Source organism: Kosakonia sp. YIM B13571 (assembly GCF_042788095.1).
GTDB lineage: Bacteria > Pseudomonadota > Gammaproteobacteria > Enterobacterales > Enterobacteriaceae > Kosakonia > Kosakonia quasisacchari.
This window is the reverse complement of sequence record NZ_JBHZPL010000002.1, coordinates 170787-632159: the sequence shown is the minus strand read 5'-3', so window position 1 is coordinate 632159 and position 461373 is coordinate 170787. Positions and strand designations below refer to the sequence as shown.

Annotated in this window: 422 protein-coding genes, 4 pseudogenes and 1 other annotated feature (2 of these 427 running past the window's edge); of the genes and pseudogenes, 231 read left to right on the top strand and 195 right to left on the bottom strand. The window is 53.8% G+C overall.

The genetic code is table 11. The annotated features are described in order from the left end of the window. The 4 genes in view from trpB to ACFX4O_RS08045 are tightly spaced (at most 12 nt apart) and all read right to left on the bottom strand, a layout consistent with a single transcriptional unit that may run on beyond the window. On the bottom strand, positions 1 to 1013 hold the 5' portion of the coding sequence (gene trpB / locus ACFX4O_RS08060; protein WP_380207994.1) for a tryptophan synthase subunit beta. It extends 181 nt beyond the left edge of the window; 1013 of the gene's 1194 nt are visible here — the first part of the coding sequence; it begins with the start codon at positions 1011 to 1013; the stop codon falls past the left edge of the window. Positions 1014 to 1025: 12 nt separating this feature from the next. Next, the gene (gene trpCF, locus ACFX4O_RS08055) at positions 1026 to 2384 is read right to left on the bottom strand and encodes a bifunctional indole-3-glycerol-phosphate synthase TrpC/phosphoribosylanthranilate isomerase TrpF (protein ID WP_131409410.1); all 1359 of its coding nucleotides are present in this window, start codon (positions 2382 to 2384) and stop codon (positions 1026 to 1028) included. Between the two features lie 3 nt (positions 2385 to 2387). Beyond that, complete coding sequence (trpD, locus tag ACFX4O_RS08050; protein ID WP_380207993.1) at positions 2388 to 3983, bottom strand: bifunctional anthranilate synthase glutamate amidotransferase component TrpG/anthranilate phosphoribosyltransferase TrpD; 1596 nt, start codon at positions 3981 to 3983, stop codon at positions 2388 to 2390. Further along, complete coding sequence (locus ACFX4O_RS08045; RefSeq protein ID WP_380207992.1) at positions 3983 to 5545, bottom strand: anthranilate synthase component 1; 1563 nt, start codon at positions 5543 to 5545, stop codon at positions 3983 to 3985. The genes trpD and ACFX4O_RS08045 overlap by 1 nt, the downstream gene beginning before the upstream one ends. Positions 5546 to 5571: 26 nt before the next feature. Then, positions 5572 to 5666 (bottom strand) — a sequence feature (Trp leader region). A gap of 160 nt (positions 5667 to 5826) precedes the next feature. Between ACFX4O_RS08045 and rnm the strand changes: the two genes are divergently transcribed. The 3 genes from rnm to rluB all read left to right on the top strand — a co-directional run bounded on the left by rnm (position 5827) and on the right by rluB (position 8318). After that, positions 5827 to 6708: an RNase AM gene (rnm, locus tag ACFX4O_RS08040; protein ID WP_380207991.1), complete on the top strand. Its 882-nt coding sequence runs from the start codon at positions 5827 to 5829 to the stop codon at positions 6706 to 6708. Continuing rightward, a complete protein-coding gene (locus ACFX4O_RS08035) occupies positions 6705 to 7325 on the top strand; it encodes an L-threonylcarbamoyladenylate synthase (protein ID WP_380207990.1) in 621 nt (206 codons plus the stop codon). The genes rnm and ACFX4O_RS08035 overlap by 4 nt, the downstream gene beginning before the upstream one ends. Positions 7326 to 7424: 99 nt before the next feature. After that, the gene (gene rluB / locus ACFX4O_RS08030) at positions 7425 to 8318 is read left to right on the top strand and encodes a 23S rRNA pseudouridine(2605) synthase RluB (protein ID WP_380207989.1); all 894 of its coding nucleotides are present in this window, start codon (positions 7425 to 7427) and stop codon (positions 8316 to 8318) included. A 216-nt stretch (positions 8319 to 8534) separates the two neighbouring features. On the opposite strand, the gene cobO is transcribed toward rluB, so the two are convergent. Further along, a complete protein-coding gene (cobO, locus tag ACFX4O_RS08025) occupies positions 8535 to 9125 on the bottom strand; it encodes a cob(I)yrinic acid a,c-diamide adenosyltransferase (RefSeq protein ID WP_380207988.1) in 591 nt (196 codons plus the stop codon). After that, positions 9122 to 9877 carry a YciK family oxidoreductase gene (locus ACFX4O_RS08020; RefSeq protein WP_380207987.1) on the bottom strand — a complete coding sequence of 252 codons (756 nt, stop codon included), beginning with the start codon at positions 9875 to 9877 and terminating at the stop codon, positions 9122 to 9124. Before ACFX4O_RS08020 ends, cobO begins: the two co-directional genes overlap by 4 nt. Positions 9878 to 10091: 214 nt before the next feature. Between ACFX4O_RS08020 and sohB the strand changes: the two genes are divergently transcribed. Continuing rightward, positions 10092 to 11138 (top strand): protease SohB, encoded by a 1047-nt coding sequence (gene sohB, locus ACFX4O_RS08015; RefSeq protein ID WP_131413340.1) that lies wholly within the window; start codon positions 10092 to 10094, stop codon positions 11136 to 11138. A 31-nt stretch (positions 11139 to 11169) separates the two neighbouring features. On the opposite strand, the gene ACFX4O_RS08010 is transcribed toward sohB, so the two are convergent. Then, entirely contained in the window at positions 11170 to 11421 is a 252-nt protein-coding gene (locus ACFX4O_RS08010; RefSeq protein ID WP_131413342.1) for a YciN family protein, read from the bottom strand. A gap of 396 nt (positions 11422 to 11817) precedes the next feature. Here ACFX4O_RS08010 and topA point away from each other — a divergent pair, with 396 nt between their 5' ends. The 6 genes from topA (at position 11818) to acnA (ending at position 19307) form a co-directional block, all read left to right on the top strand. Further along, entirely contained in the window at positions 11818 to 14415 is a 2598-nt protein-coding gene (gene topA, locus ACFX4O_RS08005; protein WP_131413344.1) for a type I DNA topoisomerase, read from the top strand. A gap of 181 nt (positions 14416 to 14596) precedes the next feature. Continuing rightward, positions 14597 to 15571 carry an HTH-type transcriptional regulator CysB gene (cysB, locus tag ACFX4O_RS08000; protein WP_131413346.1) on the top strand — a complete coding sequence of 325 codons (975 nt, stop codon included), beginning with the start codon at positions 14597 to 14599 and terminating at the stop codon, positions 15569 to 15571. A gap of 317 nt (positions 15572 to 15888) precedes the next feature. Beyond that, positions 15889 to 16050 carry a YmiA family putative membrane protein gene (locus tag ACFX4O_RS07995; protein ID WP_082071763.1) on the top strand — a complete coding sequence of 54 codons (162 nt, stop codon included), beginning with the start codon at positions 15889 to 15891 and terminating at the stop codon, positions 16048 to 16050. A gap of 1 nt (position 16051) precedes the next feature. Further along, positions 16052 to 16222, top strand: coding sequence for a hypothetical protein (locus tag ACFX4O_RS07990; protein ID WP_016495872.1), 171 nt, complete (start codon positions 16052 to 16054; stop codon positions 16220 to 16222). A gap of 138 nt (positions 16223 to 16360) precedes the next feature. Then, positions 16361 to 16459, top strand: a complete 99-nt coding sequence (gene ymiC / locus ACFX4O_RS07985) for a small membrane protein YmiC (RefSeq protein WP_235855277.1) — start codon at positions 16361 to 16363, stop codon at positions 16457 to 16459. 172 nt (positions 16460 to 16631) lie between these two features. Then, positions 16632 to 19307, top strand: coding sequence for an aconitate hydratase AcnA (gene acnA / locus ACFX4O_RS07980; protein WP_380207986.1), 2676 nt, complete (start codon positions 16632 to 16634; stop codon positions 19305 to 19307). A 47-nt stretch (positions 19308 to 19354) separates the two neighbouring features. Here the strand turns inward: acnA and ribA are convergent, their stop codons facing one another. Next, positions 19355 to 19942, bottom strand: a complete 588-nt coding sequence (gene ribA, locus ACFX4O_RS07975) for a GTP cyclohydrolase II (RefSeq protein ID WP_131413350.1) — start codon at positions 19940 to 19942, stop codon at positions 19355 to 19357. Positions 19943 to 20138: 196 nt separating this feature from the next. Here ribA and pgpB point away from each other — a divergent pair, with 196 nt between their 5' ends. From pgpB to yciH, 5 genes are all read left to right on the top strand, one after another. After that, positions 20139 to 20903, top strand: coding sequence for a phosphatidylglycerophosphatase B (gene pgpB, locus ACFX4O_RS07970; protein WP_131413352.1), 765 nt, complete (start codon positions 20139 to 20141; stop codon positions 20901 to 20903). Positions 20904 to 21043: 140 nt separating this feature from the next. Next, on the top strand, positions 21044 to 21352 hold the full coding sequence (locus ACFX4O_RS07965) for a LapA family protein (RefSeq protein ID WP_131413354.1): 309 nt from the start codon (positions 21044 to 21046) through the stop codon (positions 21350 to 21352). Between the two features lie 6 nt (positions 21353 to 21358). Beyond that, positions 21359 to 22528, top strand: coding sequence for a lipopolysaccharide assembly protein LapB (gene lapB / locus ACFX4O_RS07960; protein ID WP_380207985.1), 1170 nt, complete (start codon positions 21359 to 21361; stop codon positions 22526 to 22528). 186 nt (positions 22529 to 22714) lie between these two features. Then, positions 22715 to 23452, top strand: a complete 738-nt coding sequence (pyrF, locus tag ACFX4O_RS07955; RefSeq protein WP_380207984.1) for an orotidine-5'-phosphate decarboxylase — start codon at positions 22715 to 22717, stop codon at positions 23450 to 23452. Then, positions 23452 to 23778, top strand: a complete 327-nt coding sequence (gene yciH, locus ACFX4O_RS07950) for a stress response translation initiation inhibitor YciH (RefSeq protein WP_380207983.1) — start codon at positions 23452 to 23454, stop codon at positions 23776 to 23778. Before pyrF ends, yciH begins: the two co-directional genes overlap by 1 nt. 139 nt (positions 23779 to 23917) lie before the next feature. Here the strand turns inward: yciH and osmB are convergent, their stop codons facing one another. The 3 genes from osmB to ACFX4O_RS07935 form a co-directional block, all read right to left on the bottom strand. Beyond that, positions 23918 to 24136, bottom strand: coding sequence for an osmotically-inducible lipoprotein OsmB (osmB, locus tag ACFX4O_RS07945; protein ID WP_025263597.1), 219 nt, complete (start codon positions 24134 to 24136; stop codon positions 23918 to 23920). A 257-nt stretch (positions 24137 to 24393) separates the two neighbouring features. Beyond that, entirely contained in the window at positions 24394 to 25152 is a 759-nt protein-coding gene (locus ACFX4O_RS07940) for a DNA-binding transcriptional regulator YciT (RefSeq protein WP_017457197.1), read from the bottom strand. 92 nt (positions 25153 to 25244) lie between these two features. After that, complete coding sequence (locus ACFX4O_RS07935; protein ID WP_380207982.1) at positions 25245 to 25427, bottom strand: hypothetical protein; 183 nt, start codon at positions 25425 to 25427, stop codon at positions 25245 to 25247. 193 nt (positions 25428 to 25620) lie between these two features. On the opposite strand from ACFX4O_RS07935, the gene ACFX4O_RS07930 reads away from it, so the two are divergent. Next, positions 25621 to 26487: a crotonase/enoyl-CoA hydratase family protein gene (locus ACFX4O_RS07930; protein WP_380207981.1), complete on the top strand. Its 867-nt coding sequence runs from the start codon at positions 25621 to 25623 to the stop codon at positions 26485 to 26487. On the opposite strand, the gene pdeR is transcribed toward ACFX4O_RS07930, so the two are convergent. The 10 genes from pdeR to pspF all read right to left on the bottom strand — a co-directional run bounded on the left by pdeR (position 26484) and on the right by pspF (position 39459). Then, positions 26484 to 28475, bottom strand: a complete 1992-nt coding sequence (gene pdeR, locus ACFX4O_RS07925; protein WP_380207980.1) for a cyclic di-GMP phosphodiesterase — start codon at positions 28473 to 28475, stop codon at positions 26484 to 26486. The two genes, ACFX4O_RS07930 and pdeR, sit on opposite strands and share 4 nt — an antisense overlap. 307 nt (positions 28476 to 28782) lie before the next feature. Continuing rightward, positions 28783 to 30717, bottom strand: a complete 1935-nt coding sequence (locus ACFX4O_RS07920) for an exoribonuclease II (protein WP_380207979.1) — start codon at positions 30715 to 30717, stop codon at positions 28783 to 28785. 137 nt (positions 30718 to 30854) lie between these two features. Further along, positions 30855 to 32012, bottom strand: coding sequence for a CMD domain-containing protein (locus ACFX4O_RS07915; RefSeq protein ID WP_380207978.1), 1158 nt, complete (start codon positions 32010 to 32012; stop codon positions 30855 to 30857). Positions 32013 to 32189: 177 nt separating this feature from the next. Next, positions 32190 to 32978 (bottom strand): enoyl-ACP reductase FabI, encoded by a 789-nt coding sequence (fabI, locus tag ACFX4O_RS07910; RefSeq protein WP_017457202.1) that lies wholly within the window; start codon positions 32976 to 32978, stop codon positions 32190 to 32192. Between the two features lie 122 nt (positions 32979 to 33100). After that, positions 33101 to 33907 carry a putrescine export ABC transporter ATP-binding protein SapF gene (gene sapF, locus ACFX4O_RS07905; RefSeq protein ID WP_131413374.1) on the bottom strand — a complete coding sequence of 269 codons (807 nt, stop codon included), beginning with the start codon at positions 33905 to 33907 and terminating at the stop codon, positions 33101 to 33103. 1 nt (position 33908) lies between these two features. Next, positions 33909 to 34901 (bottom strand): putrescine export ABC transporter ATP-binding protein SapD, encoded by a 993-nt coding sequence (gene sapD, locus ACFX4O_RS07900; RefSeq protein ID WP_131413376.1) that lies wholly within the window; start codon positions 34899 to 34901, stop codon positions 33909 to 33911. Continuing rightward, positions 34901 to 35791, bottom strand: a complete 891-nt coding sequence (sapC, locus tag ACFX4O_RS07895; RefSeq protein WP_131413378.1) for a putrescine export ABC transporter permease SapC — start codon at positions 35789 to 35791, stop codon at positions 34901 to 34903. The genes sapD and sapC overlap by 1 nt, the downstream gene beginning before the upstream one ends. After that, complete coding sequence (gene sapB / locus ACFX4O_RS07890) at positions 35778 to 36743, bottom strand: putrescine export ABC transporter permease SapB (RefSeq protein WP_380207977.1); 966 nt, start codon at positions 36741 to 36743, stop codon at positions 35778 to 35780. The genes sapC and sapB overlap by 14 nt, the downstream gene beginning before the upstream one ends. Beyond that, entirely contained in the window at positions 36740 to 38380 is a 1641-nt protein-coding gene (gene sapA / locus ACFX4O_RS07885; RefSeq protein ID WP_380208054.1) for an ABC transporter substrate-binding protein SapA, read from the bottom strand. Before sapA ends, sapB begins: the two co-directional genes overlap by 4 nt. Before the next feature lie 98 nt (positions 38381 to 38478). Continuing rightward, positions 38479 to 39459 (bottom strand): phage shock protein operon transcriptional activator, encoded by a 981-nt coding sequence (gene pspF, locus ACFX4O_RS07880; protein ID WP_380207976.1) that lies wholly within the window; start codon positions 39457 to 39459, stop codon positions 38479 to 38481. 167 nt (positions 39460 to 39626) lie between these two features. On the opposite strand from pspF, the gene pspA reads away from it, so the two are divergent. The 7 genes from pspA (at position 39627) to tyrR (ending at position 45347) form a co-directional block, all read left to right on the top strand. Continuing rightward, positions 39627 to 40295 (top strand): phage shock protein PspA, encoded by a 669-nt coding sequence (pspA, locus tag ACFX4O_RS07875; RefSeq protein WP_131413384.1) that lies wholly within the window; start codon positions 39627 to 39629, stop codon positions 40293 to 40295. Between the two features lie 53 nt (positions 40296 to 40348). After that, positions 40349 to 40573, top strand: coding sequence for an envelope stress response membrane protein PspB (pspB, locus tag ACFX4O_RS07870; RefSeq protein ID WP_016495895.1), 225 nt, complete (start codon positions 40349 to 40351; stop codon positions 40571 to 40573). Further along, a complete protein-coding gene (pspC, locus tag ACFX4O_RS07865; RefSeq protein ID WP_131413385.1) occupies positions 40573 to 40932 on the top strand; it encodes an envelope stress response membrane protein PspC in 360 nt (119 codons plus the stop codon). The genes pspB and pspC overlap by 1 nt, the downstream gene beginning before the upstream one ends. A 10-nt stretch (positions 40933 to 40942) precedes the next feature. Next, positions 40943 to 41179: a phage shock protein PspD gene (gene pspD / locus ACFX4O_RS07860; RefSeq protein ID WP_380207975.1), complete on the top strand. Its 237-nt coding sequence runs from the start codon at positions 40943 to 40945 to the stop codon at positions 41177 to 41179. Positions 41180 to 41218: 39 nt separating this feature from the next. After that, positions 41219 to 42616 carry a YcjX family protein gene (locus tag ACFX4O_RS07855; RefSeq protein ID WP_380208052.1) on the top strand — a complete coding sequence of 466 codons (1398 nt, stop codon included), beginning with the start codon at positions 41219 to 41221 and terminating at the stop codon, positions 42614 to 42616. After that, entirely contained in the window at positions 42613 to 43662 is a 1050-nt protein-coding gene (locus ACFX4O_RS07850; RefSeq protein ID WP_380207974.1) for a TIGR01620 family protein, read from the top strand. Before ACFX4O_RS07855 ends, ACFX4O_RS07850 begins: the two co-directional genes overlap by 4 nt. 143 nt (positions 43663 to 43805) lie before the next feature. Next, positions 43806 to 45347: a transcriptional regulator TyrR gene (gene tyrR, locus ACFX4O_RS07845; RefSeq protein WP_380207973.1), complete on the top strand. Its 1542-nt coding sequence runs from the start codon at positions 43806 to 43808 to the stop codon at positions 45345 to 45347. Between the two features lie 48 nt (positions 45348 to 45395). Here the strand turns inward: tyrR and tpx are convergent, their stop codons facing one another. Next, a complete protein-coding gene (tpx, locus tag ACFX4O_RS07840; protein WP_131410478.1) occupies positions 45396 to 45902 on the bottom strand; it encodes a thiol peroxidase in 507 nt (168 codons plus the stop codon). A 117-nt stretch (positions 45903 to 46019) separates the two neighbouring features. Between tpx and ycjG the strand changes: the two genes are divergently transcribed. Continuing rightward, on the top strand, positions 46020 to 46985 hold the full coding sequence (gene ycjG / locus ACFX4O_RS07835) for an L-Ala-D/L-Glu epimerase (RefSeq protein ID WP_380207972.1): 966 nt from the start codon (positions 46020 to 46022) through the stop codon (positions 46983 to 46985). On the opposite strand, the gene mpaA is transcribed toward ycjG, so the two are convergent. Further along, on the bottom strand, positions 46976 to 47689 hold the full coding sequence (gene mpaA, locus ACFX4O_RS07830) for a murein tripeptide amidase MpaA (protein ID WP_380207971.1): 714 nt from the start codon (positions 47687 to 47689) through the stop codon (positions 46976 to 46978). The two genes, ycjG and mpaA, sit on opposite strands and share 10 nt — an antisense overlap. Before the next feature lie 189 nt (positions 47690 to 47878). Between mpaA and ACFX4O_RS07825 the strand changes: the two genes are divergently transcribed. Both ACFX4O_RS07825 and ACFX4O_RS07820 read left to right on the top strand, forming a co-directional pair. Beyond that, positions 47879 to 49495, top strand: a complete 1617-nt coding sequence (locus ACFX4O_RS07825) for an ABC transporter substrate-binding protein (protein WP_380207970.1) — start codon at positions 47879 to 47881, stop codon at positions 49493 to 49495. Between the two features lie 417 nt (positions 49496 to 49912). Beyond that, a complete protein-coding gene (locus ACFX4O_RS07820) occupies positions 49913 to 50101 on the top strand; it encodes a YdiH family protein (protein ID WP_380207969.1) in 189 nt (62 codons plus the stop codon). Between the two features lie 55 nt (positions 50102 to 50156). On the opposite strand, the gene ACFX4O_RS07815 is transcribed toward ACFX4O_RS07820, so the two are convergent. After that, positions 50157 to 51377 carry a GGDEF domain-containing protein gene (locus ACFX4O_RS07815; protein WP_380207968.1) on the bottom strand — a complete coding sequence of 407 codons (1221 nt, stop codon included), beginning with the start codon at positions 51375 to 51377 and terminating at the stop codon, positions 50157 to 50159. A 98-nt stretch (positions 51378 to 51475) separates the two neighbouring features. Continuing rightward, positions 51476 to 53611, bottom strand: a complete 2136-nt coding sequence (locus tag ACFX4O_RS07810) for an EAL domain-containing protein (protein WP_380208051.1) — start codon at positions 53609 to 53611, stop codon at positions 51476 to 51478. 457 nt (positions 53612 to 54068) lie between these two features. Between ACFX4O_RS07810 and ACFX4O_RS07805 the strand changes: the two genes are divergently transcribed. From ACFX4O_RS07805 to dbpA, 4 genes are all read left to right on the top strand, one after another. Then, positions 54069 to 55244 carry a methyl-accepting chemotaxis protein gene (locus ACFX4O_RS07805; RefSeq protein ID WP_380207967.1) on the top strand — a complete coding sequence of 392 codons (1176 nt, stop codon included), beginning with the start codon at positions 54069 to 54071 and terminating at the stop codon, positions 55242 to 55244. 146 nt (positions 55245 to 55390) lie between these two features. Then, positions 55391 to 56374, top strand: a complete 984-nt coding sequence (gene zntB / locus ACFX4O_RS07800; RefSeq protein WP_131410462.1) for a zinc transporter ZntB — start codon at positions 55391 to 55393, stop codon at positions 56372 to 56374. A 270-nt stretch (positions 56375 to 56644) separates the two neighbouring features. Beyond that, complete coding sequence (locus ACFX4O_RS07795) at positions 56645 to 56818, top strand: hypothetical protein (RefSeq protein ID WP_380208050.1); 174 nt, start codon at positions 56645 to 56647, stop codon at positions 56816 to 56818. Between the two features lie 30 nt (positions 56819 to 56848). After that, the gene (dbpA, locus tag ACFX4O_RS07790; protein WP_380207966.1) at positions 56849 to 58222 is read left to right on the top strand and encodes an ATP-dependent RNA helicase DbpA; all 1374 of its coding nucleotides are present in this window, start codon (positions 56849 to 56851) and stop codon (positions 58220 to 58222) included. A 38-nt stretch (positions 58223 to 58260) separates the two neighbouring features. On the opposite strand, the gene ttcA is transcribed toward dbpA, so the two are convergent. Further along, complete coding sequence (gene ttcA, locus ACFX4O_RS07785; protein ID WP_380207965.1) at positions 58261 to 59196, bottom strand: tRNA 2-thiocytidine(32) synthetase TtcA; 936 nt, start codon at positions 59194 to 59196, stop codon at positions 58261 to 58263. Positions 59197 to 59602: 406 nt separating this feature from the next. On the opposite strand from ttcA, the gene ACFX4O_RS07780 reads away from it, so the two are divergent. Then, on the top strand, positions 59603 to 60898 hold the full coding sequence (locus ACFX4O_RS07780) for an AppA family phytase/histidine-type acid phosphatase (protein WP_380208048.1): 1296 nt from the start codon (positions 59603 to 59605) through the stop codon (positions 60896 to 60898). Between the two features lie 122 nt (positions 60899 to 61020). Here the strand turns inward: ACFX4O_RS07780 and ACFX4O_RS07775 are convergent, their stop codons facing one another. From ACFX4O_RS07775 to nifJ (ACFX4O_RS07755), 5 genes are all read right to left on the bottom strand, one after another. After that, complete coding sequence (locus tag ACFX4O_RS07775) at positions 61021 to 61863, bottom strand: helix-turn-helix transcriptional regulator (RefSeq protein ID WP_380207964.1); 843 nt, start codon at positions 61861 to 61863, stop codon at positions 61021 to 61023. Positions 61864 to 61924: 61 nt separating this feature from the next. Further along, the gene (locus tag ACFX4O_RS07770) at positions 61925 to 62761 is read right to left on the bottom strand and encodes an MBL fold metallo-hydrolase (protein ID WP_380207963.1); all 837 of its coding nucleotides are present in this window, start codon (positions 62759 to 62761) and stop codon (positions 61925 to 61927) included. 150 nt (positions 62762 to 62911) lie between these two features. After that, positions 62912 to 63238 (bottom strand): antibiotic biosynthesis monooxygenase family protein, encoded by a 327-nt coding sequence (locus ACFX4O_RS07765; RefSeq protein WP_380207962.1) that lies wholly within the window; start codon positions 63236 to 63238, stop codon positions 62912 to 62914. A 68-nt stretch (positions 63239 to 63306) separates the two neighbouring features. Beyond that, entirely contained in the window at positions 63307 to 63519 is a 213-nt protein-coding gene (locus ACFX4O_RS07760) for a KTSC domain-containing protein (protein ID WP_131410448.1), read from the bottom strand. A gap of 123 nt (positions 63520 to 63642) precedes the next feature. Next, positions 63643 to 67167: a pyruvate:ferredoxin (flavodoxin) oxidoreductase gene (nifJ, locus tag ACFX4O_RS07755; RefSeq protein WP_380207961.1), complete on the bottom strand. Its 3525-nt coding sequence runs from the start codon at positions 67165 to 67167 to the stop codon at positions 63643 to 63645. A 471-nt stretch (positions 67168 to 67638) separates the two neighbouring features. Here nifJ (ACFX4O_RS07755) and ACFX4O_RS07750 point away from each other — a divergent pair, with 471 nt between their 5' ends. Then, positions 67639 to 69156 (top strand): diguanylate cyclase, encoded by a 1518-nt coding sequence (locus tag ACFX4O_RS07750; RefSeq protein WP_380207960.1) that lies wholly within the window; start codon positions 67639 to 67641, stop codon positions 69154 to 69156. Between the two features lie 264 nt (positions 69157 to 69420). Next, positions 69421 to 69690 (top strand): DUF333 domain-containing protein, encoded by a 270-nt coding sequence (locus tag ACFX4O_RS07745; protein WP_380207959.1) that lies wholly within the window; start codon positions 69421 to 69423, stop codon positions 69688 to 69690. Here the strand turns inward: ACFX4O_RS07745 and hslJ are convergent. From hslJ to ACFX4O_RS07730, 3 genes are all read right to left on the bottom strand, one after another. After that, the gene (gene hslJ, locus ACFX4O_RS07740) at positions 69684 to 70106 is read right to left on the bottom strand and encodes a heat shock protein HslJ (protein ID WP_131410440.1); all 423 of its coding nucleotides are present in this window, start codon (positions 70104 to 70106) and stop codon (positions 69684 to 69686) included. The two genes, ACFX4O_RS07745 and hslJ, sit on opposite strands and share 7 nt — an antisense overlap. A 113-nt stretch (positions 70107 to 70219) precedes the next feature. After that, positions 70220 to 71206 carry a 2-hydroxyacid dehydrogenase gene (locus ACFX4O_RS07735; protein WP_380207958.1) on the bottom strand — a complete coding sequence of 329 codons (987 nt, stop codon included), beginning with the start codon at positions 71204 to 71206 and terminating at the stop codon, positions 70220 to 70222. 130 nt (positions 71207 to 71336) lie between these two features. Next, entirely contained in the window at positions 71337 to 71522 is a 186-nt protein-coding gene (locus ACFX4O_RS07730; RefSeq protein ID WP_131410436.1) for a hypothetical protein, read from the bottom strand. A 171-nt stretch (positions 71523 to 71693) separates the two neighbouring features. On the opposite strand from ACFX4O_RS07730, the gene ACFX4O_RS07725 reads away from it, so the two are divergent. The 3 genes from ACFX4O_RS07725 to ACFX4O_RS07715 are packed head-to-tail and all read left to right on the top strand — an operon-like array spanning position 71694 to position 74855. Beyond that, complete coding sequence (locus tag ACFX4O_RS07725; protein WP_380207957.1) at positions 71694 to 74333, top strand: YdbH family protein; 2640 nt, start codon at positions 71694 to 71696, stop codon at positions 74331 to 74333. Then, positions 74330 to 74521, top strand: coding sequence for a YnbE family lipoprotein (locus ACFX4O_RS07720; RefSeq protein WP_131410433.1), 192 nt, complete (start codon positions 74330 to 74332; stop codon positions 74519 to 74521). Before ACFX4O_RS07725 ends, ACFX4O_RS07720 begins: the two co-directional genes overlap by 4 nt. A 7-nt stretch (positions 74522 to 74528) precedes the next feature. Then, the gene (locus ACFX4O_RS07715) at positions 74529 to 74855 is read left to right on the top strand and encodes a YdbL family protein (protein ID WP_131410431.1); all 327 of its coding nucleotides are present in this window, start codon (positions 74529 to 74531) and stop codon (positions 74853 to 74855) included. Positions 74856 to 75046: 191 nt separating this feature from the next. Here ACFX4O_RS07715 and azoR read toward each other — a convergent pair whose 3' ends face one another. Further along, positions 75047 to 75652: an FMN-dependent NADH-azoreductase gene (azoR, locus tag ACFX4O_RS07710; RefSeq protein WP_131410429.1), complete on the bottom strand. Its 606-nt coding sequence runs from the start codon at positions 75650 to 75652 to the stop codon at positions 75047 to 75049. A 207-nt stretch (positions 75653 to 75859) separates the two neighbouring features. Here azoR and hrpA point away from each other — a divergent pair, with 207 nt between their 5' ends. Next, positions 75860 to 79762, top strand: coding sequence for an ATP-dependent RNA helicase HrpA (gene hrpA / locus ACFX4O_RS07705; protein ID WP_380207956.1), 3903 nt, complete (start codon positions 75860 to 75862; stop codon positions 79760 to 79762). Between the two features lie 108 nt (positions 79763 to 79870). On the opposite strand, the gene ACFX4O_RS07700 is transcribed toward hrpA, so the two are convergent. Genes ACFX4O_RS07700 through ACFX4O_RS07685 form a run of 4 tightly spaced genes read right to left on the bottom strand, consistent with a single transcriptional unit; the run spans position 79871 to position 84684 of the window. Next, positions 79871 to 80530: an O-methyltransferase gene (locus ACFX4O_RS07700; protein WP_380207955.1), complete on the bottom strand. Its 660-nt coding sequence runs from the start codon at positions 80528 to 80530 to the stop codon at positions 79871 to 79873. 26 nt (positions 80531 to 80556) lie between these two features. After that, entirely contained in the window at positions 80557 to 81933 is a 1377-nt protein-coding gene (locus tag ACFX4O_RS07695; protein ID WP_380207954.1) for an efflux transporter outer membrane subunit, read from the bottom strand. Then, positions 81930 to 83012 (bottom strand): HlyD family secretion protein, encoded by a 1083-nt coding sequence (locus ACFX4O_RS07690; protein ID WP_131410421.1) that lies wholly within the window; start codon positions 83010 to 83012, stop codon positions 81930 to 81932. The genes ACFX4O_RS07695 and ACFX4O_RS07690 overlap by 4 nt, the downstream gene beginning before the upstream one ends. A gap of 19 nt (positions 83013 to 83031) precedes the next feature. Further along, positions 83032 to 84684 (bottom strand): MFS transporter, encoded by a 1653-nt coding sequence (locus ACFX4O_RS07685; RefSeq protein WP_380207953.1) that lies wholly within the window; start codon positions 84682 to 84684, stop codon positions 83032 to 83034. Between the two features lie 242 nt (positions 84685 to 84926). On the opposite strand from ACFX4O_RS07685, the gene ACFX4O_RS07680 reads away from it, so the two are divergent. The 3 genes from ACFX4O_RS07680 to aldA all read left to right on the top strand — a co-directional run bounded on the left by ACFX4O_RS07680 (position 84927) and on the right by aldA (position 88102). Next, positions 84927 to 85376: a GNAT family N-acetyltransferase gene (locus ACFX4O_RS07680; RefSeq protein WP_380207952.1), complete on the top strand. Its 450-nt coding sequence runs from the start codon at positions 84927 to 84929 to the stop codon at positions 85374 to 85376. 285 nt (positions 85377 to 85661) lie between these two features. Then, positions 85662 to 86462 (top strand): YdcF family protein, encoded by an 801-nt coding sequence (locus tag ACFX4O_RS07675; protein WP_131410415.1) that lies wholly within the window; start codon positions 85662 to 85664, stop codon positions 86460 to 86462. A gap of 200 nt (positions 86463 to 86662) precedes the next feature. Beyond that, complete coding sequence (gene aldA / locus ACFX4O_RS07670) at positions 86663 to 88102, top strand: aldehyde dehydrogenase (protein ID WP_131410413.1); 1440 nt, start codon at positions 86663 to 86665, stop codon at positions 88100 to 88102. 35 nt (positions 88103 to 88137) lie between these two features. On the opposite strand, the gene ACFX4O_RS07665 is transcribed toward aldA, so the two are convergent. After that, positions 88138 to 89064, bottom strand: a complete 927-nt coding sequence (locus tag ACFX4O_RS07665) for an alpha/beta hydrolase (protein WP_131410411.1) — start codon at positions 89062 to 89064, stop codon at positions 88138 to 88140. A gap of 51 nt (positions 89065 to 89115) precedes the next feature. Continuing rightward, on the bottom strand, positions 89116 to 90117 hold the full coding sequence (gene gap, locus ACFX4O_RS07660) for a type I glyceraldehyde-3-phosphate dehydrogenase (protein WP_380207951.1): 1002 nt from the start codon (positions 90115 to 90117) through the stop codon (positions 89116 to 89118). 189 nt (positions 90118 to 90306) lie between these two features. Here gap and cybB point away from each other — a divergent pair, with 189 nt between their 5' ends. Then, on the top strand, positions 90307 to 90837 hold the full coding sequence (gene cybB, locus ACFX4O_RS07655; RefSeq protein ID WP_380207950.1) for a cytochrome b561: 531 nt from the start codon (positions 90307 to 90309) through the stop codon (positions 90835 to 90837). A gap of 192 nt (positions 90838 to 91029) precedes the next feature. Continuing rightward, positions 91030 to 92355 carry an MFS transporter gene (locus ACFX4O_RS07650; RefSeq protein WP_380207949.1) on the top strand — a complete coding sequence of 442 codons (1326 nt, stop codon included), beginning with the start codon at positions 91030 to 91032 and terminating at the stop codon, positions 92353 to 92355. A gap of 181 nt (positions 92356 to 92536) precedes the next feature. Here ACFX4O_RS07650 and ACFX4O_RS07645 read toward each other — a convergent pair whose 3' ends face one another. After that, entirely contained in the window at positions 92537 to 92878 is a 342-nt protein-coding gene (locus ACFX4O_RS07645) for an anti-adapter protein iraM (protein ID WP_380207948.1), read from the bottom strand. 274 nt (positions 92879 to 93152) lie between these two features. Between ACFX4O_RS07645 and ACFX4O_RS07640 the strand changes: the two genes are divergently transcribed. From ACFX4O_RS07640 to ACFX4O_RS07620, 5 genes are all read left to right on the top strand, one after another. Next, positions 93153 to 93782 (top strand): LysE family translocator, encoded by a 630-nt coding sequence (locus ACFX4O_RS07640; RefSeq protein WP_380207947.1) that lies wholly within the window; start codon positions 93153 to 93155, stop codon positions 93780 to 93782. Positions 93783 to 94374: 592 nt separating this feature from the next. Continuing rightward, positions 94375 to 94740 (top strand): hypothetical protein, encoded by a 366-nt coding sequence (locus tag ACFX4O_RS07635; protein ID WP_131410404.1) that lies wholly within the window; start codon positions 94375 to 94377, stop codon positions 94738 to 94740. Between the two features lie 254 nt (positions 94741 to 94994). After that, positions 94995 to 95270: a metal/formaldehyde-sensitive transcriptional repressor gene (locus ACFX4O_RS07630; protein WP_016495945.1), complete on the top strand. Its 276-nt coding sequence runs from the start codon at positions 94995 to 94997 to the stop codon at positions 95268 to 95270. A gap of 32 nt (positions 95271 to 95302) precedes the next feature. After that, a complete protein-coding gene (locus ACFX4O_RS07625; RefSeq protein ID WP_131410402.1) occupies positions 95303 to 96421 on the top strand; it encodes an S-(hydroxymethyl)glutathione dehydrogenase/class III alcohol dehydrogenase in 1119 nt (372 codons plus the stop codon). Positions 96422 to 96575: 154 nt separating this feature from the next. Beyond that, positions 96576 to 98270 (top strand): methyl-accepting chemotaxis protein, encoded by a 1695-nt coding sequence (locus tag ACFX4O_RS07620; RefSeq protein WP_380207946.1) that lies wholly within the window; start codon positions 96576 to 96578, stop codon positions 98268 to 98270. Between the two features lie 54 nt (positions 98271 to 98324). On the opposite strand, the gene ACFX4O_RS07615 is transcribed toward ACFX4O_RS07620, so the two are convergent. After that, the gene (locus ACFX4O_RS07615) at positions 98325 to 99287 is read right to left on the bottom strand and encodes a YiiG family protein (protein ID WP_131410398.1); all 963 of its coding nucleotides are present in this window, start codon (positions 99285 to 99287) and stop codon (positions 98325 to 98327) included. Between the two features lie 171 nt (positions 99288 to 99458). Continuing rightward, positions 99459 to 100133 (bottom strand): DUF2076 domain-containing protein, encoded by a 675-nt coding sequence (locus ACFX4O_RS07610; protein WP_380207945.1) that lies wholly within the window; start codon positions 100131 to 100133, stop codon positions 99459 to 99461. Positions 100134 to 100378: 245 nt separating this feature from the next. On the opposite strand from ACFX4O_RS07610, the gene arsC reads away from it, so the two are divergent. Continuing rightward, positions 100379 to 100807 (top strand): glutaredoxin-dependent arsenate reductase, encoded by a 429-nt coding sequence (gene arsC, locus ACFX4O_RS07605; RefSeq protein WP_380207944.1) that lies wholly within the window; start codon positions 100379 to 100381, stop codon positions 100805 to 100807. 72 nt (positions 100808 to 100879) lie between these two features. On the opposite strand, the gene ACFX4O_RS07600 is transcribed toward arsC, so the two are convergent. Both ACFX4O_RS07600 and ACFX4O_RS07595 read right to left on the bottom strand, forming a co-directional pair. Continuing rightward, positions 100880 to 103177: an FdhF/YdeP family oxidoreductase gene (locus ACFX4O_RS07600; protein ID WP_380207943.1), complete on the bottom strand. Its 2298-nt coding sequence runs from the start codon at positions 103175 to 103177 to the stop codon at positions 100880 to 100882. A 140-nt stretch (positions 103178 to 103317) separates the two neighbouring features. Further along, positions 103318 to 104241 carry a LysR substrate-binding domain-containing protein gene (locus ACFX4O_RS07595; protein WP_131410390.1) on the bottom strand — a complete coding sequence of 308 codons (924 nt, stop codon included), beginning with the start codon at positions 104239 to 104241 and terminating at the stop codon, positions 103318 to 103320. Between the two features lie 302 nt (positions 104242 to 104543). Between ACFX4O_RS07595 and ACFX4O_RS07590 the strand changes: the two genes are divergently transcribed. Then, a complete protein-coding gene (locus tag ACFX4O_RS07590) occupies positions 104544 to 105887 on the top strand; it encodes a VOC family protein (RefSeq protein WP_380207942.1) in 1344 nt (447 codons plus the stop codon). Positions 105888 to 105929: 42 nt separating this feature from the next. Next, entirely contained in the window at positions 105930 to 107438 is a 1509-nt protein-coding gene (locus ACFX4O_RS07585) for a carboxylesterase/lipase family protein (protein ID WP_380207941.1), read from the top strand. On the opposite strand, the gene ACFX4O_RS07580 is transcribed toward ACFX4O_RS07585, so the two are convergent. Next, positions 107377 to 108276: a LysR substrate-binding domain-containing protein gene (locus ACFX4O_RS07580; protein ID WP_131410385.1), complete on the bottom strand. Its 900-nt coding sequence runs from the start codon at positions 108274 to 108276 to the stop codon at positions 107377 to 107379. The two genes, ACFX4O_RS07585 and ACFX4O_RS07580, sit on opposite strands and share 62 nt — an antisense overlap. Positions 108277 to 108387: 111 nt before the next feature. Here ACFX4O_RS07580 and ACFX4O_RS07575 point away from each other — a divergent pair, with 111 nt between their 5' ends. The 4 genes from ACFX4O_RS07575 to rimL all read left to right on the top strand — a co-directional run bounded on the left by ACFX4O_RS07575 (position 108388) and on the right by rimL (position 112873). Next, positions 108388 to 109557, top strand: a complete 1170-nt coding sequence (locus tag ACFX4O_RS07575; RefSeq protein ID WP_380207940.1) for a pyridoxal phosphate-dependent aminotransferase — start codon at positions 108388 to 108390, stop codon at positions 109555 to 109557. Between the two features lie 12 nt (positions 109558 to 109569). Next, positions 109570 to 110349: an ABC transporter substrate-binding protein gene (locus ACFX4O_RS07570; protein ID WP_380208046.1), complete on the top strand. Its 780-nt coding sequence runs from the start codon at positions 109570 to 109572 to the stop codon at positions 110347 to 110349. A 271-nt stretch (positions 110350 to 110620) separates the two neighbouring features. Further along, complete coding sequence (locus ACFX4O_RS07565; protein ID WP_131410487.1) at positions 110621 to 112276, top strand: glucan biosynthesis protein D; 1656 nt, start codon at positions 110621 to 110623, stop codon at positions 112274 to 112276. Positions 112277 to 112321: 45 nt separating this feature from the next. Then, positions 112322 to 112873: a 50S ribosomal protein L7/L12-serine acetyltransferase gene (rimL, locus tag ACFX4O_RS07560; protein WP_131410381.1), complete on the top strand. Its 552-nt coding sequence runs from the start codon at positions 112322 to 112324 to the stop codon at positions 112871 to 112873. Here the strand turns inward: rimL and ACFX4O_RS07555 are convergent. The 6 genes from ACFX4O_RS07555 to ydcK all read right to left on the bottom strand — a co-directional run bounded on the left by ACFX4O_RS07555 (position 112870) and on the right by ydcK (position 117802). Next, a complete protein-coding gene (locus ACFX4O_RS07555; RefSeq protein ID WP_131410379.1) occupies positions 112870 to 113616 on the bottom strand; it encodes an anti-sigma factor in 747 nt (248 codons plus the stop codon). The genes rimL and ACFX4O_RS07555 overlap by 4 nt on opposite strands. Further along, entirely contained in the window at positions 113613 to 114119 is a 507-nt protein-coding gene (locus ACFX4O_RS07550) for an RNA polymerase sigma factor (protein ID WP_131410377.1), read from the bottom strand. Before ACFX4O_RS07550 ends, ACFX4O_RS07555 begins: the two co-directional genes overlap by 4 nt. Before the next feature lie 9 nt (positions 114120 to 114128). Further along, positions 114129 to 114665, bottom strand: a complete 537-nt coding sequence (locus tag ACFX4O_RS07545; protein WP_380207939.1) for a cytochrome b — start codon at positions 114663 to 114665, stop codon at positions 114129 to 114131. After that, positions 114662 to 115717: a catalase family peroxidase gene (locus tag ACFX4O_RS07540; protein ID WP_380207938.1), complete on the bottom strand. Its 1056-nt coding sequence runs from the start codon at positions 115715 to 115717 to the stop codon at positions 114662 to 114664. Before ACFX4O_RS07540 ends, ACFX4O_RS07545 begins: the two co-directional genes overlap by 4 nt. A gap of 123 nt (positions 115718 to 115840) precedes the next feature. Further along, positions 115841 to 116593, bottom strand: a complete 753-nt coding sequence (locus ACFX4O_RS07535; RefSeq protein ID WP_131410371.1) for an SDR family oxidoreductase — start codon at positions 116591 to 116593, stop codon at positions 115841 to 115843. Positions 116594 to 116821: 228 nt separating this feature from the next. Then, positions 116822 to 117802, bottom strand: coding sequence for a YdcK family protein (gene ydcK, locus ACFX4O_RS07530; RefSeq protein WP_380207937.1), 981 nt, complete (start codon positions 117800 to 117802; stop codon positions 116822 to 116824). A gap of 125 nt (positions 117803 to 117927) precedes the next feature. Here ydcK and tehB point away from each other — a divergent pair, with 125 nt between their 5' ends. Both tehB and ACFX4O_RS07520 read left to right on the top strand, forming a co-directional pair. Further along, complete coding sequence (gene tehB / locus ACFX4O_RS07525; RefSeq protein ID WP_131410369.1) at positions 117928 to 118524, top strand: tellurite resistance methyltransferase TehB; 597 nt, start codon at positions 117928 to 117930, stop codon at positions 118522 to 118524. 35 nt (positions 118525 to 118559) lie between these two features. Continuing rightward, on the top strand, positions 118560 to 118790 hold the full coding sequence (locus ACFX4O_RS07520) for a hypothetical protein (RefSeq protein ID WP_131410367.1): 231 nt from the start codon (positions 118560 to 118562) through the stop codon (positions 118788 to 118790). Positions 118791 to 118811: 21 nt separating this feature from the next. Here the strand turns inward: ACFX4O_RS07520 and pepT are convergent, their stop codons facing one another. Beyond that, positions 118812 to 120041 (bottom strand): peptidase T, encoded by a 1230-nt coding sequence (pepT, locus tag ACFX4O_RS07515; RefSeq protein ID WP_131410365.1) that lies wholly within the window; start codon positions 120039 to 120041, stop codon positions 118812 to 118814. A gap of 106 nt (positions 120042 to 120147) precedes the next feature. On the opposite strand from pepT, the gene ACFX4O_RS07510 reads away from it, so the two are divergent. Further along, positions 120148 to 121743, top strand: a complete 1596-nt coding sequence (locus ACFX4O_RS07510; protein ID WP_380207936.1) for an ABC transporter substrate-binding protein — start codon at positions 120148 to 120150, stop codon at positions 121741 to 121743. A gap of 180 nt (positions 121744 to 121923) precedes the next feature. Then, complete coding sequence (locus tag ACFX4O_RS07505; protein WP_380207935.1) at positions 121924 to 122592, top strand: DUF3313 domain-containing protein; 669 nt, start codon at positions 121924 to 121926, stop codon at positions 122590 to 122592. Here ACFX4O_RS07505 and ACFX4O_RS07500 read toward each other — a convergent pair. Beyond that, a complete protein-coding gene (locus tag ACFX4O_RS07500; protein ID WP_380207934.1) occupies positions 122579 to 123493 on the bottom strand; it encodes a DMT family transporter in 915 nt (304 codons plus the stop codon). The genes ACFX4O_RS07505 and ACFX4O_RS07500 overlap by 14 nt on opposite strands. A 173-nt stretch (positions 123494 to 123666) precedes the next feature. Between ACFX4O_RS07500 and ACFX4O_RS07495 the strand changes: the two genes are divergently transcribed. Then, a complete protein-coding gene (locus ACFX4O_RS07495) occupies positions 123667 to 124536 on the top strand; it encodes a helix-turn-helix transcriptional regulator (protein ID WP_131410356.1) in 870 nt (289 codons plus the stop codon). On the opposite strand, the gene ACFX4O_RS07490 is transcribed toward ACFX4O_RS07495, so the two are convergent. After that, complete coding sequence (locus ACFX4O_RS07490) at positions 124519 to 125703, bottom strand: benzoate/H(+) symporter BenE family transporter (protein ID WP_380207933.1); 1185 nt, start codon at positions 125701 to 125703, stop codon at positions 124519 to 124521. The genes ACFX4O_RS07495 and ACFX4O_RS07490 overlap by 18 nt on opposite strands. Positions 125704 to 125863: 160 nt before the next feature. Here ACFX4O_RS07490 and ACFX4O_RS07485 point away from each other — a divergent pair, with 160 nt between their 5' ends. The 3 genes from ACFX4O_RS07485 to ACFX4O_RS07475 all read left to right on the top strand — a co-directional run bounded on the left by ACFX4O_RS07485 (position 125864) and on the right by ACFX4O_RS07475 (position 129363). After that, complete coding sequence (locus tag ACFX4O_RS07485; RefSeq protein WP_131410352.1) at positions 125864 to 126436, top strand: helix-turn-helix domain-containing protein; 573 nt, start codon at positions 125864 to 125866, stop codon at positions 126434 to 126436. A 255-nt stretch (positions 126437 to 126691) separates the two neighbouring features. Continuing rightward, positions 126692 to 128650, top strand: coding sequence for a U32 family peptidase (locus ACFX4O_RS07480; RefSeq protein WP_380207932.1), 1959 nt, complete (start codon positions 126692 to 126694; stop codon positions 128648 to 128650). 176 nt (positions 128651 to 128826) lie between these two features. Beyond that, entirely contained in the window at positions 128827 to 129363 is a 537-nt protein-coding gene (locus ACFX4O_RS07475) for a hypothetical protein (protein WP_131410347.1), read from the top strand. Positions 129364 to 129455: 92 nt separating this feature from the next. On the opposite strand, the gene ACFX4O_RS07470 is transcribed toward ACFX4O_RS07475, so the two are convergent. Further along, on the bottom strand, positions 129456 to 129716 hold the full coding sequence (locus tag ACFX4O_RS07470) for a hypothetical protein (protein ID WP_380207931.1): 261 nt from the start codon (positions 129714 to 129716) through the stop codon (positions 129456 to 129458). An 85-nt stretch (positions 129717 to 129801) separates the two neighbouring features. After that, the gene (locus tag ACFX4O_RS07465; protein WP_380207930.1) at positions 129802 to 130752 is read right to left on the bottom strand and encodes a LysR family transcriptional regulator; all 951 of its coding nucleotides are present in this window, start codon (positions 130750 to 130752) and stop codon (positions 129802 to 129804) included. A 96-nt stretch (positions 130753 to 130848) separates the two neighbouring features. On the opposite strand from ACFX4O_RS07465, the gene ACFX4O_RS07460 reads away from it, so the two are divergent. Beyond that, positions 130849 to 131529, top strand: coding sequence for a nitroreductase (locus ACFX4O_RS07460; protein WP_131410341.1), 681 nt, complete (start codon positions 130849 to 130851; stop codon positions 131527 to 131529). A 52-nt stretch (positions 131530 to 131581) separates the two neighbouring features. Here ACFX4O_RS07460 and ACFX4O_RS07455 read toward each other — a convergent pair whose 3' ends face one another. From ACFX4O_RS07455 to ACFX4O_RS07440, 4 genes are all read right to left on the bottom strand, one after another. After that, positions 131582 to 132043, bottom strand: coding sequence for a hypothetical protein (locus ACFX4O_RS07455; RefSeq protein WP_380207929.1), 462 nt, complete (start codon positions 132041 to 132043; stop codon positions 131582 to 131584). 113 nt (positions 132044 to 132156) lie between these two features. Then, entirely contained in the window at positions 132157 to 132285 is a 129-nt protein-coding gene (locus ACFX4O_RS07450; RefSeq protein WP_131410336.1) for a DUF2474 domain-containing protein, read from the bottom strand. Then, positions 132285 to 133295 carry a cytochrome d ubiquinol oxidase subunit II gene (cydB, locus tag ACFX4O_RS07445; protein ID WP_380207928.1) on the bottom strand — a complete coding sequence of 337 codons (1011 nt, stop codon included), beginning with the start codon at positions 133293 to 133295 and terminating at the stop codon, positions 132285 to 132287. Before cydB ends, ACFX4O_RS07450 begins: the two co-directional genes overlap by 1 nt. Further along, on the bottom strand, positions 133295 to 134695 hold the full coding sequence (locus ACFX4O_RS07440) for a cytochrome ubiquinol oxidase subunit I (RefSeq protein ID WP_380207927.1): 1401 nt from the start codon (positions 134693 to 134695) through the stop codon (positions 133295 to 133297). The genes cydB and ACFX4O_RS07440 overlap by 1 nt, the downstream gene beginning before the upstream one ends. 249 nt (positions 134696 to 134944) lie before the next feature. Between ACFX4O_RS07440 and ACFX4O_RS07435 the strand changes: the two genes are divergently transcribed. From ACFX4O_RS07435 to ACFX4O_RS07405, 7 genes are all read left to right on the top strand, one after another. Beyond that, positions 134945 to 136351, top strand: a complete 1407-nt coding sequence (locus tag ACFX4O_RS07435) for a PLP-dependent aminotransferase family protein (protein ID WP_131410330.1) — start codon at positions 134945 to 134947, stop codon at positions 136349 to 136351. 345 nt (positions 136352 to 136696) lie between these two features. After that, the gene (ydcS, locus tag ACFX4O_RS07430; protein WP_131410328.1) at positions 136697 to 137839 is read left to right on the top strand and encodes a putative ABC transporter substrate-binding protein YdcS; all 1143 of its coding nucleotides are present in this window, start codon (positions 136697 to 136699) and stop codon (positions 137837 to 137839) included. Between the two features lie 18 nt (positions 137840 to 137857). Further along, positions 137858 to 138871, top strand: coding sequence for an ABC transporter ATP-binding protein (locus tag ACFX4O_RS07425; protein ID WP_131410326.1), 1014 nt, complete (start codon positions 137858 to 137860; stop codon positions 138869 to 138871). Positions 138872 to 138878: 7 nt separating this feature from the next. Next, complete coding sequence (locus ACFX4O_RS07420; RefSeq protein ID WP_131410324.1) at positions 138879 to 139808, top strand: ABC transporter permease; 930 nt, start codon at positions 138879 to 138881, stop codon at positions 139806 to 139808. Then, on the top strand, positions 139798 to 140604 hold the full coding sequence (locus tag ACFX4O_RS07415; protein WP_380207926.1) for an ABC transporter permease: 807 nt from the start codon (positions 139798 to 139800) through the stop codon (positions 140602 to 140604). Before ACFX4O_RS07420 ends, ACFX4O_RS07415 begins: the two co-directional genes overlap by 11 nt. Before the next feature lie 25 nt (positions 140605 to 140629). Beyond that, complete coding sequence (gene patD / locus ACFX4O_RS07410) at positions 140630 to 142054, top strand: aminobutyraldehyde dehydrogenase (RefSeq protein WP_380207925.1); 1425 nt, start codon at positions 140630 to 140632, stop codon at positions 142052 to 142054. 279 nt (positions 142055 to 142333) lie between these two features. Beyond that, positions 142334 to 142555 carry a hypothetical protein gene (locus tag ACFX4O_RS07405; protein ID WP_380207924.1) on the top strand — a complete coding sequence of 74 codons (222 nt, stop codon included), beginning with the start codon at positions 142334 to 142336 and terminating at the stop codon, positions 142553 to 142555. A 56-nt stretch (positions 142556 to 142611) separates the two neighbouring features. Here the strand turns inward: ACFX4O_RS07405 and ACFX4O_RS07400 are convergent, their stop codons facing one another. Further along, positions 142612 to 143067, bottom strand: a complete 456-nt coding sequence (locus ACFX4O_RS07400) for a hypothetical protein (RefSeq protein WP_131410316.1) — start codon at positions 143065 to 143067, stop codon at positions 142612 to 142614. Positions 143068 to 143328: 261 nt separating this feature from the next. Here ACFX4O_RS07400 and ACFX4O_RS07395 point away from each other — a divergent pair, with 261 nt between their 5' ends. From ACFX4O_RS07395 to ACFX4O_RS07380, 4 genes are all read left to right on the top strand, one after another. After that, entirely contained in the window at positions 143329 to 143571 is a 243-nt protein-coding gene (locus ACFX4O_RS07395) for a hypothetical protein (RefSeq protein ID WP_235855240.1), read from the top strand. 171 nt (positions 143572 to 143742) lie between these two features. Beyond that, positions 143743 to 143916, top strand: coding sequence for a GhoT/OrtT family toxin (locus ACFX4O_RS07390; protein ID WP_071925283.1), 174 nt, complete (start codon positions 143743 to 143745; stop codon positions 143914 to 143916). Between the two features lie 96 nt (positions 143917 to 144012). Further along, positions 144013 to 144186 carry a GhoT/OrtT family toxin gene (locus ACFX4O_RS07385; RefSeq protein ID WP_131410312.1) on the top strand — a complete coding sequence of 58 codons (174 nt, stop codon included), beginning with the start codon at positions 144013 to 144015 and terminating at the stop codon, positions 144184 to 144186. A 64-nt stretch (positions 144187 to 144250) separates the two neighbouring features. After that, entirely contained in the window at positions 144251 to 145012 is a 762-nt protein-coding gene (locus tag ACFX4O_RS07380) for an alpha/beta fold hydrolase (protein WP_380207923.1), read from the top strand. A gap of 36 nt (positions 145013 to 145048) precedes the next feature. On the opposite strand, the gene ACFX4O_RS07375 is transcribed toward ACFX4O_RS07380, so the two are convergent. From ACFX4O_RS07375 to ACFX4O_RS07365, 3 genes are read right to left on the bottom strand one after another with little or no spacing between them, the layout of a single operon-like run. Further along, on the bottom strand, positions 145049 to 147229 hold the full coding sequence (locus ACFX4O_RS07375; protein WP_380207922.1) for a virulence factor SrfC family protein: 2181 nt from the start codon (positions 147227 to 147229) through the stop codon (positions 145049 to 145051). Continuing rightward, on the bottom strand, positions 147226 to 150207 hold the full coding sequence (locus tag ACFX4O_RS07370) for a virulence factor SrfB (RefSeq protein ID WP_380207921.1): 2982 nt from the start codon (positions 150205 to 150207) through the stop codon (positions 147226 to 147228). Before ACFX4O_RS07370 ends, ACFX4O_RS07375 begins: the two co-directional genes overlap by 4 nt. 4 nt (positions 150208 to 150211) lie before the next feature. Beyond that, entirely contained in the window at positions 150212 to 151573 is a 1362-nt protein-coding gene (locus ACFX4O_RS07365; protein ID WP_380207920.1) for an SrfA family protein, read from the bottom strand. Positions 151574 to 151853: 280 nt separating this feature from the next. Between ACFX4O_RS07365 and ACFX4O_RS07360 the strand changes: the two genes are divergently transcribed. Both ACFX4O_RS07360 and ACFX4O_RS07355 read left to right on the top strand, forming a co-directional pair. Further along, the gene (locus ACFX4O_RS07360) at positions 151854 to 153452 is read left to right on the top strand and encodes an ABC transporter substrate-binding protein (protein ID WP_131410302.1); all 1599 of its coding nucleotides are present in this window, start codon (positions 151854 to 151856) and stop codon (positions 153450 to 153452) included. Between the two features lie 9 nt (positions 153453 to 153461). Continuing rightward, a complete protein-coding gene (locus ACFX4O_RS07355; RefSeq protein ID WP_131410300.1) occupies positions 153462 to 153695 on the top strand; it encodes a YdcY family protein in 234 nt (77 codons plus the stop codon). Here ACFX4O_RS07355 and ACFX4O_RS07350 read toward each other — a convergent pair whose 3' ends face one another. Then, positions 153696 to 154145 carry a DMT family transporter gene (locus ACFX4O_RS07350; protein ID WP_380207919.1) on the bottom strand — a complete coding sequence of 150 codons (450 nt, stop codon included), beginning with the start codon at positions 154143 to 154145 and terminating at the stop codon, positions 153696 to 153698. It lies immediately after the preceding gene. Beyond that, positions 154145 to 154660, bottom strand: a complete 516-nt coding sequence (locus ACFX4O_RS07345) for a GNAT family N-acetyltransferase (RefSeq protein WP_131410296.1) — start codon at positions 154658 to 154660, stop codon at positions 154145 to 154147. Before ACFX4O_RS07345 ends, ACFX4O_RS07350 begins: the two co-directional genes overlap by 1 nt. Positions 154661 to 154697: 37 nt before the next feature. Between ACFX4O_RS07345 and ACFX4O_RS07340 the strand changes: the two genes are divergently transcribed. The 5 genes from ACFX4O_RS07340 (at position 154698) to ACFX4O_RS07320 (ending at position 160355) form a co-directional block, all read left to right on the top strand. Next, complete coding sequence (locus tag ACFX4O_RS07340) at positions 154698 to 155273, top strand: helix-turn-helix transcriptional regulator (protein ID WP_131410294.1); 576 nt, start codon at positions 154698 to 154700, stop codon at positions 155271 to 155273. Between the two features lie 67 nt (positions 155274 to 155340). Then, the gene (locus tag ACFX4O_RS07335; protein ID WP_380207918.1) at positions 155341 to 156378 is read left to right on the top strand and encodes an NADP-dependent oxidoreductase; all 1038 of its coding nucleotides are present in this window, start codon (positions 155341 to 155343) and stop codon (positions 156376 to 156378) included. A gap of 252 nt (positions 156379 to 156630) precedes the next feature. Continuing rightward, positions 156631 to 157287 carry a GntR family transcriptional regulator gene (locus ACFX4O_RS07330; protein ID WP_131410290.1) on the top strand — a complete coding sequence of 219 codons (657 nt, stop codon included), beginning with the start codon at positions 156631 to 156633 and terminating at the stop codon, positions 157285 to 157287. A 196-nt stretch (positions 157288 to 157483) separates the two neighbouring features. Next, the gene (locus tag ACFX4O_RS07325; protein WP_380207917.1) at positions 157484 to 159418 is read left to right on the top strand and encodes a methyl-accepting chemotaxis protein; all 1935 of its coding nucleotides are present in this window, start codon (positions 157484 to 157486) and stop codon (positions 159416 to 159418) included. Between the two features lie 70 nt (positions 159419 to 159488). After that, positions 159489 to 160355: a GNAT family N-acetyltransferase gene (locus tag ACFX4O_RS07320; RefSeq protein WP_380207916.1), complete on the top strand. Its 867-nt coding sequence runs from the start codon at positions 159489 to 159491 to the stop codon at positions 160353 to 160355. Positions 160356 to 160398: 43 nt separating this feature from the next. Here the strand turns inward: ACFX4O_RS07320 and pqqU are convergent, their stop codons facing one another. Then, on the bottom strand, positions 160399 to 162510 hold the full coding sequence (pqqU, locus tag ACFX4O_RS07315; protein WP_380207915.1) for a TonB-dependent receptor PqqU: 2112 nt from the start codon (positions 162508 to 162510) through the stop codon (positions 160399 to 160401). Positions 162511 to 162642: 132 nt separating this feature from the next. Here pqqU and ACFX4O_RS07310 point away from each other — a divergent pair. Next, positions 162643 to 162757: pseudogene (locus tag ACFX4O_RS07310) on the top strand (YncE family protein); the annotation flags it as partial. A 253-nt stretch (positions 162758 to 163010) separates the two neighbouring features. Here ACFX4O_RS07310 and ansP read toward each other — a convergent pair. Further along, positions 163011 to 164483 (bottom strand): L-asparagine permease, encoded by a 1473-nt coding sequence (gene ansP, locus ACFX4O_RS07305; protein WP_131410280.1) that lies wholly within the window; start codon positions 164481 to 164483, stop codon positions 163011 to 163013. Beyond that, on the bottom strand, positions 164480 to 164794 hold the full coding sequence (locus ACFX4O_RS07300) for a hypothetical protein (RefSeq protein ID WP_380207914.1): 315 nt from the start codon (positions 164792 to 164794) through the stop codon (positions 164480 to 164482). Before ACFX4O_RS07300 ends, ansP begins: the two co-directional genes overlap by 4 nt. Positions 164795 to 164947: 153 nt before the next feature. Here ACFX4O_RS07300 and ACFX4O_RS07295 point away from each other — a divergent pair, with 153 nt between their 5' ends. The 7 genes and pseudogenes from ACFX4O_RS07295 (at position 164948) to ACFX4O_RS07265 (ending at position 172524) form a co-directional block, all read left to right on the top strand. Next, complete coding sequence (locus tag ACFX4O_RS07295) at positions 164948 to 165964, top strand: LLM class flavin-dependent oxidoreductase (RefSeq protein ID WP_380207913.1); 1017 nt, start codon at positions 164948 to 164950, stop codon at positions 165962 to 165964. Beyond that, positions 165961 to 167082 carry an amidohydrolase gene (locus ACFX4O_RS07290; protein ID WP_380207912.1) on the top strand — a complete coding sequence of 374 codons (1122 nt, stop codon included), beginning with the start codon at positions 165961 to 165963 and terminating at the stop codon, positions 167080 to 167082. The genes ACFX4O_RS07295 and ACFX4O_RS07290 overlap by 4 nt, the downstream gene beginning before the upstream one ends. Before the next feature lie 65 nt (positions 167083 to 167147). After that, positions 167148 to 169411 (top strand): annotated as a pseudogene (locus ACFX4O_RS07285) (NtaA/DmoA family FMN-dependent monooxygenase). A gap of 10 nt (positions 169412 to 169421) precedes the next feature. Then, a complete protein-coding gene (locus ACFX4O_RS07280; protein ID WP_380207911.1) occupies positions 169422 to 169931 on the top strand; it encodes a GNAT family N-acetyltransferase in 510 nt (169 codons plus the stop codon). Between the two features lie 9 nt (positions 169932 to 169940). Next, on the top strand, positions 169941 to 170864 hold the full coding sequence (locus ACFX4O_RS07275) for an amino acid ABC transporter permease (RefSeq protein WP_380207910.1): 924 nt from the start codon (positions 169941 to 169943) through the stop codon (positions 170862 to 170864). After that, a complete protein-coding gene (locus ACFX4O_RS07270; protein ID WP_380207909.1) occupies positions 170848 to 171621 on the top strand; it encodes an amino acid ABC transporter ATP-binding protein in 774 nt (257 codons plus the stop codon). Before ACFX4O_RS07275 ends, ACFX4O_RS07270 begins: the two co-directional genes overlap by 17 nt. Positions 171622 to 171630: 9 nt before the next feature. After that, positions 171631 to 172524 carry a transporter substrate-binding domain-containing protein gene (locus ACFX4O_RS07265; RefSeq protein ID WP_380207908.1) on the top strand — a complete coding sequence of 298 codons (894 nt, stop codon included), beginning with the start codon at positions 171631 to 171633 and terminating at the stop codon, positions 172522 to 172524. Between the two features lie 67 nt (positions 172525 to 172591). Here the strand turns inward: ACFX4O_RS07265 and ACFX4O_RS07260 are convergent, their stop codons facing one another. Both ACFX4O_RS07260 and ACFX4O_RS07255 read right to left on the bottom strand, forming a co-directional pair. Continuing rightward, entirely contained in the window at positions 172592 to 173902 is a 1311-nt protein-coding gene (locus ACFX4O_RS07260; RefSeq protein ID WP_131410265.1) for an MFS transporter, read from the bottom strand. A gap of 78 nt (positions 173903 to 173980) precedes the next feature. After that, entirely contained in the window at positions 173981 to 175177 is a 1197-nt protein-coding gene (locus ACFX4O_RS07255; protein WP_380207907.1) for an L-talarate/galactarate dehydratase, read from the bottom strand. 322 nt (positions 175178 to 175499) lie between these two features. On the opposite strand from ACFX4O_RS07255, the gene ACFX4O_RS07250 reads away from it, so the two are divergent. The 8 genes from ACFX4O_RS07250 (at position 175500) to ACFX4O_RS07215 (ending at position 182240) form a co-directional block, all read left to right on the top strand. Continuing rightward, complete coding sequence (locus ACFX4O_RS07250; protein ID WP_380207906.1) at positions 175500 to 176513, top strand: LacI family DNA-binding transcriptional regulator; 1014 nt, start codon at positions 175500 to 175502, stop codon at positions 176511 to 176513. A gap of 4 nt (positions 176514 to 176517) precedes the next feature. Beyond that, a complete protein-coding gene (locus ACFX4O_RS07245) occupies positions 176518 to 177045 on the top strand; it encodes an AAA family ATPase (protein ID WP_380207905.1) in 528 nt (175 codons plus the stop codon). A gap of 33 nt (positions 177046 to 177078) precedes the next feature. Further along, positions 177079 to 177699, top strand: a complete 621-nt coding sequence (locus ACFX4O_RS07240; protein WP_131410257.1) for a glutathione S-transferase family protein — start codon at positions 177079 to 177081, stop codon at positions 177697 to 177699. Positions 177700 to 177885: 186 nt separating this feature from the next. After that, positions 177886 to 178545 carry an SGNH/GDSL hydrolase family protein gene (locus ACFX4O_RS07235; RefSeq protein ID WP_380207904.1) on the top strand — a complete coding sequence of 220 codons (660 nt, stop codon included), beginning with the start codon at positions 177886 to 177888 and terminating at the stop codon, positions 178543 to 178545. Between the two features lie 11 nt (positions 178546 to 178556). Next, entirely contained in the window at positions 178557 to 179600 is a 1044-nt protein-coding gene (locus tag ACFX4O_RS07230) for an acyltransferase (protein ID WP_380207903.1), read from the top strand. 71 nt (positions 179601 to 179671) lie between these two features. Then, a complete protein-coding gene (gene pptA, locus ACFX4O_RS07225) occupies positions 179672 to 179902 on the top strand; it encodes a tautomerase PptA (protein ID WP_131410253.1) in 231 nt (76 codons plus the stop codon). A gap of 298 nt (positions 179903 to 180200) precedes the next feature. After that, positions 180201 to 181157, top strand: coding sequence for a cyclase family protein (locus ACFX4O_RS07220; protein ID WP_380207902.1), 957 nt, complete (start codon positions 180201 to 180203; stop codon positions 181155 to 181157). A gap of 144 nt (positions 181158 to 181301) precedes the next feature. Continuing rightward, complete coding sequence (locus tag ACFX4O_RS07215) at positions 181302 to 182240, top strand: alpha/beta hydrolase (RefSeq protein WP_131410249.1); 939 nt, start codon at positions 181302 to 181304, stop codon at positions 182238 to 182240. An 8-nt stretch (positions 182241 to 182248) separates the two neighbouring features. Here ACFX4O_RS07215 and ACFX4O_RS07210 read toward each other — a convergent pair whose 3' ends face one another. Together ACFX4O_RS07210 and ACFX4O_RS07205 are read right to left on the bottom strand one after the other, a co-directional pair. After that, on the bottom strand, positions 182249 to 182821 hold the full coding sequence (locus tag ACFX4O_RS07210; protein WP_131410247.1) for a flavin reductase family protein: 573 nt from the start codon (positions 182819 to 182821) through the stop codon (positions 182249 to 182251). A gap of 70 nt (positions 182822 to 182891) precedes the next feature. After that, on the bottom strand, positions 182892 to 184670 hold the full coding sequence (locus ACFX4O_RS07205; protein ID WP_380207901.1) for a diguanylate cyclase: 1779 nt from the start codon (positions 184668 to 184670) through the stop codon (positions 182892 to 182894). Positions 184671 to 184905: 235 nt separating this feature from the next. Between ACFX4O_RS07205 and ACFX4O_RS07200 the strand changes: the two genes are divergently transcribed. The 4 genes from ACFX4O_RS07200 (at position 184906) to nhoA (ending at position 189192) form a co-directional block, all read left to right on the top strand. Beyond that, entirely contained in the window at positions 184906 to 185607 is a 702-nt protein-coding gene (locus tag ACFX4O_RS07200) for an ABC transporter ATP-binding protein (protein WP_380207900.1), read from the top strand. Continuing rightward, positions 185604 to 186572 carry an ABC transporter substrate-binding protein gene (locus tag ACFX4O_RS07195; RefSeq protein ID WP_380207899.1) on the top strand — a complete coding sequence of 323 codons (969 nt, stop codon included), beginning with the start codon at positions 185604 to 185606 and terminating at the stop codon, positions 186570 to 186572. Before ACFX4O_RS07200 ends, ACFX4O_RS07195 begins: the two co-directional genes overlap by 4 nt. A gap of 46 nt (positions 186573 to 186618) precedes the next feature. Continuing rightward, the gene (locus ACFX4O_RS07190; RefSeq protein ID WP_380207898.1) at positions 186619 to 188274 is read left to right on the top strand and encodes an ABC transporter permease; all 1656 of its coding nucleotides are present in this window, start codon (positions 186619 to 186621) and stop codon (positions 188272 to 188274) included. Positions 188275 to 188349: 75 nt separating this feature from the next. Continuing rightward, positions 188350 to 189192: an N-hydroxyarylamine O-acetyltransferase gene (gene nhoA / locus ACFX4O_RS07185; protein WP_380207897.1), complete on the top strand. Its 843-nt coding sequence runs from the start codon at positions 188350 to 188352 to the stop codon at positions 189190 to 189192. On the opposite strand, the gene ACFX4O_RS07180 is transcribed toward nhoA, so the two are convergent. Then, positions 189189 to 189764 carry a TetR family transcriptional regulator gene (locus tag ACFX4O_RS07180; protein WP_131410235.1) on the bottom strand — a complete coding sequence of 192 codons (576 nt, stop codon included), beginning with the start codon at positions 189762 to 189764 and terminating at the stop codon, positions 189189 to 189191. The genes nhoA and ACFX4O_RS07180 overlap by 4 nt on opposite strands. A gap of 118 nt (positions 189765 to 189882) precedes the next feature. Here ACFX4O_RS07180 and ACFX4O_RS07175 point away from each other — a divergent pair, with 118 nt between their 5' ends. Continuing rightward, positions 189883 to 191370, top strand: coding sequence for a SmvA family efflux MFS transporter (locus tag ACFX4O_RS07175; RefSeq protein WP_380208043.1), 1488 nt, complete (start codon positions 189883 to 189885; stop codon positions 191368 to 191370). 12 nt (positions 191371 to 191382) lie between these two features. Here ACFX4O_RS07175 and yddG read toward each other — a convergent pair whose 3' ends face one another. After that, on the bottom strand, positions 191383 to 192267 hold the full coding sequence (gene yddG, locus ACFX4O_RS07170) for an aromatic amino acid DMT transporter YddG (RefSeq protein ID WP_380207896.1): 885 nt from the start codon (positions 192265 to 192267) through the stop codon (positions 191383 to 191385). Between the two features lie 220 nt (positions 192268 to 192487). Here yddG and fdnG (ACFX4O_RS07165) point away from each other — a divergent pair, with 220 nt between their 5' ends. The 4 genes from fdnG (ACFX4O_RS07165) (at position 192488) to araJ (ending at position 198437) form a co-directional block, all read left to right on the top strand. Then, complete coding sequence (fdnG, locus tag ACFX4O_RS07165) at positions 192488 to 195535, top strand: formate dehydrogenase-N subunit alpha (protein WP_380207895.1); 3048 nt, start codon at positions 192488 to 192490, stop codon at positions 195533 to 195535. A gap of 12 nt (positions 195536 to 195547) precedes the next feature. Continuing rightward, positions 195548 to 196432: a formate dehydrogenase subunit beta gene (gene fdxH, locus ACFX4O_RS07160; protein ID WP_380207894.1), complete on the top strand. Its 885-nt coding sequence runs from the start codon at positions 195548 to 195550 to the stop codon at positions 196430 to 196432. Next, positions 196425 to 197081, top strand: coding sequence for a formate dehydrogenase-N subunit gamma (gene fdnI, locus ACFX4O_RS07155; protein WP_380207893.1), 657 nt, complete (start codon positions 196425 to 196427; stop codon positions 197079 to 197081). Before fdxH (ACFX4O_RS07160) ends, fdnI (ACFX4O_RS07155) begins: the two co-directional genes overlap by 8 nt. Positions 197082 to 197264: 183 nt before the next feature. Beyond that, positions 197265 to 198437 carry an MFS transporter AraJ gene (gene araJ / locus ACFX4O_RS07150; protein ID WP_131410225.1) on the top strand — a complete coding sequence of 391 codons (1173 nt, stop codon included), beginning with the start codon at positions 197265 to 197267 and terminating at the stop codon, positions 198435 to 198437. A 39-nt stretch (positions 198438 to 198476) separates the two neighbouring features. Here the strand turns inward: araJ and ACFX4O_RS07145 are convergent, their stop codons facing one another. The 8 genes from ACFX4O_RS07145 to adhP all read right to left on the bottom strand — a co-directional run bounded on the left by ACFX4O_RS07145 (position 198477) and on the right by adhP (position 207240). Next, entirely contained in the window at positions 198477 to 199568 is a 1092-nt protein-coding gene (locus ACFX4O_RS07145) for an alkylhydroperoxidase domain protein (protein WP_380207892.1), read from the bottom strand. Between the two features lie 9 nt (positions 199569 to 199577). Beyond that, entirely contained in the window at positions 199578 to 200567 is a 990-nt protein-coding gene (locus ACFX4O_RS07140) for a putative FMN-dependent luciferase-like monooxygenase (RefSeq protein WP_380207891.1), read from the bottom strand. Then, on the bottom strand, positions 200564 to 202171 hold the full coding sequence (locus ACFX4O_RS07135; protein WP_380207890.1) for a dipeptide ABC transporter ATP-binding protein: 1608 nt from the start codon (positions 202169 to 202171) through the stop codon (positions 200564 to 200566). Before ACFX4O_RS07135 ends, ACFX4O_RS07140 begins: the two co-directional genes overlap by 4 nt. Continuing rightward, positions 202168 to 203019, bottom strand: coding sequence for an ABC transporter permease (locus ACFX4O_RS07130; RefSeq protein WP_380207889.1), 852 nt, complete (start codon positions 203017 to 203019; stop codon positions 202168 to 202170). Before ACFX4O_RS07130 ends, ACFX4O_RS07135 begins: the two co-directional genes overlap by 4 nt. Further along, the gene (locus tag ACFX4O_RS07125) at positions 203016 to 203960 is read right to left on the bottom strand and encodes an ABC transporter permease (protein WP_380207888.1); all 945 of its coding nucleotides are present in this window, start codon (positions 203958 to 203960) and stop codon (positions 203016 to 203018) included. Before ACFX4O_RS07125 ends, ACFX4O_RS07130 begins: the two co-directional genes overlap by 4 nt. 11 nt (positions 203961 to 203971) lie before the next feature. Further along, on the bottom strand, positions 203972 to 205594 hold the full coding sequence (locus ACFX4O_RS07120; RefSeq protein ID WP_380207887.1) for a TIGR04028 family ABC transporter substrate-binding protein: 1623 nt from the start codon (positions 205592 to 205594) through the stop codon (positions 203972 to 203974). A gap of 135 nt (positions 205595 to 205729) precedes the next feature. Then, complete coding sequence (locus ACFX4O_RS07115) at positions 205730 to 206164, bottom strand: glyoxalase (protein WP_380207886.1); 435 nt, start codon at positions 206162 to 206164, stop codon at positions 205730 to 205732. A gap of 65 nt (positions 206165 to 206229) precedes the next feature. Continuing rightward, a complete protein-coding gene (gene adhP / locus ACFX4O_RS07110; protein ID WP_131410209.1) occupies positions 206230 to 207240 on the bottom strand; it encodes an alcohol dehydrogenase AdhP in 1011 nt (336 codons plus the stop codon). Between the two features lie 275 nt (positions 207241 to 207515). On the opposite strand from adhP, the pseudogene ACFX4O_RS07105 reads away from it, so the two are divergent. Further along, positions 207516 to 208112, top strand: a pseudogene (locus ACFX4O_RS07105) (inorganic diphosphatase); the annotation flags it as partial. A gap of 182 nt (positions 208113 to 208294) precedes the next feature. Here the strand turns inward: ACFX4O_RS07105 and ACFX4O_RS07100 are convergent. The 3 genes from ACFX4O_RS07100 to sra all read right to left on the bottom strand — a co-directional run bounded on the left by ACFX4O_RS07100 (position 208295) and on the right by sra (position 212332). After that, positions 208295 to 210001 (bottom strand): ABC-F family ATP-binding cassette domain-containing protein, encoded by a 1707-nt coding sequence (locus ACFX4O_RS07100; RefSeq protein ID WP_131410205.1) that lies wholly within the window; start codon positions 209999 to 210001, stop codon positions 208295 to 208297. A gap of 302 nt (positions 210002 to 210303) precedes the next feature. Further along, on the bottom strand, positions 210304 to 212007 hold the full coding sequence (locus tag ACFX4O_RS07095) for an NAD-dependent malic enzyme (protein WP_131410202.1): 1704 nt from the start codon (positions 212005 to 212007) through the stop codon (positions 210304 to 210306). Between the two features lie 187 nt (positions 212008 to 212194). Then, positions 212195 to 212332, bottom strand: coding sequence for a stationary-phase-induced ribosome-associated protein (gene sra / locus ACFX4O_RS07090; RefSeq protein ID WP_016496058.1), 138 nt, complete (start codon positions 212330 to 212332; stop codon positions 212195 to 212197). 480 nt (positions 212333 to 212812) lie between these two features. Here sra and ACFX4O_RS07085 point away from each other — a divergent pair, with 480 nt between their 5' ends. From ACFX4O_RS07085 to ACFX4O_RS07060, 6 genes are read left to right on the top strand one after another with little or no spacing between them, the layout of a single operon-like run. Then, positions 212813 to 214171, top strand: coding sequence for a glycosyl transferase family 2 (locus ACFX4O_RS07085; protein WP_380207885.1), 1359 nt, complete (start codon positions 212813 to 212815; stop codon positions 214169 to 214171). Positions 214172 to 214193: 22 nt separating this feature from the next. Then, entirely contained in the window at positions 214194 to 215468 is a 1275-nt protein-coding gene (locus tag ACFX4O_RS07080) for a glycosyltransferase family 2 protein (RefSeq protein WP_380207884.1), read from the top strand. Further along, positions 215468 to 216907: a radical SAM protein gene (locus tag ACFX4O_RS07075; RefSeq protein ID WP_380207883.1), complete on the top strand. Its 1440-nt coding sequence runs from the start codon at positions 215468 to 215470 to the stop codon at positions 216905 to 216907. Before ACFX4O_RS07080 ends, ACFX4O_RS07075 begins: the two co-directional genes overlap by 1 nt. Then, a complete protein-coding gene (locus ACFX4O_RS07070) occupies positions 216894 to 217718 on the top strand; it encodes a hypothetical protein (RefSeq protein WP_380207882.1) in 825 nt (274 codons plus the stop codon). Before ACFX4O_RS07075 ends, ACFX4O_RS07070 begins: the two co-directional genes overlap by 14 nt. Positions 217719 to 217721: 3 nt before the next feature. Next, complete coding sequence (locus ACFX4O_RS07065) at positions 217722 to 218873, top strand: MFS transporter (RefSeq protein WP_380207881.1); 1152 nt, start codon at positions 217722 to 217724, stop codon at positions 218871 to 218873. 49 nt (positions 218874 to 218922) lie between these two features. After that, positions 218923 to 219720: a hypothetical protein gene (locus ACFX4O_RS07060; protein WP_380207880.1), complete on the top strand. Its 798-nt coding sequence runs from the start codon at positions 218923 to 218925 to the stop codon at positions 219718 to 219720. A gap of 6 nt (positions 219721 to 219726) precedes the next feature. Here ACFX4O_RS07060 and ACFX4O_RS07055 read toward each other — a convergent pair whose 3' ends face one another. From ACFX4O_RS07055 to ACFX4O_RS07015, 9 genes are all read right to left on the bottom strand, one after another. Continuing rightward, positions 219727 to 220815 (bottom strand): mannuronate-specific alginate lyase, encoded by a 1089-nt coding sequence (locus ACFX4O_RS07055; RefSeq protein WP_380207879.1) that lies wholly within the window; start codon positions 220813 to 220815, stop codon positions 219727 to 219729. A gap of 57 nt (positions 220816 to 220872) precedes the next feature. Beyond that, complete coding sequence (locus ACFX4O_RS07050) at positions 220873 to 222411, bottom strand: methyl-accepting chemotaxis protein (protein WP_380207878.1); 1539 nt, start codon at positions 222409 to 222411, stop codon at positions 220873 to 220875. Between the two features lie 450 nt (positions 222412 to 222861). Beyond that, the gene (locus tag ACFX4O_RS07045) at positions 222862 to 223620 is read right to left on the bottom strand and encodes an amino acid ABC transporter ATP-binding protein (RefSeq protein ID WP_380207877.1); all 759 of its coding nucleotides are present in this window, start codon (positions 223618 to 223620) and stop codon (positions 222862 to 222864) included. Continuing rightward, a complete protein-coding gene (locus ACFX4O_RS07040; protein ID WP_380207876.1) occupies positions 223620 to 224687 on the bottom strand; it encodes an amino acid ABC transporter permease in 1068 nt (355 codons plus the stop codon). Before ACFX4O_RS07040 ends, ACFX4O_RS07045 begins: the two co-directional genes overlap by 1 nt. A gap of 9 nt (positions 224688 to 224696) precedes the next feature. Then, positions 224697 to 225911, bottom strand: a complete 1215-nt coding sequence (locus ACFX4O_RS07035) for an amino acid ABC transporter permease (RefSeq protein ID WP_380207875.1) — start codon at positions 225909 to 225911, stop codon at positions 224697 to 224699. A 63-nt stretch (positions 225912 to 225974) separates the two neighbouring features. Then, the gene (locus ACFX4O_RS07030) at positions 225975 to 227021 is read right to left on the bottom strand and encodes an amino acid ABC transporter substrate-binding protein (protein ID WP_017456806.1); all 1047 of its coding nucleotides are present in this window, start codon (positions 227019 to 227021) and stop codon (positions 225975 to 225977) included. 153 nt (positions 227022 to 227174) lie between these two features. Beyond that, a complete protein-coding gene (locus ACFX4O_RS07025) occupies positions 227175 to 227936 on the bottom strand; it encodes a sulfite exporter TauE/SafE family protein (RefSeq protein ID WP_380207874.1) in 762 nt (253 codons plus the stop codon). A 12-nt stretch (positions 227937 to 227948) separates the two neighbouring features. Continuing rightward, positions 227949 to 229271, bottom strand: a complete 1323-nt coding sequence (locus ACFX4O_RS07020; RefSeq protein WP_380207873.1) for an MmgE/PrpD family protein — start codon at positions 229269 to 229271, stop codon at positions 227949 to 227951. 27 nt (positions 229272 to 229298) lie between these two features. Then, positions 229299 to 230663: an MmgE/PrpD family protein gene (locus ACFX4O_RS07015; RefSeq protein WP_131410176.1), complete on the bottom strand. Its 1365-nt coding sequence runs from the start codon at positions 230661 to 230663 to the stop codon at positions 229299 to 229301. Positions 230664 to 230934: 271 nt separating this feature from the next. Here ACFX4O_RS07015 and ACFX4O_RS07010 point away from each other — a divergent pair, with 271 nt between their 5' ends. The 3 genes from ACFX4O_RS07010 (at position 230935) to ACFX4O_RS07000 (ending at position 234650) form a co-directional block, all read left to right on the top strand. Next, on the top strand, positions 230935 to 231582 hold the full coding sequence (locus tag ACFX4O_RS07010; protein ID WP_016496072.1) for a GntR family transcriptional regulator: 648 nt from the start codon (positions 230935 to 230937) through the stop codon (positions 231580 to 231582). 105 nt (positions 231583 to 231687) lie between these two features. Next, the gene (locus tag ACFX4O_RS07005; RefSeq protein WP_380207872.1) at positions 231688 to 232908 is read left to right on the top strand and encodes a diguanylate phosphodiesterase; all 1221 of its coding nucleotides are present in this window, start codon (positions 231688 to 231690) and stop codon (positions 232906 to 232908) included. Positions 232909 to 233075: 167 nt separating this feature from the next. Further along, positions 233076 to 234650 (top strand): diguanylate cyclase, encoded by a 1575-nt coding sequence (locus tag ACFX4O_RS07000; protein ID WP_380207871.1) that lies wholly within the window; start codon positions 233076 to 233078, stop codon positions 234648 to 234650. Positions 234651 to 234653: 3 nt separating this feature from the next. Here ACFX4O_RS07000 and ACFX4O_RS06995 read toward each other — a convergent pair whose 3' ends face one another. Then, complete coding sequence (locus ACFX4O_RS06995) at positions 234654 to 235073, bottom strand: GNAT family N-acetyltransferase (RefSeq protein ID WP_380207870.1); 420 nt, start codon at positions 235071 to 235073, stop codon at positions 234654 to 234656. A gap of 104 nt (positions 235074 to 235177) precedes the next feature. On the opposite strand from ACFX4O_RS06995, the gene ACFX4O_RS06990 reads away from it, so the two are divergent. Further along, entirely contained in the window at positions 235178 to 236956 is a 1779-nt protein-coding gene (locus ACFX4O_RS06990; RefSeq protein WP_380207869.1) for a thiamine pyrophosphate-requiring protein, read from the top strand. A gap of 52 nt (positions 236957 to 237008) precedes the next feature. Here ACFX4O_RS06990 and ACFX4O_RS06985 read toward each other — a convergent pair whose 3' ends face one another. The 4 genes from ACFX4O_RS06985 to ACFX4O_RS06970 are packed head-to-tail and all read right to left on the bottom strand — an operon-like array spanning position 237009 to position 241801. Beyond that, positions 237009 to 237830, bottom strand: coding sequence for an alpha/beta fold hydrolase (locus ACFX4O_RS06985; protein ID WP_380207868.1), 822 nt, complete (start codon positions 237828 to 237830; stop codon positions 237009 to 237011). 44 nt (positions 237831 to 237874) lie between these two features. Continuing rightward, the gene (locus ACFX4O_RS06980) at positions 237875 to 239509 is read right to left on the bottom strand and encodes an MFS transporter (RefSeq protein ID WP_380207867.1); all 1635 of its coding nucleotides are present in this window, start codon (positions 239507 to 239509) and stop codon (positions 237875 to 237877) included. After that, a complete protein-coding gene (locus tag ACFX4O_RS06975; RefSeq protein WP_131410160.1) occupies positions 239506 to 239922 on the bottom strand; it encodes a DoxX family protein in 417 nt (138 codons plus the stop codon). Before ACFX4O_RS06975 ends, ACFX4O_RS06980 begins: the two co-directional genes overlap by 4 nt. A gap of 4 nt (positions 239923 to 239926) precedes the next feature. Continuing rightward, the gene (locus ACFX4O_RS06970) at positions 239927 to 241801 is read right to left on the bottom strand and encodes an amidohydrolase (RefSeq protein ID WP_380207866.1); all 1875 of its coding nucleotides are present in this window, start codon (positions 241799 to 241801) and stop codon (positions 239927 to 239929) included. A gap of 238 nt (positions 241802 to 242039) precedes the next feature. On the opposite strand from ACFX4O_RS06970, the gene ACFX4O_RS06965 reads away from it, so the two are divergent. Genes ACFX4O_RS06965 through ACFX4O_RS06945 form a run of 5 tightly spaced genes read left to right on the top strand, consistent with a single transcriptional unit; the run spans position 242040 to position 249166 of the window. Next, a complete protein-coding gene (locus tag ACFX4O_RS06965; protein WP_131410158.1) occupies positions 242040 to 242726 on the top strand; it encodes a hydrolase in 687 nt (228 codons plus the stop codon). A 58-nt stretch (positions 242727 to 242784) separates the two neighbouring features. Further along, positions 242785 to 242955, top strand: coding sequence for a DUF1427 family protein (locus ACFX4O_RS06960; protein ID WP_131410156.1), 171 nt, complete (start codon positions 242785 to 242787; stop codon positions 242953 to 242955). A 4-nt stretch (positions 242956 to 242959) separates the two neighbouring features. Next, complete coding sequence (locus ACFX4O_RS06955) at positions 242960 to 243223, top strand: XapX domain-containing protein (RefSeq protein ID WP_017456791.1); 264 nt, start codon at positions 242960 to 242962, stop codon at positions 243221 to 243223. A 16-nt stretch (positions 243224 to 243239) separates the two neighbouring features. Beyond that, positions 243240 to 243626: a response regulator transcription factor gene (locus tag ACFX4O_RS06950; protein ID WP_131410152.1), complete on the top strand. Its 387-nt coding sequence runs from the start codon at positions 243240 to 243242 to the stop codon at positions 243624 to 243626. Then, the gene (locus tag ACFX4O_RS06945; protein ID WP_380207865.1) at positions 243623 to 249166 is read left to right on the top strand and encodes an AAA family ATPase; all 5544 of its coding nucleotides are present in this window, start codon (positions 243623 to 243625) and stop codon (positions 249164 to 249166) included. The genes ACFX4O_RS06950 and ACFX4O_RS06945 overlap by 4 nt, the downstream gene beginning before the upstream one ends. On the opposite strand, the gene ACFX4O_RS06940 is transcribed toward ACFX4O_RS06945, so the two are convergent. Continuing rightward, positions 249163 to 249783, bottom strand: a complete 621-nt coding sequence (locus ACFX4O_RS06940) for a response regulator transcription factor (RefSeq protein WP_131410148.1) — start codon at positions 249781 to 249783, stop codon at positions 249163 to 249165. The two genes, ACFX4O_RS06945 and ACFX4O_RS06940, sit on opposite strands and share 4 nt — an antisense overlap. A 346-nt stretch (positions 249784 to 250129) precedes the next feature. Between ACFX4O_RS06940 and ACFX4O_RS06935 the strand changes: the two genes are divergently transcribed. From ACFX4O_RS06935 to ACFX4O_RS06920, 4 genes are all read left to right on the top strand, one after another. Beyond that, positions 250130 to 250612, top strand: coding sequence for a GNAT family N-acetyltransferase (locus ACFX4O_RS06935; RefSeq protein ID WP_380207864.1), 483 nt, complete (start codon positions 250130 to 250132; stop codon positions 250610 to 250612). Between the two features lie 154 nt (positions 250613 to 250766). Then, entirely contained in the window at positions 250767 to 250940 is a 174-nt protein-coding gene (locus ACFX4O_RS06930) for a hypothetical protein (RefSeq protein ID WP_017456786.1), read from the top strand. Between the two features lie 152 nt (positions 250941 to 251092). Then, positions 251093 to 251635 carry an NUDIX hydrolase gene (locus ACFX4O_RS06925; RefSeq protein ID WP_131410144.1) on the top strand — a complete coding sequence of 181 codons (543 nt, stop codon included), beginning with the start codon at positions 251093 to 251095 and terminating at the stop codon, positions 251633 to 251635. A 64-nt stretch (positions 251636 to 251699) separates the two neighbouring features. Further along, positions 251700 to 252308, top strand: coding sequence for a class I SAM-dependent DNA methyltransferase (locus tag ACFX4O_RS06920; RefSeq protein ID WP_380207863.1), 609 nt, complete (start codon positions 251700 to 251702; stop codon positions 252306 to 252308). Here ACFX4O_RS06920 and ACFX4O_RS06915 read toward each other — a convergent pair. Then, the gene (locus tag ACFX4O_RS06915; protein WP_380207862.1) at positions 252305 to 253714 is read right to left on the bottom strand and encodes an MFS transporter; all 1410 of its coding nucleotides are present in this window, start codon (positions 253712 to 253714) and stop codon (positions 252305 to 252307) included. The two genes, ACFX4O_RS06920 and ACFX4O_RS06915, sit on opposite strands and share 4 nt — an antisense overlap. Positions 253715 to 253844: 130 nt before the next feature. Here ACFX4O_RS06915 and ACFX4O_RS06910 point away from each other — a divergent pair, with 130 nt between their 5' ends. Next, positions 253845 to 254768 (top strand): LysR family transcriptional regulator, encoded by a 924-nt coding sequence (locus tag ACFX4O_RS06910; protein WP_380207861.1) that lies wholly within the window; start codon positions 253845 to 253847, stop codon positions 254766 to 254768. A 25-nt stretch (positions 254769 to 254793) separates the two neighbouring features. Here the strand turns inward: ACFX4O_RS06910 and ACFX4O_RS06905 are convergent, their stop codons facing one another. From ACFX4O_RS06905 to ACFX4O_RS06890, 4 genes are all read right to left on the bottom strand, one after another. Then, complete coding sequence (locus ACFX4O_RS06905; RefSeq protein WP_380207860.1) at positions 254794 to 255399, bottom strand: hypothetical protein; 606 nt, start codon at positions 255397 to 255399, stop codon at positions 254794 to 254796. Positions 255400 to 256035: 636 nt separating this feature from the next. Further along, on the bottom strand, positions 256036 to 257070 hold the full coding sequence (locus ACFX4O_RS06900) for a hypothetical protein (protein WP_380207859.1): 1035 nt from the start codon (positions 257068 to 257070) through the stop codon (positions 256036 to 256038). Between the two features lie 10 nt (positions 257071 to 257080). Continuing rightward, entirely contained in the window at positions 257081 to 258619 is a 1539-nt protein-coding gene (locus ACFX4O_RS06895) for a hypothetical protein (RefSeq protein ID WP_380207858.1), read from the bottom strand. 37 nt (positions 258620 to 258656) lie between these two features. After that, the gene (locus tag ACFX4O_RS06890) at positions 258657 to 259160 is read right to left on the bottom strand and encodes an SMI1/KNR4 family protein (RefSeq protein WP_380207857.1); all 504 of its coding nucleotides are present in this window, start codon (positions 259158 to 259160) and stop codon (positions 258657 to 258659) included. Between the two features lie 118 nt (positions 259161 to 259278). Between ACFX4O_RS06890 and ACFX4O_RS06885 the strand changes: the two genes are divergently transcribed. The 6 genes from ACFX4O_RS06885 to ACFX4O_RS06860 all read left to right on the top strand — a co-directional run bounded on the left by ACFX4O_RS06885 (position 259279) and on the right by ACFX4O_RS06860 (position 262645). Next, entirely contained in the window at positions 259279 to 259503 is a 225-nt protein-coding gene (locus tag ACFX4O_RS06885) for a hypothetical protein (protein ID WP_380207856.1), read from the top strand. Between the two features lie 87 nt (positions 259504 to 259590). Continuing rightward, complete coding sequence (locus tag ACFX4O_RS06880) at positions 259591 to 260397, top strand: MipA/OmpV family protein (RefSeq protein ID WP_380207855.1); 807 nt, start codon at positions 259591 to 259593, stop codon at positions 260395 to 260397. A gap of 9 nt (positions 260398 to 260406) precedes the next feature. Next, on the top strand, positions 260407 to 261522 hold the full coding sequence (locus ACFX4O_RS06875) for a serine hydrolase domain-containing protein (RefSeq protein ID WP_380207854.1): 1116 nt from the start codon (positions 260407 to 260409) through the stop codon (positions 261520 to 261522). A 6-nt stretch (positions 261523 to 261528) separates the two neighbouring features. Further along, positions 261529 to 261858, top strand: a complete 330-nt coding sequence (locus tag ACFX4O_RS06870; protein ID WP_380207853.1) for a hypothetical protein — start codon at positions 261529 to 261531, stop codon at positions 261856 to 261858. Between the two features lie 23 nt (positions 261859 to 261881). Beyond that, the gene (locus ACFX4O_RS06865; protein ID WP_380207852.1) at positions 261882 to 262415 is read left to right on the top strand and encodes a DUF2975 domain-containing protein; all 534 of its coding nucleotides are present in this window, start codon (positions 261882 to 261884) and stop codon (positions 262413 to 262415) included. 2 nt (positions 262416 to 262417) lie between these two features. Beyond that, positions 262418 to 262645, top strand: a complete 228-nt coding sequence (locus ACFX4O_RS06860) for a helix-turn-helix domain-containing protein (RefSeq protein WP_380207851.1) — start codon at positions 262418 to 262420, stop codon at positions 262643 to 262645. Between the two features lie 78 nt (positions 262646 to 262723). Here the strand turns inward: ACFX4O_RS06860 and ACFX4O_RS06855 are convergent, their stop codons facing one another. Both ACFX4O_RS06855 and ACFX4O_RS06850 read right to left on the bottom strand, forming a co-directional pair. Next, on the bottom strand, positions 262724 to 264187 hold the full coding sequence (locus ACFX4O_RS06855; RefSeq protein WP_380207850.1) for a pyridoxal phosphate-dependent decarboxylase family protein: 1464 nt from the start codon (positions 264185 to 264187) through the stop codon (positions 262724 to 262726). Between the two features lie 17 nt (positions 264188 to 264204). Then, entirely contained in the window at positions 264205 to 265590 is a 1386-nt protein-coding gene (locus ACFX4O_RS06850; protein WP_131411098.1) for a diaminobutyrate--2-oxoglutarate transaminase, read from the bottom strand. Positions 265591 to 266238: 648 nt separating this feature from the next. Between ACFX4O_RS06850 and lysC the strand changes: the two genes are divergently transcribed. From lysC to ACFX4O_RS06835, 3 genes are all read left to right on the top strand, one after another. After that, on the top strand, positions 266239 to 267600 hold the full coding sequence (gene lysC, locus ACFX4O_RS06845) for a lysine-sensitive aspartokinase 3 (protein WP_380207849.1): 1362 nt from the start codon (positions 266239 to 266241) through the stop codon (positions 267598 to 267600). Between the two features lie 270 nt (positions 267601 to 267870). After that, positions 267871 to 268158, top strand: coding sequence for a VF530 family DNA-binding protein (locus tag ACFX4O_RS06840; RefSeq protein WP_380207848.1), 288 nt, complete (start codon positions 267871 to 267873; stop codon positions 268156 to 268158). A gap of 7 nt (positions 268159 to 268165) precedes the next feature. Further along, the gene (locus ACFX4O_RS06835; RefSeq protein WP_380207847.1) at positions 268166 to 269464 is read left to right on the top strand and encodes a glycoside hydrolase family 10 protein; all 1299 of its coding nucleotides are present in this window, start codon (positions 268166 to 268168) and stop codon (positions 269462 to 269464) included. Here ACFX4O_RS06835 and ACFX4O_RS06830 read toward each other — a convergent pair. The 7 genes from ACFX4O_RS06830 to yahO all read right to left on the bottom strand — a co-directional run bounded on the left by ACFX4O_RS06830 (position 269461) and on the right by yahO (position 275019). Further along, positions 269461 to 270630, bottom strand: a complete 1170-nt coding sequence (locus ACFX4O_RS06830) for a hypothetical protein (RefSeq protein WP_380207846.1) — start codon at positions 270628 to 270630, stop codon at positions 269461 to 269463. The genes ACFX4O_RS06835 and ACFX4O_RS06830 overlap by 4 nt on opposite strands. Positions 270631 to 270793: 163 nt before the next feature. Continuing rightward, positions 270794 to 271345 (bottom strand): RNA polymerase sigma factor, encoded by a 552-nt coding sequence (locus ACFX4O_RS06825; protein WP_380208041.1) that lies wholly within the window; start codon positions 271343 to 271345, stop codon positions 270794 to 270796. A gap of 14 nt (positions 271346 to 271359) precedes the next feature. After that, complete coding sequence (locus tag ACFX4O_RS06820) at positions 271360 to 271794, bottom strand: hypothetical protein (protein ID WP_131411108.1); 435 nt, start codon at positions 271792 to 271794, stop codon at positions 271360 to 271362. 383 nt (positions 271795 to 272177) lie between these two features. Then, complete coding sequence (locus ACFX4O_RS06815) at positions 272178 to 272579, bottom strand: fucose-binding lectin II (protein WP_131411114.1); 402 nt, start codon at positions 272577 to 272579, stop codon at positions 272178 to 272180. Positions 272580 to 272589: 10 nt separating this feature from the next. Continuing rightward, positions 272590 to 272991, bottom strand: a complete 402-nt coding sequence (locus tag ACFX4O_RS06810) for a fucose-binding lectin II (RefSeq protein WP_131411116.1) — start codon at positions 272989 to 272991, stop codon at positions 272590 to 272592. Further along, entirely contained in the window at positions 272988 to 274559 is a 1572-nt protein-coding gene (locus ACFX4O_RS06805; protein ID WP_131411118.1) for a hypothetical protein, read from the bottom strand. Before ACFX4O_RS06805 ends, ACFX4O_RS06810 begins: the two co-directional genes overlap by 4 nt. Positions 274560 to 274743: 184 nt before the next feature. Then, a complete protein-coding gene (gene yahO / locus ACFX4O_RS06800) occupies positions 274744 to 275019 on the bottom strand; it encodes a DUF1471 family periplasmic protein YahO (protein ID WP_131411120.1) in 276 nt (91 codons plus the stop codon). Positions 275020 to 275243: 224 nt separating this feature from the next. On the opposite strand from yahO, the gene tehA reads away from it, so the two are divergent. After that, the gene (gene tehA / locus ACFX4O_RS06795) at positions 275244 to 276197 is read left to right on the top strand and encodes a dicarboxylate transporter/tellurite-resistance protein TehA (RefSeq protein ID WP_380207845.1); all 954 of its coding nucleotides are present in this window, start codon (positions 275244 to 275246) and stop codon (positions 276195 to 276197) included. A 39-nt stretch (positions 276198 to 276236) separates the two neighbouring features. On the opposite strand, the gene glgX is transcribed toward tehA, so the two are convergent. The 7 genes from glgX to bla all read right to left on the bottom strand — a co-directional run bounded on the left by glgX (position 276237) and on the right by bla (position 288420). Further along, positions 276237 to 278315, bottom strand: a complete 2079-nt coding sequence (gene glgX, locus ACFX4O_RS06790) for a glycogen debranching protein GlgX (protein ID WP_380207844.1) — start codon at positions 278313 to 278315, stop codon at positions 276237 to 276239. Between the two features lie 69 nt (positions 278316 to 278384). Beyond that, positions 278385 to 280895 (bottom strand): malto-oligosyltrehalose synthase, encoded by a 2511-nt coding sequence (gene treY / locus ACFX4O_RS06785; protein ID WP_380207843.1) that lies wholly within the window; start codon positions 280893 to 280895, stop codon positions 278385 to 278387. Beyond that, on the bottom strand, positions 280892 to 282679 hold the full coding sequence (gene treZ, locus ACFX4O_RS06780; RefSeq protein ID WP_380207842.1) for a malto-oligosyltrehalose trehalohydrolase: 1788 nt from the start codon (positions 282677 to 282679) through the stop codon (positions 280892 to 280894). The genes treY and treZ overlap by 4 nt, the downstream gene beginning before the upstream one ends. 106 nt (positions 282680 to 282785) lie before the next feature. Beyond that, positions 282786 to 283427, bottom strand: coding sequence for a formate dehydrogenase-N subunit gamma (gene fdnI / locus ACFX4O_RS06775; RefSeq protein ID WP_380207841.1), 642 nt, complete (start codon positions 283425 to 283427; stop codon positions 282786 to 282788). After that, positions 283420 to 284307 (bottom strand): formate dehydrogenase subunit beta, encoded by an 888-nt coding sequence (gene fdxH / locus ACFX4O_RS06770; protein WP_380207840.1) that lies wholly within the window; start codon positions 284305 to 284307, stop codon positions 283420 to 283422. Before fdxH (ACFX4O_RS06770) ends, fdnI (ACFX4O_RS06775) begins: the two co-directional genes overlap by 8 nt. 12 nt (positions 284308 to 284319) lie before the next feature. Continuing rightward, positions 284320 to 287370: a formate dehydrogenase-N subunit alpha gene (fdnG, locus tag ACFX4O_RS06765; protein ID WP_380207839.1), complete on the bottom strand. Its 3051-nt coding sequence runs from the start codon at positions 287368 to 287370 to the stop codon at positions 284320 to 284322. A gap of 162 nt (positions 287371 to 287532) precedes the next feature. Further along, positions 287533 to 288420, bottom strand: a complete 888-nt coding sequence (bla, locus tag ACFX4O_RS06760) for a class A beta-lactamase (protein ID WP_380207838.1) — start codon at positions 288418 to 288420, stop codon at positions 287533 to 287535. A 27-nt stretch (positions 288421 to 288447) separates the two neighbouring features. On the opposite strand from bla, the gene ACFX4O_RS06755 reads away from it, so the two are divergent. Next, positions 288448 to 289389, top strand: coding sequence for a zinc-dependent alcohol dehydrogenase family protein (locus ACFX4O_RS06755; RefSeq protein ID WP_380207837.1), 942 nt, complete (start codon positions 288448 to 288450; stop codon positions 289387 to 289389). On the opposite strand, the gene ACFX4O_RS06750 is transcribed toward ACFX4O_RS06755, so the two are convergent. Then, entirely contained in the window at positions 289386 to 290210 is an 825-nt protein-coding gene (locus tag ACFX4O_RS06750) for an SDR family oxidoreductase (RefSeq protein ID WP_380207836.1), read from the bottom strand. The genes ACFX4O_RS06755 and ACFX4O_RS06750 overlap by 4 nt on opposite strands. Before the next feature lie 101 nt (positions 290211 to 290311). On the opposite strand from ACFX4O_RS06750, the gene ACFX4O_RS06745 reads away from it, so the two are divergent. Together ACFX4O_RS06745 and ACFX4O_RS06740 are read left to right on the top strand one after the other, a co-directional pair. Then, entirely contained in the window at positions 290312 to 291220 is a 909-nt protein-coding gene (locus ACFX4O_RS06745; RefSeq protein ID WP_380207835.1) for a LysR family transcriptional regulator, read from the top strand. Between the two features lie 160 nt (positions 291221 to 291380). Beyond that, a complete protein-coding gene (locus ACFX4O_RS06740) occupies positions 291381 to 292109 on the top strand; it encodes a metallophosphoesterase (protein ID WP_380207834.1) in 729 nt (242 codons plus the stop codon). 58 nt (positions 292110 to 292167) lie between these two features. Here the strand turns inward: ACFX4O_RS06740 and ACFX4O_RS06735 are convergent, their stop codons facing one another. Together ACFX4O_RS06735 and nifJ (ACFX4O_RS06730) are read right to left on the bottom strand one after the other, a co-directional pair. After that, a complete protein-coding gene (locus tag ACFX4O_RS06735) occupies positions 292168 to 292665 on the bottom strand; it encodes a cupin domain-containing protein (protein ID WP_380207833.1) in 498 nt (165 codons plus the stop codon). 187 nt (positions 292666 to 292852) lie between these two features. Then, complete coding sequence (gene nifJ / locus ACFX4O_RS06730; protein ID WP_380207832.1) at positions 292853 to 296365, bottom strand: pyruvate:ferredoxin (flavodoxin) oxidoreductase; 3513 nt, start codon at positions 296363 to 296365, stop codon at positions 292853 to 292855. Positions 296366 to 296734: 369 nt separating this feature from the next. On the opposite strand from nifJ (ACFX4O_RS06730), the gene nifH reads away from it, so the two are divergent. The 14 genes from nifH to nifM all read left to right on the top strand — a co-directional run bounded on the left by nifH (position 296735) and on the right by nifM (position 309906). Next, positions 296735 to 297616, top strand: a complete 882-nt coding sequence (gene nifH, locus ACFX4O_RS06725; RefSeq protein WP_380207831.1) for a nitrogenase iron protein — start codon at positions 296735 to 296737, stop codon at positions 297614 to 297616. A 16-nt stretch (positions 297617 to 297632) separates the two neighbouring features. After that, positions 297633 to 299081: a nitrogenase molybdenum-iron protein alpha chain gene (gene nifD, locus ACFX4O_RS06720; protein WP_380207830.1), complete on the top strand. Its 1449-nt coding sequence runs from the start codon at positions 297633 to 297635 to the stop codon at positions 299079 to 299081. A gap of 55 nt (positions 299082 to 299136) precedes the next feature. After that, positions 299137 to 300699, top strand: a complete 1563-nt coding sequence (gene nifK / locus ACFX4O_RS06715; RefSeq protein ID WP_380207829.1) for a nitrogenase molybdenum-iron protein subunit beta — start codon at positions 299137 to 299139, stop codon at positions 300697 to 300699. A gap of 40 nt (positions 300700 to 300739) precedes the next feature. After that, positions 300740 to 300958 (top strand): putative nitrogen fixation protein NifT, encoded by a 219-nt coding sequence (nifT, locus tag ACFX4O_RS06710; protein ID WP_131411157.1) that lies wholly within the window; start codon positions 300740 to 300742, stop codon positions 300956 to 300958. 11 nt (positions 300959 to 300969) lie between these two features. Next, positions 300970 to 301632, top strand: a complete 663-nt coding sequence (locus tag ACFX4O_RS06705; protein WP_380207828.1) for a NifB/NifX family molybdenum-iron cluster-binding protein — start codon at positions 300970 to 300972, stop codon at positions 301630 to 301632. 165 nt (positions 301633 to 301797) lie between these two features. Then, positions 301798 to 303171 (top strand): nitrogenase iron-molybdenum cofactor biosynthesis protein NifE, encoded by a 1374-nt coding sequence (nifE, locus tag ACFX4O_RS06700; protein WP_380208039.1) that lies wholly within the window; start codon positions 301798 to 301800, stop codon positions 303169 to 303171. Between the two features lie 10 nt (positions 303172 to 303181). Then, a complete protein-coding gene (nifN, locus tag ACFX4O_RS06695) occupies positions 303182 to 304567 on the top strand; it encodes a nitrogenase iron-molybdenum cofactor biosynthesis protein NifN (RefSeq protein ID WP_380207827.1) in 1386 nt (461 codons plus the stop codon). After that, entirely contained in the window at positions 304554 to 305012 is a 459-nt protein-coding gene (locus ACFX4O_RS06690; protein WP_131411163.1) for a NifB/NifX family molybdenum-iron cluster-binding protein, read from the top strand. The genes nifN and ACFX4O_RS06690 overlap by 14 nt, the downstream gene beginning before the upstream one ends. Positions 305013 to 305218: 206 nt before the next feature. Next, positions 305219 to 306043 carry a Fe-S cluster assembly protein NifU gene (nifU, locus tag ACFX4O_RS06685; protein WP_380207826.1) on the top strand — a complete coding sequence of 275 codons (825 nt, stop codon included), beginning with the start codon at positions 305219 to 305221 and terminating at the stop codon, positions 306041 to 306043. Positions 306044 to 306075: 32 nt separating this feature from the next. After that, positions 306076 to 307269, top strand: a complete 1194-nt coding sequence (nifS, locus tag ACFX4O_RS06680; RefSeq protein WP_380207825.1) for a cysteine desulfurase NifS — start codon at positions 306076 to 306078, stop codon at positions 307267 to 307269. A gap of 9 nt (positions 307270 to 307278) precedes the next feature. Further along, positions 307279 to 308424, top strand: coding sequence for a homocitrate synthase (gene nifV / locus ACFX4O_RS06675; RefSeq protein WP_380207824.1), 1146 nt, complete (start codon positions 307279 to 307281; stop codon positions 308422 to 308424). A gap of 2 nt (positions 308425 to 308426) precedes the next feature. Further along, positions 308427 to 308684 carry a nitrogenase-stabilizing/protective protein NifW gene (locus tag ACFX4O_RS06670; protein ID WP_380207823.1) on the top strand — a complete coding sequence of 86 codons (258 nt, stop codon included), beginning with the start codon at positions 308427 to 308429 and terminating at the stop codon, positions 308682 to 308684. Next, positions 308681 to 309124: a nitrogen fixation protein NifZ gene (locus ACFX4O_RS06665; RefSeq protein ID WP_380207822.1), complete on the top strand. Its 444-nt coding sequence runs from the start codon at positions 308681 to 308683 to the stop codon at positions 309122 to 309124. Before ACFX4O_RS06670 ends, ACFX4O_RS06665 begins: the two co-directional genes overlap by 4 nt. After that, positions 309121 to 309906, top strand: a complete 786-nt coding sequence (nifM, locus tag ACFX4O_RS06660) for a nitrogen fixation protein NifM (RefSeq protein WP_380207821.1) — start codon at positions 309121 to 309123, stop codon at positions 309904 to 309906. Before ACFX4O_RS06665 ends, nifM begins: the two co-directional genes overlap by 4 nt. Before the next feature lie 38 nt (positions 309907 to 309944). On the opposite strand, the gene ACFX4O_RS06655 is transcribed toward nifM, so the two are convergent. Next, entirely contained in the window at positions 309945 to 310475 is a 531-nt protein-coding gene (locus tag ACFX4O_RS06655; protein WP_380207820.1) for a flavodoxin, read from the bottom strand. 14 nt (positions 310476 to 310489) lie between these two features. On the opposite strand from ACFX4O_RS06655, the gene ACFX4O_RS06650 reads away from it, so the two are divergent. From ACFX4O_RS06650 to ACFX4O_RS06620, 7 genes are all read left to right on the top strand, one after another. Next, positions 310490 to 310750, top strand: coding sequence for a hypothetical protein (locus tag ACFX4O_RS06650; protein ID WP_380207819.1), 261 nt, complete (start codon positions 310490 to 310492; stop codon positions 310748 to 310750). A gap of 79 nt (positions 310751 to 310829) precedes the next feature. Next, complete coding sequence (nifL, locus tag ACFX4O_RS06645; RefSeq protein WP_380207818.1) at positions 310830 to 312317, top strand: nitrogen fixation negative regulator NifL; 1488 nt, start codon at positions 310830 to 310832, stop codon at positions 312315 to 312317. Continuing rightward, positions 312314 to 313888 carry a nif-specific transcriptional activator NifA gene (nifA, locus tag ACFX4O_RS06640; protein ID WP_380207817.1) on the top strand — a complete coding sequence of 525 codons (1575 nt, stop codon included), beginning with the start codon at positions 312314 to 312316 and terminating at the stop codon, positions 313886 to 313888. Before nifL ends, nifA begins: the two co-directional genes overlap by 4 nt. Before the next feature lie 147 nt (positions 313889 to 314035). Continuing rightward, complete coding sequence (nifB, locus tag ACFX4O_RS06635) at positions 314036 to 315430, top strand: nitrogenase cofactor biosynthesis protein NifB (protein WP_380207816.1); 1395 nt, start codon at positions 314036 to 314038, stop codon at positions 315428 to 315430. Next, entirely contained in the window at positions 315430 to 315939 is a 510-nt protein-coding gene (locus ACFX4O_RS06630) for a nitrogen fixation protein NifQ (RefSeq protein WP_131411185.1), read from the top strand. The genes nifB and ACFX4O_RS06630 overlap by 1 nt, the downstream gene beginning before the upstream one ends. 206 nt (positions 315940 to 316145) lie before the next feature. Then, on the top strand, positions 316146 to 317384 hold the full coding sequence (locus ACFX4O_RS06625) for an EAL and HDOD domain-containing protein (RefSeq protein ID WP_380207815.1): 1239 nt from the start codon (positions 316146 to 316148) through the stop codon (positions 317382 to 317384). Between the two features lie 258 nt (positions 317385 to 317642). Next, entirely contained in the window at positions 317643 to 319208 is a 1566-nt protein-coding gene (locus ACFX4O_RS06620; RefSeq protein WP_131411189.1) for a methyl-accepting chemotaxis protein, read from the top strand. Positions 319209 to 319255: 47 nt separating this feature from the next. Here ACFX4O_RS06620 and ACFX4O_RS06615 read toward each other — a convergent pair whose 3' ends face one another. After that, positions 319256 to 320671, bottom strand: a complete 1416-nt coding sequence (locus ACFX4O_RS06615) for an aldehyde dehydrogenase family protein (RefSeq protein WP_380208037.1) — start codon at positions 320669 to 320671, stop codon at positions 319256 to 319258. A 99-nt stretch (positions 320672 to 320770) separates the two neighbouring features. Here ACFX4O_RS06615 and ACFX4O_RS06610 point away from each other — a divergent pair, with 99 nt between their 5' ends. After that, a complete protein-coding gene (locus ACFX4O_RS06610; protein WP_380207814.1) occupies positions 320771 to 321661 on the top strand; it encodes a LysR family transcriptional regulator in 891 nt (296 codons plus the stop codon). On the opposite strand, the gene ACFX4O_RS06605 is transcribed toward ACFX4O_RS06610, so the two are convergent. Further along, positions 321662 to 322141 (bottom strand): carboxymuconolactone decarboxylase family protein, encoded by a 480-nt coding sequence (locus tag ACFX4O_RS06605; protein ID WP_017456727.1) that lies wholly within the window; start codon positions 322139 to 322141, stop codon positions 321662 to 321664. A 92-nt stretch (positions 322142 to 322233) separates the two neighbouring features. On the opposite strand from ACFX4O_RS06605, the gene ACFX4O_RS06600 reads away from it, so the two are divergent. Beyond that, complete coding sequence (locus ACFX4O_RS06600; protein ID WP_380207813.1) at positions 322234 to 323652, top strand: PLP-dependent aminotransferase family protein; 1419 nt, start codon at positions 322234 to 322236, stop codon at positions 323650 to 323652. A gap of 165 nt (positions 323653 to 323817) precedes the next feature. On the opposite strand, the gene ACFX4O_RS06595 is transcribed toward ACFX4O_RS06600, so the two are convergent. The 10 genes from ACFX4O_RS06595 to sad form a co-directional block, all read right to left on the bottom strand. After that, positions 323818 to 324732, bottom strand: a complete 915-nt coding sequence (locus ACFX4O_RS06595) for a bestrophin family protein (protein WP_380207812.1) — start codon at positions 324730 to 324732, stop codon at positions 323818 to 323820. Between the two features lie 294 nt (positions 324733 to 325026). Continuing rightward, a complete protein-coding gene (locus ACFX4O_RS06590; protein ID WP_131411197.1) occupies positions 325027 to 326478 on the bottom strand; it encodes a tagaturonate reductase in 1452 nt (483 codons plus the stop codon). 116 nt (positions 326479 to 326594) lie between these two features. After that, a complete protein-coding gene (locus ACFX4O_RS06585) occupies positions 326595 to 327119 on the bottom strand; it encodes a GNAT family N-acetyltransferase (protein ID WP_131411199.1) in 525 nt (174 codons plus the stop codon). Positions 327120 to 327198: 79 nt separating this feature from the next. Next, positions 327199 to 328167, bottom strand: coding sequence for a sensor domain-containing diguanylate cyclase (locus ACFX4O_RS06580; RefSeq protein WP_380207811.1), 969 nt, complete (start codon positions 328165 to 328167; stop codon positions 327199 to 327201). Between the two features lie 102 nt (positions 328168 to 328269). Continuing rightward, positions 328270 to 329262: a diguanylate cyclase gene (locus ACFX4O_RS06575; RefSeq protein WP_380208035.1), complete on the bottom strand. Its 993-nt coding sequence runs from the start codon at positions 329260 to 329262 to the stop codon at positions 328270 to 328272. A gap of 190 nt (positions 329263 to 329452) precedes the next feature. Then, positions 329453 to 330895 (bottom strand): diguanylate cyclase domain-containing protein, encoded by a 1443-nt coding sequence (locus tag ACFX4O_RS06570; RefSeq protein WP_380207810.1) that lies wholly within the window; start codon positions 330893 to 330895, stop codon positions 329453 to 329455. 72 nt (positions 330896 to 330967) lie between these two features. Next, the gene (locus ACFX4O_RS06565) at positions 330968 to 331330 is read right to left on the bottom strand and encodes a DUF4186 domain-containing protein (protein ID WP_380207809.1); all 363 of its coding nucleotides are present in this window, start codon (positions 331328 to 331330) and stop codon (positions 330968 to 330970) included. After that, entirely contained in the window at positions 331330 to 332256 is a 927-nt protein-coding gene (gene glsB, locus ACFX4O_RS06560) for a glutaminase B (RefSeq protein ID WP_380207808.1), read from the bottom strand. Before glsB ends, ACFX4O_RS06565 begins: the two co-directional genes overlap by 1 nt. A gap of 62 nt (positions 332257 to 332318) precedes the next feature. Next, positions 332319 to 333908, bottom strand: a complete 1590-nt coding sequence (locus tag ACFX4O_RS06555) for a methyl-accepting chemotaxis protein (protein ID WP_380207807.1) — start codon at positions 333906 to 333908, stop codon at positions 332319 to 332321. A 100-nt stretch (positions 333909 to 334008) separates the two neighbouring features. After that, positions 334009 to 335397, bottom strand: a complete 1389-nt coding sequence (gene sad, locus ACFX4O_RS06550) for a succinate-semialdehyde dehydrogenase (RefSeq protein ID WP_380207806.1) — start codon at positions 335395 to 335397, stop codon at positions 334009 to 334011. A gap of 104 nt (positions 335398 to 335501) precedes the next feature. Here sad and ACFX4O_RS06545 point away from each other — a divergent pair, with 104 nt between their 5' ends. Then, positions 335502 to 336380 carry a LysR substrate-binding domain-containing protein gene (locus ACFX4O_RS06545; RefSeq protein WP_380207805.1) on the top strand — a complete coding sequence of 293 codons (879 nt, stop codon included), beginning with the start codon at positions 335502 to 335504 and terminating at the stop codon, positions 336378 to 336380. Here the strand turns inward: ACFX4O_RS06545 and ACFX4O_RS06540 are convergent. After that, positions 336334 to 336813 (bottom strand): GNAT family N-acetyltransferase, encoded by a 480-nt coding sequence (locus ACFX4O_RS06540; protein ID WP_380207804.1) that lies wholly within the window; start codon positions 336811 to 336813, stop codon positions 336334 to 336336. The two genes, ACFX4O_RS06545 and ACFX4O_RS06540, sit on opposite strands and share 47 nt — an antisense overlap. A 150-nt stretch (positions 336814 to 336963) precedes the next feature. On the opposite strand from ACFX4O_RS06540, the gene ACFX4O_RS06535 reads away from it, so the two are divergent. Beyond that, a complete protein-coding gene (locus ACFX4O_RS06535) occupies positions 336964 to 337908 on the top strand; it encodes an L-lactate dehydrogenase (RefSeq protein WP_131411217.1) in 945 nt (314 codons plus the stop codon). A gap of 137 nt (positions 337909 to 338045) precedes the next feature. Here ACFX4O_RS06535 and ACFX4O_RS06530 read toward each other — a convergent pair whose 3' ends face one another. Beyond that, positions 338046 to 338837 (bottom strand): PhzF family phenazine biosynthesis protein, encoded by a 792-nt coding sequence (locus ACFX4O_RS06530; protein WP_380207803.1) that lies wholly within the window; start codon positions 338835 to 338837, stop codon positions 338046 to 338048. A gap of 171 nt (positions 338838 to 339008) precedes the next feature. Between ACFX4O_RS06530 and ACFX4O_RS06525 the strand changes: the two genes are divergently transcribed. Then, positions 339009 to 340211 carry a sugar transporter gene (locus tag ACFX4O_RS06525; protein ID WP_380207802.1) on the top strand — a complete coding sequence of 401 codons (1203 nt, stop codon included), beginning with the start codon at positions 339009 to 339011 and terminating at the stop codon, positions 340209 to 340211. 9 nt (positions 340212 to 340220) lie between these two features. Here ACFX4O_RS06525 and ACFX4O_RS06520 read toward each other — a convergent pair whose 3' ends face one another. Beyond that, complete coding sequence (locus ACFX4O_RS06520) at positions 340221 to 341375, bottom strand: alpha/beta fold hydrolase (protein ID WP_380207801.1); 1155 nt, start codon at positions 341373 to 341375, stop codon at positions 340221 to 340223. Next, the gene (locus ACFX4O_RS06515) at positions 341375 to 342049 is read right to left on the bottom strand and encodes a MarC family NAAT transporter (protein WP_131411225.1); all 675 of its coding nucleotides are present in this window, start codon (positions 342047 to 342049) and stop codon (positions 341375 to 341377) included. Before ACFX4O_RS06515 ends, ACFX4O_RS06520 begins: the two co-directional genes overlap by 1 nt. Positions 342050 to 342291: 242 nt before the next feature. Between ACFX4O_RS06515 and marR the strand changes: the two genes are divergently transcribed. The 3 genes from marR to marB are packed head-to-tail and all read left to right on the top strand — an operon-like array spanning position 342292 to position 343380. Beyond that, positions 342292 to 342726 (top strand): multiple antibiotic resistance transcriptional regulator MarR, encoded by a 435-nt coding sequence (gene marR, locus ACFX4O_RS06510; protein WP_016496172.1) that lies wholly within the window; start codon positions 342292 to 342294, stop codon positions 342724 to 342726. Between the two features lie 20 nt (positions 342727 to 342746). Continuing rightward, entirely contained in the window at positions 342747 to 343127 is a 381-nt protein-coding gene (gene marA, locus ACFX4O_RS06505) for an MDR efflux pump AcrAB transcriptional activator MarA (protein WP_016496173.1), read from the top strand. A 37-nt stretch (positions 343128 to 343164) separates the two neighbouring features. After that, on the top strand, positions 343165 to 343380 hold the full coding sequence (marB, locus tag ACFX4O_RS06500; protein ID WP_016496174.1) for a multiple antibiotic resistance protein MarB: 216 nt from the start codon (positions 343165 to 343167) through the stop codon (positions 343378 to 343380). Positions 343381 to 343417: 37 nt separating this feature from the next. Here the strand turns inward: marB and eamA are convergent, their stop codons facing one another. Next, positions 343418 to 344311, bottom strand: a complete 894-nt coding sequence (gene eamA / locus ACFX4O_RS06495) for an O-acetylserine/cysteine exporter (RefSeq protein ID WP_131411227.1) — start codon at positions 344309 to 344311, stop codon at positions 343418 to 343420. A gap of 192 nt (positions 344312 to 344503) precedes the next feature. Here eamA and ydeE point away from each other — a divergent pair, with 192 nt between their 5' ends. Next, positions 344504 to 345691 carry an efflux MFS transporter YdeE gene (ydeE, locus tag ACFX4O_RS06490; RefSeq protein WP_380207800.1) on the top strand — a complete coding sequence of 396 codons (1188 nt, stop codon included), beginning with the start codon at positions 344504 to 344506 and terminating at the stop codon, positions 345689 to 345691. A gap of 32 nt (positions 345692 to 345723) precedes the next feature. On the opposite strand, the gene ACFX4O_RS06485 is transcribed toward ydeE, so the two are convergent. Together ACFX4O_RS06485 and ACFX4O_RS06480 are read right to left on the bottom strand one after the other, a co-directional pair. After that, complete coding sequence (locus ACFX4O_RS06485) at positions 345724 to 346827, bottom strand: cobalamin-independent methionine synthase II family protein (RefSeq protein WP_380207799.1); 1104 nt, start codon at positions 346825 to 346827, stop codon at positions 345724 to 345726. A gap of 182 nt (positions 346828 to 347009) precedes the next feature. Beyond that, a complete protein-coding gene (locus ACFX4O_RS06480; protein WP_380207798.1) occupies positions 347010 to 347423 on the bottom strand; it encodes a rhodanese-like domain-containing protein in 414 nt (137 codons plus the stop codon). Between the two features lie 67 nt (positions 347424 to 347490). On the opposite strand from ACFX4O_RS06480, the gene ftrA reads away from it, so the two are divergent. Together ftrA and mgtS are read left to right on the top strand one after the other, a co-directional pair. After that, positions 347491 to 348495 (top strand): transcriptional regulator FtrA, encoded by a 1005-nt coding sequence (ftrA, locus tag ACFX4O_RS06475; protein WP_380207797.1) that lies wholly within the window; start codon positions 347491 to 347493, stop codon positions 348493 to 348495. Between the two features lie 109 nt (positions 348496 to 348604). Next, positions 348605 to 348697 carry a protein MgtS gene (gene mgtS, locus ACFX4O_RS06470; protein WP_131411237.1) on the top strand — a complete coding sequence of 31 codons (93 nt, stop codon included), beginning with the start codon at positions 348605 to 348607 and terminating at the stop codon, positions 348695 to 348697. A gap of 597 nt (positions 348698 to 349294) precedes the next feature. Here the strand turns inward: mgtS and ACFX4O_RS06465 are convergent. From ACFX4O_RS06465 to dcp, 3 genes are all read right to left on the bottom strand, one after another. Then, the gene (locus ACFX4O_RS06465; protein ID WP_131411239.1) at positions 349295 to 349723 is read right to left on the bottom strand and encodes a hypothetical protein; all 429 of its coding nucleotides are present in this window, start codon (positions 349721 to 349723) and stop codon (positions 349295 to 349297) included. A 48-nt stretch (positions 349724 to 349771) separates the two neighbouring features. Next, on the bottom strand, positions 349772 to 349990 hold the full coding sequence (locus tag ACFX4O_RS06460) for a hypothetical protein (RefSeq protein WP_007374905.1): 219 nt from the start codon (positions 349988 to 349990) through the stop codon (positions 349772 to 349774). A gap of 444 nt (positions 349991 to 350434) precedes the next feature. Then, positions 350435 to 352480, bottom strand: a complete 2046-nt coding sequence (gene dcp, locus ACFX4O_RS06455) for a peptidyl-dipeptidase Dcp (RefSeq protein WP_380207796.1) — start codon at positions 352478 to 352480, stop codon at positions 350435 to 350437. A 186-nt stretch (positions 352481 to 352666) separates the two neighbouring features. Between dcp and ydfG the strand changes: the two genes are divergently transcribed. The 3 genes from ydfG to ydfZ all read left to right on the top strand — a co-directional run bounded on the left by ydfG (position 352667) and on the right by ydfZ (position 354563). Further along, positions 352667 to 353416, top strand: coding sequence for a bifunctional NADP-dependent 3-hydroxy acid dehydrogenase/3-hydroxypropionate dehydrogenase YdfG (ydfG, locus tag ACFX4O_RS06450; protein WP_131411241.1), 750 nt, complete (start codon positions 352667 to 352669; stop codon positions 353414 to 353416). Positions 353417 to 353505: 89 nt separating this feature from the next. Further along, positions 353506 to 354192 carry a GntR family transcriptional regulator gene (locus tag ACFX4O_RS06445; RefSeq protein ID WP_131411243.1) on the top strand — a complete coding sequence of 229 codons (687 nt, stop codon included), beginning with the start codon at positions 353506 to 353508 and terminating at the stop codon, positions 354190 to 354192. A 167-nt stretch (positions 354193 to 354359) separates the two neighbouring features. After that, the gene (ydfZ, locus tag ACFX4O_RS06440; protein ID WP_017456687.1) at positions 354360 to 354563 is read left to right on the top strand and encodes a putative selenium delivery protein YdfZ; all 204 of its coding nucleotides are present in this window, start codon (positions 354360 to 354362) and stop codon (positions 354561 to 354563) included. 65 nt (positions 354564 to 354628) lie between these two features. Here the strand turns inward: ydfZ and ACFX4O_RS06435 are convergent, their stop codons facing one another. Together ACFX4O_RS06435 and ACFX4O_RS06430 are read right to left on the bottom strand one after the other, a co-directional pair. Beyond that, complete coding sequence (locus ACFX4O_RS06435) at positions 354629 to 356092, bottom strand: mannitol dehydrogenase family protein (protein WP_380207795.1); 1464 nt, start codon at positions 356090 to 356092, stop codon at positions 354629 to 354631. Between the two features lie 527 nt (positions 356093 to 356619). Then, the gene (locus tag ACFX4O_RS06430; protein WP_380207794.1) at positions 356620 to 356946 is read right to left on the bottom strand and encodes a YnfA family protein; all 327 of its coding nucleotides are present in this window, start codon (positions 356944 to 356946) and stop codon (positions 356620 to 356622) included. Positions 356947 to 357093: 147 nt separating this feature from the next. Between ACFX4O_RS06430 and ACFX4O_RS06425 the strand changes: the two genes are divergently transcribed. Beyond that, a complete protein-coding gene (locus ACFX4O_RS06425; RefSeq protein ID WP_017456684.1) occupies positions 357094 to 357432 on the top strand; it encodes a DUF1283 family protein in 339 nt (112 codons plus the stop codon). Positions 357433 to 357485: 53 nt separating this feature from the next. Beyond that, complete coding sequence (gene speG / locus ACFX4O_RS06420) at positions 357486 to 358046, top strand: spermidine N1-acetyltransferase (RefSeq protein ID WP_380207793.1); 561 nt, start codon at positions 357486 to 357488, stop codon at positions 358044 to 358046. Between the two features lie 19 nt (positions 358047 to 358065). Here speG and ACFX4O_RS06415 read toward each other — a convergent pair whose 3' ends face one another. Next, positions 358066 to 358776 carry a YnfC family lipoprotein gene (locus ACFX4O_RS06415; RefSeq protein WP_170312069.1) on the bottom strand — a complete coding sequence of 237 codons (711 nt, stop codon included), beginning with the start codon at positions 358774 to 358776 and terminating at the stop codon, positions 358066 to 358068. 79 nt (positions 358777 to 358855) lie between these two features. After that, positions 358856 to 359494, bottom strand: a complete 639-nt coding sequence (locus ACFX4O_RS06410) for a LysE family translocator (protein ID WP_380207792.1) — start codon at positions 359492 to 359494, stop codon at positions 358856 to 358858. 106 nt (positions 359495 to 359600) lie between these two features. Between ACFX4O_RS06410 and ACFX4O_RS06405 the strand changes: the two genes are divergently transcribed. The 6 genes from ACFX4O_RS06405 to dmsD all read left to right on the top strand — a co-directional run bounded on the left by ACFX4O_RS06405 (position 359601) and on the right by dmsD (position 365614). Next, positions 359601 to 360512, top strand: coding sequence for a LysR substrate-binding domain-containing protein (locus tag ACFX4O_RS06405; RefSeq protein ID WP_131411254.1), 912 nt, complete (start codon positions 359601 to 359603; stop codon positions 360510 to 360512). 92 nt (positions 360513 to 360604) lie between these two features. Further along, positions 360605 to 360886, top strand: a complete 282-nt coding sequence (locus ACFX4O_RS06400; RefSeq protein ID WP_131411257.1) for a DUF1161 domain-containing protein — start codon at positions 360605 to 360607, stop codon at positions 360884 to 360886. 151 nt (positions 360887 to 361037) lie between these two features. Then, positions 361038 to 363476, top strand: a complete 2439-nt coding sequence (gene ynfE, locus ACFX4O_RS06395; RefSeq protein ID WP_131411259.1) for a selenate/tellurate reductase subunit YnfE — start codon at positions 361038 to 361040, stop codon at positions 363474 to 363476. Positions 363477 to 363486: 10 nt separating this feature from the next. Beyond that, positions 363487 to 364104, top strand: a complete 618-nt coding sequence (locus ACFX4O_RS06390) for a DMSO/selenate family reductase complex B subunit (RefSeq protein WP_380207791.1) — start codon at positions 363487 to 363489, stop codon at positions 364102 to 364104. A 1-nt stretch (position 364105) separates the two neighbouring features. Next, a complete protein-coding gene (locus ACFX4O_RS06385) occupies positions 364106 to 364963 on the top strand; it encodes a dimethyl sulfoxide reductase anchor subunit family protein (RefSeq protein ID WP_380207790.1) in 858 nt (285 codons plus the stop codon). A 39-nt stretch (positions 364964 to 365002) separates the two neighbouring features. Beyond that, positions 365003 to 365614, top strand: coding sequence for a Tat proofreading chaperone DmsD (gene dmsD, locus ACFX4O_RS06380; protein WP_380207789.1), 612 nt, complete (start codon positions 365003 to 365005; stop codon positions 365612 to 365614). A 130-nt stretch (positions 365615 to 365744) separates the two neighbouring features. On the opposite strand, the gene ACFX4O_RS06375 is transcribed toward dmsD, so the two are convergent. From ACFX4O_RS06375 to ACFX4O_RS06350, 6 genes and pseudogenes are all read right to left on the bottom strand, one after another. Continuing rightward, positions 365745 to 366158: a hypothetical protein gene (locus ACFX4O_RS06375; RefSeq protein WP_380207788.1), complete on the bottom strand. Its 414-nt coding sequence runs from the start codon at positions 366156 to 366158 to the stop codon at positions 365745 to 365747. 86 nt (positions 366159 to 366244) lie between these two features. Next, positions 366245 to 366479 (bottom strand): annotated as a pseudogene (locus ACFX4O_RS06370) (RHS repeat protein); the annotation flags it as partial. A gap of 786 nt (positions 366480 to 367265) precedes the next feature. After that, the gene (locus tag ACFX4O_RS06365; RefSeq protein WP_380207787.1) at positions 367266 to 370121 is read right to left on the bottom strand and encodes an RHS repeat protein; all 2856 of its coding nucleotides are present in this window, start codon (positions 370119 to 370121) and stop codon (positions 367266 to 367268) included. 96 nt (positions 370122 to 370217) lie between these two features. Continuing rightward, complete coding sequence (bioD, locus tag ACFX4O_RS06360) at positions 370218 to 370913, bottom strand: dethiobiotin synthase (RefSeq protein WP_045513380.1); 696 nt, start codon at positions 370911 to 370913, stop codon at positions 370218 to 370220. Positions 370914 to 371038: 125 nt separating this feature from the next. Then, positions 371039 to 372259 carry a sugar metabolism global transcriptional regulator Mlc gene (mlc, locus tag ACFX4O_RS06355; protein ID WP_131412375.1) on the bottom strand — a complete coding sequence of 407 codons (1221 nt, stop codon included), beginning with the start codon at positions 372257 to 372259 and terminating at the stop codon, positions 371039 to 371041. Positions 372260 to 372388: 129 nt separating this feature from the next. Then, a complete protein-coding gene (locus ACFX4O_RS06350; RefSeq protein WP_380207786.1) occupies positions 372389 to 373285 on the bottom strand; it encodes a LysR family transcriptional regulator in 897 nt (298 codons plus the stop codon). Positions 373286 to 373404: 119 nt separating this feature from the next. Here ACFX4O_RS06350 and ACFX4O_RS06345 point away from each other — a divergent pair, with 119 nt between their 5' ends. The 4 genes from ACFX4O_RS06345 (at position 373405) to ACFX4O_RS06330 (ending at position 378051) form a co-directional block, all read left to right on the top strand. Next, entirely contained in the window at positions 373405 to 374655 is a 1251-nt protein-coding gene (locus ACFX4O_RS06345; protein WP_380207785.1) for an MFS transporter, read from the top strand. Between the two features lie 289 nt (positions 374656 to 374944). Continuing rightward, positions 374945 to 376429: a carboxypeptidase M32 gene (locus ACFX4O_RS06340; RefSeq protein ID WP_380207784.1), complete on the top strand. Its 1485-nt coding sequence runs from the start codon at positions 374945 to 374947 to the stop codon at positions 376427 to 376429. A gap of 163 nt (positions 376430 to 376592) precedes the next feature. Next, the gene (asr, locus tag ACFX4O_RS06335) at positions 376593 to 376940 is read left to right on the top strand and encodes an acid resistance repetitive basic protein Asr (protein ID WP_017456668.1); all 348 of its coding nucleotides are present in this window, start codon (positions 376593 to 376595) and stop codon (positions 376938 to 376940) included. A 280-nt stretch (positions 376941 to 377220) separates the two neighbouring features. After that, positions 377221 to 378051 carry a serine protease gene (locus ACFX4O_RS06330; RefSeq protein WP_131412367.1) on the top strand — a complete coding sequence of 277 codons (831 nt, stop codon included), beginning with the start codon at positions 377221 to 377223 and terminating at the stop codon, positions 378049 to 378051. Position 378052: 1 nt separating this feature from the next. Here the strand turns inward: ACFX4O_RS06330 and ACFX4O_RS06325 are convergent, their stop codons facing one another. The 9 genes from ACFX4O_RS06325 to ACFX4O_RS06285 all read right to left on the bottom strand — a co-directional run bounded on the left by ACFX4O_RS06325 (position 378053) and on the right by ACFX4O_RS06285 (position 390500). Further along, positions 378053 to 380215 (bottom strand): putative bifunctional diguanylate cyclase/phosphodiesterase, encoded by a 2163-nt coding sequence (locus ACFX4O_RS06325; protein ID WP_380207783.1) that lies wholly within the window; start codon positions 380213 to 380215, stop codon positions 378053 to 378055. A 107-nt stretch (positions 380216 to 380322) separates the two neighbouring features. Beyond that, entirely contained in the window at positions 380323 to 380652 is a 330-nt protein-coding gene (gene mdtI, locus ACFX4O_RS06320) for a multidrug/spermidine efflux SMR transporter subunit MdtI (protein WP_131412363.1), read from the bottom strand. Beyond that, the gene (gene mdtJ / locus ACFX4O_RS06315) at positions 380639 to 380995 is read right to left on the bottom strand and encodes a multidrug/spermidine efflux SMR transporter subunit MdtJ (protein WP_380207782.1); all 357 of its coding nucleotides are present in this window, start codon (positions 380993 to 380995) and stop codon (positions 380639 to 380641) included. Before mdtJ ends, mdtI begins: the two co-directional genes overlap by 14 nt. A 379-nt stretch (positions 380996 to 381374) precedes the next feature. Continuing rightward, positions 381375 to 382442: an AI-2E family transporter gene (locus tag ACFX4O_RS06310; RefSeq protein WP_380207781.1), complete on the bottom strand. Its 1068-nt coding sequence runs from the start codon at positions 382440 to 382442 to the stop codon at positions 381375 to 381377. A 130-nt stretch (positions 382443 to 382572) separates the two neighbouring features. Beyond that, a complete protein-coding gene (locus ACFX4O_RS06305; RefSeq protein WP_380207780.1) occupies positions 382573 to 384114 on the bottom strand; it encodes an EAL domain-containing protein in 1542 nt (513 codons plus the stop codon). 208 nt (positions 384115 to 384322) lie between these two features. After that, a complete protein-coding gene (locus ACFX4O_RS06300) occupies positions 384323 to 387382 on the bottom strand; it encodes an efflux RND transporter permease subunit (protein WP_380207779.1) in 3060 nt (1019 codons plus the stop codon). Beyond that, a complete protein-coding gene (locus tag ACFX4O_RS06295) occupies positions 387379 to 388533 on the bottom strand; it encodes an efflux RND transporter periplasmic adaptor subunit (protein WP_380207778.1) in 1155 nt (384 codons plus the stop codon). Before ACFX4O_RS06295 ends, ACFX4O_RS06300 begins: the two co-directional genes overlap by 4 nt. A 78-nt stretch (positions 388534 to 388611) precedes the next feature. Continuing rightward, on the bottom strand, positions 388612 to 389808 hold the full coding sequence (locus tag ACFX4O_RS06290) for a sensor histidine kinase (RefSeq protein WP_380207777.1): 1197 nt from the start codon (positions 389806 to 389808) through the stop codon (positions 388612 to 388614). After that, entirely contained in the window at positions 389805 to 390500 is a 696-nt protein-coding gene (locus ACFX4O_RS06285; protein WP_380207776.1) for a response regulator, read from the bottom strand. The genes ACFX4O_RS06290 and ACFX4O_RS06285 overlap by 4 nt, the downstream gene beginning before the upstream one ends. A gap of 124 nt (positions 390501 to 390624) precedes the next feature. On the opposite strand from ACFX4O_RS06285, the gene ACFX4O_RS06280 reads away from it, so the two are divergent. Both ACFX4O_RS06280 and ACFX4O_RS06275 read left to right on the top strand, forming a co-directional pair. Further along, a complete protein-coding gene (locus ACFX4O_RS06280; protein ID WP_380208033.1) occupies positions 390625 to 391413 on the top strand; it encodes a MipA/OmpV family protein in 789 nt (262 codons plus the stop codon). Positions 391414 to 391976: 563 nt separating this feature from the next. After that, positions 391977 to 393548: a methyl-accepting chemotaxis protein gene (locus ACFX4O_RS06275; RefSeq protein ID WP_380207775.1), complete on the top strand. Its 1572-nt coding sequence runs from the start codon at positions 391977 to 391979 to the stop codon at positions 393546 to 393548. Between the two features lie 170 nt (positions 393549 to 393718). On the opposite strand, the gene ACFX4O_RS06270 is transcribed toward ACFX4O_RS06275, so the two are convergent. From ACFX4O_RS06270 to ACFX4O_RS06260, 3 genes are all read right to left on the bottom strand, one after another. After that, positions 393719 to 396601 (bottom strand): RHS repeat protein, encoded by a 2883-nt coding sequence (locus tag ACFX4O_RS06270; protein ID WP_380207774.1) that lies wholly within the window; start codon positions 396599 to 396601, stop codon positions 393719 to 393721. Positions 396602 to 396721: 120 nt separating this feature from the next. Continuing rightward, positions 396722 to 396991, bottom strand: coding sequence for a hypothetical protein (locus tag ACFX4O_RS06265; RefSeq protein ID WP_017456654.1), 270 nt, complete (start codon positions 396989 to 396991; stop codon positions 396722 to 396724). A gap of 63 nt (positions 396992 to 397054) precedes the next feature. Beyond that, positions 397055 to 397957 (bottom strand): hypothetical protein, encoded by a 903-nt coding sequence (locus ACFX4O_RS06260; protein WP_131412343.1) that lies wholly within the window; start codon positions 397955 to 397957, stop codon positions 397055 to 397057. 370 nt (positions 397958 to 398327) lie between these two features. Between ACFX4O_RS06260 and umuD the strand changes: the two genes are divergently transcribed. Continuing rightward, entirely contained in the window at positions 398328 to 398762 is a 435-nt protein-coding gene (gene umuD, locus ACFX4O_RS06255) for a translesion error-prone DNA polymerase V autoproteolytic subunit (RefSeq protein WP_380207773.1), read from the top strand. Then, positions 398746 to 400008 (top strand): translesion error-prone DNA polymerase V subunit UmuC, encoded by a 1263-nt coding sequence (umuC, locus tag ACFX4O_RS06250; protein WP_380207772.1) that lies wholly within the window; start codon positions 398746 to 398748, stop codon positions 400006 to 400008. Before umuD ends, umuC begins: the two co-directional genes overlap by 17 nt. A gap of 83 nt (positions 400009 to 400091) precedes the next feature. Here the strand turns inward: umuC and fabV are convergent, their stop codons facing one another. After that, positions 400092 to 401285 carry an enoyl-ACP reductase FabV gene (fabV, locus tag ACFX4O_RS06245; protein WP_380207771.1) on the bottom strand — a complete coding sequence of 398 codons (1194 nt, stop codon included), beginning with the start codon at positions 401283 to 401285 and terminating at the stop codon, positions 400092 to 400094. Beyond that, the gene (locus ACFX4O_RS06240) at positions 401285 to 401797 is read right to left on the bottom strand and encodes a MaoC family dehydratase (RefSeq protein ID WP_235855259.1); all 513 of its coding nucleotides are present in this window, start codon (positions 401795 to 401797) and stop codon (positions 401285 to 401287) included. Before ACFX4O_RS06240 ends, fabV begins: the two co-directional genes overlap by 1 nt. 454 nt (positions 401798 to 402251) lie before the next feature. Here ACFX4O_RS06240 and ACFX4O_RS06235 point away from each other — a divergent pair, with 454 nt between their 5' ends. From ACFX4O_RS06235 to ACFX4O_RS06215, 5 genes are all read left to right on the top strand, one after another. Beyond that, positions 402252 to 403439, top strand: coding sequence for an acetyl-CoA C-acetyltransferase (locus tag ACFX4O_RS06235; protein WP_380207770.1), 1188 nt, complete (start codon positions 402252 to 402254; stop codon positions 403437 to 403439). 40 nt (positions 403440 to 403479) lie between these two features. After that, complete coding sequence (gene phbB, locus ACFX4O_RS06230) at positions 403480 to 404217, top strand: acetoacetyl-CoA reductase (protein WP_131412333.1); 738 nt, start codon at positions 403480 to 403482, stop codon at positions 404215 to 404217. 72 nt (positions 404218 to 404289) lie between these two features. Further along, positions 404290 to 405180, top strand: coding sequence for a phosphate acyltransferase (locus ACFX4O_RS06225; protein WP_380207769.1), 891 nt, complete (start codon positions 404290 to 404292; stop codon positions 405178 to 405180). Between the two features lie 2 nt (positions 405181 to 405182). Next, positions 405183 to 406253, top strand: a complete 1071-nt coding sequence (gene buk / locus ACFX4O_RS06220) for a butyrate kinase (RefSeq protein ID WP_380207768.1) — start codon at positions 405183 to 405185, stop codon at positions 406251 to 406253. Positions 406254 to 406263: 10 nt separating this feature from the next. After that, positions 406264 to 406467, top strand: coding sequence for a hypothetical protein (locus ACFX4O_RS06215; RefSeq protein WP_380207767.1), 204 nt, complete (start codon positions 406264 to 406266; stop codon positions 406465 to 406467). 77 nt (positions 406468 to 406544) lie between these two features. Here ACFX4O_RS06215 and smrA read toward each other — a convergent pair whose 3' ends face one another. Next, complete coding sequence (gene smrA, locus ACFX4O_RS06210; protein ID WP_380207766.1) at positions 406545 to 407108, bottom strand: DNA endonuclease SmrA; 564 nt, start codon at positions 407106 to 407108, stop codon at positions 406545 to 406547. Between the two features lie 521 nt (positions 407109 to 407629). Between smrA and ogt the strand changes: the two genes are divergently transcribed. The 3 genes from ogt to uspE all read left to right on the top strand — a co-directional run bounded on the left by ogt (position 407630) and on the right by uspE (position 410203). Continuing rightward, positions 407630 to 408145, top strand: a complete 516-nt coding sequence (gene ogt / locus ACFX4O_RS06205; RefSeq protein WP_380207765.1) for a methylated-DNA--[protein]-cysteine S-methyltransferase — start codon at positions 407630 to 407632, stop codon at positions 408143 to 408145. 209 nt (positions 408146 to 408354) lie between these two features. Then, entirely contained in the window at positions 408355 to 409107 is a 753-nt protein-coding gene (gene fnr / locus ACFX4O_RS06200) for a fumarate/nitrate reduction transcriptional regulator Fnr (protein ID WP_016496244.1), read from the top strand. A gap of 145 nt (positions 409108 to 409252) precedes the next feature. Beyond that, positions 409253 to 410203 (top strand): universal stress protein UspE, encoded by a 951-nt coding sequence (uspE, locus tag ACFX4O_RS06195; protein WP_131412323.1) that lies wholly within the window; start codon positions 409253 to 409255, stop codon positions 410201 to 410203. A gap of 29 nt (positions 410204 to 410232) precedes the next feature. On the opposite strand, the gene ACFX4O_RS06190 is transcribed toward uspE, so the two are convergent. The 3 genes from ACFX4O_RS06190 to pntA all read right to left on the bottom strand — a co-directional run bounded on the left by ACFX4O_RS06190 (position 410233) and on the right by pntA (position 414380). After that, on the bottom strand, positions 410233 to 411345 hold the full coding sequence (locus tag ACFX4O_RS06190; protein ID WP_380207764.1) for a mechanosensitive ion channel family protein: 1113 nt from the start codon (positions 411343 to 411345) through the stop codon (positions 410233 to 410235). A 106-nt stretch (positions 411346 to 411451) separates the two neighbouring features. Next, complete coding sequence (gene pntB / locus ACFX4O_RS06185) at positions 411452 to 412840, bottom strand: Re/Si-specific NAD(P)(+) transhydrogenase subunit beta (RefSeq protein ID WP_380207763.1); 1389 nt, start codon at positions 412838 to 412840, stop codon at positions 411452 to 411454. Positions 412841 to 412850: 10 nt separating this feature from the next. Next, positions 412851 to 414380, bottom strand: coding sequence for a Re/Si-specific NAD(P)(+) transhydrogenase subunit alpha (pntA, locus tag ACFX4O_RS06180; protein WP_380207762.1), 1530 nt, complete (start codon positions 414378 to 414380; stop codon positions 412851 to 412853). 502 nt (positions 414381 to 414882) lie between these two features. Here pntA and ydgH point away from each other — a divergent pair. Continuing rightward, positions 414883 to 415827 carry a DUF1471 family protein YdgH gene (ydgH, locus tag ACFX4O_RS06175; protein ID WP_380207761.1) on the top strand — a complete coding sequence of 315 codons (945 nt, stop codon included), beginning with the start codon at positions 414883 to 414885 and terminating at the stop codon, positions 415825 to 415827. A 192-nt stretch (positions 415828 to 416019) separates the two neighbouring features. After that, positions 416020 to 417402: an amino acid permease gene (locus tag ACFX4O_RS06170; protein WP_380207760.1), complete on the top strand. Its 1383-nt coding sequence runs from the start codon at positions 416020 to 416022 to the stop codon at positions 417400 to 417402. Here ACFX4O_RS06170 and ACFX4O_RS06165 read toward each other — a convergent pair. After that, complete coding sequence (locus ACFX4O_RS06165; protein ID WP_131412311.1) at positions 417399 to 417734, bottom strand: GlpM family protein; 336 nt, start codon at positions 417732 to 417734, stop codon at positions 417399 to 417401. The two genes, ACFX4O_RS06170 and ACFX4O_RS06165, sit on opposite strands and share 4 nt — an antisense overlap. A gap of 128 nt (positions 417735 to 417862) precedes the next feature. Between ACFX4O_RS06165 and rstA the strand changes: the two genes are divergently transcribed. From rstA to tus, 3 genes are all read left to right on the top strand, one after another. After that, entirely contained in the window at positions 417863 to 418585 is a 723-nt protein-coding gene (gene rstA, locus ACFX4O_RS06160; protein ID WP_131412309.1) for a two-component system response regulator RstA, read from the top strand. A gap of 21 nt (positions 418586 to 418606) precedes the next feature. Then, on the top strand, positions 418607 to 419902 hold the full coding sequence (rstB, locus tag ACFX4O_RS06155) for a two-component system sensor histidine kinase RstB (protein ID WP_380207759.1): 1296 nt from the start codon (positions 418607 to 418609) through the stop codon (positions 419900 to 419902). Positions 419903 to 419977: 75 nt separating this feature from the next. Further along, positions 419978 to 420907: a DNA replication terminus site-binding protein gene (gene tus, locus ACFX4O_RS06150; protein WP_380207758.1), complete on the top strand. Its 930-nt coding sequence runs from the start codon at positions 419978 to 419980 to the stop codon at positions 420905 to 420907. Here tus and fumC read toward each other — a convergent pair. Both fumC and fumA read right to left on the bottom strand, forming a co-directional pair. Next, positions 420904 to 422304, bottom strand: coding sequence for a class II fumarate hydratase (fumC, locus tag ACFX4O_RS06145; RefSeq protein WP_380207757.1), 1401 nt, complete (start codon positions 422302 to 422304; stop codon positions 420904 to 420906). The genes tus and fumC overlap by 4 nt on opposite strands. Before the next feature lie 134 nt (positions 422305 to 422438). Next, a complete protein-coding gene (gene fumA / locus ACFX4O_RS06140) occupies positions 422439 to 424085 on the bottom strand; it encodes a class I fumarate hydratase FumA (RefSeq protein WP_380207756.1) in 1647 nt (548 codons plus the stop codon). A 197-nt stretch (positions 424086 to 424282) separates the two neighbouring features. Between fumA and manA the strand changes: the two genes are divergently transcribed. The 5 genes from manA (at position 424283) to add (ending at position 431161) form a co-directional block, all read left to right on the top strand. Next, positions 424283 to 425455 carry a mannose-6-phosphate isomerase gene (manA, locus tag ACFX4O_RS06135; RefSeq protein WP_380207755.1) on the top strand — a complete coding sequence of 391 codons (1173 nt, stop codon included), beginning with the start codon at positions 424283 to 424285 and terminating at the stop codon, positions 425453 to 425455. Positions 425456 to 425560: 105 nt separating this feature from the next. Next, on the top strand, positions 425561 to 427090 hold the full coding sequence (locus tag ACFX4O_RS06130) for a YdgA family protein (protein WP_380207754.1): 1530 nt from the start codon (positions 425561 to 425563) through the stop codon (positions 427088 to 427090). A 167-nt stretch (positions 427091 to 427257) separates the two neighbouring features. Beyond that, positions 427258 to 428871 carry a maltose/glucose-specific PTS transporter subunit IIBC gene (gene malX / locus ACFX4O_RS06125; protein ID WP_380207753.1) on the top strand — a complete coding sequence of 538 codons (1614 nt, stop codon included), beginning with the start codon at positions 427258 to 427260 and terminating at the stop codon, positions 428869 to 428871. Between the two features lie 2 nt (positions 428872 to 428873). Then, the gene (locus ACFX4O_RS06120; protein WP_380207752.1) at positions 428874 to 430058 is read left to right on the top strand and encodes a MalY/PatB family protein; all 1185 of its coding nucleotides are present in this window, start codon (positions 428874 to 428876) and stop codon (positions 430056 to 430058) included. A 101-nt stretch (positions 430059 to 430159) separates the two neighbouring features. Beyond that, on the top strand, positions 430160 to 431161 hold the full coding sequence (gene add, locus ACFX4O_RS06115; RefSeq protein WP_131412291.1) for an adenosine deaminase: 1002 nt from the start codon (positions 430160 to 430162) through the stop codon (positions 431159 to 431161). A 48-nt stretch (positions 431162 to 431209) separates the two neighbouring features. On the opposite strand, the gene ACFX4O_RS06110 is transcribed toward add, so the two are convergent. Beyond that, the gene (locus ACFX4O_RS06110; RefSeq protein ID WP_380207751.1) at positions 431210 to 432250 is read right to left on the bottom strand and encodes an oxidoreductase; all 1041 of its coding nucleotides are present in this window, start codon (positions 432248 to 432250) and stop codon (positions 431210 to 431212) included. Positions 432251 to 432453: 203 nt separating this feature from the next. Here ACFX4O_RS06110 and blr point away from each other — a divergent pair, with 203 nt between their 5' ends. The 10 genes from blr to nth all read left to right on the top strand — a co-directional run bounded on the left by blr (position 432454) and on the right by nth (position 440132). Further along, positions 432454 to 432591, top strand: coding sequence for a division septum protein Blr (blr, locus tag ACFX4O_RS06105; RefSeq protein ID WP_016496263.1), 138 nt, complete (start codon positions 432454 to 432456; stop codon positions 432589 to 432591). 243 nt (positions 432592 to 432834) lie between these two features. Further along, positions 432835 to 433050: a transcription modulator YdgT gene (gene ydgT / locus ACFX4O_RS06100; protein ID WP_016496264.1), complete on the top strand. Its 216-nt coding sequence runs from the start codon at positions 432835 to 432837 to the stop codon at positions 433048 to 433050. Between the two features lie 86 nt (positions 433051 to 433136). Then, positions 433137 to 433577 (top strand): DUF2569 domain-containing protein, encoded by a 441-nt coding sequence (locus ACFX4O_RS06095; protein WP_380207750.1) that lies wholly within the window; start codon positions 433137 to 433139, stop codon positions 433575 to 433577. A gap of 77 nt (positions 433578 to 433654) precedes the next feature. Further along, the gene (gene rsxA, locus ACFX4O_RS06090) at positions 433655 to 434236 is read left to right on the top strand and encodes an electron transport complex subunit RsxA (RefSeq protein WP_017456621.1); all 582 of its coding nucleotides are present in this window, start codon (positions 433655 to 433657) and stop codon (positions 434234 to 434236) included. Position 434237: 1 nt separating this feature from the next. Then, positions 434238 to 434816: an electron transport complex subunit RsxB gene (rsxB, locus tag ACFX4O_RS06085; RefSeq protein WP_131412285.1), complete on the top strand. Its 579-nt coding sequence runs from the start codon at positions 434238 to 434240 to the stop codon at positions 434814 to 434816. Next, positions 434809 to 437112 carry an electron transport complex subunit RsxC gene (gene rsxC, locus ACFX4O_RS06080; RefSeq protein ID WP_380207749.1) on the top strand — a complete coding sequence of 768 codons (2304 nt, stop codon included), beginning with the start codon at positions 434809 to 434811 and terminating at the stop codon, positions 437110 to 437112. Before rsxB ends, rsxC begins: the two co-directional genes overlap by 8 nt. Then, the gene (gene rsxD / locus ACFX4O_RS06075) at positions 437113 to 438165 is read left to right on the top strand and encodes an electron transport complex subunit RsxD (protein WP_380207748.1); all 1053 of its coding nucleotides are present in this window, start codon (positions 437113 to 437115) and stop codon (positions 438163 to 438165) included. A gap of 9 nt (positions 438166 to 438174) precedes the next feature. Further along, the gene (gene rsxG / locus ACFX4O_RS06070; RefSeq protein WP_131412279.1) at positions 438175 to 438795 is read left to right on the top strand and encodes an electron transport complex subunit RsxG; all 621 of its coding nucleotides are present in this window, start codon (positions 438175 to 438177) and stop codon (positions 438793 to 438795) included. Positions 438796 to 438798: 3 nt separating this feature from the next. Then, positions 438799 to 439497 (top strand): electron transport complex subunit E, encoded by a 699-nt coding sequence (locus ACFX4O_RS06065; RefSeq protein WP_380207747.1) that lies wholly within the window; start codon positions 438799 to 438801, stop codon positions 439495 to 439497. Further along, the gene (gene nth, locus ACFX4O_RS06060) at positions 439497 to 440132 is read left to right on the top strand and encodes an endonuclease III (RefSeq protein WP_097402087.1); all 636 of its coding nucleotides are present in this window, start codon (positions 439497 to 439499) and stop codon (positions 440130 to 440132) included. Before ACFX4O_RS06065 ends, nth begins: the two co-directional genes overlap by 1 nt. Positions 440133 to 440138: 6 nt before the next feature. Here the strand turns inward: nth and ACFX4O_RS06055 are convergent, their stop codons facing one another. After that, entirely contained in the window at positions 440139 to 440564 is a 426-nt protein-coding gene (locus tag ACFX4O_RS06055) for a CopD family protein (RefSeq protein ID WP_380207746.1), read from the bottom strand. A gap of 743 nt (positions 440565 to 441307) precedes the next feature. Between ACFX4O_RS06055 and dtpA the strand changes: the two genes are divergently transcribed. Together dtpA and gstA are read left to right on the top strand one after the other, a co-directional pair. Further along, positions 441308 to 442810 (top strand): dipeptide/tripeptide permease DtpA, encoded by a 1503-nt coding sequence (gene dtpA / locus ACFX4O_RS06050; protein WP_131412271.1) that lies wholly within the window; start codon positions 441308 to 441310, stop codon positions 442808 to 442810. 107 nt (positions 442811 to 442917) lie between these two features. Continuing rightward, complete coding sequence (gene gstA / locus ACFX4O_RS06045; protein ID WP_131412269.1) at positions 442918 to 443523, top strand: glutathione transferase GstA; 606 nt, start codon at positions 442918 to 442920, stop codon at positions 443521 to 443523. A 62-nt stretch (positions 443524 to 443585) separates the two neighbouring features. Here the strand turns inward: gstA and pdxY are convergent, their stop codons facing one another. The 5 genes from pdxY to anmK all read right to left on the bottom strand — a co-directional run bounded on the left by pdxY (position 443586) and on the right by anmK (position 448187). Then, positions 443586 to 444446, bottom strand: coding sequence for a pyridoxal kinase PdxY (gene pdxY, locus ACFX4O_RS06040; protein ID WP_380207745.1), 861 nt, complete (start codon positions 444444 to 444446; stop codon positions 443586 to 443588). 73 nt (positions 444447 to 444519) lie between these two features. Continuing rightward, positions 444520 to 445794: a tyrosine--tRNA ligase gene (gene tyrS, locus ACFX4O_RS06035; RefSeq protein WP_380207744.1), complete on the bottom strand. Its 1275-nt coding sequence runs from the start codon at positions 445792 to 445794 to the stop codon at positions 444520 to 444522. A 142-nt stretch (positions 445795 to 445936) separates the two neighbouring features. After that, positions 445937 to 446593, bottom strand: a complete 657-nt coding sequence (gene pdxH / locus ACFX4O_RS06030; RefSeq protein WP_380208030.1) for a pyridoxamine 5'-phosphate oxidase — start codon at positions 446591 to 446593, stop codon at positions 445937 to 445939. Between the two features lie 56 nt (positions 446594 to 446649). After that, positions 446650 to 446970 (bottom strand): C-type lysozyme inhibitor, encoded by a 321-nt coding sequence (gene mliC, locus ACFX4O_RS06025; RefSeq protein ID WP_131412263.1) that lies wholly within the window; start codon positions 446968 to 446970, stop codon positions 446650 to 446652. A 92-nt stretch (positions 446971 to 447062) separates the two neighbouring features. Next, on the bottom strand, positions 447063 to 448187 hold the full coding sequence (gene anmK, locus ACFX4O_RS06020) for an anhydro-N-acetylmuramic acid kinase (protein ID WP_131412261.1): 1125 nt from the start codon (positions 448185 to 448187) through the stop codon (positions 447063 to 447065). A 283-nt stretch (positions 448188 to 448470) separates the two neighbouring features. Between anmK and slyB the strand changes: the two genes are divergently transcribed. Continuing rightward, on the top strand, positions 448471 to 448938 hold the full coding sequence (gene slyB, locus ACFX4O_RS06015; protein WP_131412259.1) for an outer membrane lipoprotein SlyB: 468 nt from the start codon (positions 448471 to 448473) through the stop codon (positions 448936 to 448938). Between the two features lie 96 nt (positions 448939 to 449034). On the opposite strand, the gene slyA is transcribed toward slyB, so the two are convergent. After that, positions 449035 to 449475, bottom strand: coding sequence for a transcriptional regulator SlyA (gene slyA, locus ACFX4O_RS06010; protein WP_131412257.1), 441 nt, complete (start codon positions 449473 to 449475; stop codon positions 449035 to 449037). Positions 449476 to 449674: 199 nt separating this feature from the next. Between slyA and ACFX4O_RS06005 the strand changes: the two genes are divergently transcribed. The 3 genes from ACFX4O_RS06005 to ACFX4O_RS05995 are packed head-to-tail and all read left to right on the top strand — an operon-like array spanning position 449675 to position 452786. Then, on the top strand, positions 449675 to 449911 hold the full coding sequence (locus ACFX4O_RS06005) for a DUF1656 domain-containing protein (protein ID WP_380207743.1): 237 nt from the start codon (positions 449675 to 449677) through the stop codon (positions 449909 to 449911). Between the two features lie 2 nt (positions 449912 to 449913). After that, the gene (locus ACFX4O_RS06000) at positions 449914 to 450774 is read left to right on the top strand and encodes an efflux RND transporter periplasmic adaptor subunit (protein WP_380207742.1); all 861 of its coding nucleotides are present in this window, start codon (positions 449914 to 449916) and stop codon (positions 450772 to 450774) included. Further along, positions 450774 to 452786: an FUSC family protein gene (locus ACFX4O_RS05995; RefSeq protein WP_380207741.1), complete on the top strand. Its 2013-nt coding sequence runs from the start codon at positions 450774 to 450776 to the stop codon at positions 452784 to 452786. Before ACFX4O_RS06000 ends, ACFX4O_RS05995 begins: the two co-directional genes overlap by 1 nt. Here ACFX4O_RS05995 and sodC read toward each other — a convergent pair. The 3 genes from sodC to ACFX4O_RS05980 form a co-directional block, all read right to left on the bottom strand. Then, entirely contained in the window at positions 452779 to 453300 is a 522-nt protein-coding gene (gene sodC / locus ACFX4O_RS05990) for a superoxide dismutase [Cu-Zn] SodC (protein ID WP_131412250.1), read from the bottom strand. The genes ACFX4O_RS05995 and sodC overlap by 8 nt on opposite strands. Positions 453301 to 453377: 77 nt before the next feature. Continuing rightward, positions 453378 to 454274: an aldo/keto reductase family oxidoreductase gene (locus ACFX4O_RS05985; protein ID WP_380207740.1), complete on the bottom strand. Its 897-nt coding sequence runs from the start codon at positions 454272 to 454274 to the stop codon at positions 453378 to 453380. Positions 454275 to 454323: 49 nt separating this feature from the next. Further along, positions 454324 to 454563: a DUF1289 domain-containing protein gene (locus tag ACFX4O_RS05980; protein WP_200551824.1), complete on the bottom strand. Its 240-nt coding sequence runs from the start codon at positions 454561 to 454563 to the stop codon at positions 454324 to 454326. 120 nt (positions 454564 to 454683) lie between these two features. Here ACFX4O_RS05980 and ACFX4O_RS05975 point away from each other — a divergent pair, with 120 nt between their 5' ends. The 4 genes from ACFX4O_RS05975 to rnt all read left to right on the top strand — a co-directional run bounded on the left by ACFX4O_RS05975 (position 454684) and on the right by rnt (position 457680). Next, positions 454684 to 455280: a TetR/AcrR family transcriptional regulator gene (locus ACFX4O_RS05975; RefSeq protein WP_380207739.1), complete on the top strand. Its 597-nt coding sequence runs from the start codon at positions 454684 to 454686 to the stop codon at positions 455278 to 455280. A 56-nt stretch (positions 455281 to 455336) separates the two neighbouring features. After that, positions 455337 to 456431 carry an alkene reductase gene (locus ACFX4O_RS05970; RefSeq protein ID WP_380207738.1) on the top strand — a complete coding sequence of 365 codons (1095 nt, stop codon included), beginning with the start codon at positions 455337 to 455339 and terminating at the stop codon, positions 456429 to 456431. A gap of 95 nt (positions 456432 to 456526) precedes the next feature. Further along, positions 456527 to 456934 (top strand): lactoylglutathione lyase, encoded by a 408-nt coding sequence (gene gloA, locus ACFX4O_RS05965; RefSeq protein ID WP_380207737.1) that lies wholly within the window; start codon positions 456527 to 456529, stop codon positions 456932 to 456934. 92 nt (positions 456935 to 457026) lie between these two features. Beyond that, positions 457027 to 457680, top strand: a complete 654-nt coding sequence (rnt, locus tag ACFX4O_RS05960; RefSeq protein WP_131412240.1) for a ribonuclease T — start codon at positions 457027 to 457029, stop codon at positions 457678 to 457680. 38 nt (positions 457681 to 457718) lie between these two features. Here rnt and ACFX4O_RS05955 read toward each other — a convergent pair whose 3' ends face one another. Next, on the bottom strand, positions 457719 to 458063 hold the full coding sequence (locus ACFX4O_RS05955) for a Grx4 family monothiol glutaredoxin (protein WP_016496295.1): 345 nt from the start codon (positions 458061 to 458063) through the stop codon (positions 457719 to 457721). A 339-nt stretch (positions 458064 to 458402) separates the two neighbouring features. On the opposite strand from ACFX4O_RS05955, the gene ACFX4O_RS05950 reads away from it, so the two are divergent. Further along, entirely contained in the window at positions 458403 to 459233 is an 831-nt protein-coding gene (locus ACFX4O_RS05950; RefSeq protein ID WP_380207736.1) for a C40 family peptidase, read from the top strand. A gap of 124 nt (positions 459234 to 459357) precedes the next feature. Continuing rightward, positions 459358 to 459939, top strand: coding sequence for a superoxide dismutase [Fe] (gene sodB / locus ACFX4O_RS05945; RefSeq protein WP_380207735.1), 582 nt, complete (start codon positions 459358 to 459360; stop codon positions 459937 to 459939). A gap of 54 nt (positions 459940 to 459993) precedes the next feature. On the opposite strand, the gene ACFX4O_RS05940 is transcribed toward sodB, so the two are convergent. Together ACFX4O_RS05940 and ACFX4O_RS05935 are read right to left on the bottom strand one after the other, a co-directional pair. After that, positions 459994 to 461163, bottom strand: a complete 1170-nt coding sequence (locus ACFX4O_RS05940; RefSeq protein WP_380207734.1) for an MFS transporter — start codon at positions 461161 to 461163, stop codon at positions 459994 to 459996. Between the two features lie 168 nt (positions 461164 to 461331). After that, on the bottom strand, positions 461332 to 461373 hold the end of the coding sequence (locus tag ACFX4O_RS05935; protein WP_090137008.1) for a YnhF family membrane protein. 48 nt of this gene lie beyond the right edge of the window; only the last 42 of its 90 coding nucleotides appear in the window; the start codon falls outside the window, past its right edge — the gene reads right to left on this strand; its stop codon occupies positions 461332 to 461334.

Genomic DNA, 461373 nt, shown 5'->3' with positions numbered 1-461373 from the left:
ATTTTGAACGCGTCCAGCGCTTCGTCATCCGTGATAGAAACATAGTCGGCACGACCAGTACTGTTCAGATACGCATGCTGCGGCCCGACAGACGGGAAATCCAGACCCGCAGAGATCGAATAAGACTCCTCAATTTGACCTTCATCTGTCTGCATCATCGGCGACTTCATACCAAAATAGATACCAACGCGGCCATGTTTCAGCGGCGCGCCGTGCTCGCCAGTTTCGATACCGTGACCCGCCGGTTCTACACCAATCAGGCCAACGGACGTTTCGTCGATAAAATCGGCAAACATACCGATAGCGTTAGAACCGCCGCCAACGCAGGCGATAACCGCATCTGGCAGACGCCCCTCTCTTTCGAGGATCTGCGCTTTCGTCTCTTCGCCAATCATGCGCTGGAACTCACGCACAATGGTCGGGAAAGGGTGCGGGCCCGCCGCAGTTCCCAGCATATAGTGCGCGGTTTCGTAGCTACCAGACCAGTCGCGCAGCGCCTCGTTACAGGCATCTTTCAGCGTGGCGGAGCCGCTATGTACCGGGATCACTTCCGCACCCATTAAGCGCATACGGAACACGTTTGGCGACTGGCGCTCAACATCCTTTGCACCCATATAGATGCGGCATTTCAGGCCCAGCAGTGCGCTCGCCAGAGCCGAGGCCACGCCATGCTGACCCGCTCCCGTTTCGGCGATAATTTCGGTTTTGCCCATGCGTTTCGCCAGCAACGCCTGGCCCAGAACCTGGTTAGTTTTGTGCGCGCCTCCGTGCAGCAAATCTTCACGCTTGAGGTAAAGCGTGGTGCGCGTGCCAGCAGTAATGTTCTGGCATTTGGTCAATGCAGTCGGACGTCCGGCATAGTTTTTCAGCAGATCATTAAATTGTTGCTGAAATTCAGCGTCGCTCTGCGCGCTGACAAAGGCTTCTTCTAACTGACGCAGTGCCGGCATCAGGATCTGCGGAACGAACATTCCGCCAAACTCGCCAAAATAGGGATTCAGTAGTGTTGTCATTGTCTTCTTTCCTTAATAAGCGCGCAGTGTGCGGAAAACCGAGGCCAGTTTACTGGCATCTTTGATGCCCGGTTCCGACTCCACGCCTGAATTAAAATCGAGTCCGGCACAGCCGGTTTTGGCCGCCTGCACGCAATTATCTGCGCTCAGGCCACCAGCCAGAATCACGTTATCCAGCGATTCGCCTGCCAGTAGCGACCAGTCGAAACTTTTGCCGCTGCCGCCCTGGCCGTTATCAAACACATATTTATCGACTTGCTGGAAGCGACGTTCGGGCAGGCTATCGCCAACGCTGAGTGCTTTCCAGATTTGCGTCTTCGCCGGAAGACGCTCGCGCAACGTATCGATATAGGCCTGGTCTTCATCGCCGTGCAACTGGACGGCAAACAGTTTCAGCGCGTTAACTTTTGCCACCACCTCGTCGGGCTCTGCATTACGGAATACACCGACGTATTGTAGCGGTGCGGCCTGCATGATTGTGTGTGCTTGCGATTCAGTCACGGCGCGCGGGGAACTGGCAACGAAGATCAAACCGCCGTAAATGGCTCCGGCCTGATGTGCCGCCTGCGCATCCTCCGGGCGGGTCAGCCCGCACACTTTGTTTTCACCCAGCAAGACGCGTTTCACCGCCGCGTCAAGATCGTCATGTGACATCAGTGCGGAGCCAATCAGGAAACCATTGGCAAAATGGCTCAGTTCACGCACCTGCGCATAGGTGTTGATGCCCGATTCGCTGATAACCGTTACACCAGTGCCAAGGCGCGGTGCCAGCTCACGGGTGCGGTTTAGGTTTATAGAAAGGTCGCGCAGGTCGCGATTGTTGATGCCAACCACTTTTGCTTCCAGCGCGATAGCACGCTGCAGTTCTTCTTCATTACTGACTTCCGTCAGCACACCCATATTCAGACTGTGCGCGACGGCGGCAAGCTGGCGGTACTGTTCGTCATCGAGGACGGAGAGCATCAGCAGGCAGGCATCAGCCTGGTAGTGACGAGCAAGGTAGATCTGATAAGCATCGATAATAAAGTCTTTGCACAGGATTGGCTGCGGCGCGATGGCGCTGACAATCGGCAGAAAATCAAAACTGCCCTGGAAATATTTCTCATCCGTCAGCACAGAAATTGCCGACGCATGATGTTTGTAAATCTCCGCAATACGCGCCGGGTCAAAATCATCGCGAATCACACCTTTTGACGGTGAGGCTTTTTTGCACTCCAGGATAAACGCTGTACGCGTGCCTTGCAGGGCATCGTAGAAGCGACGCGTGCTGGGCACGACATCGTTCTGAAAGCCGGCCAGCGGTTGTTGCTCCTTGCGCGCCGCAACCCATATGGCCTTATCGGCGACAATTTTCGCTAAAACGGTTTGCATTTTTTATCCTCTTGCCGCAAGTGCGGTGACTTTGTCGTAGGCTGCTCCGCTGTGCAGCACATCGAGTACTTTCTGCGCGTTGGTCTGCAAATCTTCTTCGCCGTGCAGACGCATCAGCATGGCGACGTTGGCGGCGACGGCTGCTTCATGCGCGGCCTCACCTTTACCCTGGAGTAAGCGTGTCAGAATGTCACGGTTTTCTTCCGGTGTACCGCCAGCCAGTGCCTCCTGATGGTACGGCGTCAGGCCAAAATCGGCAGCGGTGAGCTGGTAACTTTTGATTTCACCATCGTGCAGTTCGGCAACCAGTGTCGGTGCATGCAGTGACACTTCGTCCATGCCGCCGCTGTGCACAACCGCCGCACGCTGGTAACCGAGTACGCGCAGGGTTTCGGCAATCGGCAGCACCAGTTCAGGGCTGTAAACGCCAATCAACGCCAGCGGCGGATGCGCCGGGTTAATCAAAGGACCGAGCACGTTGAACAGGGTGCGGGTTTTCAACTGCTGGCGTACCGGCATCGCATGGCGAAAACCGGTGTGATACTTCGGCGCAAACAGGAAACAGACGCCCAGTTCATCCAGCGCGGTACGCGATTTATCTGCGTTCATATCCAGATTGATACCAAACGCCGCCAGCAAATCCGATGAGCCGGAACGGCTGGAAACACTGCGATTGCCGTGTTTGGCGACTTTTAGTCCGCAAGCAGCAGCGACAAATGCACTGGCGGTGGAAATATTGATGCTGTTGCTGCCGTCGCCGCCGGTGCCGACAATATCGGCAAAGGCATAATCCGGGCGCGGGAACGGCGCGGCATTCTCCAGCAGTGCAGTGGCAGCTCCGGCAATCTCGTTGGGATGCTCACCACGAATTTTCATACTGACCAGCGCGGCCGCAAGTTGTTCTGGCTTCAGCTCGCCGCGCACCACCGCAGAGAAAAGCTGGTGGCTCTCCTGCTGGCTGAGGGTTTGCGCCTGATACAGTTTTTCCAGAATCGGTTGCAGGGTATTAGCCTGTTCCAGTTTTTGCAGCGCCCACGCCAGCGTTTGCTCCAGCAGACGAGCGCCTTGCGTGGTCAAAATCGACTCCGGGTGGAACTGGAAACCACAAACGCGATCCGCGTCGTGACGTACCGCCATCACCATGCCGTTAAAATGGGCATTGATGGTTAATCCTGCCGGGATGTTGCTGCCCACCAGCGAGTGGTAACGTGCAACGGGAAGCGGATTGCTTAAACCCGCGAACATCGCCTGGCCATCATGTTCGATGCTTGACGCTTTGCCGTGCAGGATTTCACCCGCCTGGCCGACGTAGCCGCCATAGGCTTCAACAATCGCCTGGTGGCCGAGGCAGATGCCGATAATCGGGAGCTTGCCGCGCAGCCGCGTAAGCAGTTCCGGCATGCAGCCCGCTTCAGACGGTGCGCCAGGGCCTGGTGAGAGCATCAGCACCGGGTTTTGCATTGTCTGAAGGCGGTCGATCAAGGTCTGCGCCGGAACATGGTTACGGTAAATCACCACGTTATGCCCGCTCGCACGCAGCTGATCTGCCAGGTTGTAAGTAAAGGAATCGATGTTATCAAGCAGCAGAATGTCAGCCATCAGAAAGTCTCCTGAGCGTGGTGTGCGGTGGCGATAGCGCGCAGAACCGCGCGAGCTTTATTACGGGTTTCATCGGCTTCAGATTGCGGAACGGAATCCAGCACCACACCAGCGCCTGCCTGTACAGTTGCCACACCATCCTCCACCCAGGCGGAACGAATCACGATGCACGTATCCAGATCGCCATGCGCAGTAAAGTAACCGACTGCGCCGCCGTAGCTGCCGCGTCGTGTGCCTTCCGCTTTGGCAATTAACTGCATGGCGCGCACTTTCGGTGCGCCGCTCAGTGTGCCCATGTTCATGCAAGCACGGTAGGCATGCAGAACATCCAGATCCTTGCGCAACTCACCAACTACGCGGGAAACGAGGTGCATGACGTAGGAATAACGATCGACTTTCGTCAGATCGGCAACATAGCGGCTACCGGGTGTGCAAATACGTGCTAAATCGTTACGTGCCAAATCGACCAGCATGAGATGTTCTGAGAGCTCTTTATGATCGGTACGCATGTCCAGTTCGATACGGCTGTCGAGGTCGCGATCCAGCGAACCATCCGGGCGACGTCCACGCGGACGTGTTCCGGCGATAGGGTAGATCTCAATCTGGCGGTTGCTTGCGTCATATTTGAGCGAGCTTTCTGGTGAGGCACCAAACAGGGTGAAATCGTTATCCTGCATAAAGAACATGTACGGGCTGGGGTTGCTCTTTTTTAGCACCTCATAAGCCACCAGCGGTGAAGGACAAGGCAGGGTGAAGCGGCGGGACGGCACCACCTGGAAAATCTCGCCCGCGCGAATCGCTTTTTGCATTTCACGCACGACCGCACCGTACTCTTCATCACTCTGGTTGCAGTCACAGCGCATATGTTCAACTTTCTCGACCGGCAACGGCTCAGCAGGGCGATCCAGGTGCTGGCGCAGGGTTTCGATGCGCTGGAGCAGACGGTCTTTTTCCTGCGCTAAAGGGGTAAACAAGCTTGCCTGGATGCGCGTTTGTTGTTTCTGGTGGTCGATCACCAGTAAGGTTTCGGCGAGATAAAAGCAGTAGTCCGGACAACGGCGATCGTGCGTAAGCTGCGGTAAATCTTCAAAACCAGCCACCAGGTCATAAGCGAACAAGCCGCCGAAAAACATAGCTTCACGTTCATCGGAAGGAACATTCACCAGATTTTGTAACAAACGGAAGGCATCAAAGACGGAGAGTGAACAGAGGCGGGCATCTTCGTCCAGCAGGTTGCTCACGGCCGGGAAGCGCAATTCACGACCCTCCGGCAGGACGGTATTTTCCACCCCGGCAGGCAGCGCGTTATCCAGCAGCGTCAGGAGAGCTGCACCATTTTTGGTTAATGCTGTAATGGTGACGGTGTCACCAAGCGCGGTGATACGCAATGCGCTATCCACCAGCAGCAGACTTTTTAAATCACTTTTGCTGTCAATATCTGCTGATTCCAGCAGCAGAGTTGCCGGACGGTCGCCGCATAATTGATGGAACAACGCCGTCGGGTTACTGCGGTAGCTGGCGTTGCTGGTCAGAAGTTCGAGTGCTGGTTTTTGCGTTTGCATAGTCGCTCTCATTATTTATTTTGTTCAAAAAAAAGCCCGCTGGGTGAGCGGGCCTGGTATCGGTATGCTGAATGCGCACGTGATCTCACAGCCCTTATCAGGGAGTGCGCCACCAGCGAGTAACAGAGAAATGTGCATTCATTTTTGCGATACCTTGTTGTGTGAACTTGCGTACTAGTTAACTGGTTCAGGAAAAGAAAGTCAACCTCGAATTCAGAAAATATTGTCAGGACTGTATGATAGGCGACAAACCGACGTCCTGATGAATTAGCGGAGCCGCTTTGAGCGACACGAATTACGCCATTATTTACGATCTTCACAGCCATACCCTGGCTTCTGACGGTCTGCTCTCCCCCGAACAACTGGTGCATCGCGCGGTAGAGATGCGCGTCGGTACGCTGGCGATAACCGACCACGATACTACCGATGCCATTCCTGCTGCCCGTGCGGAAATTGTGCGGGCAGGACTTGATTTGCAGCTTATCAGCGGTGTGGAGATTTCCACCGTCTGGGAAAACCACGAAATACATATTGTTGGTCTGAATATTGATATTGACCACCCGGCGCTGCGCACTTTTTTGCAGGCGCAATCTGAACGTCGGGTTCAGCGGGCGAAGTTAATTGCTGAACGTTTAGAAAAAGCGCACATTCCCGGTGCGTGGGAAGGCGCCCAACGGCTGGCACAGGGGGCGAACGTAACGCGCGGACACTTTGCTCGTTTCCTGGTGGAACAGGGCAAAGCGAGCAATATTGCCGATGTTTTTAAAAAGTATCTTGCCCGGGGGAAAACGGGATACGTTCCTCCCCAGTGGTGTACAATAGAACAAGCTATTGATGTGATTCATCATTCTGGTGGAACGGCGGTAATGGCCCATCCTGGTCGCTATAACCTTTCTGCTAAATGGCTGAAAAGACTGCTGGCGTATTTTGCACAGTGCGGCGGTGAGGCGATGGAAGTCGCCCAATGTCAGCAGGCTCCCAACGAGCGAACGCAGCTCGCGGCGTATGCCTGTCAGTTCGGTTTACTGGCATCGCAAGGTTCTGATTTCCATCAGCCTTGCCCATGGATTGAACTGGGGCGCAAACTCTGGCTTCCGGCCGGTGTTGATGGCGTATGGCTGAAATGGGAGCAGCCGCAACAGAACAGAGAGAGGGAAGTATGAGTCAATTTTTCTATATTCATCCGGAAAACCCCCAGCCGCGGTTGATTAACCAGGCGGTAGAAATTGTGCGTAAAGGCGGAGTCATCGTGTATCCCACCGATTCCGGTTATGCGTTGGGCTGCAAAATCGAAGACAAAGGGGCGATGGAGCGTATTTGCCGTATTCGTCATTTGCCGGATGGTCACAACTTCACGTTGATGTGCCGCGACCTATCTGAACTGTCGACCTATGCATTTGTCGATAATGTGGCCTTTCGTCTGATTAAAAATAATACGCCCGGCAACTACACGTTTATCCTGAAAGGTACAAAAGAGGTGCCGCGTCGTTTATTGCAGGAAAAACGCAAAACGATTGGTCTGCGCGTACCGTCAAACCCGATTGCACTGGCGCTGCTGGAAACGCTCAACGAACCGATGCTTTCCACCTCGTTAATGCTGCCGGGCAGTGATTTTACCGAATCCGATCCTGATGAAATCAAAGATCGGCTGGAGAAACTGGTGGACTTAATTATTCACGGTGGCTACCTCGGCCAACAACCGACGACGGTAGTAGATTTAACTGAATCCACACCAGAGGTTATTCGCGAAGGGGTTGGCGACGTTAAGCCTTTCTTATAGTGGCGCAAGCCGCTATACTACGCGGCCATTTCAGCAGCGGCTTCGCCGACCTGATGACCCTATTCGACGCCTGTGAAGGCGACACCTGAAGGAAGCTCTATGAGCGAGAAACTACAGAAAGTGCTGGCGCGAGCTGGTCACGGTTCCCGCCGTGAAATCGAATCTATTATTGAGGCTGGCCGCGTAAGCGTGGACGGCAAAATCGCCACATTGGGCGATCGCGTAGACGTGACCCCTGGCCTGAAAATCCGTATCGACGGTCACCTCATATCGGTGAAAGAGTCCGTGGAGCAAATTTGCCGCGTGCTGGCGTACTACAAACCGGAAGGTGAACTCTGCACGCGTAACGATCCGGAAGGGCGCCCAACAGTGTTTGATCGTCTACCGAAACTGCGCGGCGCGCGCTGGATTGCAGTGGGTCGCCTCGACGTTAATACCTGCGGCCTCTTGCTGTTTACCACCGATGGTGAACTGGCGAACCGCCTGATGCATCCGAGCCGTGAAGTTGAGCGTGAATACGCCGTACGTGTCTTTGGCGAAGTCGATGACGCGAAATTACGCGATCTGTCGCGCGGTGTGCAGTTGGAAGATGGTCCGGCGGCGTTTAAAACCATTAAGTTCAGCGGTGGCGAAGGCATTAACCAGTGGTACAACGTAACCCTGACCGAAGGACGTAACCGTGAGGTACGTCGCCTGTGGGAAGCGGTTGGCGTGCAAGTCAGCCGCCTGATCCGCGTGCGTTACGGTGATATTCCGCTGCCTAAAGGTTTGCCGCGTGGCGGCTGGACGGAACTGGATCTGGCACAAACCAACTACCTGCGTGAGCTGGTGGGGCTGGACGCGGAAACGCAGTCTAAAGTGGCCGTGGAGAAAGATCGCCGTCGCATGAAAGCGAACCAGATCCGCCGTGCGGTAAAACGCCACAGCCAACCGGCTGGCAAGTCCGGTGGTGGTGGTCGTCGTCCTGGCAGTTCGCGTACTAAAAACGACTGATCTTGATAAAGAATAAGAGAAAAGGGGCGAACGCCCCTTTTTTGTTGCTAACCGAAAAAGCATCCCCTTTGGCTATGTCTACCACCAGGTTTTGGCTCAGCCTTTACATTTTGCGTTAAATCTCACCGCGCTGAAAGAGGCTGTTTGTTAAGGTTTCCGGCTCGGTCTTCACTGGCAAAATAGTTTCGTTTTCGATGACGACGGACTGATGTTGCGTCAGTAATCAATACCCTGTTGCGCTTTTACACCCGCTTCAAAAGCATGTTTCACTGGTCGCAATTCGCTGACTGTATCTGCCAGATCAAGAATATCGCGGTGGCAGCCGCGTCCGGTGATAATCACCGTCTGGCTTGCCGGGCGTTTGCGTAACGCGTCCAGTACCCTTTCTAGCGGCAGGTAATCATAGGCCACCATATAGGTCAGTTCATCCAGCAGCACCATATCCAGAGCGGGATCGTCCAGCATCCGTTCGGCATGTTCCCAGACTGCGAGACACGCAGCGGTGTCACTTTCACGGTTTTGCGTATCCCAGGTGAAACCGGTTGCCATTACCTGAAATTCCACGCCCAGCGGTTCCAGCAGGTTGCGTTCGCCGTTCGGCCATGTCCCTTTGATAAACTGAATGGCACCCACTTTTTTACCATGGCCGACTGCGCGGGTTGCTGTTCCGAACGCCGCAGTGGTTTTCCCTTTACCGTTCCCGGTAAAGACAATAATGATCCCGCGTTCATCCTGTGCAGCGGCGACGCGCGCATCGACACGCTCTTTTACGCGCTGCTGGCGTTGCTGATATCGTTCTTCACTCATTGTGATATTCCTGGTTTGCGACCCGGTTGGGCATCAAAACTCATACCGGTTTTACGGCGGCTGTCATCGCCCATCAGCCACAGGTAAAGCGGCATAATATCGGCGGGGGTTTTCAGGTTTTGTGGATCTTCCGTCGGGAAGGCGCTGGCACGCATTTTGGTGCGCGTACCGCCGGGGTTAATACAGTTGACCCGCACACGGTTTTGGTACTCTTCGGCCAGTACCTGCATCATCCCTTCGGTGGCAAATTTTGACACGGCATAAGCGCCCCAGTTAGCACGTCCCTGGCGTCCAACGCTTGAGGAGGTGAAAACAAGAGAACCGCCGTCAGATTTAAGTAATAAAGGAAGAAGCGCCTGGGTGAGATAAAAGGTGGCGTTCACGTTGACCTGCATCACCTCGTTCCAGACTGACGGAACTTGCTCGCTCATTGGCGATACATCCCCAAGTAAACCGGCATTGTGCAACACACCGTCCAGACGCGGCACGATCGTCGCAATGGTCTCAGCCAGTTGCTGGCACGTTTCCGGGGTGCAGCTTGCCATATCGAGGGTAAACCACTGCGCTCGCAGGCCTTCTTGTTCAATCTCACGCGCAACCTGTTGCAATTTCGCTTCGTTTCGACCCAACAGAATGAGGCTCGCGCCATGGCGAGCGTAAGTCAGCGCCGCTTCTCTGCCGATGCCGTCGCTGGCACCGGTCACCAGAATGATGCGATCGTTTAACAAATCGCGTTGTGGCTGATAATGCACACTCTCTCCTCAGGCCTGGGCCTGTTATCGCCTTCACATGTTGGCTTTATGCCTTAAACAGAAGGCCATTTCAATCAGCCAGCGGGAAGGTTGCGCAACCTTTACGAAAAAATTCAGCAACATGGCACATTGTACCAATGGCTTACGCGAGACGTGCCAGCATCGCTCATGTACACTGATGCGATTGTCGAGTGGTGTAATCAAGGTGGTATGCATGGAATTACTGTCTGAGTATGGCCTGTTTCTGGCCAAAATCGCGACTGTTGTCGTGGCGATTGCCGTTGTGGCCGTGCTGATTGTTAATTTGACACAGCGCAAACGCCAGCGGGGAGAATTGAAAGTCACCCGTTTGAGTGAACAATATAAAGAGATGCAAGAGGAGATGTCGGTCTCCTTGCTGGATGAGCACCAACAGAAACGTTGGCACAAGGCGCAGAAGAAAAAACTGAAGCTGGAAGCGAAAGCGGCAAAAGCGAAGGTGAAGGCCGGCGAACAGCAAGAAAAAGGCGCACCGCGGGCCTATGTGCTCGATTTTAAAGGCAGCATGGACGCGGGTGAAGTAAACGCATTGCGTGAAGAGATAACAGCGGTTCTGGCTGTGGCAACGCCGCAGGATCAAGTCGTTGTGCGTCTGGAAAGCCCGGGAGGCGTGGTGCATGGTTACGGTCTTGCCGCTTCTCAGTTACAACGTCTGCGTGACAAGCATATCCCATTGACCATCGCCGTCGACAAAGTGGCTGCCAGCGGCGGCTATATGATGGCCTGTGTGGCCGATAAAATTGTTGCGGCACCGTTTGCGATCATTGGGTCTATCGGTGTGGTGGCGCAGATCCCTAACTTTAACCGCTTCCTTAAAGGCAAAGAGATCGACATTGAGCTGCACACAGCGGGTCAGTTCAAACGAACTCTGACACTGCTCGGTGAAAACACAGAAGAAGGGCGGCAGAAATTTCGCGAGAGCCTGAACGAAACTCACGATCTGTTTAAAGGCTTTGTTCACCAGATGCGGCCTGAACTGGACATCGAAAGTGTGGCGACGGGTGAGCACTGGTATGGTTCCCAGGCGCTTGATAAAGGATTGATTGACGCCATCGGCACCAGCGACGATCTGCTGCTGGGGCTTATCGAAGACCACGAAGTCATTGGTGTGCGCTATCAGCAGCGTAAAAAACTGATGGAGCGATTTACGGGTAGTGCGATGGAGAGCATCGATCATTTATTGATGCGCTGGTGGCAGCGCGGGCAAAAACCGATGATGTAAAAAACGCGAGGCTCAGGCCTCGCGTTTTCGTTTAGTCGATCAGATGATATTTTTCAGAAAGTTCATGCGCTAAGTATTTGAACATGTTGAATACCGCTGTACTTTTCGCCGTCGGTAAGCCTTGCTCATCAAGAAAATACTCGCCGCTGAAAACCAGTACGCCGTTACGCTGGCTGACGCCGGTCGCAACGATACCGGATAGCGTGTCTTCATGCTCACTGATCAGTTTGTTAGCCAGTTCAAGCAGAGACTGGCGATCGATTGGCTGAGATGTCTCTTGCATTTTTCTACTCCTTAAAAATTTCGTCAGTTTACCGCTGGCCCGGTTCAGGGGCAAATTTTCCCTGTTTTTGCAAGGGCTTTGCCCGGTCGTTGTGCTGGCGTGATCCGCTTTTGCATGCTAATAAAGTTGCGTAACAAATTTTATCAGGTACAGTGTGACGCTTTCGTCAATCTGGCAACAGATTTGCTTGACATTCGACCGTAATATCGTTGTCCTACTCCGCCCTGGCGCGAAAAAGCCTGTAAACTCAGTCACCTGAACGCTCCGTTTTACGCGCTTTGCTAAAAAAAGGGTTGATATCCATTGACGCCGCCGCAATATTGAATGCTCGTCGCCGGTGGGAGTGAAGCGACAAGCGACGAATTTCTGGAAGAATTTAATTAGGTAAAGGTGAATATGGGTAAAGCTCTCGTTATCGTTGAGTCCCCGGCAAAAGCCAAAACGATCAATAAATATCTGGGTAATGACTATGTGGTTAAATCCAGCGTTGGTCATATCCGTGATTTGCCGACCAGTGGCTCAGCACCCAAAAAGAGCGCAGACTCAGCCTCCGCCAAAACGGCTAAGAAGCCTAAAAAGGATGAACGCGGCGCTCTTGTCAATCGTATGGGGATCGACCCATGGCACAACTGGGATGCACATTATGAAGTGCTGCCTGGTAAAGAGAAGGTCGTTTCCGAGCTGAAATCGCTGGCCGAAAAAGCAGACCACATCTATCTCGCAACCGACCTTGACCGCGAAGGGGAAGCCATTGCGTGGCACCTGCGGGAAGTGATCGGCGGCGATGAGAAACGCTACAGCCGCGTAGTGTTTAACGAAATTACCAAGAATGCGATTCGTCAGGCCTTCGAAACGCCGGGCGAACTGAATATTGACCGTGTTAATGCTCAACAGGCGCGCCGTTTTATGGACCGCGTGGTGGGTTACATGGTGTCTCCACTACTGTGGAAGAAAATTGCCCGCGGTCTCTCCGCTGGCCGCGTGCAGTCCGTAGCCGTGCGTTTGGTTGTTGAGCGCGAACGCGAAATTAAAGCGTTTGTGCCGGAAGAGTTCTGGGAAATAGACGCCTCCACAGCAACGCCTGGTGGCGATACGCTGCCGCTGCAAGTGACCCATGAAGGCGATAAAGCCTTCCGCCCGGTGAATCGCGAACAAACTATGGCGGCGGTCAGCCTGCTGGAAAAAGCCCGCTATACGGTGCTGGAGCGGGAAGATAAGCCGACCAGCAGCAAACCGGGCGCGCCGTTTATTACCTCTACGCTGCAACAGGCCGCCAGTACGCGTCTGGGTTTTGGCGTGAAGAAAACCATGATGATGGCGCAACGTCTGTATGAAGCGGGCTACATCACTTATATGCGTACCGACTCGACGAACCTGAGCCAGGACGCCATATCGATGGTGCGTAGCTACATTACGGATAATTTCGGTAAAAAGTACCTGCCGGAAAACGCTAATCAGTACGCCAGCAAAGAGAATTCTCAGGAAGCGCACGAAGCCATTCGTCCTTCTGATGTCGCGGTGTTAGCTGAATCGTTAAAAGACATGGAATCCGATGCGCAGAAGCTTTATCAGCTGATCTGGCGCCAGTTTGTCGCCTGTCAGATGACGCCTGCGCAGTATGATTCCACCACGCTGACGGTGGGCGCGGGCGATTTCCGTCTTAAAGCCCGTGGTCGCATCCTGCGTTTCGACGGCTGGACAAAAGTCATGCCCGCGCTGCGTAAAGGCGATGAAGATCGTACGTTGCCTGCGGTGAATAAGGGCGATGTTCTTTCACTGATAGAGTTAACACCGGCACAGCACTTTACCAAGCCACCTGCGCGTTTTAGCGAAGCTTCGCTGGTAAAAGAGCTGGAAAAACGCGGTATTGGCCGCCCGTCTACTTATGCGTCGATCATCTCGACCATTCAGGACAGGGGTTATGTGCGTGTTGAAAGCCGTCGTTTTTACGCGGAAAAAATGGGTGAAATCGTTACCGATCGTCTGGAAGAGAATTTCCGCGAGTTGATGAACTACGATTTTACCGCACAGATGGAAGACAGCCTCGACCGCGTGGCGAACCATGAAGCCGAATGGCGCAAGGTGCTGGACAGCTTCTTTGGCGATTTCTCTCGCCAACTGGAGCAAGCTGAACAGGACCCTGAAGCGGGTGGTATGCGTCCGAATCAGATGGTGCTGACCAGTATCGACTGCCCGACATGTGGTCGCAAAATGGGTATTCGTACCGCCAGTACCGGGGTTTTCCTTGGCTGTTCCGGCTATGCGTTACCGCCGAAAGAGCGCTGCAAAACCACCATTAACCTGGTGCCGGAAAACGAAGTGCTCAATGTGCTGGAAGGCGAAGACGCGGAAACCAACGCGCTGCGCGCCAAACGTCGTTGCCAGAAATGTGGTACGGCGATGGACAGCTACCTGATCGATCCGAAGCGTAAACTGCATGTCTGTGGTAATAACCCGACCTGTGATGGCTACGAGATCGAAGAGGGTGAATTCCGCATTAAAGGGTATGACGGCCCGATCGTTGAGTGTGAAAAATGCGGTTCTGAAATGCACCTGAAAATGGGACGTTTTGGTAAGTACATGGCTTGCACCAACGACGAGTGTAAAAACACACGTAAGATCCTGCGTAACGGCGAAGTTGCACCGCCGAAAGAGGATCCGGTGCCGTTGCCGGAGCTGCCATGTGAGAAATCGGATGCCTATTTTGTTCTGCGTGATGGCGCAGCCGGGGTGTTCCTCGCGGCGAATACCTTCCCGAAATCTCGTGAAACACGTGCACCGCTGGTAGAAGAACTGTACCGCTTCCGTGACCGTCTGCCGGAAAAACTGCGTTATCTTGCAGATGCGCCGCAGGAAGATCCGCAGGGCAATAAAACCATTGTGCGTTTTAGCCGTAAGACCAAGCAGCAATATGTTGCTTCGGAAAAAGACGGGAAAGCGACCGGGTGGTCAGCGTTTTATATCGACAATAAATGGACTGAAGCTAAAAAGTAGTTTTTTCAGCCATATACCTTCAGGGGCCGGTTTTCCGGCCCCTTTTTATTTGCGCGTTATTATTCTTTGTTCGCTGCTATACACGGAAGCTATAAATGATATAGTTGTTATAGCTAACCGCTTTTTTATTATCAAATCGTATTAAGCGATAACCCCGTTTGCGTACTTCGGATGGTTTGTTATGAAACTACAGCAGCTTCGTTATATCGTCGAGGTGGTGAATCACAACCTCAACGTCTCTTCCACGGCGGAGGGGCTCTATACCTCTCAGCCTGGTATCAGTAAACAAGTCCGCATGCTGGAAGATGAACTCGGCATACAAATCTTCGCCCGCAGCGGTAAGCACCTCACCCAGGTGACGCCCGCCGGGCAGGAAATCATCCGCATTGCGCGTGAAGTCTTATCCAAAGTTGATGCGATTAAATCGGTTGCAGGAGAGCATACATGGCCGGATAAGGGCTCGCTGTACGTTGCTACCACACATACACAAGCACGTTATGCATTGCCGAATGTGATCAAAGGGTTTATTGAACGCTATCCGCGTGTTTCATTGCACATGCATCAGGGATCGCCAACGCAGATTGCTGAAGCGGTTTCTAAAGGCAATGCGGATTTCGCCATCGCCACTGAAGCGCTGCATTTGTACGATGATCTGGTGATGTTGCCGTGTTACCACTGGAATCGCTCAATCGTGGTGACACCCGATCACCCGCTGGCATCTAAGCCGTCCGTCAGTATCGATGAATTGGCGCAATATCCGCTGGTGACTTACACCTTTGGCTTCACCGGTCGTTCGGAGCTCGACACGGCGTTTAATCGTGCAGGGTTGACGCCACGAATCGTTTTCACCGCAACAGATGCAGACGTTATCAAAACGTATGTCAGACTGGGGTTGGGAGTAGGGGTTATTGCCAGCATGGCGGTAGATCCGATCTCCGATCCGGACCTTGTTAAATTGGATGCTCATGAAATCTTCAGCCACAGCACCACAAAAATAGGTTTCCGTCGTAGCACCTTCCTGCGTAGCTATATGTATGATTTTATTCAGCGCTTCGCGCCACATTTAACGCGCGATGTGGTCGATGCAGCTGTGGCATTGCGTTCTAATGAAGATATAGAAGCGATGTTTAAAGATATTAAGTTGCCGCAGAAATAATGCCGTAGGGTATCTTATCGCTCGAAAAGATACCCATAATGTCTCCTAAAGCCAAATTAGAATTATCATCATCTTTGATACAATCATCTTTCCGGGTGATTGCCCTCACAAATTTAACGCCGACACTGTCACTATTTAGCGACAAAAATAGAAACTAAATTGCCTGTCTGCAAATTTATTACTTCAATAATTTATTTCGGGTCAAAAGATTAAATATTTCTTTGGAAATGGTGAGTAAATTCACTGGATTTTCGTCTAAAGTTCTTTTAGGATTTGTCTCATCTCATGATTAATTACACCGATTGTTGGTACCCGAAATGATAAGTGATGTCGATTGTACGAGGTTAGCAATGCCATCAGGAAGTGAAGAGCCGCAAAGGGACCCTGAGCTTAAGCGTAAAGCCTGGCTGGCGGTATTTCTTGGCTCTGCCGTGTTTTGGGCAGTCGTTGCGTTATTGATCTGGAAATTCTGGGGTTAAAATGGCTATAGCGGGTCGATTCGAACCGGTTAAGCAAGTATGTCAACTACATGACACACCAGCTAAAGCGAAAAAGAAACCTGTGACCTCTATTCCGGCTTCCTGGAAGCTGACGCCGCAGCAGCAAGCTTTTATTGACGCCTTCTCTGAAGACGACATCAAAAAACAATAAATATATCATCAGAATAAATGTGGAAAATTATCCCTGCTATTCATTGATGTGTTCTTTTGTACTCTTTAATTAATACACAGCATAAATGAATTGAGTAATGACTCAGTTTTAATGAATAGATTTTCTGGTAATAAATTTATGAGTAATGATTGCGGAATGAAATATTGGTCGTGGTTAGCCGCTTTTTCTGTTTCCATCCTTTTCTGGGGACAGGTTGTCTGGGCTACCCTTCGGTAATGAATTGAAAAACCTCGCATCTGCGAGGTTTTTTATTTCCCTTCACCTGAAAGATTTTCCCTTTTGTAGCAATTTTGGTTGTTATCAAAACGTTACGATATGTTTGTGTTATCTTTAATACAGACCCTGAAGAGCATCAGGGTAAGCAATCCCTGTTATTAAGGAGGAGCACATGTCGTCAACCCTACGCGAAGCCAGTAAGGACACGTTGCAGGCAGAGAACAAAACTTATCACTACTACAGCTTGCCGCTGGCCGCTAAACAACTTGGGGATATCTCACGGTTACCCAAGTCGCTAAAAGTTTTACTGGAAAATCTCCTGCGCTGGCAGGACGAAGAATCCGTCACTGAAGAAGATATCCGTGCCCTGGCCGGTTGGCTCGACAGTGCGCATGCCGATCGCGAAATCGCCTATCGCCCTGCAAGGGTCCTGATGCAGGATTTTACCGGCGTTCCCGCCGTCGTTGATTTAGCGGCGATGCGTGAAGCGGTGAAACGCCTTGGGGGCGATACCACCAAAGTGAACCCACTCTCCCCGGTCGATCTGGTGATTGACCACTCTGTTACCGTTGACCATTTCGGTGACGATGACGCCTTCGAAGAGAATGTTCGCCTTGAAATGGAACGTAACCACGAGCGTTATGTTTTCTTGCGCTGGGGCCAGCAGGCGTTTAGCCGTTTCAGCGTGGTACCGCCGGGGACAGGAATATGCCACCAGGTGAATCTCGAATACCTTGGCAAAGCGGTCTGGAGCGAATTGCAGGGCAAAGAGTGGGTTGCCTATCCGGACACACTTGTCGGCACCGATTCTCACACCACTATGATTAATGGCCTCGGTGTGTTGGGCTGGGGCGTGGGGGGAATTGAAGCCGAAGCGGCGATGCTGGGGCAACCGGTGTCGATGCTGATCCCGGATGTCGTCGGCTTTAAACTGAGCGGCAAATTGCGAGAAGGGATCACGGCAACCGATCTGGTGCTGACGGTCACGCAAATGCTGCGTAAACACGGCGTTGTCGGTAAATTTGTTGAGTTTTACGGCGATGGCCTTGATTCGTTGCCGCTTGCCGACCGTGCCACCATTGCCAATATGGCCCCGGAATATGGCGCCACATGCGGTTTTTTCCCAATCGATGGCGTGACGCTCGATTATATGCGCCTGAGTGGTCGTAGCGAAGAGCAAGTCGCGTTGGTGGAGGCTTATGCGAAAGCACAAGGTATGTGGCGTAACCCGGGCGATGAGCCCGTCTTTACCAGCACCCTTGAACTGAACATGCGCGACGTTGAAGCGAGCCTCGCCGGGCCAAAACGCCCACAGGATCGCGTCGCACTGAGCGATGTGCCTAAAGCCTTCGCCGCCAGCTCGGAACTTGAACTGAACACGGCGCAAAAAGATCGCAAACCGGTCGATTACGTGCTGAATGGGCAGAAATATCAATTGCCGGATGGCGCAGTGGTAATTTCTGCGATCACCTCTTGCACGAATACTTCCAACCCCAGTGTGTTGATGGCCGCTGGTCTGCTGGCTAAAAAAGCGGTCACTGCCGGGCTCAAACGCCAGCCGTGGGTGAAAGCATCGCTGGCCCCTGGCTCGAAGGTGGTTTCTGACTATCTTGCACAGGCGCGATTAACGCCTTATCTGGATGAACTGGGCTTTAACCTTGTCGGCTACGGGTGTACCACCTGTATCGGCAACTCCGGGCCGTTACCCGAACCGATTGAACAGGCGATCCGTGAAGGCGATCTCACCGTCGGTGCGGTGCTTTCGGGCAACCGCAATTTCGAAGGGCGTATTCACCCACTGGTAAAAACGAACTGGCTCGCATCACCGCCGCTGGTGGTGGCTTATGCGCTGGCGGGCAATATGAATATCAACCTCGCCACCGACCCGCTCGGTCATGACCGGAAAGGCGATCCGGTCTACTTAAAAGATATCTGGCCAACAAGCAGTGAGATCGCCCGTGCGGTTGAGCAAGTCTCCACCGAGATGTTCCGCAAGGAGTATGCCGAGGTGTTTGAAGGCACGCCGGAGTGGAAGGCGATTGAGGTTGAACGCTCCGATACTTATGGCTGGCAGAATGATTCGACTTACATTCGGTTATCGCCATTCTTTGAAGATATGCAGGCGCAGCCGAAACCAGTGGAAGATATTCATGGCGCGCGGATCCTGGCGATGCTGGGGGATTCGGTCACGACTGACCATATTTCGCCCGCAGGTAGCATCAAAGCAGACAGCCCGGCTGGCCGTTATCTGCAAAGTCATGGCGTTGAGCGCCGTGATTTTAACTCCTACGGCTCGCGACGTGGCAACCATGAAGTGATGATGCGTGGGACATTTGCCAACATCCGTATTCGCAACGAAATGGTGCCGGGTGTGGAAGGTGGCATGACACGTCATCTCCCGGGGAGTGAAGTGGTTTCTATTTATGATGCTGCTGTTCGCTACCAGCAAGCGGGTACGCCGCTGGCAGTGATTGCTGGCAAAGAGTACGGTTCTGGCTCCAGCCGCGATTGGGCGGCGAAAGGGCCACGCTTGCTGGGCGTGCGCGTGGTGATTGCGGAATCCTTCGAGCGTATTCACCGGTCTAACCTAATTGGTATGGGGATCCTGCCGCTTGAGTTTCCTCAAGGCGTGACGCGAAAAACGCTGGCATTGACGGGGGAGGAAAAGCTGGACGTTGTCGATCTGCAAAACATCACGCCGGGTGGAACGTTAGCCGTGACATTAACCCGAGCCGATGGCAAACCGGAGACGCTGGCGTGCCGCTGTCGCATTGATACGGCGACTGAGCTGACCTATTACCGCAATGATGGCATTCTGCATTACGTGATCCGTAATATGTTGAATTAAAAACAAAGGCCTGCATTTGCAGGCCTGTTTCATAGCAGATGGGGCGCTTACTTCAGCAGGTGCCCCATTTTTTCAGCTTTTGTATCCAAATAGTGCGCATTTTTCGGGTTACGCCCGACAATCAGCGGTACGCGCTCTACAATGTTGATTCCCGCCTCGGTAAGAATCTCAACTTTTTTCGGATTATTAGTCAGCAGACGAACTTCGTCCACCGTCAGCAATTTAAACATATCCGCGCAAAGCGTGAAGTCTCGTTCATCAGCAGCAAAACCCAATTGATGGTTTGCTTCCACGGTGTCATAGCCCTGATCCTGCAGCGCATACGCGCGAATTTTATTCAGCAAACCGATGTTACGGCCTTCCTGGCGATGATAAAGCAGTACACCACGGCCTTCTTCAGCAATATGATTAAGCGCCGCTTCAAGTTGGAAACCGCAATCACAGCGTAGACTAAATAATGCATCACCGGTCAGACACTCGGAGTGAACGCGAGCGAGTACGGGCTGTTGCCCGGAAATATCACCGAAAACAAGGGCTACATGATCCTGCCCGGTTGCCAGTTCTTCAAAACCCACCATCAGGAAGTCGCCCCATGGGGTTGGCAGTTTGGCTTCTGCCACGCGTTTCAGTTGCATGTGAATCTCCGGATTTTTAGTGGTGCACTACGCACCTTTAGCCTGTTGGCCTTCTGTATAACCTCATTTTGCCACAATGCATTAAGCATCGCCTACTGGTGACCCACGCATTGCTGCTTAAACGCACAAATGCGTCGGTTTCAGCGGAAATGTTATTTTTCAGTTATATTGGTTCGCGAGATCAGAAGGAGAAAAGATGTTTTCCATTGCAAAGCGGACAACGGCGGGCGCGGCGATATTATTGATAATGCCGATGATAATGTGGATTTCCGGCTGGAGCTGGGAGCCGGGGCAAACCCGCTGGTGGCTGCGTTTTTTATATTGGTTAACAGAAACCGTTACCCAACCGTGGGGAATTATTACGCATGTTGTGTTGTGTGCATGGTTTCTCTGGTGCCTGCGTTTTCGCCTCAAAGCTGCGGTGATGCTGTTCGTTATTCTTGGCTGCGCGATTCTGGCAGGACAGGGGGTTAAATCCTTTGTCAAAGAACGTGTTCAGGAGCCGCGACCTTTCGTCCTTTGGCTGGAAAAAACGCACGATGTTCAGGCCGAACAGTTCTACACGTTGAAACGTAAGGATCGGGGAGAGTTAGTGAAAAAACAACTCTCCAGCCAGCATGATATTCCTGGGTTTTTACGTAAACACTGGCAAAAAGAGACAGGTTTCGCTTTTCCCTCCGGACACACCATGTTTGCCGCAAGTTGGGCATTATTAGGCGTGGGGCTCCTTTGGCCACGCAGACGAACATGGACGATTGCTGTGCTGCTCGTGTGGGCGACAGGCGTTATGGGTAGCCGGCTGCTGTTAGGCATGCACTGGCCGCGTGATTTAGTGGTTGCAACGTTGATATCCTGGTTGCTTGTGTCGCTGGCAACTTGGCTTGCCCAGCGCATTTGTGGCCCGCTTACGCCGCCGGCGGAGGAAGTACCGGAAATCATTGCACGCGATCAAGAGGGTTGATTTCCGCTGCTTTGCCCGCAAATCAGAATTTAACATCATGCATTTCCATTTCGCGCCGGGCGCTAAAATGGTAGTTTATAGGGCTGAATGCAGTCGTTGCATATAAATTCATCGCTCGGCAGCACATAACGGGACGTAATGTGAAATATTTACTCATTTTCTTACTGGTGTTAGCGGTATTTGTTGTGTCGATTACCCTTGGCGCGCAAAACGATCAGCAAGTCACGTTCAACTATTTGCTCGCACAGGGTGAATACAGAATCTCCACGCTGCTGGCCGTGCTGTTTGCTGCTGGTTTTATTATTGGCTGGCTGATTTGTGGCCTTTTCTGGCTACGCGTTCGCGTTTCTCTGGCGCGCGCCGAACGTAAAATCAAACGTCTTGAGCACCAGCTTACTCCTGCCACAAATGTTACGGTCGCAACCGGTTCAACGGCAGTGAAGGAATAATATTTTATGCTGGAGTTGTTGTTTCTGTTGTTACCTGTCGCGGCTGCCTACGGCTGGTATATGGGGCGCAGAAATGCTCAACAGACAAAACAGGATGAGGCTAACCGGCTGTCACGTGAATACGTCGCCGGGGTTAACCTTTTACTGAGTAATCAGCAAGATAAAGCGGTTGATCTGTTCCTCGATATGTTGAAAGAGGACACCGGTACCGTTGAAGCACACCTCACTCTTGGCAACCTTTTCCGCTCTCGCGGCGAGGTTGACCGCGCGATTCGTATCCATCAAACATTAATGGAAAGCGCCTCACTTTCTTATGATCAGCGCCTGCTGGCCGTTCAGCAATTGGGGCGTGATTATATGGCTGCCGGGATGTACGATCGCGCGGAAGATATGTTTAATCAATTGGTGGATGAGACCGATTTTCGAGTCGGAGCACTCCAGCAATTGCTGCAAATTTATCAGGCAACTAGCGAGTGGCAAAAAGCCATTGATGTTGCTGAACGGCTGGTGAAACTCGGTAAAGATAAGCAGCGGGGCGAAATCGCGCATTTTTACTGCGAGCTGGCGCTGCAGCAAATGGGTAATGAAGAGATGGATCGGGCCATGGCCTTGCTGAAAAAAGGCGCAGCAGCCGATCGCGACAGCCCTCGCGTCTCTATAATGATGGGCCGTGTTTTTATGGCCGATGGCGATTATGCAAAAGCGGTAGAAAGCCTGTTACGCGTTATTGATCAGGATAAAGAGCTCGTCAGCGAAACGCTGGAAATGCTGCAAATCTGCTATCAGCAATTAGGTAAGAATGACGAATGGGCAGCATTTTTGCAGCGCTGCGTGGAAGAAAACACCGGTGCGACTGCTGAATTGATGTTGGCAGACATTATGGAGCACCGCGATGGGCCTGACGCGGCGCAGAGCTATGTTACGCGACAACTGCAGCGGCATCCCACCATGCGCGTTTTTCATAAGCTGATGGACTACCACCTGAACGAAGCCGAAGAGGGGCGCGCCAAAGAGAGTCTGATGGTGCTGCGTGAAATGGTAGGTGAGCAGGTGCGCAGTAAACCGCGCTATCGTTGCCACAAATGTGGTTTCACTGCGTTTACCATGTACTGGCATTGCCCGTCATGCCGAGCGTGGTCGACCGTTAAACCAATTCGCGGCCTTGATGGTCAGTAATTTTTAAAAACACCTTTATTAGTTACAACATACTATTGGTTTTTTTTCTGACTATGCAACATCTGCGCTGGTCTGTGCTTAGCAGCAAAAAATCGAACCTGTTATTTCCATGCGCTCGCGGGTAGAATGCTCGCCGTTTATTCTTTTCGCGCCTGAGCGGGTGCCCTCATTTCAGAAGGTCTGATCATGACGTCTACTGTTTTATCGACTTCCCGCACTGTTACTGCTTCCCCGATTGTAGTAGCACTTGATTACGATAACCGCGACGCAGCCATGGCGTTTGTTGACCGTATCGATCCCCGTGATTGCCGCCTGAAAGTTGGCAAAGAGATGTTCACTTTATTCGGGCCGCAACTGGTGCACGATTTGCAACAGCGTGGCTTCGATATCTTCCTCGATTTAAAATTCCACGACATTCCCAACACCACAGCGCATGCCATTAAAGCGGCAGCGGATTTAGGCGTCTGGATGGTGAATGTCCATGCTTCTGGCGGCGCGCGGATGATGACAGCGGCAAAAGAAGCGCTGCTCGCATTTGGCAACGATGCACCGTTACTGATTGCGGTCACCGTATTGACCAGTATGGAAGCGAGCGATCTGCGCGATCTTGGCATTAACGCAACTCCAGCTGAGCATGCGGAGCGGCTGGCCCGCCTTACGCAACAATGTGGTCTTGATGGTGTTGTTTGCTCGGCGCAGGAAGCTGAACGTTTTAAAAACGCATTAGGCAAAGGGTTTAAACTGGTTACCCCGGGGATCCGTCCCGCCGGCAGCGAACCAGGCGATCAGCGCCGCATTATGACGCCGGAGCAGGCGCTCGCTGCAGGTGTAGATTATATGGTGATTGGGCGTCCGGTTACGCAGTCGGCCGACCCGGCGAAAACCCTGAAAGCGATTAATGCATCGTTAGGTATGGGGGAATAATGAACGACGATAACAGCCGTCTGGTTTACTCAACCGAAACCGGGCGCATTGACGAACCCAAAGAGCAACATACCCGCCCGAAAGGTGATGGTGTTGTACGCATCCAGCGCCAGACCAGTGGCCGCAAAGGCAAAGGTGTATGCCTGATAACAGGCATTGATGAAGATGATGACGCGCTGACTAAACTGGCTGCAGAATTGAAAAAAAAGTGTGGCTGCGGTGGTTCGGTGAAAGATGGCGTCATTGAGATCCAGGGTGATAAACGTGATTTACTGAAATCATTACTGGAAGCAAAAGGGATGAAAGTGAAATTAGCGGGTGGTTAAGCCTGAAATAATTCATGAGTGTTTAAGCCTAAAACAGAAAGGCCGCGGTAATTACCGCGGCCTTATTATTTACACTGTGAAACGTAGACCTGAAAAAGAAAGTATATTTATTTTTTATTGTCGCCGTTCAAATGACCAATTACTTACCAACCTGGTGACCGATGATACCACCGACCGCTGCACCGCCCAGAGTACCGAGCGTGCTGCCATCGGTCAGTACAGCACCACCAAGCGCACCCGCACCCGCACCGATTGCGGTATTACGATCGCGTTTAGACCAGTGACCACAAGCGCTCAGAGACATTGCCAGGGTAACTGCCAGTACTGCTGCGGCCATTTTTTTGCTTGTTAACATCATCATACTTTCTCCTGAATAATCGATTCACGGAAGAATGTTCTCTTTAAGTATAGTGCCTGTGAGCAGACCTAAAGATTTCCCGTGAAACCTTGCTGCGCAGGTGTAATTCAATCACGTCAGTGATAGTCACTTCCTGTTATATCGCTAATAATAATTTTACGCACAGGCCGATAACAAGACAGGTAAATAGTCTTAATCGAAGCGTCAGAATAATCTCAGATATGAGGAAGATAGCCCGCAATAGCGGGCTAATAGGATCAGCGAAACCCGCCAGTATTAACGATATCGACAATCAGGCCTTTTTGTTGCAGTTGAAGGTGCGCTTCCGGCTTAAGGGCTGAATCGGTAATCACTCGCTGAAAGCGTTCATCCGGGCCAAGTGTATAAGGATGGACCACGCCAAACTTAGAGCTGTCGGTGAGCACAATCGCTTCGCTGCCCTTTTCCAGTACGGCATTGACCACGTCGGTACGCATCATATCGCGCCCGGTAAATCCCGTTTCCGGTTGCCAGCCATCGATCCCGATAAACGCTTTGCTGAAATGTACCTGCTGAATGTACTGACGAGTCAGTGGACCGACCATACTTTCACTCTTTTTCTGATAAATGCCGCCAAGCAGGATCACTTCACACAACGCCTCTTTGAGCAGATGGGCTATATAGCTGCTCACGGTAATAATGGTGATATCACGCTGTTCGCCCAGTTTACGGGCGAGAAGGGCGTTACTGCTGCCATTTTCAATAAATATGGTTTCACCAGAACTTACCAGCGATGCTGCAAAATCAGCCAAATCACGCTTCACGGTGTAGTTGTTCATCATGCGTGTCTCAACATCATCGCTGTCCAGCGGGACAGCAAAACCATGTGTACGGCGCAAATAGCTTTGTTTTTCGAGCGTATTCAGATCCTGACGAATCGTAACTTCAGACACCCCAGTCATACGTGCGAGATCTGTAACGCTCATTTGGCCCTTGTCGATGACCGTCTGCAAAATAAGTTGTTGTCGGGAATTCATAGCCACAAACTTCTAATAATGGTTTGGAGAACGGGAATCGCCAGCACGCGCGTCGCATTCCCGGCTGCACGTACTGGAGAAAATAAGTGCATTTAAATTTCCCAGGGCGTTTTCGGCGAACCAGAAGAGGCCGCTTTATCGTTGTTATCGAGATCCAATAATTCCGCCTTCAAAATTTCCAGGTTACGGATGGCGGATTGGTAATCCCCCGCAACCAGAATATCCAGAACGGTATCTATCCGGCCGGCAAGGTGTTTCACGTCGATGTCTGCCATACCTTCACCTTTATGTCGAAAAACGAATGAATTCAATGATGCAGAAAACAGTTTAAAAAGAGAAGGAAAAAAAGGAAATCTCAAAAACTTATAAGCGCCAATTATATATTCATTACGCAACAAAGAGCTGGCGCTGGCGGTGGATTAGTCTTGCAGTGCGCGCAATGCGCTTTTATTACCGGAGGATAAAGCAATGACGATTATCAACCAGACCACCTGCAAACTGTTTACTGACGATGCACGCTTTACGCAGCTTTCTGGCTATTACGAAGAGGAGCGCCGAACCGTGTGGATGATGCTGCGCGCAAGGCCAAGACCTTGTTTCAACCATGCGTTAATTGAGGAGATCATGAATGTTTCCTGGCTTGTCCGACAAGCGGGATTTGCCGTTGATTTTTGGGTAACAGGATCGTTAGTCCCCGGTATGTTCAACACCGGCGGCGATCTGCATTTTTTCGTTGATTGTATCAAAAATGGACGACGCGAAGCCTTGCGCGCCTATGCTCGCGCCTGCGTGGATTGCGTTCACGCCGCGTCAAGAGGGTTTGACACGGGAGCCATCTCGCTGGCGATGGTCGAAGGCAGTGCACTGGGTGGCGGTTTTGAAGCCGCGCTGGCGCACCATTTCGTGCTGGCGCAGCGCGACGCGCGGCTCGGCTTCCCGGAAATTGCCTTCAATCTTTTTCCCGGCATGGGCGCATACTCATTGGTGGCGCGCCGTTCGGGAATGAAACTGGCAGAAGAGTTGATCTACAAAGGGGAGTCGCATGCCGCAGAGTGGTATGAATCGCAAGGGCTGGTGGATGTCTCCTTCGAGTCCGGGCAGGGATTTCTCGCGACACGTACCTTTATCGATACTCTGCAACCCCGGTTGAACGGCGTGCGGGCAATGCTGCGTGCACGACAGCGCGTTTTGCAGTTACCACGCAGTGAACTGATGGATATTACCGAAGACTGGGTGGACTCGGCCTTCTGTCTGCAACCGAAAGATATTGCTTATATGGAACGTTTAGTCCTGTTACAAGATCGCCACGCTGCGGTGGCGCTTAAAGCAAGCTAACGCGATTTACGTGCCTGATAACGCCTAAACCACCGCTCGAATACGGCAGCGGGCATGGGTTTAGCAAACAAAAAGCCTTGCCGTTCATTGACGCCATTCTTTGTAAGAAAGGCGTCTTCTTTTGCATTCTCCACACCTTCAGCAATCACTTGCAAATTAAGTGCTTGTGCAACAGCGACAATCGCCCGCACCAGGGATTGAGAGATCGGCTGCTTATGCACTTCGCGCACAAAAGCTTGATCGAGTTTGATGGCATCAAGCGGGAAGCGCGCCAGTTGTGAAAGGGAAGAGTAACCTGTGCCAAAGTCATCAAGATGCACCTGCGCGCCCAGGGCACTGAACTGCTGAATAACCGATAAAGCCAGCTCCTCGTTTTCAATCAAACAGCTCTCGGTCAGCTCTACATCGATTGGGCAATATTCAAATTTAAGATCCAGCAGCGCTTGTTTCAGATCGCTGAAAATCGTTTGATCCGCCAGTTGGCGCGCAGAGACGTTCACCGCGACGCGCACAAATATGCCTTTGTCGCGCCATTTCGCCACTTGACGCACCACATCCAGCATTACCCAGCGCCCCAGAGGCACAATCAAGCCAGACTCTTCAGCATAAGAGATAAAGTCCAGCGGCGGGATCAGACCACGCTCCGGCGATTGCCAGCGTACCAGCGCTTCAAGGCTACGCACTTCGCCGCGCCAGGTGATCTTCGGCTGGTAGTGGATCACCAGTTGCTCATTTTCCAGTGCCTTACGCAGATTAGTATCGAGCCATAAGTATTCAAATACGCGTTGGTTCATTTCCGGCGAGAAGACGCAAAATTTACCGCGTCCACTCTCTTTAGCGGTATACATTGCCGTGTCGGCGCTACGGATAATACTTTCCCGGTCATTACCGTGCTGAGGGGCGAGCGAAATGCCCAGCGAACAACCGGTGTAAACTTCAATAAGGCCGATACGGAAAGGTTGGAGTAAACGAGTCAGAATGCGTGATGCCATCGCTTCCAGCAGGCTCTGTGAGGTGTCTGTTGCCAGTACGATAAACTCATCGCCGCCGAGCCTGGCAAGCACCTGTCCTTCGTCCAGACAACTCAATATGGCCAGTGCGACCGCCTGCAAAAGTTGATCGCCAAACATATGACCGTAGGCATCATTCACTTTTTTAAAGTTATCAAGATCAAGATAGACCACACCGACCTGCATCTCCCCACGTGCGCTTATCGCATCGCTAATTAACTCATGAATGGCGTTGCGATTGGGTAAACCGGTCACTGTATCGGTGTTGGCGAGAATGCGTAATCGTTCCTGAGCGCGACGCTCTTCGGTAATATCCGTACCGGAGCAAATGAGGAAAATTTCATTTTTACCGCTGCCGCTGTGAACAAATTTATTGCGAAACAGAAATAACCGCTGGCCTTTACGGGTTTTAATCCAGCGTTCAACTTCATAGGGTGTACCGTTGCGAAAAAAACCGCTGATGTTGCGCTTTGAAGCCACCGCTTCGCTACGACTCATAAACAATTTAAAGACGTTTTGTCCAATAACCTCTTGCTCTTTCATGCCAGTGTATTCTTCGCTCAGCCGGTTAAAACGCTGAATATTGCCGTGCTTATCGAGGATCACTATTACTGAGTTCGCTTCGGAAACAACTTGTTCTGCGAAAGAGAGACCTTGTACCAGATCGCGGGCTACTGACTTTGTATCGTGCCAGGCTGACGCGCTGCCAGCCCAGGCTTTGCGGGATATTTTTCTGCCAACAAGGTGAACGGCAACATCCTCGCCGAATAAAGAGAGATGCATCGAGAGGCTGGACGTGATGACTGTCATTTCGCGGATCTGCGCTGCTTGTTCGTCGCTCAACGCAACAACCTGACTGACATCGGCGTTTTCGTCTGGAGCAAAGTGCAGTGCGTTACTGTCGGCGGTTAAACGCCAAAAGGGACTTGTCGAACCCAGGTAGCGAAACAGCAGATTCTGTTCCTGAATGTCTTTCATGCAATCTCCCAACCGACATAAAAGCGCAACGGGTACACAATTTATTGACGGATAACCACCTTTATTAAGGGGGTAATCAGGCATGAACGTGTTGTTTCTTCTTGGAATGTTTCGTTAAAACTTGTCCTGGTATTGAATAAAAGACGTGTAATAAATGGCATAAACCCGCAGTAAACAAACAGTTGACTAAGGTTTTATTGTGGTCGCTTTTGCAGGATTGTGGGAAGAATTCAGAAAAAAATGCGCGTGGTATCGCAACAGCAATTTGGCGCTTTCCAATGCTGGAAAGCGCCAAAATTAAAAAACGTTACAGCACCGGGCGGGCAATAACGCTGCGGGTTTCCATACGAACTTCCGCAATGGTGACATCAATAACGTCAGTCACTTTAAATACGGTTTCGCCTTTAATTTGTACGGTGCCATTTTCCTGGCTGCACACCAGTTCGTCGCGCACAGCATGGATAAACGGAGCCGGAATAAAAGCAACAGCACCATTATCCACCAGACGTACGCGCATACCGCCGCGGCTAACATCAATAATTTCCGCCGCAAAACGGATATCGGTACCGGCTTTGTTTTGCAGGAAGCGGGCGTAGAGCCAATCGCCGACATCGCGTTCCGCCATGCGGTTCAGGCGACGGCGCTCAGACATTTGCACCGTGGCATCGTCCTGCGGGCGTTTCGGCGTTTCGCCTTTGATAATCGCTTTCAGCAGGCGATGGTTGATCATGTCGCCATACTTACGAATAGGCGAGGTCCAGGTCGCGTACGCTTCCAGGCCAAGACCAAAATGCGGGCCGGGTTCAACGCGGATTTCCGCGAAGGACTGGAAGCGACGAATGCGGCTATCCAGGAAGCCTGAAGGCTGTGCGTCCAACTCGCGGCGCAATTTACAGAAACCTTCCAGCGTCAGTACTTCTTCAGCATCAACATGCATACCGTGCGTTTTCAGCATCGCAGCCAGTTGTTCGCTGTTAGCCGGGTCAAAACCGAGGTGCACGTTATAAATGCCAAAGCCGAGTTTGTCGCGCAGTACGCGTGCAGCGCAGATATTGGCGGCAATCATCGACTCTTCAACGATGCGGTTAGCAACGCGACGTGGCTCGGCGACGATATCCAGCACTTCGCCTTTCTCGCCAAGCACAAAGCGGTAATCCGGCCGGTCTTTAAATACCAGCGCGTGGTTCTGACGCCATTGGGCGCGCAGCTGGCTAACACGTTGCAGCAGGCGGATCTGCGCCGCGATAGCATCGCTTGTCGGCTGCCAGTTGCCGGTATTTTCCAGCCAGTCTGATACATCGTCGTAAGCCAGTTTGGCTTTCGATTCGATGGTTGCAGCGAAAAATTCGATATTGTCTTTGATAGCGCCGTCTGCATCCAACGTCATGCGGCAAACCAGCGCCGGACGCACTTCGTTCGCGCGCAGGGAGCAAAGATCGTCAGACAACTCACGCGGCAGCATCGGGATATTGAAACCGGGCAGATAGTTGGTGAAGGCGCGGATCTTCGCTGCGGCGTCGAGCTTGCTGCCTTCGGCAATCCAGGCTGTAGGGTCGGCAATCGCCACGGTCAGTTGCAGTTCGCCGTCGGCGGTCTCTGCAACATACAGCGCATCGTCCATATCTTCGGTGCTGGCGCTATCGATGGTGACAAAATCCAGCGCGGTCAAATCCACACGCTGCAGGCCGTCATCCAGCATCTCGGTCGCCACGCCATTTGGCGCTTCTTTTTCCAGATTGTGGCGCGCCAGGGTGACCCACCACGGCACAAAATGGTCTTCGGCGAAGGTAATAAACTGCGTCAGTTCAGCGTAGAAGCCGCGATCGCCTTTCAGCGGATGGCGACGCATTTCAGCGACGGCCCAGTCGCCTTCTTTGAAATCATGCTCAACGCCACGGGCGGCGCGGCAGGGGATAGCATCTTTTAGCAATGGATGATCCGGCACAATAGAGAGACGATCATCTTTCTTTTGCACTTTGCCAACAAAACGGGTCAAGAACGGCTCGACCAGCTCTTCAGGCTCCGCGCTTTCACGGTCTTTGTCGCTGTGGATGACGGCAATAATTTTGTCGCCGTGCATCACTTTCTTCATCTGCGGCGGCGGAATGAAGTAGCTTTTTTGCGCGTCGACTTCCAGAAATCCAAAGCCTTTTTCAGTGCCTTTTACAACACCTTCCGCACGCGGAGTTTGGGAATGAAGTTGCTGTTTAAGCTGCGCTAGCAGCGGGTTGTCCTGGAGCATAGTTATGTATTTTCGTGGCTAAAAGAGCGGCTGACAGTTTTACGCGATTCTTCCTGTTGCGGCAAGCGCTGTTTCAGCAAAATCGTGCTGTGCAATCGGTGGCAAGAATACCGGCGCTGCGCTATATCAGCCTGTCGCTAGACGCTTTGCCCGAGGGCGATATGCAGTCGGTTTAACCAGCCGTTCAGCGCACACGCGACCAGTAAGCTCATTGCCGCCTGGCGGCTGTAGCCTTGTTCCTCAAGCTGTAAAAATTGCGCAGGGCTAAACCTGTCTGGCGCGCAGGTTAGCATCTGCACGGCTTGCACCAGCGCGCTCTCTTTGTTTTTGCCTGCAAGAACACGATTGAGCTCGCGACTGCCTGCGCGCAGCGCCTGCGCCAGTAATTCATCGTTGCTGCCACGTTGCACATGCTGGGTAAAGCAGATTGTGCTGCCGTTGATGCGTGCCGTGTAGGCCGCCACCAGCCAGCTCAGCTGTTTGTTGGGGCTAATTTTCGACACCTGTTCGCTAATCTCGCCCAGCTCATTAAGCAGCAGATGCTCATGTGCCAACAAGGGGGCAAGCAGGCGTAATTCCGGCAGCGGCTGCCAGCGCGCGAGTGACTCCATTTGCGATGCATTAGCAATACGCAAATCGACAATATCGATGCCGGTCTGCCATTCAGTAGCGGTATCACTAAAAAGTGCAGCGTCCGCTTCTTGCTGGGGTTCTATACCGGGTACGAACCGCACCGGTTGGCCGAGTGACGCTTGCAGGACGGCGACCACGCGCGCCTGAAAAGCAACAAAACCGATAATCTGATTGATGATCACCAGGTCATATAGTGTCAGACCCACGTCTTCTAACTGCTGTCGCGCACGTGCGTCAATAACCGAGGGAGACGCGGCAAGCTGCCGCGCATGTTGGGTTATTTGCGCCAGCCGGTAATTACTCTCCCGTGACGAGTCCGGGCCGGATAACGGCGCCAGCCGCGCGGCGTAGTGATTACATAACCGTTGAACGCCGAAAACTTGTGCCGCTGTAAGGGCTGTACTGAGTCGGTCATAGGCACTGAACGTGCGTAAACGGTTGATGTTTACGCGCGGCGGAAATAGCAGGGCGTAGAGTTTTCGCGCGGGCGAAACAATGCCTTCAAGGTCGGTTTTCTGTTTCTCCGGCAGAGCGAGGTCGAGCAGAAAAGGGTCGTTTACTGTGGCCGCTTCGGGAACCAACGGTAGTACATGTGCCCGGCTGGCACTCGACTGAGTCTCATGATACCAGTGGCTTTTGCCTTCAATCCGGCGTTGTTCCATGGTCGTTCCTTGGTCTGAAAGTGGCGATCCGGATACGACGGCATGTCATTGTCGCCGGATCTTTTTTGCTGCTTAATCCTGGCGTAATGGCGGAGAGGGATGAAAGATTGTTAGGTGATAATAAATATCAGAATGGCATATCAAAAAACGCCCCTTCAGGAGAAGGGGCGGTGCGGATTATTTAATTTCCAGCTCGTTCATGGCGGCGATATTGAAACCGCCGTCCACATGAACCACTTCGCCGGAGATACCGGCAGAGAGATCGGAGCACAGGAACGCGGCGGAGTTACCCACGTCCTCAATGGTCACAGTACGGCGAATCGGGGTAACCGCTTCGCAATGTGCCAGCATTTTACGGAAATCTTTAATACCAGAGGCAGCCAGTGTACGGATCGGGCCTGCGGAGATACCGTTAACACGCACGCCTTCCGGACCCATCGCGTTCGCCATATAGCGGACGTTTGCTTCCAGAGATGCTTTTGCCAGACCCATAACGTTGTAGTTCGGGATCGCACGTTCAGCGCCCAGATAGGAGAGGGTCAGCAGCGCAGAGCCCGGGTTCAGCATTTCGCGGCAGGCTTTCGCCAGCGCTACAAAGCTGTAGGAGCTGATGTCGTGAGCGATTTTAAAGCCTTCGCGGGTTACAGCATTCACGTAGTCGCCATCCAGCTGATCGCCCGGTGCGAAACCGATGGAGTGAACGAAACCGTCAAACTTCGGCCAGGTTTTTGCCAGGTCGGTGAACAGGGCGTCGATGCTTTCATCTTTAGCGACATCACATTCCAGAACGATGCTGGAACCCAGCTGGGCGGCAAACTCTTCAACGCGGCCTTTCAGCTTGTCGTTCTGGTAGGTGAATGCCAGTTCAGCACCTTCGCGGTGCATAGCCTGCGCGATGCCGTATGCGATGGACAGTTTGCTGGCGACGCCAGTTACCAGAATGCGCTTACCGGAAAGAAAACCCATAGCTCTAATCCTTATATTCATTGTTGTGGCGAGCGCCATCATTTTGGGGCGATCGTCGTTAAAACGCGGCGATTCTATCATGAGTCGCCGAATGAGTTAATCCGACCACTGAAACTATTGAATCAGCGGTCTTGTCGCCACGCATCGGCTGTTAAAGCTTCGCCAAAATGCCCGGCAATTAAACGTTTTGTTAAATCATGCAGCGGTGAGGCGAGCACATCGGCGGTGCTGCCACGTTCAACGACTTCACCCTGATGCATAACCAAAACCTGATCGCTGATATGTTTCATCATGCCGATGTGCTGGGTGACATAAATATAAGAGATACCCTGTTTTTCCTGTAATTCCAGCATCAGGTTAATTAACTGCGAACGCATCGACATATCCAGTGATGCCAGGGCTTCATCAGCAATAATCACCTTCGGACGCAAGATCAGCGCTCGCGCCAGCCCCAAACGTTGTTTTTGCCCCGGAGCAAGCATATAGGGGTAATAACTGACATGATCCGGCAACAGACCGACCATGCGCAGCGTCTCAAGGATGCGCTTCTGGCGAACTTCCGGCTCAAGATCCGTGTTCAGGCGTAACGGGAAATCGAGAATTTGCGACAGTCGCTGACGTGGGTTCAGCGAGGTGGTCGGATCCTGGAAAATCATGCGAATGTGCTGGCTGCGAAAAGTGTAATCACCGTAATGCAACGGTTTATCGTCAATCACCAGTTCGCCGGAAGAGGGCTCGACCATTCCGGCCAGCATTTTCGCCAGCGTCGATTTACCGGAACCGTTCTCACCAATAATCGCCAGCGTCTGTTTTTCCCGCAGGGTAAAACTTAGCGGTTTAACCGCTTCAACTGTCTGGCGGCGGAACCAACCGGTGCGATAACGGAAGGTTTTGCTCAGATTGCGTACTTCAAGCAAGGTTTCGACCATCTCACTCACTCTCCATATTCAGCGGGAAATGGCAGGCGAAGAGATGATTTCTTGCACCGGCTAACCGCGGCCTTTCCACGCATTTACGCTGGGCGTAAGGGCAACGAGGCCCCAGGCGGCAGCCAATCGGCAGATGCTCCAGTAGCGGAATCGCACCAGGCATGGTATTCAGGCGGCTTTTATGCGGCATTGCACTGCCAAAGTCCGGGATCGCGCGAATCAATGCCTGCGTATAGGGATGATGCGGCGTGGCGATCAGCTCTTCGCTGGGTGCGGTCTCCACGGTCTGGCCGCAATACATCACGTTGATGCGATCGGCCCATTTGCTCAGCATCTGCAAATCATGGCTGATCAACATAATGGTCGTGTTGTTGTTCTGATTGAGCCTGTCGAGCAGGCGGAAAATTTGCGCCTGGGTGGTTGGCTCCATCGCGTTCGTCGGCTCATCGGCAATCAGCAGACGCGGTTGGTTAGCCAGCGCGATAGCAATCATCACTTTCTGGCATTCACCTTCGGTCAGCTCATAAGGGAAGCTGCGCATTGCATCTTTATGATCTTTAATGCCAACACGGTGCAGCAACTCAATGGCGCGACGTTTTCGCCAGCCAAAACGTTGCCACAAGCTGCCTTTCCAGGTCCAGCCGGGGATATTCTGCATCAGCTGTTTGCCGACTCGCTCGGACGGATCAAGACAGGATTGCGGTTCCTGAAAGATCATCGATACGTTGTGGCCCAGCAGCTTACGGCGTTCGCGCGCGGAGAGCCGCAGCAGATCGATATCATCAAAGCGCATACGGTCTGCGGTGACGCGCCAGTTGTCTTTGGTCACGCCGCAAATCGCTTTGGCAATCAGGCTCTTGCCGGAACCAGACTCGCCAACCAGCCCGCGAATTTCACCTTCTGCCAGCGTCAGGCTGACGCGATCAACTGCTTTTACCCAGTCCTCGCCCGTTTTCACTTCAATGGTGAGATTACGAATATCAAGAAGCGGCATTATTCCACCCCCGCCATGATCGCGCGGCGAATTCCGTCGCCAAGAATATTAACCAGCAACACGCTCACCATAATTGCCGCGCCCGGCAGCATCACCGTCCACGGCGCAACATAAATCAGTTCCAGCGCGTCACCAAGCATAGCACCCCATTCAGGAGACGGGAGTTGCGCGCCCAGGTCGAGAAAACCGAGTGCGGCGATATCGAGAATCGCCATCGATAGCGCGCGGGTAATTTCTGTCACCAGGCCCGCGGTAATGTTTGGCAGTACGGCAAACCACAAAATATTGATGGTTGAGGCGCCATCGAGTCGCGCGGCGACGACATACTCTTTTTCCAGCTCGTCATGCACCATGCTGTAAACCGAACGTACCATGCGCGGCAGCAACGCCAGCCACACGGCAAACATTGCGTGGGAGAGATGCGGGCCAGCGAACGCCACAACAATAATCGCCAGCAGCAGCGTCGGTAGCGACAGCAGTGTATCGAGAATATGGTTTAGCACCGCCGAGCGCAGGCCGTGGGTGGAACCGGCGAAAACGCCAAGCGCCAGCCCACAAAGCGTTGCTGCCAGCGTAACGACAAATGCCCCGCCCACCGTTGGCGCTGCACCGCTCAGCAAACGGCTTAAGACATCACGCCCCAGATCATCCGTACCAAGGAAAAACGAAACATCGCCATAGCGCGACCAGGAGGGCGGCAGCAGTTGATAACCGAGGAATTGCTGGTCAATGCCGTAGGGGGCAAACCAGTGGCCGAAAATACACAGCAGCAGCAACGCGCCGCAGCCATACAGGCCGATCATCGCGGTCGTATCGCCATAAAATTTGCGCCACGCGGTTCGCAGCGCGCCAGGCGGGCGTTTTTCGCTGTAGACGCTATCGTAAGGCATACCATTCCTTATGTTTCAACGGATTAGCCAGTGCGCCGAGAATATCGGAAAGCACGTTCACAATAATAACCAGTGAGCCTATCACCATGACGCCAGCGGAAATCGCCGCGTAGTCCTGCTGGCGAATCGCGTTAATCAACCAGCGCCCCAGCCCAGGCCAACTGAATACCATTTCAGTGATCATCGCCAGTGTCAGCATGGTAGAAAATTGCAGCCCCAGACGCGGGATCACCGGCGGCAGAGCGTTATGCAAAACATGGCGACGCAAGATAGTCAGCCGCGAAAGGCCGCGCGTCGCCGCCGCTTTGATGTAGTTTTTATCGAACACGTCGATGGTGCTGATGCGCATCAGGCGGATAACTTCTGTGGTCGGCGCGACCGCCAACGTCAATACTGGCAACACGACATGACGTAAGGCGCTGATAATCATCTCTTCGCGCCATGGCGAATCGGAGAGCCAGGCATCGATCAGCGAAAATCCGGTTACCGTTTTGACTTCGTAAAGAAGGTCAAAACGACCCGATACAGGCAGCCAGCCTAAATTTAGCGAGAAAAACAGAGTCAAGAGCAACGCCAGCCAGAACACCGGGATTGAGAAGCCCAGCAGCGCGAAGGCACTGACCATTTTATCCTGCCACTTGCCGCGCATCACACCGGCCAGCATGCCGACCGGGATACCCACTAACAATGCGGAGCCAAACGCCAGCAGGCACAGCTCCATAGTGGCCGGAAACACCTCTTTGAGTTGTTCTGAAATCAGCTGACCGTTAATGCTGGAAACGCCAAAATCCCAGTGCAGCAAACCGTTAAACCAGAACACCCATGCATTCCACAGCGAAGCACCCTGTAGCGGGGCGTGGGGCGTAAAATAGCTCAGACTAAAGCCAACGAAAGTCAGTAAGAAAAGCGTGACCAGCAGCAATAACAGGCGGCGCAGGGTAAAGATAATCATGGTGGCGAAACCTCTTGTTTTTCCCGCGAAACACCGGCAAAGGAGGCGCTACCAAACGGGCTCAGCACCAGGCCTTTAATATCATAGCGATATGCCTGCAAACGCAGGGAAGACGCCAGCGGGAGCACTGGCAATTCGCGCGCCAGTATCTGCTGAGCCTCGTCATAATCATCAATGCGGGCGGCAAGCTGCTGTGATGCGAGCGCTTTTTGTAACACCTCGTCGAACTCACGGTTGCACCAGTGCGCGAAATTAGTCTGCGAGTTAATTGCCGCACAGCTGAGCATCGGGCGGAAGAAACTGTCCGGGTCGTTACTGTCAGTTGCCCAGCCCGCAAGCGTTAAATCGTGATTCATATCCATCAGCCGTGCTTCCTGGAAACGGCCTTCAACCGGGACGATCACCACTTTAACGCCCACCTGCGCCATATCTGCCTGAATGAGTTCAGCGGTTTTCAACGGGCTTGGGTTCCATGCCTGTGAACTGGTCGGTACCCACAATTGCAGCGTCAGATTTTCCAGCCCCAGCGCTTTCAGGCGCTCACGGGCTTGCGTGGGATCGTATTCAGTGATCTTCGCTTCGTTGTCATAAGCCCAGGATGCACGCGGCAGTATCGAGGCGGCGGTTTCAGCGGTTCCGTAGTAAATCGACTGCATCAGACGTTGGTTATTAATGGCCAGCGCCAGCGCATGGCGCACTTCTGGATTATTCAGCGGTGGCTTGTTGGTATTAAACGCCAGATAGGCAATGTTCATGCCCGGACGCAGCGTGAGCCGCAAACGCGGGTCATCACGCAAAATCGTCAACTGGCTGGCGGCAGGCCAGGCCAGCACATCGCACTCACCGGTTAACAGCTTAGACAAGCGCCCGGTGCCGCCGGATCCGAGATCAACCACCACTTGTTGCATCAATGGCGTACCGCGCCAGAATTTTTCGTGACGTTGTAACCGAATATATTGTCCGGCGCGGTATTCATCCAGTTGATAAGGCCCGGTGCCAACCGGCTGTCGGTCAAGCAACTCCTGATGATCGCTTTTCTCAAGCTGGGCGGCATATTCCGCCGACATCACCGAAGCATAGTGTGTCGCCAGATGCCATAAAAATGAGGCATCCGGTTTTTTCAGGCGAAATTCAACCGTGCGGTTATCCAGCTTACGTACGCTGTCGACAGAATCGGCAAACTGCAAGCTGTCGAAATAGGGGAAGTTACCGCCGTTGACGTTATGCCACGGATGATTGCGCGAGAAAATGCGCTGGAAGGTAAATACTACATCATCGGCGTTCAGCGCGCGGTGCGGCGTAAACCAGGCTGTTTTTTGGAACGCCACGCCGTCGCGCAGGCGAAAGCGGTAGGTCGCGCCGTTATCGAGCACCTCCCAGCTTTCCGCCAGCTCCGGAACCAGCCGGTAGGTATAAGGATCGACATCCAGCAAGCGATCATAAAGCTGTGCTGCCAGCGTATCGACAATCAGGCCGCTGCTGACTTTTTGCGGGTTAAAGGTATCGACCTGGCCATTGACACAATAGACAAAGCCGCTGTCGCGAATATCCGCTTGCTCAGAAAGCGGTGTCGCCGCTTGCGCAAAACCCGTCGCCAGGCTTGCGGTCAATAGCAGGGAAGAGAAAACCAGACGCATGATTTTTTCAACGATTTTAAATTCATGTGCAAAGTGTATCGCACTTGCCATGGCTTCGTACAAATGTCTGCTGACGACTGCTGTTATTGTCGGCGATTTCAGCTGATTTGGTGCTTTTTAAGCAGTGCGCGCAGTTGGTGGTAAGTGAGCCCGAGTAATTCGGCTGCGCGTTTTTGGTTAAATTTCGCCTGTTGCAGGCTGGTTTGCAGCAGTGTTTTTTCTTGATCGAACTGGAATTTGCGTAAATCCAGCGGCAAGGTCGGCAGCTCAGCTGCTTCCCGCCCGGTTTGTGGAGGAGGGGTGATGTCACGGTTGAAAGGATCAAGGATGATGTCGTTAAGCGGCGTATCGATGCTGCCGTGGCGGTAAACCGAGCGCTCCACCACGTTTTTGAGTTCGCGGATATTACCTGGCCATGAATAACCCATCAGCACGTCGCGCGCGCGATCGGTAAAGCCGGGGAAGAGCGGTAACTTCAGTTCCCGACACATCTGGATAGCGAAATGATCCGCCATCAACATGATATCGCTCTGGCGTTGCCGTAGCGGCGGAAGCAGCACGACATCAAAGGCCAGCCGGTCGAGCAAATCCGCGCGAAATGTGCCGTCCTGTACCATTTGCGGTAGATCGGCGTTAGTGGCGCAAACCAGCCGTACATTGACCTGTAACGGCTGGCTTCCGCCGACGCGCTCCAACTCGCCATATTCAATCACCCGCAGCAACTTTTCCTGTACCAGCATTGGCGCGGTGGCCAGTTCATCAAGAAACAGCGTTCCGCCATCGGCACGTTCAAACCGGCCCGGATGGCGTTTTTGCGCGCCAGTAAACGCGCCGGCTTCATGGCCGAAAAGTTCGGTATCAAGCAGGTTTTCATTCAGCGCCGCGCAGTTGAGCGAAATGAACGGCCCTTGCCAGCGGGAAGAGAGAAAGTGCAAACGGTTTGCTATCAGCTCTTTACCGGTACCGCGCTCGCCGATGATCAGCACTGGCTTATCGATAGGCGCAAGGCGCGAAACCTGTTCCAGCACCTCGATAAAGCTATTGGCCTCGCCGAGCAAGTTATCCTTTTGTTCCGACATGATGAAATTCGCCACTAGTTGGTGATATTAACTACTCTAGCCTAAGTTATCGTTGCGGTAAAACTATTCATCTTCTTTATATTCAATGAGATAAAAAGTTGGCACGGAGTTTGTAATAGCTCAGCAGCAGGGCCGAGCCCGATTACAGAAATCAAGAGGAACAGATTATGGGTATTTTTTCTCGTTTTGCCGACATCGTGAACGCCAACATCAATTCACTGCTGGAAAAAGCCGAAGATCCGCAAAAGCTGGTGCGTCTGATGATCCAGGAGATGGAAGATACGCTGGTAGAGGTGCGTTCGACTTCAGCGCGTGCGTTGGCGGAGAAAAAACAGCTGACACGTCGCATTGAACAAGCAAACGCGCAGCAGGCCGAGTGGCAGGAAAAAGCCGAACTGGCACTGCGTAAAGATAAAGATGATCTGGCGCGTGCCGCGCTGATTGAAAAGCAAAAACTGACTGCGCTTATTGAAACACTTGAGCAGGAAGTGACGCTGGTGGATGAAAGTCTGACTCGGATGAAAAAAGAGATCGGCGAGCTGGAAAATAAACTCAGCGAAACCCGTGCCCGCCAGCAGGCGTTAACGTTACGCCACCAGGCGGCCAGTTCATCGCGTGATGTTCGTCGTCAGTTGGACAGCGGCAAGCTGGATGAAGCGATGGCGCGCTTTGATTCCTTTGAGCGCCGCATCGACCAAATGGAAGCCGAAGCGGAAAGTCACGGTTTTGGTAAACAGAAATCGCTGGACCAACAATTTGCGGAACTGCGCGCCGATGACGAAATCAGCGAGCAACTGGCGCAGTTGAAAGCCAAAATGAAACAAGACAACGAATAATAATAACGGCGGCATCAGAAGATGCCGCTCCTCATCCGCTGTAAGGAGTACACATGAGCACGCTGTTTCTGGCTATACCCCTGACTCTTTTCATCCTGTTTGTGTTGCCGGTCTGGCTATGGCTGCATTACAACAATCGCACTTCACGCGGCGAACTTAACCAGAATGAGCAGCAGCGCTTGCTCCAGCTTTCCGAAGAGGCCACGAGGATGCGCGAACGTATTCAGGCGCTGGAAGATATTCTTGATGCTGAGCACCCGAACTGGAGAGACCGCTAATGGCTACCCTCGATCTGAATAAAAAGTTATGGCGCATCCCCCAGCGCGGAAAAATCGGTGGTGTCTGTGCGGGCATCGCGCAGTATCTGGATATTCGCGTCAAAGTCGTGCGTATTCTTGCCATTCTGGCAATGTTTTTCGGGCTGTTTTTCTTTGTCGTGGCGGCTTACATCGTGCTGTTTTTTGTGCTGGATCCGCTGCCGGAAAATTATGCCGAGAGTGAAAATGTACCGAGCAGCAGCGAATTACTGGACGCGGTAGACGCACAGCTCGCCGCGGGAGAAACCCGTTTGCGCCAGATGGAACGCTATGTCACCTCAGACACATTTTCGCTGCGCAGCCGTTTCCGTCAGTTGTAGGAGTGAAGATATGAATCAACGCTGGCAACAGGTTCACCATAAAGTAAAACCCGGTTTGCAGATTGTCGGTAAGCTGGCGTTACTCACCGCGCTACGCTTCGGTCCGGCAGGTGTTGCGGGCTGGGCGGTGAAATCCGTCGCCCGACGCCCGGTTAAGCTGCTTCTGGCGTTCGCGCTGGAGCCGTTATTGAAACGAGCTGCGAATAAATTTTCTCGCCGCTTCATGACCGGAAACGAGATAAAATAAGGAATTACGGCTAAAGCTCTAAGGCGAAAAGCAATGGCGATGGATCGATTTCGTAACGAATTGAATGCGCTGGTTAACCGCGGTATGGACAGGCATTTGCGTCTGGCGGTGACCGGCCTGAGCCGCAGTGGCAAAACCGCTTTTATCACCGCACTGGTCAATCAATTACTGAACCTTCACGCTGGCTCGCGCTTGCCGCTGCTGAGCGCAGTGCGCGAGGAGCGGCTGCTTGGCGTAAAACGCGTGCCGCAGCGTGATTTTGGTATTCCTCGCTTTACCTACGATGAAGGGCTGGCGCAGTTATATGGAACGCCGCCGGTCTGGCCGACGCCGACGCGCGGCGTCAGTGAAATCCGCCTTGCGCTGCGCTTTCGCTCTAACGATTCACTGCTGCGCCATTTCAAAGAAACCTCCACTCTCTATCTGGAAATTGTCGATTATCCCGGCGAATGGCTGCTGGACTTGCCTATGTTGGCGCAGGATTACCTGAGCTGGTCGCGGCAAATGACCGGCTTGTTGCAAGGGCAGCGTCAGGCGTGGTCGGCACAATGGCGCGCTCTTTGCGCAGGGTTTGACCCGCTGGCACCGGCTGATGAAAACCGGCTGGCAGACGTTGCTGCGGCGTGGACGGATTATTTACATCAGTGCAAACGCGAAGGTCTGCACTTTATTCAGCCAGGCCGTTTTGTTCTGCCTGGTGATATGGCCGGCGCGCCAGCGCTGCAATTCTTCCCGTGGCCAGATGTTGATGGCACCGGGGAAGTGAAACTGGCGCAGGCGGCTAAGCACACCAATGCCGGGATGCTGCGTGAGCGTTACAACTATTATTGCGAGCATGTCGTCAAAGGTTTCTATAAACACCATTTCCTGAAGTTTGATCGCCAGATTGTGCTGGTCGATTGCCTGCAACCGCTGAACAACGGGCCGCAGGCCTTTAATGATATGCGTCTGGCGCTCACGCAACTGATGCAAAGTTTCCACTACGGGCAGCGCACGCTGTTTCGCCGCCTGTTTGCGCCGGTTATCGACAAACTCTTATTTGCCGCGACCAAAGCCGATCATATTACAGTCGATCAGCACGCCAATATGGTGTCGCTGCTGCAACAGCTGATCCAGGACGCCTGGCAAAATGCGGCGTTTGAAGGGATTAGCATGGATTGCCTTGGGCTGGCGTCAGTGCAGGCGACGCAAAGCGGCATCATCGATGTGAATGGCGAAAAGATCCCGGCGCTGCGTGGGCATCGTCTGAGGGATGGCGCTCCGCTGACTTTCTACCCCGGTGAAGTGCCTGCACGGCTGCCAGGGCAGGCATTCTGGGACAAGCAAGGGTTTAATTTTGAGGCGTTTCGCCCACCAGTGATGGATGTGGATACCCCGTTGCCGCATATCCGCCTGGATGCGGCGCTGGAGTTTTTGATTGGAGATAAATTGCGATGACCGAGCCGCTAAAACCGAGAATCGATTTCGCAGGCCCGCTGGAAGCGGAAAGCAGTGCGCAGTTTAAACGTGCGCAGACTTTTAATGATAAGCAAGCGGAAAACTTTGCTCCCGCCCTGGTTGATGAACTGCCGGAAGAGGGGCAAGCCGAGGCGGTAGTCGAAGCCGCGCTGCGGCCAAAACGCAGCCTGTGGCGCAAAATGGTCACTGCCGGGTTGACGTTGTTTGGCATAAGCGTGGTCGGTCAGGGTGTGCAGTGGGCAATGAACGCCTGGCATACGCAGGACTGGGTTGCGCTGGGCGGCTGTGCCGCCGGTGCGCTGATCGTTGGCGCAGGTGTCGGTTCGGTTGCCAGCGAGTGGCGACGGCTTTGGCGTTTGCGCCAACGCGCGCAAGAACGCGATGAAGCGCGTGATTTATTGCACAGCCATGCAACAGGGAAAGGGCGGGCTTTTTGCGAAAAACTGGCGCGGCAAGCAGGAATCGATCAAGCGCATCCGGCGCTACAGCGCTGGTATGCCGCAATCCACGAAACACACAACGATCGTGAAATCGTCAGTCTCTATGCGCATTTGGTTCAGCCCGTGCTGGATGCCCAGGCACGGCGTGAAATCAGCCGTTCAGCGGCTGAATCCGCGCTGATGATCGCCGTCAGCCCGCTAGCGATGGTCGATATGGCTTTTATCGCCTGGCGCAATTTGCGGCTGATTAACCGTATCGCCACGCTGTATGGCATCGAACTCGGTTACTACAGCCGCCTGCGTTTGTTCCGCCTGGTGCTGTTAAACATCGCCTTCGCGGGTGCCAGCGAACTGGTGCGTGAAATTGGCATGGACTGGGTATCGCAGGATTTGGCGGCCCGGCTTTCGGCACGTGCAGCGCAGGGGATTGGCGCCGGGTTGTTGACGGCGCGCCTGGGTATTAAAGCGATGGAGCTGTGCCGTCCGCTGCCGTGGCTCGATGATGATAAACCCCGCCTTGGTGATTTCCGCCGACAGTTGATTAGCCAGTTAAAGGAGACGTTACAAAAACGCCCGGCCGACTAAAAAAGCGACGCTGCGCGCTTACCTTTACGCCGCAGTGCCGCTTTTCTCCGCAAACTGTCAATATTTGTTGACAGGTATCTTCCTGCAAGCCGCGAAGTGGCTTATCATCCTTTCATTACGTGAATGAATAAGGACGAACTCCCATGCGTCTTGAAGTTTTTTGTGAAGACCGGCTTGGTCTGACTCGCGAATTACTGGATCTACTGGTGCTGCGTGGTATCGACTTACGCGGGATAGAAATTGACCCTGTCGGGCGAATCTACCTTAATTTTGCCGCGCTCGAATTTAACACCTTCAGTAGCCTGATGGCTGAAATCCGCCGTATCGCCGGTGTCACTGATGTTCGTACCGTGCTGTGGATGCCATCTGAACGAGAACACCGCGCGATGAGCGCGCTGCTGGAAGCGCTACCAGAACCGGTATTATCGCTGGATATGAAAAGCAAAGTGGAACTGGCGAACCCAGCCAGTTGCCAGCTTTTCGCTCTGGATGCCGACAAAATCCGTAACCACAACGCTGTACAACTGATTGCGGGATTTAATTTTCAGCGCTGGCTCGAAGGTAACCCGCAAAACTCCCATAGTGAGCATGTCGTTATTGCCGGGCAAAATTTCCTGATGGAGATTACGCCTGTGCACCTGGAAGGCGAAACCGGCGAACCGGTGCTGACCGGTGCGGTGGTAATGCTGCGTTCGACAATTCGGATGGGACGCCAGTTACAAAATCTGAGCCAACAAGATCTCAGCGCGTTCAGTCAGATCGTGGCCGTAAGCCAGAAGATGCGACAGGTGGTGGAGCAGGCGCGGAAACTGGCCATGCTTACCGCACCGCTGCTGATAATCGGTGATACCGGCACCGGTAAAGATTTGCTGGCGCATGCTTGCCATCTTGCCAGCCCACGCGCGGCGAAACCTTATCTGGCGCTAAATTGCGCGTCGATACCGGAAGAGTCCGTTGAAAGCGAGCTGTTTGGCCACGCGCCGGAAGGGAAAAAGGGCTTTTTCGAGCAAGCGAACGGCGGCTCGGTGCTACTTGATGAGATTGGCGAAATGTCACCGCGTATGCAGGTGAAACTGCTACGTTTTCTTAACGATGGCACTTTTCGGCGTGTCGGCGAAGATCACGAAGTGCATGTGGATGTGCGAGTAATCTGCGCAACACAGCGCAACCTGGTGGAACTGGTGCAAAAAGGGCTATTCCGGGAAGACCTCTACTATCGCCTGAATGTGCTGACGCTGAACTTACCACCGCTGCGCGATCGTCCGCAGGATATTATGCCACTCACTGAGCTGTTCGTGGCCCGCTTTGCCGACGAGCAGGGCGTGCCTCGCCCAAAACTGTCGCAGGATGTGCATCAGTTGCTCAACCGCTATGGCTGGCCGGGTAACGTGCGCCAGTTGAAAAACGCCATTTACCGTGCGTTAACGCAGCTGGAAGGCTACGAACTGCGCGCTCAGGACATTCAACTGCCGGATTATGACGCAGCCACGGTGCCGGTGGGTGAAGATGCGATGGAGGGCTCGCTGGATGAGATCACCAGCCGTTTCGAGCGCTCGGTACTCATCCAGCTTTATCGCAACTATCCCAGCACGCGTAAACTGGCGAAGCGGCTCGGCGTTTCGCACACTGCGATTGCGAATAAATTGCGGGAATATGGCCTGAGCCAGAAGAAGGGGGAAGAGTAGAAATAAAAAAGCCTCCATTGTGGAGGCTTTTTGTTGGCGTCAGGTTAATTAACCTTTCAGCACGTCCAGCGCGGCGGTGTAATCCGGCTCGTTGGTGATTTCATTGACCAACTGGCTGAAAACAACATTGTCGTTTTCGTCAATCACCACCACAGCACGAGCCGCAAGGCCTTTCAGCGCGCCATCAGAGATGCCCACGCCGTAATTTTCGAGGAAATCAGCGCTGCGCAGCGTCGAAAGCGTAATGACATTGCTCAGACCTTCAGCACCGCAAAAACGGGACTGGGCAAACGGCAGGTCAGCAGAAATGCACAGCACCACGGTGTTGTTCATCTCAGTTGCTAACTGGTTGAATTTACGCACAGAAGCCGCGCAAACGCCGGTGTCGATGCTTGGAAAAATGTTCAGCACTTTACGTTTGCCAGCGAACTGGCTCAGAGCGACGTCAGACAGATCTTTAGCCACGAGCGTAAACGGCTTGGCTTTTGCGCCAGCCTGCGGGATAGCACCTGCAACGGGAACCGGATTGCCCTGAAAATGAACGAGTTGTGACATAATATCTTCCTGTTTACATATAGTTAACGTCGGCGCTAGTTTATGCCATCCGCAGAGAGCACGGCAAACCAATTTTCATATCTATACTGGTTTAGACCTGCGGCAGAGGAGTGAGGAATGAGAACCGTCAAAGTGTATGAGGAAACCTGGCCGCTGCATACGCCATTTGTGATTTCGCGCGGTGCGCGCAACGAAGCGCGCGTGGTGGTGGTCGAGCTGGAAGAGGATGGCGTAAAAGCCGCCGGTGAATGTACGCCGTACCCGCGTTATGGTGAAAGTGAGGCCTCTGTTGTGGCACAAATTATGACGATTGTGCCGCAACTGGAAAACCGTCTCACGCGCGAAGAGCTGCAAACACTCCTGCCGCCGGGCGCTGCGCGTAACGCTGTTGACTGCGCCTTGTGGGATCTGCAGGCGCGCAAAGCCGCTATCACGCTGGTTCAGTCCACAGGTGTCAGTTTGCCGGAAACCATTGTCACTGCACAAACGGTGGTGATTGGCACACCGGAACAGATGGCGGCCAGCGCCGCCGCGCTCAGTGAAAAGGGCGCGCAGCTTCTGAAAATTAAGCTGGATGACCATTTGATCAGCGAAAGACTGGTGGCAATTCGCGCCGCCGCGCCCGAAGCGACATTAATTGTGGATGCGAATGAGGCCTGGCACACGGAAGGGCTTGCCGCGCGATGCCAACTGCTGGCGGATCTTGGCGTTGCCATGCTGGAACAGCCGCTGCCGGCCGATGATGACGATGCGCTGGCAAATTTCATCCATCCGTTGCCGATTTGCGCGGATGAAAGTTGCCACACTCGCGAAAGCTTGGCTCACCTGCATGGGCGCTATGAAATGGTGAATATCAAGCTGGATAAAACCGGCGGATTAACCGAAGCGCTGGCGCTGGCACATGAGGCGTCTCAACAAGGATTCACGCTGATGCTTGGTTGTATGATCTGTACGTCGCGCGCTATCGCGGCGGCGTTGCCGCTTGCCAGCCAGGTGCGTTTTGCCGATCTTGATGGCCCAACCTGGTTGGCGGTGGACGTTGAACCGGCGCTGCATTTCAGCACCGGTAAGCTTCACCTTTGAGGATCCCAGTGCAGCAGTGCCGTCATTGCCGCGAGGTATTTCTCGCTGGCCTCATCAGAGGAGATTGGCGGGAATTCGACGGTGATACAGTGCAAATTGATATCTGCACACCAGCTGCCGAACGATCCCGGCGTTTCGTAACCGACGCTGGTCACCAGCGGCAGGGAAAATTCATCCGCGAGCCATTTCCCCAGCGCGCTTTTGCGGGGATCTTCAACACAGGCCAATGGATCGTGGAATGTCACGACCCAAGCCGGATGAAGGTGATGGATAAGCTGGCAAAGTGCCTGTGTTTCCGGTTCGGAACCAGGCGCGTCGCCTGTCAGCAGCACGACATCACGTTCTTCAGCTGCGCTGTTCCAGCGGTACACCGTTTCACCGGGCTTCCAGTTGGCCGCTGGAAAATTACGGTTGAGATCAACACCGTTGGCGTTTGCACGCAGACCAAGCTGGCAGCCATCCGGGTTGACCGCCAGCACCACGTGATGGTGACGTAAATCCGGGTTGAGTGTGCGCAAAGCGCAGGAAAGCGTCACCACGGAGGCGTTTTCGTCGCCGTGCGTTCCGGCGATGATGAGCCCGCTTTCACGCGTGGCAATTGGCGCGGGAAACCAGATCAGCGGCGCGCCTAAAAGCGAGCGACCGAACTCTTCACTGCCGGGGGCAAATGCGCCTCGTTGAGCACGCGGGCGTGTGGCTGGCATAGGCGTCCTTTTATTGTCGTTTTACTTACAGCAAGTGTTGAGCATAAAGCGATGCGACGCAAATCATGCCATGAGGGGTAATTTGGCGTCCAGCCTCAATTTTCCGCTGTCCTTTATTTGCATTCTCCCAAGTTAAAACAAATAATTACCTCATCTTTTGCCGGGAAGGCATGCCAATAAGGGGATCCCATGAAGCATCGAATTTCAACGCTGAGCTGCGCGCTCTGGCTGTGCGGTTTTTCTGCAAGTGCACTGGCAGCCGATGTGCCGCCGGGTACCCAACTGGCCGAGAAACAGGAAGTCGTTCGCCATATCAAAGATGAACCCGCAACCTTAGATCCGGCGAAAGCTGTTGGTTTGCCCGAAATTCAGGTTATCCGCGATCTCTTTGAAGGGTTGGTGAATCAGAACGAGAAAGGCGAAATAGTTCCGGGTGTTGCCAGTAAATGGCAAAGTAGCGATAACCGTACCTGGGTATTTACATTGCGTGATGATGCACGCTGGTCCGATGGTTCACCGGTAACGGCAGAGGATTTTGTCTACAGCTGGCAACGGCTGGTTGATCCGAAAACCACTTCTCCCTTTGCCAGTTTTGCAGCGCTGGCGGGCATCGCAAATGCGAAAAGCATTACTGAGGGTAAAGCGGCGGTGGATAAACTTGGTGTTAGCGCCGTTGATACGCACACGTTGCGGGTGCAACTGGAGCGACCATTGCCGTGGTTCCCGAGTTTAGCCGCAAGTTTTGCCTTTTATCCGGTGCAAAAAGCCAATGTGCAAAGTGGTGCTGAGTGGACGCGTCCTGGCAACCTGGTGGGGAATGGCGCTTATGTCCTTGCCGATCGCGTGGTGAATGAAAAGCTGGTGCTCGAACGCAACAAGCACTATTGGGATGACGGTAAAACGGTTATTCAGCAAGTCACGTTTGTGCCAATCAACCAGGAGTCTGCGGCCACCAAACGTTACCTGGCGAACGGTATCGACATTACTGAATCTTTCCCGAAAAACCTCTATCAGAAACTGCTCAAAGATATCCCCGGACAGGTTTATACGCCGCCGCAGCTTGGCACCTATTATTACGCGTTTAACACCCAGAAAGGGCCCACTGCCGATGCGCGTGTGCGGCTTGCGTTGAGCATGACGATTGATCGGCGGGTGATTGCGCAGAAAGTGCTGGGAACCGGTGAAAAACCCGCCTGGCGCTTCACGCCGGATGTCACCGCCGGATTTACGCCGCAGCCTTCGCAAATCGAACATATGAGCCAGGATGAGCTGAACGCGCAGGCAAAAACGCTGTTGCAGGCGGCAGGTTACGGCCCGCAACGTCCGCTGAAACTGACATTGCTGTATAACTCTTCAGAAAATCACCAGAAAATTGCCATTGCTGTGGCCTCAATGTGGAAAAAGAACCTGGGGGCGGACGTAAAATTGCAGAATCAGGAGTGGAAAGCCTATATCGACAGCCGTAACAGCGGCAACTTTGATGTTATCCGTGCCTCGTGGGTAGGGGATTACAATGAGCCATCAACTTTCCTGTCAGTACTGAATTCAACGAACAGTGGCAACATTCCTCGTTTCAACGATGCAGCATACGACAAAGTGCTTGCACAGGCGGCGCAGGAAACCAGCGCCAAAGCGCGAAACGCTGACTATAACGAGGCGGAGCACATTCTGGCGGAAAAAGCACCTATTGCACCGATTTATCAGTACACCAATGGGCGTTTGATTAAACCATGGCTGAAAGGTTATCCGATCAATAACCCTGAAGATGTTGCTTATAGCCGCACACTTTATATTCTGAAGCACTGATAAAAAAATCCCCTTACGTCACGGGAAGTAAGGGGAAACTCATTGGTTACGAAATGGTTCCTGTCTAAGCAGGAGTGGTAAAAATTTTACTTAGGGAATGTGAAGGGACAATGGAGGAAATAAGGAGACTTATTCTTATGCTTTCCCCTTACTTTTCAATAGAAAAGCCCGTTGTAATGAGCGGATGAAAATACTGGAAACAATGTGAGCAGTATCGTACGGAATAATTGCGTGATTCACTCAGTTATTCGATATTGAGGAAGTTAATCTTAGCTATTTGCCTATCAACCCCATTATTTGAGGGGAATATTTACGACTTGCTACCCCCGTTAAATACCGCCTTTTTACGATTTTGGTCAAAAAACAAACAGTGCAATGTGATATAGTGGTCAGGTTTTCACCACGAAAGAGGATGCTATGGAGACTGAATTAGACCCAACCAAACTGGCAATTGAATTTCTGCGTCGCGACAAAGGCTCGCTGACACCGGCGGAATACTTAAAAAAACTCAAACAATTGCGCCTGGAGTTTGCGGATTTGCTGACGCTATCGCATAGCGAACTGAAAGAAGAGATTGATTTTGCCTGGCGTTTGGGTATCCACTAACTCAGCAACATCGCTGCAATGCGCCCGCCAGACGGGCGCTTTTTTTTGCTTGTTATCATGCGGCAAGCACCCGGTTTCGCCCATTGTTTTTCGCGAGGTATAAAGCCTCATCCACGCGTTTAAAGAGTGCATCCAGGCTCTCATCAGGCAGATGGTGCGCCACACCGATACTCACCGTAAAGCCAGGAAGATCCGCTATGTTGATACTGGCAACGGCCTGACGCACGCGTTCCGCTACGTTTAGTGCCATATCTGCGGTGGTGTGCGGCAACAATAACAGGAACTCTTCGCCGCCCCAGCGGAAAACATAATCGCCTGCGCGACAGTTCGTCTCCAGCATTCGCGCCAGTTCAACCAGCACCTGGTCACCTTTTTGATGACCAAACTGATCATTGATAAGTTTGAAATGATCGGCGTCGACCAACAGTAAGCTGAAATCAAGCGCAGTCGGCAGAATGTGTTCCGTCAGATGATAAAACTGGCGGCGGTTCAGCAGGCCGGTGAGCGCGTCCCGATGCGCGGCGTACTCCAGTTCCTGCTCGAGCCGTTTTTGTTCGGTGATATCGTGAATAATGCACAGCATTAAACGCTTGCCATAGATCTCAATCGGCCCGGCGTAAGTTTGTACATGGCGGGTAGTACCGTCAGCAAGTTGATGAATAAAATTCAATGGCTTATGCCCGCCTGGCAGGTGTGAAATCTCTTGCATTACAGGTAATACGCTGCGCCCAAGCGTATTGATCTCCCAGGTGTGTTTCTGGCACATCTCTTCATGGTCATAACCGTAAAAACGCAACGCAGCGAGATTGGCATCGACAATCAACCCATCACGAATGGGATCGATGAGTAGCATTGGTGCGGATGTTGTGTAAAAGAAACGGGCATAAAAACCCTGTTTATGCGGGCGATAAGTTGGCGAGTGATGCGCTTTTAGCGCCGCCGCAGCGGCACCAGACACACCTTCAAACAACAGCACTTCACCGGCTTTTTCTAACGTGCGTAACACAACGCGACAACTGATGGTGGTCTCTTCACCATCCGGACAAACACTCCAGATTTCGACCACATCTTCGTGGTTTTGCAGGCTGGGAAGATACATGGCCAGGCTGAGTTGTGCATAAGCAGAATATTTTCCGTTACGCATCTCATTGAGTGAGCGTCCTGCGGCGATTTTTTGCGCTTGTGCATTCGCGAACAATAATGCTTCCGAGTCAGGAGCCACCACCCAAACCGGGGTGGAGAGAACATTCAACGCATCCAGGTGATGTTTAAGCATTGCACTCCCCCTTAATCACGTATGTTGCAACGCAGTCACTGGTGACACATCAGCGGCAATTTAATGACTTTCTTGCAACATACATGAAAATTAGGGGCTTATGCGGGCTTTTTTTGTGACGAATCTGAACATTCCAACGATAAAGTGAATCTTTTTTGCTGTAGCAGCACAGCAACTTTATCGACGGGTAAAGGGCGGGCAAAAAGAAACCCTTGCAGGTAAGCACAGCCCATATTGGTCAGCAACGCCTGCTGCTCGGCCGTTTCGATACCTTCCGCCACGACATGCATGTTCATCGAGTGTGCAATATCAATGATCGTGGAGACGATCTTAACGTTGCGGCTATTGTCGCGAATATCCTTCACAAAACTTCTGTCGATTTTAAGCTCTGTTGCCGGTAACCGTTTCAGCATCAGCATATTAGAGTAACCCGTGCCAAAATCATCAATGGCGACCGTGATACCCAGTTGCGCAAACTGGTTAAGCAATTGCACGCTACGCTCAAGGTTTTTCAGCGCAGTGTTTTCCGTGATTTCAAGTGTCAACTGCATTGGATCGATATGGTAGCGTTGCAGTGAGTCCGTGATTTGGTCGTAAATATCGTGCTGCTCAAACTGGCTGGGTGAAAGGTTGATAGACAGCGTCAGGTATTGAAAACCCTGGTTGTTCCAGTGATGCAGTTGCTTGCATGCCGCATCAATAACCCAGCGTCCAACCGAGATGATTAACCCGGTTTTCTCCAGCATGGGTAAAAAGGTTGCAGGCAGCAAAACGCCCTGTGTCGGGTGACGCCAGCGCAGTAACGCTTCGAAACCCGCCAACTCGTGTTCTGGTGCGTGGTACTGCGGCTGGTACCAGAGTTCAAACTGGCCGCGTGGCAAAGCCTGCGATAAATCTTGTAAAAACAGCGGATCGTCGACAGTTTTCTGCGCCATGTCAGCATGAAAAACAGCCCAGCCGTTACGACCTTCCTGTTTTACGCTGTACATTGCTGTGTCTGCCTTCAGTTTCAGTTCGTGCGCGGTATCGCCATGCTGAGGGTAGTAACTGATCCCGGCACTGAGTGAAACATTAATGACATGACTCAACTCGCAGAAAGGCTGTTGAAGGGTGACCACCATATGTTTTACCAGCGCCTCAACCTCGTCTTCGTCGGTATCCGGCACCAGCAGGGTAAATTCATCGCCGCCCAGTCGCGCCAGCGACATTTTCTCGCTTATACATGCAGATAATCGCCCGGCAACCGCCACCAGCAACTGGTCGCCAATGTGATGTCCCCAGGCATCGTTGACCAGTTTAAAACGATCTAAATCCATATAAATCAGCGCAAAGGTGCTTCGCGTTTCCGAGGCCTTGCTAAGGCAGAGATCGAGGAGGTTATCGAGTTGGGAGCGGTTTGCCAATCCGGTTAGCGGGTCGTAATAGGCCTGTTTCTCAAGTTGCTGATTAAGCTGGCGCAGGCTGTCCGTCAAACGTGATGTCCGCAGTTGGGAATCAATCATCGAAATAAAGAGCATGATGCCGAAAATCACCAGCGTTGTCGTGGCAACCCACAATGAAAGCCCCAACTCTCCGACACCGTGGCTCATTAGCGTCGTTGCATGGCTGCGTATCACAATGCCTGAGCCATCGCTGCTGAATGTGGCGGCACTCATTGCGGTGTAATGCATGGCACTGATAGAACCGCCCATCACCAGTGCCGCAAATACGCGGTTAATGAAGACGCCATGGGTATTTTGCCGCAGACTAAAGGCCAGCCAAAGAGCAACCCAGGCACTGATAAACGCAATTGCGACCGAAAGAGCAATCAGCGCAACGTTCCAGTAAATAGTGATAAAACCCATCATCGACGCCATACCCAGATAATGCATTGATACGACGCCGGTACCGAGCAGCACGGAAGCGAACAGTAAACGTTTTGTTGGGAGGGTTTTGCCCGCCACGGCAATATTGATAGCAAGGATGGATGTCAACATCGCGATAATAAATGAGAGGAGTGTCAGTTCTAAGTCGTAATGCATCATCACCGGCATTTTCATCGCCAGCATGCCGACATAATGCATCGACCAAATACCGATGCCCAGAGTAGCGCCACCCGAAAAACGCCAGAATATTGCGCTGCGCGGTTCAGACGTTGCCACTTTGCCTGCGCTATCCAGTGCAACAAATGAAGCAATGAAAGCGACCAGAAAAGAGATGCCGATCAAAATGGGGTCCCACGAAACATAGAGCATCATGCAATCCACACAGGCAAAAAAAGATGATAAGTAATCCTGGCACTAATTTTAGCAGCTAACCTAATGAATTTAATGGCTGCGCTGATTTTATTATTGCAAGGGCGAATAAACTAATAAGAACTCTTCATTTATTCATCGACTGGCGCGGAAATAACTTAAATAAAGTGAATGTTTTAACATATGATAAATTTAACTTAAGCCGAAAGTGTTATTTTTCATAGGCCTGTAACGCATCATTGCTTATATGATATATGTTAACGGGTTATTCCCTATTTTTAGTATGATTTTATAATGGAAACTGCATAATGGCATTCAGTATTCTCATTTGTTCCGACTTAAGTAAAATTGAAATTATTTAAAAGCAAACATTATTTGGCGCTAATTCCGCCATGTAAAAGTGTATTCCGAATGCTATAAAGATCTTACCGTCCCCTATGTTCAGATGGGTTTCACCATGCTAAGACATATTAGTGTAAGAACATTTATTGTTTTATATCTTCTGGTTTCTTTTATTATTCTGGATATATTGGTGATCATTGTCTCAAAAAATACTGTTTTATTTGCCACGACAAGTGTTGTTTCTCTCACATCATTGACGCTTATCTGGCTTTATATGACGAAATATTTAGTGATGCCAATAAACACGGTTAAAAAAAGCATAGAAGAAGTCACATCGGGAAACCTTTCTATCGTTATTCCTGAGTTTGGTAATAATTGCGCGGGTCGGTTAATTCCAGGTATTAACAGCTTGTCTGCCAGCATCGCTGGCCTGGTAAAAGAAATTCGCGCGTCTTCTGATACCGCGTTGGAGCTTTCGGCGCAACTGGCCTCGCGCAGTGCCGATCTATCCGTTAAAACTGAAGAGCAATCCGCTGCGCTGGTGCAAACCGCATCCAGTATGGAGCAGATGGCTTCCAGTACGAAAAACAATGCCGACAATACCCGCCTCGCAAGTACCCGTGCAAAAGATGCCACAGCCTGCGCGCAAAAAGGGGGTAATTTAATGGGAAAGGTCGCGAAAAATATGCAATCGATTACCGATTGTGCCGATCAGATGACCGACATTATCTCTATCATTGATGGCATTGCTTTCCAGACAAATATTCTGGCGCTTAATGCAGCAGTAGAAGCGGCGCGAGCCGGGGATCATGGCAAAGGTTTTTCCGTCGTGGCGAGTGAAGTGCGCAGTCTCGCGCATCGCAGTGCGGAGGCGGCGAAAAGCATTAAATCGCTGATTGCTGTTACCACCGATAATGTTAATCAGGGTGCCACAGTCGTCAGCGAAGCCGAGCAGAACATGCACGATATTGTTTCTGGTGCGAGTGTCGTGAGTAAGTTAATGGATGAAATCGCCGTCACCACGCTGCAGCAGGAAAAGGGGATTTCACAGATCACTATCGCGCTGGCGGAGCTGGAAAAAGTGACGCAAAGTAACGTCACCGTGGTGGATGAGCTGGCGGGCTCGTCAGATGTTTTACAACACCAGGTCGAAGGCCTACTGCAACGTATTGGCAAATTCCGACTGGCAGCGGTGAAAGCGCAGGGTGAGGCGTTGCCAGCAAACGTATCTCCTCCTCGTATCAACGCTCCGTTGCTGGGCAAGCAGGAAAATTACTGGCACTCATTCTAATTCTGACCATTCGCATAAAGGCCCGGGAATCCGGGCCTTATTTTTTTGCATTGTTCGTTAATTTGTTAATAAATTCAGCGCGATGATTGCTTAACGTTGCCATATGGCTAGACTTGCCAAAACACCATGCGGATTGTGGAGGTCCTGTGGAAGCAATTAAAGGAACGGATATGCACGTTCCGGATGCGGTATTTGCCTGGTTGTTGGATGGAAAAGGCGGCGTTAAACCGCTGGAAGATAATGATGTTATTAGCGCGAGCACCCCGTGCTGGGTGCACCTGAATTATACCAACCCGGAGAGCGCCCAGTGGCTGGAAACCACGCCGGTGTTGCCGAATAGTGTGCGCACGGCGCTGTCTGGGGAGAGCATGCGCCCCAGGGTAAGCCGCATGGGCGAGGGGACATTAATTACGTTGCGCTGCATTAATGGCAGCACGGACGAGCGGCCGGATCAACTGGTGGCGGTGCGCGTCTATATGGACGAGCGCATGATTGTGTCGACACGCCAGCGCAAAGTACTGGCACTGGACGATGTGGTCAGCGATCTGGAAGAGGGCGCCGGTCCAGCGGATTGTGGTGGCTGGCTGGTGGATGTGTGCGATGCGCTGACCGATCACGCCAGCGAGTTTATTGAGTCGCTGCATGACCGGATTATTGACCTTGAAGATAATCTGCTCGATCAACAAATTCCGCCGCGCGGTATCCTGGCGCTGCTGCGTAAACAATTAATTGTGATGCGCCGCTATATGGCCCCGCAGCGCGATGTGTTTGCCCGTCTGGCCAGCGAACGTTTACCGTGGATGAGTGATGATCAGCGTCGGCGCATGCAGGATATTGCCGATCGCCTTGGTCGCGGTCTCGATGAGATCGATGCCTGTATCGCTCGTACCGGTGTGATGACCGATGAAATCACCCAAGTGATGCAGGAGTCGCTGGCGCGGCGAACTTACACCATGTCTCTGATGGCAATGGTCTTTCTGCCGAGTACTTTTTTAACCGGGCTGTTTGGCGTCAATCTTGGCGGTATTCCCGGCGGCGGTTGGCATTTTGGCTTTGCGCTGTTTTGCATCATGTTGGTGGTGCTGATCGGCGGTGTTACCTGGTGGTTGCATCGTAGTAACTGGCTGTAAAATTTCACTTTTTTAACAAAAATTGAACATAAAAACGCCATATAAATTGAGCGAGGTCAATAAACGGTCTACCTATTCAGGGCAATATTCATCTCGCAGGTGAATGCAACGTCAAGCGATGGGCGTTGCGCTCCATATTGTCTTACTTCCTTTTTTGAATTACTGCATAGCACAATTGATTCGTACGACGCCGACTTAATAGTCGGCTTTTTTTTGCCTCCTGACTCTCGCCGTCTACCCTTAACGAGAAGCCCACAAAAGGAGGCAATGATGAACGCACTCTATTTTTCTTCCCCACAGTCGAGCGATCCGGTGCCAACGGATCCGGTTCCTATTCCCGATCCGATTCCACGTCCACAACCAATGCCGGACCCGCCACCGGATGAAGAACCGATTAAAATGTCGCGTTATAAAGGCAGATCTGAGAGGATACGCGCCTGCTAAACGTAAGCCTTTTTATCGCGAGAAAACATTGTGACCGCTTTTTCAACCCTGAATACTTTGCCCGCAGCCCAGATCGAAAACCTCAACGAACTGGGCTATCTCACCATGACGCCCGTCCAGGCGGCGGCGCTGCCCGCTATTCTTGCTGGTAAGGATGTCCGGGTACAGGCGAAAACCGGTAGCGGTAAAACAGCGGCATTTGGCTTAGGGCTGTTGCAGCACATTGATGCCAGCCGTTTTCAAACGCAGTCACTCATTTTATGCCCAACCCGCGAGCTGGCAGATCAGGTCGCTAACGAGCTGCGTCGTCTGGCGCGTTATATGCCGAACATCAAAATATTGACTCTGTGCGGTGGGCAGCCTTTCGGTGCGCAGCGAGACTCGTTACAGCACGCGCCGCATATTATTGTTGCCACGCCAGGCCGCCTGCTGGATCACTTGCAAAAAAGCACCGTTTCTCTCGATAACCTGCAAACGCTGGTGATGGATGAAGCGGATCGTATGCTGGATATGGGCTTCAGCGATGCCATCAATGAGGTTATCGCTTTTGCCCCGGCTTCACGCCAGACGTTGCTGTTTTCTGCGACCTGGCCGGAAGCCATTGCCGCCATTAGCGGTCGTGTGCAGCGCAATCCAGAAACCATTGAAATCGATACCGTTGATGCGCTGCCCGCAGTAGAACAGCAATTTTTCGAAGTTTCCCGCAGCGGCAAAGCCAGTTTGCTGCAAAAGCTGCTGAGCGAACATCGCCCGGCATCCTGTGTGGTATTCTGCAACACCAAAAAGGATTGCCAGGAAGTGTGCGATGCACTGAACGCTGCCGGGCAGGATGCACTGGCGCTGCATGGCGATCTTGAGCAGCGCGATCGCGATCAGACGCTGGTGCGTTTCGCCAACGGTAGCGCCCGTGTGCTGGTTGCCACAGATGTTGCTGCGCGTGGGCTGGATATCAAATCACTGGAGCTGGTGGTGAACTACGAGCTGGCGTGGGATCCGGAAGTTCACGTACACCGTATCGGTCGCACCGCGCGTGCGGGTAACAGCGGTCTGGCCATCAGTTTCTGTGCGCCGGAAGAGGCGCAGCGCGCTAATATTTTGGCCGAAATGCTGCAACTGAAGCTGAACTGGCTGAATCCACCGGCTAACGTCAAGGTCGTTCCGCTGGAAGCTGAAATGGCAACGTTGTGCATTGATGGCGGCAAGAAGGCCAAAATGCGTGCCGGGGATGTGCTCGGAGCGTTAACGGGCGAAATGGGGCTGGATGGCGCGGATATCGGCAAAATTACTCTCCACCCGGCGCACGTTTACGTGGCTATGCGTCAAAACGTGGCGCGTCAGGCGTGGAAGCAATTGCAGAACGGGAAAATCAAGGGCAAGACCTGCCGCGTACGGTTGCTGAAATAAAGCAAAAAGCCTCTCTGGCACACCAGAGAGGCACAACCTTATTTCACTTCAATTACGTTGAGGCGCAGCTCATCCAGTTGCGAATCATCGTCTTCCGGCTGCCAGCCCGCAGGTTGTAGCGGGATCTCTTCCCGATCAAACGCCAGATCACCGCCGTTCACAACTTCAGAACCGTGGGTGATGCCTTTAAAGTCGAATAAATTAATATCGCTCAGGTGCGAAGGCACGACGTTTTGCATCGCGGTGAACATGGTTTCGATGCGCCCAGGATAGCGTTTGTCCCAGTCACGCAGCATATCGGCAATAACCTGGCGTTGCAGGTTCGGCTGGGAGCCGCACAGATTGCACGGAATGATAGGGAACCCTTTGGCTTCTGAAAAACGCTCAATATCTTTTTCGCGGCAGTAAGCCAGCGGACGAATCACGATGTGCTTCCCGTCGTCGCTCATCAGTTTTGGCGGCATTCCTTTCATTTTCCCGCCGTAGAACATGTTCAAAAACAGCGTTTGCAGGATGTCGTCGCGGTGGTGACCAAGGGCGATTTTTGTCGCACCCAGTTCAGTGGCCGTGCGGTAAAGGATTCCGCGACGTAAGCGTGAGCAGAGCGAACAAGTGGTTTTGCCTTCCGGGATCTTCTCTTTAACGATACCGTACGTGTTTTCTTCTACAATTTTGTATTCCACACCCAGCGTATCCAGATACTGCGGCAGAATATGTTCCGGGAAACCCGGCTGCTTCTGGTCGAGGTTAACCGCCACCAGCGAAAAGTTGACCGGCGCGCTCTGTTGCAGGTTGCGCAAAATTTCCAGCATGGTGTAACTGTCTTTGCCGCCGGAAAGGCAAACCATAATGCGATCGCCTTCTTCAATCATGTTGAAGTCAGCAATGGCTTCGCCCACGTTACGACGCAGACGCTTTTGCAGTTTGTTGAGGTTGTACTGTTCTTTCTTTGTGATCTCTTGCTTTTCAATCATTATTTTGTCTCTGGAAGCATCAGGGCACCGCCGGGGCAAACCACATCATAAAACGGCAACTGTTGATTAGCATGCCTCTCTGATCTTGGTTCATTTCCTCAAGCCATGCACCGTAAATTTCGTAAACCCTTTTGCCCCTTTCATGCACATTGGCTGGCGATGAAAACGGGCGAATGCCGGCAGGCAAAAGTCTGTCGCGTATGGTACGGATTCCGGCGGCGAATGCCAGCACGTTTTACGGCTGACACCAATCGCGGCAATAAATGAAATGGTCTTCGTTCACCTTTTTTCAGGTGCAGTATAAAACATATTCATCAATACAGGAGTAAGATCATTTTCGCCAGGATGTGTAACTAGTTTGTGAAGAAACAAGCTGTTATCTGATCATCAAAGGGAGGTAAAAGTGATAAGAGCAATGATTGTTCGCTTAGGACTGTTAATTCTTTTCTTTTTTTCTTTTCAATTGCATGCAAAAGAAGACACCGGAATGAAACTGGAGCGCGTCGTGATTGTTAGCCGTCACGGAGTCCGCGCGCCAACCAAGTTCACGCCACAAATGCGTGAAGTGACACCTTTTCAGTGGCCCCAGTGGGATGTGCCGCTGGGATGGCTCACGCCGCGCGGAGGACAGCTTATTGCGGCATTGGGGCATTACCAACGTCTGCGACTGATAGAGACGGGGTTGCTGGAAAATAAAACGTGCCCGGATACGGGGCGAGTGGCGGTGATTGCCGATACCAATCAAAGAACCCGCAAAACAGGTGAGGCATTCCTCGCGGGGCTGGCGCCTGAATGTCATCTTCCTGTGCATTATCAGCACGAAAAATCGACGTCGGACCCACTTTTTAACCCGATAAAAACGGGTAAATGTACGTTTAACACTTCTGCGGTGAAAGAGGCGATTTTAACGAAGGCGGGAGGAAATATTGAGCAATACACGCGGAGATATCAGCCTGCTTTTCAGGCTCTGGAGCGCGTTTTAAATTTTCCTGACTCAGCGAAATGCAAATCGGCCGGGGAAAACCATGTGTGTTCACTCACCAACGATATTCCCACCAAACTTAACATCAAGCCTGATAACGTCTCCTTGCCTGGCGCGTGGGGGCTGTCTTCCACGCTCACAGAAATCTTCCTCCTCCAGCAAGCGCAAGGGATGACGGACGTGGCATGGGGAAGGATCGCAGGCGACAAAGAATGGCAATCGTTATTAAGCCTGCATAATGCCCAGTTTGATCTTTTACAAAGAACACCTGAAGTGGCGCGGAGCAGGGCGACACCCTTACTTGATTTAATACGCACGGCATTGATCACCAACGGGTCTGATCAGAATCACTACGGCATCACACTTCCTGCTTCTTTACTGTTTATTGCCGGACATGATACCAATCTTGCCAATCTCAGCGGCGCGCTAGATCTTAACTGGTCGCTGCCATCACAACCCGATAATACCCCGCCGGGCGAAGAGTTGGTTTTCGAACGCTGGAAGCGGGTAAGCGACAATACGAACTGGGTTCAGGTCTCGTTCGTTTATCAGACCCTGCAGGAGATGAGAGAGATGCGGTCTTTCTCGCTGGATAACCCGCCGGGTCGGGTGGATCTTGTGCTCAAGGCGTGCGGTGAGACGAATGCACAAGGAATGTGTTCCTTAAACAGTTTTGCAAAGCTGATTGAAGCGGTACGCGTTGCTGATTGCGGCTTATGAAACACGGCGTTTCGGCAGGAAAGTGAATCTCGCCAGTCGCTCCGAAATCCTGTGCCCCGAACATTGAAAGAGGATCGAGGCACAGGCGATTAGGGCGAAATATGCCATTGGGTTTGTTGTCTTTAGCGAAAAACCGAAGGCTCAGCGCCATAGCGTTTGCTGAACTGACGGCTGAAACTGGCGACCGATGCATAGCCAACACGCGCGGCAACGGATTTTATCGGTATCCGGGTTGTCATCAGTAACTGAAGTGCATCGGCAATCCTCGCATCGGTAATCACCGCGCTTAGCGTGGTATTTTCCGCCGCAAGACGGCGACGAAGCGTGGCGCCGCTAATATTGAGCCGCTCTTCAATCTCATCGGTACACCAGTGATGTGCCGGGTCACTGCTTACCATTTTGCGTATCGTCATCGCTATGTCCGGCGGCTGAAGACGCAGCAATCCGTGATGTCCCATCTCAAACAAACTGAGCACAATTTCGAGCATCGTATGTATTGATAATGTCCGGTTTCCAGCCCGCAGTGCGGCTACCCAGCGGGTCATCGGAGCGATAAATTTTGCCAGCGGTTCAGCGGCGATATTCCCCGGGGTTGCCGGAGGTAAGACGCGCAGTATCAGCCGGGCGGCCTCCAGTTGCTCCTCTGCCAGTAACACCGTCAGTGCGAGAAACTCACCACTGCTGGGATCGGGCGTACACTCAATATCGATGCTACGGGCGTTGGGAAATACCAGCATTTCGCCGGGCGATACGCAGAGCCACTTATTCTGCTCGCGGTAACGAAACGTGCCTCGCAGGGGAAATGAGAACGTCGCGCCTTCGACCTGAAACTTGTTAACCTGCCAGCTTTGCATGGCGCGCAGGCAACAGCAGGGAAAAGCCTGTTCGGAACAAACCAGATCCAATAGCGCGTTGAGCAGGGTTTCTGTTGCGCGCGCATCAATGTGTAAAGCGGGGTTTATCATCTCGACCTTCTTTGCCATCCCGGTTCGGCAGGAACACTCGATTAACTTCATGCGAGATAATTCACATAGCGTAATGCAACGCGTAGCGTTGACCGCTACGGCTGAGTTTTGCCGTGGTCGGGAAGTTGAAGTGCATACCACAAATAGAAATATTGTCCGTCGCGACGCGATCCAGCAGGGCGCTGCGCGTTTTTGCCGCCAGCACCGGGTCGCGGTCATAGGCAATCGAGACGTCAGGCCGGGCTATCTGGATATGCGGGAAATGGACAATATCTCCCCAGATAAGCAGAGCGTCTTTTTCATTGCCAAGCAGAAAACCGCTGTGGCCTGGGGTATGGCCAAAAAGCGGCACCGCCTGAATACCGGGCAGAATATCCTCTTGTTTGAAGGTCACCAGCCTGTCGTCGTAAGCGCTGAACGCATTCCTCGCGATGTCGCACGAGCGTTGGAAGCTCTCCGGTGCGCTGGCATACAGCGTTTCATCACGCCAGAAAGCGAGCTCTTTCTCATGCACGAACAGACGCTGCACATTATTGAATAGCGGGGTCTGTCGCGGGTCGGCAAGACCGCCAATATGATCCCGGTGTCCGTGGGTCAACAAAATCGTGTCGATCCTGAGCGGGTCAATGCCCGCTGCGGCAAGGGCAGCAGGTAACTCGCCGCTTGCTCCGTCAGGCGTACCGGTTCCGCTATCGATAAGAATGGTGTGTCCGGCGGTTTCGACCACGCAGGCATTAATATTCATGCGCGGCAGGGGCGAAACGCCATTGGCGGTCAGTAACGCTTCGGCATGGTCGGTTTCAATGCCGTTCAATAGCGCAAAAGAGCCTTCAAGGTAACCGTCACTCAGTATCGTGACGGTGATATCTTGCAATTGCAGGCGTTTGATTGCAGGCATTTGCTCGAGAGTCCGGGACGTCATCATAATCCTCGCTTCGTTTTCATCACATTCCGTTGAATGTCGAATACAGCGTAACGAAAAAGCGTGTGCCTATTTGTTCAATGCGGTGCGTTTTGCGCTCATTGTGTGTGGGCCGCGAGTACGACGTTACTCGTCCAGCGTCTGAAAAGAATACTCTTTTTCCACCCGGCAAATACGGGTAGTGAATGAGTGATACCACTTTTCACGCCCGGTTTTCTGCGCAATGAGATGCTCGGTGTTCATCTTCCAGTTTTTGATGGCATCAAGCGATGTCCAGTAAGAGACAGTAATACCAACCTCTTCACGGGCGGAATCCACGCCCAGAAAACCGGGTTGGTTAACCGCCAGCGCCATCATACGATCGGACATTGCGCCGTAGCCATCATCAACAGCGGTGCGCACGGAGGTGAAAATCACTGCGTAATACGGTGTGGGGTGGTTAAGTGCTGACATTGTGGCTCCTGATGTGGGTTATCTGATCTCCATCCTGACAGGAATTTAACGCAGCGATAGCTACCTGTTCAGGCGACTTTTTTTTCCGGATATTTGCCTTTTACCACGCCATCATAAAAACGACCTTTGGAAACAACGGTAAGAAACAGGGAAAAGATGCGTTCCGGCACGCCCTGATATTGGTAGATGCTTTTATCGTGAAAAGAGATTTCCAGCGTGCGAGTGCGTTCGTCATAACCGACAGAAGCGATGCGTGATGAGGTAACTGAGTGATGATGCATAAATTCGCTCCTTGCCGTTCGGGCTGAAACCGTGATTATCAGCCAGCTTCCTGCGGGTGTCATGCGAAATAGGTGCGTTAAAAAAGCCACCGGCGCTAACCGGTGGCTTTTTCGGCGGCTGGCTTATTCCGCGGTGTTTTTCTCTGCTTTACCGGCCAACTGGGCCAGGAAGTCGTAGCGTTTTTGCAAGTCGGCGGCGGCATCTTTCCACAATTGTTCCGCTACCTCCGGCTGCTGCGCGTTCAGGCGACGGAAGCGCTGCTCATTAAGCAGGGTTTCTGCCAGCGCATCTGACGGCGGCCGGGAGTCCAGCGCCAGCGGAATTTTGCCTTCTTCCTCACGGCGCGGGTCGTAGCGATACAGCGGCCAGAAGCCGGTCGCGGTGAGCTGGCGCATCTGGTCGTGGCTCAGCGCCAAATCATAGCCGTGCTCTTCGCAGGGGCTGTAAGCAATAATCAGCGACGGGCCGGGGTAAGCTTCTGCTTCCTGAATGGCTTTCACCGTCTGGTTGAGCTGCGCGCCCAGCGAAATCTGTGCGACGTAGACGTGGCCGTACATCATCATGCTAACGCCCAGATCTTTACGTGCCTTACGTTTGCCATGCTCGCCGAACTTGGTCACGGCACCCAGCGGCGTGGCTTTGGAGGCCTGGCCGCCGGTGTTGGAGTAGCACTGGGTATCGAGCACCAGAATATTGACGTTCTCGGTCAGGCTCAGCACATGATCGAGGCCGCCAAAGCCAATATCGTACGCCCAGCCGTCACCGCCAATCAGCCAAATCGATTTTTCGACCAGCGCATCGGCATCGGTCAACAGTTGCTGCGCACCTTCCACGGATGCCAGCGCGGTACGCAGTTCTGCCACCTGTGTGCGACGCGCTTCCGGGGTCGCTTCCGCATGTAAAGCCGCATTCAGTTCCGCCGGAATATGCTCAGCAAATTGATCAACCAGCCGCATAACGCGCTGGCGGTGTTGATCCACGCTTAAGCGGAACCCAAGACCGAACTCGGCGTTATCTTCAAATAGTGAGTTCGCCCACGCCGGCCCGCGTCCGTTTTCATCAGTGGTGTAAGGCGTCGAGGGCAGGTTACCGCCATAAATCGATGAACAACCGGTGGCATTGGCGATCATCATCCGGTCGCCATACAACTGCGTCAGCAGTTTGATATATGGCGTTTCACCACAGCCGGAGCAAGCCCCGGAATACTCAAACAGCGGCGTAATCAGCTGTGAGGTACGAATGTCGATGCGCTCCAGTTTACTGCGGTCGATCTCCGGCAGATCGAGGAAGAAATTGTAATTCACTTTCTCTTCTTCAACGTGTTCAAGGCGCGACATCATATTGATAGCCTTGATATCCGGGTTCTGGCGATCTTTTGCCGGGCAAACTTCCACGCACAGGTTACAGCCGGTGCAATCTTCCGGCGCAACTTGCAGCACATATTTCTGCCCGCGCATATCGCGGGATTTCACATCCAGCGAGTGCAGGCTCGACGGTGCGTTTTCCATCTCTTGCGGCGAGACCACTTTGGCGCGGATCGCCGAGTGCGGGCAGGCGGCAACGCAGTGGTTACACTGGGTACAGAGATCTTCTTTCCAGATAGGGATCTCTTCCGCGATATTGCGTTTCTCCCAGCGCGTGGTGCCAACCGGCCAGGTACCGTCCGGTGGCAGCGCGGAGACGGGCAATGCATCGCCAAGGCCTGCCAGCATCGCTGCTGTCACGGTTTTCACGAAATCTGGCGCGGAATCGGACACCACCGGCGGGCGATGGGCACTTTGCGGATTAACCGCTTCCAGCGGCACCTCGAACAGCGATTCGCGGGCCATTGCCAGCGCCTGCCAGTTACGCTCCACCAGTTCCTGGCCTTTACTGCTGTAGCTTTTGGCAATCGCGCCTTGCAGTTCAGCCAGCGCGCTGTCGCCCGGCAGAATATTTGTGAGATGGAAGAACGCCATTTGCATGACGGTGTTAATGCGGGCGGCAAGACCGCATTCGCGCGCGATTTTCGCCGCGTTAATCACATAGAGGCGGGCTTTTTTCTGGTTTAACACCGCCTGTACTTCCTGCGGCAAACGTGACCAGACTTCGTCGGCGCTGTAGGGGGTGTTCAGCAGGAAAATACCGCCCGGTTTCAGACGCTCGGCCATCGGGTACTTATCGATAAACTGCAACTGATGGCAGCCGACAAAATCCGCCTGCGATACCAGATAAGCTGAGTTGATCGGTTTTTCACTGACGCGCAAATGCGAGACCGTCAGGCCGCCCGCTTTTTTCGAATCATAAACAAAATAGCCCTGCGCATACCATGGCGTAGAGTTACCGATAATTTTGATATTGTTCTTGGTCGCCGAGACGCTACCGTCGCTGCCCAGCCCATAAAACAGTGCTTCTAGTTTGGCATGTGACGGCAGGGTGTTTTCCGGTAGCGGCAGAGAAAGGTTGGTCACATCGTCGTAAATACCGACGGTAAAACGCGGTTTGGGTTTCGCCGCGCGCAGTTCGTTAAAAATGGCCAGCACACACTCGGGGCCAAACTCTTTTGACGAAAGACCGTAACGCCCGCCAATCACGCGCGGTAGCGTTTCCCGCTCGCCGTTATTAAACGCTTCTGCCAGCGCGGTCATCACATCCAGATAAAGCGGTTCGGCCTGTGCGCCAGGTTCCTTGGTGCGATCCAGCACGGCAACGGTTTTCGCGCTTTCCGGCAACACGGACAACAGATGCGCGGCGCTGAACGGGCGATAGAGGCGCACTTTCAACACGCCGACTTTTTCGCCACGCGTCAGCAGCTCATCGATCACTTCTTCGCATGTGCCGATTGCCGATCCCATCAGCACGATCACGCGGTCGGCTTGCGGGTGGCCGTAGTATTCAAAAGGTTTGTACTGCCGCCCGGTGGCGGTGGCGAAATCGTCCATTGCCTGCTCAACGTGCGTGTACACCGCGTTGTACCACGGGTTGGTGGCTTCGCGAGACTGGAAATAGGTGTCCGGGTTGGCAGAAGTGCCGCGGATCACCGGATGTTCCGGATTAAGTGCGCGGGCACGATGTGCATCAATTTCCGCTTGAGGAAGCAAACTACGGATGGTGTCATCTGCCAGCGGCACGATTTTGTTGATTTCGTGCGAGGTGCGAAAACCATCAAAGAAATGAATGAATGGCACCCGGCTTTTCAGTGTCGCCATGTGCGAAATCAGCGCGAAATCTTGCGCTTCCTGCACACTACCGGCAGCGAGCATGGCGCAACCCGTCTGGCGAACCGCCATCACGTCGGAGTGATCGCCAAAAATAGAGAGCGCATGGGTGGCAACGGTGCGCGCAGCAACGTGCAGAACAAACGGCGTCAATTGACCCGCCAGCTTGTAAAGCGTTGGGATCATCAGCAGTAAACCCTGCGATGAGGTAAACGAGGTTGAGAGCGCGCCGGTCTGCAATGCGCCGTGTACGGCGGCAATCGCGCCCGCTTCCGACTGCATTTCCACGACGCGTGGCGTGTCGCCCCAGATGTTTTTCAGGCCGTTTCCGGCCCAGGCATCTGCCTGTTCAGCCATCGTCGAGCTGGGGGTAATGGGGTATATGGCGATAACTTCACTGGTGCGGAAGGCGACTGAAGCGACCGCGCCATTACCGTCAATAGTAATCATATGGCACCCTTGCATTGCTCAATAGGAGAGGCTTGTGTAACAGCGACAAGCCCTGTAATTATCCTCTTATTTTAGCAAACCAACGCGCGCGCAATTTTCGCTTTTGTGTCCTGAGGTATAACGGGAATCAATGAATTGCGATTTAACGGTGGGGGATTACCCGTTCTTATGGCGCTGGTGCAGAACATTTCCTGCTACCCTCATGATGGGATGCACTGACACACGGAGAAAATACCAACAACAAGTGTGCCGGGGGATTGGGAGGGAATAGCGCGCTGTTTGATCAGAGGATAGTCATGTTTCCTTAACAAACAGACACTTGCAATAATGCTATCATTGGTCGCTGCGTTTGCATGGAGTGAATAAGGTTTTTAATTAAAGGTTCTTGTACCTTTTACCGTGTGTTTCTTGATAATTGAGATTTACAGTTACAGTCGTTCTTGTGAAGAGGTCGTAGCGGGTAAAAATAAGATGAAAAAAGAAATATTTTTTGCGGCAAGTTTTATTACTGTGGTTTTTTTTGCGATTTCTATCACGCTGATTGTTCAGATCTTGAGTACAAGAACCCATACGCTAAATGAACTTAATACGAATATATCCAACTTAAGTCATACTCTCGATACGTATTCAGAGGGGATTATTCGGCAAAGCGAGATGTTGATAAAGAATGTTTCTGACGTAACGGAAATGTATGGCATGAATTCCGAACAGTTAGCCAGCATTAAGAAAATACTCGCTGACCAGAAACAGCTTCTCACCCAGTTGAATAACATCATTATTTATGATGAGAAAGGGAATAAAATTATTGCGTTGCAGGAAAATTTTTTAGGCAGCAGCAATAGCTCCGACAGATTTTTCTTTATGCACCATCGGGATAATAATTCGAAAAATATCTTTATTGGTCCCCCTGTTGTGAGCAGAACAAACGGCCAGTGGGTGATAACCGTTAGCCGAAGACTGGAAGATAAAGTGGGGAATTTTAAGGGCGTTGCAGTGTTGACGCTGAACATTGCCACTTTCTTGCAAACCTATGGAAAGCTGGACATCGGAAAACAAGGCGCGATAGCGTTAACGAGTGATTCTGGAATATTACTTATACGTTATCCTTTTGATGAAAAATATATTGGTAGGGAAATTTCGGATTCACCATTGTTTACGGATTATCTAAAAAGGAAAGATTCTGGAATCGCAACCTCTGTTTCGCGTTTCGATAAAATAGCGCGTATTTATTCGTTTCAAAAAAATAAACGTTATGGTCTGGTTACAACCGTTGCCGTTAGCATGGATGAAGCTATGGCCTCATGGCGTCGCCAGTCTGAAGTCCTTGCTATTGTCATTCTGTTTCTTATCGGTTGTGTCAGTTTTTCCAGCTATTATCTTATGCGTGATGTGCGCAACCGTGCCCGGATTAATAAAGAGCTGTCGGCAGCAAAAGAATCTCTGGCGTCTGCGAATGCCGAGTTGCAAGTGATGGCCGAGGAAGACGGCTTAACCGGGCTTGCGAATCGGCGCAAATTCGATGAGGCTTTATTGGCAGAAGTCGCAAAATGTGCCAGCAACAAACAGCAGATTGCACTGTTATTAATCGATGTCGATTATTTTAAAAAATATAATGATAGCTACGGGCATATTGCCGGTGATGCGTGTTTAAAAATAGTCGCCGAAAATTTAAAAGAAACCATTAATGAAACGTCTTTTCTGGCCGCCAGATATGGCGGAGAAGAGTTTGTTGTCATTCTGCCTGAAACGGATGCGATATCCGCTGAGAATATTGCCAGAAAGATAGGTCGTAATATCAAGCTCGAGAATATTCTCCACCAGCAAAGCCCGCTTGGCGTCGTGAGTGTGAGCATTGGTGTTGCCGCCGGATCTGCTGCCTCATTGAAGGGGAAAGAGGCGGCGCTCATCGAGTTTGCTGATGAGGCGCTTTACGCGGCGAAATATTCAGGTCGCGACTGCGTTGTCACCTCAGAACGTGAATTCGTGTGATATGAGCACTGAATACGCAAACCGTCTGCTGCAGCAGGCCTCGACAACCACAACGCTGTGTACTTGAGCAAGACTGAGTTGATGCACTCATGAATTCCTGCTGACGATGAATTGTGTTCACTCGCCCACAAAAAAGCGCAAAAAAATGTTTCTAACACGCATAAAGATGCTTTTCAGCTCTCGACGTATTGCGCCGGGCTGCCTATGATGCTTGGGTTTCGCTTTTTTTAATTATCCTGAGGACACAGGAGCAGGGGGAGAGAAATGCGCGCAGCGTTTTTAGTAGGATGTGCCGCTTTATTATTATCGGCATGTAGCAGTGATGAACCCGTTCAGCAAGCGACCGCGGCACACGTTGCGCCGGGGCTTAAAGCCGCGATGTCAAATGGTGGTCAGGCGAATTGCGCGATGATTGGTGGCTCGTTGTCAGTTGCCCGGCAACTCGATGGTTCAATGGTGGGAATGTGTGCCTTGCCAAATGGCAAGCGCTGCAGTGAACAGTCACTTGCCACCGGAAGCTGCGGCAGTTACTGAGCGTTCGCCGCGCGCGTGTAAATCAGGGTTTGCTTCACCGTCGCCAGCGTCAGCTGGTTGTCAGTAAGATCAACCTGCGCCCCTTCACTGAGCATCGCATTAATGGTGTGATCCAGTTCGTTACGCTGCGGGTCAGGGCAGAGCATCATGGTCATGCCCATCTGTTTGACGGTCAATGTGCCGTCAGAGAGTTTTCCCTGGCCCATAAAGCCGTTACACATTTTGCCGGACACGCGCAGGTCTTTATCAAAACGGATTTCCGGCGCCGGGCCATTACCCTGCACGGCCTGACCGTTTACGGTGGTCAGCACAAATCGCTGGTCTGCCAGTTGCTGTGGTTTCAATGTGTCGGTGCGGGAACTCACGCAGCCAGAAAGCACTACGCTCAACGCAACCAAAGTCATAATTTTCTTCATCTCTTCCTCTAAGGGGTTTTCCATTACGTGGGGGATTCTAACAGGCTGAGCCTGGGCGTCATCGGGGTTTGTCCGAAAGGGTTCCCCGCGCAGGCAGGGGAACCCCCGGACATTCAGAGCGCGTTCGGGCAGGCTTCACCGTCGCGTAACTGGCGCAAGTTTTCCAGCGTTGTTTCGGAAATGCTGATCAACGCTTCGGCCGTCAGGAATGCCTGGTGGCCGGTAAACAGTACGTTGTGGCAGGCTGATAAGCGACGGAACACATCGTCCTGAATAACGTCGTTGGATTTATCTTCAAAGAACAAATCACGTTCATTTTCATATACATCCATTCCCAGCGCGCCGATCTTTTGCGTTTTCAGTGCTTCTATCGCGGCTTGCGAATCGACTAATCCGCCGCGGCTGGTGTTGATGATCATCACGCCATCTTTCATCTGATCAAAAGCGTCGCGGTTAAGCAGGTGGAAATTTTCTGGCGTGAGCGGGCAGTGCAGGGAGATGACATCCGCCTGCGAAAACAGCGTCGGTAGATCAACATACTCCACGCCAAGCTCCAGCGCGGCTGCGCTCGGATACGGGTCGAACGCCAGCAGGCGCATGCCAAACCCTTTCAGAATACGCAGCGCGGCAACGCCAATCTTACCGGTGCCGATCACGCCCGCTGTTTTACCGTACATGGTGAAACCGGTCAGCCCTTCCAGGGAAAAGTTAGCATCGCGGGTACGCTGATACGCGCGGTGAATGCGACGGTTCAGCGTCATCATCATGCCAATAGCATGCTCCGCCACCGCTTCCGGTGAATAGGCCGGAACGCGTACTACCTGCAAACCCAGCTCTTTTGCTGCCTCGAGATCGACGTTGTTGAACCCGGCACAGCGCAGGGCAATAAATTTCACCCCGAGCTTTTTCAGCTCTTCCAGCACCGGGCGGCTGCCATCGTCGTTAACAAAAATGCAGACTCCATCACAGCCATTCGCGGTTTTGGCAGTCTTTTCGGTCAACAGAAAGTCGAAAAATTCAAGATCGTAGCCATATTTCTCGTTTACCTGCTGCAAATACTTTTTATCGTATTGCTTTGTGCTGTATATCGCGAGTTTCATAAGACTTTCTCCAATGGTTTCTGCCCGTATTATCACGTTTTAAAATTATTATGTAAACATTCAAATTTAATTGATGCTCATGGGCGCGGTGAATGCTTCCAGTTTCAGTATATCTGCTGTGGTCCGCCTATTAGCGCAATTGTTTTAAAGCACTGCGCGTGCCCCAGATAATAGCCGTCGCTGCAATAACCCCGATGAGCCATGGAATTTTGGAGTCGTGAAAGTAATTAGCACTGAGGTAATCGCTGAAGGTAAAGCAGGTGAAAACGGTGGTTCCGCTAAGCCAGCCGCGAATCAAAGAGCCTTTAGTGAACATACGCTGAATCCATAAATTAATGATATTAAAACACTATTTTCTGTAACTACTGAAAATGCAATCGCCAGACTATGATTAAGACGGCACGTGCCTTCAAAGGGGCGCTCAAACATGCCACAATAACCGCCAGAATCGGCTTAATCATATGCAAAATCAGGATATTAGCTACCCATGAAGGGTAAATACAAAGCCGCCATCGCACTGGTGTTACTGTTCATTCTGCTGCCGCTTACGCTGCTGCTGACGCTCGCGCAGTGGGTGCCGACGCTGGCGGGGATCTGGCTGCCGGTCGGCACGCGTATCGCCATGGACGAGAGCCCACGATTTACCCGACATGCGTTACAAATCCCCGATCTGCGCTATCTGGTCGGTGATTGCCAGCTGGCGTCATTACAGAACGCCGAACTCACACACCCCAGCCGTTGGCAGCTTCATATTGGCGCGCTGGATATTAACACCGCCTGTCTTAATAAACTGCCACAAAGTGAAACTGTTTCTACCGCGCCGCGAACGCTGGCCGAATGGCAAGCCTTGCTTCCTTATAGCTGGCTGACGGTAGAGCGTTTTACGGTTTCGCCATGGAAAACGTGGGCCGGTAAATTATCGCTGTCGTTGACACCGGATCTTCAGCAACTCACTTATTCTGGCGAGCGCGTCGAACTCAGCGCCCGTTTGCGCGGGCAGGCGCTGACTGTTAGCCGTATGGCGCTACGTCTCGTTGATGACCAGCCGCCGTTTACGCTCGGCGGTGAATTTACCCTGCCGGAAGTTCCAAACGGCGTACCCGTCAATGGGCATATGGAAAGCACCTTAACCCTGTCGCAGCAACCAGGCGTGGTGGATGTTGATCTCGACTGGCGTGATAACGAAGGGCAAGTGGTAGTCATGGCGCGGGATCAGGGCGATCCGCTGCTCGATCTGCCATGGCAGCTTACGCCCGAACAATTGACCATCAGCGATGGACGCTGGAGCTGGCCTTATCAGGGTTTTCCGCTTAGCGGTCGTGTTGGCTTGAAAGTGGATAACTGGCAACAGGGGCTGGAAAAGGCGCAATTCAGTGGCCGCTTAAACGTACTGACGCAGGGCGACGCCGGGAAAGGCAATGCGGTGCTGACCATTGGCCCTGGCCGTCTTGGTATCGACAATAACGATATGCCGCTGCAATTGACCGGGGAAGCAAAGCAGGGCGATCTGGTGTTTTATGCGGTGCTTCCCGCCCATCTGAGCGGCAGTGCTGACGATCCGCAACTGGCCTTTACGCCGGGTGCGCTGCTGCGTTCGCGCGGGCGGGTGATTGATTCGTTAAACATTGATGAAGTGCGCTGGCCGCTGGCGGGCGTCAAGCTGACTCAGCGCGGTATTGATGGGCGTTTACAGGCCATTCTTCGCGCACATGAAAATGCGATGGGAGATTTCAGCCTGCACCTTGATGGCCTGGCTCAGGATTTTCTGCCGGATAACGGCCTGTGGCGCTGGCGCTACTGGGGCGATGGCAATTTCACACCGATGAATGCGCGCTGGGATGTTGCGGGGCGCGGTGAATGGAATAACAACACCATTACGCTGACCGATCTCTCGACTGGCTTTAATCAGTTGCAATATGGCGCGATGCACATGGCTGCACCACGGTTAGTGCTGGATGCGCCAGTGAAATGGGTTCGTGATGCGGAAAATCCACAATTCAGCGGCGCACTGACGTTGGATGCCGGGCAAACCACCTTCAATGCGGGAAGTGTATTACCGCCGTCGACGTTGAAATTCAGCGTGAACGGCGACGACCCAACCCTGTTCCAGTTTAAAGGCGCGTTGCAAGCCGACACGATTGGCCCGGTGCAGGTCAATGGCCGTTGGGACGGTGAGCGTCTGCGTGGGCAGGCCTGGTGGCCGCGTCAGGCTCTCTCGGTTTTTCAGCCGCTTATTCCCCCTGACTGGAAAATGAAACTGCTTGATGGCGCACTGTATGCGCAGGTCGCCTTTTCCGCCGCAGCGGATCAAGGTTTTGAAGCAGGTGGTCACGGTGTGCTAAAAAGCGGCAGTGTCTGGACGCCGGACAACCAAATTCGCGGCGTCGACTTTGTGTTGCCATTCCGCTACCGCGAAGGGCGCTGGCAGTTGGGCACCCGCAGGCCGGTTTCGCTGCGCATTGGTGAGATAACGAACCAGGTGACGGCGAAAAACTTCACCGCAGATTTACAGGGTGCGTGGCCGTGGAGCGAGGACAACCCGCTCGTTTTAAGCGATGTCAGCGTCGATGTGCTGGGCGGGAAAGTGACTATGCAACAGTTACGTATGCCGCAGCACGACCCGGCGCTGCTGCGTCTGAAGCACATTTCCGCCAGCGAGTTGATAAGCGCGGTGAATCCGAAGCAGTTCGCGCTTTCCGGGCCGTTTGACGGCGCGCTGCCGCTGTGGCTGGATAACCCGCAATGGATCATTAAAGATGGCTGGTTGCACAACCCCGGGCCGATGACGCTGCGGATCGATAAAGATACCGCCGATGCGGTGGTGAAAGACAACATGGCGGCGGGCGCGGCGATTAACTGGCTGCGCTATATGGAAATTTCCCGCTCATGGACGAAGATCAATCTGGATAATCTGGGTCTGTTGACGTTGCAGGCGACCCTGCGCGGCACCAGTTTTGTTGATGGCAAAAGCAGTACCGTGAATTTGAACTATACCCATGAGGAAAATGTATTCACCTTATGGCGCAGTTTACGTTTTGGCGACAATTTGCAGTCATGGCTTGAGCAACACGCGGCGCTACCGCAAGCCCGCTGCGCGAAGGGCGAAGAGTGTGAGGATAAAAAATGAAAACCCTGAAAGCCGTGCCCGTATTGATGGCGACAATGTTGCTGGCCGCTTGCACGCCGCGCATTGAAGTGGCGGCGCCGAAAGAGCCGATCACCATCAATATGAATGTGAAGATTGAGCATGAAATTCACATCAAAGTGGATAAAGACGTAGAAACCCTGCTGAAAACCCGCAGCGACTTGTTCTGAGGCGATGATGAAAAAACGTGTCATAAGCGCGCTGCTGGCCGTTGGCCTTTTCAGCGCAACCGCTCAGGCGCTGACGCTTGATGAGGCCCGCAGTCAGGGGCGCGTAGGCGAAACGCTCAATGGCTATGTCGCGCCGATAAGCCAGGATAAAGAGACGCTGGCGCTGGTTGATCGCATTAATAAAGCGAGGACCGAGAGCTACCAACAGTTAGCCGATCGCAATAACATCGCCGTTGATGATGTTGCCAAAATGGCCGGGCAGAAACTGGTGGAACGCGCGAAGCCTGGCGATTATGTACAGGGCATTAATGGTAAATGGCTGAAGAAACAGTAGGCGGCGCGTTGTTTTCATGGCCAATGTGCTGGTGCAACCACGCCAGGTATCTTCAGCCCGGCAGGTCAATGACCATTCGGCCGGCGGATCGGCCAAAGGTCTCAACCACAGAAGAACAACCAAAGAGAACATTGCGGAAAGCAAATAGCGGGGAAAAGAACCCTCCCACCGGGCGGTGAGAGGGAGAAATCTTAGGCTGCCACCAGGCTATCGATGGCTGCTTTTGCGTCGGTCTGCGCTTTGGTCGCCACTTCCGGGCCGTAAGCGATGCCTTCTGCGAAGACAAAGTTCACATCGGTAATGCCGATAAAGCCCAGGAACAATTTCAGGTACGGCGCAACCAGATCGGATGGGCTGTCTTTATGGATACCGCCACGGCTTGAAACCACGACAACGCGTTTACCTTTCACCAGACCTTCCGGACCGGCTTCGGTATAACGGAACGTAACGCCAGCACGCGCCACCAGGTCGAAGTAGTTTTTCAGCTGCGTCGGGATGTTGAAGTTGTACATCGGGGCGTTAATGACAATCACGTCATGTGCTTGCAGCTCAGCGATCAGCTCGTCGGAGAGTGCCAGCGCTTCCTGCTGACGCGGTGTCAGCGGTGCATCGCTCGGGCGCAGCGCGCCAACCAGTTCACCATCCAGCACCGGGATCGGGTTAGCGGCCAGGTCACGAACGGTAATGTGATCCGCCGCGTGTTTTTCGCGCCACTGTTCAACGAAATAATCGGCCAACTGACCAGACTGTGAGTACCCTGCCAGAATACTGGATTTAAGAACGAGAACTTTGCTCATTGGGTGTTTCCTTTATTTATATTGTATTTGCAATGGGTTGCCCCGTGACGTTATGACACTCTATTCACAAATTCACGACATGAATAGCGCAATATATCGAATCCTATGTTCGAATTTCTTGAACAAGAAAAGGGTTACATCGATGTGCTATCCTACTGCGATTGCGAACTTAAGATGTTTCCAGGCAGTGCTCTGCCCCATAACGCTATGACAGAACAACAGAAATTGACGATTACCGATCTTAGCGCGCAGCTCAATACCCTGATGCTACGCGACCAACAACGCTACGCCCGCCGCCTGCATGGCAGCAAGAAAGTTAAAAATCCTGAATCTCAGCAAGCGCTGTTGCAGAAGCTGGCGCAAGAGATAAGCGAAGCCGCCGGAAAAGTGGCGCAGCGCGAAGCTGCACGCCCGACCATTGATTACCCGGACAACTTGCCGGTCAGCCAGAAAAAACAGGCGATCCTCGAAGCCATCCGCGATAACCAGGTGGTGATTGTGGCGGGGGAAACCGGCTCCGGTAAAACCACCCAGTTACCGAAAATTTGCATGGAACTGGGGCGCGGCATCAAAGGGTTGATCGGCCATACCCAGCCGCGTCGCCTGGCGGCGCGTACCGTTGCCAACCGTATTGCCGAAGAGCTGAAAACTGAGCCTGGCGGCTGCATCGGCTATAAAGTGCGTTTCAGTGATCACGTTAGCGACAACACCATGGTCAAGCTGATGACCGACGGTATTCTGCTGGCGGAAATCCAGCAGGATCGATTGTTGATGCAATACGACACCATCATTATCGATGAGGCGCACGAACGTAGCCTGAACATCGATTTTCTGCTGGGTTACCTGCGTGAATTACTGCCGCGTCGCCCGGATCTGAAAATCATCATCACGTCCGCCACCATCGATCCGCAACGTTTCTCGCGCCATTTCAATAACGCGCCGATTATCGAAGTGTCCGGGCGCACCTACCCGGTAGAAGTGCGCTACCGGCCGATTGTCGAGGAAGCGGATGACACGGAACGCGACCAGTTACAGGCGATTTTCGATGCGGTGGATGAGCTTGGCCGCGAAAGCGCAGGCGATATTCTGATTTTCATGAGCGGCGAGCGGGAAATCCGTGACACCGCCGATGCACTGAGTAAGCGCGATCTGCGCCACACGGAAATTCTGCCGCTGTATGCGCGTTTATCAAACAGTGAACAGAACCGTGTATTCCAGCCGCACGGCGGGCGGCGCATCGTGCTGGCGACCAACGTGGCGGAAACCTCGCTGACCGTACCGGGCATCAAATATGTGATTGATCCCGGCACGGCGCGCATCAGCCGCTACAGCTATCGCACCAAAGTGCAGCGTTTGCCGATTGAACCGGTTTCGCAGGCGTCCGCCAACCAGCGTAAAGGGCGCTGCGGCCGCGTGTCGGAAGGGATCTGTATTCGCCTCTATTCGGAAGATGATTTCCTGTCACGCCCGGAATTTACCGATCCGGAAATTCTGCGTACCAACCTGGCATCGGTCATTCTGCAAATGACGGCGTTGGGGCTCGGCGATATCGCTGCCTTCCCGTTTGTTGAAGCGCCGGATAAACGCAATATTCAGGACGGTGTGCGCCTGCTGGAAGAGTTGGGCGCGATCACCACCGACGAGCAACAGACGGCGTATAAACTGACGCCGCTGGGTCGCCAGCTATCGCAACTGCCGGTCGATCCGCGCCTGGCGCGTATGGTGCTGGAAGCGCAAAAATATGGTTGTGTGCGCGAAGCGATGATCATTACGTCGGCGCTATCGATTCAGGATCCGCGCGAACGCCCGTTAGATAAAAAGCAGGCCTCGGACGAGAAGCATCAACGCTTCCATGATAAAGAGTCGGACTTCCTCGCGTTTGTGAATCTATGGAATTACCTGGGCGAGCAGCAAAAAGCGCTCTCGTCTAACCAGTTCCGCCGTCAGTGTCGGGTGGATTACCTGAACTATTTGCGCGTGCGTGAATGGCAGGATATCTACACCCAACTGCGCCAGGTGGTGAAAGCGTTGGGGATCCCGGTCAATAGCGAGCCTGCGGAATATCGCGAAATTCATATTGCGCTGTTAACCGGTTTGCTGTCGCACATAGGTATGAAAGACGCCGACAAACAGGAATTTACCGGCGCGCGTAATGCCCGTTTTTCCATCTTTCCTGGCTCGGGTTTATTCAAAAAACCGCCGAAATGGACAATGGTTGCAGAACTGGTGGAAACCAGCCGCTTGTGGGGGCGCATCGCCGCACGCATTGATCCGGAGTGGGTTGAACCGGTAGCGCAGCACCTGATTAAACGTTCGTACAGTGAACCGCACTGGGAGCGTGCGCAGGGCGCGGTGATGGCAACGGAAAAAGTGACCGTCTACGGTCTGCCGATCGTTGCGGCGCGTAAGGTGAACTACAGCCAGATTGACCCGGCGCTGTGTCGTGAGCTCTTTATCCGCCACGCGCTGGTCGGAGGTGACTGGCAAACTCGCCATGCTTTCTTTCGCGACAACCTGAAACTGCGCGCGGAAGTGGAGGAACTGGAGCACAAATCCCGCCGCCGCGACATTTTGGTGGACGACGAAACGCTGTTTGAGTTTTATGACCAGCGCATCAGCCACGAGGTGATTTCTGCTCGCCATTTCGACAGCTGGTGGAAAAAGGCCAGCCACGAAACCCCCGATCTGCTCAATTTCGAAAAGAGCATGTTGATCAAAGAGGGCGCAGAAGGGGTCAGTAAGCTTGATTACCCCAACTTCTGGCATCAGGGCAACCTGAAACTGCGCCTGAGTTACCAGTTTGAACCGGGCGCGGATGCCGATGGCGTAACGGTGCATATTCCGCTGCCGTTATTAAATCAGGTCGAAGAGAGCGGTTTTGAGTGGCAAATTCCCGGCCTGCGCCGCGAGCTGGTGATCGCGCTGATCAAATCGCTGCCGAAACCGACGCGGCGCAACTTTGTACCCGCGCCGAACTACGCCGAAGCGTTTCTGGGGCGCGTCACGCCGCTTGAGCTGCCGTTGCTGGACGCGCTGGAGCGCGAACTGCGCCGAATGACCGGTGTCACCGTCGACCGTGACGACTGGCACTGGGATCAGGTGCCCGATCACCTGAAAATCAGCTTCCGTGTGGTTGATGACAAGAACAAGAAGCTGCTCGAAGGACGTTCGCTAAGTGAACTGAAAGAGCGCCTGAAGGGCAAAGTGCAGGAAACGCTCTCCGCGGTGGCTGATGACGGCATCGAACAGAGCGGGTTGCATATCTGGAGTTTTGGCCAACTTCCGGAAAGTTACGAGCAAAAACGCGGTAATTACAAAGTGAAAGCCTGGCCTGCGTTGGTCGATGAACGTGACAGCGTCGCGATCAAACTGTTTGATAACCCGCTGGAGCAGCAACAGGCAATGTGGCGCGGTATTCGCCGTCTGCTGTTGCTAAACATTCCGTCGCCAATTAAATATCTGCACGAAAAATTACCGAACAAAGCCAAGCTTGGGCTCTATTTCAACCCGTACGGCAAGGTGCTGGATCTGATTGATGACTGCATTTCCTGCGGCGTAGACAAACTGATTGATGAAGCGGGCGGTCCGGTGTGGACGGAAGAGAATTTCGCCGCGCTGCATGAAAAAGTGCGCGCCGAGCTGAACGAAACGGTGGTAGAGATCGCCAAACAGGTCGAACAGATCCTGACGGCGGTGTTCAATATCAACAAGCGGCTGAAAGGGCGCGTTGATATGACCATGGCGCTCGGGCTGTCGGACATCAAAACGCAGATGAGCGGGCTGGTGTATCGCGGGTTTGTTACCGGCAATGGTTTCCGCCGTCTCGGCGACACGTTGCGTTATCTGCAAGCGATAGAGAAGCGGCTGGAGAAGCTGGCTGTCGATCCGCATCGCGATCGCGCGCAGATGCTGAAAGTGGATCAGACGCAACAGGCTTGGCAGCAGTGGCTCAATAAACTGCCGCCGGCGCGCCGGGAAGATGAGGATGTAAAAGCGATCCGCTGGATGATTGAAGAACTGCGCGTGAGCTACTTTGCGCAGCAGTTGGGTACGCCGTACCCGATCTCCGATAAGCGTATCCTGCAGGCGATGGAGCAGATTAGCGCCTGATGATCGTAGGCTGCCCGGTGGCGCGACGCTTGCCGGGCAACCCCCTCACTTCAACCCTCTGTCGGTCAATCGAATATCGCCATCTGAACATGCTCGCCGCGACAACTCCTACGCATTTACCCAGGCAAGCGTAAAACCATCCCAGCCTTTGATGCCCACCGTTTGCATCGCGGTGGCCGTCAGGCGCGGATCGGCACCTATCATCTCGATGAATTTCCGCACACCCTGCACGCTGGCATCGGTAGTCGTCGGGTTAGTTACTTCACCGTCGCGCACCACATTATCGCCAATAATCAGTGTGCCAGGGTGAGCATAGTGCATCGCCCATTTCAGGTAGGTCGGGTTATTGGGTTTGTCGGCATCAATAAAAATCAGATCGAACGGCGGGCGTTCACCAAGGTTTTCCAGCGTCTGGAGCGCCGGGCCTTCGGCGACGGTGACCAGATGCGCCACGCCGGCAACGTGCAGGTTTTCGCGCGCTATCGCTGCGTGTAGCGGATCGGCTTCCAGCGTTAGCAACTCGCCGCCGGTTGGCAGCTCGCGCGCCATCCAAAGCGTGCTGTAACCACCCAGCGTGCCGATTTCAAGAATGCGCTTCGCTCGTGTCATGCGCACAAACAAGGCCAGTAATTGCCCCTGCGTAGGTGAAACATCAATGGCCGGAAGCCCCGCGCGCTGGTTATTTGCCAGCACTTGCGTCAGGATCTCATCTTCCGGAATCAACTGTTTTTCTAAGTATTCATCAACCGCGGACCACTTCTGCTGCATAGCATCACTCCTGGTTTATCAGAAACTTAATTTAGCCCGGACCAGCCGCCTCCCAGTGCGCGATAGAGATCCACCTGCGCCAGTAACAGATTGTTTTTTACCTGTACCGCGCTCAGTTGAGCGGAAAACAGCGTGCGCTGGGCGTCCAGCACGTCCAGATAAGAGGAATAACCGTTGTGATAACGGTTTTGCGCAATGCGTAACGTCTCTTGCGCCACATCGACTTGCCCGGCAAGTTCGGCGAGTTGCTCGCCCAGGCGTGTGATGGCATCGAGGCTATCGTTCACCTCTTTGAAAGCGTTGCGCACGGTTTTTTCATAGGTGTAGAGCGCCTGATTGCGCTGCGACATGGAGACATCAACCTGCGCATTGAGCGCCTGGCGGTTGAGCAACGGTGCAAGAATACTGCCGCCAACACTCCACAACCGCAGCGGGTTATCGAGCAGACCGGGCAGCGTATCGTCCTGCATGCTGCCGGTTGCCGTCAGGTTAATCGACGGCAGTAATTTCGCCTGCGACGCGACCAGCGTTTCATCGGCGGCAACCAACTGGCGCTGCGCCTGCACAATGTCCGGCCGACGGTTGAGCAAACTCGACGGTAACTGAGAGGGTAATTTCAGCGGGGTTAACGCCGCAAATTCGCCACGATTAACCGCGCCCGGATTATTACCCAGCAGCACACTCAACGCATTTTCCTGCTGGCTTATCTGATGTTGCAGTACCGGGATCTGCGCGCGCGTGCTGCGCAACTCTGAATCCGATTGCATCAACTCCAGTCGGGAAGTATAGCCCGTCTCAAACTGGCTGCGGGCAAGTTTGAGCGCATCTTCCCGCGCTTTCAGCGTGGATTGCGTGACCTGTAACTGCGCATCCAGCGACAGTAACGTGAGGTAGCCGGAAGCGACGTTGGTCGCCACCGTCAGATCGGCCGCTACAGCCGCCGCTTTCTGTGCCTCAAGCGAGGCGTCTGCCGCGCGAGACGCGCTGCGGCTGGCCCCCCAGATATCCACGTTGTAACTGGCTGTCAGATTACCTTTGTATAAGGTGCTGTGAATGGGCAAACCCGTTGCGGCTGACTGAGAACGTGCGCGGGTGCCGGAAATGCCCGCGTCCAGCTCGGGGAACAGAGCACTGTCGGCGGCATAAACCCGCGCCTGATATTCATTGACCCGTTCGCGGGCAATCAGCACGTCGCTGTTGTGGCGCAGCGCCTGATCGACATAACGGTTCAACTGGCTGTCGTGAAAGTTGCGCCACCAGACGCTATCCGTTTTGCTGACCGGGCCCGCCTCACTGCGCCAGGCTGCCGGGATTTGCAGCGACGGTTGAGCTTGCTGGACATCGGCGGACTGGCAACCCGCAAGGGTGAGACTTAACGCGGTAACGCAGAGATGCCGCTTCATTGCTCTGCCTCCCGCGTATCAATATGCACCTGCACCGACATCCCAGGGCGCAACCTTGCCAGCTCGTCGGGTTTTGCCTCCACCTGGATGCGCACCGGAATACGTTGGGCGATTTTGACAAAGTTACCGGTGGCGTTATCCGGGCTGATGGCGCTGAACTCCACGCCGGTGGCCGGCGAGATACTCTCTACGCGCCCGTGGTAGCTGCGCCCGTTAAGTGCATCAACGGTAAAACGCACCGCTTGTCCGACTACCACATCCGCCAGTTGCGTCTCTTTCAGGTTGGCAATTACCCAGCGCTGCGATGGCACCAGCGAGGTCAGGTGTGTTCCGGCGGTGACATACGCGCCAAGGCGCACGCTGATTTGTCCCAGTTGCCCATCGCGAGGCGCGACGATGCGGGTGTTTTGCAGATCAATTTGCGCCAGTTCAAGCGCGGCTTTGGCATTTTCCACATCCGCCTGCAATGAACCCCGGTTCACCACGGTGGTTTGCAGATCCTGACGCGACATCTCAAGCGTCGCTTGTGCCTGCGCAATATTGGCGGTGTTCTGCGCGGCAGTGGCGAGTGCGGCGTCGCGTTCACGGATGGAGAGCGAACCGTCTGCCGTCAGCGCTTTAACGCGTTTTAAATCCGCTTGAGATTTCAGATCCTGCGCTTTCGCGCTGGCGAGCGCCGCTTCATTACGGGCAATCACTGCCTGTGCGCTTTTACGCTGCTGGAGGTTGTTATCCAACGCGGCCAGCTTCATCGACAGTGTGGCTTTCGCCTGGTCGACTCGCTGGCGGTAAATTCGGTCATCGATCTGCATAATCAGATCGCCTTTTTTCACCACCGTGAAATCCTGCACCGGCACTTCAGTGATATAACCGTTCACCTGTGGGCTGATAAAGGTCGTCTGGCCGCGCACATAGGCGTTATCGGTAAATTGTGTATGGCGCGTAAACGGCGGTAACTGCCAGGCGTAAAGGATCACCAGTACGCCGACCAGGCCAATCGCGGCGGCGGAGAAAAGAGAAACCACACGTAAATTGCTGCGGGTATTGGCCCGCTCTTTGGCGGCATCCTGCTGGCTCATAGACACTCCAGTAACATTATTATTTGCTCCCAGTGGCCCGCTTCAAGACAAGGCGGGCAGTAATGCGCAGGCGCAACAAGCGCCATAAAATCCAAATCAGTGTGGCGGCGGCAATACTGGCCGTCAGCAGATAAGTATCGTTGTAAGCCAGAATATTCGCTTCCAGCGTCGACAACGTTTGCAGTTGCGTCACTGCTTGCGTACTCAGCAATGAACTGTCGCCTAGCTGGCTTTGAAACATCTGGCTGTAATACTGCAATCGCTCATTGACCAGCGGGTTTAAGGTGGTGAGCTGATCCGCTAACAAGCTGGAGTGGTACTTTTCCCGCCAGGTCTGAAAAGTGCCGAGAATAGCAGAACCCAGCAACCCGCCGAGATTCTGGCTCATGCCAAACAACACCGAGAAACTGACCAGGTTGCGCGGCTCTGCCACCACGCCACCAATCCCCGCCAGCATCGCTGGCGCGATAAAAAATGCACTGGCAAAACCGAGCAAAAACTGGCTTAGCATCAACTGGTTGGGCCGCGTCAAACTGGTGGACTGGCTATCCAGCAGCGAGGCAATAATCATCAGCACCAGCGAGGTAACAATTGGCCATGCCAGCCGCTGGGGTTTAATTGTCAGGCAACTGGCAGTAATACCGCAGATAATGCCCACCAGGATCGACCACGCGAGGCTGGTCATTTGCTCGTTTTGCAGGCCGACATATTGCAGCCAGCCAAACACGCCGGTGTTCTGTTCGGCGAGCACAATGCGGATCAGCAGCATAATCAGCCCAAGGCGCACAATGCTGCCGCTGGAGAGCCAGCGCGTATTGAGCAGCGGGTTAGCGCGGTTGTGCTCAAAGGCAATTGCCGAGACGATCAGCACCACTGCGCCTGCCAGCGACCAGCCAATCCAGGGCGCTTCAAACCACCAGTCGAGCCGACCCAGTGACAGAACGGCACACAGCAGGGCCATGCCTGGCGCGAGCAGGAAGAAGGTGATGAAATCTTTTTTTTCAAACACTTTTTTGCGATCGCCCGGCGGCAATTTTAAAGCGATCACGCAACCGAGAGAGAGCAGCGCCAGCCCAAGCTCAAACAGATACAGGCCGCGCCACTCGTCCAGCTGTAGCAGTTCGGTGGAGAAGAGGCGAGCAATCGGAATGGCCAACGTTGAGCCGGTAATACCAATGGTTAGCGCTTTTAGGCGATGCTTCGCCGGCCAGGCCTGGATTTGATAATAAATACCGAGCGAACTGAGCGCTGCCGCCACCATGCCGTGCGCGGCGCGGACAAACAGGGCTGAGCTGAGATCATTAATAAATAAATGGAAGAACGTCACCAGCACATACAGCACCAGAAACCCTTCGGTAAACGCGCGCAGACCGTATTGCTGGCGAAACTTTACCAGCAGCAGGTTAATCGACATGTTGGTCATCACATACACGGCGGGCAGCCAGGCGATTTCTGTTGACCAGGCAGCAAACGTGCCTTGCAGGTTTTGCAGGTTGGCCGTCACCATTGCATTGCCGAGCGCACCGGTCATGCACACCAGCAAGCCAACGACGCCATAGGCGATGCGGCGCGGGGTACTGTGATAGGGGGTGGAAGGCGAACCCAGCAGCAATGGTTTTTCATGCGGCTGCCATTCGCGTTGCGTGTACGGATCGCTTTTCGGCAAACGCATTACATTTTCCCAGCCTGGTATAAGCGTGACAGTTCGCGACGGTATTTCGTGCGCGGATGAAGGTGTCGGAAACAGCAATTACCCATATAAAACAAAGGTTATAGATGTAAATAGTTAGCGGGCTAACGATTCTACTTGTGGCGCTAAAGGCAATGCAAGCGCATAAGAAAAATATAGGTTACTGACAATAAGTAATCTGCTTTATTGTTAAAAATAAACTTGCTACAGGTGACAACGTCACAATGCCTGCCATAACCGTTACGCTTACCCATGTATCCGATCCTGAGTGTCAGCAGCTTCAGGACGCGCTTTCTGATTACCTTCAACAACTTACAGGTAGTAGTGGTAGAGCTTCGTTTGACGCCTCAACTTTAGGCGAGCGGGGCTTCTCTTTGCTGGCACGAGAAAACGCAGTGGCCGTCGGCTGTGTCGCGATTCGTGAATTGTCTGCCGGGATCGGTGAAATCAAACGCATGTATGCGCGCCCCGGCACGCGTGGTGTAGGCGCGCAGTTACTCCGCGCACTGGAACACCATGCACGCGAACGCGGTTTTCAGGCACTGTGGCTGGAGACGCGACAAATCAATCAGCGTGCCGTTGATTTCTATCAGCGCAATGGCTTTCGGATCCGTGAAAACTACGGCAACTATATTGGCCGGCCGGAAGCGGTATGTTTCGAGAAAGCGTTGTAGCCTGCACGCTGTGACGATGAGGTATGTCGTTAGCGCTGAGCTTCCCTCGGGCAATAGAAGCGCCGAAATATGAAACCTGTGCCGTTTTTGCTCCCAATGTTCATCAACGGACGCTGTTACAAAGCGCGAGAACGGCGGGTTAAGGTACCGGGGTATAGGGTATTTCGGCTTATTGCAAAAATGGGGACGGAAACTTACCTGAACCGCTGTGAATGGGATTCGGAGTGATCCTCTGTTCAGCCAGTGTCGTCGCGCTAGGCTGTAAACTAAAGCGAAGGAGGTTCTATGCTGATGACGACTTTTCCTACCTTAACTGAGCGCTCGCTGGCGGCGGTCAACACGTTGGGTGCGTGGCTGGCGCAAAATGATTTTGTCGGTAAGCCCACGCCCGTGCGGGCAGATGTGGTCATTCTGGCTGGTAATGCCGTCATTCCGACTATTGATGCTGCCTGTGCGCTGGCGGCGGCGCAGCAAACGCCGCTTCTGATAAGCGGCGGCGTAGGGCATTCCACCACGTTTCTTTATTCCGCTATCGCCCGGCACCCACGCTATAACGTCGTGCGTACCACCGGGCGCGGTGAAGCGGCTATTCTGGCCGATATTGCACGGCAGTTCTGGCAGATTGATGAGAAACAGATCCTCGTTGAGGACAAATCCACTAACTGTGGCGAGAACGCCAGGTTCAGTATCGATATGCTGATGACGCAGGGAGTAAAACCCAAAACCGTAATGGTGGTGCAGGATCCCACTATGCAGCGGCGCACAATGGCGACTTTCGCCCGCCTCAGCCAGCAGTGTCGCGATGCGCCGCACTGGATGAGCTGGCCGGGTTTTATCCCGCAATTAACCAACACGTCTGAAGGGCTGGCATTCCAGCCCCAACAGCAAGGTTTATGGCCAGTTGAGCGTTATTTGTCGTTGTTGCTGGGGGAAGTGCCGCGCCTGCGCGATGACGACAATGGCTACGGGCCAAACGGTCGGGATTTCATCATTCACGTTGATTTTCCTCAGGAAGTCGAAACTGCCTGGCAAGTCTTGAAGGCAGACACAACCCTTGCTGCTGCACTGGGCAGCCGCTTTTTGTAACCCCGATGCCCGTTTGCGCAGACGCCGCCGCAAACGGGCATTTCCTCCGCTGTACTTGCCATTGCTTTGTTGCTTTTTCGCGCTTCTTTTATGCGTTCTCTCACAAAAGCGGCCCCTGTCTATGGGAAAAGTGTCGCGCGCAGATAGATTTTTAACAATGACTTCACTTGTTAAAAACAATGTTATTACAGGAGCGAGGCATGACAGCACCGGTGCAGCACCCTATGTTTATCGATGGTCAATTCGTGAGCTGGCAAGGTGATACGTGGTTGGATGTCATCAACCCGGCAACCGAAGAAATTCTGGCGCGCATTCCCGATGGCACAGCAGACGATGCGCGGAAGGCCATTGATGCCGCCGAGCGCGCGCAGCCGGGCTGGGAAGCGCTGCCCGCTATTGAGCGCGCGGGCTGGTTACGCAAAATCGCAGCGGGTATTCGTGAAAACGCGCGTGAGATTAGCGCGCTGATTGTCGCCGAAGGGGGAAAAATCCAGCAACTGGCCGAGGTGGAAGTCTCCTTTACCGCCGATTACATCGACTATATGGCCGAGTGGGCGCGGCGCTATGAGGGCGAAATCCTGCAAAGCGACCGTCCGGGCGAAAATATCTTCGTATTTAAACGCCCGCTGGGTGTCACCACTGGTATTTTGCCGTGGAATTTCCCGTTCTTCCTGATTGCCCGCAAAATGGCACCCGCGCTGATTACTGGCAACACAATCGTGATTAAACCGAGCGAGTTCACGCCGAACAACGCATTAGCCTTCGCGAAAATCGTCCATGATGTCGGCTTACCAAAAGGCGTCTTTAATCTGGTGCTTGGGCGTGGGGAAACCGTCGGCCAGGAGCTGGCGGGAAACCCGAAAGTGGCGATGGTCAGCATGACTGGCAGCGTTGGCGCGGGCGAGAAAATCATGGCGGCAGCGGCGAAAAACATCACCAAAGTGTGCCTGGAACTGGGTGGTAAAGCGCCAGCGATTGTCTTTGATGATGCCGACCTGGAGCTGGCTGTGAAAGCGATTGTCGATTCCCGCGTCATCAACACCGGGCAGGTGTGTAACTGCGCTGAACGCGTGTATGTGCAAAAAGGGATTTATGACCGTTTTGTCAATCGTCTTGGTGAAGCAATGAAAGTGGTACAGTTTGGCGATCCGACGCAGCGTAACGATATTGCGATGGGGCCGCTTATCAGTGCAGCGGCGCTGCAACGTGTTGAAGAGAAGGTCGAACGCGCCGTGTCAGAAGGGGCGCGCGTGGTGCTGGGCGGTAAAGCGGTCACTGGCAAAGGCTATTTTTACCCGCCGACGCTGCTGCTTGATGTGCGCCAGGAGATGGCCATTATGCATGAAGAAACATTTGGCCCGGTGTTGCCGGTGGTGGCGTTCGACACGCTGGAAGAGGCGCTGGCAATGGCGAACGACAGTGATTATGGTCTGACATCGTCCGTCTATACCCGCGATCTGACTACAGCGATGAAAGCAGTGCGTGGCCTGAAATTTGGTGAAACTTATGTTAACCGCGAGAACTTTGAAGCGATGCAGGGTTTCCATGCGGGCTGGCGCAAATCGGGCATCGGTGGGGCGGATGGTCGCCACGGTCTTAACGAGTATCTGCAAACGCAAATGGTCTATCTACAATCCTGATTTACATGGCCCCCGCTTACTGGCGGGGGCACGTTTCATACTTTGGTTGCTATCCACGCCATCATCAGTTCCGGCCATATTGCCGCCGGTAAACCCAGCGCATCGCGAATGCCAAAACCGTGTTTCCCCTGCTCGAACAGATGCATTTCAACCGGCACGCCAAGGCGGCGCAAGGCGTTAAACATGACCACACTGTTTTCCACTTTGACTGCCGGGTCATCGACCGCATGCAGTAAAAAAGTCGGCGGCGTGTTTTCATCGGCCATCTGCTCTGCAGAGTAGTGGCGGATTTGCTCAGCGCTCGGTGTATCGCCAATCAGCTGCTGGCGCGACATCGGGTGGTCAATCTCCTGGTGCATGGTAATCACCGGATAAACCAGCGCCATAAACGCCGGGCGAGCGCTTTGTTGATCCATCGCATCGACGGGGCGGTAGACGTTTTCGTCGTAGCGAGTGCCAAGGCTGGCTGCGGCGTGACCGCCGGCGGAAAAACCCATAATGCCAATACGTTCAGGATCGATGCGCCACTCTTGCGCACGAGCGCGAATGACGCGAATCGCACGTTGTACGTCGGCCAGTGGCGCGTTCGCACCTTCCTCATGCCCATCGCCCGGTAGGCGGTAGGTCATGACAAACAGTGTGTAGCCTTTGGCGTTAAAGCAGGGTGCCAGCGCGCTGCCTTCTTTATCCAGCACCACGCGGCGATAAGAGCCGCCAGGTGTGACCAGAATGCCGACGCCGTTCGGGTTTTGTGGCGCGTAGACAGTAATGTGCGGTGCGCGGACACCGGTAACGGAACGGTCAAAAAGCGACGGGCCGGTATGATGCTCTTCAAGTTGAAACTGCACTGGGCTTACAGCAGCGCCAGGGGCTTCACCGGTCGGCCAGACGGGGAACGTCGTGGCGTGTTGTACTGCCACATTCATCAATGTGAGTAAATCTTCCGGGCTGATATTTCTCATGTGTTGCCTGGTTTGAATACGCCGGGTCATTACCCGGCGTGGGGGGAGAGATTACAGTGCGCGATATTTTTCGAGCACGCGAACCAACTGGGTGACAAAACCGTATTCGTTGTCGTACCAGGAGACGGTTTTGACCAGTTGCACATCGCCAGCTTCGGTGATCTCAGTTTGGGTGGCGTCAAAAACGGAACCGAAATGGCTGCCGATAACGTCAGAAGAGACGATCTCATCGTCGGTGTAACCAAAAGATTCGTTGTTCTCGGTGGCTTTTTTCAGCGCCTGATGAATCTCATCAACGGTCACTTTCTTCTCTAATATCGATACCAGTTCGGTAACGGAACCGGTTTTCACCGGCACGCGCTGCGCGTGGCCTTTCAGTTTGCCGCTCAATGCCGGGATCACCAGACCGATAGCTTTTGCCGCACCGGTGGTGTGCGGAATGATGTTTTCCGCCGCGGCGCGGGAGGCGCGCAGATCTTTACCGCGCGGGCCATCGACCAACGCCTGCGTACCGGTGTAGGCGTGGATGGTCGTCATGGTGCCGACTTTGATGCCGAAATTATCCTGCAATGCTTTAGCCATTGGCGCGAGACAGTTGGTGGTGCAGGAAGCCACCGAAATAATGGTGTCCTGGGCATTAATTGTGTCGTCGTTGACGTTATAGACAATCGTTTTCATCTCGCCTGCCGGGGCGGAAATCAGCACTTTTTTGGCCCCGGCGTCGATGTGCGCCTGCGATTTTTCGCTCGATGTGTAAAAGCCGGTACACTCAACGATGATCTCCGCACCGGCGCTGCGCCATGGAATATTTTTCGCCTCTTTTTCCGCATACACCGTGATGGTTTTGCCGTTAACAATCAGCGCGTCTTCGGTAAAATCGACGCTCCAGCCGAACGGGCCGTAGTTGGAATCATGCTTTAACAAATAGGCCAGCACGTTGGGTGAGGTCAGATCGTTGATAGCCACCACTTCCGCACCGCTGTTGGTTTCCAGCAGGCGACGTAACACCAGGCGCCCAATGCGCCCAAATCCATTAATGCCAATTTTGCTCATGAACTTCTCCATCAGAATGTAATGAATCACCGTTTTGCACTTCTTTAGTGATAACCTGGCGGGCGTTATTGGGCAAATGAATCACATTCAGGCCGCGGTAAGTCGCTGAATAATGATAAGGAAAAGTTAATGAATTTTTAAGGAAAGCTCGGTATGTTGAACGCCGGTTCGTTCGTTTTGGGGTTCCTTATGCGTAGCAAATATTCCGGATTACAAATCGCCATTCACTGGCTGGTGTTTCTGCTGGTTATTGGAGCATATTGCGCCATGGAACTACGCGGATTCTTCCCGCGCAGCTATCGTCCTTCTTTCAATCTCGTACACATTTCATGCGGCATTTCTGTTCTGGTGCTGATGGTGGCGCGTCTGTTGGTGAGGCTGAAAAGCCCGACGCCGCCGATTGTGCCAAAACCGTCAGCCATGATGACTGGGCTTGCGCACCTTGGGCATTTGGTCATTTACCTGCTGTTTATTGCCTTGCCGATTCTTGGCCTGCTGATGATGTATAACCGCGGTGGCCCGTGGATTGCTTTCGGTATTACGATGCCATACGCCGCCGAAGCGAATTATGATTTAGCGGATACACTCAAAGCGTTCCACGAGCTGCTGGCCAACGCCGGGTATTTTGTCATTGCGTTGCATGCCGGTGCTGCGCTGGCACATCACTACTATTTTAAAGACAACACGCTGCTGCGTATGATGCCGAACAAACGCGGCTAACTGTTCCTCGTTGCCTGGCCCCGCCTCCTGCGGGGCTTTTTCATTTCTGTGCGTCTAAAATGTGATCCTGTCGGGTTTTCCAAATTGAAAAGCAGGGCGGAAATCACATTTTACGTCATCAGTGCTGTGCGCAATTCGTACAAGCGGTGTAGATAGTATATCTATTATAGAAACACTATCGACGGAGGGGATATGACACAGCCAGTACAGGAGTCTCTCGATCGGATGGCCACACAAGGACACGCTGTCGGATCGCGCAAATTACGTAAAGTGCTGCTCGCTACCGGCATTGGTCACTTTGTCGAATGGTTTGACTTTGGTCTTTATGGCACGCTCGCCGCTATTATCGGCCTGCAGTTTTTCCAGGCTGGCGATCCGAGCGTCGCACTGCTTTCGTCGTTCGCGGTCTTTGGCGCGGGGTTTATTATGCGCCCCCTTGGCGGGCTGTTTTTTGGTTCGCTGGGCGACAGAAAAGGGCGACAAAAGGTGCTGGCAACGGTGATCCTGCTCACCTCGGGTGCCACCTTCGTAATGGGACTGTTGCCGACTTATCATCAGATTGGTATTACCGCGACGGTGCTGTTGGTGATAACCCGCCTGGTTCAGGGCTTTGCCGCAGGGGGAGAAAGTTCGGGCGCGACAACCTACCTGGCAGAATATGCTCCTACGGAGCGTCGTGGCTACTTCACCTGCTGGATCGATAACTTTGGTTTTATGGCTTTTGTCGTGGGCTCCGGGCTGGTATTTCTGCTGACGGCAACGCTCGGTGAAAGCACGATGAGCGACTGGGGCTGGCGCATTCCCTTTTTGATTGCCGGGCCGCTAGGCTGGGTCGGGCTTTACTTACGAAGACATCTGGAGGATTCACCTGAATTTCTCGACGCCATGAAAAACGGGCAAACCGAATCCGCACCACTGCGTAAAGCGGTTACCACGGCGTGGGGCGCGTTGCTGTTCTGTGTCGGTTTTGTGGTGATCAAAGCGGTCGGGCACTGGACGCTGCAAACATTTATGCCGAGTTATCTCTCCACCGAGTTGCACTTCTCTAAACTTAACGCGTACGCCATCACCACGATTGGTCTTTTTTCCGTGGCGGTGCTGGTACCGTTTATGGGCTATCTGTCGGATAAATATGGCCGCAAACCGTTAATGCTGGCCGGGTGCGCCGGGTTTATTCTGCTGAGTTACCCGGCCATGATGGTAATGGCTAACGGCGATGTGCTCTCTGCTGTGCTGGCCATGGTGATGCTGGGGGCCTTTATCGCCGCGTTTGATGGCGCTTGTACGGCCGCAATGGCGGAGCTTTTTCCTACCAGTGTTCGTTATGGTGGGTTGTCTATCGCCTATAACTTTGCCGTCGCCTTCTTTGGTGGCATCACTCCGTGGTTCTCCGCCTGGCTCATTACCAGCACCGGCGATAAATTCTCGCCAGCCTTCTATGTGATGGGCGCGGCGCTAATCACCTTCCTGACTGTGCTGCGGGCCCGCGAAACGGCAGGGCAGCCGCTAAAACGCTGACGTTTTGCCCGGAGGGATCCTCCGGGCTGTTAGGCAAATCTGCAACAGGCGTTGCGTGTATCCGTCGCGGAGCCGGGTTCGCCAGCTATGCGCAACTGCTGGTAATTTTTCTTTCAGGTTCTCATCAACAAGGGATTATTTAATTGTCCGGTCAGGGAATAAATATCAACGTGATATTAACCTAGGAAATCATTTTTATTCCATAGGGACAAAGTTCGAATAAACATGTCTGCTGTTTTTCACAATTTCGTAATGAAACGTTATCATTACCGGGGCAATGACAACTATTTTTTAAAGTTCTCCAGATAGCAGGGAAAAAGGGCATAGTGTGAATAACGCGAAAATTCTGTAGCTTTCCATCAATAGACACACGCGAGCCATCAGTGTGTAAGTGGTTGTTCGGACGCAAAAAATAGTTGCCTCGATACCAAACGATAACCGATAAATTCTCACTGTTCCTGGCAACGGCAAACGCCGTACCGGTCGTTGGGGAAAGTAGCATATCCGTAATATCCCAGCGCATAAGTTCTCCTTGCTAATAGCATAATGTCTCACTAAGAAAAATCTTATCAAATAATTCTCTCCAAGCCTAAGTTAAATTTTATATTTAATATTCGACAGATTAATCTACGATATATTTAATTAAGTTTACTTAGGATTTTGATATCAGACGAAAATGGTGAGGTTTTGAACAATATATTTTATATGTTTCTTATTCCCTAAGCGTGAATACATTATGTTTTCACTCTGCTAGAGTCATCACGTCACTTCATTCTCGCCTTGCCAGGAGGTTTCCGATGCTTTTGTCCAGCCTGATTGCCATTGCCGCCGTACTGATGATGGGGGTAATGAGCCCCGGTCCGAGTTTTATCTACGTCGCGCGGAATTCACTGGCGCACTCACGTGTTCATGGTTTAGTCACGTCGCTGGGAATGGGAGTTGGTGCGGCGACTTTTGCGCTAATGGCGATGCTGGGATTGCAAAGGGTACTGAATGCGGTGCCAGAACTCTATATGGCGCTTAAGATAGCAGGGGGCGCGTATCTTATCTGGATGGCGGTGAAGATTTTTCGTGGCGCATCGCAGCCGCTGACATTATCTTTAAGCCATAACGACGCACCTAAAGGACTATGGAAGACGTTTCGTGATGGGTTATTTATTCAGTTAAGCAACCCAAAAACGGCGATCGTTTTCGCGTCTATTTTCACCGCACTGCTGCCAGCCAATATTCCGACGATCTTCTATTATGTGATCCCGCTGATGAGCTTCGTGATAGATGCGGGCTGGTATTCGCTGGTGGCGTTGCTGCTCTCGGCGGAAAAACCACGTCGTGTTTATCTGCGCATTAAAACAGCGGTGGACAGAACATCAGCCACGGTACTGAGTATTTTAGGGATCAAGCTGATTTATTCGTCGCTGGTGAGGTAACACCGATGCTGAGTTTCGCAAGGAGTTAGCTATGCATTGGTAACCAGTAAATATTGTCGGTCAAAATGTTGGCCGACAATATCTGTATATGTAATAACGCCAGTTAATTCTTCTTCCTGCGAAGAATTAATTTAACGATCGCAAACATGATTGATGCATAAACACATAGCATAATGACAAACGCAAAGAATGAGATGGGATCGGCATCGGCTTCATAAGGTGTGGAAATAAGCGTGTGAAAGGTTGCATAAGCCCAATCTGAAATGCCAACAGTTAAGCCATTGCGTGGCATTCCATATATTGATAAACAAAATGCTGCCACGAGGCAGATAAAAAGAGCCCTGCGTTTTTAACGTATCCGGTAAGCATCAAAATGGCTCTCTCCCATAACATCGAAACGACCATACGCGGATAAGGTAATACAAGAAATCTGCCCCGAGAGGGATCCATCAAGCGAAAGACGCAAATTTACTGAATTATTTGTGCATCTTACTGGTGGAACTCGGTGACTCAAGGCTGAAAAGGGAGTGCTAAACATACTAATATGATGTAATGTAACGACATGTGTCTGATTAATAATAAAAGGATGTTTATGAAAAAATCACTGTTGTTTTTGATCTGTTTCCTGCCGTCTTTATCTTTCGCAAAATTCATTCATCCTATGGATTTTGATGGTTCAGAGGCGCAGAAAGCGGATGTTATTAAGTACATTAAAGATCGCGTTCAGAAAGATTATTGCAATAGCAAACTCAATATGTGTCAGGAAACTACTTTAAGAATGATGGAGCAGGAAAATCTGCGCGCATTCAAAGAGGCCTCACAGGCGAAAGACCGAAAAATAATGGATAACGTCATTAAGACATACTGTCATTCGGCATTGGATATGTGTAATTACACGACTATTGAAATGATGTACAACGAGAATCAAAAGGCATCAAAACAAGATCTGAAGTGGTAATACCCTTTTTTATCACAAGCCTCGGCATTCGCCGGGGCTTTTTTATTCGCGGTCAAAGAGGAAAGCGGTTATTCCTGATGACGGTTGGATCGTATTCGGATCAGGGGCGAATTTGGGCCGGCGAAAAGCTGCTGTATGGCTCGTAGTGTCTTTGTGCTGAAACTGCTAACCCTTGGATAACCCTATAAAGTTTAATGTTTACAGTGTAATAGAATAAAAGTTACCATACCCCCCTATAGTATAAGGGAGGTCAGATGCCCCATTCACCAGAAGATAAAAAACGCGTGCTTACGCGGGTACGTCGCATTCGTGGCCAGGTTGATGCGCTTGAGCGCGCGCTGGAAAGCGGCGAACCCTGTATCGCGATTTTGCAGCAAATCGCCGCAGTACGCGGCGCAGCCAATGGCCTGATGGGCGAAATGGTTGAAATTCACCTCAAAGATGAGCTGGTCACCGGCGAAACCACTGCCGATCAACGCGCGGTGCGCATGGCGGAAGTCGGTCATCTTCTGCGCTCTTATCTAAAATAAGCATAAAGCCATACACAAAAAGGAAGCGACTTATGAAATCACGTGCAGCTGTGGCCTTTGGGCCGGGCCAACCGCTCAAAATCGTCGACATCGACGTAGCGCCGCCAAAAAAAGGTGAAGTCCTGGTGCGCATCACGCACACCGGTGTTTGCCATACCGATGCATTTACGCTTTCGGGCGACGACCCGGAAGGCGTGTTCCCGGCGGTACTCGGCCATGAAGGCGGCGGTATCGTTGTGGAAGTCGGTGAAGGGGTGACCAGCCTGAAACCGGGCGACCACGTTATTCCGCTCTACACGGCAGAGTGCGGCGAGTGTAAGTTCTGCAAATCCGGGAAAACCAATCTCTGTCAGGCCGTTCGCGCCACGCAGGGCAAAGGCCTAATGCCGGACGGAACAACCCGTTTCTCCTACAACGGCGAGCCGATTTACCACTACATGGGCACCAGCACTTTCAGCGAATACACCGTTTGCGCGGAAATTTCGCTGGCGAAAGTTAACGAACAAGCGCCGCTGGATAAAGTCTGCCTGCTGGGCTGCGGTGTCACCACCGGCATTGGGGCGGTGCATAACACGGCAAAAGTAAAAGAGGGCGATACGGTCGCTATCTTTGGTCTTGGCGGTATCGGTCTGGCGGCCATCCAGGGCGCAGTTCAGGCGAAAGCGGGACGCATTCTGGCTATCGATACCAATCCGGACAAATTCCCCCTCGCTAAAGAGATGGGTGCAACCGACTTTATCAACCCGAAAGATCATCATCGCCCCATTCAGGATGTGATTGTGGAAATGACGGATGGCGGCGTGGACTTCAGTTTTGAGTGCATCGGTAATGTGAACGTCATGCGTGCTGCGCTTGAGTGTTGCCACAAAGGTTGGGGCGAGAGCGTCATCATCGGCGTGGCGGGCGCGGGGCAGGAGATCAGCACCCGTCCTTTCCAGCTGGTGACCGGTCGTGTATGGCGCGGTTCCGCATTTGGCGGTGTGAAAGGTCGTACACAGCTGCCAGGCATGGTAGAAGACGCGATGGCAGGCAAAATTCGCCTCGATCCATTCATTACTCACCGTATGCCACTGGAGCAAATCAACGATGCGTTCGAGCTGATGCACCAGGGGAAATCTATCCGCACCGTTATCCATTTCGGCGAAAAGTAACCCTTCCTCACGCCAGCGGTGTCACCGCTGGCGCAACCAAACTCCAAATCTGTGACCGCTGACGCGCTTTTTGCCATAAGAATAATCCAATTATTGCCGATGCCTATATATCATTCCTGTTGTACGTATCAGACATATATGAGAGTCGATAGCCATGGATAAAAAAGCAGCGATGCAAAGAACACAAGGCATTGGATTTATGCACAATATTCGATTGGTTCCCCTGTTTTCTTCCATTCTCGGCGGCATCTTAGTGCTATTTGCATTAAGTTCCGGTCTGGCGGGTTACTTCCTGATGCAAGCGGATCGCGATCAGCAGGATGTCACACAGGAAATCCAGGTGCGCATGGGATTATCCAACAGTTCAAACAACTTACGCGTTGCGCGTATCAGTCTGATCCACGCCGGCGCGGCCAGTCGCATCGCCGAAATGGAAGACATGAAAAACAACGTGGCTGAAGCAGAAAAACGCATTAAGCAGTCGCAGGACGGTTTTAATCAATATATGGATCGCCCGGTCAAAACCCCGGCGGATCTCGCCCTGGATGGCGATCTCACCACCCGCTTTAATGCCTACATCGCGGGCATGCAGCCGATGCTGAAATATGCCAAAAACGGCATGTTTGAAGCGATCATTAACCACGAAAGTGAGCAGGCGCGCCAACTGGATGCGTCTTATAACGAAGTGTTGTTAAAAGCCATTGATATCCGCACCGCGCGTGCGCAGCGCCTGACCGAAGATGCGCACAGCCGCACCCAGCTTGGGCTGATGTTTATGGCTGCTGCATTTGCTTTGGCACTGGTGCTGACGGTCATCACCTTTACCGTATTGCGCCGCGTAGTGATTAACCCACTGCAACGTGCGGCTCAGCGCATTTCGCGCATTGCCTCCGGAGATTTAACATTGCCGGATGAGCCCACTGGTCGCAGCGAAATCGGCCGTCTGAGTGGTGATCTGCAAGCGATGCAGCATTCGCTGGTCACGACGGTGGCTACCGTTCGTCAGGGCGCAGAAGAGATCTACCGCGGCACCAGCGAAATCTCCGCCGGTAACACCGATCTCTCTTCACGCACTGAGCAACAAGCCGCGGCCATCGAAGAGACGGCGGCCAGCATGGAGCAGTTAACCGCTACCGTGAAGCAGAACGCCGATAACGCGCACCATGCCAGCGGGCTGGCGCGTGATGCCTCCGGCAAAGCCACCAAAGGTGGGCAGATTGTTTCTGGCGTCGTGCAAACGATGGGCAATATCACCACCAGTTCGCGCAAGATTTCTGAAATCACAGCGGTTATCAACAGCATCGCGTTCCAGACCAATATCCTGGCACTTAACGCTGCGGTAGAAGCGGCACGTGCTGGCGAGCAAGGACGTGGTTTTGCGGTGGTGGCAAGTGAAGTGCGTACGCTGGCCAGCCGTAGTGCGCAGGCGGCGAAAGAGATTGAGGCACTGATCAGCGAATCCGTGAGCTTAATTGAGCAAGGCTCCGGGGAAGTCGTTTCCGCCGGTGAAACCATGGGTGAGATCGTGACCGCCGTTAAACGCGTGACTGATATCATGCTGGAGATCGCCGCCGCTTCCGATGAGCAGAGCAAAGGCATCACGCAGGTGAGCCAGGCGATCACGGAAATGGATAACGTCACACAGCAGAACGCCTCGTTGGTCGAAGAGGCTTCTGCGGCAGCGGCCTCACTGGAAGAGCAGGCAGCGCGCCTGACCGAAGCTGTGGGTGCGTTCCGTTTATCCGGCGCGTCACCAGAGCGGCAGAATAATGCGGCATCGCCAACCAACAAAACCTTCAAGCCACAGCGCCCGGCACTGGCGAGTGGCGATAACTGGGAAACATTCTGATTAGTCAGAACGAAAAAAAGAGGCCGTAAGGCCTCTTTTTTTATGCGCAAAACCTTAGCACTGGTTGGTGTTTAAGGTACTGACCATGTTGTTATAGTTTTGCAGCAGGGATTGGGCGTCCTGCGTCTGCTGGGATTGCATCAGCTGAAACTGTTTTGGCTGCCTGGCATCTTTTTCGTACTCGCCATTTTCGGTGCGCTCAATAATGTCACGTCCGGTGGAGAGATAGTCATTGGCTTTAGACACGAGACTCGAACAGCCGGTTTTGTTGCTTTCGCGTATTTTGGCATCGTAAGCGGTAACCATGCTGTTGAACTGATCGAGCGCATCCTTAAATGCTGCTTTCTTATCGCCCAGACCTTTGCCATCCAGCACGCCACCGGCGGCATCCAGGCTCTCTTTCAGATAGTAGACCATCCCCATTTGAGCGTGCTCAAGCGTGCCTTTTTCCGTACGTTCGAATTCCGCTTTGATGCGCGCACGATCTTTTGCCTCGATACCTTCAAAGAAATTCGCCTGCGCAGCCACCAGCGCCTGCATGCTGCTTAACAACGCGGGCTGGATCTCACGGCCGTGTGCGCCATTGTCGCTTTTATAGGTTTTCGCGCTGATGTAATTGTACATATCGCGGCTTACCGGTTCGGCTTTTGCCAGCGCTTCGCTGTAAAGACGCGCCGGTTCGTCCAGTTCCGGCATATCCGGCTTCATGCTGTGCGCTTTATCCAGATGTTCTTTAATGCGTCCCATCGAGAGCGGTTCAGTAAAAAACAGATCATCCATTTTCTTTTTGCCATCGAAAGCGGGCTGAGTGTACTTCTGGTATTCAGCGAGTTGCTTCCCGTAGGAAGCCGAAGTCATGTTGGCCGCGGCAATATATTCGTTGTACTTCAGCACTTCGGCCTGTTCGGCTGACGGCTGTGCTTCTTGCGTTTTGGTAGATTTATCGTCACAGGCTGACAGTGCCAGCAGGCAGGCGGCAACGGCCAGCGTACGTGCGACAGGTTTGGCGATGAACATCCCATTCTCCTTGTCCGAAAAAAAATAACGACTCATTATTGCTGAGCGCCGCACAGGTTAGCATCAATGCCACTCTGGCAAGGGGCATGCCACCTGAATTGGTAGGTTTTGAACAGCGGAGAAAGTGCCCGGCAGAGAGCATTGCCGGGCCGGGTTCAGGCGTGTGCAGCGTTAAATAAAGCTGTCGTCATCGTTGCTGTAATCGGTGTCATCAAAATCATCGTTCTGGTAGCTGTCATTGCCGAACGAATTGTTCTGATCGAGAAAACGTGTGTCGGAGGCATTATTGAAATCGTCATTCTGCGCGTTTTCAAAGGGTGAATTGGCTGCCGTCGTCGCCGGCTCTTCGATAATATTCACGATCTCTTCCGGGCGCGACTGGTGGAACATGCTGGTCAGCATTTCGGCCAACACCACGCCGCCTGCAACGCCCGCCGCGGTTTGCAGCGCACCGGCCATAAAACCGCTACCGCGTGGCGCAGGTGCTGGCGCACGGGAATAGTCCTGCTGTGGTTGCTGAGGCGCATTCCCGCTATTTTCCGGTTGCGGGCTCTGGTTTCTCCCACCGCCAAACAGGCCGCCGAGGAAACTGCCACCGCCAGTTTGCGGTTTGCTTTTTTGCGCTGCCAGCTCGCTTTCAAGTTGCTGGACTTTGCTCTGGAGCTGTTTTAGCGCCGCTTCCTGAATCAGGATCGATTGCGCCATATAGTACGGCGCGGCAGGCTGCTGCCTCACAAATTCCGCTATCTGATGCTCTGCTTCGGCGTCGCGCTGGCTGTTCTGTTGCTCGGTCTGTTTCAGGCGCTGAAAAAGGCCGTTGATAAGCTGCTGTTCTTCATATTGCATGACAATAACCTTTCGATCGCTGTGATAGATACTCTTGAGTTTATCAGTGCCATGAATACATGTCCGGTAAGTGAAATGTTTGTTTAACATTGGTTGCAGCTGGGCAGAAAATTCCTCTCACCGCCAGTGAACTCACGCCCTGAGCGTTCATATCTTTATTACTCCACGCAGATGAATTACGTTGATGGCGGCAATTACACCAGCCGTCAGCATTGCGCTTTTTTTCATTTGTCGTGAGAGTATTTATGAGCAACGTAACGATTTATCACAACCCGGCCTGCGGCACGTCACGCAACACACTGGCGCTTATTCGCAACAGTGGCGTGGAGCCGACAATTATCCACTACCTTGAGACACCGCCTTCGCGCGATGAGCTGATGACGCTGATCGGCGCCCTGGGCATTCCGGTGCGTGAATTGTTGCGTAAAAATGTGGAACCGTACGAACAACTGGGGCTTGCAGAAGATCGCTTCACGGACGCGCAGCTCATCGATTTTATGCTTGAGCATCCCATTTTGATTAACCGACCTATTGTGGTCACGCCGCGCGGTACGCGCCTTTGTCGCCCGTCGGAAGTGGTGCTTGAGCTCCTCCCTGAGGCGCAGAAAGGGGCATTCAGCAAAGAGGATGGGCAGCAGGTTGTTGATGAAAATGGCCAGCGGATCGCACCGTAATCCCGTCTGTTAAACAGTGTTAACGATAAAAGCAGGGGATTTGAGCACGCCCGCAGAATGCGGGCGTTGAGATCAGGCAATACGCAGCGTTTCGCGCGTTTTTGCCGGTGTGATGATGACAGGGATGGATTTCGAGGTTGGCGTACCGGTGCCATCGCCAAAGCGTGTCAGCGGAACCAATGGGTTCGTTTCCGGGTAATATGCCGCCAGATTGCCGCGCGGGATGTCATAAGCGACAAGGCGGAAATCCGTAACGCAGCGCTGCACACCATCGGTAGACTGGGTTTCAATATCCACCCGATCACCGTCATTCAACCCGAGCGCGCGAATATCTTCCGGGTGCATAAACAGCACATCGCGCTGACCATACACGCCACGGTAACGGTCATCAAGCCCGTAAATGGTGGTGTTGTACTGATCATGCGAGCGTAAAGTCTGCAAGACAAACGGCGCGTCAGTTTCCGGGCAGACCGAGAGCGGCAGGGCGGCGGCGCTGAATTCTGCTTTGCCGGAAGGTGTATTAAAGCGCAATTCTGCGGCAGCGTTCCCCAGCCAGAACCCGCCGGGTTCTTCGCAGCGAGCATTAAAGTTGTTAAAGCCGGGGATCGTGGCGGCAATATGATCGCGGATCAGGTTGTAATCACCCGCCAGTGCCAGCCAGTCTAGCTTTTTACGGCCCAGTGTGGCGTGGGCGATGCCAGCGACAATCGCGGTTTCCGAACGTTGCGTGGCGGCCAGCGGTTTGCCGATGCCTTCGGAAGCATGCACCATGCTGAAGGAGTCTTCCACGGTCACAAATTGACGCCCGCTTGCCTGCATATCTTCTTCGGTACGGCCAAGCGTTGGCAGGATCAGCGACTGTTTACCCGGCATCAAATGGCTGCGGTTTAGTTTGGTACTGATGTAGACCGTCAGCCCGCAACGGCGCAGGGCTTCGCAGGTGAGCGGCGTATCCGGCGCGGCGGCGGCCAGGTTGCCACCGAGCGCAAGCAGCACTTTCACTTCGTTACGCAGCATCGCCGAAATGGCCTCCACCGTATGATGCCCGTGCTCGCGCGGCGGCTCGAAATTGAAATGACGAGCAAGGCTGTCGAGCAAGGCGGCAGGCGGTTTTTCGTCAATCCCCATCGTGCGGTTGCCCTGCACGTTGCTGTGCCCGCGCACCGGACAGAGCCCCGCGCCAGGTTTACCTAAGTGGCCGCCAAGCAGCTGCAGGTTAGTGATTTCCCGCACGGTATCCAGTGAGTGTTTATGTTGGGTAATGCCCATCGCCCAGGTACAAATCACGCGTTTTGCGTTCTGCCAGATGGCGGCCGCGTCGCGCAACTGTTGCTGATTCAGACCGGACTGCTTCTCAATGGTCGACCAGTCGGTGGCATCGATTTGCGCAAACCACGCGTCAATGCTGTGGGTGTGCTGCGCAATAAAGGCATCGTCAAAAATGCTCGCTTCGCCGTTAGCCAGCCGCTGGCGCTGCGTTTCCAGCAATGCTTTGGCCATTCCGCGCACCGCCGCCATATCACCACCGAGATTGGGCTGATAGTAAGACGAGCTGATCACACCCGCCATCGGCGTAACGAGTTCCAGTGGTTTTTGCGGATCGGCAAACCGTTCAAGGCCGCGTTCGCGCAGGGTATTAAAGGTGACAATACGCGCCCCACGATCGGCGGCGTGACGCAGGCTATGCAGCATGCGAGGGTGATTGGTGCCGGGGTTTTGCCCGAAAACAAAAATGGCGTCTGCTTTATCAAAATCGGCCAGGTGAATGGTGCCTTTTCCCACACCGATGCTGCGTTTTAGCCCCGCGCCGCTCGCTTCGTGGCACATGTTGGAGCAGTCCGGGAAGTTATTGGTGCCGACCATGCGACCAAACAGCTGATAAAGCCAGGAGGATTCATTGCTGGCTCGACCAGAGGTGTACAGTTCGAGCTGATTAGGGTTATCCATCGCATTAATATGCTCGCCAATCATCGCCAGCGCGTCATCCCACGCAATCGGTTCGTAGTGATCGGTTTGCGGGTTGTAACGCAGCGGTTCGGTCAGACGGCCCTGATATTCGAGAAAATAGTCGCTCTGGCGGTTAAGCGCAGTCACGCTGTGTTGCGCAAAAAAAGTGGCGTCAATCTGGCGGCGTGTGGCTTCCCAGGTCACGGCTTTTGCGCCGTTTTCGCAGAAACTGAACGTGCTTTTATTGTCGTCACCCCAGGCACAACCGGGGCAGTCGAAGCCGCGCGCTTTGTTCATGCGCAACAGGTTGCGCATATTTTTTAGCGCATTTTTACTGTCAATAACGAAGCGCGTTGTCGCTTCCAGCGAGCCCAGACCACCGGCAGCAGCGTGGTAGGGTTTGATAGCGGTTTTGAATTTCATCTCTTCTTCCGACTGCGGATGGTTACAGCGTGAGTGTAAGTTGCGTAACAACAACTCTTAATCAACAACCTATTTTTATCACACAATTAACGCACTGTTTACCTGTTGCGCAATCGGAAGAGAAGATAAGCGAGCCGGAATTAACCCGGCATCGTTTTGCGAATTGCCGCAATCAGCGCGTGAGCTGCGGGGGGCAGGACGTTATCAACGCGGGTAATGATCCCAATCGGATCGCCGATCCCAATCGGCGGAATGGGCAGTGCCACCAGAGAACCGAGGCGCAAATCATCTTTTACTGCGCCGGAAGGGACAAACCACACGTAGTCATATTCCACTGTGAGCTGTCGCGACAGCGATGCGGAAAGCGTTTCCAGGCAACCAGACGGCAGTGTGCAGTTCTGGCTGCTGAGCAGTTCCTCGGTGTTTTGCCGTGGCACGGTGCCTTCCGGTAGCACCACCACCGGCCATTCCAGCACTTTACTTAGCGTAACGGTGGTTTGCAGCAACGGATGTCGCGGGCGAACGACCAGTTTTAGCGACTCAAGAAACAGCAGCTCATAACTTAAGCCGCTCATCAAATCCGGGTCTGACATGCGGCCAATGCCGAGATCCAATTCGCCGGATTTCAGCCCGGCGAGGATCATCGGGTTATTGGCGGTAGCCACCTGAATGGTGATATCCGGCTGCTGTTTATGCAGTTGACCGATGACCGCCGGTAAGATCCCCAGCGCGGCGGTGGGCAGCGCGCCGATGCGGATCAGATCGTTTTTCAGTTCGGTTCTGTGGCTCAGCGACTGTCCGGCAATGTTGACCGCGTCCAGCACACGCACCGCGTGGGTAAGAAACTGTTCACCGACCAGGGTTAGCTGCGCGCCCATGCGGCCACGCTCAAACAGGCGCTTACCGGTAAGCTGCTCGAGTTCATTCAGGGTTTTCGACAGCGCAGGCTGACTTAAGTTAAGGGTTTCAGCCGCGCGCCCCAAAGTTCCTTGTTGAGCGACGGCAACGAATGTATGCAAATGGCGCAGACGAATGCGCTGTGAAAACAGACCGTTTTTTTCCATAAGATGATGTTAAAAACCGTGCAGAACCGCTGGCAAATGAAGTTGTTTAATTTTGATAACCAGATAGCAAAATATTATTAACATTTAATCTCTTTGAGTTACAAACGGATTCTGCCCGCAATGTGACGTAACCTGCATGTTGGTAAGGGTTTGCTGCTGTGCTGTTCCATAATCTTTCGTTATGTTCGTTACCGCGCGACGCACCCGCGTTTTCTGCCACGATCACACTTTGTAAATTTCCCACCACGCACGCAAAAAGGCTTCTCTACACTCCAGAGAGAACACACTGGAGGGATTACACTATGGCGTACAGCATCACGGCTGATGAGATTCGGGAACAATTTTCACAGGCGATGTCTGCCATGTACCAGCAGGAAGTTCCGCAATATGGCACGCTGCTGGAGCTGGTCGCGGATGTGAACCTGGCGGTGCTGGAAAACAACCCGCGTCTGCATGAACAACTGGCCAACGCCGATGAATTAGCACGGCTGAATGTCGAGCGCCACGGCGCAATCAGGGTAGGGACGGCCGAGGAGCTTTCCACCTTGCGGCGTATGTTCGCCATTATGGGGATGTTCCCGGTCAGTTATTATGATCTCTCGCAGGCAGGCGTTCCGGTGCACTCCACCGCCTTTCGCCCAATAGAAGACGCTGCGCTGGCGCGTAACCCGTTTCGTATTTTTACCTCGCTGCTGCGCCTGGAGCTTATCGAGAACGAAATCCTGCGTAATAAAGCCGCCGCCATTCTGGCGAAGCGCGACATTTTCACCCCTGCTTGCCGCCAACTGATTGAGTTGCATGAACTGAATGGCGGTTTTACCCCCCAGCAAGCCAAAGCTTTTGTTGAGGAAGCGCTGGAAACGTTTCGCTGGCACCGCCATGCCACGGTGGATACGCAAACCTATCAGGCGCTGCATGATGAGCATCGCTTAATTGCCGATGTGGTCTGTTTCCCTGGCTGCCATATCAATCATTTAACGCCACGAACGCTGGATATTGACCGCGTACAGGCGCTGATGCCGGAGTACGGCATTGAACCGAAAATCCTTATCGAAGGCCCGCCGCGTCGCGATGTGCCGATTTTGTTGCGTCAGACCAGTTTCAAAGCGTTGGATGAACCGGTGCTGTTCAACGGCGAACACCAGGGAACCCACACCGCGCGTTTCGGTGAGATTGAACAGCGCGGCGTCGCGTTAACGCAGAAAGGGCGCGCGCTCTATGATCAACTGCTGAACAGCGCCGGAACGGGCAAAGATAATCTGACGCACCAGTTGCATTTGCAGGAGGTGTTCAAAGCCTTCCCGGATAGCGAAATGCTGCTGCGCAAACAGGAACTGGCGTGGTTCCGCTACCGTCTGACACCCACGGGCGAAGCGCACCGTCAGGCCATTCGTCCCGGCGACGATCCGCAGCCGCTGATCGAGCGCGGCTGGGTGGTAGCACAGCCGATTACCTATGAAGATTTTCTGCCGGTCAGCGCGGCGGGGATCTTCCAGTCGAACCTCGGCAACGAAACCCAGGCGCGCAGCCATGGCAACGCCAGCCAGGCGCAGTTTGAGGCCGCGCTGGGTTGCCCGGTGTTCGATGAATTTACGCTCTATGCGGAAGCCGAAGCGCGCAGCAAACGGCGTTGCGGTCTGCTGTAAAACAGGTAATCTGCCAGAAATCAGTCATTTCTGGATGTTGTCATGGAAAATCCATTAACCCCGCTGGTCCATACCCGCCAGGGCAGTGTACTGGGATGCAGTGAAGACGCCTTTCATGTCTGGCGCGGTATTCCGTTTGCCGCGCCGCCCACCGGCGCACTGCGTTGGCGCGCGCCGCAGCCGCCGCAACCTTGGCAGGGCGTGCGCATGGCGGACACCTTTTCCGCCGCCAGCTGGCAAAACAGTGATTATTGTCAGCAGCTCGGCGGCGGCGATCCTGGACGTTTCGCCGAAGATTGCCTCTATCTGAATATCTGGTCACCGGCTACGCGCACAAAAGCGCTGCCGGTGATGGTCTGGCTGCACGGCGGCGGCTTCACTATCGGCTCCGGCGGGTTGCCGCCGTATGACGGAAAAGCGCTCGCCGCACGCGGCGTGGTGCTGGTGACGGTGAATTATCGCCTTGGGCATCTTGGTTTTTTCGCCCATCCGGCGCTGGAGAAGGAGAGCGGTGAGCGCGTCTACAATTTTGGCCTGCTTGATCAGATCGCCGCACTGCGTTGGGTGCAGGAGAATATCGCTGCTTTTGGGGGTGATGCCGCGAACGTGACGCTGTTTGGCGAATCGGCTGGCGGACGCAGCGTGATGGCACTGATGGCCTCGCCGCTGGCAGAAGGGTTGTTTCATAAAGCCATTATTCAGAGCAGTTATACCTTGCCGGATACGCCGCGCGAAGCCGCGCTGGCAAAAGGTGAAGCGATTGCCGCGCATTTTGGGCTGGAAAATGCCAGCGCCGAACAGCTGCGCGCACTGCCGGCAGACGCGTTCTGGCCGCTGGACGCACCGCTGAAAATTGCCCCGACGCCTATCGCAGGTGATGGCGTATTACCGGAACCAATGCTTGATACCTTTTTCGCCGGTCGGCAACATCCAATGCCGGTCATTATCGGGTCGAACAGCGATGAAGCCAGCGTGATGGCGGAGTTTGGCGTTGATCTCGCCGGGCAAATCGAAAAGATGCGCCGCGAACAGCGGCTCGGCCTGGGGCTGATCCGCCTGCTTTATCCGGGGGTGAAAGGGGATGCGGAACTCGGTCGCCAGGTGTGTCGCGATATGGCCTTTACCACGCTTGGCCTGGTGGTGATGCAGGCCCAGCAGCGTGTCGGGCAACCCTGCTGGCGTTACTGGTTTGATTATGTTGCCGAAGCGGCGCATGACACCTATATCAACGGCGCGTGGCACGGTAACGAAGTGCCGTATGTATTCGACAATCTTATGCTTTCGGAGCCGTCGTGCAGCTATGTCAACCCGCGCGATCTCGCCTTTGCCGCGCATATTGCCGATTACTGGGTTCGTTTTGCCGCCCAGGCAGAGCGTCGTACAGAAGCGTTGCCCGGCCCGGTCAACTGGCTGGCCTGCGTACGTGGCCGCGACCGGTTACTGCGTATGGGATTGAATAAACATGCAGGTTTTCGCCTGGTTAACCGCTTTATGCGCGCCCGCCTGAGCTTTTTTCGCCGGGTAATGCGCCACCACGTGAAGCTTGATTAGCCCCCAGCAACCCGTCTCTAAACGCCGCCAGCCCGGCGGCTTTATTCTCTGTTTCCCGCAAAACCAGGCGATAACTGGCACCGGTTATGACACTCTGCGAAAACGGGCGCAGCAGGCGTCCAGCCTGGATATCCTCCTCAACCAGCGTCTCATCGGCGATGGCCATTCCCAGCCCCTGAATGGCGGCAGTAATGGCTAAATCCATGGTATCGAAGTGTTGATTTTTCCTCATGGCGGGCTGAAAAGCGCTTTGCTTCGCCAGCCACAGCGACCAGTCGGTTTTATCCCGCGTCGGGTGCAATAATGTGGCGGTTTCCAGCGTATTGCGCTGCGCCAGCGCGTGGCTAATCACCGGCGTCAGCGCTTCGTCAAACAGCAGATCCCCGGCGCTTAATTGGGTGCCAAAAACAATTGCCGCGTCATAAGGTTCTGTTTTGAAGTTAATGGTGTGATCGGTTGTGGTGGTCAGCGCCACCTGCAATTCCGGATAACGTTGTTCCAGATCCAGCAGGCGAGGCACCAGCCAGCGTATCGCACAGGTCGGGGCTTTCAGTCGCACCACCGTTTGTTGCGAGCGCGCCTGAAAAGCGACCATCACCAGTTGTTCATACGCACCACGCAGTTCCGGCAGCAGAGCGCTACCCTGCGGTGACAGGTGTAAACCACGCGCGTGGCGTTCAAACAGCGGAAAGCCGAACCAGTTTTCCAGCGTGGCGATTTTGCGGCTGACCGCACCCTGCGTCAGACACAGCTCTTTTGCTGCATGCGTCAAATTAAGATGGCGGGCGGTGACCAGAAAAGCGTCGATGGCATTGAGTGGCAGAGAACGGTGCGACATGGCAACTCCAGCTATGCAATATATTCATGGCTATTATGACAACAATTCGGTTGTCGGCTCAACAGGGTTTAGTTTGAATGGTTATGCACTTTTTATGTGAAAGGATCAGGCATGACTCTGCGTACCCCGGTGAAAACTCGCTCCAAATTACCCGATGTGGGCACCACCATTTTTACCGTCATCGGCCAGCTTTCCGCCGAACATAATGCGATTAACCTTTCTCAGGGCGCGCCCAACTTTCCTTGCGATCCGCAGCTGATTGCCGGGGTGACGCGCGCCATGCAAGCCAATCATAACCAGTACGCGTCAATGACCGGTCTGCGTCCGTTAAAAGAGCGGATTGCACAGAAAATCAGCGAGCTGTACCGCACAGATTACGACGTGGACAGTGAAATTCTTATCACCGCCAGCGCCAGCGAAGGGTTGTATTCCGCTATTAGCGGGCTGGTGCATCCAGGTGATGAAGTGATTTACTTTGAACCCTCGTTCGACAGTTACGCGCCAATTGTCCGTTTGCAGGGGGCAACGCCCGTTGCTATCAAACTGACGGTGCCGGATTTCGCGGTCAACTGGGACGAAGTACGTGCGGCAATTACACCGCGAACGCGCATGATCATCATCAACACGCCGCATAACCCGAGTGGGCAGGTTTTCTCTCGTGCTGACCTCGAACAACTGGCGGCGATCACCCGGCACACTGATATTGTGATCCTCTCCGATGAGGTTTACGAACATGTGGTGTTTGACGGCGAGCCGCATCACGGCATGGCAACGCACCCGCAACTGGCGGAGCGCAGCGTGATTATCTCGTCGTTTGGCAAGACCTATCATGTGACGGGCTGGCGCGTGGGTTACTGCGTTGCGCCTGCTGAACTGATGGATGAGATCTGCAAAGTACACCAGTTTTTGATGTTCTCTGCCGATACTCCCATGCAGCACGCCTTTGCCGATCATATGCGCGACCCGCAGGGTTGGCTGTCGCTGGCGGCGTTTTACCAGCGTAAACGCGACCTGCTGCAAACATTGCTTGCGGAGTCGCCGTTCCGCTTATTGCCCAGCGCGGGGTCATTTTTCCTGCTGGCGGATTACAGCCATTTCAGCGATGAAAGTGACAGCGAGATGGTGAAAAGACTGATTATTGATTGCGGTGTCGCCACCATTCCGCTGTCGGCGTTTTATACCGATAGCACAGATAACAAGTTGATCCGCCTCTCTTTTGCAAAAGATGAGGCAACGTTAAGAGCAGGCGCGCAGGCCCTGTGTCGTGTTAAGCCACGCTAAGGAGCGTTAATGATGAAATTTAAAGCACTCTGTCTGGGTATGGGTTTGCTCTGCTCATTCTCCTCATTTGCCGAAAGCGCGCTGCGCTATGGCGTGGAGGCGGAATATCCCCCTTTTGAAAGCCGCAACGCGTCGGGCGAACTGGAAGGTTTTGACATCGAACTGGGTAACGCCATCTGCAAAGCGGCACAACTGAAATGCAGTTGGGTGGAAACCTCGTTTGACGCGTTAATCCCTGGGCTTACTGCAAAGAAATTTGATGCCATTAACTCGGCGATGAACATTACCGAGCAACGGCGCAAAAGCATTGACTTCACCCAGCCGATATACCGCATTCCTTCGCAACTGGTCGGCAAAAGTGGTGATGGCATGGAAGCGACCGCGGAAGGGCTGAAAGGCAAAACCATTGGCGTGTTGCAGGGATCGATTCAGGAAACCTACGCCAAAGAGCATTGGGAAAAGCACGGTGTCACGGTGGTGTCGTATAAAGATCAGAATATGGCGTGGGGAGATTTGCTGAACGGTCGTATTGACGCCTCACTGGTGATGTCGGCGGCCGGACAAGCCGGTTTCCTCAGCAAGCCGCAGGGGAAAGGGTTTGGCTTTATCGGCAAACCGGTATCGGACGATACGATCCTCGGCAGTGGTATCGGTTTTGGGTTGCGCAAAGGTGACGAGGCCACCAAAAAGCAGCTTGATGCCGCAATCGATAAAGTTCGTGCTGACGGCACCATCAAGACGCTGGCAGAAAAATATTTTCCCGGCATTGATGTTAGTGTCAGCGCACAATAAGGCATGACCATTCTGGCGCCTGCCGTCTGATGTCCGGCAGGCGCTTTTTTATTTCCGCCGCCCCCGCTACTGTTATACAGATCTTTACGCCGCTTTCGGGCTGCTCTTATCGACAGAAAATATTTCATGTTTCGTTCATATATTCGGCAGCCAACAATTGGATTCTCAATGAATTTTGTCTAGAGTGATGCGTTCATTAAGCAACGCTTTTGCCGCTGTTTCGCGCCATCGCGAAATGCCATTCGACGACCAGAAGGACGTGTTACCAGGCATGAACCGCAGACGATTTATTCAAGCATCCATGGCCCTTGCCGCAACCTACGGCACTACCGGTGTTGCATCGTTGTTTTCCCGCGCGGCGTTCGCGGCGGAAACCGACATCGCCGATGGACAAAGCCGCAGTTTTGATTTCTCCGTGCTGCAGTCCATGGCGCACGATCTGGCGCAACAGCAATGGGGCGGTGCGCCTAAAGCGCTCCCCAACACGCTGGCGAACCTGACGCCGCAGGCTTACAACAGCATTCAGTATGATGCGCAGCACTCGCTGTGGAACAATGTGGATGGCCGTCTGCTGGACGTGCAGTTTTTCCACGTCGGCATGGGCTTTCGCCGCCGTGTTCGCATGTTCTCACTCGATCAAAACACACACCAGGCGCGTGAAATTCACTTCCGCCCGGAGCTGTTTAACTACCATGACGCGGGCGTAGATACCAAACAACTGGAAGGGCAAAGCGATCTCGGTTTTGCCGGTTTTCGCGCGTTTAAAGCGCCTGAGCTGGCGCGCCGCGATATCGTCTCGTTCCTTGGCGCGAGCTATTTCCGCGCGGTAGATAGCACCTTCCAGTATGGTCTTTCCGCACGCGGTGTAGCCATTGATACCTTTACTGATACGCCGGAAGAGTTCCCGGATTTCACCGCGTTCTGGTTTGAGACGGCGAAACCGTCCGATACCACCTTTACCGTTTATGCACTGCTCGACAGCCCGAGCATTACCGGCGCGTATAAGTTCGTGATCCACTGCGAAGAGAGCCAGGTGATCATGGATGTCGATAACCGCCTGTATGCGCGCAAAGACATTAAGCAACTGGGTATCGCGCCGATGACCAGTATGTTCAGCTGCGGTAATAACGAGCGCCGCGTCTGCGATACCATTCATCCGCAAATTCACGACTCTGACCGGCTGGCGATGTGGCGTGGTAACGGCGAGTGGATCTGCCGCCCACTAAACAACCCGCAAAAATTGCAGTTCAACGCCTACCAGGATGAAAACCCGAAAGGGTTCGGCCTGCTGCAACTCGATCGCGATTTCTCCCACTATCAGGATGTGATGGGCTGGTACAACAAACGCCCGAGTCTGTGGGTTGAGCCGCGTAACAAATGGGGTAAAGGGGCGGTAAGCCTGATGGAGATCCCGACTACCGGTGAAACGCTGGATAACATTGTCTGCTTCTGGCAACCGGAAAAACCGGTTAAAGCGGGCGATGATTTTGCCTTCCAGTACCGCTTGTACTGGAGCGCGATGCCGCCAGTACGTTCTCCGCTGGCGCGCGTTTACGCCACCCGCACCGGCATGGGCGGTTTCCCGGAAGGTTGGGCACCGGGCGAACACTACCCGGACAAATGGGCACGCCGTTTCGCCATTGATTTTGTTGGCGGCGATTTGAAAGCCGCTGCGCCGAAAGGCATTGAGCCGGTCATCACCCTCTCAAACGGTGAAGCGAAACAGGTTGAGATCCTCTATGTTGAACCGTTTGACGGTTATCGCATTCTGTTCGACTGGTATCCGACCAATGATTCCACCGATCCGGTAGACATGCGTCTGTTCCTGCGCTGCCAGGGCAACGCGATCAGCGAAACCTGGCTTTATCAATACTTCCCTCCCGCGCCGGACAAACGTAACTACGTTGATGACCGCGTCATGCGCTAATCTCACTTCGCCCCCGTTTGGGGGCGAATGCTTTGTGGAGCTGCAATGGACGATACCGTTATTCCGGTAAATGACCACCTCATGCTGCACGCCGTCGACGAGCGGTTTGTGCACGACCTTCACCAGTTAATTGTCAAAAACCGCGACTGGCTACAGCAGTTTCTCAACTGGCCGCACTCTGTCACCTCCGTTGATGACACGCGCAAAACCGCACAGAGCAACATGCTGCTGCACCAGCGCGGTTACGCCAAAATGTTCATGATTGTGCGCGACGATGTGCTGGTGGGGGTGCTGGCGTTTAATTCGATTGAGCCGCTAAACAAAACGGCCTATATCGGCTACTGGCTGGATGAAGATTGCCAGCGGCAGGGGATTTTGTCTCAGGCCATGCAGGCCATGATCGATTTTTACGCCCGCCGCGGCGAGATCCGGCGCTTTGTCATCAAATGCCGGGTGGCGAACACGTCCAGCAATCAGGTAGCCGAACGCAACGGCTTTACGCTTGAAGGCTGCCTCAAACAGGCGGAGTTTCTCAACGGCAGCTACGACGACCAGAATATCTGGGCGAAGATCGTCGATAAGTCCCGATCGCGCTAACTGGTGGCCTGTGACACCGCTTTGCGCAGGCCATTTACCGCCGGTGAGTTCATCGGTGTCACCAGCGCGTAGTTGTAGTGATCATCACTCCAGTACTGCGCCATCACATCTTCTGCCTCGCGTTCCCCATGGGGAAGTTTGACCGGGCTTAATGGGCGGATATACCAGCCGACCCGCGTTCCGTTTCTGTCCTGATACATAATCAGCGCCGCCGGGCCTTGCGCGGTGGCAATAAGCCTCGCGCCGGATAACGTGAAACCATACTGTTCAAGATTTGGCGGCTGGTTGCCGTTGATGAAATACCGGGCGACCCAGCGGGTGAGTTCGGTTTGCTGGCTTGCCACCACATCCATGGGCGTTAACGCAGCATTATCAAAAAGTTTATAGGCCTGAACCGCGTCCTCCATCGGCTGATGAGTCATCAACATCTGCGACTCTTTTAACTGCCAGCCTGTGTAGCCGCCAACGCTTAGCGCCAGCACCAACGCGAACGCGGTGGCCAGTTTCCACTGGCGCTGCTGGCGTACCTGGCGGCGTAAATAATGCGGCTCCGGTTTTTCCAGGACAATAGCTTGCTGGCTCATGGCCTGGCGGAGTTGCTGCGCGTCGCGACGCCAGCCCGCAACCTGCGCGGCGGCATCGGGGTTTTCTGCCAGATAGCGCTCGACACGCGCTGAGGTCGCCTCATCGGTTTCGCCATCCATCCAGGCATGCAGATCGTGTTCATCCGGTGGCAACGTCATTTCAGTCTCCTCAGCGGCAGCGGCGTGGCCGTACCGTCTAATTTCTCATGTAGCAATTTACGCGCTCGCGACAGGCGCGACATCACGGTGCCGGTCGGGATATCGAGCGTTTGGGCGACTTCTTTATAACTCAGCCCTTCAATGCTCACCAGCAACAGAATGACACGATAATCTGTGGGCAGCGTGGCGAACACCGCCAGCGTATCATCCGCCATCGCCAGTGATTCGGTAGATGCGCTGATGGCTTCCTCGCCGGTAAAAAAAGCGAGGATTTTCATATACCGTCGCTTGCGCCGCTCGGCGTCAATAAATTGGCGGTAAAGAATGGCAAACAGCCAGGCGCGCAGGCTCCGTTCGCCATGATTATCCGGGCTGCGCGTCAGCGCTTTCATCAGGCAACTTTGCACCAAATCTTCCGCGCTGTGCGGGTTGCGGGTTAGCCACAGTGCAAAGCGTTGCAAATGTGGCATCACCTGACGAATCTCATCATCAGTCAGTTGCATAGCTTGCCTTCATCGTTTGCGCGTTCCCGACATACTCTCAAATACGCCATCGCGGAGCACGAGGGCATGAAATAACGCAGCGGCTAAATGCAGCATCACCGTTGCGAACAGCGCCAGTGCCACCAGGGAATGCAACGGACGCAGCAGTGCGTAAACATCATTACTCACCGGCAGGATAGGCGGTAACACCCAACCCCCGACCGTTACCGGGTAGCCCGCTGCCGAAAGCATTCCCCAGCCAATCAGCGGCTGCGCAATCATCATGGCATAAAGCGCCCAATGTGAGAGGTGCGCCATCGCGCGTTGCCAACCCGGAAGAGTCGCCGGTAACGCGGGCGTGGCAGTATAAAACCGTAACCACAGACGGACCAGCACCAGCACAAGAATCATTAAACCCAGCGGTTTGTGAATGGACACCAGCAGGCTGTGCAGGGATGAGACGGTGGAAACCATCACGACGCCAATAAACAGCATCGCCACGATCGCTGCCGCCATTAACCAGTGCAGCACGCGCAGCGCCGGGTGGAAATACGCAACCTGTTTCATAAATGAGCTCCAGCCTGGGCGGATTGTTCGCGGGTGCGCGCATTGTAAGATTTAGCATAGGCTGCTGAACGCGCATTAAGTAATGGATCGTCAGAGGCGGCAATGCCATCTGGCAAGATCAGCGGATCGTAATTGATGTCATTGCACGGCCCATTTTGCTGTTCTGTTGCATGGGTGAGTACCAGCGTTCCGGCGTTGACCGTTTGTCTGTCTGCTGGCCAGATTTTCGTGGCATTACTGCCATCGTCACCCGGCTGGGCAACCGTGACCAACAGATCCCATTTCAGCGGCCCTTGCGCCAGACGCTGTTTAAGATCGGTTTGCAGGAAATCTTTATCCTTTTTTTCTTCCGCACTGATGGGCTGATAATCGGTGTGCGGCACCATGCTCCAGCGAACCAGATGCGCCATGCCGGACTTATCCATAAAACGGAACGCGTTCAGGCTGTTAAAGCGATCGCTGGCCCAGCTTGAAGAGGGAACATTCTGCTTTGCCCACGCCAGAAATGGCTTGATTTCGGGATTCTTTTGCACAAAGGCGGTAAATTTATCCGCATTCGGTTTGCCGGTTGCCGCATCAGGTAGCGAGGCAACCTGTAATTCATAAAACTGCTCAACGGTGGAGACCGGGAAGAAGGGCATCGCATTCATGCCAGTGCGCCACTGTTCGCCGTTCGCCAACTGAAACGCCAGCGCCATACTGCGCACGGGAACAGCGTAATCCGGCGCGGTAGGGTTGCCTCCGGCAATAGCAAAACGTCCGGTTACCGGCGTTTCACCCGCCGCAAACACCGAGGCGCGCGATAGCGTGCTGGCATTGCCGTTGGAGATAAAACTGCCAATAACACAGAGACCTTTGGCGTGATTTCGCCGGTAACCCGGATGTTCGCCGCCCGCTTGTTGTAAGACATTCACCAGTTTGTCTGCGCTCAGGCGCTGTGGCGTTAACCAACCGCCGCCCCAGAGGAACAGCACAATCAACACCAGGGGAATAAGTGCTATCACTGCGAGACGCGCAATGATCTGGCCGGTCGTAAATGGAGTGTTTGTCATAGTTGCTCACCTGCTAATCATGAGCGGATAAGACGAAGCAACGGCGCGTTTATTCCACGAGGAAGAAAAAAAACTTTTGTGAAAAAAGCCTGCAACAGAATTTACGTTGCAGGCCCGGTATTATTAGGGGTTCATCGCCGCAAAGAGCGTGGCGAAGGTGCCGTCTTTTTCCGCCCAGCGCCGGTGTTTATCACGCTCCAGCACGATTTCACCCGCAGGGTGATCGCCGTGCTCAATCATTGACATTACTTCACGGATATAAGCAGGCAACGCCATCGCGCGCGGATCGGTTGCCTGCTGTGCGCCGGTGAGCGTTGTTTGTACATAGGGGGGTGAAAGCTCAAGGACTTCAACAGGGATATGGCGAAGTTGATGGCGCAAACAAACCAGCCACGTATGCAAAAAGGCTTTGCTGGCGCAGTAAGTTGGGAAATCGGCTCTTGGCAGAAACGCCAGCGCCGAACTGGTCGCCAGTAGTGTGGCTTTCGGCTGGTGTTGAATCAAAGGCAAAAATGCAGCGACAGTCCGGATAACCCCAACAATATTGGTCGCGACGATCGCCTGCGCCATCTCTGCGTCCCCGTTGCCAGTGGCATAATCTTCTTTGCCTGAAATCCCGGCATTGGCAATCAGCACATTCAGCCGCGGATACTGCGAGCTGACGCGTTTGGTGAGCGCAGCAAGCATTGCCGCATCATCAACATCCAATTGGAATCCCGCCATTCCGGGGTTATTACGCGTTACCTCATCCAGCAGCGCCTGACGGCGGCCGGTAATGATGACCTGATTACCTCGTGCATACAGCGCTTCAGCCAGCGCACGGCCAATGCCGCTGGTTGCGCCGGTGATAAGAATGGTGTTACCGCTAATGTTCATAAAACGTCCTCTCCAGTGATGCGTAATGGAAAGGCGACGACACAATCCCGCAACCGGGAAGGTAACGGGAAATTAGGGATCAGAAGTGAGTGCCGCGCCTATATTAGGGATCCTGTTTTCTCTGCGGAGACCCTCAGGAACCTGGGCGCGTTGGATGACGGTAACGCCTACGACATAGTGGAAAATGCCGGGTGATTATATTTTCGGCATCAATAACAGACAAGCGAATTATAAAGAGCCGACCAGCGGCGTGCGGGTAATGTGCTGCGTGTCGTTAATCACTTTCGGCCCGCGTAACAGAATACTTTCGCCTTCCTGCGCGTCGACAACCGCATCACCGCCAATTTCAATCTGATGCTCGATCAGCACATTACCGTGAATGCGCGCATTGCCCTGAATCACCACTTTTTCATCCAGTTGCAGCGGCCCTCCGCATAACCAGGCGCGACCGCCTACCAGCACGTGGTGTTTTAAAATACAATTGCCTTCTACAACCGCGTTTTCTGCCACCTGAGAGCTGTAGCGAATCGTCGGGATCTCATCCTCAAACGTCCCTGCGATCACGCGCGCGTGCCCATACACTTTGGCGCAGTCACACACCCAGACATCATTTAATTCGTTGCCTTCGAGCAGGGCGAAATCAAAGACTTCGGCACGGTGTTCGATAAACGCATAATTGACGATGGCATCGCCATAAATTTGCGCCTGATGTACCACGCGCGAATGGCTGACCGTGGCGCGATTGTAAATCTGTAAAATCTGTTCGTTGTCCGGTGTTAAACCCTGGGCTGCAATGATGTCGCAGCCGTTGAGAATGCGCGCATCGCCACGCAAATGACATAACCCGCGCACGGTGGAGGCCTGAACCGTGACGTTGTCACTTAATTGCGCGCCGTGGCTCACATTACTGCCGTCAACCCAGGCATTATCAAGAACAATGACATCGTGGCAAATCACGCATGGTTGGGTGATACGTGCATCGCCACGCACCATGCTGCCAAGAAAAACCATGCTGTTTTCATCGTAAATCCAGCAATTTCCCTGCTGATCCAGCACGTTTTCATTATCAACCCAGCCACCCGCGCTGCCCGCCACTACATCGTTAAAATCGCGCAGGGCGATAATCTGGCGCAGCGCGACAGAGCGCTTCTCGCCGCCAATCTGGTAGCGCATTGTCCTTTGCTCATCGCTGAGTCGATACTTATTCATGCTACATTTCCTCGATCTGCCTGAGTTAAACGTAGCAAATTTTACGCTGCTGGCTATCCGCCAGCGAAACCAATAAAATGCACAAAAAATGCAACTTATAAATTCGCGACGTATTGAGGAATAGCATGACCACCCGCACTGATAGCTACTTTACTGAAAAATACAGCATGACGCCGACCCATTCGGAAGTACTTAACGCCGTTAATTATGTCCAACCGGGCAAAGCGCTGGATCTCGGCTGCGGTAATGGCCGCAACAGTCTTTTTCTCGCCAACCGGGGTTTTGACGTCACCGCGTGGGATAAAAATCCGAACAGCCTGAGCAACTTACAAAATATCCGCGAAGCGGAAGGGCTGGAAAACTTACATATCGAGGCGGTTGATCTCAACAACCTGAGTTTTGACGGCGAGTACGATTTTATTCTCTCGACTGTAGTGCTGATGTTTCTGGAAGCGAAAACCATTCCAGGGCTGATTGCCAATATGCAGCGCTGCACCAAACCGGGCGGCTATAACTTGATTGTCGCGGCAATGGACACGGCAGATTTCCCGTGCACGGTCGGCTTCCCGTTTGCCTTTAAAGAGGGTGAGTTGCGCGATTACTACGTGGGCTGGGAGTTGCTGAAATACAACGAAGAGGTTGGCGAGCTTCATCGCACCGATGCCAACGGCAACCGCATAAAATTGCGCTTTGCCACGTTGCTGGCACGCAAATCTGCGTAAGTTTTCCCACGGCAGGCAGTAAAGGAGCCGGAAGGATGCCACCGGTTCTTATACTGCCAGTCCGCAGTTTTTTCTATGAACACTCGCTGCATCACGCCTGTTTCGCTATTCGCCTGGTAAACGCCACCGGCAAACTCTTTGAGGATTACGGTGATGAAGTGTCACCGCTGGCGCGCCAAATGCTGAATGGCAAGGCCATCCAGCACTTTCGTGAGATCCGCATCCGGCACCATTGGACTGAAAGGGTTAATGCAGCTCAGTTCTGACGACATCGCCGCTCAGCTTGTTTAGCGCGCCGCCAGCAGGCAAAGCTGCAGCGCCACATTGTATGAAGCTTCGAAGGCACGCAGCGGCAAGAACTCAAAACGCGAGTGGAAATTATGCGCGCCGGTGAAGAAATTTGGTGTCAGCAAACCCTTAGCAGAAAGCGCTGCACCGTCGGTGCCGCCGCGCATTGGTGTCGGTTTTGGCGTGATACCCAGCGATTCCATGGCTGCAAACAGTAAATCAATCGCCCGGCGATCTTCGCCAATCGCGTTGCTGATATTGCTGTAGGTATCGCTAATGCTGTACTCAACTTTCGCAGTGGGATATTGGGCGGCAATTTTTGCTGCCACATCGGCAATTTGCTGTTTGCGTTTCGCAAAACTCTCGCTGTCAAAGTCACGAATGTTGGCGTTCAGCGTCGCGTAACTCTGCACGGCATTGATCCCGTTAAACCAGATATAGCCTTCGCGTCCTTCTGTGTGCTCCGGCGTTTGCTGGCGATCGAAATGGCTGATGTAATCCATCGCCATCAATAGCGGGTTCACCAGCACGCCTTTCGCTGACATCGGGTGCGCGGTCACCCCGGTAAACTGGATTTGCGCGCTGGCGGCGTTGAAATTCTCATAAACAATTTCGCCCAGTTCGCAGCAGTCGATTGTCCAGGCAAAATCAACATCAAAACGCGCTAAATCCAGCGCTTTCGCACCGCGCAGTCCCACTTCTTCATCGGGCACAAAGGCCACCACGATATCGCCGTGACGCTGTTCTGGCGTCAGGTTTTCCAGCAGCGTCATCACCACGGTAACGGCGGCTTTGTTGTCCGCGCCGAGTACGCTGGTTCCGTCACTGAAAATAATCTCTTCATTCGGATACGCGAGGATCTCCGGATGCTCATCAACGCGCAGCCAGATATCTTGCACGTTGTTCAGGCAGAGATCTTGCCCCTCAAAGCGCAGGATCTGCGGATAAATATGCGGTGATAAACCGACATCTACGGTGTCGATATGGGTGATAAAACCAATGCGCGGCGCACCCGGAACATTGCCTTTTTTCACGGCGGTGACGGTCGCGTGATTGTCAATGACAATCTGTTCCAGACCCAGTGTTTTCAACTCATTAGCCAGTTCACGCGCCATATCAAATTGCCCGACAGTCGTGGGTAACGTGGTGGCGCTGGGATCGCTTTGGCTGGTGATGTTGAGATAGCGAAAGAAGCGATGCGTTAATTGACTGGTCAGCGACGATGACATAGTGATTCCTTCTTTATTCGAATTATCAGGTGTTTGCAAATTCACTTTAATGTTATTTATGAGAGGGCAAACAACAAGCCTTTACAATAAAACAACAGGAAAAACTATGATTAGCAAACCGACAACACTTGCTCTGGCGTTGGCCGCGATGATAGTGAGTTCTTCTGTAGCGGCGAAAACGCTGGTCTATTGCTCGGAAGGCTCGCCGGAAAACTTCAACCCGCAACTTTATACCTCGGGCACCAGCGTCGATGCCAGCGCGGTGCCGGTCTATAACCGGCTGGTGGATTTCAAAATAGGCACCACGCAACTGCAACCCAGCCTCGCGGAAAGCTGGGATGTGAGCGAAGACGGCAAGGTTTACACCTTCCATCTGCGTAAAGGGGTGAAGTTCCAGAGCAATAAATACTTTACACCAACGCGCGATTTTAATGCCGATGATGTGATCTTCTCATTTATGCGGCAAAAAGACGCCAATAACCCCTATCACAATGTCTCCAACGGCACTTACTCGAACTTTGAAAGCCTCGAGTTCGGTTCGCTGATCACCGCGATTGATAAAGTTGACGACCATACCGTGCGCTTTACGCTGGCGCACCCGGAAGCGCCGTTTGTCGCTGACCTTGGCTGGTATTTTGCGTCGATCCTCTCAGCGGAGTATGCCGATGCGATGTTAAAGGCAGGGACACCGGAACGCGTCGATATGGACCCAATTGGTACCGGGCCGTTCCGGCTGGCGCAGTATCAGAAAGATTCGCGCATTCTGTTTACCGCGTTCGACGGTTACTGGCAGGGCAAAGCCAAAATTGATCGCCTGGTCTTCAGCATCACGCCGGATGCTTCTGTACGCCTGGCAAAACTGGAGAAGAACGAGTGCCAGGTTATGCCGTTTCCCAATCCGGCGGATTTGCCGCGCCTGAAAGAGAACAAAGACATCACGCTGATGAGCAAAGCCGGGCTGAATACCGGGTTCCTGTCGTTTAATACGCAAAAAGCGCCGCTGGATAACGTAAAAGTGCGCCAGGCGCTGGCGCTGGCGATCAACAAACCGGCGATCATTCAGGCTGTGTTTCAGGGAACGGGCACCGCAGCGAAAAACCTGCTGCCGCCAGGCGTCTGGAGCGCAGATAGCGAACTGAAGGATTACGACTACGATCCGGAAAAAGCCAAAGCGCTGCTGAAAGAGGCCGGGTTAGCGCCGGGAACGACCATCGATTTGTGGGCGATGCCGGTGCAGCGCCCCTATAACCCGAACGCCAAACGCATGGCCGAGATGATCCAGGCCGACTGGGCGAAAGTGGGCGTGCAGACCAAAATCGTCACCTATGAGTGGGGCGAATACCTGAAACGGGTGAAAGGCGGCGAGCACCAGGCGGCGCTGATGGGCTGGACCACCGCGACCGGCGATCCGGATAACTTCTTTGGCCCGCTGTTTACCTGTACGTCTGCCAATGGCGGTTCTAATTCAGCGAAATGGTGTTACGCGCCATTTGACAAAATTATCGCTGAAGCGAAAGCCACCAGCGATCATGAAAAACGTGTTGCGCTGTACAAAGAGGCGCAGCAGATGATGCATGATCAAATGCCAGCGGTGATGATTGCCCACTCAACGATTTTCGAACCGGTACGTAAAGAGGTGCAGGGCTACGAAATCGACCCGTTTGGCAAACATATTTTCTGGCAGGTTGATCTGAAGAAATAACTATTAATAGGCGAGCAAACCCAGCGCACTAGCGGTTTGCTCGCGAACATCACTTAGCGTTAAGGGTGGTGGTATAGATCTTATCAAAGCCGTTGCTCACAAAGACGTTTTACCCTCCCACAAAATGCCGCTGCGTTTGCTATACCTTATAGGCAATTCTGCATTCACAGGGACATCCTCATGCGTACTCATGCGTTGGTTAGCGTTGCCGTCTTTTCTGGTCTGCTGGCGTTATCAGGCTGTGCGTCAAAAGTGACTCAACCGGAAAAATATTCCGGGTTTCTAAAAGATTATTCCGGGCTACAGGAAACCACATCCGCCACCGGTAAACCGGTGCTTCGCTGGGTGGCACCGGGGTTTGACCCGGCGAAATACGACAGTATTGTCTACCACCCGGTAACCTATTACCCGGTAGCGAAACCTACCAGCCAGGTAAATCAACAGGTGCTGGATGGCGTTCTCAACTATACCAACAGCAAGCTGAAAGCCGCTGCCGCTTCGCGTAAACCGCTGGTGACATCGCCAGGCCAGCACAGCCTGATTTTCCGCGGGGCGATAACCGGCGTGGATGCCAGCAAACAAGGGTTGCAGTTCTATGAAGTGGTGCCGGTCGCGATGGTCGTGGCGGGAACACAGATGGCAACCGGCCATCGCACGATGAACACCCACCTCTATTTCGAAGGCGAGTTGATTGACGCGCAGACCAATGCTCCAGTGTTGAAAGTAGTGCGCCAGGGACAAGGGAAAGATGTGAACAATGAAAATGCGCCGGTCTCCGTCGACTCTCTGAAACAAGTCATTGACGATATGGCGACCGACGCGACGATGTTTGATATCAGCAGGCGTTAGCTTTTCGCCGTGTTCCGCGCCCGCCCAGCCAGTTTTCCGGGCGGGTAAACATCACCAGATTGCCGGTGAGGATCAGCAACAAGCCGGCAACGCCATTGAAATGCCAGATATAACCCTCGAAGAACGTCGAAACGGTTAGCGCAACCAGCGGAAAAAGCAGGGTGCTATAAGCCGCTTTGCTGGGGCCAATTCGCCCGACCAGCGTAAAATAGGCACCAAAGCCTATTACCGAGCCGAACAGCGCCAGATAGACCAGCGCGCCAAGGTAACTGGCAGTCCATTGCGGGGTAAAATCGTCACCGCGCAGCAGGCCAATTGCTCCCATAATCAACGTGCCATAGAGCATCGCCCAACTGTTAGTGGTGATGGTTTCCAGCCCTTTTCGCTGGTGGCGCAGGCTTATCATATTGCCAAACGAGAAACCCAGCGTGCCCAGCGCCGACAGGCCAATCCCCATCAGTAGCGTTATGCTCCAGCCACTGTTGACCAGATCTTGCCAGAACAGCGTCACGATCCCCGTCAGGCCGAGGATCGCCGCGACAAAAAAGCGTGCTGGCGGTTTTTGACCGAAAAAGAGATAACTGTTTATCGCATTAAACAAAACCGCCATCGAGAAGATCACCGACTCCAGCCCGGTACTGATCCACGCGGCGGCGGTGTAGAAGCACCAGAAATTGAAACCGAACACGCAGCAGCCCTGTAACAGACAAAACAGATGATCGCGCAGCGGCAGGGCGCGCAGTTTACGCCGCGCCAGCAATATCAGCATCATTGCCACTGTTGCCAGAGCAAAACGCCAGAAAATTGACACCGGCGCAGGAACCGGGCCTTGTTGTAAAAAAATCGCGATCCAGGTTGTCCCCCAGATAATCACCACCAAACCGTACAGCAATGCGTTCATATTGAGTTCCGATGCGTAAAACGAACGCTGAGTGTGGCAAAACGCCAACGCGCGGGCTTGCACTGGTTTGCGCCGGACTTGCATATTCTTGCGCTTTTCTTTACACAACGCTGGTATCCGCCGCCTGCTATTCATAGACTGGGGTTCTGGTGACTCTATGATAATTTCCGCGAATGTCTGAACACTACGAAGCCTTTGAAAACCTCAGTAAACACAACGCCGTGTTGCACAACTCGGTGGCGCTGCACTCTGGCATACAACTGGCGGCCTGGTCGAACAAACGCGATAACATCACCCAATATTGCAATCACCACACCCTGAGCTTGTACGTTGCCGACGGCTACGAGAGCTACCACAAAACCGCCTACGGCTGGAAAAACGGCGGCGGGCCGGATCGTTTTTGTCTGATGCCAAAAGAGAGCGAATCAATATGGGATATTCGCGATACGTTGTCTTTTGTGCATCTTTATTGTACCGATGAGCATCTGCGTGAAGTGGGTGAGCAGGTGTGGGATCGCAGCCCGGCGTCGTTCACGCTGGATGAGAAAACATTTTCCCAGGATACGCGTATTACTGCGCTCTATCGCCAGTTTTTACTGGATTGCAACTGGCAGCAAAACGCAAACCAGTTAACGCTCAGCACCGCATCGACGCTTTTACTGACACACTTAGTGCAACACTACAGCAACGTGCAGTGGCAACTGCCGACTGTCACAGGCGGCCTGGCACCCGTGGTGTTGCGCACGGTGCTGGAATTTATCGATGCGCATCTGGCAGATCCGCTGCTGCTGGCGGATCTGGCAGCGCAGGCCGCACTGAGCGAATACCACTTTGCACGCATGTTCCGCCAGTCAATGGGCGTTGCGCCGCACCAGTTCGTCATGCAACGGCGCATGATGCGGGCAAAAGATCTGTTACTTCACAGCGATCAGCCGCTGACCACCATTGCGCTGGCCTGCGGTTTTAACTCTGCCAGCCATTTCAGCAACCGTTTCAAAGCGGCGAAAGGCATGACTCCCTCGCAGTTACGCGCGTCGCGCTAAGTGCAATGCGCTATAGCAGATCCCGCCGATCACTAACCCCCAGAATGCAGAACCAATCCCCAACAGCGTGACGCCGCTGGCGGTAACCAGAAAAGTAACAATCGCGGCGTCGCGATCGCGCTCATTGATGAGCGCCTGGCGCAGGCTACCGCTAATGGTGCCTAGCAGTGCCAGCCCGGCTAGCGTCTGGATCCAGCTTAACGGTAACGCCGCCAGCAGCGAAGTTATCGATCCCCCAAACAGACCCGCCAGCAGATAGAATACGCCAGCGGCTCCCGCGGCCAGCCAGCGTTTTTCTGGCTGCGGGTGGGCATCCGGGCTTTGGCAGATCGCCGCAGTGATTGCAGCAATACAAATTGAATAAACACCGAACGGTGAGAGTAATAGCGCCAGCACGCCAGTAAAGATAATTAACGGAGAAACCGGAACGTGGTAGCCCGCTGCCTGCATCGTGGCGAAACCGGGCGCGTTCTGCGACGCCATCGTCACCAGAAAGAAGGGAACACCGATACTTACCAGTGACGTCCAGTGAAATTCTGGTGCGGTATAGACGGGAAGAACCACTGCAAAACTCAGGCTTTGCGTGACAACGTCACCACCAAGTATCGCAACCAGTGCACCGACAACGAGCGTCGCGACAATGGCATAGCGCGGCGCCAACGCTTTGCAGATAAGCCAGGCCAGCAGCATGCTGCCACACAAAGCGAAATGCCCCGGAATATTGCTAAAGGCCTGCAAACCAAAGCGCAGCAAAATGCCCGCCAGCATGGCTGCCGCCAGGGTATGGGGAATGATTTTCATCAACCTGGCGAACAAGCCGGTGATGCCGCACAGGACAATTAATGCATTGGCAAAGATAAATACGCCAACCGCTTCATTTAGTGAAATGCCTTGTAGGCTGGTCGCCAACAATGCCGCGCCCGGTGTCGACCAGGCGGTGAGTACCGGCATGCGATACCAGACACTCAGCGCCAGCGTACTGATGCCCATGCCCAGGCCGAGCGCGGTCATCCAGCCGGCAATTTGCGTCGCACTTGCGCCTGCCGCCGAAGCTGCTTGCCAGATAATGACAGCGGAGCTGGCATAACCGACCAACACAGCGACAAAGCCAGCCAGCACGCTGGTAAAAGGAACGGCAGAAGAAAGTGAAAAGGCAGCGGTGCGCATGAAATAATCCTTGTGCGTTATAGCATCCGCATAAAATATCACTGGCCGTTATAGCGCACAAGCTGGCAGTGCAATAAGGTATTTAGCGTGGTTATAGTTTCGCTCTCTAAAAAAGAAACGCTGCGCTATACTGCCCCGGATTTTTCTTCCCGGAGGCGTAATGAACATCGCAGACTATCTGGCAAGCACCTTAAAACTTCTCCGTCAGGGCCGTGGCTGGAGCCTTTCCAGGCTGGCAGAAGAGACGGGCGTTTCTAAAGCGATGCTCGGGCAAATTGAGCGTAATGAATCAAGCCCGACGGTGGCGACACTCTGGAAAATCGCCACCGGCCTGAATGTGCCGTTTTCTACCTTTATTGCTCCGCCAGAGAGCGACACGCCGCACGCCTACGATCCTGAACAACAAGCCATGGTGATCACGCCCATTTTTCCGTGGGATGAAAAGCTGCATTTTGATCTCTTTTCCATTGCGCTGGCACCGGGCGCGATAAGTGAATCGACGCCGCACGAAAGCGGGGTGATTGAGCATGTGATTGTTATCAATGGTGCGCTGGATTTATGTCTGGGCGGGCAGTGGAAAACATTTACCAGCGGGATGGGGGTACGTTTTGCCGGCGATGAAGCCCATGCGTATCGCAACAGCTCCGCGCACACGGTGCATTTCCACTCGTTGATTCATTATCCAAAAGAAAAAGCCGCAAGCACGCCTGCGGCAAAGAACGACGACGATTAATAACGCGACAACGTTGACCCGCCATACTCCGGGCTGCAGGAAAGTTCAGCCCCACCTGCAACCGGCAGTACAGTGGATAAAACGTGACGAGGAATGTCCGAGTCACCACTCTATCGCCGCATGTAACGCAGCGGAAATAGCAATTTCGACATTGCATTGCCGACAGGCGCAAATTCCCCCTGCGGCAGGTGGTGAAACGCCCCGGTTGTGACTACAATAGCCGCCATTTTGTACATAATGGATAACGACGATTGTATGCGCCTGCAACCCCATCATCTTGAACTGTTAAGCCCGGCTCGCGACACCGCCATTGCCCGTGAGGCCATACTTCATGGCGCTGACGCGGTCTACATTGGCGGCCCGGGCTTCGGTGCGCGCCATAACGCCGGTAACAGCCTGCGCGATATCGCTGAACTGGTGCCTTTCGCGCATCGCTACGGCGCGAAAGTGTTTATCACCCTGAACACCATTCTTCATGATGATGAGCTGGAACCGGCGCAGAGCCTGATTCACGACTTGTACCAGGCTGGTGTCGATGCGCTGATCGTGCAGGATATGGGCGTACTTGAGCTGGATATTCCACCGATTGAGCTGCACGCCAGTACGCAGTGCGACATTCGCAGCGTGGAAAAAGCCAAATTCCTCTCCGATGTTGGTTTTAGCCAGATTGTGCTGGCGCGTGAGCTGAACCTTGAGCAGATCCGCGCCATTCATAGCGCAACCGACGCCACCATTGAGTTCTTTATCCACGGTGCGCTGTGCGTGGCCTATTCCGGGCAGTGCAATATTTCCCATGCGCAGACCGGGCGCAGCGCCAACCGTGGCGACTGCTCCCAGGCGTGCCGCTTGCCCTATACGCTGAAAGACGATCAGGGTCGTGTCGTGGCTTATGAAAAACACCTGCTGTCAATGAAAGATAATGATCAGACGGCCAACCTGGCGGCGCTGATCGATGCCGGTGTGCGCTCCTTCAAAATTGAGGGGCGCTACAAAGATATGAGCTACGTGAAGAATATCACGGCGCACTATCGCCAAATGCTGGATGCCATTATTGACGATCGTGGCGATTTGGCGCGCGCTTCCGCCGGGCGTACAGAGCACTTCTTTATTCCGTCGACCGATAAAACCTTCCATCGCGGCAGCACCGATTATTTTGTCAATGCGCGCAAAATTGATATCGGTGCGTTTGATTCACCGAAATTTGTCGGTCTGCCGGTCGGTGAAGTGCTGAAAGTGGCGAAAGATCATCTTGATGTTGAAGTGACGGAACCGCTGGCCAACGGTGATGGGCTGAACGTGCTGGTGAAGCGTGAAGTGGTGGGTTTTCGCGTCAACGTCGCCGAGAAAACGGGCGAAAACCGTTATCGCGTGTTCCCGAACGAAATGCCGGATGCACTGCGAACGCTGCGTCCGCACCATGCGCTGAACCGCAACCTCGATCACAACTGGCAGCAGGCATTGCTGAAAACCTCCAGCGAGCGTCGCATCGGCGTGGATATTGAGCTTGGCGGCTGGCAGGAACAACTGGTTCTGACGCTCACCAGCGAAGATGGCGTCAGTGTTACCCACACGCTGGACGGGCAGTTTGACGAAGCCAACAATGCGCAAAAAGCGCTGGAAAGCCTGAAAGACGGGCTGGCGAAACTGGGGCAAACCCGCTATTACGCGCAGGCGATCGCCGTTAATCTGCCGGGGGCGCTGTTTGTGCCCAACAGCCAACTTAACCAGCTGCGTCGCGAAACGGTAGAAATGCTGGAAGACGCTCGGCTGGCTAACTATCAACGCGGCAGCCGCAAACCGGTGACGACACCCGCGCCTATTTACCCGGAAACGCATTTGTCATTCCTGGCTAACGTTTATAACCATAAAGCGCGTGAATTTTATCAACGCTACGGTGTGCAACTGATTGACGCCGCCTTCGAAGCGCATGAAGAGAAGGGCGATGTGCCGGTGATGATCACCAAACACTGTTTGCGCTTCGCCTTCAACCTGTGCCCGAAACAGGCGAAAGGAAACATCAAAAGCTGGCGCGCGACGCCGATGCAACTGGTGCATGGCGACGAAGTGCTGACGCTGAAGTTTGACTGCCGTCCGTGTGAAATGCATGTGATTGGCAAAATTAAGCACCATATTCTGAAAATGCCTCTGCCGGGCAGCGTAGTGGCGTCGATAAGCGCCGACGACTTATTAAAAACGTTGCCAAAACGCAAATAAACAAAGGGTGGCACTATGCCACCCTGTTTTTTTACTGCCCCCAAAACAATTCTCCTGAATAGCCATAAATTATCCCGTCGCAGTAAGAACAATCATGCGTTAATAACCGTAATACGTTAATCTAGCCGGGCGAAAATAATAAGAAATGGCTTATTGATGATATTCATGGAGAGGGAATGCGTAAATTTACGTTAGGCGCCTTGCTTGTCGCAGGTGCATTTTTGTTGTCTGCCTGTACGCCAGGCCCGCTCGGAACGCAGCGTTATCAGCCCTATACCGGCAGCGATGCCACAGTGGTCTATACGCAAGCTAATAAGGCACATCAGGGGCTTTTTTATTTCCAGCGTTATAACAAAGAGGGTGACTGCTTTAATTCCGCCGAGATGATTTACATCAGCAATAATATGCTCGATGGCGTTGTTGATCGGCTTTTTACCAGCCGACTGAAAGGCGATCAGTACTGGACATTAATCGTACAAGATAATTCAAGCGGCAGGATGTGGATTCATGAGACCGCATTTTTCCTTGAAAAAGGAAAACACTATGTGGCAATCAGCTCCCGTGGGGCGGTTGAAATTCCGGCAGATTTGAATATCACCAGCCAGGACGATCTGGATAAAGTGTATGACCGCTATAAAGATAAACCGGCTAAACCGTGGAATTTGCGCCGTGGCATCTGTAAGTCCTGGTTATCCAAAGCGATGGGATCGTAATCTCTTAAGCAAGCGTTCTTAAAAACCGTGTCTACAAGATAAAAAATAGGCCTTTCGTGATGGCGAAAGGCCTGTTTGCCTTTCAGGATAGATTAGCGGTCATCACCCGGACGACTTTCTTCCGGCAGTGGCGGTTTCTTACCGCTGTGTTTGTCGTTGTGTTTATTATCCGGGCGCGGCGGCTTATCCTGCTTGTGTTTCGGCGGCGGCGCGTCGTGCGTCGGTTTTTTATCACCTTTATGGTGCTGGCCGTTTGGGGACTGTTCCGGCGGTAGCGGCGGACGTTCGTCGGCAAACACCATGGAAGAGAAGCTCACCGCCAGAATGGCAGACACCAGTGCAATCTTTTTCATCTTTTACATCCTTACTCGTTCTATTGCGTGGCGACGATTTGACGATAAAAAAGTGAAGGGATTATGGAGCGTTACGCCTTCGGGATTATTCCTGGAGGTACTGTGGAAGATAGCGCCAGTAGGGCGGTGAGCCGAAACTCGCCAGTAAAAAATCAATCACAGTGCGCGTGTTAAGTGACGGATATTTCCCGCCAGGGTAGAGCAACCAGAGCGACTGCTGCATTGCCGAATAACTGGCGGTGAAATCGGGCATGAGCGCCACAAGCTCGTTGCGGTTTAGCATTTCACCGACTTGCCAGTCCGGAAAAAGTAATATTCCCCCATCACTTAGTGCTGCCTGTAACAGCAATTCCGCGTTATCCGAAACGATTTTGGCCTGCGGCGAAAACTGGCAGGATTTCTCTCCTCGCTGAAAACGCCAGCGCTGTAAACCGCTTTTCCCGCGATACGCCAGTAACCGGTGCGACTGCAACTCCTCCGGCGTGTTCGGTTGGCCATAACGGCGCACATAAGCGGGTGTCGCCACCAAATGGCACTGCTGATGTCCAATCAGCCGACCATGCAGCTCGGAGTCTTGCAGCGCTGCGATACGCAGCAGCAGATCAGTGCCGTCGGCAAACGGGTCGATATAGTCATCGTTCAGGTTCAGTTCGATATGCAGACGCGGATAACGCTCGCTCAACTCACTGACCTTTGGGCCAATATGGCGCAGGCCAAACGAGGTCGGGGCATTAATGCGAATGCGCCCGCCAGGCTCATCCCGGCGCTCGTCCACCTGGGTTTGTGCATCCGCAAGCTGCTGTAACATGGCGCGAAACGTGTCGGCATAGATATGACCCGCCTCAGTGGCAATCACCGCGCGCGTGTTGCGGTACAACAACTGGGTTTCCAGCGCCTGCTCCAGTTGCTGAACCACGCGGGATAAGGATGATGCCGCCAGGCCTTCGTTACGGGCGACTTCGGATAAGTTGCCCTCGCGAACAATGGCGAGAAACAGCTGCATTGAGCGGGCACTAATTTGACTGAGCTTCTTCATCTGTGCGTAATCTGCAAAGGTCCATGGCGCATTGTAGTGTTTTTGCGAACAGGTTACATCGCTAAGCTACGCGAACACTTAATACGGAGAAGAATCATGAGCACTGTAGTGAAAGCCTTCGATGAAACCGTCCGCCAGCGTTTTTCCGCCCGCGCATTTCTACCCACGCCGTTAACGGACGAGCAAATTCAGGACGTATTGCAGGATGCGCAATTTTCGCCGTCTAACTGCAACACGCAGCCGTGGCATGTGCATGTGGTGTCCGGTGAAACGAAAAATCGTCTTGGAAAAAGGATGACGGAAAACGATCTAGAAGGGCACCAGACGCCGGATTTCACCTTTTCCTATGACGATTTTCACGGCGACTATTTCGAGCGCGCTCATGAGCAAGCGCGAATTTATTACGATGCGATTGGCGTTGCGCGTGAAGATAAAGCGCGGCGTAAAGAGGCTTATCTGCGTAATTATCAATTTTTTAACGCACCACACGCAGCGTTCCTGTTTATGCCGTCCTTTGGCGACAATATCCGCGTTGCCTCCGACATTGGCATGTACGCCCAGAGCTTTTTGCTATCGCTAACTGCGCGCGGTTTTGCCGGTATTCCGCAAACCTTACTGGGTTTTCACGCCGATTTAATCCGCGCCGAACTGGGTGTTTCTGATGATTATCGTCTGCTGTTCGGCATCTCGTTTGGTTATGCCGATCTGTCTGCGCCGTCTGCGAAAACACGCATGCCGCGCATTCCTGTTGAGCAAAGTGTGGTGATGCACGGGTAACGTCGCAGATGACCAGAGACGCGAATAGAGAACATTGGCGTCTCTGTCCGTGCTACGCAGCACAAAGCGTGCGGGCGCTTTGTTTCCACTCATCAACCTGATCGGGGTGCAGAAAGGAGAAATAAACGGTGGTGTTATCAGGAAGGATATTTTGCAGTGCCTGCATGCAATTGGCTTCGCAGGGGCGTAATTCGATATAAACGCTGGTGATCGGCAACTGTTCATCGCCATTGCCCGATTTCTCAATGCGTCGTATCGCGGCAATCAGCGCCGCCATTTCGCCATGCAATTTCACCCAATTGTTGGTGTAAATATCCGGTGGCATCTCAATACGCATTTGGCTATTGCCAAACGCATAGCGGGAATTACCGCGCAGCGTGTATTCGACGGTGGCGCAGCACGATTCCGGGCCAAAACCCTCTTGCTTAACCAGCTTCTTTTTGTCTTCCAGCGTACGGCGGACAATCGGGTAACCCGATCGGAGGTTGTAAGGCGTCTGAACGAGGTTAATCATTATTTCTCCCTAAACGCATGAAAAATCGCAGCTCTAAAGCAAATTGGACAACAAAAAGCGTAGTGAACGATCCCGGAAATTTCTAGCCAGGATCGTCCGTTGCGAATGGCCAATTAGTGCGATTTAAACCCTGCCGCCGACATCAGAAGCCGGAACACCATACTGACCGCAAACAGTGCCAGTACGCTGCCACCCCAGATCAATAGCATCCACATCAGGCGGTTAAAAAAGGCGTGTTTCATCAATGATACCCCTCGCCATGTTGCACCTTGCCGCGAAACACGTAGTAGCTCCACAAGGTATAAACCAGAATAATCGGGATAATCAGCAGGGCACCGACCAACATAAAGCCTTGGCTTTGCGGAGGTGCTGCGGCCTGCCACAACGTGATATCCGGTGGAATAATGTGCGGCCAGATACTGATGCCAAGGCCGCTAAACCCGAGAAAAATCAGCCCCAGTGTCTGCACAAACGGCAATGTGTGGGAGTCCGGATTGCCGAGGCTGCGCCATAACCAGACACTCAGCACGACGACCAACAGCGGCACCGGCGAGAAGAAATAGAGATTCGGCAGGCTGAACCAGCGTTCGGCAATCGCGGAATGCGTCAGCGGCGTCCAGAGGCTAATCACGGCAATCACCACTAACATCGCCAGCAACAGTTTTCTCGCGGCTTTACGCATTTTTCCCTGCAGCGGCTCCTCGCTTTTCATCACCAGCCAGCTTGCGCCAAGCAGAGCATAGGCGATGACCAGCCCGACGCCGCAGAACAGGTTAAACGGTGTCAGCCAATCAAGCGCACCGCCGCTAAACGTGCGACCGGTCACCTGGAAACCGTTGAGCACCGCGCCCACCACCACACCTTGTGTAAAGGTGGCAAGCAGCGAGCCGGAGAGAAACGCTTTGTCCCAGAACGGCCGGTGCGCCGGAGTGGCTTTGAAGCGAAATTCAAAGGCCACACCGCGGAAAATAAGCCCAATTAGCATTAACGTTAGCGGAATGGTCAGCGCATCGACAATCACCGCATACGCCAGCGGAAACGCGCCGAACAAGCCCGCGCCGCCAAGCACCAGCCAGGTTTCGTTGCCATCCCACACCGGAGCCACAGTGTTGACCATCACATCACGATCGTGCGCGTCGCGCGTGACCGGAAACAGGATGCCGATACCAAGGTCAAAACCGTCCATCACGATATACATCAGCGTGGCAAAGACGATAATGACAAACCAGATTAATGAAAGATCGATGCCCATTATTTATCCTCATCCGCCTGGAGATGTTCGCCCGCCGCAGACAGCGGTCGTGCCGGAGTACCTTGCGTGGCGCGCTCATCACTCTCCTGTGGCCCTTTGGTGATCAGCCGCACCATATAGCTGTAACCCACACCAAAAACGGAACAGTAGACAACAAAGAACGCCAGCAAACTGAGGCTCATTTGCAAGTCGCCATGGGCGGAAACCGCATCAGCCGTGCGCAACAAACCATACACCACCCACGGTTGGCGACCCACTTCCGTGGTGACCCAACCGGCAAGAATGGCGATTAAACCCGCTGGCCCCATCCACAGCGCAAAATGTAAAAACGGTCGCGACTGATAGAGCCTGTCACGAAAACGCAGCCACAGCGCGGCGACACCCAGCGCAATCATCAGCACACCCAGCCCGACCATAATGCGAAACGACCAGAAGACAATCGGTGAATAGGGGCGCTGATCTTTCGGGAACTCTTTCAGTGCCGGCACTTGCTTATCCAGGCTGTGCGTCAGGATCAGGCTTCCCAGCGCCGGGATCTCCACGGCATAACGCGTGCGCTCCTGCTCCATATCCGGGAGACCAAACAGCAGCAGCGGCGTCGCTTCACCTGGCGGATTCTCCCAGTGGCCTTCAATAGCAGCAATTTTTGCCGGTTGATGTTCAAGCGTATTCAGCCCGTGCATATCGCCGACCATCGCCTGAATCGGCGCAACAACCAGCGCCATCCACATCGCCATAGAAAACATCTTGCGGATCGCAGGCGTGTTATTCCCGCGTAACAGATGCCAGGCAGCAGATGCGCCGACAAACAACGCACTGCTAAGGAATGCCGCAATGGTCATGTGCATCAGCCGGTACGGGAAGGAAGGGTTAAAAATCACCTTAAACCAGTCGACCGGAACCACCTGACCATTTTCGACGATAAAGCCTTGCGGCGTGTGCATCCAGCTATTGGATGCGAGGATCCAGAAGGTGGACATAATGGTGCCCAGCGCGACCATACAAGTGGCGAAAAAGTGCAGACCAGGGCCGACTTTGTTCCAGCCAAACAACATCACGCCGAGAAAACCCGCTTCGAGGAAGAAGGCGGTCAACACCTCATAAGTCAGTAATGGCCCGGTAATGCTGCCGGCAAACTGGGAAAAACCGCTCCAGTTGGTACCGAACTGGTACGCCATCACCAGCCCGGAAACCACCCCCATACCGAAGTTAACGGCGAAGATCTTCGACCAAAAATGGTACAGCGTGCGCCAGTCCGGGTTGCGGGTTTTTAGCCACAAACCTTCCAGAACTGCCAGGTAACTGGCAAGGCCAATAGTGATTGCCGGAAAAATAATATGAAAAGAAACCGTGAAGGCGAACTGTATTCTCGCCAGGTAAAACGCGTCTAAACCAAACATGCACAACCCCAATGTCAATGTTGTGGTGTCAATGTTAATGAGCACAAGCCTGAACTTGCAGAAACAGATACAGGGAATTTTCGTATAACAGTTCCCTACAAAGGGTATGGCAGGTTGCGGATTAGTCCAGACGAAGCGGGAGCCGATAACCATAACAGTGCGCATAACGCGCTGTTATGCATAAACTGATATAGCAAGATGGCGCCCTGCGTGCCATGATGTAGACGTTTTGTTAACACGTGAAAAATCATGAAAAAATATCAGCGCCTGGCGCAGCAAATCGCGGAACAAATTGAGCTTGGCGTCTGGCGGCCTGGAGAGAAGCTGCCGTCGCTGCGCGAGCAGGTGACCAGCAGTGGGCTCAGTTTTATGACTGTCGGCCATGCTTATCAGTTGCTGGAAAGCCAGGGACGGGTGATTGCCCGACCGCAGTCCGGCTATTTTGTTGCGCCAGCGCCCGGCTTACCGCGCACCCCGGCGGCGAGGATAACGCGTGACGAAGCGGTGGACATCAATACCTACATTTTTGACGTGTTACAGGCCAGCTGCGATGCCTCGGTACTGCCGTTTGGTTCCGCCTTTCCCGACCCAAAACTGTTCCCGATGCCACAGCTTAACCGTTCGCTGGCAAAGGTGAGCAAAAGCGCCACCGCCATGAGCGTGATAGAAAACCTGCCGCCAGGGAACAGTCAACTGCGCCACGCCATTGCCAAACGCTATGCCCGTCAGGGGATGAACATTTCACCGGATGAAATCGTCATCACCGCCGGCGCGCTGGAAGCGCTGAACCTCAGCTTACAGGCGGTGACAGAACCGGGTGACTGGGTGATTATTGAAAGCCCCTGTTTTTACGGCGCGTTGCAGGCGCTGGAGCGGCTGAAGTTAAAAGCGCTGTCAGTGCCGACCGATGTAAAAGAGGGCATCGATCTCGATGCGCTGGCGCAGGCATTAACTGACTATCCGGTAAAAGCCTGCTGGCTGATGACCAATGCTCAGAACCCGCTCGGGTTTACATTAAGCGCTGAGAAAAAGATCCAACTGGTCGCGCTGCTGGCACAACACAACGTCACGCTGATTGAAGATGATGTTTACAGCGAGCTTTACTACGGGCGCGAACAGCCGTTACCGGCTAAAGCCTGGGACACGCAAGACATGACGTTGCACTGCTCCTCATTTTCTAAATGTCTGGTCGCCGGGTTTCGCGTCGGGTGGGTTGCTGCCGGTCGTCACGCTCGCCGTATTCAGCAATTGCAACTGATGAGCACCTTATCCACCAGTTCACCGCTCCAGTTGGCGCTGGTCGATTACTTATCGACGCATCACTACGATGCGCATTTGCGCCGCCTGCGCCGACAGCTTGCCGAGCGCAAACATCTGGCCTGGCAGGCGCTGCTGCGCCATCTGCCGCCGGAAGTGAAAATTTACCGCAATGAGAGTGGCTATTTCTTATGGCTGGAGTTGCCCGCCGGGCTTGATGCGGGTGAACTGAGCCAGCGGGCGTTGGCGCACCATATCAGCATTGCGCCGGGAAAAATGTTTTCGACATCTGATAACTGGCGTTCATTTTTCCGTTTTAATTGCGCATGGGCCTGGGGCGATAAAGAGGAACGGGCGGCAATACAACTGGGTGAGTTAATTCGCCAGATGATGAATTAACCCTGTCAGTCTTTCTTATTTTCTGAATAACTTATTCTCCTGTGAAAAATAACGGCGGCGTAAACATAGAGTGCGCCGTCATTATTTTCTGCGCTCTCGATATTGGTATTCATAGGAAATGCGAATAGCAACACAGATTAACGGACGTTCGCTAACCCCTTGTCTATACTCCAAAAGAGCGTGCAACAGCGTTTTTATTGTTAACGCAATGCGTCATCTGTCACATCCTTGCGAAATTTCCGACGAGCCACATTCATGCCGTCAGCGCGCCGTCTATTTTTATTAAGGGAGATATATTAACGGCAAGGCTGCCGCACTTTTTCATTGCGACAGGAGTAGAAAATAATGAGCAAGCAATTTGCCCGCAGCAGCCTGTGTGCGCTGGGTCTTACCGTTATGACCGCGAACGCCGCCGAACCAACAGAAGTGGGAAAGGGAGAGGGGCGGCTGGATATTATCGCCTGGCCGGGGTATATCGAGCGCGGCCAGACCGATAAGCAATATGACTGGGTTACCGCGTTTGAAAAAGAGACTGGATGCGCGGTGAATGTGAAAACCGCCGCCACCTCCGATGAGATGGTCAGCCTGATGGCGAAAGGCGGTTATGACCTGGTTACCGCCTCCGGCGATGCCTCTTTACGCCTGATCATGGGGAAACGCGTGCAGCCAATAAATACCGCCCTTATCCCTAACTGGAAAACGCTCGATCCGAAGCTGGTCAAAGGGGAATGGTTTAACGTCGGTGGGAAAACCTACGGCACGCCTTATCAGTGGGGGCCGAATCTGCTGATGTATAACACCAAAACCTTCCCGACGCCGCCAGATAGCTGGGCGGTGGTATTTGTTCAGCAAAACTTGCCGGACGGCAAAACCAACAAAGGGCGTGTGCAGGCCTACGATGGCCCGATTTATATCGCCGATGCCGCGCTGTTCCTGAAAGCCACGCAACCGCAACTGGGTATTGACGATCCGTACCAGCTTACCGAAGCGCAGTATCAGGCGGTGCTGAAAACTCTGCGCGAGCAGCACTTGCTCATTCACCGTTACTGGCATGACACGACAGTACAGATGAGCGACTTCAAAAACGAAGGCGTGGTGGCTTCAAGCGCCTGGCCTTACCAGGCAAATGCCCTGAAAGGGGAAAATCAACCGATCGCCACTGTCTTTCCGAAAGAGGGTGTCACCGGCTGGGCGGATACCACCATGCTGCACGCCGATGCGAAACACCCGAACTGCGCCTACAAGTGGATGAACTGGTCGTTGACACCGAAAGTACAGGGCGATGTGGCGGCGTGGTTTGGTTCGCTGCCGGTGGTGCCGGAAGGGTGCAAAGCCAGCACGTTGCTGGGTGAAAAGGGCTGCGAAACCAACGGTTACAGCTTCTTTGACAAAATCGCTTTCTGGAAAACACCAGTGGCACAAGGCGGTAAATATGTGCCTTACAGCCGCTGGACGCAGGATTACATCGCCATTATGGGCGGCCGTTAAACCTGCCAGGAGCGCGCGATGACCTATGCGGTAGAGTTTCTGGATGTCGCCAGAGTTTACGGCGATATCCGGGCGGTTGACGGCGTAACGTTCGCCGTCAACGACGGGGAGTTTTTCTCCATGCTGGGGCCGTCCGGCTCCGGCAAAACCACCTGCCTGCGGCTGATTGCCGGGTTTGAACAGCTCAGCGGCGGCGCAATCCGTATTTTTGGCCGCGAGGCCAGCGAACTGCCGCCCTGGGAGCGGGACGTTAACACCGTCTTTCAGGATTACGCGCTGTTTCCGCACATGTCCGTTCTCGATAACGTTGCCTACGGGTTGATGGTGAAAGGCATCGACAAAAAACAGCGCCATGCCCGCGCTCGTGACGCGCTGGAAAAGGTGGCGCTCGGTTTTGTGCATGCGCGTAAACCTTCGCAGCTTTCCGGCGGTCAGCGGCAACGCGTCGCCATCGCCCGCGCGCTGGTAAATGAACCCAGAGTGTTATTGCTGGATGAACCGTTGGGGGCGCTGGATCTAAAGCTGCGTGAACAGATGCAACTGGAGCTGAAAAAGCTGCAACAGGATCTCGGTATCACCTTTATTTTTGTCACCCACGATCAGGGCGAAGCCTTGTCGATGTCCGACCGCGTGGCGGTGTTCAACAATGGGCGCATTGAGCAAATTGATACGCCGCGTGAGCTTTACCTGCGCCCGCGCACGCCGTTTGTCGCCGGGTTTGTCGGCACCTCCAATGTGTTTAATGCGGCGCTTGCGGAAAAACTCTGCGGCATGAACGGTGTTTACTCGCTGCGCCCGGAACACATTCGCCTGAATACGCCGGGGGAAATAGAAGCCAGCGCCGTGGTGCAAACGGTGCAATATCAAGGCGCATCGACCCGTTTTGAACTGGCGCTGGCGCAGGGGGAAAAGTTGTTAGTCAGCCAGGCGAACCTCTCCGATGCGTTACTGCCAGACACGCTGGCGCCGGGGCAGCAGGTGCGGGTTTCCTGGTCGCGCGAGGCGATGGTGCCGTTACAGGGAGCGGGGTGAGAGGGCGATGAGTATTGCGCAACGTTCGCCGCGCCGCGTCAGTCTTAGCGCTGTGTTCTGGCGAAAACCGGTGTATGGGCTGCTTTTGCTGCTACTCGGTCCGTTGATGTGGTTTGGTATTGTCTATTTAGGTTCGTTGCTCACCTTACTGTGGCAGGGGTTTTACACCTTCGATGATTTCACCATGTCGGTCACGCCGGATTTGACGTTTGCCAACCTGCTGGCGCTGTTTAACCCGGCTAATTACGACATCATTCTTCGTACGCTGATGATGGCGCTATGTGTGACGGTGGCGAGCGCCATTCTCGCTTTTCCGATGGCGTGGTATATGGCGCGTTATGCGCAGGGCAAATGGAAAGCGTTCTTTTATATCGCGGTGATGTTGCCAATGTGGGCGAGCTACATCGTTAAAGCCTACGCCTGGACACTGCTGCTGGCAAAAGATGGCGTTGCGCAGTGGTTTTTAAGCCATCTTGGGCTGGAGCCGCTACTTGCTGCGTTTTTGACACTACCCGCCGTGGGCGGCAATACGCTTTCTACCTCCGGGCTGGGTCGTTTTCTGGTATTCGTCTATATCTGGTTGCCGTTTATGATCCTGCCGATTCAGGCAGCGCTTGAGCGATTACCGCCCTCGCTGTTGCAAGCTTCAGCGGATTTGGGCGCGCATCCACGCCAGACCTTTCGCTATGTTGTGCTCCCGCTGGCGGTACCGGGCGTGGCGGCGGGTTCGATATTTACTTTTTCGCTAACACTCGGGGATTTTATCGTGCCGCAGCTCGTCGGACCGCCGGGTTACTTCATCGGTAATATGGTTTATTCGCAGCAAGGGGCGATTGGTAATATGCCGATGGCCGCCGCGTTTACCCTTGTGCCGATGGTGTTGATAGCTCTTTATCTGGCGTTTGTGAAACGTCTGGGAGCGTTTGATGCACTCTGAACGCGCACCGTTTTTGCTCAAAGTTGCCACCTGGGGCGGCGTTATCTTTCTGCACTTTCCGCTTTTGATTATCGCCATCTATGCTTTCAATACCGAGGACGCCGCATTCAGCTTTCCGCCGCAGGGCTTTACGCTGCGCTGGTTTAGCGTGGCGGCCGCACGGGGAGATATTCTCGATGCAGTGACACTGTCACTGCAAATCGCGGCGCTGGCGACGGCTATCGCATTGATTCTTGGCACACTTGCTGCCATGGCCTTATGGCGCAGCGAGTTTTTCGGTAAAAACGCCATTTCCTTACTGCTGCTGTTGCCGATTGCCTTACCGGGAATTATCACCGGGCTTGCCCTGTTGACCGCCTTCAAAACGGTCAATCTGGAACCGGGTTTTTTCACCATCGTCGTGGGACATGCCACGTTCTGCGTGGTGGTAGTGTTTAACAACGTGATTGCCAGGTTTCGGCGAACCTCCTGGAGCCTGGTCGAAGCCTCAATGGATTTAGGTGCGAACGGCTGGCAAACCTTCCGCTATGTGGTGCTACCGAACCTGGGCTCGGCGCTTCTGGCGGGCGGCATGCTGGCGTTTGCCTTGTCATTTGATGAGATCATTGTCACCACGTTTACCGCAGGCCATGAACGTACTTTGCCGCTGTGGTTGCTCAACCAGTTGGGACGCCCGCGCGATGTACCCGTCACCAACGTTGTGGCATTACTGGTGATGCTGGTAACGACGATTCCCATTCTGGGTGCCTGGTGGCTGACCCGTGATACCGACACGATTGCCGGAACCGGCAAATAACTGACCACGCTGAAAGGACAGAACTATGCAACATCAACTGTTTATCAATGGAGTACTGGTTAACGGCGAAGGCGAGAAGCAGCCTGTTTATAACCCGGCTACCGGTGAAGTGTTGCTGGAGATTGCCGAAGCGTCCGCCGCGCAGGTCGACGCTGCCGTGCAGGCTGCCGATCGCGCGTTTGCCAGTTGGGGACAAACGACACCGAAGGCGCGCGCCGAATGCCTGCTGCAACTGGCACAGATGATTGAAGATAATGCGGAAACCTTCGCCCGGCTGGAGTCCCTGAACTGCGGTAAACCCTTTCACTGCGTACTGAATGACGAAATTCCGGCGGTAGTGGATGTGTTTCGCTTCTTCGCCGGGGCTGCGCGTTGCCTGAATGGGCTGGCGGCAGGTGAATACCTGGAAGGACATACCTCAATGATCCGCCGCGATCCGCTGGGCGTCGTCGCCTCTATTGCGCCGTGGAACTACCCACTTATGATGGCGGCCTGGAAGCTCGGCCCGGCGCTGGCAGCGGGCAACTGCGTGGTAATTAAGCCTTCGGAAATTACGCCACTCACCGCGTTAAAACTGGCGGAACTGGCGAAAGATATCTTCCCGGCGGGTGTGCTGAATGTATTGTTCGGTCGCGGCAGCACCGTCGGCGATCCGCTGACAGGCCATGAAAAAGTACGCATGGTTTCCCTGACGGGCTCGATTGCCACTGGCGAGCACATTATTGGCCATACGGCATCGTCGATTAAGCGCACCCACATGGAACTCGGTGGCAAAGCGCCGGTGATCGTGTTTGATGATGCGGATCTCGATGCGGTGGTGGAAGGGGTTCGTACTTTCGGTTTTTACAATGCCGGGCAGGATTGTACCGCTGCATGTCGTATCTACGCACAAAAAGGCATTTATGATGCGCTGGTGGAAAAGCTGGGTACAGCGGTTGCCAGCTTGAAAATGGGCGCGCCGGACGATGAATCAACAGAACTTGGGCCGCTCAGTTCTGCGGCGCATCTGGCGCGGGTTGGCAAGGCGGTTGATGAGGCCAAAGCGCTCAGCCATATTCGCGTGGTGACCGGCGGTAAAAGACATGAAGGCGCAGGCTATTATTACCCGCCAACGCTGCTGGCAGGGGCAAAACAGGAGGATGCCATTGTACAGCGGGAAGTGTTTGGCCCGGTGGTAAGCGTCACGGTGTTTGATGATGAGGAACAGGTGTTGGGCTGGGCCAATGATTCGCAATATGGGCTGGCCTCATCGGTATGGACCAAAGATGTCGGGCGCGCCCATCGCTTGAGTGCACGTTTACAATACGGCTGCACCTGGGTAAATACGCATTTTATGTTGGTGAGCGAAATGCCGCACGGTGGGCAGAAACTCTCAGGCTACGGCAAAGATATGTCACTCTACGGCCTGGAAGATTACACCGTGGTGCGCCATGTGATGATCAAACATTAAGGCAATAATAAACGCCACGGAGGGCGTTTATCGCTTTTATTCCCTTATGAAACATGAGGTAAATCGCATAGTAAATTATGTGTGTTGTTATTAATGAAAAACTGGTTTAATAATAGCCAGCCATCAGCGGAGTGGCGAAATAAAAACATTTAAATAAAACCGCAAACAGACGTTGTTCCGATGTGTTGTCACGTGAGTGTCATCAATGCGACAAACGGCAGTCATTGCCGCGGGTAAGAATGTCTGGCTTTTAAAAAAATCAGGCAAGGAAAAAGAGTAATGAGTAAAATCGTAGTCGTGCTCGTACCAGGGGGCGCGTCTCAATTTTTGACCGTTGAAGATGGCGAAACCTCGGTGCAATGGGCGATAGCAGGGCTTGATGGTGGAGCAACAAACACCAGCATGCCTATCGAAACTTACTATTGCGAAGGCGAAGAGTTTTATTTTGCCCGCGTTGAAAGTCTCGCGGGTAATGAAATAACCTCTGCAATGCTGAATTAAAAAATAAGGGCTCAGATGAGCCCTTATTTATTTAACAGTGCAATTAATTTGCAGGCTTACCTTTTCAGGAACACCTCATTTTCACGTGGTGCCCAATCTTTCTCTGAAAAATCATATGTTGAGAAGGGCTCATCTTTTATTCCCTGCGAACGCAGAACGGCGCGCACTTCCGCTGGCAGCGTTTCATCACGGAATAATTCCGCCAGCACAAACATGGCGTCAATAAACGATAGCTGTTTTACTTCAAAGGGTTTCCAGCCGGTGCGTTTGAATATTAAATGATAAAGCGCCTCTTCACCGGCAAGCGGAACGAAACTGCTGGCGTACTTTTCCCGGTGGCGAGAGAGCAACACTTCCAGGACGAATATCTGCGCGATGCGCTGCCGGGCAGCATTGCCCCGGGCGGTATCAGTGGTCATATCGACGTGCGTTATGTCATTGTTTTCACGCACCCGAACTTCTATGGCTTGCCACAGGTCGTCATATTTCTGCATAACCTTACCTTGTTTCATCTGATGTCTGCCTTGCCGGTAGACAATATCAGAGATGATCCCAGCTCGACAAACTTCCCGGTGTTATTATTCGCAGCAGAAACATATCAGTTAATCCCTAAGTTAAATTAATGGATATATCGTTTCATTCCCCCGGTAGTTTGTGTTTAATCATTTTTCATCTTCCACAGAAATAATGATTAGCCTGACCTGGAATCGTCGGAAATAAATATGAAAACATTATTGCTGTTGTGGGCGGTGCTTGCCGCCTCAGGTTTATGCATGACAACAGAGGGGTTTGCCAAAACGCAGCGTCTGTCTGATGCGCAGGTGAAACAAGCGATTATTGCTGAATCTATTGCTAACTACCCTGGTCCCTGTGCCTGTCCCTACAATCATGCCCGGAACGGCAGTTCATGTGGCAAGCGTAGCGCGTGGAGCCGTGCAGGCGGTTATTCGCCCATTTGCTACGCCGAAGAAGTCACAAAAGAGGATATTGCGCAGTGGCGTGAAACACATCAGTAGGAAAAAAACCGACCGCAGAAAAAGAAAGCAGTTGCGGCTGCTTTCGCTCTCACAGCCAGTTAAATCAAAGTTGGCTGCTACACCTTTCGTAGTAATCCCTATTCGACTTGATATATATCAACAAAAAGAGCATATTGCGTTCGTTTTGTTATTTCTGGGTTAATGTTTGTTATGTCGTTATACCAAAAAATGTTGGTTTTCTACTTTGTCATGGCGCTGATTTGCGCGCTGATTACCTGGTTTCTTTCTCACGATCGTAAACGTATTCGCCTGCTAAGTGCGTTTTTGGTGGGCTCGACATGGCCCATGAGCTTCCCGGTTGCGCTGCTATTTTCCATATTCTAAATTTTGCCAACAAAGCGTGACGGTGAAAGCGATAACGTCTTGAATATTAGTGCAACATGTTAGGCGGATGTTTTACCTAAGGACAGGAGACAGACGTTGGAACTCTACACCAAACTGCTTATTTTCTACGCCGCCATGGCGGTATTATGCGCCGTGGCAACCTGGTTTCTCGCCAAAGATAGTCGCAAAATCCGTCTGCTGAGCGCCGTGTTAGTTGGTGCAACATGGCCTATCAGTTTTCCCGTGGCGCTACTTTTTTCTCTGTTTTAGTCGTGTCCTTGCCACATTGCCGTGATACTGTATGTAAAAACAGTATTATGGCAGAGAGGGTATTATGGACAGTCTGTATTCACTCCACGCGCAGGGGCAGGTACGTTGGCATGCGTTACCGGGCAAAGGCGATCCGGTGGTTTTTATTCATGGCCTGGGCTGCGCGTCTTCTTACGAATACCCGCGCATCGTCGCCGATCCGGCGTTTGCTGGCAGGCGCGCCATCCTTATCGATTTGCCGGGCTACGGTTATAGTGAACGACCGGCGAGTTTCTCTTATCGCACCAGCGATCAAGCGCAAGTAGTCATTGAATTGCTGGATAATCTTGGGCTGGATGCATTCTGGTTATACGGCCACAGCATGGGCGGCAGTATCGCGATTGAAGTCGCTTCGCGTATCCCCCAGCGCGTCAACGCGCTGGCTGTATCCGAACCCAATTTTCATGCCGGTGGCGGGGCATTTAGCCGTATTATCGCGGCTCAGGATGAGGCCGATTTTGTCACCTGCGGCTACGCGGCAATGCTGGCCCAGGAAAAAAGCGCGTGGGCCGGCAGTCTGCAAAGCAGCGCACCCTGGGCGGTGTGGCGCGGCGCGAAAAGCCTGGTCGAGGGCATTGAACCGTCGTGGATGTCGTTATTTGCACATTTCCTCCGTCCAAAAACGCTGATTTTTGGCGAGCTGTCGTTACCAGATAAAGATGCCGAAAGCGTGCTGGAACAAGGGATTGAGCTGCGCATTATTCCGCGTGCCGGTCATTCAATGTCTGACGAACAGCCAGCCTTGCTGGCGCAGACGTTAGCGGCGTTTATTGCAGAACATGAGTAAAAAGAAACCCGGCACATTTGTATGGCCGGGTGATTTTCAGGGAAGCAGGGATTTGAGTTTCTTACGCGCCGCCGGGCTGATATCCAGCGGGTGGCTGTAGCCAATGTTTTCGATAGCCCGGTGATACAACGCCACCAGCCAGTCATAAACATAGCGCGTGGCGGCATGCACCGGCTGCTCACTCAGGCGGGTTAACCGCGCCTGGGTAGCGCCATCCGTACCGCTGGAAAAAATGGTACTGCCTTTGTTTACACGGCTTTCCGGGCGATCCGCTTGCGCGATCTCTGCATAGCCAAGCCAGGCGACAAAGTTACCAATTGCGGCGTACAGTTGCGCGGCGCAGGCAGTATCGCGCTGCATAATTTTTTGCAACTGATCGGGTAAATTCAGCCGGTAGCTGCTGACGATAACAATCTCGGCCAGCTGGCGCAGCGCGGCAGGACTGAGCCCCAAACGCGCGGCGTTATCATCGTTACGGCTCCACTGGCGGACATGGTTGACCCACAGGGCATGCGCCTGCTGACCGATATCTTTCGACACCGCTTGCGGCTCGCTGCTTTGTGCAGATTCAGCAAACAGATCGATAGATTCATTAAACAAGCCGCTGACTTTCTCTTCGCGTGGTTGCTGAACTTTCCACAGCGTATCGAACTGCTGCATATCCGGCTGTAAACCTTCCAGTAATTCACCGTGGCGAGAAGCCTGGCCTTGCAGCTCGCGCACCACGGACTCCGCGCTTGCACGTTGGGCTGCCGCGTCTTTCACTGCGGTGGCAAGCCAGGGTTGCAGCAGATCGCGAAGCGCGCGCTGATGGCGCTCAGCCAGTGCTTTCAAGCGGTGCTGGCGCAGGCCTGGCGCTGTCGCCTGTACCAGCCACTCCAGCAGGCGCTGCAAACTGCTGGCATCCAGCGCCTGCAACGTTCCCCAATGCTGACCCGGTTTGCCAATGAGCTGCTGTACGGCTTCGTCCAGATTCTGCGCCAGGGTAAAGCGTGCATCCTGCGGCGTAATCGCCCAGACCAGTCCCGGCAGCGCCGTTTCCTGGCCGGATTGGGTCTCTTTGACCCAGTTCAATAATGCGCGCGCGGTGGCAGCGGTTGCTGAACGCTCGAGCGTCGCATTGCAGATCATCAGCACATCCGGTTGCAGGCGCTGGCGGTAATTTTCCAGCAACCAGCGGCATTTACTACGCCACAACGGCTGGTCATCTTGCGGACCTGGTGCCGGAATATCCAGAATATCAACGGCTGCTAAAACCGCGTTTTCCACTGGCAAAACCAGTTCGCGCGTAATCAACGCAAGGGTTGCCAGCGGAATACTGACCGCATTGTGCAACTGGTCGTTTGACCACGGATGCACCACCACTTCGTCATGGATCTCACCGCTACCCGGTTCCGACGGTGTTAAGAAACCGTCTGTTGGCAGGGCAAAAGTATCCACCAGAATACTGAGCGGTGCCGCCAGTTCCTGCGCGTTACCGGTCTGGTGCAAAGTGTGCGCCAGCGACAACCACTGCTGGGTGAGTTCCTGCTGCTCGCCCCATAACAGCGACCAGGCACTGGCGCGGGCGCTGAGATCCAGGGAAGGTAACAGGCAAGCAAACTGATACCACAGAGCATCGTCCATTTGTTGCTGTGACGAAGGTACCGCTGCGCGCCAGAAGCGGGCAATCGCGCCGATATCTTCCGCCGCGATCCCCGGAACCGCATTCGGTTGGCGCAGTGAACGCCATTTCGCGACGCGGTCTTCAATCACCGATTTATCCACGGCGCGCAATTCCGGCTGCTGTATGGCATGAGCAATAAAAATCTGCACCAGTTCGGCTTCGCTAATAATGCGCAGGCACAGCGGGAAACCTTCATCCATCGGTGCGAGATGCTGGCTAAAGCGCAGCGCCATGCTGGTCAGAGCATGGCCGGGATTGATATGGGTGAAGTAATCCAGCGTTTTTTCGCCGGGACGCACATTAAGCCGCCCGTTACCGTTACCGCTGCCGCACAGCGCAGTCAGCAGATGGGCTTTGGCCGCTTGTGAATGCCCATACAGCCCAACGGTGCAGGGCGCAGCAACGGCTTCACGCAGCGCGGTTTCCTCGGCGGCGGCAGTCGTCAGACGCGACAGCAACGCGTCGGCATCATCATCCAGTAAAGGTGCGTGTTGGCGGTTTTCGTTGATCCATGTCGCCAGTGCCTGGGTGGTTTTTACGCTCGCACTCATTTCAGATACACACTCCCGCTGTCGATCCAGTAATGGCTGCCGCTATGGCGGCGATCGGCCAGCGTATTCAGTTTAAAAGTTAACGCGTCTGCGGCGACCGGCGTACCGTCCTGGAGCCAGGCCTCACTCAAGGTGAACGATTCCGGCCCGTGCTGCTTATTACCGCCGCTGAACTGCAAACGGACATTCAACACGCCGTCGCCCGCGATGGTTTTCGCCAGCTCCTGCGAGTTGATACTCAACGTGTAGAGCGGCGTAGCAGGCCAGCGGGCGTTCGCGAGCTGGCGGAAACCGAGCGTCACATTGCCGCGCAACGGGAAATGTAAGCGCGCATCCAGTTTCGCACCGGGTTTATCAAGGTCGATATCGTGATACCAGATATTCTCATCGCGCAAAGTATTGACGACGTTATCCAGCACACCGAGGTAGCGCACGGTAGAGTAAGCACCGATATCGGCCGCTTTAAAGTTAAAACGCGGCAGACGCAAATCGAGCGCCAGGCTGCACAACATTGCGCCCACGGCGGCTGTTGACTTCGGGTTGCCGATCTTACCCTGCTGGCTGAACGGATACCATTCATGTACGCGGTATTTATCAAGCCAGATCATGCGGTTAACCGGCACGGGTTGCAGGTGGCGAATCAACGCCTGCACGCCAGGCAAGCAGCCAGGACGACCGGTAATTAACAGGACATCGCAGCAGTAGTGGCTGATGGCTTCGCAAACCGCATGCAGCGGGGCGGTCAGGGTAAATTGCCCGGCGAGCATTGCATCCTGCAATTCACGGAAATTCACCTGCAACGGGACGGCCAGCACATCAAACTCCGCCGAACCAGCCGGCAGTGCATGATCGATCGCCTGTTTCAGGTAGTTCATGACATTGCGCGTCGGCAGCTGCGTGAGCAGTTCACCGAAGGTGGCATGCAATCCGGCGAGCGGATCGTTAATGTCGCTCTCTTCCCACGCGGCAAGAATGGCGTGACCAATCGGCATAAACAGTTGCAGCGTTGTCTGCTGGCGCAGCACGGCCTGGGTATCAATACGCCCGGAATCACCAAACAGCATTGCCATAATCGCGGCGGCATCGGTAATGCCTGCTTTCTGCATCTGTGTTTGTAACGCAGGAAGGACGCAGCGCTGAATAATATCCAGCAGAATGTCATCCCCGGCGACTTTGAAACCTTCGCGGAACAGCAGTTGCGGCGTGATTTTGACGTTACTGCCGGTGCCATCGTCCAGTTGATAATGGGTAATCGCCATATCTGTCGTGCCGCCGCCGATATCGACAGAAGCAACGCGCAGCGAACGGCCTTTTACCGCGCCCGGTGCTTCTTCACGATCCGGGCGGGCGAGGGAGGCGAAAAAGGTTTCAGTTTGCCCGGCGAAGCGCGAAATCGCTTCGTTATAAAGCCACACCAGTTGACCACAGCTGGCTTCGTCCCATTCCATATGAATGTGCGGCACGGGCACAACGCTTTTTTCCTGCTGCTTGCGGTTAGCAAAGTCTTCATCTTGCGGATGCCAGCCCATGGCTTTCCACACCAGCGCAATAGCCTCAAACATGCGGCGACGGAAAATTTCACGCTCCTGCTTCGGCATTGCCGAGGGTAGGGTGAGAATAATGGTGCGCAGCTGGCGCGGAGAGGCCGGAAAGCCCAAACGCAGGCGCGTAGCCACACTGTTGATCTGCCCGAGCGCCTGCGACAGTAATTCGCACAACATATGCGTCATTAGCGTGCTGCGGCTGTACTGCGGGGAAAAGACCGGCAGACGCTCATCCAGCGGCAGGCTATACAGCGGCTGACCTTCATCGTTCATCAGGTTCATGAGCGGGAAGGCGGTCGCCAGCGGTTCGCGCTGGGTTTTGCTGTTCATCTGGCTAAAACGCCAGTCCTGCAATACGGGCGTTTCGTCCCACAGGTAGCGACGCGGGCTGGAGATGCCGCTATTGCCTTCGGTACCGAGACGCTGCGTTGCCAGTTTGCGGGCTTCATCGCCCACACGAACGATCGATGGCCAAATAAAAGCGTCTTCGCGACCGCTCTCAACAGAAAAGTGTTGTTTGCCGAAGCGCGCTTCAGAAAACTCCAGACGGCTGGTAAACAGCGGCTCATTCAGGAACTGAGGTTCACTGAGCGAGCGCACCTGTAATTCCGCCGTTTGACGCAAACCATCATTGGCATCGCCGTGATCTTCAATGATCACGCCGCAGGTATGGGTGTTGCCGACATCCAGAATCAGATCGACCGGGATCGCCGGAGTGCTCAGCGTGTGCGTAACGATTTTGACTTCCGGCACCTGCAATTGCATGCCGAGCAGGCTCATCAAATTCAGCCAGTGCGCCTGGTATTCAAAACCGCGCAATGCCTGATTTATTTCTCGCTCGCTGCGGGTTTCATGTTGCGTAATGAATTGCAAAAATGCTTCACGCAGCCAGCCATCGACCCAGGTCTGATCGAGGAAATCCGCCACTTCGTCATCACGCCAGGCCAATGAGAAACGTGTGCCATTGAGAATATCGTTTTCCAGCGGCGCCAGTGCGGCAGGTGAGTTACCGTTAATCTGGCTGTCGAGCGCCAGCGCCACGCGGTGAGTGTTTCCGGTGCTGTCCGGTTCGCTGAGCTTGCGGATCTGCACACGAGCCCAGTTATCCGGGCCTTCAACGAAGGTGCGGGGCGGGTTAAAGCGCAGGAAAGGGATCGGCAGCCAGACGCCATCGAGGATCGACAACGAATATTGCAGCGAATGCGTGCTTTCGGGTTTTACCACTTCCGGCTGACCGCCGTCGCGGTTTGGCAGCGTATAACGTTCGTTGACCAGATCGAAATCAAGACGCAGCAGCGGGCCGTTGGCGGTTTTACGCACAAATCGACCGCTGCTCGCGGAATCCTGCGGAGTCAGGCCAAAATCAAGAAACTGCACGCCGCTATTGGCAATCAGCGTCACGCTCTGTTTGTAGTCGCAAAGATTAACCAGCATAAACTCAGTCACCTGTTTTTCTGAACGTCACCGGAACGGTGGTGTTGGCGTCAAAACGCGCGCTGCATTCCGCGACGTCATTGCTGCTCGCTTTACAGGAAATTTCCGGCATCGGGTAACGCGTCCCGTCGCTGCAACGTGCGTTGCTGCGGCTCTTAATCAGCAATTCGCCGGTTTCATGCAGACCGGAGAACAGATCGGCGCGACAGGTTACATTTTTACCCATCACAATACGCGCCGTCCCTTTGTTGTTCTGGATCTGGTAACGCACGGCAGGCGCTTTGCCGGTGACCGGATCTTTGACATCCATCGCTACGCGCCAGTTGCCGTTAAGGAATTTGGTGGAGCCAATTTTCACTTCTAACGCATCCATCACCAGCACGTCTTTCGGGATAGAAGCAATAACAACCGGTCCTTTATCGACCGGTTTGACTTCCGGTGCTTTGGCAACAGGCGCAACAATTTCAGCCTGATGCAGCGGCAGTTTCACCGCCAGCTCAGGAAGCGGCTCGGCTTGTATCGGCGGCGGCGCAATAGCGACCGGCTCTGCTTTTGCTACGACAGGTGCGGGGGCAGGTTCTTGTTGTTGCTGATTGAGCACCAGCGGCACGGCAATTGCCGCCGCGACAGCCGCGGCAACGGGCAGTGCCCACAGACCGTAGCGGCGACGCTTTTTCACCACGGGCACAGGTTCAGGCTGAGGAGTGGGTTCTGGTGCAACCGCTGGTGCGACTTCCTGCACGGGCGGAGCGGCAACGGGCTGCGGTTTGATTTCCACCTGCGGCATTAAAAGAGGCGCATCTGCCTGGCTGAAAGTTACCTCAACGGCGGGTTCTTCTTCCGGTTCTGGCTCCGGTTCAATAATAATTTCAGGGACTTCTGGCTCCGGTTCTTGCAGACATTCCAGCACGTTTTCGCGGGCGCTTTCATTGAGATTAACAAAGCCCCAGAAAGTGATGACCGGTTTGCCATCAACGAGGAATACATGGTTTTCGCCAGGGAATTGCAGTGCTTTTTCCAGCAGCGAACCAAAGAGTTGCTGCGCGGTTTTGGGGGACTGCATGCATTTGCGGCTCAGCGCGGCAGCGCTGTCCAGCGTGCTTTCAAGGTAACGCAGCGCGCGGGCGCGCTCCTCGGGTTCCGCCGCTTTCCATGCCTGGGCGCGGCCATCAATTGGTGAGTACCAGTCGACACGGTCGCCTTCATCATTAACCTGGGGTATCGCCAGGCAATCTACCAGCGCCTGCTGCTTTCGCAGACGCAGTGCTTCACGAATTTGCAATGCCGAATCGAATACGGCCTGACCGCCGCCGCCAACGGCCTGGAAATCATCCAAATCGCCGCTACGCAAGAGAGTTTTTGCCACGTTTTCATCCCATAGACTTCTTCACGCGTCTACTATACGCAAACTTCAGACCAGTAAAAGGCGGAAGAAAGCGCAAAACCATTGAATTCTCGACGCATTGAGCGCGTCGAACCTGCTTGACGGCACGAAATTTATTTAACACAAATTTATTTATTAATAATGGCGGATATTTCAGCAAAAACAAACGCTTTAGAATAACCTGATGCTGAATCATTATTTGCCAGTTCTCATCTGCTGTGCTGAGATTAATGCTCCATATAAAAAAAGAAGGCTCCTGATAATGTCCACGGGAAAAACGCTGCTCGCCCTTGCGCTGAGCACACTGTTACCGGCAAGTGCCGCATGGGCGGCGTCCAACGATACAATCATTTACTGCTCCGAAGCGTCACCGGAATCCTTCAACCCGCAGATTGCCAGCTCCGGGCCGACATTTGTTGCCAGCTCGCAGGTGCTTTATAACCGCCTGGTCACCTTTGATCCGGTGAAAAATACACCGGTACCTTCGCTGGCGACCGACTGGAAAGTCTCTGAAGACGGAAAAACCTGGACCTTCACGCTGCGCCAGGGCGTTAAATTCAACAGCAATAAATATTTCAAACCGACGCGCGACTTTAACGCCGATGACGTTGTGTTCTCTGTGATGCGCCAGATGGATCCGAAACATCCTTATCATAATGTTTCGCAAGGTAATTACGAATACTTCACCGATGTCGGCCTTGATAAGCTGATCAAAGAAGTGAAAAAAATCGATGATAACCATGTTCAGTTTGTACTGAATGAGCCGAATGCCGCATTTCTCGCCGACTGGGGAATGGACTTCGCCTCGATTCTCTCTGCCGAATACGCTGATGCAATGCTGAAAAAAGGCACACCGGAAAATGTCGATAACTGGCCAATCGGCACCGGACCCTATGCCTTGCAGCAGTACAAAACGGACGCGCAAATCCGTTATATCGCCAATCCACAATATTGGGAGGGTGAAGTACCAACCAAACATCTGATCTTCTCTATTACTCCGGATGTGCAAACCCGTCTGGCGAAGCTGCAAACCAACGAATGCCAGATTATTCCCGCCCCGGCACCGGTGCAGTTCGATCAGATCAAAAATAACAAAGACTTAACGCTGCATACTGTAGATGCGTTGAATGTTGGCTACCTGGCGTTTAATACCGAGAAAAAACCGTTTGATAATGTGCTGGTGCGCCAGGCGCTGAACTATGCGACGGACAAACAAGCCATCGTCAATGCCGTGTTCCTCGGTTCAGGCACGGTGGCAAAATCACCGCTGCCGCCGAATATGCTCGGGTTTAATAAAGACCTGAAGGATTACAGTTACGATCCTGAAAAAGCCAAAGCGCTGCTCAAGCAGGCAGGGCTGGAAAAGGGCTTTGAAGCCACGCTGTGGTCGATGCCGGTTCAGCGTCCGTATAACCCGAACTCGCGGCGCATTGCCGAAATGATCCAGGCGGACTGGGCGAAAGTCGGCGTGAAGGCGAAAATTGTTTCGTATGAATGGGGCGAATATCTGGCCGGAATGCGCAAAGGCGAACACGATACCGCACTGTTTGGCTGGATGTCGGATAACGGTGACCCGGACAATTTCGCTGATGTGCTGCTCGGCTGCAACAGCATCAAAACCGGCTCCAATGCCGCGCGCTGGTGTGATAAAGGCTATGATGGCCTGGTACAGAAAGCCAAGCTGACTGCGGATCCTGCCACGCGCGCCAAACTTTACGGCCAGGCGCAGGAGATTTTCTACCAGCAAGCACCGTGGATCGCGCTGGCTAACGGCAAAACGTTTTACGCCACCCGCAGTAATGTGAGCGGTTATACCGTCAGCCTGATGGGCAGCGATTTTTCTAAAGCGAAGCTGAATTAAGGAGAGGCTATGTCACATCTGGAGGAGGTTGCCGCGCGTGTCGACGCGGCTATCGAACAGGGCGTCATTATCGGGATGAATGAGTTACTGGTTGAACTCAGCGATGATGCGGCACTGAGCCGGGATGAACGCTACACCCAGCAACAGCGCCTGCGTCAGGCGATTGCGCACCATGGTCGACAATACAAAGAAGATATGGACGCGCGACGCGAACAGCTCACCAAAGGTGGCGCAATCCTGTAATTAAAACTGGCGTCTGGCCACCAGCCAGGCGCCAATCACCAGCAACACCGCACCGCATACCGGGCCAATCAGCACTTTGAGCGCAACGCCCTGGCTCCTTACTACATCCATCACCAGACCGCCGATAAGCTGGCTTGCCACCAGCACCGCAATGGTTGTTGCCGCACCGACATACTGATACCCGCTAATACTGGCGAAGACAAAAAACGACCCCAGCAGACCGGGAATGAGCGTCCACCATTTCACGCTGGCGTACAACTCCTGAAACCCGGCCACACCGTGTTTGATCAGCAAAATAGAGACAAACAGCACAATACCAACCAGCGAGTTCAGCAGCATGGCGATAAGAATGGTCGAGGCGGACTGAGTGATGCGCACCATTAAGGTGTTTTGCACCACCAGGCCAATACCGGCAGCAATCAAAAAGGTGAGGGTGAGCGACTGGTTCATCAAATGGCGTCCGGTTCGGTGCGGTTATCCAGTTGCAGTTGCATAAACGTCAGATCCAGCCAGCGGCCAAACTTAGTACCGACCTGCGGCATTTGCCCGGTAATCACAAAACCCAGTTTGCTGTGCAAATGAATAGAGCCGTGGTTCTGCGCTTCAATACCCGCCACCATGACATGTTTGCCAATACGCCGGGCTTCGTCGATTAAGCGCTCCATCAGTGCCAGACCGATGCCTTTACCTTGCTGCTCCGGGTGGACATAAACCGAGTGCTCAACCGTGTGGCGAAAACCGTCAAAAGCGCGCCAGTCGCCAAACGAAGCATAACCGGTGACTACACCGTTTTCTTCGCTGACCAGTACCGGATAGCCTAACTGCGCGCGCGCTTCAAACCAGGCGATACGGTTATCGACATCGACCGTCTGGTCATTCCAGATTGCCGCGGTATTGACTACCGCATGGTTGTAAATGACGGCAATTGCCGCGCAATCGTCTTTCCCGGCGTAACGAATATTCATGGTTGAACCTCAAATTTGTACACTATAGTATTACGTTATGAATACTATCTCAGACAATATAAATCAACGGATCAGTGCGCGAATTCGCGTTGAACGTGAATCACGCGGCTGGTCGCTCAGTGAACTGGCGGAGCGTGCCGGGGTGTCGCGGGCGATGATCCACAAAATTGAACGCGGCGACAGTAACCCGACGGCGGCGCTGTTGGCGCGGCTTTCCGGCGCGTTTGGCATCAGTATGTCAACGTTGATTGCGCGGGCGGAAATGCAGGAAGGCAAACTGCTGCGTCACGCCGATCAACCCGTCTGGCGCGATCCGCAAAGCCACTATTTGCGCCGTCACGTGTCGCCGCGCAGTGATTTGCCTATCGACCTCGTGCAAATCGAACTGCCTGCCGGGAGCGATATTCCCATGCCGGCGTCCGCTTATGCGCTGGCGCGCCAGCTTATCTGGTTACAGGAGGGGGAACTGGTGTTCGTTGAAGGTGACACGCGTCATGAGATGCGCGCCGGAGATTGTCTGGAGCTCGGCCCGCCGAACGATTGCCGCTTTATCAATGAAAGCCAGGCACCTTGCCGTTATCTGGTGGTGCGGCTAAATCCTTCCAGCTCGTAATGTAAACGCGCTCCTGACCGTCAGGGACTAGTATCAATAGTTAGTCTGACACGAACAGGAGCGAACAATGAAACAAGATCCTCACCGCAATCGCCGTTGGGTACTGGCTTCCCGCCCGCACGGCGCGCCCGTCGCAGATAATTTCCGCCTTGAAGAAGATGATATCGCCACACCGGGTGAAGGCCAGGTATTACTGCGTACGGTTTTCCTTTCGTTAGATCCCTATATGCGCGGGCGTATGAGTGATGCGCCGTCCTATTCGCCGCCGATAAAAATGGGTGAAGTGATGTGCGGCGGCACCGTTAGCCGCGTCGTCAAATCGCAACACCCGGATTTCGCCGAAGGTGATTGGGTGCTGGGTTACAGCGGCTGGCAAGATTATGACATTTCGGGCGGCGAAGGCTTAGTCAAACTCGGAGACAATCCGCCTCATCCATCGTGGTCACTCGGCATTCTTGGTATGCCAGGGTTTACCGCCTATATGGGATTGCTGGATATCGGCCAGCCGAAACCCGGCGAAACGTTGGTTGTTGCTGCCGCAACTGGCCCGGTCGGCGCGACAGTAGGGCAAATCGGCAAAATTAAGGGGTGCCGCGTGGTCGGCGTGGCCGGCGGCAGTGAGAAATGCCGTCATGCCGTTGATGTGCTGGGGTTCGATCACTGCATTGATCATCATGCAGAGGATTTTGCCGAACAGCTGGCCGCAGCCTGCCCGCAAGGTATCGATATCTATTTTGAAAATGTCGGCGGAAAAGTATTTGATGCGGTGCTGCCGTTATTAAATACCTCGGCGCGAATTCCGCTTTGTGGATTAGTCAGCGGCTATAACGCCACCGATCTTCCTCCCGGGCCGGATCGTATTCCGTTATTAATGGCAACACTGCTGAAAAAACGCATCCGTTTGCAAGGTTTTATTATTGGCCAGGATTACGGCCACCGTATTCATGAATTTCAGCAAGAAATGGAACAATGGATACGGCAAGAAATAATTCAGTACCGTGAGCAATTGATCGAGGGGCTGGAAAATGCGCCAGACGCTTTTATTGGCCTGCTTGAAGGGAAAAATTTCGGTAAAGTCGTAGTCCAAATCGGGCCTCTTAGCTAAAAGAATGATGGCGGTGAAAAACCGCCATCAGAAATCGTGCAAATTTTTGAGAAACGTCTTTAATTAGATAAGCATAAGGAACTGATGCCCTTGTGAAGGCGGTTCCTGGTAGTTGTGCATAATAAATACAAATTGTTTTAACTTTTACGCGACCATCCAAGACCAGGCATGTGTATATAATATATTCATTGACACAAATTACGGACACGCTACCAGGCTGAGAATAAATAAGAAATTATACGGGACACAAACATGCTTGATTTTGAAAAAGCGCAGCGGACCAGCCTTACCATGCAAGTTGAGGCGAGTCTTAAGAGTGCGCTTATTATTGGTGCGCTTAAACCGGGCGCGCGGCTCATCACAAAGGAAATAGCAGATCAATTAGGCACCAGTATTACACCGGTGCGGGAAGCGTTACTGCGGTTGGTCTCCGCAGGCGCACTGCATGCCACTCCGGCGCAGGCTTTTTTGGTGCCGGAAGTCAGCCTTGATCGCTATAACGAAATCAACCAGATTCGTAAAAATCTTGAGGGTATGGCCGCGCGAGCTGCCAGCCAGAATATGACGAAGGAGAAAATTCGTGAGTTGCGTGTCCTGGCGGCGAATTTTCATGAAGCAATGAAAAGCGGTAACACCGAACAGGGCCTGCAGGCCAACCGCGTGTTTCGCTTTAGCGTGTACAGCCACGCCGGGATGCCAACGCTAACTGCATTGATTGAGCAGTTATGGGTCCGTATTGGGCCTTGTTACAATTATCTTTATCCAAGTTCTGAGGATTTCACGCGCGTCGAAAATTACAGTGACTTGTTGGCGGCGTTAGAAGAGGGAGACGCTTTCGCTAGTGAACGCGCGTTATGGCGCGCGATTGATGAGGGCGCAAACATCGTTCACAAACAATTCTATCGCTAAGTTATAATTCAACGACATAATCATTTATCTTCATATATTGATGCTCCCCGGCAAAAATTTGCGAATGGGGCGCATCAATATCACGTTTTCAACTGATAAGACCAGCTTACACCTGAAATACCTGGCTTCTTTGCCGATAACAATGTGTGCGTGCAGTTGTTGGGCGCTAACATTGGGGTTTAGCAAGGAGTCCGGAATGTCATTTAGCCAGCGGTTAAGCAATATAAAAATTAGTAGAAAGCTGTCAGTCGGTTTTGGGTTAGTTCTCTTTCTGGTTGCTATTGCCACCGTACTCAGCGTATTGCGCTTTAAAGAAATACGCGATGTCTACGAAAAAACCAACCTTATGTACAACATCAACATTGAAGTATTCCAGGCCAAAATAAACCGCCTGAAATACTTCTATGGCGATGATAAATCAGGGCAGGTGATGTCCAACTACGTGCGCCACGCTTCCGAGCTGACCACCAGCGCCGACGATATGTCCTGGTCTGCAAACGAAAAACAAATTATCAACGAGGTCGCCAGCCACCTGGAGCAATTCCAGGGCGCGATTGGCGAGATGCAAAAAGCCACGGGTGACATCAAAACCGTACGCGAATCGCTCGACAAACTCGCCGCACAAGATCTCTCCGCGCGCTATACCACGCTGGTACGCACGCCGGTAGCGGATCCTGCGCTAATGACCCAAATTTACGAGCAGTTGTTTGCGATCAGCACCGTGCGCGACGCGGCGCTGGTGGTGCGTTACAGCCCGGGTAAAGAGTCGAAAGAGGCGCTGGATGCCCGTTTTGGCGCAACGCAAAAGAGCGTTCAGGCGCTGGTGAGCCAGTTACCGGGTGAACTGCAATCACCGCTGCAATCCCTGTGGGATGACACGGTGAAATACCGCGATTTGAGCCTCAACTACCTCACCGCTTTCCAGGCATTAAAAACTGCGGAAGATAAAGTGAAAGTAGGCGGGGACAACAGCAGCGCCTCGCTCAAACAGATCATTACGCTGGTGAAAGCGCACAACGATGAACTGGCGTACACCTCCAGCACCATTGCGGCGATTATTGGCGTGATTGCTATCCTGCTTGGCGTGATTGTTTCCTGGTGGGTTATCCGCCAGATTACGCGTCCTATCGACCGCAACCTGGCACTGGCGGAACGTATCGCCAGTGGCGATCTGAGCTCGCAAATTCGTGCGCAGAGCACGGATGAACTGGGGCAATTAACTGGCGCAATGGGGCGCATGAACGATACGCTGCGCGACATGATTTTTGAAGTTCGCAACAGCGTGAACAAGGTTTCGCGTGCCGCGACTGAGATTGCCGAAGGCAATACCGATCTCTCTTCCCGTACTGAGCAACAGGCGGCAGCGGTAGTTGAAACGGCGGCCAGCATGGAAGAGTTGACCGCTACGGTGAAAAACAACGCCGATAACGCCCGCAATGCCAGCAGCCTGGCAGCCCAGGCATCGAAAACCGCCAGCGAAGGCGGCACGGTGATGCGCGAAGTGGTGGACACCATGGGCGATATTCATAACAGTTCGAACAAAATTGCCGATATTACTGCTGTGATTAACAGCATCGCCTTCCAGACCAACATTCTGGCGCTGAACGCCGCTGTAGAAGCGGCACGCGCCGGTGAGCAGGGGCGCGGTTTTGCCGTGGTGGCCAGCGAAGTGCGGAGCCTGTCGCAACGTAGCTCACAGGCGGCAAAAGATATTGAACAGCTGATTAGCGAATCCGTTTCGCGCATTAATGTTGGTAGCGAACTGGTGGCGAAAGCCGGTGAAACCATGGATCAAGTGGTGCAGTCGGTTACTCGTGTTAACGATATCATGGGCGAAATCTCCTCCGCTTCGGAAGAGCAGAGCCGCGGTATTGAACAAATCGCCCGCGCGGTCGGCGAGCTGGATAGCACCACGCAGCAGAACGCCTCACTGGTGAGCGAATCTTCTTCAGCAGCGGGTTCGCTGGAAGAGCAGGCGCGTTTGTTGGAAGAGCTGGTCGCCACGTTCCGTCTTGATCAAAACGGCGCGAAATCGACAACCTCAGTTAAACCAACGGCTAAACCGGGGGTGAAACCGCAAACAGGTCCACGTGAAACCGCCACGAGCGATGAGGGCTGGACCACGTTTTAATCGTTGATACGCGCATCAGTGATAGCCCGGAAGCGCGATGCAACCGGGCTTTTTTATGGGAAATGGCGGCATGAAATACCCTCTGGTAAAACAACTAAAACATCACGACATATTGCGCCAAAGCTTTATTGATTTAGCCGTAAATACCTTCGACTTATCATTTGAGGCGTGGTATCAGGCAGGATTCTGGACGGATAACTACATTCCCTACGCGCTGGTCGATGAGGATCAGGTTATTGCGAATGCCTCCGTTAACGTTATCGACACGCGCTGGATGGGCGCAGAAAAACGCTATATCCAGATAGGAACGGTAATGACGGATACGCGCTATCGCAATAATGGGCTTGCGCGTTACCTACTGACAGAAATTATCCATGACTGGCAGCATTGTGCCGATGCAATTTATTTGTACGCAAACGCCACAGTAAGGGATTTTTATCCGAAGTTTGGCTTTGAAAAAGCGCGAGAATATCAATACACCCTGCGCGCCACGCCAGTGGCGAGTGACTTTCACCGGCTGGATATGGATGATGCCGCCGACAGGCAGCGGTTGATGCGTTATTACGCAAAATCAAACCCCTTTTCGGCGCTACCGATGAATAACAACATTGGTTTGTTAATGTTTTACTGTGCTTCGTATTTAAAAGAGTGCGTTTATTTTTCAGAAAAATATCAGGCTGTCGCCATTGCCACGCAAAACAAAGGAAGACTACTGTGCTTCGATATTTTTGCCGAACCGGGCGCGACATTAACGCACATCATCAATGCATTAGCCAATCAGCAAACGCAGCGTGTGGTCTTAGGTTTTACGCCCAAAGAAAACCACAATTGCGAATGCACGATGATTGACGATGACGACACGCTTTTTCTGTTCAGCGGCAAAGAGAATGTTTTCCGCGACCATCAGGTGATGTTTCCGTTGTTGTCACATGCCTAGTGGTCCAGGCATAAAAAAGCCCCTGTCAGCAGGGGCTTTCTCATCACTCAAACTGATACGCGACCGATAAACCCACGCCGTAGTTACGCCCAGGGGCCGGTTCGTAGTAACGGTTGTTACCTTCATTAACGATAACGGAACCGACATATTTGCGATCAAACAGGTTATCGACCCGGCCAAACACGTCCATCATCCAGTTGCCATAATTGAATTTATAGCCAGTATTCAGCCCGGTAACGGTATAAGAGGGCGCTTTGGCGCTGTTTTCGTCATTCGCCATCATATCGCTCATATAATGGACATCTGCGCCCGCATACCAGCCCTGATCTGGCTGCCAACCCAGAGAGGCAAATCCCATATTGCGCGCGATACCCGGGATTCGGTTGCCATTACATCCGCCGTCGCACACCTCACTGCGATAGGTTGCATCAAGATAGGTCCACGCCAGTTTTGCCCGCCAGTTCCCGGCGAACTGCTGATCGAGGGATAATTCCACGCCCTGACGACGGGTTTTTCCGGCGTTTTTATAGGTGGTGCGCCCACCGCTGCTGCTATCGGTGACGATCTCGTTATCGGTATCCGTGCGGAACAACGCGGCGGTCAGTAGCCCATTGCCGATCCGCGTTTTGCTGCCGATTTCCAGGGTGTCGTTAGTAGATGGTTTCAGCGCGAAGTTGAGGCCATTTTTGCCATCCGCACGGTAAGAGAGCTCATTAATGGTGGGCGTTTCAAAACCGCGACCGGCGGCGGCATACACATTCCAGGCGTCGGTGATGGCATATTTCAGCGACGCGGCGGGCAGCCATTTGTGATAATTGGCTTCGCCGCTGTCATCGCCGTTTAGCGCCGTAATGTAGCGATCGTTGGAGTCAAACCACACGGAACTGTAACGCACACCTGCATCCAGCGACAGCTTGTCGGTCAGTTGCCAGGCGGTTTGCAAATACGGATCGACGTTCCACATCAGGTTACGTTCGTTACGGCGCAGGTTGCCTTTTTCGCCATACACCGGCGCGCTGCCATCCATCACAAAGTTTTCGTAACCTTTGCGTTCCTCGCTCATATTTTCGTAGTTCAGACCACCGGTGAACGTTACCGGTACGCCCAGCTCGCCACGGTGTGTCCAGCGGGTATCAATGCCCTGATAGTGGCGCGTTAAATCAATCACGCCACCCGCATGAGTTGGGTTGAGCTGTGGAGCGCGCGGGATCGATTGATATTGCGTGGTTTCACGCTCACCGGCGTACATCATCACGCTGAAATCATCCTGGCTGCTCATCTGGCGCTCATAGCGCAAGCCCGCCTGGGTTTGCTTAATGGTTTTTCGCGTATCGTATTGCTGCGCGCGCGGCGACTGGCGCGGGTTATCTTTCCATTCAGACTCGGTTAACCCGCCAGCGTCGTTCGCTTTAATGTCGACACTGTTAAAAATCAGGCTCAGTTTACTGGCGTCATCAATACGAACGCCGAGTTTCGCGTTGGCGAGGTTTTTCCGTGCGCCGCTGCGATCGCGGTAGCCCTGGGTGACAAAGCGAGTGCTGGAAACGGTGTAATCGACATCGCCTGCGTGCGTTCCATCGCCCATCGCACCGCTGGCTTTCAGGCCGTAGCGCCAGCTACCAAAGCTGCCGTAATAGCTGCTGACCTCAATCGTTGCCGGTTCGCGCCCGGTCTGCGTGGTAACATTCATCACCCCGCCAGACGCGTTGCCGTAGAGTGCCGAGAACGGGCCGCGTAACACATCAATGCTCTCCACACTGTTTAAATCGATATTCGATGTCTGCCCCTGGCCGTCGGGCATGGTCGCGGGAATGCCATCAACATACAGGCGAATGCCGCGCACGCCGTAGGTGGAACGCGAACCAAATCCGCGAATCGACAGTTGCAAATCCTGAGCGTAATTTTGCCGGTTTTGTACTTGTAAACCCGGAACGCCGCTGAGCGATTCAGAGAGATTCACCCGCGGCGCGGCCTGACGAATGTCATCGCCCTGGACAACGCTCACGGCGGCGGGGCTATCCAGCTCTGAAACGGTCTGCGGCGCGGCGCTGACAATCATGGTTTGTTCGTTGTCGGCCGCATAAGCGGAAGAGGAAAGCGCAGCCGGCAGCAACAACACCGGCAGGGTGACCTTTGTGGTGGAAATAATAGTCATGACGGAACCAAGTTAAAAGACGAACCAAAAAGAGGAAATACGCCAATATGTTAAAGCGTATGTAAATTATTTGAAAACTTTAAACGCACATTACGTTAATGATGAGTGTAACGGAGGAAAGAGGATTGTGCGCCAAATAGCCTGGCGCTTTCAGCAGATGGCAACACGTTTTACGTCAGCGTGAAACAGACCTCAACGCGCGAAAAAAGCCACGCAGCCGGATGATATGATTGGTATTGCGCTGTAACGGTTTGATAATTTTAAGCTGCCTGCTGGAGCCTTTTCTTTGACAGCACGGAGATACAATGCGCAGCACATTAATTGAATTGCCACGGCGATGACCGTTCTTATGCTGGCGCTTAAATAGCAGGGAAAACGACGCGCTGAATGCGTCGATTATCAGCGCAGCCTGGCAACGTTTTAAACAAGCGCAGGCGTAGCTTTTGCGCCAACAAAAAAGCCGCAACGTTTCCGCAGCGGCTTTTTGTTTTTATGACGCGTTACGAACGTGTCTTCTGCGCTGCATCCGGATGAACCGGCGCGGTGCTGTGGATTTCATTAACGCGCTTACGTACGCCAAACCATCCCACCACCAACACAACCGCGATCAGCGGAATAGAACCGATGGTGTACGTGCCGTTCGGGTAATCGAACGCCATCAGCACCAGCACGCTGAGCAGGAACAGCAGCGTCAGCCATGATGTTACCGGTGCCCCTGGCATTTTGAAGCTGACATCCGCCACTTTGCCTTCGTGGATAGCTTTGCGCAGACGCATCTGGCAGACCACGATAAAGCCCCAGGAAGCAATGATCCCCAGCGAGGCGACGTTAAGCACAATTTCAAATACCTGCGACGGCACCAGGTAATTCAGGAACACGCCAACGATATAGACACAAATGGTCGCCAGGATCCCCGCGTAAGGCACGTGTTGACGACTCATTTTGGACATAAATTTCGGCGCGGAACCGCCCATTGACATCGAGCGCAGAATTCGGCCCGTGCTGTAAAGCCCGGAGTTCAGGCTGGAGAGCGCGGCGGTCAGCACCACCATATTCATAATGTCACCGATATACGGCACGCCCAGCTTCGAGAAGAAGGTTACAAACGGGCTTTGCCCCGCCTGGTAAGCATTCCACGGCAGCAACAAAACCAGCAGCACGACGGAGCCGACATAAAACAAACCGATACGCCAGATAACGCTGTTAATGGCTTTCGGCACCATGGTCTGCGGATCTTTACACTCACCAGCCGCCGTACCTACCAGTTCGATAGAGGCGAACGCGAACACAACGCCCTGAACCAGCACCAGCGCCGGTAACAGGCCGTGCGGGAAGAAACCACCATTATCGGTGATCAAATGGAAGCCCGTCGCGCCGCCGTCCAGCGGTTTACCACTGCCGAGGAAAATCGTCCCGACGACGAGGAACACCACAATCGCCAGCACTTTGACCAGCGCAAACCAGAACTCCATCTCCGCGAACCATTTCACGCCAATCATGTTCATGGTGCCGACAATCGCCAGCGCACCAAGAGCGAACACCCATTGCGGCACGTCGCCAAACGCGCCCCAGTAATGCATATAAAGCGCAACGGCGGTGATATCCACGATGCCGGTCATCGCCCAGTTGATGAAATACATCCAACCGGCAACATACGCGGCTTTTTCGCCAAGAAACTCACGCGCATAAGAGACGAAGCTGCCGCTGGAAGGGCGGTGTAAAACCAGTTCGCCCAGCGCGCGCAGAATGAAGAAGGAGAAAATACCACACACCAGATAAACGATAGCCAGCGACGGCCCCGCCATCTGCAGTCGAGCGCCTGCGCCCAGAAATAAACCCGTACCGATTGCGCCGCCGATAGCAATCATTTGCACCTGGCGGTTACCCATCGCGCGGTTGTAGCCCTCTTCGTGAGAATTGAGCCAGCGTCGTTTCGCGGCGTGATGATCCGTGACGTTGTTGTCTGTTTTCATTGCGTTACCTGTTTACCTGTCTGAACCTTGCGGAATTCCTCTACCCGGCAGGCAGAAAACCAATCGATTGCCTGACGCGGGAAAATGTTCTGTCTTTCCAGTGTTTCTTCGTATGGATAAGACCAAACATGGCGCAGCATCGTAACCGCAATCGATAAACGACGCAAAACATACCCGTGCCCCTGGGGGCGACTATTAGCGGAAATTGTGAGGTTGGCAGGGACAAGCAGTGCAAATGATTCAACTCGCTGAAAAATGCAACAGAAAAAACCACCATCAGTAATACGAATATGTAACAAATTTGCCAACATATTGACGGGTTGTCATTGGCGCAGAAGGCAACGGCAGCGCCGGGCAATGGTGTCTTTGCAAAATTTTTGCTTATTTAATGTAAATTAATTGTTTCACAGCATGCGCGCGTCGCCCTATTAATGGGGTTATCTCCTCTAACGCGAGTTTATTGCATGTCTTATCGCCTGAGTTTGCTGGATAAAAGCCCCATCGCGGAACACGAAACCGCACAGGATGCCCTGGCCCGCACGCTGCAACTGGCGCAGCAGGCGGAAAACTGGGGCTATCACCGCTTCTGGATTGCCGAACATCACAACACCACCCAGTTGGCCAGCCCGTCGCCGGAGTTAGTTATCGCCTGGATACTGGGTCAAACGCGGCGAATTCGCGTCGGTTCCGGTGGGGTGATGCTGCAACATTACAGCCCGTTCAAAGTGGCGGAAAACTTCAACCTGCTGGCGACCCTGGCACCTGGGCGCGTTGATCTTGGCGTCGGCAAAGCCCCCGGCGGTTTGCCGCTCTCAACCCGCGCACTCCAGCAGGGAATAAACAGCGCCGAAAAGGGCAGTTTTGCCGATCAACTGGCGCAACTCGATAACTGGTTGTCCTTGTCAAAAGATGACCACGCAGAAGAAACCGTTCTGGCAACACCGCTACCCCCGCAGCGCGCTGAAGGTTTCCTGCTTGGCGCGAGCCTCGAAAGCGCGCGGCTTGCGGCAAAATTGGGCTGGAATTTTGTCTTTGCCGCCCATCTCAACGGTGACAAAGCCCTTTTACGTGACGTTGTCACCCAATGGAAAAAGCACAGTCAGCGCGACACGATAGTTGCCGTACAGGTGATCGTCGCGGAAACCGAAGCCCAGGCGAATGCGCTGGCGCAACAGGTGGAAGTGTGGGGCGTCGAGCTGGCAAACGGTCAGCGCGTGAGCGTCGCCAGCGAAGCGCAAGGCCATGCGTTTGCCCGCCAGGCAGGCAGCCCGGCGGTGCGCATCGCAAAACGCGAGCCGTCACTGATAGCCGGAACAGCGGATCAAGTTCTGGCGGGGTTGGAGGAACTGCATCAGCAATTCGCCATCGATGAATTTATTATCGACACGCCGATCAGCGAAGGGAGCGCGCGGCTGACCTCCGTATTGCGTCTGGCGCAGGCCCACGCAAACATGAAAGCAACGCAGGAGGTGGCAGGATGAGCTTTGCAGAACAACTGATCGACTGGCGACGTGAGTTACACCAGTACCCGGAGTTGTCGTTGCAGGAGTTTGAAACCACCCGGCGTATTCGTCACTGGCTGGAGCGCGCCGGGCTAAGATTGCTGCCGTTGAGCCTGCCAACCGGCGTGGTCGCAGAAGTGGGCAGCGGCGAAAAAGTGATCGCTTTGCGCGCGGATATCGATGCGTTACCGATTGAAGAAGCGGTCGACGTGCCGTTTGCTTCGCGCAATCCCGGTGTGATGCACGCCTGCGGACACGACGTTCACTCCAGCGTCATGCTCGGCGCGGCGCTGCTGCTAAAACAAAAGGAGCCGCAACTGACGGGAAGAGTGCGCATTCTGTTCCAGCCCGCAGAAGAGAATTTTGGCGGCGCGAAGCGGTTAATCGATGCCGGCGCACTGGACAACGTTAGCGCCATCTTTGGCATGCACAACGAACCCGGATTACCGGTCGGGTCGTTTGCCACGCGCGGCGGCGCGTTTTACGCCAATGTGGATCGTTTTTCGCTGACCGTCACTGGCAAAGGCGCACATGCCGCGCGCCCGCACGAAGGTAACGACGCCATTTTGCTGGCCAGCCAACTGGTGGTCGCGCTGCAAAGCATTGCCAGCCGTAACGTCAATACACTGGAGTCGGTAGTGCTGAGCGTCACCCGCATTCAGGGGGGCAATACGTGGAATGTGCTGCCGGAACATGTCGAGCTGGAAGGCACGCTGCGCACTCACCAGGTGACGGTGCGCGAAAAGGTGAAACGCCGCGTAGACGATATTGCCGCCGGTCTGGCGCAGGCGTTCGATGCCAGTATCAACGTGCGTTGGTTTGAAGGGCCTGCCGCGTTGGTCAATCACGATCGGTGGGCAACGTTCGCCCGCGACGTCGCTGACTGGCACGGTTATCAGACGCAAGAGGCGGATCTGCACATGGGGGGCGAGGATTTTGCCGTCTATTTGCAGCATATTCCGGGCGCGTTTGTCAGCATTGGTAGCGACAGCGACTACGGTTTGCACCACCCGGCGTTCAACCCCGATGAAGCGTTAATCGAAGAGGCGGCGCGTTATTTCGCACTGCTGGCAGAAAAAGCACTGCTGCAATCCTGATGTGAAATTTGTCTGCCTGGGGCTACTGCTCCGGGCCTCCTGTTGCCCGAATATGAGGATCGATTATGTCTACAGCACGACAACTGCGGCTTGGCACCCTATTACATGGCGCATCGGGAAATATGTCCGCGTGGCGACATCCGGCGGCGATCGCCGATGCCAGCATTAATTTTGACTTCGTGCAGGAAACCGCGCGCATTGCCGAGCAGGGGAAACTGGACTTTCTTTTTGTCGCCGACGGTTTATATATCAACGAAAAATCGATCCCGCATTTTTTAAACCGTTTTGAACCGATAACTGTATTATCCGCGCTCGCCAGCGTGACCTCGCACCTCGGTCTGGTGGGCACACTTTCCACCTCCTACAGCGAGCCATTTACCGTTGCGCGCCAGTTCGCAAGCCTTGACCATCTGAGCAATGGCCGCGCGGGCTGGAATGTGGTGACCTCGCCGCTGGAAGGCTCGGCGAAAAACTTTTCCCGCGCGCAGCACCCGGATCACGCCTTACGTTACCGCATTGCCGATGAATATCTCGATGTGGTGAAAGGGTTATGGAATTCCTGGGAAGACGATGCGTTTGTGCGCAATAAAGCGACCGGGCAATACTTTGACGCCAATAAGTTACACCCGCTGAATCACCACGGTGATTTTTTCCAGGTTGCCGGACCGCTTAATATTGGCCGCACGCCGCAAGGACGACCGATTATTTTCCAGGCCGGTGCCTCAGACGATGGTAAACAACTGGCCGCCCGTCACGCCGACGCCATTTTTACGCATCAGGAAACGCTTGATGAAGCCAAAGCGTTTTATCGTGATGTGAAAAATCAGCTGGAAAAATATGGCCGCCGTCATGATGACCTGCATATTTTCCAGGGCGTCAGCGTCATTGTCGGCGACAGCGAAGAAGATGCTGAACAGCAATACCAGACCACCGCCGCGCTGGTCTCCATTACGGATGCGCTGAACTACCTCGGGCGCTATTTCGAACATCATGACTTCAGCCAGTACCCGCTCGACGAGCCGTTCCCGGATATCGGCGATTTGGGGCAAAACAGTTTTCGTAGCACCACTGATGAGATCAAGCGTAATGCGCGCGAGCGCCATTTAACGCTACGCCAGGTCGCGCTGGAAAGCGCTTCGCCGCGCCCCCGATTTTCCGGCACGGCGCAGCAAGTGGCCGATGGTCTGCAACTGTGGTTCGAAAGCTACGCGGCTGACGGTTTTATCATCCAGGGCGGAACCCCGGATACCTTCCCGCGCTTTGTCGAAAAAGTGGTGCCGTTGCTGCAAGCTCGCGGCCTGTTCCGTAGTGAATACCCCGGCACGACACTGCGCGAAAGCTTAGGGTTGCCGCTGCCTGCTCATCCTTCCTCACAACAATAAAAGAAGAAAACGCTATGCAGAAAACATCGCTATTGCTGGCGGCAACGCTGGCGCTAACACCGCTGGCCTGGGCCCAAGATGTCAATATCAACGGAACGGGCGTGAGCCTGGAAGCCAACAAAACGCCGATCACCACGGCGAAAAACGCGCAGGCCATTGCGCAGTTGCCGAAGGATTATCACTTTGTGGTGCCGGGAAAACTGACCGTCGCCGTGGCGGCGCTCAACTCTCCACCGCTGACGGTGTTTGCGGATGACAATAAAACGCTGCTCGGTAGCGAAGTCGACATCGCCCGCCTGGTCGCCAGCAGCCTTGGGCTGGAGCTGAACGTGGTTCCGACCTCGTGGGAGGACTGGCCGCTCGGCGTCACCTCCGGCAAATATGATGCGGCGATCAGCAATATTACTGTCACCAAAGAGCGCAAAGCGAAGTTCGATTTCGCCACTTACCGCAAGGATTCACTCGGCTTTTATGTCAAATCCACCAGTCCGCTGAAATCGATTGAGAAAGCCGAAGACATTGCCGGGCTGCGCATTATTGTCGGCTCCGGCACTAATCAGGAGGCTATCCTGCTGGCGTGGAACGCGGAAAACGTGAAAAAAGGGTTGAAACCGTTTACGCCGATCTACACCAAAGATGACGCCGCTCAGACGCTGGCGCTGCAATCCGGTCGCGCCGACGCTTATTTCGGCCCGAACGTGATTGGCGCGTGGAAGGCGGCGCTGACCGGCAAAACCAAGCTGGTCGGTAGCGTGGACGGTGGCTGGCCGAAAGCGGCGCATATCGCCGTCACCCTGCGTAAAGGCAGCGGGCTGGTTGAACCGGTGCAAACCGCGCTCAATGGCGCGATCAAAACGGGCGACTACGACAAGGTGCTCAATCGCTGGGGCGAGAGCGTAGAACGCATTCCGGCGTCGGAAGTTAATCCGGCGGGTCTTGGCGATTAAGGAGGCTGTCATGAGTGAACGTTTCCGCGATGTCTCGCCAGATGCACCGGAATTGCAGCCGATCTTAAACGGGCTGTTTGGCGAATACACCGCTCGCTATGGCGACTATTTTTCCCGCAGCGCCGAAGTGGAACTTACCGAATGGTATTTAGCGCCGCAGGGGCTGTTTATTGTGCTGGAGCGCGATGGCGAGATCATCGCGACCGGTGCTTACAAAGCGTTTGATGCCCATACGGCGGAGATCAAACGCATCTGGACGAAGCATGAACTGCGTAAGCAAGGGCTGGCGGCCAACATTGTGCAGGAGCTGGAGCGGCGCGCGGTACTGGCCGGTTACAGTCATATCTACCTGACCACCGGGTTTCGCCAGCCGGAAGCGGTGCGGCTTTATCTGAGTCAGGGTTATCAGCCGCAGTTTGATGTCCATCGCGATCCGGAAGAGTACAGCCAGCCGCCGTTCGATGGTCGGTTGCGCTTTACCAAAGCGTTGTCGGTTGAGCATTTAAGCAAAACTGCCTGAGGAGCGACCATGAAAAATGCAGAAACGATCAAAGTGGTGCCCGCGCGCTACCCGCTGCGCACGGTCGGCGCGGTTGTCGCCCTGTTTGTGCTGGCGGCGATTGTTCAGTCGGTGGCCTTTAACCCGCGCTGGGAATGGAGCGTGTTTGCCCGTTGGTTTTTCGACCCGGTTATCCTCGAAGGGTTAGGGCAGACGCTGTTGCTGACCTTGCTCGGCACGGCGCTAAGCGTGATTTTTGGCGGTCTACTGGCGTTAGCCAGACTCTCGTCTTCGTGGCTATTGAGCAGTCTTGCCTGGAGCTATATCTGGTTGTTTCGTTCGCTACCGCTGATTGTGGTGCTGATCATTCTTTATAACTTCTCCTATCTGTACGACACCTTATCGCTCGGCATTCCGTTTACCGGAATTCAGTGGGCGAGCTATCAAACCATCAACGTGCTTGGGCAGTTTTCCACGGCGGTCGTCGGGTTGACGCTGGTGCAAAGCGCCTATACCGCCGAGATTATTCGCGGTGGTTTTCTTGGGGTTGATCACGGGCAGTACGAAGCGGCGGCCGCGCTGGGGTTACCCGCCTGGCGGCGCACGCTGCGCATTATTCTGCCGCAGGCGCTGCGCACGATTTTGCCGTCCGGTTTTAACGAGATAATCAGCCTCGCCAAAGGCACGGCGATGGTTTATGTGCTGGCGATGCCGGAGCTGTTTTACACCATTCAGATGATTTACAACCGCACGCAGGAAGTTATCCCGCTGCTGATGGTTGGCGCAGTCTGGTATCTGGTGATCACCAGTGTGTTGTCGGCTATTCAGTATTTGGTTGAACGCTGGCTGGCACGCAGCGAACGGCGTTCAGCGATTTCACCCACACGGGTTCGTTCATATTCCACTGCCCGCGTGGCGCAACCGCAGGAGCCCGTTCATGCCAACCTCTCTTAATGGTCATATTTCGATTACCGGCGTCAGCAAATATTTTGGTCGTCATAAAGCGCTGGATGAGGTGTCGCTGGAGATCCCGCCCGGTTCGGTCACGGTGATCCTGGGGCCGTCCGGTTCCGGGAAATCGACGCTGCTGCGCACCATTAATCACCTTGAGCGCGTGGATGAAGGGTTTATTCGCATTGATGGCGAATATATCGGCTATCGCCTGCATGGCGACAAGTTGTATGAACTGAAAGAGAAGGAGATTTTGCGCCAGCGCGTCAACGTCGGGTATGTGTTTCAGAGCTTCAATTTGTTCCCGCATTTGACGGTACTGGAAAACTTGATTGAAGCCCCGATTGCCCACAAGAAGTTGAGCCGTAAAGAGGCTATCGATCAGGCATACGATCTGCTGGATGTGGTGGGGCTGCGCAACAAAGCCGATGCCTGGTCGCGCCATCTTTCCGGCGGGCAGCAGCAGCGCATCGCCATCGCCCGCGCGCTTTCCTTGCGCCCGCGCGTGATGCTGTTCGATGAGCCGACATCGGCGCTGGATCCGGAACTGGTGGGCGAAGTGCTGGATGTGATCAAAAAGCTGGCGCGCGCCGGTTCCACGCTGGTGGTGGTGACGCATGAAATCGGCTTTGCCCGCGAAGTCGCCGACCAGGTGGTGTTTATGGTCGATGGCAAAATTGTTGAACAGGGAAGCAGTGACGAGGTGCTGAATCATCCGCAGCATCCGCGCACACGCCAGTTTTTATCGAAGGTCTTATAAGGAGCGAGAATGAAACGATTACTGGCGCTGCTGCTGGTCAGCGCAGGCAGTTTCGCCGCCGGGCAACTCGATTTAAAAGCCAATGAACAGCCGATTACTGTGCAGCGCAACGCGGCGGCGATCGCAAAAATCCCGGCGGATTATCGCTTTGTCGAGCCGGGGACACTAACAGTGGCGATCTCGGCGCTCAACTCACCGCCGCTGGCGTTGGTTGCCAGCGATAACCGCACGCGCATCGGCAGCGATCCGGATATTGCCCGTTTACTGGCGCAAAGCCTCGGTTTAAAGCTCAAACTGGTGCCAACCGCATGGGAAGACTGGCCGCTGGGCATTACTTCCGGGCGTTATGATGTCGCGCTGGTGAATATCGCCGTCACCGAAGCGCGCAAACAGAAGTTTGACTTCGCCACCTACCGCGCGGATTCACTGGCATTTTCGGTTAAATCATCCAGCGCAATCCAGACGATCCGCTCTGCGCAAGATCTCGCCGGGCGCAAAGTGATTGTCGGTTCCGGCACCAATCAGGAGCGCATTTTGCTGCGCTGGAATGAAGAGAACCAGGCCGCCGGTCGGCCTTTAGCGCAGCCGATCTATCTGACGGATGACGCCTCGGGGAATTTATATATTCAGTCCGGGCGAGCGGATGTGGTGTTTGGTCCGCAATCTGTCGCGGCCTACAAAGCAGCGCTTAACGGCAGCACGAAAGTTGTTGGCCTGGGGCCGAAAAAAGCCTGGGTGGCAACCACCACGAAAAAAGGTAATGGCCTGGTGTATGCCCTGCAGGCGGCGCTGGATGGCGCAATCGCGCGCGGGGAATATCAACAGGTGCTGGCGCGCTGGGGGGAGCAGGGCGAAGCGGTTGAACGATCGCAGGTCAACCCGCCAGGTATCACTTACGATTAAACAAAAAAACGCTGTTCCGCCGGGAGTACAACGTGCGGAACAGCGTGGCGCACTCGAGTCGCCAGTGTTAAGCGGTGGTCGGCGTAAGCGTGATACGCTCCAGCGAACCGACAATAAACAGATAAGAGAAAAGACCAATCAGCCCCATTGAGCCGACATACAGGATCGCGTAATCAAACGAATGGGTATTAGCGAGGATCACGCCAATCACCAGCGGTGTAACAATACTTGCCAGGTTGCCGCACATATTGAACACGCCGCCGGCTATTCCCAGTACTTCTTTTGGCGACGTATCGCTGAGCACGCACCAGCCAAGGTTGCCAAACCCTTTGGCGAAGAACGCCACGCTCATGGCGGCAATCACCACGACTTCTGAATCGGTGTAATTAGCGAGCACAATGACGCAGGAGAGCAGCATGCCGCAGATAACCGGGAATTTACGCGCGGTGGTCAGGCTGTATCCGCGCGTCAACAGCCAGTCGGATACTACGCCGCCCAGCAAGCCGCCGATAAACCCGGCGATAGCCGGAATACTGGCGACAAAGCCCACTTTTAAAATCGACATCCCTTTGGCCTGATAAAGATAGGTGGGAAACCAGGTAAGAAAAAACCAGGTAATAGATGTTACACAGAACTGACCGATATAAACGCCGATCATCATACGATTCACGCAGACACTTTTGATTTGCGCAAAACTGATTTTCGCCGGGCCTTTTTTACTGCCTAATTCCGGCTCGCCGCCGCCATCACGAATATAATCAATTTCCTGCTGGTTAATTTCTTTATGGGATAATGGATCGCGAATTTTAATCAACCAGAATATACCCAGCACCACTCCGATTGCGCCAATATAATAAAAAACATAGTGCCAGCTCAGGGTGTGCAAAATAATCGTCATGAGCGGAGTGATAATCCCTAACGAAATATATTGCGCGGCCTGGTAAACCGCCGTCACAAAACCGCGTTCTTTATTGGGAAACCACTGCACACTAAGGCGGCTGTTGGCAGGGAAGGCAGGCGCCTCAATGGCGCCCATCATCAGGCGCAGCACGACCAGTACAATGAGCGGGCTGGCATACAGATAAATCGTGCCCTGAAACATCGTGACAATCGACCAGCCAATCAACGCAACACCATAAACTAACCGCGAGCCATATTTATCCAGCAGCCAGCCGCCGGGAATTTGCATCACCACATAGGAGATACCAAATACAGAAAACGCCAGGCCTAATGCTTCGGGATCAAAACCTAATTCTTTACTCATAATTGGCGCGACAACGGAAAGTGTCGCGCGGTCAGCATAATTAAATACAGTGGCAAGAAATAGAAATAACAGAATGCTGTAACGCACATTAGTGCGTTTAATTATTGTATTCATCACAACTCCTTTAGCAGGGTTGAATGTAGATGTAGGGTACAAAAAAGACGGAAGGAGCCTCCCGTCCGGGATTTATTATTATGGGCGTTTGCCGAATTCGCAGCTTTGCTGAGTCCAGGCGCGTGCTTGTTCGCTCAGCGTGAAGCCCAGGCCGTGACGGTCGGAGACATACATCCGCCCATCGCGCAGTTCAAGCTGTTCGTTAAACAGTGGATTCAGCCATTCGAAGTGCTCCAGCCACGGCTCCAGCGGGTAAGCGGCGGAAAGGTGTAAGTGCACTTCCATGGCAAAATGCGGTGCCAGTTTGCGGTTGTGTTTGGCGGCCAGATCCATAATTTTCAGGAACGGCGAAATCCCGCCAACACGCGGTGCGTCTGGTTGCACAAAGTCGCTGGCATTGCCGAGGATCAGTTGTTCATGTTCGCGGAAACTGGTGAGCATCTCGCCGGTGGCGATCGGCGTATCCAGCGCCGCGGCAAGCTGGGCGTGGCCTTCAACGTCATAGGCATCAAGCGGCTCTTCAATCCAGATAAGGTTAAATTTCTCCATCTGGCGTCCCATACGAATCGCGGTTTCGCGATCCCATTGCTGATTGGCATCGACCATCAGCGGGAAGTCATCGCCCAGCGCTTCGCGCACGGCGGTGAGGCGGCGAATATCCTCTTTGGTATCCGGCTGACCGACTTTGATTTTGATACCGCCAATTCCATTTTCACGCGAAATAATGACGTTTTTCAGCACCTGATCCAGCGGCGTATGCAGGAAACCACCCGAGGTGTTGTAGCACTGTACCGAATCACGGTGCGCACCAAGCAGCTTCGCCAGCGGCAAACCGGCGCGTTTGGCTTTCATATCCCACAGTGCAATATCGATAGGGGAGATGGCCTGCACCGCCATACCGCTGCGCCCAACAGAGGCTCCGGCCCATAACAACTTGGTGTAAATCTTGTCGATATCATTCGGATCTTCGCCAAGCAGATTATCGGCAATCTCTTTTGCATGCGCATAAATCCCCTGACCACCGGCGCGTTTGGAGTAGCTAAAACCGACGCCTTCAAAACCGTCGCGGCTGCGGATTTCCGCAATAATAATCGCCACTTCGGTCAGCGGTTTTTGCCGCCCGGTCAGCACTTTCGCATCACTTACGGGGGTCGCCAGCGGTAGAAAGGCGAGGGAGAGTTTTACCCACTCGATGCGGTCACCGGTTTCAGCGGCGGTTTTTACATCGGATGCTCTGGCGTAGGTTACGGCATCGGAATTAGCACTTACGGTCATGGTTTTGCTCCTGTGAACAACAATAATGTTTGCGCTAACATTTGTAGATCGACAAGAAAATAATCGCCAGCGGAAGGAGGGTATTTTGTACAACCGATCACAAACCCAGCGCTAAAAAGGGTGTTTATTGCTACGGTAATCACATTTTTTGGGCTGTGCGGTCTCGGTACATCAAAAAATGATAGCGTTAACATTATATAACCAATATGCAAGTTAACTCACTGATTTATGAGGCTGGACAGGCAATGAAAAGAGAAAGAGGTATAATACAAAAACTGAAATTAATCATACCCAATGACCGTTTGGTTCTCTGTGAGTGAAGATGTCGAAAACCGCTCGTCCTGTGCCACCGCGCGCCCCAACGCTGGAAGACGTTGCGCGTGCAGCGGGGCTATCCTCAATGACCGTAAGTCGGGCGCTTAACACGCCGCAACTGGTGCGGCCAAAAACGGTGGAAAAGGTGCTCGCCGCCGTAAAAGCAACGGGCTATATTCCGAACGCGCTGGCCGGCGGACTGGCATCGCGGCGCAGCAAATTGATTGCCGTGGTCGTACCGCAGATCAACAACAATATGTTTGTCGATACGATCCAGGCTATCAGCGATGAACTGGCGATACGCGGTTATCACATGCTGCTGTGTGTTGCCGGTTATACCCAGCAAACCGAAGCGGATCTGGTCGCTGCGCTGTTGTCGCGCCGCCCGGATGGCATCGTGCTGACTGGCATTCACCACTCAACCGATTTGAAAAAAGTGATCCTCAACGCCAGTGTGCCGGTAGTGGAAATTTGGGATTTAACGCCCACACCGCTGGATATGCTGGTTGGCTTCTCGCATGAAAAAGTGGGCCAGGCCACCGCAGAATATCTGTTGCGCAAAGGGTATCGCCGACCGGGGTTGCTGTGGACCGTGGATAAACGTGCGTCGCAGCGCAAAGCCGGGCTGTGTGAAGCGCTGGCGCGTCATGGCATTACCGATCCGCTCAGTGTGGATGTGGCGCTACCGGCACGGTTTACGTCAGGGCGGGTAGGGCTGTCGCAGTTGCTGGAGCTGGGTGAGTCCGACGTGATTGTTTGCAGCTCCGACACGTTGGCACAGGGCGCTATTGTTGAAGCGCAATGCCGTGGCCTGCGCGTACCGCAGGATGTGGCGGTTATTGGTTTTGGCGATCTCGATTTCGCCGCCGGGAATAACCCCGCTATTACCACGGTGAGCGTCGACAGGCAAATCATTGGCCAGCGCGCGGCAACCTTGTTGATGGAGCGGATCGAAGGGACAAGTTCCGGGGACGAGATTGTGGATATCGGCTTTCACTTCATTGAACGGGAATCGGCGTGATCGTATGAGAATTAACGTTATTGGCACCAGCGGTAGCGGCAAATCAACGCTGGCGAAACGCCTGGCCAGCCAGCTCAAAGTGCCTTATATCGAAATGGATCTGCTTTACTGGCGCCCGAACTGGCAGGGGACGCCGGATGAGGAGCTGTATTCGCACCTGGAAAAATTGCTTGAACAACCTGGCTGGGTACTTGATGGCAACTATAACCGTAGCCGCGACATAAAATGGCGCCATGTTGATCTGGTGGTGTGGGTTGATTACGGGTTCTGGCGCACGTTGCGGCAGGTGACGCTGCGCGCCATTGAACGCGCCAGAAGCGAACAGGAGTTATGGCCGGGAACCGGCAATCGTGAAAGCCTGCGTCGTGCTTTTTTGAGTCGCGAGTCGATCATTCTCTGGTCGCTGAAGACCTGGCGCAAAAACCGTGAACGCTATGCGCGGGATATGGCCGATCCGCGTTATCAGCATCTGCGTTTTGTTCGCCTTACCACGCCTCAACAAGTTGACGAATTTCTCGCCAGTCTGACCTAAGCTTAAGGCTCATCCTGAACATAAGGAGCCCTTATGATTACGGTTTATGGTGTTCCCGGCTGGGGATCGGCCATCAGCGAAGTGATGCTGACGCAGGCAGAGATCCCTTATCACTTCATCAATGTCGATGGCTTCGACAAACCTGGCCCACAACAAGATACCCTGCGCAAATTAAACCCTTTGTGCCAGGTGCCAACCCTGCAACTGGACGATGGCAGCGTGATGACGGAATCCGCCGCTGTGGCACTGATGATCCTCGATCAGCGCCCGGATTTAGCCCCCGCCCCAGGCACCGCGCAACGCCAGCAGTTCTGGCGGTTGCTGGTCTGGCTCGTCGCGAATGTCTATCCCACTTTTACCTACGCCGATTACCCGGAACGCTGGGCAGCGGATGCGCCTGAACAACTGGTAGAAAATTGCCAGAAATACCGTAAATCGCTCTATCTGTGGCTGGACACGCAATTGCAGGCTGCGCCTTATGCTTTTGGCCAACAACTGACGCTGTTGGATATTTATCTTTGCGTAATGCGCACATGGGGACCGCGTCATGCATGGTTTGCCGAGAATACGCCAAATATTACCGCCATCGCTGATGCGGTATGCCAGTTACCGCAATTGCAAACCGTGCTGCGAAATAATGAAATTATCCGTTAGCCTGTTATTTTCGACATATTAATATTCTTAGAACCTCGCATAAGTTGAAACAGTATATAAATCCGGGGCGAAAAAAAGAATTTGAAATCACCCCGGTTATATGAGACAACATTTGGCGAATTTTCGTAGTCGACGCAATATTGCATCTTTGCGGAAAAATCGGAATATTAATTTAACAGGGTGAAAATGATGGAATATATTCATTCGTATTTGAAAGGTGGTTCCTGGTTTACGCTTGGCGACAGCATAACAGAACGAGGATGGTATCAACCTATTGTTGCAGAAAACTTAGGGCTGGCGGAGTGGAGAAACTACGGTATTGGTGGAACCTGTATCGCCCAAAAAAATGAGCAAGATAATTCAGCCATTTGCTTACGCTATAAAACCATGGGGGAAAATCCAGACCTTATTACTCTCTGGGGCGGTGCCAATGATTTCGGTTTTAACTTCGGCTCGGATGGCGGCACCGAAATAGGCGACAGAAACGATAAAACATCATTAACCTTTTATGGCGCAATGGATCTACTACTTACCGGCGTTATAAAAAAATATCCGTTGGCCAGAGTAGGATTTGTTGTTACGACACCCGTTTCAAATGCGCGCGGACACGGGCAAAAAAATGCCAAAGGATATTATCTGGCAGATTATTGTAACGTTATCAGAGAAAAGTGTGAGGAATATTCCATACCTTATCTCGACCTGCAAAAGAACTCCGGCTTTAACGAACTCAATATGGACATTATGACCAGTAATACAACTGGCGTGATTTCCGATGGTTTGCACCCTTCAAAATTAGGCATGGAAAGACTGGCCACCAAGATTACGCATTTTATCTTATCGTTGTAGGAGAGGTGGCTATGAGAATTGCAACCATTGATCTCCTGAAAATACTCGCGATCTTTCTTGTCATCCTGGCGCACGTGACGTTGTTTTTTCTGAATCACGACGAAAGCGATGTCGTGTTGTGCTTTTTCAGGCAGGCGGGGCTGTGCGGTGTTGCTCTTTTTTTTATCTGTAGCGGCTATTTTTTATTAAATAACAAACACGAAGATCAAGCAAACTATGTGATTGCCAAGATTAAAAGCATCGTTGGTGTACTGATTTTCTGGTTATTATTTTATTACGCGTATGATACCTGGTGGATAAGTCGATTTACCGATGTGCCGGAAATTAATCTCCTTAATTACCTGAATGTCAGTAAAGCCACCACAGAAGCAACGCCGTTATGGTTCATATTCGCCATTATTCCGTTGTACATTTTCACACCCTTAATGCGGCATACTTTTAAGAAAGAACGCGCGAGTGAAATACTAAAAGTCGTTGTGTTAATGGTGATTATCGCCAACCTGACATTATTAAACATATGGACTGAAGCCAGCTTCAATTTCTCACTTTTTGCATTTAACTTGCTCATTCCCTTTCAACCTGAAGGACTGATTTGTTTTTTAATTGGTGGCTACCTCGGGCTGGTTAAACCAACGCTCAGGCAATTCTCTATTGCGCATATTATGACGTTAACGCTGGCGGTTATCGCACTGTTCGTATTGGCGTACATCTCGTCCAGCGCGGGAATCGCCATCTTTTATGGTAAGTTTTATAATATATTATTACTTATCTCTTCCGTCGGCCTGTTCTTGTTCATTGTTAATCTGAATATTAATATGCTACCACGCTGGGTGAGCAACCTGAGCGACAATGTCCTGGGAATCTACCTTGTACACAACATCTTTGTCGTGGAAATTCACAGTGTGTTTATTCATGAAAAGCTGTTGGGAATAATCTCGGAAGCGAATATTTATCTTTATATCATTGCTTATTCCTTGTTGGCTTTTCTCCTTTCTTACGGCCTCTGTGCTCTGCTGAAAAGATCAAAGATAACGGCCAGAATTGTCACACTTTGACAACCTGAATGCGGCGCAAGGACCAGTAACTTGTGCTACTGTCACTCTCTTTATAAAACAAGGAGTTTGCTATGCCGCACGTTGATATTAAATGTTTTCCCCGCGATCTGTCTGAAGCGCAAAAAACCGCGCTGGCAAACGATATCGCCGAGGTGATTGTTCGCCATTTGAGTAGCAAAGATAGCGCTGTCAGCGTCGCTCTTAACACCGTCGCGCCAGATAACTGGAAAGCGCAGGTATGGGACACCGACATTGCGCCGCATATTGACACGCTTATCAAAAAACCCGGCTATTCAATGTAAATATCCTGCCGCCCGCACCTGCCGTGTGGGCTTTTTTTATCAATTTGCTAAACAAAAGATGCTGTTGTTTTGAACAACTTCCCGGAATATATAATACGCTGCAATCTGATTATGAATGTAAGCGTATCAGTTTTTTCATTATTTTCGCTTTCGGAAAATTCATATTTGCGCGATCTTAAATACAATTCTAGAGTTTTTATTATCTCGCTCAGGATAATAACCAGAGCAATATAATTATCACGGAAAGCGCTAGATTGATTAATTTCGCTAGCAACTCATTAAACAAGGAACGTCGTTCATGAAGCCATCCCGTTCTTTCATATTATTATTGCCTCTGTTTGCCGCATTGCCGTTGCAAGCCGCAGAGCCCGCAGCGGAATCACAAAACTGGTATCCCTCAATTTATGGTGCAAATGATGAAATAGGCGCAGCAAATCTGCTCACGCCTGAGGTTGTTTTACAAGCTATTCACCTTGTAAAACAAGGTGTTGTTGTGCCACTGGCGGTGCCGGTTGATAAGGATTTCCCGGCGTTTCGCCACCGCAGTTTTCATCTCTACAATATTCAGCCCGGCCAGCAAGACGGGAAAACGCTTGGCCCGAATAAATTCACCTTCAATGATGAGCTGATCAATGCATGGACAGGCGTGGGCACGCAATTAAACGGCATCGGCCATATCGGCATTAATAATATCTATTACAACGGTAATAAAGCGGCAGATTTCGTCACTATTGATGGTGTTAAAAAATTAGGCATTGAAAAAGTCCCGCCGATGGTAACGCGAGGCGTGGTGTTAGATATGACCACTTATTATAAACAAAAGATTGTTCCCGGCGGCACAGAGTTTAGCGTTGAGGATATTCAGTCGGTATTAAAAAACCAGGGATTAACCTTAAAGAAAGGCGACATCGTTTTATTTAACACGGGATGGCTGGAACTTATTGGTAAAGACAATAAACAGTTTCTGGAAAAGGAGCCTGGTATTGGCATGGAAGCAGCAAAATGGTTGGCGGACCAGCAGATCGTCGCGTTTGGCGGCGATACCTGGGCGTCTGAAGTGTATCCAAACCCTGCAACTAAGGAGGAGTTCCCAATCAATCAATATCTGTTAGCAAAACGGGGGATCTACAACCTGGAGTTGATCGATACACGTCCACTGGTAGGCAAACAAGTTTGGGAATTCTTGTTCGTCCTTGGCCAACCGCTGTACACCGGTTCAACACAGGTCAACATCAACCCTGTGGCGATTTATTAGTTTTTTGTTGTTGTTTGTTGTTGTTTGCTGTTAGCGCTACCCTGAAGTGGTTTTCATTTTTAGTAAAACATTGTTCTGTGGAGCAGTTCGGGTTTCATTTACCGGGTTAATGGTTACATAAGCGTCTTTGACATGGAGATGATTATGTTTCGGAAACTCAGTTCACTGACATTCGCGCTGCTCCTTTTTTCGCACCCTTCATTTGCTGCTCCAGAGAGTTTTCCCATCTGGCCGCAGGGCGATGCGCCAGGCGCTAAAAGTAGCACGGTCAAATTTGTATTAACTGAACGCAGTAAAGATCCTTCGCTTCCCGACCGCGCCGTGACCGGCATTCGCGCGCCGCAAATCACCGTGTACAAACCGCAAAAACCCAACGGCACCGCCATCCTGGTGATTCCGGGCGGATCGTATAAACGCGTCGTGCTGGACAAAGAGGGCAGTGATTTAGCCGCGCCTTTCAATGCGCGCGGTTACACCTTGTTTGTGATGACCTACCGCATGCCGGAAGATGGCCATGCCGAAGGGGCTGACGCCTCGCTGGCGGATGCGCAACGTGCCTTGCGTACCTTGCGTGCGCAGGCAGAATCACGCCATCTCAACCCGAAAAAAATGGGTGTAATGGGTTTCTCCGCCGGCGGGCATGTCGCCGCAAGCCTGGAGACGCGTTACGATGAGAAGGTTTACAGACCGGTGGACGACATTGATAACCAGCGCGCACGGCCAGATTTTGTGGTGCTGGGTTACCCGGTGATTTCAATGGATCAGGCGATTGCCCACGCTGGTTCGCGAAAAGCGCTAATCGGTGAAACGCCAACGGCGGAGCAGATCAAACACTACTCGCCGGAACAGAATGTCACCGTGCAAACACCGCCGACCTTTCTGCTGCATGCCGTGGATGATCCTTCTGTACCGGTTGCCAACTCGCTGGTGATGTTTAACGCGCTGCACGCCCATAATGTGCTCACCGAATTGCATCTGTTCAGCAAAGGGCAGCATGGGTTTGGCGTACGCGGTGTAAAACACCTTCCGGCAGCGGTCTGGCCAGAACTGGTGATGAACTGGATCGACGCGCTGCCTGAGTAAATGCTTCGTCATTCGCCAGCGGTGATGCGCTTGCCGCTGGTGACGAACGTGCCGCCGCCAAGGTGATGAATGGTATTCAGTTTATCGTCATCAAAGTGCCAGCGCCCATTGATAAATACACGTTCATCCGCGGCGGCGGAAACCACTTCGCCAAACAGCGTGTCATATTTTTCTTGCGCTGCGGTTGGTGGAAGCAAACGACACTCCATCCACGCCAGGCACTTCTCTTCGATAACCGGCAGGCCCAGAACCGGCCCGGCGATAACAGGAATGCCATAGCAATTAAACTTGTCTTCATCGCGACCGGTCACGCTACCGACTGCATAACTCCAGTTCGTTGCCGCAACGCCTGGCACCACAATGCCAAACATGCCGCTACGTTCAATCAGCTCACGCGACCAGGCGCTTTTGTCCACCACAATTGCAATTCGCGGCGGCGAAAACTCAACCGGCATCGACCAGGCCGCTGCCATCACATTGCGCCGGTCGATCTGCTCATCGCGGCTGGTAATAAGAATGGTCGGACCGTGGTTTAGCAGGCGACAAGCATGTTCTAACGCCAGCGGACGGAAATGGCTCATAACGGTTCCTCTGTGTAATAGTTTCTGGCATTAAGTGGCTGAACAGGCAGCAAAATCAAGGCGTGGCGCATTATCCGGCACTCCTTGCGACCACAATCTGTCCGCGGCCTTGCTCTTTCGCCAGGTAGAGCGCCAGGTCGGCCGCACGTACCAGATTATCTGCGCGCGCATGGCGCGGCCAGGTCGCCAGGCCAATCGAAACAGAAACCGGGCCAATGTCCTGTGATTCATACAGCATGTGATGATTCACGACATTATTCAGCAGCGTCTCAGCCACTTTTTTCGCCTGCACGTCATCCGCACCGGGCAGAACAAGCAAAAATTCTTCGCCGCCATACCGGAATGCAATGCTGTTTTCATCCAGCGTTTCGGTGATCAGCCGTGACAGCTCACGCAGCACCTTATCACCCGCGTCGTGGCCATACTGGTCGTTAAGCTTCTTGAAATAATCCACGTCGACCATCAGGCAGCTCAGTTTCGTGCCTTCAACCATCGCCTGATCGAGCATATTGCGCAGTGTTTCATCCAGGCTGTGGCGGTTGCGCAGGCCCGTCAACGAGTCGTGCATGGCGCGTTCTGTCAGCGTATCACGCAGGATCTGGTTTGCCAGCGCCAGCGCCAGCGTTTCTGCCAGCAGCTCCAGGTAGATATAGGGCGGTTCTTTGCCTGGCGTGTAGTTATCGAAAGTGAGCAAACCAATGCTTTTATTCTGCGCGTTAAGCGGCACACAAATCGCACGCGTGGCGATCTCGGGTTGAAGATGTTCGCAGGGCATGTCAACGCCGCCTTTCGCAGGGCTATGCAACTGCCCACGTTTTAACGCCCAGCAATGTTCGGGCGGGAAGGGGGCATCTTCGCCCGGCGGCAACCCCCAGCGCGCCACACACTTCATGCGCTTAGTGCGCGCATTGAGAACAAACAATCGGCCGCCCATATCCGGAATGATTTGCGGCGCAAAGCGGCTGATCACACGAAAAATCGCGCTATGGGAATCACACCCCTGCAACCGCTGCGTCATTCTCGCCAGCAATGTCCGCGTGGCCCACTCCGCGTCTCGCTCAAGTTCCAGACGCTGCCGTGTCAGGCCGTTTTCGCGAAATATGCGGATGGCCTGCGCCATATCACCGATTTCATCCACCTGCGCCAGCACCGGCGCTTCCACATCGTAATCCTGGGTCGCCAGGCGGTTGACCACATCGCTTAACGTCACCACCGGACGCAAAATGCGGTGCTTGATAATAAAACCGAGCACAAACAAGAACAGTAACGCCGTCAGCCCAACCATAATTTCGGATAAAGTGCGTAAGCGTAACGATCGGTCGGTTGCTTCGGCTATCGCAGTCTGGACACGCTGATCGGATAGGCTGCGGAAGTGGGCGAAACGGTATTCTGTTTCGGAAAGCCGCTCTTCATAGCTGGCGCTATACAGCAGATTCATCGCCTCGTCCGTTTTCCCGGCTTCAATATCGGCGATGGCGATGCGCTGCTCATCCTCCAGCTGATCCAGCGTCGACAGCCCATCACGCAAAATCAGGAGCTCTTCATCGGAAGCGCCGCGATCACGCAGGGCGACCAGATGATTTTCCAAATCGATATCCTGCTGCTGGCGGGTTTTCCAGCTTTGAATCAGTTCTGGCTGCTTTTTGATCACCGCTTCTCGCGCCAACTCGGTGAGCGCATAAGCCTCTTTTTCCAAATCGTCTGTTAACTCATCGAACACGCGGTTTTGCGCCACGGCGTCACGCTCTGCACGTTCCGCATTCGACGCCAGAAACAACGCCACGCCGGAGGTCAGCGTTAATACCACGGTCGCGGTATAAGCAAAATTGGTGATCGTAGCGATGCGCACGGGAATCCTTTTAGATATGAGTACAGGAATATGCTTTCAGTTTAGACATTCAGTTAAAAATCAATGCGCAATATTGACGTCATTTCTTCGTCATATTCGCTGCCTATAGTCAGCCGCAATCAAATCCCAAAGAGGATAACAACATGTTTGCTCCCCTGACTTTTGTGCAGGTGGATGCGCCCCGTCGGCTCAAAACCACGGGTCAATCACGGCTTTCTGTTACGGGAGGGCGTGGATGAGCGCATTCACCGATATCCGCTTACAAGGTGTTTCCTTCGCCTTTGGCGCACATACCGTTCTTAATCACGTCGATTTACATATTCAACCTGGCAGCATTGTTGCGCTGCTCGGCCCGTCTGGCTGCGGCAAAAGCACCTTGCTGCGCTTGCTGGCAGGGCTGAGTGAACCGGCAGAAGGTGAGATCTGGTTTGGCGATCGCCTGGTGGCGAAAGCGGGCTGGACGTTGCCGCCGGAAGCGCGCGACATCGGCATGGTATTTCAGGATTACGCGCTCTGGCCGCATATGAGCGTCGCGCAAAACGTGGCTTTCCCGTTAAAAATGCGCAACGTGCCGCGCGCAGAACGCGAACAGCGCGTGTCACAGGCGCTGGAGAGGGTCGGGCTCGCTGAATTCGCCGGGCGCAAACCCTCAGGTTTATCTGGCGGGCAGCAACAACGCGTGGCGCTGGCGCGCGCCATCGTTGCCGAACCCAGCGTTCTGTTGTTTGACGAGCCGCTCTCCAACCTCGACACCGCGCTGCGCGAATCCTTATGCCACGAGATGGCGCGTCTGCTGCGCCAGCTTGGCACCACCGCCGTGTATGTCACCCATGACCACCGCGAAGCACAGTGGCTTGCCGACCGCATTGTGCATTTAGCGTCCGGGACCGTTGAATCTGTACGAACCGTTACTTCATCCTCAGGGGAAATTGCATGAAAGCCTTACTGTCTGTGAAAAAAGGAGTCGCTTTAGCCATGGTGCTGTCGTCCATGATGATGTCCAGCGCGCACGCGCTGACCGTTTACACCGCAGGTCCTGGCTCGCTGGCAAAAAGCCTGGCCAGCGGCTTTGAGCAAAAAACCGGCGTTAAAGTCAATATCTTCCAGGCGACAACCGGCAAAGTGATGGCGCGTCTGGAAGCCGAGCAGGCCAATCCGCAGGCCGATATTTTAATTTCCGCCTCGTGGGATACCGCCGAAGATCTACATAATCGCGGCTGGTTGCTGCCGTTTAACAGCGCCAATGCTGACAAAGTCCCGCAGACATTAAAAAGCGCCGACTATGTGGCGCAGGGCATCTCGGCGCTGGGGATTGTCTGGAACACCAAGAGCGGCACCCCGGAACCAAAAGAGTGGAACGATCTCACTTCAGCGGACTTCAAAGATAAAGTTACCACGCCCGATCCGTCGCTCTCCGGCGCATCACTTGACCTGCTGATTGGTCTGCAAAACGGTATGGGCGACCGCGCCTGGCAGTTATTTGATGCGCTGAAAAAGAATGGCATGGTCGTAAGCGGTCCGAACGCCCAGGCGGTAACGCCGGTGATGCAAGGGGCGAAAGCGGCGGTGTTTGGCGCGGTTGACTACGTGACGTATGGCAATATCGCGCAGGGTGAATCGCTGAAAGTGATCTTCCCGGCCAGTGGCACCGTTATCGCTCCGCGCCCCATGATGATCCTCAAAACCACCCAACATGCGGACGACGCCAAAGCGTTTATCGATTACGTACTGTCGTCGGAAGGGCAGAAAATGGTCGCCGACGCCTGGTTGATGCCTGCTCGCACGGATGTGGAAGGCAAACGCCCGCTGTTTACCGAGCTGAAAGTGCTGCCGACCCAGAGCAATGGCACCAGTGAACGCGGTGACGTGCTGAAGCGCTTTAACACGCTCTTTGCTCAATAATCCTTTCGATCTTTGCGGGGGCAACCCCGCTTTCAGGATACCCGTTGTGAACCAAAGATTAATTGCGCAAGCAACGCTGGCGCTGCTGCTGATACTGGTGGCGCTGCCGCTGCTGTTTATTCTCCTGCAGGCGGTGTTCCCACACTTTAGCGCGGGTGAATTTGGTGGCGCGTTTTCCGCCATCCCCGGATTGCTGGCCGAACCGCAACTGCCCGCCATGTTCGGCGGTACGCTGCAAATTGCCTTCGGTGTGGCGCTGTGCAGCGCGCTGATCGGTTTGCCGTTCGGCGTCGCACGCGGGTTATTTGATTTACCGTGCCCGAAACTGTGGGATCTGCTGTTTTTGATTCCGTTTTTAACCCCGCCTTATATCGCCGCGCTGTCATGGATGCTGGTGTTGCAAACCCAGGGTTACCTGATGCAGCTCACCGGGCTCGATCTCAATAATTTACTGTTCAGCAAAGTTGGCATCATTCTGGTGATGACGCTGAATATCTTTCCGGTGGTTTACTTTGCCGTGTCGCGCAGTTTGCTCGCCAGCGGGCAACGACTGGCGCAGGTCGCACGCATTCACGGCGCCACACCCTGGCGGGCGTTTTACCATATCACGCTGCCGTTACTTTCCCCGGCGCTGGCGGCCGGTATGTTACTGGCGTTTACACTGGCAGTGGAAGAGTATGGCGTGCCCGCCGCACTTGGAACCCGTTCTGGCGTGGTGATGTTGACTGTTGGCATCGAAGAGAAACTGGCCGACTGGCCGATCGATTTACCCGGCGCGTCGCTGCTGTCGGTGGTGCTGATTGCTATTGCGCTGTGCGGATGGTGGCTCCAGCGTAAGCTAACCGGAGATAAAGATGTCACCAGCGTGTCCGGGAAACCGACTGAACATATCGGGGCGAAACTCGGTTTTGCCACCTTACCGGTGCTGCTGGTGATGGCAATAGTCGGCTTTCTCGCCGTGGTGCTACCGGGATTGTCGATGGCGCTTACCGGCTTCAGCTCCACGCTTTCCGGCGGTGTGTCGCTGGATAATCTCACCGTGAAACATTTTGCCGCGCTATTTGAACAGCGCGGTGATGCGCTGCCCGCACTGGGCACCAGTTTGTCGCTAGCGTTGGGCGCGGCGCTGATTACCGGCGCGCTGGGCTTGTGCGCCGCCTGGCTTGTGGTAATGCAAAAGATTAAAGGACGCACGGTAATTGATGCGCTATCGCTGATGCCCGCCGCGCTGCCCGGTGTGGTGGTTGGCGTCGGGTTGATTTTGCTGTGGAACCGCAGTTTCTGGCCGGTTTCCCCCTACAACACATGGACAATTTTGCTCATCTCTTACTGTTGCCTGCTTTTGCCATGGCCAGTGCGTTATATCGGCAGCGCCATGCGCCAGTTGGGCGGCAATCTGGAGCCTGCTGCGCGGGTTCACGGTGCCAGCGCGTTTCAGGCGCTGCGGCTGATTGTGCTGCCGCTGATTTTCCCGGCAATGCTCGCCTCCATGCTGATGGTGTTCGCCATTGCATCGCGCGAGCTGGTCACCTCGCTGTTGCTGGCTCCGGCGGGTACACAAACCGTGGCGGTATTTATCTGGCGGCAATTCGAGCAAGGCTCTGTAGGTCAGGGGATGGCGATGGCAACCCTGACGCTACTCACCGGGCTGGCGTTGATGCTCACCGCGCTTGGAATAATGCAACGCAGCACAAAGGGATAAATCGAGGGCACAAAATCGACGGTAAAGCGAAAAAAATGCGCTATAACAACGGGACACCATTCGCAAGGAGCCTGTATGTCCCCTTTTTTGACCGCTTATCTGGCCCGTATTGGCTGGGAGCAAACGCCCGATGTCTCACTGGAAACGCTACGGGCGTTGCATTTGCATCACAACGGCGCCATCCCTTTTGAAAACCTTGATGTAGTGCTGCCGCGCGAGATTGAACTCAGCGATGAGGCGATTTTCCATAAGCTGGTGGTCGCTCGTCGCGGCGGTTACTGCTTTGAGCAGAACGGGCTGTTTGAGCGTGTGCTGAAAGAGGTTGGATTTACGGTACGCAGCCTGTTAGGACGGGTGGTGCTTGCCAATCCGCCGCAGATGCCGCCGCGCACGCACCGTATTCTGCTGGTGCAGCTTGCGGGCGAGCTGTGGATCGCCGATGTCGGTTTTGGCGGGCAAACGCTGACCGCGCCGATCCGCTTGCAGGAAGATATTGAGCAGGAAACGCCGCATGGCCTTTACCGTTTGCAGCGCAAGGGCGAAGACTGGGTGCTCCAGTTCCGCCATCATGAGCGCTGGCAGTCGATGTATCAGTTTGAGATGGGACAACAGTATCAGGCCGATTTTGTCATGGGAAATTTTCACTCCGCGCATTGGCCGGCATCCCATTTTCGCCATCACTTGTTGATGTGCCGCCATCTGCCGGACGGCGTAAAGCTGACATTAACGAACTTTCACTTCACTCACTGGAAAAACGGCCAGGCGCTGGAAGAGGTGACCTTTGCCGATGTTCCGGCGCTGTATGACGCGCTGCAAAATCGCTTCGGGCTAGGGGTGAACGACGCACAGCACGGCTTTAGCCTGCAACAACTGGAAGCAGTGATGGCCGGTTTCGATTTGCACGGCGACAAAGCTTAACAAAGTTCTTTTTCGATCATAACAGCCAGATGGCGATTGAAGGCAGCTTCGTCAACATCTGGCATCCCCAGCATGCAAATTCCGTCCAGACCACACACCAGCGCAATCAATCGCCAGGCGATGTTTGCCGCCGTATCGTGAGAGGTAAATTCACCCGCCGCACGACCTTGCTCAATCAATTGCACCACTTTGACGTGCCACATCTGCATCGTCAGCAGATAGGCACCTTTGATTTCCGGCTCTTTACTCGCCAGCAATAATGCTTCCCGCCACAAATGCACATAGGGTTCGAGTCCGCCTTCGTCGCTGCCCAACATCGCGTGTAACTGTTCGCGCCATGGCGCGGTCGCGGGCACCACTTCAACCTCCAGCAATTCGGCAATCAGGCGGATAAACGCCTGCGCTTTTAATTCATTTCCCGACGTGAAGTGGTGGTGAACCTGGCCGGTAGCCACCCCGGCAACACTTGCGATCCGGCGAACGGTCATGGCGGAAAAACCGTCTTCCAGCGCTACGCGCATCGCGGCTTTGAGGATCACTTCACGGCGATCATCCTTGTTCAGGTAGCGCATAAAACCTCGGCTAAATAGGGGGTAAACGGAGTGTAACAAAAAGCTGGACATGCGTTCAACTTTCCGTAGGATCGCCATTCTGGACATCTGTCCAGGGATGAAAACGATGGAGAGAAGTATGTTTCGTCAGTGGTTAACGCTGGTCATCATTGTGCTGGTTTATATTCCGGTCGCTATCGATGCGACGGTGCTGCATGTCGCCGCGCCCACACTGAGCGCGGTGTTAAATGCCAGCGGAAATGAGCTGTTATGGATAATGGATATCTACTCGCTGGTGATGGCCGGAATGGTGCTGCCGATGGGTGCGCTGGGCGACAAAATCGGTTTTAAGCGGTTGTTGCTGATCGGTAGCGGGCTGTTTGGCGCGGCCTCGTTGCTGGCGGCATTTGCCTCAAGCGCCAGTTGGCTTATCGCCACGCGCGCGCTGCTGGCAGTCGGCGCAGCAATGATCGTGCCGGCAACACTTGCCGGGATCCGTAACACTTTTTCGCAGGCGCAGCAGCGCAATACGGCGCTCGGCGTGTGGGCAGCGATTGGTTCCGGCGGCGCGGCATTTGGTCCGTTAATTGGCGGAATGTTGCTGGAGCATTTCTACTGGGGTTCCGTGTTCCTGATCAATGTGCCGATTGTCATTGCCGTGATGGCGCTGACCGCGCGCTTTGTGCCGCGCCAGCAAGGCCGCGCCGAGCAGCCGTTACACCTGAATCAGGCGTTGAGCTTAATTGTCGCCATTTTGCTGCTGGTGTGGAGTGCAAAAACGGCGATGAAAGGCACGCAGCCGCTGTGGATCGTGGCGAGTACATTGCTCGTGGGTGCCACCTTGCTGACCGGTTTTGTGCGCATTCAGCTTGCCGCCACGACCCCGATGATCGACATGTGGCTGTTTACGCATCGCGTGATTTTAAGCGGTGTGCTGATGGCGATAACGTCGATGGTGACGCTGGTCGGTTTTGAGCTGCTGATGGCGCAGGAGTTGCAATTTGTTCACGGTTTCACGCCGTTTGCCGCCGGAGTGTTTATGCTGCCGGTGATGCTGGCGAGCGGATTTAGCGGGCCCATCGCCGGGATATTGGTGTCAAAACTGGGATTACGCCGCGTCGCCGCTGGCGGGATGGCGCTCAGCGCGGTGAGTTTCCTGGGCCTTTCCGTGACCAACTTCGCCACCCAGCCGTGGCAGGCCGGAATATTGATGGCGCTGCTGGGCTTCAGTGCGGCGAGCGCGTTACTGGCCTCTACGGCGGCGATCATGGCCGCTGCGCCAAAAGAGAAAGCGGCAGCCGCCGGGGCGATTGAAGCGATGTCGTACGAACTGGGTGCCGGGCTGGGGATTGCCGTGTTTGGGTTGATTTTGAGCCGCAGTTTCTCCGCCTCGATCCTGCTTCCACAGGGGTTAAGCAGCGAGACCGCCGCGCAGGCGTCATCGTCCATTGGCGAAGCATTCCGCCTGGCACAGGAAGCACCGCCCGCCCTGGCGCAGGGGATCATCACGGCGGCGAAAACAGCCTTTATCAGTTCGCACAGTGTGGCATTGGGAACCGCCGGCGCGCTGTTGATGCTACTGGCGGTGGGGATCTGGTTTAGCCTGGCACGAGTGGAAAAACAGTAGCGTTGTGCCGGATCACGCACGCTGGCGGGTTGACCACCAACAGAGCAGCGATCCGGCGCACACCATCAGCGCGCCCTGCCAGAAGGAGAACGAGAGCGGGGCGCTTAACACCACCGCCGCCAGCGCGGAAGAAAGTACAGGCGTGAAATAAGATGCCGCCGCCAGCACCGTGACGTTGCCGTGCAAAATACCAATATTCCACGCGGCATAACCAAGACCGAGCGCAATGCCGGTCATGAATAATTTCACCACCACCGGTAGCGTAAAGACCATTTCCGGTTGCGGTGTGACGGCGAATTTCACCCACAGCGTCGCTGCCGTCAGCAATACAAACAGCGTAATACCGTTCGCGCCGTTGGCGTATTTGGTGGTGACGGTGCAATAAATCGCCCAAATAAACGCCCCGGCAAGCGCCAGCGCATAGCTAAGCGGGCTGGAGATAATGTTTCGCTGGATTTCAGCGATATCAAGACCGCTATCGCCGCCGAGCACCCAGCTCACACCGAGTATCGCCAACAATAAACCGGGAATAACCCACAAACTGGATTTTTGACCGTTAAATAATATTGCGCACAGAATAGTCAGACTCGGCCATAAATAGTTAACCATGCCCACTTCTATCGCTTGTTGTCGCGTCGCGGCAAAACCCAGCGACAGCGCCAGACAAAGTTCATAACTGACAAACAGCACACTTCCGGCAATAAGATAACGCACTGAAAAACGGCGTAAATCCGGGATGCCGACGATGACCATCAGCAGCAACCCGCTCAGGGTATAGATCATCGCCGCGCCGCCAACCGGGCCAAGACCTTCACTGACGGCGCGAATAAAACCCACCATCGTGCTCCAGAGGAATACCGCCAGTAAACCAATTAGCGTTGCGCGTTTTTTATTCATTACTGCACTTAATCACCTGAAACAAAGCCTCAACTTATAACACGGCTGAATAAGTAAGCGAAATCCACCGCGCAATATCTACCACTTTTGTGTGATGAAAATTCGACGTGTGAAACTATTAGGTATCAAGCTCCCGGCGTTATTGATTTACCGCAATTAATTCACCCTGTGAAATGTTTAGTTTTCCGGCCGCAGTCGAAGACAATAATTGAGGAAAGCAATGGACGTCAGCCGCAGACAATTTTTTAAAATCTGCGTGGGCGGAATGGCAGGAACCACAGCGGCCGCATTGGGATTTGCTCCCAAAATGGCGCTGGCGCAGGCGCGAAATTATAAATTACTGCGCGCCAAAGAGACGCGAAATTCCTGTACATACTGCTCCGTGGGGTGCGGGTTATTAATGTATAGCCTGGGTGATGGTGCGAAAAACGCGAAAGAGGCCATCTATCATATCGAAGGCGATCCGGATCATCCGGTCAGCCGCGGCGCGCTGTGCCCGAAAGGGGCCGGTCTGCTGGATTACGTACACAGTGAAAACCGCCTGCGCTACCCGGAATACCGTGCGCCAGGCTCTGACAAATGGCAGCGCATCAGTTGGGATGAGGCCTTTAGCCGCATCGCCCGGCTGATGAAAAACGACCGCGATGCCAACTTCGTCGAAAGTAACGCCGCAGGCGTAAAAGTGAACCGCTGGCTCTCAACCGGTATGTTGTGTGCCTCGGCGGCGAGTAATGAAACCGGCATGCTGACGCAAAAATTTGTGCGTTCACTTGGCATGCTGGCGGTAGATAACCAGGCGCGCGTCTGACACGGACCAACGGTAGCAAGTCTTGCTCCAACATTTGGTCGCGGTGCGATGACCAACCACTGGGTTGATATCAAAAACGCCAACGTGGTGATGGTGATGGGCGGTAACGCCGCTGAAGCCCACCCGGTCGGTTTCCGCTGGGCGATGGAAGCCAAAAACAATAACGACGCCACGCTGATTGTGGTCGATCCGCGCTTTACACGCACGGCGTCAGTTGCCGATATTTATGCGCCAATACGTTCCGGGACGGACATCACTTTCCTCTCCGGCGTGCTGCGCTACCTGATCGAAAACAACAAAATCAATGCTGAATACGTCAAACACTACACCAACGCCGGGTTGCTGGTGCGGGATGATTTTGCCTTCGAAGACGGCTTGTTCAGCGGCTACGACGCGCAAAAACGTCAGTACGACAAAACCTCGTGGAACTACCAGTTTGATGAAAACGGCTACGCCAAACGCGATGACACACTTAGCGATCCGCGCTGCGTGTGGAATTTGCTGAAACAGCACGTTGCCCGCTATACACCGGAAACAGTAGAGAACATCTGCGGTACGCCAAAAGCGGATTTCCTGAAAGTGTGTGACGTGCTGGCCTCAACCAGCGCGGTGGACAGAACCACCACCTTCCTGTACGCCCTGGGCTGGACGCAACACACCGTCGGCGCGCAGAACATCCGTACCATGGCGATGATCCAATTGCTGCTCGGCAACATGGGGATGGCCGGCGGCGGGGTAAACGCCTTGCGCGGGCACTCCAACATTCAGGGGTTAACGGATCTGGGGCTGTTATCAACCAGCCTGCCGGGTTACCTGACGCTGCCGTCGGAAAAACAGGCCGATTTGCAACAGTACCTGGCGGCGAATACGCCAAAAGCGCTGTTGCCGGACCAGGTGAACTACTGGAGCAACTATCCCAAATTCTTTGTCAGCCTGATGAAGTCGTTCTATGGCGACGCGGCGCAGAAAGAGAATAACTGGGGCTTTGACTGGTTGCCGAAGTGGGATCAGGCCTGGGATGTGATCAAGTACTTCAACAAGATGTCGAAAGGCGAAGTGAACGGCTATATCTGCCAGGGCTTTAACCCGGTGGCGTCATTCCCGGACAAAAACAAAGTTGTCAGTACGCTGAGCAAACTGAAGTACATGGTGGTTATCGATCCGCTGGTGACAGAAACCTCCACCTTCTGGCAGAACCACGGCGAGATGAACGATGTCGATCCATCGGCTATCGCCACCGAAGTGTTCCGTCTGCCGTCGACCTGTTTTGCAGAGGAAGATGGCTCGATCGCCAACTCCGGTCGCTGGTTACAGTGGCACTGGAAAGGCCAGGACGCGCCGGGCGAAGCGCTGAACGATGGCGAAATCCTCGCCGGGATTTACCACCGCCTGCGCGAGATGTACCGCACCGAAGGCGGTAAAGGCGCGGAACCGCTGCTGAAAATGTCCTGGAATTACCGCCAGCCGCACAACCCGCACTCGGAAGAGGTGGCGAAAGAGAACAACGGCTACGCGCTGGCGGATCTCTATGACGCCAACGGGCAACTGCTGGCGAAAAAAGGCCAACTGCTCAATAGCTTTGCGCTGCTGCGCGATGATGGCACAACGGCCTCGTCTTGCTGGATCTACAGCGGAAGCTGGACGGAGCAGGGCAACCAGATGGCGAACCGCGATAACGCCGATCCGTCCGGGCTCGGTAATACGCTTGGTTGGGCATGGGCGTGGCCGCTGAACCGCCGCGTGCTTTACAACCGCGCGTCGGCGGATGTGCAGGGCAAACCATGGGATGCGAAACGGATGCTTATCCAGTGGAACGGGGCGAAGTGGGTCGGCAATGATATTCCCGACTACAACACCGCACCGCCGGGCAGCAATACCGGGCCGTTCATCATGCAGCAGGAAGGGCTGGGGCGGCTGTTTGCACTCGACAAGCTGGCAGAAGGGCCGTTCCCGGAACATTACGAACCGATGGAAACACCGCTTGGCACCAACCCGCTGCACCCGAATGTGGTCTCCAGCCCGGTTGTGCGTCTGTTCGAGGATGATGCCAAACGGATGGGGAAAAAAGATCAGTTCCCGTATGTCGGCACAACCTACCGCCTGACGGAGCATTTCCACACCTGGACCAAGCATGCACGCCTGAATGCCATCGCCCAGCCGCAGCAGTTTGTCGAAATCAGCGAAACGCTGGCGGCGGCAAAAGGCATTGCTAATGGTGACAGTGTCACGGTAAGCAGCAAGCGCGGCTTTATTCGCGCGGTTGCGGTGGTGACGCGTCGTCTGCGTACTTTGCAGGTACACGGTCAGCAGGTAGAAACCATTGGTATTCCGCTGCACTGGGGCTTCGAAGGGGTGGCGCAGAAAGGCTATATCGCCAATACGCTGACGCCGAACGTCGGCGATGCAAACTCGCAAACGCCGGAATACAAAGCGTTTTTAGTCAATATCGAGAAGGCGTAAAGGAGCGAAATAATGGCTATGGAAACGCAAGACATTCTAAAACGCTCCGCCACCAACCCGATCACGCCGGCCCCACGGGCGCGTGATGACAAAGCGGAAGTCGCCAAGCTTATCGACGTTTCCACCTGTGTGGGCTGCAAAGCCTGCCAGGTGGCCTGTTCGGAGTGGAACGATATTCGTGATGAGGTCGGGCACTGCGTCGGGGTTTACGATAATCCGGCCGATTTGAGCGCCAAATCCTGGACAGTGATGCGTTTTAGCGAAACCGAGCAGAACGGCAAACTGGAGTGGCTGATCCGCAAAGATGGCTGTATGCACTGTGCGGAACCGGGCTGTCTGAAAGCCTGCCCGTCAGCGGGGGCGATTATTCAGTACGCCAATGGCATTGTCGATTTCCAGCAAGAGAACTGCATTGGCTGCGGCTACTGCATCGCTGGATGTCCGTTCAACGTGCCGCGTCTCAATAAAGAGGATAACCGGGTCTACAAATGCACGCTCTGTGTCGATCGCGTCAGCGTCGGCCAGGAACCGGCCTGCGTGAAAACCTGCCCGACCGGCGCGATCCATTTTGGCACCAAAGCCGAGATGCTGGAGCTTGGCGAGCAGCGCGTGGCGAAACTCAAAGCGCGCGGTTACGCCAACGCCGGAGTCTATAACCCGCAGGGCGTGGGCGGCACGCATGTGATGTATGTGTTGCATCATGCCGATCAGCCGGGTCTGTACCACAACTTGCCGAAAGATCCGCAGATAGACACCTCGGTCAATCTGTGGATAGGGGTACTGAAACCGTTGTCAGCGGCGGGATTCCTCGCCACTTTTGCCGGGCTGATTTACCACTACATCGGCATCGGGCCGAACAAAGAAGTGGACGACGATGAAGAGGAGCATCATGAGTAAGTCAAAAATGATTGTGCGCACCAAGTTTATTGACCGCGCCTGTCACTGGACGGTGGTGATCTGCTTTTTCCTCGTCGCGCTGTCCGGCATTTCGTTTTTCTTCCCGACGCTGCAATGGCTGACGGAAACCTTCGGCACGCCGCAGATGGGGCGCATTCTGCACCCGTTCTTTGGCGTCGTTATCTTCCTGGCGCTGATGTTTATGTTTGTGCGTTTTGTGCATCACAACATCCCGGACAAGAAAGATCTGCCATGGCTGAAAAACATTGTCGAAGTGCTAAAAGGCAACGAGCACAAGGTCGCGAAAGTCGGTAAATACAATGCCGGACAAAAAATGATGTTCTGGACCATCATGAGCATGATGCTGGTGCTGCTGGTGACCGGGGTGATTATCTGGCGTCCGTACTTTGCGCACTACTTCCCGATTCAGGTGATCCGCTACAGCCTGCTGTTGCACGCCACCTCGGCGATCATTTTGCTGCACGCAATCCTGATCCATATGTATATGGCGTTCTGGGTAAAAGGCTCCATCAAAGGCATGATCGAAGGGAAAGTGAGCCGCCGCTGGGCGCAGAAACACCACCCGCGCTGGTATCGTGATGTGGAACGTCTGGAAGCGAAAAAAGAGAGCACTGAAGGTATTAAATAATAGTCAAACCGCTCCGGATAACCGTTCGGAGCGGTTTTAAATCCCTCATTAGCACGGTTCCCATTTATTCATAAACCTGCCCGTATCCATGGATTTATAGGTTAGCCGGGGCATTTCAACTGGTCTGCCTGAAGTGAATGGTCAATAATGCCTGTCGCAAACTTTTAACAAGTGGTTAGTGGTATGAAAAAAACCGTTTTTTCGTTGGCACTTGCGACCTTTGGCCTGGGTATGGCGGAGTTCGGCATTATGGGTGTGTTAACCGAACTGGCGAACAATGTCGGCATTTCTATCCCTTCGGCGGGGCATTTGATCTCCGCTTACGCGTTTGGCGTGGTCATCGGCGCACCGATCATGGCGCTTTTTTCAAACCGCTTTTCCCTGAAAAACACGCTGCTGTTTCTGGTGGCGCTGTGCCTGGTGGGTAACGCCATTTTTACCTTCTCCAGCTCCTACACCATGCTGATTATCGCCCGTCTTATCTCCGGTTTCCCGCACGGGGCGATTTTTGGCGTGGGGGCGATCATCCTTTCGAAAATCGCGCCGCCAGGAAAAGTAACCATGGCGGTGGCCGGAATGATTGCCGGGATGACTGTCGCCAATCTGATTGGCATTCCGCTCGGTACGTGGATCGGTCACGCGTTTAGTTGGCGCTACACTTTCTTGCTGATCTCCGTCTTTTTCGCGCTGGTTATCGTCTCGGTGATTGTCTGGGTGCCGTCGCTGTTTGATACCAGCGAAAGCCGCCTGCGCGAGCAATTTCACTTCCTGAAAAAACCGGAACCGTGGCTGATTTTCGCCGCCACGATGTTTGGTAACGCGGGCGTATTCGCCTGGTTTAGCTATGTGAAGCCGTTTATGGTCAATGTTTCCGGTTTCACCGAGAGCGCGATGACGCTGATCATGATGCTGATGGGGCTCGGCATGGTGCTTGGCAATATGTTCAGCGGCCGGCTTTCGGTGAAATTCAGCCCAGTGCGCATTGCGGCAGTGACGGAATTATTGATTATGCTGGCGATGCTGGCGCTGTTTGTCGCCGGTGAAAGCAAAGTGGGGGCGTTGTCGCTTGGTTTTGTGTGCTGCGCCGGGCTGTTCGCGCTCTCTGCGCCGCTGCAAATCATGCTGCTGCAAAATGCGAAGGGCGGGGAGATGCTTGGCGCTGCGGGTGGACAAATGGCGTTTAACCTCGGCAATGCGGTTGGTGCGTGGTTTGGCGGGCTGATTATCGCGTTTGGATTTACGTACAGCTACCTGACGTTACCGGCGGCGGTGCTGACGTTTGCCGCCATGACTTCGCTTCTGATCTATGGTCACAGAAAAACAAAATATCAACCCGAACAGGTCGTTCAGCACTAACCCGCCACCCGGTGAGCCTGCGCCCACCAGGTCAAACGCTCAAGGTAAATACGGCTCGCCAAGCGTTAGCATCAAGCGGTTCGCCCAGGCGAAAAACGCAGCGGACTGGATAAGATCCAGTTGCTGCAAGGTATCCAGACCTTGAGCATTGAGTCTTTCCAGATGCGCCACGGTTAGCGCAGGCGGCGTTACCGATAGCGCAGCAGCGGCATCAATTTCTGCCTGCCAGCGCGCCGATTGCCCCTCGCTCAAAATCTCGCCCGGCTGCACGGCCAGCAAGGTTTCCACGGCATTATCATCCTTCGATAGCTGGCTGGTTTTACGCGCATGGACCGAGGCGCAGTAGATACAGCCGTTGATTTTACTGGCCGCCGTTGCCGCCAGCTCGCGCTCAGCACGCGGTAAGCCACCCGGCGTATAAAAAATGCCTTTATCGGTTAACGTGCGCTGCTCCAGCACCGGCAGGTTACGGCCCAGCAGGCGGAAATAGTCGGAATCTGTATGGCCAAATTTTGCCAGGATCGCCTGTTCATCGGGCGTAAATTCCGCCAGCGGTTTTGCCGCCAGCCACGGCTCCCAGCCTAATTCCTGTTGTGTAAATTGTACCGGCGCGGCTTTGCCGCTTTGCGTTTTCGCGTCGGTGTGCCAGACACCGGCCACCACCGAAATATCGCTGTCAGCCACCGTTTTTCCGTTTAACAGCCGCAACCCGGCCAGTAACCGGCTCTGGAAGCTGACAAACGCAACCAGTTGCGCCAGCGTGACAATGCTCTCTTTCTTCCAGCCCGCAGCAACCAGCGTATTGAGCGCCTGAGGCGTCGCTTTCACCGGTGAAAAAGTCAGTAAGCGGGCGAATTCCAGCGCCGGGGTTAAGCGTGCCGATGTTGGGTCGGCGAGGCCAAAACCGGCGTAGTGCGCCGCCAGTTCATTGGCGTTGTGCCACTTCGCCACTTTCGCCGCCACGCTATAGCGCTCATCGGCAGTGAACGCGTCTTCCTGAACATCAAACAGCGCCTGGTAACTACCTTGCGCATGCTGCGTTGCGGCATCACGCGTGTCGCGCGCCTGAGCCACAGGGGAACCGGGGGCGATCTCCGCCAGTTCGGCGAGAATGTCCTGAGTAAACGCCATAATGACTCCTTATAAAATCTGCGGGGCGATCTGCCCGGCGATCAGTTCGATGGAACGCAGGGTGTCCTGGTGCGAAGGTTCGACCGAATGCACCTGGAAAGAGATATCGGTGGCGCGCGCCAGTACGCTGTCTTTGCCGAGCGAATCCAGTACGGTTTTCGCATCACCAATATGGGCATCAAATTGCTGAATATAATCAGTGATATTGTCACCATTTACGCGATAACCCGCCGCGCGGTGCTGCTGCGCTTGCTTCGCAAGACCCGGTGCGGCGACGTGAAGCGCGTAATCAACGCTGTCGGCGACAAACGCGGTGCGCGACGCAAGAATGCGCGGTGTAACACCGGACGGCAGCGCGGCCAGGTAAGCATCAATCATCGGGTTCTGGATTGCATCCAGCGGCAAGAAGGGTTCATCGCCCGGACGTGGCTGTGTGCGCGACAGCATCAATCCGTGACCGCCTTGCGCCGCACGGATTGCACCTTCCACCGAGAATGTGGCGATCCACACGCGCTCCGCAAGTTGCGATGCAGGCGGGTAGAGGTGGTTATCCGGGTGAGTGAGCGAATCACCGCGCCACGCACTCTGGATCAGATGCAGGCCGTCGGCAAAGGCTGTCGCACGTTCGTTAATCGTCAGACCAAACGGCAGAAAGGATGTCGGCGTCCCGCCGGAGCCAAAGCCCACTTCCAGCCGTCCGTCGCTGAGCAAGTCCAGTACTGCCGCGTCTTCCGCCACCCGCAGCGGGTTTTCCAGCGGCAGGGTGATGATGGCAGTGCCGAGCCGAATGCGTTCAGTGTGCGCGGCAACGTGCGCCAGAAAAACCAGCGGCGACGGTAATCCGCCTTCGTGTTCATGGAAATGGTGCTGCGCAATCCACGCCGTATCGAAACCGTGGCGCTCGGCATGGCGGATCTGTTCCGTCGCCAGCCGGTAGCGCTCTTTTGGCACGGTGTTATCGAGCAGGCGGGTAAAAAACCCAAGGCGTTTTCGCGTCATGCGAACTCCTCCGTAGCGGGTGAAAAATGGGGAATGGCGTTGATTAATTCGCGGGTATAGTCGTGCTGCGGCGCGGCAAACAGTTGCTCAACCGGACCGTGTTCGACAATACGACCATTGCGCAGCACCGTGACACTGTGGCCAATACGGCGCACGGTCGCCAGATCGTGGGTAATAAACAGATAAGTCAGCCCCAGTTGCTGCTGCAGTTGTTGAAGCAGGGCGAGGATCTGCGCCTGTACCGTGACATCCAGCGCGGAAGTGGCTTCATCCAGCACCAGAATGCTCGGGTCAAGGATTAGTGCGCGGGCAATAGCAACACGCTGACGTTGACCGCCGGAAAGCTCCCGTGCCGTGCGTTCAAGTAACGACAGCGGCAGCGCGACCCGGTGGGCAACCGCCTCCACGCGCGCCATGCGTTCCGCTTTCTCAATGCGCTCAAAGTTCTTTAACGGCTCTTCGATAATCTGCGCCAGCGTCTGACGCGGATCGAGTGAGGCAAAAGGGTTCTGATAAACGAACTGGATTTTACGCCGCAGTTGCCGGTGCGCCTCCGGGCGCAACTGCGTGGCATCAATATCATCAATGATCACTCTGCCGCTGTCCGCTTGTTCAAAACCCAGCAGAATGCGCGCCAGCGTGGTTTTGCCGGAACCCGATTCGCCCACCAACGCGTGGGTGCTGCCGCGACGCACCTCAAAGCTCACGGCGTCAAGCGCCTGTAACGTGTGGTCTTTACCGAGCGAAAAGCGTTTATGGATATCCAGCAAACGGATTGCTGGTGAGGAGAGCGGCTGGCCGGAAACCGGCGCGATAGTCAGTGATTGCCCGTGCATATCGCTGAGCAACTGGCGGGTGTAGGCATGCTGCGGCGCGCGCAAAATATCCGCCGTTTCACCCTGTTCCTGAATTTCGCCGTCACGGAAAACCAGCAGCCGGTCGGCACGCTCGGCGGCCAGCGCCAAATCATGCGTCACAAATAGCACCGCCGTGCCGGATTCGCGCCGCAGCACGTCCAGCAGATCGAGAATGCGTTTCTGCACGGTGACATCCAGCGCGCTGGTCGGTTCGTCGGCGATAATCACATCCGGTTGCAGGGCGATAGCCATCGCGATCAGCACACGTTGTTTCATGCCGCCGGAAAGCTGGTGCGGATACTGTTTGATGCGTTGTTCAGGATGGCTAAGTCCCACTTTGCTCAACAGCGCCAGCACCTGTGCGTCGCGCTGTCGGGCAGTAAGCTTGCTGTGCAGATGGAGCACTTCCGCCACCTGCGCACCGATCGTTTTGACCGGGTTGAGCGAATTGCCCGGATCCTGCGGCACCAGGCTGATGCGCGCACCGCGAAGGCTGTTCAGTCGCTTTGCCGACCACTGGCTTATCACTTCGCCATTAAGCACAATGTTGCCGCTGTCGCGCCGGGCATTCTCAGCGAGCAGGCCAATAATCGCCTGCGCCGTGGTGGTTTTACCGGACCCGGACTCGCCGACAAATGCCAGCATTTCACCACGCTGGAGGGTAAAACTGACCTGATGCACCACTTCGCGCCATTCTCGCCCGGTGCGATAACTGACGCGTAAATTTTCTACCGATAACACTGTCATGCGCGGCCTCCGCTAAACTGGCGGCTGATGCGGTTTACCGCCAGCACCACCACAACCACTACCACGCCCGGGAAGGTCGTCAGCCACCAGGCGGTGGATAAATAATTGCGTCCTTCCGCAATCAGTAAGCCCCATTCCGGCACCGGCGGCGGGGTGCCGTAACCGAGGAAACTGAGGGTGGAAAGGGCGAGGATCGCCTGGCCGAATTGCAGCGTGGCGAACGCCAGCACCGCCGTGAGCGAGTTGGGTAAAATGTGCCGCCACAGTACGGCCAGAAAGGTGCCACCGCTGCCTCTGGCCGCTTCGACATAATCGGTATGGCGAATGCGCACTACTTCACCGCGCGACAGGCGGGCAAAACTGGCGACCGAAGCCACGCCGACGGCAATTGCCGCGTTCACCGTGCCAAAGCCAAGCAAAATAATGACCGTCAGCGACAGCAACAGCGAAGGAATCGAGAGTAGAACATCCACCAGGCGCATCAATACCGATTCGACGCGCCCGGCAAGCGCCCCGGCGACAACGCCGGTCAGCGTGCCGACAATCAATCCCATCGCCACCGCCGCCAACGCAGCAGAAAGGGAATGCGATGCACCATAAACAATGCGCGCATACAGGTCGCGTCCTAGTTGGTCCGTGCCCAGCCAGTGACCGGCTTGTGGCGACAACCGCTGCGCTCCGGCGATACCTTCTACCGGGCTATACGCGGTAAACAACGCAGGGAATAACGCGGCCAGTACCGCCAGAATAATCACCGTCCACGCCAGCCATAATCCCGGCTGCCAGCGTAGACCCGACCAGACAGGAACCCGCTTACGTGCGGCGATGGCATAATCAACCAGACTCATAACGCCCCTCCGGTAACGGTTTGCAGCCGCGGGTCAAACCACGGCATCAGTAAATCGACCAGCAGGTTGATCAGTACAAATCCGAGCGCGGAGATCATCACCACCGCCTGCAATACCGCGATATCCTGATTATTTACCGCCTGCTGAGTGAGCTGACCTAACCCGGAACGACCAAACACCGTTTCGGTAATGAGCGCCCCGGCAATCAATTCGCCCAGCAACAACCCGGCAATGTTCAGCACCGGCAGCAGGGCGTTGCCCGTCACATGTCGCCACAGCACGCCGGTTTCGCTAAAGCCTTTCGCGCGCGCTACCGCAACAAAGGGTTGCGCGGCAACCTGATCGATACTGCGCATTAAAATTTGCGCCAGCGGTGCACTAATCGGAATGGCAACGGTAATAATCGGCAGGATCAGCCCCTGTAGCGGCGAAGGGTTAATAACCGGGATCAACCGCCAGTGAAATGAGAACAGCTGAATCAGCGCGATACCCAGCCAGAATGTCGGCAGGGAGATCAGCAGCACGGGAACAGACTGAATCGCATTACTTAGCCAGCGCAGTGCCGGAAGTCGGGAAGCAAAAGCCAGCGTGAAGGCCAGTACCACCGCAAGTGCAAAGGCAGGGAGCGCCAGCTGGAGCGTGTCCGGCAAATTGCTGGCAATAAGCTCGCTGACCGGCACACCCGCCTGAACCGAGTAGCCAAAATCTCCGCGCACCATGGCAAACAGCGTATGAAAATATTGCTGCCAGAGCGGGCTGTTTGCGCCATAGGCCACGCGCATCTCTTCGATTTGCGCCGGGCTGAGACCCAGATCCGGGTTCTGGAATTTAATCAGCACCGCGTCGCCCGGCAGCACCTGAAGCAGCACGAAGGAGAGCGTAAACGCGGCCCATAACACCAGCAGACCTTGCCCGGCGCGCTGCAGAAGATAGTGGCTCATTGCCCGCCTCCTCAGTGTTTTTCAATCCACGCGCCGTAAAACGACGGGCGACCTACGGCTTCAAAGCTTGCGCCTTTCAGCCACGGCGCGCCGGCAAACACCTGCGGTTCCTCAAAAATTGGGATCACATAGGCGTTATCCAGCAGATAGCGTTGCGCGTCGCCGGTGAGTTGCAGACGTTTTTGCCCGTCCACCTCGGCGGAAATGCTCACCAGCACGTCGTTAAGTTTGTCGTCGCGGAAATTTTTTACTTTGTCGCTGGAGCCGCCTTTTTGCAGCAGCGCGTCGCGGTTTGCCGGGTAGAACATGCTTTTCACCACATCCGGATCGGCACGTCCGACTTCGGAAACGGTGAGCGGTGTTTTCAGCGGGTCAAGGTTATCCAGTGTGTGGCTACCCGCATCGCCGGCTTTTACGCTCAACGCCACGCCAACCTGTCGCCACTGCTGCGCCACCAGTTGCAGCACCTCTTTGTTTTGCGGCTGCGGCAAGGATTCATACACTGCCAGCGCCAACCGTTGTCCGTCTTTGCTGCGAATACCGTCCGCGCCTGTTTTCCAGCCCGCGTCGTCCAGCAGTTGCTTCGCTTTCGCCGGATCGAATGTCAGTTTGTCGCGCAGATTGACATAACCGGCGGCAGAATGGGCAATCACAGAGGTTGCCTGCGGATAATTAGGCGAGAAAAGGGTATTCACAACTTGTTTAGCGTCGGTGGCGTGCAACAGCGCCTGGCGGACTCGCACATCGGCAACCAGCGGGTTATCAGGGCGGAAACTGATGCTGTCGTTCACGCCGCGTGTCGGCGCGGCATAAATTTTGAAGCCCTGATCGGTGGCTTGCTTTTCATCGTACGCCTGCACCTGGCGAATAAAACCCGCCTGACCCGACAGCAACGCACCGATGCGCACGCTGTCTTCCGGCGTGACAATAATTTTTATGCCATCAAGATTCGCCGGGCCTTGCTGAGCGAGGTTTTTCGGCCCCCACTGATAATCTTTACGCGCGGTGAGGGTGACTTCACGCCCCAGTTTTTCATCGCTGACGACAAACGGCCCGGAACCAATAATCTGGCGAGCGTCGCCCAGTTGTTCAAAGTTACGCTGTAACGTACTGAGCGATACCAGACCAGAACCAATGGTGGCGGTGCCTTGCAGGAAGCCCGGCGACGGTTTTTTAAAGTAGAATTTGACGGTCTGCGCATCGATCACTTCGCTGTGATCATAGTTATTGATCACTTCCGACACTGGCAAGCGTTGCGCTTTGTTGCCAAGGCCGTAGGTGTCGAAGTTTTTCGCCACCGCGTTGGCATCCAGCGGCGTGCCGTCGGAGAAGGTCACCCCCGGGCGAATTTTAAATGTGTACTCGGTCTTATCGTCGTTGGTGCTCCAGCTTTCAGCAATCCACGGTTCCACCTGCAATGTTTTGGGGTTCTGCCAGGTCAGCTTGTCGGTGATTTGGTTAAGAATGCCGCCGTTGGGGTAAAAACCCCCGGCAGGAGGGTATAAATTGGTGTGCGCCTGCTGCTCAAGATAAATTAGCGTGCCGCCTTTAACCGGCGTCTGTGCCGCCCAGCTCTGAACGGAAGCGGCCGTTATCAGCGCCGTCAGCAGCGGCAAGCGAAAAGGGATGTGCATGGTGAATTCCTTTGTTATCTATTGTCTTAACGTCGGATTCATCATCCGGTGCGCGCTATGACAAGGGAACAAAGGAATTGAGATAAGCATTTCAGGAAAGCGCAAAACCGGGGCATGCCCCGGTAATCCAGAGTGTTAACGCATCCAGGGCGTAATGGTCAGCCCGACCAGTATCCCTTCAGGCGAAAGCAGGCGCGTGACGCTCTGCCCCCAGGGTTCCAGACGGTTGGCAATCAGCAATTGATACCCTTTGTTGACCAGTACATCGGTGGCGATCGCTAAATCCTGCACTTCAAATTCAACCCAACTTTGCGGAATGGGGTGAGAATCCGGCCATTTTTCTACGCCAAAGCATGACGCGGCGGCGTGGTGTAGCGGCCACAGGGCAAAGTGTTTTGCACCGTCGAGCGCATCGTGATCGGCGACCAGATAATCGCTCGCGCCCTCCATCGGTTTCAACGGCAGCCCAAGGGTGTGCTGATAAAACGCCTGGCTGTCGGCCACGTTCTGGGGAATTGGGCCAAAACCGGCAATGAACAGCACTTCAAGCCCGGGGATCGTGGTGGTCATAAGCACCTCAGTGTCATAAAAAAAGGGGCATTAACGCCCCCGTGATTATAGGCAATGCCCGGCGATTAATGGCGGAGATCGATCACCATACGACCGCGAATCTGGCCTTGTTCCATCTCTTTAAAAATGGCGTTGATATCTTCCAGCGGGCGCAACGCCACTTTCGGTACCACTTTGCCTTCGGCGGCGAACTGGAAGGCTTCGTTCAGATCCTGACGAGTGCCAACCAGAGAACCTACGACCTGAATGCCGTCCAGCACCAGGCGCGGAATATCGAGACTCATCGCTTCTGGTGGCAGACCCACGGCCACCACGCGTCCACCGGCGCGCACAGCGTCGACGGCTGAATTAAATGCCGCTTTCGCCACCGCGGTGACCACGGCGGCATGCGCACCGCCGGTTTTTTCATGCACCACTTTTGCCGCATCTTCGCTGCGCGAGTTGATGGTCAGATCCGCGCCCATGCTGGCAGCGAGTTTAAGCTGCTCATCATTGACGTCGATGGCGATCACTTTGGCGTTAAAGACATTCTTGGCGTATTGCAGCGCCAGATTACCCAGCCCGCCAAGGCCATAAATAGCAATCCACTGGCCCGGTTTGATGTGCGAGACTTTCACCGCTTTATAGGTGGTCACGCCTGCGCAGGTAATGCTGCTGGCCGCGGCAGAATCGAGGCCGTCCGGCACTTTCACCGCATAATCAGCAACCACGATGCACTCTTCCGCCATGCCGCCATCCGCCGTGTAGCCAGCATTCACGACCTCACGACACAAGGTTTCATTGCCGCTGTTGCAGTACTCGCAGTGGCCACAACCCTGAAAAAACCACGCCACAGAAGCGCGATCGCCCACTTTCAGCGAAGTAACACCTTCGGCCACCTGGGTGACAATGCCAATGCCTTCGTGTCCGAGGATCACCCCCGTTTTGTCGCCGAAATCGCCGTTTTTCACGTGCAAATCCGTATGGCAAACGCCACAGCATTCCATTTTCAGTAATGCTTCGCCATGTTTGAGCGGGCGTAACGTTTTTTGTGTTACTTCTACCTGATGATCTTTTGTAACAACAGCAGCCTTCATGGTATTTCTCCTGTTATGAGGCATGGAACTGAGATCCGGGTGTGGCGTTTGGCTTCATCCGTAATATACGTCTTTAGAATTAATGGTTTAGGAGTGACATTCAAGAGCAGGGCAACATACTGTAATACTTTCTGCGCCTTTCCCCTGGTTTAGGTAGGGTAAATAACCAGTAACCACACTGTTAATGAGGTTATGAAGTTCGGGTAGTGAATGTCATGCTATTGTCATCGTTTGCCGCCAAATTGTTGCTTTCTATAACAAAAGAGTGATTAACAATGCATCTGGTGAAAAAACTGCTGGCCGTCAGCGTTCTCTTATCCGCCTCGGTTCAGGCACACAATATTCTTGAATTTCCGCAGCCGGAAAATAACCCGGAAGAGTTCTACACTGTCACGGAAATCCCGGCGGGTGGCATCATTAAGTATGAAACGGATGCCAAAACTGGCTTTATCGTGGTTGATCGTTTTCAGTCAATGCCGGTGGCTTACCCGGCGAACTACGGCTCACTCACGCAGTCGCTGGCGGGCGATGGCGATCCGCTGGATGTGATTTTCTACACTCGTGCGCCGCTGGCACCGGGAACGCTTATCAAACTTCGCCCGATTGGCGTGCTGAAAATGATTGATGGCGGCGAAACGGACGACAAAATTGTCGCCGTACCGGCCAGCAAAATCGACCCGACCTATGACGACATCAACAACATCACGGATTTGCCTAAAATTGAGCAGCAACGTCTGGAAGCTTTCTTCCGCGTTTACAAACAGTTGCCGGACGGGCGGAAAAAGTGGAGCTGAACGGTTTTAACGATGCCGCAACTGCGAAGCAGGAAATCAAACAGGCATGGGATGCCTGGAAAGCGAAAAAGCCGCAGCCGTAAAAACGCCTGCCAGGCAGGTTGCAATTGCGCGCCGAAGGGGTGTAATCACTAAAAAGGCCTTGCCGGTTCTGAACGATATCAATCCGAAGACAATGAACCAAAGTCTGTTGCTGACCACCGCCACAGGATGTGGTGTTTAAAAAAACAGGCGCCTTGCGGCGCCTGTTTGCTGTGACACTACAATCTTTGTTGAAGGCGTTCTATCTCTTCACGCCACTGCGCCTGAAGCTGCGGTTTTTGGTGCTTTGCTTTACGCGCCAAATCGTCTGCCAATTGAGTTTCCAGCAAGATTAACCGCGCCAGAAGGGCATCGGCGTCCTCTGGCGCAGCGACGGTATTAAGCGCCACCGGCGCGGCCTGCTCGTGGCAGACACTTTCGCGCAGGCGCTCGAACACCGCCTCCGCATCATGCCATTCGCTCAGTTCACCGTTTTCCACCAGCCAGAAACGGTTACAACTATTGCTGATAAGCGCGCGATCGTGGCTGACCAGCAACACGCCGCCGCTGAACTGTTGCAACGTTTGCGCCAGCGCCTCTTTGCCCGCCATATCCAGATGGTTGGTCGGTTCATCCAGCATCAGCAGATTAAAGCGCGCCAGCGACAGACCGACAAACAGCAGCCGCGAACGCTCACCGCCGCTCAGTGTCGCCACACGTTGCCCGTGGCGCACCCAGGTAAAACCGGCGCTAATGAGCGCCATTTTGCGATCCTGCGGCGTGGGGGCAAACGGTTCTAACGCGTCAAACAGCGTGGCGTCGTCCGGCAATTGGTGCAGGGTCTGGTCGTAGTAACCCGCGTTCAGGCGGGGATGCAAACGCAACCCAGACGCGCTTTCCTGCTGGTAAGCACGCCAGATAAGGCGCAGCAACGAGGATTTCCCGCAGCCATTACGCCCGACAATGGCGACGCGATCGCCACTTTTCAGCCGTGCAACCGGCACCTTAAACAAGTCGGGTAATCCTGGCGCAGGCGGAACCGCCAACTGTTCCATCTCCAGCAGACGGTCAGCCTTGAGTTCCTCGCCATGCAGCGCCAGCCGCCACTTACTGCCCTCGGTCAGTTCGGTCTGGCTTTCTTTCATGCGCTCGACCTGGCGCTCCATCTGTTTCGCTTTGCGCGCCAGATCTTCGTTGTCATAAACGCGCCCCCATGTGGCCAGCCGTTTGGCGCTGGTACTGACGCGGTCTATCTCCTTTTGCTCCGCCTTGTGACGCAGGGCATCACTCTCATCCCGCGCTTCCAGCGCCTGACGCGCCGCGCTACAGGGGAGTGCGAAGCTGTGCAGCGTGTGATCACGTAGGATCCAACTGCCGTTGGTCACCGCATCCAGCAACGCGGCATCGTGCGATACCATCACGAAACTGCCGGACCAGCTTTGCAGAAACTGTTCCAGCCACAGCAGCGTGGGCAGATCGAGGTGGTTGCCGGGCTCATCCAGTAGCAGCAGATCCGGCTCGCGGATCAGCGCCCGCGCCAGCAGCAAGCGGGTATGTTGCCCGCCGCTCAGCGTAGCAGCCGTTAAGGCGATTTCCTGTGGACTCAGCCCCATGCTGGCCAACAATGCTTCGCCGCGCCAGCGCTGGCTATCGCGCTCCATCGCAGGGAACTGCGCCAGTACCGCATCAAGCAGCGTCATGGATAACAGGGCATCGGGCAGATGTTGCTCGACGCGTGCCAGCAGGCACTGGTGCGCAACCGTCACATTGCCGGAAAGCGGGGACAGTGAACCGTCCAGCACTTTTAGCAGCGTACTTTTGCCACAGCCATTGTCGCCAATAAGCCCAAGACGATCGCCTTTCTTCAGGGTAAAGGAGAGATCGGAGAATAACGGACCAAACGCCGTTTCAACACGGATTGATTGTGCAGATAATAAAGTGCTCATTGCTTACTCAAGAGTTACAGGCACGAGCGTGCCTCGTCAAACATCGCTGACGATAACCTGGTAAGCCCAAGGGAAGGGATTGTTGTCTTCGCTCAAGCCGAAGTTATCGCAGCACGATACCGATAACGCTTGAGCTGGCGCGATCGCCAAATGCATGTGAATAGTCAAACAATTCACAATACAGCATAAGTAGCCTCCTTTTTTATATTCAGTAAGTTAATGGGTGGAAAGGAGTTTAGCGGGGAAATGAATGTTTTTCCAGTAGGGAGACACCCGGCGCACAGCGGCGCCGGGAGAGGAGATTAAATAGAGGTACGGCGGTAGCTGCGGTACTTCGGCTCCCAGAAGTTCTCGTCGATGGATTGCTTCAACGCTTCGGCCGAGGTTTTTGCCGCCAGGCCTTGTTGTTGCGCCATTTTGCCAACGGCAAACGCTATCGCGCGCGAGACTTGCTGAATATCTTTCAGCGCTGGCAGCACCAGCCCTTCGCCATTCAGCAGCAGCGGGGAGTATTCCGCCAGCGTCTCACTTGCCGCCATCAGCATTTCATCGGTAATGCGCGACGCGCCACTGGAGATAACCCCAAGGCCGATCCCAGGGAAGATGTAGGCGTTGTTGCACTGGGCAATCGGGTAGGTTTTGTCTTTCCACTGCACCGGAGAGAATGGGCTGCCGGTGGCAACCAGCGCCATGCCATCTGTCCAGCTAATAATATCCTGCGGTGTCGCTTCGACGCGGGAAGTCGGGTTCGACAGCGGCATAACAATCGGACGCGGGCAGTGTTTGTGCATTTCGCGGATGATCTCTTCCGTGAACAGCCCGGTCTGACCGGAGACGCCGATCAGAATATCCGGCTTCACATTACGCACCACGTCCAGCAGAGAAAGGGCTTCGTTCTGCGTGCCAGTGTCCCAGTTTTGCAGATTTTCGCGTTTTTGCACCAGCTTGCTCTGGAACGGCAGCAAATTGGGCATTTCATCCGTCAGCAGGCCGAAACGGTCAACCATGTAGACCTTCTGGCGGGCATCCGCTTCGCTCAACCCTTCACGTTGGGTCTGGGCAATAATCTGTTCAGCGATACCGCAACCGGCTGAACCCGCACCAAGGAAGACGATTTTCTGCTGGCTAAGCTGGCTGCCTGCCGCGCGGCTGGCGGCGATCAGCGTACCAACAGTCACTGCCGCTGTGCCCTGGATGTCATCGTTAAAGCAGCAGATTTCATCGCGATAACGGTTCAGCAACGGCATGGCATTTTTCTGTGCAAAGTCTTCGAATTGCAACAGCGCGTCCGGCCAGCGTTGTTTCACCGCCTGGATAAATTCATCCACAAAAGCGTAATACTCATCGCCGGTGATACGCGGGTGGCGCGAACCCATATAGAGCGGATCATTAATCAACTGCTGGTTGTTGGTACCGACATCCAGCACCACGGGCAGGGTGTAAGCTGGGCTGATGCCGCCGCAAGAGGTGTAAAGCGACAGCTTGCCAATAGGAATGCCCATACCGCCAATGCCCTGGTCGCCAAGACCGAGGATACGTTCCCCGTCGGTCACCACGATCACCTTGATGTTGTGGTTAGGCACGTTTTGCAGGATGTCGTCCATGCTGGCGCGGTTCTGCCAGGAGATAAACACACCGCGAGCGCGGCGGTAAATATCAGAGAAACGTTCACACGCCCAGCCAACGGTGGGGGTGTAGATCACCGGCATCATCTCCTCGAGATGGTTTTCCACCAGCCGATAGAAGAGGGTTTCATTGGTGTCCTGAATATTGCGGAGATAAATGTGCTTATCGATATCGGTTTTAAAACCCTGATACTGCAACCAGGCGCGTTCGGCTTGTTCTTCAATGGTTTCAACCACTTCTGGCAGCAGGCCAAGCAGGTTGAAGTTGCTGCGCTCTTCCATGCTGAAAGCGCTGCCTTTGTTCAGCAACGGAAATTCCAGCAACACAGGTCCAGCGTAAGGGATATATAACGATCGGTTTTTATTATGCTTTGCATTCATCTTACAGCTCCTTGATCAACTTTCTCCCGTGGGGGTGAGTCACGGGCCGGTACAGCGGCGGGCGAAAGTATAAAGCATCGCTTCAGCAAATACTTCTTGATCGCAGTATTCGTTGATTGAATTTTTAGCAATAACAAGGAGAGGGGGACAAAACACCACCCCGAATGGGGTGGTGAGGGTGGAAAAATCAGCCTGCGCGGCGATGGCGCCCGGAACGGTGAGTGACCACCGTCTCTTCCTGGTTGTCTTTTGTGACAACTTTACGGGTGTTCGACACTTTGTAATCCAGCCCCATTAGATGACGTGCCTGACGGTTCGATTTCATGCTTACTCCTTAATCCAGTTCATGTTTCAAGGACAAGCCCGGCGACTGACCGGGCGAAATTCAATCTCATCATTGCGCGGTACAAAAAACATACCGAACTGTTATCCTCGGACATCACAGCACAAAGTGCAATAAGAAAAGTTACCTTTAGGCTTTATAGCAATAAATATAAAAGCATCCCTAACAGATTTAATTCCTGCACACCATAGGGTTTGCGAGTAAATACTCCGAACAACCTCAATTAAAGTAGAATATTCTTCAGCTTAAGTGCCATCGCGTAGTTACTCAATGGTTACAATAATTAAAGTGATATATTAAGGATGAAACATCATTTCGCTTTTTTGTGTGACGAAAAGTAAAAAAACGAGATTATCTTTAATAATGCGATAGCGACCTCTTTAATCCAAGGCCGTAATATGCTTTTCTTAGCACCAATGGAATAATTAAAAAATATCTTCGTAATGAGAAAGAGGTAATTCCATGGACGTTCGAAATGGTGCGATTTTTATTTCTTTTGATGCTGTTGCTTTTTCAGGTATCACTGTTGAAGCATTCAAAACGGCACAAGAGTTAGTACACAAGGGAATTAAACCTTATCTTGATCTCGGTTACGACATCAAAATAGATAAGGGAAAGTTCAATAAACCATATGAATGGGAGAATGCGATATATAAAGGTGGGTTTACACTTGTCCGAATAAATGACATTACCAGCCTACCTGATTACAACACCCGTTTTATCGAGTACTCACATAATGTATTGATTAGCCAAAAAATATCTGTTTCATCGACGGAACGTGAAAGAATACTGTCTGTTATTGATAAAACTGCGTGCCAACTGGCTAAAAAAATCGTGCGACAGTGGGAGCAACTCAATATCGGCACTGTTTTCGTTGAAAACGGTACGCTTCCGGAAAATATTATTTATACAAAAGCTCTATATATTGCGATCGATGCATATGGAAAACGCTATGATTTAGAGCAATTCGTTACCTGGCGCGACCATGATTTAATGTGGAACAGCGAAAAAACAGTGATGAAGTATGGTGCTTATCCATACCCTTATGCCATCAAACCCATAAAATCTCGCTATATAACGTACTTTACCCTTAATGAGGACTTGAAAGAGAAACTTGAAGAGTGGTGTGACCATGTCGTTGAAATTAAAGTTAAAAAGAACGCTTATAATTTTACCGAGGCGCGAAGCCATAGTGACATGAGACGCAGCCTTGGTATTGGTTGTAATGATATATTGATTGCCCGAACCACGCGTCTTATCCCACAAAAACGGCTTGATCGTGATATTTACCTGGTATCAAGGCTTAACCGACTTTTTCAGCAACACGGTCTTGAGGGGCGAGTATTTCTTGTTATCGCAGGCGATCCCCATGAAGCACCAGAGTGTTATCGTTCGCTGGTTGACCTATCCAGGAAATTACAGACTGAACCGTTCATACATTTTATTGGTTGGTTGCAACATGGTTATATGCCACCGGGCATGAACACCTACACCATTGAAGATTTATATTACTCGTGTGATGTCGTCTCTTTTCTGACGTCGTGGGATTACGACAGTTATGGAAATCCAATCGGTGAAGCGATCAGCCATCGACGCTGTTACATTTCCACACGGTACGAATATTATGACGAAGTCTATGGGCAATATGGATTCTTTGCGCCAATTATGGATATTTCAGCTGAGAAAGATGATTTGCCGGACGATGAGTTTATTCTCAGTGTTTATAAACTCATCACCAACAAAACGTTAATGTCAGAAATGGCTTATCAAAACTTTCTTATTGGTAAGAAAATACTTAGCAGTAAGAGCATTGAGTCTTAATGAATACTCAGGGAGAGTATATATGCGTAACAATGTTTATGTTTCCATTGTTTTACCCGTTTATAACGAGAGCGACAGAATTAATTCCGTGCTTATCTCATTACTTAATCAAAGAACGCGTAACAACATGCTGACGCATGATAACTGGGAGCTAATCGTGGTGGATAATAATTCCACCGATGATTCAGTGGCACAGATACATGATTTTCATCGACTCAATCCGGCAATGGATATTCATATCATTAAGGAAACCACGCAGGGTGTTTCCTCCGCGCGAAAATGCGGAATGGACTACGCATCGCTGCGTTCAAAGGTACGCGACAAACGCCTTGGCGTAGACCGAAAGCACTATATCGTTTCGGCCGATGCGGACTGCACCGTGGACAGTTGGTGGCTGCACACGTTGATTGAAAAAATGATCGAGGAAGCAGGGGACTTAGGCACCTGTAATTACTACTACAACGAAAACGACTTCCGTCTGCGACCGAATCTGTTTGCGGAGATCCAGAAAACGCTGCGCTGCCGCGATGTCTCATTCTCGCTGTTTGGCGGCTTCCCGGATGGCAAAGGTTTTGCCGTTGAGCGCACGATGTACGACAAAGTTGGCGGCATTGAGATTTTTTATCAACTCAATAACGGGCGGTTTGTCGAGCACCTTTCTGACGACTGGGATTTCGGTATCCGGGTGATCGCCGCAGGCGGAAAACCGGTGTATGCCAGAGATTCCCATGTAGAAATCAACAGCCGCCGCGTGGACACCATTCTGCAGGAAGTGATAACCGGTATCGCCTACGGGCAAGATGGCATCATCATCATGAAAGATGTCCGCCCGCAAGGGGGGCAGCAAATCTCGCTGAGCGACACGACACCAGCGCAGTCATTACAGGCCTGGCACTACTCCATCAAAGATTACGTGCCGAAAAACATTGTGCTGCCGGTATTGCTCAACCCGCACCTACTGTTGGATAGCGAGGCCGTACGTGACTTCTTCGGTGCGGTGGTAGCCGATCGTCTGTTCCGGCGCATTGAGGCCATCAAACACGAAACGCGCATTATCGATTTCACGCCCATCCACGCCTATAAAACGCCCGCTTACCGGCTCTATTTCGAGTTTCGCGACGAAATTTTCAGCGCCATGCGCCGCGCAATAGGCGAAGACATTGGTTTTCCACCGCCACTACCAGCCTGTTTTGACGAGGTTAAGGAGAGTGATTTCCAGCGTTTCGTTGGCTATTTCTGTGAGGACCGCGAGTCCGGCATGGCGCATAACTACTTTGCCAACGGGGGCGTATTCTGATGAACAACGCTCTTCTGGACTCATTGAACGATCTCGACCCGCACTACCCGGTGCCGCGCGTGTTCGATTTTCTGGCGGCGCAAGAAAACCGCACCTTACTGGAGTATGTCTACCGGGATCCTTTTGGTTGCCATGTGTTCCCTGGCGACATCAAAGATCATCCGCAGGATGCCTTTTTCCGGGAGATGGAACACGACATCAAACAGGCAACGCAGATCCATCTCTGGGCGTCGATTCCAACGTGTCGCTACCGCTGCCATTTCTGCCAGTTCCCGACCATCATCATTAATCCGCAGAGCGCCCCCTCGCGGGCCGTTTTTCACCGGGTCGTGGATCAAAATATTCAGGAAGCCAAATTGTGGCTGCAAAACGTGCCCGCGCTTGCCCACGCAGAAGTGGGCGAATTTAACGTTTTCGGCGGCACACCGTCGTTGCTGCCGGAAGCGGAACTTCGGCGTCTGATTGCGTTTTACCAGCAGAATTTCAATTTTTCTGCCGCTACGCTGCGCTTTGAAGGGGAACCCGCAACGCTGACAAAATCCTATCTGCAACTGCTCAAAACGCTGGGTTTCAGCAAAATCAGTTTTGGCGTCCAGTCGTTCAATAACCAGCTTATCGAGGCCTGCGGACGTAAACATAGCGCGGAAACCTGTAAAGAGACGATAGCAAACGCGCGCGAAGTCGGTTTCGACTGGATAAGCGTGGATCTAATCTACGGCCTGCCTGGGCAAAGTGTCGATGATGTGAAATTTGATATGGAGAAATGCCGTGAACTGGCGCTTTCTCATGTCGTCTGCACAAAGCTGCATATGGCGGAATTTATGAAACAGCGCACCGGTGTATCGGGGCAGCGCCAGAGCCTGTGGCAAAAAAAAGGAGCGAACAGCGCTTTTCCAGGGCTGGGTAAGCAGTACCAGATGCGTGAACTGATAGAACGCTACTTCGCCGATGATTACATCGAGCATCCCACCATGTATTTCCATCAGCGCACACAGCCTGCGGAGAAGTGGAAAGGGTTGATTACCGACCTTGATAAGCAGTATCCGGAAGTGGCAATTGGCCTTGGCGGCAGTTCGAAATGTAGGCAGTCGGAGGCTATCAACATCACGGATTACAAGCGCTACTCCCAGTCGCTGGAAGAAGGGCGCTTACCCATTGAATCGCAGCGGGGTTTTTCACCCATCCTGCGTGAAGTTAACGCCTTCAAAATGGCGCTCTCTACCCTGCGTCCGGTGAACGATAGCGAATTCCGCCAGCGCTTTGATGGTCGCAGTTTTTTCAACAACCCGGTGATTCACCGCGCGTTAGAGACGTTAACGCAAAAAGCGCTCATCACCGTGAATGGCGATGACGTCACGCTCACGCCAAACGGTGTCACGTTAGTGGAAGCGATCATTAATACCCAATTCACCATGGAGCTTGCACATGAAACACAATGACGCAACAGCACCGGTTTTTAGCCTTTATTACATCGCAATTGACACCGAAGCCGGTGTCACCAATGAACAATTTGAGCAGTTTGTTCGCGAGAAAGGGTGCTTGCTCCCCGGTTATCCCGGCTGGCGCTGGACGTTACTGCGCGGACTGCGGGGAGAGCGCGCCGGGCAATTTCTGATGTTGTATGAAATCGAAAACGCCGGAATGCGCGATCGTTATCAACGCGAGGACGGCAATCTTACCGAGCTGGCGCGTCAGTTCTGGCGCGATCGCCCGCACGCTCAACCATTGTTGCGCGAATGGCAACAACTGGGAACATTCAGCGCGCTACCGACGCTCTACACCGATTATCGGCTGCTGGCGGAGAACAAAAAAAGCACCGTGACGGATGGGCCGCGCTATCGCGAACGGACGGGAGAAGCACCGGAAGCCAGAGTCATTGGCATTCATAACCTGGCGCTACGCCCGGATGTCGAGGCTGCGACCTTCGAGACCTTTATCGCTGAAAATTACCAACGCATTGAAGACTACCCGGACTGGAAATTCCGCTTGCTGAAAGGCGAGCGCGGCAACCGGTTGGATCAATATGTGGTGATGATGGAAATAGCAAGCCTTGCGGCGCTCGATGTCTTTTATCCCGAACCGGATATCGCCACCGACCAGGCAGCCATTTTCGCGAAGGCTCACCGGGACACCAAGCAGATGTATGAGGAGTGGAAACAGCTCGCTTCCTTCTCCGGTTCGCCGCAAATCTACACCGATTATCTGGCCGTGGCCGAAAGCCAGGGCTGCGGGGACGGCAAAGGAGTGTAGGTAATGACAAATCCATTCCCGACAACAAACACCGGGGCACAGCATGCGACGCGCGCGATTTTCTTCATCGCCGGTCTGGCGGTCTCCGCATGGGCACCGCTGATCCCGTTGGTGAAAGCAACGTTGCACGTTGATGATGGCGCGCTCGGTTTGCTGCTGTTTTGTATTGCCGCAGGGTCAATGCTGGCGATGCCGTTCAGTGGCAGTTTAATCAACCGGTTTGGCTGTCGTGCGGTGATCCTCTGCTGCGCACTGGTGTTGTGTCTCGATCTGCCATTGATGTTGCTTATCCATTCCCCGGTCGTGATGGGCGGCGTTCTGCTCTTTTTCGGCGCGGCGAATGGCCTGCTCGATGTGTCAATGAACAGCCAGGCGGTGGTGGTTGAGCGCGAATCCGGGCAGACAAGAATGGCCGGGTTTCATAGCTTTTATAGTCTGGGTTGCATTGCGGGTGCCGGAAGCGTCAGCGTGCTGTTGTGGGCAAATGTCGCGCCGCGACACGGCATTTCGCTGATTGCGCTGCTGATTTTGGTTATCGCGCTGGCCGCATCGAGCCATTTATTAGCCAGACGTCCGCAACAGAGTGGCGCGAAGGGGAGCCTGCTGCGAACGCTGGCGCATCCGGGTGTGCTTTTCATCGCCATTGTCTGTTTTTTTATCTTTCTGATCGAAGGCGCAATGCTGGACTGGTCCGCCGTATTTCTGCACAGCGAACGGCAGATGCCAGCGCAGCAGGCGGGTTTGGGCTTTACGCTCTATTCCATTGCCGTCGCGCTGGGGCGGCTATATGGCGATCGCCTTATTAACACTTATGGCAACGTGCGTGTGCTGATTTTCGGCGGTGTGTGTGCTGCTGCGGGGTTGCTGACCATTGTTTCATTGCATAACGCCATGCTTTCGCTTGCCGGGTTTGTGCTGGTCGGCGCGGGGCTGGCGAACATTGTGCCGGTGCTCTTCTCAGGCGCAGGGAACCAGCCCGGCGTGCCGTCGCACTTTGCGCTTCCTGCCGTCACGTTATTCGGCTATGCGGGGTTGTTAAGCGGCCCGGCGCTGATTGGCGCCATGGCTCAACATTACAGCCTGAGCGCGGTTTTCAGCGCCGGCATTGCGCTCCTGCTGCTGGTTAGCCTGCTGGCGCGCAAAATTATCCACTAATTCACGGACGTGTCCGTGTTATGTCAACGGTACGAAGAAAGGAGTCTTTATGAATAACCCATCCCATGCTGTTTTTAGCGTGCATTACATTGGCCTCAACCTGAAAAAAGGGGTAACGGCGGGAGATTTTGAACACTTCGCCCGCGAGCGCGGCGCGCAGATCCCGGCGTATCCGGGCTGGCGCTGGACGTTGCTTAAAGGTTTGCGCGGCGAGCGAGAAAACGAGTATCTGATGCTGTACGAAGCACCAGATGCGGAGCAGTACGCCCGCTATGTGACGGTCAGTGGAGAACAGACCACCGAAGCGCAACGCTTCTGGCAGCAGCACCCGCAGGCACTGGCGCTGATTGCTGAATGGAAAACCTTTGCAACGTTTGCCGAACTGCCGACCATTTTCACCACCTACTCCCTGGTAGCGGAAAATAGAAATAGCTCCCTGCCGGACGGGCCAAACTACCAGGCCAAAGCCGGGCAAGAAACGGTGTCGCGCGTCGTTGGTTTCCACAATCTCGCGCTGCGCGCGGGCGTACTACCGCAGACCTTCGAAAAATTCATTACCGATAATATCCACCGCGTCGAGGATTACCCTGGCTGGAAATTCCACATGCTGAAAGGTCAGGGCGGTAATCGCCTCGATCAGTACGCGGTGATGCTGGAAATCGAAAGTCTGGCGTCGCTGAACGCCTTTCATCCGGGGCTGGATGTGTCCACGGAAAAATCACTGGCCTTTGTCGCCGCGCATCAGGATACGGAACGCATGTATGACGAGTGGCGCACGCTCGCTTCGTTTTCCGGTGCGCCACAGCTCTACACGGACTATCTGGCGATAGCCGGAAACGCAGGCTAACTCCACTTACTCCTGTCGGGCGGTGGCGGCCATTAAATGGGTCAGATCACCGCCCAGACGGGTGTTTTGCAGCGGGCGCAGGCGCGCAATACGCTGGCGCAGCGCATCATCACAGGTATAAAGCTGGCACCAACCTTCAAGCCAGGCCAGATTGGTCGGGTGCTGTAAAAACGACACATCCTGCGTAACGCCCGTTTTTTGCGCAAACGGCTGCGCATCGGCTAACCCACTAATCACCTGGTCACCCAGACGTCGCAGCGCGTGGTGATTTTCTGCCTTTGGATCGACACCGTTCGCACGGGCGAACAGCGCAATCATCACCAGCGGCTGGATAGCGTAATTGTGGTAAGAAAACGCCCGCTGACGACGGCGCAGTTCGTTGGGTAAAAAACCTTCCTGATCAATTTGCTGCATCGCCGTGCGGTAAATATCCAGCGCGTCAGTAAACAGATCGCGCCGCTGAGTGACTACTGCCGTTGCCATAATGGCCCAGGCCGCCCAGTAGCTGTGGTTATTGACTTTATCCAGCGGTAAATCATGCCACTCATTAACCGTTAAATCGCCCAGTGTACTCAGCCAGCGCTCAATATTTGCCTGCTGGACCGGATACGCGCGCAGCGGATGCTGAGGCGAATATTGCAACTGCAGCCAGGCAGAAGAGAAGGTGGCCAGCGCCCATTTACGCATTGATCTGCCGGTATGGTTTTTCGCATCACCTGTTAACGCGCCCGCGCTGGCCCAGTCCGCCATGGCGTTAACCACACAGGCGACATTCGATGGGTTTCCACTTTGCGCCCAGGCGCTGACCTGGCGGCTGACAAAGCGTTCCATATCGGTAATCGGTTTTGTTTGCTGGCGAAAAGCAGCATCGGCCTCAGGGTTGAGCGTGGCACGCGCGCTGTCGGAGCCTTCATATTTACTGTGAAAGTCCAGCTCGCCAGTAAAAGGGCCAGGTGCAGTGGGGCAGTTAACCGATTTTGCTGTTTGCTGATGGGGTTCAGGCGGTTGCATAAACCCGGCGGGAGGAGAAAGGCTATCAGCGCCATGGGCTGCTGCCGAAAGGATGAAGATCAGCACTGCTCTGAGAAACACCATGCTATGTCCTGTTTTCCGCGACCGGGGAGCAGCACTATAGCATGGTGTTTGGGGCAATCAGCTACCGCCAAAAACATGCACCGCGCGATGCAGGCGGGCGGCGCGTTCAGAGAGATCTTCCGCCGCGCTGGTGACATGTTCCACCATCCCGGTGTTGTTGTGCGTCATGGTGCCGATACGCGAAACGGACTGGTTAATCAGCTCGAGTGCCTGCGTTTGTTCATGGGTGGCGATACCGATCTCTTTGATCATCGCCGACATATTGATCACACTGTCGATCATCGCCGTAAGGTGCGTTTCGGTGTTCGCGACCATCTCAACACCGCTCTTCACGTTAGCCACGTTGTGTTCGATAAGCGTCTGAATTTCACGCGCGGCAGACGCGGAGTGTTGCGCAAGATTACGCACTTCCGCCGCTACCACTGCAAATCCGCGCCCGGACTCACCGGCACGCGCCGCTTCCACCGCCGCGTTCAGCGCCAGAATATTGGTCTGGAATGCGATACTGTCGATGACGCCAATAATGTCGACGATTTTATTATTGTCCGCCGAAACAGCCTGCATCATGGTAATGGTCTTTTTCATCACATCACCGCTTTCCATCGCGCTGGCGCTGGTCTCATCCGCGCGCGTCATCGCTTCTGTTGCGGTTTCCGCCGTTTGCCTGACCGCACTGGCGATCTCTTCAACGGCCGCCGCGGTCTGGTGCAGATCGCCGGAGGTCTCTTCCGTGCGTTGACGCAGGGAGTCGCCTTCGCTGGAAATGCGTCCGCTAATAACGCGAATCCCTTTTATTTGCGCGGAAACATCGCCAACCAGCGAGTTAAGATTTAACCCGGACTGGTTTACCAGGCGCATCAACAAACCGATTTCATCCACGCGGTTAAAATGGTGATAGTCGGCTTTGCGTCCGGATACTACTTTTTGCATTTGTGACAAAACTATTTTCAGCGGGCGTGATATTTGGCTCTGCAAAAAAATGGAAAGCAACCCCAATATAATGACTGTCACACCGGCTTTTTCCGCAGCATTAAATGGAACAAACTGCAATGCCACTAAGAGAGCAGCGGTAATAATCGTGCCCATATTAATGCGTTTTGAAACACTAATCCGCTGAAAAAGTGAGAGGAAAGAAAATAACCCTCGGCGAACCACTAAACCTTTATAAAAACGGAAGCCTTTAAGTTTGTTTTCATTCACCCGATCATAAAGTGCAGCGCTGGCGTCAATTTCTTCACGTTGTGGAATATTCCGCACCGAGATATAACCGGTCAACGCTCCTTGCTGATAAACAGGCGTTACGTTGGCGCGCACCCAGTAGTGATCGCCGTTCTGCCGGCGGTTCTTCACCATCCCGGTCCAGCTATCACCTTGTTGGATGGTAAACCACATATCGCCAAAAGCGGCGGGAGGCATATCGGGATGGCGAATAATATTGTGCGCTTCGCCCATCAACTGGTCTTCGGTAAATCCGCTGGCGTCAATAAATGCCGTATTGGCATAAGTAATATGGCTGTGCGTATTTGTGGTCGACAACAACGTCGCCCCATCGTTAAGCAAATACTCTTTCTGTGTAACAGGAGTGTTACGCTTCATGAAAAACCCCGTAATGTACCGCGATCAATAAATTGCTGACGCGGTAATAGGTGTTTTTATAATTTACCGGCCAGTGAGTTTTTGTTATTACCTGAGCATTCTCCACAAAGTTATCGGCAACGGAAAGTAGCTGCGTTAAATATTTTTTTAGTCATACTTACGACTCAATTTATAAATATTGTTATGATTTTGCGAAAGAAAAATGACGACATAAAAACAAACCAGTTATAAGTACATTCTTAAGTCAAATTAATAGCCGGTGATGCAGTAAAGGCGAATAAATAGACGATCAAAAATAGAAACATTAACATCGCAGGCTAGCATTTTTACTTTGAGATAAAGTCTCAAGTATAAGAAAAGGACAATAACATTATTCTATTTATGGTTATTATCGATGGTGCAGAATATTTATTGCGGGCAGTAGGGCGGCGGAAACCCGCCGCATAACGATTAATGGCTGAGGATTTGGTCGAGGAACTGGCGAGTGCGCGGATGCGCAGGCTGGGTGAAGAACGTTTCCGGCGGCGCAGACTCAACAATGCGTCCGTCGGCCATCAAAATCACGTTATCCGCCACGGTGCGGGCAAAGCCCATTTCGTGAGTCACCACAATCATCGTCATGCCGCTGTCCGCCAGATCCAGCATCACATCCAGCACTTCTTTGATCATTTCCGGGTCCAGCGCCGAGGTTGGCTCGTCAAACAGCATAATCTCCGGTTGCATACAGAGCGCGCGGGCAATCGCCACGCGCTGCTGCTGACCGCCGGAGAGCTGCAGCGGGAACTTATGCGCCTGATTGGCGATCTGCACTTTTTCCAGATAGTGCATCGCCAGCTCCGTTGCCTGCGGGCGGCTCATCTTGCGCACCAGCGTTGGGCCGATTATCAGGTTATCCAGCACGCTTAAATGTGGGAACAGGTTAAATTGCTGAAACAGCATCCCGATGCTCAAACGAATACGATTAATGTTGCGCACGTTGTCGTTCATTTCGATACCGTTCACCAGAATCTGACCTTTCTGGTGCTCTTCCAGCCGGTTAATGCAGCGGATAAGCGTGGATTTGCCGGAACCGGATGGGCCGCAAATCACCACGCGTTCGCCTTTTTTAACGCTGAGCGAGACATCATCCAGCACCTGAAATTTCCCGTACCATTTGCTGACGGAGGTCATTTGAATGATCGCGTCGTGCACGGGGGTAATGGTTTGCATCAGGATACTCCTTCAGGGTTGCGGCGTTCATCGATACGCCCTTCGACCCACACCGCATAACGGGAAAGCGAAAAGCCAAACAGTAAATACAGGCAGGCGATAAAAACGTAGGTTTCGATGTAGTAGCGACGCCATACGGGATCCTGCATCACTGCGGTGGTGGCCGTCAGCACATCGAACAAGCCGATAATGATCACGAATGATGAGTTCTTCATCGCCGCAATAATATGGTTGGTCACTGCCGGCAGACAGATGCGCAGCGCCTGCGGCAACACAATTTTGGTGGTGGTATGCCAGTAGCCCAGATTCAGCACCGCCGCCGCTTCATACTGGCCGCGCGGCACGGCCTGCAAACCGCCACGGATCACTTCAGCCTGGTAGCAGGCAAAGAACAGAGCGATACCAATAATCACCCGCAGCAGCTTGTTGACTTCCATCCCGGCCGGCAAAAACAGCGGAAAGACGTTCACGGCGACAAACAAGATCGTGATCAACGGCACGCCGCGTAACCCTTCAATAAACACTACCGACAAACCGCGCAAAAACGGCAGCGGGGAGCGGCGGCCCAGTGCCAGCACCACCGACACCGGCATGCCGATAATCACCGTGCCGGAAAAGAGCAGCAGCGTTAGCGGCAAACCACCCCAGTCCGCAGAAGAGACAGCAGGCAGCCCGAATACGCCACCGCTCATCAGCACCGACATGACAACCAGCGAAACTATCCATAGTGGCCACAACAGACGCGAGTGCCAGCACATTGGCGACAGAGAAAGACCAACGGTGACAAACCACACCAGCACCGCCAGCGCGGCACGCCACTGCTCATCATAGGGATAGAGCCCAAAGAGGATCGGGCGATATTTCTCACCTATCACTGCCCAGCAGGCGCCGGCCGCCGCCCGGCATTGCTCTGCCGTACCACTAAAACCAACTGCATCAATCACCGCCCAGCGCAGGATCGTTGCCCCTACCAGCGCCAGCACAATAAACAACAGCAGCGTCAACACGCTTTGCGCAATGCTGCTAAACAAATGGCGACGCAGCCAAAAAACCACAGAGTTTTGCATAACGGTTCCTTAGCGCTCTTTAATCGCGACGTAGCGGTTAAACAGGTTCATCAACAGCGACGTGGTACCGCTAATGACCAGGTAGACCACCATCATAATGGCAATAGCTTCCAGTGCCTGGCCGGTCTGGCTCATCATGGTGTTACTGATATTCGCCAGTTCCGGATAACCAATTACCACGGCTATTGAACTGTTTTTCGCCAGGCTCACATACTTGCTTGCCAGGGGCGGCACCATCACCCGCATCGCCTGTGGAATAACGACATGGCGCATGACATGCCACGATGAAAACGACAGCGCCCGCGCCGCTTCAAGCTGCCCCTTTGGCACGGACTGAATGCCTGCGCGAACAATTTCGGCGATATAGGCAGACGAGTAGAGCGAGATCCCCAGCAACAATGCGGTAAATTCCGGGCTGATGGTAAACCCGCCGCGAAAGTTAAACCCCCGCAGTTCCGGGCTGTTCAGCGCATGAGGCGCCCCGGCCAACCACCACACCAGCAGCGGCAGGGCGATAATCAGCGCGAGGCGAATACGCCCTGTTGGCAGTACTTTGCTGTGTCGCTCGCGCCAGTAACGTGCCAGAAATGAAACGAACAGGCTTAACACACAGCCAATCAGCAGCGCCAGCAACGTCCATAGCCAGCCGCTGTGCGCCGCCGGAACACTGAACGTTAACCCCCGGTTGGTGAGAAAACCGCCCGGCAGTTCTATCGCCTGGCGCGGCGCGGGCAGGTTGCGGATCACCATTGACCAGAAGATCACATGCAGGATCACCGGGACATTGCGCAGCAGCTCCACGTAAGTGACGCACACTTTCATCAATAACCAGTTTTTGGAAACCCGGCCAATACCGACCAAAAATCCGAGCAGTGTCGCCAGCACAATGCCGCACAGCGTCACATAAAGTGTGTTCAGAAACCCAACCACCAGCGCGCGAGTGTAGGTGTCGTTCGCGGTGTAGGGAATTAATGTTTCCCCGATGGCGAACTGCGCAGGCTGGTGCAGAAAACCGAAACCGGTCGAGATACGTTGTGCATGCAGGTTTTCCACCACGTTGCTATAAAGCCAGTAGCCAAAACCCACAAGCAGCGCCGCCAGCAACAGCTGGTAGCAGGCGCTGCGCACGGACTTACTGCCAAAAAAGGTGAAAAGGCGAAACGCGGTGGCCTCGCGCGTCGCTTCAGACGCCAGAACACCGGAGTTGTCAGACTGTTTCATCATTAAAATTACGACTGTGGCAGGAGTGGAGAAGGGCCGCCCCGCAAGACGGAGGCGGCCCGGCGATTAACGGATCGGCAGACCGTAAAGCAGGCCACCTTTGTTCCATTGATTATTCAAATCGCGATCCAGCGGTTCAGCGCTTTTCGGGCCAAAGTGGCGGTTGTAAATATCGCCATAGTTGCCCACCTGTTTCACGATGTTGTACACCCATTTGTCATCCAGCCCCAGTTTCTGACCGAAGCCGCCGGTGACACCCAGCAGGCCCTGGACATCCGGATCGGTGGATTTCAGTTTTTCATCGACATTGCTCTGGTTAACATCCATCTCTTCGGCATCGAAGGTGGCATAAACCACCCATTTCACAATGTCATACCACTGGTTGTCGCCTTTGCGCACCGCCATCGCCAGCGGCTCTTTGGAGTACATACCCGGCAGGATCACATGATCCTGCGGTTTGTCGGTATCGAACGCCAGGATGCCGGGCAGCGCCACTTTATCGCGGGCGATCACATCACAGCGACCGGCGAGGTAGGCCGCAACGTACTCTTTGTTGTTTTCAATAACCACTGGCGTGTAGTGAATATTGCGCGAGCCAAAAATCTGCGCGACGTTACGTTCGGTACTGCTTGGCGTGACACAAACGGTTGCGCCGTCGAGATCTTCAAGTTTTTTCACGCCGCTGTTGGCGCGCACCATAAAGCCGGTGCCGGTGTAAAAGTTAGGCGGAGCAAAACTGATGCCGAGCGACACGTCATTGGTCAGCGTGGCGGTGGTATTGCGTGACAGCACGTCTACTTCGCCAGACTGCAGCGCCATAAAGCGTTGTGCGGTAGAGAGCGGGGTGAAGCGCACTTTCGACGCGTCGCCCAGCACCGCGGTTGCCAGCGCACGGCAGAAATCAACATCGAGACCTTCCCACTGGCCTTTGCTGTTGATCGCGGCAAAACCGTGACGGGCAGGGTGAACGCCACACACCAGTTCACCACGCGCTTTGATTTTTTTCACGGTATCGCCATTAACAGCAGGCGCATTTTCCGCCTGGGCAGGCGCAAGGAAGCTGCCAAGCGCCAGCAGCAAGGCTGAGGCGGCAAGGTGAGATTTTTTGAGCATGACCGATCCTTTTTAAAAGTTGCTATCCGATTAATTAACTGTATTTATTACTGATTTCACTAACATATCCGTTTGTACACACATGTTCCTCATCCATGACCTCTTTAGCAAAGAACGAATTCAGTAAAGCATATCCAGAAACTGACGAACGAATTATTGCAACCATCCCTGCACACCCTGCCACAGCAACTGCGCGCTGAGCAGGATCATGGTAATGCGAAACAGTATGCGGAATAGCCGCTCCGGTACGTTATCCAGCACCCGCGTTCCCAGCCAGGTGCCCAGCGCGCCGCCGATAATCATTGCCGCCAGTACGGGTAACCAGTTGGCCCAGGCAAAGCCCATCAGCCCAAAAGCGAGGATCTTTAACCCGTGTTGCAACACCATGCAGGTTGCATGCGTGGCAATCAGCGGCTGGCGTTTAAGCCCTTGCGAACTGATAAGCCCGGCGACCATCGGCCCGGTTGCGCCAACAATCATCGTCCCCAGACTACTCACCGCGCCGCCAAGAATAAACAACGGACGGCTCAGCGGTTTCTGCTCCCCGCGTTTACGCAGCACCGACCAGAGAATAAACAATCCCAGCGCAATGCGGGCGATGCTGTCCGGGATCACCGCGGCAACCGGTGCGCCAACGGCAATGCCGACCGCGCTACCCAGTAAAAACCACAGCACCAGCGGCCACACCACATGAACACGTTGAATCAGCGTCCGGCTGAAGTTGGAGCCAAGCTGCACCATACCGTGTACCGGCATCAGGCTACTTACCGGCATCCCCAGCCCCATAATCGCCAGCAGCGCCGTGCCGCCGCCGAGGCCCATGGCGGCCGTCAGCGCCGATGTCAGAAAACTGCAAAACACCATCACCCCGGCAAATAACGGGGAAATTTCCGGCGGAATCAACGTCAGTGTCATGCTTACATCCGTTTAACGAAAATCATCCTGCAGCAGGCGATGATACAGCGCTTGTGCCTCTGCCGCTGGCAGAATACGGCTGGCGCAATCAAGAAATTTCTGTTCAATCAAGTTATCCGGCAGTGGGATTGCCGGGCTGGAACCTCGCGCACCGGCGACCCGCAAGGCAAACTGTCGCCCGTCGACGGTCGTCAGCATGACGAAGGCGCTGTGTGTAATCTCTTCGTCATGGCGCTCAAGCGTCACTTTCTGCATTAAGGTCTGTGTCGCCGGATCCTGAAAACGCGCGTCGTCGATAAAATCATCCAGCGTCAGGGTGCCGGTGACAAACGCACGCGCCACGCAATAATGCAGGCTGAATTTACCCGCCAGCGGGTTTTCCGGTTGCGGAATATTGATATGCGGGAAGCGGATCGGGTGAACTTTCACCTCGATATGTTCAATCTCATGCGGCTGCAACCCGGTTTCCTCACGCAGCGCCAGCACGCCATCCAGCGGCGACAAAATAGCGTAACAGCATGGGAAGTATTTGTAATTGTTACTCTTCACGGTATCGAGAATAAACGGCGTTGCATCCCAGTTTTCTGTTAACGGTAAAGGGTCGACATTCGCCTGGCCGTTATAGACGTGGAAATACCCCTGATGATGCTCAAACGCGGTGGGGCCTGCGCTAAAACCCTCTTTTGCCAGTTTGCAGGCCATCACCGCGCTGCGCGCCGCCTGACCGACCGCCAGGGCTTTGGTTTCCGTACCGAAGTTCGATTTAATGCCGCTGGCGAGTGAAGCGGTCATGGCCAGCGCCGTTGCGGTTTGCTCTTCATTAAGATTGAGTGCCACCGCACAGGCCGCCACACCGGCGAAAACGCCGACCGTGGTGGTCGGATGCCAGCCATGACGGTACTGAAACGGGCTCACGGCTTTACCCATGCGCACGGCGGTTTCATAGCCGGTAATATAAGCGCGTAATACTGCTTCGCCATTAATATCCAGCTCATCCGCCAGCGCCAGCAGCGCGGGCAAAACGGCGACAGAAATATGGCCGTGCAGCCAGGAGTTGGAATCATCAAAATCAAGCAGGTGCGAAGAGACGCCATTTAACAGGGCGGCATCCAGCGCGTTCAACGTGAGATCGGTGCCGAACACGCGACTTCTGCCGGTCGCGGCAGAAGGGACGATTACCGCGCGCAGTTTGCGCGAGCCATCCTGCACACCGCCAGCAAGCGTCACGCCTAACGTATCGATTATCGCGGTACGCGCCAGGGCGTACGCGGCCTGCGGGAAAGCCTGCCGGGAGAACGCCAGTAAATTACCGGCAAGTTGTCGGGCAATGGTCATGAACAGATTTCCTGTACAAAAAAAGAATTAGTGGTCGCCGGCAAGTAACCCGGTGATGCGCGCCAGTGAACCCGGGCGCTCAAAGTGTAGGGCGGCGTCATATAACTGTGCGCTTCGCGCCGCGCCAAGAACAGGAACGGTGAGGGCGTCAAATTTAGCGCGCAACTCGTCATCGCTCAGTGGATTTTGCGCGTGTCCGCGATAGACATCCGTATGCGCATGCAACACGCTGCCATCATCCAGCCAGACATCAATAAAGGCGGAACTGGCGGACTGCCCCTCAACCGCTTCCACTTCCAGCAGCGGCAGCAGCGCGCGCGGGCGCGGATCATCAACCGTCGCCTGAGTGAAATCAGTATCTGTCAGCGCGTAGCCGCTTAAGGCGAGGGTGATACAGTGAGGAATGCTGAATTTACTCTCCAGCGGCGTACGCGGATCCATGATTCCTGCGTTAACCATTCCCATCGGATGCACTTTTGCCGAAATTCGGGTGATAGTGCGCCCCTGCAATTGTGGGTAAAGTTTACGTGCGGTTTCAATGGAAGCATGCGTACCACGGCAGCTGGCATATAGCTTGTAACCGTTGGTGAGTAATTCCCAGCTTTCGCCGAAATCAAGCGGGGGAATTTCCGCGCTGCCGTCCTGGATAAAGATTTTTACCCAGCCGTCAGCTTCATAAAAATGGTGGGCACCGACAAAATTTTCTGCGGCCAGTTCAGCCGCCAGAATACCGTCCATTGCCGCTTTCCCGGCATGGAATGGTTTTCCGTGAGTGCCAGAAGATTTCTGCAAACCGCCCATCATGGTTGCCGCCGCGCCCAGCGCGTTGCGAACTTGTTCTTCGGAAAGTTGCAAAATCGCCGCAGCAACGGCTGCCGCGCCGGCGCGACCGACAACAGAAGTAGGGTGGAAACCACGACGTTGCAGGTTACGTCCAACGCCCGGAACCCAGCCGCCGCCCAGTTTCGCCATCACTTCAAAACCGGTGATGAAGGCCAGCAGAACGTGTTCCTCTGCAACCGGATGCGCCTGCGCCATTGCCAGCGCCGTTGACCAGCACGGGCCGCCGGGATGACCCGCGCCTGCAGGATGCGTGTCGTCGTAATCGGCTGCATGCGCCATGGTGGCGTTCACTAATGCGGCAAGAGCAGGGGTGGTAGTGGTAGACAGGAAAATTTGCGCATCACCGGCGGCGTTCCATTTTTTCGCCACCTGGCGAACCGCGTTAACGGCATCGTCATTAACGGCGCCGAGCGCTACGCCGAGATAATCAATTAATGCGCGTTTGGCTTCGTGCCGTACGGCGGGTGGCACAACGAGTTGATTAGCATGGCTGATAAAATGGCTTAGCTGTTCTCCACGGGTTAATGCAGTTTCTGCTTTCGTTGTCATGGTAAAACAAGTTTTCCCTGGTGTTGACTTGCAAATACGGTGTTGGCTAACAAAATAAAAAGCAAATATTCGTTTTGTGTTTAATTGGATTCATTTGTATACAATGAACTTAAAATAAACATAGCAGCGATTTCGTAAACGTCAAAAGATGTTTTTTAAATAAGCAAAGAATAAAAAATGCAAAAGCGTCCCCGTTACTGTGGCAAGATGAGCGACGGCAGGGTGCAGACTTTGCAAAGCCATCATCAGTACATACGAAAGGAGCTAAAACGTGAAATCGACGGGTCGCGATGCGGGCTTAACGCCGTTTGAAATTCTTATTTCCGCCATTGAAGCGGGGGAGTTGCTGCCGGGAGAGCGTTTACAGGAGACACGGCTGGCAGAGCAGTTCGGTCTTAGCCGAACGCCGATACGTGAAGCGCTTCACCGCCTGGAAACGCTTGGGCTTGCCGAACCGGGACCGCAACGCGGGTTGATCATCGCCCATATCAGTTACGAGCGTTTGCGTCAGTTGTTCGATGTACGTGAAGGGCTTGAGCGGCTGGCGATGGCGCTGGCAGTCAATGCCGCCTCTGACGCGGAAATCGCACTGCTACAGGAGATGGTTCACGCCGAAGCCTCACTCACCGACAGCAAAGCACTGCACGACCACAACCGCATGTTCCACCGCCAAATCTACCGCGCAACACATAATCCCTATCTCAATGAAATGCTCGACAATTTACGCATCCATTTGTCGTTATTGCGCAGCACCACCTACGAACTGAAAGAGCGTACCGAAGAGTCCAAACGCGAACACCAGGCCATTGTTGATGCGCTGGCGCGCCGTGACAGTGCCGCAGCGCAGGAAATCGCCTGTGAGCATATTCGTCACGGCTATCGCGCACGTTTGACCATTTTAAGCCAGCGAGAACGCTAACAGAATGCCCCTTATTTGACGGACGGAAATCCTCGACCGCTGATAGACTCCGAAATGGCGTAATTTTAATCGGGCTTTCTGTGGGCATTCTGAGGGTAGCATTTCGTGTTAGCGACTTTGATTTACCGTAGCCGACTGAATCGAACATTGGATCCCTCTCAACTGGCAGGCCTTGTCGAACGAGCAAGCCTTCGCAACGCGCAATTGCAGGTAACGGGAATTTTACTGTTCGACGGCGAGCATTTTTTACAGGTTCTTGAGGGACCGCTGGCATCGGTTAACGCGGTGTATGAGCTGATTGGCAAAGATCCCCGTCACGGTAACGTGGTCGAGCTGCTGCGTGATTTCGCGCCGCGCCGCCGCTTTGTTGACCGAGGGATGGTGTTGTTCGACCTGCGAGTGATGAGACCCGCCGTCGTGCTACGCGCGATCCTCCGCTTTGGCACACTGAAATATAAAGTGGCCAGCAATGATCGGGTCTACAAATTTATTCGCACCTTTATCGCCTCGCCCAACACCAATGGCGGGGTGCGCAACACATCGCCCGAACAGTGGCGTTTCGCCATCAGAACATCGCCTTTCGCCAGTGATACCCCTGTATTTCACGAGCAGCCGTGCCAGTTTGCCTTTCAGCCCATCATCGAACCATTACGCGGCAATATTTCGTCACTGGAAGCCCTGATCCGTGGGCCGGACGGCGGCAGCCCGCAGGAATATTTCTCAACGATTGCGCCAAACAAGCTGCATGAAGCTGACCTGGCATCAAAAGGCTGGGCGCTGGCAACGGCGCGTCGCCTGGGCATTGGGAATCACAAAGTCGCCATTAATTTACTGCCAATGTCGCTGGTCAAAATCCCCGGTGCAGTGGACATTTTGCTTAATCACATCACCCGTAACCATCTGAATCCTGGGCAGATTATCGTCGAAGTGACAGAAGATGAAGTGATTTCTGGCTACGAAGAGTTCACCTGGGCCATTCGCCAGCTGCGCGCCGCCGGAATTGGCCTTGCCATTGACGACTTTGGTTCCGGTTTTGCCGGGCTATCATTGCTGGCGAAATTCCAGCCAGATAAACTCAAAATCGACCGTACCATCGTCACTGACATTCATCTGCACGGCCCGAAACAGGCGATTGTGAAAGCGATTATCGATTGCTGCGCCGAACTGCAAATTACCGTCGTTGCCGAAGGGGTTGAAAAGGTGGAAGAGTGGTGCTGGCTGGAGGCCGTTGGCATTCAGCGTTTCCAGGGGTTCTTGTTTGCACGCCCGGTGATTAATGGTGTCTCGGCAATTAACTGGCCACAGCGAATCCTTCACAAACTCTAATCTTTCCGGCAAACCTCACTGATAAGGAGAATCCGCATGGGATTCTCCTTTTTGCGTGCTGCCGTGCGTATTACGCGAGAAATAGCGCAAACTCCAGCGTTATTTGGCTTATAAATCATCGTTCTACTATGCTTAATTGAATTACAGTGGATGTGTTGCGGGGAATAATGAAACTCAAAAGACGTGTTGCGCGAGCGCTGGCGCTCCATTCCTCCCTCGGTCGCAGTATCACTTTTTTTATGGTTGGTCTGTTACTGGCAGGCAGCGCGACCAGCGCATGGACCTTATCGCGCGCATGGGAACGCGTCGTTGAAGACACCGAACGGGATGCGATTAACCTTTCTGTTTCGCAGGCGCGCCAGGCCGAAGATACGTTTTTACAAACCGAACTGGTGCTGCGGGACATTCGCCGCAACCTGCCAACAGACAGCATCGAAGGCATTGATGTCAGCCAGTTCGGCAGTTATCTCGCAGAGCTCAAAGATCGATTACCGCAGTTGCATGGGCTGATGGTTTACGACACCCAGGGTAATATGAAAGCCACCTCGTTTGGCAAAATTCCGGTGCTGTCCAACAACAGTGACCGCGAATACTTTATTTACCATCGCCGTAACGGCCACGGCAGTATTCACATCGGGCATGTTATTCGCAGCCGCTCAACCGGCGATCTGGTGATTCCGGTGTCGCTGCGCATCAGCGACAGTTCCGGCGGTTTTGCCGGTGTTTTGCTGGCCACGGTAAACATCGACTATTTCCGCCACTTCTATGGCTATTTTGAGCTGCAAAGCCGCGACATGCTGGCGCTGGTAAACACTGACGGATCCGCCGTGTATGTGCGTCCTTATGGTGATGAAAGCATTAATCGCAACCTCTCTGCCAGCCCGTTATTTACCCGCGAACTGGCGAAAAAAGACCGAGGGAACGGCACCTGGGTTTCCGCGCTGGATCATATTGAGCGCATTTATGGATTCGCCCGGCTGGAGCGCTATCCGCTGGTGGTGGCAGCGGGTTATGACAAACCCGCGTTGTGGCAGGGCTGGCTCAAAGACAGCCTGCCGGATCTGGTGCTTAACGCCATGCTGCTACTGGGCACGTTGCTGATGGGGGCGATTATCTTCCGCCAGGTCAGGCTCAATGTGCGCAACCAGACGGAACTTGCCGTCCTGCGTGATGAGCTAACCAGCATCAACCACACCTTACAACTGATGGCGTTAGCCGACGGGTTGACCGGGCTTGCCAACCGTCGCCAGTTCGATCTGTTTCTGGCCAAAAGTTTGAAAGCCTCCGCGCTGACGCAAAAACCCGTATCGCTCATCATGCTCGATATCGACTATTTCAAGCGTTATAACGATTTTTATGGTCACGTTGCCGGCGATAACTGTCTGCGAATGGTCGGGGAAATTATTGCGAAACTGAAAATGCGCAGCCACGATTTGATTGCCCGTTACGGCGGCGAAGAGTTTGCCATTATTCTGCCCGATACCGGCCCGGAAGGTGCGCTGTTTGTCGCGCGCCAGGCGGTCGCGTTAGTGCGCAGCGCCAAAATTCCGCACACCAAAACCAGCGGACAAGACAATGTTGTCACCATCAGCGCAGGCTGCTACAGCCTGATTGCCGATGAGAATTTTGACGATGCCATCCGGCTGAAAGAGGGTGCAGATAAAGCACTTTACCAGGCCAAAATAGAAGGGCGCGACCGCGCGGTTGCCGCGACGGAAGAGCTGTTACGGCAACCGGAGTGAATATCAGCGCAGGGATTTCGTTAAATAGTGGCGCTGCATACCGGTGTGCGGATAATCCGGCAGCGACATTTGCAGTGCATAACCGAGCTTTTGATAGAAAGGCAGCGCCTGGAAACTGAAGGTATCCACCAGCGCATGGTGGCAACCCAGCGTGACCGCTTCCTGTGCTGCGCGCTGCATCAGTTCTTTACCAAGCCCGCTGCCACGCTGGTCTTCATGAACCCATAAGTAATGGATATTCAGCCACTCACCTTCCTGGCGGGCAATCAGACCACCCTGCATGACACCTTTCTCATCGCGAAAATAGATACCCAGATGCGCCCATTCGCTGAGATTAATAAATTGCTGATTGTAGCGGCGCAAGCCGGTAAAGAGTTCTTCCTGATCCTGCGCGGTCACTTCGTGTGTCACTATCAGCGCCATTTCTCTCTTCTCCTCGTTGTATTTATCAGAATGATAACAGGTCGGTCAGCGGCGAGCGTCGTCTACCCTTAAAGTCTGTTACCCATTCGTAAGGAGAAAGTACAGTGAGCATCAAAACCAGTGATTTCTTTGTTCAGCGTCTGAAAGAATGGGGCGTGACGCGCATTTACGGTTATCCAGGCGATGGTATCAACGGTGTGCTGGGCGCCATCCAGCGAGCCAACAAAGCGGGCGATGGGATTGAGTTTATCCAGGTTCGCCATGAAGAGATGGCCGCGTTTATGGCGGTCGGCCATGCGAAGTTCACCGGCGAACTGGGGGTCTGCTTATCGACAGGCGGCCCGGGCGCCACGCATCTGCTCACCGGCTTGTATGACGCCAAAATGGACCACGCGCCGGTGCTGGCGATTACCGGGCAAGCGGAAACCACCGCGCGCGGTGCCAGCTATCAGCAGGAGATGAATCTGGATCGCGTTTTCGCCGATGTCGCGAACTTCGTGCAGGAAGCGGCATCGCCCGCACAAGTCCGGCATCTGGTCGATCGCGGCGTTCGTGTGGCAATGGCGCAAAACGGCGTTGGCGTGGTGATCATCCCCAAAGATGTGCAGGATGAAGCCTGGCAACCGCCCCAGCACACCCACGGATTTACCCATTCGGGTTCAGGTTACCAGCGACCGCGCGTGATCCCACACGATGCCGATCTGCAACGGGCCGCGGAGGTGCTCAACGCCGGGAAAAAGGTGGCGATATTGATTGGCGCAGGTGCCCGCAACGCGGCGGTGGAAGTGGTACAAACGGCAAATTTACTGGGCGCGGGGGTGGCGAAAGCCTTGCTTGGCAAAGATGTGCTGCCCGATGATGCGCCATTTGTCACCGGCTCCATTGGCCTGCTGGGTACGGAACCGTCATGGAAACTGATGCAAGAATGCGACACGTTATTGATGATCGGGAGCGGTTTTCCGTGGACGGAATTTCTGCCGCCGGAAGGCAAGGCGCGCGCTGTGCAGATTGATATTGACCCGGCGATGCTTGGCTTGCGCTATCCCTGCGACGTCAATTTACACGGTGATGCAGCAGAAACGTTGCGCGCGTTAATCCCGTTACTGACGCATAAAAGCGACCGAAGCTGGCAGGAGGAGATTGCCCGCCAGGTGCGCGACTGGTGGCAACTGATGGAGCAGCGCGCGATGGCACCGGCCAAACCGGTCAATCCACAACGCGTGGTCTGGGAGATGTCGCCGCTGCTGCCAGACAGTGCGATTGTCACCTCTGATTCCGGTTCCTGCGCGAACTGGTTCGCCCGCGACTATCGCGTTAAGCAGGGGCAGCGCGCCTCGCTTTCCGGCGGGCTGGCCTGTATGGGCGCGGCGGTGCCGTACGCGATTGCCGCAAAATTTGCCGCACCGGAAAAACCGGTCGTTGCGCTGGTAGGCGATGGTGCCATGCAAATGAACAATATGGCCGAACTCATCACTATTCAGAAATACTGGCAGCAGTGGCGAGATCCCCGCTTAATCATCTGCGTGTTCAATAATCAGGATTTAAACCAGGTCACCTGGGAGCAGCGAGTGATGGAGGGCGACCCTCGCTTTGAAGCCACGCAGCAACTGCCCGATGTGAAGTATGCCGAGTTTGCAAAATCGCTGGGGTTAGAGGGCATTTTTGTCGATACGCCAGAGGCCTTGTCTGGCGCATGGCAGCAAGCCTTGCAGGCCGATCGCCCGGTGGTGTTGGAAGTGAAAACCGACCCGGAAGTCGCGCCGTTGCCGCCGCATATTACGTTCAAACAGGCGAAAGCGTTTATGGCGTCAATGGTGAAAGGGGATCGCGGTGCGGTTCAGGTACTGAGCGATACCGCCAGCCAGTTGTTCCATAAGAAGTGATAAAAAAGCCCGGTGCGCATAGCGTACCGGGCTGATGCAACATCAGACACCGTTAGAGTTTGTTCAGGAACGCGAGCAGATCGTCGTTCAACTGGTCCTGATGCGTGACCGCAAAGCCGTGCGGGCCATTCTCATAGACTTTCAGTTCCGCGCCTTTAATCAGTTCTGCCGATAATTTACCGGTCGCTTCAAACGGCACGATCTGGTCATTACTGCCGTGGATCACCAGCGTCGGTACATCCACTTTCGCCACATCCGGGCGGAAGTCTGTTTCCGCAAATGCGGTTACGCAGTCGAGAGTACCTTTCAGTGAGGCCAGCAGGGCAATATTCAGCGTCTGCGTCAGCACACCGTCAGAGACTTTCTGTCCGGCGTTCAGGCCATAAAACGGCGTGGCGAAATCGCTGATAAACTGCGCGCGATCCTTCAGCAGACCGGCTTTAATCCCGTCGAACACGCTTTTATCGACGCCCTGCGGATGATCGTCGGTTTTTCCAAAAATCGGTGTTACCGCGCCGAGCAGCACCAGACCGGCGACGCGCGCGCTGCCGTAGCGACCGATATAACGGGTGACATCGCCGCCGCCCATTGAGAAGCCGACCAGCGTCACATCGTGCAGATCCAGCGCGGTGATGAGATCGTTAATATCAGAAGCAAAAGTGTCGTAGTTGTAGCCATTCCACGGTTGATCGGAGCGACCAAAACCGCGACGGTCGAACGCAATCACACGGTAGCCGCGCTCAGCAAGGAAATTCAGTTGGCTGTCCCACATATCGCCATCTAACGGCCAGCCATGACTGAAGAGAACCGGCTTACCCGCACCCCAGTCTTTGTAATAGATCTGAGTACCATCCTGCGTTTTGATTGTGCTCATGTGTTTACCTCGTTGTTGTGTTGTGGTTTTTTACTGCATAACGCTTATCGCTGCGCGGGTGCGATCAGATGCCGGACAACCGGCGGCTCATCACCTTGATGAAAGGCCAGCACGCGCTCTTTAATCAGCTTGTCATTCACCGTGTGGCGCTCATGCTGGCGCAAATGTTCGATCCACGAACCCATCACCCAGGTTTCCACAAACATCCCCGGATGGTGGGCATCCTCATACACCGCCCAGCCCATCGCACCTGTACGTCGCCGTACGCGGCGCATCTCCTGCATCGCGCAGACAAAATCATGCGCATCTTGCGGTGAGACCCGATATTCGCAACTGACCATCACCGGCCCGCGTTCATGGGGAATCTCGGTTTCGGCAACGACGCCCGCCGGGTCAATCATGTCGAGATCCAGCGCGGCGTCTTTTTCCAGCCGCCAACGTAAAACTGTAGCAGTTCCCAGCACCATGCCCACTGTTGCGACACAAAGCGCCAACGTCACGCCGAATTCCGACGCCAGTTTCCCCCAGATAGCGCTGCCAACCGTCATTGAACCGAAGAACACCGTCAGGTAGACCGCCAGCGCGCGCGCTTTAACCCAGCGGGCAGCACTGCGCTGCGCGCCGACGTTAAGCGTTGAAAGCACGGCAATCCACGCGAAGCCGGTAAAAAATTCAAACGCGTTGAGCAGCCAGACATGGCGAATAAACGCCAGCGCCACCATGGTCAAAGCAAACAGCAAACTGGCAGCTACCATCATCTGGTCGGCATTCAGCCGCTTACGCAATTTTGGCAGCAACACCGCACCACAAATCGCGCCGAAACCGATACAGGCCAACATGAGGCCATAACCGCCAGGCCCCAGACCCAGCTCGCGGCGCGCCACCAGCGGTAACATGGCCCATCCGGCGCTGCCAAACAGGAAAAACGCCACGGTACGCGCCAGCACATTACGCAGCACCGGTGCAGCGTGAACATAGCGCAGCCCACCGCGGATCGCGGTAAAGAAGTGTTCCGGCGGCAAACGCTGAATGGTCACCTGCGGCTGCCAGCGATAGAGCACAAACGCCACGCCCAGCACCGACAGGGCGTTCAGGAAAAAGACCATCCACGGTCCGGCGAAAGAGAGCAGCAGCCCGCCCAGCGCCGGGCCAACCGCGCGGCTGATATTGATGCCCAGTGAATTAAGGGCAATTGCCGGGCTCAGTTCCCGTTTTTCAACCAGATCCGGCACCACCGCCTGAAAAGCCGGTGAGCTAAGCGCCGCACCGGTACTGAGTAAAAATGTCGCCGCCAGCAGCACCTCCGGCGTGACATTGCCGGTAAACGAGAGCAATGCCAGACCGGCTGCCGCGCAGAACGTCCAGGCTTGAGAAAAGAGCAGGATCTTGCGCCGCTCAACGATGTCCGCCAGCACACCAGCAGGCAGCACGAACAGGAACATCGGCAGGCTGCTGGCCGCCTGCACCAGCGCGACCGCCAGCGGATCGGCGCTCAGTGAGAGCATCGTCCAGTTCACGCCAATGTCGCTCATCCATGAGCCAACATTCGATACCACTGTCGCTATCCATAACATGCGGAAAACGCGCTGGCGCAGCGGCTGCCAGGCAGAAGCGGCTGGAGCAGCATCGATATCAGGTGACACTGTCACCGCTGCGTGCAGTTCGTTTTGTTGCGTCATGCCAGCGCTCCTTTCGCCGCCACGCGCAGCCGCCAATTTCCCGGCCCGGTTAACAGCAAGGTGGTGAAGATAATCAGCAACAACCAGCCAAATTGCCCCTCGGCGAGCGACCAGTCTGCATGTACCACCAGCATCGCGACCAGCAGTACCACGATAATCGGGATACAGGCCAGCCGTGTGGCGACACCGGCAATGATCAGCAGCGGGCAAACCACTTCGGCGAAAATCGCCGGTAGCAGACTCATCCACGGGCCAAAACCAAACGGATCTTCGATATGCGCCAGTTCGTTACTGAAATGCAGTACCTTCGGCAAACCATGCACATACAACAACAGCAGGCTGCCAGTCAGGCGCAGGAAGAATAGCCCCGCATCAACGCGGGGCGAAATAGCTGAGAAAGGGGATGTTTTCATGATGTCAGAACGCAAAGCAGCTGCAACCGAGCGCGCCCCAGAAGGCGTTCTCATCGGAAACCGGCATAGCGGAACCGCGTGCAACATCGTGCTGATGAATATGTACACCGCATGGACCGGAGCAGTGGTGTACACCCGACGCCTGGCCGACGCGAGCGGCCTGCGGCGGTGCGCTGCGGTAATGACCTGGCACATTTACTACCGGCGACCAATCTGGCAATACCGGGATCGCCGGTGGCGCCAGCGGGCCAAATGCGCCCGCGGCATAAACAATCTCACCGCCCACCACTGTCAGTACGGACTCAATGCCTTTGATCTCCTCTTCCGGCACCCGGAAGTAGTCCTTGCTGAGGATGGCGAGATCGGCCAGTTGACCGACTTTAATCTGGCCTTTTTTCCCTTGTTCGCTGGAGAACCAGGCGCTGCCTTGCGTCCACAGCAGCAGGGCGGTGTCGCGATCGAGACGCGCGCTGTGGTCATACATTTGCATGCCGCCAACCGTTCGCCCGGAAACCAGCCAGTAGAGCGCCGTCCACGGGTTGTAGCTGGCAACGCGCGTGGCGTCGGTGCCCAGACCAACCGGCAAACCGGCTTCCAGCATTTTCGCCACCGGTGGCGTCTGTTTGGTCGCTTGCTGGCCGTAGCGCTCGGCGAAATATTCGCCCTGGAAGGCCATGCGGTGCTGAACCGCAATCCCGCCGCCAAGCGCTTTTACGCGCTCGATATTGGCTTCGGTGATGGTTTCCGCATGGTCAAAGAACCAGTGCAGACCGTTAAACGGAATGTCGCAGTTCACTTTTTCGAACACATCCAGCATGCGGCTGATCGATTCGTTATAGGTAGCGTGCAGGCGGAACGGCCAGCGATGCTCAACCAGGTGGCGCACTACGCGCTCCAGTTCATCTTCCATACCGGACGCCAGATCCGGGCGCGGTTCGAGGAAATCTTCGAAGTCGGCGGCGGAAAAGACCAGCATTTCACCCGCACCATTGTGGCGGAAAAAGTCACTGCCCTGGCCCGGTGTTAACATGTCGGTCCATTTTTCGAAATCTTCCAGTTCATGTCCCGGACGCTGGGTAAACAGGTTATAGGCGATACGAATCGTCATCTGCTGTTTGCTGTGTAATTCGGCGATCACTTCGTAATCTTCCGGGTAATTCTGGAAACCGCCGCCCGCATCAATGGCGCTGGTCAGACCCAGACGATTCAACTCACGCATAAACTGGCGCGTGGAGTTGACCTGCTGTTCCAGCGGCAATTTTGGCCCTTTCGCCAGCGTCGCGTAGAGGATCATCGCGTTTGGCCGCGCAATCAGCATCCCGGTCGGGTTGCCGTTGCTGTCGCGCTGAATTTCGCCGCCCGGCGGGTTAGGCGTGTCTTTGGTGTAACCCACCACTTTGAGCGCCGCGCGGTTGAGCAGGGCGCGGTCGTACAGATGCAGAATAAACACCGGCGTGTCCGGCGCAGCTTCGTTAATTTCATCCAGCGTCGGCATACGCCGCTCAGCGAACTGGAACTCCGTCCAGCCGCCCACTACGCGGACCCACTGCGGAGAAGGCGTGCGCAGCGCTTGTTCTTTCAGCATGCGCAGGGCATCCGCCAGCGACGGTACACCTTCCCAACGCAGCTCCAGGTTGTAATTAAGACCGCCGCGGATCAGGTGCAGGTGCGAGTCATTCAGCCCCGGGATCGCCGTATGACCTTTCAGATCCACCACTTTTGTGCGTTCACCACGGTAAGCCATCACCTCGGCCTCGGTCCCCACCTGGACAAATTTTCCGTCGCGGACAGCCACCGCTTCGGCGAACGGGTTTTCCCGATCAACCGTATGAAACTGACCATTAAGCAATATCAGTTCTGCATGTACGAGCGAATCCATACTTCCTCCAGTCTGGCGGCCTCATGGGCCGGATAAGCGTCTGGGCGGATTATGCTAAGCGTTGGGAAAGAATGAACAGTTATACGAACGTATAGGTATACGAAAGGATAGTTATACCTTCAGATAATAGTTATGCCGGGGAGGGATACCTAACATACAGCCAACGATAGCGATGGCGCGTGAGTTGCTGTCTGAACGTAACGTAACACTCCTCACTTTAACCTCTAAGGATGCTTATATGACTACCGCGAAGCTTGAAGTTCTGACCCCGGCGAACTGTCAGTTAATCTTTATCGATCACCAGCCGCAGATGGCGTTTGGCGTGCAGTCTATTGACCGCCAGGTGCTGAAAAACAACACCGTCGCGCTGGCAAAAGCCGCCAAAGTGTTCAATATTCCGACGATCTTCACCACCGTAGAGACCGAAAGTTTCTCCGGCAACACCTATCCTGAGCTGCTGGATGTGTTCCCGGAGAAAGATATTCTGGAACGTACTTCAATGAACTCCTGGGACGACCAGAAAGTGCGTGATGCGCTGGCAGCGAACGGCAAGCGTAAAGTCGTTGTTTCTGGTTTGTGGACCGAAGTGTGTAACAACACCTTCGCACTGTGCGCCATGCTGGAAGGCGACTACGAAATCTATATGGTGGCGGATGCGTCCGGCGGCACGTCGAAAGAGGCGCACGATTACGCCATGCAGCGCATGATTCAGGCGGGTGTGATTCCGGTTACCTGGCAGCAGGTGATGCTGGAATGGCAGCGTGACTGGGCGCACCGCGAAACGTACGACGCGGTAATGAATATTGTGAGAGAGCATTCCGGCGCATACGGTATGGGCGTCGATTATGCCTACACCATGGTGCACAAAGCGCCTTCACGCGCGAAAGCGGGCCATCGCACACTGGCACCGGTTCCGGCGAAATAAGCCTTTTGCTGGCCGGTTAACGCCGGTCAGCTTGTCTCTTTCACGGCAGGAGAATGCCATGAGTATCGGACTTATCTCTTTCGCAGCAGGCGTGTTGATTGGCGTGATGTACGCGTTGCTAAAGGTGCGATCGCCTGCGCCACCGGCGATTGCGCTGGTTGGGTTGCTTGGCATGTTGATGGGCGAACAGCTCGTCAGCGCATTGATCTCTCAAGCTGCTGCGGGGTGAGCCTATGAAATCCTGGATCCTTTCCCTCCTGGTCGGTCTTCTGGCTGGCGGTATTTATGCTTTACTGGGAACGCGTTCCCCCGCGCCACCGGTAATGGCCTTACTGGGGTTGTTCGGCATGCTGGTAGGGGAGCAACTTGTTCCGATTACCCGTCGGTTACTTGCCCGGCAACCGTTAACCATGGCATGGTTTCGCCATGAGTGTGTGCCAAAGATTAGCGGTACGCCGCAACCTGAACCGCCGGACGCACCGCCGCGCCGGGATTAATGCCCCGAGGATAACCATGACGCACACCCTGCGTATTGCCATTGTTGATGATGAACCGTCCGTGCGTAGCGGGTTAAGTAATTTGCTGCAATCGGCGGGGTACGCCACGCTGACCTTCGCGTCCGCCGAGGCCTTTCTTAACGATGGTTCCGCGCAGCGTCAATCGGCACTGGTGATTGCAGACATTAAACTCAAAGGCATGAGCGGGGCGGCGCTGTTCGAAAAACTGCAACTTAGCCCGTGCCCGCCGCCGTTGATATTTATTTCCGGTCATGACGATGAAACCTGGCAGCGGTTCGCGGGGCAACCCGGTGCCGTTGCTTTTTTACATAAACCGATCGATATCGACATGCTGCTTGACCATATTTCGCGCGTGCTGGCGGGAGGGGAAGAGACGCCATGACCGGAAACGCAAAATCACCGCCGTGGCCGCAGATGGTGGCCGAAAACCAACCGTTTACGCTCCAGGATGATGCCATCTACACACCGCTGGCGCAGGAGGGCTGCATTGTCTGGATGAATGCACATTACCCATGGGCGAGCGATGCCTTTATTCTCGCCACGGCGGTAAGCGACGATGCTGAGCCGCGCGCCAGCCAGTTGCTGAACAACGAATTAGCGTTGCGCCAGCAACTTGATAGCCGCTGGGCGGTAAAACCCGTGGCCAGCACGCAATATCACGGCCGCGTCGCGCTGGTTTATCCCACATTCGCCTTTAAACCACTCACCCGTCTGACCAGCCAGCCGATGGCGTGTATCGCCAGTTGGCTTGAACTGACCCTGTGCATCTGCACGCCGCTGCGCCAGATACACCACAGCAATCTGATCCATGGCGACATTAAACCCGGCAATATTTTTCTCACCGATGAAGGCTGCCGGTTGGGCGGGTTTGGCCTGACGACCAGTACCGTCGGGGAACCGGCGCAGAACTGGCTGCCGCTCTCCGGCGGTACGCTGGCCTACATGTCGCCGGAACACTCAACGCGCACCCATCACGCCGTGGACAACCGCAGCGATCTCTACAGCCTGGGCATTGTCTTTTATGAGCTATTGACCGGCACGTTGCCGTTCGATCTCAGCGAAGGCGGGCAGGCGGAATGGGTGTTACACCACATTGCGTCTGAACCTTCGCCGCCGCATAACCTGCGCGACGGGGTGCCGGAGATGCTGTCAACCATTGTGCTGAAGCTGCTGGCAAAGTCGCCGGAAAAACGTTACCAGACGGTCGATGGTCTGATGGCAGATTTGCGTCGCTGCCAGGCGACGTTAACGACCGATGGCGAGATAGCCCACTTTACGCCAGGTTTGCAGGATCGTTCCCCGGCGCTGCATTTTGCTAACACGTTGTATCGCGCTCATCCGCAGGCCAAAGTGCTGGCGGATGCGCTGGATGCGGTGGTGCAAAGCAGTACGCAAACGCTGGTCACCATCAGCGGCCCCATCGGGATGGGAAAATCTTCGCTGATGGCCTCGTCGTTAAAAGTCTTTCAGAGTCGCCCGTCGCTTATTGCGCTCGGGAAGGTAGAACAAAATTCCTCGATTTTGCCGTTGGGTGTCCTCACCGCAGCTTTCCGCTCGCTGGCACTGCATTTGCTGGGTTTGCCCACAGAGGAAGTGGCGCGCTGGAAGTCACGGCTCAGCAGCGCGTTGACAGGTTATGAAGCGCTGGCGGTGAGCCTCGCGCCGGAACTGGGGCTGCTGATTGACAGTAAACCGGTGCCGTTTATCGATACCTTGTCGCTCGATTCACGCGCGCGGTTCAACTACATGGTGCTGCGCCTGGTGAATGTCTTTGCTACACCGGGTTGCCCGCTGATTATCCTTATCGATAACCTGCACTGGATTGATGACGCCAGTCTGCATTTACTGGAATACCTGTTACAGCACAGCCATGCATTGCCGCTGTTGATGGTGGTTTCACATCGCGACTTAGCCTCGTTAAACGATCCAGCTTTTGCCACCGCGCTGGCCCGCTTGCGCAGCGCGGCGAGCCGCGTTATGGAGTGTGTGCCGCAGCCGCGTTCGGCGAAAGCCATCTCACGCTGGCTGGCGACCATTTTTCAGACGCGCCCGGCATCTACCGTCGAGCTGGCGAAACTGATCCATGAAAAAACCGGTGGCAACCCGCTGTTCGTGCATGAGTTCTTTAAGCGCATTACCGAAGATGGCCTGGTGAGCCATAACAGCTATCAGGGAAAATGGCAGTATGACCTGGCGGCGATTAGCACCCGTTACCACCGCGAAAACGTACCCGATTTGCTGCTTCAGCAACTGGCACAAATGCCGCCTGAAACCCGAAACCTGCTTGGGAGCATGGCCTGTCTTGGCAGCGCAGGCGATATCACATTAATAAGCCGTGTGCTGAACCTTTCAGCAGGCGAGGTGCATTACCGCCTGCATCCTGCGCTCACGGTACAACTCGTCACGCTTAACGCCGCCGAGTACACGTTTACCCATGAACGGATCCACGAGGCAGCCTGCGCACTGCTGGAGCCTGCACATTGCCGCCAGTTGCATCTGGCCTCGGCCACGCTGCTGGCGCAAACGGCGGCCGAAGCCCCGGGCAATGAGCTGCTGTTTCGCGCCATCCACCACATCAATGCGGCTGCCGACGACGTTTTGCTGCCGCAACGCCAGCGCTTCAGTGAACTCAGTCTGCTTGCCGCCAGGCGCGCAAAACACACCGGCGACTACACATCCGCTTTGAGCTATTTACACCTCGCCCGACGCCTTCGTACCGAAACGGGGCATGACTTTGCTCTCTCGCTGGAGGAGACCGCCTGTGAGTTTTTGCTCGGTAACCTTTCAACCGCGCGCGGCCTGTGCGAACGGTTACTGGCATCGCCCGGCGGGCTTACAGAGAAGGCGCAGGCCGCGACATTGCTGGCAGAAGTGCATATTCGCCAGTCTGGTTATCAGCTTGCGCTGGAAACAACGCTCAGCTGGTTGACCGTGTTTGGTATTCACCTCAGCCGTTATCCCGACGATGCAGCCTGTGATCACGCATGGCAGGAGATGCACACGCGTATTGGCGACAACCCCGCGCGGCTATTTACGGCACTGCCGCGCATGAACCATCAGGAAACCGATGCGCTAATGAACCTGCTGGCGAGCGCCAGTTTGTATGCGAGCTTTAATTGCCCGCGCCTGCATTTCCTGTTGCTGTGCCAGATGCTGCAATTGACACTCGAACGCGGGCTGACTGGCGCATCCACCTCAGCACTGGCGTGGTTTGGTGTGCTGATCGGCGAACGCTACGAAGAGTATGAACTGGGCTATCGTTACAGCGTACTGGCGCAGGAGCTGGTAACGCGCCACGGTTTACATGAATTTGCCGCAAAAGCCCTGGTTCCGCTGGGTCGTAGCTGTGTCTGGACACAACCGCTATCGCGAAGCGTGGAGTGCGCTAACGCTTGTTTTACCGCGGCCGTTGCGCATGGGGATCTGACGATTGCCTGTTTTGCTGCTTTTCGCCAGGTGATCAACGCCATGAGTCGCGGCGATCACCTCGACACGGTATTAAGCCATATCGATCGCGGTCTGGCTTTTATCCGCGAAACACAGTATTCGGATATGGACTCTCTGCTGCTGTTACAACGTCACTTTGTCGAGTATTTAAGGCAGCCAGACAGCATGGTAAGCGGCAAAGAGATACTACCCAGATCGCTGCTGCCACCGACACCACCCGCCACGATGCTGTTCTGGTTCTGGCTCTATCGCGGGATGGCGCACTTTTTCACCGGGGCTTATTCCCGCGCGGAATCGTGTCTGAAAGAGGCGGGGAAACATGCCTGGTCCGCACCCGGACATATTAGTCTGCTGGATTATCATCTCTATAGCGCGCTCGCACTGTCGATGCAGCTTACACCCGCGACGTTTTCCGCCGGGCACCGTCAGCGACTAAACCAGCACTACAACAAAATAGCTCGCTGGGCGCAGGTCAATCCGGAAACCTTCAGCGATAAAGAAGCGCTGGTGTACGCGGAAATCGTGCGCCTCGACGGAATGAACAGCATCGCGCTGGAACAGTATGAGAAGGCAATTACGCTTTCTCGCGAAGCGGGTTTTAACCCCATCAATGCACTGGCGCATGAACTGGCCGGGCGTTTTGCGCTCTCCTGCGGGTACCAGACCGCAGCAGATGCTTATTTTCGCGGCGCGATGGCCGCATGGGGGCGCACCGGGGCGCAGGCTAAAGTTCGCCATTTACAACAGGAGCATCCTCATCTTTTCACGCCAGTGGAAAGTACGCCCTATGACACGATCTCCTTTGCCCAGAACGATGAAATCCGCGATCTGCAGAGCATTATCAAAGCCTCCCGCGCTTTATCTGAGGAGATCAATCTTGAACGGTTGATTCAGATCCTGATGACCATGTTACTGGAGCGTGCCGGTGCGCAGCGCGGTTTACTTATTCGCGTGCTTGACGACAACATTGCGGAAATCGAAGCCAGCGCCCACACCAGTAAAGAAGGCGTACTGGTGCGGGTGATAAAAGAGATGCCTTTGGCGACAGATATGCCGTTGTCCGTGCTGGCGGCGGTGATCCGCACCGGGCAGGAGATCCGCACTGGCCGACCAGAAGAGTACAGTCCGTTTAGCCAGGATCCCTATCTTGTCTCTTCGGGAGCAGCGGTGATGTGTGTGCCGATGTTCAAGCAAGCGCGGCTGGTAGGAGTGTTATATCTGGAAAACCGCCTGATGCCGGAGATGTTTACCGCCGGCCAGTCACGCGTCGTGAACCTGCTTGGCGCGCATGCTGCGGTTTCGCTGGAAACCGCACGGTTGTATGCCAAGCTGGTGGAAGAGAACCTTCAGCGTCGGCGCGTCGAGAAAGAACTGCGCGCAAGCCAAACCTCGCTCATGTTGGGGGAGCAAATCAGCCACACCGGAACCTGGCGCTGGGAGCTGGAGCAGGATTTGATGCACATGTCGGATGAGTATGCGCGCATTCTGGGGATAGATGGGAAGCGCAAACTTATCTCGATGGCCGAGTTTTTAACCTTTGTTCACCCGGACGATCATCCGCATATCAGTGCGCTGGTCACCCGCAGCGTTGCACAGGGGCTCACTATGCAGGCGGAGTTTCGCATTATCCGCAGCGATGGCGAGTGCCGTTATATCCTTGGCATTGGCGATCCGGTTTCATCCGGTGATGAGGTACACGAATATTTTGGCACCATCACCGATATTACCGCTCAGCGGCAAAGTGAAGATGCTGCGCGCGTCGCCCAGGCCGAGCTGGCGCGAGTGTCGCGAGCCACCACCGTCGGGCAACTGACCTCGTCGATCGCCCACGAAATCAACCAACCGCTGATGTCGATTGTCTCTAACGCAGGTGCCAGCCTGCGCTGGCTTAATCGTTCCCCGATTCCGGTTGATAATGTGCGCGTCGGGCTGGAGGAGATTATCAGCGAAGGGCAGCGCGCCGGAGAGGTGATCCGTAGTCTGCAATCGCTGACGCGCAGACAGGAGCCAGTGTTCGAGCGCATCGATCTGCATTTCTTACTGCGCCATATCATGACGCTCTCCCGCAGCGAACTGGCGCGGCGGCAGATCGCCGTCGACTATGCACTTGATGCGCATAACAGCTTTATTCATGGCGATAGCGTGCAGATCCAGCAGGTGCTGCTTAACCTGGTGATGAATGCTGTTGAAGCAATGGCAGACATTGACTCACGCCCGCGCGTGTTAACGCTCTCGACGCTAACTCAGGATCCACAAGAGGTGATTTGCCAGATAGCAGATACCGGGAGTGGAATGAGTCCCGATGTGCAGGCTCGTCTGTTTGAGTCGTTCTATACCACCAAAGTACAGGGCATGGGGATGGGGCTGACGATCAGCTATGCCATTATTGAGCGGCATAAAGGCAAGCTAACGGCGATGTCCAGGCTGCCTTTCGGCAGCGTGTTGGCTTTTACCTTGCCAGTGGCGGCAGATTAGCGGCTGCGGGATTTAGCGATATGCAGGTGGCTTGCGGCATGCACCAGATCCGCCAGCGAGCGGGCCTGCATTTTATCCATCACCCGGCGACGATGCACTTTAACGGTGATTTCGCTGACTCCCAGCTCCGCGGCAATCTGCTTGTTAAGCAAGCCACTGATCGCCAACTCAAACACTTCCTGCTCACGCGGCGTCAGGGATAAGTGCCGCTGCTTGAGCGCAAAATTTTCCTGTTGTTGTTCGAAATCTTGCGCTGCAACAGTCAGCGCGTCCGCTACCGCCGACAGCAGGCGTTCAGACTCCACAGGCTTCGTTAAGAATTCGCGCGCACCCGCTTTCATTGCGCGCACAGTCAGCGGGATGGTGCCGTAGCCGGTGAGAAAGATTATCGGCAGTTCGCGTCCGCGATCTTTTAATGCGCTGGCGACATCGAAACCGTCCGCGACGGGCATATTCAAATCCAGAATCAAACAAGAGGGTACGGAAACCAGCGGGTGAGTAAGAAAGGATTCCGCCGAGGCGAAATCAATGGCGCGGTAACCTTCTGCTGCCAGCAGCCGGACAATTGATCGTCTGACGGCATTATCATCGTCGACAACATATACGATAGGTTCCATTATCTATCAGCCTCGGTAGGAAACGGCATGCCGGTAAAGCTCGCCGAAATCAGTGCATAACATACAGATAACACAAATTTTAACTGGATGAAATAATTGACATTTCCACAGCTAATGTGGGCTTTTTATCCGGCCGCATACATTATGTGTGATGTGAGAAATCACAACAGCGAAGCGTATTTTATGCACGATAAGAGTTTGAATGTCGTATGAATTTTAATCGCATGTTTTTATGTCGCTCATCCCGTCAACCGAAAAAACAGCAGCGGGTTGACAAGTTAAGACTAAAAATTCAGAACTTTTCGAACGTGCTTTCCCATTTTTATCATGAGAAAAGGTGATAACGATGCAACTCAGATTGGCTCGGCCCGCAGAGGCCGAAGTGATATGGCAGATCCGTAACCAGGCTATCCGCCACGGTTGTAAAGGCGTCTATGAAGACAGCGTTATCGCGGCCTGGACACCGGATAAAATGCCGGAAAGCCAGCGTACGATGATTGCCAATAATCCCTTTTATGTCGCAACAACGTTAAAAGATCAGCCGGTTGCCACGGGTTTTCTCGATCTCGCCAACGCCAGCGTGGAGGCTATTTTCACGTTGCCGGAGTGGGAAGGAAAGGGGCTGGCGACGCAGATAATAGACGCCATTAAACAGGAGGCGACAAAGCGAGGTTTGGCGCGAATCACGCTGGCATCAACGCCTAACGCCTGTACGTTCTACCAAAAACAAGGATTTATAATATTGCAGGAAAGTGTTTACCCCTCTGCGCTGGCGCGCGCGGAATTACGCTGTATTGAAATGGAATATAATTTCTTCACTGATAAATAAAATACTTTTATTTATCATACGGATTGATGTGAAGAAAATTCCTATTAAAATAAACAGGTTACTTAACACTTCATCATAAAATGTCGTCCTATAATAATAACGCTGCGCTATCGCGTGGCGTTATTTCATGATTCATCACATAAAGGGACTTTTTATGAAAATCCGTGCATTACTTTCCATTTTATTATTTGGTTTATCAATGAATGTCTTCGCTGCCAGCCAGACTGAGTGTGAAGTAAATGGCGAGATGGACTGGAACTGCATGTGCCAGATCCTGTGCCAGGCGGGCGAGGGCGGCGCAGCCTGTAATTGCGATGGCGTGCCATAAGTCGACATCGCAAAGGGGATATTAATTTTAATATCCCCTGAATTTCGTCACCGCCGATTCCTCTGAAACCCATTTCCCTGCCAAATAGATCCCCCCGTTTGCGATATTCACATGTTACTCTTCACGCCTGAGGTTCTACAGGGAGAGCTGTGATGTCGGCGATTAAAACGCTTGCTACAACCGAAGTGTACCGCAACAAGTGGATGCGTCTGCGCGAAGACAAAATCCTGCGGGCTGATGGTAACGAAGGCATTTACTCCGTTGTTGAGAAAGCCGATTTTGTCGTGATTATCGCCCGTGAAGGCGACAGCCTGTACGTGGTTGAGCAATTTCGCTATCCGCTTGGCAAGCACACCATTGAGCTGCCGCAAGGCGCATGGGAATGTGCGCCAGAGGCGGATCCGCTGCATGTTGCAGCCGGTGAACTTCGTGAGGAAACTGGGCTGGTGGCGGGAAAGATACGCTATGTGGGGTATCAGAAACTGGCGCAAGGCTACTCCAGCCAAGGTTACCATATCTTCCTCGCGCAAGAGTTGGTACATCAGCAGCAGGAACTGGACCCCGAAGAGTTTGGTCTGACGACGCGCAAAATTACCCTGAGAGAGTTTGAGACCTTGATTTCCGCAGGAAAGATCAGCGACGCGACCTCAGTTACCGCGTATTTGCTGGCAAAGCTAAAAGGCATGCTGGAATAGCGCAGCTATCTTGCATCACATCACAGCCGTATGCGCCTAATCTCTGGGTTTAAGCGAGATAAACATGAGCAACAGCGCCGCACAAAATATTCTTTCAATCTATCAACGCCACGCCCAGACATTTGCTGAGCAGCGCTCACAGGCGCTCTTTGAGAAAAGCTGGCTGGAGAAGTTCGCACACCAGCTTCCTGATAAAGGCAATGTTATCGATATCGGTTGTGGTAACGGGCAGCCGATTGCGGGCTGGCTTATCCGCCAGGGTTTTCAGCTCACCGGCGTGGATGGCGCAAGCGCAATGCTGGAACGCGCGCGCCAGCAGTTTCCCGCTCAGCGCTGGATCCAGCAAGATATGCGCCAGCTATCGCTCGGGGAAACTTTCGATGGGCTTCTGGCCTGGGACAGTTTTTTTCACCTGGCACATGAGGATCAACGCAGCATGTTCGATCGTTTTGCCGAACATAGTCATGCGGGTAGCGCGTTAATGTTTACCAGCGGAACCCACCACGGAATCGCGATGGGGCAGTTCGCCGGTGAACCCTTGTTCCATGCCAGCCTGGCACCAGACGAGTACCGCGAGTTATTAGCAAATCGCGGTTTCGAGGTTATCGACATGGTTCAGGAAGATCCACACTGTGGTGGCCATACCGTATGGCTGGCGCAACGCGTTCGTTAAAGCGACTGCGCTGATATCTGCCGCATACGGCTCAGGCTAAAGAGAATCGCGAGGATAGTCGCCACGGCAGCCAACCCTAAACCAAACCGGACAGCAAAAGCTTCCTGTACAGCGTTGGCGGAAGGGGCATAGAGCGACAGGATCCCACCAAACAACGCTGCACCAAGGCACTGGCCGAAAGTGCGCATAATGGCCAGTACGCCGGACGCGTAACCGCTGTGCTCCCTTGAAGCATTCGCCATCATCTCTTTATTGTTCGGGCTCTGAAAACAGCCGAACCCAATACCGCATATCAGGCTGCGCAGGCTGATATCCCATACGGGGGGATTAGCGGGTAACTGCGCCAGCAAAATTAACCCCACCGCGAAAATACACAAACCGACGGTGGCAATCACCGAAGGTGCGTAGCGGTCAGCAAGCCGCCCGGCATGTGGCGCAACCAGCATGATACCAACAGGCCAGGCGGTAAACAGCAGCGCCGACGTCAACGCGCTGTAACCATAAACACGCTGAAACAGCAACGGCAGAGCGACGAATGTAATCCCCTGGCTGATAAAAGAAGCCAGCGATGTCAGTGCTGCCAGCGAAAAACGCGGCGAGGCAAAAAGCGCAAGCGGCATCAGCGGCTGCAATGCCTGTCGTTGTCGAAAAACAAACCCTACCCCGGCAAACAGCCCAATAAATCCATAACTCAGCGCAGTTAATCCTGATCCGGAACGGGAAATAGCGCTTGATGCCATCACTATCGATCCCAGCATGATCGCCGAAAGCAGTGCTCCCGGCGTGTCAAATGATCCGCGCAGTGCAGAGGTTGCAGCCGGAATCACCCGTAAAGTGAAGAGCAGCGCAAGGATACCCAGAGGAATGTTAATGGCGAATAACCATTGCCAGCTCAACGTTGCCAGCAGGGTACCGCCCAGTACTGGCGCGATAGCGGTGCTGGAAGCGATTAACAACGCATTCATGCCAAGGATGCGTCCCAGTAACCGATTAGGAAAGACAGAGCGCAAAATCGCGGGCGCAATGCTGAGTGTTGCCGCTCCGCCAATCCCTTGTAAGAGACGCATCGCGACAAGTGTTTCAAACGTTTGAGCCAGCGCGCAACCCAGCGATGCCAACGTGAAGAGACCTAGCCCGGCGGCAAATAATCGGCGAAAGCCAATATGTGCCGCTAATGCGGCGAAGATTGCCAGCGTCATGGCAGCGGAGAGCAGATATCCATTTGCCACCCAAACGGCTTCAGCGGAGGTTACATGTAACGCCTGCGCAATTTGCGGCAAGGCGATATTCACCATCGAGCCATCAAATACCGCCATCGTCGTGCTGGTCATAACTGCAATCATTGCCAGTAACCGCTCGCGCCCAGGCAATCCCTCATCACCGGGTTTATCCAAAAAAAGTGTCATAAATAACCTCTGCTGATTTTGTGCTTGCGGTAACTATAATTTCGCGAGATATATGGCGGAAGACGCAGCATTTGCATTAATACATTGCAGCAAACGCCATATCTGATCCTTCTGTTGTGGACGCGAACCGATGAGTGAACCCGATCTGAATTTGTTATTTGCACTGGATGTGCTGATCGCCGAACGCAGTGTGGCTGTAGCTGCACGGCGGCTGGGTCTGAGTGCCTCAGCGATGAGCCGAACACTCAGCCGTCTGCGGGAAACGACCGGCGACCCACTTTTAGTGCGCGCCGGACGCAATATGGTGCTGACGCCTTATGCAGAAACGCTTCGGGCACGCACGCAGAACGCCGTTTTCGAGGCGCGGGCGTTGCTGCGGCCCGCGCAACCGGAGCTCAATATTGCCTCGCTGGAACAGATGTTTACCCTGCGTGCCAACGATGGTTTTGTCGAAGCATTTGGTCCCAGGCTGATTGCAGAAATGGCGGCGGTAGCGCCAGGCGTGATGCTACGGTTTACGCCAAAGCCGGAGAAAGGCTCCAGTGCCTTGCGGGAAGGACGGGTTGATCTGGAAATTGGCGTGCTAAGCGAAATGGGACCAGAAATTCGCGTGCAGGCGCTGTTCAGAGATCGCTTTGTTGGCGTCGTCAGAGATACGCATCCGCTGGCGCAACGTAGTGAGGTGACAATCAACGAGTATGTCGCCTGGGGCCATGTCGTGGCGTCGCGTCGTGGGTTATCAAGCGGCCCGGTTGATGAAGGGCTGGCAGAGCAGGGCGTGCGCAGGAAAATAGCCGCTGTGGTGCCGGGTTTTCCTGCGGCATTAGCCGTGGCACGAGCGTCCGATCTTATCGCGCTTATCCCGGCCTCATTTCTTCTCAATCCCGCAACCAGGCAGGGAGTGACAATGTTTGAGCTGCCGGTAAAAACGCGCACCATTACCGTGTCTCAACTGTGGCACCCGCGTTCAGAAGTCGATCCTGCGCATCGCTGGTTGCGTCAGTTTATGCTGGGCGTGTGTCGGCGTTTAGTGCCAGATGAGAAGGGGAAGTGAATGCATTTCCCCCAGATGGATGCCGCTAGCGTTTTAGCATTTGCGCTTGCCGCGCCTCTATTTTTAACTGTTTTCGCCAGACTCGATTATGTAACGACAGCGCGATTGACCGATAAAATAGCGAGGAATTTATCCATTTAACATTCAGTAAAAAGAAAGCTAACCCTAGCACTGATGTTATCTGCGGCGTGTAATTATCCACCCCGCCGAATAATAGTGAGAAAAAGGCTGAGATAAAATACAAAATGGCCACCGCGCCCGTCAGCGCAATGACAAACAGGTGAGATTTAAGTCCCACCAGAGAGCCACGCGCGGTAAGCAACATGGTGGTCATAATCAGCACACAATAAACAGCCGCCGCAAAGAAAACGCCGACCAGCACTTTATATTCAGGTATGGATAGCCAGTTGAAAATAATCATCCAGAGAGAAGCTTGCGGCATGGCGTAGCAAAAAATAGCAAGTATCACACTGATACCTAAAGGGATTCCTGTCATATGCGTACCGACAGGCACACCGAATCGATTTTTTAGTCGCTCCTTTATCAATTCAAGCTGTTGTGGATCGTTTGTCGATATTTTCTTTGCGATAACATTACTTAACGCAAGGCTTTTTTTAATATATTTCATCATTGCCGGGTCAATTACTTCCTGTAAATGAAAATGATTGAATTAAACCAAAAATATATTTACCGGATTGCGTTATATTCTGCGGGTTTCGAATGGTGCCAGAAACCGCACTGCCGATAAATGCAGAAGAGCACGACAGTAAGTATCGCGGCGCCGCAGGAAATTGCCGTCGAACCGATCTCAGTGGCTAACGAGGGAGACTGGATAGTGGCAGATGCGCTTTCATCAGGGAACGCCCATGGCGGAATGAATGGTGTAATTGCGGGCAAGCACTAAGGCAAGAAAACCAGAGATAAATGACCACGGCAATAATCATGATGGCAAACCGCTGGATTCTATCTAACACCACCTTAGTGCGCATAATGTATATTATGTTAAATTGAATATTACCTGACCATTATGATTAAGCCCTGCCACAACTGAGATATCTATCCTGCACTATCCTGCACACAGGCCGCTGCCGCTCACCTCTTTTTGCAGCACACTTTTGATTCACGGCCTTCCTCTGGAACAGTCTGTTCTTGCCCGCCTCTCAGTAGTAATCAGCTTTGTGGTCTGAAAAGGACACCGTTGGCAGCAGCGCAGCATCTCCTTGCGTCGTAGAGTTACTGCGCTGTTTGTTCATTCCCGGCACCTGCTTCAGAGCAACGAAAAGTGCTGCATAATTTGCCAGCCGACAGAAAGTCCAACAACACAGGCCATCGTCGTCAGCGCAAAACGGTGACGCAATCGTGACTGGAGAAATTGTGTTTGTAACGCCGCAACAGCGTTATCCGTGTTGGTCTGGCGGTCGACGTGCTGCATCACGGCCTGAGTTAACTCTTGCTGCAATGTATCGCATTGGTTTGCGATAGTTTTGACTGAATCAAGCAGCGCCAGGCGATTTTGCTCAAGTTCGCCAAGCAATTGTTGATGAGACAACTGCTGTTCTTGTGCCAGCGACTGCTGTATTGACTCAACATACTGTTGCTGAACCGCATCGTTTTCTGCCATAGCCTGCTCAAGAATTTTATGCTGCCTTCCCTGCTCTGCCAGACTGCTTTGCAATTGCTGTGCAAAATCGGACTCGGAGCGCGCGACACGCTGTTCAAGCTCGGCCAGTAACGTCGCATTTGCCTCGCCGATTTTATTTTCTGCCTCCGTCACCCGTATTACACAGCCAATCAACTGCTGGGCCTGATCTTGCGTAACTCCTTTGGCATCCATCAGACCCTGGTTGGCCTTGTTAATTTCTTTTTGCTGTTCTTCCAGCAATACCTGCTGTTTCAGGATCTGGCCATTCTGTTCAGCAAGGGAACGCGTCTGGTCTTCCAGGATATTTTGTTGATTCAATAAAATCTGCTGTTGCTGGTTCAGTAGCTTGGAAAGAGCGGTGTTAACAATCAATAACTGAGAAGATTTTTGCGTCAGACGACCAATGGATTTATTGAGATCTATCTGCGCGTCCTGTAGTAGATCGCCACGATCGTTCAACCAGTTAGTGAAAAAGTTGCCATCCTTCTGTTCCTGCCGCAGGTGATCCACATGCTTTGCGCTCTTCTGAACGGATTTCTGCTCCTCAGTCATTCCGCTAATTAATTCTTTAATATTGCTGTCACGAAAGAAACGTTCCGGCAAGTCGGCGGATGAAAAGGCCTGAATGACCTGAAGTTCCTGCTTATTTAACGCACTCATCTTATTGTTCTCAAAGGTTTTTCAGAAAATCATCAATTTCAGACTGGCTTTCATTAATAAACGCAACCACAGCGGCGCTTTTCGCTACCTGCGCAGCCGTTTCTTGAGTTGTCCGCTCAAGACTTGCAAGGGTTGCCGTCGTCGAAATCGCGGCGGTGGCGAGGTTTGCCCCGATGACCTGATACTGCGTTACCGCCTTCGAGTAATTTTCAATATTGCCCAGAGAACTCTCTGCAAGCGTCACCAGTTCACCCGCAAACGCTTCCCGTCGTTTGCTGTCAGCGATCATCTCATCCATCATTTTTTCGTTCAGCGAGAAACGGGAGCGATCGAAAAACGTGTCAATTTGATAAGCGAGAAAAGCGGAAAGCAACCCGGTAGCGATACCCATCAGCACGGGCGTTAGCATATCTGCAAACAGTTTCAGGAACGGTAAAGTCGCCATAAACGTCGCGATGCTTTCATTTAATAACATACCGACTGACGTCACGATAACCGCAGTGAGGATCTTCAACCCTTCCTGCAACGCCTGTTGCACCGTCATATGTTCTGGTGGGAAGAAAATCATTTTAAATGCACGAAAAAGCCCCAACAGCCCTTCGCGGATCATGGTCACGAAACGTTTTGCGGTTGAGAGAAAATTGTTCAGCAAAAAGGTGAGCAAATTACTCATAAAACCACTCACGCCCCCCTGGAACATTTGCCCTAGCGCATCGGGGATCTTTTTTACTACGGATGCGATAACACGCATTAAGCGCTGGCGGATCTCCTCAAACAGTGTTTTGCCCGCTTCAACACCATGTTGAATAAGCACTTTGAATTCATTAAACAGGCCATTGACCAATTCAGTCAGTAACAGCCCCAGCGCCTGGCGCATTCCCATCTGCAGCGCCTGTTGGCCGCCGGTTTGTAATAACTCTTTGCCCTGCTTTTTCATCAGCGCCGAGTTCAGCGTTTTCGAAATATGCTCATCCGAGCGTCTCTGCGCCGCTGCGACCTTCTGCGGATCCAGTTCGAATCTTTCGCCATTTTTTTCTGCGAAGGTGTCGAGTTCACCGGCACCTTTAGAACGGTTTATCGATTTGTGTGTGGTCACCAGATTTTCATCGGCATTTGCCATTTTCACGACTTTTTCAACGCTGTCCCCGGTTTCCAGGGCAAAATGCACTTTCTTATTTTTCGACAGCGTCTTGAGTGAGGTGACATGATCGAGATCCATATCCGCAGCATCGGTCGCTTTACCGGTATAACCATCAACGCCGCCTGCACGAAGCTGCTGGCTTTTTTGCGTAAAATCACGGCTTTCATACTCTTCGCGCTGGTAGTCCTGGCGCGATTTCGCATGGCTGGAGATATCTTTATCGGCGATGTAATCGGCCTCTTCGCGTTCGAAGTTATGCAGCGTCGACACATTGCCGCCGTTGCGATCTTCAAACATGGCCGTTGAAAGCCCAAAGGGGCCGATAATTTGTGACAATACTTGCTGCTGACAATCATCAAAGAGTTTTTGCAGGCGCTGCTGTTTTAATTCTTCGTATGTTAAATCCATTTATCCTCCAGCCTGATCGAGCCGATGTTAAAAAGGTCTACCGCTGATCCACATATTGCGTGAACCACTGTGCAAAACTGTCCGCTTGTTTTTCACGCGCACCGTCGTCGTGCCAGAGCGTGATAATCTGACCTCGCGCGCCCTCTCCTACCGGATCGAGATCCAGGCAAAGATGATCGCCCGCCCCGTTATAAGTGAAAGGAATCCAGGCGGGGCTCCACCATACCGGGCGAATGCCGCTTTGCGGACTCGACTCAGCGCCTTCGAAGTCGCCGCCATCAAGCAACCCTTTCCAGATGCGCCATTCCTGTAAAATCCGCGAGGTGGATAAAAACTCTGAGTCATCAAACAGCCCGTGGCTGTTACCGTGTTGCCCATTGTGTATTTTCAGGCAGGCCACAAAATCGGTAGGCAAACTCATACCCAGCGCCTGCTCTAAAGTCGCAATCTCCGCGTCCGTTGCCGGTGGGGCGAGATCGGCTAATAAAGCAGGGTCGGCGTCTTGCAGAATGGCTTCCAGCTTTGTCCATTGTTGCTTCATTGTTTCCGCTCCTTTTAAATCCATCCATTTATTAACGGCATATTCGCCAGAGACTTAAGTGATATTTTTACGCGCAAAACTGTCTGAAAATGAGTTAATCACAGCGGACTGACATCTGATGTCAGCCATCCTGAAAAAGGATTTGCTGAAAACCGTCTCGTTCCATGGACCACCAACAACGATGTCCCGGGAAAGCGAATTTTCAAACCGTAAAACGCATAAATCTTCCGCACCATTATTTAAGAAAAGTAATGATGATTTTCTTACCTGTGAACCTGTCCATCCTGCCTCCCTGACGTCGCTTCTTTGCCAAACCACCTTTTTTACCCTCGATGACAATTAAAATAAAACAATAAAAACTTATTGTAAAACGATAAACTCCAGGCTAGCCTGCATCCACTTCAACCACCTTTGCCAGGAGAGGCATCGAATGAAAAGAAGTCTGCAACAGGGTGTTTTGTACTCTGTATTACTCATCTGTGCGCCAACACACAGCGCGGAGTTTTCTGGTTTTGCCGGGCTGGGCGTCAGCGCTCGTCCCATTTACTCAGGTTCGAACCACACGGCAGTGGGACCACTGTTGAAAGCGGGCGTGAATATTCATAGCGAAAACTGGGGGCTGTTCGGTCTATCTACCGACGGGCTGATATGGGGACTGACACCGGACTCGCCTTTCAGCGTAAGCCTGTTGTTAACGCAAGATGAGGCGCGAAAAGAGGTGTTTAACTACCCATTTTCTGGCAGGAAAAACCGCGATCTGCAAGGGATGGGGAACCTGTCAGCAGCGGTGATGACGGGTGCAGATCTGCGCTACCAACAAGAGAACTGGACGTTGTGGCTGCGCCTGTTAACCGCCACTGAAAAGCAGCATTATGGCGGCGAAGCGCCGGGCAGAAGTATGATCGTCACGAGCGGCGCGGAAGCCCAACTCTGGCGCTGGCAGAGTGCAACACTCTCGGTCGGCGGTGATATAAGTTGGGCGAACAGGGTTTACCAGCAGCGCCACTACGGCGTGACGGCGCGCCAGGCACAACGCACCGATTTTGCAGTTTATTCCCCTTCATCAGGCCTCCAGCAAGGTGGCTTGTATGCCGAACTGGTGTGGCAGTTCGATAAAAACCTGGCAGCAGGATTGACCAGCCGCGCGCAGTACCTGTTCGATGAAGCGGGGAGTAGCCCACTGGTGAACAGCCGGATGCAGTACACCCTGTCGTCACTGATCCAGTACACATTCTGAGGCGGCGCCATGAGCAAATGTCACTTTCGCAGTCGAGCTCGTCTGCTCGCTGCGGGCGCGGTGTTTATTACACTGATTGCCGCAGGCATTTACCTGCAACCCGGCTTTAGCACTCCATCTGCTCGCCAGACGGGAGATGCCAGTTTGGTGTCGTTTTTAACGCCATTACTGAAAGGAACGCGAGGCAGCGTCGCCGCCGCGCTAATTACACCGAGCGGGATTCAATACGCACTCTGGGACAGTGATTACAACCGACAATATGAAATCGCCAGTCTGACCAAAACCATGACCAGCAGTTTACTGATGGAAGCATTTCGCCGGGGTGAAGCGACAGCGCAAACCCGCGTCGGCGATCTTATTCCGGAAATCAGCGGCCCGGCGCGAGAAATTACCCTTGAGCAACTGGCATCCCATCGTGCTGGCCTGCCGCCGTTAGCCTCATCGCTGCGCCAGAAGATCCGGGTGATCAGCCAGATAATCCTGCGTGAAAACTTCTGGGAGTATGACGAAAAATCAGTCATCGAAATGGTGAATAACTCCCACTTAGCCGCCCCCGCCAGGTTTGATTATTCCAACACCGGCTACGCCTTGCTGGGCCTGGCGCTATCGCGAGCTGCGCATCAACCTTTTAATACGCTATTGCAAACGCGGGTTTTTGCACCAACGAAAATGGCAAACACTGCCGTTGCCGACGCGTTAACCCCCGACACGCCCACATTTCGCCACGGTTGGGCGGTGTCCGGGTTTGCCGAAGCGCCATGGATACAGCGCGCGTTCACACCGGCTGCCGGTGTGCGTTCAACCATCGTCGATATGGCACATTATGCTCAAGCCTTACTGGCGGGCAAACTTGCCGGTAGCGCGGCAATGCCGCCACGGTTTGCTACCGACGATGCAGATTCACGCGTGGGTTACGCCTGGTTTACCACCCGTATTCGTGGGCGGGACATCACCTGGCACGACGGTGAATCCTCCGGTTTTGCCTCCGCCATTGCGTTCGATCCACAGCAACAATCCGCAGTGGTGATCCTCTCAGATACGGCGTGGCCCGTTATTGGCCCGGCAATGCGCCTGTTATTAACACAGACACCGGCTAAAACGGACGTTCATCATGAACTGGATTGACATATTGTGGGCGATATTAACCTTTATCTCGGTCATTCTGTTTATTTGCGGCTCATGGGTCGCACGTTACAAAATACGGTTGTTGAACTACATCATGCTGGCTTTGATTGTCATTTATTGTGCCGAGATGATGCAGACAATCACACATCTGACCATGACAGGTTACCTGTTCAGAATGCTGACATGGACCGTTCAGGCTTCGTTTATGGCCATCAGTATTTATCGCGCGTGGCCAGCGCCCTGGTTAACTCGCACCCCGCGCGTACTGGCGGCTGGCAAGATTGCCATTTCATTGATGCTTATGTCATGCTTGAGCATGCTGGTTTTAAAATATAATCCTTAATTCAGGAAGGTACAAAGTGAAAGGTATACGAAATAAACTCAGCCTGGTGTTTATCTCAGGGATATTACCGCTCTTTTTCATCCTCGCCTTAATTACACCCCTGTGGTTATATTTTTCCGGTGAGTCGTTTTTTATTTCCAGCATGCTTAAATTTGCCGATATGCAACCAGAAAGCCAGCCAGTGACTTCCGTATCACCGCTTCACCAGTTACTGCTATTGATCATTCTCTATTTTCCCGTTGGGTTATTTGCTTTTGCTATCTGGCAAGGAATGCAGGTGATGCGCCTGGTTGGTAAACGGCAAATCCTCAACCTGGCGCTGGCGCGTTGTGTGCGTAATATTGCATTGATGATGCTAAGCCTTGGCGTCGTATTGCCGGTGTGCCGCTTTTTAATACCGTTGGTCGTCTGGTGGCCAGAAAAATATTATCAGGTCACCGTGCTGATTGGTGATGTGATTCTGTTGCTCACCGGCGGCTTGTTATTTGTGACGTTTCACGCCATGCTCGCGGGGATCAAAGCGGAAGAAGAAACCAGGGAGTTTATTTAACTATGGCTGTGGTGGTTCATCTGGACAAACTGCTGGTAGAGAAAAAAATGACGTCCAGAGCGCTGGCGGCCTTTATCGGTATCACCGAGCAAAACCTCTCGCTGCTCAAGTCCGGCAAAGTAAAAGGTATTCGATTCGATACGCTGGCTAAAATTTGCGAAGCCATGGAGTGTCAGCCCGGCGACATTATCTCCTGGGAACCCGACCCCGTTGCGCCAGACGAAGAGTGACGCACAGATAAGCGTTTTGCAGACAATAAAAAAGCCGACAACATCGCTGCTGTCGGCTTTTTTTATTTACAGCGTGAATCAGGCGTTCTGTAACTGCTGCCCACAGGCAACCACGCTTGCCAGCAGAACTTTGACGTCCTCCAGGCAAACCGTCGGGTTCAGCAACGTCAGCTTCAGGCATGTCACCCCGTCAGCTTCCGTTACGCCAACGTTGGCGCTCCCGGAGGCCAACAGCGCATCGCCGATACGCTGGTTCAGCAACGCAACACTTGCTGTATCACCATTTTGCGGGCGGAAACGGAACAGCACGCTGGCCAGTTGCGGCTGCATTACCAATTCCAGCTGCGGTTGCTCAGCAACAAACTGCGCCACCTGCTGCGCCAGCGTAACGCCATTATCAATAATTTCGGCGTACTGCTTTTTACCCAGCGCTTCAAGACCCATCCACAACTTCAGCGCATCGAAACGGCGCGTCGTTTGTAATGATTTCGACACCAGGTTTGGTACGCCCTGCTCTTCGTCAAAGTCAGAGTTCAGGTAGGCCGCCTGGTAACGCATCAACTGGTAGTGGCGCGCATCTTTCAGCAGGAACGCGCCACAGCTGATGGTCTGGAAGAATTGCTTATGGAAATCCAGCGTTACGGAATCAGCAAGCTCAAGGCCATTGAGGAAATGGCGATACTTCTCAGAGAGCAGTAACGCGCCGCCCCAGGCCGCATCAACGTGAACCCAAATCTGCTGTTCGGCAGCCAGCGCGGCGATTTCCGCTAACGGATCAATTGCTCCGGCATCGGTGGTGCCGGCGGTGGCAACAATGGCCATCACCTGCTCACCATTGGCTTTCGCCTCGGCCAGTTTCTGCGCCAGATCGTTAAGATCCATACGCGAGAACGCATCCGTTTTCACCAGCGTGACGGACTGGTAACCCAGCCCCATCAGCGCCATGTTCTTCTGCACAGAAAAGTGCGCATTTTCAGAACATAACACTTTAATTTTGCTGAGATTACCGGTTAAGCCGTGCTGCTGAACGGAGTGGCCCTGGCGAGCAAAAAAGGCATCGCGCGCCAGCATCAAACCCATCAGATTGCTCTGCGTGCCGCCGCTGGTGAATACGCCAGCGTCTCCGGCCGGGTAACCCACCTGCTCACGCAACCACGCGATAAGTTTCATCTCGATAATGGTCGCTGACGGACTCTGATCCCATGAATCCATGCTCTGATTCGTGGCGTTGATCAGCACTTCCGCTGCCTGGCTAATCACCAGGCTCGGGCAGTGCAGATGCGCCACACATTGCGGGTGATGCACGGACAGACTGTCTTTGAGGAAATACTCAACGGCACGTTCAATAGCGGCCTGGTTACCCAGGCCCTGAGACGTGAACTCTAAATTGATGCGCTCACGTAATTCCGCGACAGTTTTGCCCTGATACATTTCAGGTTGCTTGAGCCACTGCACAACCGCTTGCGTGCTCTGCTCAATCGCTTCCTGATAGGCAGCAATACTCTGCGCGGAACCCGAGAGAATCGGATTTAAATCAGACATTCGCTCACTTACTCCGATTAAACAGGCTTCACGCCAGCGCTCAGCAGCGCGTTTTCAAATTTATCGAGGAAAATTTCCAGCTCTGCGTTGCTGATCAGCAGCGAAGGCAGCAGACGGAGTACGCAACCGCCACGGCCGCCGCGCTCAAGGATCAGACCCGATTCGAAGCATTTTTTCTGCAACAGTGCAGAAAGTTCGCCGTCTGCCGGGTAGCAGCCCATATGATCCTGGGCTTCCTGTGGCTTAACGATCTCAATACCGATCATCAGGCCCAGGCCACGAACATGACCAATGACCGGGAAACGTTTTTGCATTTCTGCCAGTTTGCCTTTCAGCCATTCGCCCTGCTCTGCCACTTTATCGGCGATGCGATCTTCTTTGAGGATCTTCAGCGTTGTGAGGCCCGTCGCCATCGCCAACTGGTTGCCACGGAAGGTGCCAGTGTGGTGACCCGGTGCCCAGGCGTCGAACTGTTTTTTGATGCCCAGTACCGCCAGCGGCAAACCGCCACCGACTGCTTTGGACATCACAATGATGTCTGGCTCAATACCCGCGTGTTCGAAGGCGAACAGCTTGCCAGTACGAGCGAAACCAGCCTGCACTTCGTCCAGGATCAGCAGAATACCGTGTTCCTGGGTCACTTTACGGATGCGCTGCAGCCACTCGACTGGCGCCGGGTTCACACCGCCTTCGCCCTGCACCGCTTCCAGGATCACCGCAGCCGGTTTACGCACGCCGCTTTCAACGTCGTTGATCAGGTTTTCAAAGTAGTAGGTCAGCGCTTTCACACCGGCTTCGCCGCCGATGCCCAGCGGGCAACGATACTGGTGCGGGTAAGGCATAAACTGCACTTCCGGCATCATGCCGTTCACCGCTTCTTTCGGCGACAGGTTGCCCGTTACGGAGAGCGCGCCGTGCGTCATGCCGTGATAACCGCCAGAGAAGCTGATAATACCGGAACGACCGGTCACTTTTTTCGCCAGCTTCAGCGCCGCTTCTACGGCGTCCGCGCCGGAAGGCCCGGTGAACTGCAGGCAATATTCTTTGCCCTGACCCGGCAGCAAAGAGAGCAGATATTCTGAAAACTCATCTTTTAACGGCGTGGTCAGGTCGAGCGTATGTAACGGTAAGCCACTGGTAATGACACTTTGGATGCTTTGAATCACATCAGGATGATTATGGCCCAGCGCCAGAGTCCCGGCACCTGCAAGGCAGTCAAGGTATTGATTATTCTCAACATCGGTGATCCAGACGCCCTGCGCTTTGGCAATCGCTAACGGCAATTTACGCGGATAGCTTCTGACATTGGATTCAAATTCAGCCTGTCTTGCTAAGAAGGTCTCATTGCTTTGCGGGAATGAATTAGCACTCAAAGAATCAATACGGACTTTATCCGTCATCATATCTCTCCTACAACCTGGGTTGTTTTAACACCGGGTTGAATAAGGGTTTAAGGGGGCTTGTAAAAAACGCGGCTAATATATGTGTTTTCAGCAGCGGACTCAATCTTTTATTTTGTCAGGTCATTTATGTCATTTATGTCATTTTCTTTAAAAATCAATGACAAAAAATATTTTTGCGTGGGGGTTGTTCAGCATCAATTGTAACCAATTCTGTTACAAGAATATTCCAGGCTACCTCGTGAACAACGCCATAATAAGACTCCCTTTTTAATATTTGTGCTCTTTTTATGTTATTAGAACGTTATTTAAGCCAAACTTCGCCAGCAACTGCTGAATAAATCATGATATTTTCCATTGGTTTATTGCAAATGCTGAGGAAAATATCGATTCAGCGAGTTAAATCACTTACTATGCCCGCGATAAAAATCCCTAAGCCGAAAAAAGGAAGCATCTATTTAGCCATTAATGCGCATCACACCCGGTAACTCGTGAGAGGCAATACAGGTTATCGACAACGGGAGCAGAATCCTGGGTTGTAAAAAGAAATGTTCGCGGGCGGACATTTCGTAAGGCGAAGCATTCTTCCCTTATGCCGAGAATGAAAATTTTCATGCCATTAAAATGATGGCGCCCTGATATGAGATTGTTATGACTCGCATTTATCCACACACCATCGTTGCCAAATTTGGCGGAACCAGTGTCGCCGATTTTGACGCGATGAGCCGCAGTGCCACTATTGTCCTTGCTGATAAAGATGTTCGTCTGGTTGTTTTGTCTGCCTCCGCTGGCGTCACCAACCTGTTAGTCGAACTCTCTGGCGGTCTGGAAAGCAGCGTTCGACAAGATAAGATCGACACCCTGCGCACCCTGCAATACAACATTATTTCACGCCTGAAACAGCCAGAAGCCATCGGCCAGGAGATCGACCGCCTGCTCGACAATATCAGCCACCTTGCGGCCATGTCCGCTGACTCCCGGTCAGACGCGCTGTGCGATGAGCTGGTGAGCCACGGGGAGCTGATGTCTTCCTTGCTGTTTGTGGAGGTCTTGCGCGAACACGAAGTGGAAACGCAGTGGTTTGACGCGCGCAAAGTCATTCGCACAAACGACACTTTCGGCTGCGCAGTACCGATAGTCAGCGAGATTGCAGAACGGGTGGAAAAGCATTTGCGCCCGCGCATTGCGCAGTCGTTGGTGGTCACTCAGGGCTTTATTGGCAGCGACGCGGCGGGGCAAACCACCACGCTTGGTCGTGGCGGTAGCGATTACACCGCCTCATTGCTGGCAGAAGCGCTGCAGGCAGCGCGAGTGGATATCTGGACCGATGTCGCAGGGATTTATACTACCGATCCCAGAATCGTCGCCCAGGCGAAGCGCATTGACACGCTCTCATTTTCGGAAGCCAGTGAAATGGCGACCTTTGGCGCGAAAGTGCTGCATCCCGCAACCTTGCTCCCGGCGATGCGTAAAAACATTCCGGTTTTTGTCGGCTCAAGCGCCCAGCCGCGCGCGGGCGGAACGCTGGTATGCCGTGACACGCATGAACCGCCGCGTTACCGTGCGCTGGCCATTCGGCGTCAGCAAACGCTATTAAAATTATCCAGCGTGGATGGGCAGCCTGCACACCGTTTTTTGGCACAGATGTTCGGCATTTTGTCGCGTCATGACGTCGCCATGGATCTCGTGACCACCTCGGAAGCCAGCATTGCGCTTATCCTCAACTCTACCGGCTCAACGTCCGGTGAAGCGGACACGCTAACGACCTCGCTGCTTACCGAGCTGTCATCGCACTGCCATGTCGAAATCGAGACCGGGCTGGCATTAGTTTCGCTTATTGGTAACGCACTCTCGCAGGCTCCGGCGATGTGCAAAGAGGTTTTCGCCAGGCTGGAAAGCCATGCCGTGCGGATGATTTGCCATGGCGCTTCCAGCCATAATCTCTGTTTCCTGCTTCCTGCGGAATCCGCCGACAGTGCGGTAAAAGCGTTACACCGTCACTTATTAGAATAACGACGCGTAGGAACAGGTTAGTGCTGGCAGAGTTTCTGCCAGCACTTAACCCAGAAAGCCTCTCACAAGCACTCGCCCACCGCTTCCTCCTTTTACTCGTGACGCCGCTACGCTGAAAGTCGTCTTGCTGAAGATGGCCGAAACAGCCGTGATCCGGAAAAAGTCGCCCTTGCCTGTTTGGGCTGTAACGTTTAGCAGCGCAAAGCCCGTGACGCTCAGCGGGCTTTCTTGTAACCTTCCGCGCAACTCTTTCCGAAAACTGGACTTCCCATGGCCGCTCATATTTCAAAAGATCCTTTGCACGGCGTGACGCTTGAAATGCAAGTTAACGCGCTGGTCGCCCGCTACGGTTGGACCGAACTCGGCAAACGCATCAATATCAATTGCTTTAAGAACGATCCAAGCGTTAAATCCAGTTTGAAATTTTTACGACGCACGCCCTGGGCGCGCGCGGAAGTCGAGGCGCTGTATCTCGAATCACTGGAAGAGAACGCCCCGGCCAAATCAGACGAACCTGCGTTTAACCCGTGGACCAGCGGTCGAGCGCCTAAGAGCTAATTTTCAGATGTCACTACAAAAGTCAGCCGTGCTTATTGCCACTGCGCTTTTACTCGCCAGTTGCGCCTCAAAAGCGCCGAAATCACTCGTCACACCGTTGCCACCGGTGGCAAAACAACCGCTCGCAACGACGCCGGCAAAAAATACACAACCGGTGCGCGGCATCTGGCTGGCGACAGTGTCGCGTCTCGACTGGCCGCCGGTAAATTCGGTCAACCTGAGTGCCTCGTTACGTGTTAGCCAGCAGCAGGAAGCGCTGAGAAACAAGCTGGATAAGCTGAAAAACCTCGGCATCAATACCGTCTTTTTCCAGGTCAAACCCGATGGCACCGCGCTGTGGCCGTCGAAGATTTTACCCTGGTCAGATATGCTGACCGGCACGATTGGGCAGGATCCGGGTTACGATCCGCTGCAATTTATTCTTGATGAAGCGCACAAACGCGGCATGAAAGTGCATGCGTGGTTTAACCCCTACCGCGTTTCGGTCAATACCAAACCATCGACCACGGCAGAGCTCAACCGCACATTATCCCTGCATCCGGCCAGCATTTTTGTGCTGCATCACGACTGGATCCGCACGGCGGGCGACCGTTTTGTGCTCGATCCCGGTATTCCGGAAGTACGCGACTGGATAACCAGCATCGTTGCCGAAGTGGTGGCACGCTACCCGGTCGATGGCGTGCAGTTTGACGACTATTTCTACTCGGAAACCCCCGGTTCTGCGCTGAATGACAGCCAGACATACCGGCAATATGGCCAGGCGTTTAGTTCAAAAGCCGACTGGCGGCGCAACAATACTCAGCAATTGATTGAGCAGGTTTCACGCACCATTCGACAACTCAATCCTAATGTAGAATTCGGCGTGAGCCCGGCAGGAGTCTGGCGTAACCGCTCATTCGACACCGCCGGTTCGGACACGCGTGGCGCAGCAGCGTATGACGAGTCGTTTGCCGACACGCGCCGCTGGGTGCAACAAGGGTTACTGGATTACATTGCCCCGCAAATCTACTGGCCATTCGCGCGCGATGCGGCGCGTTACGATGTGCTGGCAAAATGGTGGGCGGATGTCGTGAAACCGACAAAAACGCGTCTCTACATCGGTGTGGCGCTGTATAAAGTAGGGGAATATTCGAAGAATGAGCCCGACTGGACAGTCAACGGCGGCGTGCCTGAGCTGAAAAAACAGCTCGATTTAAACGAATCGCTGCCGCAAATTAACGGCACGATTTTGTTCCGCGAAAGTTATCTGGAACAGCCGCAAACTCAGCAGGCAGTGAATTATTTGAAGAGCCGCTGGGGCGGTTAAGCAGGAAGGAAAAATTTTTGATAGTTTCCCCGGGGGTTCTCGTACTCAGATTCTCCAATTAACGTGCCGTCGGGGAACACGCTGTAGTTGAATGCTTGATATGCAATGCTCTCCATGAATATCCGATAACTATCTATTCCGGCATAGTTAATGAAATCGTTTTTTTCATCAGCAAAATATTTCTCAATTGCCCGCATTAACTGCAAATCAATGCCCACAATAATTGCGTTTTCATATTTATTTTTATGTCTGTTTAATATAACAAACTCCCCCCCAAAAAAGTGCTCTACTCTGAAGGAATATTGTTGCAAATGGCTTTCGCCACCGTTCATTAATTTATCAGCAAGCGTGAAAAGATTAGCAAACTTGAACCATGCTGCATAATTCCTAACTTTTACCCATTCGGCTGAAAACTCAATTTCGTAACCTGTATTTCCCCCTGGCGGATCGACATAAATGATCGCGCTATTAACGGGCTGCTTTTCACCACGTAGGGCAGAATGCATCGCATAACCATTATTGATATTAGTTGTGGGACTGTTCAGCCAGGGATCTACCTGTTTATCTAAAGCTCGTTTTAACGACGATTTAATCTCAGAGGGGTCATTAATCTGCAACGCGTATGAGCTTTTAGATTCAAAAATAACTCTTTGTTTATTACTGTTCTCAAATAAAAAATCCGCTATTTTCACTCTCTTCATAGAATCAGGCAAAGCAGCTATATGAGCCTTCACTTGAACATCGGAAGCCAGATGCCCCACGAAAATGTAACCTAATTTATAACTCAGTAGTAAAGATATGCCTTGCCCCAGCCGTCCTATTAGGCTTGTTAATGTCACATCATTGACAACTGTATCAATGTCATCAACGAGCCTCAAATTATCATTTTTTGCCAATTTAATCAGTTCATGAGCAGACAAGATAAGTCCCAGGCTATGAAAGCTATAATTGCGCTGAATAAGGAAATCTGTTTTTACTACGGCGTGAGCCAATTGCCATAGGGTAAATTCGAGTGGCGGATGTGGTATCGCAAAATCATCCCATTTCGCATGATTGGGTAATTTTTTTAACGTAATATGCTTCAAGTTCCATTCAAAAACGTCAACATTAATAACTTTCCTGCTGCCTTTGAAAAGATACGCGAATTCTTTAATATATCTAAGCATGTCTGTTATCCTTACCAGAAACATGATTTCTAGAGAAAGTTCTCAATAATACTCATTATTCGAAAGCAAAAACAATCCTTTCCTACTAAATTATTCCTGTTCTTGGTTAACAGAGAGCTATTAAAAAACCTCTAGTCAATATATGTTTGCTCAGCGTAGTTATTCACTCAGCAATTAATTCATCATAAACATTGCGCAGCCTGCTGCGCAGATAGAGCACCGCCTTGTGTTTACGGGACAACAGCGCCTGCATGCTGACGCCCGTCTCCTCCACCAGCGCCTTGTAACTCATGCCCTCAAGCTCGGTCTTTTCGAACACCTCGCGCTGGGCGGGTGGAAGTTCCGCCAGCGCGCTTTCCAGTTCTTGCCATAACAATTCGCGCAGATACTCCTCTTCTGGCGTTTGCGGCACGCCAAACAGCGTTTCCGCCAACTCATCTTCCGCAAAATCGCTCTCATCGTCACCGCCGTTGAAAAAAACGGACAGCGACAGCTCACGTTTTTTACGCGCCCTGTCGGTCATTTCATTGCGCGCGGCGCGAAACAACCAGGCGGCAACATTCTCCACCGGTTGTTCCACATTCATCAGTTGATAAGTCACTTCCTGCAAAATGTCGTCAGCGTCATCGCGCACTGCCGTGCGCCCACGAATAAACGCTTTCAGGCGTGAGCGGCAGGCATTCAGCGCGTTAACCAGCAAAGACTCGCCGTCCATGGTTTTCACCGTACTCACTCAGCATCCGGTTTTTTTGCACTGCTATCGTCAGGCTGATGGCGGTCATCCGCCCTTTCATCCCAACGCGCCCGCCAGCCACAGCGATCGCGGTGACCAAAACCTTCGCGGCGCTGCTGGATAAAGGCTTCACGCTGCTCCGGCGTCATTTGCATCCAGCGTTCGTGCATACGTCGACGTGCCATGCCAAACATTCCCCCATGGAATCCCAGTCCGCCAAACAGAATGCGGCTCAGCACTAACAGCCCCAGCGCCTGCCAGAAACCAATGCTTTTCACGCCAAGAATTGCCGGTAACAGTGCGTTCCATAAGGACATCACCAGCAGCCCTAACGCGATAAATACCACCACGCCAATGATCAACGGTTTCATCATGCGGTGCCGACCAAAGCCGTGACCGTGCCTGTGCCCATGCATATCAAAATCTCTCATCTTTTATCTACTCCATCAGGTTAGTGAATAATCGCTTGTGATGATGTAGACGGATGAGCGGTAAAAATATTGCCAGGGAAATGCAAATAAATACCACCGGAGTGCAATAAGGAATCAACTCATTGAAAAATAATGTTTTATCTTAGTCGCAACCCGACGGAGATTTTTGATGTCATTCTACGAATAACATCGTTATTTCCCTTTAAATCTCTGTGCGCAGGCACGCTAGCGCCCGCAAAACAGACAGATTGCGAGAGAAAGCATTCACCGAATGGATAAATGATTTTGCCAAACCAGCAAGGGAAATCAAGGCATATCAGGGAAATGGGCCATTTCGGCGAGAGACAGGAGTGCCGAAGCACTCCTGATGAGGGAAAAACGCCTTACCCTACGTTTTCAAACCATTGCAGCTGGAAAAATGAGTCATTGTAATCTTTGTCAGTTGAATCCTCGCTGGCGAAGATATATTTGCCGAAAAAGACTGACGCACCGCGGGTAATAATATCCTGCGTCCAGAGAACGTTTGAAAAACGCTGTCCGCCGTTGGTGCCGATCAAAACAGTATAATTACCCGAGTTATCCGCCTGAAAAAAACCACTGCCAACTTGCGTTGGCGTACCGCCGCTTGAGCTTGCACCCTGCACGGTAAACACCACGTTGGAGAGGCTGTCTTTCAGTTGAATAAACTGGTTCGCCGAGCTTTGTACCAGCACCGACCAAAACACGACTTTACCCGGCGGAATAACGATAGCAATGCCATTGCCACTAACAGGTCCTATCGACATGTTCTTCTCCTCAGCCAATGCTGTTAAACCAGGTTAATGTCAGGCAGGTGTCGTTATAGTCCTGATCGGCACCATCTTCGGAAATAAAATTAAAGCAACTGGAATAGATCTGGCTGCCGATATTGAGCGTCATTTCCTCCCACATCACTTGCGACCAGGATTGCCCATTGTTGTAGCCCAGATAGACGGTATAGGTTCCCGTCCCGGACGCGACAAACGTTCCCTGACCGATCTGCGTCGGTGAATGCCCACCTGTCGATGCTCCATTGGCCTGAAAGACCGGGTTATTCGCCGAATCCCGCACCTGAACGTATTGCGCCCAGGACGCCTGAACATTAGCCGTCCAGAAGACCGTTTTTCCTGGCGGCAACGTAATCACGATGCCATTTCCTGAAACCGGGCCGACACTCATAATTTGCTCCTGCTTTCGCCTGAAGTTGGACGCGGCTGCGTCTTCGCGTGGCCGGTCGCGAGCAAAGTTTTCGCGCTGTCGCCACAGTCAAATTGCGGGCGCTGTGCTTTCAGCGCGGCGCAAATCTGGGTATCCATTGTCGTTTGAACGGATTCGGTGAAGTTATTCGGGAACGGTGCTGCCGTATCAAAGATCGGGCGCAGTTGCTGGTAATAAGCGTTATTAACGATCTGCGACTGCTGCCAGAAAGGCTGGGTAGCCACCAGCAGCGTGCGCCACGGCGTGCCGGCAGGAAGATCCTGAGACTGCACGATGTAATTTTTCATCGCCACGCCGGTCATCATGGTGGTGAATGCCTGTGCGTCACGACTGCACTGGCTACCCGGCTTGCAGGTGGCCGCGCTGGAAACGAAGCTATCCTGGAATAGCAGTGGCTGTGCTTTTTGTCCCCACGGCACCGGAATGACATACAACGGTGCGCTTTGCGACGGACGATAAAGGTTCACGTAGAACGACTGTTCAGAAAACCCCATCTCCGTACTGGATTGCCCGGTGGCAAATGCCTGCTCAGGGGTCACGCCCGTGCCATTGTAAAAATAGCCGTTGGTACATTGATTAATACCGACACCTTTTTTCTGGCAAGTGTCCGATAAGGCAACCAACTGCGAAATCACTGCGTTATCCGGCGGCATTTGCATGGCCTGCGGCATTGCGTTCAGGCCATAGCGCTGCACATAGGCGTTGATGTAATTGGAAGGCACCGCCCAGTGCCCATTAAAACTGCCTGCCAGCGCCGGCACTGCAGAGGGCAGCGAGTTCATATAGCTCAGTAAATTATCAAGCGTGTTTTGCTGGGTAATCGCCTTGTCAAACGCGTAGATAAAATTCATACACAGCCAGCTGGGAATACCCCAAAGTTGGCCTTTATAGGTCGATCCGGCAAGTGCAACCGGCCACGGCGCATCTCCGCTAATTTGCGCGGGGTTGATAAGCTGGTTATCCGCCAGAAATCCCAGATACAACACATCCAGCTCAACGACATCAAACCCCTCCGTTCCCAGAATGGTGCGCAGCTTATTGAAGTCATAAATCTTGACCTCCTGACTAAGCACGGCATTCAGCAACACGTCCGGATGTTGTGCCTGCCAGGTTTTCACCACATAAGCGACCAGGCTTTCAAAATTATCCGTCGGTAACGTGGGCAGGTACGAATAGAGCGACACGTTAAGCACGCGGTTTTGCTGGCCATTCAGCACCAGCGTCTGGTTCGGCCCTTTCGGGGTCAGCGTCATAGCACGGGTTTGCAGGTTATTGCAGTTCGCCCAGTTAATGATCGGTGGATTGGGTCGGCTGGTATTTTGCCCGACATAAAAACTTTGCCCTGGCTCAACCTTAATAAACCAGTCGAAGCTGCCGCCGGACGCGCGGGTCCAGCCGTCAACCGTACAGGTTATCGGCGATGATGAAGTATTTTTGAGAATTAACTGACCTGCAAACACGCCAGTGCTGGCAAGGATGAATAATACGATGGCAAAGACGCGCATCGTCATTCGTAAGATGACGCCCATACAAACTCCTCTATTACTGCGGTAGAAAAAAGAAAATAGATGCGCAGGCATATTTACGCTGCGCACCAATATATTCAGCCAATAAGAGTCTTTAAATTAAAACCTAACTATTACGATATTCGATATATTCAGACCAGATTCTTTCGCAAATAAAAAACCTCCAGCAGGAGGAGGTTTTATTCTTCTATTTTTTCTTGTAAACATCGGCCGTTGCGTGGATTTTTTTCCTTGTTTGATCGGACGTTACGACATACACATCGCCGCCCTTTTCATCCGCCAGCTTGCTTAACGCATGGCGGGCATCCATTGGTGACATCTCGTCGGATGTTGCAATCTCGCCAACCTTTTCATATTGCGAAGAAACTTTTTCAAACTCTGATTTTTCCATTAATTTAGCGGCCCAGGCATTACTCGCCAATAATGTTAACGCGCTAATAATCACTAAACTTTTTTTGTTCATCAGGCATTCTCCGGATTGTTTTGAGATGGCTGTAAATAACAGAAAAGCACAGTCGATCATTTACTCTTTAACGGTAGACCAAGCCATAAATAATTCAATGTGATTAATTAATCGGTTATTTAATCAACATATTAAGCTGAATAAAAAGTAAAACGTGCATATGAAATGTCATATATAATGGCGCGCGTCTTACTTCAGGGCTTATACATTTCAGGAGTTTGGTGATGAAAGATTCACACCTCAACCTTCCAGCCGGTTACTTTGGCATCGTGCTTGGCATCATCGGGCTGGGTTTTTCCTGGCGTTTTGCTGCCACTATCTGGCCAGTCACGCTGCTGCCTGCGGATGGCTTAATCATTCTGGCGATGGTCATCTGGGCGCTACTGATGCTGGCATTTATTAGTAGAATGCTCCGTCACGGCACGAGCGTGCTGGAGGAGATCACCCATCCGCTGAAAAGCAGTTTTGTCAGCCTGGCACCAGCCACGTCGATGCTGGTCGCCATTGGTCTTGCGCCGTGGTTCCACACGCTGGCGCTGGGGCTTTTTCTTGTTGCTGTCATTGTTCAGCTTACCTACTCCGCCTGGCAAACCGCCGGGTTATGGCGCGGTCAACACCCGAAAGAAGCCACAACACCGGGGCTTTATTTGCCAACGGTTGCCAACAACTTTATCAGCGCGATGGCCTGCGGCGCGTTCGGTTTTAACGATGTCGGGATGTTGTTTCTCGGCGCCGGGATCTTCTCCTGGCTGAGTCTTGAGCCTGCGATCCTGAGCCGGATGCGTAATCTTGATGAAATGTCGCCCGCCGTGCGCACATCGCTTGGCATTCAGATGGCACCTGCATTCGTGGCCTGTAGCGCCTGGCTGAGCGTCAATGGCGGGCAGGCCGATGTTTTCGCCAAACTGTTGTTCGGCTATGGCTTGCTGCAGATGCTGTTCATGATAAGGCTGATCCCCTGGTACAGTTCGCAGCCGTTTAACCCGTCGTTCTGGAGTTTTTCATTCGGCGTGGCGTCACTGGCGACCACCTCGATTCGCCTTGGACACGGCGCCCCAGGCGGCGCACTGTACTGGATGTCATTTCCGCTGTTTATTGCGGCCAATTTGGTGATCGCGCTGTTGATGGTAAAAACCTTCGCGCTGTTACTGCGGGGCAAATTACTGATCCGCGCATAATACAGAATGCGCCAGGCATTTCCCCTGGCGCAGTGCTGATTACGGGCGACGGAACAGCACAATACTGCGCCCTTCCAGTTCGAAATCCTTCTCTTTGGTGATCACAATCCCGCTTTTCGCGCTATCCGCGGTGGTCAGCTCCAGCACCCAACCGCCTTCGCCGAACTGCGGAATGCGAAACGGCACTGTACCTTCAAACGGGTTAAACAGCATCAGCACGTCATGCCAGATCCCTTCTTCTTCCTGCAAATCCGGACGCCCGATATAAACGCCAAGCGTCGTGCCTTCATCCCACTGCTCCGGCAACTGCTCGCCGCCGCCCGCGTTGTACCAGCGGATCTCCATACCATCGCGCCAGTTCTCGCGCCGCAGGATCGGCTGCGAGGCCCGCAACGCCAGCACATGACGGGTGAATTCTAACAGCGCTTTACCGTTGCCGCTTTGCGGCGCGTCCCAGTCGATCCACGAGATTTCGCTGTCCTGACAGTAGCCATTGTTGTTGCCCTGCTGGGTGCGGCCAAACTCGTCCCCGGCCAGCAACATTGGCGTGCCGTGGGAGAAGAACAGCGTCGCGAGGAAGTTGCGTTTTTGCCGCTCGCGCACGGTGTTGATGCCTTCGTCTTCGGTCGACCCTTCCGCGCCGTAGTTGTAGGAACGGTTATCATTGTGGCCGTCGTTATTTTCCTCGCCGTTGGCTTCATTATGTTTTTCGTTGTACGACACCAAATCGTTCAGCGTAAAACCATCGTGGGCGGTAATAAAATTCACACTTGCCCACGGGCGACGCCCGCGCTGATCGTACAGATCGCCGGAGCCCAGCAAGCGGGCGGCAAAGTCCGTCGACACGTTATCGCCCTTCCAGTATTCACGCAGCGTGTCACGGTATTTGTCGTTCCACTCCGCCCAGCCCGGCGGGAAACCGCCCACCTGATAACCGCCGGGGCCGATGTCCCACGGTTCGCCAACCAGTTTCAGTCTGGATAACAGCGGATCCTGCGTCATGGCATCAAAAAACCCGCCGCGCTGGTCGAACCCTTCTGGTTCGCGCCCAAGAATGGTCCCCAGATCAAAGCGAAAACCGTCGATATGCATCGATTCTGCCCAGTAACGCAGCGAATCCATCACCATCTGCAACACGCGCGGATGCGAGGTATTCACCGTATTGCCAGTACCGGTGTCATTGATGTAATAGCGGTGCTGATCCGGCAAGGTGCGGTAATAAGAGAAGTTATCGATGCCTTTAAACGACAGGGTTGGCCCCAGTTCGTTGCCTTCTGCCGTGTGGTTATAAACCACATCGAGGATCACTTCGATCCCGGCATCGTGAAACGCCCGTACCATATCGCGGAAGCCCTGAATGCCGCGCGGCCCGTAATAGCGTGACGCCGGAGCGAAGAAACCGAGCGTGTTATAGCCCCAGAAATTGCGCAGGCCTTTATCGAGTAAATGCTGATCGTCCGGGAACCAGTGTACCGGCAGCAACTCGACGGACGTAATGCCGAGACTTTTGATGTACTGCACGGTGGCCTTATGTCCCATCCCTTCGAACGTACCGCACAACTCCGGCGGCAGCGCCGGATTAAGCTGTGTGAAGCCTTTAACATGGGTTTCATAGAAAACCGTGCGCGGCCAGGGAATGTTCGGTCTTGCGCCATCCTGCCAGTCGAACGCTTGCGGGTCGATAACCCGGCATTTGGGCGTAAACGGCGCGCTATCCTGGGTATCAAAGGTCAGGTCTTTATCTTCATGGCCTAAATCGTAAGCGTAATGGGCCGCGTTCCACTCGATATCGCCGACCAGTTCGCGGGCATAAGGGTCAATCAATAATTTATTGGGATTAAACCGGTGGCCGTTTTCCGGCTCAAACGGGCCATGCACCCGATAGCCGTACAGCGTGCCGGGTTGCAGGCCTGGCACATAACCGTGCCAGATCTCGTGCGTGTTTTCCGGCAGATCAAACCGGGCGATCTCCTGTTTGCCATCAGGGGCGTATAAACAGAGCTCCACACGATGCGCATGCGCTGAAAAAAGGGCAAAGTTGACACCCTCGCCATCGTAATTCGCACCGAGTTGCTGGCCGTGCCCCGCCGTGATGTAAAAACGTTTTCCGTCAGACATTGCTTCCCCTTGATCGCCTGTAAAGTCTCACCAGACATAACGATTGATGTACCGCACCCTTTTCTTCGATCACGCACTGACCAGTACCGCAAAGGTGAAACCGCCAATCGATCGCAGGTTCACTTTGTCGGTGAGAAAAACCTCCTCTGAGCTGAGTATGTCCCGGTAACGCCGATTCGCCAGTTCCGGCGGCAAAGCAATATTGGCCCCCGCCAGGCTGCCGTCGAGCGCATCGAATAGCAGGCGCGGAGCGAGCACAATTAACGCGTCCTGATTTTCCACGCGCGCAAAGGCGATCAGGTGCTCCGCCTCTTCGCCCGCAACGGTCAACGGCAGATAGGCTCCCCGGCGGAACAGCGACGGCATCTGCTGGCGTAAATGCAGCAGCCGGTAGATGAAAAACTGCTTTAATTGCCCGCTCGACCAGCTCTCCTGTGAATACGGATCGGCCTGCTCTTCATCTACCAGCAAGCGCTCCAGTTCGGCGTAATCCGGCTCCAGCCGGTTATCCGGGTCGACCAGGCTGAAATTGAGCGCTTCGCTGCCCTGGTAGATATCCGGCACACCGGGTGCCGTCAGTTTGATCACCGTTTGCGTCAGGCTATTGACCATCCCGGCGCGGATAAACGGCTGAAGCGAGGCGGTAAAATCGGTTAAAAACGCGCTGTTATCCGGCGATAACAAATGACGCACGTAATCGAGCACCGCCTGTTCATAGGCGTCGTTAGTTTCGATCCAGTCGGTGCGCTGTTTCGCTTCGCGCAGCGCTTTTTCGACAAACGCCACAAACCGCTCTTCCAGCGCGCGCAAGCCCGCCACGTCATCTGCTTGTAAGTTGACCGGCCAGACGCCCGCCAGCGCCTGGTAGATCATCCACGCCACCATCGGTCGCGGCGCGTGGCCATCGTCGAGCAGTTGCACTTTGGTATGATTCATCTGCCGCCAGCGCGCCACGCAATCCGCCCAGCGTTCGGGCGCTTCCGTCAGGGTATAGAGTCGCGCCCGGGCGTCTTCCCCGCGTTTGGTGTCATGGGTTGAGGTGCCGGAAAGCGCATCCGGCTGGCGCTCAAGCCGGGTTTTCATCTCTGCGTGGAAGCGATCCAGAGAGAAGGTGCGCGGTAGTGGCTCCGCGCCGACTTCGTTAAGTGCCAGATCGACATGCTGGCGGAAAAAGAGCGTATCTTCGACGGATTTGGCCATCAGCGGCCCGGTGAGCTGCTGAAAGCGAGTGCGAAAACGTGCCGCCGCGCTCAGCGCGCTTTTCGCGACATCGCCAAGCAGAATGCGGTTTACAAAGTCGAGCGCGTCAGCGTCTGGTGCATACGGGCTACGCTGAACACTCTCGACCACCTTACGTAACAGCGCGGCGTCAGCCGCCGGTAGCCCCTGTTCCGTGCCATAAGTGCGATACACCGGGAAGGCGATCAACAGTTCGCGCAACGCCTGGCGCACCGCGTCCTCCTGCGGCACCGGGATTTCCGCGTGACCAATAGTGAGCGCCAGCGACACCAGCACGCTGAATTCACCGTTAAAGTTACGATCGACCATCAGCAGTTTGGCCGCACGTAGCTCGTCGTGCATATTCACGCGCCGCCCGGCAACGCTGTCATAGGCTTTTCGCAGCTTATCGAGCTGCGCGTTATCAACCAGCACATCTGAAAGCGCGGCGATAAACTCATACCCGGTGGTGCCGGATACCGGCCAGTCCGCCGGAAGATGCTCGCCTTTGCCGAGGATCTTCTCCACCGTGAGATAACATTCAGCGCCCACCTTCTGGCGTAAGCGCATCAGATAACCCTGCGGGTCGGCCAGCCCGTCAATGTGATCGATACGCAAACCGTCCACCGCACCGCTGTGCACCAGTTCGAGGATCAGCCGGTGCGTATCATCAAATACCGCCTCATCTTCCACGCGCATGCCAACCAGGCCGGTGATTTCAAAAAAGCGCCGGTACGAAAGATCATTCGCCGCATCGCGCCAGCTCATCAAACGCCAGGGCTGCTGCGCATGAATTTCAGCGATTAGCGTGTTATCGGTCTCGCCGATAAGTGCCTGCTCCCGTCCTTGCCAGCTTTCCGCCACCAGCGGATAAAAGTTGTCGTAATAGGCCAGCGCCGGTTCGCCGGTCAGCGGATCGGCTTTTATCGCCAACTCGCCATTTTCCAGCACAACGTCAAAATCATCGCCGAGAAAAGGCAGCGTCAGCCGCCGCGACCAGTCGATGTCGAAATGGTGCGCATACTGGCTTTTTTCGCCTTTGGCAATCACATCGCGCCACCAGGCGTTTTCCAGCGAGGCCGCCATATGGTTTGGCACAATATCCAGAATCAGCCCCAACCCGGCGCTTTTTAACGCACTCACCAGCCGGTCAAACCCTTCACGCCCGCCAAGCGTGGGATCGATCTCGTTGGCGTTAGCCACGTCATAACCGTGGGTGGAACCGCTCGCGGCGGTGAAAATGGGCGAGGCGTAAAGATGGCTGATGCCAAGATGTTTAAGATACGGAACCAGCGTCGCGGCGCGATCAAACGTCATTCCGTTACGAAACTGCAAGCGGTAAGTGGCGGTTGGCGTATTCACATTCCCTCTCCCAAAGCCAGACGAACAATGAACGCATTCGGCGGCAAGTCATCCTGCCCGCGCGGCCAGGCCACCAGCGTTTTACCGGGCAGATCCGGCAACGGTTGCGCAGCCTCGCCAATATTGAGCGCCAGCGACAATGTTCCTTGTGAGAAGCGCCAGCGGACCGCGACAAACCCCGGCGCGGTGGCGATCACTTCCCCATTTTGCCGCTGCGCATGAGTCAGCAGCGGCACCACATATTTCTGGCGCAGCGTCAGCCAGTCGCGGGTTTGCGTTAGCCAGCGCTGGCCGCTCTCCTGCTGCGTTTTTGCCCAGTCCAGTTGTGAACGGGTAAAGGTTTCAGGCGCGTTTGGGTCGGGAACCGTTTCCCCCTCATGTCCGGCGTGGCCCTGGAATTCCCGCGCCCGCCCTTCGCGCACGGCGCGCGCCAGATCGCCGTGAAAATCGGTAAAGAACAGGAAAGGATTGGTTTCGCCATACTCTTCACCCATAAACAGCAGCGGAATATGCGGGGAAAACAGCAGCGCGCCGAGCAGCACACGCGTTCTCTCCTCGCCCGCCAGGGTGATGAGCCGCTCGCCCTGCGCGCGGTTGCCGGTCTGATCGTGGTTCTGGATAAAATCGACAAACGCCACCGGCGGCTGGTTGCGGCTGTCCACCCCGCGGGGTTCGCCGGTTGAGGGGGCAATCTCGCCCTGGAAGGCAAACCCTTCGATTAATGCACGCGCCAGCCACACTTCGGGCTTATCCGCAAAATCCTGGTAATAGGCATGGGTTTCGCCGGTAGCAAACACATGCGCGGCATTATGCAGATCGTCGTTCCACTCAGCGGTAAACAGCGGCGCCCGACCATCCGGTTCATGCGGATGCAGCGCAATAATGTTGCGGGAATCTTCAGTGGTCAGATGTACCGGTCTGTCGGTGATCTCTTCACGAATACGGCGGGCAATCTCCACCAACACCGGCGGCTCGGTGCTGTCTTCAATCTGATCGATGGCATCAAATCGCAGCCCGTCGAGGTTGTATTCGGTAAGCCAGTAGAGCGGCGCTTCAACGATATAACGCCGCACGGCATCAATGTCATACGCGATGCCCGGCCCCCACGGCGTCTGGCGTTCAGCGTGGAAAAAATCCGGCGACAGCGCGGGTAAATAGTTACCTTCCGGGCCAAAGTGGTTGAGCACAATATCCAGCACCACTGAAAGGCCATAGCCGTGAGCGGCGTCGATAAAGGCTTTAAAATCATCCGGCGTGCCATACGCCGAGTGCGGCGCATAGAGCAGCACGCCGTCATAGCCCCAGCCGCGATTGCCGCCAAACTGGGAGACGGGCATCACTTCTATCATCGTGATGCCAAGTTGTGCGAAATACGGCAGTTTTTCCATCGCCGCGCGAAAGGTGCCCTGCGGGGTGAATGTGCCGATATGCAGCTCATAAACCACGGACTCTTGCCACGGGCGGCCTTGCCACTGCGGGTGTTGCCAGACGTAATGATCCGGGTCGACGACCAGCGAAGGGTCATTAACATCGGACGCCTGCGCGCGCGAGGCGGGATCGGGAACCACCATGCCATCGGCCAGCACAAACTGGTACGCTGTGCCGGGTACGACGTTATCAACAGTCAGTTCAAACCAGCCATCATCAAGGCGTTGCATTGGCAGTTCGCCGACAGGCAAACGCAGAGAAATCTGCTGTTGCCCGGTGGCCCATAAGCGAAAACGCACGCGACCGTCCGCGAGGTATTCAGCTCCCCAGCTTTTACTCATTGATTTTGACGCCATGCAATTACCTCTCCACGATGTCACGAAGAACAATCATAGACGATAATCTGCAAAGCCATTGGCGGGCCGCCCGGTCATGCACGCGCATACCGGGCGGTGAATTGCGTTACTGCTGTTGTTTTTCTTCTTCGGCTTCGACGTCGCGATACCAGCGCGGGTGGTGTTTCTTCGCCCAGCGGCGGCTCACTTTGCCTTCAATCATGCCTTTGATCGATCCTTTCACCCAGAACGCCATATACATGTGCACCAGGATGGCGAGCATCAGGATAATGGCGGAAGTGGCATGCGCCAGCAAACACCAGCGAATCAAGGCGATAGGGAAAAAGTGAGCAAAGTACGGACGCCAAATCACCACGCCCGTCGCCAGCAGCAGCGAAATCATGCTCATGATGGTCCAGAACATCATTTTCTGCCCGGCGTTATATTTGCCGACATCCGCGACTTTGTGCTCATTGCCTTTCAGCACCTCGACAATACCTTTGATCCACGGCAGATCTTTTTTGTCCGGGATGTTGTGGTGGACAAAGCGCCCGAACATAAACATCAGGATCAAAAAGATCAGTACGCCAAAGAACGGGTGCAGAATGCGCCCCATTTGCGGCGTGCCGAAGGTTTGCGTCAGCCAGTGCAGCGTCGGGAAAAAGAGCGCGATACCGGATAACGCCACCAGAAAGAAGCAAATCACTACCGTCCAGTGGCACGCCCTGTCGATAAATTTGGTGCGCAGGATCATTTTGCTTTTATTCATGGTCGTGCTCCTCTTCATCGTCATCCGTCTCTTTGTTCGGTCCTACGCCGATGTAGTGGAACAGCAGACCGGCAAAAGTGGCGATAAACCCGGCGGCGGAGAGCGGCTTGAGAATGCCTTTCCACAGATTAACCGGCACATCAATTTTCGGTTCTGCAGGCAGATTGTGATACAGCCCTGGCTGGTCGGCATGATGCAGCACATACATCACATGTGTACCGCCCACGCCCTGCGGGTTATAGACGCCCGCGTTGGCATAACCGCGTTTTTGCAACTGCGCCACGCGTTGCTCGCCAAGCTCCAGCATCTCAGCTTTGGTGCCGAAATGAATCGCGCCAGTCGGACAGGTTTTCACGCAGGCCGGTTCCTGACCGACACTGACGCGATCAACGCAGAGCGTGCATTTGTAGACCCGGTTATCGTCCGGGTTGAGACGTGGCACATTGAACGGGCAACCGGCAATGCAGTAGCCACAGCCAATGCAGTGCTCCGACTGGAAATCGACAATGCCGTTGGCGTACTGAATAATCGCCCCTGCCGACGGGCAAGCTTTCAGGCAGCCCGGCTCCGCGCAGTGCATACAGCCATCTTTGCGGATCAGCCACTCCAGTTTGTCGTTTTGCGTCGTCTCGCTAAAGCGCATTACCGTCCAGGATTTGGCGCTTAAATCGAGCGGGTTGTCATACACCCCGGCGCAATAACCCACGTCGTCGCGGATATCGTTCCACTCGGAACAGGCCACCTGGCAGCCTTTACAGCCAATACAGGTGGATACATCAATCAGCTTTGCCACTTCGGCACGGAAATCCCGTGCCTGCGGCGGCGGCGTAAAACCGTTGGTCGCTGAACGTTTAATAATGTCTTGTGATTGCATGGACATGGTTTCGCTTCCTTACGCCTTCTCAATATTGACCAAAAACGCCTTATATTCCGGCGTCTGCGAGTTAGCGTCGCCGACAGACGGCGTCAGCGTATTGGCCAGGAAGCCTTTGCGTGTGGCCCCTTCAAAACCCCAGTGGCACGGAATGCCGACGGTATCAACGCGGCGCCCGTCGATAGTCAGCGTCTGCAAGCGCTTGGTCACTACCGCTTTGGCTTTGATAAAGCCACGTTTCGACATCACCTTCACTTCGTCTCCGGCAAGAATGCCCTTCTCTTTGGCCAGCGCTTCGCCAATCTCCACAAACTGATCCGGCTGGGCGATGGCGTTGAGGCGGGCATGTTTCGTCCAGTGGCGGAACAGCTCGGTAATCGAATAGGTAGTGGCGACATACGGGAACGCATCCGCTTTGCCCATATTGGGTTTGTCGGCGGCAAAAATACGCACCACCGGGCTGGAAACCACCGCCGGGTGCAGCGGGTTGGTATCAATCGGCGATTCGATCGGCTCGTAGTGTTCCGGGAACGGGCCGTCGTTCATTTTGTCGATGGAGAACAGGCGCGCCACCCCTTCCGGGTTCATGATAAACGGCCCGACATTGCTACCCGGCGCGGCCTGGTTGTAATCGGCAACGTCCATTCCCGTCCAGCGCTGACCATCCCAGTGCAGCAACGCACGCTTCGCATCCCACGGTTTACCCGCCGGATCGGCAGAGGCGCGGTTGTAAAGAATGCGGCGGTTCGCCGGCCATGACCACGCCCAGCCCGGCGTACAGCCCAGCCCGTACGGATCGCTGTTATCACGATTCGCCATCTGATTACCGCGCTCCGTCCAGCTACCGCAATAAACCCAACAGAAGCTGCTGGTGGATCCGTCATCACGTAGCTGCGCAAAGCTGCTTAACTGCTCGCCTTTTTTGGCGATCAGCGTGCCCTTGTCATCAAACAGATCGCGCAGCGCTTTGCCGTTGGCTTCGCGGGCCACTTCTTCCGGGTGCGGATCGTACGGATCTTTATAATCCCAGGACATGTTCAGCAGCGGTTCTGGATTCGCCCCGCCTTCGGCTTGATACAACTCGCGCAGGCGCATAAACAGGCGGCCCAGGATTTTGGCGTCGTGCAACGCTTCTCCCGGCGGCTCGGCGGCGGCCCAGTGCCACTGCAACCAGCGCCCGGAGTTGGCAATGGAACCGTCCTCTTCGGCAAAGCAGGACGATGGCAGACGGAACACCTCAGTCTGGATCTCCGCCGGGTTAACATCGTTCATCTCACCGTGGTTTTGCCAGAAAGTGGAGGATTCGGTCGCCAGCGGATCGATAACCACCATATATTTCAGTTTCGCCAGCGCGCGTGATGACTTGTTCTTATCCGGGAAGGCCGCCAGCGGGTTGAACCCTTGCACGATATAACCGTTGATTTTGCCCTCGGTCATCAGCTCCGCCTGGGTCATCACGTCATAGAGACGATCCCATTTTGGCAGCCAGTCGTAACCCCAATTGTTCTCCGCCGTGGCGCGATCGCCCCAGAAACTCTTCATCATGCTGATGAAAAACTTCGGCGTATTTTGCCAGTAGTTCACTTCATTCACCCCCAGCGACGGCGGCGTGATCTGTGAAATATAGGTCTGATAATCCGGCTGTTTTTCCGAGGGTAACGGCATATAACCCGGCAGGTTGGTCGACAGCAAACCTAAGTCGGTATAGCCCTGAATATTCGAGTGACCGCGCAGCGCGTTCACGCCGCCGCCTGCCATACCGATATTACCGAGCAACAGTTGCAGCATCGCCGCTGTACGGATGATCTGCGCCCCGGCCGTATGATGCGTCCAGCCCAGCGCATAAAGAATGGTGGCGGTGCGATTCGGCACGCTGGTGCTGCCGAGCACCGAGCAAACATGGGTGAAATCTTTCACCGAGGTGCCGCACAGGCGGCTAACCATTTCCGGCGTGTAGCGCGCAACGTGGGATTTCAGCAGATTCCACACGCAGCGCGGATGGCTCAGCGTCTCGTCGCGCAGTGCGTTGCCCTGAGCGTCGAGTTGGTAGAACCAACTGGATTTGTCGTACTGCCGTTTTTGCCCGTCGTAGCCGCTGAACAGACCATCGTTAAACGCGTAATCCTCGCGAATAATCAGGCTGGCATTGGTGTAGTGACGCACATATTCATGCTGGATCTGGTCATGTTCAATCAAATAGCGGATCGCGCCAAGCAGGAACGCGGTATCGGAACCGGCACGGATAGGCGCATAGAAATCGGCCACCGCCGCACTGCGGTTAAAGCGCGGATCGACAACCATCACGGTGGCGTCATTTTTGGTTTGCGCTTCCACTACCCACTTAAAGCCCACCGGATGCGCTTCAGCGGCGTTACCGCCCATGATCAGCACCACGTTGGCGTTTTTGATGTCCACCCAGTTGTTGGTCATCGCGCCGCGACCAAAAGTCGGCGCCAGCGCGGAAACGGTCGGGCCGTGGCACAAACGCGCCTGACAGTCGATCGCCACCATGCCCAGCGCGCGGGTAAATTTGCCGTCAAGAATACCGGTCTCATTACTGGCGGCGGAAGAACAGAGCATGCCGGTGGTGGTCCAGCGATTGACCGTTACGCCCTGCGCATTTTTTTCAATAAAGTTTTCATCGCGATCTTTTTTCATTAACCGCGCGATTTTATCAATTGCTTCATCCCAGCTAATTCGCTGCCATTTATCTGAACCCGGCGCGCGATATTGTGGATGTAATAAACGATTTTCGCTGTGAATATAGTCCAGAACGCCAGCGCCTTTTGGGCACAATGAACCCCGGCTCACCGGATGATCGGCGTCGCCTTCAATGTGATAAATACTTTCACTGACGTTTTTCGCATTATCACCGAGGCTGTACATCAGCATACCGCAGCCGACTGAACAATAGGTGCAGTTATTTCGCGTCTCTTTTGCTTTTAAGAGTTTATATTGACGGGTTTCCGCGTGAACGGAAAAAGAAGATAAAAATCCGAGAGATGCGACAGTGCTTCCTGCCAGACCGCCCGCGCAGATCCGAAAGAACTGCCTCCGGTTGAGCTCCATTTGTCCTCCAGCTTAAACTTAAGACATGAAAAGGGACGGAGATTATAAGGATATTCTCAACACTTAACCATTATCCATTTATGGTTATTTTTGCGGGTAATTTGGAGCAGATACTTATTTAAGTAAAATTAGTGGCAGAGATTTTTCTCTCTGCCCTTTTTATTACTTCGTCGCGCTGAATATGGCTTTACCGATGCGGGCAATGGCGTCATTACTTTGCGCCATTGTCGCTTTTGTATCCGTTATATAAATAGATACAATACGAGGCGCGCCTTTTTTCGGCCAGACAATACTGATAATCGAACGCGAACCATATCCGCCCGCCCCGGTTTTATCGCCAATCGCCCAGCCTTTTGGCAATGTGGAACGCAGCAGCGCATCGGCGACTTTATCCTCTTTCATCCACTGCACCAGTTGCGCGCGCGAACGGGGCGTGAGCACTTCGCCGAGCGCCAGTTTTTGCAGTGTGTGACTGACGGCAAGCGGCGTGGTGGTATCACGCAAATCACCCGGCACAGCGCTGTTCAGTTCCGGTTCTGCGCGATCGAGTCGCGTGACACTGTCACCTGAATCAGCAAAGAAACGCGTCACCGCAGCCGGGCCGCCGAGCTTTTTCGCCACCAGGTTCGCTGCCGTGTTATCACTTTCACTGACCGCCGCACTGCACAGTTGCCGCCAGCTCATCGATGAAGGTGCAACAAACTTACTGGTCACCGGCGAATAGGCAACCAGCTCACTTTGGGAAAACTGGGTGGTCTCATTTAACGCCAGTTCACCTTTGTCGACCTTGCTCAGCAACACGCCGCACAGCAGCGCTTTGTGGGTACTGTTTAGCGGAAAACGCTCATCACCCCGGTAGCTCACCGTCTCACCGCTGACGGTATCCACCACCGCAATGCCGATGCGCGCGCCTAAGCGTTCTTCCTGCAGGCGGGCCACCGCCGTCAGCGTGGCGTTATCAATATTGGCGGCGCTGGCGACGAACGCGCTGAATAACAGTAAAGAACAGATTGATTTCACTGGGAAAAACATAGGTATAATCCTTGTCAAAACAGAGCAACATCATGAGTGGGCATCATGTATAACACCGCGTTAGTGTACAGAAGTTTCGGTGAACCGCAGACTGTTCTGCAAGCTGAAACCACTCCGCTGGCACCGCTTCCGGCAGGACTGGTTCGTGTCAAAATGCGCCTTGCGCCGGTGAATGCCTCGGATTTAATCCCCGTGACCGGCGCGTACAGCCACCGCATCACCCTGCCCGCCGTCGCGGGCTACGAAGGCGTGGGCGTAGTGATACAAACTCACGATGCAAACGTGGATTTACTGGGTAAACGTGTGTTGCCGCTGCGCGGTCAGGGCACCTGGCAGCAGTATGTGGATTGCCCGGCGGAACTGGCTGTGCCGGTGCCGGATGATATTGACGATACGCTTGCCGCCCGCGCCTACATCAATCCGCTGGCCGCGCAGATGATGCTGGAACATTACCCGGTTCACGGCCAACATGTGCTGGTCACCGCGGCGGGAGCTGACTGCGCCGGTTACCTTGCGCAGTGGGCCAGGCGTCAGGGGGCAAAAAGCGTGACCGGCATTTATCGTTCCGCCATCCACGCCTGCCGCCTGTCGGCCTGCGGCGTGATACCGCTGGCCGACACGGATAGCGCCGCCATCAAAAAAGCAGCGAGTAAAGCCAGCGTTATCTATGACGCCACCGGCGGCGCACTGGCAGAAATGTTGCTGCAATCAATGCCGAAAACGGGGCAATTTATCAGCTACGGTTTGCTTTCCGGACAGCCGTTCAGCATCCAGCGACGCTTACCCGCAGTCCACTGGTTCCATGTGCGTAACTATCTCGACGCAATGACGGCAGATGGCTGGCAGCAGGCATTTTGCACGCTCTGGGAGCGACTGCGCGCAACGCCAGTAAGCGAGGTCACGCTGATTGATTTTCAGCAGTGGCGGCAGGCTATCACGCTATACCAGACGCCAGGTCGGATAGCCAAACCGCTGCTGTCGTTTTAATCCCTGTCGGCGGAATATGCCACATCGCGCTGGCGCTCAATTTCCGCTAATCGCGCGCGGAGCGAGGCCACCAGGTGCTCCCAGGCAAGGCTGCCCAGCGGCACTCTGAACGGCGGCGCGGGTGCGTCTGCCGCCGCGATAATCGCATCAACCGTGCGCTGCGCATCGCCTTTTATGTCAAAACTGCCGTTGGCAATACCCCGACGCACCTCGCCCGCAGGCGTATTGTCATAGGCAGCGAGCGGCGCAGCGTGATCGAGCCCGGCACCAAAGCCGGTTTGCGTTGGGCCGGGTTCGGCAATCACAATCTCGATACCAAACGGTTTTACCTCCTGCGCTACCGATTCCAGAAAGCCTTCAATACCCCACTTACTGGCGTGGTAAAGACTGAAATTGGGGTACGCCACCTGGCCGCCTTCCGAAGAGACCTGCACAATCCGCCCGCCGTGCTGGGCGCGCAGCCACGGCAACACAGCACGGACTAACTGGATGGAGCCGGTAAGATTGGTGGCGATCTGCCGGTCAATTTGCGCGTCACTCACCTCTTCCGCCGCGCCAAACAAGCCGTAGCCGGCATTGCTTACTACCCGTTCAATCACGCCAAAAGTGGTGAACGCGACGTCCACTTCGCGGCGCAGTGCCGCGCTGTCGGTCATATCAAAACAGCTGACGTGCAACCGCGACGCATATTGCGCCTGTAATGCGCTCATCGCGTCCGCGCGCCTGACACAGGCTACCACCCGGTCACCGCGCGCCAGCAGCGTTTGCGTCATCAATAATCCCAGCCCGGACGAAGCGCCGGTAATCAGCCATGTCATCATAACTACCTCCACATGTTTTCAGGTGAGTGGATAGCGTAAGCAACCGGCGCTGCTATGATAAGACGCACCAATCGGCATGTAGCGGTGAAAAATATTCAACAATGAAAAATGTCAGTCTCGCAGATTTAAAAGCGTTCCTACTGGTTGCACAGCACCGCAGTTTTCAACAAGCCGCCAATGAACTGGGAGTGTCCCGTTCATCGCTAAGCCATGCGATGCGCGGGCTGGAAAGCCAGCTTGGCGTGCGTTTGTTACACCGCACCACCCGCAGTGTCTCGCTGACAGAAGACGGCGCGGCGTTTTTGCAACGTATCGATCCCCTGCTCAGCCAGTTAGATACGGCGCTGGATGCCACCCGTTTTCGCCCGCAGGAGTTGCACGGCACTTTGCACATCAACGCCAATGAAGGCGGCGCGCACTGGCTGCTGACACACGTGGTTGAAGGTTTTTTACAGGCGCATCCTCAGGTGATGCTGGATATCGTGACCGAAGGTCGGTTGGTGGACATCGTCGCCGAAGGATTTGATGCGGGCGTACGGCTGGCAGAATCCGTACCGCTCGATATGATTGCGGTGCCCTTCGGCGGGCCGATCCGCTTTATCGCCATCGCCTCGCCGCAGTATCTGCACAGCGCAGGTGTACCGCAAAGCCCGGCGGATCTTTTGCAGCATCGCTGTATCGCCCAGCGTTTGCCGAGTGGAAAACGCTACCGCTGGGAGTTTGTGCAACATGGCAAGCCAATAACGCTCAACGTGCCCGGCAATTTATGCCTTGATAACAGCGCGCTGATGGTCGAGGCGGTGGTAAAAGGCTTAGGCATTGCTTATGTCCCTGAGCCTTATGCCCGCGAGGCCATCGACAACGGGCAAGCGCAACAGGTGCTGTCGCTGTTCAGCCCGCCGATTGCAGGTTTATGCCTTTATTATTCCGGTCACCGGCAAATACCAGCAACGTTGAACGCGTTTATCGCCGCCATCCGTCAGGCCAACGAAACCGCTCCGTCGCGGTAATTATTCAATAAACTGCCCGGTGCGCAGATCGAGGCGGAAATCGCGCCCGCCGTCCGGCGGATCAAATACCACACCGTCTGATGCAGTCACTTATGCCGTTTCTGCAGTGAGCCTGGTTAGGCTACGCTTGGACGGTGAAAACGGACAAACCGGAGAGAAAATGCTGATTGCCCAACTGAGTGATATTCATGCTGCGCCGGATAATGACAACCTTCAGCGCCTGCATCGCGCCCTCGACTGGTTACTGACGCTCAAACCCGATCTGCTGGTGGTGAGCGGCGATTTAACCGATGGTGGCTGGGGCGCGGGCTATCGCGCCATTGACAGCGCATTGCAGCGCCTGGCGTGCCGTTCACTGATCCTGCCCGGCAACGCCGATGATAAAACCATGATGTGTGAAAATCTGGCTGCTTTTGCTCACCGCTCGGCGCACGACGCGCTGCATTTCCATGAGCAAGTGGATAACGTGCCGGTGATTGGCGTGGATGTGACGGTAACCGGTGAAAGCCGGGGCGATATCCGCCCGCATCTGCGCTGGCTGGAAGCGGCGCTCATGGCACAGCCGCACGCGGCGATGATCTTTTTACACCAGCACCTTTTCCCAAGCGGCATTGCCCCACTGGATAACGCCATGTGCGAGGGCGGCGAGGCGCTGGCGCAACTGCTGGCGCGCTTACCGCACTCGCCGCTGGCATTGTGCGCTGGTCACGTACACCGGGCGATGTCCGCCACCTTTGCCGGTGTTCCGGCGTATCTTTGCGGCTCCATCTGCCCGGCGAACCCGCTGATGCTGAATACACAGCACATCCCGATGGCAAGCGATCCGCCCGCGCTTCTCATTCACGAACTGCGCGGTGATAACCGGGTGACTCATTTTGTCAGCCTGTAACGGGTATCGCCCATGCGCCGGTTTTCCCTTCACACCGGCGCAAAACAGACGATAACTTTTATGGTTCGCCTTCCCAGTAGTCCACGTTCTCGCCACGAAAATCGAGCTGGCGAAAATCTTCGCGGCCCTGGCTGTGCGCTTTCGCCAGAAATTTATCCGCATCCGGGTATTCGCAGATTTCCGGGCTTTCCATGGTGCTAATTGAGAGATAACGCAGCGGCTGATCGGAGGTATTGATAATCTGGTGCGGCCACGCTTTGCCTGGCGGAATGCAGATAACATCCCCTTCCTGGATGGGCCGTTCTTCATCGCCGATGCGCAATGTGCCGTTACCGTTCAGTACAATAAACATCTCCTCCTGCGCATGATGCAGATGAAACGGGCAGGCCCGTTTACCCGGCGGCAAAATATCGATCGACGCACCTAACTTGCTGGCGAGGGTGCCTTTGGTCAGCGAGCCGCCGAGCGATTCATACAGCGGCGGGCGCACGAAGTTTTCCATTTCGATGTGGTTGAAATTGCGGATCACAAACGCGGGCGGGGTTTTGTCGTTCATAAACAGTTCCGGTAAAGGGTTCCTGTTCAGTATTGAAACACCCCTCCAGCCTGTCAATGTGTTCTGCCAGCGTAACGAGAATGAGTGGGCCGCCATTCACAGCGCCGCTGGCAGAAAGAGGTTATCCGCAATATCTACTGCGGGTGCATATCAGCCCGGCCGTTGCTGCACCGCCGGGCTTCAGGGCTTACTCCCCCGCCAGGCGCTGATACTGGGCAAAACGCTGCCGGGCATCCTGTTCCGTTTGCGCAAACAGCTGTTCGGCCAGTGAAGGCGAGATGCGTTCAAGTGAGGCATAGCGCACTTCGCCGAGCAGAAACTCGCGAAAATCCTCTTCCGGCTCGTCGGAGTCGAGAATAAACGGGTTTTTCCCTTTTGCCAGCAGTTGCGGGTTATGACGCCATAAATGCCAGTAGCCCGCGTCAACCGCCCGTTTCGCCTCGCGCATACTGCATCCCATCCCGGTTTTTAACCCGTGGTTGATGCATGCGGCATAGGCAATCACCAGCGACGGTCCGGGCCAGGCTTCTGCCTCGGCAATCGCCCGCAACGTCTGGGCTTTATCCGCGCCCATCGCCACCTGCGCGACATACACATTGCCGTAGTTAACCGCCATCATGCCGAGATCTTTTTTGCGCGTACGCTTGCCTTCAGCGGCAAATCTGGCAATGGCTGCCGCAGGAGTCGATTTTGACGACTGCCCGCCAGTATTGGAGTAAACCTCGGTATCAAACACCAGAATATTGACATCCTCGCCGGAGGCCAGCACATGATCCAGCCCGCCAAAGCCAATGTCATACGCCCAGCCATCGCCGCCAAAAATCCACTGCGAGCGCTTGGCGAAATAGTCGCGGTTTTGATAGAGCCGGTTGAGCAGCGGGTCGTCGCCCTTCTCCTGTTCAAGTAACGCGCTGAGCTGCCCGGCGCGCTCCTGTGTCCCTTCGCCCAGATCTTTATGTTCCAGCCACTGGCGCAGCGCCTGTTCAAGATCTGCGCCAAGCGGCGCTTCCAGCGCGTTTAACGCATCGCTGGCGATCTGTTCGCGTAATGCGCGTCCGCCCAGCATCATGCCAAGGCCATATTCGGCATTATCTTCAAACAGCGAGTTCGCCCACGCCGGTCCCTGGCCTTTATGGTTTGTCGTCCACGGAATGGACGGTGCGCTGGCTCCCCAGATTGACGAGCAACCTGTGGCATTCGCGATCATCATTCGGTCGCCAAACAGTTGCGTGACCAGCCGCGCATACGGCGTCTCTCCGCACCCTGCGCACGCGCCGGAAAACTCCAGCAGCGGCGTTTCAAACTGGCTACCTTTGACGGTCGTTTTGCTGAAGGGATTGGCTTTGGGCGATAAACCTAACGCATGATCCCAAATAGGAACCATCGCTTGCTGGCTCTCCAGCGGTTGCATGGTCAGTGCCTTGCCTTTTGCCGGACAGATATCCGCACAGTTACCGCACCCGGAACAATCCAATGGTGAAATCGCCAGGTGGTATTCATACCCTTTTGCCCCCTGAGCGGGTTGGCTCAACAGCGCAATCGGCGCGGCTTGCCGCTCGGCCTCATCCAGTAGCGCCGGACGCACCGCCGCATGCGGGCAAATAAACGCACATTGATTGCACTGGGTGCAGCCTTCGGGGTTCCAGACCGGCACCTGCATGGCGATGCCGCGTTTCTCCCAGGCGGCGGTGCCGGGTGGGAACGTGCCATCTTCCCGGCCGATAAAGGCGCTGACGGGCAGTTTATCGCCGCACTGGCGATTCATTGGTTCAAGAATATCGCGAATAAAGTCCGGCATCAGGCGCGTATCCTCGCGGGTATTCTCTTCCAGCCATGCCCAGCGCTCCGGCACCATCACTTCCTGCAGCGCCTCCATGCCGAGATCGATGGCGGCATTGTTCATTTCCACCACTTTCTGGCCCTTGCGCCCGTAAGATTTCTCGACGGCCTGCTTCAGATAACCCGACGCCGTCTGGGGTTCGATAATGCCCGCCAGTTTAAAAAACGCCGACTGCATCAGCATATTAAAACGCCCACCCAGCCCCAGCCTGCGGGCTATGTCCACCGCATTGAGGGTATAAAAGCGGATCCCCTGGCGCGCAATATAGCGCTTCATCGCGTTAGGCAGCCGCGCCTCCAGCTCTTCGCCAAACCAGGTACAGTTGAGCAGAAATGTCCCGCCGGGGTTTAACCCCTCCAGCAGATCATATTTATCGACATAGGATTGCTGCGAACAGGCGATAAAATCAGCTTTGTTGATCAGATAGGGCGAGGTGATGGGCCGTTCACCAAAACGCAGATGCGACACAGTAATGCCGCCAGATTTTTTCGAGTCGTACGCAAAATAGGCTTGCGCATACATCGGCGTGTTATCACCGATTATCTTAATCGCGCTCTTATTGGCGCTGACGGTGCCATCCGATCCCAGCCCCCAGAATTTACACGCGGTGATCCCCTCACGAGAAACCTGCACATCATACGAAGGCATCGGCAGCGAGGTGTGCGTGATGTCGTCAAAAATACCCAGCGTAAAGTTATCTTTTGGCAACGGTTTTTTCAGGTTTTCAAACACCGAGACAATATCCCCCGGCAGCACATCTTTACCGCCCAGCCCGTAACGACCGCCGACAATTAACGGCGCGTTATCATGGTGGTAAAACGCATTTTTCACATCCAGACATAAAGGCTCCGCCTGCGCTCCGGGCTCTTTGGTGCGATCGAGCACCGCAATGCGTTTCACGCTGGGCGGGATTCTGGCGAAGAAGTGCGCCAGCGAAAACGGCCGAAACAGATGCACCGTCACCAGGCCGACTTTTTCGCCGCTGTCGCAAAGTGCGTCTACGACGTCCGAAATGGTGTCGCACACGGAACCCATCGCCACAATAATTTGTTCAGCATCTTGCGCGCCGTAGTAATCAAACAAGTGGTATTCGCGCCCGGTGATGGCGAAAATTTCCCCCATATAGTTTTCGACAATTTCTGGCAACGCATCGTAATAGCGGTTAGACGCTTCGCGTGCCTGGAAGTAGATATCCGGGTTTTGCGCCGTCCCGCGAATCACCGGATGTTCCGGATTAAGCGCATTACGGCGAAAACGGTTCAGCGCATCGCTATCCAGCAGCGGAGAGAGTTCGTCATACTCCAGTACCTCGATTTTCTGGATCTCGTGCGAGGTACGAAAACCGTCGAAGAAGTTAATAAACGGCACACGGCCTTTGATTGCCGACAGATGCGCCACCGCCGAGAGATCCATCACCTGCTGGACATTGCTCTCGGCCAGCATCGCGCAGCCGCACTGACGCACCGCCATTACGTCCTGATGATCGCCAAAAATATTCAGCGAATTTGTCGCCAGCGCCCTCGCGCTCACGTGAAACACACCGGGCAGCAGTTCACCGGCGATTTTGTACAAATTAGGGATCATTAATAACAACCCCTGCGATGCGGTGTACGTTGTGGTGAGTGCCCCGGCCTGTAGCGCGCCGTGTACCGCTCCCGCCGCACCCGCTTCCGACTGCATCTCCATTAAACGGACCGGCTGACCAAACAAATTTTTCTTGCCCGCCGCTGCCCACTCATCCACGTTTTCCGCCATTGGTGTGGAGGGCGTAATGGGGTAAATCGCTGCGACATCAGTAAAGGCATAGGAGATCCAGGCTGCCGCCGCGTTGCCATCCATCGTTTTCATCTTTCCGGACATTGCTCGTTCCTCGGTTCTTAGAGGTGGTGATGCCTTCGCTATTGCACAGCCTGTGCCATTTCAGTTATTGCAGTGAATACAAGCAATTAGAAACCGGGGCGGGAAATGGATTGCGTGGAATAAGACAGCGAACACGACAGCTTGTTGAACTGCCGACAAAGTGTGACGCCCTGCAGAGCGGGCAGCGGCCGCAAACAGAATTGTGCTGTTTCGTACAATTGGTCAGATGTTTGTGAACTCTTTGTTCCTTCCCTTCGAAGCCAAAAAATAATAAAACATTAAAAATCAAATCATTAACCACTCTGGCATGGCTGGTATGTTCCCTGCACAAGGTAATGTGGCAAACACATAACCAACAGGAGAAACACCATGACCATGCGTCAATGCGCCATTTACGGCAAAGGTGGGATCGGCAAATCGACCACCACACAAAACCTGGTCGCCGCGCTGGCGGAGATGGGTAAAAAAGTAATGATTGTCGGCTGTGATCCGAAAGCCGACTCCACGCGATTGATCCTGCATGCGAAAGCGCAGAACACCATTATGGAGATGGCCGCCGAAGTCGGTTCCGTGGAAGATCTGGAGTTAGAAGACGTGCTGCAAATCGGTTACGGCGGCGTGCGCTGTGCGGAATCCGGCGGCCCGGAGCCAGGCGTTGGCTGTGCGGGTCGTGGGGTAATCACCGCGATTAACTTCCTGGAAGAAGAAGGCGCTTACGTTCCGGATCTGGATTTTGTTTTTTACGACGTGCTGGGCGACGTGGTATGCGGTGGTTTCGCCATGCCGATTCGTGAAAACAAAGCGCAGGAGATCTACATCGTCTGCTCTGGTGAAATGATGGCAATGTACGCCGCCAATAACATCTCCAAAGGCATCGTGAAGTATGCCAAATCCGGCAAAGTGCGCCTCGGTGGGCTGATTTGTAACTCGCGCCAGACCGACCGCGAAGATGAGCTCATCATTGCGCTGGCAGAAAAACTCGGTACGCAAATGATCCACTTTGTTCCCCGCGACAACATCGTGCAGCGTGCGGAAATCCGCCGTATGACGGTTATCGAATATGACCCGACCTGCAATCAGGCGAATGAATATCGCGACCTTGCCAGCAAGATCGTCAACAACACCAAAATGGTGGTGCCAACCCCCTGCACCATGGATGAGCTGGAAGAACTGCTGATGGAGTTCGGCATTATGGATGTGGAAGACACCAGCATCATTGGTAAAACCGCCGCCGAAGAAAACGCCGTCTGACGACAGGAGCACTCCCATGAGCAATGCAACAGGCGAACGTAACCTGGAGATCATCGAGCAGGTGCTGGAGGTTTTCCCGGAGAAGACGCGTAAAGAACGCAGAAAACACATGATGGTGACAGACCCGGAGCAGGAAAGCGTCGGCAAGTGCATCATCTCTAACCGCAAATCGCAGCCGGGCGTGATGACCGTGCGCGGCTGCTCGTATGCCGGTTCGAAAGGGGTGGTATTTGGGCCAATAAAGGATATGGCGCATATCTCGCACGGCCCGATCGGCTGCGGGCAATACTCCCGCGCCGGACGGCGTAACTACTATACCGGCGTCAGCGGCGTGGACAGTTTCGGCACGCTCAACTTCACCTCCGATTTCCAGGAGCGCGATATCGTGTTTGGCGGCGACAAGAAGCTCACCAAACTGATTGAAGAGCTGGAAGAGCTGTTCCCGCTGACCAAAGGCATTTCAATCCAGTCGGAATGCCCGGTCGGCCTGATTGGCGATGACATTGAGGCTGTCGCTAACGCCAGCCGCAAAGCGATCAACAAACCGGTTATTCCGGTGCGTTGCGAAGGCTTTCGCGGTGTGTCGCAATCCCTCGGTCACCATATTGCCAACGATGTGATCCGCGACTGGGTGCTGGATAACCGCGAAGGCAAACCGTTCGAAACCACCCCTTACGATGTGGCGATCATCGGCGATTACAACATCGGTGGCGATGCCTGGGCATCGCGCATTTTGCTCGAAGAGATGGGGTTGCGGGTAGTGGCGCAGTGGTCTGGCGACGGCACGCTGGTGGAGATGGAAAACACACCGTTCGTCAAATTGAACCTGGTGCACTGCTACCGCTCAATGAACTACATCTCGCGCCATATGGAAGAGAAGTACGGTATTCCGTGGATGGAATACAACTTCTTTGGCCCGACGAAAATCGCGGAATCGCTGCGCAAAATCGCCGACCAGTTTGACGACACCATTCGCGCTAACGCCGAAGCGGTGATCGCCAAATACCAGGCGCAAAACGACGCCATTATCGCCAAATATCGCCCACGACTGGAGGGTCGCAAAGTGCTGCTCTATATGGGCGGGCTGCGTCCGCGCCATGTGATTGGTGCCTATGAAGACCTGGGGATGGAGATCATCGCCGCCGGTTACGAGTTTGGTCATAACGATGATTACGACCGCACTCTGCCGGATCTGAAAGAAGGCACGCTGCTGTTTGATGACGCCAGCAGTTATGAGCTGGAGGCGTTTGTCAACGCGCTGAAACCGGATCTCATCGGTTCCGGCATCAAAGAAAAATACATCTTTCAGAAAATGGGTGTGCCGTTTCGCCAGATGCACTCCTGGGATTACTCCGGCCCGTACCACGGCTATGACGGCTTCGCCATCTTCGCCCGCGATATGGATATGACGCTCAACAACCCCGCCTGGGGCCAGTTGACCGCGCCGTGGCTGAAATCCGCCTGATTTTTATCCTGTTATCCCGCTTGTTCACCGATTTGTGGCGCGGGAGGAGAACACCATGAGCCAGACTGCTGAGAAAATACAGAATTGCCATCCCCTGTTTGAACAGGATGCTTACCAGACGTTATTTGCCGGTAAACGGGCATTCGAAGAGGCACACTCGCCGGAGCGTGTGCAGGAAGTTTTTCAATGGACCACCACCCCGGAATACGAAGCGCTGAACTTCAAACGCGAAGCGCTGACTATCGACCCGGCGAAAGCCTGCCAGCCGCTGGGCGCGGTGCTCTGTTCGCTGGGGTTTGCCAATACCCTACCGTATGTGCACGGTTCGCAAGGTTGTGTGGCCTATTTCCGTACTTACTTTAACCGCCATTTTAAAGAACCGGTGGCTTGCGTATCAGATTCGATGACGGAAGACGCGGCGGTGTTCGGCGGGAATAACAACCTCAACACCGGCTTACAAAACGCCAGCGCGCTGTATAAACCGGAGATTATCGCCGTCTCTACCACCTGTATGGCGGAAGTGATCGGTGATGATTTGCAGGCCTTTATCGCTAACGCCAAAAAAGATGGTATCCTGGATGCCGCCATCCCCGTGCCCTATGCACATACCCCCAGTTTCATTGGTAGCCATATCACCGGCTGGGACAACATGTTTGAAGGCTTTGCCCGTACCTTTACGGCAAGCCATGAAGCACAACCCGGTAAAATTTCACGCCTTAACCTGGTGACCGGGTTTGAAACCTATCTCGGTAATTTCCGTGTGCTGAAACGCATGATGGAGCAAATGGAGGTGCAGGCAAGTTTGCTCTCCGATCCGTCGGAAGTGCTTGATACTCCTGCCAACGGGCATTACCAGATGTACGCAGGTGGTACAACGCAGCAAGAGATGCGCGAGGCGCCGGACGCTATCGACACGCTGCTGCTGCAACCCTGGCAACTGGTGAAAACCAAAAAAGTGGTGCAGGAGATGTGGAAACAGCCTGCCACCGAGGTTTCCATTCCCGTTGGGCTGGCAGGAACAGACGAACTGTTGATGGCGATTAGCCAGTTAACCGGTAAGGCCATCCCCGATACGCTGGCGCTGGAGCGCGGGCGGCTGGTCGATATGATGCTCGACTCTCACACCTGGCTACACGGTAAAAAATTCGGTCTGTTTGGCGACCCGGATTTTGTCATGGGATTGACCCGTTTCCTGCTGGAACTGGGCTGCGAACCGACCGTTATCCTCTGTCACAACGGCAACAAACGCTGGCAGAAAGCGATGAAGAAAATGCTCGAGGCCTCACCGTACGGCCAGGAGAGCGAAGTGTTTATCAACTGCGACTTGTGGCATTTTCGCTCGCTGATGTTTACCCGCCAGCCGGATTTTATGATTGGCAACTCGTACGGCAAGTTCATTCAGCGCGATACCTTAGCCAAGGGTGAACAGTTTGAAGTCCCGCTGATCCGCCTCGGTTTTCCGTTGTTCGACCGTCACCATCTGCACCGACAGACAACCTGGGGCTATGAGGGCGCAATGAGCATTCTCACTACGCTGGTGAATGCGGTGCTGGAGAAAGTAGACAAAGAGACCATCAAGCTCGGCAAAACCGACTACAGCTTCGATCTTATCCGTTAACCATCACATGCCCCGCGTCACGCGGGGCCCGGGAGGCTCTATGCCGGTCGTTATTCTTCGCCAGCGCGGCGCGGATCTGTATTGCTATATCGCTAAACAAGATCTGGAAGCCAGAGTTGTACAGGTTGAACATGACACGCCGGAACACTGGGGCGGCGCGCTTGAACTTGAAGGTGGACGCCGTTATTACGTCAATCTGCAACCTGGCCGCCCTACTTTTCCACTCAGTCTGCGTGCCACCCGCGACGCGCAGGTATAAGGAGATGAGCAATGTCCGACAACGATACGCTGTTCTGGCGGATGCTGGCGCTGTTTCAGTGCCTGCCGGAGCTGCAACCGGCGCAAATCATGGCATGGCTCACTCATAGCAGTGATGAAGTGCTGACACCCGATGGGCTGGCAGCGCTCGAACTGCCGCTACTGGAAGCCCATTTTCCTTATGCGGAAGCATTGATGTCCAACGGGCGCTGGGCGCGGGTAAAAGCCTGTCTGCGCGGCGAATTGCCGGCGCATTTGCAGGTGCAGGCTGCCAAAAACCGCCGTCCGCAGTTGATTGCTGCTTTCTGCTCGCAGGATGGGCTAACCATTAACGGTCATTTCGGCCAGGGGCGGCTGTTTTTTATCTACGGATTTGATGACCAGGGGGGCTGGTTACATGACCTGCGCCGCTACCCTTCTCACCCGCAAAACCAGGAACCGAACGAAATCCGCGCGCAGTTGCTCAACGACTGCCATTTGTTGTTTTGTGAAGCTATCGGCGGCCCGGCAGCCGCACGGTTGATTCGTCATAATATTCACCCAATGAAAGTGGCACCGGGCAATACCATTTTGTCCCAGTGCGCTGCCATCCAGAGCTTGCTGGCCGGGCCGTTACCACCGTGGCTGGCGAAACGACTTGAGCGCGCGAATCCGCTGGAAGCACGAGTATTTTAGCCCCCAAACGCCCCCCGCTATGGGGGCGTTTTTTTGGCGTGGGCATTGCGCCAATTGTCTGCTTTGTCACAAAGCGCACAACACTTTCTCCTTAAAAATCAATCACTACTTTCTGGCTTGCGATTTGCACCGTTAACGCTAACCCAACCAGAAAATGAGGTGATGATGAAGGGGAACGATATCCTGGCGCTGCTCGATGAGCCTGCCTGCGAGCATAACCATAAACAGAAATCTGGCTGTAGCGCGCCAAAACCCGGTGCCACCGCCGGAGGTTGCGCCTTCGACGGCGCACAAATCACCCTGCTGCCGTTTTCCGATGTGGCGCATCTGGTACATGGCCCGATTGGCTGCGCCGGTAGTTCATGGGATAACCGCGGCAGCCTGAGCTCTGGTCCACGCATCAACCGGCTTGGATTCACCACCGATTTGAACGAGCAGGATGTCATCATGGGGCGTGGCGAACGGCGGTTGTTTCACGCGGTACGCCATATTGTCGACCGCTATCACCCGGCGGCGGTATTTATTTACAACACCTGTGTTCCGGCAATGGAAGGCGATGACATTGAAGCTGTCTGCCAGGCTGCGGCAACCGCCACCGGAGTGCCCGTGATTGCCGTTGATGTGGCCGGTTTTTACGGTAGCAAAAACCTGGGTAACCGCCTGGCGGGCGACGTGATGGTGAAAAAAGTCATCGGCGGACGCGAACCCGCGCCGTGGCCGGAAAATACGCCTTTTGCCCCGGCGCATCGCCATGACATTGGCCTGATTGGCGAATTTAACATCGCCGGAGAGTTCTGGCATATCCAGCCGCTGCTGGATGAGCTGGGAATTCGCATCCTGGGTTCCCTTTCCGGCGACGGGCGTTTTGCCGAGATCCAGACGTTGCACCGTGCGCAGGTCAATATGTTGGTTTGCTCCAGAGCGCTGATTAATGTCGCCAGATCGCTGGAGCAACGCTACGGCACACCGTGGTTTGAAGGCAGTTTTTATGGCGTTCGCGCCACCTCCGATGCCCTGCGCCAGCTGGCAACACTCACCGGCGATAACGATTTAATGGCGCGAACCGAGCAACTGATCGCGCGTGAGGAGCACGCCGCAGAACAGGCGCTGGTGCCGCTGCGCGAACGTTTACGCGGCAGGAAGGTGTTGCTCTATACCGGCGGCGTTAAATCCTGGTCAGTCGTTTCGGCACTGCAGGATCTCGGCATGACGGTCGTCGCTACCGGAACCCGTAAATCCACCGAAGAGGATAAACAGCGCATCCGTGAACTGATGGGCGATGACGCTATCATGCTGGATGAGGGCAATGCCCGCTCCTTGCTGGATGTGGTCTATCGCTACAAAGCCGACATGATGATCGCTGGCGGACGCAATATGTACACCGCCTATAAAGCGCGTCTGCCCTTTCTGGATATTAACCAGGAACGTGAACACGCTTTTGCCGGTTATCGCGGCATCATCACCCTTGCCGAACAACTTTGTCAGACCCTGGAAAGCCCGGTCTGGCCGCAAACGCATACCCGCGCGCCGTGGCAATAAGGAGCTAACAATGGCCGAAATTCTTCGTAATAAAAAACCGCTGGCGGTCAGCCCGATAAAAAGTGGCCAACCGCTCGGCGCGATCCTTGCGAGCCTGGGATTCGAACAGAGCATCCCGCTGGTACACGGCGCACAGGGGTGCAGTGCGTTCGCGAAAGTTTTCTTTATTCAACACTTTCACGATCCCATTCCGCTGCAATCAACGGCGATGGACCCCACATCCACCATTATGGGTGCCGATGAAAACATTTTTACCGCGCTCAACGTTCTCTGCCAGCGCAACGCCGCGAAATCCATTGTGCTGCTCAGCACCGGGCTTTCAGAAGCCCAGGGCAGCGATATTTCTCGGGTGGTGCGCCAGTTTCGTGACGATTTCCCCCGCCATAAAGGCGTTGCGCTGCTCACCGTAAACACGCCGGATTTCTATGGCTCGCTGGAAAACGGCTACAGCGCAGTGCTGGAAAGCATGATTGAACAGTGGGTGCCCGCGCAGCCCGCCACCAGCCTGCGCAACCGCCGCGTGAACTTGCTGGTCAGCCATTTACTGACGCCGGGCGATATCGAATTGCTACGCAGTTATGTTGAAGCCTTTGGCCTGCAACCGGTGATTGTGCCGGATCTGTCGCTGTCGCTGGATGGGCATCTGGCAAACGGTGATTTTTCGCCCGTTACCCAGGGAGGAACGTCGCTGCGCATGATTGAACAGATGGGGCAAAACCAGGCCACCTTCGTGATTGGTAACTCGCTGGGGCGTGCAGCAGGGTTACTGGCGCAGCGCAGCCGTGGCGAAGTGATCACCCTGCCACATCTGATGACGCTTGAAGCGTGCGACACGTTTATCCATCGATTGAAAACGCTCTCCGGGCGGGATGTCCCCGCGTGGATTGAGCGCCAGCGCGGGCAAGTTCAGGATGCGATGATCGATTGCCATATGTGGCTACAGGGTGCCGCTATCGCCATGGCAGCAGAAGGTGATCACCTGGCGGCGTGGTGCGATTTCGCCCGCAGCCTGGGCATGATCCCTGGACCGATTGTCGCGCCGGTCAGCCAACCGGGATTGCAACATCTGCCGGTCGAAACGGTAGTGATAGGCGACCTGGAGGATATGCAGGATCTGCTGTGTGATACGCCTGCCGCGTTGCTGGTGGCCAACTCTCATGCCGCCGATCTCGCCACACAGTTTGATTTGTCGCTTATCCGCACCGGTTTCCCGGTTTATGACCGTCTGGGAGAATTTCGTCGTGTACGCCAGGGCTATAGCGGCATTCGTGACACGCTGTTTGAACTGGCGAATGTGATGCGTGAACGCCATCACCCCCTTGCAACCTATCGCTCGCCGCTGCGCCAGCACTTTGGCGACAACGTTACGCCAGGAGATCTGTATGCCGCATGTTAATCGTCAGTTCAGCACTATTTGCTCGGACGAATGGTCAATGAAAGTCGCCTTTGCCAGTTCTGATTATCGCCATGTGGATCAGCACTTTGGCGCCACGCCAAAATTAGTGGTCTATGGCGTCAAAGAGAGCGAAGTCACGCTGTTGCGGGTGGTGGATTTCTCCGTGCTCGCCGGGCACCAACAAGAGAAGCTCAATTGTCGCATTCACGCGCTAGAAGATTGCGTCACGCTCTACTGCGTGGCGATTGGTGAAGCTGTTTTTCGCCAGCTTTTGCAAGTCGGCGTGCGCGCGGTACGTGTACCACAAGAAACCACGATTGCCGGGTTGTTACAGGAAATTCAGCACTACTGGTATGACAAAGAGCAGCGTAAAACCGCCCGCAATCCGCAACGCTTCGCCCAGTTTCTGCAGGAACAGACATGGCAGGAAGAAGATGAGCATTAGACACAGTCCATGTCGGTTGTGTGACAAAGCCAACATAAAATTGCGACACAGCGCAAAGTTTTATGTTGGTCTCAATTTTTAATTTATTGAAATATAACGTTTTTCTCTTCTGGTACTGCTTTTGCTTGGTTGTCATAACCCGCCGTTGATTGAGGCGGTGAAATGCGCAACGGCGCTTTCCGTCATCTCTCCTGGGAGCCAGGCACATGTGGAATTACTCCGAGAAAGTGAAAGATCATTTTTTTAATCCCCGTAACGCGCGGGTGGTAGATAACGCCAACGCCGTGGGCGATGTGGGATCGTTGAGCTGTGGCGATGCGCTGCGACTGATGCTACGAGTAGACCCGCAAAGTGAAACCATTCTCGAAGCCGGGTTTCAGACGTTTGGCTGCGGCAGCGCGATTGCCTCCTCTTCCGCTCTCACCGAGCTGATTATTGGCCGCACGCTGGCGCAGGCCGAGCAAGTGACCAACCAGCAGATTGCGGATTACCTCGATGGCCTGCCGCCGCAAAAAATGCACTGCTCGGTGATGGGTCAGGAGGCGCTGCGGGCGGCAATCGCCCATTACCGTGGCGAAACGCTGGAAGATGATCACGAAGAAGGCGCACTGATTTGCAAATGCTTCGGCGTCGATGAAGGGCAAATTCGCCGGGCGGTACTGAGCAATGGCCTGACCACCCTTGAAGAGGTGATCAACTACACCAAAGCGGGCGGCGGCTGTACCGCGTGCCATGAAAAAATTGAACTGGCGCTGACCGATATTCTCGCGCAGCACCCGCAGGCCGCTATTCCCGTCGCCACAGAGAAAGATCCGCACTGGCAGGAAGTGGTCGATGCGATCACCGAATTACGCCCGCATATCCAGGCCGATGGTGGCGATATGTCGCTCCTGAGCGTCGCCAATCACACCGTGACCGTCAGCCTTTCCGGGAGTTGCAGCGGCTGCATGATGACCGACATGACGCTGGCCTGGCTGCAGCAAAAACTGATGGAGCGTACCGGCTGTTATATGACCGTTGTGGCCGCCTGAGCCACCACATTTCAACCGTTGGGGGAGAAACTATGAAACAGGTCTATCTGGACAATAACGCCACCACCCGTATCGACCCGATGGTGCTGGAAGCGATGATGCCATTCTTAACCGAACATTACGGTAACCCGTCGTCGATTCACGACTTTGGCACCCCTTCCCGCGCCGCGCTTGAACGCGCACACCAGCAAGTCGCCGCGCTGCTGGGCGCCGATCACAGCAGCGAAATCATCTTCACCTCCTGTGCAACCGAAGCCACCAGCACCGCGCTGCACGCCTGCATCGAGTTGATGCCTGAGCGCCGGGAGATTATTACCACCGCCGTTGAACACCCAGCCACCCTCGCCGTGTGTGAACATCTGGAACGTCAGGGCTACCTTATTCATCGCATTGGCGTCAATACCAGCGGCGCGCTGGATATGGAACAGTATCGTCGCGCACTGAGCACACGTGTGGCGGCGGTGAGCGTGATGTGGGCGAATAACGAAACCGGCGTACTGTTTCCGGTTATTGAGATGGCCGCCATGGCGCAGGAATATGGCGCACTGTTTCACTGCGACGCGGTACAAGTGGTTGGCAAAATTCCACTGGATATCGCTCGCACGCAGATCGATATGCTCTCCTGCTCGGCGCATAAACTGCACGGCCCGAAGGGTGTTGGCTGCCTCTATTTGCGTCGTGGCACGCGCTTTCGTCCTCTGTTGCGCGGTGGGCATCAGGAGCGTGGTCGCCGCGCCGGTACTGAGAATATCGCCGGGATTGTTGGCATGGGCGCAGCGTGTGAACTGGCGCAGATACACCTGCCAGGTAGCGTAGGCATCGCCAGCCTGCGCGATCGCCTGCAAAACGAACTGGTGAAACAGGTGCCGTCAGTGATGGTGATGGGCGGCGATCAACCTCGCGTCCCTGGCACGGCGAACCTGGCGTTTGAATTTATCGAAGGGGAAGCCATTTTACTGCTCCTCAACCAGGCCGGGATCGCCGCCTCCAGCGGCAGCGCCTGCACCTCTGGCTCGCTGGAACCGTCGCATGTGATGCGGGCAATGAACATTCCCTACACGGCAGCGCATGGCAGTATCCGTTTTTCACTCTCGCGCTACACGCGGGAAAAAGAGATCGACTATGTAATAGAGACGCTGCCAGGCATTATTGCGCGTCTGCGCGCACTTTCCCCGTACTGGCAGGAAGGCCCGACACCCGCCACATTTACGCCGGTTTACGGCTAAGGCGGCAACATGCCCAGCGTACTGATCAATGACACCACGCTGCGCGACGGCGAACAGAGCCCCGGCGTTGCCTTTTGCGCTAGCGAGAAAATCGCCATTGCCGAAGCGCTGTTTGCCGCCGGCGTGACCGCGCTGGAAGTCGGCACGCCAGCGATGGGGCGCGAAGAACGCCAACGGATGCGCCAGGTGCGCCAGCAACTGCCTGACGCCACGCTAATGGCCTGGTGTCGCATGAACACCGACGAAATCGCCCAGAGCGCCGATCTCGGCATGGACTGGGTGGATATCTCGCTGCCCGCCTCTGATAAGCTGCGGCAGTACAAATTGCGCGAACCGCTGCCGGTCGTGCTGGATAAGCTGGCCACACTGATTGCACAGGCGCGACACCAGGGGTTACAGGTCTGTATTGGTTGCGAAGACGCTTCACGCGCCAGCGATCGGACATTGGCGGACATTGCGCAAGTCGCCATCAGCGCAGGCGCACAGCGGTTGCGTTTTGCCGATACCCTTGGCCTGCTCGACCCGTTAACCACCACACAGCGCATCAGCGCCCTGCGCCAATGCTGGTCCGGTGAAATTGAAATGCACGCCCATAACGATCTCGGAATGGCGACCGCCAATACGCTGGCAGCGGTACGCGCCGGAGCAACCAGTGTGAATACGACCGTGCTGGGTCTTGGCGAACGCGCCGGAAACGCCGCGCTGGAAACCGTCGCGCTCGGTCTGAGCCGCTGTCTGGGGCTGGATAGCGGTGTGGATTTCACGCAATTACCGTTGCTCTGCCAGCAGGTCGCCGATGCCGCCCGGCGCCCCATTGACCCACAACAACCGCTGGTTGGCGCGCAGGTATTCACCCACGAATCCGGCGTGCATGTCGCCGCCCTGCTGCGCGATCGCGAAAGCTACCAGGCCATCGACCCGGCGCTGATGGGGCGTGAGTACCGGCTGGTGCTCGGTAAACACTCTGGTCGTCAGGCCGTGGAAGGCGTGTTTACCCGGCTGGGCTATCACCTTAACGCCCTGCAAATCGACCTGCTGCTGCCCGCCATTCGCCGCGTGGCTGAGAGCAGCAAACGCACCCCGCATGACGATGAACTGATCGCGCTTTACACCACATTGTGTGGCACAAGCGCCCCACACCTGGCGAGAGGCTAAAGATGGAATGGTTTTATCAGATTCACGGCGTGGCTGAACTCGACAGCGCCGAATCCTTTTTTACCTTTTTCTCCGTTCCTTATGAACCGCTAACGCTGCGCCGTTGCTGCCTGCCGGTGCTGCGCGAATTTCATCAGCGCCTGCGCGACAATGTACCGCTGCGTAATCTGCTCGAGGTCACTCCCCCCGAGCCCTGGCTACTGGCGCGCAAACTGCTGGCGGAAAGCTACGAGCACTGTACAACGGAGTACACATCATGAAGCGAAAGTATGCGTTCGGTGAGGAAGTCCGCGTTAGCCGCGCTATCCGCAACGATGGCACCATGCCGGGTTACCGGCGCGGTGATTTGCTGGTGCGCCGGGGTAGCACGGGTTTTGTTCGTGAACAGGGCACTTTCCTGATGGATAAAGTTATCTATCAAATCCATTTTCCCGACTGCGGCTTGATTGTTGGCTGCCGTGAACAAGAATTGCTCCCACTTTCCGAACCCTGGCACGCCGGGCAGTTCCAGTACGGCGATACCGTCGCCTGCCGCCACGCGCTGGCCATCGGCGACAACATTGTAGTGGCCGCCGGAGAACAGGGTCATATCACCGCCACGGGCCAGGGAGAGGATGCCGATAGTTACACCGTCACCTTTTCCGGGCGCTGGTTTCAGGTTTCCGCCAGCGCCATGATCTTACTGGAGACGCCACTATGATGCCGTGGGAGCGTTTCGCCCGCCGACGGCTGGCGCTGACCCGCTGGCACTGCGAGCCGGAAAACATCCCGGCGGCACACCAACAAGCATTTGACCGTGCCTGGGCGCGCCAGCGCCAGCTCGAACAGGCGGTCGTTAATATGACACGCGACGAAATCATTACTGACGATGCACGTAATGCCGTGGCGGCATCACTGGCACCGCAGCTCAATGAAAGCCCTTTTTCCCCAGCCGAGCGCCAGGCGGTGATTGCGCATCATGTGCACCTGGAAACGCAGTTTGCTGAAATAGCAAGCACAGCCCCCGTCCCGGACGAAGAGAGCGTGCTGCGTTGGTATCAGCAACATCGGGCGCAATTTATGCGCCCGGAACAACGCTTAACCTCGCACTTGCTGCTTACCGTAGAGCAAAATGATGCCGAGGTACGAAAGCAGATAACCCCTATTTATCAGCAAATCAGTAACAACCGCTCTGCCTTTGCCCGGCTGGCAAGACACCACTCGCACTGCCCCAGCGCGCTGGAAGGTGGGCGTCTGGGCTGGGTAAGTCGCGGTCTGCTCTTTCCGGAACTGGAAAAGGTGCTGTTTACGCTACAAACAGATGAGATTAGCCAGCCTGTCGAAACGGCACTCGGCTGGCATTTGCTGTGGTGTGAACAGATTCGCCAACCCGCACCGATGGCCCAGGAGGAAGCGCTGGCGAAAGCGCGGGAGTATTTGTACCGCCAGTCCCAGCAGCAGTGGCAACGTCAGTGGCTGGCATCCTTATTACAGGCGCGCTGAAAAGCCCGGCGATGGTTGTCAACCGGGCTTTTCAGGCATTAGAGAATCAGCGGTTTGAGCGTGTCCAGCCACGCCTCAATGCGTTCATCACTCAGGTCGTACTGGTTATCTTGATCCAGTACCAGACCAATAAAGTTATCCGCCTCAAGCGCGGACGACGAACCAAATGTGTATCCCTCATTCGGCCAGTGACCAACCATCTGCGCACCGCAGCTTTTCAGCGTGTCGTACAGCGGGCGCAGGCCACTGGCGAAATTATCCGGGTAACCCACCTGATCGCCCAGACCAAACAGCGCCACCGTTTTACCACTCAGGCTATCGCTTTGCAGTTGGGTGACAAATTCACTCCAGGACTCATCCTCGCACCCCGCCGCAAGCCCCGGCAACTGCCCGTCCCCAAGCGTCGGGGTGCCTAATACCAGCACCGGATAAGAGAGAAAGGTTTCAAGGTCGGTCCGGTTGATATTGACCGGCGCATCCGCCAGTTCACCCAGTTTTTTATGGATCTGTTTGGCAATTTTGCGGGTCTTGCCGGTGTCGGTGCCGAAAAAAATTCCAATATTTGCCATAACACGCGCTCCTGTTGAAAAAGAAATTCCGCCGAGAAAATGCGGTGAACGCGTTAGATATTGCGAAGAGCGTGCCAGTTTTCGTTACGAGCAACCCCTGCACCAGAATGGTTATTTATGCACCAGTCTGGCGCTTTTTTTGGCAGCGCATCTTCTCGCAAATGCCCACCAGACGGGCCTTTGGCGCTTATATCGCGCTGAATACCGATCTGGATCAAGGTTTTGTCGGGTTATCAGCCAAAAGGTTCACTCTTTGCATGGTTATACGGGCCTGACATGTTGTCCGGGCGAAAGTCGCCAGGTGGCACAAATTGTCAGAACTACGACACGATTAACTGACCGCAGGAGTGTGCGATGACCCTGAATATGATGATGGATGCCAGCGCCCCCGAGGCAATTGCCGGTGCGCTCTCGCAACAACACCCTGGGCTGTTTTTTACCATCGTTGAGGAAGCCCCCGTCGCCATTTCACTGACCGATGCCGAAGCCCGCATTGTCTATGCCAACCCGGCGTTTTGTCGCCAGACCGGCTATGAACTTGAAGCGTTGTTGCAGCAAAATCCCCGCCTGCTTGCCAGTAAGCAAACACCACGGGAAATCTACCAGGATATGTGGCACACCCTGTTGCAACGCCGACCCTGGCGCGGGCAATTGATCAACCGTCACCGTGACGGCAGCCTTTATCTGGTCGAGATCGATATCACCCCGGTGATTAACCCGTTTGGCGAACTGGAACACTACCTGGCAATGCAGCGCGATATCAGCACCAGTTATGCGCTGGAGCAGCGATTGCGTAATCACATGACGCTGACCGAAGCGGTGCTGAATAACATTCCGGCGGCGGTGGTCGTAGTGGATGAACGCGACCATGTGATCATGGATAACCTCGCCTACAAAACGTTCTGTGCCGACTGCGGCGGAAAAGAGCTCCTGAACGAACTCAATTTTTCAGCCCGTAAAGCGGAGCTGGCAAACGGCCAGGTATTACCGGTAGTGCTGCGCGGCGCGGTGCGCTGGTTGTCAGTCACCTGCTGGGCGCTGCCTGGCGTCAGCGAAGAAGCCGGTCGCTACTTTATCGATAATACGTTGACGCGCACGCTGGTGGTCATCACCGACGATACTCAACAGCGCCAGCAGCAGGAGCAAGGACGGCTTGACCGCCTTAAACAGCAGATGACCAGCGGCAAACTGCTGGCAGCGATCCGCGAAGCGCTCGACGCCGCGCTGATCCAGCTTAACTGCCCTATCAATATGCTGGCGGCGGCGCGGCGTTTAAATGGCAGTGATAACAGCAATGTGGCACTGGATGCCGCGTGGCGTGAAGGCGAAGAAGCGATGGCGCGGCTGAAACGTTGCCGCCCGTCGCTGGAACTTGAAAATGCGGCAGTCTGGCCGCTGCAACCCTTTTTTGACGATCTGCGCGCGCTTTACCACACCCGCTACGAACAGGGTAAAAATTTGCAGGTCACGCTGGATTCTCATCATCTGGTGGGGTTTGGTCAACGCACCCAGTTGTTGGCCTGCCTGAGTCTGTGGCTCGATCGCACGCTGGATATTGCCGACGGGCTGCGTGATTTCACCGCACAAACGCAGATTTACGCCCGCGAAGAAGAGGGCTGGCTCTCGTTGTATATCACTGACAATGTGCCGCTGATTCCGGTGCGCCATACCCACTCGCCGGATGCGCTTAACGCGCCGGGAAAAGGGATGGAGCTGCGCCTGATTCAGACGCTGGTGGCACACCACCATGGCGCGATAGAACTGACGTCACGCCCCGAAGGGGGAAGCTGCCTGACCCTGCGATTCCCGCTATTTCACTCACTGACCGGAGGCTCAAAATGACCCAGCAAACCGAGTCGGGTAATACCGTCTGGCGCTTCGATTTATCCCAGCAATTCACCGCAATGCAGCGGATAAGCGTGGTACTCAGCCGGGCCACCGAGGTCGATCAGACGCTCCAGCAAGTGCTGTGCGTATTGCACAATGACGCCTTTTTGCAGCACGGAATGATCTGTCTGTACGACAGCCAGCAGGCGATTTTGAATATTGAAGCGTTGCAGGAAGCCGATCAGCAGTTGATCCCCGGCAGTTCGCAAATCCGCTACCGTCCGGGCGAAGGGCTAGTCGGTACGGTGCTTTCACAAGGGCAATCTTTAGTGCTGGCGCGTGTTGCTGACGATCAGCGCTTTCTTGACCGCCTCGGGCTGTATGATTACAACCTGCCGTTTATCGCCGTGCCGCTGATCGGGCCGGATGCGCAGACGTTTGGTGTGCTGACGGCGCAACCCATGGCGCGTTACGAAGAACGGTTACCTGCCTGCACCCGCTTTCTGGAAACGGTCGCCAATTTGGTGGCACAAACCGTGCGTTTGATGGCACCACCGGCAGCGCGCCCTTCCCCGCGCACAGCTATCACGCAGCCCGCCAGCCCGAAATCTTGCAGCGCTTCACGCACATTCGGCTTTGAAAACATGGTCGGTAACAGCCCGGCGATGCGCCAGACCATGGAGATTATTCGCCAGGTTTCTCGCTGGGACACCACCGTTCTGGTGCGCGGCGAGAGCGGCACCGGCAAGGAACTGATTGCCAACGCCATCCACCACAATTCGCCGCGCGCCAGTGCGCCATTTGTGAAATTCAACTGTGCGGCGCTGCCGGACACACTGCTGGAAAGCGAATTGTTTGGTCACGAAAAAGGGGCATTTACCGGCGCGGTGCGCCAGCGTAAAGGCCGTTTTGAGCTGGCCGACGGTGGCACGCTGTTTCTTGACGAGATTGGGGAAAGTAGCGCCTCCTTTCAGGCGAAGCTGCTGCGCATTTTGCAGGAAGGCGAAATGGAACGTGTCGGCGGCGATGAAACATTGCAAGTGAATGTGCGCATTATTGCCGCGACTAACCGCAATCTTGAAGATGAAGTCCGTCTGGGGCACTTTCGCGAAGATCTTTATTACCGCCTGAATGTGATGCCCATCGCTCTGCCCCCGCTGCGTGAACGCCAGGAGGACATTGGCGAGCTGGCGCATTTTCTGGTGCGTAAAATCGCCCGGAACCAGAATCGTACGCTGCGCATTAGCGAGGGGGCTATCCGCTTGCTGATGAGCTACAACTGGCCCGGTAATGTGCGTGAACTGGAAAACTGCCTTGAGCGCTCTGCGGTGATGTCGGAGAACGGCCTGATCGATCGGGACGTGATTTTGTTTAACCATCGCGACAATCCAACCAAACCGCCGGTTATCAACGTCACGCACGAAGATAACTGGCTCGATAACAACCTTGATGAGCGTCAGCGGCTGATTGCGGCGCTGGAAAAAGCGGGATGGGTACAAGCCAAAGCGGCGCGATTGCTGGGGATGACGCCACGCCAGGTCGCCTATCGCATTCAGACGATGGATATTACCCTGCCAAGGCTGTAAACAGCGGTTGTGGCATTCGGCACATTGTCAGCCAAATGCCACAAAACCGACAACACCACAAAATAAATAGTCATATTTTTTAATAGGTTATAATCGGAACGGGATTTGCACCACCGAAGGATAATTCCGTAAACGGAGGTACCTTCTATGATGTCCTGCTCATCCGCCGCTGGCGGTTCCCGCTGCCAGGCAACGCCGGCTGAACCGCTTTCTGATGCCGTTGCCGGTAAAGTGGCTCTGCACCCCTGCTACTCAAAAAGCGGTCATCACCGCTTTGCGCGAATGCATTTACCGGTGGCGCCTGCCTGTAACCTGCAATGTAACTACTGCAATCGCAAATTCGATTGCAGTAACGAATCCCGGCCTGGCGTTTCATCGTCACTCTTAACCCCCGAACAGGCGGTCGCGAAAGTACGGCAAGTTGCGACGGCTATTCCGCAACTCTCCGTCGTTGGTATTGCAGGGCCTGGCGACCCACTGGCGAATATCGGACGGACATTCACCACGCTGGAACTGGTGCGTGAACAGCTCCCGGATATGAAATTGTGCCTCTCAACCAACGGATTGATGCTGCCAGACGCCGTTGAACGGCTGGTCAATATCGGCGTCGATCACGTTACGGTGACCATCAATACGCTCGATCCGGAGATCGCCGCGCGGATCTACGCCTGGCTGTGGCTGGAGGGCGAACGTTATAGCGGGCGCGAAGCGGGTGAAATATTGATAGCCCGTCAACTGGAGGGCGTTCGTCGCCTGACGGCGCAAGGCGTGCTGGTGAAAATCAACTCGGTACTGATCCCCGGTATTAACGACTTCGCGCTGGCCGATGTCAGCCGCGAACTGCGCGGGGCTGGCGCGTTTATTCACAACATTATGCCGCTGATAGCCCGCCCGGAGCACGGCACGGTTTTTGGGCTTAACGGCCAGGCGGAACCCGATGCAGAGATGGTAGCGCGCGTGCGCGAAACCTGTGGTGAAGTGATGCCACAAATGACGCACTGCCAGCAGTGCCGCGCGGATGCCATCGGCATGCTCGGCGAAGATCGCAGCCAGCAGTTTGCACTGGCACCCGTAGAATCGGCCCCGCAGCCGTGGCTACCGACCCTGTTTCGCCGCGCGCAGCTTCACGCCAGCATCGTCACCAAAGGCGAATCCGAGGACACGGAGGCCTGTCTGGTAGCGGTAGCCTCGACGCATGGCGAGCTGATCGACTGCCATTTTGGCCATGCGGACCGCTTTCGTATTTACAGTTTATCGGCTGCGGGCGCCGTGTTGGTCAATGAACGTTTCACACCGAAATATTGCAAGGGTTCAGATAACTGTGAGCCGCAGGAAAGCGATGCGCGGATGGACGCCGTGCTCGACTTATTGGCCGATGTGAAAGCCGTCTTCTGCGCCCGAATCGGCTACGAGCCCTGGCAAAAACTGCAATCGCGTGGCATTCAGCCCTGCGTTGATGACGCCTGGCAACCCATCGCTTCTTCGCTGCTACGCTGGTGGCAAACTGCGCCAACAGAGGGGCAAAACAAGGGGGTAGCATAATGCGCGTTGATGACTGGCTACGGCGCTTGCTGTGGCTTTATCTGCACGGTGAAGGTTGCTACCCGGAAAGAATGGGTTTAAGCGTGAGCGACTGGGAAAACTTGCAGGCACGTTTCGCGCCCCCTGCGCCAGACATGCCTGCGGACTGCCGTTTGCGACAAAAACTCATGAGTGAACTCAACGCCACGCGTACCGCAGAGCGCGCCGAACTTGCCCTGTGGCTGGAGTGCCATATGTCGGCAGATGCCGCACCGATGCAGCACATTATTGCCAGTGCATCACTGGCTTTTAACCACCTGTGGCAGGATCTGGGGCTCAGCTCGCGTGCCGAGCTCAGAGAGCTAATGAGTGATTGCTTCGCCCCCCTTGTTGAGATGAACAGCAACAATATGCGCTGGAAAAAGTTTTTCTACCGCCAACGTTGTCTGCATAGCGAAGGCGAAGTGGTGTGCCGCTCGCCGAGTTGTGACGCTTGCTACGAACGCCCGCTCTGTTTTGAACCCTCCTAAGGAAAAAAGCCTGATACACCGGTCATCAGGCTTTAATACCGCGCCAAAGTCCCTGCTGCCTGGGCACTTCCCGCTTTGCTGGCCTACGCTTTAACAATAAAAGTCAAATATTTTGCCGCAGTCACACGGTTCCGGTAGCCAGGGTGTTAATGTTGCTTATATATTTGGAAAACTTATACAAAAGTACACGGTGTACGAGGTGGCGAATGTATTCTTTTGTGGCCAGACAGGCGATTTTTGATAACCAATTAAACACCGTCGGTTACGAACTTCTCTTTCGGAACAGCATGGATAACCGCTTCCCCGACATCTCTGCGGAACAGGCCACCACACAGTTAATCGAAGAGCAGTTTCTCAGTGCGCCGGTGGGCCGTAAGAGCGACAACAGTACTGTTTACGTCAATTTTCCCTACCAGTTGCTGGTTGAAGGCCTGGCAGAAACGCTGCCGATAAATCGCGTGGTGATTGAAATTCTGGAAAACGCCGAGCCGGATATTAAACTGCTGGAAACCGTCAAACGTATGCACACGCTGGGTTTTCGCATTGCGCTGGATGATTTCGCACCCGGAAACCAATGGGAAGCCTTTATGCCTTATGTCAATGTGATTAAATTTGACATAAGGAGAAGTCAGCACGAAGAAATTAGCGATTATATCCGCGCTAATCGGGACTTATTGCGCCATACGGTTTTTCTCGCCGAAAAAGTGGAAACCTATGAAGAATTTGAGTCTTTTAAAAAGTTAGGCTTTCATCTTTTTCAGGGTTATTTTTTCAGCAAGCCGGTGGTCACCAGAAGAAATAAACTGGCGCAGAATCGTGCGTTTGCCATGAAGCTGATGCAGGAAGTTAACGTCGAATCGCCCAATTTAAACAAAATAGAAGATTTGCTGAAACGCGATGTTTCACTCTCTTTTAAAATTATGCGTTATGCGCAAAACATTTTATATAACACGCGCGGCATTAGCGGTTTTCGCAATCAATCACTACGTGACATCGTTGTCTACCTTGGTATCAGCGAAATGCGGCGTTTTGTGCTGGTGGCGTGTCTGACCTCTTTCGAAGAAGTCACCAACACCGAAATCTATTACCTGAGCCTGATCCGCGCTAAGTTCTGCGAACTGGCGGCGGCGCGCACTTCGCCCAATAACATCTCTAATGACGCCTTTATGGCGGGCCTCTTCTCGCTGCTGGATGTGATCCTCGGGCTGCCACTGGAAGAGCTGATGGCGCAGATCGCCGTCTCGCCGGAAGTAGCCAAAGCGCTTGAGGCCAACAGCGGGGAACTCTACCCCTATGTGCGACTGGCGCGCCTGTATGAGCAGCGGATGTGGGATGAAGCCAGCGACGTGGCGCATGAAATCGGCTTACCCAATTCGGCGATTTCAGAACTGATGAACCAGGCAGCAAAATGGGCTGATGAACTGCCGATTACTATTTCCCATTAATTTTTTCTGCGCACTGAACACCGTGCGCAGAAAATAAACCCCAGCACAAAGATACCATTTGAAACAATATTTCACTTAACATAAGTATAATTCACCCACGTTTTTAACAACCATCCTTCCCTTAATCTAAATTAAAAATCTGATGTGTGCTATTGCACAAAAATCATAACAATATGTGATTGAGATCAGATAAATAGATCAATTTTTCCTAAAATATTGCCGTTATTAATATTACCTTTCTTTACTTAGTTGTGGATTATGAAAAAAATAGCGCAGGCCACCGTATTAACCAAACTGCTCATCGGCTTCTCCATCTTGATTGTGATGATGTTGTTGCTGGGCGTTGTTTCTATTTATCAACTTAACAACACCAATAAGAATATTGAACAGTTCCGCGAAAGCAGAACGCCTGGCGTTCGCTATACCCTTGAAATGCGTGGCGTATTAGCCGAAATGCGCTTGCAACAAGTGCAGTATATTTCCTCGACCACGCCTGCGTCGCTGGATCAACACCGCGGCGAATTGCTGCAAAACCAGGCAACCTTTCTTAACGCCCAGCAGCAGTACGCAAAAATCTCTGCCAATGAACCACCAGAGATGCGCGCCCTGTTCACTACCGTGGTGGATAACTTTAAAAACTTTGTTGATGTTAACGCCAAAGTGATCGATGCCATGAATCGCGGCGATGCCGCAGAAGCAGCCAAAATCAGCGGCGCGGTATCCGCGAAATATCGTACCCAGTTGATGAAAGATCTGGCGACGCTGGTGGATATGGAAGTCGCGATTGGTGATAAAGCCGGGGAAGATTCTCAGGCAGGTTATCACCAGGCGCTCTATCTGTTGAGCGGCTTACTGCTGCTGGCGCTGATTGCCACCGGTATTATTGCGCTGTTTATCTCGCGTAATTTGTCGCGCCAGCTTGGCGGCGAACCGGCCTATGCGATGTCGATTATGAAGGCGGTTGCTGACGGTAAACTGGGCACACAAGTCGCGCTGCGCGAAGGCGACAGCGAAAGCCTGCTGGCAACCATCCATTTAATGAACAGTAAACTGGCAGAAATCATCACCGGTATTATTGACGGCAGCGAATCGATTTCCCACGCCGCAGGCGAAATCGCCGAAGGCAACAACGATTTGTCGCAGCGTACCGAAGAACAAGCGGCATCGCTGGTGCAAACGTCGTCGAACATGCAGCAAATCACCGAAAACGTGAAGAGTAATGCGGAAAACGCCCGCAAAGCGAGCGATCTGGCGCGCCAGACGTCACAAACGGCGGTGAAAGGCGGTAAAGAGGTGCATGACATGCTGAAACGCATGCATGAAATCTCTGACAGTTCGCAGAAAATTGTCGACATTATTTCGGTGATTGAAGGCATCGCCTTCCAGACCAACATTCTGGCGCTGAACGCGGCGGTTGAAGCCGCGCGTGCTGGTGAACAGGGCAAAGGTTTCGCCGTGGTGGCCGGTGAAGTGCGCAACCTGGCGCAAAAAAGTGCCGATGCGGCGAAAGAGATCAAGCAGTTGATTGAAGGCACCGTAGAGAAGATCACTGACGGTTCCCGCTACGCCGATACCGCCAGCCGCGCGATGGAAGAGATTGTGACCTCGGTAAACAAAGTAACGGATATTGTTGCTGAGATCTCTGCCGCCTCTACCGAGCAACATCAGGGGATCAAAGAGATTAGCGTTGCTATCGATCAGATGGACCAGGTGACCCAGCAGAACGCCACGCTGGTAGAACAAGCGGCGGTTGCCGCACAGTCGATGACCGAACAGAGCGAAATGCTGCGCGACTCCGTGCGCTTCTTCCAACTGGCGCGTTAATCGCACCCCGTGCCACCCGGCATTATTGGGTGGCACGGCATTTCTTGCTACATGACGATGCTTTTCGGTTCCATAAACGCCGCCAATCCCCAACGCCCCATTTCCCGCCCGATACCTGAATGTTTAAACCCGCCAAATGGCGCGGCAGCCTCATGCGCCAGCGTATTCACTAACACCCGTCCAGCGGTGATTTGCCCGGCAACGCGGTGTGCGCGTGCGGGATCGCGACCCAGCACCAGCGCGCTCAAGCCATAATCGGTGTCGTTGGCGATAGCGATCGCCTCGGCTTCATCCTGATAGGCGATCACCGATAACACCGGGCCAAATATTTCCTCCTGAGCGATGCGCATGGTGTTTTGCACATTGCTAAAAAGCGTTGGTCGCACCGACCAACCTCGCTCTTCACCTGCTGCGCGCCCTTCTCCGCCCGCTAACAGACGCGCCCCTTCCTGCTGTCCAAGGCGAATGTAAGATTGCACGCGCTGCCACTGTTTTTCACTGACCATCGGGCCCACTTCCGTTGCTGGATCGCGCGGATCGCCCGATTTCACCGCCGTTACCGCTTGCGCTAGTGCGGCTTCGCACTCGGCTTTGCGTGACACCGGCACCAGAATGCGCGTGCCCGCGATACACGCCTGGCCGCTGTTCATAAACCCGGCCTGGATCGCCAGCGGCACCGCGTCAGCCAAATCAGCGTCCTCCAGGATTATGGTCGGCGACTTGCCGCCTAACTCCAGCGTCACGCGCTTAAACGTATCTGCCGCATTACGCAAAATGGCTTTGCCGGTGGCCGTCGAGCCGGTAAAAGAGATTTTCGCCACATCCGGATGACGGCTGAGCACCTCGCCAACCACCTCGCCGCGCCCGGTAACGATATTGAAAACGCCCGGTGGCAACTGCGCCTGGTGCAGCGCGTGAGTGACGATTTGGGTTTGCAACGCACTCATCTCGCTCGGTTTCACCACCGCCGTGCAGCCTGTGGCGAGCGCTGCCGCCAGTTTGCCGCAGATAAACCCGGCATTGCTGTTCCACGGCGTGATCAATCCGGCGACGCCGAGTGGTGTCATCACGACGCGCGCCTGACCCACCACGGATTCGAACTCAAACGCTTTCAGCGCGTTGATCGCCTCGTCGATAACCGATACCGGATAACCCGCCATCCAGTTGGCGCGCGATGCCGGTGCGCCGTACTCCTGCACAATCGCCTGCAACAACGCGGGCTGGCAGGCGGCCAGCGCATCGCGCATACGCATTAGCGCGGCAATTCGCTCATCGCGACTGGTTTGCGACCAGGCCGGAAACGCCGCTTTCGCCGCAGCGATCGCCTTTAGCGCATCGGCTTCATTGGCGAGCCGCACCTGGCCTGTTACTTCCCCGGTTGCCGGGTTAAACAGGTCGAAACGCTCCGTCCCCTGCGGCGTCACCCATTCGCCATTTATTGAGATCTGTTCAATCGCATGCATAACCACCTCCTCTTCACAGTAGAGCCAGTGTGGCACGCCTTTATCGCGCTGATAATCCACGCTATGCTGCAAAGGTTGTTGCGAAATTCGGGATAATCTATGCATCGTTCAGGTTTGATTGAGCTGGAAGTGGTGATGGCGGTCATGCGCCGGGGCAGTTTTCGCGCCGCCGCGCAAGAGCTAGGAATGTCGCCCACGGCGGTGAGTAACGCGATTGCCGGGCTGGAAAGTCGCCTGGCGATTCGGCTGTTTCACCGTACTACCCGCAGCGTGGCGCTGACCGAAGCCGGACAGCGGTTTGTTGCCCGCGTTGGCCCGGCACTGCGCGAGATCCAGCACGCTCACGAGGAGATTCACAGCGTGCCGGATGAACCTTCCGGCACGCTGCGTCTGAATGTTCCGCAAGCTGTCGGGCAACTGTTCCTTGATGATCTGCTGGTGCGCTTTCTGGCGCGCTACCCGCAGATGCGCATGGAAGTCGCCTCCGAAGCGAAGATGATCGACATTGTCGCTGAAGGCTACGATGCCGGGATCCGCCTGGCAGAGTCGATTCCGCAGGATATGATTGCCGTGCCGCTCACGCCGGATATCCGCATGCGCGTGGTGGCGACGCCGGAGTGGTTTGCCGCGCACGACACGCCGCAGACGCCAGACGATTTACGCCAGCACCAGGGCATTTGTATGCGCATGTCCAGTGGCGGAAATTACCGCTGGGAGCTGTCGCGCGACGGTGAGCGTCTGTCGGTTGCCGTTCCGCCACGGCTGTCGACCACCGATCTGTTTACCTCGATTGCCGCCGTGCGCGCGGGGCTGGGCGTGGGCTTTCTACCGGGGTTTTACATTGAAGAGGATTTGCGTACCGGGAGGCTGGTCAGCGTGCTGGATGAGTGGACACAGCCGTTTAAAGGGCTGTGTTTGTACTACCCCGGACACCGCCACATCCCTGTGGGGTTGCAGGCGTTTATTGCCTTTATCCGGGAGTCGCGTTAATTACTCGAGGTGCGCGCGATCGAGACCGTAGGCTTTATCCAGCGCACCCGGTAAGGTTTGCGACAGCACCATCAGGCGGTTCCAGCTATTAATGATGGCAATGGAAAACGCCAGCTCGGAGAGTTCCACTTCGCTGAAATGTTCCCGCGCCTCACGGTACAGCTCATCAGGCACGCCATGCGCGTCGAGTTTGGTCAGCGCTTCACACAGCGCCAGCGCGGCTTTCTCTTTGGCGGTAAACAGCGGCGATTCACGCCAGATAGCCACATGGTAAATGCGCAGTTCGCGCTCACCGTGCAGTTTCGCCTGCTTAACATGCATATCCAGGCAGAATGCGCAGCCGTTGAGCTGCGAGGCACGGATATCGACCAGATTTTTAATACCAATATCCAGGCTGCTGGCGTGCGACGCCTGGCTGGCATCGCCGAGGGTTTTAATTAATGCCGGAACGGTCTGGAACAGATTTACGCGATTGCTCATCGTCTTTAGCCTCGTTTATGGATTCAACAGCCGCTATAGTACGCGCTTATGCCATAGTAAAAAGATGCAAAAACCGTAAATAGAGGTAGGACATGAAGCCGGGTTACAAAGCTATTTATGAGCAGTATCGGCGCAGCATTGCCAGCGGGTTACTGAAGCCGGGTGATAAAGTCCCTTCGGTGCGCGTGCTGGCCAGTGAATTAGGCGTGGCGCGAAAAACCGTGGAGACTGCCTGGGCGATTCTGGTCGGCGAAGGTTATCTGGTAAGCCATGGCGCGCGCGGCACGCGGGTTAACCCGGATTTAGTGCTGAGCGAACCGTCTGCGTCGGACATGGCGCCTCAGACGTTAGACGAACCACCGCGGATTGCGGATGTACTGCGCGATCACCCCGGTTTTCTGCGACCGGGTATCCCTTCGCTGGATGCCTTCCCCTACAAAAAGTGGCTGCTGTTGTGCGGCAAAGCGGTACGTTCTATGTCGCCGCTGGAAATGACCAACCCGCCACTGCTGGGTTACACGCCGCTTCGTGAAGCGATTGCCCATTATGTGAATGTGTCGCGCGGCTTGTCCTGCACGGCGGATCAGATTTTTATCACCAGTGGCTATAGCAACAACCTGCGTCTGATCCTCAATGCGCTGACTACGGTGCGCGATAAAGTGCTGTTTGAAGATCCCGGTTACTACTTTGGCACCCAGGCACTGAAACGCGCCGCCAATAATCTGCACTTTGTGCCGGTGGACCACAACGGCTTAAATGTCGACTATTTGCAGCAATACCACCGCGATGCTCAGTTGGTTTTTGTGACACCGTCACATCATAGCCCGCTGGCTGTCACCCTTTCTCTGCCGCGCAAACAACAATTATTGGCATGGGCCAGCCAGCATAATAGCTGGATCATCGAAGATGATTACGACGGCGAGTTCCACTACACCCGCAAAGTACTTCCGTCTCTGAAAAGCCTTGATACTGATGATCGGGTTATCTATATGGGCACCTTCAGCAAGACGGTGATGCCAGCGTTGCGTATTAGCTATATTGTTATGCCGCGCGCGACACTTGTCGCGTTTCGTGAAACGGCAGAACTCACCGAAAGCGGTCAGCCAGTGCTGACGCAGAAAATCCTCGCGGCGTTTCTCGGCGAAGGTCACTTTTATAAGCACTTAAAAAAGATGCGCACACTCTATTCGCAGCGCAGAAAGTATGTGCTGGACGCACTGGAGCACGTTTATCCGGGGCTTTTTACCGTCGAAGTGAGCGATGGCGGGATGCATATCACCGCGTTTTTACGCACCAGTACGCAGGATATAGAGGTGGCGAACATCTGGCAGCGGCACCAGTTGCAGGTTAGCCCGCTCTCTCGCTGGTACAACACACCCGCCAAACGCTACGGTTTGATTATCGGTTATACCAATGTACGTTCGCAGGAAGAGGCGCTGGCGCTATTGCAGCGCCCGGCTGAGGAAACACGGGCGCTGCTAGCGGCCAATAATGTTAAGGCAAGCTACTGACGAAGGAGAGATCCCACGCCGTGGCGAGAAGCGAGAAGCTGACCAGCAGGGTCAACGCTAAAGAGATAGTTCTGTCGGACTTTTCCATCGCACGTCCCTCTCTGTTGTGGGTTTCGCTATCAGACTGAAAAAATCGTAAAGATGGATCACTCTCCAGAACAAAGTTTAGGTGAGTTGGTAATTTTTGCCTGGTGTCATTTTGTGCGGAAGCACATCGGCATCCACCATTTGCAGTAAATCAATTTCGATGGCGTTGCTGATAGCGTCCAGCGGCAGATCGTTATCCTCTTCACCAAACGGGTCTTCCAGCTCTTCTGCCAGCGTATCCAGCGAAATAAAAGTGTAGGAAATCAGCACCGAGATAAACGGGGTCATAAAGTGCAAATCTACCACCAGCGCGAACGGGAGCATGATGCAAAACAGGTACACGGTGCGATGCAGGATTAACGAATAGGCAAACGGCAGCGGCGTGGTGAAAATGCGCTCGCAGCCGGAGAGCACGGCGGACATATCGTGCAACCGCTGGCTGATGCTGCTAAATAAAACATCCGAAAGCGCGCCCTGTGCCCGGCGCTCACCTAACCATTCGCCCATTAACAACAAAATGCGGTTGGCCGGTGAATGCGCGTTCAGCACGTTATGCAGATCGTTTGGCGTCAGGTATTTCGCCAGCACGTCGCCCTGTGGCTTGCGTCGCAACGTCATGCGCAGAGAGTGGGCAAAGGCGATTTGCAGCTGAATAAAGTGTCGTAACCCTTCGTCGTTTGGCAGCGTGGTTTTCACTTCACGCAGCAGTGACCGCGAGGCAATCATCAATTGTCCCCATAACACCCTTGCTTCGCTGTAGCGGGCAAAACAGGCATTGTTACGGAAACCTAAAAAGATAGCGATAGCCACGCCGAGAATGCTGAACGGCGCAACGGTCAGCTTAATTCCCAGCGAGGTGTACCACGGCAACATCAAGATCACGGCGATGGAGAGCAGGAAATTCATCAGCAAACGCGACGTGATTTTTGGCAGTACGGAACCGTGCCAGACGAAAAGACGGGGAAGCCAGTGTTGTTGAGGTCGAACGATCATCTTGAATTGTGTGCATTAGGGAGAGCGGCCCTATTAAACGTGATCGCAATCACGGTTGCAAGTTTGATAACAAATTGTGACGGATAATCACTCTGCCCGACGATGGCTGGCGCAGAGGTTGCTGAAACCTGTTATACAACTATTTAAAGGTATGTTGTAACTAATCAAAGACAAGTACAGCATTCACGTTGTTACTGGCTTAACCTGTTAACAGTTATTCCACTCACCGTTCGGATTCATAAAAAGAAAAAACCCGGCCGAAGCCGGGTTAGACATTCACTTAGCAACGTGCAATTAGCACAGCGGTTTAACTGCATCGCGCATGCCGCGCAGCAGGATAGCGTCCAGATCCAGCGAAACCTGTTCAACCAAACCAGAAACTTTGCTCAGATCCTGCTCCCAGTGATCGCTTACGGACAGCACCGCTTTTACCAGTTCGCTGGTGCTGATCTGGCGATCGCCGTGCTGGCTCCACAGCTGCTGATAACGTTCAATCCAGTGCGCGTCGTCCTGCACCGGATACGCCTGCCCGTTACGCTCACCGCGATAGAACGCAATCAACGCCGCCAGCGCAAAAGTCAGGCGCGCCGGCAGTTTGCCGTGGACTTTTTGCCCTGCCAGCAACTGCGGCAGAATACGGGTGCGGAATTTGGTCATGCCGTTCAGGGCAATCGAAAGCAATTGGTGTTTGATATACGGGTTACGGAAACGCCCGGTCACCGCACTGGCGAAAGATTCCAGCTCATCGCGCGGCAGATCCAGCACTGGGATAATCTCTTCGTAAATCGCTTTTTCCACAAACGCGCAAATTTCGCTGTCGTTCATGGCTTCGCCCACAGTATCCAGACCCGCCTGATACGCCACTGGCACCAGTGCAGTGTGCGCGCCGTTGAGGATTGCCACCTTGCGCTCTTTATACGGTTTAATATCGTCAACAATCAGCACGTTAAGCGGGAATTTATCCAGACGCAGCTCAGACGCCAGCGATTTCGGCCCCTGAATAACAAACAGGTAGAAATGTTCAGCGGTATCAAGGAACGAATCCTGGTAGCCCAGCTCCGCTTCCAGTTTCGCCACTTCATCACGCGGGTAACCGGTAACGATCCGGTCAACCAGCGTGGAACAAAACGCGTTGGCAGTATCCAGCCACTGGGTAAACGCGGCACCCAGCGCCCACTCCTGCGCATAACGCAGCACCAGCTCGCGCAGCGCGTCGCCGTTATAGTCAATCAGCTCACAGGGAATGATCACCCAACCTTTGTCCGCCGCCCCCGAAAAGTGTGTGAAACGTTCGAACAGCAGGCGTGTCAGTTTTGCCGGGTAGCTAACGGCCGGGGCATCTGCAAATTTATCGCCCGCGTGGTAGCTAATACCCGCTTCCGTGGTGTTTGAAAAGACAAAGCGGATATCCGGGTTATGGGCAAGTTTCAGGAACTCGTCGTACTGCGAATAGACGCTGATTTCACGGTTCACAGAGCGGATCAGGCGCGCGTCGCTCACCGCTTCGCCCTGCTCGTTCAGACCGCGAATAATCGTGGTATACAGGCCATCCTGAGTGCTCAGGGACGGCGGGAAATCACTTTGAATCGGGCGAACAACCACCACACCGGCGTTAAGGTCGGTGTGCTCATTCAGCAGATCGATTTGCCAGTCGACAAAAGCGCGCAAAAAATTCCCTTCGCCGAACTGAATAATACGTTCAGGGTATTCAGCGCCGGGAAAGTTGCGACGGTTTAATGTGTTCACAGTGGGTTCCTTTTTTGATTAGTCATACAACCTGGGAAGATTGGTGTAATAACTTACCAGACTTTTAGACCATGAAACCCTGTTTTGATCAAAATGGGATGTCTTATTGGCGGGAATTATACGAACTTGTAAAAAATTGTCGTCGCCGTCACATTTCCGTCTGGCATCAGCGCGAAGCGTGGGATCTCACCCACACGTTGCCAGCCGCATTGCTGGTAGAACTGTTCCGCCCCGCTGCCGGTGGAGGTATCCAGCACCAGCACGGTTTTGCCGTGCGCCAGCGCTTCGTTTTCCAGCGCATCCATCAGGCGGCGCGCCAGCCCCTGACGACGGGCTTTTTCATGCACCAGTAATTTTGACACATCGGCGCGATGCGGCTGATTTTCAGGTTGTTCGAGCACCACTTGCACGGTGCCGACAATCTCCCCGGCATCATCTTGCGCCACCAGCACAATGCGTTCCCCGCGCGCTGCACTTGCGGCGACGCCAGACCAGAATTGCAGGGATTTCTCACGCGAAAGTGGATGCATAAAACTGACGGAAGCACCGCCGGAAACACAGTTTTCCAGCACGTCACAAAGGGAATGAATATGTGATGCAAGCGCTTCGCCCGCCAGAGAATGGATATGATAAGTGGTCATTTTTGTTCCTTAAAAATGACCACTATCAGCTTTACAACTTATTAACACAAGTCCATCAAACATAGGTTTTTATGATGGATCAGCGGCCGCGATGGTTGCGCTCTTTCATGGCATACATCTGTTGATCTGCCGCCTTCATCCACGGCTTCAGTTCACCGCAGCCATCATGATCAAACTCGCTAATCCCCCACGAGAACGCCAACTTCCACGGCTTACCGGAGCTCTGATTCCATGCGTCAACCTGTTCGACCAGATGCTGCATTGCAATCCATGCACCCTGCTCATCGGTATCGGAAAAGAGAATCGCGAATTCATCGCCGCCGTAGCGCACCCGCAGATCCGCTTCGCGCAGGCTGGCGCTCATCACTGACGCCATCGCTTTCAGCGCTTCGTCGCCCTCGGCATGGCCCCAAGTGTCGTTAATCTCTTTAAAATTGTCGAGATCGATCCACGCCAGCGTTAATGGTTCCGCGCGACGACGCGATCCCACAATGGCAAACTTCGCCAGACTTTCAAAACCGCGGCGGTTAAATAAACTGGTCAGTTCGTCCGTAGTGGCCGCGCTCATCACCGCGAACTCATCTTCAACGATCATGGCAAAATCTTTCAGGTAGTCCCGTTCTGCGTCCGTGAACTGCCGCGCGGTGCTATCCACCAGGCAGAATGCGCCAACCACCGCGCCGTCCGGCAAACGTAAGGGATACCCCGCATAGAAGCGGATATCCATCTCGCCGGTCACCAGCGGATTATCAGCAAAGCGATCATCGCCGTGGGTATCCGGAATGATCAACGGTTCGGTATGCAAGATGGTGTGACCACAAAACGTGATCTTCCGCGGGAGCGGTTCACGCACGGTACCCGAAGTAGATTTAAAGAAAAGCATCTCTTCATCGACCAGCGTTATTAGCGCCGCGCGAACATCGAACATGCGCTTAGCCAGCCGGGTAAGCCGGTCAAGACGCTCGGTGACACCCGTTTCCAGAAGCCCGGAGTCGCGCAGCGACGCCAGTCGTTGTTCCTCATCTGCGGGAATAGCAGGTATTTTCATAAGGGGCCGTTTCCATTCTCAGGCTGTTAATGCGCAACACAATAAAAAGTGTCGTTAATTTCACGGCATACAGCATAAAGCGTAGCTTATTCAGCACGTTTGTCAGTGTGAGTAGATCTGGTTTTTTCCCAGCCGCTTTGCCTGGTAAAGCGCGTCGTCGGCGGCTTTTAACCAGTCGGTAACACTGTGCATTTCCGGTAGCGCACTGGCGATACCGATGCTCAACGTACATTTGAACGCATGCTCCTGCATCACTGTCATTACCGCAGCCGCATCCATGATCCGGGTTGCCACCGCATACGCTTCTTCTGCAGGCGTATCGGGCAATAAAATCACAAATTCATCGCCACCGAGGCGCGCGGGCGTGTCCGTTGTGCGGGTGGCAATATGCAAAATTTTCGACACGGTGACCAACAGCATATCGCCAATTTTATGGCCAAAGCGGTCATTCACCTCTTTAAAATTATCAATATCGATAAACATCAACGAAGAGTGGCGCGGCGTCACGTGCAGTTTTTCCAGCTCGTACTGAATCCGTTTTTCCAGCAAGCGGCGATTGGCGATATCAAGCAACGGGTCCATCATCGCGATACGCTCAAGTTCGCGGCTTTTTATCCGCAACCTGACGGCAATGCTGTCCGTGAGTACGCTGAGTGCCAGGATATAGATCCCAATCAGCGGCAACGTGGCGAACATCGTTCGCTGTGTCACCTGCAATTCCAGCGGCATGCCAACTGCCAGCCAACTGAGCAAGAACGCCGCAAGCATGGCCAGCGCCGCTTTACGCATCAATACAAACCCGCCCGCCGATAAGCGGTCAGAGAGTAAAATAGTGGCGATCACCACTGAAGGCAGCGGGTTGACCGCCATCAGCGCAATCCAGAATCCGCCCGCGCCGGCGTCAAAGACCAGGTGTTGATGTTCAATTTGCAGCGGCATCTTCGCGTTGCGCGCGCGTAAAAACGCGATGGTAGGCCATAAAAACGCATTGGCACACAGCAACACTACGCTCCACACGGGGCGATGCAGTTCAAGAAGGACGGAAAGAATGGGGAAAAAGCAGAGTAGCGTTCCCAGAATACGCATCAGATACATTCGCCTGGCAAAACGTCTGCCAGGGATCCGCTCGTTTTTATTCAAATTATCTGATCCGCTCATAACGCGATGATTCCGCTACGTATACGCAATAATAGTATTGACGATAAAAATTAGTAGCAAGCAATTTAATAAGTTATCGATATTAATTGCCGCTATCGTCATCATCAGGTGCGAGACGCGCGAGGAATTATCCGCCGATAGCGCTTCCCGCCTTTTCCAGCGCGTTGTGTTCACCGTCCGTCGTACAGTTACGCCCGCGCTTTTTCGAGCAATAGAGATTTTCATCCGCCAGCGCCAACAGCGCGTTGAACGTTGTCGTTAATTGCCCGGCCTCGGCTTTCCCATGGCTGATACCAATGCTGACCGTTAAATGCAGCGTTTGCTGCCGCCATTTGAAGGGGTACAGCGCCACTGTTTCGCGCAACGTTTCCGCCAGATGTTTACCTTCACTGGCGTCTTGTGTTGCCACGACCACAGCGAACTCCTCGCCGCCCATGCGGGCGAGCACGCCGCGCTCGCCCAGCGCCTGCTGCACTTTTCGCGCAAAGGCGGTCAGCACACCGTCGCCACATTCGTGACCGTAGCTGTCATTGACACTTTTGAAGTAATCAATATCCAGCAACATCACCGTGATGTGTTTGTCGGCAAAGCGTTTTGCGTCGCGGTTTAACGACTCATACAAACCCGAGCGCGAATAAACGCGGGTAAGGAAATCGAAATCGGCGCGCAGGGAAACCTGGCGCATCAGGCGATTTATCGCCTCAACGCTGACCGAGACAATCACCGGGCAAATCGCCATGGTGGCAATCCCCAGGCGCGCGGAGAACATATGTGGTATCTCCAGCGGCGAACTGACGAAAATATTGATATAGCCACTGGCGACAAGGATTATCTCCAGCCCACCGGTCAGCAGCGTCACCAGGCAAGTCAACGGCAGCGAGTAACGCACAGCACACCAGATCAGCGCCGGGAGCGGAAATGCCAGGCTGCCTGCGCCGCCAATCGCGACCGACGCCACAATCGATACGCCGACGGCGAGCACCGGCATTAAATTGCGCATCTCCACATTAAGCGGTTTACGCGGCCAGCTCATGGTCAGCATACAGGGCAGGATCAGCACGCCTGTTGAGAACTGCTCGCCAAACCAGTCGGCCAGCAGCAGGCCAAACCCCTGACCATTGATCCCCACGGAGCCAAGTGCGCCAAAAAACGCGCACAGCAGCGCGGCAAGCAGACAGTAACCAAAGAGTTTCAGCGCGTTAACCGGCTCCGGCGCTTTGGTCATCTGGTTGCGTTCAAGCCCGATAAGCTGCGCCATGGTGATGATAAACACCATATTGGAGAAATTGATAATCAGCGACGCCAGGCCCCAGGAGGTGGTGATGGCGTCATACGCCAGCATGGCAACATAGCTAATCAGGTAGTAATGCCAACGCTGCAACCAGGCATAACGTGCGAAAACACCGGCCATCACCGCATTGAGCGGCCAGAAGAGGGAAAGTTCTTCCACCAGGCGCATCATCGCACCCAGCAAATAAAACAGCGTTGTCAGGATAAACACCATGGCCGCATTACAGTACGGCGTCTCTTCCCGAAAAAGACGGAAAGGGGATGAAAAAAATGCACGCATCAAATCTCAATCCATATCACTAACGTTGCTATCGTCCCGCAGCACCAGCGGTGCAGGCTTACCCGACGCTTTTCAGCGCGGCGCATTCATCTGTATGACCAGCCACTGGTAAATCACCTCAACAATGTAGTGTTGTTGCGATTCCGTTAGCGCCTGACCATGCGGGATGTTGTGCCACTTTTCCAGACATCCACGGCAGCAGGTGGCCGTGGCATGCTGAGCGATAAACACCGGGTGCCCGCGCATTGGCGTCTGTTTACCATCATTTTGTGGCAGTGCTGGCGCAAGGCGTTTTGCGACAAAATCCGCGGCGTGGGAAGCAATTACCTCAGCACCTTTATCCAGGCAGTACTGGCGTTCTTTCACCCCGAGGCGAAAGCGCGAACGGAATGTTGACCGTCCCAGCCGGGCAAACAACGGCGCGAAATCATTCATCAATACACTGATCTCCCCAACTTGCGCGTTAAGGCTTCCAGTACCGCGACACCGGCCAGTGAGTTGCCCGCCTCATCCAGCTCCGGGCTCCAGACCGCAATCGCCATCTCATGCGGCACAATCGCCACAATGCCACCGCCGACCCCGGATTTCGCCGGTAACCCGACGCGCCAGGCAAACTCTCCGGCGTTCTGGTACATGCCACTGGTCGCCATCAGGGCGTTAATCTGCCGCGCCTGCATCGGCGTCACCACCGGCGTCGCCTGCTGTGCGCTATGCCCGCCATCGGCGAGAAATAAAAAGGTGCGCGACAATTCGGCACAGCTCATTTTGAGTGCGCAATAGTGGAAGTAGTTCTGTAACACGGTGGCGACATCGTTATGAAAATTACCGAAGGACTTCATCAACCAGGCGATGGCCATGTTGCGGGCGGAGTGCTCGAATTCAGAACGCGCCACCAGGCTGTCGTAAGCGATATCCGGCGCAGCGCAGAGTTTGCGCACAATTTCCAGCATGCGCTGGCGCGGCGCGCTAAGGCGGCTTTGCAGCATATCGCACACCACCAGCGCCCCGGCGTTGATAAAGGGATTACGCGGCTTGCCCTGCTCAATTTCCAGCTGTAACAACGAGTTAAACGGCTGACCGGAGGGATCTTTGCCCACCCGCAGCCAGATCTCCTCTTCCGCGTAGTGGTTCATCGCCACCACCAGACTCAACACTTTGGAAATTGACTGAATAGAGAAACGCTCGTCGGCATCGCCCGCCTGGAAGTGTTCGCCCCGCACAGTGCTGATGGCAATGCCCAACTTGTTGCCGCTCACCGACGCCAGCGCCGGAATGTAATCCGCAACCTTGCCGCGCCCCAACAGCGGGCGTACTTCAGCGAGCACCGCTTCCAGTACGCCGTTATCCATCACCGTTGCCACTCTGACTCCTTGCCCACAGGCCAAAAATGGCCTGCGAGTATAACAGAGGCGAATGAATTGCGTCAGGCAGGAAGTCGAAAACGCGCAACCGCTTGCATCAACTGATGGGAATCGTTGTGCAGCTTTTCGGAGGCTTCGGTTGCGGTCGAGACCAGTTCGCCAGTGCGGCGGGCAACATTGTTGAGTGAGTGCAGGCGGCGCGTCATTTTGTGAATGCTGTCGCCCTGGCTGAGCGTGGCGGCAGAAATTTCACTCAGGACGCCGCTTAAATGCCCGACCAGCCCGGTCACTTGCTGCAGGTTATCTTCGAGGCGGCTCACCGCGTGAGTGCCGTCATTGATACCCTGCAATGAGTGGTTGATCAATTGCTGAATGGTTTGCGTGGAGTGGCTGCTCTTGCGCGCCAGCAACCCCACTTCTTTCGCCACCACTGCGAAACCGCGACCGTGGTTGCCCGCATGCGCCGCTTCAATCGCCGCGTTCAGCGCCAGAATATTAGTCTGGAAAGCGACGCCATCAATCATCGCCACAATGTTGCGCATCTCCGCCGAGCGCTCGACAATCTCGCGCATCGATTGATTCACCGTATCCATCATTCGATCGCCACCGGCGGCTACTTCCCGCGCCTCATCGGCCTGTTTACGTGCCTGCTCGGCAAAGCCGGTATTGCCTTCGACATGCGATTCCAGCGTGGCGATATGTTCGGTCACATCCGTTAGCTCTTGCGCCTGTTTCGCTGACTGCTGATACAGCGACTGGTTACCCTCAGCCAGGCTACGAATGGTACTGACCATCGACGAAGTGGCGTCGCTGACCTGCATCACCAGTTGCTGCAACCCCTGCTGCATGGTACCAATGCTGAGGCCGAGCTGGTCAATTTCACGGTTAAAACGTTTAACAGGTGGTAATGGCGTGCCCAGATCGCCTGCCGCCAGAATATTGATATGCGCTATCAAGTTGCGCAGCGGCGTAATCACCCAGCGCGACATGGCAAACCAGACCAGCACCGCAATCACCACCAGCAGCGCAGGCACCAGCACAAACACATGCTGCAATTGCGCAAGGTTATTCATCAACGCCTGGCGTCCCTGTTCGGCGCGCGCTTCGCTGGTCTGCTGGAAACGGGCATAGTTGTCATTGAAATCCGCCTGAAACGCCTGCGCAGGCACGGCAAAGAAAGCGTCAATAGACTGAGTTTTCACCAGCCCGTCGGCCTGCTCTTTCAGCGCACCGTAAAAGAGCTGATAGCTGTTGATCAGCGCGTCGTCTTTAGGTGGGTTGAGCGCCAGCCATGCTTGCCAGGCTTTTTGCGAGGTCTCCAGCGCTTTGTGGGTTTCATCCATCAGGCTGTGCCAGCTCCCTTCCGAGCCGGTCTCTTTATCCTGCATAAAATAGACGCCTGCCCGGTTGAGCAGATCGCTTGCGGTCAGGAGCGCAATGCGCGCTTCATCGACCCGCACCTGTTGCAGGTGCGTTTGTTGGTTGAGTTGTTCATTATGCTGTGCGCTGCGTAGCGACGCGGAAAGGACAAACGAGGAGGCGATTTGCAGCGCTGAAAATAACCCGATGATGCAGAAAATCCCGGCGAGCAAACCAAACTGTCGTGGAGAAATACGCCGCAAAATACGGCGGGAAATTTGCTTTAAGTTCATGATATTCTTCTATAACCACAAAGTTGCCGTGAGTCTACAAAAGGATCATGACAGGTCCATGACAGCCAGCAGTGACGCGCCCCGCCGGGGCGCGTTTGGCTTACAGACGATCTTTCCACACCGTCTGGATATTGCAAAACTCATGCAGGCCGAAGTGCGAAAGCTCGCGGCCAAAACCACTCTTTTTCACGCCGCCAAAGGCCACACGGGCATCGCTGGCGCTGTAGCCGTTGATAAACACGCCTCCGCACTCAAGATGTTCGGCAAAATGCTGCGCCTGCGCAGGATCGGCGGTAAAGACGGTGGCGGACAAGCCGAAATCACTGTTGTTCGCCATCTCCAGCGCATGCTGTGCATCGCGGGCCGTCGCGATCGCCGCGACCGGGCCAAACAACTCCTGGCGAAACGCGGTCATGGCGGGTGTAACACCGCTCAGCACGGTGGCCGGGTAGTAATTCCCTTCGCCCGCCGTTTTCTCACCGCCCAGCAGTAGCGTTGCGCCCTCTTTGATGCTGGCTTCGACCTGCGCATGCAGTTCATCGCGCAGATCAAAGCGCGCCATTGGCCCCAGGTAGTTCTCTTCCACGTCCGGCGCACCCTGTTTTAACGCGGCGGCGGCAGCAACAAATTTCTCCGTAAAGGCCTGCGCAATGCCCTCTTCAACGATAAACCGTTTCGCAGCGGCGCAAACCTGCCCGGTATTCTGGTAACGTCCTGCCACAGCGGCTTTGACCGCCAGTTCAAGATCCGCATCATTGAGCACAATAAAAGGATCAGAACCGCCCAGCTCCAGAACACATTTTTTCAGCGCCGCCCCGGCCTGCGCGCCAATAGCCGCTCCGGCACGCACGCTGCCGGTCACGGTAATGGCGGCAATGCGCGGATCGTTAATCGCCTGACTCACACCGTCGTTGGTGGCGTTCACCCAACCAAAAACGCCTTGCGGCATCCCGGCTTCGGCGAAAATCTCGCCCATCAACGCCGCGCAACCCAGCACGTTTGGCGCATGTTTTAGCAAATAGCTGTTGCCCGCCAGTAGGATCGGCACTGCACCGCGCAGCACCTGCCACAGCGGGAAGTTCCACGGCATCACCGCCAGAATCGGCCCCAGCGGGCGGTATTCAATGGTGGCACGCTGCTGCTCAACCTGCGTTGGCTCACTGCCCAGCATTGCCGGGCCGTGTTCTGCGTACCAGTCACAGAGCGCGGCAGATTTGTTCACTTCCGCACGGGCCTGCAAAATCGGTTTGCCCATCTCCAGGCGGATCATCTGCGCCATCTCTTCGCCGCGCTTACGCAAAGCTTCGCCGAGGTGACGTAATTTTTCCGCGCGTTCGGTAACCGGCAACAGCCGCCACTGGCGGTAACCGCTGGCCGCCAGTTCAATTGCCGTATCAACCTCTTCATGGCTGGCCCACGGCGTTGCACGCAGGGTTTCTCCGGTTGCCGGGTTGATGGAAAGCGCGTGCGTCGTTGAGGAAATAGGCATACATACTCCGCTAAATAGGTTCAGGACTTGCGCAAGAATGGCGCAATTTGTTATTTCTTAAAACTGAATAATATTAACTTCACCGTTCACGAAGAGAGAATGGCATGGACTTAACCCAGCTTGAAATGTTTAACGCCGTAGCGCAGACCGGCAGCATTACCCAGGCGGCGCAGAAGGTGCACCGTGTGCCGTCGAATCTGACGACGCGCATTCGCCAACTGGAGTCCGATCTTGGCGTGGATCTGTTTATCCGCGAAAACCAGCGCCTGCGCCTTTCTCCCGCCGGGCACAGTTTTTTGCGCTACAGCCAGCAGATCCTCGCGCTGGTCGATGAAGCGCGCATGGTGGTCGCCGGTGATGAGCCGCAAGGCCTGTTTTCGCTCGGCGCGCTGGAAAGCACCGCCGCGGTGCGCATTCCGGCGACGCTGGCACAGTACAACCAGCGCTATCCGCGCATTCAGTTCGATCTCGCTACCGGCCCTTCCGGCACCATGATCGATGGCGTGCTGGAGGGGCGGCTGAGTGCGGCGTTTGTTGACGGCCCGATTATGCATCCTGGCCTGGAAGGCATTCCGGTTTACCGCGAAGAGATGATGATCGTCGCGCCTGTCGGTCATGAAGTGATTACCCATGCGGCTCAGGTGAACGGTGCCAGCATTTACGCGTTTCGCGCCAACTGCTCTTACCGTCGCCATTTCGAAAGCTGGTTTCACGCCGATCGCGCCACACCGGGAAAAATTCATGAGATGGAGTCTTATCACGGCATGCTGGCCTGCGTCATTGCCGGGGCGGGCCTGGCGCTGATGCCGCGCAGTATGCTGGAAAGCATGCCTGGTCATCACCAGGTGGAAGCCTGGCCGCTGGCGGAGAACTGGCGCTGGCTCACGACCTGGCTGGTGTGGCGGCGCGACGCGAAAACCCGCCATCTGGAAGCGTTTATTGCCCTGTTGAATGCGGCTCCACAACCAGCGCCTTGTGCATAAAAATACTCAGCGGATCGGCGTTGTACGGCGCAAAAGCTTCACACATTTGATAACCGCAGCGCTGATACAGTTTCACCGCAGCATGCTGTTCAATGCCGGTTTCCAGCCGCAAGGTATGACACGATTGTCCGGCGGCGGCCTGCTCCAGCGCGGCAATTAATTTTTCCCCCAGTTGCTGGCCGCGATGGCGAGGATCGATAAACACCCGCTTCATCTCGCCGCTGCCGTCGCCGTTCAACACCACCGCACCACAGCCGACAGCCTCGTCGTGATGCACAATTTTTCGCAAAATCAGCGTCCCGGCGGGTAATGCCGCTAAATCAATCAAATGGTTACTTTCCGCCGGGTAAAGTGCGCTCTGGTAGGCGTCCAGGGCTTCGATCAGGGCAATCAGATCCGGTTGTGTGGCCGTGGCATCAACAATGCGGTACATAGCAAACTCCTTGTTATTAGTCTGTTAAAAATAAACAAGAACTTGCCACCACTGTCATATGAATAACCTATAGCTACGCCTCCTGACGTTGCACTCTGAAGAATATAGGTTGTACCTTACGCAACATACGATGCAGAAAATGGAATATCCATGAACACCAAAGCCCGGAAAGTGATGATTATCGGCACAGGCAATGTCGGCGCGTCTGCCGCTTACGCCCTACTGAACCAGAACATTTGTGAAGAGTTAATTCTCGTGGATCTGGACCAGAAACGGGTGGAAGGTCACGCCCAGGACCTGGCAGATGCCGCAGCCTATATGCCCGGTATGATGACCATTTCCACCCGCCCGGTTGAAGAGTGTGCGGATGTGGATATTGCGGTGATCACTGTTTCCGGCGGCGCGTTAAAACCAGGACAAACGCGCCTTGATGAACTGACCAACACTGCGCGTATTGTTAAAAATATCGTGCCTTCCATGATGGCAAACGGCTTTAACGGTATTTTTCTGGTGGCAACCAACCCGTGCGACATCATTACCTGGCAGGTGTGGAAACTTTCCGGGCTGCCGCGCAACCAGGTGATTGGCACCGGCGTCTGGCTGGATACCACCCGCTTACGCCGCGCACTGGCACAGGCGCTGGATATTGGCGCGCAAAGTATTGATGCGTTTATCCTCGGCGAACATGGTGACACCCAGTTCCCGGTGTGGTCGCATTCGTCGGTATATGGTTCGCCGATTGCCGATGTTTACCGGCGCAAAACCGGCCAGCGGCTGGATGTCGACGCGCTGGCGGACAAAGTGCGCCGCCACGGCTTTGAGATTTACGCCCGTAAAGGCTGTACGGAGTACGGCATTGCCGGAACCATTGCCGAGATCTGCCGCAATATTTTCACCGGCAGCCACCGCGCGCTGGCGATCTCCTGCATTCTGGACGGGGAATATGGCGTCAGCGACGTGGCGATTGGCGTACCGGCTGTGCTGGCGCAAAACGGGGTTCAACAGATTATTGAACTGCAACTGGAAGGTGACGAAGTGGCGAAATTCAACCACTCCGCAGAGGTTATCAAAGCGAATATCGCCCGCTTGCCGTAACTGACGCCGTTAACCGGCAATGGGTTTGCTATGTCCGTGACTGTAAACCGCGATGGTGTTGAAGTGATGTCTGCGTCTGCACATTGCAGGAAGAAAGCAGGAAGAAATCGGCCCGGCGAAACAATGCCGGGCTGTGTTTAGCGTAAGAACACTTTGCCCAGCAGATAGAGCGTTGCCTGACCGCCAATCAATACGCGATCGCCGCGCCATTCACAGCGTAAATCGCCGCCGCGCGCGGAAACCTGCCGCGCCTGTAGGCTGTTTTTACCCAGTTTTTCGCCCCAGTACGGGATCAACATACTGTGCGCCGAACCGGTCACCGGATCTTCCGCCACCGCTTCGCCTGGGCAGAAAAAACGGCTGACAAAATCAACGTTCTCACCGGGCGCGGTCACGCAGACCATTTTGCCAAGCGGTTTCATTGCCGCGATATCCGGCGTTAAGGCTTCTACCTGCGCCTGATTTTCCAGCACCACCAGATAATCCCGCGCCACGCGCACTTCTTTGGCGCTTTCAATGCCCAGCGTTTTCAGCAGCAGCGCCGGAACCGGGCTTACCACTTGTGTCGACCAGGCCGGGAAATCCAGCGTCAGCCAGTCGCCGTTGCGGCTCACTTTAAGTTCGCCCACAAACCGGGTGGTGAAGAGGATTTCGGTGTCCGGGTAATCCAGATATTCAAAGATCACGTGGGCGGCGGCGAGTGTCGCGTGGCCGCAAAGATTGATCTCATCTTGCGTGGTGAACCAGCGCAGCTCAAAACCGCTGTCGTTACGCACGAAGAAAGCGGTTTCGGACTGGTTATGCTGCTGCGCCATGCGAAGCAGCACATCATCCGCTAACCATTCAGTCAGGGGACAGACGGCGGCGGCATTACCGCCAAAAGTGCGGTCGCTAAAGGCGTCGACCATATAGAAATCGATGGTTTGCATAGCATTTCCTCTTTTTGTCTTCTGTTTTTGAGCGCTATTGGGAAACGTTGCAACAGGTATTTTTCATATGGATAGAAAGTGAGATCTACATCACAAAATGTTTGTATTTTCGCCAGTAAAGGCAGTAAGATCGCCCTCTCTTCTTTTTCCCAACCAACCCCAAATACCCTTATGACTACGAATACCGTTTCACGAAAAGTTGCGTGGCTGCGGGTAGTGACGCTTGCTATCGCCGCATTTATTTTCAACACCACCGAATTCGTGCCTGTGGGTTTGCTGTCGGATATCGCGCAGAGCTTCGACATGGAAACCGCGCAGGTGGGGATCATGTTGACCATCTATGCCTGGGTTGTGGCGTTAATGTCGCTGCCCTTTATGCTGCTGACCAGCCAGATTGAGCGCCGTAAGTTGTTGATTGCGCTCTTTGTGCTGTTTATCGCCAGCCATGTGTTGTCGTTCCTGGCATGGAGTTTTGAGGTGCTGGTGCTAAGCCGCATCGGCATTGCTTTCGCCCATGCGATCTTCTGGTCGATTACCGCTTCGCTGGCCATTCGCCTGGCGCCTGCCGGTAAAGGCGCGCAGGCGTTGAGTCTGCTCGCTACCGGCACCGCGCTGGCAATGGTGCTCGGGCTGCCGATGGGTCGTATCGTCGGGCAATATTTCGGCTGGCGCACCACCTTTTTCGCCATCGGTATGGGTGCGCTGGTCACGCTGGTGTGTCTGGTGAAATTGCTGCCACCGCTGCCGAGTGAACATTCCGGTTCGCTGAAAAGCCTGCCGGTGCTGTTCCGTCGTCCGGCGTTGATGTGCATCTACCTGCTCACCGTGGTGGTGGTTACCGCGCATTACACGGCTTACAGCTACATTGAGCCGTTCGTACAAAACGTGGCCGGCTTTAGCGCTAATTTCGCCACGCTGCTGCTGTTAGTGCTTGGCGGCGCGGGGATTATCGGTAGCCTGCTCTTCGGCAAACTGGGGAACCAGCACGCCTCTGGCCTGGTGTGCAGCGCGATTGGTTTGCTGGTGATTTCGCTGGTGATGATGCTGCCCGCCTCCGGTAGCGAAATGCATCTGGCGATGCTGAGCGTGGTATGGGGCATTGCGATTATGATTATCGGCCTTGGCATGCAAGTAAAAGTGCTGGCGCTGGCATCGGATGCTACCGATGTCGCAATGTCGCTGTTTTCCGGAATTTTTAACATTGGTATCGGCGCGGGCGCGCTGGTCGGCAATCAGATAAGCCTGCACTGGTCGATGAACGTGATTGGCTACGCCGGGGCGATCCCGGCGATTGCCGCGCTGGTGTGGGCGGTGGTGATTTTCCGCCGCTGGCCGGTGAAACTGGAAGAGCAAACCCACGCCAGCCACGTTTAAACCGCGCGGTTACCGTGCGGTAGAGATAACTTCATCCATCACCGTGGTTTGCCAGTCAAACCACGGGTTCCACGTCAGGCGAGCATGAATTTTGTTCGCCTCTACCAGCCCCCAGTCTGAATACCACACCTCTTGCCCCGCCAGACAACGCTTTGCCGCCTCTTCTGACTGACCATTCGCACAGAGCAGTACGCTGCCTTTGCGCCCGTACAGCGGGTTAAGCGGCGAAAAGAGCACCGACATATGGGAAAACTGGCTGATGCGCTCCTGCGGTACGTAATCCGGCTTCACGCGTAAGCGCGGCATTTTCGCGGCTTCCGGCGGCGGCGTGCCGTACCAAATTACGCGGCTGGCGGGGTGGGTGAAGTTGCGGTCGAAATGATCAAGGATCCAGCGGGTATCGAGCACCGAATCATGCTCGGTTAACACCAGTAGCGTCGGTTTTGTCCACGACTTACGCGCAAGCAGTCGCTGCGCGCTGGCGCTGGTACGCCAGAACTGGGCGAAACCGTTGGTCGGCACTCGTAAGTAGCGGGTGGCAATTTGCTGCGGAAAAACGGCGCTCGGCGGGCGCAACCAGTCGCGAAACAGCGCCACCGTCGGGGCGAGAAAATCGTAACCGGTACTGGATTTAAACGCCGGGGAAAACAGCAATAGCCCCTGCACGTTGTCATGCGCCATCGCATATTCCAGCGCCAGATTCCCGCCAGTGGAAAAACCGCCGAGCCAAAGGGTATCAACCTCTTTACCCAGAATATCGGCCTGCTCACGCACCACTTGCCGCCACTGAGAAACATCGACATCCAGCAGATCCGCAGGCCGTGTGCCATGACCGGGTAACAGCACGGTGCGCACCAGAAAGCCCTGTTTTGCCAGTTCGGGGGCAATATCCACAAACGATCCTGGCCCGTCGCCCAGACCGTGGATCAGCAAAATGCCTTTGTGCGCGGGCTTAGCCGGACGCCATTCCTGTGGTGTGTTGAGCCGCAGTTCGCTCTCTTTGTCCAGCGTCTGAAAAGCCCGGTGCGCGGCGACAAAATCACGCGTTTGCCGTTGATATTCAGTGAAGCTTTTTTGCGCCAGCGGCGGTTGTGCGCCGGGGCGTTGCTGACAGCCGGTTAGCGCAACCAGCGCCACGATCAAGCAGAAGAGAAATGTGCGCATCAGGCTCCGGCATGAAAAGTGGTGATGATTTCCAGCACGCCATTAATGATAAATTGCACACCCATACAGACCAGCAGAAATCCCATCAGCCGTGAAATGGCCTCAATACCGCCCTTACCCACCAGCCGCATAATTGCCCCGGAACTGCGCAGGCTGATCCATAAAATCAGCGCCACAATGGCAAAAATCAGCGTTGGCGCAACGGTGATGACCCACTCGGGAAATTCGGTGCCGTGGCGAATAGTCGAGGCGGAACTGATGATCATAGCGATAGTGCCAGGCCCGGCAGTGCTCGGCATGGCCAGCGGTACAAAAGCGATATTCGCGCCGGGTTCCTCTTCCAACTCTTCTGACTTGGTTTTCACTTCGGGTGATTCATGTGGCTTTTGCGCCGGAAACAGCATGCGAAAACCGATAAAGGCCACAATCAATCCACCGGCAATGCGCAATCCCGGAATGGAGATCCCGAAGGTGTTCATCACCACCTGGCCTGCGTAGTACGCCACCATCATAATAATGAAGACATAAACCGAGGCCATTCGCGCCTGCTCGTTACGCTGCGCGCTGTTCATATTGCCCGCCAGCCCTAAAAACAGCGCCACAGTCGTTAACGGGTTTGCCAGCGGTAGCAATACCACCAGCCCAAGGCCGATGACTTTAAATAGTTCCAGCATCTGACGGTCACTCCTTGCAAGGTCAAAACCTCGCCAGTATAGCCATAACGCGGCGGCAATGGCATGCCCACACGCAACTCATGTCTTTATAAAATAATTACTTTCAGTGAGTTACGAAGGGATTTTTTTCCTGACATGAAACGTTTTAGCAAATAGTGGCATCGGTGAATTCATTCGGTTGACTTATATTTGCCTGAGCAATAATATCTGCCGTGACTAATCTACTTGCCGGGGCAACCATTGTGAAAAGCACGAATGATCTATTTAACGACATCATTCCTCTTGGCCGCTTGATCCACATGGTTAACCAGAAAAAAGATCGTTTACTTAATGATTACCTGTCGCCGCTGGATATCACCGCCACCCAGTTTAAGGTGCTCTGCTCTATCCGCTGCGAAGTGTGTATCACCCCGGTAGAACTGAAAAAAGTGCTTTCCGTCGATCTCGGTGCCCTGACCCGCATGCTGGACAGGCTGGTTTGCAAAGGCTGGATCGAACGTAACCCGAATCCGAATGACAAGCGCGGCGTGCTGGTGCGGTTAACCGCCGAAGGCGCGGCGCTGTGTGAGCAATGTCATCAATTAGTAGGGCATAACCTGCACCAGGAATTAACCAAAAACTTAACGACAGAAGAAGTGGCAACCCTTGAGTATTTGCTCAAGAAAATTTTGCCGTAAAAAAACAAAGAGGTATGACGATGTCCAGACGCAATACTGACGCTATCACTATTCATAGCATTTTGGACTGGATCGAGGACAACCTGGAATCGCCGCTGTCGCTGGAAAAAGTGTCAGAGCGTTCTGGTTACTCCAAGTGGCACCTGCAACGGATGTTTAAAAAAGAGACTGGTCATTCGCTGGGCCAGTACATTCGCAGCCGCAAGCTGACGGAAATTGCGCAAAAGCTCAAGGGAAGTAATGAGCCGATCCTGTATCTGGCAGAGCGTTACGGGTTTGAATCGCAACAAACCTTAACGCGCACGTTTAAGAACTATTTCGACGTGCCGCCGCATAAATTCCGCGTGACGGATATTCCGGCAGAGTCCCGGTATCTGTTCCCGCTGAATCACGCTTGTTAATTTAATCGCCTGTAGTAAAAGACGTATCGAGGAAAGTATGAAACGTATCGCCTGTGCCGCTGTCACCCTGATGGTGCTGTTATCCGGCCAGAGTTATGCGGAGCAAGTTAATCATCCCGCACAGCAGAACAACCGTGACGCGATGATTTTACCCACCGCCCAACAGACATCGCCTTTTGATTTTAACCATATGGGCGTGGGTAGCGACAAATCCGACGCATTAGGTGTGCCGTATTATCATCAGCGCAGCTAAACGTCTTGCCCCGCATTAAGCGGGGCTTTTTTTATGCTTAAGCGCGTACCGCCCGACGCAGACGAAAACCAAACACATTGATATACAGCCCCGCCATCACCAGCACGGCACCGACCAGTTGTAACATTGAAAGCGTTTCTCCCAGCAATAACGCAGCACTCGCCATGCCGACCACCGGCACCAGCAGTGACAGCGGCGCAACACGCCAGGTTTCGTAGCGACCCAGCAACGTTCCCCAAATGCCATATCCCAGAATCGTGGCAATAAACGCCAGATAGACCAGCGACAATAGCGTCGTTAAATCAATACTGACCACGCTTTGCAGCATCAACGCCGGGCCGTCGAAAACCAGCGAGGCGACCATAAACGGCACGATGGGGATCAGCGCGCTCCAGACCACCAGCGACATTACCGCCGGACGCGAGCTGTGCTGCATGATTTTTTTATTGAAGATGTTGCCGCAGGCCCAGCTAAACGCCCCCGCCAGCGTCAACAGGAACCCCAGCAGCGGAACATGCTGTCCATTCAGGCTGGACTCAATCAGCACCAGCACGCCCAGCACCGCAAGCGTGATGCCGACCAGTTGTTTTAACTGTAAACGTTCACCAAATACGCCCGCGCCGAGAATAATGGTGAAAAACGCCTGCGCCTGTAACACCAATGACGCCAGCCCTGCGGGCATACCAAACTTGATCGCGCAAAACAGAAAAGCGAACTGCCCGAAGCTGATCGTCAGGCCGTAGCCCAGCAACAAACGCAGCGGCACCTTGGGTCGAGCAACGAACAGAATGGCCGGAAAGGCCACCAGCACAAAGCGTAACCCGGCCAGCATCAACGGCGGCATATTGTGCAGGCCAACTTTGATCACCACAAAATTCAGCCCCCACGCTACAACTACCAGCATCGCCAGCAGGACATCTTTACGCGCCATTCTTCGCCCTTGTTTTTTCAACTTTTGTAAACAATTTACGTTAACGCAAAAAATTGAACAGCGACAGATCATCAATTCAGGTAGGTCAGTTTGGGCATTTGCCGACAAAACTGCGGTTGTACATCACACTTTATGCATGTTAAAGCTGTATACATCACAAAAAAATATAACAACAGCATGTCGGGCAGGAACATGACCACCAAGCAAACACGCTCCACCACCGCTTTACTGGCCTCTTCACTTTTATTAACCATCGGACGCGGCGCCACGCTGCCGTTTATGACCATCTACCTTAATCGCCAGTACGGGATGGCGGTCGATCAGGTCGGTTATGCGATGTCTATCGCGCTCACTATCGGCGTAGTGTTCAGCCTCGGCTTCGGCATGCTGGCAGATAAATTCGATAAAAAGCGCTATATGTTGCTGGCGATTGTCGCCTTTATTGCCGGTTTCGCCGCAATCCCGCTCTCACACCATGCCGGATTGGTGGTGCTGTTTTTTGCCCTGATTAACTGCGCTTACTCCGTGTTTTCCACCGTACTGAAGGCTTACTTTGCCGATACGTTGGCGCCCATAGCGAAAGCGAAAATTTTCTCGCTCAACTACACCGTGCTCAATGTCGGCTGGACCGTCGGTCCGCCGCTCGGCACATTATTGGTAATGCAGAGCATTAACTTGCCGTTCTGGCTGGCGGCTATCTGTGCCGCCTTTCCGCTGGTCTTTATTCAGCTGTTTGTTCGCCGCGTCGCGGTTGGTGAAAGCCTCGATAGCCCGGTTGCGTGGAATCCCTCCGTCTTGCTGAAAGATAAAGCGCTCGGTTGGTTTACCTTATCGAATTTTCTCGCCTCGTTTGTCGCCGGTTCGTTTGCTTCCTGCCTGTCACAATATGTGATGACGGTCGCCAGCAGCGAGTTTGCCGAACGTGTGGTGGCCGTCGTGCTGCCGGTCAACGCCGCGATTGTGGTCACGTTGCAGTACGCCGTTGGTCGCAAACTGACGGCCTCCAACCTGCGCCCGGCGATGGCAATGGGCACCTTCAGCTTCGTTATTGGCCTTATCGGTTTTATGTTATCCGGCGATAACTTGTGGCTTTGGGGGCTTTCCGCCGCAGTGTTTACGCTGGGAGAAGTGATCTACGCCCCCGGTGAATACATGCTGATCGATAACATCGCGCCGTCGGGAATGAAAGCGACCTACTTTTCGGCGCAGGCGTTGGGCTGGCTGGGCGCGGCAATGAACCCGTTACTTACCGGGGTTATCCTGACCACACTGCCCGCCGCATCACTGTTTATCATCCTGATGGTGACCATTGTTGTGGCGTGGCTGATGATGCTCAAAGGGATGCAGGCTCGGCCCCTTGGCAGGTTGCAGGCGCAATAATAAAAAAACGGCGCTCAGTGCGCCGTTTTTATTTACCATACCTGTTCGGCGATTTTCGTTACCAGCCGCACTTTGTCCCATTGCTGGGCAGGCGTGATCGTGTTGCCCTCTTCGGTGGAAGCAAAGCCGCACTGTGGGCTGAGGCAAAGCTGGTTGATATCGACAAACGTCGCCGCTTCCTGAATACGCGCTTTTACCCCTTCCGGGTTTTCCAGTTCGCCATTTTTAGTGGTGATAAGCCCCAGCACTACCTGCTGTTTGCCCGGTCGGACAAAACGCAATGGCGCGAAATCGCCGGAACGGTCGTTGTCATATTCGAGGAAGAACGCATCAACGTTCACGCTACCGAACAGCACTTCCGCGACGGGCTCGTAACCACCTTCGGAGATCCAGGTGGAACGGAAATTACCGCGGCATACATGCAGACCGATGGTTAAATCGTCCGGTTTATCTTCCAGCGCCTTGTTAATCACACGGGCATAAATGCGCGCCAGTTCATCGGGATCGTCGCCACGTTCGCGGATCTGTCGGCGCTGGTCGTCGGAGCAGAGATAAGCCCAAACCGTATCATCCAGTTGCAGATAGCGGCAGCCTGCGGCATAGAACGCGTGGATCGCATCGCGCCAGGTGGTCGCCAGATCGTCAAAGTAGGCATCAAGCTGCGGATAAACCGTGACGTCGATATCTTTACGCCCCCCGCGAAAATGCAGCACGCTTGGGCTGGGAATGGTCATTTTAGGCTGCGCGGTGCCGCTGATGCTTTTCAGATAACGAAAATCTTCCAGCATTGGGTGATCGCCAAAGCGTAATTTACCGGTGACGCGCACGCCGTGGGCTTTGGTTTGTACACCGTTAAACTGAATACCTTTATCGGAGTCGTAGCGTTCCACGCCTTCGAGACCGTCGAAGAAATCAAAATGCCACCATGCACGACGGAACTCGCCGTCGGTAACGACATGCAAACCGCAAGCACATTGTTGCTCAACCACCTGGCGAATCGCGTCATTTTCAACGCTGCGCAATTGCTGAGCGCTGATTTCGCCCTGTGCAAACTGCTGACGCGCCTGCTTGATGGCGTCCGGACGCAAGAAACTGCCGACTACGTCTGCACGGAATGGGGCCTGATGTCGCTGCATATTACTCTCCTCTGCGCCGGGAAATGATTTCCCGACGTGATAATTCATTATTTGAATTTTTAGACTTCTGGACGGCTAAACATCCAAACAAAATGTCATAGGGCAGGAAAAGCAGCAACCGAGAAAATTTCACGGCACATGAGAAAAATTCAACATGTCACCGTGAAAGATGAATAAAAGGATCAGAAGCCCGCTTCGCTTTCGCCGCTGGCAAAAGTAAAACCTTCATCTTCCCAGCCGGTGATGCCACCAATCATGATTTTAACCGCCAGCCCCAGGCGCGCCAGTTTCAGCGCAGCGCGATCGGCACCATTGCAGTGCGGTCCGGCACAATAGACCACAAACAGCGTATCCGCAGGCCAGCGGGCCATGCGTTCTGCGGTCATCATGCTATGTGGCAAATGCACCGCCCCCGGCAGGTGACGGCGGGCAAAACTCTGTGCACTGCCGACCACATGCAATAACACAAAATCCTGCTCGTGATGGGTAATAGCGTGATGGACATCGGCGCAGTCGGTTTCTACGCTCAGGCGGTGCTGGAAATGGCTGGCGGCCTCTTCCGGCGATGCAGCGGGGATATTGCTTACGTAGCTCATCGTCTTTTCTCCTTGTTTGTGTTAACACTAATCTAACTAACACAGGACAACCTCACTGCCCCCTTCTATGCCAGATAACACCAGGATAATGACAACTTCACGACATGCTCCTGTCCGCCATCGTGTGGTCGCGCTTGCTTATGATGGGCTGTGTACTTTTGAATTTGGCGTCGCCACTGAGATCTTCGGTTTACCGCGCCCGGAGCTTGGCGATAACTGGTACACCTTTACCGTTGCCGCAGTGGATGAAGGTGAATTACGGGCGACGGGCGGTATCCGTGTGATGGCGCAAGGCGGGCTGGAGCTACTCGACAACGCAGACACCATTGTGGTTCCCGGCTGGCGCGGCGCGCAGATGCCCGTACCGCCCGCATTATGCAACGCGCTGTACAATGCCTGGCAGCGCGGCTGTCGCGTGATCTCCATCTGTTCCGGGGTGTTTGTGCTGGCCGCGGCCGGTTTGCTTAACGGTCGCAAAGCGACAACGCACTGGCGCTATACGGACATGCTACGGGAAGCCTATCCGTCGATTATCGTGCTGGATGACGCACTCTATTACGATGAAGGGAATGTGATGACTTCGGCGGGCAGCGCGGCAGGGATTGATTTGTGCCTGCACGTCGTGCGCGAAGATTTTGGTATTGACGTCGCTAATAATGTCGCCCGGCGTCTGGTGGTGCAGCCGCACCGGGATGGCTCGCAAACCCAGCAGCTTCAGCGCCCGGTTGCCCGCACGCGTGAGAGTCGCCAGTTGGGACAGTTGTTCGATTTCCTTCATCAACACTTAGCAGGCAACCACACGGTGGCGTCGCTGGCGAAACAAACGGGCATGAGCCCACGTACGTTTTTGCGCCGTTTCGAAGAATCAACCGGAACCACCCCCGCACGCTGGATTTTGCAGGAACGATTACGCCGGGCTGAGGATTTACTGATTCACTCACGAATGAGCATTGAGCTGATTGCCGGGCACAGTGGATTCGCCACTGCGGCTTCACTGCGCCACCATTTTCAGCAGCAGCGTGGAATATCTCCGGCGGCCTACCGCAAAAAATTTACCGTTATCGCGAAATAATTAACACGGTTCATCTTTTATTAATATTTACCTGGCTATTATTTCTCCATCGCAGCCACCAATTAAGGCTAGAGAGGCAAATTGGTTAATTAAAGGGAGAGTTAGCACAATGGCAAATATGCATGTTTTTATCGCAGTACTGGGCGTTATCCTTTTTTCCGGGTTCCTTGCTGCTTATTTCAGCCACAAATGGGATGACTGATGATCGCTGATAATCCCCCGCCGATATGGCCCCTTGCGAAAAAACGTAAGGGGCCATTTCTTTTTGTACGTCCAGGACAAACAGGCAAAAAAAAACCGCCCTTAAAAGGCGGTCAATGCTTGCATGGATAGATTGCTATTGTTCTACGCGCTAACTCAAACGGCAGGTTAACGGACTGCTAACCAATCTAGCACTGCTTTCCTCAATAAAACCTAAACAAGCGGAGAACGCCGCCCGCTCGCTTCACAGCTGAAACGGGTTTCATCGAAACGTTTTTCTGCTGAAAATTCTCTTTTGCTATTGAAATTACAGAAGATATATCTTTCGACGTATAAAGTTTGTGATAACGTCGGATCTCCATTTCACAGGCCGGAGGGGTTATCCCCAATATCAAATTTAAATGCCCGGTTTGCAGCAGCCAAAAGTTTTTATTTACCACATTCTGCCCGGGTCAACGCATGCCTCATGGGGCCATTTGCTCGGTTTGTGGCGCAAGACTTACAGCCAGATCCTGTATACCCGTACTCCGAAGAAGGCGGTGGCCAAAACAAGTGTTATAGGAAGGGCCTCATTTGAGGCCCTTTTAATTACCTTAATTCAGGCATTTTTCGCTTTCCCTAAAGAAAAGCCGCTCACTTTAGCAATATGTACGCGTAATATTGTCCCTTTTACGCTCGTCCAACCGCCATTTCCCGTCATCCACGACGGATCTTTAATATGTAAATAATTAAGCGGAATATCGTGACCTTCTTCAACGCGATAATCATTAGCCAGATCATCAAAGAAAAGCGCGATGGAATTTTTCAGCGACGCATCATCCCCCTGAATAGATCGAATAGATTTCGCGGTATATAACGCATATTCCTGCCCGGAAACGAGTTCACCCGCCACCACCTGGCCGCCGACAACCAACGTCACCACCATACCTGCGCCAAGATTGGCGCAGGAGACCAGATGCGATAAGGCGCTATCCTGTGTGCTGACCGTTTTCGTCGCGGCCTCTGAGACTTCACGTTCATTTGCCATTTACACCTCGCGTACTGCATAAAAAAACCGCCCACAGGCGGTTGTTGATCAGTAGAATTTCCGGATGGCTTGTTCAGTTTCCTGCTGGCTGACAAGGTCAGAAAATCGGGCAACGAGGAAGGTTTCTCCGTCCAGTTCCCAGGGTTCAATTGGGATTTCCAGAAAAGAGCTTTGCTCATTTTTAAACGTGACCGATTTTGCATTATCTTCCACGGTCACGTTTTCAACCTTACCACCGGCGCGTATTACCACTACATTTTTGGTCATGTCGGTTACCTCAGTTGCTTAAATAGCACTCGACATTAGCACAGCCACTTTCTCAATGCCTGCGTAATGCCACAGAATGTTAAGCTGTAAAATCAGGTTCTTTAATTTGGCTTAATGAGAAGGATAACGCTACGCCAGGAAGTGTGAACTCGCCCACAATTTAATAAATGAAATGGGTAAAAACAGGGATTTGAGCCGTGGTGATTTAAGAAAAACGCCAGAGGCCTTTAAGAAAAAAAAGCCTCTGGCGATGCAGATTACGGTGATGCCGGGTGCCTCCCGGTGAGCCTGCTCCAGCCCGCAGAACCCGCTTTCACCCCAAAAAGGTATGACTGGTAGCCCCTCCGCGCAGGGGGATTCATCACCACGTCCACGTTATTTGCCGGGCATATTCAGGTCAATGCTCCAGCGGGTTATGTAAGTTTTTAAAGCAATTTTCTCGCGCTATTCACTCAATCCCCGGTTTTTTAGCATCGGTTCTATCTCAGGATCGTGACCACGCCACTGGCGGTAAAGCGCCGCCAGATCTTCGCTGTTGCCACGCGACAAAATCGCCTCGCGGAATTTCTGCCCGTTTTCACGCGTTAAACCGCCCTGCTCCACAAACCACTGGTAGCCATCGTCTGCCAGCATTTGCGTCCACAGATAAGCGTAATAACCCGCCGCATAACCGCCGCCGAAAATATGGGCAAAATAACTGCTGCGATAACGCGGCGGAACCGTGGCCAAATCGAGATGCTCTTTGCGCAGCGCTTGCGCCTCAAAGCTCTCCACATCGCTTACATTCTCGCCGTCTGCCAGCGCATGCCAGTTCATATCCAGCAGCGCGGCGCTCAACAGTTCGGTCATGTCGTAACCTTTATTAAACTGCGTGGCGCGTAACATTTTCTCGCGCAGTGCGTCCGGCATCGGCTCACCGCTCTGATGATGACGGGCATAGCGCGTAAACACCTGCAGCTGGCTGGCCCAGTGCTCATTGATTTGCGACGGGAACTCGACAAAATCACGCGGCGTATTGGTGCCGGAGAGGCTGGCGTAGCGCTGGCTGGCGAATAGCCCATGCAGGGTGTGACCAAATTCATGGAACAAAGTGATGACGTCGTCCCAGGAAAGCAACGCCACTTGACCGGCCGCAGGTTTCTGGTAATTACAGACGTTGTAAATCACCGGTTGTGTGCCGTTGAGCGTGGACTGCTCGACGAAGTTGCCCATCCACGCACCACCGCTTTTTGAGTCGCGAGCGAAAAAATCACCGTAGAACAACGCTAACCCGGCACCATCCGCGTCAAAAATTTCCCATACGCGAACATCCGGGTGATAGACAGGAATATCAAACCGTTCAGTAAAGCGAAGGCCAAACAGCTCGCTCGCCGCCCAGAAAACACCGTCGGTAAGTACGGTATTGAGCGCAAAGTACGGTTTGATTTGTGATTCATCCAGCGAATACTTCGCCAAACGCACCTGCTCGGCATAAAACGCCCAATCCCAGGCTTGCGCGGTAAAACCGCCCTGCTGCGTATCGATGACCTGCTGGATATCGGCCAGCTCTCGCTCGGCACGGGCTCGCGCGGCGGGCGCGATATTACGCATAAAGTCCAGCGCCGCCTGCGGCGTTGCCGCCATCTGATCGGCAATCTTCCAGCTGGCAAAATCGGCAAACCCAAGGAGTTTCGCTTGCTTAGCGCGTAATTGCACAAGGCGTAACACAATAGCGCGGGTGTCGTTGGCATCCCCTTTTTGCGTTCGCAGCCAGCTCGCGTTAAACAGATTTTCACGCGTCTGGCGATCGCGCAAAGCCGCCAGTGCCGGTTGCTGTGTGGTATTCAACAACGACAACAACCAGCGGTTTTCCAGCCCTTTGGCTTTTGCTGCCTCGGCAGCAAAAGCCATCTCTTCTGCACTCAAACCATCAAGCTGATGGGCATAATCCACCACCAACCCGCCGGCTTTGTCCGCCGCCAACAGCCGCTGGTTAAACTGGCTCGTCAGGGTGGCTGATTCGGTGTTCAACGCTTTCAGCGTGGTTTTGTCCTGCACACTCAGTGTTGCGCCCGCCAGCATAAAGCGTTGATAGGTGGTTTCCACCAGACGCAAGGATTCTGCATCCAGAGACAGCGCGTCGCGCTGCTTCCATACCGCTTCCACGCGGGCAAACAGGGCGTCGTCGAGATAAATATCGTTCGCCAGCTCAGCCAGCTCGGTAGAAAACGCCTCGTCCAACTGCTGTAAAAAGTCATTGGTATGGGCTGATGTCATGGCAAAAAAGACGCTGGTGACATACGTGAGCAGCGCGCCGCTGCGTTCCAGCGCCAGCAGGGTGTTGTCGAAATCCGCTGGCGCCGGGTTTTGTGTGATAGCGGCGATTTCAACGCGTTTTTGCCGAATGCCTTCATCAAACGCTGGGCGGTAGTGCTCCTGGGTAATCGTATCGAAAGGCGGAGCCTGGTAAGGCAATGTGCTGGCAGAAAAGAAAGGATTAGTGACCGACATATTTCGCTCCTGAATGCGGTAATTCATCTCAGAGTAGGCATCCGCCGCGCGCATCGCAATCATTTCTCTGCTTTCGCGCATTAGTCTGCGTTTTTTGCCACACTGTATGCGGGATAAGTTGTGTTACCGCTATAAAGCGGTGCATGCTATGTCGCGACACCACAAAAAGCGTTGAGGAACAGTGAGATGATTATTCTGGTTACCGGGGCAACTGCGGGTTTTGGCGAAGGTATTACACGCCGTTTTATTCAGAACGGCCATAAAGTGATTGCCACAGGCCGCCGTCAGGAGCGTTTGCAGGAGCTGAAGGACGAACTGGGCGATAACCTCTATACCGCACAGTTGGATGTCCGTAACCGCGCGGCGATTGACGAGTTTATCTCTGCCCTGCCCGCCGCGTGGCGCAATATAGATGTACTGGTTAACAACGCAGGCCTGGCGTTAGGTCTGGAGCCAGCACATAAAGCGAATGTCGACGACTGGGAAACCATGATCGACACCAACAATAAAGGCCTGGTGTATATGACGCGCGCGGTGCTGCCGGGCATGGTTGAACGTAATCGCGGCCACGTGATCAACATCGGTTCTACTGCGGGGAACTGGCCCTATGCAGGCGGTAACGTCTACGGCGCGAGCAAAGCTTTTGTGCGGCAATTCAGCCTGAACTTGCGTACCGACCTCAGCGGCACCGCCGTGCGCGTGACCAATATCGAGCCAGGCCTGGTGGGTGGCACCGAGTTTTCGAATGTGCGCTTTAAAGGCGATGACGCGAAAGCCGGGAAAACTTACGAGAACACCACTGCGCTGACGCCGGAAGACGTTACCGAAGCGGTGTGGTGGGTTGCCACACTGCCGAAGCATGTCAATATCAACACCCTCGAAATGATGCCTGTAAGCCAGACATATGCCGGTCTTAGCGTACACCGCGAAGGGTAATTCTCCCGCCCGGCCTGCGGGCCGGGTATGGGATGCACGCCAAATTAATGGTATGGTAGACAGGTTAACCCTTTAAAAAGTAAGAGCGAATGGCCGCTGAAACGCAACTCAACCCTACACAACCCGTCAATCAACAAATCTACCGCATTTTACGGCGGGACATCGTCCATTGCCTGATCCCACCGGGCACGCCGCTGTCCGAAAAAGAGGTGTCGGTGCGGTTTGACGTTTCACGCCAGCCAGTACGCGAAGCCTTTATTAAGCTTGCAGAAAACGGGCTGATCCAAATCCGCCCGCAGCGCGGTAGCTACGTCAATAAAATCTCCATGACGCAGGTACGTAATGGCTGCTTTGTTCGCCAGGCCATTGAATGTGCCGTCGCCCGCCGCGCTGCGTCGATGATTGACGACAGCGCCTGTTACCAGTTGGAGCAAAATCTTAATCAGCAGCGTACCGCTATTGAGCGTAAGCAACTGAATGACTTTTTCGAGCTGGACGATAACTTTCACCACAAACTGGCACTGATCGCCGACTGCCAACTGGCGTGGGACACTATCGAAAACATCAAGGCTACCATCGACCGCGTGCGCTATATGAGCCTTGATCATGTTTCGCCGCCGGAGATGCTGCTGCGCCAGCATATGGATATTTTCGCCGCGCTGGAAAAACGCGATGCTGACGCCGTTGATCGTGCTATGACGCTGCATTTGCAGGAAATTAGCGAGTCAGTGAAGACCATCCGCCAGGAAAATCGCGACTGGTTCAGCGAAGAATAACGTTTCTCCCTTCTTATCTCCGCCAGGTCACATTTTTTCGCGCAAAAAAGTGTGACTTTGATCAAAAACAAAAACTCATCGGCTCAGGGGCGTATTTATAAGGCGTCCATTTCGGGGACATCTTCTGCCCCGTTTCGTTTTGCGGATTTCAATAAGGAGAAACTACCATGATGACGTATGATCGTAATCGTAACGCTATCACCACCGGGACGCGCGTGATGATTAATGGCACTGGCCGCACCGGCAAAATCGTCGCTATTCACGCCGAGGGGCTAAACCCTGCGCAACTGCGCCGTAGCAAAACGGTGGAAGTAGAAGGTTGCGAAGGTAAATTCGAACCGGTTGAACTGATTCGTCTTGGCTTGCACTAATTTGTTAAAAAAGAATGCCGCCGCGGCGGCATTCACTGTTTCAGTATTGAGTTAAAGATTCGCAGTTAAAGTGCTACAGCGTACTGTGCCACCGTGGCTTTCGCGCCTTTCTCAAGCAATGTCAGATAGGCTTTTTTCACCTGAGCGACAAAAGTCGCGTCTTTCGGCAATTCATTGCCAAAAATCGCCTCAATCGCCAGCAGTGCCTGCACACGCGCTTCGCCTTCCGCGCTGCTATTAACCGCGTTCTGAATCACCTCCAGCAGCGGATCGCACACCTCGATCGCTTGCCCCTGCTCGTCGACGCCGCCGACATAGCGCATCCAGCCAGCAATTCCCAGCGCCAGCAGGGAGAAATCACGCTGATGAACTAAATGCCAGCGCACAGAATCCAGCATACGCTGTGGCAGTTTCTGGCTACCGTCCATGGCAATCTGCCAGGTGCGGTGACGCAACGCAGTATTGCTGTAACGCGCGATCAGCAGGTCGGCGTAATGCGCCAGATCCACACCCTGAACTTTAAGCGTTGGCGCTTGCTCTTTTAACATCAACGCATGCGCTGCGCGGCGGTAATTCTCGTCTTCCATGCACTCGTTAATGTGCTGATAACCCGCCAGATAACCCAAATACGCCAAGAAGGAGTGGCTGCCGTTAAGCATGCGCAGTTTCATCTCTTCAAATGGCACGACATCCACCACCAGCTCAGCACCTGCTTTCTCCCACGCCGGACGACCCGCCACGAAATTATCTTCAATCACCCACTGGCGGAACGGCTCACAGGCCACGCCTGCGGGATCGCGCACACCGGTCAGTTGCTCGATTTTATCCAGCGTTTCGGCCGTCACAGCCGGAACTATTCTGTCGACCATGGTTGACGGAAACGTCACATTGGCTTCAATCCAGTCGCCCAATTCTGCGTTCACCGCACGCGCGTAAGCGCAGACCACATTACGGGTGACATGGCCGTTTTCCGGCATGTTGTCGCAGGACATCACGCTAAACGCCGGTAACCCGGCGGCTTTACGGCGCGCCAACGCTTCCACTACCACGCCCGCGGCCGATTTTGGCTGCTGCGGGTTTTGCAGGTCGCCGACAATTAACGGATGATCGAGCATCAGTTTGCCGGTCGCCGGAGAGTGGCAATAGCCTTTCTCGGTGATGGTCAGCGAAACAATGGCAACCTGCGGTTCACACATGGCAGCGAGCACGGTTTCCAGGCCATCCACTTGAGCGTGCAACGCGCGTTTTGCTACGCCGACCACGCGCGCAGTCCACGCATCAGCAGACATTTCCGCAACGGTATAGAGGTTATCCTGCTGCTTGAGATCGGCAATTTGCTGCTCACCGCCAATCAAATTGACCTCGCAATAGCCCCAGTCACTGTCATGCTCTGCGGCAAGAATATCGGCATAAACTGACTGATGCGCGCGGTGAAACGCGCCAAAACCAAGGTGCACAATACGCGCAACCAGTTTGTTACGATCATACGTGGGTAACGTGGCTTTCGCCGTTAATAGCCTGTTTTCCATGGTGAGACTCATCTTATTAAGTGAAACAGTGGTTCAATAGATTACGGACTGGCATAAACCAGACTATGATTTGCGACAGGATTTGCGGACTACACTAACTAGAATGGTAACCAAATATTTCAAAAACGCTCCTGCTTACCTTTGCGGTTAAAGCAATAAATGTATTCAATGTGAATTAGCTGAGTTGACGCGATTGCGCAGGCTGTGTGGCGGCGAGGGAAGAGACGTTTTAAAAAATAGTACAACCGCGTTCGCGAGCAACGCGCATGAAAAGTTCAAAGAGTAAATCAATCAGTTAGCAAGCGGTGAACTTCGTGACTACCCGCTTTCTGAAGCGGTCACATGCAGAAAATCCCACCGGGCCAAAATCTGTAGCCGCGCCCTACCTCTTGAGAATCACCTGCGCCTAAAGTAGTTTTGCGAGCCGAATACCGCCTCGGTGGTTAATCAAACCGTGCTAACAGAGCGAAATTATCGCAAGAGAAAATGGCGTATGAGAACACGCCGAGTGTCAAAAACGGCGTACATCACGCGCGTCCCCAGCCAGCAACGATAATCAACATTCCGCACATGGCGATGAGCGCCCCGAGCCAGTCATAAACACTGAGTTTGACACCATCGACCACATGTAGCCAAATCAACGCGGTGCAAACATACACGCCGCCGTAAGCCGCATAAACGCGCCCACTCGCCGCCGGATGCAATGTTAATAACCAGACGAATATTCCCAGTGCGAACGCCGCGGGAATAAGTAACAGTGGCGTGGCGCCGCGTTTTAGCCACAGCCAGGGCAAAAAGCAACCGACGATTTCACACAGCGCAGTGGCAAAGAACAGGAGTGTTGTTTTCAGCATCAGAGGCACGTTGATTCAAACTTGGTTGAACTATCATACCTGATAATGCTCTGAGAGTGAGTTCCGGCTGGCTATCCCGTGTGGCTGAGATCGCATAGAATAGAGTCATATGGGCATCTTATTTCTCCCCCAATTAAGGAAATCGCAATGACTAAAACACTTAGCAAACGCCTGTGCCTCACCGCAATGCTGACGCTGGGTGCCATCGTGTACACCACCTCCGCACTGGCCGAAACCAACCGTCTGGTGATTGAATCTGGCGATAACGCGCAAAGCCGCCAATCCGCAGCGATGGAAAAAGAGCAATGGAATGACACCCGCAGCCTGCGCAGCAAAGTGAACAAGCGCGTGGAAAAAGAGTGGGATAAGACCGATGTCGCGTTTGATGCGCAGGACAAATGCCAGAAAAGCAGCAACCTCAACGCCTACTGGGAACCCAACACCTTGCGTTGTCTGGATCGTCGCACCGGACAGCAAATTCGCTAACCACTCCGGGCGCGCACAGCGCCCGACTTCCTGTTTAAATAAAAGGATTTTTCATGAGTGACGCTTATACCGTCCGCCTGCGCCCGCTCGAGCGTGAGGATTTACGCTTCGTTCATCAGTTGGATAATAACGCCAGCGTCATGCGTTACTGGTTTGAAGAACCCTACGAAGCCTTTGTTGAACTTTCTGACCTGTATGACAAGCATATTCACGATCAAAGCGAACGCCGTTTTGTGGTCGAGTGCGATGGCGAAAAAGCCGGGTTAGTGGAACTGGTGGAGATCAACCATGTTCACCGCCGTGCAGAGTTTCAGATAATCATCTCCCCGGAATTTCAGGGCAAAGGGCTGGCATCAAAAGCGGCGAAGCTGGCGATGGATTACGGCTTTACGGTACTCAATCTGTACAAGCTCTATCTGATTGTTGATAAAGAGAACGAAAAAGCGATTCACATTTACCGCAAGCTGGGATTTATGGTCGAAGGCGAATTGATCCATGAGTTCTTTATTAACGGTGAGTACCGCAACACCATTCGCATGTGTATTTTCCAGCAGCAGTACCTTGAAAACCACAAAACAAGCGGCCCGACACTACTGAAACCCACCGCGCAATAAAGCACGGTGGTCAGCGGCATCAATAATACTCGATGGTGTTTTTGATGCTGTATTTGTGCGTCACCTGTGGCGTAACACTTTCGTCCACAATCTCCAGGCTGCAACTCACCGGGTTATCATGGCTGTCGTATTCACAGGCCTGTTTCACATTGCCCAGCGGCTTATCGTTCAGCGTGCTGACAGAGGTGTAATCGAGCTTTTTGCGCTTATCTTTCGAAGGCGTAGACACAACAGACAACGTCGCGTCTTTCGATGCCGTGGTTTTCCCCAGCGGATACCCCTCATCGTCATAGCGGTATTTGACCTCTATCTCCTTGCCTGTTGCGCGAACCACAAACCCGTTATCGTCGGTGTCCCAGGTTACGCCTGCTGAGGGGAACTCCGCCAGTTGGCATTTGCCCTGTAAACGCAGACGTTTTTCCTGCGATTCCGCCTCGACATAGTAGTTAGCATCCAGCACCAACGACACGCCGCTGTTGTTTTCCAGATCGTGCAGTTCAAGCGTATCGAAACATCCCTCTTTCGACATCGTTCCGGTAACGCGTTTCGTGACTTCACCTTTGTCGTTAAGCAACGTCTGGCTAAAATCTTTAACCGGGCCACGCAACGGATCAAAATCGAATTCATTCGAGAAGCTAGCCATTTCTGGCGTGAATGAAACAGGTCCCTTCGGCTTATCACATCCGGCAAGCGCCACTGCCAGAGAGATAAGTAACAGCTGTTTTTTCAATGGGTTCACCACATTTTTCTTTTGTAATGCGCTTATATTAGCAAAAGCTTTATAACTTAGGGCAATGACTTCTTTGTGGTTATGCCTGGCTATTGACGATTAACAGCAGCGAATAGCCAGTGCCACTCACGCCTATCAGCAATAAAATCAACGACGAGAAGGTAGCAAAACGCCCACTCTGTTTCGTCGGTAGCCAACGTTTTACAGCCAGGATATAAAGCGTTAAAACACTAAAATCCAGCACCACCCAGATAGCAGTAAGGAGCGTGATACTGGCGGAAAACTCGCCGGTAATGCCGGTAAACTGCGGGAAAAAAGCGATAAAAAACAGAATATCCTTCGGGTTAGCGATGGCTGTCATAAAGCCCACAACAAACCCGCCTTGCCCGCCATTTTGAGAAATTTTTTTGCCTTTTTCTCGCCGCAAAGCGTGCAATGCTTGCACCGCAGTAATCGCAATAAAGAGCGAACCGGCCAGTCCTACCAGATTTACTAGCCTGGACGAAAGCGTAACAACGCCTGCCAGCGTTAACCCCGCCAACGCAATAAGCGCCAACGAGGCCAGATTAGTGCCTGCCAGCGTTAAAAACGCACGCGCGTGGTTGCCCCGCGCCGCTGCCGCGCACACCAGCGCCACCACCGGCCCGGGCGTTACCAGCAAGGTTAGTACCACACCAATGTATGTTCCCAGCAGCACCACATTAATTGAACCCATCATCTCCCTCCTTTTATTTATTGACGGAGTATCGCCAGAAAGCGCTGGGCTGAAAAACGAGTTAAACTGCCGTTCGCTATGCAAAAAACTCACAATGGATAACGAACAAATGAATCAAAACCTGCCACCACTTTACGCATTACGGGCATTTACCGTTGCCGCGCAAATGGCATCATTTAGCCAGGCGGCCCTTTTTCTCAATGTCACGCCCGGGGCAGTCAGCCGCCATATCCGTACGCTTGAGGAGTGGTTTGGATGTCGTTTGTTTCAACGCCATGGCCCAAAAATTTGGCTTACCGAAGCAGGAAGCCAGCTGGCTGTTCGTTTACAGGACGGTTTTTTGCAACTGGAAAATGCCTGCCAGACACTGCGCAGCCATCAGCATCAACTGCGGCTCAAAGCCCCGTCGACGCTGACAATGCGCTGGTTATTAAACGTGTTGAGCGCCTTTCGCCAGCAACACAGTACGCCACAGGTGGAGATCAGCAGCGTATGGATGGATATCGACACCGTCGATTTCCGCACAGAGCCTTTCGATTGCGCCATCCTGCTGGGCAACGGCCATTTTGGTGAGTACACGCAAAGCCTGCGTTTATTTGATGAGTGGTTGATCCCGCTCTGTGCCCCGGCGCTTAAAGCGTTGGCGCAGCGCGAACTGGCCAGTTGCGCCTTGATTCACCCTTCACGCGATCGCCGCGACTGGCGGCGCTGGCAGGCAGGAAGCGGTTTATTTCCCACACTCGCTCTTGGCGGCGGCGCGGTTTTTGACACGCTGGAACAAGCCTACCAGGCGGCAATCGGTGGTCATGGCGTGGCGGTCGGCGATCTGCTGCTCAGCCTGCCCGCGCTGGCGCAAAATCTGCTCACGCTCCCCTTCCCAAAAGCAATTAACACTGGCGACAGTTACTGGCTGGTATGGCCAAAAGATTCGCCGCGCAAAAAGAATATCGATCATCTCGGCGAATTTCTGTGCGCCGCCGTACCGGTCTATTTCCCGCCAGAGGTGGAGTTATTAAAATAACGATAACGGCTTATTCAGATGATTCAGATATTTACCTTTTGTGGGCATCTCAGATGCTAAGCTTAGAGCAGACAAAACAGAAGGAGACGAGGATGCACTATTCACGTTGGCTTTGCGCATTACTGCTGGTGAGTTCTCTACCGGCGTTCGCCGCGCCGGATTCATGTGAACGGGTTAAAACCGATATTCAGCAACGTATTATTAATAATGGCGTCCCGGAAACGGGATTTACGCTGACCATCGTGCCTAATGATCAGGCTGACCAGGCAGGTTCGCAGGTCGTCGGTCATTGCGCCAATGACACCTACAAAATTCTCTACACCCGCAACAGCGGCGCTGCTTCCCAGAGCGAAGAAGGCGCTGGCACGCAGTAAATCAAATCCCCCTTAATTTCAGGGGGATTCCCTTCCCTTTGATCACGCTTAAGATTCTTCTACTTCCTAATGATTAACATGTTCACTTCATTAGCCTGCTTTTAATACGCCAGGTAATTTCTTTTTATTATAAATAATAATGGAGTGAGCTATGTCCGATACTGAACACCAGGGAGGGATCAGCCGACGAACGTTGGTGAAATCCACTGCTTTAGGGTCGCTTGCGCTGGCCGCCGGGAGTTTTTCTCTGCCCTTTGGCATGCGATCTGCCGCCGCCGCCGTGCAACAAGCAATGCAACCCGCGCCAGACAAAGTGGTGTGGGGAGCCTGCTCGGTCAACTGCGGTAGCCGCTGCGCGCTGCGTTTGCATGTCCGTGACGATGAAGTCTACTGGGTCGAAACCGATAATACCGGTGACGATATCTACGGCAATCACCAGGTTCGCGCCTGCCTGCGCGGGCGTTCTATTCGCCGCCGTATTAATCACCCGGATCGCCTGAACTACCCGATGAAACGCGTCGGTAAACGCGGCGAAGGTAAGTTTGAACGTATAAGCTGGGATGAAGCGCTGGATACCATCGCCAACAGTTTGAAAGGCGTGGTGCAAAAATATGGCAACGAAGCGGTATACATTAATTACTCCTCCGGTATTGTCGGCGGCAACATTACCCGTTCTTCCCCTTCCGCTTCGATTATTGCCCGTTTGATGGCGATGTACGGCGGTTTTCTCAACCAATACGGCACCTATAGCACCGCGCAAATCTCCTGTGCGATGCCTTACACCTACGGCGCTAACGACGGCAACAGCACCTCGGATATCGAAAACACCAAACTGGTGGTGATGTTCGGTAACAACCCGGCGGAAACCCGCATGAGCGGTGGCGGCATTACCTATTTCCTTGAGCAGGCACGTGAACGCTCTAATGCGCGGATGATCGTTATCGATCCGCGTTATACCGATACCGCAGCCGGGCGCGAAGATGAGTGGGTGCCCATTCGTCCTGGCACCGACGCTGCGCTGGTTGCCGGTATGGCGTGGGTGCTGATTAGCGAAAATCTCGTTGATCAACCGTTCCTGGATAAATATTGCGTCGGCTACGACGAAAAAACGTTGCCTGCGGATGCCCCTGCTAATAGCCATTACAAAGCCTATATTCTCGGCCAGGGCGAAGACGGTATCGCCAAAACCCCGCAGTGGGCATCGCGTATCACTGGTATTCCGGCCGATAAAATCATCAAACTGGCGCGGGAAATTGGCAGCGCCAAACCGGCTTATATCTGCCAGGGCTGGGGGCCGCAGCGCCAGGCAAACGGCGAGCTGACTTCACGCGCCATTGCCATGTTGCCGATCCTCACCGGCAATGTCGGCATCAACGGCGGTAACAGCGGCGCGCGCGAATCCACCTACACCATCACCATTGAACGGATGCCGATGCCGGAAAATCCGGTGAAAACCTCGATTTCCTGCTTTACCTGGACCGATGCCATCGCGCGTGGCCCGGAGATGACCGCCAAACGCGACGGCGTGCGCGGCAAAGATAAGCTTGATGTGCCGATTAAATTCATCTGGAACTATGCCGGTAACACCATTACCAACCAGCATGGTGACATCAACCGCACTCACGACATTCTGCAGGACGACAGCAAGTGCGAAATGATTGTGGTCATTGAGAACTTTATGACCTCATCCGCCATGTATGCCGACATTCTGCTGCCGGATTTGATGACCGTTGAACAGGAAGACATCATCCCCAATGATTATGCCGGGAACATGGGCTACCTGATTTTCCTCCAGCCCGTCACCGCGCCGAAGTTCGAACGTAAACCGATTTACTGGATAACCAGCGAAATCGCTCGTCGCCTGGGGCCGGATATCTACCAGAAATTTACCGAAGGGCGCACGCAGGAAGAGTGGCTGAAATACCTGTACGCCAAAATGGTCGCCAAAGATCCGCAACTGCCCTCTTATGAAGCCCTGAAAGCAATGGGCATTTATAAGCGCAAAGATCCGAACGGCCATTTTGTCGCCTATAAAAAATTTCGCGACGACCCGATCGCCAACCCGCTGAAAACCCCCTCCGGCAAAATTGAAATTTACTCCAGCAAGCTGGCGGAAATTGCCAAAAGTTGGGAGCTGGATAAAGACGAAGTGATTAGCCCGCTGCCGATTTACGCCTCAACGTTTGAAGGCTGGGACGATCCTGTGCGTGAGAAATTCCCGCTGCAATTATTCGGTTTTCACTATAAAGCGCGCACCCACTCCAGCTACGGCAACATTGATGTGCTGCAGGAAGCGTGTCGCCAGGAGGTGTGGATCAACCCGATCGACGCTGAACGACGTGGGATCAAACAGGGCGATATGGTGCGCGTCTTTAACGAACGCGGAGAAGTCCGTATCGCCGCGAAAGTGACGCCGCGCATCATGCCGGGCGTCAGCGCGATGGGCCAGGGGGCCTGGCATCAGGCCAATATGGACGGCGATCGCGTCGATCACGGTGGCTGTATGAACACGCTGACCACGCACCGCCCTTCGCCACTGGCGAAAGGCAACCCGCAGCACACCAATCTGGTCGACATTCAAAAGGTTTAAGGAGTAGCCGATGACAACCCAGTATGGATTTTTTATCGATTCTGCCCGGTGCACCGGTTGCAAAACCTGCGAACTGGCTTGTAAAGATTATAAAAACTTAACCCCGGACGTCAGCTTCCGCCGCGTGTATGAGTACGCCGGCGGGAACTGGCAAGAAGATAACGGTGTCTGGCAGCAAAACGTGTTTGCCTACTACCTGTCGATTTCCTGCAACCACTGCGAAGATCCGGCGTGCACCAAAGTCTGTCCGAGCGGTGCGATGCATAAACGGGAAGACGGTTTTGTGGTGGTGGACGAAGATGTTTGCATCGGCTGCCGCTACTGCCATATGGCCTGCCCATACGGCGCGCCGCAATACAACGCGGCAAAAGGACATATGACGAAATGCGACGGCTGTTATGAGCGTGTCGCCGCGGGTAAAAAGCCAATCTGCGTGGAATCCTGCCCGCTACGCGCGCTCGATTTCGGCCCGATTGACGAACTGCGTAAGCAGCATGGCGAACTCTCCGCTATCGCCCCGCTTCCGGCGTCGCACTTCACGAAGCCCAATATTGTCATCAAACCAAACGCCAACAGCCGCCCGACGGGTGATACCACCGGCTATCTGGCAAACCCGCAGGAGGTGTGAGATGGGAAACGGATGGCATGAATGGCCGCTGGTTCTGTTTACGGTGCTCGGCCAGTGCGTGGCGGGCGGGTTGATTGTGACGGGCTTCGTCTGGATGAACGCCAAAGATGACAATATCGGCCAGATACGGATTGTCCGCAGCCAGTTTTTGCTCTGGGTGTTGATGGGCATCGGTTTTATCGCCTCGATGATGCACCTCGGTTCACCGCTGCGTGCGTTTAACTCGCTGAACCGTATTGGCGCATCGTCACTGAGTAATGAAATTGCCGCTGGTTCGCTGTTTTTTGCCGTCGGCGGTTTCTGGTGGCTGCTGGCCTGGCTTGGCAAACTCCCCGCCGCGCTGGGACGCACTTGGCTGATTGTTAGCATGGTGCTGGGGGTGCTGTTTGTCTGGGCGATGACGCGGGTTTACCAGATTGATACCGTGCCGACCTGGCATAACGGCTACACCACCGCCGCCTTTTTCCTCACCATGTTGACGGGTGGGCCGCTGCTGGCGGCGTTGCTGCTGCGTCTGGCGGGCATGCGCTTTCCGGCTTCGCGTTTTGCCACCATCAGCGTTGCGGCACTTATCACAAGCGTTGCAGTGGTGATGTTGCAGAGCATGCAGCTTGGCGAAACCCACAGCTCAGTGCAGCAAGCGGTCGCGCTAGTACCGGATTATGGCCTGCTGCAGGTGGTGCGCTTATTGCTGGTCGTCCTTGGGCTCGGTCGCTGGATCTGCCCGCTGGTGATGCGCAGACAGCCGAAAGCCAGTAGCTTGCTGGCCGGAGTTGTGCTGGTAGTCGCCGGTGAAATCATTGGCCGTGGCCTGTTTTACGGCCTGCATATGACCGTTGGCGTTGCCGTCGCGGGTTAATCACAGTGCGCGGGGAGACCCGCGCTTTTTGGAGAAAGCATGACGGACGCAACCCGCGAGTCCTTTATTTTTACCGCCCGCGTGCTGGGCGCGCTGTTTTACTATCCGCCAGAGAGCGAACCCTCCGCGCCGCTCATCGCCGCACTACGCAGCCGCGAGTGGCTGGAACAATGGCCGTTACCGGAAGAGACACTGATTCCGCTGGCCGACGCGTTCGCGCTGCCTTGTGACGAGCCGCTAAATGAGGCATGGCAACGGTTGTTTATCGGCCCGTGGGCGCTGCCCGCACCGCCGTGGGGTTCGGTATGGCTGGATAAAGAGAGCGTACTGTTTGGCGACTCGATGCTGGCGCTACGTCAGTGGATGCGCGACAACAATATTGCGTTCGATACCGGGCAAAACGAGCCGGAAGATCACTTCGGTACCTTGCTGCTGATGGCGGCGTGGCTGGCGGAGCAAGGCAATCACACCGCCTGCGATCAATTACTGGCCTGGCATCTGCTGCCGTGGAGCGGGCAATTTCTTACCGAGTTCTGTAATAACGCACAGCACCCGTTTTTCAACGCGCTGGGGCAACTTGCGCGGCTTACGCTGGCTGAGTGGCAATCACAGTTGCTTATTCCGGTGGCGCAAAAACCGCTGTTTCGCTGAAAATGCCAAGCGGAACGTCTTTGGACGTTCCGCTTGGGGGAAAACAGTGTAAGTAATTAAAGATTATCCGCTGCACGCCATTTATCAGGTCAAATAAATCCATCTTGCATCGACGCTTATAAATTGCCCATCAGAGTTGCTGCATCTTATGAGAAATATAGGTCTTTATATTTGGCCAATTATGAAAATTAGTCCCTGAATAAAGATCGCTGAACCCTTCAGCAAAAACTTCTTCGGCACCAGCTTCACTGCCACCTTGCCAATAATAATTATCGTCAGATGTGGGATCGGTGTGTCCTAAATCCTGTTCCCAGACGGAAACAAAACTACGTCGTCTACTCAAAAAATCGCCAATATCACCCGCGCCTGTTTCGCCCATCTGAGCCTTTTCGCCAAAACTGCGATCCAGAGCATGCGCGTATTCATGCAAAACTAAATTTGTTGAGCTGTGCCCCTCCGCAAGTGACCACGCGCCTTGTTCATTCAGACTTACCGCAACAATCGTTTCATCAGGATGAATCGACGCATCAGCCCCTTGTCCCAACGCGCCAAGGCCTGGGACGGTATCCCATGTAACACCCTCAGGCCATCCCCCGGCGTTACACCTTTTAAATGTCGTCGGCTCGGATACGTGCGCAGCACCGTGCCATTAAGGTCGTGGAGATAATTGAAGTTCGCCAGCCCGGCGGCATACAGACGCGGGTCAGCGCTTTGTGACGGCAGGCCACGCACATCAAACTGATGGCGGGTGATGCGCTCGTCGGTGGTGTCCGGATGGCGGTGATACGCAATGTCGCGCACCATTAGGCTTCGGTTATCAAGCACCGCAACTGACGTTTTTTTTACTGTAAAGGGATGTGCTCATTAACATTTTCTCATAGACGTTTGTGCTTAATGCAACCCTCGGTTACACGAAAAGTATAGGTTGCAGGCGTTACTTTTATCCGGGATGTTTTTTAAAAACGCTATGAGAAATGAATAAATCCATAATGAGGAAAATAAAACAGAACCATGATATTTACATAAAAGTATAATAGCGACGCAGTCACTATAGAAATAAAATACATTAATAACAAAATAATATCCAAAGGCTGAAACGAGATGAAGCCTCCATCAACTTTGCCCGGCAACCAACACCCCAAAAGCTTTTAGAGCATATATAGAAAAAAACGCAAAATCAGCTCATTCCGATTATTTAATCCGATTGAAAAGCAGCTTGTTATTTTCCCTCCCATTATGTTTGTCTTTATTCTATTTTCAGCAAAACAGCGGTTCTGATGGCCATCATGACCACTAAGAGCAGAAGGCAAGCAAGGGAGTCGATAAACTAGCGCGGCTGAAATACTATGCGCCAGATCTGCGACGGCAATCTGGATGGGAAGTCCGGAACGTTTTGCAACCGACGATCGAGCTGTGACAACAGAGAGCCAGCCAGCGTGATGCCACGCCGTCTGTTCATTACTTCCCGCCAGACTTACACCCTCTAAACCCTGTACTGGCGGGAAATGTGCCGGGCGCCCTTTCCATGGGTGTACAAACGATATAGATCAGCAGAAGCTCATTACATAAAATCCAGGCGCACGCCCATAACGAGGATAAAATGTCGATTCATATCATTAAGATAGAAACAATGTTCGCGTATCTCACGAGATCAATGATGTATGATGTTGTAGTGGTGTTTTTGTATTTTTATCCCTCCGGGAACAAGTAGCTGAGGACGATAAAAAGTCTGCACCACGCTGTTTATATCACTGGCGACTTCACTTTGAAGTTTTTTCCTTGTCCCTTCTCCCAGTTTTTTAAAATCATTTACCACTGTTAACCTGAGCCCTTCACTCATGTCTTTACCGTAATAGATTGAACCAACAGTAGCTTCTCCTTCGTCATCATTAAAGTTCCATCCCAAACTGGAACTGAACTCCTCAAAATCTTCTTCGGTAGTAAAAAATGCTCTTTTCCTTTCGGAAAGCTCTTCTCGTTCAAGTGGATCAAGGATGTCGTGAGTTTGTAAAAGCGAAAATTCTTTATGTTCTTCCAGTGCTTCATAACTAATATGATACCCCACGTTGCCAAACCGGCTTTTCCCTTTTCCCATCTCACTCTTTAGACCTAAAGAAAAAAAAGCAAAATGCGTGGTTCCCAGCAAGCCTATATCTAAAGCATCAGTATTTTCTGCATTAAATTCTATTCCTTGTTGCTCAAGCTGATGGCGAGATAAAAAATGCACGCTTCCGTCAAAGCTTGAAAAATCTTTATCCGAATGATGTGTAACATTAAAAGGTGTGTAGTTAAATTTTTCCAAAAAATCCGACTCTAGTGAGCCTTCGGCAGGTTCATTGAAATGTGCTAGTACCCTGTCAAGATTACGTCCGGATTGAAGGGCTATAATATCAAGTGCATCGTCAATATCCTCCGGTTCTTCCTCAATATAGTCGCTGAACATTCTTCCTTTAGTAAGCATATTGTAATAAGCCTCTTTGACAACATCGTCCGCAACAAACCCGTTCTCATCATAAAATCTGACAGGGTTATTTCGCACCATTCTGAACAAGTTTATACCGTCTATGCTGCCTGACGGATCAGCGGAAAGCCACCTCCCCACCCACGGCTGGTAATAGCGATATCCATAATAATAAAGCCCCGTCGCGTCCTGCTCCTTGCCGGAGTAGCGAATCGTTTTGTAGTCCGCTTCCAGCTGGCTGCGGGCCGCAAACAGTGCTGTGCCACCATACGGGTAATACTCTTCCTGGCTGATAAGTTCGCCACTGCCGTCCACTTCCAGACTGCTGCTGCCGGTGAGGTTGTCGTAGCTGTAACGAATCGGGTCATTAGCAATTCCGGCAGGCTGACCGCTTTCCCAGTGCAGCACCCGTACCTGCGCGCGCCCGGCTTCTCCGACGGTTATCACCTGGAGGGTTTCCGTGTTGCTGCTGCGCAGTTCCAGACCCGGCAGGTAAATCACCTTTTTCGTCTGCGTACCGTTACCGGTCAACTGCGAGGTGATTTTCAGCACGCGCTGGCTGCTGGCGTCGTAACGGTAACTTTCATTGTCGTCCGCTGCGCCGTCGCGGGTGACGGGCGTGACTTTCTGCAGTTCCTGACGCGCCGTCCATACCAGCGACTGACCGGGCAGCATCTGTTTCTGCTGACCGCCGGCGGTGAACAGCGCGTCGACATCCGCCGGATTTTCGGTGAGCGTACTGAGCACCGCGCGGTTGCTGCGGTCGGACACCGTCATGCTGGTGGTGTAGTTATTGCCGGACGCGGGTGCGCTGTGCTGAATTTTTGTCAGATTACCGGCGTTGTCGTAGGTGTAAGTGCGGGAGTAGTTCGTGTAGGTGGCGTTATCGAAGGAGGTGAAATCAGGAAGGTTGCTGTTCTGCTGTGCCGCACTGGCCATTTCGCGCCCGGTGGCGCTGACCAGCTGGTACAGGCTGTCATAGGCGTAGGTGTTTTCGGGAACCACTTGCTGATTGCGCCAGAAACGCGTCTCCTCGGCATCGTTAGTAATCACCAGCACGTTGCCCACCGGGTCGTACTCGTAGCGCAAATCCTGCAGCACTTTTGTCGTTGTCGCGCGTTCGGTTTTAATACCCACCAGCCGCTGGGTTTCGGCTTCATATGAATACGTGGTCACCACGCCATTGCCGTGCTCCTCGCGCAGTTTCTGCCCGGCGGCGGAGTATGTCAGGGATTTGACTATGACCTGCTCTGAACCGCCGCTGACCGTCAGCCAGCTCCCTTTCAGCAGGCCCGCCACGTCATACGCCACGCGCTGGATATTGCCTTTTGCGTCGGTGGTGGTCAGTACATTTCCGGCGGCGTCCACCGTGCTGGTTGTGGTGTAGATTTCACCCGCCAGCAGGTCGTTCCACGCCGAGGCATCCGCGCCCTGCCAGTCCGCTTCTGCATCATCCGGCAGCAGCTGGCGGGTAACGGAAAGCGGTACGCCGCTCAGCGAAACGCTGCCCGTCGAAAGCAGTCCTGCCGGGTCGTAATGGCTGACCAGTTGACCGGCGAGGTTGTGGCTCTGTTCATCCGCCGACGCGCTGCCCCAGATAAACCGCTCAGTGACGTGCGCGCTGTCTCCGGCAATCTGTTCCGTCGTGCTCAGTGGTCGCCCCGGCAGGCTGGCCTCTTCATACTGAAAAGTTCGGGTGACGGCGGCGCTGCGCTCGTTGCCTGCACCGATATTGCTGATCTGCAAAAAAGCCCGCTCTGCTGCGTCGTTCAGGGCAACGGATGTACCGGCATCCGCACTTTGCGTGCGCAGCGCCGTACCGTTCAGATCATGGAGGTAACTGAAGTTCGCCAGCCCGGCGGCATCAAGACGCGGGTCGGCACTTTGTGACGGTAAACCGCGCACGTCGAACTGGTGATGGGTGATGCGCTCGTCAGTGGCGTCCGCCGTGTCGGGATGGCGGTGATATGCGATTTCACGCACCGCCAGGCCCCGGTTATCCAGTATCGAAACGGTCGGGGTCTTACTGTAAAAGGATGTGCTCATAAGATTCTCCGCTTAAATTGTCTACTTTTGCATCAAATGCAAGAAAAAGTATAAGCAGAGAAACAGGAACTGCAGGCTGTGGGCGAACGGCCCGCGTCAGGCCAGTATACGGTCGGCAACTAACATGCCGGTCGCCATTTGCAGGTTGATGTATTGCGCCAAATCGCGCTGTTCCGGGCGCGGCAGATACGGTAACTCCCCGACCAGCGGCGCGGGCAGTTTTTTGCTCAGCACGTTGATAATTTCGGCGTAGTGCGCAAGCCCTGGATTGATGCGGTTCGCCACCCAGCCAATCAGCGGCAAGCCGTCGCTGGCGATGGCCTGCGCGGTCAGCAAGGCGTGGTTGAGACACCCTTCCTGAATACCCACCACCATAACCACTGCCATCTGCTCCTGCACCACCCACTCCGAAAGCGGGCGTAAGTCGTTCATTAAGCTACGCCAGCCGCCAGTGCCTTCCACAACCACATGATCGACGCGATCGCAAAGATCAGCCAGACCATTTGACAACAGGGTGTAATTAATGGGGCAACTGTGCGCGACGCTGCTCTCTTCTTCGCTTAATGCGATGGGGTTGACCGCCTGGTAAGGTAGCTCCAGTGACGAAACGCTTTGCAGTACCAGCGCGTCTTTATTGCGCAGCCCTTCCGGCGTCTCTTTACTCCCTTTGGCAACAGGTTTGTAACCTGCCACCGTTTTACCACTGGCTGCCAGTGCCTGGAGTAGCGCGCGGGACGCTACTGTCTTTCCGACAGAAGTGTCTGTACCCGTTACAAAGAAACGCTTAAGCATCACTCAACCCACCGTTGTTCTACGAAAATATAAACCAGGAAAATAATTCAGTGGGGAAAGTCTAAGGTAACTGCCAGGGGGCAAGATTGAGGTAGCGCAATTTTTATGGCAACAGTGTAAAAATGTTACCCCTGCAACAAACGGATAAGTAAAGATCCGTTATACATCGCGTCTTTTACCAGCGCCGCACCGGCCATGGTGCCCTGGTTGGTAAATTGCGTGCTTTCCACGCTAATGTGCTGGCTGTACGCGGGCAACGCCTGCTGGCGAATGCACGCGGCAATGGCGGGGAAAAGAACGTCTGCCGCTTTGCTGAGCGGCGAGCCAATCAGTATTTTTTGCGGATTGAACAAATTCACCATGATGGCAAGAATGCGGCCAATGTTCGCACCCACGCCGCTAATGATATCTTTCGCCAATAAATCGCCCTGCTGCGCAGCCTGGCAGAGCCATTCCACGGTAAGCGGCTTTTGGTGCAGCATCGAACTCATTGACTGGCTCATGCGCAATTGCGCGAGTTCCAGCACACTCTCGACGCTGGCAATGGTTTCGAGGCAACCGTGGTTGCCGCAATAACAGCGTTTGCCATAGGGATCGACCTGCGTGTGACCAATTTCCACCAGACTGCTGCTTCCCGCATGCAATAAGCGCCCGTCGGTAATCACCCCTGCCCCAACGTTGTGATCGATAACCACCTGAATGACATCCCTTGCCCCGCGCGACGCGCCAAACAAGGCTTCAGCCATCGTCCATGCGCTGATGTCATGCTGGACATACACCGGCACGCCAGTGTGCTTTTCCAGCGCTTCACCCAGCGGCATATCTTTGACATCGTCATAAAAGGGCATGCGGTGAACAATACCGTTTTCGGTATCAATAATGCCGGGCATCGTAATCGCGATAGCGGTCAAACGTTCCAGTTTGTTCTGGTGGCGGGTAAAAAAGCGGTCAATATGCAGAATAATGCGATCCAGCAGCGGCAGTTCAGCCACCAGCGGTAACTCAAGGCGGTCTTCCACCACCAGCTTACTGCTAAGGTCACGCAAAGAAAGGAAGATCTCTTCGCGGCTAATGCGCAGAGAAAGGTAGTGCCAGGCTTCGGTCTCGACAACCAGCCCGACCGCCGGACGTCCGCGGCTGCCTGGCTCCTGAATTTCCGTCTCCTGCACGAGGTGGGCTTCAAGCATTTCGCGCACAATTTTCGTAATACTGGCCGGAGCAAGCTGCGCCAGGCGTGAGAGATCGATGCGCGACACCGGGCCAAGCTGATCAATCAGGCGGTACACCGCCCCCGCGTTGGTCTGCTTTATTTGATCAATATGCCCAGGCTGACTATCAGCAACCACCTCTGACTCCCTTATTTTCACGCTTCGAAATAAACGTTCGGCTATGGTGAAACACTTCACTGGTCGCCGTCAAATATTTACCCCGGCGTGTGATTTACAGCACATTTTGCAATGACTTATGCACAAAATTTATCCGTCAACCGCGGCGAACAACTGCTGCTTAAAGCGTGCGGCGGCACTGCCCTGCTCATGATGTTTTGACCAGACTAACCACATTTCCGATACCGCATCTGCTTCAATAATCGGCACCCAGCGCATTTCCGTTAGCTGCACACGCCGGAATGACGCCGGTAAAATCGACACCCCTAACCCGGCCGCCACCAGGCCGATAATGGTCATCGCTTCACCCACTTCCTGCGTAATGGTTGGCGTCAGCTGATAACGGCGCATCAGACCGAGGATCTCGTCATACAAACCTGTACCGACATGGGGATCAAAAAAGACAAACGGTTCCTGCGCCAGCTCGACCAGCGATACCGCCGAGCGCAGTGCTAAAGGATGATCTTTGTGGATCATCGCCAGCAACGGCTCACGCAGAATCACCTCCCAGGCCAGCGTCTCCGGTAACGGCGTGTTACGCATCAGCCCCAAATCCAGCAGGCCTTCATTTAGCGGTGATATCTGTTCGCGGGTGTTGATTTCGCGCGTCTGGATATGCACATCCGGGTAACGCTGACGGAACGACGAGAGCGTGTCGGAGACCGCTTTTATGAACGGTGCGGAGGAGGTAAAACCAATGCGCAGCTCCCCGGTCTCTCCCTGGTGCAAGCGCATGGCGCGGGCGGCAGCTTCATCAACCTGGCTTAAAATTTGTCGGCTATCCGCCAAAAACTGCCGCCCGGCGGGCGTGAGCGACACACTGCGGTTGGTGCGGGCAAGCAAGCGTGCACCGACTTGCTGTTCGAGGATCTGGATTTGCTGGCTTAACGGCGGCTGCGAGATATTCAGCCGCGCCGCCGCATGACCAAAATGCAGCTCCTCGGCGACAGCAATAAAGTAGCGCAAATGCCGCAGTTCGATATTCATATTTAAAACATCTTATTTGAGATTATTAATATATTAGACAGAATATTGTCACTTTCATACCCTTAGCGACGTGGTAAGCCCGTCACCAAAATCACGGGTATAAACGTTAAGGATCTCTAGTGAGTCGTACAACAACCGTTGACACCGGGCCGGCAAGCGTCGTCGACGAAAAACCAGTCTCTTTGCCGGGACACTTTATTAAACGTGGTACTCCCCAATTTATGCGCGTCACACTGGCGCTCTTTTCCGCCGGGCTGGCGACATTCGCCCTGCTGTACTGCGTTCAACCCATTTTGCCGGTGCTGTCCCTGGAATTTGGTGTCTCCCCAGCCAGCAGCAGTATTTCCCTCTCCATTTCCACTGCCATGCTGGCGATTGGTCTGCTGTTTACCGGTCCGCTTTCTGACGCCATCGGGCGAAAAAAAGTGATGGTTACCGCGCTGCTGTTGGCATCGTGCTGCACATTGTTATCAACAATGATGACTAGCTGGCACGGGATCCTGGTGATGCGCGCATTGATTGGTCTATCACTGAGTGGCGTCGCCGCGGTTGGCATGACCTATTTAAGTGAAGAGATCCACCCCAGTTTTGTTGCCTTCTCGATGGGGCTGTATATCAGCGGCAACTCCATTGGTGGGATGAGCGGACGCTTGCTGAGCGGTGTGTTTACTGACTTTTTCAACTGGCGTATTGCGCTGGCGGTGATTGGCTGTTTTGCGCTGGCCTCCGCGCTGATGTTCTGGCGGATCCTGCCAGAATCACGCCATTTCCGCCCAATCTCGCTGCGCCCAAAAACACTGTTTATCAATTTCCGTCTGCACTGGCGCGACCAGGGGCTGCCGCTGCTGTTCCTGGAAGGCTTTTTGCTGATGGGCTCGTTCGTCACCCTGTTTAACTACATCGGTTACCGCCTGATGCAATCGCCGTGGACGCTGAGCCAGGCGGTGGTGGGCCTGCTTTCCGTCGCCTATTTGACGGGCACCTGGAGTTCGCCGAAAGCCGGGATGATGACCAATAAATATGGGCGCGGGCCGGTAATGGTCGGCGCAACCGCCATCATGCTGCTGGGACTGCTGCTCACGCTGTTCTCAACGCTGGGGTTAATTTTCATTGGCATGCTGCTGTTTACCGCAGGCTTTTTTGCCGCCCATTCCGTCGCCAGCAGTTGGATCGGCCCGCGCGCACGGCGCGCCAAAGGCCAGGCGTCATCGCTCTATTTATTTAGCTACTATCTTGGTTCCAGTGTGGCGGGGACATTAGGCGGTGTGTTCTGGCACAGTTATGGCTGGAACGGCGTCGGCGGTTTTATCGCCGCCATGCTAGTGATTGCCATTTTGGTGGGAAGCAGGCTCCACTCTCGCCTGCATTAATGCCGCGATAGTCAAAGGCCCTGCGCATGCGGGGCTTTTTTGTTTACGCTGTACCCGTGTGTGTCAAAACAGACTAAAAATCGAGGCCGTGCCCATTAATTCCCGCACCGCATCAAGTGCCAGTAGAGCAAATATTACCCAAACAAATGGATTCATAATTTTACTGAGTCACGCGTTGGCATTGGTTATTTAAATAGATTATTCCTATTATGGTACAGTTCAGGAAATGTATTGAATAACTACTACTTTTAGGTGGTTACACGATCGTACGCTAAAAATCAGAGGCATTATGGACAAGCATAATTATCACCAACTCACCCGCACATTCCTGCGCCTGTCGCGCTTTTCACACCTCGCTTCTATTGCCAGTTGGGATATGTTTGCCATGATGCCGCCAGGCGGTAGCGCGGCGCGCGGCGAAGCGCTGGCAGAATTAAGTGTCCTGCGCCACCAGATCCTGACCGATAAACAGGTCGGCGAGTGGATTGCCAACGCGCGGCAAGAAGATCTGGACGATATTGAGCAGGCCAACCTGCGCGAAATTGAACGGCACTATCAGGAAGCCGCGTTGCTGCCGGAATCGCTGGTTGAAGCGCAGTCGCTGGCGGGCAGCAAATGTGAGCACGCCTGGCGCACACAGCGCCCCGCCAATGACTGGACAGGCTTTTCAGCCAACCTGAAAGAGGTGGTTAAACTAGCCCGTGAAGAGGCCAACTTGCGGGCCGCCGCGAAAGGATGTTCGCCGTATGATGCGCTGCTGGATAAATTCGAGCCGGATATGACCAGCGCCCGGCTTGATGAACTGTTTGGCGAGGTAAAATCCTGGCTGCCAGATCTGCTGAAAAAAGCGGTGGCAAAGCAGGAGCAGCAAGCGCTGATTGCCCCGCAGGGGCCGTTCCCGATTGCCGACCAGCGCGAGCTGGGTTTGCAGGCGATGAAGGAACTCGGTTTCGACTTTAACGGCGGGCGCCTCGATGTCAGTGCCCATCCGTTCTGCGGCGGCGTACCGGAAGATGTGCGTATCACCACGCGTTACGATGAAAATGAGTTGCTGAGCGCGCTGTTCGGCGTGGTGCATGAAACCGGCCACGCGCGTTATGAACAAAACCTACCGCGCAGTTGGCCGGGCCAACCCATTGCCCTGGCGCGTTCCACGGCGATCCATGAATCACAAAGCCTGTTCTTCGAAATGCAGTTAGGCCGCAGCGAGGCTTTCCTGCGCCGTCTGCAACCGGCCATTATTGAACGTTTCGGTATGCAACCGGCGTTTGAAGAGCACAACTTTGTCGCCTGGAACCAGCGTGTAAAACCGGGTTATATCCGTGTCGATGCGGACGAAGTGAGTTACCCGGCGCATGTCATTCTGCGCTATGAGATTGAACGCGCGCTGATCGACGGTGAGATTGAAGTCGACGACATTCCCGGTTTGTGGAATGAAAAAATGCAGGCCTGGCTGGGGCTTTCCACCGAAGGCAACTACCGCAACGGCTGCATGCAGGATATTCACTGGACCGATGGCGGCTTTGGTTATTTCCCGTCGTATACGCTCGGCGCCATGTACGCTGCTCAGTTGTTCCACGCCGCGCGTACCGCGCTGCCGGGGCTGGACGAGGCGATTGCCGCAGGCGATCTTACGGAGCTATTCGACTGGCTGCGACAAAACATCTGGCAGCACGGCAGCCGCTTCAGTACCGAGCAGCTTATTCAAAACGCCACTGGCGAAGCGCTAAACGCCGACTATTTCCACCAGCATCTTATCCGCCGTTACCTCTGATACACCTGCGCCGGAGCTGAAGTTTCGGCGCGGTCCCTCGCTCTGTACATTACGTTACACGCCGAAACCAATCACTCACGGAAGGCGTTCAATTACAGGGATATAGTTCTTTCAACGGCCCCGCAGTGGGGTTGAATGAAGAAACCAATTCGAGGATATCGGAATGAAAAAAGTATTAGCTCTGGTTGTTGCCGCTGCTCTGGGTCTGTCTTCTGCTGCTTTCGCTGCTGACACCGCTACTTCAACTCAAGCTCCGGCTGCTGCTCCGGCAGCAACAACCGCTGCACCGGCTGCGACCACTAAAGCTGCACCGGCTAAAAAAATGCATAAGAAACACAAAAAAGCGGCTAAACCGGCTGTAGAGCAAAAAGCTCAGGCTGCGAAAGTGAAAAAACACCACAAAAAAGCAGCTAAACCGGCTGTAGAGCAGAAAGCTCAGGCTGCGAAAAAACACCACAAAAAACACGTTAAACACACTGCGACCAAACCGGCTGCACAACCGGCTGCATAAGTAAACGTATCTGATACCGGCGTTCGTATCAGAACGCTGTGATAAGTCGGCGCTGAGCCCTTCGGGTGAAGCGCCGTTTTTCTCTGGAGGGCCTATGATGCTGCGACGTTATCGTTTTGAAGTGATTCTGGCGATGTTGATCATCTGCGCACTGATTGCCGTCCGCTTTTATCTTTATTAATGTAGCACGCTGATTTTACTCCCACTTTCTTCTCGTCCCGTCTATATTTGTTTATCTGGGCTTACGTTAATAATCATAATTACCCCACCAGAGTGTGATATGCGAAAAACCGTTGTGCTGTTGCTGGGACCGCTGTTTTTGTTTTCCGCTGTTGGACATGCTGACGATGGCGGCGATGACGCAATAAGCGCCCGTGATGTGAAAACGCTCTTTTTTGGTCATGATGACAGGATCCCTGTTCCCACCCCGACAAAAGCACCGTGGGATGCGATTGGCCAACTGGAAACCGCCAGCGGCAATCTTTGCACAGCAACGCTGATTTCTCCGCACCTGGCATTAACCGCCGGGCACTGTCTGTTAACGCCGCCGCACGGCAAAGCGGACAAAGCCGTAGCACTGCGCTTTGTTTCGCAAAGAGGCAGTTGGCGGTATGAAATTCACGGTATCGAAGGCCGTGTCGATCCGTCGCTCGGCCACCGTCTGAAAGCCGACGGTGATGGCTGGATTGTCCCTTCTGCCGCCGCGCCATGGGATTTCGGGCTAATCGTGTTACGTTATCCACCGTCAGGCATCACGCCCCTGCCGATCTTTGTCGGCGATAAAGATGAGCTCACCGCCGCGCTAAAAGCGACCGATCGTAAAGTTACGCAGGCGGGTTATCCGGAAGATCACCTTGATAGCCTGTTCAGCCACCAGGATTGTGTGGTCACGGGTTGGGCGCAAAATAGCGTCTTGTCGCACCAGTGCGACACGCTGCCGGGCGACAGCGGTTCCCCCTTGATGTTAAAAACTGATGCGGGCTGGCAGCTCATTGCCGTACAAAGCTCGGCGCCGGCGGCGAAAGACCGCTGGCGCGCCGACAACCGCGCCATTTCAGTAACCGGTTTTCGCGACAAACTGGAAGCGCTAGCCAAAGAGTCAGACGAGTGATTCAGCGCTGTCGCAGCAAAGGTAACTGCAAAATATCATTGAGCGGCATCGGCGCGCTGAAATAGTAACCCTGTAGCTGGTCGCAGCCGGCCAGCCGCAGCAGTTTCATCTGTTTCTCATTTTCCACACCTTCCGCCACCACCTGCATGCCCAGCGCGCTGGCAATACGAATCGTGCCGCTCACCAGCGCCGAGGCTTGTTCATCGTCGTCCACCAACCCGGCCAGCGATTTATCAATTTTTATGGTGTCGAAATTAAAGCGCCGCAGGTAACCAATACTCGAATAGCCCGTCCCGAAATCATCCAGCGCAACCGCCGTGCCCAACGCTTTCAGATTGGCGATGGCCGAACGGGCGCGCTCCGGATTTTCCAGCACGTAAGTTTCCGTCACCTCCAGCTGTAAGCGGTGCGCCGGGAACAGGCAGGTTTCCAGCACCCGCGCCACTTTGTCTTCAAATTCCGGATCGCGAAATTGCGCAGGGGAGATATTGACCGACAACTTCAGGTGGTTAAGCTGCTGCAAATCGCTACAGGCGCGGCGCAGTACAAACTGCCCGAGCGCGTAGATAAGCCCGCTGGTTTCGGCGACCGGGATAAAATCATCCGGCTTAAGTTCGCCATCCGGCCGACGCGGCCAGCGCGCCAGCGCTTCAACGCCAATCATCGTCTGGCTTTGCGCATCGACAATCGGTTGATACCAGACATCAAACTCATCGCGCTCCAGCCCGTCACGGATATCATTTTCAATCATTAATTGCCGTTCACGCGCGCTGTTCAGCGCCGCGTCATAATGGGTCATCCGCGCTTTACCGGTAATTTTTGAGTGATACATGGCGATATCCGCACGGCGAAACAACTCTGAACTGGAACACTCCAGCAGCGTACCGCTGGCAACGCCGATGCTGGCGCCAATATGGATAGTACGTTTACCCATGCGCACGGGTGTCTCAAGATAGCGCAACACGTTATGCGCAAAATCATCGGCTTTTTCCAGTGACCACGGGCCGCTGAGTGTCAGGGCAAACTCATCACCGCCCATCCGTGCCAGCATGCCACCGGTCGGCACTTTTTGCCGTAGCGTATCGGCTATCGTCACAATCAGCCGGTCACCAACATCGTGGCCGTAGATGTCATTCACGTCTTTAAAGCCGTCGAGGTCGATAAACACCACGCTAATCATTTCGGGATCGCCGATTGCGCTCAGGCTGTCGAGGTGTTCGATCAGCGCACGGCGATTAGGTAAACGGCTTAGCCAATCTGTCAGGGCGATTTTGCGCGCCAGCTTTTCCCCGCGCGACAGTTTGTAGAGCCCGGCGCTACTGAGTGCGATAAACAGCAGAATCAAACCCGCTGCAAGCGCGGCTATCTGGCGAATGTTGACCGCTGCCGCCTGCGCGGCCTGCGCGCCTGGCAAGTGTGGCGCCCAGCGTAGATACCCTAAGGTTTCCCCTGCCGATCCGCGCAACGGTACGCTGGCTACAGCGGCATTTCGCGGCTGCAAACGCAAATCATCAATTTGAAAGGTATTTCCCAGATCGCTAAGCAGCTTCGCGTTGAGATGACGGGTGATCACCAGATAGCGGCGCGTCGCGTCATAGACGTTAAGCCGCCCGGTTGCAGGGCGAATAAGCCCGATACTGACAAATGCCACCCCTTCAGGCGTGCGGGTGATACCCGCAAAAACCTCCTTCCCCTCGCGCAGCGGCTCGCTGTGGTTGCGAATCAGCGCGGCCAGCCCGTCGCCAAAAAACGCGAGATTAGGCTCCGTAAAAGGTTGGCTGCGAAACGCGCCCCACAGCACGGCGAATTTCTCATCCAGCACAAAGGTGCCGTCGTACAGATTATTGATTTTAAAGCCTTCGCCCCAGGTACTGTGCAACCACGCAGTATCCAGTTGTGGGCGATACACTTCACGAACCGCTTCATCCCAGACGGCGTTATCAATGACCAGCGAACGGGTTCTGTTTACCGCCGTCTGAATCGCGCCCTGCACAGAAAGCTCGGTGCGATGTTCATCAATTTCATTGGCCTTGGTGCTAATGAGGTGCAGCGAAAGATAGAGCAGCGCGACAACGGAAACAATGAGCCCGATACCGGCCATAAAGAGCATGACAAACAGCGTCCTTGCCGTGGGAATATTGCGCCAGCTTAACGGATTAAACATTGGCCGTCCCTTACTGGTGTCCAGGGAAACAGAGGTGTGAAGAGATAGTATCCTAAGCGTAATACAGCCAGCGAATTTCATTGCCCACAAACGTGGGCAACTTAACATTAGGCGAGTTTTATCAGCGTCATACCGACAATCAGCAGTGCCAGGCCAAGCCAGCCTTTATAATTCAGGCGCTGCCCAAAGAGCACCCAACCGGCGGCGAGGGTGGCGACGATGCCAAACCCGCCCCAAAGCGCATATGCCACCGAGAGATCGATACCCTTTACTGCCTGCGATAAGGCGCTAAATGCCGCTAAAACGGCGAAAAGTGAAGCGAAACCATACAACTTGCGGCGAAAACCGTCTGAGAATTTTAAAAAGATGTTCGCCGCAATCTCCAACACAATCGCCATCGCCAGCCACAGGCCGTGAACCCACTCAAACGGCAACATGGTTACGCTCCTGGCGCACGGTTTTGCGCGTCCCGGATTTGATCAGCACTATCCCCAGCACCAGCGTGGCCAGACCGGCGGCTTTCAGCGGCGACAACGGTTCATCAAAAAGAAAGACGCTACAGACAGTAATAATGAATATGCCAACGCCTTCCCATAATGCGTACGCCACGCCGAGGGCTATTTTTTTAACCGCGAATGACAGAAAAATATATGACAGCGCAATCATCACCAGCATTAAAATAAAACCGGGATGACTATCGCTAATACTTGCCCATTTCATCGACAAGGTGCCGGTTATTTCAGCAATAATTGCCAGGGCTAATAGAATCCAATAAACCATTTTTTTCTCCTGCTTGAGAACATACTTTCCTGCGGCTTACCGCACGACGGAAAACCGGAAAAACAACGATGTCAGCCGGGCACAACGTGCCAGCTCAGGCAGAGAGAAAACTACAGCGCAGAGCGCCAGTACTGGTCATCTGCCAACAGGCAGCAGGAAGAAGACGGGAGGGAAAAATCAGGTTTTAAGACGCTGAACAGAATGTCCATATAATTACAATTATCCGCGAATTGCTTCTCATCGTGGCGGAAATAAATTGTCCTCAGTAGTTAAACACCGCCCATATTTATCACAGGCTAAGATTTTACTCAAAGTCTTTGCACTTCTTTACGACAAATAAAAAACGCCGCCGTAATTCAATAGACGGCATTTTTATATATTATTGCGCTTGTTTTTCCGTATTTGCCCGCGACTGCGCCAGCAAATTCCATGAGGTAATAAACAGCGCGGCAATCGTCGGCCCTAGCACAAAACCGTTAATGCCAAAGAATTGCAGCCCGCCGAGCGTAGTGAGCAGGATCAGGTAGTCCGGCATGCGGGTATCTTTGCCCACCAGCAGCGGGCGCAAAATATTGTCAGCCAGCCCAACCACAATCACAAAATAGAGCGTCAAGACGGTCGCGGTGACCAACTCGCCGGTAGAGTAGAGAAAGATCACCGCCGGGATCCAGACAATCGCCGTCCCCACCGCCGGAATCAGCGACAAAAACGCCATTAGCGTCGCCCACAGCAGGCTGCCGTTGAACCCGGCAAACCAAAACCCGATACCGCCCAGCGCTCCTTGCACAATTGCCACGACCAGCGTGCCTTTTACCGTCGCGCGCGCCACACCGGCGAATTTCAGGAACAGGCGGCGTTTGATGGTCGCCGACAGCGGCACCACGGCGTAGATTTTACGCACCAGCTCTGCCCCATCTTTCAATAAAAAGAACAGCAAATAGACCATCAAACAGAAGCCGACAGTAATTCCCAGCGTGCCTTTACCGATCAGTACCGCGCTACCCGCCAGATAACGCCCAACGCTTAGCGCCACGCCGGAAAGTTTTTCACGAATCGAGGCGACCGAATCGAAATCATTTTCACGCAGTGAATTTTTTGCCCACTCCGGCAGATGCGCGATCCCGTTGCTTAACAGTTGCGGCAAATCGGTGCCGTTATTCTGCAACCGCTGGTACAGGCTGTTTACCTCCACGGCAATCGAGGAGAGCACCATCATCAACGGAATAAAGACAATCACGCATATCAGCAACACGGTGATAAGCGACGCCACACCGTTACGCCCGCCGAGCAACGCCGATAAACGCATGCGCAGCGGGTAAAAAATCAGCGCCAGGATCACCGCCCAGATAATGGCGGAGTAGTAAGGTTGGATCAGGCTGAAAAACGCCAGACTGACCAGTAATAACAGAATAATAAAGAAGAAATTATTACTTTTAAGTGTTGTCATCCGGGACATCCAATGGGGAAACTGCCCATCAGTGTAGAGTGTTACCCATTGATTGTAAAAACAGAGCCGCCTCAGGCAGCAGAGCCGTTTCGCTACCCCAGCGCAAATATGAATGCACTGGCCGTGTTATCTACACAAGAAGATTTTCTACTTCAGAAAAGGCTAATGCTTTGGAAAAATACCAACCCTGGGCGCAGGATTCCGGTAAATTGCCTTGCAAAAAAAGATGTTGAGCTTCATTTTCAACGCCTTCAAAAACGATAATGCGTGGCATATCTTTAAACATCGCGATAAGGCCAGGAAGAATATGGCGGTTGATGGATTGCGTACCAATAGAATCCGTTAGTGATTTATCTATTTTTATTTCATCAACGTCCAGCATGGACAGCCATTTTAAATTCGAATAACCGGTACCGAAATCATCCAGCGCAAATAACACGCCATGCTCTTTATATAAACATATTGACTGCATAATATCTTCTATGCGACCACTCTGCCTTTCGGTGATTTCCAGCATGATATGTTTCCCTGCCACGCCTTCTTGTTGCAGGATATCGATAAGCCGCTGATAGAAAACCTTTGAACAGATATCTGAACAACTGACATTTATGCTTAGTGTGATATCTTTTTCTCTCAACGCGGCGCCGCACTCTTTGATAGCATGCTCAACCACATAGAGACTTATCTTATTAATCAAGCCATTTTCTTCTGCCAACGGAATGAAAATATCCGGCCCAATATTTCCCATCTGTTTATCATTCCAGCGCAACAGCACTTCCACCCCGATAATACTTTTATCCTTCACCCGATAAAGCGGTTGATAAACAAAATGCAACTCTTTATTAATGATAGCGTTTTCTAATCGGGTTAATAGTGACTGATTCTCATGCTGATTTTTACTGATTAACGCACCAATAATCAGCCCCACCAGAGAAGCCACGCAAAACAGAAAAACAAGAATATAAACGTTATCGTTGAACACAAAAGAGTGTCTGACACCAGCCACAACGCATATATCATGCCGCGGATCACATGATTTCACCGTAATAAAAAAGAGCTCATGCACTTTACCATGCTCGATGTCTTCGAGCAGCGATGTATTATTGCCTACGCGGAAAAAATGTTGCTTGTGATTGAAGTCCCCAACAACCGCATTAAAACCCCACCGGGTAGAATCTTCGCGAAAACGAGTAAAGGCGAAGGGTGACACGGTGACAGAAAAATTATTGTTATAAACGACATCAGCAGCAATGTTACTCTCAATCAGCGCATCAAAAACCCAGGTATAACTGCCTCTGCTCACTTTATTTTTGAAAACATTGAGCGATAAGGGAGCCTTATATTTTCCCCACAGCGCTGAACAGATTATTCTGCCGCCTTCAACATAGCCAATATCTTTTATCAGCGGATAAGGCCATAACCGTTCTCTTAAAGCATGCAGATAAGGATCGCTACAAGGTGTATAGACGGAAAAGTCTTCGCGCAACGCGTTAATTTCCTGCACCTGAAGAATAATATTATCGCTGCGGGAAAGTATCGACTCTGAATAATCCTCTACCTTTTCGTGGATAAAAGCATAGTAGGCGACCTGCGCAACAATATAAAAAAAAGCAAAAGATAATAATAACGCTGCTATATATATGGAAATACTTTTTTTCAGCACCTTTATCATTTTGAATACCTTTATGCAGACCACCCTGCGCTGGCGGTCTGCCTGTCATCAATCCTTTTTGTAGAAAATTATTGGCAACATCCTGGTTACTTTATCTATTTTCGACGCTGAAAAATCCTGCACGCGCCCCACTTCCTTATCGGCGCTTTTTACATTTACTTTAAAGACATCTCGGTTTTGCGTGTTATGAGCCCGCCTGGCTTCCCCCTCATTCATGGCGTTTTTCTTTATCCAGCAGCAGGCTGAACGCCGCCGGTAAAACGGTAAGCGTCACCAGCGTGGCGACGACCAGTCCGCCGATAATCACATACGCCATTGGCCCCCAGAACACCTGATGTGAAATCGGGATCATGCCCAGAATCGCAGCGCATGCTGTCAGCATAATCGGTCTGGCACGGTGCTCAGCGGCGGCCGCAATCGCCTCGTTCGCGGCCATCCCCTGTGCCAGATTGCTGTCCACTTCGCTTATCAGGATAACCGCGTTGCGAATAATCATCCCCGCCAGCGCAATCACGCCAAGTAATGCGACAAACCCCATCGGCGTTCCGGTCGGCAACATCGCCAGCACAATGCCCGGCAAACCAAATGGCGCCATTAACACCGCCAGCAACATACGGGAAAAACGCTGCAACTGGAGCATTAACAATACCAACATCACAATAAGCGTCACCGGTAGCACCGCGTAAACCGAGCTATTTCCCTTTGCCGATTCCGCCACCGTGCCACCCTCTTCAATCCGGTATCCGGCAGGCAACCGGGCGCGCAGTTTATCTACCGTCGGTCGCAGGCCAGCCGATACATTTTCTGCACTCACACCGGGTGCCAGATCGGTTTGCACGGTAATAAACGGCAGCCGCTGGCGACGCCAGATAACCGGATCGCCCACACCCCAGCCCAGGGTTGCCACTTCGTTCAGTGGGATTTTCGTACCGTTAGCGCCGGGCAACATCAGTGTCGATAACGTGCCGATATCCAGCCGCTCATGATCGTTGCCACGGAGGACCACATCCACCAGCCGATCGTTATCCCGCACCGTGGTCACGGTGCGGCCAGACCAGACAGTATTCAGCATTTGCGCAATGCTCTGCGATGAAACGCCAGCCGCCCGTGCCGCAGTCTGGTTTACCTGCAGGGTGATGGTTCTTTCCGGCTCACCGGCGGTCAAATTCACTTCGCGGGTAAGCGAAGATGCGCCAATTTTTGCCGCCAGGCGGCGCGCGAGTTGTTGTACCTGCGCATAATCTGGCCCGCTCACCCGGTATTTCACTGGCCACCCCACCGGCGGCCCTAACTCCAGCGGCGAAACGCGCGTTGTCAGGTCGGCGAACTGGCTTGCCAACACACTATTCAGTTGCTGGCGCAGGCGATCGCGCGCCGCCAGATCTTTTGCCACGACAACCAGTTGCGCCGTGTTTTCATTGTCCCGCAAAACATCCATCGGCAGATAAAAACGTATTGCGCCGGAGCCGACATAGGTCGTGTAGTGATCAATATCCTTGTTACCGTTCAACACTTTTTCCAGCCGCTCGACTTGCCTTTCCGTTTCCGACTGCGCGGTATTGGCGGGCAGCGACAGGCTGACCAGCAATTCGGGGCGATCCGAGGCCGGGAAAAACTCCCCCTGCATTCTGGTAGCGCCCTCGCTCGCCAGCGCCAGCGCCGCCAAGGCGATGCCAATGGTCAACAAACGGTGGCGCAGCACACGTGCCAACAGAGCCTGATACGCACGCGCCACGCGTCCGCTGCCTTTGTTGTGCCCTTCTATTCTGGCGGGAAGCAGCCAGGCGCCAGTCAATGGCGAGAACAGGATTGCCACCACCCACGAGCAAAGTAGCGCTATCAGCACCACGGCAAACAGCGAAAAACAGTATTCGCCAGCGCTGGACGCGGCAAAGCCGACGGGAATGAAACCGGCGATCATCACCAGCGTCCCGGTGAGCATCGGAAACGCGGTGGTTTTAAAAGCATAGGTGGCGGCACTTTTGCGCGATTCACCGGCTTCCAGCCTGGCGACCATGGTCTCTACGGTAATCATCGCGTCATCGACCAGCAGGCCAAGCGCAATGATCAGTGCGCCCAGTGAAATACGTTGTAAGCCAATGCCGGCCAGCATCATTCCCGCGAAGGTCATCGCCAGCACCAGCGGTATGGCGGCGGCCACCACCAGCCCAGCCCGCATTCCCAGCGAGACAAAAGAAACGGCAAGGACAATCAGTACCGCTTCGACAAGCACCCGGACAAAGCCGCTAACTGCATCGCTCACGACAACAGACTGATCGGCAACTTTTGTCATCTCAATGCCATGCGGCAGTTGTGCTTTAAACTCCGCCATTCTGGTGTTCAGCACCTGGCCGAAACGCAGCATATTGCCCGTGGATGCCATTGAAATTGCCAGCCCAATCGCGGGCTGACCGTTGACACGAAACACCGGCGCTGGCGGCTCGGCAAGCTGGCGGCTCACGGTGGCAATATCGCTTAAAGGGATATAGCGATCGTTAATATGCAAAGTCACCGCCCGCAGGCTCTCTTCCGTGGTCAGCGCGCCGCTGACCCGCAGCGCAACGTTATCCTGCCCGGTACGAATAATACCGGCTGGCTCGACGGCATTTTGCGCACTGAGCGCATCACTCATCTGCTGGATATCGAGCCCCATTCCGGCCAGTTGCCGGGGAGAAAAAGCAATGACAATCTGTTCTTGCTGTTCACCCAGCAGGGTAATTTTGCCGATATCGTGCACTGACATCAGGTCGCGGCGAATCTCTTCTACCCGATCGCGCAGTTCACGCGCAGTGTAGCCATCCGCCGTGAAGCCATAAATCGTGCCGAACGTATCATCAAATTCATCATTCACTGCGGGTCCTTGCACGCCCTGCGGCAGTGAAGGCGCAATGTCCTGCATCTTTTTGCGCACCTGATACCAGATGTCCGGCACTTGCCGTGGCGGGGTGTCATCTCGCAGATTCACATAGATAACGGCGCTGCCCGCCCGGCTTTCGCTTTCGATGTAATCCAGCCACGGGATCTCCTGCAGTTTTTTCTCCAGCACATCGGTGACCAGCCGGGTAGTGTCGGCAACCGTCGCACCTGGCCACTGCGCGGAAACAACCGCCGTTTTGATGGTAAACGCCGGATCTTCATTGCGCGGCAGGTTTTCATAACAGAGGATGCCGGTGGCGATAATCAGCATCATAAAAAAGCTCACCAGTTGCTGGTGTTCAAGCGCCCAGGCCGAGAGGTTAAAGCGCGATTTGGTTTCAACAGAGCTCATGGCTGCAGCTCTCCTGGGATCACTTTTTCACCGGCGCGCAGTTTACTTACGCCCGCAGTGATGACCCTGTCACCGGCACTGATGCCGCTTGCAATCACCGCAGAAGATGCCGTGTAGCCCGCAAGCGTGACCGTACGAATCTGCGCCTGCGACTGTTTGTCGATAACAAAGACCGCCGGCTGATCACCGACGCGGCTCAACGCCGAGGCAGGCACGACAAAACCGGGCGACATTGATACCGGCATGTTAACGGTGGCGCTGGCTCCCAGCGCCATCGCCGCCGGAGGGGCCTGCAGCGTTACCCTGACCTGCCATGTACGCGTTTGCGGATCGGCCTGCGGGCTGATATCCCGCAATATACCGGTGGTTTTCTGCGTTGGGTCGGACAGCAGCGTGACCGAAAATGGCGGCGTTTTTGTTGCCTGTGCGGGCAGTAATTGTGGATCGGCGATAGCAAAAACCACATCGCGCGCGTCGCTGGTCGCCAGCGTGAAGATGCTTTCCCCGGCGCTGACCACTTGCCCCGCCGAGGCGCTAACGCGGGTGATAACCCCATCGGCAGGCGCGGTCAGTTGTGTCCAGGCCAGATTATCCTGCGCATTGCGTACCGCCGCAGCGCTGCTTTTAAGACGCGATGCGGCTGACTGCCAGTCGGCACGCGCACTATCAAGCTGCGTGCGGGCAATCGCGCCAGAGGGCATCAGTTTCTGCATCCGGTTCAGATTCAGCGCGGCAAGCTGTTCAGCGGCGCGGGCGCTTTCCATATCGGCGGTGGCGCTGGCCAGTTGGTTCTTGCCAGTCTCACTTTCCAGCGTGGCGAGCACCTGCCCGGCATGTACGCGCGCCCCGATATCCACCTGCCGGCTGACTATGCGGCCATCCAGCCGAAAAGCCAGCACCGTTTCATCATGAGCGCGGATCTCGCCGGTTCGTACTGTCCCCGGGTTTGCCGAAGCCGCCGCGGCAACCTGATAACGTACAGGTCTGGGCGGCGCGGCGTTGTCTGTTTTTTTTTCGCCGCACCCCGTCAACAACAAAATGATCGCCGCCATAACCAGCAACGGAAGCAGAGCGAGGAAGGATAAAGCGCGAGCCGTATTAAAAAGATGGTGCAGGCTCTGACGAAAATAATCGGTGAATTGTTCTGACATAACGCCACTCCGGATCGGTAATGGCGCCATTTAACGTGGCGTGCGTCGAGAATCACTCCACGTTTCGTCAAGAATTCATCAAGAGTGCAATTTTTTTTCGCCGCGGCCGTCCACAGGAAGCGTGATACTGATTCGCAACCCGCCTTTTTCGGGGAGCGACGCGCTGATACTGCCGCCGTGAGCAACACATATCGCCCGTGCGATAGAAAGCCCCAGCCCGCTGCCGCCGGAATGCCTGGCGCGTGAGGTTTCCGCGCGGGTAAAGCGATCGAACATGATCGGTAGAAAATCGTTTTCCACGCCCGGTCCGTCATCCTCAAAATCGATCTGCCACGCGTTACCCTGCTTACTGAGATGGATCGCAAGCTGACCGCCCCGCCGGCCATAGCGCAGCGCATTTTCCATCAGCACGGTAAAGACCTGCCCCAGCCGGAACGCATCGCCGGTAAACAGCGAAGATGAACGGGAGGTCACCGCCATGGTAATTCCTGCGGCATCAGCTTGCGGTTTCATCCAGGTGACCTGCTCGGCTAACAGATCTTCCAGAGACACAGGTTGAAGATTAAGCGTCAGTTGACCAGCATCAGCCAGCGAGAGCAGATGCAGTTCATCCGTAAGGCGGCTCAGGTGTTGCAGCTGTTTCATTACCATCCCCAGTTGTTGCTGGCTGGGTTCGAAGACGCCATCAAGCATCCCTTGCAAACGACCAATAGCGGCCGTAAGCGGTGAGCGCAGCTCATGTGCCATCGCAACGTGCGACGCGCGCAACTCCCGGTCGTATCGCGCCAGCTGGCGGGTCATGTCGTTAAAATCGCTGACAAAACGCACCACTTCGGCGGGTGCGTCTTTTACCAGATCCGCCTGGCGACCAAATTCGCCTTGCGTCACTTCATCGGCCGCCTCACGCAAATGGCTGAACTGTAAAGAGAGTGGCCGGGCGTAACGTAGCCCCATAATCACAATAAAGGGGATCATCACCAGTACCAGCACGCCAACCATGATCCAGTCGGCCGAGGCGATGGACGGCTTCGAATAGCTTATCCCCCACCATTTATCAACGATCTCATGGAAACGCACCGGGTTCGCCTGCGGATTGTCAAGCAGGGCAAGGTACTCCGCCTTCACCGCAGACGGCATATCATGCAAAACCCAGTAGTTTTGCACGGCACAACGCAGCCACATACACAGGGCAATGACAATGACAGCGCCGATAGCCAGCGCGATGATGCGCGCACAAATCCAGCGCCACAGCGATTGATGAGCAGGATTTTTCATGGTTGGCGGAACCTGTACCCAATACCGCGCACATTCGCTAAAACGCCCGTAACGCCCGCGTTTTCCAGCTTTTTGCGCAAGTTATAGACGTGCGTATCGACCACGCGCTCCAGCGCTTCGCTCTCCGGCAAACAGTGCTCCAGCAAGTGCTGGCGGGAAAACGGCAAGGTCGGATGGCGCATCAGTGTTATCAGAATAGAAAACTCGGTTGGCGTCAGTTCCAGGCTGCGCACACCGTTTTCAGCCTGCGTTACCGTTGCCGTGATGGTGACGGTATCCACCTCCAGCGTTTGCCAGCGGAGCACCTCTTCTTGCACAGCCGTTCGTTTGCTGCGCCGCAGCACCGCCTGCACACGCGCCACCACTTCGCCAGGGTGATACGGTTTCACCACATAATCATCGGCTCCGTATCGCAATGCCCCTATGCGCTCAGAGGTATCCCCCATGGCGGTGACCATGATCACCGGCACATCATTAATGCGTCGTAGCGCCGCCAGCACCTCGGTGCCATTCATGCCCGGCAACATGATATCCAGTAAGATCAGATCGGGTTTCCAGCGCTGCGCCATTTCCAGCCCAGTCAGACCATCTCCGGCCAGCGATACGTTATAGTTTTCACGTCGCAGATAGGCTTCCAGTACGCTGGCCGCGTCGGCATCATCTTCAATCACAAGCACTCTACGGGATATCATTTGCTTACCTTGACCATTTCTTAATAATTCCCTGACCGTTTATTGATATGACCTGTCTATATTCCTTGTCAGGACATGGCGAACCTTCGCCGCAGCATACTACTCCACCCAGCGAGATGTGATGATGATAATGAGAAAAACCGTGTTGTATAGCGCCTGTCCACTGCTGGCCCTGTTTGCCTCCACGGCCAGGGCCGACGACACCCCTGCCGTGCAAAACGGGGTGACAGTGGGTATTGGCGGGCAATATGCCCCGCGCTACAGCGGTTCAGACAAGCAACGAGTGCAGGTGGTTCCGCTGATTCAGGCCCGCGATAATGCGCTCTTTTTTGATTCGCAAAAAGGGCTGGGTTATGACCTGCAAACCGACAATGGTATTTATCTGGAACATACGTTGGGCTATGCGTTAGGCCGCGCCGATCGTGATTCTGGCTGGCGGGACGGTGCCGAAAACTTAAAAGGCATGGGCAATATTGATGCCACGATGAATACCGCGCTGGCGGTTGGCTGGCAAGCCACGGACTGGCTGACACTGGAAAGCAAAGCCACCCTGCCACTTACCGACAGCCAGGGTGTGCAGTATCAAGTGTCGCTCACCTTGCTGCCGGTGCAAACCACCCGCGATACGCTGGCTTTTCAGTCTGCCGCGCTGTTTGGCGATAGCCGATATATGAATACGTTTTACGGTGTCAGCCAAAAGCAAAGCCTGCGTTCCGGCTATGCGCGCTACCACGCAGACCAGGGATTTTACGGGATCGATAATAGCCTGACGTGGAGCCATCAATTTGATGCCCACTGGGGAACATTGTTGAGCGCCAATTACACCTGGCTGGACGATCACGCGGCAGACAGCCCAATTGTACTGCGTCGTAACGAAAGCTCGGCGGTGATTGCCATTACGTATACTTTCTAAAAGGTGCGGGGGCCCATGGGCAAAAACGATTAAATAGGGGTTGCCTGCGGTGTCGTTTACCTGGCGGCTTATCTGACCTGTATCAGCAACTGACCGTAAAAATGCTGCTGCAGTAGCCAAAATGAATGCCGCGCTGAACACAGGACACTGTGCGGCATACAAAAAACGGCGATATCTGTCTGGTTTGATGCATTTCTTATGCAATAATTCTGAAGTATTTAATTAGGTGATTATTTGTTTTAAGCAATAAATATTCCTCTATAGATCGGTGCGTTACGTTCTATTGCCACCATACATTTCATTTACGCTATTCCTGCTCTCCATGATCTTTCTTTAATTTACGTTAACAATTTCACTTTCTTTCAAAAAAATTGTTGCATCAAATTTATACAATATATCAACGATCGATCACACAACAATTGATAGATATAAACTATCTATTTTCATTTTTATTAAGATTTTAACGATCGATCACTAATCTATACATTCTCATGGCCGATAAAACGTAGATGCCGACCGCTATAGCGGCCAGGCATGCAGATAAAATTCACTAAGGAAAGACCATGGAAAATACAACAACGATTAGCAAGCCAAATGGTATAAGTATCAGAAATAAGATAATGCTATCTTTCGGGATATTATTATTGTTATTACTTTTTATTGCCGGAAACGCGATTTACCGGCTTGATGAAGCGAAGAATAAAATATCCAAGATCGTCACCGAAGATTACCCTACCACCGCGCTGGGTAATAATTTAATCCGCGATGTTAATGGCTCAACGACGCTGTTTCTTAATGCGATCATTGAAAAAGATGCAGCTAAAAAGGCACAGTTGATTACAGACCTTGCAGCCAAGTCTCAACAAATAAGCGAACTGTATAAGCAACTGAATCAACAAGCCGATGATAAAGCGTCTCAGGCTCTGTTAGAAAAAATCACCGCCGCGCGCAGCCTGTATATTCAGTCTCGCAGCAAAGTCATTGGCAATATTCAAACCAACCCTGATGCAGCCATCACGGAATATTCAATTAATACACGTAATTATGAAAGCCAGTATATAGAGAAGATTAATAATTTTATCAGCCTGCAACGGGATGAAATGCAAACGTCATATAGCGATTTTTTGCATGATTACAACCTGAGCAGAATGGTGATGATCTCTATTACTCTGATCTGTTTTATATTCGGCATTATCATGGCAATCATTATTTCACGCGCCATTGTTGGCCCTATCAAGCATGCCGTTGATGCGGCAATCAGAATTGCGAAAGGCGATCTGGGTACCGAGATAAAAGTCACCTCAAAAGACGAAACGGGGCTACTGACAGGCGCAATCGGCCACATGCAGGAAGAGCTGAAAAAAATTGTGCTGGAGATCCGCAGCGGCGCGGAAAATATCGCTACTGGCGCATCGCAGATCATGGCCGGAACGCGCGATTTATCTGCCCGAACGGAAGAGCAAGCCAGTTCCATTGAGCAAACCGCTGCCTCCATGGAGCAAATCTCTTCAACGGTTAAGAATACGGGTGATAATACGGCAAATGCGTCGCAGCTTTCTGCAAGAGCAAGTGATGCGGCGAAAGATAACGGTAAATTAATGACCTCGCTGACCCAGGAAATCCACAATATCAGCAGCTCGGCGGACAAAATGTCTGACATCATTAATTTGATTGACTCTATCGCCTTCCAGACCAATATCCTGGCGCTTAACGCCGCGGTTGAAGCGGCACGCGCGGGTGAACACGGCAAAGGGTTTGCCGTGGTGGCACAGGAAGTTCGCAATCTGGCGCAGAAAACGGCGAACTCGTCGAAAGATATTCGTGCGCTGATTGAAAACTCGACGCAGCAGAGCGTGCGCGGTCTGGAAATGGTGCGTCAGGTGAACGGTAAAATGGACGAAATGGTCGAGAACGTGGATAACGTCTCCAGCATTCTGAAAGAGATCGAGCAAGCGAGCCTCGAACAGAGTGATGGCGTACAGCAAATCAACATTGCGATCGGTCAGATTGATACCACTACCCAGCAAAATGCGGCGCTGGTTGAAGAGTCGGTTGCCGCGTCTGAAATGCTCAACGAGCAAGCCAGAGTAATGAAAGATTTGGTGAGTGTTTTCAGGGTTCCGGCGAGCGCCTGATCTGTTTCCATAACCTTGTGTCCGCTACCCCTCAGCCAGAAAGCGACTGGCTGAGGGATAAAACACGGAAAACCTAACCGTGGAAGAGAAAAAAACAGGCCCCCTGACTTACGCCCAGGCGTAAAAACGGATTCGCCGAACAGCCCCCAACTCAGGCGCGATGCCCCTATTTAATGTAATAATTGCGAACTGATTGGCGCTTTATATCGCTGCATATAAAGTTTTACCTCATCAATAAATTCACGCTCTGAGATCGTGCTGGCATTAATTTTTTTGGCAATTTGCTGTGAGAAATCAATAAAACCTCTCACATCGTTTTCATGCCCCACCAGCGCGGCTCTGCCTATATTTTCAAGGGAAAGTTTGAGATTCCATCCTTTATCATTTTTCACTTTTCTTTTTACCGTATTTTTTAAAAAATTCGTCGCCATTGCCTCGGCACTGGCTAATGGCATTTCTATCCCCTCCAATAGAATCATCTCTGGTTTCTTCGGCGCGATATCGGCGGCCTCATCAACAGCGTTGAGCATATTGTCCGACACGGAATGAAGTGCCGCCGCACTTTTTATATGCGCCTCCTGGGCGACGTCAGCAGGTTCTTTAAAATCGCTATGTTTAATTTTTTCTATTGCTTCCTTTTTTTGCTCTTCGGTAAAGACTCTACGCACTCTTTTACGGCGGGTATTGCTGGCCATTGCTGTCAGGCTACTTTCCGTTACGTCATCTGCCTGAGTCAGCGCTTCACTCGTCGAAATTGCCGAAATATCCGCAGCGATCTCTTCCACCGGAGAAGCGATGAGCGGTGTGGGTTCACTCTTCTCAGAGGGATTTAAGCGCAGTGCTTCCAGCGCCTGGCTCATTTCTTCAGGGCTAAATACTCTGCGTCGTCTGTCGTTTCTTTTACTGTTCTTTATCCCCGTATCGCCAGACATGGACGCTGACGGGCTGGATCCTTGCTCTTCGCCATCCAGCGCTTTCGTCGGCATTAATCCGTCTTTATCACTCAGTGTTACAGGATTATTCCTGACCATTCTGTAGAGATTTAGCCCATCAAGCGTTCCTGCCCGGTCACTGGATAGCCACCGCCCCGCCCACGGCTGGTAGTAGCGAAACCCATAGTAATACAGCCCGGTTGCGTCACGCTCTTTGCCGGAGTACCTAATGGTTTTGTAATTTACTTCGGCCTGGCTGCGCGCCGTCAGGAGAGCCGTTCCACCGTACGGATAGAACTCTTCCATGCTGATGATTTCGCCCTCTCCGCTCAGCTCAAGCTGGCTGCTGCCGACCAGGTTATCGTAGCTGTAGCGTGTCTGGTCGTTCGCGATGTCTGCGGGTTTGCCGCTCTCCCAGTGCAGCACACGCACCTGCGCCCGTCCGGCTTCGCCGACGATAATCACCTGCAGGCTTTCTTCTGCATCGCCGTTTGTGGTACTTCGCAGCTCCAGCCCCGGCAGGTAAACCACTCGCTGCATCTGCGTACTGCCGCTGGTCTTTTGCATGCTGATTTTCAGGATCCGCTGGCTGCCGCCGTCATAGCGGTAGCTTTCCTGGTCGTCTGCGCTGTCGTCACGCGTCACCGGGCTCACCTTCTGCAACTCGTTACGCGACGTCCAGATCAGGGGCTGCCCCGCCAGCAGCTGTTTTTGTTGTCCACCAGCCGTGAACAAGGCATCCACATCAGACGGAGTAGTGGTCAGGGTGCTTAATACTCCCCGGTTACTGTGATCGCTGACGGTAATATCGGTTGTGTAATTGTGGTTCGTCGCGGGTGCGCTGTGGCGTATTTGCGTCAGATTACCGCCATTATCATAGCGATAGGTACGGATAAAACGGGTATATGCTGAGCTGTCTGTCGGAAGGGGAACAATGAAGGACGGTAAGTTGCTGCCCTGCTGATCGGCATTTGCCATCTCGCGTCCGGTGGCGCTAATCAGCTGATACAGGCTATCGTAGCTGTAGGTATTTTCAGGCACGACTTTCTGATTGCGCCAGAAACGGGTCTCTTCCGCATCGTTGCTGATGCTGAGCACGTTGCCCACGGGATCATATTCATAACGCAGATCCTGCAACACTTTCGCACCGGAAACGTGTCCCTCCGGGCGCGCCGTTTTTATTCCAGCCAGGCGCTGTGTCTCCGGTTCATAAAGGTATGTCGTCACCACGCCGTTACCATGTTCCTCACGCAACTTTTGACCCGCCGCGGAGTACGTCAGAGACCTCACGATAATTTGCTCTGTGCCGCCTTTCACTGTCAGCCAACTGCAGGACATCATTCCAGCCACATCGTACGCCATACGTTGCTGGTGACCCACTGCATCGGTGGTCGACAAAACTGCCCCGGTGGCATCGGAGGTTGTCAGAGTGATATAGGTTTCCGCCTCCAGCAAGTCGTTCCATGCGGAAGCATCCTGCCCTTGCCAGTTGACCTCCGTGTTCGGGTCGTCCACATCTTTCAGCAGACGGCGGGTAACAGAGAGAAGCACGCCCGTCAGAGCAACGCTGTCCTGCTGTATCAGACCTGCGGTGTCATAATAGCTAACACGCAGTCCGGCAAGGTTCTGCGCCTTCTCTGCATCGCTGTTACCGGCATAGACAAAGCGCTCTGCAATGCGGGCAGCTTCGCTGTTGACCTGCTCGGTGATACTTATCGGGCGGCCAGGCAACGAAGCGTCCTCGTACTGCCAGGTGCGGGTTACGGCCTGGTTTCTGTTCTCTGTACCATCGTCAGCGGTGTCAATATTGCTGACTGTTATAAACGGTCGACCCGCAGCATCGTTCAGCGCCACGGACGTTCCGTTATCAACGCCCTGTACACGCAGGACGTTTCCGGTCAGGCCAGTCAGGTAGCTGAAGTTTGCAAGGCCAGTATCGTGCAGGCGCGGGTCAGCGCTCTGCAGCAGGAAACCACGGACATTGTACTGGTGGTGGGTAATACGCTCACGGGTGGTGTCCGGCGAGTCGGGATGGCGATGATACGAGAATTCACGCACGGTCAGGCCACGGTTGTCGAGAACCGTGGCCGTCGGGGTTTTGCTGAATAAAGATGTGCTCATAGGAATCTCCTGGGGATGGTGTGCAGCCCGTCAGGCTACACAGAGATCATAGGAGACTTGCACTGGAGTGGGTACTTTCAGGGCTGGCTATATAAGACAAACAGCTAATCCTCAAAACCGTTACGGTTTCCAGTGACACTCCAGGCCGCAAACCGTCTGGATGAAGCTGCACAGGGCTTGCGCGCCTTCAGCAATAGTTGGAAAGGTGGCCGAATGGTATATACCCTCGCCATCTGCGCCAAACAGATGCTGATATTCCGGCTTAACATCGATGGAAGTGAATCGCCTTAACGTCTCGCGATTGCAACGAATGCGGTAACCATTTTTAAAGCGTTGTAGCATATGCACACCGGTAGTGGTATTACCGGTGCTTCTGGCAATATTTAACATCTAAGCATCTCCTCAATACGCGAAAAATAGTAACCCCCACATGACTGAACTTATGATGCTGTGCTATTTCCCTGTATTTTTTGGCAGCAAGTAATCCGGTGTTGTACGCCGGGTTATTAAGCCAGTGGTTTTAAAATGATATTGATAAGGGCCATCAATATAGAACGGCAACTCAATGATAGCCTTGTGGCTACTGCGCACATCCAGATAAGCAAACAGCTGGTAAATAGTCAGATCAGGGCAGAAAGCACGATTGTCATCACTGCATATCGTACCGTCATAGCGACTGATTCCATCGTCGTCATATTTCGCCGCGATTTCACCGCCTTCTACAGGGAGAGTTAATTGACCCTCTGAAACGTAATACATAATTTTCGGGTCGCTAATCACGCCTGCTTTCTCCTTCTGCATCACCAGAATCGTCGCCTTTGCTTGTTTATAGGGAGACGAAAGCTTTGCGACATCCTCAGACTCCAGCGTATACAGATACGTTTTTTCGCCCCGCATTTCGTCGCTATCTTCTGATACTTTCCATTTACCCGGCATCGCTGTCTCAAGGTAGGCATTTGCGAGCTCATAGTAGGCATTAACCCTGCTATCCGTTTCCTTTATATCTACGCCAGGCTGCATAACATTTTCAAAAGCAGCCAGCAATGGCGCGCTTTTTAATTTGACGACAGGTTCCGACGTACTGGCATCCAGTTTCTTGAGTTCAGGGAGATATTTAGCCCGATATGTATCACGATAAATTGATACGCACTTAGCGTCTTTGGCTACCGCCATTTCATAGTTTTCTAATGCCGTTTTCGTCAGGATCATAAGCTGCTGACTATCGCGAATTTCAACACTATCCACGTCCATCGCTGCCGGACATTTATTTGCTGCGGTTTTAGGTGCTGCACTCGCGTTAAAGCTGGTGCAGGCCGCAAGCAGCATGGCCGATGCGTAGGTTATTTTTTTGATCATGACTCATTCCTGTGTGTATTTATTATCTGTTTGGGTTGCGCCTGTATCTCGCATCGCCAGGCGTTCACGTTTAAATGTTTGCGGCACTTATATGCGCAAAGACCCGATTATTCGCTTGCACTCACAAACCGACACGCAGTGGCTCGCGGTAAGAGAACGGCTTCAATGCACTTGCATCAGGCATAAATGAGATTTTCCCTACGGAGAACAGTCTATTTTCACCCGCTTTCAGGTACCAGCTTTTGGCGAGACTTTTTAGCTAAATTCTTTGCTACTTCAAAGATTTCCTGAATGTGGCCCGCAGCGCCTCTTGATCAGCGACTGAATTTAGCAATACTGTATATAAATACAGTTAACCGAGTTCATCATCATGCGCTTCATCCCTTCCACCGAGAGTGATCACATCGTTCCCCTTCCGCTCTTTACTGAGCGCGTTCCCTGTGGGTTCCCAAGCCCGGCGCAGGATTATGTCGAGGAGCAACTTGATTTAAACAAACTGGTCGTAAAACACCCTAGCGCGACTTACTTTGTCAGGGTCAGCGGGGATTCGATGATCGGTGCAGGGATTAGCGATGGTGATTTGCTGGTGGTCGATCGCTCATTGAGCGCCGGGCACGGTGACATCGTTGTTGCAGCGGTTGCCGGGGAATTCACAGTGAAGGAGTTACGGACCCGCCCTGTTCTCCAGCTCATTCCGCATAATGTTCAGTATGCGCCGATTATTTTCCAGGCTGAGGAAGAGTTGCAGATCTTCGGCGTCGTGACATTTACGTTGAAATCAAACCGACATGTTCGCGCTTGTTGATGTGAATAACTTCTACGCCTCCTGTGAGACGCTGTTTCGCCCGGATCTCCAGGGGAAACCTGTCGTTGTTGTATCCAACAATGATGGATGCATTATTTCGCGATCGCGTGAGGCAAAAAATCTCGGCATAGATATGGCTGCGCCTTATTTCAAGATCAAAGATGAGCTTCATCGTCAGAACGTTACGGTATTTAGCTCAAATTATGCGCTGTATGCCGACCTCAGCAATCGGGTTATGTCGACACTCTCTGAAATAACCCCTTCCGTCGAGCTTTATTCCATTGATGAGGCTTTTATCAATCTGTCTGGCGTATCAAACTGTATTGCACTTGAGGCATTCGGCCACCAGATCCGTAATCAGATCTTGAAAAATATCGGGCTGACAACGGGCGTTGGCATTGCACCAACGAAAACCCTCGCCAAGGTGGCCAATTACGCCGCCAAAAGATGGGCCAGCGCCGGTGGTGTTGTGGATATGTCCTCCAGAGAGAGGCAACGTAAGTTACTGTTTCACGTGCCGATACATGAGGTCTGGGGCGTAGGACGCCGCATTAGTAAAAAGCTGGCGTTAATGGGCATTGAAAACGCGCTGCAACTTGCCGACAGCTCAACCTGGGTTATTCGTAAACACTTCAATGTTGTGCTGGAACGTACCGTGCGGGAACTGCGCGGCGAATCATGCCTGGCATTTGATGAGTTTCCACCAACCAAGCAGCAAATTATTTGTAGCCGCTCTTTTGGCAAGCGAATTACTCAGTATTCAGATATGCATCAGGCAATATGCGCCTATGCTGAACGCGCGGCAGAGAAATTACGCGCTGAACATCAATTCTGCCGATTCATCAGCGTCTTTATTCGTACCAGCCCACATGCGGATAATCGTATTTACTACGGAAACCAGGCATCCGTGACGTTGATGACGCCGACCAATGATACGCGCGACATTATACGTGCAGCGACAAGCTCGCTGGAGCAGATATGGCGGGAGGGACATCGCTATATGAAGGCTGGCGTGATGCTTTCAGATTTTTTCAGCAGCGGCGTTGCCCAGCTCAATCTATTTGATGAAAACCGCCCCCACGCGAACAGCGCGGTGCTGATGGAAACCATTGATCGTTTAAATACCTCAGGAAAAGGAAGCGTCTGGTTTGCAGGACAAGGAATTGAAAAAAACTGGGCGATGAAACGCGAAATGCTTTCCCCCGCCTATACAACACGCTATTCCGACCTGCCTGTCGTGAAATAAAGATCGTACAGAAGCCATAGTCGACCGCGATTTTCATCAACAAATGCGCCGATGGACTGGCGCATTTGTCATATCAGACATGCTTATGCATGGCTGTACTCTTTTACCAGTTGACGCAGATCCAGCTCAGAGGAGTAATCCACGTCCGGCATTGAGAAACCATTCAGCGCGTAAAATTCGGTGAGATACCCGGCAAAGTCGCCAATGGTTTTAAAGTTTTCGGTGGTGACCCGTTTTCTTAGCAACTCCACTGCTTGCTGGACATCGGGGCGCAGCTCGAAATCATCAAGGCGGATCCGCCGCTCGTCATCCGTGATGACGTTGCCCATTGGCGGGTAAAGGTGGTTCAGCATCAGTCTGTGCATCTGCTCAATGCAGGTTTCATGCAACCGCTTCTGCTTCATTACCTTGTACAACAACGTAATATATAACGGAAACATAGGGATAAACGCGCTGGCTTTGGTCACCAGCGCTTTGCAGACCACCGCATAGGCATGACCATTAATGCGCTGGAGCTGTGCGTCAAGATGATCGGCTGTTGCGTGCAGATGGGCTTTCGCCGCGCCTAACGCGCCCTCTTTATAGAGCGGCCACGTTGATTTCGGGCCAGTATAAGAGTACGCCACCGTTTTGAACCCCTCAGCCAGCACACCAGCAGCCGATAACATATCAATCCAGCGTTGCCAGTCTTCCCCGCCCATGACTTTTACCGTATCGGCAAGTTGTCGTTCGGTCACCGGTTCCAGCGTCTGGTTCACCATCTTGCGGGTTTCCAGGTCAAAACCCGGGCCGGAAAAAGCTTGCCCGCGCACGCCAAGCGTTGAGGTATAGCGCGTGCCATCCGGGCAAATACGCACGCCAGAGGCAACCGAATAGACAAGCAGATCAATGCTGCCGCCAAACTCCTGCTTGATGTACGCAATCACGTCGTTGCGGGTCGTATCGGAAAAAGCATCCGCGATAAAATTTTTCGCGATAAGCCCTTTCTCATGTGCCCGGCGACGAAAAAAAATATTGTTATACCATCCGGCGCTGCCCATACCTTTTTCACCCGGACTTTTTTCAAATGAAACGCCAATCGTATCGGCACCGCCACCAAAGGCCACCGCGATGCGTGAGGCCAGCCCATATCCGGAAGAGGCACCAATCACCAACACCTTGCGCGAACCATAGATTTCCCCATGCGATTCCACATAGTTAATTTGTTTATCAATGCCCAAGCGTAAACCTTCAGGATGGCAGTTCTTAGCCACATTGCCTTGAATAATAAGCTCCATCAGTTCACCTCCTCAGCCAGCGCTTTTTCCAGCGGCGGCAAAACGACGGCTTCACCGACAATAACCTGATCCCCATGCTGATTGGTGCACGTGGTTTTGAGCCGCACCCGGTTTTTTTCACAATTAATCGCGATAACTTCCGCCGTCGCCGTAATCGTATCGCCAATAAATGTTGGCTTAATAAATTTGAGGTCTTGTCCGAGATAAATAGAACCGTTGCCGGGTAATTTATTAGCAATGACCGCAGAGATAAGTCCACTTACCAAAATACCATGAACTACGCGTTGCCCGAATATACTTTCCCGCCCGGCACTCTCATCCAGATGAACGGGGTTGGTATCGCCTGATGCCAATGCAAAATCTGCGACGTCATTATCCGTCAATGTTTTTTTAAACTCTGCACACTGACCAATATGCAAATTGTGGATTGAATTAACCATAAAGCACACGTCCTTTTCAGATATATTTTGAAAGCGTTTAACGGAAGCATTTAGAGAAACAACTAATTGCATCCATATACACCTGCTTTTCCCAATTCCGTCAACCCCCATCGAGTTCTCATTAGCTATAAGAGTAACTTTATATTTATTTTTTTCAGATACAGCGCATTTATAAATAAATTCTTAAATTAGTTTTTTTACTTAAGACAAAATCGAAATGCGGAGCCGGCCTCATGGCGGTGAGTAGAGAAAAAATTGTGTTACCAATAAGATGCTTCCCACACCGTCAAGAAAGATCTACATGCAATCCTTATTAAAAGTTAAGAAAAAGATCATTACCAATTGAGCGATGATGAATGAAAAAACAAACAGACAAAGTCAGAAAATAAGGTTAATTACGAAAAAATAAGGAGCGTTTTAATTCTAAAGCCATTTTTAACAACTTTTAAGTATTGACGCATATCAATACTGCAGAAAGTTCTCTGGGCATTAATAGTTGAATCATTTAAATCAAAAGGTAATACAAATGAAGGACACGGATATTGTCGTTCTTGATTGTGCAAGAACTGCCATCGGCGTGCTTAATGGATCGCTTGCAGAAATTAGCGCGCCTCAATTAGGCGCCACGGTGATTAAAGCGCTTCTGGAAAAAATGGGAATTGCAGCAAAAGAGATCGATGAAGTTATTATCGGTCAGGTTCTTACCGCAGGAAGTGGACAAAATCCGGCGCGCCAAACATTAATTCAGGCAGGTATTCCAACCGATGTTCCGGCGCTGACAATTAATAAAGTGTGTGGTTCGGGGTTAAAAGCGCTGCAACTGGCATGGCAGGCGCTGAAATGTGGTGATGCCGAATTAATTATTGCCGGAGGGCAAGAAAGTATGAGCCAGGCACCGCATGTTTTACCCCATTCACGCAGCGGCATGAAAATGGGTAACTGGCCAATGCTGGACAGCATGGTGAAAGATGGCCTCTGGGATGCTTTTCATGATTATCACATGGGCATCACTGCCGAGAATGTGGCCGAAAAATATGCGATCACACGTGAAGAACAGGATGCTTTCGCCCTTGCGTCACAACACAAAGCGGCGATCACGTTAGAAACGCACCGTTTCGCCAGCGAAATTGTTCCGGTTGACATCACCCGACCTCGTAAAGAGCCCGTCCTGTTTGATACCGATGAATTTCCCCGTCCGCAAACATCGCGTGAAGGCTTAGCCAAACTCCGGCCAGCCTTTAAAGCCGACGGCACCGTCACCGCCGGCAATGCCTCAGGCGTTAACGATGGTGCGGCAATGGTGATCCTGGCTACGGCGAAAAAAGCGCGTGAGTTGGGGATCGCTCCGCTGGCCAGGATCGTGGCGTTCAGTACTTCAGGCGTCTTGCCAGAAATAATGGGAACCGGCCCCATCACAGCGTCTCGTCATGCGCTCGCCAGGTCGAACTGGCAGGTTGATGAGCTGGATCTTATCGAAGCTAATGAAGCCTTTGCCGCTCAGGCCATCGCCGTTAACCGGGAAATGGGTTGGGATCTCTCCAGAGTGAATGTCAATGGCGGCGCGATTGCGCTCGGCCACCCTATCGGTGCATCAGGCACGCGAATTTTCGTCTCTTTGCTCCATGAAATGCAGCGCAGAAAAAGCAAAAAAGGTCTGGCAACGCTGTGCATCGGCGGTGGCATGGGTATCGCCGTCACCGTCGAAATAGAATAACGCCGCTATTAAAAATGTTATTTAACGTGAGGAAATGATGATGGGTAAAGTTGCGCTTGTGACCGGTGGGATCCGCGGTATTGGTGGAAAAATAAGTCTTCACTTTCTGCTGGAGAATTACCAGGTTATCGCGATTGATACGGATGCGGATCGCCTGAAAGAGTGGGTTGAAATCCAGCAAGCAGCAGGGTTTGCCAAAGCCGATGCTATTCGATGCGACGTTAGCGATTACGCACAGTGTCAGGACGCAGTAGGCACGCTGCTGAAGCAATATGGCCATATTGACGTTCTGGTGAATAACGCGGGTATTACTCGCGATGCCACCTTAAAAAAAATGGATAAATCACAATGGGATGCGGTTATTCAAGTCAACCTGAACAGCATGTTCAATATGACCAAACCCGTTCTGGATAACATGCTGGCAAACCAGCGCGGGCGTATCATTAATATATCGTCGATAAATGGCCAGAAAGGACAGTTTGGCCAGGCTAATTATTCGGCCGCCAAAGCGGGTGTGCATGGTTTCACAAAAGCGCTGGCGCAGGAGGTAGCACGTAAAAATATTACTGTTAATACCATCTCCCCCGGCTACATCAACACCGAAATGATGCAGGCCATCCCCATCGATGTGCTGAAAACTATTGTGGCGCAAATCCCCGTTGGTCGCCTCGGCGAAGCCGATGAAATCGCCGAACTGGTCATGTATCTGTCGAGTGATAAGGCCGGGTTTATTACCGGCTCCAATATCGCCATCAATGGTGGCCAGCATATGTATTAAGGATATGTTAATTACGGGCCTCACCGGCGATACGTCTGGTGAGGCCATATCAGGGACTCAGGATCTTTTATCATGCTAGAAAAATTAAGTTCGTTTGTTGAGCTCGCGCGCAGGAAAAAGCCGAAAATAGTTGCCGTTGCCGCAGCAGAAGATTCTCATGCACTTGAAGCCATTAAATGGATTAGAAATGATGGACTGGCAGAGGCTATTCTGATTGGTTGCCGGAATAAAATAACCTCGCTCGCCGAAAATCTGAAATTTGATATCAGCCATATCGAAATAATAGATATTCCAGATAAAACTGAAGCCTGCAAAGAGGCGGTGCGAGTCGTCAAATCCGGGCAAGCGCATATTTTAATGAAAGGACTGGTCGATAGCGCCATTTATCTGCGAGCGATTTTAAATAAAGAGACTGGCATTGCGGCATCACGGCTTGTCACGCAATTAGCCTTTATCGAAAGCCCTCATTATCACAAGCTGTTTGCGATAACTGATGCGGGTATTACCATTACACCTGACCAGCAAGATAAAGCCACGATGATTGCTCAGTCGGTTAATGTCCTGCATCAGGTTGGGATCGCAGTGCCCAAAGTCGCGCTGATTGCCGCAGTTGAGCATATTACGCCAGCAATCGCCGCTACCGTGGATGCCGCGGCGCTGAGCGGCATCACTTACGATAACTGTATTGTTGAAGGTCCGCTGTCCATCGATTTGGCTTTTAATAAAGCATCCTGTCGACATAAAGGGTTGCATTCCCAGGTTGGCGGCGATATTGACCTGGCCATCCTTCCGGATATCAACAGCGCCAATGTCTTTTATAAAACGGTGATGCAGCTTGGCGGAGCATTGAGCGCAAGCACACTGACGGGAACAGCAAAACCGGTGGTATTTACCTCGCGATCAGACACCGCTAAAACAAAATATTTTGCTATTGCTTGTGCGATATCTCAATGCAAGGACTGACTATGTATATTTTGGTGATAAACCCAGGTTCAACGTCTACGAAAATTGCGGTATATAACAACCGCACGCAGCTTATTTACCGCACATTTAATCATAATGAAAATGAAATGGCGGCTTTTTCCACAATTCTGGATCAAAAGGCCTTTCGCAAACAGATTATTCTCGACGTATTGCAGGAGCATGGTTTTCGCTTAAATGACATTGATATATTTATCGGCCGCGGTGGACTGGTTCGTCATTTGCAAAGCGGCGTTTATCGTATAAATGATGATTATATTCACGATGCCAGTGTCGGGCTGAACGGTGAACATGCTTCTAATCTGGGAGCCATATTGGCCTGGGAACTCGCGCGGGTGGTAAATAAAGAAGAGATGGCTTATACCGTTGATCCTGTCGTCGTCGACGAATATGACCCGATAGCAAAAATATCCGGAATACCGGATATTTCACGCGTTGGCGCTTTTCACGCGCTGAATCAAAAGGCAGTCGCGCATCGTTATGCCACGGAAACAAACCGCCCCTATTCCACGCTTAAATTGATCGTTGCTCATTTAGGTGGCGGTATCAGCGTGGGTGCTCACCGCAATGGCCGTATTGTGGATGTGAATTCAGCCATGGGCGGCGATGGGCCATTCTCGCCAGAACGCGCAGGCCGCCTGCCCAGCTATGAATTATTAAAACTGTGCTTTTCAGGGCAGTACACGTATGCGCAATTGAAGAAAAAGTTGATTGGCGAAGGCGGCGTCTATGGTTATCTCGGCACCAAGGATATCCGCGACGTTGAACAACAGATTATGGATGGGAATAAAAAGGCGCGGGACATTCTGGAAGCGATGGCCTATCAAATAGCCAAAGAGATCGCCTCGTGCGCCGCCGTACTGGAGGGATGGGTCGATGCCATCGTCATTACCGGCGGCATTGCCTATAACAGAAGAATTGTCGAACTTATTCGTCAGCGCATCAGTTTTATTACACCTGAAATCGTCGTTTATCCTGGTGAGGATGAAATGTTCGCGCTGGCCGATGGGGTGCTGGCAGCGATGGAAGGTCAAAGAGAGTTAGTTGAATACTGAACAGGTATAAATGATGGGTAAAAAGAATATTGTATTGTTTCCAAATCAAATCACCGTGACAAAACCTAATGGCAGTGTATGCCTGAACATCAATTTCAACGATGGGCGGGATGATATTTCAATTGAGCTGAATAGTACGGAGACAGAACATCTTTCAAGCGCGCTGGGTACCCGGCAAAATGAAATCCTTATTGCGGCCGAATATGCGGATTAAAAAAATAACGGGAACCTGACCGGTTCCCGCCTTTTATTTACCATTCACAAGCTAATTTCCAGTCACTACTGCGTTCTTCAACGGCTGCGTTTTGCATGCCGTTCCCAGTTATCCTGCTTCGCCTGCTCAGACTTGCGAAGCGCGACATAGCAAGCACCACTTCCGCCATGGTGCGGCAACGCGGTACAAAACGCCTGAACCTCATCAAATTCAGGCAACCAGCGCGCCAGATAACTCCGAATGATATTCGCATGCGAACCGTCTTCACGCGCTTTACCATGAATGATATGCACATTGCGTAGCCCATCCTGGCGCGCATGATAGATAAAACGGAACACCCTTTGTCGGCACTGCTCTACCGGCAGGCGCAGTAAGTTCAGGCTTGCCTGTTGGCCGTATTTCCCCTGGCGTAATTTATCAAGCACCCCTTGTTGCAGGCCTTCTCGTTTGAACTCCAGTGGTGAACCAAGCGGAACAATATCCAGAAACCCGGTGGTCAGAAAGTTGTCGAGTTGCAGCATGTCGACGCGTTGTAACGTGCGTGAATTGTGGCTCGGTTGCCAGTGCACATCGGCACTGCGCTTCAGGGGTTGGACATCTTCCATGGCGTCAAGGAAAAGCGATTTGTCGTCAGGGTTCATAGGGCAATCCTCCAGCTACTTCTGACCCCGTACTATAGCTGGCAGGGCCTGAGCTCACAATGATGGGTGCCAAATTGGCTTTTGCACATGAAAAAGGAATAACGGTCGGTTCTCCTGGACGATATTCCAATAACATCACTCTTAGTAATGTTATGAAAATCTAAGCTTAAGAAAAATTAATATTCTGAATTTCAGTTAAAATATCGTGAAATCAATCACCAATTCTTACTGGAAATATTATGCAGGAACGCTATAACTATATTTACCGCGCAAGGATGAAAATGCATAAAATAACGAACGGATGCGCTGCTGTGTGTACTGTAGAGCCTGACGGATGTCGGCAGGCTCTATTTTTTTATTCGCAAAACAAGTGCAATATATCATCTATTAAATAATGCATACTTCGCAGACTATTATTTCACCAGCTTATTTCTTTGCTCAGAATATAGGCCCTTTTGGGGTATAGCAGCATCGCTGTACGTTTGATAAATTGACGCCGTTGCCCATTGAAAGGATGCCAGATGCTGACTTTGCTTGAAGATAATATTTCCACGCCGCTTGGCCCGTTGTGGATACTGTGTGACGAACAATTCCAGCTTCGCGCGGTTGAATGGGAAGAACACAGCGATCGGATGGTTGAATTACTGAATATCCACTATTGCCGGGAGGGTTACCAGCGAGTGGCGGCGCATAATCCGGGCGGATTAAGCCAAAAATTGCAGGATTATTTTGACGGCGATCTGGCCGTGATTGAAACACTGCCGACGGCAACTGGCGGCACGCCTTTTCAGCGCGAAGTATGGCAAGCGCTACGCACCATTCCCTGTGGTCAGGTGATGCACTATGGTCAGTTGGCGGGAAAACTGGGACGCGCAGGTGCAGCGCGCGCTGTTGGCGCAGCGAATGGTTCCAATCCGGTGAGTATTGTCGTGCCTTGCCATCGTGTTATCGGCAGTAACGGCACGATGACGGGATATGCGGGCGGCGTGCAGCGAAAAGAGTGGTTGCTACGCCATGAAGGGTATCTTCTATTGTGAGAAAAAACGCATATTTAGCGTTCTTTTCCCCCTCTTTTGTGGTAAAGGCCTTAGCGAAATGATGGAATTTCAAAGAGATGGTGCAATGTCATCTCTTTTCATTTCTGCCTCCCGTTTTATTAATCGTGAATTGACGTTTTACCAGGCTTACGCGCCCAGCAAAAAGATGTTAAAATTGACCAATATCAATTACGGCGTTGAGCAGACCTATGATCCCGGAAAAGCGAATTATACGACGCATTCAGTCTGGCGGTTGCGCAATCCATTGCCAGGATTGCAGCATTAGCCAGCTTTGCATCCCCTTTACTCTGAATGAACATGAGCTGGATCAGCTCGATAACATCATTGAGCGTAAAAAGCCCATCCAGAAAGGTCAGACCTTGTTCAAAGCCGGGGATGAATTGAAATCGCTCTACGCTATCCGTTCCGGTACGATCAAAAGCTACACCATTACCGAACAGGGCGACGAGCAGATCACCGGTTTCCATCTGGCGGGTGATTTGGTGGGCTTTGATGCCATTGGTACCGGCCATCACCCGAGTTTCGCACAGGCGCTTGAAACATCCATGGTTTGTGAAATCCCGTTTGAAACGCTGGATGACCTCTCGGGTAAAATGCCCAATCTGCGTCAGCAGATGATGCGTCTGATGAGCGGCGAGATCAAAGGCGATCAGGATATGATTCTGCTGTTATCGAAGAAAAATGCAGAAGAGCGCCTGGCTGCGTTTATTTATAACCTCTCACGCCGTTTTGCACAGCGCGGTTTCTCCCCGCGTGAATTCCGCCTGACGATGACGCGTGGCGATATCGGCAACTATCTGGGCCTGACCGTGGAAACCATCAGCCGTTTGCTGGGGCGTTTCCAGAAGAGCGGAATGCTGGCGGTGAAAGGGAAATATATCACCATTGAAAATAGCGACATGCTGGCGCAACTGGCCGGCCATGCACGCAACGTTGCCTGAGTTTTTCCCCGCTTGATATCACCTTTGCCTGGTCATTAAATTTATCTGATTTATTGATCTGGCGAAGGCTTTCCCCTGTTTCATTCAGCACTTATGGGTTATCTTTTACTGACAGACTGTGGTGACAGATGTAAGGAGACCCTGTATGGCTAAGTATCAGAATATGTTGGTCGCCATCGATCCCAATCAGGACGATCAGCCAGCGTTACGACGTGCTGTGTATTTGCATCAACGGATTGGCGGCCGCATTAAAGCGTTTTTGCCGATTTATGACTTCTCTTACGAAATGACCACCCTTCTGTCCCCTGACGAACGTACCGCAATGCGCCAGGGCGTCATCAGCCAGCGTACTGCGTGGATCCGTGAGCAGGCGAAATACTATATTGACGCGGGTGTGCCAATCGAAATCAAAGTGGTCTGGCACAATCGTCCCTTCGAAGCCATCATTCAGGAAATTCTGGCGGGTGGACACGATTTACTGCTGAAGATGACCCACCAGCATGACAAACTGGAATCCGTTATTTTTACTCCAACCGACTGGCATCTGCTCCGTAAATGCCCGTGCCCGGTGTGGATGGTGAAAGACCAGCCCTGGCCTGAAGCCGGACGTGCCGTTGTCGCAGTCAATCTCGCCAGCGAGGAGATTTACCACAACTCGCTGAATGAAAAACTGGTCAAAGAGACGCTGCATCTGGCCGAACAGGTTAACCATACCGAAGTTCATCTGGTTGGCGCTTACCCGGTGACGCCTATCAACATCGCGATTGAACTGCCGGAGTTTGATCCCAGCGTATACAACGACGCAATTCGCGGTCAGCACTTGCTGGCGATGAAAGCGTTACGGCAGAAATTTGGCATCGATGAAAAACTCACGCATGTGGAGAAAGGGTTACCCGAAGAGGTGATCCCGGATCTGGCTGAGCACCTGCAAGCAGGGATTGTTGTGCTTGGCACCATCGGGCGAACCGGGATCTCCGCCGCCTTCCTTGGTAACACTGCCGAGCAAGTTATTGATCATCTGCGTTGCGACTTGCTGGTCATTAAACCCGATGAGTACCAGACGCCCGTCGAGCTGGACGACGAAGAAGACGACTAAACAAGCAACCCGCCGCGAGGCGGGTTTTTTTATACAGCCGTTTGTTCCCTTTGTGGTTCTGCGGGCGACGTTTCGACAGCCACTCCCCCTTTCACCACTACGCACGGCAGTGCCAGTTCAATCCCCTCTGCAGCCAGATGCTCCATGATGCGGATATTGATTTCTTGCTGAATATCCATGTAGGTGTTGTAGTCCGCCGAATTGACGATATGCACCACTTCAAAATTCAGCCGATCGGTACCAAACCCCAGGAAATGGGCGCGGTCAAAGCGCGTGTTGCCAACATCAGTGATGATGGCGCGTACCATTTCACCCACTTTACGCAGCTTCTCCGGCGGCGTAGTGAGCGCCAGACCAAAGGTGAAGACGATGCGCCGGGTCTGCATACGTTTGTAGTTATGTAGCGTTTGTTGAAGCAAGATGGCGTTACCGCAAACAATCTGCTCCCCGCTCAGGCTACGAATACGCGTCGTCTTCAGGCCAATATGCTCAATGGTGCCAGCAACGTCGCCGAAAACGACGAAGTCACCGATCTCAAAAGGTTTATCAAAGCCGATAGAAAGCGAGGCGAAAACATCGCTGAGAATGGTTTGCACCGCCAGCGCAATGGCGATACCGCCCACGCCAAGGCTGGCGACCAGCGCGGTAATGTTGACCCCGACATTCGCCAGAATCGATAACAACATCATCGTCCAGAGCATCATGCGCAGCAGCAGACCGGCAATCACCATGGTGACCGGGTTTTTACTGGTATTGGGCGAGAACATCAAGTGACGCATCCACGACACCACGCCCTGATCAAGCCAGAGGGCGATTTGAACCGCCAGCACTAAAAACCAGGCGTGCCCGAGTGTGGTAAACAGGTGATTGGGGAGATCGACAAACCGCAGGCTGAAGAGTAACGCCGCCACAAAGAGCAGGAATTTGCTGGTGCGCCTGAGCATATCCACCACAACATGCTGCAGCCTGCCGACGCCGCTCTGTTTTTCACTCCAGTTGCGCGCGCCTTTCAGCACCACATTCAGTAAGTAGGTGAACAGCCAGTAGACAACCAGCGTAACGATAACCACCGTGGCAAGACCAATCCAGAATGATGACAGCATCAATATGGATATGAAGTCAAAACGTGACAAAAACGTCATCCTTCCTCCTCATAAAAAACATGAAGATAAAAGTATAGACACACTGCTTTCGCCAATGCAGACCAAAAAAAACCGCTCCGAAGAGCGGTTTTTCAATCGATACGCATTACAGCGCTTTGAGGATAGCGTCAACGCTGGCTTTGGCATCGCCAAACAACATCTGCGTGTTCTCTTTAAAGAACAAGGGGTTTTGCACGCCCGCGTAACCGGTGTTCATGGAACGTTTGAACACAATCACGTTCTGCGCTTTCCACACTTCCAGCACCGGCATACCTGCGATCGGGCTCTTCGGATCATCCTGCGCCGCCGGGTTAACCGTGTCGTTCGCACCAATAACCAGCACGGTGTCGGTGTCGGCGAAATCATCGTTGATTTCGTCCATTTCCAGCACGATGTCGTAAGGCACTTTCGCTTCTGCCAGCAGTACGTTCATATGGCCCGGTAAACGTCCGGCAACCGGGTGAATACCGAAACGCACCTTCACGCCGCGCGCGCGCAGTTTTTCGGTGATTTCCGCCACCGGATATTGCGCCTGCGCCACCGCCATGCCGTAGCCTGGGGTGATGATAACCGAATGCGAGTTTTTCAGCAGCTCGGCGGTCTCTTCGGCATTGATTTCACGGTGCTCGCCCGCTTCTTCATCGCTACCGGTTGAGGAACCATCAGTACCAAAACCACCGGCAATCACGCTGATAAAGGAGCGGTTCATCGCCTTACACATAATGTAAGAGAGGATCGCACCGGAAGAGCCGACCAGCGCACCGGTAACGATCAGCAGGTCGTTGCTGAGCATAAAGCCCGCCGCCGCCGCCGCCCAACCGGAATAGGAGTTCAGCATGGAAACCACTACCGGCATATCCGCACCACCGATAGATGCCACCAGATGCCAGCCAAACACCAGCGCAATCATCGTCATGATCAACAGCGCCAACACTTGCAGACCAACACTTTCAGCGCGTACAAACACCAGCAGCAACACGAAGGAAACCACTAATGCCGCCAGATTAAATTTGTGGCGATGCGGCAGCATCAGCGGCTTCGAGGAGATCTTCCCGCGCAATTTACCGAAAGCGACGATAGAACCCGTGAAGGTCACCGCACCAATGAAGATGCCGAGGAACACTTCCGTCAGGTGAATATTCACCAGCACCGGATCCAGTCCCACTTCGTGGTCAAGATAGCTGTTAAAACCGACCAATACCGCAGCCAGGCCGACAAAGCTGTGCAGTACCGCCACCAGCTCTGGCATTTCGGTCATTTCAACTTTCTTCGCCAAGCGAATACCAATCGCGCCGCCGATAATCATCGCCACTAAAATCCAGGCGACATTCCCGGTGTCCGGGCCAAAGATGGTTGCAATTAGTGCAATCGCCATCCCGGCGATACCAAAGTTATTCCCCTGCTGAGACGTTTCGTGTTTAGAAAGCCCCGCCAGACTGAAAATAAACAGGATCGCGGCAACAATGTATGCAGCTGTAACTAATCCTCCAGACATCTGTTACCCCTTAGTTCTTCCGGAACATTTTCAGCATGCGCTGAGTGACGGTGAAACCACCAAAAATATTAATGCTGGCAATCAGTACCGCAATAAAACTCAAGAAGCTGACCCAGCCGCCGTGACCAATCTGCAAAAGCGCACCAACAACGATAATGCCGGAAATCGCGTTAGTCACCGACATCAGCGGCGTGTGCAGTGCATGCGAGACGTTCCACACCACGTAGTAACCCACCACGCAAGCCAGTGCGAAGACGGTAAAGTGGCCGAGGAACTCTTTCGGTGCAACATCGGCGAGCCAGCCAAACAGGATGATCGCCAGAGCCATAAAGGCATATTTCCGCCACGGCGAAGCCGGTTTGGCCTCTTCTTTTGGTGCAGCGGCAGCTTTTGGCGCAGCCTGCGGTTGTGCAGAAACCTGAATCGGCGGTGCCGGCCAGGTGACTTCACCGTCGCGAACCACGGTAACCCCGCGAACCACAACGTCATCAAAATCGACAACCACGTTGCCGTCTTTCTCAACGCACAGCAATTTCAGCAGGTTGACAAGGTTGGTGCCGTAAAGCTGGGAAGACTGCGTGGGCAAACGGCCAGGCAAATCGGTATAACCGATCACTTTCACGCCATTGGCGGTGGTGCTGACCTCGTTCGGTACCGTGTATTCGCAGTTACCGCCGTTTTGCGCGGCAAGGTCAACAATCACGCTGCCCGGCTTCATGGAATCCACCATTTCACGGGTGATCAGCTTCGGTGCGGGTTTCCCCGGAATAAGCGCAGTGGTGACAATGATGTCGACATCTTTCGCCTGGGCTGCGAAGAGGTCCATTTCTGCTTTGATAAAGGCTTCGGACATCACTTTCGCGTAACCGTCGCCGCTGCCCGCTTCCTCCTGGAAATCCAGCTCCAGGAACTCGGCGCCCATACTCTGCACCTGCTCTTTGACTTCAGGACGCGTATCGAACGCACGCACAATGGCCCCAAGACTGTTGGCCGCGCCAATCGCTGCCAGACCGGCAACACCCGCGCCAATCACCATCACCTTCGCCGGTGGCACTTTACCTGCCGCCGTGATCTGCCCGGTAAAGAAACGGCCGAATTCATGCGCCGCTTCAACAATCGCACGATAGCCCGCAATATTGGCCATTGAGCTCAACGCATCCAGCGACTGGGCGCGGGAGATGCGCGGCACGGAATCCATTGCCATCACAGTAATGTTGCGCGCGGCCAGCTTCTCCATTAATGCCGGATTTTGCGCAGGCCAGATAAAACTCACCAGTGTCGTGCCCGGATTAAGCAGCGCAATCTCTTCGTCATCCGGCGCGTTAACTTTGAGGATAACGTCTGAATGCCAGACGTTGCTCCCATCGACAATCGTCGCCCCAGCCTGGACGAACGCATCGTCGTCAAAACTTGCCAGCTTGCCCGCGCCGCTTTCAATCGCGACGGTAAAACCCAGTTTAAGCAGTTGCTCGACCGTTTTCGGCGTCGCTGCAACGCGGGTTTCATTGGCCAACCGTTCTTTAGGTACACCAATACGCATAGTTTTCCCTTCCATCGGTTTTAGATGATGGTTTGTCAGTGGTTCCGGCGCGGTTATTTACTCAACGCTGCGGAAAATAAAACAGTAACAAACTTTCTATAACCTACTGAAAATAACGCCTGTGATCCACAGCCGGAAAAGAGAAATTATGCATTTATCCGTGAAAATTAACTGTTGGAGGCCGCAGGCAAGGTTATTTGCCTTAAATTCCCGCATACAGGCCGATATTCCGCTCAAGCAAAGCGGCAAAACACGATTAATCTCCAGTGAAGATTCGCTTTTTAACAATGTATTAACTTAAAAAAGTCATAACCTTTATCGGTTTTGCTGGTCAAGCGTCTGTTTTTTCAACATATCACTAAAGGTTATCGTTATTTCCCCCTCAGCCGCACAGTCAGTGAAAAATGACGCAGACAGTCGCGCTGTTTAAATGCAATAATCACCGACGTTTTCCCAACAACAACACCAGTTTATGGTTTGCGCAAGGCGAAGGATTATTTTTATGAAGCTTAAGTACACCCTCCTGGCGTCAGCACTTCTCTCGGCAACGGCATTTACCGCCAACGCAGCGACAGAGTTAACACCGGAGCAAGCGGCAGCGGTAAAACCTTACGATCGCATTGTGATCACCGGCCGTTTTAATGCCATTGGCGACGTCGTTAACGCAGCATCCAAACGCGCGGATAAAGAAGGTGCCGCATCATTTTACGTTGTTGATAGCTCCGACGCGGGCAACAGCGGCAACCAGCGCGCGACGGTTGATTTATACAAGGCTGACGCAGCAAAAGCGGAGCGCCCTGCTTTCCGTGTTATTAACGGCGTGACGGAGCTACCGAAAGATCAAGCGATTGCGCTTCAGCCGTACGATACGGTGACCGTTCAGGGTTTCTTCCGCACCCAGCCGGAAGTGAACGACGCCATTACTAAAGCCGCTAAAGAGAAAGGCGCAGCCTCTTTCTTTATTGTTCGTCAGGTTGATGCAAACCAGGGCGGCAACCAGATAATCACAGCCTTTATTTATAAAGCCGACGCGAAAAAGCGCGTTATCCAGAGCGCGGATGCTATCCCGCGTGACTCGGATGCGGGCCGCGCCGCGCTGGCAAAAGGCGGTGAAGAAGCGAAAAAAGTTGAAATCCCAGGCGTCGCCAGCGATGCGACCGCAGGCGTCGGTGTCGGTCGTTTCTTCGAAACCCAATCCTCTTCCGGCGGTCGTTACAGTGTCACTCTGCCTGACGGCACGAAGGTTGAAGAGGTGAATAAAATCACCGCTGCCCAAATGGTGCCTTTCGACAGCATTAAGTTCACCGGCAACTATGGCAACATGACCGAGATCTCTTACCAGGTCGCCAAACGCGCCGCGCAGAAAGGTGCTAAGTACTATCACATCACCCGCCAGTGGTCAGAAAGCGGCAACAACATGACCATCAGCGCCGATCTGTATAAATAATCTGCATTTATGCATCAGGCGGCTACGGCCGCCTTTTTTATTTTTTTACCCTTTTTCGTGAAATTGTCGCCCCACCTCATTGCATGGCTCGTCGACTCTCCGTAAAATCCCGCGCCTTAGTGATATCCACCATATTTATGCGCCACGGCAAAATAATTATTCTGGATTAGTTGCTTTTTTGACAGGATAACCATGGAAAAGAAACTTGGCCTTAGCGCTTTAACTGCGCTGGTTTTAAGCTCAATGCTAGGCGCAGGCGTTTTCAGCCTGCCGCAAAATATGGCGGAAGTTGCCAGCCCGGCAGCGCTGATCATTGGCTGGATAATCACTGGTGCAGGAATTTTATTACTCGCCTTTGCCATGCTGATCCTGACCCGCATTCGCCCGGATCTGGATGGCGGCATATTTACCTACGCCCGCGAAGGTTTTGGTGAGTTGATTGGCTTTTGTTCGGCCTGGGGATACTGGCTGTGCGCGGTTATCGCTAACGTCTCTTATCTGGTTATCGTCTTTTCCGCGCTGAGTTTCTTTACCGATACACCGTCGTTGCGCTTGTTTGGCGATGGCAACACCTGGCAATCGATTGTTGGCGCATCCGCGTTATTGTGGATTGTGCATGCGCTGGTTCTGCGCGGCGTACAAACCGCTGCGAGTATCAATCTGGCAGCGACGCTGGCGAAACTGGTGCCGCTCGGGCTGTTTGTTGTGCTGGCGGCGCTGGCGTTTAACCTCGACAAGTTCCGCCTTGATTTCAGCGGCATTGCGCTGGGCGTTCCGGTGTGGGAGCAGGTTAAAAACACCATGCTGATTACCCTGTGGGTATTTATTGGTGTCGAGGGCGCGGTTGTGGTCTCCGCCCGGGCGCGCAATAAGCACGATGTCGGCCGCGCCACACTGCTCGCCGTGCTGGCGGCATTAACCGTCTACCTGCTGGTTACCCTGCTTTCGCTCGGCGTTGTCCCCCGCCCGGAACTGGCGGAAATGCGCAACCCATCAATGGCCGGTCTGATGGTGAAACTGCTGGGTAGCTGGGGCGACGTCGTTATCGCGGTGGGTTTAATTGTTTCAGTCTGCGGCGCGTACCTGAGCTGGACGATTATGGCAGCGGAAGTGCCGTTACTGGCAGCAACCCATAAAGCGTTCCCGAAGATCTTCGCACGGCAGAATAAAAACAACGCACCGGCTGCCTCTTTGTGGCTGACCAATATCAGCGTACAGGTTTGCCTGGTACTTATCTGGCTCACCGGTTCGGATTACAACACGCTGCTGACCATCGCGTCAGAGATGATTCTGGTGCCCTATTTCCTCGTCGGCGCGTTCCTGTTGAAGATCGCGCAGCGTCCTTTGCACCAGGCGGTGGCAATCGGCGCTTGTCTGTATGGTTTATGGCTATTGTATGCATCCGGTCCGATGCATTTATTACTGTCGGTGGTGCTCTATGCACCGGGTCTGCTGGTGTTTATGTACGCCCGTCACACGCATGAGATGACGGAAATGCTCAAGCAATATGAAAAAGCGCTGATTGGCGCATTGCTAATCGCCGCCGTTCCAGCCACCTGGATGCTGATGCGCTAGTGCAGGCGGCTCCAGCAGTAAATTAACAGCCAGGCGCTGAGGCTCCAGCAGATTACCGCACAGCCCAGCGCCGGCCAGACCCGCATAAAACCGGTGAAATACCAGAGCGACAACAAATAGATAAAATAGGGAATAATGGCCCACATGCCGAACACGATCGTGGTGCGCAGCGCCTCAACTCCACGTTCGGTGGCGACAATATAGTGCGCAATCAGCGCGAAAGTCGGAAATAACGGGATTAACCCGGCAATATAGTAATTTTTTGTTTTGGCTAACAGACCAATCAACAGTACTACCAGCGCCCCGATAGCCGCTTTAATCACCAACCCCATGATTTTACCTTTATCACTGCAACAACAACGACCTACAGCATAACGGAAGCCTCTTCGTTTAGAAAAGATTAATGGCAGCTTATAGCAAGGCGGTGTATGTTGACGTTTTTGAACAATCGCGATGGCTTATGAATAAGATCGTTTTTGTGGAAGATGACCCGGAAGTGGGCGCACTGATTGCTGCTTATCTGGGCAAACACGATATGGACGTCATTGTCGAACCCAGAGGTGATCGTGCCGAAGAGGTAATCGCCCGCGAAAAACCCGAACTGGTACTGCTGGATATCATGCTGCCCGGTAAAGATGGCATGACTTTGTGCCGTGACCTGCGTAACCAGTGGAACGGCCCGATTGTGCTGCTCACCTCGCTGGACAGTGATATGAACCATATTCTTTCACTGGAGATGGGTGCCAACGACTATATTCTCAAAACCACGCCGCCCGCCGTATTGCTGGCGCGCCTGCGTTTGCATTTGCGCCAGCGCAGCAGTGCGAATACCGTCGCCGAACCCGCAACTCCCTCGCTGAAACAGCATAAGACGATCAGCTTCGGCACCTTGTCTATCGATCCCGTTAACCGCCAGGTACTACTGGCCGGGCAACAAGTCGCCCTCTCCACTGCCGATTTTGAATTGTTGTGGGAATTAGCGACTCATGCCGGGCAGATTATGGACAGGGATGCGCTGCTGAAAAACTTACGTGGTGTAAGTTACGATGGCATGGATCGCAGTGTTGATGTGGCGATTTCCCGTCTGCGTAAAAAATTGCTCGACAGCGCAACGGAACCCTACCGAATTAAAACCGTCCGCAACAAAGGCTATCTGTTTGCCCCGCATGCGTGGGACAACTAAAACGCACAACCAGGTGTCGCTATGAAAAAGCTGTTCGTCCAGTTTTACCTTTTGCTGTTCGTCTGCTTTCTGGTCATGACGATGCTGGTGGGTCTGGTTTATAAATTCACCGCCGAGCGCGCTGGCCGCCAGTCCCTTGACGATTTGATGAAAAGCTCGCTGTACCTGATGCGTAGCGAGCTGCGCGAGATCCCGCCCAATCAATGGGCCAGGACCCTGAAGGAACTGGATCTCAATCTGTCGTTTAATCTGCGCATTGAACCGATGAGCAAATACACGCTGGAACCGCGCCCGGCGCAACGGCTGCGTGAAGGCGATATTGTAGCGCTCGATTCGGAATACACATTCATCCAACGCATTCCCCGCAGCCACTATGTTTTGGCGGTCGGCCCGGTGCCGTATCTTTTTTTCCTGCATGAAACGCGGCTGCTGGATATGGGCTTGATGGCGCTGATTGCTATCTCTCTCGCCTTTCCGGTATTTATCTGGATGCGCCCGCACTGGCAAGAGATGTTACGGCTTGAATCGGCAGCACAACGCTTCGGCGAGGGGCATTTAGAAGAGCGCATTCATTTTGACAGCGCCTCGAGTTTTGAGCGGCTCGGTATCGCCTTTAACCAGATGGCGGACAATATCAACGCACTGATCGCCAGTAAAAAGCACCTTATAGACGGCATAGCCCACGAACTGCGCACGCCGTTGGTCAGGCTGCGTTACCGGCTGGAGATGAGTGAAAACCTCAGCGAAACCGAGCACGCGGCGTTGAATCGCGATATCGGGCAATTGGAGGCATTGATTGAAGAATTGCTGACGTACGCCCGTCTCGATCGCCCGCAAACCGAGTTGAAACTCACCTCGCCTGATCTGCCGGCGTGGTTCAGCAGCTACCTTGACGATGCGCGCAGCATGAACCCGCAGCACACCTTTTTGCTGACAACAACGCCCGGTGAAGATTACGGTGCGCTGGATATGCGCCTGATGGAGCGTGTTCTGGATAATCTGCTGAACAACGCCCTGCGTTACAGCCAGCAAACGGTAAAAGTCACCTTACAACGCGAAGGCTCACAAGCCTGCATGATCGTTGAAGATGATGGTCCCGGCATTGCGCCCGAAGAGCGCGAACGGGTGTTTGAGCCCTTTGTTCGCCTCGATCCCAGCCGCGACCGCGCGACCGGCGGCTGTGGCCTGGGTCTGGCGATTGTGCATTCCATCGCACAGGCTTTCGGCGGGGAAGTCAGTTGCGGGCAGAGCGAACTGGGCGGCGCGAAATTTTCTTTCCACTGGCCGATTTACCACAACATTGTTTTGCCCTCCTGACCATTAACTGCACAGTGGCCGAATCCTGGCGATTGTGCTACAACTATAAGTATGTTGTAACTAATTGGGTGCAAAATGGCTGCCTTAGATTTGATCGAACGCCTCAACACGACCTTCAGGCAACTGGAACATGAACTGGCTGCGCTAAAAACCGAGCTCGCGGCCTGCCGGTTAATGGCCGCTCGCGTATTTAGCCTGCCAGATGTTCCCAAAGGCGCGGAACACAACCCGCTTACCGCGATTCATGTCGAGCAACATCTTGGTCAGCAGGCGGCAGAACTTGCCCATAATCATTACACCCATTTATTTATTCAACAGCAGTCGGAAAACCGCAGCAGTAAAGCCGCCGTGCGGCTGCCAGGCGTTATCTGCTATCAGGCGAGTGACGCCACGCTTAGCGCGCTGACTGAACGCATCAGCACAGTGAACGCACTGAAATTAACCTTTGAGCGGATAGTCACCCAGGAATCGGGACTGGCCCCCGCTGCCCGGTTTGAATGGGTACACCGCCATCTGCCGGGGCTTATCACCTTAAATGCTTACCGGACACTGACGGCCATTCGCGCCCCGGCGACGATCCGTTTTGGCTGGGCGAATAAGCATATTATTAAAAACCTCACCCGCGATGAAGTGCTGGCGCAACTGGAAAAAAGCCTGAAATCTCCGCGTGCCGTCTCTGCGTGGACGCGTGAAGAGTGGCTGGGGCGCATTGAGCAGGAGTACAACGATATTGCCGCCCTGCCAAAACAGGCACGGCTGAAAATCAAGCGCCCGGTGAAAGTGCAGCCCATTGCCCGAGTCTGGTATGCCAATTCACAAAAGCAGGTGCAATATGCCTGCCCGACACCGCTTATCACACTGATTTCAGAAGAGAATGGCGGAACCGTCCCGGATATTGGCGAGCTACTGGATTACAACGCGGACACGGTTCAACACCGCTATAAACCGCAGGCGCAGCCGCTGACGCTGATCATCCCGCGGCTGCACCTGTATCTGGCGGGTTAAGCCTGTTTTAAACTGCCAACCATCGATTCCGGACGCACCCAGCTGTCAAACTCGGCTTCCGTCAGGTAGCCGAGCGCCAGCGCGGAGGCTTTCAGCGTCAGCCCCTCTTTGTGCGCCTTTTTGGCAATTTCCGCCGCTTTGTCGTAGCCGATATGGGTGTTCAGTGCTGTCACTAACATCAAAGACTCATTCAGCAGTTGATCAATACGCTCGCGGTTGGGTTCAATCCCCACGGCGCAATGTTCGTTAAAGCTCTCCATCCCGTCCGCCAGCAGACGTACCGATTGCAGGAAGTTGTGGATTACCATCGGGCGGAAAACGTTCAGTTCAAAGTTGCCGGATGCGCCGCCAATATTCACCGCCACATCATTGCCCAACACCTGGCTGCATAACATGGTCATCGCTTCGCACTGCGTGGGGTTAACTTTACCCGGCATGATCGAGCTACCCGGTTCGTTTTCCGGAATCGCGATTTCGCCAATACCACAACGCGGGCCAGAGGCGAGCCAGCGCACATCGTTAGCGATTTTCATTAATGAAGAAGCCAGCCCTTTCAGCGCGCCATGCGCATGCACCAGTGCATCGCAGGTCGCCAGTGCTTCAAATTTGTTGGGCGCGGTAATAAACGGTTGACCGGTAAAGCTGGCCAGCTCTTGCGCAACGCGTACGGCGTATTCCGGATGCGTATTCAACCCGGTGCCCACGGCGGTGCCGCCCAGCGCCAGTTCACTCAGGTGCGGCAAGCTCTGTTCGATATGTTTGAGGTTATGCTCAAGCATCGCCACCCAGCCGGAGATCTCCTGGCCCAGCGTCAGCGGCGTCGCGTCCTGCAGATGAGTACGGCCGATTTTGACAATGCTGGCAAACGCGGTGGCTTTCTCATGAAGCGTCTTTTTCAGCACGTGTAACTGCGGGATCAGTTGCTCACGCACGCCTATCACCGCCGCTACATGCATCGCTGTCGGGAACACGTCGTTAGAGCTTTGGCTTTTGTTCACGTCGTCATTGGGATGGATCTTGCGTTCCATGCCGCGCACACCGCCGAGGATCTCGCTGCCGCGATTGGCCAGCACCTCATTCATGTTCATGTTGCTCTGCGTACCGGACCCGGTCTGCCAGATAGCGAGCGGAAACTCATCAGGATGTTGACCGGCCAGCACTTCATCTGCCGCCGCGATGATCGCGCGCGCTTTCTCTTCGGGCAGCAGCCCCAAATCCTGATTAACTTTCGCCGCTGCGCGTTTGGTCAGCGCCAGTGCGTGGATCAGTGAGACCGGCATTTTTTCCGTTGAGATACGAAAATGCTCAAGCGACCGCTGTGTTTGCGCTCCCCACAGTTTATCTGCCGGGACGTCGATTGCGCCCATCGAATCTTTCTCACTGCGATGCGTTGCCATGACTCTCTCCTTGGTTACAAAGTGATATTGGGTTGCGACATTGCTCACCTGCAAACAAGTAAAAGTATTGATGCTTTTTATAATGTTGTTTACTGCTTTGTGCCTAAAACAACCGCCCCGAAGGGCGGTCAATACTATTTAACGCAGCGGGCGCACTGGCCGGATTGAATTTGCTGGAAGAAGTCGTTGCCTTTGTCATCCACAAGGATGAACGCCGGGAAATCTTCCACCTCAATTTTCCAGATAGCTTCCATACCGAGCTCCGGATACGCCACACACTCAAGGCTTTTGATACTGTTCTGCGCAAGGATCGCCGCCGGGCCGCCAATGCTACCAAGATAAAAACCACCGTGTTTATGACAGGCATCCGTCACCTGCTGGCTGCGGTTACCTTTCGCCAGCATGATCATGCTGCCGCCCTGCGACTGCAGTTGATCGACATAAGAATCCATACGCCCGGCGGTGGTCGGCCCCAGCGAACCAGACGCATAACCTTCCGGCGTTTTTGCCGGGCCCGCGTAGTAAATCGGGTGATCTTTGATGTACTGCGGCAGATGTTCGCCGCTGTCCATCAGCTCTTTGAGCTTCGCATGAGCGATATCGCGCGCGACAATAATCGTGCCGGTGAGGGACAAGCGCGTAGACACCGGATATTGCGAAAGCTGAGCGAGGATCGCTTTCATCGGGCGGTTAAGATCCACTTTCACCGCTTCGCCTTCACCGGCCTCGCGCAGCGCTTCAGGAATGTATTTGCCAGGATTTTGCTCTAAACGCTCCAGCCAGATGCCATCGCGGTTGATTTTACCTTTGATGTTACGATCGGCTGAACACGAAACGCCCATGCCAACCGGGCACGACGCGCCGTGGCGCGGCAGGCGGATCACGCGAATATCATGCGCAAAATATTTACCGCCAAACTGTGCGCCAAGACCGAGATTCTGCGCTTCCACCAGCAGCTCTTGCTCCAGTTGCACATCGCGGAACGCCTGTCCGTGCTCGTTACCTTCGGTTGGCAGCGCGTCATAATATTTGGTGGAGGCAAGTTTGACCGTTTTCAGCGTCGCTTCCGCCGATGTACCGCCAATCACAAAAGCGACATGGTACGGCGGGCAAGCCGCTGTACCGAGGGTACGCATCTTCTCAACCAGATAATTCTTCAGCTTCGCCGGGGTGATCAGCGCCTTGGTTTCCTGGTAGAGATAGGTTTTATTCGCCGAGCCGCCACCTTTCGCGATGCAGAGGAATTTATACTCGTCGCCATCGACGCTATAGAGGTCAATTTGCGCAGGCAGGTTGCTGCCGGTATTAACCTCTTTGTACATATCCAGCGGGGCGTTTTGCGAATAACGCAGGTTCTCTTCGATATAGGTATTGTAAACACCGCGTGCCAGCGCTGCTTCATCCCCGCCGCCGGTCCAGACGCGCTGCCCTTTTTTGCCCATGATGATCGCCGTGCCGGTGTCCTGGCAGGTCGGCAGGATACCTTTCGCGGCAATGTCCGAGTTGCGCAGGAATTGCAGGGCGACATATTTGTCGTTTTCGCTGGCTTCGGGATCGGCAAGGATATCGGCGACCTGCTGCTGGTGCGCCGGGCGCAGTAAAAATGAGGCGTCGTGGAAAGCGTGTTGAGCCAGCAGGGTCAGCGCTTGCGGATCCACCTTCAGGATCTGCTGGCCCTCGAACTCAGCCACAGAAACATAGTCGCGGCTTAGCAGGTAGTACTCGGTGTCATCCTTTCCAAGCGGGAAAGGATCCTGATAATAAAAGGGTTTGTTCGACATTGTTCTCTCACTTACGGCTGATCTGGTTATTGTTCAGGCAGTCAATCCATCTGCCTGTGTTAAAGCGAGTCGCCATATCCTACACAATTTTTTAACAAAAACTGAGACTAGTACGACTTTTTACCCCCACAGGTTACTTCCGTCGGCTTTGTTGCTTTAATAACGCCATAATTTCATTAATGAGAAAGGGCTTGATAATGCAAAAACTCATCAACTCCGTGCAGAACTACGCCTGGGGAAGTAAAACGGCATTAACGGATCTCTACGGCATTGCCAATCCTGACAATTTGCCAATGGCCGAATTGTGGATGGGCGCACACCCGAAGAGCAGCTCAAAGGTGCAGGATGCCAGCGGCCAGACCCGTGCGTTGCGTGAGGTGATTGATCAGGATAAAACCCGCCTGCTGGGCAGCGCCGTCACGAATCGTTTTGGCGAATTACCGTTCCTGTTTAAAGTGCTGTGTGCTGACCAGCCGCTGTCAATTCAGGTGCATCCCAACAAGAAAAACTCCGAAATGGGTTTTGCCAAAGAGAACGCCGCAGGCATTCCGCTCGACGCCGCAGAGCGCAACTACAAAGATCCAAACCATAAGCCGGAACTGGTGTTTGCCCTGACGCCGTTCCTTGCCATGAATGCCTTCCGCGAGTTTTCCGACATTGTTTCCCTGCTGCAACCGGTGGCGGGCGCACACCCGGCTATCGCGCATTTCCTGCAAGCGCCGGGTGCAGAGCGCCTGAGCGAGCTGTTTGCCGCGCTGCTGAATATGCAAGGCGAGGAGAAATCCCGCGCGCTGGCGGTGCTAAAATCCGCGCTTGGCAATCACTCCGGCGAACCGTGGCAGACCATTCGCCTGATCAGCGAGTTCTACCCGGATGACAGCGGCCTCTTCTCTCCGCTGCTGCTGAACGTGGTGAAACTGAACCCAGGCGAAGCGATGTTCCTGTTTGCCGAAACCCCGCATGCCTACCTGCAAGGCGTGGCGCTGGAAGTGATGGCGAACTCTGACAACGTACTGCGCGCCGGGCTGACGCCGAAATACATCGACATCCCGGAACTGGTAGCGAACGTAAAATTCACGCCCAAACCGGCCAGTGAGCTACTGACGCAACCGACGCAGTATGGCGCGGAGCTGGATTTCCCGATCCCGGTAGACGACTTTGCGTTCTCCCTGCACGATCTCAGCACCAGCGAAACCCAGCTGGCGCAACAGAGCGCGGCCATTGTCTTCTGCGTGGAAGGTGAAGCGGTGCTCAGCAAAGCGAGCCAGCAATTAGTGCTGAAAGCGGGTGAGTCGGCGTTTATTGCCGCCGACGAATCGCCTGTTGGCGTAAGCGGCACTGGTCGCGTGGCGCGCGTGTTTAATAAGTGAGAGTAAGTTACTGAACTTTTTAGCAAGGATTGCTAAGCTTGAAGGCACATCACTCGACATCCAGGCGGCGTTAACCGCCTGGTTTCTTTTTTAGGGATAAATAGTATGAAAAAAACGTGGGTTGCCGCAGGGATTATCGTCGCGCTCGGTATCGTCTGGACGGGCGGAGCCTGGTACACCGGCAAACAACTTGAAGGTCGTCTGGTGGAGATGGTCAGCCAGGCGAACGCACAAATTAAGCGCAACGCGCCGGAGGCCAATATTGAGATCTCTGCGCAGGATTACCAGCGCGGTCTCTTTTCCAGCCAGTTAACCCTGAACATTAAACCGCTCGCCGGTAGCACCAATACCTGGCTGAAACCGGGGCAAGCCATTGTTCTGCACGAAACGGTCGATCATGGTCCCTTCCCGCTGGCGCAGCTTAAAACCTTTAGCCTGACGCCTGCGATGGCTTCCGTGCATACGCAACTGGTCAATAACGAAGTGACAAAAGGGTTGTTTGATATCGCCAAAGGCCAGGCGCCCTTCTCTGCTGACACCCGCATTGGCTACAGCGGCGATACCCGCACGGATGTCACGCTGAGCCCGCTGAATTCAGAAAAAGACGGCGACAAAGTTGCCTTTAGCGGCGGTCATTTCCGCTTCAGCGCAGACAGCAAAGGTAACGCGTTGTCGCTGAGCGGCGAAGCCGAAAGCGGCCTGGTGGATACGGTGAATGAATATGGGCAGAAAGTGCAGCTGTCGTTCAATAACCTGAAAACCGACGGCTCCAGCGAAATGTCCAGCTTTGATGAGCGTACCGGCAACCAGAAGATGAGCCTCGATAAGCTCGCCATCTCTATTGAAAATAAAGAGATGGCGCTGCTCGAAGGCATGAACTTAACCGCCAAATCTGACGTTGCGGACGACAAAAAGAGCCTCAACAGCCAACTGGATTACTCCCTGAACAGCCTGAAAGTGCAGGGCCAGGATCTCGGTAGCGGAAAACTGACGCTGAAAGTGGGCCAGATTGACGGTAAAGCCTGGCATCAGGCCAGCGAGCAGTACGACGCGCAAATCCGTGCCTTAATGGCGCAGCCGGATATCGCGCAGAACCCGGAACTCTACCAACAGAAAGCCACCGAAGCGTTCCTCAGCATTGTTCCGCTGTTGCTGAAAGGTGAACCCGTATTGACCGTTGCGCCGCTCAGCTGGAAAAACGCCAAAGGCGAAGCGACCTTTAATATGTCCCTGTTCCTGAAAGATCCGTCAACCGCGACCGGCACGCCGCAAACGCTGGCCGATCAAGTTGACCGTACGGTGAAATCCCTCGACAGCAAGCTGACGATCCCGCTGGATATGGCCACCGAAATGATGACGCAGGTGGCAAAACTGGAAGGTTATCAGCAAGAGGACGCGGCGAAACTGGCGAGCCAGCAGGTAAAAGGTCTGGCGGCGATGGGCCAGATGTTCCGCATCACCACCGTGGAAAACAACAGCATCCTCACCAGCCTGCAATATGCGAACGGCCAGGTGACGCTGAACGGCGAAAAAATGCCGCTCGAGCAGTTTGTCGGGATGTTTGGCCTGCCGGGGCTGCAACCAGGGCAACCGGACGACGCAACACCGCCCGTGCCTGCGGTACCACAGCAGTAATTTCCCAGCCCCTTTCGAGGGGCTTTTTATTTTCTACCGGGTCATCTTGCCGGAATCCGAAAACGACAGCCCTGTTACCGGCTCGCGCTTTTTGCGCGACAAAAACTGATAAAACCGTCTGCGCTCTGCGCATCCGCCAGAGCATTCTTTTTACGTAAGGAGAGGTTATGGCGGGGAAAACCGCGCAAAAAGCGAATCTGTGGGCATTTTTCCAGCAGCTCGGTAAAACCTTTATGCTGCCCGTCGCACTGCTGTCGTTTTGCGGCATCATGCTCGGCATTGGCAGCTCGCTGAGCAGCCGCGATGTGATAACACTGCTGCCGGTATTGGGCCACCCGCTGCTGCAGGCCATTTTTATCTGGATGAATAAAATTGGCTCGTTCGCGTTCAGTTTCCTGCCTGTGATGTTCTGTATCGCGATTCCACTGGGACTGGCGCGTGAAGATAAGGGCGTGGCGGCTTTTTCCGGTTTTGTCGGCTATGCGGTGATGAATCTGGCGGTGAATTTCTGGCTCACCGCGCAAGGCATATTGCCCACTACCGATGCGTCTCTGCTCAAAGCACATAACGTGCAGAATGTGCTTGGTATTCAGTCCATTGATACCGGGATCCTCGGCGCGGTGATTGCCGGGATTATTATCTGGCGTTTACATGAACGCTTTCACACCCTGCGCCTGCCGGACGCGCTGGCCTTTTTCGGCGGTACGCGCTCGGTGCCGATTGTCACCAGTGTCGTGATGGGCGTGGTGGGACTGACGATCCCGTTGGTCTGGCCGTGGTTTGCCATGGCGATTAGCGGCCTGGGGCACATTATCGATCGCGCCGGGGATTTCGGGCCGATGATTTTCGGCACGGGCGAACGCCTGCTGCTGCCCTTTGGTTTGCAACATATTCTGGTGGCGTTGATCCGTTTTACGGAAGCTGGCGGAACGATGGAGGTCTGCGGACACAGCGTTAGCGGCGCATTGACCATTTTCCAGGCGCAGCTTAACTGCCCGCAAACACACGGTTTCGCCGAAAGCGCGACGCGTTTTCTCTCACAAGGCAAGATGCCCGCTTTCCTGGGCGGCTTACCCGGCGCGGCCCTGGCGATGTACCACTGCGCACGGCCTGAAAATCGCCATAAAATAAAAGGGTTGATGATTTCCGGCGTGATTGCCTGCGTGGTGGGCGGTACGACCGAACCGATCGAATTCCTGTTTCTGTTTGTCGCCCCGGTGCTCTATTTAATTCATGCCTTGCTTACCGGCCTGGGCTTTACCGTGATGGCCGTGCTCGGCGTGACTATCGGCAACACGGACGGCAATGTGATTGATTTCATTGTCTTCGGCGTGCTGCACGGCATGGCAACAAAATGGTATCTCGTGCCCCTGGTTGCCGCCATCTGGTTCGCCGTTTACTACGCCTTATTCCGTTTCGCTATCACCCATTTCGACCTGAAAACACCGGGACGCGACAACACAGTGGCGGAAAGCGCAGATTCGGCAACGCAAGGTGTGACGGGCAAATCCGGTTATGACGTTCCTGCCCTGCTCAATGCACTCGGCGGAGCGGATAACGTCGCAACACTGGATAACTGCATCACCCGCTTACGCCTTTCGGTGAATGAGATGGATAAAGTGAATGTTGATGCCCTCAAGACAAACCGCGCGATTGGCGTTATCAAGGTTAATGAACATGACTTGCAGGTGGTGATTGGGCCACAGGTACAGTCGGTAAAAGATGAAATGGCGCAGCTCATCAATTCGCAACAATTTGGTACATCGGTGGAGGCGGAATAAAAATGACCACTGACACGTTCGATTTCTCCATCCCTATTGACCGCCACGGCACCTGGTGTACGCAGTGGGATTATGTCGCCGATCGCTTTGGGCGCGCGGACTTACTCCCCTTCACAATTTCCGATATGGATTTTGCCACCGCGCCGTGCGTGATTAACGCGCTACAACAGCGGCTTACGCATGGCGTGCTGGGTTACAGCCGCTGGAAAAACGAGGAGTTTCTGGGTGCCATCTCGCACTGGATGACCAGCCGCTTTAATACGCAGATTGACGCTGAAAGCATTGTTTATGGTCCGTCGGTTATCTGGATGATTGCCGAAATGATCCGCCAGTGGTCGCAGCCGGGTGATGGCATCGTGGTTCATACCCCGGCGTACGACGCGTTTTATAAAGCCATTCAGGGGAATCAGCGGCAGTTGCTGGCCGTACCGCTACAACACAGTAGCGACGGTTGGGTCTGTGATATGGCGCAGCTCGAAGCCGTTCTGGCAAAGCCGGAGAGTAAAATCCTGCTGCTGTGCAGCCCGCAAAACCCGACCGGGAAAGTGTGGACTCACCATGAACTGGAAACCATGGCTGCACTGTGTGAGCGTCATAACGTAAAAGTGATAAGCGATGAAATTCATATGGATATGGTCTGGAGCAGCCAACCGCACATCCCCTGGAGCGCTGTTGCACGCGGGCCGTGGGCACTGTTTAGTTCGGCATCGAAAAGCTTCAATATTCCCGCGCTGACCGGCGCGTGGGGGCTGATTGATGATGCGCCGTCGCGCAATGGCTGGCTTGAAGCGCTGAAAAACAGCAATGGCCTCTCCTCTCCGGCGGTGTTATCGGTCGTCGCCCATATCGCCGCTTATCGGGACGGTGCGCCGTGGCTGGATGCGCTTCGTGCCTACTTACGCGCCAATCTGGTTTATCTGGCAGAGCGCCTGAATCACACCTTTCCGGCGCTGAACTGGCAAGTGCCGGAATCCACCTATCTGGCATGGATAGATTTGCGCCCGTTAGGTATTGATGATTCCGCACTGCAAAAAGCGCTGATCGAGGAGCAAAACGTGGCCATTATGCGCGGCGATACTTACGGCGCAGAAGGCCAGGGGTTTGTTCGCCTCAATGTCGGTTGCCCACGGGTGAAACTCGAGCAAGGCGTGAAGGGATTAATCGCGGCATTAGCGTCGCTTCATTAAGCCAAAATTTGCGCAACTCGCCCTCCGGGTTGCGCAAGATAGCTTTTTACCGCCTTTTGTCTCTATAATGGCGAGCACTTTCTTAAAATAAGAGTGCGACCATGATTGATCCCAACCTGCCGTTAACTGATATTCATCGCCATCTTGACGGAAACATCCGTGCACAAACGATTCTGGATCTTGGCCGCCAGTACAATCTGCCCCTGCCTGCACAAACACTCGAAGCACTGCGTCCACACGTTCAGGTCACCTCCAATGAACCGGATTTAGTCAGTTTCCTCGCGAAACTTGACTGGGGCGTCAAAGTGCTGGCGTCGCTGGATGCCTGTCGCCGCGTTGCCTACGAAAACATGCAGGATGCCGCGCTGAACGGGTTGCATTACGTTGAACTGCGCTTTTCGCCAGGTTACATGGCAATGACCCACAACCTGCCGGTGGCGGGCGTTGTCGAAGCGGTGATTGCCGGCGTGCGCGAAGGGAGTCGTGATTTCAACGTGCAGGCGCGCTTAATCGGCATTATGAGCCGCACCTTTGGCGAGGCTGCGTGTTTGCAGGAACTGGACGCGCTGCTGGCGCACCGCGACGGAATCACCGCGCTGGATCTGGCCGGAGATGAGCTGGGTTTCCCCGGCAGCCTCTTCCTTTCTCATTTCAACCGCGCGCGTGATGCGGGCTGGCAAATAACGGTTCATGCCGGTGAAGCCGCTGGCCCGGAAAGCATCTGGCAGGCGATTCGTGAACTCGGCGCAGTGCGAATCGGTCACGGTGTGAAGGCGATTGAAGATGCCGCACTGATGGATTTTCTTGCCGAACAACGTATTGGCATCGAATCCTGCCTGACGTCGAATATTCAGACCAGTACCGTGCCATCACTCGCCCGCCATCCGCTTAAAACGTTCCTTGAGCATGGCATTCTGGCGAGCATCAATACCGACGATCCGGCGGTGCAAGGTGTCGAGATTGGTCATGAATATCAGATTGCTGCCCCGGCTGCCGGACTGAGCCGCGAGCAGATTCGCCAGGCGCAGATTAACGGGCTGGAGATGGCCTTTCTCAGCGCGGCGGAAAAACAGGCGCTGTGCGATAGCGTTGCGAAGGCGTAAGAATGGCGTAAAGAAAACCGCTCACGGCAATGTGTGAGCGGTGATTTTTCAGGTCAGACTCAGCGTAGAACGATGTTTCGCAGATTCAATACCCAGCTCAATCAGCTCCATTATCTGGATTGCCTGACTGGCCGGAACCGGGTTTTCCCCCACGCCGTTCAGCGCGTCGCGAATGGCCGCATAATAGGCCGGGTAGTTGCCCGGTAGCGTCAGCCAGTTCTCTTCCTTACGCTCTTCTCCGTCAACACGGGTTAACACACCGTCGCGCATGTCATAACCCCAGTCTGCCTGCGGCAGCCGCGCGCCGCTTTTCAGGCACTCCTCCTGCGGGTCCAGCCCATATTTCACATAACTGCCGCGCGAACCATGCACGATGTAACGGGCCGATTCTGCGGCGGCCAGCAGGGTGCCATGCAACACAATCCGGCGCTGCGGATAGGCAAGCACCGCGTGAAAATAGTCTGTGGACTGCGCGCCAGGGCGTAACTGCGCCAAATCCACGGTCATTGATACCGGTAAGCCGAAGAGGTTAACCGCCTGATCGAGCAAATGCGGCGCCAAATCATACCAGATGCCACTGCCGGGCCCGCCTTGCTCGCGCCAGCGGTTACGCACCTGCGGGCGGAAACGGTCAAAATGCGATTCGAAATAGGCCACCTCACCCAGCGCGCCGTCGGCGAGCAAGGCTTTGAGCGTCAAAAAATCACTGTCCCAACGGCGGTTATGGAACACCGACAACACACGTCCGAAGCTGCGTGCCAGCGCATCCAGCTCACGAGCCTGTGACAGTGTCACCGTAAAGGGTTTATCCACCACCACATGTTTGCCCGCTTCCAGCGCCGCTTTGGCCAGCGGGAAATGGGTATCATTCGGCGTGGGAATGACAATCAAGTCAATTGACGGATCGTTAAATAGGTGCTTCGGCTCAGAGACAACCGGCACGCCAGGCCAATCCGCTTTCACTTTCGATTCATCGCTGCTGGAAATCGCTGCCAGCTCCATCCCCGCCGTTCCGGCAATTAATGGCGCATGAAATGTTTTGCTGGCATAGCCATAACCTATTAATCCGACACGGATTTTATCGCTCATAGAGTGGTCTCTCCTTATTGGAACGTCTATTTCACACCATCTACCAGGTGGCGACAACCGCTTCAGTAACCCATTAGTGAAACGAATGAATTTACCGTGCTCAGCCCTGGTTTCTGCCTAAAAAATCTGCTTAAATCTGCAACCAGGCACCGGTATTTATTGATAGCCGCAGACGAAAGTAAACATCAGGGAGTAGTAAAAGTATGGCCGGAATTTTCAATCGGATTATTGAATTAATGGGCTGGGTGGTACTCGGCGTATCGACCATTCTTTTGGTTTTTGCCAGCCATATCGATAATTATCAACCTCCTGAACAGAGCGTCGCGGCACAAAAGAAATAATTGCCGCCATAAAACGCGCAAAGTGCAATCAAGCTTCATATGTTTATTGCCAGTCATGGCGAAGGGCGTTAATCTTCACAGCCGGGTGCTGTTCTGGTGCCTGGTTTCACCTGAAAAGAAAACTCTTAATTTAGTGGCGGACCATTCCTGCGCTATTTACGCCCGGGTAATAATGTTTATTATTCGTACAAAATTAGCCCGCGTGTATTTTCTGCCTCTTTTATTATATGGACACCCTTCGACATGACCGTTCAGGACTATTTATTAAAATTTCGCAAAATCAGTTCGCTTGAAAGTCTGGAAAAATTGTTCGATCACCTCAATTACACGCTGACCGACAGCGGTGAAATTATCAACATGTACCGTGCAGCGGATCATCGCAGGGCTGAATTGGTTTCTGGCGGCCGCCTGTTTGACATTGGGTGCGTTCCGCGCTCGGTATGGCGCTACGTGCAGTAACGCCGCTGGCATTCGTCGTGTAATGCTTTATACTCCTCGCCCGGCGAAATCATTCACAGCATTAATGCCTTCACAGAGGAATACGCATGACAACGACTCCCGCAGAAAGAATCGGAGGCTGGCTACTCGGCCCTCTGGCCTGGTTGCTGGTCGCGTTATTAAGCACCTCGCTGGCATTATTGCTTTATGCCACCGCATTAATGACACCGCAGTCGGTTACGGCGCTGGGCGCGCAACCGCTGAAACAAACCATACTGTGGTTCGTCTCTTTCGCCTTCGCTATTGCCATCTGGTATTACACCTTCTGGCTGGTTATCGCCTTTTTTAAACGCCGCCGCAGCGTGCCGAAGCACTATATTATCTGGCTTATGGCCTGCCTATTGCTCTCCGTTAAAGCCTTTGCGTTCGCTCCCGTCACCGATGAACTGGCACTGCGTCAGTTACTCTTTCCGCTGCTTGCCGCCGCGTTGATGGTGCCCTATTTCAAGCGCTCAAGCCGCGTGAAAAGGACCTTTGTTAATCCGTAATAACCTTACAGTTATCCTGTTGTCGCCCGGTGCTGTTTGACCGATAATAGGCGGCTTTTTTTATTTCAGGCCACATAATGACAGACTATCTGCTGCTATTTATCGGAACGGTGCTGGTCAACAACTTCGTACTGGTGAAGTTTCTTGGCTTGTGTCCGTTTATGGGCGTTTCCAAAAAACTGGAAAGCGCAATGGGTATGGGACTGGCGACCACCTTCGTGATGACGCTGGCGTCCATCTGCGCCTGGCTCATCGATACATGGGTGCTGATCCCGCTGGATTTAGTCTACCTGCGCACGCTGGCGTTTATCCTGATTATCGCCGTGGTGGTGCAGTTCACCGAAATGGTGGTGCGGAAAACCAGCCCGGCGCTCTATCGTCTGCTGGGTATTTTCCTGCCACTGATCACCACTAACTGCGCGGTACTCGGCGTGGCCCTGCTCAATATCAACCTTGGGCACAATTTCATGCAATCGGCGTTGTATGGTTTCGCCGCCGCCGTAGGGTTCTCATTGGTTATGGTATTGTTCGCCGCGATTCGCGAACGCCTTGCCGTTGCCGATGTGCCCGCGCCCTTTCGCGGCAATGCGATTGCGTTAATCACTGCGGGCTTAATGTCTCTGGCCTTTATGGGCTTTAGTGGTCTGGTGAAACTGTAATATGAGTGCGATTTCCATAGCCGTTGCCGCACTGAGCGTGCTGGGGCTGCTGTTTGGCGTCATTCTGGGTTACGCCTCCCGCCGTTTTGCGGTTGAGGATGACCCGGTTGTTGAGCGCGTTGATGAATTATTACCCCAAAGCCAGTGCGGGCAGTGTGGCTACCCTGGCTGTCGCCCTTACGCTGAGGCGGTCGGATTGCAGGGTGAAAAAATTAACCGCTGCGCCCCCGGTGGCGAAGCGGTGATGCTCAAAATCGCCGCGCTGCTGAATGTCGATCCGCAACCGATTGATGGCGATGCCGCAGCACTTGAGCCTGTGCGTATGCTGGCGGTAATCGATGAGAACAATTGTATTGGCTGTACGAAATGCATTCAGGCTTGCCCGGTAGACGCCATTCTCGGCGCAACGCGCGCCATGCATACGGTGATGAGCGATCTGTGCACCGGTTGTAATCTTTGTGTGGATCCGTGCCCGACGCAGTGCATTGAGCTGCGTCCTGTGGAAACGACCACCCATAGCTGGAAATGGGATTTGCAGACCATTCCGGTGCGTAATATTCCTGTGGAACACCATGCTTAAGTTATTTTCCGCTTTCCGAAAAGAGAAACTGTGGGATTTTCACGGCGGCATTCATCCGCCAGAAATGAAAACCCAATCAAACGGTACGCCGCTGCGCCAATTGCCGCTGGCGAACCGCTTTGTGATCCCCCTCAAGCAGCACCTCGGCGCTGAAGGCGAGCTGTGTGTACGCGTGGGTGACAATGTGTTGCGCGGCCAGCCGCTGACGCGGGGGCGTGGCCGTATGTTGCCTGTTCATGCGCCGACTTCCGGCACCGTCGTGGCAATTGCGCCCCACTCCACCGCGCATCCCTCTGCGTTACCAGAGATGAGCGTCATCATTGAAGCGGACGGTGAAGATCGCTGGATTGAGCGCGATGGCTGGTCGGATTACCGTTCGCATAGTTACGAAGCACTCATTGAGCGTATCCATCAGTTTGGCGTTGCAGGGCTTGGCGGTGCGGGCTTCCCTACCGCGGCAAAACTGCACGGCGGTGGCGATAAAATCGACACGCTGATTATTAACGCTGCGGAATGCGAGCCGTATATCACCGCTGATGATCGTTTAATGCAGGATTGCGCGGCGCAAATTATGGAAGGTGTGCGCATTCTGGCGCACATCCTCAAACCGCGTCAGGTGCTTATCGGTATCGAAGATAATAAACCGCAGGCCATCTCCATGATGCGTGCGGTGCTGGCGGGTAGCCACGATATTCAGTTGAAAGTCATTCCAACGAAATATCCCTCCGGCGGCGCCAAACAGCTTACGCAGATCCTCACTGGCAAGCAGGTGCCGCACGGCGGGCGTTCGTCGGATATCGGTATTCTGATGCAAAACGTGGGTACGGCGTACGCAGTAAAACGCGCGGTGATCGACGGCGAGCCCTTAACAGAGCGCGTTGTTACGCTGACCGGTGAAGCGGTGACGCGTCCTGGAAACGTCTGGGCGCGTCTGGGAACACCGGTTCGCCATCTGCTCGATTACGCCGGTTTCTGCCCTTCCGCCGAGCAACTGGTGATTATGGGTGGCCCGCTGATGGGCTTCACTTTGCCGTGGCTGGATGTGCCAGTAGTCAAAATCACCAATTGCCTGTTAGCACCATCAGCCAGCGAAATGGGCGAACCGCAGGAAGAGAAAGGCTGCATTCGCTGCAGCGCTTGCGCCGACGCCTGCCCGGCCGATTTGCTGCCTCAGCAACTCTACTGGTTCAGTAAAGGCCAGCAGCACGACAAAGCGACGGCACATAATCTTTCCGATTGCATCGAATGTGGTGCCTGCGCCTGGGTTTGTCCGAGCAACATTCCGCTGGTGCAATATTTCCGCCAGGAGAAGGCAGAAATTTACGCCATCGCGCAGGAAGAAAAACGTAACGCTGAAGCCAAAGCACGCTTTGAAGCGCGCCAGGCACGTCTTGAGCGCGAAAAAATTGCCCGCCAGCAGCGTCATAAGCAGGCTGCCGTTCAACCTGCCGCCAAAGATCAGCAGGCAATTGATGCCGCACTGGCGCGCGTACGCGAAAAACAGACGACCGCCGCACAGCCCGTCGTAATTCAGGCCGGTGTCCAGCCCGATAACAGCGAAGTGAGTGCGGCGCGCGAAGCACGCAAAGCGCAGGCACGTGCCCACCAGGCAGAAAAAGCCCAACAAGCGCAAAACAGTGCCGCCACGGACGAAACAGCCGATCCGCGCAAAGCTGCGGTTGAAGCAGCTATCGCCCGTGCCAAAGCGCGCAAGCTTGCCCACAGCCAGCCCGATGCATCCGCAGCCAAAGCTGAGCAACCGCAGGTTGAAACCGAACAATCACCGGCTGAATCTGCGCCGGTCGATCCGCGCAAAGCTGCGGTTGAAGCAGCTATTGCTCGTGCCAAAGCGCGCAAGCTCGCCCACAGCCAGCCCAATGCATCCGCAGCAAACGCTGAGCAATCCCAGGTAGAAGCCGAACAATCACCGGCTGGATCTGCGCCGGTCGATCCGCGCAAAGCCGCGGTTGAAGCGGCAATTGCTCGTGCCAAAGCGCGCAAGCTCGCCCAGAGCCAGCCCGATGCATCCGCAGCAAACGCTGAGCAACCGCAGGTTGAAACCGAACAATCACCGGCTGAATCTGCGCCGGTCGATCCGCGCAAAGCTGCAGTTGAAGCAGCTATCGCCCGCGCCAAAGCGCGCAAATTAGAACAAAAACAAGCCGCCACGCAAACTGATGATGTCTCGTCTTTTGCACAGGCTGCCAACGACGACCCGCGCAAAGCCGCAGTCGCCGCAGCCATAGCCCGTGTTCAGGCGAAGAAGGCTGCACAGCAAGCTGTTAACGAGGATTAAATGGTTTTCAGAATCGCAAGTTCCCCTTACACCCATAACCAGCGCCAGACCTCACGAATTATGCTGCTGGTGACGCTCGCGACCGTGCCGGGCATTGCTGCGCAACTGTGGTTTTTCGGTTGGGGAACGCTGATACAGCTCATTCTCGCGATTATCAGCGCACTGGCTGCCGAAGCGCTGGTCCTGAAATTACGCAAGCAGAACGTGGGCGCGATCCTGGCAGATAACTCTGCCCTGTTAACCGGTCTGCTGCTGGCTATCAGTATTCCCTCTTTCGCCCCGTGGTGGATGGTGGTGCTTGGCACCGTGTTCGCTGTGGTCATCGCTAAGCAGCTTTATGGCGGTTTAGGCCACAACCCATTTAACCCGGCGATGATTGGTTATGTGGTACTACTGATCTCTTTCCCGGTGCAGATGACCAGTTGGCTGCCGCCGTATGAAATCGCACGCACCGTTCCCGGTTTTATGGATGCGTTACAGGTTATTTTCACCGGTCACACGGCCACAGGCGCGAATATGGAAACGCTGCGCATCGGTTTTGATGGCATCAGCCAGGCGACGCCGCTCGATACTTTTAAAACCTCATTACATGCCGGGCACAGCGTCGAGCAGATCCTTCAGTCCCCTATCTATAGCGGCGTGCTAGCCGGTGCGGGCTGGCAGTGGGTCAACCTCGGTTATCTGGCCGGTGGACTGTTCCTGCTGTGGCAGAAAACCATTCGCTGGCATATCCCGGTAAGCTTCCTGCTGAGCCTGGCAATTTGTGCAACTCTCGGCTGGATTTTTGCCCCACAATCGCTGGCTGCGCCGCAGCTGCATCTGCTCTCTGGCGCAACCATGCTGGGTGCTTTTTTTATTCTCACCGATCCGGTTACCGCTTCGACCACCAACAAAGGTCGTCTGATTTTTGGCGCGTTGGCGGGCGTGCTGGTGTGGCTTATCCGCAGTTTTGGCGGCTATCCGGATGGCGTGGCCTTTGCCGTATTGCTGGCGAATATTACCGTGCCGTTGATTGATTACTACACGCGCCCGCGCGTGTACGGGCATCGTTAAGGAGCCGCCATGCTAAAGACAATGCGTAAACATGGCGTGACGCTGGCGCTGTTCGCCGCAGGTTCTACCGGGCTGACCGCCGCAATCGACCAAATGACGAAAACAACGATTGCCGACCAGGCTGCGCTGCAACAAAAAGCGCTATTTGATCAGGTGATCCCAGGCGACAGCTATAATAACTCGCTGCAACAGAGCTGTTTTCTGGTTAGCGATCCGGCGCTTGGCAAAGGGCAACACCATGTTTGGATTGCCAAAAAAGACGACAAGCCGGTTGCGGCTGTCCTTGAAGCGACCGCACCGGATGGTTACTCAGGCGCAATCCAACTGCTTGTTGGCGCAGATTTCAGCGGCACGGTGCTGGGTGTGCGCGTGACGGAGCACCATGAAACGCCGGGTCTCGGCGATAAAATTGAGTTGCGTATTTCCGACTGGATCACTCATTTCACCGGGAAGCGGATTGATGGCGCGACCGATGGCCACTTTGCGGTGAAAAAAGATGGCGGCGATTTCGATCAGTTTACCGGTGCGACCATCACGCCACGCGCGGTCGTTAATGCGGTAAAACGGACCGGCCTGTACGCAATGACACTACCGGAACAGCTTTCCCGTTTACCGGGTTGTGGAGAGTAAGCGATGAGCGAAGTCAAAGAGGTTATTGTTCAGGGGCTGTGGAAAAACAACTCTGCGCTGGTACAGCTGCTGGGTATGTGTCCGCTGCTGGCGGTGACATCCACCGCCACCAACGCGCTGGGGCTGGGGCTGGCGACAACGCTGGTTTTAACCCTGACCAACCTGTTTATTTCCACCCTGCGTCGCTGGACGCCGGATGAGATCCGCATCCCGATTTACGTGATGATCATCGCCTCGGTGGTCAGCGCGGTACAAATGCTGATCAACGCCTATGCGTTCGGTCTTTACCAGTCACTGGGCATTTTTATTCCGCTGATCGTCACCAACTGTATCGTGGTGGGGCGTGCTGAAGCGTTTGCGGCGAAAAAAGGCCCGGCACTTTCTGCACTCGATGGATTCTCGATTGGGATGGGTGCAACCTGTGCCATGTTCGTGCTGGGTTCGCTGCGTGAGATCCTCGGTAACGGCACGCTGTTTGACGGCGCTGATGGCCTGTTAGGCGGCTGGGCGAAAGTGCTGCGCATAGAAGTGTTCCACACCGATTCCCCATTCCTGCTGGCGATGTTGCCGCCGGGCGCGTTTATTGGCCTCGGCATGATGCTGGCGGTGAAATACCTTATCGATCAGAAGATGAAAAAACGCCGTGAAGCGGCGGCGACAGCGGCAAACGACAGCATTCAGGCCGCGCCCGGGAAGGCATAATGAATAAAGCAAAACGACTGGAAATTTTAACCCGCCTACGGGAAAACAATCCGCACCCGACCACCGAGCTGAATTTCACCTCGCCGTTTGAGCTGCTGATCGCCGTGCTGCTCTCCGCGCAGGCCACCGATGTCAGCGTTAACAAAGCCACTGCGCTGCTCTACCCGGTGGCAAACACACCCAAAGCGATGCTGGAACTGGGCGTTGAAGGCGTGAAACAGTACATCAAAACTATCGGCTTGTTTAACAGCAAAGCAGAGAATGTCATCAAGACCTGCCGTATTTTGCTGGAACAGCACAATGGCGAAGTGCCAGAAGACAGGGCCGCGCTGGAAGCCCTACCGGGCGTCGGGCGTAAGACCGCCAATGTGGTGCTCAACACCGCGTTTGGCTGGCCGACCATCGCTGTGGACACGCATATTTTTCGCGTTTCTAACCGCACGCGTTTCGCGCCGGGTAAAAACGTTGAGGAAGTTGAAGAGAAGCTGCTGAAAGTGGTGCCTGCTGAATTTAAAGTCGATTGCCACCACTGGTTGATCCTGCACGGGCGATACACCTGCATCGCCCGTAAGCCGCGCTGCGGCTCTTGCATTATCGAAGATCTGTGCGAGTACGACAGTAAAGTCGATATTTAACGCCCGTCAGAACGGGCGCATGATGGCCAGCAGAATGATCACCGCGACGGCGATAATGGTTATGCTGGTGGCATTGCGAATCGCCCCCATGCCCTTCACCGCTTCACCTGCCGCAATACGGCGCAGCGTGGCAGAGAGAAAACCATGCAGGCCGGAAAGCAACAGCACCACGCACACTTTTACTATCAACCACAGATGCGGCATCTGACCGTGCGCAATCACCATTACCGCACCCGCAACCCACAGCAGTAACATTGCAGGGGTGGTAATTTTGCGGCTCCAGCGGCGTACATTGCCCGCCAGCGCGACACGCGCGGTGTTATCCGCTTGTGTTGCGCACCAGCCGGCAACGACAGCCATAACCAGCATTCCGCCTATCCAGACGATGGCCGCCGCGATATGTAACGCATTGAGCCATGGATGAAAGTTCATATTTCGACTCCAGTGTAATAAAGACTGCGGCAAGTCTGACAGCGTATCTGCGCCCTGTCATGAACAATGCGCGACAAATAGAAGAAAAGGTCTGGGTATTGATTTCTGACTGATGACCCAACGAGTAGCGGATAAGAGAACTCGCTGATTTTATGTCATAACTTTATGTGATAACGCTCACGTCTCTGTAAATTACTCAAAATGTCGAATAATTGCGCACAGATCGTGATATTGAGCAAATAATCGTCCGCTTATGCGTATTTAATAAGGTTATTCCTTTTTTTAGAAGAAAAAAATCCAACTGATGGCAAATTCAGTCATTATTGCTAACACGATGTTAAAAAAGAGATTAGCAATGTACAGCAAATGGTTGCAGTGCAAACTTTAATCACGTTTAGCAAGAGATATGACCAGATTGATCACATAAACCAGCCCAATACACTACCATTACGGCAAAATAGCAGAACATATGCCTCAATGTGCAATCTAACCCCCGAACAGTAGTAGAAAAATCCACTTTTATTTCAATGCTGAAATTTAACTCTGAATAACAAATAAAAACACCGAGCATTGTAATGCACTGGATCTATGTAACAGAATATGTCAAAAGACTTGCCTGAACGCGCTGGATAGTGAACATTAACCGCCGTTTTCCCCTCCCAATATAACTATAAGCGTGATGAACTCTGGTCATTGCGCGCTGAACACCCCCGTTAATATGGGATGTAAAAAAAGAGGTATATGTGTCAACTGCAAACAAACCAACGGAAAGCGTCAGCCTGAACGCTTTTAAACAACCGAAAGCGTTTTATCTGATCTTCTCTATCGAGTTATGGGAACGTTTTGGTTACTACGGCCTGCAAGGGATTATGGCTGTTTACCTGGTGAAACAACTGGGTATGTCCGAAGCGGACTCTATCACATTGTTCTCCTCCTTCAGTGCACTGGTTTATGGCCTGGTTGCCATCGGTGGCTGGCTGGGTGACAAAGTGCTGGGCACCAAACGCGTGATTATGCTGGGCGCGATCGTGCTGGCCGTCGGTTATGCGCTGGTGGCGTGGTCCGGTCATGATGCGAACATTGTGTACATGGGCATGGCGGCAATCGCCGTAGGTAATGGCCTCTTTAAGGCCAACCCGTCCTCCCTGCTCTCCACCTGCTACGCGAAAGACGACCCGCGTCTGGATGGTGCATTTACTATGTACTATATGTCCGTTAACGTCGGTTCTTTCTTCTCCATGCTGGCAACCCCGTGGCTGGCCGCGAAATTCGGCTGGAGCACCGCGTTTGGTTTGAGCGTGGTGGGTCTGCTGATCACCATCGTTAACTTCTCCTTCTGCAAACGTTGGGTGAAAAACCACGGCTCTAAACCTGATTTCGAACCGTTGCGCGTTGGCTATCTGCTGGCGACCATTGTTGGGGTCGTGGTGCTGATCGCTATCGCCACCTGGCTGCTGCACAACCAGGGCATTGCGCGTATGGTGCTGGGCGTTGTCGCTTTGTGCATTATCTGCATCTTCGCCAAAGAGACCTTTGCGCTGAAAGGTGCTGCTCGTCGTAAAATGATTGTGGCCTTCATTCTGATGGTGCAAGCGATTGTCTTCTTCGTGCTCTACAGCCAGATGCCGACGTCGTTGAACTTCTTTGCTATCCGCAACGTTGAACACACCCTGTTCGGTATCGCTTTCGAACCTGAGCAATATCAGGCGCTGAACCCGTTCTGGATCATTATTGGTAGCCCGATTCTGGCCGCTATCTATAACAAAATGGGCGATACACTGCCGATGCCGCACAAATTTGCCATTGGTATGGTGCTGTGCTCTGGCGCATTCCTGGTGCTGCCGCTGGGCACGAAATTCGCATCTGATGCGGGTATCGTTTCCGTAAGCTGGCTGATCGCAAGCTATGGCCTGCAAAGTATCGGTGAACTGATGATCTCAGGTCTCGGCCTGGCGATGGTCGCGCAACTGGTGCCGCAGCGTCTGATGGGCTTTATCATGGGAAGCTGGTTCCTGACCACGGCGGGTGCGAACATTATCGCCGGCTATGTGGCTAATCAGATGGCTATCCCGGAAAACGTGACCGATCCGCTGATGTCACTGAACATCTACGGCAGCGTCTTCCTGCAAATTGGTATCGCTACGGCGGTTATCGCTTTGCTGATGATCCTCACCGCACCGAAGCTTAACCGCATGACGCAGAGCGAAGATAACACTCGCGAAACGTCGGAAACCGCTACGGCGTAATCGTCGCGGGGAACACGAAATATTCAGCCGTTAACGCAAGTTAGCGGCTTTTTTTTTATTCCACCGCGTAATAACCTATGCCGGAAATTAGCCATAAGGAAAAGACAATGAAACTGTTTTACAAGCCGGGTGCCTGCTCTCTCGCCTCACACATTGCTCTGCGTGAGACCGGAAAAGAGGTGAATCTTGTCAGCGTTGATCTGATGAAAAAGCGCCTGGAAAACGGCGATGATTTCTTCGCCATTAACCCGAAAGGGCAAATTCCGGCACTGCAACTCGATGACAACACCCTGGTAACCGAAGGCGTGGCGATTATGCAATACGTCGCTGACAGCGCGCCTGAGAGTCAGTTACTGGCACCTGTTGGCACCTTGCCACGTTACAAGACCCTGGAATGGCTGAACTTTATCGCAACCGAGTTGCATAAAGGCTTCACCCCGCTGTTCCGCCCGGATACACCGGAAGAGTACAAGCCGACCGTACGCGCCATGCTTGAGAAAAAAATGCACTACGTGAATGAATCTCTGAGCAATAACGCGTGGATCAGCGGTGCGAACTTTACCATTGCCGACGGTTATTTGTTTACGGTGTTGCGCTGGGCACGCGCAGTGAAATTGAATATGGAAGGTCTGTCGAATATTGACGCGTATATGGCGCGCGTTTCCGCTCGCCCTGCGGTGGCGGCTGCAATGGCGGCAGAAGGTATTCAGTAAAACGTGATTGCCCACGAACGCATTGTTCAGCGGGCATGAATAAAGGCGGGCTCCCGCCTTTTTTACAGCAATGTCGCGCTAAAAAGGTGCTTAGGCTGCGCAATTTTGTCCTGCGCCGCGACCACCTGTAATTCATACTCCTGCAGATTTTTGGTCGCCAGCATAATTTCATACACCGCCGCCGTTACATGTTCCAGCGCTTCACGCACGCTCGCACCCTGCAACAATTTCACCAGTAACAACCCGCTGGTCACATCGCCCACACCGACAGGCTGACGTACGCCAAAATCCACCAGCGGACGGCTAATGTGCCAGGCTTCATTGGGTGTCACCAGCAACATTTCAAAGCGATCGGCGCTCAAACCCGCGCGCGCCAGGTGTTTCACTAGCACAATTTGCGGCCCCTGCGCAATCAGCTCGCGCGCCGCAACCACCGCTTCTTCCACCGTGTTGACCGCATGCTCGCAGAGGATCTCCAGCTCAATCAGATTTGGCGCAATGATATCGCTGGCAGGTAAGGCGTGGCGGACATGAAACTCGGCAACCCCTGGCGCAACGATACAGCCTTTCTCCGGGTGCCCCATGACCGGATCGCAGAAATATTTCGCCTGCGGGTTGGCTGCTTTCACCTGACGGACGATACCCAGAATATGCTCGCCTTGCTCTGCCGAACCCAGATAACCACTCAGCACCGCGTCACAGCGCTTCAGTTGGTCAATCGCCGCAATGCCCTGCACAATTTCGGTCAGATGGACTGGCGGCATAACGCTACCGGTCCATTTGCCATACTGGGTATGGTTAGAAAACTGCACCGTGTTCAGCGGCCAGACGTTAGCGCCCAGGCGGCGCATGGGAAACTCGGCGGCACTGTTCCCCGCATGACCAAAGACCACATGCGATTGAATGGCGAGGATATTCTTCATTGTTGGTAGCCTTGCAAGAATGGAGCAACAAAGAGAAGGGAGTGATTTCTCACTCCCTTCGGCAGGTCTGTTTTTATTTCCAGCAGATCAAGCAGTAGTTTTTCTTACCGCGGCGCAGCAGCGTGTAGCGACCAAACAGGCGATCGCCGTCAGTAAAGAAATACTCCGGATCGGATTGTTTTTCGCCGTTGATGGTGACGGCGTTAGACGCGATGGTTTTACGCGCCTGGCCACGGGACGGCTGCAGCTCAGAATCAACCAGCGCCTGCATCAGATCGGCACCTTTTTCCATCTCAACCATCGGTACACCATCCTGCGCCAACTGCTCGAAATCGGCTTCGCTCAGGTCGCTCAATGTACCGTTGAACAGGCTCTCGGTGATACGTTTAGCGGCGATTAAGCCCTCTTCGCCATGTACCAGACGTGTCACCTGCTCAGCCAGCACATATTGCGCGCGCGGCGCTTTACCGCTGTTTTTGTCTTCTTCTTCCAGCGCGTTAATTTCCGCGATATCCATAAAGGTGAAGAACTTCAGGAAGCGATAAACGTCCGCATCGGCGGTGTTGATCCAAAACTGGTAGAACTTATACGGGCTGGTTTTCTTCGGATCCAGCCACACCGCGCCACCTTCGGTTTTACCAAATTTGGTGCCATCGGCTTTAGTGATCAGCGGAACCGTCAGGCCAAAGACCTGGTTTTGGTGCAGGCGGCGAGTCAGATCGATACCCGACGTGATGTTGCCCCACTGGTCCGAACCGCCAATTTGCAGCACCACGTCGTGCAGTTCGTTCAGACAGGCAAAGTCGTAACCTTGCAGCAGGTTGTAGGAAAACTCGGTGAACGAGATACCGACATCGTCACGGTTCAGACGCTGCTTGACCGCTTCTTTGTTAATCATCTGGTTAACAGAGAAGTGTTTGCCGATATCGCGCAGGAAGGTCAGCACGTTCATGCTACCAAACCAGTCATAGTTGTTCGCAGCGATAGCGGAGTTATCGCCACAATCGAAATCAAGGAACGGTGCAACCTGTTTGCGGATTTTATCTACCCACTCCTGCACGGTGTCTTCGGTATTCAGTTTACGCTCGGTGGCTTTAAAGCTCGGGTCGCCAATCAGACCCGTGGCGCCACCTACCAGCGCCACGGGCTTGTGGCCAGCCTGCTGGAAGCGTTTCAGGCATAACAATGGAACCAGATGCCCCAAATGCAAGCTGTCAGCGGTGGGATCGAAGCCGCAATAGAGCGCGATCGGGCCCTGCGCCAGTCGCTCTGCTAACGCTTCCTCATCCGTCACCTGGGCCACGAGGCCCCGCTCTTGCAATTGTTTAATCAAGTTACTGCTAGCCATCAAAATCTCCATGTATAAAACGGACTGCACCTTTGCCGGTACACGACTTTTCGCCAGATGCGAAAGGATACTTCATGGGGGGCAGATAGAATAAAGCGCCGGAACACGGAGTGCCAGCGCTTATAGCAACATTTTTCAGGGATTACGGCGCGAGGCGGTCAATTTTCCACGCAGCGTTCTCGCGCTGGTATAAAAAACGGTCATGCAGGCGATTGGCACCGCCTTGCCAGAACTCCATCTGGTCGATACTGACGCGGTAGCCACCCCAGAAACTGGGTAACGGGATTTCGCTCTGCTGGAATTTTTGCTTAAGTTCAAGGAACTTGCTTTCCAGAATACCGCGCGCGGAGATGCGGCTCGATTGTTTTGATACCCAGGCGCCGATTTGGCTGTCACGCGGGCGGCTGTGGAAATACTTCACCACTTCCAGGGTTGAAAGCCGTTCCGCTTTGCCGGTGACCATCACCTGGCGCTCCAGCATATGCCATGGGAACAGCAGACTCACTGCGGGGTTGTGTTCAATATGGTGTGCCTTACGGCTGCCAAGGTTGGTATAGAACACCAGCCCTTTCTCATCGTAATGCTTAAGTAACACGATGCGCTGGTAGGGCTGACTATTCTCATCTACCGTCGCCACGACCATTGCCGTCGGGTCAACGAGTTGGGCTTCACAGGCCTGCCCCAGCCAGCGTTCAAACAATGCCAACGGTTCGGCGGGAAGGTCACCGCGACGCAGACCACCTTTGGTGTATTCACGGCGTAGATGCGCGATTTGCTGCAATTGATCGTTATCAGACATGGCATTAGCGAAAGTAATCATCAGGTGGGGCTATTATGCGCCCCCCTGTAAAAATCTCAACGCTGTGGAATAAGCTGGCAATTATTCAACACGATGCGATCGCGTTTGTAGACGGTGGCACTCTCACCCTTCGACCAGAAAACGTAGACGCCATCGGTGTAGCGCGAGCCAGAGGCAGAAAGCCCTTGCTGTAAGGTCAGCAATTTATCATCCCAGACAAAACTCGCCTGCTGACGGGTGTTATTCATTTTTACGGTGAGCGGTTTTTCCTCACACTGGTAAACCAGCGTATCGGTATGCATGCGTTCTACAAACTGGTTGTAATAGCTGCATCCGGCAAGCAGTGCGGGCAGGCAGACGATAAGTATTTTTTTCATAGAGTATTCCCGGGACGGTCCTGGTCACGGAGGGCGAAACGCCCTCCCTAAGCCTGGTCAGTCTAGCCCGGTGCAACTAAAGTGAAATGCGGTTAACTCTGATTCTGCCGCGGGTTAGCAGGGAAAATCGCGCCGAGCACCGAAGCCGCAGAAGCGCCAGTGACGGATGGCAGATTGCCCGGCAGCCCGGCCAGAGTTCGCCACGCAAGCCAGGCGAACGCCAGCGCCTCCATGTCGTCGCCGCTGATACCGGCTTCATCGGTGGTAGTGACTTCTGTACCTGGCAGCAGCCCCGCCAGACGCGCCATAACCAACGGATTGCGACACCCACCGCCGCAGACCAGCAAGCGTTCACAACCGCCACTGAGCAGCACCTGCTCGGATATCGTCACTGCCGTTAATTCAGCCAGCGTCGCCTGCACATCGCTGGCGCTTAAACCCGGAAAGTGCGAAAGATGGCGTTCTAGCCAGCTGTAATTGAAATATTCACGGCCGGTGCTTTTCGGTGCGGGCGTGGCAAAGTAGGCATCACTTAGCATGTTTTGCAGTAGCGGCAGCACCACTTTGCCTTCGCTCGCCCACTGCGCATCTTTGTCGTAGGGTTTGCCTTTTTGCCGCCAAATCCACGCGTCCATGAGCATGTTGCCCGGCCCGGTGTCGTAACCTCTGACTGGCTGGCCGGGGATCAGAAGCGATAAATTGGCGATGCCACCAATGTTGAGCACCATGCGCCGTTCTACCGGGTGCGCCAGCAGTGCATGGTGAAAGGCAGGCACCAGCGGCGCGCCCTGCCCGCCAAGCGCGATATCACGGCGGCGAAAGTCACCGACCACCGTCACCCCCGTACGCGCCGCGATTTGGTTATTATCACCAATCTGCAGAGTATGCGGCGCAATGCCTGTCGGCTCATGCCAGACGGTTTGCCCGTGACAGCCAATTGCGACGATATCTTCCGGGCGGAGTTGCTCTCGGTCCATTAACGCCAGCACCGCGTCGGCAAACAATTTGCCCAGCTGGGTGTCCAGCCGCCCCAGTTGCGAAAGCGTGAGTTGCTGACCCTGACAAATACCGAGAATCGCCTCTTTTAACGGCAACGGAATGGGAAACGTCAGACTCGCTTGCTGCGCGACCATGGTTTCATCGATTGCCGCCAGCACCACATCAACCCCATCCAGACTTGTTCCAGACATCACCCCAATGTAGCGACCCGATTTCATACGCCTTCCTTTAATGCGTGACAGAAGAGCACCACTCCACCATAAAGCGGGGGTTAACGCCATCGGCTGCAAACACTTTTTAACAATCGGCTGGATTTCCGTTAAGTGAAATTGCGCCGGGCTGCGCTTATAATCGCTTCGTTTAAATCTGGTTAAACTCGCTTTGATTATTATTTTCACCGGGATTTGGCAGAAGATATGACCTGGTGTTGCTAAAATGCCATATAATTTAACCATGTTGGATGCCCACAAGGGCGTTTCATGGTGAACAGGAGACTCATAAATGATGTTACGTGCACTGGCAGTTTCGCTGATTGGTTTTTCTTTGGCTGGCTGCGTGAATAACGACACGCTTTCCGGTGATGTTTACTCTGCATCCGAAGCTAAACAGGTGCAGAATGTCACTTACGGCACCATTGTTAACGTCCGTCCGGTACAGATTCAGGGCGGCGACGATAACAATGTCATCGGCGCGCTTGGCGGTGCAGTGCTGGGTGGTTTCCTTGGCAATACCGTTGGTGGCGGTACGGGCCGTTCTCTGGCCACCGCAGCAGGCGCAGTAGCCGGTGGCGTTGCAGGGCAATCCGTCCAGGGTTCACTGAATAAAACGCAAGGCGTTGAGCTGGAAATTCGTAAAGATGATGGCAACACCATTATGGTCGTACAGAAACAGGGCAACACCCGTTTCTCCGCAGGTCAGCGCGTCGTAATGGCAAGCAACGGTCGTCAGATTACCGTTTCCCCGCGTTAATTCCCGCATCGGGTGGTCACGCCAGTGGCCGCCCTTTCTTATTGCCGATACTGAATGTTGATGTAAAAAAGCCTTGCGAATGCAAGGCTTTGCTGGTCAGTCTCGCGACTGAAGCTCATTGATATTTTGTTCCAGCCGGCCAATCATTTTAATCAACAGATCGAGTTCTTCCGCAGAGATCCCGGAAAGTATTTCCCCCCGAGTTTTACGAATAACCGTCTCCATCTCTTCAATGATTGGGTCCGCTTTTTCTGTCAATTTGATCCGCTTTGCCCGGCGATCGTTGGCGCAGGTCTGGCGAGAAATAAGGCCTTTCTCTTCCAGTTGATCCAGCGTACGCACCAGCGAAGGCTGCTCAATGCCAATCGCTTTTGCCAGTTGAATTTGCGACTGTTCGGGCGGCAGCTGATGAATATTATGCAGCGTTACCCAGTGAGTCTGCGTTAATTCCAGAGGTTTTAGGCGATGGTCAATCAAAGCGCGCCAGACGCGCACTAAGCGTGCCAGATCAGAACCTAATGGCGATTCCAATTTCATCTCCTTATAATTAGCTTGCTAAGTTATTATACTCATTTTAGAATAGTTTGCAGTATTTATATTGGTAAAACAAATGTATTGCGGTTCTCGCCGGGGCTTACGTTGAGATTCCACCTGCCTTAGCAACACGCAGTGATTGGCACTTATCTAATGATAATCACCAATCTGGCGATCCGTTAGGTTGCACAGGACACAAAGTGTGAAGTTGAACTCAAGTTTCCCGAACTTACCCCTGCAAGACCTGATTTTTGGCGCATCGGTCTATTTCCCTCCCGTATTTAAAGTGGTCATGCTGGGCTTTCTGTTCTGGCTTATCGCTCACCGCCTGTTGCGCGGGTGGATTTATGCGGGTGATATCTGGCACCCCATCCTGATGGATCTCTCCTTGTTTGTTATTGCGCTGAGCCTCGCCCTCGGCTTGCTAATGGTGTGGTAATTATGCGCCTGAAATCCCTGAAATATTTCTCCACTCTATTGGTGCTGGCAGTGGCGATTGTCGCGGCCTGGTGGATGTGGAACTTTTATATGCAATCCCCCTGGACGCGTGACGGTAAAATCCGCGCTGAGCAAGTCAGTATTACGCCGCAAGTCTCAGGCAGCATCACCGAATTGAAGGTAAAAGATAACCAGTTTGTTAAGGCAGGTGATCTGCTATTTCGTCTCGACGATACGCCTTATCACATTGCTGAACTAAACGCCGAGGCCCAACTGGCTCGTACGCAAACCGATCTGGCGAAAGCGAATAACGAAGCCACTCGCCGTCGCCATCTCTCACAAAACTACATCTCCGCAGAAGATCTCGATACTGCCAATATTAGTGTTAAAGCCGCTCAGGCAAGTGTTGCGGCGGCGCAGGCGCAACTTGCACAGGCACAATGGCAATTGGCACAAACTCAGGTTAGGGCACCAGTGGACGGCTGGATCACGAACCTTTCCACCCGCACCGGGAATTACGCCACCGCCGGGCAACCAGTTTTCGCGCTGGTAGACAGCCATTCTTTTTATGTGATGGGTTACTTCGAAGAGACCAAATTGCGTCATATCCATGAAGGGGCAACAGCGAAAATTGTGCTTTATAGTGGAGACATTACGTTACAGGGTCACGTCTCAAGTATTGGTCGCGCTATCTATGATCAAAGTATCGAAACTGACAGCGGTTTGGTTGCCGATATCAAACCGAACGTGCCGTGGGTACGGCTGGCGCAGCGTGTGCCGGTACGTATTCAGTTTGATAATCTGCCCGCCGGGCTGACGCTGATTTCCGGTACCACTTGCACCGTGGCGATTGGCGGGCAGTAATGAAATTGCCGGTCTGGCTCTGGCAAAATCTGCCGTGGGTGAAAGCCTCTACCGGGCAGTGGCGCTATGCGCTGCGCAACGGCGTCGCTATGTGTCTGGCACTCACGGTGGCTTATTATCTCAATCTCGATGAACCATACTGGGCCATGACATCCGCCGCCGTCGTCAGCTTCCCCACTGTCGGCGGCGTGATCAGTAAAAGCCTCGGCCGTATTGCCGGGAGCCTGCTTGGGGCCAGCGCGGCGCTGATCATTGCCGGGCAGACACTCAACGATCCGTGGCTGTTTCTGTTTGCTATGGCTGCCTGGATTGGCCTTTGTACCTGGGCTTGCGCGCAGTTCACCAATAATGTCGCTTATGCCTTTCAACTGGCAGGTTATACCGCCGCGATTATCGCTTTCGCAATGGTCGATGTGACCGATATTGCCGAGCTGTGGGACATTGCTCAGGCACGCGTATGCGAAGTGATTCTGGGAATTTTGTGCGGCGGCATGATGATGATGATCCTGCCCGGTAACGCGGACGGTACAACCCTGCTGTCGGCATTGAAAAGAATGCATGCGCGGTTGCTGGAACATGCAAGCCTCCTGTGGCAACCAGAAACCACAGACGCAATCCGTACCGCACATGAGAGCGTTATCGGCCAGATCCTCACGACCAATTTACTGCGAATTCAGGCGTTCTGGAGCCATTACCGTTTCCGGCGGCAAAACAGTTTGCTTACTTGGTTACTGCACCAGCAGTTGCGCATGACCAGTGTGATCTCAAGCCTGCGCAGAATGCTACTGAACTGGCCCGACGCCCCGGAAAATGTGCGCCCGGTTCTCGAACAATTGCTTGCCGCGCTTGCTCACCCGCGCACGGATGCGCTTACCGTCGCGCGTATTATTGCCCCGCTCGCGCCCGGAATAAGCGGCGATTATCGGCACCACGCATTCTGGCAGCGGTTACGCTACTTTTGCTGTTTATACCTCACCAGTAGCCGCTGGCTGGCACGCGTGGAGAATGCTTCGCCGGTCAGCAGCTATACGCCGACGAGAAGCCCGGGGTTGATGCGTTATACGGATAATGCCGAAGCGCTGTGGAGCGGCATTCGCACTTTTTGCGCACTGAGTCTGGTCGGCGCATGGAGCATCAATACGCAGTGGGAATCGGGTTCGGCGGCGCTGACGCTGGCGGCTATCAGCTGTGTGCTCTACTCCGTCTCGCCCGCGCCGTTTAACTCCCTGACGCTGCTGCTGCGCACCTTGATATTGCTGTCGCTGTTCAGCTTTATAGTGAAATTCGGCCTGATGGTGCAAATCAGCGAGCTGGTGGTGTTTCTGCTGTTTTTGTTCCCGCTGTTAACCACCCTACAATTGTTGAAACTGCAAATGCCAAAACTGGCCGGGTTGTGGGGGCAATTGATTGTTTTTATGGGCTCATTTATCGCAGTGACCAATCCACCGGTTTATGACTTTGCTGATTTCTTAAATGACAATCTGGCGAAGATCTTAGGCGTTGCGCTAGCGTGGCTTGCTTTCGCCGTGTTACGCCCCGGTTCGGATGCCCGCAAAAGCCGGCGCCACATTCGCACGCTGCGCCGCAGTTTTGTTGATCAACTCAGCCGCCTGCCGCAGTTGAGTGAGCATGAGTTTGAGTCAGTCGTCTACCATCACATTAGCCAGTTAAGTCATAGCCAGGACGCCCCAGCGCGGCGCTGGCTGCTGCGCTGGGGCGTTGTGTTGTTGAATTGTTCACATGTTGTCTGGCAGCTACGCAGTTGGGAAATCCGTTCGGATCCTCTCGCCAAAGTCCGCGAGTTATGCATTGTTTTATTGCGGGATGTGATGAGTGAGCGTGGCGTCCAGCAACGAACGCTTTCTGCCACGCTGGCAGAGCTACAGCGGATTAGCGCGGTGCTGGGTAAACATCACCAGCCTGCCGCGCGAGAACTGGCTTCGGTTGTCTGGCGCTTATATTGCGCGCTCTCGCAACTGGAGCAAGCCCCGGCAGCCGGGACGCTTACTTGATCACGCCACAAGCGTAACGTGCACCGCCACCGCCGAGCGGTTTCGGTTGATCGGACATATTATCGCCGCCAACGTGCACCATCAGCGCTTTGCCTTTCACGTCCGAGAGTTTTTTCAGACGCGGAGCCACCACCGGGTCGGTCGCTTTTCCGTCGTTGTTGACGACCAGCACTGGCAGGTCGCCTAAATGTCCTGCGCCCTCTGGCCCTTCATGCTTGCCGGTGTGTTGCGGATCGAGATGCCCTCCTGCCGCTTCAGCCGCAGAGGCTTTCCCCTCTTTAATAGCAGGCTGGCAACTGCCTTTGGCATGGACGTGAAAACCATGCTCGCCGGGCGGCAGGGCTTTCAGGTCTGGCGCAAATTCCAGCCCTTTATCGGTTTCGCTGATTTTTACACTACCAACAGACTGCCCAACGCCTTGCGCAGTGACCAGGTTCATTTCCACTTCTTCACTGGCGGCTTGCGCCCCGGCGCAAACAACGAGCGCCAGCACAGCCAGACTAAAACGCTTCATATGACCTCCTTTGGTATGTTTTGCCCTGTAAGTTTAAACCAGGATGGCAGATTTCACCGGGAGGTCATTTGCCTGCGTTATGGAACGTCGTAACCGAGTGCCGCTTTGCGAATACGGAACCACTGCTGGCGCGTCATCTGTAGGTTCAATGCTCCCAGCGCTGAACGTACGCGCTCAATTTTACCCGAGCCAATAATCGGCAGTGGCGCAGACGGCAGACGCATCACCCAGGCATAGACCACCTGTTCGATGGTTTCAGCATTCAATTCCAGCGCAACGCGCGCCAGTTCATCACGCAGCGGTTGGAACGCCGCATCGTTAAACAGACGCCCGCCGCCGAGACATGACCATGCCATCGGGCGAATACGCAACTGTTGCAGTTGATCCAGCGTGCCATCCAGCAGTAGGGGCTGGTGTACTGGCGAGATCTCGACCTGGTTGGTCGCCAGCGTAAACGGCAGGCGTGACTGCAACAGTGAGAACTGAGCCGGTGTGAAGTTAGAAACGCCAAAATGGTGTACTTTTCCGCTCTGATGCAAATGCAGAAAAGCTTCCGCCACCTCATCGGCGTCCATCAACGGATCGGGACGGTGGATCAGTAATAAATCAAGGTGATCGGTGGCAAGATTCACCAGCGACTGCTCGGCACTGCGAATGATGTGGTCGCGCTCAGTAATGTAATGACCCAGCGCATGTTCCGGTTTTGCGGTGGTGGCAATCCCGCATTTGCTGACAATCTCCATGCGGGCACGCAGATGTGGAGCGAGTTTCAGCGCCTCGCCAAATGCGGCTTCACACTGATAACCGCCATAGATATCCGCGTGATCAACCGTGGTAACACCAAGATCAAGATGAGATTCGATAAAGCTAACCAGCTGTTGCGGGGACATGTTCCAGTCCATTAAACGCCAGTAGCCCATCACAAAACGGGAGAATTCCGGGCCTTGCGGCGCGAGGGCAATACGTTGAACCATAATGATTTCCTCGAAGGTAATTTGCCTTCGAGTATACGCATTTTCGCTATTAAAACAGTGAAGGTTGCTGAGGTTCTTCCGCAGGAGACGCTTTGTTTGCGCGCATTTTGCGCTGCAAGCGCTGGCGGCACAAGCGCAGCACCTCCTGCTTTTGTGTATCGGTCATCTTTTGCCAGTTAAAACGTTCATCGCGGCTACGCATGCAGCCACGACAAAAGCCACGCTCATCCGACTGGCAAATACCGCGGCACGGGCTCTGGACGGGGAAAAACTCCAGTTGTTCTGGCACAGTTGTCTCCGTTAAAACAGGCAGTTCCTTTTATTGAAGACTGCCTGTCGGCAACGTGCAAGGTGAAAAGCGCATTGTTTGCCACTTGCACCAGACCGATCGGTCTAGTAGAGTGGCGCGATGAGCAGAAATACCGAACACGACACGCGCGAACATTTACTGGCGACCGGCGAGCAGCTTTGCATGCATCGCGGGTTTACCGGTATGGGCCTGAGCGAATTGCTGAAAACGGCGGAAGTGCCAAAAGGATCTTTTTACCACTATTTTCGCTCCAAAGAGGCATTCGGCGTGGCGTTACTTGAGCGTCACTACGCAGGTTATCACCAGCGACTGGCGACCCATTTTGCCAGCGGACCGGGAAATTACCGCGACAGACTACTGGCGTATTATCAGGAGACGCTCCGGCAGTTTAGCCAACAGGGAATTATTAGCGGCTGCCTGACAGTGAAACTGTCGGCTGAAGTGTGCGATCTGTCGGAAGATATGCGTTCAGCAATGGACAAAGGCGCGCGCGGCGTTATCGCTCTGCTCGCGGATACGCTGGAAAAAGGGCGTAACGATCGCAGCTTAACGTTTCAGGGCGAACCACTAACGCAGGCGCAAGTGTTGTACTCCCTGTGGTTAGGTGCCAATTTGCAGGCCAAAATTTCGCGAAGTGCCCTGCCGCTGGAAAGCGCGCTGGCACACGCAAAGAACATCATCGCAACGCCTGTCTGATAGCAGGCATTTTTATTTCACTTTTTACTAGTCGACCGGTCTATTCAGGAGTTGTTATGTCCAGTAAATTATTTACGCCGCTGAAAGTGGGCGCAGTTACCGTTCCAAACCGCGTTTTTATGGCTCCGTTGACGCGACTGCGCAGCATCGAACCGGGTGATATTCCCACGCCGTTGATGGCGGAATATTATCGTCAACGCGCCAGCTCGGGCCTGATTATCAGCGAAGCCACGCAAATCTCCGCCCAGGCGAAAGGCTATGCCGGCGCACCGGGTCTGCACAGCGCGGAGCAAATCGCGGCATGGCAGAAAATCACCGATGCGGTTCATCGCGAAAACGGCCGTATTGCCGTACAACTGTGGCACACCGGTCGTATCTCACACAGCAGTCTGCAACCGGGCGGAGCAGCGCCGGTCGCACCGTCGGCCACCAACGCAGGCACTCGCACCTCTCTGCGTGATGCCAACGGCAACGCCACGCGTGAAGACACATCCACGCCGCGCGCGCTGGAAATCGACGAAATACCGGGTATTGTTAATGACTTCCGCCAGGCTGTAGCCAATGCGCGCGATGCCGGGTTTGACCTGGTTGAGCTGCACTCGGCTCATGGCTATCTGTTGCACCAGTTCCTTTCACCGTCCGCCAACCAGCGTACCGATCAGTACGGCGGCAGCGTGGAAAATCGCGCGCGCCTGGTACTGGAAGTGGTCGACGCGGTGAGCAAAGAGTGGGATGCAGAGCGCATTGGTATTCGCGTGTCCCCTATCGGCTCTTTCCAGAACATGGATAACGGCCCGAACGAGGAAGCCGATGCGTTGTATCTGATTGAAGAACTGGGCAAGCGTGGCATTGCTTACCTGCATATGTCAGAGCCGGACTGGGCAGGTGGCGAACCGTACACCGACGCTTTCCGTGAAAAAGTACGCGCACGTTTCCACGGCCCGATCATTGGCGCTGGTGCCTATACTCCGGAAAAAGCAGAAGAGTTGATCGAGAAAGGTCTGATTGATGCGGTAGCCTTTGGCCGCGCCTATATCGCCAACCCGGATCTGGTGAAACGTCTGCAACTGAAAGCGGAACTGAACCCACAGCGCCCGGAAAGCTTCTATGGCGGCGGCGCGGAAGGTTACACCGACTACCCTTCTCTGTGATCCTCTGATTGTTGATTGATAGCGGCGGGCCTGCGCCGCTATACTAAAACTGTGTTTCTATTCGGAACGTTAACACATTCATAAAAGAGGATATTATGCGCTTACTTCACACCATGCTGCGCGTCGGCAACCTGCAACGCTCCATCGAATTTTATACTACCGTGCTGGGCATGAAGCTGCTGCGTACCAGTGAAAACCCGGAATATAAATATTCGCTGGCTTTCGTTGGCTACGGCCCGGAAAGCGAAGAAGCGGTGATTGAACTGACCTACAACTGGGGCGTGGAAAGCTACGATCTGGGCAATGCTTATGGTCATATCGCGCTGAGCGTGGAAAACGCGGCGCAAGCTTGCGAAGCTATCCGCAACAACAGTGGTAATGTCACGCGTGAAGCGGGTCCGGTAAAAGGTGGAACCACGGTTATCGCCTTTGTTGAAGATCCGGACGGTTACAAAATCGAGCTAATCGAAGAGAAAGACGCCGGTAACGGCCTGGGTAACTGATCCCCACCGGGCGCGGTTTGCGCCCGCTGTTTTACATCCCTTCGTAAAATTTGCCATAATGCGCTGCCATTTTCCCGTATCAAGAGATCCTGATGTCCGATAACGCTCAACTGACTGGTCTGTGCGACCGTTTTCGCGGTTTTTACCCTGTGGTAATCGATGTTGAAACCGCCGGGTTTAATGCGAAAACCGACGCACTGCTGGAAGTCGCCGCCATTACGCTGAAAATGGATGAGCAAGGCTGGCTTATGCCCGACAGCACGCTGCATTTCCACGTTGAGCCTTTCGAAGGCGCGAATCTGCAACCCGAAGCGCTGGCCTTTAACGGCATTGATCCGAACAACCCGCTGCGTGGCGCGGTGAGTGAACATGACGCGCTGCATGCCATTTTTAAAATGGTGCGCAAAGGCATTAAAGATCAGGGCTGTAATCGCGCAATCATGGTGGCGCATAACGCAACGTTCGATCACAGTTTTATGATGGCCGCTGCGGAACGCGCTTCGCTAAAACGCAACCCATTCCACCCGTTTGTGACTTTCGATACTGCGTCCTTAAGCGGGCTCGCGCTCGGGCAGACAGTGCTGTCGAAAGCGTGTGCCACCGCTGGTATTGCGTTTGATGCCTCTCAGGCGCACTCCGCGCTGTATGATACCGAGCAAACCGCCCTGCTATTTTGTGAAATCGTCAACCGCTGGAAGCGTCTCGGCGGCTGGCCGCTGCCCATAGCGGATGAAAATCAGGCATAAAAAAAGCGACCGTCAGGTCGCTTTTTTATTAGCAGAAATTATTCTGCGCTCGGCTCGTCTTTATGCTTTGCCGCCGCTTCTTTGATAAGCGTCTGCAGTTCACCGCGCTGATACATTTCGATGACGATATCGCAGCCGCCGACCAGTTCACCTTCAACCCACAGCTGCGGGAAGGTTGGCCAGTTAGCGTATTTCGGCAGTTCTGCACGAATATCCGGGTTTTGCAGAATGTCTACATAGGCAAAACGTTCACCGCATGCAGAAAGCGCTTGCACCGCCTGGGCGGAGAAACCGCAGCTTGGTAGCTTCGGAGAGCCTTTCATATACAGCAGAATCGGGTTTTCAGCGATCTGGCGCTGGATTTTTTCAAGTGTTGTGCTCATTGTCTTGCTTCCTTCAACTTCTTCTACGGCAGATGTTCGCCATTGTAACGGTTCAGAGGGGCATCGGAAAATAACATTTTGTTCACCGTTCATGATTTTATCGTCTGTCGGCAAAAGTTGCCTTAGAAATATGACTTAACTCAACTCGCCGTCCCGCTTGCTGCCTAACTCTTGAGCACATAGAAACGTTTTGCTGCTTTTTTTTGCGCTTGTTAACGAAACGCAGCTATAGATGCAAAAACAGTATTAACTTTTGGGCTTTTTATGGATTAGAATCGACGAGTTTTAAAAAACCATTCGCAGGCATATTAAATGCTTGCCCTAACAGGGGATTGCTCAGTGGCGCGGATACCAAAAGCTTCAATCACGCTCTGTGCTTTGTTGTTCACCACGCTTTCTTTCACGCCATTGGCGAGTGCCTCTGAACAGGCACGAGCGTCGGCCGTGCAAAAAGCGCATCTGGCGAAAGCATCCGAACGTAAGAAAAAAAATACATCACAAAAGACATCAAAGAAAAACAGTCGCAGTCCGGCAGAAAAAACTACCAGCAAAAAAACAACGGAGAGCAAAAAAACTCCGGCAAACAAAAAAGTTTCCACCAGCAAAAAAGCCAGCAAAATCACCTCGCGTCGTAATGCATCCAGCCCGTTGAAAACCACCGCCGTCACCTGGACTGAAAAATGTACGCCGCGCAAAGGCCACAAACCGCACTGTGTGAAAGTCAAAAGCACTAACGCCATCGCCGATGTGCATAAAGTTCGTATTCAAAAAGCACAAAAAACTGCTATGTCCAAGCTGATGAATCAGATTGGCAAGCCTTATCACTGGGGCGGCACCTCGCCGACCACCGGTTTCGATTGCAGTGGCCTGGTCTATTACGCGTATAAGGATCTGGTGAAGTTCCGTATTCCGCGTACCGCCAATGAAATGTATCACCTGCGCGATGCTTCGCCGGTGAATGTGGCGGAGCTCGAGAGCGGCGATCTGGTGTTTTTCCGCACCCAGGGCCGTGGTACAGCCGATCACGTAGGCGTGTATGTTGGCAATGGTAAATTCATTCAGTCTCCGCGTAGCGGTCAGGATATTCAGGTTACGTCACTGAGTGAAGATTACTGGCAACGTCATTATGTTGGCGCGCGTCGCGTTGTAACGCCGAAAACCATTCGCTAATCCCTCACCTGCCGCACCTGCGGCAGGTAACTCCCTCTTTTGTCTGACCTTTCGATTTGCTACCCTAACCCGCACACCCAATAGGGCTATTGGGTGTCATTAAAATAATGAAAGGAGAATAGCAATGTCGTTTGAATTACCTGCATTACCGTATGCAAAAGACGCCCTGGCGCCGCATATCTCAGCCGAAACGCTGGAATACCACTATGGCAAACATCATCAAACGTATGTCACCAATCTCAACAATTTGATCAAAGGCAGCACTTTCGAAGGCAAAACGCTGGAAGAGATCGTAAAAAGCAGCGAAGGCGGCGTATTCAATAACGCCGCCCAAGTCTGGAATCATACTTTCTACTGGAACTGCCTGGCGCCGAATGCCGGTGGCGAACCAACTGGCGAGCTGGCGGCAGCTATCGCCAAATCCTTCGGCAGCTTTGCCGAATTCAAAGCGCAATTCACCGATTCTGCAGTGAAAAACTTCGGTGCGGGCTGGACGTGGTTGGTGAAAAAAGCGGATGGCGCATTGGCCATCGTTTCAACGTCTAATGCGGGCACTCCGCTGACTAGCGATGCAACCCCGCTGTTAACCGTCGATGTGTGGGAACATGCGTACTACATCGATTACCGTAATGCGCGTCCGAACTACCTCGAACATTTCTGGGCGCTGGTAAACTGGTCATTCGTTGCCAAAAATTTCGCTGCATAAACGTGGCATAAAGCAAAGGAGGGGCTTGCCCCTCCTTTTTTGCATTTCTGCTATTTATTCTGCTGCGGCATAAGCACGTTCTGGCTGTGAGCGGCCAGAGAACAGCACCACCAGCAGGCCCAGCCCGGCAATAATCGCGCCCATGACCGGTACGAAATCATAACCCAGCCCACCGGAAATCACTGCCCCACCGGCTGCCGCGCCCAGCGCGTTACCGAGGTTAAAGGCACCGATATTGACCGACGATGAAAGCCCAGGTGCTTCGTGTGCAACTCGCATTACGCGCATCTGCAACGGCGGAACCACCGCAAACGTCGCCGCCCCCCATACCACCATACTAATGGCCGCGCCCACTTCGCTGCGCGCCAGGAACGGGATCGCCAGCATGATAGCAATCAGCAAGATCAAAAAACCTTTCAGCGTGCCGGTGACCGAGCGATCCGCCAGTTTGCCACCGAGATAGTTACCAATGGAGAAGCCAACACCAATCAACACCAGCATCGCAGTCACAAAGACGGGAGTGGCATCGGTAATGGTGTGCAGCACCGGCGCAATATAGGTATACAGCGTGAACATGGCACCTGCGCCGAGCACAGTCGTCAGCAGCGCAGACAACACTTGTGGGCGTACCAGCACCGAAAGCTCTTTACGTACATCCGGGCGCTCACCTGCCCCACCTTTCGGCAGCGAAAAGAACAGGCTCGCCATGGCAATCACACCCAGCCCGGCGGTGGCCATAAACGACATACGCCAGCCAATGGTTTCACCCAGCCATGTTGCGGCAGGTACACCGCCAATGTTAGCAATGGTCAGTCCCATGAACATGGTCGCCACCGCGCTAGCCTGCTTCTCTTTCGCGACAACGCTTGCTGCCACCACCGAGCCAAGACCAAAGAAAGCACCATGGTTCAGGCTGGTGACGATACGCGCCAGCATTAATGTGGTGTAATCCGGTGCAATCGCCGATAGCACGTTACCGAGCGTAAAAATCGCCATCAAAAAGATCAGCGCGTTGCGTCTGCCACGGTGCGACAGCAACAGCGTCATCAACGGCGCACCGACCATCACACCGATAGCATAAGCGCTAATCAGCATCCCCGCCGCCGGAATAGAGACGTCAACGCCGCGGGCAATAACCGGCAGTAATCCCATCGGGGAAAACTCGGTGGTACCAATGCCGAAGGCGCCAATCGCCAGGGCAAGCAAAGGGAAATTAATTTTCATCTGTCACTCCAAAAAAGACATGCCGACTTGCGACCCTGTCGCTGAAGTCAAAAGTATGACAGCAATCACAAAAAACAGAAGTTAGCAGAATGACAAAAGATTATTGCAGAAGTGATAACAATAGCGGGGGGAAGAAAAACGAGGGAGAAGGCTCTCCCTCGCGATAGATCAATGCAGTGCAGCAGTCAGGCCGCCGAAAACAATCAGGCT

Coding starts and splice junctions, on each gene's coding strand:
- ACFX4O_RS07100 (WP_131410205.1), bottom strand. CDS start 210,001: ATGAGCACTTTATTATCTGCACAATCAATCCGTGTTGAAACGGCGTTT.
- ACFX4O_RS07370 (WP_380207921.1), bottom strand. CDS start 150,207: ATGCTGGTTAATCTTTGCGACTACAAACAGAGCGTGACGCTGATTGCC.
- ACFX4O_RS07510 (WP_380207936.1), top strand. CDS start 120,148: ATGATTAGCAAACCGACAACACTTGCTCTGGCGTTGGCCGCGATGATA.
- ACFX4O_RS07795 (WP_380208050.1), top strand. CDS start 56,645: ATGAACGCACTCTATTTTTCTTCCCCACAGTCGAGCGATCCGGTGCCA.
- ydfZ (WP_017456687.1), top strand. CDS start 354,360: ATGATGACGTATGATCGTAATCGTAACGCTATCACCACCGGGACGCGC.
- nifV (WP_380207824.1), top strand. CDS start 307,279: ATGCCCAGCGTACTGATCAATGACACCACGCTGCGCGACGGCGAACAG.
- ACFX4O_RS07000 (WP_380207871.1), top strand. CDS start 233,076: ATGAAACTCAAAAGACGTGTTGCGCGAGCGCTGGCGCTCCATTCCTCC.
- ACFX4O_RS06095 (WP_380207750.1), top strand. CDS start 433,137: ATGACAACGACTCCCGCAGAAAGAATCGGAGGCTGGCTACTCGGCCCT.
- ACFX4O_RS06385 (WP_380207790.1), top strand. CDS start 364,106: ATGGGAAACGGATGGCATGAATGGCCGCTGGTTCTGTTTACGGTGCTC.
- ACFX4O_RS07495 (WP_131410356.1), top strand. CDS start 123,667: ATGTCTGAACACTACGAAGCCTTTGAAAACCTCAGTAAACACAACGCC.
- ACFX4O_RS07815 (WP_380207968.1), bottom strand. CDS start 51,377: ATGCTTAAACATCACCTGGATGCGTTGAATGTTCTCTCCACCCCGGTT.
- ACFX4O_RS06530 (WP_380207803.1), bottom strand. CDS start 338,837: ATGCAAACCATCGATTTCTATATGGTCGACGCCTTTAGCGACCGCACT.
- ACFX4O_RS07425 (WP_131410326.1), top strand. CDS start 137,858: ATGACCTATGCGGTAGAGTTTCTGGATGTCGCCAGAGTTTACGGCGAT.
- ACFX4O_RS07545 (WP_380207939.1), bottom strand. CDS start 114,665: ATGAAACAGGTTGCGTATTTCCACCCGGCGCTGCGCGTGCTGCACTGG.
- ACFX4O_RS06750 (WP_380207836.1), bottom strand. CDS start 290,210: ATGATGACATGGCTGATTACCGGCGCTTCGTCCGGGCTGGGATTATTG.
- fdnG (WP_380207839.1), bottom strand. CDS start 287,370: ATGGAGCTCAACCGGAGGCAGTTCTTTCGGATCTGCGCGGGCGGTCTG.
- azoR (WP_131410429.1), bottom strand. CDS start 75,652: ATGAGCAAAGTTCTCGTTCTTAAATCCAGTATTCTGGCAGGGTACTCA.
- ACFX4O_RS07240 (WP_131410257.1), top strand. CDS start 177,079: ATGATTACGGTTTATGGTGTTCCCGGCTGGGGATCGGCCATCAGCGAA.
- ACFX4O_RS06435 (WP_380207795.1), bottom strand. CDS start 356,092: ATGGAAAACAGGCTATTAACGGCGAAAGCCACGTTACCCACGTATGAT.
- ACFX4O_RS07055 (WP_380207879.1), bottom strand. CDS start 220,815: ATGGTGTTTCTCAGAGCAGTGCTGATCTTCATCCTTTCGGCAGCAGCC.
- yciH (WP_380207983.1), top strand. CDS start 23,452: ATGAACGACGATAACAGCCGTCTGGTTTACTCAACCGAAACCGGGCGC.
- ACFX4O_RS06875 (WP_380207854.1), top strand. CDS start 260,407: ATGAGCAAATGTCACTTTCGCAGTCGAGCTCGTCTGCTCGCTGCGGGC.
- ACFX4O_RS07440 (WP_380207927.1), bottom strand. CDS start 134,695: ATGTTTGGTTTAGACGCGTTTTACCTGGCGAGAATACAGTTCGCCTTC.
- ACFX4O_RS06190 (WP_380207764.1), bottom strand. CDS start 411,345: ATGACGTTTTTGTCACGTTTTGACTTCATATCCATATTGATGCTGTCA.
- pspD (WP_380207975.1), top strand. CDS start 40,943: ATGAATCAACGCTGGCAACAGGTTCACCATAAAGTAAAACCCGGTTTG.
- ACFX4O_RS06705 (WP_380207828.1), top strand. CDS start 300,970: ATGTCCGACAACGATACGCTGTTCTGGCGGATGCTGGCGCTGTTTCAG.
- lapB (WP_380207985.1), top strand. CDS start 21,359: ATGCTGGAGTTGTTGTTTCTGTTGTTACCTGTCGCGGCTGCCTACGGC.
- rsxG (WP_131412279.1), top strand. CDS start 438,175: ATGCTAAAGACAATGCGTAAACATGGCGTGACGCTGGCGCTGTTCGCC.
- ydcS (WP_131410328.1), top strand. CDS start 136,697: ATGAGCAAGCAATTTGCCCGCAGCAGCCTGTGTGCGCTGGGTCTTACC.
- ACFX4O_RS06745 (WP_380207835.1), top strand. CDS start 290,312: ATGAAAAATGTCAGTCTCGCAGATTTAAAAGCGTTCCTACTGGTTGCA.
- ACFX4O_RS06485 (WP_380207799.1), bottom strand. CDS start 346,827: ATGCAGCGACATCAGGCCCCATTCCGTGCAGACGTAGTCGGCAGTTTC.
- pqqU (WP_380207915.1), bottom strand. CDS start 162,510: ATGACTATTATTTCCACCACAAAGGTCACCCTGCCGGTGTTGTTGCTG.
- ACFX4O_RS07085 (WP_380207885.1), top strand. CDS start 212,813: ATGGACGTTCGAAATGGTGCGATTTTTATTTCTTTTGATGCTGTTGCT.
- ACFX4O_RS07465 (WP_380207930.1), bottom strand. CDS start 130,752: ATGAAGAAGCTCAGTCAAATTAGTGCCCGCTCAATGCAGCTGTTTCTC.
- ACFX4O_RS07735 (WP_380207958.1), bottom strand. CDS start 71,206: ATGAAACTCGCGATATACAGCACAAAGCAATACGATAAAAAGTATTTG.
- ACFX4O_RS07115 (WP_380207886.1), bottom strand. CDS start 206,164: ATGACCACCACGATCCCCGGGCTTGAAGTGCTGTTCATTGCCGGTTTT.
- ACFX4O_RS07990 (WP_016495872.1), top strand. CDS start 16,052: ATGGCTATAGCGGGTCGATTCGAACCGGTTAAGCAAGTATGTCAACTA.
- nifT (WP_131411157.1), top strand. CDS start 300,740: ATGCCGGTCGTTATTCTTCGCCAGCGCGGCGCGGATCTGTATTGCTAT.
- ACFX4O_RS07275 (WP_380207910.1), top strand. CDS start 169,941: ATGAAAAATGCAGAAACGATCAAAGTGGTGCCCGCGCGCTACCCGCTG.
- ACFX4O_RS06815 (WP_131411114.1), bottom strand. CDS start 272,579: ATGTCGATAGGACCTGTTAGTGGCAATGGCATTGCTATCGTTATTCCG.
- ACFX4O_RS06735 (WP_380207833.1), bottom strand. CDS start 292,665: ATGAACGACAAAACCCCGCCCGCGTTTGTGATCCGCAATTTCAACCAC.
- ACFX4O_RS06565 (WP_380207809.1), bottom strand. CDS start 331,330: ATGAATGATTTCGCGCCGTTGTTTGCCCGGCTGGGACGGTCAACATTC.
- ACFX4O_RS06665 (WP_380207822.1), top strand. CDS start 308,681: ATGAAGCGAAAGTATGCGTTCGGTGAGGAAGTCCGCGTTAGCCGCGCT.
- blr (WP_016496263.1), top strand. CDS start 432,454: ATGGCCGGAATTTTCAATCGGATTATTGAATTAATGGGCTGGGTGGTA.
- ACFX4O_RS06620 (WP_131411189.1), top strand. CDS start 317,643: ATGAAAAAAATAGCGCAGGCCACCGTATTAACCAAACTGCTCATCGGC.
- ACFX4O_RS05955 (WP_016496295.1), bottom strand. CDS start 458,063: ATGAGCACAACACTTGAAAAAATCCAGCGCCAGATCGCTGAAAACCCG.
- ACFX4O_RS07295 (WP_380207913.1), top strand. CDS start 164,948: ATGTCTTATCGCCTGAGTTTGCTGGATAAAAGCCCCATCGCGGAACAC.
- ttcA (WP_380207965.1), bottom strand. CDS start 59,196: ATGATTGAAAAGCAAGAGATCACAAAGAAAGAACAGTACAACCTCAAC.
- nifH (WP_380207831.1), top strand. CDS start 296,735: ATGACCATGCGTCAATGCGCCATTTACGGCAAAGGTGGGATCGGCAAA.
- ACFX4O_RS06270 (WP_380207774.1), bottom strand. CDS start 396,601: ATGAGCACATCTTTATTCAGCAAAACCCCGACGGCCACGGTTCTCGAC.
- ACFX4O_RS07020 (WP_380207873.1), bottom strand. CDS start 229,271: ATGACCATTGCCCGACAACTTGCCGGTAATTTACTGGCGTTCTCCCGG.
- fdnI (WP_380207893.1), top strand. CDS start 196,425: ATGAGTAAGTCAAAAATGATTGTGCGCACCAAGTTTATTGACCGCGCC.
- ACFX4O_RS06850 (WP_131411098.1), bottom strand. CDS start 265,590: ATGATGACGGATAAAGTCCGTATTGATTCTTTGAGTGCTAATTCATTC.
- mdtJ (WP_380207782.1), bottom strand. CDS start 380,995: ATGGTTTATTGGATTCTATTAGCCCTGGCAATTATTGCTGAAATAACC.
- ACFX4O_RS06575 (WP_380208035.1), bottom strand. CDS start 329,262: ATGTATCTGATGCGTATTCTGGGAACGCTACTCTGCTTTTTCCCCATT.
- ACFX4O_RS07590 (WP_380207942.1), top strand. CDS start 104,544: ATGGCGTACAGCATCACGGCTGATGAGATTCGGGAACAATTTTCACAG.
- ACFX4O_RS07695 (WP_380207954.1), bottom strand. CDS start 81,933: ATGAAGCGGCATCTCTGCGTTACCGCGTTAAGTCTCACCCTTGCGGGT.
- pntA (WP_380207762.1), bottom strand. CDS start 414,380: ATGCGTATTGGTGTACCTAAAGAACGGTTGGCCAATGAAACCCGCGTT.
- ACFX4O_RS06855 (WP_380207850.1), bottom strand. CDS start 264,187: ATGTCTGATTTAAATCCGATTCTCTCGGGTTCCGCGCAGAGTATTGCT.
- glgX (WP_380207844.1), bottom strand. CDS start 278,315: ATGTCTGACGGAAAACGTTTTTACATCACGGCGGGGCACGGCCAGCAA.
- ACFX4O_RS07650 (WP_380207949.1), top strand. CDS start 91,030: ATGACACAGCCAGTACAGGAGTCTCTCGATCGGATGGCCACACAAGGA.
- ACFX4O_RS06350 (WP_380207786.1), bottom strand. CDS start 373,285: ATGAATATCGAACTGCGGCATTTGCGCTACTTTATTGCTGTCGCCGAG.
- ACFX4O_RS06540 (WP_380207804.1), bottom strand. CDS start 336,813: ATGTACCGCATTGTTGATGCCACGGCCACACAACCGGATCTGATTGCC.
- ACFX4O_RS07235 (WP_380207904.1), top strand. CDS start 177,886: ATGATGGAATATATTCATTCGTATTTGAAAGGTGGTTCCTGGTTTACG.
- dcp (WP_380207796.1), bottom strand. CDS start 352,480: ATGTCGGTCACTAATCCTTTCTTTTCTGCCAGCACATTGCCTTACCAG.
- nifD (WP_380207830.1), top strand. CDS start 297,633: ATGAGCAATGCAACAGGCGAACGTAACCTGGAGATCATCGAGCAGGTG.
- ACFX4O_RS06970 (WP_380207866.1), bottom strand. CDS start 241,801: ATGGATTCGCTCGTACATGCAGAACTGATATTGCTTAATGGTCAGTTT.
- ACFX4O_RS07850 (WP_380207974.1), top strand. CDS start 42,613: ATGACCGAGCCGCTAAAACCGAGAATCGATTTCGCAGGCCCGCTGGAA.
- ACFX4O_RS06555 (WP_380207807.1), bottom strand. CDS start 333,908: ATGAACTTAAAGCAAATTTCCCGCCGTATTTTGCGGCGTATTTCTCCA.
- sapF (WP_131413374.1), bottom strand. CDS start 33,907: ATGGTCGAAACCTTGCTTGAAGTACGCAATCTGAGCAAAACCTTCCGT.
- ACFX4O_RS07195 (WP_380207899.1), top strand. CDS start 185,604: ATGAAAGCCTTACTGTCTGTGAAAAAAGGAGTCGCTTTAGCCATGGTG.
- gloA (WP_380207737.1), top strand. CDS start 456,527: ATGCGCTTACTTCACACCATGCTGCGCGTCGGCAACCTGCAACGCTCC.
- ACFX4O_RS06935 (WP_380207864.1), top strand. CDS start 250,130: ATGCAACTCAGATTGGCTCGGCCCGCAGAGGCCGAAGTGATATGGCAG.
- fnr (WP_016496244.1), top strand. CDS start 408,355: ATGATCCCGGAAAAGCGAATTATACGACGCATTCAGTCTGGCGGTTGC.
- ACFX4O_RS07915 (WP_380207978.1), bottom strand. CDS start 32,012: ATGGAACAACGCCGGATTGAAGGCAAAAGCCACTGGTATCATGAGACT.
- ACFX4O_RS06295 (WP_380207778.1), bottom strand. CDS start 388,533: ATGTCAGAACAATTCACCGATTATTTTCGTCAGAGCCTGCACCATCTT.
- lysC (WP_380207849.1), top strand. CDS start 266,239: ATGACTCGCATTTATCCACACACCATCGTTGCCAAATTTGGCGGAACC.
- ACFX4O_RS06955 (WP_017456791.1), top strand. CDS start 242,960: ATGAAATCCTGGATCCTTTCCCTCCTGGTCGGTCTTCTGGCTGGCGGT.
- gap (WP_380207951.1), bottom strand. CDS start 90,117: ATGAGCAAAATTGGCATTAATGGATTTGGGCGCATTGGGCGCCTGGTG.
- ACFX4O_RS07820 (WP_380207969.1), top strand. CDS start 49,913: ATGGAGACTGAATTAGACCCAACCAAACTGGCAATTGAATTTCTGCGT.
- tpx (WP_131410478.1), bottom strand. CDS start 45,902: ATGTCACAACTCGTTCATTTTCAGGGCAATCCGGTTCCCGTTGCAGGT.
- ACFX4O_RS07230 (WP_380207903.1), top strand. CDS start 178,557: ATGAGAATTGCAACCATTGATCTCCTGAAAATACTCGCGATCTTTCTT.
- rsxB (WP_131412285.1), top strand. CDS start 434,238: ATGAGTGCGATTTCCATAGCCGTTGCCGCACTGAGCGTGCTGGGGCTG.
- umuD (WP_380207773.1), top strand. CDS start 398,328: ATGCGCTTCATCCCTTCCACCGAGAGTGATCACATCGTTCCCCTTCCG.
- ACFX4O_RS06615 (WP_380208037.1), bottom strand. CDS start 320,671: ATGCATGCGATTGAACAGATCTCAATAAATGGCGAATGGGTGACGCCG.
- ACFX4O_RS06690 (WP_131411163.1), top strand. CDS start 304,554: ATGCCGCATGTTAATCGTCAGTTCAGCACTATTTGCTCGGACGAATGG.
- ACFX4O_RS07760 (WP_131410448.1), bottom strand. CDS start 63,519: ATGCATCATCACTCAGTTACCTCATCACGCATCGCTTCTGTCGGTTAT.
- ACFX4O_RS07135 (WP_380207890.1), bottom strand. CDS start 202,171: ATGACAGTGTTATCGGTAGAAAATTTACGCGTCAGTTATCGCACCGGG.
- tyrS (WP_380207744.1), bottom strand. CDS start 445,794: ATGGCTAGCAGTAACTTGATTAAACAATTGCAAGAGCGGGGCCTCGTG.
- ACFX4O_RS07400 (WP_131410316.1), bottom strand. CDS start 143,067: ATGAAACAAGGTAAGGTTATGCAGAAATATGACGACCTGTGGCAAGCC.
- ACFX4O_RS07070 (WP_380207882.1), top strand. CDS start 216,894: ATGAAACACAATGACGCAACAGCACCGGTTTTTAGCCTTTATTACATC.
- ACFX4O_RS07725 (WP_380207957.1), top strand. CDS start 71,694: ATGAAGGGTAAATACAAAGCCGCCATCGCACTGGTGTTACTGTTCATT.
- gstA (WP_131412269.1), top strand. CDS start 442,918: ATGAAACTGTTTTACAAGCCGGGTGCCTGCTCTCTCGCCTCACACATT.
- ACFX4O_RS06480 (WP_380207798.1), bottom strand. CDS start 347,423: ATGAGCTACGTAAGCAATATCCCCGCTGCATCGCCGGAAGAGGCCGCC.
- pspC (WP_131413385.1), top strand. CDS start 40,573: ATGGCTACCCTCGATCTGAATAAAAAGTTATGGCGCATCCCCCAGCGC.
- arsC (WP_380207944.1), top strand. CDS start 100,379: ATGAGCAACGTAACGATTTATCACAACCCGGCCTGCGGCACGTCACGC.
- ACFX4O_RS05975 (WP_380207739.1), top strand. CDS start 454,684: ATGAGCAGAAATACCGAACACGACACGCGCGAACATTTACTGGCGACC.
- ACFX4O_RS06950 (WP_131410152.1), top strand. CDS start 243,240: ATGACGCACACCCTGCGTATTGCCATTGTTGATGATGAACCGTCCGTG.
- rnt (WP_131412240.1), top strand. CDS start 457,027: ATGTCCGATAACGCTCAACTGACTGGTCTGTGCGACCGTTTTCGCGGT.
- nth (WP_097402087.1), top strand. CDS start 439,497: ATGAATAAAGCAAAACGACTGGAAATTTTAACCCGCCTACGGGAAAAC.
- patD (WP_380207925.1), top strand. CDS start 140,630: ATGCAACATCAACTGTTTATCAATGGAGTACTGGTTAACGGCGAAGGC.
- ACFX4O_RS06900 (WP_380207859.1), bottom strand. CDS start 257,070: ATGAGTGCGTTAAATAAGCAGGAACTTCAGGTCATTCAGGCCTTTTCA.
- ydcK (WP_380207937.1), bottom strand. CDS start 117,802: ATGAATAAGTATCGACTCAGCGATGAGCAAAGGACAATGCGCTACCAG.
- ACFX4O_RS07380 (WP_380207923.1), top strand. CDS start 144,251: ATGGACAGTCTGTATTCACTCCACGCGCAGGGGCAGGTACGTTGGCAT.
- pspB (WP_016495895.1), top strand. CDS start 40,349: ATGAGCACGCTGTTTCTGGCTATACCCCTGACTCTTTTCATCCTGTTT.
- ACFX4O_RS06430 (WP_380207794.1), bottom strand. CDS start 356,946: ATGCTGAAAACAACACTCCTGTTCTTTGCCACTGCGCTGTGTGAAATC.
- ACFX4O_RS06165 (WP_131412311.1), bottom strand. CDS start 417,734: ATGGGGTTGGTGATTAAAGCGGCTATCGGGGCGCTGGTAGTACTGTTG.
- ftrA (WP_380207797.1), top strand. CDS start 347,491: ATGCCAGATAACACCAGGATAATGACAACTTCACGACATGCTCCTGTC.
- ACFX4O_RS06260 (WP_131412343.1), bottom strand. CDS start 397,957: ATGATCAAAAAAATAACCTACGCATCGGCCATGCTGCTTGCGGCCTGC.
- ACFX4O_RS07140 (WP_380207891.1), bottom strand. CDS start 200,567: ATGACGCGAAAACGCCTTGGGTTTTTTACCCGCCTGCTCGATAACACC.
- ACFX4O_RS06300 (WP_380207779.1), bottom strand. CDS start 387,382: ATGAGCTCTGTTGAAACCAAATCGCGCTTTAACCTCTCGGCCTGGGCG.
- tehA (WP_380207845.1), top strand. CDS start 275,244: ATGAAAGATTCACACCTCAACCTTCCAGCCGGTTACTTTGGCATCGTG.
- ACFX4O_RS08010 (WP_131413342.1), bottom strand. CDS start 11,421: ATGCAAGAGACATCTCAGCCAATCGATCGCCAGTCTCTGCTTGAACTG.
- ACFX4O_RS07750 (WP_380207960.1), top strand. CDS start 67,639: ATGAAAAAAGAAATATTTTTTGCGGCAAGTTTTATTACTGTGGTTTTT.
- ACFX4O_RS07375 (WP_380207922.1), bottom strand. CDS start 147,229: ATGAGTGCGAGCGTAAAAACCACCCAGGCACTGGCGACATGGATCAAC.
- fumC (WP_380207757.1), bottom strand. CDS start 422,304: ATGGCAACGCATCGCAGTGAGAAAGATTCGATGGGCGCAATCGACGTC.
- ACFX4O_RS07215 (WP_131410249.1), top strand. CDS start 181,302: ATGTTTCGGAAACTCAGTTCACTGACATTCGCGCTGCTCCTTTTTTCG.
- ACFX4O_RS07355 (WP_131410300.1), top strand. CDS start 153,462: ATGTCACATCTGGAGGAGGTTGCCGCGCGTGTCGACGCGGCTATCGAA.
- ACFX4O_RS06520 (WP_380207801.1), bottom strand. CDS start 341,375: ATGCGCACATTTCTCTTCTGCTTGATCGTGGCGCTGGTTGCGCTAACC.
- ACFX4O_RS06825 (WP_380208041.1), bottom strand. CDS start 271,345: ATGGACGGCGAGTCTTTGCTGGTTAACGCGCTGAATGCCTGCCGCTCA.
- ACFX4O_RS07920 (WP_380207979.1), bottom strand. CDS start 30,717: ATGCTCCAGGACAACCCGCTGCTAGCGCAGCTTAAACAGCAACTTCAT.
- pgpB (WP_131413352.1), top strand. CDS start 20,139: ATGTTTTCCATTGCAAAGCGGACAACGGCGGGCGCGGCGATATTATTG.
- ACFX4O_RS07325 (WP_380207917.1), top strand. CDS start 157,484: ATGTCATTTAGCCAGCGGTTAAGCAATATAAAAATTAGTAGAAAGCTG.
- ACFX4O_RS07045 (WP_380207877.1), bottom strand. CDS start 223,620: ATGCAAACCATTACCCCCGTGCACGACGCGATCATTCAAATGACCTCC.
- ACFX4O_RS07260 (WP_131410265.1), bottom strand. CDS start 173,902: ATGAATACAATAATTAAACGCACTAATGTGCGTTACAGCATTCTGTTA.
- yddG (WP_380207896.1), bottom strand. CDS start 192,267: ATGAATAAAAAACGCGCAACGCTAATTGGTTTACTGGCGGTATTCCTC.
- ACFX4O_RS06275 (WP_380207775.1), top strand. CDS start 391,977: ATGGAAAATACAACAACGATTAGCAAGCCAAATGGTATAAGTATCAGA.
- topA (WP_131413344.1), top strand. CDS start 11,818: ATGGGTAAAGCTCTCGTTATCGTTGAGTCCCCGGCAAAAGCCAAAACG.
- ACFX4O_RS06920 (WP_380207863.1), top strand. CDS start 251,700: ATGAGCAACAGCGCCGCACAAAATATTCTTTCAATCTATCAACGCCAC.
- nifB (WP_380207816.1), top strand. CDS start 314,036: ATGATGTCCTGCTCATCCGCCGCTGGCGGTTCCCGCTGCCAGGCAACG.
- ACFX4O_RS06960 (WP_131410156.1), top strand. CDS start 242,785: ATGAGTATCGGACTTATCTCTTTCGCAGCAGGCGTGTTGATTGGCGTG.
- mliC (WP_131412263.1), bottom strand. CDS start 446,970: ATGAAAAAAATACTTATCGTCTGCCTGCCCGCACTGCTTGCCGGATGC.
- ogt (WP_380207765.1), top strand. CDS start 407,630: ATGCTGACTTTGCTTGAAGATAATATTTCCACGCCGCTTGGCCCGTTG.
- ACFX4O_RS06895 (WP_380207858.1), bottom strand. CDS start 258,619: ATGGATTTAACATACGAAGAATTAAAACAGCAGCGCCTGCAAAAACTC.
- rsxA (WP_017456621.1), top strand. CDS start 433,655: ATGACAGACTATCTGCTGCTATTTATCGGAACGGTGCTGGTCAACAAC.
- ACFX4O_RS06840 (WP_380207848.1), top strand. CDS start 267,871: ATGGCCGCTCATATTTCAAAAGATCCTTTGCACGGCGTGACGCTTGAA.
- fumA (WP_380207756.1), bottom strand. CDS start 424,085: ATGTCGAACAAACCCTTTTATTATCAGGATCCTTTCCCGCTTGGAAAG.
- sohB (WP_131413340.1), top strand. CDS start 10,092: ATGGAATTACTGTCTGAGTATGGCCTGTTTCTGGCCAAAATCGCGACT.
- ACFX4O_RS07615 (WP_131410398.1), bottom strand. CDS start 99,287: ATGTTCATCGCCAAACCTGTCGCACGTACGCTGGCCGTTGCCGCCTGC.
- ACFX4O_RS06860 (WP_380207851.1), top strand. CDS start 262,418: ATGGCTGTGGTGGTTCATCTGGACAAACTGCTGGTAGAGAAAAAAATG.
- anmK (WP_131412261.1), bottom strand. CDS start 448,187: ATGAAATCGGGTCGCTACATTGGGGTGATGTCTGGAACAAGTCTGGAT.
- ACFX4O_RS06835 (WP_380207847.1), top strand. CDS start 268,166: ATGTCACTACAAAAGTCAGCCGTGCTTATTGCCACTGCGCTTTTACTC.
- ACFX4O_RS07640 (WP_380207947.1), top strand. CDS start 93,153: ATGCTTTTGTCCAGCCTGATTGCCATTGCCGCCGTACTGATGATGGGG.
- nifS (WP_380207825.1), top strand. CDS start 306,076: ATGAAACAGGTCTATCTGGACAATAACGCCACCACCCGTATCGACCCG.
- ACFX4O_RS07505 (WP_380207935.1), top strand. CDS start 121,924: ATGCGTACTCATGCGTTGGTTAGCGTTGCCGTCTTTTCTGGTCTGCTG.
- ydgH (WP_380207761.1), top strand. CDS start 414,883: ATGAAGCTTAAGTACACCCTCCTGGCGTCAGCACTTCTCTCGGCAACG.
- ACFX4O_RS06925 (WP_131410144.1), top strand. CDS start 251,093: ATGTCGGCGATTAAAACGCTTGCTACAACCGAAGTGTACCGCAACAAG.
- ACFX4O_RS07730 (WP_131410436.1), bottom strand. CDS start 71,522: ATGTTCACTAAAGGCTCTTTGATTCGCGGCTGGCTTAGCGGAACCACC.
- pdxY (WP_380207745.1), bottom strand. CDS start 444,446: ATGAAGAATATCCTCGCCATTCAATCGCATGTGGTCTTTGGTCATGCG.
- ACFX4O_RS06110 (WP_380207751.1), bottom strand. CDS start 432,250: ATGAGCGATAAAATCCGTGTCGGATTAATAGGTTATGGCTATGCCAGC.
- ACFX4O_RS07065 (WP_380207881.1), top strand. CDS start 217,722: ATGACAAATCCATTCCCGACAACAAACACCGGGGCACAGCATGCGACG.
- trpCF (WP_131409410.1), bottom strand. CDS start 2,384: ATGCAAACCGTTTTAGCGAAAATTGTCGCCGATAAGGCCATATGGGTT.
- ACFX4O_RS07120 (WP_380207887.1), bottom strand. CDS start 205,594: ATGCACATCCCTTTTCGCTTGCCGCTGCTGACGGCGCTGATAACGGCC.
- ydgT (WP_016496264.1), top strand. CDS start 432,835: ATGACCGTTCAGGACTATTTATTAAAATTTCGCAAAATCAGTTCGCTT.
- bioD (WP_045513380.1), bottom strand. CDS start 370,913: ATGCTTAAGCGTTTCTTTGTAACGGGTACAGACACTTCTGTCGGAAAG.
- nifL (WP_380207818.1), top strand. CDS start 310,830: ATGACCCTGAATATGATGATGGATGCCAGCGCCCCCGAGGCAATTGCC.
- ribA (WP_131413350.1), bottom strand. CDS start 19,942: ATGCAACTGAAACGCGTGGCAGAAGCCAAACTGCCAACCCCATGGGGC.
- ACFX4O_RS07690 (WP_131410421.1), bottom strand. CDS start 83,012: ATGAGCCAGCAGGATGCCGCCAAAGAGCGGGCCAATACCCGCAGCAAT.
- speG (WP_380207793.1), top strand. CDS start 357,486: ATGAGTGACGCTTATACCGTCCGCCTGCGCCCGCTCGAGCGTGAGGAT.
- nifA (WP_380207817.1), top strand. CDS start 312,314: ATGACCCAGCAAACCGAGTCGGGTAATACCGTCTGGCGCTTCGATTTA.
- ACFX4O_RS06285 (WP_380207776.1), bottom strand. CDS start 390,500: ATGATATCCCGTAGAGTGCTTGTGATTGAAGATGATGCCGACGCGGCC.
- ACFX4O_RS07585 (WP_380207941.1), top strand. CDS start 105,930: ATGGAAAATCCATTAACCCCGCTGGTCCATACCCGCCAGGGCAGTGTA.
- osmB (WP_025263597.1), bottom strand. CDS start 24,136: ATGATGTTAACAAGCAAAAAAATGGCCGCAGCAGTACTGGCAGTTACC.
- sapB (WP_380207977.1), bottom strand. CDS start 36,743: ATGATTATCTTTACCCTGCGCCGCCTGTTATTGCTGCTGGTCACGCTT.
- ACFX4O_RS07200 (WP_380207900.1), top strand. CDS start 184,906: ATGAGCGCATTCACCGATATCCGCTTACAAGGTGTTTCCTTCGCCTTT.
- ACFX4O_RS06330 (WP_131412367.1), top strand. CDS start 377,221: ATGCGAAAAACCGTTGTGCTGTTGCTGGGACCGCTGTTTTTGTTTTCC.
- ACFX4O_RS07415 (WP_380207926.1), top strand. CDS start 139,798: ATGCACTCTGAACGCGCACCGTTTTTGCTCAAAGTTGCCACCTGGGGC.
- ACFX4O_RS07935 (WP_380207982.1), bottom strand. CDS start 25,427: ATGGCAGACATCGACGTGAAACACCTTGCCGGCCGGATAGATACCGTT.
- nhoA (WP_380207897.1), top strand. CDS start 188,350: ATGTCCCCTTTTTTGACCGCTTATCTGGCCCGTATTGGCTGGGAGCAA.
- ycjG (WP_380207972.1), top strand. CDS start 46,020: ATGAGAACCGTCAAAGTGTATGAGGAAACCTGGCCGCTGCATACGCCA.
- ACFX4O_RS06525 (WP_380207802.1), top strand. CDS start 339,009: ATGACTACGAATACCGTTTCACGAAAAGTTGCGTGGCTGCGGGTAGTG.
- rstA (WP_131412309.1), top strand. CDS start 417,863: ATGAATAAGATCGTTTTTGTGGAAGATGACCCGGAAGTGGGCGCACTG.
- hslJ (WP_131410440.1), bottom strand. CDS start 70,106: ATGAAGAAAATTATGACTTTGGTTGCGTTGAGCGTAGTGCTTTCTGGC.
- ACFX4O_RS06890 (WP_380207857.1), bottom strand. CDS start 259,160: ATGAAGCAACAATGGACAAAGCTGGAAGCCATTCTGCAAGACGCCGAC.
- ACFX4O_RS07320 (WP_380207916.1), top strand. CDS start 159,489: ATGAAATACCCTCTGGTAAAACAACTAAAACATCACGACATATTGCGC.
- ACFX4O_RS08035 (WP_380207990.1), top strand. CDS start 6,705: ATGAGTCAATTTTTCTATATTCATCCGGAAAACCCCCAGCCGCGGTTG.
- sapC (WP_131413378.1), bottom strand. CDS start 35,791: ATGCCTTACGATAGCGTCTACAGCGAAAAACGCCCGCCTGGCGCGCTG.
- araJ (WP_131410225.1), top strand. CDS start 197,265: ATGAAAAAAACCGTTTTTTCGTTGGCACTTGCGACCTTTGGCCTGGGT.
- ACFX4O_RS07940 (WP_017457197.1), bottom strand. CDS start 25,152: ATGAATTCCCGACAACAACTTATTTTGCAGACGGTCATCGACAAGGGC.
- ACFX4O_RS07265 (WP_380207908.1), top strand. CDS start 171,631: ATGAAACGATTACTGGCGCTGCTGCTGGTCAGCGCAGGCAGTTTCGCC.
- asr (WP_017456668.1), top strand. CDS start 376,593: ATGAAAAAAGTATTAGCTCTGGTTGTTGCCGCTGCTCTGGGTCTGTCT.
- ACFX4O_RS06965 (WP_131410158.1), top strand. CDS start 242,040: ATGACTACCGCGAAGCTTGAAGTTCTGACCCCGGCGAACTGTCAGTTA.
- ACFX4O_RS07245 (WP_380207905.1), top strand. CDS start 176,518: ATGAGAATTAACGTTATTGGCACCAGCGGTAGCGGCAAATCAACGCTG.
- ACFX4O_RS07500 (WP_380207934.1), bottom strand. CDS start 123,493: ATGAACGCATTGCTGTACGGTTTGGTGGTGATTATCTGGGGGACAACC.
- ACFX4O_RS07610 (WP_380207945.1), bottom strand. CDS start 100,133: ATGCAATATGAAGAACAGCAGCTTATCAACGGCCTTTTTCAGCGCCTG.
- ACFX4O_RS06755 (WP_380207837.1), top strand. CDS start 288,448: ATGTATAACACCGCGTTAGTGTACAGAAGTTTCGGTGAACCGCAGACT.
- ACFX4O_RS05940 (WP_380207734.1), bottom strand. CDS start 461,163: ATGAAAATTAATTTCCCTTTGCTTGCCCTGGCGATTGGCGCCTTCGGC.
- pyrF (WP_380207984.1), top strand. CDS start 22,715: ATGACGTCTACTGTTTTATCGACTTCCCGCACTGTTACTGCTTCCCCG.
- ACFX4O_RS07600 (WP_380207943.1), bottom strand. CDS start 103,177: ATGAAATTCAAAACCGCTATCAAACCCTACCACGCTGCTGCCGGTGGT.
- ACFX4O_RS06740 (WP_380207834.1), top strand. CDS start 291,381: ATGCTGATTGCCCAACTGAGTGATATTCATGCTGCGCCGGATAATGAC.
- pspF (WP_380207976.1), bottom strand. CDS start 39,459: ATGTCGGAACAAAAGGATAACTTGCTCGGCGAGGCCAATAGCTTTATC.
- sodB (WP_380207735.1), top strand. CDS start 459,358: ATGTCGTTTGAATTACCTGCATTACCGTATGCAAAAGACGCCCTGGCG.
- ACFX4O_RS06305 (WP_380207780.1), bottom strand. CDS start 384,114: ATGATAAAGGTGCTGAAAAAAAGTATTTCCATATATATAGCAGCGTTA.
- ACFX4O_RS07720 (WP_131410433.1), top strand. CDS start 74,330: ATGAAAACCCTGAAAGCCGTGCCCGTATTGATGGCGACAATGTTGCTG.
- ACFX4O_RS06425 (WP_017456684.1), top strand. CDS start 357,094: ATGACTAAAACACTTAGCAAACGCCTGTGCCTCACCGCAATGCTGACG.
- ACFX4O_RS07130 (WP_380207889.1), bottom strand. CDS start 203,019: ATGAGTCTGGTTGATTATGCCATCGCCGCACGTAAGCGGGTTCCTGTC.
- ACFX4O_RS06065 (WP_380207747.1), top strand. CDS start 438,799: ATGAGCGAAGTCAAAGAGGTTATTGTTCAGGGGCTGTGGAAAAACAAC.
- ACFX4O_RS06280 (WP_380208033.1), top strand. CDS start 390,625: ATGATAATGAGAAAAACCGTGTTGTATAGCGCCTGTCCACTGCTGGCC.
- tyrR (WP_380207973.1), top strand. CDS start 43,806: ATGCGTCTTGAAGTTTTTTGTGAAGACCGGCTTGGTCTGACTCGCGAA.
- mpaA (WP_380207971.1), bottom strand. CDS start 47,689: ATGCCAGCCACACGCCCGCGTGCTCAACGAGGCGCATTTGCCCCCGGC.
- fdnI (WP_380207841.1), bottom strand. CDS start 283,427: ATGAATAAAAGCAAAATGATCCTGCGCACCAAATTTATCGACAGGGCG.
- ACFX4O_RS06390 (WP_380207791.1), top strand. CDS start 363,487: ATGACAACCCAGTATGGATTTTTTATCGATTCTGCCCGGTGCACCGGT.
- sapD (WP_131413376.1), bottom strand. CDS start 34,901: ATGCCGCTTCTTGATATTCGTAATCTCACCATTGAAGTGAAAACGGGC.
- ACFX4O_RS07685 (WP_380207953.1), bottom strand. CDS start 84,684: ATGCGTTTGCCGAAAAGCGATCCGTACACGCAACGCGAATGGCAGCCG.
- ACFX4O_RS06605 (WP_017456727.1), bottom strand. CDS start 322,141: ATGAGCAATCGCGTAAATCTGTTCCAGACCGTTCCGGCATTAATTAAA.
- ACFX4O_RS05970 (WP_380207738.1), top strand. CDS start 455,337: ATGTCCAGTAAATTATTTACGCCGCTGAAAGTGGGCGCAGTTACCGTT.
- ACFX4O_RS06610 (WP_380207814.1), top strand. CDS start 320,771: ATGCATCGTTCAGGTTTGATTGAGCTGGAAGTGGTGATGGCGGTCATG.
- ACFX4O_RS06670 (WP_380207823.1), top strand. CDS start 308,427: ATGGAATGGTTTTATCAGATTCACGGCGTGGCTGAACTCGACAGCGCC.
- ACFX4O_RS07075 (WP_380207883.1), top strand. CDS start 215,468: ATGAACAACGCTCTTCTGGACTCATTGAACGATCTCGACCCGCACTAC.
- ACFX4O_RS07995 (WP_082071763.1), top strand. CDS start 15,889: ATGATAAGTGATGTCGATTGTACGAGGTTAGCAATGCCATCAGGAAGT.
- ACFX4O_RS06630 (WP_131411185.1), top strand. CDS start 315,430: ATGCGCGTTGATGACTGGCTACGGCGCTTGCTGTGGCTTTATCTGCAC.
- ACFX4O_RS07570 (WP_380208046.1), top strand. CDS start 109,570: ATGAAATTTAAAGCACTCTGTCTGGGTATGGGTTTGCTCTGCTCATTC.
- ACFX4O_RS07395 (WP_235855240.1), top strand. CDS start 143,329: ATGACAACAGAGGGGTTTGCCAAAACGCAGCGTCTGTCTGATGCGCAG.
- ACFX4O_RS07490 (WP_380207933.1), bottom strand. CDS start 125,703: ATGCGCACCGCTGCCTTTTCACTTTCTTCTGCCGTTCCTTTTACCAGC.
- ACFX4O_RS07450 (WP_131410336.1), bottom strand. CDS start 132,285: ATGAAACACGCCTTTTTTAACCGCCTGATGTGGATGCTATTGATCTGG.
- ACFX4O_RS07855 (WP_380208052.1), top strand. CDS start 41,219: ATGGATCGATTTCGTAACGAATTGAATGCGCTGGTTAACCGCGGTATG.
- ACFX4O_RS07345 (WP_131410296.1), bottom strand. CDS start 154,660: ATGAATATTCGTTACGCCGGGAAAGACGATTGCGCGGCAATTGCCGTC.
- ACFX4O_RS06595 (WP_380207812.1), bottom strand. CDS start 324,732: ATGATCGTTCGACCTCAACAACACTGGCTTCCCCGTCTTTTCGTCTGG.
- ACFX4O_RS06535 (WP_131411217.1), top strand. CDS start 336,964: ATGAACACCAAAGCCCGGAAAGTGATGATTATCGGCACAGGCAATGTC.
- ACFX4O_RS06225 (WP_380207769.1), top strand. CDS start 404,290: ATGCTAGAAAAATTAAGTTCGTTTGTTGAGCTCGCGCGCAGGAAAAAG.
- fabI (WP_017457202.1), bottom strand. CDS start 32,978: ATGGGTTTTCTTTCCGGTAAGCGCATTCTGGTAACTGGCGTCGCCAGC.
- ACFX4O_RS07300 (WP_380207914.1), bottom strand. CDS start 164,794: ATGTTGGCAAATTTGTTACATATTCGTATTACTGATGGTGGTTTTTTC.
- ACFX4O_RS07360 (WP_131410302.1), top strand. CDS start 151,854: ATGTCCACGGGAAAAACGCTGCTCGCCCTTGCGCTGAGCACACTGTTA.
- rimL (WP_131410381.1), top strand. CDS start 112,322: ATGGACGATACCGTTATTCCGGTAAATGACCACCTCATGCTGCACGCC.
- ACFX4O_RS06995 (WP_380207870.1), bottom strand. CDS start 235,073: ATGGCGCTGATAGTGACACACGAAGTGACCGCGCAGGATCAGGAAGAA.
- ACFX4O_RS06655 (WP_380207820.1), bottom strand. CDS start 310,475: ATGGCAAATATTGGAATTTTTTTCGGCACCGACACCGGCAAGACCCGC.
- nifM (WP_380207821.1), top strand. CDS start 309,121: ATGATGCCGTGGGAGCGTTTCGCCCGCCGACGGCTGGCGCTGACCCGC.
- ACFX4O_RS06830 (WP_380207846.1), bottom strand. CDS start 270,630: ATGCTTAGATATATTAAAGAATTCGCGTATCTTTTCAAAGGCAGCAGG.
- eamA (WP_131411227.1), bottom strand. CDS start 344,311: ATGGCGCGTAAAGATGTCCTGCTGGCGATGCTGGTAGTTGTAGCGTGG.
- ACFX4O_RS06975 (WP_131410160.1), bottom strand. CDS start 239,922: ATGAAAACATCCCCTTTCTCAGCTATTTCGCCCCGCGTTGATGCGGGG.
- ACFX4O_RS06515 (WP_131411225.1), bottom strand. CDS start 342,049: ATGCTGGAACTATTTAAAGTCATCGGCCTTGGGCTGGTGGTATTGCTA.
- ACFX4O_RS07630 (WP_016495945.1), top strand. CDS start 94,995: ATGCCCCATTCACCAGAAGATAAAAAACGCGTGCTTACGCGGGTACGT.
- pptA (WP_131410253.1), top strand. CDS start 179,672: ATGCCGCACGTTGATATTAAATGTTTTCCCCGCGATCTGTCTGAAGCG.
- ACFX4O_RS07390 (WP_071925283.1), top strand. CDS start 143,743: ATGTCGTTATACCAAAAAATGTTGGTTTTCTACTTTGTCATGGCGCTG.
- ACFX4O_RS06885 (WP_380207856.1), top strand. CDS start 259,279: ATGTCAGCCATCCTGAAAAAGGATTTGCTGAAAACCGTCTCGTTCCAT.
- ACFX4O_RS06240 (WP_235855259.1), bottom strand. CDS start 401,797: ATGCAATTAGTTGTTTCTCTAAATGCTTCCGTTAAACGCTTTCAAAAT.
- ACFX4O_RS06120 (WP_380207752.1), top strand. CDS start 428,874: ATGACCACTGACACGTTCGATTTCTCCATCCCTATTGACCGCCACGGC.
- ydfG (WP_131411241.1), top strand. CDS start 352,667: ATGATTATTCTGGTTACCGGGGCAACTGCGGGTTTTGGCGAAGGTATT.
- ACFX4O_RS07680 (WP_380207952.1), top strand. CDS start 84,927: ATGCCTGCCATAACCGTTACGCTTACCCATGTATCCGATCCTGAGTGT.
- ACFX4O_RS06265 (WP_017456654.1), bottom strand. CDS start 396,991: ATGTTAAATATTGCCAGAAGCACCGGTAATACCACTACCGGTGTGCAT.
- adhP (WP_131410209.1), bottom strand. CDS start 207,240: ATGAAGGCTGCTGTTGTTACAAAAGATCATCAGGTAGAAGTAACACAA.
- ACFX4O_RS06600 (WP_380207813.1), top strand. CDS start 322,234: ATGAAGCCGGGTTACAAAGCTATTTATGAGCAGTATCGGCGCAGCATT.
- ACFX4O_RS06445 (WP_131411243.1), top strand. CDS start 353,506: ATGGCCGCTGAAACGCAACTCAACCCTACACAACCCGTCAATCAACAA.
- mgtS (WP_131411237.1), top strand. CDS start 348,605: ATGGCAAATATGCATGTTTTTATCGCAGTACTGGGCGTTATCCTTTTT.
- ACFX4O_RS06465 (WP_131411239.1), bottom strand. CDS start 349,723: ATGGCAAATGAACGTGAAGTCTCAGAGGCCGCGACGAAAACGGTCAGC.
- ACFX4O_RS06915 (WP_380207862.1), bottom strand. CDS start 253,714: ATGACACTTTTTTTGGATAAACCCGGTGATGAGGGATTGCCTGGGCGC.
- ACFX4O_RS07270 (WP_380207909.1), top strand. CDS start 170,848: ATGCCAACCTCTCTTAATGGTCATATTTCGATTACCGGCGTCAGCAAA.
- ACFX4O_RS07435 (WP_131410330.1), top strand. CDS start 134,945: ATGAAAAAATATCAGCGCCTGGCGCAGCAAATCGCGGAACAAATTGAG.
- ACFX4O_RS06810 (WP_131411116.1), bottom strand. CDS start 272,991: ATGAGTGTCGGCCCGGTTTCAGGAAATGGCATCGTGATTACGTTGCCG.
- ydeE (WP_380207800.1), top strand. CDS start 344,504: ATGACCACCAAGCAAACACGCTCCACCACCGCTTTACTGGCCTCTTCA.
- ACFX4O_RS06170 (WP_380207760.1), top strand. CDS start 416,020: ATGGAAAAGAAACTTGGCCTTAGCGCTTTAACTGCGCTGGTTTTAAGC.
- ACFX4O_RS06235 (WP_380207770.1), top strand. CDS start 402,252: ATGAAGGACACGGATATTGTCGTTCTTGATTGTGCAAGAACTGCCATC.
- ACFX4O_RS06945 (WP_380207865.1), top strand. CDS start 243,623: ATGACCGGAAACGCAAAATCACCGCCGTGGCCGCAGATGGTGGCCGAA.
- pdxH (WP_380208030.1), bottom strand. CDS start 446,593: ATGTCTGATAACGATCAATTGCAGCAAATCGCGCATCTACGCCGTGAA.
- ACFX4O_RS06340 (WP_380207784.1), top strand. CDS start 374,945: ATGGACAAGCATAATTATCACCAACTCACCCGCACATTCCTGCGCCTG.
- marB (WP_016496174.1), top strand. CDS start 343,165: ATGAAACGTATCGCCTGTGCCGCTGTCACCCTGATGGTGCTGTTATCC.
- buk (WP_380207768.1), top strand. CDS start 405,183: ATGTATATTTTGGTGATAAACCCAGGTTCAACGTCTACGAAAATTGCG.
- ACFX4O_RS07290 (WP_380207912.1), top strand. CDS start 165,961: ATGAGCTTTGCAGAACAACTGATCGACTGGCGACGTGAGTTACACCAG.
- ACFX4O_RS07460 (WP_131410341.1), top strand. CDS start 130,849: ATGAGCACTGTAGTGAAAGCCTTCGATGAAACCGTCCGCCAGCGTTTT.
- ACFX4O_RS07765 (WP_380207962.1), bottom strand. CDS start 63,238: ATGTCAGCACTTAACCACCCCACACCGTATTACGCAGTGATTTTCACC.
- tehB (WP_131410369.1), top strand. CDS start 117,928: ATGACCACCCGCACTGATAGCTACTTTACTGAAAAATACAGCATGACG.
- ACFX4O_RS06985 (WP_380207868.1), bottom strand. CDS start 237,830: ATGAGCACAATCAAAACGCAGGATGGTACTCAGATCTATTACAAAGAC.
- fdxH (WP_380207840.1), bottom strand. CDS start 284,307: ATGTCCATGCAATCACAAGACATTATTAAACGTTCAGCGACCAACGGT.
- ACFX4O_RS07775 (WP_380207964.1), bottom strand. CDS start 61,863: ATGATAAACCCCGCTTTACACATTGATGCGCGCGCAACAGAAACCCTG.
- ACFX4O_RS07550 (WP_131410377.1), bottom strand. CDS start 114,119: ATGCAACTGACTGATGATGAGATTCGTCAGGTGATGCCACATTTGCAA.
- add (WP_131412291.1), top strand. CDS start 430,160: ATGATTGATCCCAACCTGCCGTTAACTGATATTCATCGCCATCTTGAC.
- ACFX4O_RS06930 (WP_017456786.1), top strand. CDS start 250,767: ATGAAAATCCGTGCATTACTTTCCATTTTATTATTTGGTTTATCAATG.
- smrA (WP_380207766.1), bottom strand. CDS start 407,108: ATGAACCCTGACGACAAATCGCTTTTCCTTGACGCCATGGAAGATGTC.
- ACFX4O_RS07520 (WP_131410367.1), top strand. CDS start 118,560: ATGCCACCGGTTCTTATACTGCCAGTCCGCAGTTTTTTCTATGAACAC.
- sodC (WP_131412250.1), bottom strand. CDS start 453,300: ATGAAGCGTTTTAGTCTGGCTGTGCTGGCGCTCGTTGTTTGCGCCGGG.
- treZ (WP_380207842.1), bottom strand. CDS start 282,679: ATGGCGTCAAAATCAATGAGTAAAAGCTGGGGAGCTGAATACCTCGCG.
- trpD (WP_380207993.1), bottom strand. CDS start 3,983: ATGGCTGACATTCTGCTGCTTGATAACATCGATTCCTTTACTTACAAC.
- malX (WP_380207753.1), top strand. CDS start 427,258: ATGGCGGGGAAAACCGCGCAAAAAGCGAATCTGTGGGCATTTTTCCAG.
- ACFX4O_RS07675 (WP_131410415.1), top strand. CDS start 85,662: ATGCTGATGACGACTTTTCCTACCTTAACTGAGCGCTCGCTGGCGGCG.
- rsxC (WP_380207749.1), top strand. CDS start 434,809: ATGCTTAAGTTATTTTCCGCTTTCCGAAAAGAGAAACTGTGGGATTTT.
- ACFX4O_RS07330 (WP_131410290.1), top strand. CDS start 156,631: ATGCTTGATTTTGAAAAAGCGCAGCGGACCAGCCTTACCATGCAAGTT.
- ACFX4O_RS07210 (WP_131410247.1), bottom strand. CDS start 182,821: ATGAGCCATTTCCGTCCGCTGGCGTTAGAACATGCTTGTCGCCTGCTA.
- ACFX4O_RS06400 (WP_131411257.1), top strand. CDS start 360,605: ATGCACTATTCACGTTGGCTTTGCGCATTACTGCTGGTGAGTTCTCTA.
- ACFX4O_RS06365 (WP_380207787.1), bottom strand. CDS start 370,121: ATGAGCACATCCTTTTACAGTAAGACCCCGACCGTTTCGATACTGGAT.
- ACFX4O_RS07420 (WP_131410324.1), top strand. CDS start 138,879: ATGAGTATTGCGCAACGTTCGCCGCGCCGCGTCAGTCTTAGCGCTGTG.
- ACFX4O_RS06570 (WP_380207810.1), bottom strand. CDS start 330,895: ATGCGTGCATTTTTTTCATCCCCTTTCCGTCTTTTTCGGGAAGAGACG.
- sra (WP_016496058.1), bottom strand. CDS start 212,332: ATGAAATCGAACCGTCAGGCACGTCATCTAATGGGGCTGGATTACAAA.
- sapA (WP_380208054.1), bottom strand. CDS start 38,380: ATGCGTCTGGTTTTCTCTTCCCTGCTATTGACCGCAAGCCTGGCGACG.
- ACFX4O_RS06325 (WP_380207783.1), bottom strand. CDS start 380,215: ATGTTTAATCCGTTAAGCTGGCGCAATATTCCCACGGCAAGGACGCTG.
- marA (WP_016496173.1), top strand. CDS start 342,747: ATGTCCAGACGCAATACTGACGCTATCACTATTCATAGCATTTTGGAC.
- ACFX4O_RS06580 (WP_380207811.1), bottom strand. CDS start 328,167: ATGAAAATACCTGCTATTCCCGCAGATGAGGAACAACGACTGGCGTCG.
- ACFX4O_RS06460 (WP_007374905.1), bottom strand. CDS start 349,990: ATGACCAAAAATGTAGTGGTAATACGCGCCGGTGGTAAGGTTGAAAAC.
- ACFX4O_RS07015 (WP_131410176.1), bottom strand. CDS start 230,663: ATGACAACGAAAGCAGAAACTGCATTAACCCGTGGAGAACAGCTAAGC.
- acnA (WP_380207986.1), top strand. CDS start 16,632: ATGTCGTCAACCCTACGCGAAGCCAGTAAGGACACGTTGCAGGCAGAG.
- ACFX4O_RS06290 (WP_380207777.1), bottom strand. CDS start 389,808: ATGAAAAATCCTGCTCATCAATCGCTGTGGCGCTGGATTTGTGCGCGC.
- ACFX4O_RS06625 (WP_380207815.1), top strand. CDS start 316,146: ATGTATTCTTTTGTGGCCAGACAGGCGATTTTTGATAACCAATTAAAC.
- ACFX4O_RS06215 (WP_380207767.1), top strand. CDS start 406,264: ATGATGGGTAAAAAGAATATTGTATTGTTTCCAAATCAAATCACCGTG.
- ACFX4O_RS06405 (WP_131411254.1), top strand. CDS start 359,601: ATGAATCAAAACCTGCCACCACTTTACGCATTACGGGCATTTACCGTT.
- nifJ (WP_380207961.1), bottom strand. CDS start 67,167: ATGATTACTATTGACGGTAATGGCGCGGTCGCTTCAGTCGCCTTCCGC.
- ynfE (WP_131411259.1), top strand. CDS start 361,038: ATGTCCGATACTGAACACCAGGGAGGGATCAGCCGACGAACGTTGGTG.
- dmsD (WP_380207789.1), top strand. CDS start 365,003: ATGACGGACGCAACCCGCGAGTCCTTTATTTTTACCGCCCGCGTGCTG.
- fabV (WP_380207771.1), bottom strand. CDS start 401,285: ATGGAGCTTATTATTCAAGGCAATGTGGCTAAGAACTGCCATCCTGAA.
- ansP (WP_131410280.1), bottom strand. CDS start 164,483: ATGAAAACAGACAACAACGTCACGGATCATCACGCCGCGAAACGACGC.
- ACFX4O_RS06905 (WP_380207860.1), bottom strand. CDS start 255,399: ATGATGAAATATATTAAAAAAAGCCTTGCGTTAAGTAATGTTATCGCA.
- cysB (WP_131413346.1), top strand. CDS start 14,597: ATGAAACTACAGCAGCTTCGTTATATCGTCGAGGTGGTGAATCACAAC.
- ACFX4O_RS07455 (WP_380207929.1), bottom strand. CDS start 132,043: ATGATTAACCTCGTTCAGACGCCTTACAACCTCCGATCGGGTTACCCG.
- phbB (WP_131412333.1), top strand. CDS start 403,480: ATGGGTAAAGTTGCGCTTGTGACCGGTGGGATCCGCGGTATTGGTGGA.
- ACFX4O_RS06940 (WP_131410148.1), bottom strand. CDS start 249,783: ATGGAACCTATCGTATATGTTGTCGACGATGATAATGCCGTCAGACGA.
- ACFX4O_RS07555 (WP_131410379.1), bottom strand. CDS start 113,616: ATGACGTTGCCACCGGATGAACACGATCTGCATGCCTGGATGGATGGC.
- ACFX4O_RS07540 (WP_380207938.1), bottom strand. CDS start 115,717: ATGACAAACACTCCATTTACGACCGGCCAGATCATTGCGCGTCTCGCA.
- rsxD (WP_380207748.1), top strand. CDS start 437,113: ATGGTTTTCAGAATCGCAAGTTCCCCTTACACCCATAACCAGCGCCAG.
- ACFX4O_RS07175 (WP_380208043.1), top strand. CDS start 189,883: ATGTTTCGTCAGTGGTTAACGCTGGTCATCATTGTGCTGGTTTATATT.
- ACFX4O_RS07180 (WP_131410235.1), bottom strand. CDS start 189,764: ATGCGCTACCTGAACAAGGATGATCGCCGTGAAGTGATCCTCAAAGCC.
- nifK (WP_380207829.1), top strand. CDS start 299,137: ATGAGCCAGACTGCTGAGAAAATACAGAATTGCCATCCCCTGTTTGAA.
- ACFX4O_RS07350 (WP_380207919.1), bottom strand. CDS start 154,145: ATGAACCAGTCGCTCACCCTCACCTTTTTGATTGCTGCCGGTATTGGC.
- ACFX4O_RS06980 (WP_380207867.1), bottom strand. CDS start 239,509: ATGACGCAACAAAACGAACTGCACGCAGCGGTGACAGTGTCACCTGAT.
- ACFX4O_RS07035 (WP_380207875.1), bottom strand. CDS start 225,911: ATGATGAAACAGTCTGACAACTCCGGTGTTCTGGCGTCTGAAGCGACG.
- pntB (WP_380207763.1), bottom strand. CDS start 412,840: ATGTCTGGAGGATTAGTTACAGCTGCATACATTGTTGCCGCGATCCTG.
- ACFX4O_RS06820 (WP_131411108.1), bottom strand. CDS start 271,794: ATGAGAGATTTTGATATGCATGGGCACAGGCACGGTCACGGCTTTGGT.
- ACFX4O_RS07620 (WP_380207946.1), top strand. CDS start 96,576: ATGGATAAAAAAGCAGCGATGCAAAGAACACAAGGCATTGGATTTATG.
- ACFX4O_RS07280 (WP_380207911.1), top strand. CDS start 169,422: ATGAGTGAACGTTTCCGCGATGTCTCGCCAGATGCACCGGAATTGCAG.
- mdtI (WP_131412363.1), bottom strand. CDS start 380,652: ATGTTGCCGTTTGAGTGGGTTCACGGCCTGTGGCTGGCGATGGCGATT.
- ACFX4O_RS07635 (WP_131410404.1), top strand. CDS start 94,375: ATGAAAAAATCACTGTTGTTTTTGATCTGTTTCCTGCCGTCTTTATCT.
- ACFX4O_RS07340 (WP_131410294.1), top strand. CDS start 154,698: ATGAATACTATCTCAGACAATATAAATCAACGGATCAGTGCGCGAATT.
- tus (WP_380207758.1), top strand. CDS start 419,978: ATGGCTGCCTTAGATTTGATCGAACGCCTCAACACGACCTTCAGGCAA.
- nifU (WP_380207826.1), top strand. CDS start 305,219: ATGTGGAATTACTCCGAGAAAGTGAAAGATCATTTTTTTAATCCCCGT.
- hrpA (WP_380207956.1), top strand. CDS start 75,860: ATGACAGAACAACAGAAATTGACGATTACCGATCTTAGCGCGCAGCTC.
- ACFX4O_RS07470 (WP_380207931.1), bottom strand. CDS start 129,716: ATGAAAAAGATTGCACTGGTGTCTGCCATTCTGGCGGTGAGCTTCTCT.
- ACFX4O_RS06130 (WP_380207754.1), top strand. CDS start 425,561: ATGAAAAAAACGTGGGTTGCCGCAGGGATTATCGTCGCGCTCGGTATC.
- nifJ (WP_380207832.1), bottom strand. CDS start 296,365: ATGTCCGGAAAGATGAAAACGATGGATGGCAACGCGGCGGCAGCCTGG.
- ACFX4O_RS07575 (WP_380207940.1), top strand. CDS start 108,388: ATGACTCTGCGTACCCCGGTGAAAACTCGCTCCAAATTACCCGATGTG.
- slyB (WP_131412259.1), top strand. CDS start 448,471: ATGATGTTACGTGCACTGGCAGTTTCGCTGATTGGTTTTTCTTTGGCT.
- ACFX4O_RS07825 (WP_380207970.1), top strand. CDS start 47,879: ATGAAGCATCGAATTTCAACGCTGAGCTGCGCGCTCTGGCTGTGCGGT.
- ACFX4O_RS06410 (WP_380207792.1), bottom strand. CDS start 359,494: ATGATGGGTTCAATTAATGTGGTGCTGCTGGGAACATACATTGGTGTG.
- ACFX4O_RS07335 (WP_380207918.1), top strand. CDS start 155,341: ATGAAACAAGATCCTCACCGCAATCGCCGTTGGGTACTGGCTTCCCGC.
- ACFX4O_RS08045 (WP_380207992.1), bottom strand. CDS start 5,545: ATGCAAACGCAAAAACCAGCACTCGAACTTCTGACCAGCAACGCCAGC.
- ACFX4O_RS07060 (WP_380207880.1), top strand. CDS start 218,923: ATGAATAACCCATCCCATGCTGTTTTTAGCGTGCATTACATTGGCCTC.
- ACFX4O_RS06880 (WP_380207855.1), top strand. CDS start 259,591: ATGAAAAGAAGTCTGCAACAGGGTGTTTTGTACTCTGTATTACTCATC.
- ACFX4O_RS06805 (WP_131411118.1), bottom strand. CDS start 274,559: ATGGGCGTCATCTTACGAATGACGATGCGCGTCTTTGCCATCGTATTA.
- ymiC (WP_235855277.1), top strand. CDS start 16,361: ATGAGTAATGATTGCGGAATGAAATATTGGTCGTGGTTAGCCGCTTTT.
- rluB (WP_380207989.1), top strand. CDS start 7,425: ATGAGCGAGAAACTACAGAAAGTGCTGGCGCGAGCTGGTCACGGTTCC.
- cobO (WP_380207988.1), bottom strand. CDS start 9,125: ATGAGTGAAGAACGATATCAGCAACGCCAGCAGCGCGTAAAAGAGCGT.
- fdxH (WP_380207894.1), top strand. CDS start 195,548: ATGGCTATGGAAACGCAAGACATTCTAAAACGCTCCGCCACCAACCCG.
- ACFX4O_RS07665 (WP_131410411.1), bottom strand. CDS start 89,064: ATGAGAAATATCAGCCCGGAAGATTTACTCACATTGATGAATGTGGCA.
- ACFX4O_RS07255 (WP_380207907.1), bottom strand. CDS start 175,177: ATGACCGTAAGTGCTAATTCCGATGCCGTAACCTACGCCAGAGCATCC.
- cybB (WP_380207950.1), top strand. CDS start 90,307: ATGCGTAGCAAATATTCCGGATTACAAATCGCCATTCACTGGCTGGTG.
- ACFX4O_RS05985 (WP_380207740.1), bottom strand. CDS start 454,274: ATGGTTCAACGTATTGCCCTCGCGCCGCAAGGCCCGGAATTCTCCCGT.
- ACFX4O_RS07050 (WP_380207878.1), bottom strand. CDS start 222,411: ATGAAGCGTAACACTCCTGTTACACAGAAAGAGTATTTGCTTAACGAT.
- ACFX4O_RS07595 (WP_131410390.1), bottom strand. CDS start 104,241: ATGGAAAAAAACGGTCTGTTTTCACAGCGCATTCGTCTGCGCCATTTG.
- ACFX4O_RS07405 (WP_380207924.1), top strand. CDS start 142,334: ATGAGTAAAATCGTAGTCGTGCTCGTACCAGGGGGCGCGTCTCAATTT.
- pdeR (WP_380207980.1), bottom strand. CDS start 28,475: ATGAAAGACATTCAGGAACAGAATCTGCTGTTTCGCTACCTGGGTTCG.
- ACFX4O_RS07700 (WP_380207955.1), bottom strand. CDS start 80,530: ATGCAGCAGAAGTGGTCCGCGGTTGATGAATACTTAGAAAAACAGTTG.
- ACFX4O_RS07810 (WP_380208051.1), bottom strand. CDS start 53,611: ATGCTCTATGTTTCGTGGGACCCCATTTTGATCGGCATCTCTTTTCTG.
- uspE (WP_131412323.1), top strand. CDS start 409,253: ATGGCTAAGTATCAGAATATGTTGGTCGCCATCGATCCCAATCAGGAC.
- ACFX4O_RS06000 (WP_380207742.1), top strand. CDS start 449,914: ATGCGCCTGAAATCCCTGAAATATTTCTCCACTCTATTGGTGCTGGCA.
- ACFX4O_RS06055 (WP_380207746.1), bottom strand. CDS start 440,564: ATGAACTTTCATCCATGGCTCAATGCGTTACATATCGCGGCGGCCATC.
- ACFX4O_RS05995 (WP_380207741.1), top strand. CDS start 450,774: ATGAAATTGCCGGTCTGGCTCTGGCAAAATCTGCCGTGGGTGAAAGCC.
- ACFX4O_RS06910 (WP_380207861.1), top strand. CDS start 253,845: ATGAGTGAACCCGATCTGAATTTGTTATTTGCACTGGATGTGCTGATC.
- ACFX4O_RS07040 (WP_380207876.1), bottom strand. CDS start 224,687: ATGCAAAACTCTGTGGTTTTTTGGCTGCGTCGCCATTTGTTTAGCAGC.
- ACFX4O_RS07715 (WP_131410431.1), top strand. CDS start 74,529: ATGAAAAAACGTGTCATAAGCGCGCTGCTGGCCGTTGGCCTTTTCAGC.
- ACFX4O_RS07485 (WP_131410352.1), top strand. CDS start 125,864: ATGAACATCGCAGACTATCTGGCAAGCACCTTAAAACTTCTCCGTCAG.
- ACFX4O_RS07625 (WP_131410402.1), top strand. CDS start 95,303: ATGAAATCACGTGCAGCTGTGGCCTTTGGGCCGGGCCAACCGCTCAAA.
- ACFX4O_RS06545 (WP_380207805.1), top strand. CDS start 335,502: ATGGACTTAACCCAGCTTGAAATGTTTAACGCCGTAGCGCAGACCGGC.
- ACFX4O_RS06585 (WP_131411199.1), bottom strand. CDS start 327,119: ATGACCACTTATCATATCCATTCTCTGGCGGGCGAAGCGCTTGCATCA.
- pspA (WP_131413384.1), top strand. CDS start 39,627: ATGGGTATTTTTTCTCGTTTTGCCGACATCGTGAACGCCAACATCAAT.
- pepT (WP_131410365.1), bottom strand. CDS start 120,041: ATGTCATCGTCGCTGACCAGTCAATTAACGCATCGCTTCTTTCGCTAT.
- ACFX4O_RS07030 (WP_017456806.1), bottom strand. CDS start 227,021: ATGCTCAAAAAATCTCACCTTGCCGCCTCAGCCTTGCTGCTGGCGCTT.
- ACFX4O_RS07475 (WP_131410347.1), top strand. CDS start 128,827: ATGCGTAAATTTACGTTAGGCGCCTTGCTTGTCGCAGGTGCATTTTTG.
- ACFX4O_RS07535 (WP_131410371.1), bottom strand. CDS start 116,593: ATGAACATTAGCGGTAACACCATTCTTATCACCGGCGCAACCAGCGGC.
- ACFX4O_RS07565 (WP_131410487.1), top strand. CDS start 110,621: ATGAACCGCAGACGATTTATTCAAGCATCCATGGCCCTTGCCGCAACC.
- ACFX4O_RS07095 (WP_131410202.1), bottom strand. CDS start 212,007: ATGAATGCAAAGCATAATAAAAACCGATCGTTATATATCCCTTACGCT.
- sad (WP_380207806.1), bottom strand. CDS start 335,397: ATGCCTATTTCCTCAACGACGCACGCGCTTTCCATCAACCCGGCAACC.
- nifN (WP_380207827.1), top strand. CDS start 303,182: ATGGCCGAAATTCTTCGTAATAAAAAACCGCTGGCGGTCAGCCCGATA.
- rstB (WP_380207759.1), top strand. CDS start 418,607: ATGAAAAAGCTGTTCGTCCAGTTTTACCTTTTGCTGTTCGTCTGCTTT.
- ACFX4O_RS07220 (WP_380207902.1), top strand. CDS start 180,201: ATGAAGCCATCCCGTTCTTTCATATTATTATTGCCTCTGTTTGCCGCA.
- manA (WP_380207755.1), top strand. CDS start 424,283: ATGCAAAAACTCATCAACTCCGTGCAGAACTACGCCTGGGGAAGTAAA.
- ACFX4O_RS07250 (WP_380207906.1), top strand. CDS start 175,500: ATGTCGAAAACCGCTCGTCCTGTGCCACCGCGCGCCCCAACGCTGGAA.
- yahO (WP_131411120.1), bottom strand. CDS start 275,019: ATGAACAAAAAAAGTTTAGTGATTATTAGCGCGTTAACATTATTGGCG.
- ACFX4O_RS07930 (WP_380207981.1), top strand. CDS start 25,621: ATGACGATTATCAACCAGACCACCTGCAAACTGTTTACTGACGATGCA.
- ACFX4O_RS07805 (WP_380207967.1), top strand. CDS start 54,069: ATGCTAAGACATATTAGTGTAAGAACATTTATTGTTTTATATCTTCTG.
- ACFX4O_RS07480 (WP_380207932.1), top strand. CDS start 126,692: ATGCGCCTGCAACCCCATCATCTTGAACTGTTAAGCCCGGCTCGCGAC.
- ACFX4O_RS07580 (WP_131410385.1), bottom strand. CDS start 108,276: ATGTCGCACCGTTCTCTGCCACTCAATGCCATCGACGCTTTTCTGGTC.
- ACFX4O_RS07145 (WP_380207892.1), bottom strand. CDS start 199,568: ATGGCGTTTACTCAGGACATTCTCGCCGAACTGGCGGAGATCGCCCCC.
- ACFX4O_RS07745 (WP_380207959.1), top strand. CDS start 69,421: ATGCGCGCAGCGTTTTTAGTAGGATGTGCCGCTTTATTATTATCGGCA.
- ACFX4O_RS06310 (WP_380207781.1), bottom strand. CDS start 382,442: ATGACAACACTTAAAAGTAATAATTTCTTCTTTATTATTCTGTTATTA.
- ACFX4O_RS07770 (WP_380207963.1), bottom strand. CDS start 62,761: ATGCCTGCAATCAAACGCCTGCAATTGCAAGATATCACCGTCACGATA.
- ACFX4O_RS07125 (WP_380207888.1), bottom strand. CDS start 203,960: ATGAGCCACTATCTTCTGCAGCGCGCCGGGCAAGGTCTGCTGGTGTTA.
- nifE (WP_380208039.1), top strand. CDS start 301,798: ATGAAGGGGAACGATATCCTGGCGCTGCTCGATGAGCCTGCCTGCGAG.
- umuC (WP_380207772.1), top strand. CDS start 398,746: ATGTTCGCGCTTGTTGATGTGAATAACTTCTACGCCTCCTGTGAGACG.
- cydB (WP_380207928.1), bottom strand. CDS start 133,295: ATGGGCATCGATCTTTCATTAATCTGGTTTGTCATTATCGTCTTTGCC.
- ACFX4O_RS07645 (WP_380207948.1), bottom strand. CDS start 92,878: ATGCGCTGGGATATTACGGATATGCTACTTTCCCCAACGACCGGTACG.
- slyA (WP_131412257.1), bottom strand. CDS start 449,475: ATGAAATTGGAATCGCCATTAGGTTCTGATCTGGCACGCTTAGTGCGC.
- aldA (WP_131410413.1), top strand. CDS start 86,663: ATGACAGCACCGGTGCAGCACCCTATGTTTATCGATGGTCAATTCGTG.
- ACFX4O_RS07025 (WP_380207874.1), bottom strand. CDS start 227,936: ATGACACTGACGTTGATTCCGCCGGAAATTTCCCCGTTATTTGCCGGG.
- ACFX4O_RS07080 (WP_380207884.1), top strand. CDS start 214,194: ATGCGTAACAATGTTTATGTTTCCATTGTTTTACCCGTTTATAACGAG.